This window comes from Cutibacterium acnes, assembly GCF_003030305.1.
Taxonomy (GTDB): domain Bacteria; phylum Actinomycetota; class Actinomycetes; order Propionibacteriales; family Propionibacteriaceae; genus Cutibacterium; species Cutibacterium acnes.
On the sequence record NZ_CP023676.1, the window covers coordinates 1,489,828 to 1,951,200 of the forward strand.

General features: G+C 60.2%; 415 protein-coding genes, 7 tRNA genes, 6 rRNA genes, 13 pseudogenes and 1 riboswitch (2 of these 442 cut by a window edge). Of the genes and pseudogenes, 166 read left to right on the forward strand and 275 right to left on the reverse strand.

Features of this window, described 5'->3' with window-relative positions; all coding sequences use genetic code 11:
• The 14 genes from CPA42_RS07530 to CPA42_RS07590 form a co-directional block, all read right to left on the reverse strand.
• A protein-coding gene (locus tag CPA42_RS07530) for an NAD kinase (protein ID WP_002519392.1) crosses the window boundary here: on the reverse strand, nucleotides 1-921 show its 5' portion. Its footprint begins 36 nt before the window's first position; 921 of the gene's 957 nt are visible here — the first part of the coding sequence; its start codon is at nucleotides 919-921; the stop codon falls past the left edge of the window.
• An 18-nt stretch (nucleotides 922-939) separates the two neighbouring features.
• Entirely contained in the window at nucleotides 940-1,731 is a 792-nt protein-coding gene (locus tag CPA42_RS07535; protein ID WP_073842153.1) for a TlyA family RNA methyltransferase, read from the reverse strand.
• A gap of 255 nt (nucleotides 1,732-1,986) precedes the next feature.
• Nucleotides 1,987-2,619, reverse strand: a complete 633-nt coding sequence (locus tag CPA42_RS07540; RefSeq protein ID WP_002516509.1) for an energy-coupling factor transporter transmembrane component T family protein — start codon at nucleotides 2,617-2,619, stop codon at nucleotides 1,987-1,989.
• Nucleotides 2,616-3,368, reverse strand: coding sequence for an energy-coupling factor ABC transporter ATP-binding protein (locus CPA42_RS07545; RefSeq protein WP_002516487.1), 753 nt, complete (start codon nucleotides 3,366-3,368; stop codon nucleotides 2,616-2,618). The genes CPA42_RS07540 and CPA42_RS07545 overlap by 4 nt, the downstream gene beginning before the upstream one ends.
• On the reverse strand, nucleotides 3,365-3,949 hold the full coding sequence (locus CPA42_RS07550) for a biotin transporter BioY (protein WP_002519389.1): 585 nt from the start codon (nucleotides 3,947-3,949) through the stop codon (nucleotides 3,365-3,367). The genes CPA42_RS07545 and CPA42_RS07550 overlap by 4 nt, the downstream gene beginning before the upstream one ends.
• Nucleotides 3,950-4,004: 55 nt before the next feature.
• A complete protein-coding gene (locus CPA42_RS07555) occupies nucleotides 4,005-5,003 on the reverse strand; it encodes an HAD-IIA family hydrolase (protein WP_002516514.1) in 999 nt (332 codons plus the stop codon).
• The gene (locus CPA42_RS13570; RefSeq protein WP_014598571.1) at nucleotides 5,000-6,178 is read right to left on the reverse strand and encodes a tetratricopeptide repeat protein; all 1,179 of its coding nucleotides are present in this window, start codon (nucleotides 6,176-6,178) and stop codon (nucleotides 5,000-5,002) included. Before CPA42_RS13570 ends, CPA42_RS07555 begins: the two co-directional genes overlap by 4 nt.
• A gap of 585 nt (nucleotides 6,179-6,763) precedes the next feature.
• A 5S ribosomal RNA gene (gene rrf, locus CPA42_RS07565) occupies nucleotides 6,764-6,880 on the reverse strand.
• A gap of 108 nt (nucleotides 6,881-6,988) precedes the next feature.
• Nucleotides 6,989-10,071 (reverse strand): 23S ribosomal RNA (locus tag CPA42_RS07570).
• Nucleotides 10,072-10,286: 215 nt separating this feature from the next.
• Nucleotides 10,287-11,811: ribosomal RNA gene (locus CPA42_RS07575) — 16S ribosomal RNA — on the reverse strand.
• Together the 16S, 23S and 5S rRNA genes form the textbook arrangement of a ribosomal RNA operon.
• A 283-nt stretch (nucleotides 11,812-12,094) precedes the next feature.
• On the reverse strand, nucleotides 12,095-12,226 hold the full coding sequence (locus CPA42_RS13405; RefSeq protein WP_002532337.1) for a hypothetical protein: 132 nt from the start codon (nucleotides 12,224-12,226) through the stop codon (nucleotides 12,095-12,097).
• A gap of 199 nt (nucleotides 12,227-12,425) precedes the next feature.
• Complete coding sequence (tyrS, locus tag CPA42_RS07580; protein WP_002514214.1) at nucleotides 12,426-13,682, reverse strand: tyrosine--tRNA ligase; 1,257 nt, start codon at nucleotides 13,680-13,682, stop codon at nucleotides 12,426-12,428.
• An 83-nt stretch (nucleotides 13,683-13,765) separates the two neighbouring features.
• The gene (locus CPA42_RS07585; protein WP_002516127.1) at nucleotides 13,766-14,314 is read right to left on the reverse strand and encodes an arginine repressor; all 549 of its coding nucleotides are present in this window, start codon (nucleotides 14,312-14,314) and stop codon (nucleotides 13,766-13,768) included.
• A 95-nt stretch (nucleotides 14,315-14,409) separates the two neighbouring features.
• Nucleotides 14,410-15,021 carry a TetR family transcriptional regulator gene (locus tag CPA42_RS07590; RefSeq protein WP_002516110.1) on the reverse strand — a complete coding sequence of 204 codons (612 nt, stop codon included), beginning with the start codon at nucleotides 15,019-15,021 and terminating at the stop codon, nucleotides 14,410-14,412.
• A gap of 12 nt (nucleotides 15,022-15,033) precedes the next feature.
• Here CPA42_RS07590 and bioB point away from each other — a divergent pair, with 12 nt between their 5' ends.
• On the forward strand, nucleotides 15,034-16,200 hold the full coding sequence (gene bioB / locus CPA42_RS07595; protein ID WP_002519341.1) for a biotin synthase BioB: 1,167 nt from the start codon (nucleotides 15,034-15,036) through the stop codon (nucleotides 16,198-16,200).
• Nucleotides 16,201-16,441: 241 nt separating this feature from the next.
• On the opposite strand, the gene pheT is transcribed toward bioB, so the two are convergent.
• The 7 genes from pheT to CPA42_RS07635 form a co-directional block, all read right to left on the reverse strand.
• Nucleotides 16,442-18,961, reverse strand: coding sequence for a phenylalanine--tRNA ligase subunit beta (gene pheT / locus CPA42_RS07600; RefSeq protein WP_002516108.1), 2,520 nt, complete (start codon nucleotides 18,959-18,961; stop codon nucleotides 16,442-16,444).
• Nucleotides 18,958-20,067 carry a phenylalanine--tRNA ligase subunit alpha gene (gene pheS / locus CPA42_RS07605; protein WP_002514219.1) on the reverse strand — a complete coding sequence of 370 codons (1,110 nt, stop codon included), beginning with the start codon at nucleotides 20,065-20,067 and terminating at the stop codon, nucleotides 18,958-18,960. The genes pheT and pheS overlap by 4 nt, the downstream gene beginning before the upstream one ends.
• Before the next feature lie 122 nt (nucleotides 20,068-20,189).
• The gene (locus CPA42_RS07610; RefSeq protein WP_002518404.1) at nucleotides 20,190-21,011 is read right to left on the reverse strand and encodes a TrmH family RNA methyltransferase; all 822 of its coding nucleotides are present in this window, start codon (nucleotides 21,009-21,011) and stop codon (nucleotides 20,190-20,192) included.
• A 1-nt stretch (nucleotide 21,012) separates the two neighbouring features.
• Nucleotides 21,013-21,384: a 50S ribosomal protein L20 gene (rplT, locus tag CPA42_RS07615; protein WP_002518468.1), complete on the reverse strand. Its 372-nt coding sequence runs from the start codon at nucleotides 21,382-21,384 to the stop codon at nucleotides 21,013-21,015.
• A gap of 104 nt (nucleotides 21,385-21,488) precedes the next feature.
• Nucleotides 21,489-21,695: a 50S ribosomal protein L35 gene (gene rpmI, locus CPA42_RS07620; RefSeq protein ID WP_002514222.1), complete on the reverse strand. Its 207-nt coding sequence runs from the start codon at nucleotides 21,693-21,695 to the stop codon at nucleotides 21,489-21,491.
• A gap of 100 nt (nucleotides 21,696-21,795) precedes the next feature.
• Nucleotides 21,796-22,437: a translation initiation factor IF-3 gene (gene infC / locus CPA42_RS07625; protein WP_002514223.1), complete on the reverse strand. Its 642-nt coding sequence runs from the start codon at nucleotides 22,435-22,437 to the stop codon at nucleotides 21,796-21,798.
• A gap of 353 nt (nucleotides 22,438-22,790) precedes the next feature.
• Nucleotides 22,791-23,231: an SseB family protein gene (locus tag CPA42_RS07635; RefSeq protein WP_002519336.1), complete on the reverse strand. Its 441-nt coding sequence runs from the start codon at nucleotides 23,229-23,231 to the stop codon at nucleotides 22,791-22,793.
• Between the two features lie 117 nt (nucleotides 23,232-23,348).
• Between CPA42_RS07635 and CPA42_RS07640 the strand changes: the two genes are divergently transcribed.
• The gene (locus CPA42_RS07640) at nucleotides 23,349-23,948 is read left to right on the forward strand and encodes a hypothetical protein (protein WP_002516121.1); all 600 of its coding nucleotides are present in this window, start codon (nucleotides 23,349-23,351) and stop codon (nucleotides 23,946-23,948) included.
• A gap of 61 nt (nucleotides 23,949-24,009) precedes the next feature.
• On the opposite strand, the gene hisG is transcribed toward CPA42_RS07640, so the two are convergent.
• The 5 genes from hisG to CPA42_RS07665 form a co-directional block, all read right to left on the reverse strand.
• The gene (hisG, locus tag CPA42_RS07645; RefSeq protein ID WP_002516111.1) at nucleotides 24,010-24,864 is read right to left on the reverse strand and encodes an ATP phosphoribosyltransferase; all 855 of its coding nucleotides are present in this window, start codon (nucleotides 24,862-24,864) and stop codon (nucleotides 24,010-24,012) included.
• 57 nt (nucleotides 24,865-24,921) lie between these two features.
• The gene (locus CPA42_RS07650; RefSeq protein ID WP_002516119.1) at nucleotides 24,922-25,188 is read right to left on the reverse strand and encodes a phosphoribosyl-ATP diphosphatase; all 267 of its coding nucleotides are present in this window, start codon (nucleotides 25,186-25,188) and stop codon (nucleotides 24,922-24,924) included.
• Between the two features lie 66 nt (nucleotides 25,189-25,254).
• Nucleotides 25,255-25,926, reverse strand: a complete 672-nt coding sequence (gene pnuC / locus CPA42_RS07655) for a nicotinamide riboside transporter PnuC (RefSeq protein ID WP_002514228.1) — start codon at nucleotides 25,924-25,926, stop codon at nucleotides 25,255-25,257.
• 68 nt (nucleotides 25,927-25,994) lie between these two features.
• Nucleotides 25,995-26,789 (reverse strand): SCO1664 family protein, encoded by a 795-nt coding sequence (locus CPA42_RS07660; protein ID WP_002516094.1) that lies wholly within the window; start codon nucleotides 26,787-26,789, stop codon nucleotides 25,995-25,997.
• 2 nt (nucleotides 26,790-26,791) lie between these two features.
• Nucleotides 26,792-27,373, reverse strand: a complete 582-nt coding sequence (locus CPA42_RS07665) for a DUF3090 domain-containing protein (protein ID WP_002516128.1) — start codon at nucleotides 27,371-27,373, stop codon at nucleotides 26,792-26,794.
• Between the two features lie 202 nt (nucleotides 27,374-27,575).
• On the opposite strand from CPA42_RS07665, the gene CPA42_RS07670 reads away from it, so the two are divergent.
• Entirely contained in the window at nucleotides 27,576-28,550 is a 975-nt protein-coding gene (locus CPA42_RS07670; RefSeq protein ID WP_024513572.1) for an aldo/keto reductase, read from the forward strand.
• An 11-nt stretch (nucleotides 28,551-28,561) separates the two neighbouring features.
• On the opposite strand, the gene CPA42_RS07675 is transcribed toward CPA42_RS07670, so the two are convergent.
• Together CPA42_RS07675 and CPA42_RS07680 are read right to left on the reverse strand one after the other, a co-directional pair.
• Nucleotides 28,562-29,872: a citrate synthase gene (locus CPA42_RS07675; RefSeq protein WP_002516118.1), complete on the reverse strand. Its 1,311-nt coding sequence runs from the start codon at nucleotides 29,870-29,872 to the stop codon at nucleotides 28,562-28,564.
• Entirely contained in the window at nucleotides 29,872-31,236 is a 1,365-nt protein-coding gene (locus tag CPA42_RS07680; RefSeq protein ID WP_002516120.1) for a M20/M25/M40 family metallo-hydrolase, read from the reverse strand. The genes CPA42_RS07675 and CPA42_RS07680 overlap by 1 nt, the downstream gene beginning before the upstream one ends.
• A 139-nt stretch (nucleotides 31,237-31,375) precedes the next feature.
• Between CPA42_RS07680 and CPA42_RS07685 the strand changes: the two genes are divergently transcribed.
• From CPA42_RS07685 to CPA42_RS13575, 5 genes and pseudogenes are all read left to right on the forward strand, one after another.
• Nucleotides 31,376-31,461 (forward strand) — tRNA-Leu (locus CPA42_RS07685).
• Nucleotides 31,462-32,289: 828 nt separating this feature from the next.
• Nucleotides 32,290-32,598: pseudogene (locus tag CPA42_RS13410) on the forward strand (alpha/beta fold hydrolase); the annotation flags it as partial.
• On the forward strand, nucleotides 32,562-33,176 hold the full coding sequence (locus CPA42_RS07695) for a serine aminopeptidase domain-containing protein (RefSeq protein WP_002519332.1): 615 nt from the start codon (nucleotides 32,562-32,564) through the stop codon (nucleotides 33,174-33,176). The pseudogene CPA42_RS13410 and the gene CPA42_RS07695, both read left to right, overlap by 37 nt.
• Before the next feature lie 218 nt (nucleotides 33,177-33,394).
• A complete protein-coding gene (locus CPA42_RS07700; protein WP_002516099.1) occupies nucleotides 33,395-33,610 on the forward strand; it encodes a CsbD family protein in 216 nt (71 codons plus the stop codon).
• A gap of 21 nt (nucleotides 33,611-33,631) precedes the next feature.
• Nucleotides 33,632-34,159: a methylated-DNA--[protein]-cysteine S-methyltransferase gene (locus tag CPA42_RS13575; protein WP_002541508.1), complete on the forward strand. Its 528-nt coding sequence runs from the start codon at nucleotides 33,632-33,634 to the stop codon at nucleotides 34,157-34,159.
• On the opposite strand, the gene dprA is transcribed toward CPA42_RS13575, so the two are convergent.
• The 7 genes from dprA to rplS all read right to left on the reverse strand — a co-directional run bounded on the left by dprA (nucleotide 34,134) and on the right by rplS (nucleotide 39,777).
• Nucleotides 34,134-35,267, reverse strand: coding sequence for a DNA-processing protein DprA (gene dprA, locus CPA42_RS07710; RefSeq protein WP_002516129.1), 1,134 nt, complete (start codon nucleotides 35,265-35,267; stop codon nucleotides 34,134-34,136). The genes CPA42_RS13575 and dprA overlap by 26 nt on opposite strands.
• Nucleotides 35,264-36,787 (reverse strand): YifB family Mg chelatase-like AAA ATPase, encoded by a 1,524-nt coding sequence (locus CPA42_RS07715; protein WP_002516122.1) that lies wholly within the window; start codon nucleotides 36,785-36,787, stop codon nucleotides 35,264-35,266. Before CPA42_RS07715 ends, dprA begins: the two co-directional genes overlap by 4 nt.
• On the reverse strand, nucleotides 36,784-37,206 hold the full coding sequence (locus CPA42_RS07720) for a YraN family protein (protein ID WP_002516116.1): 423 nt from the start codon (nucleotides 37,204-37,206) through the stop codon (nucleotides 36,784-36,786). The genes CPA42_RS07715 and CPA42_RS07720 overlap by 4 nt, the downstream gene beginning before the upstream one ends.
• Before the next feature lie 264 nt (nucleotides 37,207-37,470).
• Entirely contained in the window at nucleotides 37,471-37,782 is a 312-nt protein-coding gene (locus CPA42_RS07725; RefSeq protein ID WP_002516103.1) for a DUF2469 domain-containing protein, read from the reverse strand.
• On the reverse strand, nucleotides 37,779-38,420 hold the full coding sequence (locus CPA42_RS07730; RefSeq protein WP_002550847.1) for a ribonuclease HII: 642 nt from the start codon (nucleotides 38,418-38,420) through the stop codon (nucleotides 37,779-37,781). Before CPA42_RS07730 ends, CPA42_RS07725 begins: the two co-directional genes overlap by 4 nt.
• Before the next feature lie 8 nt (nucleotides 38,421-38,428).
• Nucleotides 38,429-39,253, reverse strand: a complete 825-nt coding sequence (lepB, locus tag CPA42_RS07735; RefSeq protein ID WP_002516125.1) for a signal peptidase I — start codon at nucleotides 39,251-39,253, stop codon at nucleotides 38,429-38,431.
• Nucleotides 39,254-39,423: 170 nt separating this feature from the next.
• The gene (gene rplS / locus CPA42_RS07740) at nucleotides 39,424-39,777 is read right to left on the reverse strand and encodes a 50S ribosomal protein L19 (protein ID WP_002514242.1); all 354 of its coding nucleotides are present in this window, start codon (nucleotides 39,775-39,777) and stop codon (nucleotides 39,424-39,426) included.
• A 32-nt stretch (nucleotides 39,778-39,809) separates the two neighbouring features.
• On the opposite strand from rplS, the gene CPA42_RS07745 reads away from it, so the two are divergent.
• Nucleotides 39,810-40,007, forward strand: coding sequence for a hypothetical protein (locus CPA42_RS07745; protein WP_002514243.1), 198 nt, complete (start codon nucleotides 39,810-39,812; stop codon nucleotides 40,005-40,007).
• Nucleotides 40,008-40,027: 20 nt separating this feature from the next.
• Here the strand turns inward: CPA42_RS07745 and CPA42_RS07750 are convergent, their stop codons facing one another.
• From CPA42_RS07750 to CPA42_RS07810, 12 genes are all read right to left on the reverse strand, one after another.
• The gene (locus CPA42_RS07750) at nucleotides 40,028-40,801 is read right to left on the reverse strand and encodes a succinate dehydrogenase/fumarate reductase iron-sulfur subunit (RefSeq protein ID WP_002516107.1); all 774 of its coding nucleotides are present in this window, start codon (nucleotides 40,799-40,801) and stop codon (nucleotides 40,028-40,030) included.
• Nucleotides 40,798-42,825 (reverse strand): fumarate reductase/succinate dehydrogenase flavoprotein subunit, encoded by a 2,028-nt coding sequence (locus tag CPA42_RS07755; RefSeq protein ID WP_002516126.1) that lies wholly within the window; start codon nucleotides 42,823-42,825, stop codon nucleotides 40,798-40,800. The genes CPA42_RS07750 and CPA42_RS07755 overlap by 4 nt, the downstream gene beginning before the upstream one ends.
• Complete coding sequence (locus CPA42_RS07760) at nucleotides 42,825-43,505, reverse strand: succinate dehydrogenase cytochrome b subunit (protein ID WP_002516098.1); 681 nt, start codon at nucleotides 43,503-43,505, stop codon at nucleotides 42,825-42,827. The genes CPA42_RS07755 and CPA42_RS07760 overlap by 1 nt, the downstream gene beginning before the upstream one ends.
• Before the next feature lie 180 nt (nucleotides 43,506-43,685).
• Entirely contained in the window at nucleotides 43,686-44,405 is a 720-nt protein-coding gene (gene trmD / locus CPA42_RS07765; RefSeq protein WP_002519327.1) for a tRNA (guanosine(37)-N1)-methyltransferase TrmD, read from the reverse strand.
• A 2-nt stretch (nucleotides 44,406-44,407) separates the two neighbouring features.
• On the reverse strand, nucleotides 44,408-44,947 hold the full coding sequence (gene rimM / locus CPA42_RS07770) for a ribosome maturation factor RimM (protein ID WP_002516104.1): 540 nt from the start codon (nucleotides 44,945-44,947) through the stop codon (nucleotides 44,408-44,410).
• A 107-nt stretch (nucleotides 44,948-45,054) separates the two neighbouring features.
• Nucleotides 45,055-45,333: an RNA-binding protein gene (locus CPA42_RS07775; RefSeq protein WP_002514249.1), complete on the reverse strand. Its 279-nt coding sequence runs from the start codon at nucleotides 45,331-45,333 to the stop codon at nucleotides 45,055-45,057.
• Nucleotides 45,334-45,335: 2 nt separating this feature from the next.
• The gene (gene rpsP / locus CPA42_RS07780) at nucleotides 45,336-45,779 is read right to left on the reverse strand and encodes a 30S ribosomal protein S16 (protein WP_002516115.1); all 444 of its coding nucleotides are present in this window, start codon (nucleotides 45,777-45,779) and stop codon (nucleotides 45,336-45,338) included.
• A gap of 190 nt (nucleotides 45,780-45,969) precedes the next feature.
• Nucleotides 45,970-47,133, reverse strand: coding sequence for an amidohydrolase family protein (locus tag CPA42_RS07790; RefSeq protein WP_002516093.1), 1,164 nt, complete (start codon nucleotides 47,131-47,133; stop codon nucleotides 45,970-45,972).
• A gap of 76 nt (nucleotides 47,134-47,209) precedes the next feature.
• Entirely contained in the window at nucleotides 47,210-48,796 is a 1,587-nt protein-coding gene (ffh, locus tag CPA42_RS07795; protein WP_002518430.1) for a signal recognition particle protein, read from the reverse strand.
• Nucleotides 48,797-48,871: 75 nt separating this feature from the next.
• Nucleotides 48,872-50,014, reverse strand: coding sequence for an alpha/beta hydrolase-fold protein (locus CPA42_RS07800; protein ID WP_002519325.1), 1,143 nt, complete (start codon nucleotides 50,012-50,014; stop codon nucleotides 48,872-48,874).
• Between the two features lie 49 nt (nucleotides 50,015-50,063).
• Nucleotides 50,064-51,254: a signal recognition particle-docking protein FtsY gene (ftsY, locus tag CPA42_RS07805; RefSeq protein ID WP_002516124.1), complete on the reverse strand. Its 1,191-nt coding sequence runs from the start codon at nucleotides 51,252-51,254 to the stop codon at nucleotides 50,064-50,066.
• A gap of 277 nt (nucleotides 51,255-51,531) precedes the next feature.
• Nucleotides 51,532-52,191, reverse strand: coding sequence for a GtrA family protein (locus tag CPA42_RS07810; protein WP_002519324.1), 660 nt, complete (start codon nucleotides 52,189-52,191; stop codon nucleotides 51,532-51,534).
• A 417-nt stretch (nucleotides 52,192-52,608) separates the two neighbouring features.
• On the opposite strand from CPA42_RS07810, the gene CPA42_RS07820 reads away from it, so the two are divergent.
• The 3 genes from CPA42_RS07820 (at nucleotide 52,609) to CPA42_RS07830 (ending at nucleotide 53,511) form a co-directional block, all read left to right on the forward strand.
• Complete coding sequence (locus CPA42_RS07820) at nucleotides 52,609-52,797, forward strand: toxin (protein WP_002519323.1); 189 nt, start codon at nucleotides 52,609-52,611, stop codon at nucleotides 52,795-52,797.
• Entirely contained in the window at nucleotides 52,797-53,138 is a 342-nt protein-coding gene (locus tag CPA42_RS07825; RefSeq protein ID WP_002516987.1) for a type II toxin-antitoxin system HicB family antitoxin, read from the forward strand. The genes CPA42_RS07820 and CPA42_RS07825 overlap by 1 nt, the downstream gene beginning before the upstream one ends.
• Before the next feature lie 121 nt (nucleotides 53,139-53,259).
• Nucleotides 53,260-53,511 carry a hypothetical protein gene (locus CPA42_RS07830; protein ID WP_002519322.1) on the forward strand — a complete coding sequence of 84 codons (252 nt, stop codon included), beginning with the start codon at nucleotides 53,260-53,262 and terminating at the stop codon, nucleotides 53,509-53,511.
• Here the strand turns inward: CPA42_RS07830 and mutM are convergent.
• The 4 genes and pseudogenes from mutM to CPA42_RS07855 all read right to left on the reverse strand — a co-directional run bounded on the left by mutM (nucleotide 53,462) and on the right by CPA42_RS07855 (nucleotide 55,864).
• Nucleotides 53,462-54,305, reverse strand: a pseudogene (gene mutM, locus CPA42_RS07840) (bifunctional DNA-formamidopyrimidine glycosylase/DNA-(apurinic or apyrimidinic site) lyase). The gene CPA42_RS07830 and the pseudogene mutM sit on opposite strands and share 50 nt — an antisense overlap.
• Nucleotides 54,298-55,095 (reverse strand): ribonuclease III, encoded by a 798-nt coding sequence (gene rnc, locus CPA42_RS07845; protein WP_002519321.1) that lies wholly within the window; start codon nucleotides 55,093-55,095, stop codon nucleotides 54,298-54,300. The pseudogene mutM and the gene rnc overlap by 8 nt, the downstream one beginning before the upstream one ends.
• Nucleotides 55,049-55,240, reverse strand: coding sequence for a 50S ribosomal protein L32 (rpmF, locus tag CPA42_RS07850; RefSeq protein ID WP_002514262.1), 192 nt, complete (start codon nucleotides 55,238-55,240; stop codon nucleotides 55,049-55,051). Before rpmF ends, rnc begins: the two co-directional genes overlap by 47 nt.
• Before the next feature lie 63 nt (nucleotides 55,241-55,303).
• Nucleotides 55,304-55,864, reverse strand: a complete 561-nt coding sequence (locus CPA42_RS07855; protein ID WP_002516884.1) for a YceD family protein — start codon at nucleotides 55,862-55,864, stop codon at nucleotides 55,304-55,306.
• A gap of 262 nt (nucleotides 55,865-56,126) precedes the next feature.
• Here CPA42_RS07855 and CPA42_RS07860 point away from each other — a divergent pair, with 262 nt between their 5' ends.
• The 3 genes from CPA42_RS07860 to CPA42_RS07870 all read left to right on the forward strand — a co-directional run bounded on the left by CPA42_RS07860 (nucleotide 56,127) and on the right by CPA42_RS07870 (nucleotide 59,366).
• Nucleotides 56,127-57,437: an ABC transporter substrate-binding protein gene (locus CPA42_RS07860; RefSeq protein ID WP_002516911.1), complete on the forward strand. Its 1,311-nt coding sequence runs from the start codon at nucleotides 56,127-56,129 to the stop codon at nucleotides 57,435-57,437.
• Between the two features lie 79 nt (nucleotides 57,438-57,516).
• Entirely contained in the window at nucleotides 57,517-58,473 is a 957-nt protein-coding gene (locus CPA42_RS07865; RefSeq protein ID WP_002514265.1) for a carbohydrate ABC transporter permease, read from the forward strand.
• The gene (locus tag CPA42_RS07870) at nucleotides 58,470-59,366 is read left to right on the forward strand and encodes a carbohydrate ABC transporter permease (protein ID WP_002516892.1); all 897 of its coding nucleotides are present in this window, start codon (nucleotides 58,470-58,472) and stop codon (nucleotides 59,364-59,366) included. Before CPA42_RS07865 ends, CPA42_RS07870 begins: the two co-directional genes overlap by 4 nt.
• A gap of 20 nt (nucleotides 59,367-59,386) precedes the next feature.
• Here the strand turns inward: CPA42_RS07870 and CPA42_RS07875 are convergent, their stop codons facing one another.
• Nucleotides 59,387-60,397: a LacI family DNA-binding transcriptional regulator gene (locus tag CPA42_RS07875; protein WP_002516940.1), complete on the reverse strand. Its 1,011-nt coding sequence runs from the start codon at nucleotides 60,395-60,397 to the stop codon at nucleotides 59,387-59,389.
• 649 nt (nucleotides 60,398-61,046) lie between these two features.
• Here CPA42_RS07875 and CPA42_RS07880 point away from each other — a divergent pair.
• On the forward strand, nucleotides 61,047-64,130 hold the full coding sequence (locus CPA42_RS07880; protein ID WP_002517035.1) for an alpha-mannosidase: 3,084 nt from the start codon (nucleotides 61,047-61,049) through the stop codon (nucleotides 64,128-64,130).
• Nucleotides 64,127-65,353 (forward strand): glycoside hydrolase 5 family protein, encoded by a 1,227-nt coding sequence (locus tag CPA42_RS07885; RefSeq protein ID WP_002516975.1) that lies wholly within the window; start codon nucleotides 64,127-64,129, stop codon nucleotides 65,351-65,353. The genes CPA42_RS07880 and CPA42_RS07885 overlap by 4 nt, the downstream gene beginning before the upstream one ends.
• On the opposite strand, the gene CPA42_RS07890 is transcribed toward CPA42_RS07885, so the two are convergent.
• Entirely contained in the window at nucleotides 65,313-66,923 is a 1,611-nt protein-coding gene (locus tag CPA42_RS07890; protein WP_002519319.1) for a beta-N-acetylhexosaminidase, read from the reverse strand. The genes CPA42_RS07885 and CPA42_RS07890 overlap by 41 nt on opposite strands.
• Before the next feature lie 114 nt (nucleotides 66,924-67,037).
• Between CPA42_RS07890 and CPA42_RS07895 the strand changes: the two genes are divergently transcribed.
• From CPA42_RS07895 to CPA42_RS07935, 9 genes are all read left to right on the forward strand, one after another.
• Nucleotides 67,038-67,694: an ABC transporter permease gene (locus tag CPA42_RS07895; protein WP_002516908.1), complete on the forward strand. Its 657-nt coding sequence runs from the start codon at nucleotides 67,038-67,040 to the stop codon at nucleotides 67,692-67,694.
• The gene (locus CPA42_RS07900; protein WP_002516990.1) at nucleotides 67,694-67,900 is read left to right on the forward strand and encodes a hypothetical protein; all 207 of its coding nucleotides are present in this window, start codon (nucleotides 67,694-67,696) and stop codon (nucleotides 67,898-67,900) included. The genes CPA42_RS07895 and CPA42_RS07900 overlap by 1 nt, the downstream gene beginning before the upstream one ends.
• On the forward strand, nucleotides 67,875-68,147 hold the full coding sequence (locus CPA42_RS07905; protein ID WP_096335125.1) for an ABC transporter permease subunit: 273 nt from the start codon (nucleotides 67,875-67,877) through the stop codon (nucleotides 68,145-68,147). Before CPA42_RS07900 ends, CPA42_RS07905 begins: the two co-directional genes overlap by 26 nt.
• A gap of 2 nt (nucleotides 68,148-68,149) precedes the next feature.
• Nucleotides 68,150-69,082, forward strand: coding sequence for an ABC transporter permease (locus tag CPA42_RS07910; protein WP_002516925.1), 933 nt, complete (start codon nucleotides 68,150-68,152; stop codon nucleotides 69,080-69,082).
• A complete protein-coding gene (locus CPA42_RS07915) occupies nucleotides 69,079-70,170 on the forward strand; it encodes an ABC transporter ATP-binding protein (RefSeq protein WP_002516956.1) in 1,092 nt (363 codons plus the stop codon). Before CPA42_RS07910 ends, CPA42_RS07915 begins: the two co-directional genes overlap by 4 nt.
• The gene (locus CPA42_RS07920) at nucleotides 70,167-71,198 is read left to right on the forward strand and encodes an ABC transporter ATP-binding protein (RefSeq protein WP_002516872.1); all 1,032 of its coding nucleotides are present in this window, start codon (nucleotides 70,167-70,169) and stop codon (nucleotides 71,196-71,198) included. The genes CPA42_RS07915 and CPA42_RS07920 overlap by 4 nt, the downstream gene beginning before the upstream one ends.
• 133 nt (nucleotides 71,199-71,331) lie before the next feature.
• The gene (locus CPA42_RS07925; protein WP_002519318.1) at nucleotides 71,332-73,005 is read left to right on the forward strand and encodes an ABC transporter substrate-binding protein; all 1,674 of its coding nucleotides are present in this window, start codon (nucleotides 71,332-71,334) and stop codon (nucleotides 73,003-73,005) included.
• Between the two features lie 75 nt (nucleotides 73,006-73,080).
• On the forward strand, nucleotides 73,081-73,917 hold the full coding sequence (locus CPA42_RS07930; RefSeq protein ID WP_002516986.1) for a glycosyl hydrolase family 18 protein: 837 nt from the start codon (nucleotides 73,081-73,083) through the stop codon (nucleotides 73,915-73,917).
• A 67-nt stretch (nucleotides 73,918-73,984) separates the two neighbouring features.
• Nucleotides 73,985-74,218 (forward strand): Rossmann-fold NAD(P)-binding domain-containing protein, encoded by a 234-nt coding sequence (locus CPA42_RS07935; protein WP_002519317.1) that lies wholly within the window; start codon nucleotides 73,985-73,987, stop codon nucleotides 74,216-74,218.
• A 42-nt stretch (nucleotides 74,219-74,260) separates the two neighbouring features.
• Here CPA42_RS07935 and coaD read toward each other — a convergent pair whose 3' ends face one another.
• On the reverse strand, nucleotides 74,261-74,734 hold the full coding sequence (gene coaD / locus CPA42_RS07940) for a pantetheine-phosphate adenylyltransferase (protein ID WP_002517027.1): 474 nt from the start codon (nucleotides 74,732-74,734) through the stop codon (nucleotides 74,261-74,263).
• Nucleotides 74,731-75,339 carry an RsmD family RNA methyltransferase gene (locus CPA42_RS07945; RefSeq protein ID WP_002516960.1) on the reverse strand — a complete coding sequence of 203 codons (609 nt, stop codon included), beginning with the start codon at nucleotides 75,337-75,339 and terminating at the stop codon, nucleotides 74,731-74,733. Before CPA42_RS07945 ends, coaD begins: the two co-directional genes overlap by 4 nt.
• A 136-nt stretch (nucleotides 75,340-75,475) precedes the next feature.
• On the opposite strand from CPA42_RS07945, the gene CPA42_RS07950 reads away from it, so the two are divergent.
• Nucleotides 75,476-75,898: a pyridoxamine 5'-phosphate oxidase family protein gene (locus tag CPA42_RS07950; protein WP_002514275.1), complete on the forward strand. Its 423-nt coding sequence runs from the start codon at nucleotides 75,476-75,478 to the stop codon at nucleotides 75,896-75,898.
• Between the two features lie 104 nt (nucleotides 75,899-76,002).
• On the opposite strand, the gene CPA42_RS07955 is transcribed toward CPA42_RS07950, so the two are convergent.
• From CPA42_RS07955 to CPA42_RS08030, 16 genes and pseudogenes are all read right to left on the reverse strand, one after another.
• Entirely contained in the window at nucleotides 76,003-78,252 is a 2,250-nt protein-coding gene (locus CPA42_RS07955; RefSeq protein ID WP_002516952.1) for an ATP-dependent DNA helicase RecG, read from the reverse strand.
• Between the two features lie 49 nt (nucleotides 78,253-78,301).
• Nucleotides 78,302-78,487, reverse strand: coding sequence for a 50S ribosomal protein L28 (gene rpmB / locus CPA42_RS07960; protein WP_002514277.1), 186 nt, complete (start codon nucleotides 78,485-78,487; stop codon nucleotides 78,302-78,304).
• 141 nt (nucleotides 78,488-78,628) lie between these two features.
• Complete coding sequence (locus CPA42_RS07965; RefSeq protein WP_002519313.1) at nucleotides 78,629-80,302, reverse strand: ribonuclease J; 1,674 nt, start codon at nucleotides 80,300-80,302, stop codon at nucleotides 78,629-78,631.
• A gap of 204 nt (nucleotides 80,303-80,506) precedes the next feature.
• Nucleotides 80,507-80,659, reverse strand: coding sequence for a hypothetical protein (locus CPA42_RS12745; RefSeq protein ID WP_002519312.1), 153 nt, complete (start codon nucleotides 80,657-80,659; stop codon nucleotides 80,507-80,509).
• Between the two features lie 99 nt (nucleotides 80,660-80,758).
• Complete coding sequence (locus CPA42_RS07970) at nucleotides 80,759-82,552, reverse strand: pyruvate dehydrogenase (protein ID WP_002519311.1); 1,794 nt, start codon at nucleotides 82,550-82,552, stop codon at nucleotides 80,759-80,761.
• 53 nt (nucleotides 82,553-82,605) lie between these two features.
• On the reverse strand, nucleotides 82,606-83,421 hold the full coding sequence (locus CPA42_RS07975) for an LmeA family phospholipid-binding protein (protein WP_002519310.1): 816 nt from the start codon (nucleotides 83,419-83,421) through the stop codon (nucleotides 82,606-82,608).
• 16 nt (nucleotides 83,422-83,437) lie between these two features.
• Nucleotides 83,438-84,178, reverse strand: a complete 741-nt coding sequence (dapB, locus tag CPA42_RS07980) for a 4-hydroxy-tetrahydrodipicolinate reductase (RefSeq protein ID WP_002516882.1) — start codon at nucleotides 84,176-84,178, stop codon at nucleotides 83,438-83,440.
• A 166-nt stretch (nucleotides 84,179-84,344) separates the two neighbouring features.
• Entirely contained in the window at nucleotides 84,345-86,546 is a 2,202-nt protein-coding gene (locus CPA42_RS07985; RefSeq protein ID WP_002516891.1) for a polyribonucleotide nucleotidyltransferase, read from the reverse strand.
• 320 nt (nucleotides 86,547-86,866) lie between these two features.
• Nucleotides 86,867-87,130, reverse strand: coding sequence for a 30S ribosomal protein S15 (rpsO, locus tag CPA42_RS07995; RefSeq protein ID WP_002514283.1), 264 nt, complete (start codon nucleotides 87,128-87,130; stop codon nucleotides 86,867-86,869).
• Between the two features lie 239 nt (nucleotides 87,131-87,369).
• Entirely contained in the window at nucleotides 87,370-88,380 is a 1,011-nt protein-coding gene (locus CPA42_RS08000) for a bifunctional riboflavin kinase/FAD synthetase (RefSeq protein WP_002519309.1), read from the reverse strand.
• Nucleotides 88,381-88,417: 37 nt separating this feature from the next.
• Nucleotides 88,418-89,425, reverse strand: a complete 1,008-nt coding sequence (locus CPA42_RS08005; protein ID WP_002516964.1) for a glycine betaine ABC transporter substrate-binding protein — start codon at nucleotides 89,423-89,425, stop codon at nucleotides 88,418-88,420.
• 42 nt (nucleotides 89,426-89,467) lie between these two features.
• On the reverse strand, nucleotides 89,468-90,334 hold the full coding sequence (locus CPA42_RS08010) for an ABC transporter permease (RefSeq protein ID WP_002516879.1): 867 nt from the start codon (nucleotides 90,332-90,334) through the stop codon (nucleotides 89,468-89,470).
• A gap of 5 nt (nucleotides 90,335-90,339) precedes the next feature.
• Nucleotides 90,340-91,659 carry a quaternary amine ABC transporter ATP-binding protein gene (locus tag CPA42_RS08015; protein WP_002519307.1) on the reverse strand — a complete coding sequence of 440 codons (1,320 nt, stop codon included), beginning with the start codon at nucleotides 91,657-91,659 and terminating at the stop codon, nucleotides 90,340-90,342.
• A 319-nt stretch (nucleotides 91,660-91,978) separates the two neighbouring features.
• Complete coding sequence (gene truB, locus CPA42_RS08020) at nucleotides 91,979-92,866, reverse strand: tRNA pseudouridine(55) synthase TruB (RefSeq protein ID WP_002516896.1); 888 nt, start codon at nucleotides 92,864-92,866, stop codon at nucleotides 91,979-91,981.
• 52 nt (nucleotides 92,867-92,918) lie between these two features.
• Nucleotides 92,919-93,266 (reverse strand): cupin domain-containing protein, encoded by a 348-nt coding sequence (locus tag CPA42_RS08025; protein ID WP_002519306.1) that lies wholly within the window; start codon nucleotides 93,264-93,266, stop codon nucleotides 92,919-92,921.
• Nucleotides 93,267-93,285: 19 nt separating this feature from the next.
• A pseudogene (locus tag CPA42_RS08030) lies at nucleotides 93,286-93,533 on the reverse strand (hypothetical protein).
• A gap of 815 nt (nucleotides 93,534-94,348) precedes the next feature.
• Between CPA42_RS08030 and CPA42_RS08035 the strand changes: the two are divergent.
• The 7 genes from CPA42_RS08035 (at nucleotide 94,349) to CPA42_RS08065 (ending at nucleotide 100,555) form a co-directional block, all read left to right on the forward strand.
• Entirely contained in the window at nucleotides 94,349-96,271 is a 1,923-nt protein-coding gene (locus CPA42_RS08035) for a BglG family transcription antiterminator (protein WP_002518383.1), read from the forward strand.
• The gene (locus tag CPA42_RS08040) at nucleotides 96,268-96,774 is read left to right on the forward strand and encodes a transcriptional regulator GutM (protein ID WP_002519303.1); all 507 of its coding nucleotides are present in this window, start codon (nucleotides 96,268-96,270) and stop codon (nucleotides 96,772-96,774) included. Before CPA42_RS08035 ends, CPA42_RS08040 begins: the two co-directional genes overlap by 4 nt.
• A gap of 83 nt (nucleotides 96,775-96,857) precedes the next feature.
• Nucleotides 96,858-97,436, forward strand: coding sequence for a PTS glucitol/sorbitol transporter subunit IIC (gene srlA, locus CPA42_RS08045; RefSeq protein ID WP_002516917.1), 579 nt, complete (start codon nucleotides 96,858-96,860; stop codon nucleotides 97,434-97,436).
• Between the two features lies 1 nt (nucleotide 97,437).
• Nucleotides 97,438-98,487 carry a PTS glucitol/sorbitol transporter subunit IIB gene (gene srlE / locus CPA42_RS08050; protein WP_002516877.1) on the forward strand — a complete coding sequence of 350 codons (1,050 nt, stop codon included), beginning with the start codon at nucleotides 97,438-97,440 and terminating at the stop codon, nucleotides 98,485-98,487.
• A gap of 27 nt (nucleotides 98,488-98,514) precedes the next feature.
• A complete protein-coding gene (locus CPA42_RS08055) occupies nucleotides 98,515-98,883 on the forward strand; it encodes a PTS glucitol/sorbitol transporter subunit IIA (RefSeq protein ID WP_002514296.1) in 369 nt (122 codons plus the stop codon).
• Nucleotides 98,880-99,179 (forward strand): HPr family phosphocarrier protein, encoded by a 300-nt coding sequence (locus CPA42_RS08060; protein ID WP_002516918.1) that lies wholly within the window; start codon nucleotides 98,880-98,882, stop codon nucleotides 99,177-99,179. The genes CPA42_RS08055 and CPA42_RS08060 overlap by 4 nt, the downstream gene beginning before the upstream one ends.
• 2 nt (nucleotides 99,180-99,181) lie before the next feature.
• Nucleotides 99,182-100,555, forward strand: a complete 1,374-nt coding sequence (locus CPA42_RS08065; RefSeq protein ID WP_002520231.1) for a sn-glycerol-1-phosphate dehydrogenase — start codon at nucleotides 99,182-99,184, stop codon at nucleotides 100,553-100,555.
• A gap of 63 nt (nucleotides 100,556-100,618) precedes the next feature.
• Here the strand turns inward: CPA42_RS08065 and rbfA are convergent, their stop codons facing one another.
• The 9 genes from rbfA to rimP form a co-directional block, all read right to left on the reverse strand.
• A complete protein-coding gene (rbfA, locus tag CPA42_RS08070) occupies nucleotides 100,619-101,050 on the reverse strand; it encodes a 30S ribosome-binding factor RbfA (protein WP_002516965.1) in 432 nt (143 codons plus the stop codon).
• An 80-nt stretch (nucleotides 101,051-101,130) separates the two neighbouring features.
• A complete protein-coding gene (locus tag CPA42_RS08075; RefSeq protein WP_002516886.1) occupies nucleotides 101,131-101,742 on the reverse strand; it encodes a hypothetical protein in 612 nt (203 codons plus the stop codon).
• The gene (locus CPA42_RS08080) at nucleotides 101,739-102,911 is read right to left on the reverse strand and encodes a hypothetical protein (protein WP_002516910.1); all 1,173 of its coding nucleotides are present in this window, start codon (nucleotides 102,909-102,911) and stop codon (nucleotides 101,739-101,741) included. Before CPA42_RS08080 ends, CPA42_RS08075 begins: the two co-directional genes overlap by 4 nt.
• Complete coding sequence (locus CPA42_RS08085; RefSeq protein ID WP_002516968.1) at nucleotides 102,908-103,711, reverse strand: ABC transporter ATP-binding protein; 804 nt, start codon at nucleotides 103,709-103,711, stop codon at nucleotides 102,908-102,910. The genes CPA42_RS08080 and CPA42_RS08085 overlap by 4 nt, the downstream gene beginning before the upstream one ends.
• Entirely contained in the window at nucleotides 103,687-104,208 is a 522-nt protein-coding gene (locus tag CPA42_RS12930; RefSeq protein WP_008600353.1) for a hypothetical protein, read from the reverse strand. The genes CPA42_RS08085 and CPA42_RS12930 overlap by 25 nt, the downstream gene beginning before the upstream one ends.
• Nucleotides 104,209-104,376: 168 nt before the next feature.
• Nucleotides 104,377-107,271, reverse strand: a complete 2,895-nt coding sequence (gene infB / locus CPA42_RS13580) for a translation initiation factor IF-2 (protein WP_002516995.1) — start codon at nucleotides 107,269-107,271, stop codon at nucleotides 104,377-104,379.
• 220 nt (nucleotides 107,272-107,491) lie between these two features.
• Entirely contained in the window at nucleotides 107,492-107,740 is a 249-nt protein-coding gene (locus CPA42_RS08105; protein ID WP_002517020.1) for a YlxR family protein, read from the reverse strand.
• A gap of 79 nt (nucleotides 107,741-107,819) precedes the next feature.
• Complete coding sequence (nusA, locus tag CPA42_RS08110) at nucleotides 107,820-108,791, reverse strand: transcription termination factor NusA (protein ID WP_002516957.1); 972 nt, start codon at nucleotides 108,789-108,791, stop codon at nucleotides 107,820-107,822.
• A 1-nt stretch (nucleotide 108,792) separates the two neighbouring features.
• Entirely contained in the window at nucleotides 108,793-109,329 is a 537-nt protein-coding gene (rimP, locus tag CPA42_RS08115; protein WP_002517033.1) for a ribosome maturation factor RimP, read from the reverse strand.
• Between the two features lie 128 nt (nucleotides 109,330-109,457).
• Between rimP and CPA42_RS08120 the strand changes: the two genes are divergently transcribed.
• Nucleotides 109,458-110,420 carry a hypothetical protein gene (locus CPA42_RS08120; RefSeq protein ID WP_002516936.1) on the forward strand — a complete coding sequence of 321 codons (963 nt, stop codon included), beginning with the start codon at nucleotides 109,458-109,460 and terminating at the stop codon, nucleotides 110,418-110,420.
• 30 nt (nucleotides 110,421-110,450) lie between these two features.
• Here the strand turns inward: CPA42_RS08120 and CPA42_RS08125 are convergent, their stop codons facing one another.
• The 3 genes from CPA42_RS08125 to CPA42_RS08135 all read right to left on the reverse strand — a co-directional run bounded on the left by CPA42_RS08125 (nucleotide 110,451) and on the right by CPA42_RS08135 (nucleotide 114,961).
• Nucleotides 110,451-111,218, reverse strand: a complete 768-nt coding sequence (locus tag CPA42_RS08125; RefSeq protein ID WP_002516943.1) for a sulfite exporter TauE/SafE family protein — start codon at nucleotides 111,216-111,218, stop codon at nucleotides 110,451-110,453.
• 85 nt (nucleotides 111,219-111,303) lie between these two features.
• Nucleotides 111,304-113,058, reverse strand: coding sequence for a TIGR03767 family metallophosphoesterase (locus CPA42_RS08130; RefSeq protein WP_002520235.1), 1,755 nt, complete (start codon nucleotides 113,056-113,058; stop codon nucleotides 111,304-111,306).
• A gap of 157 nt (nucleotides 113,059-113,215) precedes the next feature.
• The gene (locus CPA42_RS08135; protein ID WP_002519296.1) at nucleotides 113,216-114,961 is read right to left on the reverse strand and encodes a proline--tRNA ligase; all 1,746 of its coding nucleotides are present in this window, start codon (nucleotides 114,959-114,961) and stop codon (nucleotides 113,216-113,218) included.
• Nucleotides 114,962-115,142: 181 nt separating this feature from the next.
• Here CPA42_RS08135 and CPA42_RS08140 point away from each other — a divergent pair, with 181 nt between their 5' ends.
• The 5 genes from CPA42_RS08140 to CPA42_RS08160 are packed head-to-tail and all read left to right on the forward strand — an operon-like array spanning nucleotide 115,143 to nucleotide 122,042.
• Entirely contained in the window at nucleotides 115,143-117,785 is a 2,643-nt protein-coding gene (locus tag CPA42_RS08140; RefSeq protein ID WP_024513573.1) for a TIGR03773 family transporter-associated surface protein, read from the forward strand.
• Nucleotides 117,782-119,305 carry an anchored repeat ABC transporter, substrate-binding protein gene (locus CPA42_RS08145; RefSeq protein ID WP_002516883.1) on the forward strand — a complete coding sequence of 508 codons (1,524 nt, stop codon included), beginning with the start codon at nucleotides 117,782-117,784 and terminating at the stop codon, nucleotides 119,303-119,305. Before CPA42_RS08140 ends, CPA42_RS08145 begins: the two co-directional genes overlap by 4 nt.
• A complete protein-coding gene (locus tag CPA42_RS08150) occupies nucleotides 119,302-120,336 on the forward strand; it encodes a choice-of-anchor M domain-containing protein (protein WP_002519295.1) in 1,035 nt (344 codons plus the stop codon). The genes CPA42_RS08145 and CPA42_RS08150 overlap by 4 nt, the downstream gene beginning before the upstream one ends.
• Nucleotides 120,333-121,091 carry an anchored repeat-type ABC transporter ATP-binding subunit gene (locus tag CPA42_RS08155; RefSeq protein WP_002517012.1) on the forward strand — a complete coding sequence of 253 codons (759 nt, stop codon included), beginning with the start codon at nucleotides 120,333-120,335 and terminating at the stop codon, nucleotides 121,089-121,091. Before CPA42_RS08150 ends, CPA42_RS08155 begins: the two co-directional genes overlap by 4 nt.
• A 12-nt stretch (nucleotides 121,092-121,103) precedes the next feature.
• Nucleotides 121,104-122,042: an anchored repeat-type ABC transporter permease subunit gene (locus tag CPA42_RS08160; RefSeq protein WP_002516992.1), complete on the forward strand. Its 939-nt coding sequence runs from the start codon at nucleotides 121,104-121,106 to the stop codon at nucleotides 122,040-122,042.
• Here CPA42_RS08160 and CPA42_RS08165 read toward each other — a convergent pair.
• The 6 genes from CPA42_RS08165 to dxr form a co-directional block, all read right to left on the reverse strand.
• Complete coding sequence (locus CPA42_RS08165; RefSeq protein WP_002516919.1) at nucleotides 122,036-122,881, reverse strand: GNAT family N-acetyltransferase; 846 nt, start codon at nucleotides 122,879-122,881, stop codon at nucleotides 122,036-122,038. The genes CPA42_RS08160 and CPA42_RS08165 overlap by 7 nt on opposite strands.
• Before the next feature lies 1 nt (nucleotide 122,882).
• The gene (ispG, locus tag CPA42_RS08170) at nucleotides 122,883-124,064 is read right to left on the reverse strand and encodes a flavodoxin-dependent (E)-4-hydroxy-3-methylbut-2-enyl-diphosphate synthase (protein ID WP_002519294.1); all 1,182 of its coding nucleotides are present in this window, start codon (nucleotides 124,062-124,064) and stop codon (nucleotides 122,883-122,885) included.
• Nucleotides 124,065-124,211: 147 nt separating this feature from the next.
• Complete coding sequence (locus CPA42_RS08175) at nucleotides 124,212-124,931, reverse strand: TenA family protein (protein WP_002516981.1); 720 nt, start codon at nucleotides 124,929-124,931, stop codon at nucleotides 124,212-124,214.
• A 113-nt stretch (nucleotides 124,932-125,044) separates the two neighbouring features.
• Nucleotides 125,045-125,545, reverse strand: a complete 501-nt coding sequence (locus CPA42_RS08180; RefSeq protein WP_002516907.1) for a hypothetical protein — start codon at nucleotides 125,543-125,545, stop codon at nucleotides 125,045-125,047.
• A 302-nt stretch (nucleotides 125,546-125,847) separates the two neighbouring features.
• The gene (locus CPA42_RS08185; RefSeq protein WP_002516878.1) at nucleotides 125,848-127,128 is read right to left on the reverse strand and encodes a M50 family metallopeptidase; all 1,281 of its coding nucleotides are present in this window, start codon (nucleotides 127,126-127,128) and stop codon (nucleotides 125,848-125,850) included.
• Entirely contained in the window at nucleotides 127,125-128,348 is a 1,224-nt protein-coding gene (dxr, locus tag CPA42_RS08190; protein WP_002516931.1) for a 1-deoxy-D-xylulose-5-phosphate reductoisomerase, read from the reverse strand. The genes CPA42_RS08185 and dxr overlap by 4 nt, the downstream gene beginning before the upstream one ends.
• A gap of 87 nt (nucleotides 128,349-128,435) precedes the next feature.
• Between dxr and CPA42_RS08195 the strand changes: the two genes are divergently transcribed.
• A complete protein-coding gene (locus CPA42_RS08195) occupies nucleotides 128,436-129,809 on the forward strand; it encodes a serine hydrolase domain-containing protein (protein WP_002517003.1) in 1,374 nt (457 codons plus the stop codon).
• The gene (locus CPA42_RS08200) at nucleotides 129,806-130,897 is read left to right on the forward strand and encodes an LOG family protein (RefSeq protein ID WP_002516901.1); all 1,092 of its coding nucleotides are present in this window, start codon (nucleotides 129,806-129,808) and stop codon (nucleotides 130,895-130,897) included. The genes CPA42_RS08195 and CPA42_RS08200 overlap by 4 nt, the downstream gene beginning before the upstream one ends.
• Here CPA42_RS08200 and gdhA read toward each other — a convergent pair.
• The 9 genes from gdhA to rpsB form a co-directional block, all read right to left on the reverse strand.
• Complete coding sequence (gene gdhA, locus CPA42_RS08205) at nucleotides 130,875-132,212, reverse strand: NADP-specific glutamate dehydrogenase (protein ID WP_002516997.1); 1,338 nt, start codon at nucleotides 132,210-132,212, stop codon at nucleotides 130,875-130,877. The genes CPA42_RS08200 and gdhA overlap by 23 nt on opposite strands.
• 84 nt (nucleotides 132,213-132,296) lie before the next feature.
• Nucleotides 132,297-133,514 carry a dual-specificity RNA methyltransferase RlmN gene (gene rlmN, locus CPA42_RS08210; protein WP_002519293.1) on the reverse strand — a complete coding sequence of 406 codons (1,218 nt, stop codon included), beginning with the start codon at nucleotides 133,512-133,514 and terminating at the stop codon, nucleotides 132,297-132,299.
• A 72-nt stretch (nucleotides 133,515-133,586) separates the two neighbouring features.
• Nucleotides 133,587-134,237 (reverse strand): disulfide bond formation protein B, encoded by a 651-nt coding sequence (locus tag CPA42_RS08215; RefSeq protein WP_002517001.1) that lies wholly within the window; start codon nucleotides 134,235-134,237, stop codon nucleotides 133,587-133,589.
• The gene (locus CPA42_RS12750) at nucleotides 134,231-134,392 is read right to left on the reverse strand and encodes a hypothetical protein (RefSeq protein ID WP_011183871.1); all 162 of its coding nucleotides are present in this window, start codon (nucleotides 134,390-134,392) and stop codon (nucleotides 134,231-134,233) included. Before CPA42_RS12750 ends, CPA42_RS08215 begins: the two co-directional genes overlap by 7 nt.
• A gap of 95 nt (nucleotides 134,393-134,487) precedes the next feature.
• A complete protein-coding gene (locus CPA42_RS08220; protein WP_002516978.1) occupies nucleotides 134,488-135,351 on the reverse strand; it encodes a phosphatidate cytidylyltransferase in 864 nt (287 codons plus the stop codon).
• A gap of 11 nt (nucleotides 135,352-135,362) precedes the next feature.
• Nucleotides 135,363-135,917 (reverse strand): ribosome recycling factor, encoded by a 555-nt coding sequence (frr, locus tag CPA42_RS08225; protein ID WP_002516897.1) that lies wholly within the window; start codon nucleotides 135,915-135,917, stop codon nucleotides 135,363-135,365.
• Between the two features lie 32 nt (nucleotides 135,918-135,949).
• A complete protein-coding gene (gene pyrH / locus CPA42_RS08230; protein WP_002519292.1) occupies nucleotides 135,950-136,666 on the reverse strand; it encodes a UMP kinase in 717 nt (238 codons plus the stop codon).
• A 181-nt stretch (nucleotides 136,667-136,847) separates the two neighbouring features.
• A complete protein-coding gene (gene tsf, locus CPA42_RS08240; protein ID WP_002517028.1) occupies nucleotides 136,848-137,660 on the reverse strand; it encodes a translation elongation factor Ts in 813 nt (270 codons plus the stop codon).
• A 34-nt stretch (nucleotides 137,661-137,694) separates the two neighbouring features.
• Entirely contained in the window at nucleotides 137,695-138,546 is an 852-nt protein-coding gene (gene rpsB, locus CPA42_RS08245) for a 30S ribosomal protein S2 (RefSeq protein ID WP_002516927.1), read from the reverse strand.
• Nucleotides 138,547-138,833: 287 nt separating this feature from the next.
• Between rpsB and CPA42_RS08255 the strand changes: the two genes are divergently transcribed.
• Nucleotides 138,834-139,781, forward strand: coding sequence for a tyrosine recombinase XerC (locus tag CPA42_RS08255; protein WP_002518398.1), 948 nt, complete (start codon nucleotides 138,834-138,836; stop codon nucleotides 139,779-139,781).
• On the opposite strand, the gene CPA42_RS08260 is transcribed toward CPA42_RS08255, so the two are convergent.
• Nucleotides 139,701-140,459, reverse strand: coding sequence for a M23 family metallopeptidase (locus tag CPA42_RS08260; protein ID WP_002519289.1), 759 nt, complete (start codon nucleotides 140,457-140,459; stop codon nucleotides 139,701-139,703). The genes CPA42_RS08255 and CPA42_RS08260 overlap by 81 nt on opposite strands.
• 147 nt (nucleotides 140,460-140,606) lie before the next feature.
• Between CPA42_RS08260 and CPA42_RS08265 the strand changes: the two genes are divergently transcribed.
• Together CPA42_RS08265 and def are read left to right on the forward strand one after the other, a co-directional pair.
• Nucleotides 140,607-141,689: a lactonase family protein gene (locus tag CPA42_RS08265; protein ID WP_002516938.1), complete on the forward strand. Its 1,083-nt coding sequence runs from the start codon at nucleotides 140,607-140,609 to the stop codon at nucleotides 141,687-141,689.
• 66 nt (nucleotides 141,690-141,755) lie between these two features.
• Nucleotides 141,756-142,358 carry a peptide deformylase gene (gene def, locus CPA42_RS08270; protein ID WP_002516961.1) on the forward strand — a complete coding sequence of 201 codons (603 nt, stop codon included), beginning with the start codon at nucleotides 141,756-141,758 and terminating at the stop codon, nucleotides 142,356-142,358.
• 6 nt (nucleotides 142,359-142,364) lie between these two features.
• Here def and CPA42_RS08275 read toward each other — a convergent pair whose 3' ends face one another.
• Entirely contained in the window at nucleotides 142,365-143,174 is an 810-nt protein-coding gene (locus CPA42_RS08275; protein ID WP_002516905.1) for a TrmH family RNA methyltransferase, read from the reverse strand.
• 32 nt (nucleotides 143,175-143,206) lie between these two features.
• Here CPA42_RS08275 and CPA42_RS08280 point away from each other — a divergent pair.
• Nucleotides 143,207-144,230: pseudogene (locus CPA42_RS08280) on the forward strand (bile acid:sodium symporter family protein).
• A 197-nt stretch (nucleotides 144,231-144,427) separates the two neighbouring features.
• Here the strand turns inward: CPA42_RS08280 and CPA42_RS08285 are convergent.
• The 3 genes from CPA42_RS08285 to CPA42_RS08295 form a co-directional block, all read right to left on the reverse strand.
• Nucleotides 144,428-145,594, reverse strand: a complete 1,167-nt coding sequence (locus CPA42_RS08285; RefSeq protein WP_002516898.1) for an SPFH domain-containing protein — start codon at nucleotides 145,592-145,594, stop codon at nucleotides 144,428-144,430.
• 80 nt (nucleotides 145,595-145,674) lie between these two features.
• The gene (locus tag CPA42_RS08290) at nucleotides 145,675-146,142 is read right to left on the reverse strand and encodes an NfeD family protein (protein ID WP_002516971.1); all 468 of its coding nucleotides are present in this window, start codon (nucleotides 146,140-146,142) and stop codon (nucleotides 145,675-145,677) included.
• 26 nt (nucleotides 146,143-146,168) lie between these two features.
• Complete coding sequence (locus CPA42_RS08295) at nucleotides 146,169-146,954, reverse strand: ABC transporter ATP-binding protein (RefSeq protein WP_002516984.1); 786 nt, start codon at nucleotides 146,952-146,954, stop codon at nucleotides 146,169-146,171.
• A gap of 113 nt (nucleotides 146,955-147,067) precedes the next feature.
• On the opposite strand from CPA42_RS08295, the gene CPA42_RS08300 reads away from it, so the two are divergent.
• The gene (locus CPA42_RS08300) at nucleotides 147,068-147,802 is read left to right on the forward strand and encodes a hypothetical protein (protein WP_002516894.1); all 735 of its coding nucleotides are present in this window, start codon (nucleotides 147,068-147,070) and stop codon (nucleotides 147,800-147,802) included.
• Between the two features lie 5 nt (nucleotides 147,803-147,807).
• Here CPA42_RS08300 and fabI read toward each other — a convergent pair whose 3' ends face one another.
• Nucleotides 147,808-148,581: an enoyl-ACP reductase FabI gene (gene fabI, locus CPA42_RS08305; protein ID WP_002516999.1), complete on the reverse strand. Its 774-nt coding sequence runs from the start codon at nucleotides 148,579-148,581 to the stop codon at nucleotides 147,808-147,810.
• A gap of 40 nt (nucleotides 148,582-148,621) precedes the next feature.
• Nucleotides 148,622-149,341, reverse strand: a complete 720-nt coding sequence (gene fabG, locus CPA42_RS08310) for a 3-oxoacyl-ACP reductase FabG (protein WP_002517002.1) — start codon at nucleotides 149,339-149,341, stop codon at nucleotides 148,622-148,624.
• Nucleotides 149,342-149,476: 135 nt separating this feature from the next.
• Between fabG (CPA42_RS08310) and CPA42_RS08315 the strand changes: the two genes are divergently transcribed.
• From CPA42_RS08315 to CPA42_RS08325, 3 genes are all read left to right on the forward strand, one after another.
• Complete coding sequence (locus CPA42_RS08315) at nucleotides 149,477-149,764, forward strand: DUF3099 domain-containing protein (RefSeq protein ID WP_306387948.1); 288 nt, start codon at nucleotides 149,477-149,479, stop codon at nucleotides 149,762-149,764.
• 78 nt (nucleotides 149,765-149,842) lie between these two features.
• On the forward strand, nucleotides 149,843-150,673 hold the full coding sequence (locus CPA42_RS08320; protein WP_002517000.1) for an SURF1 family cytochrome oxidase biogenesis protein: 831 nt from the start codon (nucleotides 149,843-149,845) through the stop codon (nucleotides 150,671-150,673).
• Complete coding sequence (locus CPA42_RS08325) at nucleotides 150,670-151,491, forward strand: putative RNA methyltransferase (RefSeq protein ID WP_002516926.1); 822 nt, start codon at nucleotides 150,670-150,672, stop codon at nucleotides 151,489-151,491. The genes CPA42_RS08320 and CPA42_RS08325 overlap by 4 nt, the downstream gene beginning before the upstream one ends.
• 28 nt (nucleotides 151,492-151,519) lie before the next feature.
• On the opposite strand, the gene CPA42_RS08330 is transcribed toward CPA42_RS08325, so the two are convergent.
• The 3 genes from CPA42_RS08330 to CPA42_RS08340 all read right to left on the reverse strand — a co-directional run bounded on the left by CPA42_RS08330 (nucleotide 151,520) and on the right by CPA42_RS08340 (nucleotide 154,301).
• Nucleotides 151,520-152,074, reverse strand: coding sequence for a helix-turn-helix domain-containing protein (locus tag CPA42_RS08330; RefSeq protein ID WP_002519285.1), 555 nt, complete (start codon nucleotides 152,072-152,074; stop codon nucleotides 151,520-151,522).
• Between the two features lie 69 nt (nucleotides 152,075-152,143).
• A complete protein-coding gene (locus CPA42_RS08335; RefSeq protein WP_002516881.1) occupies nucleotides 152,144-153,742 on the reverse strand; it encodes an ABC-F family ATP-binding cassette domain-containing protein in 1,599 nt (532 codons plus the stop codon).
• 58 nt (nucleotides 153,743-153,800) lie between these two features.
• On the reverse strand, nucleotides 153,801-154,301 hold the full coding sequence (locus CPA42_RS08340) for a GNAT family N-acetyltransferase (protein ID WP_002516979.1): 501 nt from the start codon (nucleotides 154,299-154,301) through the stop codon (nucleotides 153,801-153,803).
• 18 nt (nucleotides 154,302-154,319) lie between these two features.
• Between CPA42_RS08340 and CPA42_RS08345 the strand changes: the two genes are divergently transcribed.
• Together CPA42_RS08345 and CPA42_RS08355 are read left to right on the forward strand one after the other, a co-directional pair.
• A complete protein-coding gene (locus CPA42_RS08345) occupies nucleotides 154,320-154,679 on the forward strand; it encodes a hypothetical protein (protein ID WP_002519283.1) in 360 nt (119 codons plus the stop codon).
• Nucleotides 154,680-155,118: 439 nt separating this feature from the next.
• On the forward strand, nucleotides 155,119-157,131 hold the full coding sequence (locus CPA42_RS08355; RefSeq protein WP_002516954.1) for an oxidoreductase: 2,013 nt from the start codon (nucleotides 155,119-155,121) through the stop codon (nucleotides 157,129-157,131).
• A gap of 73 nt (nucleotides 157,132-157,204) precedes the next feature.
• On the opposite strand, the gene CPA42_RS08360 is transcribed toward CPA42_RS08355, so the two are convergent.
• The 9 genes from CPA42_RS08360 to CPA42_RS08400 form a co-directional block, all read right to left on the reverse strand.
• Nucleotides 157,205-157,561 (reverse strand): metal-sulfur cluster assembly factor, encoded by a 357-nt coding sequence (locus CPA42_RS08360; protein WP_002516993.1) that lies wholly within the window; start codon nucleotides 157,559-157,561, stop codon nucleotides 157,205-157,207.
• On the reverse strand, nucleotides 157,558-158,058 hold the full coding sequence (gene sufU / locus CPA42_RS08365) for a Fe-S cluster assembly sulfur transfer protein SufU (protein WP_002516914.1): 501 nt from the start codon (nucleotides 158,056-158,058) through the stop codon (nucleotides 157,558-157,560). The genes CPA42_RS08360 and sufU overlap by 4 nt, the downstream gene beginning before the upstream one ends.
• A complete protein-coding gene (locus CPA42_RS08370; RefSeq protein ID WP_002516976.1) occupies nucleotides 158,055-159,296 on the reverse strand; it encodes an aminotransferase class V-fold PLP-dependent enzyme in 1,242 nt (413 codons plus the stop codon). The genes sufU and CPA42_RS08370 overlap by 4 nt, the downstream gene beginning before the upstream one ends.
• Entirely contained in the window at nucleotides 159,293-160,066 is a 774-nt protein-coding gene (sufC, locus tag CPA42_RS08375; RefSeq protein WP_002516906.1) for a Fe-S cluster assembly ATPase SufC, read from the reverse strand. The genes CPA42_RS08370 and sufC overlap by 4 nt, the downstream gene beginning before the upstream one ends.
• Nucleotides 160,067-160,072: 6 nt before the next feature.
• Nucleotides 160,073-160,396 carry a non-heme iron oxygenase ferredoxin subunit gene (locus tag CPA42_RS08380; RefSeq protein ID WP_002516953.1) on the reverse strand — a complete coding sequence of 108 codons (324 nt, stop codon included), beginning with the start codon at nucleotides 160,394-160,396 and terminating at the stop codon, nucleotides 160,073-160,075.
• Nucleotides 160,396-161,496 carry a Fe-S cluster assembly protein SufD gene (sufD, locus tag CPA42_RS08385; RefSeq protein ID WP_002519282.1) on the reverse strand — a complete coding sequence of 367 codons (1,101 nt, stop codon included), beginning with the start codon at nucleotides 161,494-161,496 and terminating at the stop codon, nucleotides 160,396-160,398. The genes CPA42_RS08380 and sufD overlap by 1 nt, the downstream gene beginning before the upstream one ends.
• Before the next feature lie 160 nt (nucleotides 161,497-161,656).
• Complete coding sequence (gene sufB, locus CPA42_RS08390; RefSeq protein WP_002517013.1) at nucleotides 161,657-163,105, reverse strand: Fe-S cluster assembly protein SufB; 1,449 nt, start codon at nucleotides 163,103-163,105, stop codon at nucleotides 161,657-161,659.
• Complete coding sequence (locus CPA42_RS08395; protein ID WP_002516977.1) at nucleotides 163,102-163,866, reverse strand: helix-turn-helix transcriptional regulator; 765 nt, start codon at nucleotides 163,864-163,866, stop codon at nucleotides 163,102-163,104. Before CPA42_RS08395 ends, sufB begins: the two co-directional genes overlap by 4 nt.
• A 178-nt stretch (nucleotides 163,867-164,044) precedes the next feature.
• On the reverse strand, nucleotides 164,045-164,356 hold the full coding sequence (locus CPA42_RS08400; RefSeq protein WP_002520253.1) for a hypothetical protein: 312 nt from the start codon (nucleotides 164,354-164,356) through the stop codon (nucleotides 164,045-164,047).
• Between CPA42_RS08400 and CPA42_RS08405 the strand changes: the two genes are divergently transcribed.
• The 9 genes from CPA42_RS08405 to CPA42_RS08440 all read left to right on the forward strand — a co-directional run bounded on the left by CPA42_RS08405 (nucleotide 164,340) and on the right by CPA42_RS08440 (nucleotide 174,207).
• Nucleotides 164,340-165,446 (forward strand): sugar ABC transporter substrate-binding protein, encoded by a 1,107-nt coding sequence (locus CPA42_RS08405; RefSeq protein WP_002519280.1) that lies wholly within the window; start codon nucleotides 164,340-164,342, stop codon nucleotides 165,444-165,446. The genes CPA42_RS08400 and CPA42_RS08405 overlap by 17 nt on opposite strands.
• A gap of 100 nt (nucleotides 165,447-165,546) precedes the next feature.
• A complete protein-coding gene (locus CPA42_RS08410; protein ID WP_002517030.1) occupies nucleotides 165,547-167,151 on the forward strand; it encodes an ABC transporter permease subunit in 1,605 nt (534 codons plus the stop codon).
• Nucleotides 167,151-167,600 (forward strand): hypothetical protein, encoded by a 450-nt coding sequence (locus CPA42_RS13585; RefSeq protein ID WP_002516988.1) that lies wholly within the window; start codon nucleotides 167,151-167,153, stop codon nucleotides 167,598-167,600. The genes CPA42_RS08410 and CPA42_RS13585 overlap by 1 nt, the downstream gene beginning before the upstream one ends.
• On the forward strand, nucleotides 167,542-168,051 hold the full coding sequence (locus CPA42_RS13590) for an ABC transporter permease subunit (RefSeq protein ID WP_008600319.1): 510 nt from the start codon (nucleotides 167,542-167,544) through the stop codon (nucleotides 168,049-168,051). Before CPA42_RS13585 ends, CPA42_RS13590 begins: the two co-directional genes overlap by 59 nt.
• A 25-nt stretch (nucleotides 168,052-168,076) precedes the next feature.
• On the forward strand, nucleotides 168,077-169,138 hold the full coding sequence (locus CPA42_RS08420; RefSeq protein ID WP_002519278.1) for a LacI family DNA-binding transcriptional regulator: 1,062 nt from the start codon (nucleotides 168,077-168,079) through the stop codon (nucleotides 169,136-169,138).
• A gap of 163 nt (nucleotides 169,139-169,301) precedes the next feature.
• The gene (locus CPA42_RS08425) at nucleotides 169,302-171,785 is read left to right on the forward strand and encodes a sodium-translocating pyrophosphatase (RefSeq protein ID WP_002516966.1); all 2,484 of its coding nucleotides are present in this window, start codon (nucleotides 169,302-169,304) and stop codon (nucleotides 171,783-171,785) included.
• A 43-nt stretch (nucleotides 171,786-171,828) separates the two neighbouring features.
• Complete coding sequence (locus CPA42_RS08430; protein WP_002518400.1) at nucleotides 171,829-172,563, forward strand: ABC transporter ATP-binding protein; 735 nt, start codon at nucleotides 171,829-171,831, stop codon at nucleotides 172,561-172,563.
• On the forward strand, nucleotides 172,538-173,329 hold the full coding sequence (locus CPA42_RS08435; protein WP_002519277.1) for an ABC transporter permease: 792 nt from the start codon (nucleotides 172,538-172,540) through the stop codon (nucleotides 173,327-173,329). The genes CPA42_RS08430 and CPA42_RS08435 overlap by 26 nt, the downstream gene beginning before the upstream one ends.
• Nucleotides 173,326-174,207: a COX15/CtaA family protein gene (locus tag CPA42_RS08440; protein WP_002519276.1), complete on the forward strand. Its 882-nt coding sequence runs from the start codon at nucleotides 173,326-173,328 to the stop codon at nucleotides 174,205-174,207. Before CPA42_RS08435 ends, CPA42_RS08440 begins: the two co-directional genes overlap by 4 nt.
• A gap of 101 nt (nucleotides 174,208-174,308) precedes the next feature.
• Here CPA42_RS08440 and CPA42_RS08445 read toward each other — a convergent pair whose 3' ends face one another.
• The 3 genes from CPA42_RS08445 to CPA42_RS12935 all read right to left on the reverse strand — a co-directional run bounded on the left by CPA42_RS08445 (nucleotide 174,309) and on the right by CPA42_RS12935 (nucleotide 177,143).
• Nucleotides 174,309-175,817, reverse strand: a complete 1,509-nt coding sequence (locus CPA42_RS08445; protein ID WP_002516963.1) for a sialidase family protein — start codon at nucleotides 175,815-175,817, stop codon at nucleotides 174,309-174,311.
• Nucleotides 175,818-175,930: 113 nt separating this feature from the next.
• A complete protein-coding gene (locus CPA42_RS08450) occupies nucleotides 175,931-176,944 on the reverse strand; it encodes a heme o synthase (protein WP_002516895.1) in 1,014 nt (337 codons plus the stop codon).
• A gap of 67 nt (nucleotides 176,945-177,011) precedes the next feature.
• Entirely contained in the window at nucleotides 177,012-177,143 is a 132-nt protein-coding gene (locus CPA42_RS12935) for a hypothetical protein (protein ID WP_002517005.1), read from the reverse strand.
• 25 nt (nucleotides 177,144-177,168) lie between these two features.
• On the opposite strand from CPA42_RS12935, the gene zwf reads away from it, so the two are divergent.
• The 7 genes from zwf to CPA42_RS08490 all read left to right on the forward strand — a co-directional run bounded on the left by zwf (nucleotide 177,169) and on the right by CPA42_RS08490 (nucleotide 188,903).
• Nucleotides 177,169-178,743, forward strand: a complete 1,575-nt coding sequence (zwf, locus tag CPA42_RS08455; protein ID WP_002517029.1) for a glucose-6-phosphate dehydrogenase — start codon at nucleotides 177,169-177,171, stop codon at nucleotides 178,741-178,743.
• 9 nt (nucleotides 178,744-178,752) lie between these two features.
• Nucleotides 178,753-179,685 (forward strand): glucose-6-phosphate dehydrogenase assembly protein OpcA, encoded by a 933-nt coding sequence (locus tag CPA42_RS08460; protein WP_002516967.1) that lies wholly within the window; start codon nucleotides 178,753-178,755, stop codon nucleotides 179,683-179,685.
• Nucleotides 179,682-180,416 carry a 6-phosphogluconolactonase gene (pgl, locus tag CPA42_RS08465; RefSeq protein WP_002518421.1) on the forward strand — a complete coding sequence of 245 codons (735 nt, stop codon included), beginning with the start codon at nucleotides 179,682-179,684 and terminating at the stop codon, nucleotides 180,414-180,416. The genes CPA42_RS08460 and pgl overlap by 4 nt, the downstream gene beginning before the upstream one ends.
• Before the next feature lie 156 nt (nucleotides 180,417-180,572).
• Complete coding sequence (locus tag CPA42_RS08475; RefSeq protein ID WP_002516902.1) at nucleotides 180,573-181,076, forward strand: DoxX family protein; 504 nt, start codon at nucleotides 180,573-180,575, stop codon at nucleotides 181,074-181,076.
• 84 nt (nucleotides 181,077-181,160) lie between these two features.
• Nucleotides 181,161-181,958 carry a DsbA family protein gene (locus CPA42_RS08480; protein ID WP_002519273.1) on the forward strand — a complete coding sequence of 266 codons (798 nt, stop codon included), beginning with the start codon at nucleotides 181,161-181,163 and terminating at the stop codon, nucleotides 181,956-181,958.
• 140 nt (nucleotides 181,959-182,098) lie between these two features.
• Nucleotides 182,099-184,711 carry a valine--tRNA ligase gene (valS, locus tag CPA42_RS08485; RefSeq protein WP_002517021.1) on the forward strand — a complete coding sequence of 871 codons (2,613 nt, stop codon included), beginning with the start codon at nucleotides 182,099-182,101 and terminating at the stop codon, nucleotides 184,709-184,711.
• 283 nt (nucleotides 184,712-184,994) lie between these two features.
• Nucleotides 184,995-188,903, forward strand: a complete 3,909-nt coding sequence (locus CPA42_RS08490) for an endo-alpha-N-acetylgalactosaminidase family protein (protein WP_002519272.1) — start codon at nucleotides 184,995-184,997, stop codon at nucleotides 188,901-188,903.
• A 117-nt stretch (nucleotides 188,904-189,020) separates the two neighbouring features.
• On the opposite strand, the gene CPA42_RS08495 is transcribed toward CPA42_RS08490, so the two are convergent.
• From CPA42_RS08495 to CPA42_RS08525, 7 genes are all read right to left on the reverse strand, one after another.
• Entirely contained in the window at nucleotides 189,021-192,281 is a 3,261-nt protein-coding gene (locus CPA42_RS08495; RefSeq protein ID WP_024513574.1) for a S41 family peptidase, read from the reverse strand.
• A gap of 135 nt (nucleotides 192,282-192,416) precedes the next feature.
• Nucleotides 192,417-193,706 (reverse strand): ATP-dependent Clp protease ATP-binding subunit ClpX, encoded by a 1,290-nt coding sequence (gene clpX / locus CPA42_RS08500; protein ID WP_002516887.1) that lies wholly within the window; start codon nucleotides 193,704-193,706, stop codon nucleotides 192,417-192,419.
• 188 nt (nucleotides 193,707-193,894) lie between these two features.
• The gene (locus CPA42_RS08505) at nucleotides 193,895-194,629 is read right to left on the reverse strand and encodes an ATP-dependent Clp protease proteolytic subunit (protein WP_002519269.1); all 735 of its coding nucleotides are present in this window, start codon (nucleotides 194,627-194,629) and stop codon (nucleotides 193,895-193,897) included.
• Nucleotides 194,592-195,197: a ClpP family protease gene (locus CPA42_RS08510; RefSeq protein ID WP_002516946.1), complete on the reverse strand. Its 606-nt coding sequence runs from the start codon at nucleotides 195,195-195,197 to the stop codon at nucleotides 194,592-194,594. The genes CPA42_RS08505 and CPA42_RS08510 overlap by 38 nt, the downstream gene beginning before the upstream one ends.
• Nucleotides 195,198-195,305: 108 nt before the next feature.
• Nucleotides 195,306-196,520 (reverse strand): AI-2E family transporter, encoded by a 1,215-nt coding sequence (locus CPA42_RS08515; protein ID WP_002519268.1) that lies wholly within the window; start codon nucleotides 196,518-196,520, stop codon nucleotides 195,306-195,308.
• 191 nt (nucleotides 196,521-196,711) lie between these two features.
• Nucleotides 196,712-198,304, reverse strand: coding sequence for a trigger factor (tig, locus tag CPA42_RS08520; protein ID WP_002517024.1), 1,593 nt, complete (start codon nucleotides 198,302-198,304; stop codon nucleotides 196,712-196,714).
• A 255-nt stretch (nucleotides 198,305-198,559) separates the two neighbouring features.
• Nucleotides 198,560-198,633: transfer RNA gene (locus tag CPA42_RS08525), tRNA-Gly, on the reverse strand.
• Between the two features lie 159 nt (nucleotides 198,634-198,792).
• Between CPA42_RS08525 and CPA42_RS13415 the strand changes: the two are divergent.
• The 7 genes and pseudogenes from CPA42_RS13415 to CPA42_RS08555 form a co-directional block, all read left to right on the forward strand.
• Nucleotides 198,793-198,954 (forward strand): annotated as a pseudogene (locus tag CPA42_RS13415) (DUF2871 family protein); the annotation flags it as partial.
• A 49-nt stretch (nucleotides 198,955-199,003) separates the two neighbouring features.
• Complete coding sequence (locus CPA42_RS13420; RefSeq protein WP_002548006.1) at nucleotides 199,004-199,339, forward strand: DUF2871 family protein; 336 nt, start codon at nucleotides 199,004-199,006, stop codon at nucleotides 199,337-199,339.
• Nucleotides 199,340-199,402: 63 nt separating this feature from the next.
• Entirely contained in the window at nucleotides 199,403-200,314 is a 912-nt protein-coding gene (locus CPA42_RS08535; RefSeq protein ID WP_002516916.1) for a DEAD/DEAH box helicase, read from the forward strand.
• Nucleotides 200,311-202,278, forward strand: a complete 1,968-nt coding sequence (locus tag CPA42_RS08540; RefSeq protein WP_002516900.1) for a helicase-related protein — start codon at nucleotides 200,311-200,313, stop codon at nucleotides 202,276-202,278. The genes CPA42_RS08535 and CPA42_RS08540 overlap by 4 nt, the downstream gene beginning before the upstream one ends.
• A complete protein-coding gene (locus tag CPA42_RS08545) occupies nucleotides 202,265-206,890 on the forward strand; it encodes a restriction endonuclease subunit M (protein WP_002525369.1) in 4,626 nt (1,541 codons plus the stop codon). Before CPA42_RS08540 ends, CPA42_RS08545 begins: the two co-directional genes overlap by 14 nt.
• Complete coding sequence (locus CPA42_RS08550; RefSeq protein ID WP_002517008.1) at nucleotides 206,887-213,240, forward strand: DEAD/DEAH box helicase; 6,354 nt, start codon at nucleotides 206,887-206,889, stop codon at nucleotides 213,238-213,240. Before CPA42_RS08545 ends, CPA42_RS08550 begins: the two co-directional genes overlap by 4 nt.
• A complete protein-coding gene (locus tag CPA42_RS08555) occupies nucleotides 213,233-215,488 on the forward strand; it encodes a 3'-5' exonuclease (RefSeq protein WP_002517026.1) in 2,256 nt (751 codons plus the stop codon). Before CPA42_RS08550 ends, CPA42_RS08555 begins: the two co-directional genes overlap by 8 nt.
• Nucleotides 215,489-215,641: 153 nt before the next feature.
• Here CPA42_RS08555 and CPA42_RS08560 read toward each other — a convergent pair whose 3' ends face one another.
• The 7 genes from CPA42_RS08560 to CPA42_RS08590 all read right to left on the reverse strand — a co-directional run bounded on the left by CPA42_RS08560 (nucleotide 215,642) and on the right by CPA42_RS08590 (nucleotide 224,557).
• Nucleotides 215,642-217,105, reverse strand: coding sequence for an HIRAN domain-containing protein (locus CPA42_RS08560; RefSeq protein WP_002519263.1), 1,464 nt, complete (start codon nucleotides 217,103-217,105; stop codon nucleotides 215,642-215,644).
• Complete coding sequence (locus tag CPA42_RS08565) at nucleotides 217,102-217,497, reverse strand: hypothetical protein (protein WP_002519262.1); 396 nt, start codon at nucleotides 217,495-217,497, stop codon at nucleotides 217,102-217,104. The genes CPA42_RS08560 and CPA42_RS08565 overlap by 4 nt, the downstream gene beginning before the upstream one ends.
• A gap of 206 nt (nucleotides 217,498-217,703) precedes the next feature.
• A tRNA-Pro gene (locus CPA42_RS08570) sits at nucleotides 217,704-217,779 on the reverse strand.
• A gap of 91 nt (nucleotides 217,780-217,870) precedes the next feature.
• Complete coding sequence (locus tag CPA42_RS08575) at nucleotides 217,871-218,812, reverse strand: alpha/beta fold hydrolase (RefSeq protein WP_002516974.1); 942 nt, start codon at nucleotides 218,810-218,812, stop codon at nucleotides 217,871-217,873.
• 42 nt (nucleotides 218,813-218,854) lie between these two features.
• Nucleotides 218,855-222,100, reverse strand: coding sequence for a bifunctional lysylphosphatidylglycerol synthetase/lysine--tRNA ligase LysX (lysX, locus tag CPA42_RS08580; RefSeq protein ID WP_002516929.1), 3,246 nt, complete (start codon nucleotides 222,098-222,100; stop codon nucleotides 218,855-218,857).
• A 267-nt stretch (nucleotides 222,101-222,367) separates the two neighbouring features.
• Nucleotides 222,368-223,642, reverse strand: a complete 1,275-nt coding sequence (locus CPA42_RS08585; protein ID WP_002519261.1) for a hypothetical protein — start codon at nucleotides 223,640-223,642, stop codon at nucleotides 222,368-222,370.
• Nucleotides 223,643-223,738: 96 nt separating this feature from the next.
• Nucleotides 223,739-224,557 (reverse strand): Fpg/Nei family DNA glycosylase, encoded by an 819-nt coding sequence (locus CPA42_RS08590; RefSeq protein WP_002516998.1) that lies wholly within the window; start codon nucleotides 224,555-224,557, stop codon nucleotides 223,739-223,741.
• Nucleotides 224,558-224,636: 79 nt separating this feature from the next.
• Between CPA42_RS08590 and CPA42_RS08595 the strand changes: the two genes are divergently transcribed.
• The gene (locus CPA42_RS08595; protein WP_002516955.1) at nucleotides 224,637-224,876 is read left to right on the forward strand and encodes a hypothetical protein; all 240 of its coding nucleotides are present in this window, start codon (nucleotides 224,637-224,639) and stop codon (nucleotides 224,874-224,876) included.
• On the opposite strand, the gene CPA42_RS08600 is transcribed toward CPA42_RS08595, so the two are convergent.
• The gene (locus CPA42_RS08600; protein ID WP_002516937.1) at nucleotides 224,865-225,338 is read right to left on the reverse strand and encodes a ribose-5-phosphate isomerase; all 474 of its coding nucleotides are present in this window, start codon (nucleotides 225,336-225,338) and stop codon (nucleotides 224,865-224,867) included. The two genes, CPA42_RS08595 and CPA42_RS08600, sit on opposite strands and share 12 nt — an antisense overlap.
• Before the next feature lie 66 nt (nucleotides 225,339-225,404).
• Here CPA42_RS08600 and CPA42_RS08605 point away from each other — a divergent pair, with 66 nt between their 5' ends.
• Nucleotides 225,405-226,694, forward strand: a complete 1,290-nt coding sequence (locus CPA42_RS08605) for a GNAT family N-acetyltransferase (protein WP_002519259.1) — start codon at nucleotides 225,405-225,407, stop codon at nucleotides 226,692-226,694.
• An 83-nt stretch (nucleotides 226,695-226,777) separates the two neighbouring features.
• Here the strand turns inward: CPA42_RS08605 and ligA are convergent, their stop codons facing one another.
• Nucleotides 226,778-229,000 carry an NAD-dependent DNA ligase LigA gene (ligA, locus tag CPA42_RS08610; protein WP_002519258.1) on the reverse strand — a complete coding sequence of 741 codons (2,223 nt, stop codon included), beginning with the start codon at nucleotides 228,998-229,000 and terminating at the stop codon, nucleotides 226,778-226,780.
• Nucleotides 229,001-229,035: 35 nt separating this feature from the next.
• Nucleotides 229,036-229,182, reverse strand: a complete 147-nt coding sequence (locus CPA42_RS12755; RefSeq protein ID WP_002516947.1) for a hypothetical protein — start codon at nucleotides 229,180-229,182, stop codon at nucleotides 229,036-229,038.
• Between the two features lie 335 nt (nucleotides 229,183-229,517).
• On the opposite strand from CPA42_RS12755, the gene pepN reads away from it, so the two are divergent.
• Nucleotides 229,518-232,130: an aminopeptidase N gene (gene pepN, locus CPA42_RS08615; protein WP_002519257.1), complete on the forward strand. Its 2,613-nt coding sequence runs from the start codon at nucleotides 229,518-229,520 to the stop codon at nucleotides 232,128-232,130.
• A 75-nt stretch (nucleotides 232,131-232,205) separates the two neighbouring features.
• Here the strand turns inward: pepN and CPA42_RS08620 are convergent, their stop codons facing one another.
• The gene (locus tag CPA42_RS08620) at nucleotides 232,206-232,433 is read right to left on the reverse strand and encodes a hypothetical protein (RefSeq protein ID WP_002516893.1); all 228 of its coding nucleotides are present in this window, start codon (nucleotides 232,431-232,433) and stop codon (nucleotides 232,206-232,208) included.
• A 191-nt stretch (nucleotides 232,434-232,624) separates the two neighbouring features.
• On the opposite strand from CPA42_RS08620, the gene gndA reads away from it, so the two are divergent.
• Together gndA and CPA42_RS13725 are read left to right on the forward strand one after the other, a co-directional pair.
• The gene (gndA, locus tag CPA42_RS08625) at nucleotides 232,625-234,073 is read left to right on the forward strand and encodes an NADP-dependent phosphogluconate dehydrogenase (RefSeq protein ID WP_002517032.1); all 1,449 of its coding nucleotides are present in this window, start codon (nucleotides 232,625-232,627) and stop codon (nucleotides 234,071-234,073) included.
• Nucleotides 234,074-234,148: 75 nt separating this feature from the next.
• A pseudogene (locus CPA42_RS13725) lies at nucleotides 234,149-235,822 on the forward strand (glycoside hydrolase family 13 protein).
• Between the two features lie 7 nt (nucleotides 235,823-235,829).
• On the opposite strand, the gene CPA42_RS08640 reads toward CPA42_RS13725, so the two are convergent.
• Nucleotides 235,830-236,675 (reverse strand): acyl-CoA thioesterase, encoded by an 846-nt coding sequence (locus CPA42_RS08640; protein ID WP_002517011.1) that lies wholly within the window; start codon nucleotides 236,673-236,675, stop codon nucleotides 235,830-235,832.
• Nucleotides 236,672-238,579, reverse strand: coding sequence for an AMP-dependent synthetase/ligase (locus CPA42_RS08645; protein WP_002518433.1), 1,908 nt, complete (start codon nucleotides 238,577-238,579; stop codon nucleotides 236,672-236,674). The genes CPA42_RS08640 and CPA42_RS08645 overlap by 4 nt, the downstream gene beginning before the upstream one ends.
• A gap of 142 nt (nucleotides 238,580-238,721) precedes the next feature.
• Here CPA42_RS08645 and CPA42_RS08650 point away from each other — a divergent pair, with 142 nt between their 5' ends.
• The 4 genes from CPA42_RS08650 to CPA42_RS12760 all read left to right on the forward strand — a co-directional run bounded on the left by CPA42_RS08650 (nucleotide 238,722) and on the right by CPA42_RS12760 (nucleotide 242,950).
• Nucleotides 238,722-239,261 (forward strand): MarR family winged helix-turn-helix transcriptional regulator, encoded by a 540-nt coding sequence (locus CPA42_RS08650; RefSeq protein WP_002516996.1) that lies wholly within the window; start codon nucleotides 238,722-238,724, stop codon nucleotides 239,259-239,261.
• Between the two features lie 4 nt (nucleotides 239,262-239,265).
• On the forward strand, nucleotides 239,266-242,139 hold the full coding sequence (locus CPA42_RS08655; protein ID WP_002519255.1) for an FAD-binding and (Fe-S)-binding domain-containing protein: 2,874 nt from the start codon (nucleotides 239,266-239,268) through the stop codon (nucleotides 242,137-242,139).
• Nucleotides 242,140-242,220: 81 nt separating this feature from the next.
• Entirely contained in the window at nucleotides 242,221-242,562 is a 342-nt protein-coding gene (locus CPA42_RS08660) for a PadR family transcriptional regulator (RefSeq protein WP_002516921.1), read from the forward strand.
• 244 nt (nucleotides 242,563-242,806) lie between these two features.
• Nucleotides 242,807-242,950, forward strand: coding sequence for a hypothetical protein (locus tag CPA42_RS12760; RefSeq protein ID WP_002516912.1), 144 nt, complete (start codon nucleotides 242,807-242,809; stop codon nucleotides 242,948-242,950).
• Nucleotides 242,951-243,059: 109 nt separating this feature from the next.
• On the opposite strand, the gene ettA is transcribed toward CPA42_RS12760, so the two are convergent.
• The 6 genes from ettA to CPA42_RS08690 form a co-directional block, all read right to left on the reverse strand.
• Nucleotides 243,060-244,745: an energy-dependent translational throttle protein EttA gene (ettA, locus tag CPA42_RS08665; protein WP_002516980.1), complete on the reverse strand. Its 1,686-nt coding sequence runs from the start codon at nucleotides 244,743-244,745 to the stop codon at nucleotides 243,060-243,062.
• 121 nt (nucleotides 244,746-244,866) lie between these two features.
• Complete coding sequence (locus CPA42_RS08670) at nucleotides 244,867-245,328, reverse strand: single-stranded DNA-binding protein (protein WP_002517034.1); 462 nt, start codon at nucleotides 245,326-245,328, stop codon at nucleotides 244,867-244,869.
• A 118-nt stretch (nucleotides 245,329-245,446) separates the two neighbouring features.
• Entirely contained in the window at nucleotides 245,447-247,057 is a 1,611-nt protein-coding gene (locus tag CPA42_RS08675) for a YfjP family GTPase (protein ID WP_002516874.1), read from the reverse strand.
• Entirely contained in the window at nucleotides 247,054-248,919 is a 1,866-nt protein-coding gene (locus CPA42_RS08680) for a GTPase family protein (RefSeq protein ID WP_002517006.1), read from the reverse strand. The genes CPA42_RS08675 and CPA42_RS08680 overlap by 4 nt, the downstream gene beginning before the upstream one ends.
• A gap of 22 nt (nucleotides 248,920-248,941) precedes the next feature.
• Nucleotides 248,942-250,252, reverse strand: a complete 1,311-nt coding sequence (locus CPA42_RS08685; RefSeq protein WP_002516885.1) for a PrsW family intramembrane metalloprotease — start codon at nucleotides 250,250-250,252, stop codon at nucleotides 248,942-248,944.
• 77 nt (nucleotides 250,253-250,329) lie between these two features.
• Nucleotides 250,330-250,405: transfer RNA gene (locus CPA42_RS08690), tRNA-Arg, on the reverse strand.
• A 140-nt stretch (nucleotides 250,406-250,545) separates the two neighbouring features.
• Here CPA42_RS08690 and CPA42_RS08695 point away from each other — a divergent pair.
• The 9 genes and pseudogenes from CPA42_RS08695 to CPA42_RS13595 all read left to right on the forward strand — a co-directional run.
• The gene (locus CPA42_RS08695) at nucleotides 250,546-251,718 is read left to right on the forward strand and encodes an MFS transporter (protein WP_002517015.1); all 1,173 of its coding nucleotides are present in this window, start codon (nucleotides 250,546-250,548) and stop codon (nucleotides 251,716-251,718) included.
• A 63-nt stretch (nucleotides 251,719-251,781) separates the two neighbouring features.
• The gene (orn, locus tag CPA42_RS08700; protein ID WP_002523167.1) at nucleotides 251,782-252,390 is read left to right on the forward strand and encodes an oligoribonuclease; all 609 of its coding nucleotides are present in this window, start codon (nucleotides 251,782-251,784) and stop codon (nucleotides 252,388-252,390) included.
• A gap of 81 nt (nucleotides 252,391-252,471) precedes the next feature.
• Nucleotides 252,472-252,547, forward strand: a tRNA-His gene (locus tag CPA42_RS08705).
• A 260-nt stretch (nucleotides 252,548-252,807) separates the two neighbouring features.
• A complete protein-coding gene (locus CPA42_RS08710; protein ID WP_002518363.1) occupies nucleotides 252,808-254,235 on the forward strand; it encodes an amino acid permease in 1,428 nt (475 codons plus the stop codon).
• A gap of 60 nt (nucleotides 254,236-254,295) precedes the next feature.
• The gene (locus CPA42_RS08715; RefSeq protein WP_002515049.1) at nucleotides 254,296-255,729 is read left to right on the forward strand and encodes a serine/threonine-protein kinase; all 1,434 of its coding nucleotides are present in this window, start codon (nucleotides 254,296-254,298) and stop codon (nucleotides 255,727-255,729) included.
• Between the two features lie 256 nt (nucleotides 255,730-255,985).
• Nucleotides 255,986-257,020 carry a glycoside hydrolase family 3 N-terminal domain-containing protein gene (locus tag CPA42_RS08720; RefSeq protein ID WP_002519248.1) on the forward strand — a complete coding sequence of 345 codons (1,035 nt, stop codon included), beginning with the start codon at nucleotides 255,986-255,988 and terminating at the stop codon, nucleotides 257,018-257,020.
• A gap of 14 nt (nucleotides 257,021-257,034) precedes the next feature.
• The gene (locus tag CPA42_RS08725) at nucleotides 257,035-257,361 is read left to right on the forward strand and encodes a hypothetical protein (RefSeq protein ID WP_002519247.1); all 327 of its coding nucleotides are present in this window, start codon (nucleotides 257,035-257,037) and stop codon (nucleotides 257,359-257,361) included.
• Entirely contained in the window at nucleotides 257,303-258,862 is a 1,560-nt protein-coding gene (locus tag CPA42_RS08730) for a hypothetical protein (RefSeq protein ID WP_002519246.1), read from the forward strand. Before CPA42_RS08725 ends, CPA42_RS08730 begins: the two co-directional genes overlap by 59 nt.
• A 118-nt stretch (nucleotides 258,863-258,980) precedes the next feature.
• Nucleotides 258,981-259,097 (forward strand): annotated as a pseudogene (locus tag CPA42_RS13595) (GNAT family N-acetyltransferase); the annotation flags it as partial.
• A gap of 360 nt (nucleotides 259,098-259,457) precedes the next feature.
• Here the strand turns inward: CPA42_RS13595 and rrf (CPA42_RS08740) are convergent.
• The 5 genes from rrf (CPA42_RS08740) to CPA42_RS08755 form a co-directional block, all read right to left on the reverse strand.
• Nucleotides 259,458-259,574: ribosomal RNA gene (gene rrf, locus CPA42_RS08740) — 5S ribosomal RNA — on the reverse strand.
• A 108-nt stretch (nucleotides 259,575-259,682) separates the two neighbouring features.
• Nucleotides 259,683-262,765, reverse strand: a 23S ribosomal RNA gene (locus CPA42_RS08745).
• Between the two features lie 215 nt (nucleotides 262,766-262,980).
• Nucleotides 262,981-264,505, reverse strand: a 16S ribosomal RNA gene (locus CPA42_RS08750).
• A gap of 283 nt (nucleotides 264,506-264,788) precedes the next feature.
• Nucleotides 264,789-264,920 (reverse strand): hypothetical protein, encoded by a 132-nt coding sequence (locus CPA42_RS13425; RefSeq protein ID WP_002532337.1) that lies wholly within the window; start codon nucleotides 264,918-264,920, stop codon nucleotides 264,789-264,791.
• Between the two features lie 134 nt (nucleotides 264,921-265,054).
• Complete coding sequence (locus CPA42_RS08755) at nucleotides 265,055-268,297, reverse strand: error-prone DNA polymerase (protein ID WP_008600011.1); 3,243 nt, start codon at nucleotides 268,295-268,297, stop codon at nucleotides 265,055-265,057.
• On the opposite strand from CPA42_RS08755, the gene CPA42_RS12940 reads away from it, so the two are divergent.
• Nucleotides 268,271-268,423 (forward strand): hypothetical protein, encoded by a 153-nt coding sequence (locus CPA42_RS12940; RefSeq protein WP_002519240.1) that lies wholly within the window; start codon nucleotides 268,271-268,273, stop codon nucleotides 268,421-268,423. The two genes, CPA42_RS08755 and CPA42_RS12940, sit on opposite strands and share 27 nt — an antisense overlap.
• Nucleotides 268,424-268,464: 41 nt before the next feature.
• On the opposite strand, the gene CPA42_RS08765 is transcribed toward CPA42_RS12940, so the two are convergent.
• Both CPA42_RS08765 and CPA42_RS08770 read right to left on the reverse strand, forming a co-directional pair.
• The gene (locus tag CPA42_RS08765; protein ID WP_002516745.1) at nucleotides 268,465-270,057 is read right to left on the reverse strand and encodes a Y-family DNA polymerase; all 1,593 of its coding nucleotides are present in this window, start codon (nucleotides 270,055-270,057) and stop codon (nucleotides 268,465-268,467) included.
• Nucleotides 270,047-270,643 carry a hypothetical protein gene (locus CPA42_RS08770; RefSeq protein ID WP_002516751.1) on the reverse strand — a complete coding sequence of 199 codons (597 nt, stop codon included), beginning with the start codon at nucleotides 270,641-270,643 and terminating at the stop codon, nucleotides 270,047-270,049. The genes CPA42_RS08765 and CPA42_RS08770 overlap by 11 nt, the downstream gene beginning before the upstream one ends.
• A 332-nt stretch (nucleotides 270,644-270,975) precedes the next feature.
• Between CPA42_RS08770 and CPA42_RS08775 the strand changes: the two genes are divergently transcribed.
• From CPA42_RS08775 to CPA42_RS08800, 6 genes and pseudogenes are all read left to right on the forward strand, one after another.
• The gene (locus CPA42_RS08775) at nucleotides 270,976-272,130 is read left to right on the forward strand and encodes a MurT ligase domain-containing protein (protein WP_002519241.1); all 1,155 of its coding nucleotides are present in this window, start codon (nucleotides 270,976-270,978) and stop codon (nucleotides 272,128-272,130) included.
• Nucleotides 272,127-272,855 carry a type 1 glutamine amidotransferase gene (locus CPA42_RS08780; RefSeq protein WP_002516755.1) on the forward strand — a complete coding sequence of 243 codons (729 nt, stop codon included), beginning with the start codon at nucleotides 272,127-272,129 and terminating at the stop codon, nucleotides 272,853-272,855. Before CPA42_RS08775 ends, CPA42_RS08780 begins: the two co-directional genes overlap by 4 nt.
• A gap of 56 nt (nucleotides 272,856-272,911) precedes the next feature.
• A tRNA-Lys gene (locus CPA42_RS08785) sits at nucleotides 272,912-272,984 on the forward strand.
• 261 nt (nucleotides 272,985-273,245) lie between these two features.
• Nucleotides 273,246-274,556: pseudogene (locus tag CPA42_RS08790) on the forward strand (ABC transporter substrate-binding protein); the annotation flags it as partial.
• 112 nt (nucleotides 274,557-274,668) lie between these two features.
• A complete protein-coding gene (locus CPA42_RS08795; protein ID WP_002516749.1) occupies nucleotides 274,669-275,709 on the forward strand; it encodes a carbohydrate ABC transporter permease in 1,041 nt (346 codons plus the stop codon).
• The gene (locus tag CPA42_RS08800) at nucleotides 275,706-276,587 is read left to right on the forward strand and encodes a carbohydrate ABC transporter permease (protein ID WP_002516747.1); all 882 of its coding nucleotides are present in this window, start codon (nucleotides 275,706-275,708) and stop codon (nucleotides 276,585-276,587) included. Before CPA42_RS08795 ends, CPA42_RS08800 begins: the two co-directional genes overlap by 4 nt.
• A 73-nt stretch (nucleotides 276,588-276,660) precedes the next feature.
• Here CPA42_RS08800 and CPA42_RS08805 read toward each other — a convergent pair whose 3' ends face one another.
• Nucleotides 276,661-277,227: a DUF3618 domain-containing protein gene (locus CPA42_RS08805; protein ID WP_002516753.1), complete on the reverse strand. Its 567-nt coding sequence runs from the start codon at nucleotides 277,225-277,227 to the stop codon at nucleotides 276,661-276,663.
• 83 nt (nucleotides 277,228-277,310) lie between these two features.
• Here CPA42_RS08805 and bcp point away from each other — a divergent pair, with 83 nt between their 5' ends.
• Both bcp and CPA42_RS08815 read left to right on the forward strand, forming a co-directional pair.
• The gene (bcp, locus tag CPA42_RS08810; protein WP_002516758.1) at nucleotides 277,311-277,796 is read left to right on the forward strand and encodes a thioredoxin-dependent thiol peroxidase; all 486 of its coding nucleotides are present in this window, start codon (nucleotides 277,311-277,313) and stop codon (nucleotides 277,794-277,796) included.
• 50 nt (nucleotides 277,797-277,846) lie between these two features.
• Nucleotides 277,847-277,928: transfer RNA gene (locus CPA42_RS08815), tRNA-Leu, on the forward strand.
• An 80-nt stretch (nucleotides 277,929-278,008) separates the two neighbouring features.
• Here CPA42_RS08815 and CPA42_RS08820 read toward each other — a convergent pair.
• The gene (locus tag CPA42_RS08820) at nucleotides 278,009-278,143 is read right to left on the reverse strand and encodes a hypothetical protein (RefSeq protein WP_002520295.1); all 135 of its coding nucleotides are present in this window, start codon (nucleotides 278,141-278,143) and stop codon (nucleotides 278,009-278,011) included.
• A gap of 236 nt (nucleotides 278,144-278,379) precedes the next feature.
• Here CPA42_RS08820 and CPA42_RS08830 point away from each other — a divergent pair, with 236 nt between their 5' ends.
• A complete protein-coding gene (locus CPA42_RS08830; protein WP_002519243.1) occupies nucleotides 278,380-279,213 on the forward strand; it encodes a lysozyme in 834 nt (277 codons plus the stop codon).
• Nucleotides 279,214-279,621: 408 nt separating this feature from the next.
• Here CPA42_RS08830 and CPA42_RS08835 read toward each other — a convergent pair whose 3' ends face one another.
• From CPA42_RS08835 to CPA42_RS13600, 4 genes and pseudogenes are all read right to left on the reverse strand, one after another.
• Nucleotides 279,622-279,885: a hypothetical protein gene (locus CPA42_RS08835; protein ID WP_002516748.1), complete on the reverse strand. Its 264-nt coding sequence runs from the start codon at nucleotides 279,883-279,885 to the stop codon at nucleotides 279,622-279,624.
• A 196-nt stretch (nucleotides 279,886-280,081) separates the two neighbouring features.
• Nucleotides 280,082-280,420, reverse strand: coding sequence for a hypothetical protein (locus CPA42_RS08840; protein WP_002516746.1), 339 nt, complete (start codon nucleotides 280,418-280,420; stop codon nucleotides 280,082-280,084).
• A gap of 159 nt (nucleotides 280,421-280,579) precedes the next feature.
• Nucleotides 280,580-280,804, reverse strand: coding sequence for a hypothetical protein (locus CPA42_RS08845; RefSeq protein ID WP_002519244.1), 225 nt, complete (start codon nucleotides 280,802-280,804; stop codon nucleotides 280,580-280,582).
• Nucleotides 280,805-281,129: 325 nt separating this feature from the next.
• Nucleotides 281,130-283,316 (reverse strand): annotated as a pseudogene (locus CPA42_RS13600) (PKD domain-containing protein).
• A gap of 412 nt (nucleotides 283,317-283,728) precedes the next feature.
• Here CPA42_RS13600 and CPA42_RS08865 point away from each other — a divergent pair.
• Nucleotides 283,729-283,986, forward strand: coding sequence for a hypothetical protein (locus tag CPA42_RS08865; RefSeq protein ID WP_002516152.1), 258 nt, complete (start codon nucleotides 283,729-283,731; stop codon nucleotides 283,984-283,986).
• Nucleotides 283,987-284,134: 148 nt separating this feature from the next.
• Here CPA42_RS08865 and CPA42_RS08870 read toward each other — a convergent pair whose 3' ends face one another.
• From CPA42_RS08870 to CPA42_RS13705, 3 genes are read right to left on the reverse strand one after another with little or no spacing between them, the layout of a single operon-like run.
• Nucleotides 284,135-285,025 carry a MurR/RpiR family transcriptional regulator gene (locus tag CPA42_RS08870; protein ID WP_002516156.1) on the reverse strand — a complete coding sequence of 297 codons (891 nt, stop codon included), beginning with the start codon at nucleotides 285,023-285,025 and terminating at the stop codon, nucleotides 284,135-284,137.
• 50 nt (nucleotides 285,026-285,075) lie between these two features.
• Nucleotides 285,076-285,198, reverse strand: coding sequence for a hypothetical protein (locus CPA42_RS08875; RefSeq protein WP_002516133.1), 123 nt, complete (start codon nucleotides 285,196-285,198; stop codon nucleotides 285,076-285,078).
• A gap of 59 nt (nucleotides 285,199-285,257) precedes the next feature.
• Nucleotides 285,258-285,380: a hypothetical protein gene (locus CPA42_RS13705; RefSeq protein ID WP_002524400.1), complete on the reverse strand. Its 123-nt coding sequence runs from the start codon at nucleotides 285,378-285,380 to the stop codon at nucleotides 285,258-285,260.
• 2 nt (nucleotides 285,381-285,382) lie between these two features.
• On the opposite strand from CPA42_RS13705, the gene CPA42_RS08885 reads away from it, so the two are divergent.
• Nucleotides 285,383-287,296 (forward strand): alpha/beta hydrolase, encoded by a 1,914-nt coding sequence (locus tag CPA42_RS08885; RefSeq protein WP_002516145.1) that lies wholly within the window; start codon nucleotides 285,383-285,385, stop codon nucleotides 287,294-287,296.
• Between the two features lie 52 nt (nucleotides 287,297-287,348).
• Here the strand turns inward: CPA42_RS08885 and CPA42_RS08890 are convergent, their stop codons facing one another.
• The 6 genes from CPA42_RS08890 to murI are packed head-to-tail and all read right to left on the reverse strand — an operon-like array spanning nucleotide 287,349 to nucleotide 292,333.
• The gene (locus CPA42_RS08890; protein WP_002516148.1) at nucleotides 287,349-288,746 is read right to left on the reverse strand and encodes a DNA polymerase IV; all 1,398 of its coding nucleotides are present in this window, start codon (nucleotides 288,744-288,746) and stop codon (nucleotides 287,349-287,351) included.
• A complete protein-coding gene (locus tag CPA42_RS08895) occupies nucleotides 288,743-289,213 on the reverse strand; it encodes a dihydrofolate reductase (protein WP_002516137.1) in 471 nt (156 codons plus the stop codon). The genes CPA42_RS08890 and CPA42_RS08895 overlap by 4 nt, the downstream gene beginning before the upstream one ends.
• Before the next feature lie 43 nt (nucleotides 289,214-289,256).
• Nucleotides 289,257-290,069, reverse strand: coding sequence for a thymidylate synthase (locus CPA42_RS08900; RefSeq protein WP_002516154.1), 813 nt, complete (start codon nucleotides 290,067-290,069; stop codon nucleotides 289,257-289,259).
• The gene (gene rdgB / locus CPA42_RS08905) at nucleotides 290,070-290,684 is read right to left on the reverse strand and encodes an RdgB/HAM1 family non-canonical purine NTP pyrophosphatase (RefSeq protein WP_002516155.1); all 615 of its coding nucleotides are present in this window, start codon (nucleotides 290,682-290,684) and stop codon (nucleotides 290,070-290,072) included. It abuts the gene before it with no gap.
• Nucleotides 290,681-291,445, reverse strand: coding sequence for a ribonuclease PH (rph, locus tag CPA42_RS08910; RefSeq protein WP_002516141.1), 765 nt, complete (start codon nucleotides 291,443-291,445; stop codon nucleotides 290,681-290,683). The genes rdgB and rph overlap by 4 nt, the downstream gene beginning before the upstream one ends.
• A 33-nt stretch (nucleotides 291,446-291,478) precedes the next feature.
• Nucleotides 291,479-292,333: a glutamate racemase gene (gene murI, locus CPA42_RS08915; protein WP_002516150.1), complete on the reverse strand. Its 855-nt coding sequence runs from the start codon at nucleotides 292,331-292,333 to the stop codon at nucleotides 291,479-291,481.
• A gap of 183 nt (nucleotides 292,334-292,516) precedes the next feature.
• Here murI and CPA42_RS08920 point away from each other — a divergent pair, with 183 nt between their 5' ends.
• The 3 genes from CPA42_RS08920 (at nucleotide 292,517) to CPA42_RS08930 (ending at nucleotide 295,395) form a co-directional block, all read left to right on the forward strand.
• Nucleotides 292,517-292,834 carry a FeoA family protein gene (locus CPA42_RS08920; protein WP_002519356.1) on the forward strand — a complete coding sequence of 106 codons (318 nt, stop codon included), beginning with the start codon at nucleotides 292,517-292,519 and terminating at the stop codon, nucleotides 292,832-292,834.
• 132 nt (nucleotides 292,835-292,966) lie between these two features.
• A complete protein-coding gene (feoB, locus tag CPA42_RS08925; protein WP_002516138.1) occupies nucleotides 292,967-294,853 on the forward strand; it encodes a ferrous iron transporter B in 1,887 nt (628 codons plus the stop codon).
• The gene (locus CPA42_RS08930) at nucleotides 294,853-295,395 is read left to right on the forward strand and encodes a NifU family protein (protein WP_002519357.1); all 543 of its coding nucleotides are present in this window, start codon (nucleotides 294,853-294,855) and stop codon (nucleotides 295,393-295,395) included. Before feoB ends, CPA42_RS08930 begins: the two co-directional genes overlap by 1 nt.
• A gap of 3 nt (nucleotides 295,396-295,398) precedes the next feature.
• Here CPA42_RS08930 and CPA42_RS08935 read toward each other — a convergent pair whose 3' ends face one another.
• Together CPA42_RS08935 and clpS are read right to left on the reverse strand one after the other, a co-directional pair.
• Nucleotides 295,399-295,959 carry a DUF2017 family protein gene (locus tag CPA42_RS08935; RefSeq protein WP_002516134.1) on the reverse strand — a complete coding sequence of 187 codons (561 nt, stop codon included), beginning with the start codon at nucleotides 295,957-295,959 and terminating at the stop codon, nucleotides 295,399-295,401.
• On the reverse strand, nucleotides 295,956-296,243 hold the full coding sequence (gene clpS, locus CPA42_RS08940) for an ATP-dependent Clp protease adapter ClpS (RefSeq protein ID WP_002516140.1): 288 nt from the start codon (nucleotides 296,241-296,243) through the stop codon (nucleotides 295,956-295,958). Before clpS ends, CPA42_RS08935 begins: the two co-directional genes overlap by 4 nt.
• An 85-nt stretch (nucleotides 296,244-296,328) precedes the next feature.
• Here clpS and CPA42_RS08945 point away from each other — a divergent pair, with 85 nt between their 5' ends.
• Together CPA42_RS08945 and CPA42_RS08950 are read left to right on the forward strand one after the other, a co-directional pair.
• Entirely contained in the window at nucleotides 296,329-297,669 is a 1,341-nt protein-coding gene (locus CPA42_RS08945) for a nicotinate phosphoribosyltransferase (protein ID WP_002516151.1), read from the forward strand.
• 192 nt (nucleotides 297,670-297,861) lie between these two features.
• A complete protein-coding gene (locus CPA42_RS08950; RefSeq protein ID WP_002514681.1) occupies nucleotides 297,862-298,137 on the forward strand; it encodes an HU family DNA-binding protein in 276 nt (91 codons plus the stop codon).
• A 104-nt stretch (nucleotides 298,138-298,241) separates the two neighbouring features.
• Here CPA42_RS08950 and malQ read toward each other — a convergent pair whose 3' ends face one another.
• Both malQ and CPA42_RS08960 read right to left on the reverse strand, forming a co-directional pair.
• A complete protein-coding gene (gene malQ / locus CPA42_RS08955; RefSeq protein WP_002516153.1) occupies nucleotides 298,242-300,350 on the reverse strand; it encodes a 4-alpha-glucanotransferase in 2,109 nt (702 codons plus the stop codon).
• Between the two features lie 90 nt (nucleotides 300,351-300,440).
• Nucleotides 300,441-301,262, reverse strand: a complete 822-nt coding sequence (locus CPA42_RS08960; protein WP_002516158.1) for an RDD family protein — start codon at nucleotides 301,260-301,262, stop codon at nucleotides 300,441-300,443.
• A gap of 207 nt (nucleotides 301,263-301,469) precedes the next feature.
• Between CPA42_RS08960 and CPA42_RS08965 the strand changes: the two genes are divergently transcribed.
• On the forward strand, nucleotides 301,470-301,712 hold the full coding sequence (locus tag CPA42_RS08965; protein WP_002519360.1) for a DUF3039 domain-containing protein: 243 nt from the start codon (nucleotides 301,470-301,472) through the stop codon (nucleotides 301,710-301,712).
• A 24-nt stretch (nucleotides 301,713-301,736) separates the two neighbouring features.
• On the opposite strand, the gene aroQ is transcribed toward CPA42_RS08965, so the two are convergent.
• From aroQ to CPA42_RS08990, 5 genes are read right to left on the reverse strand one after another with little or no spacing between them, the layout of a single operon-like run.
• On the reverse strand, nucleotides 301,737-302,168 hold the full coding sequence (gene aroQ, locus CPA42_RS08970; RefSeq protein WP_002516132.1) for a type II 3-dehydroquinate dehydratase: 432 nt from the start codon (nucleotides 302,166-302,168) through the stop codon (nucleotides 301,737-301,739).
• Complete coding sequence (locus CPA42_RS08975; protein ID WP_002516136.1) at nucleotides 302,165-303,196, reverse strand: cation diffusion facilitator family transporter; 1,032 nt, start codon at nucleotides 303,194-303,196, stop codon at nucleotides 302,165-302,167. The genes aroQ and CPA42_RS08975 overlap by 4 nt, the downstream gene beginning before the upstream one ends.
• Nucleotides 303,193-304,212: an SIS domain-containing protein gene (locus CPA42_RS08980; RefSeq protein ID WP_002516149.1), complete on the reverse strand. Its 1,020-nt coding sequence runs from the start codon at nucleotides 304,210-304,212 to the stop codon at nucleotides 303,193-303,195. Before CPA42_RS08980 ends, CPA42_RS08975 begins: the two co-directional genes overlap by 4 nt.
• Complete coding sequence (locus tag CPA42_RS08985; RefSeq protein WP_002516144.1) at nucleotides 304,209-304,487, reverse strand: Trm112 family protein; 279 nt, start codon at nucleotides 304,485-304,487, stop codon at nucleotides 304,209-304,211. Before CPA42_RS08985 ends, CPA42_RS08980 begins: the two co-directional genes overlap by 4 nt.
• 9 nt (nucleotides 304,488-304,496) lie before the next feature.
• A complete protein-coding gene (locus CPA42_RS08990; protein ID WP_226807286.1) occupies nucleotides 304,497-304,880 on the reverse strand; it encodes a DUF3499 domain-containing protein in 384 nt (127 codons plus the stop codon).
• Between the two features lie 123 nt (nucleotides 304,881-305,003).
• Between CPA42_RS08990 and CPA42_RS08995 the strand changes: the two genes are divergently transcribed.
• A complete protein-coding gene (locus CPA42_RS08995) occupies nucleotides 305,004-305,423 on the forward strand; it encodes a metallopeptidase family protein (protein ID WP_002516146.1) in 420 nt (139 codons plus the stop codon).
• A gap of 5 nt (nucleotides 305,424-305,428) precedes the next feature.
• Here CPA42_RS08995 and CPA42_RS09000 read toward each other — a convergent pair whose 3' ends face one another.
• From CPA42_RS09000 to CPA42_RS09020, 5 genes are all read right to left on the reverse strand, one after another.
• Nucleotides 305,429-306,931 (reverse strand): DUF5719 family protein, encoded by a 1,503-nt coding sequence (locus CPA42_RS09000; RefSeq protein ID WP_002519363.1) that lies wholly within the window; start codon nucleotides 306,929-306,931, stop codon nucleotides 305,429-305,431.
• Entirely contained in the window at nucleotides 306,928-310,257 is a 3,330-nt protein-coding gene (locus CPA42_RS09005; RefSeq protein WP_002516531.1) for a glycosyltransferase family 2 protein, read from the reverse strand. Before CPA42_RS09005 ends, CPA42_RS09000 begins: the two co-directional genes overlap by 4 nt.
• Nucleotides 310,258-310,405: 148 nt before the next feature.
• Nucleotides 310,406-310,663, reverse strand: a complete 258-nt coding sequence (locus tag CPA42_RS09010) for a WhiB family transcriptional regulator (RefSeq protein WP_002516548.1) — start codon at nucleotides 310,661-310,663, stop codon at nucleotides 310,406-310,408.
• 176 nt (nucleotides 310,664-310,839) lie between these two features.
• On the reverse strand, nucleotides 310,840-311,535 hold the full coding sequence (locus CPA42_RS09015; protein ID WP_002519364.1) for a hypothetical protein: 696 nt from the start codon (nucleotides 311,533-311,535) through the stop codon (nucleotides 310,840-310,842).
• Complete coding sequence (locus CPA42_RS09020) at nucleotides 311,532-312,608, reverse strand: mannose-1-phosphate guanylyltransferase (RefSeq protein ID WP_002516532.1); 1,077 nt, start codon at nucleotides 312,606-312,608, stop codon at nucleotides 311,532-311,534. Before CPA42_RS09020 ends, CPA42_RS09015 begins: the two co-directional genes overlap by 4 nt.
• Before the next feature lie 67 nt (nucleotides 312,609-312,675).
• On the opposite strand from CPA42_RS09020, the gene CPA42_RS09025 reads away from it, so the two are divergent.
• Entirely contained in the window at nucleotides 312,676-313,407 is a 732-nt protein-coding gene (locus CPA42_RS09025; protein WP_002516538.1) for a TIGR03089 family protein, read from the forward strand.
• 2 nt (nucleotides 313,408-313,409) lie between these two features.
• On the opposite strand, the gene CPA42_RS09030 is transcribed toward CPA42_RS09025, so the two are convergent.
• On the reverse strand, nucleotides 313,410-314,432 hold the full coding sequence (locus CPA42_RS09030; protein WP_002516547.1) for a glycosyltransferase family 2 protein: 1,023 nt from the start codon (nucleotides 314,430-314,432) through the stop codon (nucleotides 313,410-313,412).
• 103 nt (nucleotides 314,433-314,535) lie between these two features.
• A complete protein-coding gene (locus CPA42_RS09035; protein WP_002522351.1) occupies nucleotides 314,536-314,853 on the reverse strand; it encodes a hypothetical protein in 318 nt (105 codons plus the stop codon).
• Nucleotides 314,854-315,107: 254 nt separating this feature from the next.
• On the opposite strand from CPA42_RS09035, the gene CPA42_RS09040 reads away from it, so the two are divergent.
• Together CPA42_RS09040 and CPA42_RS09045 are read left to right on the forward strand one after the other, a co-directional pair.
• On the forward strand, nucleotides 315,108-315,812 hold the full coding sequence (locus CPA42_RS09040; RefSeq protein ID WP_434532725.1) for an LCP family protein: 705 nt from the start codon (nucleotides 315,108-315,110) through the stop codon (nucleotides 315,810-315,812).
• A gap of 219 nt (nucleotides 315,813-316,031) precedes the next feature.
• Nucleotides 316,032-318,989 carry a glycoside hydrolase family 2 TIM barrel-domain containing protein gene (locus CPA42_RS09045; RefSeq protein ID WP_002516535.1) on the forward strand — a complete coding sequence of 986 codons (2,958 nt, stop codon included), beginning with the start codon at nucleotides 316,032-316,034 and terminating at the stop codon, nucleotides 318,987-318,989.
• Nucleotides 318,990-319,049: 60 nt separating this feature from the next.
• Here CPA42_RS09045 and purE read toward each other — a convergent pair whose 3' ends face one another.
• Nucleotides 319,050-319,640, reverse strand: coding sequence for a 5-(carboxyamino)imidazole ribonucleotide mutase (purE, locus tag CPA42_RS09050; protein WP_002516520.1), 591 nt, complete (start codon nucleotides 319,638-319,640; stop codon nucleotides 319,050-319,052).
• Complete coding sequence (locus tag CPA42_RS09055) at nucleotides 319,633-320,805, reverse strand: 5-(carboxyamino)imidazole ribonucleotide synthase (RefSeq protein WP_002516545.1); 1,173 nt, start codon at nucleotides 320,803-320,805, stop codon at nucleotides 319,633-319,635. Before CPA42_RS09055 ends, purE begins: the two co-directional genes overlap by 8 nt.
• A gap of 106 nt (nucleotides 320,806-320,911) precedes the next feature.
• Between CPA42_RS09055 and CPA42_RS09060 the strand changes: the two genes are divergently transcribed.
• Complete coding sequence (locus tag CPA42_RS09060; RefSeq protein ID WP_002519369.1) at nucleotides 320,912-321,442, forward strand: PH domain-containing protein; 531 nt, start codon at nucleotides 320,912-320,914, stop codon at nucleotides 321,440-321,442.
• Here the strand turns inward: CPA42_RS09060 and CPA42_RS09065 are convergent.
• On the reverse strand, nucleotides 321,429-322,145 hold the full coding sequence (locus CPA42_RS09065; protein ID WP_002516536.1) for a Type 1 glutamine amidotransferase-like domain-containing protein: 717 nt from the start codon (nucleotides 322,143-322,145) through the stop codon (nucleotides 321,429-321,431). The genes CPA42_RS09060 and CPA42_RS09065 overlap by 14 nt on opposite strands.
• Nucleotides 322,146-322,192: 47 nt before the next feature.
• A complete protein-coding gene (locus CPA42_RS09070; protein ID WP_254926905.1) occupies nucleotides 322,193-322,939 on the reverse strand; it encodes a biotin--[acetyl-CoA-carboxylase] ligase in 747 nt (248 codons plus the stop codon).
• 170 nt (nucleotides 322,940-323,109) lie between these two features.
• Here CPA42_RS09070 and CPA42_RS09075 point away from each other — a divergent pair, with 170 nt between their 5' ends.
• The 5 genes from CPA42_RS09075 to CPA42_RS09095 all read left to right on the forward strand — a co-directional run bounded on the left by CPA42_RS09075 (nucleotide 323,110) and on the right by CPA42_RS09095 (nucleotide 326,376).
• The gene (locus tag CPA42_RS09075) at nucleotides 323,110-323,535 is read left to right on the forward strand and encodes a hypothetical protein (protein ID WP_002516518.1); all 426 of its coding nucleotides are present in this window, start codon (nucleotides 323,110-323,112) and stop codon (nucleotides 323,533-323,535) included.
• A gap of 92 nt (nucleotides 323,536-323,627) precedes the next feature.
• Complete coding sequence (locus CPA42_RS09080; RefSeq protein ID WP_002516540.1) at nucleotides 323,628-325,202, forward strand: acyl-CoA carboxylase subunit beta; 1,575 nt, start codon at nucleotides 323,628-323,630, stop codon at nucleotides 325,200-325,202.
• An 11-nt stretch (nucleotides 325,203-325,213) separates the two neighbouring features.
• On the forward strand, nucleotides 325,214-325,429 hold the full coding sequence (locus CPA42_RS09085; RefSeq protein WP_002516542.1) for an acyl-CoA carboxylase subunit epsilon: 216 nt from the start codon (nucleotides 325,214-325,216) through the stop codon (nucleotides 325,427-325,429).
• A 1-nt stretch (nucleotide 325,430) separates the two neighbouring features.
• Complete coding sequence (locus CPA42_RS09090) at nucleotides 325,431-326,072, forward strand: Maf family protein (protein WP_002551197.1); 642 nt, start codon at nucleotides 325,431-325,433, stop codon at nucleotides 326,070-326,072.
• The gene (locus CPA42_RS09095) at nucleotides 326,056-326,376 is read left to right on the forward strand and encodes a hypothetical protein (RefSeq protein ID WP_002516529.1); all 321 of its coding nucleotides are present in this window, start codon (nucleotides 326,056-326,058) and stop codon (nucleotides 326,374-326,376) included. The genes CPA42_RS09090 and CPA42_RS09095 overlap by 17 nt, the downstream gene beginning before the upstream one ends.
• Before the next feature lie 305 nt (nucleotides 326,377-326,681).
• Here the strand turns inward: CPA42_RS09095 and CPA42_RS09100 are convergent, their stop codons facing one another.
• Entirely contained in the window at nucleotides 326,682-327,101 is a 420-nt protein-coding gene (locus tag CPA42_RS09100; RefSeq protein WP_002516552.1) for a hypothetical protein, read from the reverse strand.
• Between the two features lie 196 nt (nucleotides 327,102-327,297).
• Between CPA42_RS09100 and CPA42_RS09105 the strand changes: the two genes are divergently transcribed.
• Nucleotides 327,298-328,032, forward strand: a complete 735-nt coding sequence (locus CPA42_RS09105) for an SDR family oxidoreductase (RefSeq protein ID WP_002516523.1) — start codon at nucleotides 327,298-327,300, stop codon at nucleotides 328,030-328,032.
• A 104-nt stretch (nucleotides 328,033-328,136) separates the two neighbouring features.
• Here the strand turns inward: CPA42_RS09105 and CPA42_RS09110 are convergent, their stop codons facing one another.
• The 3 genes from CPA42_RS09110 to CPA42_RS13265 form a co-directional block, all read right to left on the reverse strand.
• Nucleotides 328,137-328,940: a hydroxymethylpyrimidine/phosphomethylpyrimidine kinase gene (locus tag CPA42_RS09110; RefSeq protein ID WP_024513583.1), complete on the reverse strand. Its 804-nt coding sequence runs from the start codon at nucleotides 328,938-328,940 to the stop codon at nucleotides 328,137-328,139.
• 119 nt (nucleotides 328,941-329,059) lie between these two features.
• The gene (locus CPA42_RS09115; RefSeq protein WP_230647751.1) at nucleotides 329,060-329,935 is read right to left on the reverse strand and encodes an SLC13 family permease; all 876 of its coding nucleotides are present in this window, start codon (nucleotides 329,933-329,935) and stop codon (nucleotides 329,060-329,062) included.
• Nucleotides 329,899-330,369, reverse strand: coding sequence for a Na+/H+ antiporter NhaC family protein (locus CPA42_RS13265; RefSeq protein ID WP_002516546.1), 471 nt, complete (start codon nucleotides 330,367-330,369; stop codon nucleotides 329,899-329,901). The genes CPA42_RS09115 and CPA42_RS13265 overlap by 37 nt, the downstream gene beginning before the upstream one ends.
• Nucleotides 330,370-330,596: 227 nt before the next feature.
• Here CPA42_RS13265 and CPA42_RS09120 point away from each other — a divergent pair.
• Together CPA42_RS09120 and CPA42_RS09130 are read left to right on the forward strand one after the other, a co-directional pair.
• Nucleotides 330,597-330,707: pseudogene (locus CPA42_RS09120) on the forward strand (short chain dehydrogenase); the annotation flags it as partial.
• Nucleotides 330,708-331,097: 390 nt separating this feature from the next.
• On the forward strand, nucleotides 331,098-332,666 hold the full coding sequence (locus CPA42_RS09130) for a thioester domain-containing protein (protein WP_107127875.1): 1,569 nt from the start codon (nucleotides 331,098-331,100) through the stop codon (nucleotides 332,664-332,666).
• A gap of 197 nt (nucleotides 332,667-332,863) precedes the next feature.
• On the opposite strand, the pseudogene CPA42_RS09135 reads toward CPA42_RS09130, so the two are convergent.
• A pseudogene (locus CPA42_RS09135) lies at nucleotides 332,864-333,863 on the reverse strand (magnesium transporter CorA family protein).
• Nucleotides 333,860-334,372, reverse strand: coding sequence for an NUDIX hydrolase (locus CPA42_RS09140; RefSeq protein WP_002516550.1), 513 nt, complete (start codon nucleotides 334,370-334,372; stop codon nucleotides 333,860-333,862). Before CPA42_RS09140 ends, CPA42_RS09135 begins: the two are co-directional and overlap by 4 nt.
• On the opposite strand from CPA42_RS09140, the gene CPA42_RS09145 reads away from it, so the two are divergent.
• From CPA42_RS09145 to CPA42_RS09155, 3 genes are read left to right on the forward strand one after another with little or no spacing between them, the layout of a single operon-like run.
• Entirely contained in the window at nucleotides 334,334-334,591 is a 258-nt protein-coding gene (locus CPA42_RS09145; RefSeq protein WP_002517673.1) for a hypothetical protein, read from the forward strand. The genes CPA42_RS09140 and CPA42_RS09145 overlap by 39 nt on opposite strands.
• Nucleotides 334,592-334,626: 35 nt before the next feature.
• Nucleotides 334,627-336,396, forward strand: coding sequence for an acetyl/propionyl/methylcrotonyl-CoA carboxylase subunit alpha (locus CPA42_RS09150; RefSeq protein ID WP_002516539.1), 1,770 nt, complete (start codon nucleotides 334,627-334,629; stop codon nucleotides 336,394-336,396).
• 56 nt (nucleotides 336,397-336,452) lie between these two features.
• The gene (locus CPA42_RS09155; RefSeq protein ID WP_002519601.1) at nucleotides 336,453-337,175 is read left to right on the forward strand and encodes a hypothetical protein; all 723 of its coding nucleotides are present in this window, start codon (nucleotides 336,453-336,455) and stop codon (nucleotides 337,173-337,175) included.
• A 38-nt stretch (nucleotides 337,176-337,213) separates the two neighbouring features.
• Here CPA42_RS09155 and CPA42_RS09160 read toward each other — a convergent pair whose 3' ends face one another.
• Nucleotides 337,214-338,593, reverse strand: coding sequence for an NAD(P)H-quinone dehydrogenase (locus CPA42_RS09160; RefSeq protein WP_002516527.1), 1,380 nt, complete (start codon nucleotides 338,591-338,593; stop codon nucleotides 337,214-337,216).
• Between the two features lie 188 nt (nucleotides 338,594-338,781).
• Between CPA42_RS09160 and CPA42_RS09165 the strand changes: the two genes are divergently transcribed.
• Both CPA42_RS09165 and CPA42_RS09170 read left to right on the forward strand, forming a co-directional pair.
• Nucleotides 338,782-339,594, forward strand: coding sequence for a purine-nucleoside phosphorylase (locus CPA42_RS09165; RefSeq protein WP_002519602.1), 813 nt, complete (start codon nucleotides 338,782-338,784; stop codon nucleotides 339,592-339,594).
• 26 nt (nucleotides 339,595-339,620) lie between these two features.
• Entirely contained in the window at nucleotides 339,621-341,297 is a 1,677-nt protein-coding gene (locus CPA42_RS09170; protein WP_002516528.1) for a phospho-sugar mutase, read from the forward strand.
• Nucleotides 341,298-341,328: 31 nt separating this feature from the next.
• Here the strand turns inward: CPA42_RS09170 and CPA42_RS09175 are convergent, their stop codons facing one another.
• Nucleotides 341,329-343,152, reverse strand: a complete 1,824-nt coding sequence (locus tag CPA42_RS09175) for a class I adenylate-forming enzyme family protein (protein ID WP_002519603.1) — start codon at nucleotides 343,150-343,152, stop codon at nucleotides 341,329-341,331.
• 35 nt (nucleotides 343,153-343,187) lie between these two features.
• Between CPA42_RS09175 and CPA42_RS09180 the strand changes: the two genes are divergently transcribed.
• The 3 genes from CPA42_RS09180 to CPA42_RS09190 all read left to right on the forward strand — a co-directional run bounded on the left by CPA42_RS09180 (nucleotide 343,188) and on the right by CPA42_RS09190 (nucleotide 346,493).
• On the forward strand, nucleotides 343,188-343,838 hold the full coding sequence (locus CPA42_RS09180) for a uridine kinase family protein (protein WP_002519604.1): 651 nt from the start codon (nucleotides 343,188-343,190) through the stop codon (nucleotides 343,836-343,838).
• Nucleotides 343,839-343,918: 80 nt separating this feature from the next.
• Nucleotides 343,919-345,571, forward strand: coding sequence for an MFS transporter (locus tag CPA42_RS09185; protein WP_002516084.1), 1,653 nt, complete (start codon nucleotides 343,919-343,921; stop codon nucleotides 345,569-345,571).
• A 289-nt stretch (nucleotides 345,572-345,860) separates the two neighbouring features.
• A complete protein-coding gene (locus CPA42_RS09190; RefSeq protein WP_002516003.1) occupies nucleotides 345,861-346,493 on the forward strand; it encodes a 3'-5' exonuclease in 633 nt (210 codons plus the stop codon).
• Nucleotide 346,494: 1 nt separating this feature from the next.
• On the opposite strand, the gene metG is transcribed toward CPA42_RS09190, so the two are convergent.
• From metG to CPA42_RS09225, 7 genes are all read right to left on the reverse strand, one after another.
• Nucleotides 346,495-348,300, reverse strand: coding sequence for a methionine--tRNA ligase (metG, locus tag CPA42_RS09195; RefSeq protein WP_002516002.1), 1,806 nt, complete (start codon nucleotides 348,298-348,300; stop codon nucleotides 346,495-346,497).
• Between the two features lie 82 nt (nucleotides 348,301-348,382).
• Complete coding sequence (locus CPA42_RS09200; RefSeq protein ID WP_002515996.1) at nucleotides 348,383-349,285, reverse strand: RNase H family protein; 903 nt, start codon at nucleotides 349,283-349,285, stop codon at nucleotides 348,383-348,385.
• On the reverse strand, nucleotides 349,282-349,695 hold the full coding sequence (locus tag CPA42_RS09205) for a cytidine deaminase (RefSeq protein ID WP_002514731.1): 414 nt from the start codon (nucleotides 349,693-349,695) through the stop codon (nucleotides 349,282-349,284). The genes CPA42_RS09200 and CPA42_RS09205 overlap by 4 nt, the downstream gene beginning before the upstream one ends.
• Before the next feature lies 1 nt (nucleotide 349,696).
• Nucleotides 349,697-351,055, reverse strand: coding sequence for an ABC transporter permease (locus CPA42_RS09210; protein ID WP_002516009.1), 1,359 nt, complete (start codon nucleotides 351,053-351,055; stop codon nucleotides 349,697-349,699).
• Nucleotides 351,052-352,323 (reverse strand): ABC transporter permease, encoded by a 1,272-nt coding sequence (locus CPA42_RS09215; RefSeq protein WP_002516083.1) that lies wholly within the window; start codon nucleotides 352,321-352,323, stop codon nucleotides 351,052-351,054. The genes CPA42_RS09210 and CPA42_RS09215 overlap by 4 nt, the downstream gene beginning before the upstream one ends.
• Nucleotides 352,320-353,909 (reverse strand): ABC transporter ATP-binding protein, encoded by a 1,590-nt coding sequence (locus CPA42_RS09220; protein WP_002516055.1) that lies wholly within the window; start codon nucleotides 353,907-353,909, stop codon nucleotides 352,320-352,322. Before CPA42_RS09220 ends, CPA42_RS09215 begins: the two co-directional genes overlap by 4 nt.
• A 135-nt stretch (nucleotides 353,910-354,044) precedes the next feature.
• Complete coding sequence (locus CPA42_RS09225) at nucleotides 354,045-355,115, reverse strand: BMP family lipoprotein (RefSeq protein WP_156197726.1); 1,071 nt, start codon at nucleotides 355,113-355,115, stop codon at nucleotides 354,045-354,047.
• Between CPA42_RS09225 and CPA42_RS13270 the strand changes: the two genes are divergently transcribed.
• Nucleotides 355,024-355,245, forward strand: coding sequence for a hypothetical protein (locus CPA42_RS13270; protein WP_002519606.1), 222 nt, complete (start codon nucleotides 355,024-355,026; stop codon nucleotides 355,243-355,245). The two genes, CPA42_RS09225 and CPA42_RS13270, sit on opposite strands and share 92 nt — an antisense overlap.
• Nucleotides 355,246-355,370: 125 nt before the next feature.
• Here the strand turns inward: CPA42_RS13270 and CPA42_RS09235 are convergent, their stop codons facing one another.
• From CPA42_RS09235 to CPA42_RS09250, 4 genes are all read right to left on the reverse strand, one after another.
• Complete coding sequence (locus CPA42_RS09235; RefSeq protein WP_002516046.1) at nucleotides 355,371-356,612, reverse strand: aminoglycoside phosphotransferase family protein; 1,242 nt, start codon at nucleotides 356,610-356,612, stop codon at nucleotides 355,371-355,373.
• A complete protein-coding gene (locus tag CPA42_RS09240; protein ID WP_002515997.1) occupies nucleotides 356,609-358,015 on the reverse strand; it encodes a hemolysin family protein in 1,407 nt (468 codons plus the stop codon). The genes CPA42_RS09235 and CPA42_RS09240 overlap by 4 nt, the downstream gene beginning before the upstream one ends.
• A 127-nt stretch (nucleotides 358,016-358,142) precedes the next feature.
• A complete protein-coding gene (locus CPA42_RS09245; protein WP_002519607.1) occupies nucleotides 358,143-359,291 on the reverse strand; it encodes a hypothetical protein in 1,149 nt (382 codons plus the stop codon).
• The gene (locus CPA42_RS09250; RefSeq protein WP_002515976.1) at nucleotides 359,288-361,492 is read right to left on the reverse strand and encodes an NADP-dependent isocitrate dehydrogenase; all 2,205 of its coding nucleotides are present in this window, start codon (nucleotides 361,490-361,492) and stop codon (nucleotides 359,288-359,290) included. Before CPA42_RS09250 ends, CPA42_RS09245 begins: the two co-directional genes overlap by 4 nt.
• A gap of 195 nt (nucleotides 361,493-361,687) precedes the next feature.
• On the opposite strand from CPA42_RS09250, the gene CPA42_RS09255 reads away from it, so the two are divergent.
• Nucleotides 361,688-362,539 carry a formyltetrahydrofolate deformylase gene (locus CPA42_RS09255; protein ID WP_002516034.1) on the forward strand — a complete coding sequence of 284 codons (852 nt, stop codon included), beginning with the start codon at nucleotides 361,688-361,690 and terminating at the stop codon, nucleotides 362,537-362,539.
• Here CPA42_RS09255 and CPA42_RS12620 read toward each other — a convergent pair.
• A complete protein-coding gene (locus CPA42_RS12620; protein ID WP_154708484.1) occupies nucleotides 362,526-362,687 on the reverse strand; it encodes a hypothetical protein in 162 nt (53 codons plus the stop codon). The two genes, CPA42_RS09255 and CPA42_RS12620, sit on opposite strands and share 14 nt — an antisense overlap.
• Nucleotides 362,688-362,717: 30 nt before the next feature.
• Between CPA42_RS12620 and CPA42_RS09260 the strand changes: the two genes are divergently transcribed.
• Both CPA42_RS09260 and CPA42_RS09265 read left to right on the forward strand, forming a co-directional pair.
• Nucleotides 362,718-363,701 (forward strand): malate dehydrogenase, encoded by a 984-nt coding sequence (locus CPA42_RS09260; protein WP_002516051.1) that lies wholly within the window; start codon nucleotides 362,718-362,720, stop codon nucleotides 363,699-363,701.
• 427 nt (nucleotides 363,702-364,128) lie between these two features.
• A complete protein-coding gene (locus tag CPA42_RS09265; RefSeq protein WP_002516030.1) occupies nucleotides 364,129-365,472 on the forward strand; it encodes an aldehyde dehydrogenase EutE in 1,344 nt (447 codons plus the stop codon).
• A gap of 99 nt (nucleotides 365,473-365,571) precedes the next feature.
• Here CPA42_RS09265 and CPA42_RS13430 read toward each other — a convergent pair whose 3' ends face one another.
• Genes CPA42_RS13430 through CPA42_RS09285 form a run of 4 tightly spaced genes read right to left on the reverse strand, consistent with a single transcriptional unit; the run spans nucleotide 365,572 to nucleotide 367,981 of the window.
• The gene (locus CPA42_RS13430; RefSeq protein WP_002550377.1) at nucleotides 365,572-365,910 is read right to left on the reverse strand and encodes a DUF3017 domain-containing protein; all 339 of its coding nucleotides are present in this window, start codon (nucleotides 365,908-365,910) and stop codon (nucleotides 365,572-365,574) included.
• Complete coding sequence (locus tag CPA42_RS09275) at nucleotides 365,907-366,770, reverse strand: bifunctional methylenetetrahydrofolate dehydrogenase/methenyltetrahydrofolate cyclohydrolase (protein WP_002517677.1); 864 nt, start codon at nucleotides 366,768-366,770, stop codon at nucleotides 365,907-365,909. Before CPA42_RS09275 ends, CPA42_RS13430 begins: the two co-directional genes overlap by 4 nt.
• 14 nt (nucleotides 366,771-366,784) lie before the next feature.
• The gene (locus CPA42_RS09280) at nucleotides 366,785-367,750 is read right to left on the reverse strand and encodes a glycoside hydrolase family protein (protein WP_002519611.1); all 966 of its coding nucleotides are present in this window, start codon (nucleotides 367,748-367,750) and stop codon (nucleotides 366,785-366,787) included.
• Nucleotides 367,751-367,801: 51 nt separating this feature from the next.
• On the reverse strand, nucleotides 367,802-367,981 hold the full coding sequence (locus CPA42_RS09285; protein WP_002517670.1) for a hypothetical protein: 180 nt from the start codon (nucleotides 367,979-367,981) through the stop codon (nucleotides 367,802-367,804).
• Here CPA42_RS09285 and CPA42_RS09290 point away from each other — a divergent pair.
• Both CPA42_RS09290 and CPA42_RS09295 read left to right on the forward strand, forming a co-directional pair.
• Entirely contained in the window at nucleotides 367,980-370,406 is a 2,427-nt protein-coding gene (locus CPA42_RS09290; protein WP_024513577.1) for an alkaline phosphatase family protein, read from the forward strand. The genes CPA42_RS09285 and CPA42_RS09290 overlap by 2 nt on opposite strands.
• A gap of 317 nt (nucleotides 370,407-370,723) precedes the next feature.
• On the forward strand, nucleotides 370,724-371,044 hold the full coding sequence (locus CPA42_RS09295; protein WP_002520628.1) for a hypothetical protein: 321 nt from the start codon (nucleotides 370,724-370,726) through the stop codon (nucleotides 371,042-371,044).
• Nucleotides 371,045-371,121: 77 nt separating this feature from the next.
• Here the strand turns inward: CPA42_RS09295 and purH are convergent, their stop codons facing one another.
• From purH to sucC, 9 genes are all read right to left on the reverse strand, one after another.
• Nucleotides 371,122-372,672, reverse strand: a complete 1,551-nt coding sequence (gene purH, locus CPA42_RS09300) for a bifunctional phosphoribosylaminoimidazolecarboxamide formyltransferase/IMP cyclohydrolase (RefSeq protein ID WP_002516039.1) — start codon at nucleotides 372,670-372,672, stop codon at nucleotides 371,122-371,124.
• Nucleotides 372,669-373,292, reverse strand: a complete 624-nt coding sequence (purN, locus tag CPA42_RS09305) for a phosphoribosylglycinamide formyltransferase (protein ID WP_002515979.1) — start codon at nucleotides 373,290-373,292, stop codon at nucleotides 372,669-372,671. The genes purH and purN overlap by 4 nt, the downstream gene beginning before the upstream one ends.
• Before the next feature lie 24 nt (nucleotides 373,293-373,316).
• Nucleotides 373,317-373,817: a 6,7-dimethyl-8-ribityllumazine synthase gene (gene ribH, locus CPA42_RS09310; protein WP_002516069.1), complete on the reverse strand. Its 501-nt coding sequence runs from the start codon at nucleotides 373,815-373,817 to the stop codon at nucleotides 373,317-373,319.
• On the reverse strand, nucleotides 373,814-375,130 hold the full coding sequence (gene ribB / locus CPA42_RS09315; protein ID WP_002515974.1) for a 3,4-dihydroxy-2-butanone-4-phosphate synthase: 1,317 nt from the start codon (nucleotides 375,128-375,130) through the stop codon (nucleotides 373,814-373,816). Before ribB ends, ribH begins: the two co-directional genes overlap by 4 nt.
• Nucleotides 375,124-375,738, reverse strand: a complete 615-nt coding sequence (locus CPA42_RS09320) for a riboflavin synthase (protein ID WP_002519613.1) — start codon at nucleotides 375,736-375,738, stop codon at nucleotides 375,124-375,126. The genes ribB and CPA42_RS09320 overlap by 7 nt, the downstream gene beginning before the upstream one ends.
• Nucleotides 375,731-376,726, reverse strand: coding sequence for a bifunctional diaminohydroxyphosphoribosylaminopyrimidine deaminase/5-amino-6-(5-phosphoribosylamino)uracil reductase RibD (gene ribD / locus CPA42_RS09325; RefSeq protein WP_002516085.1), 996 nt, complete (start codon nucleotides 376,724-376,726; stop codon nucleotides 375,731-375,733). The genes CPA42_RS09320 and ribD overlap by 8 nt, the downstream gene beginning before the upstream one ends.
• Before the next feature lie 73 nt (nucleotides 376,727-376,799).
• A riboswitch (FMN riboswitch) is annotated at nucleotides 376,800-376,934 on the reverse strand.
• Between the two features lie 77 nt (nucleotides 376,935-377,011).
• Nucleotides 377,012-378,505, reverse strand: a complete 1,494-nt coding sequence (locus tag CPA42_RS09330) for a cell division protein PerM (protein ID WP_002516018.1) — start codon at nucleotides 378,503-378,505, stop codon at nucleotides 377,012-377,014.
• Nucleotides 378,506-378,654: 149 nt separating this feature from the next.
• Complete coding sequence (gene sucD, locus CPA42_RS09335) at nucleotides 378,655-379,548, reverse strand: succinate--CoA ligase subunit alpha (RefSeq protein ID WP_002515950.1); 894 nt, start codon at nucleotides 379,546-379,548, stop codon at nucleotides 378,655-378,657.
• Between the two features lie 3 nt (nucleotides 379,549-379,551).
• Nucleotides 379,552-380,727: an ADP-forming succinate--CoA ligase subunit beta gene (gene sucC / locus CPA42_RS09340; protein ID WP_002516025.1), complete on the reverse strand. Its 1,176-nt coding sequence runs from the start codon at nucleotides 380,725-380,727 to the stop codon at nucleotides 379,552-379,554.
• Here sucC and CPA42_RS09345 point away from each other — a divergent pair.
• Complete coding sequence (locus CPA42_RS09345) at nucleotides 380,707-380,997, forward strand: hypothetical protein (protein ID WP_002515987.1); 291 nt, start codon at nucleotides 380,707-380,709, stop codon at nucleotides 380,995-380,997. The two genes, sucC and CPA42_RS09345, sit on opposite strands and share 21 nt — an antisense overlap.
• Here the strand turns inward: CPA42_RS09345 and pcrA are convergent.
• Nucleotides 380,954-383,386 carry a DNA helicase PcrA gene (gene pcrA, locus CPA42_RS09350; protein ID WP_002516056.1) on the reverse strand — a complete coding sequence of 811 codons (2,433 nt, stop codon included), beginning with the start codon at nucleotides 383,384-383,386 and terminating at the stop codon, nucleotides 380,954-380,956. The two genes, CPA42_RS09345 and pcrA, sit on opposite strands and share 44 nt — an antisense overlap.
• 446 nt (nucleotides 383,387-383,832) lie before the next feature.
• Here pcrA and CPA42_RS09360 point away from each other — a divergent pair, with 446 nt between their 5' ends.
• From CPA42_RS09360 to CPA42_RS09385, 6 genes and pseudogenes are all read left to right on the forward strand, one after another.
• Nucleotides 383,833-384,795 (forward strand): MetQ/NlpA family ABC transporter substrate-binding protein, encoded by a 963-nt coding sequence (locus tag CPA42_RS09360; protein WP_002515988.1) that lies wholly within the window; start codon nucleotides 383,833-383,835, stop codon nucleotides 384,793-384,795.
• Between the two features lie 31 nt (nucleotides 384,796-384,826).
• Nucleotides 384,827-385,924: a methionine ABC transporter ATP-binding protein gene (locus CPA42_RS09365; RefSeq protein WP_002516027.1), complete on the forward strand. Its 1,098-nt coding sequence runs from the start codon at nucleotides 384,827-384,829 to the stop codon at nucleotides 385,922-385,924.
• Nucleotides 385,924-386,577, forward strand: a complete 654-nt coding sequence (locus CPA42_RS09370) for a methionine ABC transporter permease (RefSeq protein WP_002516054.1) — start codon at nucleotides 385,924-385,926, stop codon at nucleotides 386,575-386,577. Before CPA42_RS09365 ends, CPA42_RS09370 begins: the two co-directional genes overlap by 1 nt.
• Before the next feature lie 96 nt (nucleotides 386,578-386,673).
• Nucleotides 386,674-387,936 (forward strand): annotated as a pseudogene (locus CPA42_RS09375) (phospholipase D-like domain-containing protein).
• A 131-nt stretch (nucleotides 387,937-388,067) separates the two neighbouring features.
• Entirely contained in the window at nucleotides 388,068-388,346 is a 279-nt protein-coding gene (locus CPA42_RS09380; RefSeq protein WP_002519616.1) for a GlsB/YeaQ/YmgE family stress response membrane protein, read from the forward strand.
• 232 nt (nucleotides 388,347-388,578) lie between these two features.
• Nucleotides 388,579-388,863, forward strand: a complete 285-nt coding sequence (locus tag CPA42_RS09385) for a PspC domain-containing protein (RefSeq protein WP_002516064.1) — start codon at nucleotides 388,579-388,581, stop codon at nucleotides 388,861-388,863.
• Between the two features lie 265 nt (nucleotides 388,864-389,128).
• Here CPA42_RS09385 and guaA read toward each other — a convergent pair whose 3' ends face one another.
• On the reverse strand, nucleotides 389,129-390,682 hold the full coding sequence (gene guaA / locus CPA42_RS09390; protein WP_002519617.1) for a glutamine-hydrolyzing GMP synthase: 1,554 nt from the start codon (nucleotides 390,680-390,682) through the stop codon (nucleotides 389,129-389,131).
• 12 nt (nucleotides 390,683-390,694) lie between these two features.
• Here guaA and CPA42_RS09395 point away from each other — a divergent pair, with 12 nt between their 5' ends.
• Nucleotides 390,695-390,889, forward strand: a complete 195-nt coding sequence (locus CPA42_RS09395) for a hypothetical protein (RefSeq protein ID WP_002515983.1) — start codon at nucleotides 390,695-390,697, stop codon at nucleotides 390,887-390,889.
• A complete protein-coding gene (gene cysE / locus CPA42_RS09400) occupies nucleotides 390,879-391,451 on the forward strand; it encodes a serine O-acetyltransferase (RefSeq protein ID WP_002515970.1) in 573 nt (190 codons plus the stop codon). The genes CPA42_RS09395 and cysE overlap by 11 nt, the downstream gene beginning before the upstream one ends.
• An 8-nt stretch (nucleotides 391,452-391,459) precedes the next feature.
• Here cysE and CPA42_RS09405 read toward each other — a convergent pair whose 3' ends face one another.
• The 5 genes from CPA42_RS09405 to CPA42_RS09425 form a co-directional block, all read right to left on the reverse strand.
• Nucleotides 391,460-391,807 carry a chorismate mutase gene (locus CPA42_RS09405; protein ID WP_002516071.1) on the reverse strand — a complete coding sequence of 116 codons (348 nt, stop codon included), beginning with the start codon at nucleotides 391,805-391,807 and terminating at the stop codon, nucleotides 391,460-391,462.
• Between the two features lie 57 nt (nucleotides 391,808-391,864).
• Complete coding sequence (locus CPA42_RS09410) at nucleotides 391,865-392,968, reverse strand: GuaB3 family IMP dehydrogenase-related protein (protein ID WP_002514772.1); 1,104 nt, start codon at nucleotides 392,966-392,968, stop codon at nucleotides 391,865-391,867.
• A 33-nt stretch (nucleotides 392,969-393,001) separates the two neighbouring features.
• Nucleotides 393,002-394,516 carry an IMP dehydrogenase gene (gene guaB / locus CPA42_RS09415; RefSeq protein WP_002516050.1) on the reverse strand — a complete coding sequence of 505 codons (1,515 nt, stop codon included), beginning with the start codon at nucleotides 394,514-394,516 and terminating at the stop codon, nucleotides 393,002-393,004.
• A 97-nt stretch (nucleotides 394,517-394,613) separates the two neighbouring features.
• On the reverse strand, nucleotides 394,614-396,143 hold the full coding sequence (gene mptB, locus CPA42_RS09420; protein WP_002515961.1) for a polyprenol phosphomannose-dependent alpha 1,6 mannosyltransferase MptB: 1,530 nt from the start codon (nucleotides 396,141-396,143) through the stop codon (nucleotides 394,614-394,616).
• 48 nt (nucleotides 396,144-396,191) lie between these two features.
• Entirely contained in the window at nucleotides 396,192-396,500 is a 309-nt protein-coding gene (locus tag CPA42_RS09425) for a hypothetical protein (protein ID WP_002519618.1), read from the reverse strand.
• Between CPA42_RS09425 and CPA42_RS09430 the strand changes: the two genes are divergently transcribed.
• A complete protein-coding gene (locus CPA42_RS09430) occupies nucleotides 396,438-398,177 on the forward strand; it encodes an alanine/glycine:cation symporter family protein (protein WP_002526465.1) in 1,740 nt (579 codons plus the stop codon). The genes CPA42_RS09425 and CPA42_RS09430 overlap by 63 nt on opposite strands.
• Before the next feature lie 249 nt (nucleotides 398,178-398,426).
• Here CPA42_RS09430 and CPA42_RS09435 read toward each other — a convergent pair whose 3' ends face one another.
• The 6 genes from CPA42_RS09435 to CPA42_RS09465 all read right to left on the reverse strand — a co-directional run bounded on the left by CPA42_RS09435 (nucleotide 398,427) and on the right by CPA42_RS09465 (nucleotide 404,545).
• Complete coding sequence (locus CPA42_RS09435) at nucleotides 398,427-398,996, reverse strand: hypothetical protein (protein WP_002519620.1); 570 nt, start codon at nucleotides 398,994-398,996, stop codon at nucleotides 398,427-398,429.
• Nucleotides 398,997-399,328: 332 nt separating this feature from the next.
• On the reverse strand, nucleotides 399,329-400,924 hold the full coding sequence (gene groL, locus CPA42_RS09445) for a chaperonin GroEL (protein ID WP_002514777.1): 1,596 nt from the start codon (nucleotides 400,922-400,924) through the stop codon (nucleotides 399,329-399,331).
• Between the two features lie 11 nt (nucleotides 400,925-400,935).
• Nucleotides 400,936-401,232 carry a co-chaperone GroES gene (groES, locus tag CPA42_RS09450; RefSeq protein ID WP_002514778.1) on the reverse strand — a complete coding sequence of 99 codons (297 nt, stop codon included), beginning with the start codon at nucleotides 401,230-401,232 and terminating at the stop codon, nucleotides 400,936-400,938.
• Nucleotides 401,233-401,437: 205 nt separating this feature from the next.
• Nucleotides 401,438-402,427, reverse strand: a complete 990-nt coding sequence (locus CPA42_RS09455; protein ID WP_002519621.1) for an LppM family (lipo)protein — start codon at nucleotides 402,425-402,427, stop codon at nucleotides 401,438-401,440.
• A 119-nt stretch (nucleotides 402,428-402,546) separates the two neighbouring features.
• Entirely contained in the window at nucleotides 402,547-403,341 is a 795-nt protein-coding gene (locus tag CPA42_RS09460; protein WP_002516001.1) for an LppM family (lipo)protein, read from the reverse strand.
• A 4-nt stretch (nucleotides 403,342-403,345) separates the two neighbouring features.
• Nucleotides 403,346-404,545, reverse strand: coding sequence for a THUMP-like domain-containing protein (locus CPA42_RS09465; RefSeq protein ID WP_002516058.1), 1,200 nt, complete (start codon nucleotides 404,543-404,545; stop codon nucleotides 403,346-403,348).
• 103 nt (nucleotides 404,546-404,648) lie between these two features.
• Here CPA42_RS09465 and CPA42_RS09470 point away from each other — a divergent pair, with 103 nt between their 5' ends.
• Nucleotides 404,649-405,227 (forward strand): hypothetical protein, encoded by a 579-nt coding sequence (locus CPA42_RS09470; RefSeq protein ID WP_002516044.1) that lies wholly within the window; start codon nucleotides 404,649-404,651, stop codon nucleotides 405,225-405,227.
• A gap of 26 nt (nucleotides 405,228-405,253) precedes the next feature.
• Here the strand turns inward: CPA42_RS09470 and CPA42_RS09475 are convergent, their stop codons facing one another.
• The 8 genes from CPA42_RS09475 to tsaE all read right to left on the reverse strand — a co-directional run bounded on the left by CPA42_RS09475 (nucleotide 405,254) and on the right by tsaE (nucleotide 412,059).
• Nucleotides 405,254-406,006, reverse strand: coding sequence for an ABC transporter ATP-binding protein (locus CPA42_RS09475; RefSeq protein WP_002515960.1), 753 nt, complete (start codon nucleotides 406,004-406,006; stop codon nucleotides 405,254-405,256).
• Entirely contained in the window at nucleotides 406,003-407,082 is a 1,080-nt protein-coding gene (locus CPA42_RS09480; RefSeq protein WP_002514784.1) for a FecCD family ABC transporter permease, read from the reverse strand. The genes CPA42_RS09475 and CPA42_RS09480 overlap by 4 nt, the downstream gene beginning before the upstream one ends.
• A gap of 22 nt (nucleotides 407,083-407,104) precedes the next feature.
• Entirely contained in the window at nucleotides 407,105-408,274 is a 1,170-nt protein-coding gene (locus CPA42_RS09485; protein ID WP_002515968.1) for an ABC transporter substrate-binding protein, read from the reverse strand.
• A 124-nt stretch (nucleotides 408,275-408,398) separates the two neighbouring features.
• On the reverse strand, nucleotides 408,399-408,890 hold the full coding sequence (locus CPA42_RS09490) for an NUDIX hydrolase (RefSeq protein WP_002514786.1): 492 nt from the start codon (nucleotides 408,888-408,890) through the stop codon (nucleotides 408,399-408,401).
• A gap of 113 nt (nucleotides 408,891-409,003) precedes the next feature.
• Entirely contained in the window at nucleotides 409,004-410,047 is a 1,044-nt protein-coding gene (gene tsaD, locus CPA42_RS09495) for a tRNA (adenosine(37)-N6)-threonylcarbamoyltransferase complex transferase subunit TsaD (protein ID WP_002516076.1), read from the reverse strand.
• Nucleotides 410,040-410,507, reverse strand: a complete 468-nt coding sequence (rimI, locus tag CPA42_RS09500) for a ribosomal protein S18-alanine N-acetyltransferase (protein WP_002519623.1) — start codon at nucleotides 410,505-410,507, stop codon at nucleotides 410,040-410,042. Before rimI ends, tsaD begins: the two co-directional genes overlap by 8 nt.
• Complete coding sequence (tsaB, locus tag CPA42_RS09505; RefSeq protein ID WP_002516067.1) at nucleotides 410,507-411,166, reverse strand: tRNA (adenosine(37)-N6)-threonylcarbamoyltransferase complex dimerization subunit type 1 TsaB; 660 nt, start codon at nucleotides 411,164-411,166, stop codon at nucleotides 410,507-410,509. The genes rimI and tsaB overlap by 1 nt, the downstream gene beginning before the upstream one ends.
• Nucleotides 411,166-412,059 carry a tRNA (adenosine(37)-N6)-threonylcarbamoyltransferase complex ATPase subunit type 1 TsaE gene (gene tsaE / locus CPA42_RS09510; RefSeq protein WP_024513578.1) on the reverse strand — a complete coding sequence of 298 codons (894 nt, stop codon included), beginning with the start codon at nucleotides 412,057-412,059 and terminating at the stop codon, nucleotides 411,166-411,168. The genes tsaB and tsaE overlap by 1 nt, the downstream gene beginning before the upstream one ends.
• 211 nt (nucleotides 412,060-412,270) lie before the next feature.
• Here tsaE and CPA42_RS09515 point away from each other — a divergent pair, with 211 nt between their 5' ends.
• Complete coding sequence (locus CPA42_RS09515) at nucleotides 412,271-412,951, forward strand: HNH endonuclease family protein (RefSeq protein WP_002519624.1); 681 nt, start codon at nucleotides 412,271-412,273, stop codon at nucleotides 412,949-412,951.
• Between the two features lie 9 nt (nucleotides 412,952-412,960).
• On the opposite strand, the gene CPA42_RS09520 is transcribed toward CPA42_RS09515, so the two are convergent.
• The 4 genes from CPA42_RS09520 to CPA42_RS09540 all read right to left on the reverse strand — a co-directional run bounded on the left by CPA42_RS09520 (nucleotide 412,961) and on the right by CPA42_RS09540 (nucleotide 418,449).
• Nucleotides 412,961-414,436, reverse strand: coding sequence for a DEAD/DEAH box helicase (locus tag CPA42_RS09520; protein WP_002519625.1), 1,476 nt, complete (start codon nucleotides 414,434-414,436; stop codon nucleotides 412,961-412,963).
• Complete coding sequence (locus tag CPA42_RS09525) at nucleotides 414,412-414,876, reverse strand: hypothetical protein (protein WP_002519626.1); 465 nt, start codon at nucleotides 414,874-414,876, stop codon at nucleotides 414,412-414,414. The genes CPA42_RS09520 and CPA42_RS09525 overlap by 25 nt, the downstream gene beginning before the upstream one ends.
• Before the next feature lie 538 nt (nucleotides 414,877-415,414).
• A complete protein-coding gene (locus tag CPA42_RS09535; RefSeq protein WP_002515993.1) occupies nucleotides 415,415-417,754 on the reverse strand; it encodes an ABC transporter permease family protein in 2,340 nt (779 codons plus the stop codon).
• Entirely contained in the window at nucleotides 417,754-418,449 is a 696-nt protein-coding gene (locus CPA42_RS09540; protein ID WP_002519628.1) for an ABC transporter ATP-binding protein, read from the reverse strand. Before CPA42_RS09540 ends, CPA42_RS09535 begins: the two co-directional genes overlap by 1 nt.
• Before the next feature lie 593 nt (nucleotides 418,450-419,042).
• Here CPA42_RS09540 and CPA42_RS09550 point away from each other — a divergent pair.
• Nucleotides 419,043-420,182 (forward strand): glycosyltransferase family 4 protein, encoded by a 1,140-nt coding sequence (locus tag CPA42_RS09550; RefSeq protein ID WP_002516016.1) that lies wholly within the window; start codon nucleotides 419,043-419,045, stop codon nucleotides 420,180-420,182.
• Between the two features lie 43 nt (nucleotides 420,183-420,225).
• Here the strand turns inward: CPA42_RS09550 and CPA42_RS09555 are convergent, their stop codons facing one another.
• The 3 genes from CPA42_RS09555 to glmS form a co-directional block, all read right to left on the reverse strand.
• Nucleotides 420,226-421,671: an NAD(P)H-hydrate epimerase gene (locus tag CPA42_RS09555; RefSeq protein WP_002516059.1), complete on the reverse strand. Its 1,446-nt coding sequence runs from the start codon at nucleotides 421,669-421,671 to the stop codon at nucleotides 420,226-420,228.
• Between the two features lie 90 nt (nucleotides 421,672-421,761).
• The gene (locus CPA42_RS09560; RefSeq protein WP_002516024.1) at nucleotides 421,762-422,109 is read right to left on the reverse strand and encodes a holo-ACP synthase; all 348 of its coding nucleotides are present in this window, start codon (nucleotides 422,107-422,109) and stop codon (nucleotides 421,762-421,764) included.
• Nucleotides 422,110-422,218: 109 nt separating this feature from the next.
• On the reverse strand, nucleotides 422,219-424,066 hold the full coding sequence (gene glmS, locus CPA42_RS09565; protein ID WP_002515975.1) for a glutamine--fructose-6-phosphate transaminase (isomerizing): 1,848 nt from the start codon (nucleotides 424,064-424,066) through the stop codon (nucleotides 422,219-422,221).
• A 175-nt stretch (nucleotides 424,067-424,241) separates the two neighbouring features.
• Between glmS and CPA42_RS09570 the strand changes: the two genes are divergently transcribed.
• From CPA42_RS09570 to coaA, 3 genes are all read left to right on the forward strand, one after another.
• Entirely contained in the window at nucleotides 424,242-425,261 is a 1,020-nt protein-coding gene (locus tag CPA42_RS09570; protein WP_002519630.1) for an esterase/lipase family protein, read from the forward strand.
• Nucleotides 425,262-425,395: 134 nt separating this feature from the next.
• Nucleotides 425,396-426,409 carry an alpha/beta fold hydrolase gene (locus CPA42_RS09575; protein ID WP_002517648.1) on the forward strand — a complete coding sequence of 338 codons (1,014 nt, stop codon included), beginning with the start codon at nucleotides 425,396-425,398 and terminating at the stop codon, nucleotides 426,407-426,409.
• A 130-nt stretch (nucleotides 426,410-426,539) separates the two neighbouring features.
• The gene (gene coaA, locus CPA42_RS09580; protein WP_002516012.1) at nucleotides 426,540-427,523 is read left to right on the forward strand and encodes a type I pantothenate kinase; all 984 of its coding nucleotides are present in this window, start codon (nucleotides 426,540-426,542) and stop codon (nucleotides 427,521-427,523) included.
• Between the two features lie 44 nt (nucleotides 427,524-427,567).
• On the opposite strand, the gene CPA42_RS09585 is transcribed toward coaA, so the two are convergent.
• The 8 genes from CPA42_RS09585 to CPA42_RS09610 form a co-directional block, all read right to left on the reverse strand.
• Nucleotides 427,568-428,215 (reverse strand): hypothetical protein, encoded by a 648-nt coding sequence (locus CPA42_RS09585; RefSeq protein ID WP_002515962.1) that lies wholly within the window; start codon nucleotides 428,213-428,215, stop codon nucleotides 427,568-427,570.
• Entirely contained in the window at nucleotides 428,184-428,330 is a 147-nt protein-coding gene (locus tag CPA42_RS09590; RefSeq protein ID WP_002519631.1) for a hypothetical protein, read from the reverse strand. Before CPA42_RS09590 ends, CPA42_RS09585 begins: the two co-directional genes overlap by 32 nt.
• Nucleotides 428,327-429,679 carry a phosphoglucosamine mutase gene (glmM, locus tag CPA42_RS09595; RefSeq protein ID WP_002514806.1) on the reverse strand — a complete coding sequence of 451 codons (1,353 nt, stop codon included), beginning with the start codon at nucleotides 429,677-429,679 and terminating at the stop codon, nucleotides 428,327-428,329. The genes CPA42_RS09590 and glmM overlap by 4 nt, the downstream gene beginning before the upstream one ends.
• A 241-nt stretch (nucleotides 429,680-429,920) precedes the next feature.
• Nucleotides 429,921-430,442, reverse strand: a complete 522-nt coding sequence (gene rpsI, locus CPA42_RS09600; protein ID WP_002516077.1) for a 30S ribosomal protein S9 — start codon at nucleotides 430,440-430,442, stop codon at nucleotides 429,921-429,923.
• Nucleotides 430,443-430,464: 22 nt separating this feature from the next.
• Entirely contained in the window at nucleotides 430,465-430,908 is a 444-nt protein-coding gene (rplM, locus tag CPA42_RS09605) for a 50S ribosomal protein L13 (protein ID WP_002516042.1), read from the reverse strand.
• Between the two features lie 263 nt (nucleotides 430,909-431,171).
• A complete protein-coding gene (locus tag CPA42_RS13280) occupies nucleotides 431,172-432,266 on the reverse strand; it encodes a hypothetical protein (protein ID WP_002516070.1) in 1,095 nt (364 codons plus the stop codon).
• Nucleotides 432,263-432,685 (reverse strand): hypothetical protein, encoded by a 423-nt coding sequence (locus CPA42_RS13605; RefSeq protein ID WP_002519633.1) that lies wholly within the window; start codon nucleotides 432,683-432,685, stop codon nucleotides 432,263-432,265. The genes CPA42_RS13280 and CPA42_RS13605 overlap by 4 nt, the downstream gene beginning before the upstream one ends.
• Nucleotides 432,669-434,420 (reverse strand): endo-beta-N-acetylglucosaminidase, encoded by a 1,752-nt coding sequence (locus tag CPA42_RS09610; protein ID WP_411431487.1) that lies wholly within the window; start codon nucleotides 434,418-434,420, stop codon nucleotides 432,669-432,671. The genes CPA42_RS13605 and CPA42_RS09610 overlap by 17 nt, the downstream gene beginning before the upstream one ends.
• 150 nt (nucleotides 434,421-434,570) lie before the next feature.
• Between CPA42_RS09610 and CPA42_RS09615 the strand changes: the two genes are divergently transcribed.
• Complete coding sequence (locus CPA42_RS09615; protein ID WP_002515959.1) at nucleotides 434,571-435,476, forward strand: hypothetical protein; 906 nt, start codon at nucleotides 434,571-434,573, stop codon at nucleotides 435,474-435,476.
• Nucleotides 435,477-435,594: 118 nt separating this feature from the next.
• Here the strand turns inward: CPA42_RS09615 and CPA42_RS09620 are convergent, their stop codons facing one another.
• The gene (locus CPA42_RS09620; protein ID WP_002514812.1) at nucleotides 435,595-435,888 is read right to left on the reverse strand and encodes a DUF1540 domain-containing protein; all 294 of its coding nucleotides are present in this window, start codon (nucleotides 435,886-435,888) and stop codon (nucleotides 435,595-435,597) included.
• A gap of 142 nt (nucleotides 435,889-436,030) precedes the next feature.
• On the opposite strand from CPA42_RS09620, the gene trmB reads away from it, so the two are divergent.
• The 6 genes from trmB to CPA42_RS09650 all read left to right on the forward strand — a co-directional run bounded on the left by trmB (nucleotide 436,031) and on the right by CPA42_RS09650 (nucleotide 442,220).
• On the forward strand, nucleotides 436,031-436,975 hold the full coding sequence (gene trmB / locus CPA42_RS09625; RefSeq protein WP_014598637.1) for a tRNA (guanosine(46)-N7)-methyltransferase TrmB: 945 nt from the start codon (nucleotides 436,031-436,033) through the stop codon (nucleotides 436,973-436,975).
• Entirely contained in the window at nucleotides 436,972-437,811 is an 840-nt protein-coding gene (truA, locus tag CPA42_RS09630; protein ID WP_002515972.1) for a tRNA pseudouridine(38-40) synthase TruA, read from the forward strand. Before trmB ends, truA begins: the two co-directional genes overlap by 4 nt.
• On the forward strand, nucleotides 437,808-438,428 hold the full coding sequence (locus tag CPA42_RS09635; protein ID WP_002515989.1) for a class I SAM-dependent methyltransferase: 621 nt from the start codon (nucleotides 437,808-437,810) through the stop codon (nucleotides 438,426-438,428). Before truA ends, CPA42_RS09635 begins: the two co-directional genes overlap by 4 nt.
• Nucleotides 438,429-438,496: 68 nt before the next feature.
• On the forward strand, nucleotides 438,497-439,759 hold the full coding sequence (locus CPA42_RS09640) for an energy-coupling factor transporter transmembrane component T (protein ID WP_002515995.1): 1,263 nt from the start codon (nucleotides 438,497-438,499) through the stop codon (nucleotides 439,757-439,759).
• Entirely contained in the window at nucleotides 439,756-441,411 is a 1,656-nt protein-coding gene (locus tag CPA42_RS09645; RefSeq protein WP_002516068.1) for an ABC transporter ATP-binding protein, read from the forward strand. Before CPA42_RS09640 ends, CPA42_RS09645 begins: the two co-directional genes overlap by 4 nt.
• Nucleotides 441,408-442,220 (forward strand): ECF transporter S component, encoded by an 813-nt coding sequence (locus CPA42_RS09650; protein ID WP_002514819.1) that lies wholly within the window; start codon nucleotides 441,408-441,410, stop codon nucleotides 442,218-442,220. Before CPA42_RS09645 ends, CPA42_RS09650 begins: the two co-directional genes overlap by 4 nt.
• Nucleotide 442,221: 1 nt before the next feature.
• Here CPA42_RS09650 and fabG (CPA42_RS09655) read toward each other — a convergent pair whose 3' ends face one another.
• From fabG (CPA42_RS09655) to CPA42_RS09665, 3 genes are all read right to left on the reverse strand, one after another.
• Nucleotides 442,222-442,983, reverse strand: coding sequence for a 3-oxoacyl-ACP reductase FabG (fabG, locus tag CPA42_RS09655; RefSeq protein WP_002516062.1), 762 nt, complete (start codon nucleotides 442,981-442,983; stop codon nucleotides 442,222-442,224).
• 92 nt (nucleotides 442,984-443,075) lie between these two features.
• Nucleotides 443,076-444,689, reverse strand: coding sequence for a hypothetical protein (locus tag CPA42_RS09660; RefSeq protein WP_002515973.1), 1,614 nt, complete (start codon nucleotides 444,687-444,689; stop codon nucleotides 443,076-443,078).
• Complete coding sequence (locus tag CPA42_RS09665; protein ID WP_002520607.1) at nucleotides 444,671-445,414, reverse strand: ABC transporter ATP-binding protein; 744 nt, start codon at nucleotides 445,412-445,414, stop codon at nucleotides 444,671-444,673. Before CPA42_RS09665 ends, CPA42_RS09660 begins: the two co-directional genes overlap by 19 nt.
• A gap of 978 nt (nucleotides 445,415-446,392) precedes the next feature.
• Here CPA42_RS09665 and CPA42_RS09675 point away from each other — a divergent pair.
• Complete coding sequence (locus CPA42_RS09675; RefSeq protein ID WP_002516078.1) at nucleotides 446,393-447,010, forward strand: superoxide dismutase; 618 nt, start codon at nucleotides 446,393-446,395, stop codon at nucleotides 447,008-447,010.
• Between the two features lie 149 nt (nucleotides 447,011-447,159).
• Here CPA42_RS09675 and CPA42_RS12945 read toward each other — a convergent pair whose 3' ends face one another.
• The gene (locus CPA42_RS12945; RefSeq protein WP_002519637.1) at nucleotides 447,160-447,345 is read right to left on the reverse strand and encodes a hypothetical protein; all 186 of its coding nucleotides are present in this window, start codon (nucleotides 447,343-447,345) and stop codon (nucleotides 447,160-447,162) included.
• 46 nt (nucleotides 447,346-447,391) lie between these two features.
• On the opposite strand from CPA42_RS12945, the gene CPA42_RS09680 reads away from it, so the two are divergent.
• The 3 genes and pseudogenes from CPA42_RS09680 to CPA42_RS09695 all read left to right on the forward strand — a co-directional run bounded on the left by CPA42_RS09680 (nucleotide 447,392) and on the right by CPA42_RS09695 (nucleotide 450,305).
• Nucleotides 447,392-448,102 (forward strand): beta-galactosidase, encoded by a 711-nt coding sequence (locus CPA42_RS09680; RefSeq protein WP_002519638.1) that lies wholly within the window; start codon nucleotides 447,392-447,394, stop codon nucleotides 448,100-448,102.
• Nucleotides 448,072-448,596: pseudogene (locus tag CPA42_RS09685) on the forward strand (discoidin domain-containing protein); the annotation flags it as partial. The gene CPA42_RS09680 and the pseudogene CPA42_RS09685, both read left to right, overlap by 31 nt.
• A 335-nt stretch (nucleotides 448,597-448,931) precedes the next feature.
• A complete protein-coding gene (locus tag CPA42_RS09695) occupies nucleotides 448,932-450,305 on the forward strand; it encodes an MFS transporter (RefSeq protein ID WP_002516045.1) in 1,374 nt (457 codons plus the stop codon).
• Between the two features lie 15 nt (nucleotides 450,306-450,320).
• Here CPA42_RS09695 and CPA42_RS09700 read toward each other — a convergent pair whose 3' ends face one another.
• The 12 genes from CPA42_RS09700 to secY form a co-directional block, all read right to left on the reverse strand.
• Nucleotides 450,321-450,953 (reverse strand): hypothetical protein, encoded by a 633-nt coding sequence (locus CPA42_RS09700; protein ID WP_002519640.1) that lies wholly within the window; start codon nucleotides 450,951-450,953, stop codon nucleotides 450,321-450,323.
• Nucleotides 450,953-452,170, reverse strand: coding sequence for a glycosyltransferase (locus CPA42_RS09705; protein WP_002516031.1), 1,218 nt, complete (start codon nucleotides 452,168-452,170; stop codon nucleotides 450,953-450,955). The genes CPA42_RS09700 and CPA42_RS09705 overlap by 1 nt, the downstream gene beginning before the upstream one ends.
• 109 nt (nucleotides 452,171-452,279) lie before the next feature.
• Complete coding sequence (gene rplQ, locus CPA42_RS09710) at nucleotides 452,280-452,843, reverse strand: 50S ribosomal protein L17 (RefSeq protein WP_002516013.1); 564 nt, start codon at nucleotides 452,841-452,843, stop codon at nucleotides 452,280-452,282.
• Between the two features lie 304 nt (nucleotides 452,844-453,147).
• Nucleotides 453,148-454,164, reverse strand: a complete 1,017-nt coding sequence (locus tag CPA42_RS09715) for a DNA-directed RNA polymerase subunit alpha (protein ID WP_002514831.1) — start codon at nucleotides 454,162-454,164, stop codon at nucleotides 453,148-453,150.
• A 242-nt stretch (nucleotides 454,165-454,406) separates the two neighbouring features.
• A complete protein-coding gene (gene rpsD / locus CPA42_RS09720) occupies nucleotides 454,407-455,012 on the reverse strand; it encodes a 30S ribosomal protein S4 (protein ID WP_002514832.1) in 606 nt (201 codons plus the stop codon).
• A 30-nt stretch (nucleotides 455,013-455,042) separates the two neighbouring features.
• Complete coding sequence (rpsK, locus tag CPA42_RS09725; RefSeq protein WP_002514833.1) at nucleotides 455,043-455,450, reverse strand: 30S ribosomal protein S11; 408 nt, start codon at nucleotides 455,448-455,450, stop codon at nucleotides 455,043-455,045.
• 71 nt (nucleotides 455,451-455,521) lie between these two features.
• Nucleotides 455,522-455,893 carry a 30S ribosomal protein S13 gene (gene rpsM, locus CPA42_RS09730; protein ID WP_002514834.1) on the reverse strand — a complete coding sequence of 124 codons (372 nt, stop codon included), beginning with the start codon at nucleotides 455,891-455,893 and terminating at the stop codon, nucleotides 455,522-455,524.
• Nucleotides 455,894-456,271: 378 nt separating this feature from the next.
• A complete protein-coding gene (gene rpmJ, locus CPA42_RS09735; protein WP_002514836.1) occupies nucleotides 456,272-456,385 on the reverse strand; it encodes a 50S ribosomal protein L36 in 114 nt (37 codons plus the stop codon).
• Between the two features lie 78 nt (nucleotides 456,386-456,463).
• Nucleotides 456,464-456,685 (reverse strand): translation initiation factor IF-1, encoded by a 222-nt coding sequence (gene infA, locus CPA42_RS09740; RefSeq protein ID WP_002514837.1) that lies wholly within the window; start codon nucleotides 456,683-456,685, stop codon nucleotides 456,464-456,466.
• A 214-nt stretch (nucleotides 456,686-456,899) separates the two neighbouring features.
• Nucleotides 456,900-457,739 carry a type I methionyl aminopeptidase gene (gene map / locus CPA42_RS09745; protein ID WP_002516086.1) on the reverse strand — a complete coding sequence of 280 codons (840 nt, stop codon included), beginning with the start codon at nucleotides 457,737-457,739 and terminating at the stop codon, nucleotides 456,900-456,902.
• A 1-nt stretch (nucleotide 457,740) separates the two neighbouring features.
• The gene (locus CPA42_RS09750) at nucleotides 457,741-458,310 is read right to left on the reverse strand and encodes an adenylate kinase (protein WP_002515951.1); all 570 of its coding nucleotides are present in this window, start codon (nucleotides 458,308-458,310) and stop codon (nucleotides 457,741-457,743) included.
• Nucleotides 458,307-459,626, reverse strand: a complete 1,320-nt coding sequence (gene secY / locus CPA42_RS09755) for a preprotein translocase subunit SecY (RefSeq protein WP_002514840.1) — start codon at nucleotides 459,624-459,626, stop codon at nucleotides 458,307-458,309. Before secY ends, CPA42_RS09750 begins: the two co-directional genes overlap by 4 nt.
• Before the next feature lie 170 nt (nucleotides 459,627-459,796).
• Between secY and CPA42_RS09760 the strand changes: the two genes are divergently transcribed.
• Nucleotides 459,797-460,435 (forward strand): hypothetical protein, encoded by a 639-nt coding sequence (locus CPA42_RS09760; RefSeq protein WP_002514841.1) that lies wholly within the window; start codon nucleotides 459,797-459,799, stop codon nucleotides 460,433-460,435.
• On the opposite strand, the gene CPA42_RS09765 is transcribed toward CPA42_RS09760, so the two are convergent.
• Nucleotides 460,425-461,373, reverse strand: partial view of an MFS transporter gene (locus CPA42_RS09765; protein ID WP_002516079.1) — the 3' portion only. The gene runs 410 nt beyond the window's last position; the window shows 949 of its 1,359 coding nt (coding positions 411-1,359); its start codon lies off the right edge, out of view; its stop codon occupies nucleotides 460,425-460,427. The genes CPA42_RS09760 and CPA42_RS09765 overlap by 11 nt on opposite strands.

The following is a 461,373-nucleotide window of genomic DNA, read 5'->3' on the forward strand; positions in this document are numbered from 1 at the left end:
CTGACGCCACCCGCTGACCGGGAGCTCAAACTTCTTGACCAGACGCGATGTGAAGGGCTGCGCGGCCAGACGAGCAATGCGCAGACGGTCGGGATGGCGGACGACGGTGATTCTTTCCCCCGGTCGTACGGTGCACGATCGGCGCCCGTCGCACCACAGAACCGCCGATTCTGAACCGTCTGGCTGGATGTCAAGGTCCACTCGAGCAGCTGGACTCATGACCAGCGGCCGAGCAAAGAGAGCGTGAGCGCTCAACGGCACCATGAGCATGGCATCGAGATCGGGCCACATGACCGGGCCGCCAGCTGAGAACGCGTAAGCCGTCGATCCGGTCGGGGTCGAGACCAGGATGCCGTCGCAACTCCAGCGTTGCACCGGCAACTCGTCGACAGACGCCAGAACGTCGAGCATGCGCCGCCGGGCTGCCTTTTCCAGAGACAACTCGTTGACGGCGAAAGAACTCCAACGGTGTTGTCCGGAATACTCGGTGACGGTGGTTTTAAGCACGAGGCGATCCTCAACGGTGTAGTCGCGCGAACACACCTTGTTCACTAGATCCGCCATATCGGAGCGCTCCAGCTCAGCCAGAAAACCGACATGGCCAAGGTTGACGCCAATCATGGGAACGTGGCGAGGTAATGACCATTCAGCAGCTCGCAAGATCGTGCCGTCGCCGCCAAAGACGACGACCACCTCCGCCTCGTGGGCGAACTCTCCCAAGCTTTCAAGATCGATCCCTGGCAGCTTGCTTGACATCGGCTTCGCCTGATCATCCGGAACCGCGCAACCAATGCCTCGCCCCGCCATTTCAGAGATGAATTCGGCAGCCGCGTCAAAAGCGTCGTCCCGCGTGGCATGGGTGACGACGACAACGTATCTCGAAGGGCTCGTGTCGTTCACAAGACCACAGTAGCGGCCCATGATCTGCCCGGACGTCTGTCACCGACCCGTACGTTCCAGCAAGAAGAAGTGCTCAACGTTTCCATCCTGCCCGGGCAACGGGCTATCGCACTCGTCACGCATACGCCAACCCAGATCTACCGCTGCTGCCATGACACCCGCGATGGCCTGCAAGCGCAGGGCCGGGTCCGTGACAACGCCATGGGCTCCCAAAGCCTTGCGACCAACCTCAAATTGAGGCTTCACCAGCAGCAGCATGAGGCCGTCTGGGCTGACAACAGCTGACATGGGTTCAAGGATCATCGTCAAGGAGATAAAAGAGACATCTCCGACCACGAGGTCCACCGGCTCAACAACGCCGTCAACCGCCAGGTCTGCAGGCTGAAGATCACGCAAGTTCAAGCCTTCATGAACAATGACACGGGGATCATTCCGCAGCACCGGAGACATCTGGTCATGACCAACATCGACGGCATGCACAAGTTTGGCTCCCCGTGACAGCACAACTTGGGTGAACCCGCCGGTGGACGCACCAGCATCAAGCACTCTTGACGGCACTTGGACGCCAAGGATATCCAAGGCACCTAGAAGTTTGTGTGCTCCGCGAGACACCCACACCTCTTCGTCGGCGACCAGCACGTCGGCGGTACTCACTTTCATCGCCGGTTTAGTAACGACGACTCTATTGACCGTCACTCTGCCTTCCCGCACTAGGCGTGTGGCAAGAGTGCGGGAACGTGCCAGTCCGGCTTCAACAAGGGCCTGGTCAAGTCTCACAGGGACAGACTGCCACCTCCGAGACCTTGGTGCATCCATCGGCGGCAGCCTCATCCGTCGGCGTAGCAGGTCTTCTGCCACGCAGTGTCCACAGCGTTAATCGTCGCATTGCACTCACGTCCTGCCTGCATCTGGTGTTCAGACATCATCTCGTGAGCGTCGTCGTATATCTCCCAGGTAGGATCCCGCACAAGGGGGACCGCCAACTGCTGACTAAAGCTGTAGCACCGTTGACAGTAAGGCCTACGCAGTACTGCGGACCCCGAAGAACTTCTTCACTCTGTGAATATCGATATCACGATATAGACATCAGAAAGGTTCTTCATCCCCCAACCCCCGAGCTTTGAGGGCCTCCCCAATCTCCAAAGCATGGCCGACCGCCCCTACGAACATCGGAATGAGGAACCTCCAGCTATACCGTTCCAACCCGCGTGCTTTAGCGGCGTCCCTGACCTGGCCTATGGATCCAACGAGGTACGGAATTGTGGTCCACATCAACGCAATGGTAAGTGCGAATTTCTCAGGTTTAGCACCCAACGGCCGCAGCGGCCGAGCCAAGGCCACAATGGCGTCCATGAGCGCACCGGGATCCGTGGTGCACGTCACCAGCCGGGCGATGTAGAGACAGGCCAGCAGCCCAGCAACATATATCACTCCTCGTTGCCACATCGTGAAAAAACAGTGATACGCGAGGATGAGAGCATTCGCGATCCACAACGGCACACCAATAGATAACGCCGTGCGCACCGGGATCCTGGCAACAACCAGGTTGATGACGACGGCCACCACCAGGCAGCCCAGGGAAAACCACCACTGTTTGACGAAAAAGGGGGTTACGCCGACGAGCAAAACGAGTAGGTACTTCGACCAGACTGGCATACGGTGAGCAGGACTGTTCCCAGCTCGGTATCCGCCAAAGAAGGCCGAAGCGTCAGTCTTCATCGGCTCTTATCCTGTCCACCGCGTCGAGGCACGACCCCGCCTTGACCGGACACCATCCGGGCCCGATAGTCGGCAATAACCTCCCCCGGGTCGCCGTCGTCGACAATTCGACCGTCTTCGACAGCCAGCACTCGGTCAAACGACGCCGCCAATTCCAGGTCATGGGTGCAGCACAGGATTTGCTGATCCAAGCGTTCAAAGGCGTGCCGCACCATCTCCCGGTTTCGCAGATCCAGCAGGGTTGTTGGCTCGTCGGCGAGGATGACTGATGGTTCGACGGCCAGTACGCTCGCCAGGGACACCAATTGACGTTCCCCTCCTGAGAGAGCGTGCACACTGCGTCCAGCAACGGCTTCCAGTCCCTGATCGGCAAGGATCTGCATGGCCGCTTCATGTCGTTCAAGTCGGTTACGAATCCGTTGACGAAGAGACAATTCAACATCAGCTACTGGCGTCGACATGACGAGCTGGCTCATCGGGTTGGTAAAGATGTAGCCGACGTGGCGACGGGCCGCACGACCATCCTCAGAGGGGTTAATCCCATCGACAGTGACGGTGCCATCCGTCGCCTCGACTAGCCCATTAACGAGTCTGAGAAGGGTCGACTTGCCGGCCCCATTGGGGCCGATAACGGCGACCCTACGCTCCGACACAATGAGGTTCATCGTGCTAAGAATCTTCACCCGACGGTGGCGGCCCTCAACGTCATACTCGTCAACATCAACGCTGACATTTGTGAACTCGATCACGGCATGAGCCGGGGAAAGGCAGTCAGCACCGCAGTAGCGATGAGACAAGCCAAAATCCCCTTCACCACATCGAGGCCGAACAAGACAAGATTGGCTGCCAGGGCTGCATTCAAGCTCAACTTCGCGAAGCCCATCAGCCCGAAGATGCCACCAAGATAGACGCACACTAGGTCCACTAGTGCGACGACAAAAAGCCATACCGGAAGCATCGACTTACGTGGACGTCGACGCAGCACGGAAGTAGCTACTGCACCCGCCACGAAAGCGCCGATCAGCCATCCCCATAGATACCCACCAGTGGGACCCACCAGGACGCCAATCCCGCTAGACCCACCGCTAAAGACGGGCAGTCCCAGCGCGCCGACAAGGATATATAAGCTTACCGCACATCCGCCACGGATACTTCCCAGCACCATCGGCGCCAGCATGACGGCAACCATCTGAAGGGCAAAAGGGACCGCCCCCACCATGAACATCGGCGGGATGACGGCTAGCACAGCGACGAGGGCTGCAAATACCGCGATAAGAGCCAGGTCGGTGGCCTGGAAACCATTGCGTGACGACATCGGGTTCCTTCCCATGACGAGATAGAGCGGCTGACCACATGGGCAGCCGTTGGGACCAATTGAACACCGTTCAGTGAAGCTTGTCGAAGAGCCTCCCGGCATCGTCGGGAATAGTCACATTCGACCCATAGACAAGGGCCATCATGGCGGCCACGGCATCGAGCTGCCCGCAAATATCATCGGGAGTACTCTCCGCACGGACCTCTCGGTCAGCGTGCACCGACACTATGCTCCCACCGCAACGCGCGCGGTCGCCGGACACATCGACCTCGCGCTTGGGCTCAAGCAACCCGGACAGATCGGCAGCAATATTCTGCGGCCGATCCTCAGGAGCAGCAGCTAGCACGTCAGCGACACCGTGAGAACCGGTAAAGACGAATAGCGAGTCAACATCCATCGTGTTTGCGCCACGAATGTCGGTGTCTAAACGGTCCCCAACAAAGATTGGTGAGGTAGACCTTAATCGGGAAATGGTGGCCTCCAACAACGGGCGGTAGGGCTTTCCGGCGATAACTGGCTCGGCATTGCACGTAGTAGCGACGACTTGGAGCTGAGCACCTATCCCCGGGACAATGCCGCGATCCGTTGGACGAGTGATGTCTGGATTAGCGGCATACCACATCGCGCCCGCCTGCAAGGCGAATCCTGCCTCCTCGAGCAATGGCCAGGCAATCTGTGAGTCGTACCCCTGGATGACGGCGACAGGATCATCCCTAGCGGACTCGACCGGCTGCAACCCGCGTGCCCGCGCCTCATCGCGTAACGATTCCGTCCCGACGATGAGCACCCTGGCGCCAGCAGGCAATGTATCGGCAGCGAGATCAGAAATCGCCTGTCCTGAGGTGACGACGTCGCTAGGCTCGGTCGGGATACCGATGTCGGTCAGGTGTTGAGCTACAACCTCAGCCGAACGAGCGGCATTATTGGTGACGAAGCCGACCTTGACCCCGCGACGCCGTAATTCGGCAATGGTGTCAGGTGCTGCAGGAACCGGGTCCGGCCCCAGGTAGACCACTCCATCTAAGTCAAAGAGGGCAGCGTCATGTTCATCAATGAGGGCATCGCTCACTGGTCTGTCTCCTCGCCCTCATTGTCGTCTTCGATGAAGAGCATGTCGTCAGCAGGGTCCCCGCTTGGCTCTCGACCATCAATGATGTCAATGCGGTCCTGGCTGTCGAGGAAGTTGGCAGGATCGTGTCTCTGGGCTGAGACGAACCATTTTCGAGCGCCAGCTGTGTCACCCTCCTCCAACAGCGTCTCGGCGTAGGCGTAGTGCAGGCGCGCAGTCGCCTCAGTAGGAGCTTTAAGGTTTTTGACGGCTTCACGAAGCAGGCGAACAGCCTCATCTCTCTGGCCAAGATCACGACGTGCACCGGCTTGCACAAGCACGAGCTCGATCTGCTGGGCTGGGTTAAGACCCGCCTCCTGCCCTTCACAGATGAGCCGAAGAGCTGCCTGCGGGCGTCCTAGCGCACGCTCACAGTCCGCTATCACTGGAAGGAAGTTGTCGTTACCAGTCATACGTCGAAGCGCACGGTAGTCATTGAGGGCAGAGGCATACTCGCCCGCCTGATATGCGGCCTCGGCAGCCACTTCGCGCAGGATGGGCAGACGCGGGGCGCGTCGACGAGCGGCCTGAGCGTGGGCATTTGCCTGAGCCGGGTCCTCGTCGAGAAGTTCAGCAGCAGCAACCAGATGACCCTCAATGATGTGAGCGGTGTCGGCTGGGACACCACGCAACTCAGCACGCACCGGTGCCGGAAGAGCTTTCTCATCGAAGTCCAGTGGAGCCATCGGTTCACCGGATGCGGGCGTTTCGGTGGGTTGGACGGCAGTGTTATCGACCGAGCGATCATCGCGATGGCCGTCGCCGCGCCCATCCTTCCGAACGTCACGGCGACTGTCGTGCTGATCCTTGTCGTCCCACCGATTCCCACGAAAATCTCGACGACGCTGATCGTCTCGACGAGAGTCACGGTCATCACGCCAACGACGGTCTGCGTCACCTTTGCGCTGTGGTTTACGATCATCGTCCCAGCGACGCCCGCCATCGCGCCGTGGCTTGCGGTCATCAGCCCAGCGACGCCCGCTGTCTCCCCCGCGACGCTCATGGTCACCACGACGGTCACGGGACTTAGAGGTCCAACCGCCGCGTCCGCCAGACTTACTGGACCATCCGTTGCGGCCCGGGCCTCGACGGCCTCCGCCAGATCGACCATTATTAGGGGAGGAAGAATCTGCCATGCTGACATTCTCCCGCACAGATGGGCCTCATGGCGAACCGACCGGGACACCCCCGACGCGTAGACGTCGGGGAATAGCAGAGCCATCATGAACGATAGGACGCATCTATCGCCGGATTCAGACCACTTCTCTAACACACAGCAGATGCCGAGTAGACACGAGCGTCGGAAAAGGGGTCCATCAACAAACCGCACGTCTCTTGCGGGAAATCTTGGGTAAGCGTTCTTACGATTTCCCTACCAAGCTATAAGCAGTACGACGACCTCGTCTCCGGCTGGTCGTAGTGCTAGCGCGCCGAGCAGTTAGTGTTGGTGTGGTGGTTTCAGTGAGTGTTAGGACACGCTAGCCATGCCTCCCACGTGGCATGGTTACATAATCTGGTGGTGTGGTGTCAGGCCACACTCGTATTCCCCTACACCCGGGCCTGGTTATGTCTAGCAATAATGCGACCTATAGTCTGGCTGGGGCCTGGGCGTGTGGGTATGCGTGTGTGGGTGTATCACCCCTCCAGCCAGTCTGGCTGGAGGGGTGATACACCCACACACGCATACTCCTTCCCCCCTGGGGGAAGGAACAGTATAAGTATTCCGGCAGCGTCTTACTCTCCCACACGATCCCTCGTGCAGTACCATCAGCGTTGGAAGGCTTAACGACCGGGTTCGGAATGGGACCGGGTGTTTCCCTTCCACTATGGCCACCGGAAAACCTGAAAACCATACAGTAGAACACATACATTAAACGGCGCAACCCGTGAAGGGGCTGGGAGCCGTATAGTGGATACGAGTCACGCGCACACACGCGTATGGTGTTAATGAAAGTCCTCGGTCTATTAGTACCAGTCAGCTCCACACCTTACGATGCGTCCACGTCTGGCCTATCAACCCGATCATCTCTCGGGGACCTTACCAGGAACACTCCTGTGGGAACCCTTATCTTGAAGCGTGCTTCCCGCTTAGATGCTTTCAGCGGTTATCACAACCCGACGTAGCCAACCAGCCATGCTCTTGGCAGAACAACTGGCACACCAGAGGTCAGTCCGTCTCGGTCCTCTCGTACTAAAGACAGCCCTTCTCAAGATTCCTCCGCGCGCAGCGGATAGGGACCGAACTGTCTCACGACGTTCTGAACCCAGCTCGCGTGCCGCTTTAATGGGCGAACAGCCCAACCCTTGGGACCGACTCCAGCCCCAGGATGCGACGAGCCGACATCGAGGTGCCAAACCATGCCGTCGCTATGAGCGCTCGGGCAAGATCAGCCTGTTATCCCCGGGGTACCTTTTATCCGTTGAGTGACGGCGCATCCACAAGCCACCGTCAGATCACTAGTCCCGACTTTCGTCCCTGCTCGACCTGTCAGTCTCACAGTCAAGCCCCCTTGTGCACTTACACTCACCACCTGATTACCAACCAGGCTGAGGGAACCTTTGGGCGCCTCCGTTACCCTTTAGGAGGCGACCGCCCCAGTCAAACTACCCATCAGGCACTGTCCTTGAACCGGATCACGGTCCACAGTGAGATAACCAGAACAATCAGAGTGGTATTTCACCAACGACTCCACCACCACTAGCGTGGCCGCATCAACGTCTCCCACCTATCCTACACAAACCGTCCCAATCACCAATACCAAACTATAGTAAAGGTCCCGGGGTCTTTCCGTCCTGCTGCGCGTAACGAGCATCTTTACTCGTAATGCAATTTCACCGAGTTCATGGTGGAGACAGTAGGGAAATCGTTACTCCATTCGTGCAGGTCGGAACTTACCCGACAAGGAATTTCGCTACCTTAGGATGGTTATAGTTACCACCGCCGTTTACTGGGGCTTAAGTTCACCGCTACGCATACACTCACAGTTCCCCTTAACCTTCCAGCACCGGGCAGGAGTCAGTCCGTATACATCGTCTTACGACTTCGCACGGACCTGTGTTTTTGGTAAACAGTCGTTTCCCCCTGGACTCTGCGCCCCTCACCGCCACCACACCGCACGGGTGCACGACAGCTCAGGTCCCCCTTATCCCAAAGTTACGGGGGCATTTTGCCGAGTTCCTTCACCACGATTCACTCGATCGCCTCGGTATACTCTACCTATCCACCAGTGTCGGTTTAGGGTACGGGCGGACCCGCCACCTCGCTCACGAAGCTTTTCTCGACAGTACAGGATCACTCACTCACCCACAACCATGGGCTCCCCATCATGCCTCAACCTTCACGCCCAGCGGATTTACCTACCAGACAGTCCACACACTTAGCCCCGGACAACCATCACCGGGGATGAGCTACCTCACTGCGTCCCTCCGCAGCTTGCCTACTACATGATCGGTTCACACACTCACCCACCCCAGAAGCATCAAAAACACTCCCAAGACAAGCTCACATGCTTAGCATCACACACCTCGACACGGACGGTGACAAGCCGGTACCAGAATATCAACTGGTTACCCATCGACTACGCCTGTCGGCCTCGCCTTAGGACCCGACTCACCCAGGGCAGACAAACTTGACCCTGGAACCCTTGGATAATCGGCGGACGGGATTCCCACCCGTCACACGCTACTCATGCCTGCATTCTCACTCGCATCAACTCCACCACACAGTCACCCGGCAGCTTCACCACTGACACGACGCTCCCCTACCCAACCACACAGGTTGCCACAGCTTCGGCGGATAACTTAAGCCCCGCTACATTATCGGCGCGGAATCACTTGACCAGTGAGCTATTACGCACTCTTTCAAGGATGGCTGCTTCCAAGCCAACCTCCTGGTTGTCTACGCAACTCCACATCCTTTCCCACTGAGTCACCACTTAGGGGCCTTAGCTGATGATCTGGGCTGTTTCCCTCTCGACGACGAAGCTTATCCCCCGCCGTCTCACTGCCACGCTACACTTGCCAGCATTCGGAGTTTGGCTGATTTCGGTAAGCCGATAAGCCCCCTAGACCATCCAGTGCTCTACCTCCAACAAGAACCACGCAACGCTGCACCTAAATGCATTTCGGGGAGAACCAGCTATCACGGTGTTTGATTGGCCTTTCACCCCTATCCACAACTCATCCCCTCCATTTTCAACTGAAGTGGGTTCGGACCTCCACGACGTCTTACCGACGCTTCATCCTGGCCATGGATAGATCACACCGCTTCGGGTCTAGAACACGCGACTCACGCCCTTATCGGACTCGCTTTCGCTACGACTCCCCCACCACGGGTTAACCTCGCCACGCATCACTAACTCGCAGGCTCATTCTTCAAAAGGCACGCCATCACCACACAGGCTCTGACGGCTTGCATGCGACCGGTTTCAGGAACTCTTTCACTCCCCTCCCGGGGTACTTTTCACCCTTCCCTCACGGTACTCATCCACTATCGGTCACCAAGGAGTATTTAGGCTTGACGGGTGGTCCCGCCAGATTCACGCGAAATTCCACGAGTCCCACGCTACTCGGGGCAACCCCACACCAGTGCCACGCTTACAGTTACAGGACTCTCACCCACTCCGGTACGCCTTCCCAGACGCTTCACCTTCACGCAACATTTCTCACTGGCCAATCCTGCGGCAGCAGAACCACAAGGCCCCCACAACCCCGCACATGCAACACCTGCCGGCTTGAACACACACACGGTTTAGCCTCCTCCGCTTTCGCTCGCCACTACTCACGGAATCACACTTGTTTTCTCTTCCTACGGGTACTAAGATGTTTCACTTCCCCGCGTTACCACCCACACCCCTATACATTCAGGGCAGGGCCACCGGACACTACTCCGGACATTCCAGGTTTCCCCATTCGGACACCCCCGGATCACAGCTCGCTCACCAACTCCCCAGGGCTTATCGCAGGTCACAACGTCCTTCATCGGCTCTTGGTGCCAAGGCATCCACCGATCGCACTACACAACTTTGCACAACACCACGTCGCACAAACACATACAACAATAAAGATACTCGCATCCACTATACAGTTCTCAACCACCACACGAACACCACACCACGCACACACGCACGCAACACAGCACCGCACAGGCCACCACACATGTGATACCCCACAACCCAACAGCATGCCCTCAACCCCACCCATCACAGGCAGGACGCCAACATTCCACTCACAAAAACTCCTTAGAAAGGAGGTGATCCAGCCGCACCTTCCGGTACGGCTACCTTGTTACGACTTAGTCCTAATCACCAGTCCCACCTTCGACGGCTCCCCCACAACGGTTAGGCCACCGGCTTCGGGTGTTACCAACTTTCATGACTTGACGGGCGGTGTGTACAAGCCCCGGGAACGTATTCACCGCAGCGTTGCTGATCTGCGATTACTAGCGACTCCGACTTCATGAGGTCGAGTTGCAGACCCCAATCCGAACTGAGACCGGCTTTCCGAGATTCGCTCACCCTCACAGGCTCGCCACTCTCTGTACCAGCCATTGTAGCATGCGTGAAGCCCTGGACATAAGGGGCATGATGACTTGACGTCATCCCCACCTTCCTCCGAGTTGACCCCGGCGGTCTCCACTGAGTCCCCACCATAACGTGCTGGCAACAGTGAACAAGGGTTGCGCTCGTTGCGGGACTTAACCCAACATCTCACGACACGAGCTGACGACAGCCATGCACCACCTGTGAACCGACCCCAAAAGAGGCACACCCATCTCTGAGCACTCCCGATCCATGTCAAACCCAGGTAAGGTTCTACGCGTTGCATCGAATTAATCCGCATGCTCCGCCGCTTGTGCGGGGCCCCGTCAATTCCTTTGAGTTTTAGCCTTGCGGCCGTACTCCCCAGGCGGGGTACTTAAAGCGTTAGCTACGGCACGGAACCCGTGGAATGGACCCCACACCTAGTACCCACCGTTTACAGCGTGGACTACCAGGGTATCTAAGCCTGTTCGCTCCCCACGCTTTCGCTCCTCAGCGTCAGGAAAGGCCCAGAGAACCGCCTTCGCCACTGGTGTTCCTCCTGATATCTGCGCATTCCACCGCTCCACCAGGAATTCCATTCTCCCCTACCTTCCTCAAGTCAACCCGTATCGAAAGCACGCTCAGGGTTAAGCCCCAAGATTACACTTCCGACGCGATCAACCACCTACGAGCCCTTTACGCCCAATAAATCCGGACAACGCTCGCACCCTACGTATCACCGCGGCTGCTGGCACGTAGTTAGCCGGTGCTTCTTTACCCATTACCGTCACTCACGCTTCGTCACAGGCGAAAGCGGTTTACAACCCGAAGGCCGTCATCCCGCACGCGGCGTTGCTGCATCAGGCTTCCGCCCATTGTGCAATATTCCCCACTGCTGCCTCCCGTAGGAGTCTGGGCCGTATCTCAGTCCCAATGTGGCCGGTCACCCTCTCAGGCCGGCTACCCGTCAAAGCCTTGGTAAGCCACTACCCCACCAACAAGCTGATAAGCCGCGAGTCCATCCCCAACCGCCGAAACTTTCCAACCCCCACCATGCAGCAGGAGCTCCTATCCGGTATTAGCCCCAGTTTCCTGAAGTTATCCCAAAGTCAAGGGCAGGTTACTCACGTGTTACTCACCCGTTCGCCACTCGAGCACCCCACAAAAGCAGGGCCTTTCCGTTCGACTTGCATGTGTTAAGCACGCCGCCAGCGTTCGTCCTGAGCCAGGATCAAACTCTCCAATGAAAAAATATCACCCACCCACACACGCACACACAGCACGCACACAGGCAACAGTGACACCACGAAGAATCCAATACACTAACCCCAAACACTAACCAAAAAATATTCAGTCACATGTCCAGAATCACAAAGGAATCATAAACAAATCCGACACATCCACAACAAACAGATGCATCAAAAACTATTGACTATCAAAGACACACTGTTGAGTTCTCAAACATCACACCCACCACAACAATCCCCACACAAACCATGCAGAAACCATCACAAGGCGACCCGACCAACCCTACCACACCAACCCCGAAACCACAAAACCACGATCCCAGAACCAGCCAGCAGAACCAGCCAACCACACCACCACCAAAGCAGCAGCCCGGAAAACCATACCGGAACCCTCCCCCGCCGTCAAACCCGACAAGAAAACATCCCAAACACAGCCACCACCAAGAACCACACACGCAGCCCCCAACGGCCCAACACACACTACACACACCCCCACCACCAACACAAACCCACAAAACAGCCGAGGCGCTTGTCTGGCACGCATCTGCGGGTACACAAAATCGTCCGGGGACCGCCCAACTAGCGGCCCCCGGACGGATCATGATCAGGACAGGTCAGCGAGTCAGAGCACCCACAGTCTTCTTTCCACGGCGGACCAGGGCGACACGGCCACATAGGAAGTCGTCGTCAGTCAGACGCTGATCAGGATCGGCGACTTTAACATTGTTGAGGTAAGCCCCACCCTCGGCGACAGCACGCCTGCCCGCAGACTTGGTGTCAACCACACCAGCGGCAACCATCGCGCCAACCACTGTCGGGTACTCGCCACCTTCATGATGGGCGGCACCGAGCTCGTCAGACAGAGAGAGCACCGTCCGCTCATCGAGGTCGCGCAACTCGCCACGTCCGAAGATGGCCTGGGCTGCAGCCTCGGCAGCCTTGCGCTGCTCCACACCATGCACCAGATCGGTCAGGTCGTCCGCAAGGCAATGCTGAGCCGCTCTACGCCACGGTTCCTCCTCAGTCTTACGGGCAAGATCCTCAATCTCCTCCCGAGAACGAGGGCTAAAGATTTTGAGGTACTCAATGACCTTTGAGTCCTCCGCGTTGAGGAAGAATTGATGAAAGGCATAGGCGCTCGTCAACTCAGGATCCACCCATACCGTCCCAGACTCCGTCTTGCCGTACTTGGTACCGTCGGCCTTAGTAATCAACGGAGTCACCAACCCATGGACAACGTCACCGGTCGTCTTGCGAATGAACTCAGCACCGGCAGTGATGTTTCCCCACTGATCCTGAGCACCCGTTTGTAACGTACAGCCATAGCGTTTATGAAGTTCGTAGAAGTCCAGCGACTGCAACAGGACGTAGCTGAACTCCGTGTATGAGATACCGCTTTCTAGTCGTCGGGCAACGACGTCGCGGGCGAGCATACGGTTGACTGAGAAATGCTTGCCGACGTCGCGCAGCAAGTCTAGGGCTGTGTACTTAACCGTCCAGTCGTAATTATTGACGATCTGAGCAGCATTCCGGCCGTCAGTATCGACATACTTGCTCACCTGGTCCTTGATCGACTCCACCCACTCAGCAACGACTTCCCGATCGTTCATATGTCGCTCGCCGGTCATCTTAGGATCACCAATAAGACCGGTCGCCCCACCGACGAGGAGCAACGGCTTATGGCCGCGTTCCTGGAGGGCTCGCACCAGCATCAACTGGACAAGATGGCCAATATGGAGGCTTTTGGCGGTCGGATCAAAGCCCACATAGAAGGTGACGGGTCCTTGGGCGAGGTGAGCCTCCAACGCCTCACGGTCGGTGGAGTCAGCGACGAGGCCCCTCCACTCCAGGTCGTCCAACAGATCCGACACGTCATTTTCCTCTCGTCAACGACCTCGTGCGAAGCCGACTGACTATAAGTCTAGCGATGGGCCCGACCAGACAGTCTGTGTGTTCACGCAAATTCCTCACGCACCGAGCGCGACAGGATCTCAGCCGGCACCCCCGTCACGGCCATTTGCGAAAAGGCATCCGCAAGTTCTCCTGCATCCACCCCAATAGCACATATCAACGCGATAGTGTCATCTCCAGCAATCGTCCCCAACACGATGTCCAGACCTGCCTTATCAATGGCCGATCCGTAATACTGGGCCGCACCTGGTGGCGTTTTCAGGACGACCAAGTACTCGTTGTTCCGTACCCCGGTACACAGTTCCTTGGTCATCCTTGCTAACTTGACCCACGCCGGCGATCCTGTCGTCACATCGGAGGGATGCTCGCCCTCGGGAATCGAATAACACGGGTTCCCAGCATGATCACGTCCACGCACAGCACCAATCTCAACCAAATCACGTGACAACGTGCCTTGAGAGGCCACAAAACCCTCAGAAGCAAGGATCTCCCCTAGCTCAGCTTGGGAGGAGATTCGTCCCTCCTCAATTAAGGCGCGAATCCGGGCATGCCGCGCCGTACGTGAGGTCGGTGCACACTGCCCCTCACTCATCGAACCCCCTCGGTTACGCCCATCAGGAGCGCCTACTAAACATTCACCTAGCTACATATATGTACCATGGTGAGCCATGGAATCCAGTTGCTAGTTCAAAGCAAAGAGACAAGACCGGCGACAAAAATGGCCAGGGCCAGGTCAAAATCGTCATCTTGTCTAGCCGGATCAATCTTGCCCACCACCCCGAGGTCATGCAACTGGGTACGGGTCTGCTCCTCCATCGTGTGGCCAAGCACCAAGTGCACCAAGGCCCGACAGACCGAATCCGCACGCTCGCGGCAGACCCCCTGACACTCCATAAATTGGCGCAACTTAACGGTTGGGTCGGTTTTCCCTAGTCCCACCGAGATCGTTGACGCAACGAGTTCAGCACCGTCACGGTGAGCAAGGAGAGTAGCCCTAAAACATCGCGCCCATTCGTCAACTCCGTCGGAAAGTTCGGCGTCCTGAGATGGCACCGTCGTTGGGCCTCCGTCAACCGCAAGAATTTCGTCGCTTACCGCAGCAAGCAAGCTCTGCTTATTAGCAACGTGCCAGTACAGCGCTCCCGCCTTCACTCCAAGACGCTCAGCCAGACGTCGCATGGACAGGTCTCCGAGCCCGTACGCGTCGAGAATCTCTACTCCTGCCCGAACAACGTCCGGCTTCGTCAGGCTCACGATGACTCCCTTGACGACGACACCATTTCCGGGGGTAGTCCACATTGGTGCTGCCTCATGGACTACATTGAATCCCGTTCAATCCTGAACGGCGTTCAGGACGTCTCCAGTCTCGGAAGGACCAGGGTATTGCTGAATCTAGCCGACATGACCGAACGCGGCCTGAGGGGGGAGTCCATTACCCGCGAGGAGGCCCTCGAGATTCTTCGCAGCAGTGATGATGAGCTCATGTCAATCATCGCCGCCGCCGGAAAAGTGCGTCGCCACTTTTTCGATAACCGGGTTCGCCTCAACTACCTGGTCAACCTCAAGTCCGGCCTGTGTCCCGAAGACTGCTCCTATTGCTCGCAGCGTCTGGGATCGCGTGCCGAGATCACGAAATACTCCTGGGCCGATCCGCAGAAGGTACACGACGCCGTCGAGGCTGGGATTGCCGGTGGTGCACGTCGCGTCTGCATGGTGGCCTCCGGTCATGGTCCATCTCGGCGAGACGTCGAGCGCGTCAATGGCATGGTACGTTCCCTCAAAGCCGACCACCCCGACGTTGAGGTTTGTGTCTGTTTGGGGTTTGTCGACGACGAGAAGGCCGCTTCCATCAAGGAGGCGGGCGCCGACGCCTACAACCACAATGCCAATACCGCTCGCTCTCATTACGGCAAGATCTGCAGTACCCACTCCTACGAGGACAGGATGGATACCGTCGAAGTCCTCAAGCGCAATGGTCTGTCGCCCTGCTCCGGAGTTATTGCCGGCATGGGCGAGACCGACGAGGAATTCGTCGATGTTATCTTCGACCTGCGCAAGCATGGGGTCGATTCGGTGCCGGTGAATTTCTTGCTCCCCTTCGAGGGCACTCCGCTGGCCGGTGGAGCCCAGCACATCACCCCACAGTGGTGCCTCAAGCGTCTAGCCATGGTGCGCTTTGCTCACCCCGACTCCGAGGTGCGCGCCGCTGCCGGGCGTGAGCAACACATCCGTACCATGCAGCCGCTAGCCCTTGAGGTCGTCAACTCGATCTTCCTGGGGGACTACCTCACCAGTGAAGGGGCTGCCGGCGCCGCCGACCTGCAGATGATCGAGGATGGTGGATTCATTCCGGAGGGGGCCGACGGTCAACCGATGGTTCACACCGACGTCAATTCGCATCATTCAGCAAACCTGCCCGTCAACGCGGTCCCGATCCGTCATCGCGGCATCGGAACCGAAGTTCCGGCGAACGCCTAACTACTCGAGTCACATCGTGGGGTGGAAGCGATGGCGTCGTCTCCACCCCACATACATCAGTTGTGCTGGGAGTCCGCCGTCGTCACAGACTCCGGCGGCGGGCGGAAACCAGGACGCCTGAGCGTCCAAAACCCGTCCCTGCCTCATAATCGATCAAGCTGCGCGACTCACCGGAGGTCTGTGTCCCGAACTCACCTCGGCTCGCGAAGGCCTCGCACGATCCTCGACGACATTGGCAGCGTCAGGACCTCAACTGGGCACCGCAGGTTTCCTCAGCCCGCGCCACCGCAGCGTCACGAGTCTCGAGGGCCTCAGAGTCGGTCAAGGTTCGGTCAGCTCCCCTCAGCCGCAGGTTGAAAGCCAACGACTTGCGGTTATCACCCACCTGCTCGCCCTCGTAGACGTCGAAAAGCTCGACGGACTCAAGCAACGGTCCCGCTCCCTCGATGAGAGCCTGCCGAACATCCTCTGCAGCAACAGACTTATCAACGACCAGGGCAACGTCCTCCTTGGCGACCGGGAAGCTTGAAATAGCCATGACCTCACCACCGCGCGGAGCCGCAGCTACCAAAGCATCTAGATTGAACTCGACCGCACAGGTGCGCTGAGGCAGACCAGCCTTCGACACTACTGTGGGGTGCAACTCACCAGCATGGCCAATGACCTTCCCATCGACGATGAGAGCCGCACAACGACCGGGATGCCATGGAGCCTGACGGTCAGCCTTGCGCACCAGCCTCACGCCAAGAGCATCAGCAGCCTTCTGGGCGACCAGCACAGCGTGTCGCCAGTCAGCCTTGACCGACTCTCCATCCCAGCGATCGGGCAGCCAGCTGCCACAGATCACGGCCGCGAGCATGCGCGGCTGGGCTGGCAAGGCGGCGTCGATCTCGGCAAGGACTTCATCGGAGGGGCGCTCGTCGACACCGGGACGCGGTGCCGCAGCCGGAGTGACGGCGCGGAATACAGTTCCGCTTTCGAACACTGCAAGATCATCCTGAGATCGCGACATATTCGTCGTTACTGCATGGAATAGACCAGGCAACAACGTAGTGCGTAGGTAGGGGCGAGTATCGTCAAGCGGATTGGCAAGTTTGACAGTTGCGTGACGCGTGTCATCACCGCTAATGCCGAGAACGTCGAGATCCTTATCCCCGATGAATGGCAAGGTGATGAGCTCGACGAACCCAGCCTCGACAACTGAACGCAGCACCCGACGACGACCCCGCTGAGCCTTCGTCAGACCGCTAGCACCCAAGCTCGGGGGCAGAACAGCCTTGATGCGATCAAACCCAATCTTGCGGCCGATCTCCTCAACATAGTCGTAGGCATCGACAAGGTCAGGACGCCAAGTCGGGGCAACAAGGTGAAGGGAGTCCCCCAATGCGGTCACCTTAACCCCAGAACGCGTCAAGATCTCGATGACCTCTTCAGTTGGCACCTTCGTGCCGAGAATCCGGTTAGGTAAATCAACGTTGATCGTTTGACGTGGCATCTCGGGGACCTCACCAACGACGGTGGGCTCACCGACGGTGGCACCGCCGTACTGGGCGAGCAATTCCGCTGCGCGAACGGCTGCGGTATGGGCGCAAATCGGATCAACGCCCCGCTCAAAGCGGCGGGAGGCCTCCGAACCGAGCTTGTGGCGTCGGTAAGCACGAGCGACCGTCATCGGGTCGAAGTGAGCGCCCTCGAGGATGATTGACGTCGTCTCAGCAGTCACTTCGGTGGCCGCACCACCCATGACGCCAGCCAGGCCAATGGCTCCCGAGTCGTCGGCGATGACTAGATCGTCAGGATCGAGGGTGCGATCGGTGTCGTCGAGGGTCAATAGATGCTCACCCTCGTGGGCCTTACGGACCACAATCGTCCCGCTGACGTTGTCGGCATCATAGGCATGAAGCGGCTGACCAGACTCCAACATGACGTAGTTGGTAACGTCGACAACCAGATTAATCGGACGCATCCCGGCACGGGTGATACGGTCGGTGATGAACCGGGGCGTTGGAGCGCCGAGGTTCATACCACTGACCGGCAGAGCGATGAACTGGCTGCAGGCGTCAGATTGGACGTCCACAGCAACGGGACCCAGCACCGGACCGATGGGCTCCTCGTCGTAAGGATCGCGAAAGTGTACCGACATGGCGTGCGCCACCTCGCGGGCGATGCCGCGCATCGACATGCAGTAGCCGATATCTGGAGTGACGTCAACATCCAGGACCTCTTCAGGGACCCCGAGAATCGGCAAGGCGTCCTCGCCGGGAACGAGCTGGTGACCCTCCACCGATGGTGGCAGGGTGATGATGCCGGCGTCGTCGACACCGATACCCAACTCGTCGGAGGCACACAGCATGCCGTCAGACATGTGGCCGTACGTCTTTCGGGCACTAATGGCGAATCCGCCGGGGAGCACGGCGCCAGGCAGAGAGACGACAACCCAGGCTCCCTCGACGGCATTGGGAGCGCCACAGATGATGCCGCGGCCCTCGACCCCCTCCTCAATGTTCTTAGGATGTCCCTCTGCGTTATAGCGGGGGCCAACGTCAACCCGGCACCAGTTAATGACCTTGCCGTTCTTCTGCGGTTCGGGAACCGAAGAAAGAATGTGTCCGATCACGATCGGGCCGGTCAGCTCCCCACCAACGACCTCGACCTTCTCAACGGTCGCTGTGTGGTTGGTCAGCGCCTTGGCCACCTTGTCAGTAGTGGTGCCGTCTGGCAGATTAACCATGGCCTGCAGCCATGACATAGGAACCTTCATCGTGCTCCTCCCCTCAGTGAGCGGCTGAATCGAACGTCACCCTCGACGAAGTCGCGCAGGTCGGGGGCATTGTTGCGGAACATCACCGTGCGATCGATGCCCATGCCAAAGGCGAAGCCGGAGTAGACGTCCGTGTCGATACCGCAGGCAATAAGTACCCGTGGGTTGACGACCCCGCAGCCGCCCCACTCGATCCACCCCTCGGAACGGCAGGTGCGGCACGGACGATCAGGGTTGCCAACCGAGGCCCCATGACAGACGAAACATTCCAGGTCGACCTCAGCGCTGGGCTCGGTGAAGGGGAAGTAGTGTGGACGGAAACGGGTGCGCACGGCACCGAACATGGCGCGGGCAAAAGCGTCGACGGTGCCCTTGAGGTGACCCATGGTGATGCCCTTGTCGACGCACAATCCCTCGACTTGATGGAAGACTGGAAGGTGAGTGGCATCGTACTCATCGGCACGGAAAACCTTGCCCGGGCTGATAATGCGCACCGGAGGTTGCTGCTTAAGCAAGGTGTGGATCTGCACCGGACTGGTAGCTGTGCGCATGCACTTACCGTCATCAACCGGGTCGAGCCACAGCGTGTCCTGCAAGGCACGAGCCGGGTGATCAGTGCCAAGGTTCAGAGCGTCGAAGTTGAACCACTCGGATTCAGCTTCGGGACCCTCAGCAACTTCCCAACCCATAGCAGTGAACACGTCGCAGACGTTGTCAATAAGAGCCGTGATCGGGTGCGGAGCACCTTGAGGCGAAGTAACAACCGGTAACGTAACGTCGGTGGTTTCCGCTGCGAGTCGAGCCTCAAGCTCAGCCTCGGCAAGTTCCTGTTGGCGAGCCTTTAAGGCCTGATTCACCCGCCCTCGAGCCTGCCCAATGCGCTTACCGGCATCCTTGCGGGCAGCAGGCGGCAGCGCACCAATCTCGCGGTTGGCCAGAGCCAGCGCAGACCGGTCACCGGTATGAGTGATACGCACCTGCTTAAGCTCAGCAGTAGTAGAAGCCCGGGCAATCGCCTCCAAGGCCTCGGCCACCCGGGCCTCGACCTGATCGGCGTCCAGGGCGCTTACCTGGACCGGGTCATAATTCGTGTTGGGGCCACTCATGGGCCTTCCCCCTGATGGGTTGACGTTGGACAACGCGCGTGTTCCGGACACACGTGTACGACTAATGGACATAAGTCTAGTGGCGTCGACGCCGTCAACAATGGCCGGGCGCCCTACACTCTTCAGGCTCGCTGTTCACTTGCTGTGGCGTACAGCACTACTGCGGCTGCGGTTGAGAGGTTGAGAGACTCGGCGGCCCCCCACATCGGGACCCCCACGATCTCATCAGCTAAAGCTCGATCGGCCTCAGGAAGGCCCCACGCCTCATTACCCATCAACCATGCAATAGGCCGCTTGAGGCATCCTGACCGAGCAACGACGTCAAGGCTATGGCCTCCCCCGTCAGCCGCCAATACCGACATCTGGTGTTGATGGGCCCACTCAACCGCATCGGCCAGCTCGACACCGACAACGACGGGCAAGTGAAAGATCGACCCGACCGAAGAGCGAACCGTCTTGGGGTTATGTGGATCAACCGATCCCCGCGTCAAGATGACGCAATCGGCGCCAAACGCGTCGGCGCAGCGGATGACCGTTCCGGCATTTCCGGGATCGCGCACTTGAGCGCAGATGACGGCGAGACGAACAGCTTCGTCAGGCAGCTCACGACGCGTAACCTGCCGACATACCGCGAAGATCCCCTGACTGGTGACGGTATCAGAAAGCGCATTGACATCCTCGTCAGTGAGCACCACGACCCGAACGCCACGACATGTAGCCACCTCGACATGCTCAGCATCGCGAGCTGGGTCCGAGGTTGCCAACAAATTGACTTTACCCGGCCATGCTAGGGCTTCACGAACTGCCTGCGCACCTTCTACCAAGAACAGCCCGGACTCATCGCGTCCGCGCCGAGATGAAAGACGACGGGCCGAACGCAATGACCCCTTCGAGATGCGATCCCATCCCAAATAGTCGTCGTTCGGCCCGCCAGTCATGGCCATCTCAGGCAGCAGCGTTCTGCGGCTGGCTAGCCTTAGCGACCTCGACCAGGCTGTTAAAGGCGTTAATGTCGGAGACGGCAAGCTCAGCGAGCATCTTGCGGTCGACCTCGACGCCAGCGTTCTTCAGACCGTTGATGAAACGGTTGTAGGTCATGCCCTGGGCACGGGAAGCAGCATTGATGCGCTGGATCCACAGCGAGCGGAAGTCGCCCTTCTTAGCACGACGGTCACGGAACGAATAAGTGGCCGAATGGAGGGTCTGCTCCTTGGCCTTGCGGTACAGGCGCGAGCGCTGACCACGGTAACCGGAGGCCTGATCGAGGACCTCACGACGCTTCTTCTTGGCATTCACAGAACGCTTCACGCGTGCCATAGTGATTCTCCTTGGATCTCCCGGGGTCAATCCCGGGTTGGTTCGAGGCGGGTATCGCCCAACGGATTTGGGGGGGACGTCGTCAGCCGCGACGTCGGCTGTCATCAACGGCCAGGATGACCAGCGAGCAGCTTCTTAACCTTGGCAGCCTCGCCCTTGGACAGCACGGTCTCCCCGGTCAGACGGCGAGTAACGCGCGAGGACTTGTGCTCGTTGAGGTGGCGTTTGCCGGCCTTGCGAGCGGTGACCTTGCCCGAGCCGGTCACCTTGAAACGCTTCTTCGTCCCGGAGTGGCTCTTCATCTTGGGCATGGATAGCTCCATTCGTTCATGTATGTCGTCCCGCGAACCGGAGGGAAGGTCCCGGGCTGGCTCACCGGCGAAAACCGGATCGCCAGGTTCTGAGCAACGCTCAGAGGTCAATGTCAGGATCCATATTGTCGGCCGGACCCTTCTTCTTCTTTTTCTTCGCAGTGCCTGCAGCAGCCCGCTGCGCAGCCTCGTAGGCCTTATCAGCCTCAGCAGCCTCGGCACGCTCAGCGGCGCGACGGTCACGCTCAGCCTTCTGATCCGCCTTGGCCTGGTTCTTCTTACGAGTCGGAGCCAGGATCATGAGCATGTTGCGGCCTTCCTGTTTGGGAGGAGACTCGACGGTCGCGTACTCAGTCAGATCATCGGCAAGACGACGCAGCAGGTTGACCCCGAGCTCCGGTCGAGACTGCTCACGACCACGGAACATAATCGTGATCTTGACCTTGTCCCCGGCCTTGAGGAAGCGCAGAACGTGGCCCTTCTTGGTCTCATAGTCGTGGTCATCAATCTTCGGACGAAGCTTCATCTCCTTAATGATGGAGTTCGCCTGGTTGCGTCGTGACTCCCGGGCCTTTTGGGCCGCCTCGTACTTGAACTTGCCGTAGTCCATGAGCTTGACGACAGGGGGCCGGGCCTGCGGAGCCACCTCGACGAGGTCGAGGTCCTGCTCGCGGGCAAGTTGCAATGCCTGCTCGACCCTGACGATGCCGACCTGTTCGCCATTAGGGCCGACCAGGCGCACCTCGGGAACGCGAATCCGCTCGTTGATGCGGGGTTCAGTACTGATGGGGTCCTCCCGGATGTCTGTTCTCTTAGATCGTGGCGCATAACTGCGCCTCCACGATCCGGATACAAAATAAGGCCCTCGCGAATGCGCGAAGACCTGACACGTGGGATGTACACACATCCCGCCAAGCCGATGAAACTCATCAGCATAACCCGGCGAACGGAATCCGCCTAGGTGGGAGGTCAGGCCCCCGCTTACGCAAGACCAGTTTTGCCCTGATCGCTTCGCTCATGGTACGGCAAGAGATGACATCGCCACAAATCGGGGCTAAACGTAGCGAGAGGACGACACCGGCGAAACTGACAGGGTCATCCCAACCCCCTGCTGCGCGCCCATCCCCAACCATCATCGAGTTTCACGAGTCGCCCGCCATCCTCGATTGGCTTGAGGACATCAGTCCCGATGACGAGGGGCGCTGGACCAGCCACGTCAATAAGAAGGGCATCAGCCGCCACCTCGGTCACTGTGGCCGCAAGATCTGGGAGACGGCCCGGTACCGGACGAGCCCGCGAGTCCCACGCTGTGAGGGAGTCAATCCCGGTGAATGCCAACAGAGCGGTGTTTCCTAACTTGTTAGTGAGCTTCACAGCACCGATTTCCCCCTCCTCATCTGCCATCACCGGCATGAATAGGCGTACTCCTGCGCACAACGTGGACACTGCTTCAAGGTAGGACTGTCGGTAAACCTCCGGATCGTCAGTAAGACAAGTGGCCAGGACGGCGCGAGCTCGGGGATCGGCGTCTCCCATGTCGCCGCCGGTCGGAGATAGTGGAACAGACACCTGCAGAACACTAGTTGACAGTCAACGCCAGAATCAGCGAGTCCCAGAACGCAAGTACGCCCCTGGATGTGGAACAGTGGAGGTATGAGCGAACCGACCGTCGTTGCCGTCGTCACCATTGTGCTGATCGTCCTACCGCTGCTGTGGGCCCTGTCGGGGTGGTTTTCCCGCCGCTCCTCACGCGCCATGCTTCGCGGAGTGGGTCTAGCTCTCATTACTGTTGGTCTGGTACTAACTGGCCTGATGCGCCTTCTCGTCCGGGCGATCCGCCTCGTCGTGGATTGGTTCGCCGGTACGGTCATGACGACGACCATTTGGATCGGCATCATCGTCATCGCTGTGGGCCTCGTTACCTGGTTTGTGTCTGGGATCATGCCACCGGTCGATCGCGAGACTGGACGTCAGCGTCGTCAAGACCATGCTGCCCGTAAGCAGGCGCGCGGCGACTCGCAAACCAAGGGTCCTCGCTCTACAAAGACCCCGGACCACAATCCCACAGGTAATAATGCCCCGACAACCGGTACGGCCCCGTCACAAGGTGCCTCAAAAGCTCAGCAGACCCCAACCGACGCGCCGGTGGCCACGTCAGGGCCTGCTTCCAGCCCGAAGCCCACGATCTCGACTGCCGATAAGGACGAAGACGCCGAACTCGAGGAGATCTTGCGCAAGCGCGGGATTGAGTAATCCCTCGTTCACAGACACTCCTGTCCCGGAGTTCAGAACCCGATCACTTCCTGATATCCGACTACAGGCGACATGCAGATAACTCGGTTGACAAAATCACTCGAGCGCCAGCGTCCCACAATTGGTCCATAAGGCCTTGCACTACTGTACGCGGCACCATAGCTCGCACGGCATACCAGCCGTCCTTGGACAACGGCGACACTGTGGGAGCCTCGAGCCCCGGCGTCAGGGCGGTAGCGGCATCAAGAGCTTCAGCGGAAACATCGTAGTCGACCATGACGTAGGTACGAGCGACCTGCACGCCGTCAATACGACGCATAAAGTGATCAAACGTCGTACTACCAGCGAAGTCTCGACGTTGAACCAGCACAGCCTCAGACTCCAAAATGACGTCACCAAAAATCTCGAGGCCAGCCCTGCGCAGGGTTGTCCCAGTCTCGACGACGTCAGCAATTGCATCGGCAACTCCGAGGCGGATCGACGACTCAACTGCACCGTCTAAGTGAATGAGGTGAGCATCAATCCCCCGCTCCGTCAGAAAAGCGCTCAACAGGCCGGGGTAAGAGGTAGCGATCCGCTTTCCCGCCAGCCCTTCGATAGTGTTTTGGGGACTCTTAGGAGCGGCAAAACGAAAGCGGGAATGACCAAACCCCAGCCCTTTGATCTCGGTGGCATCAGCATTGGAATCAAGTAAGAGATCCCGTCCGGTAATACCAATATCGAGGGTCCCCTCCCCCACATACACCGCGATATCGCGAGGCCTCAGATAGAAGAACTCCACCCCGTTCTCCTCATCGACCAGGGTGAGATCCTTGTGATCTGTGCGTTGGCGGTAGCCAGCCTCGGCGAGCAGGGAGGACGCTGCCTCTGAAAGAGCACCCTTATTCGGCACAGCAATGCGAAGCACGTCGGACATGAAGTCTCCTCAGGGATTATCAGGGATGACGATGACAGGTCGGGAATGTCCGGGAATTCACAGATGCTTATAGACGTCGTCGAGCGACAAGCCCTGCTTAATCATCATGACCTGCAGGTGATAAATCTCCTGGCTGATCTCCTCAGCCAACCGTTCATTGCCCTCGTGCTCAGCTGCCATCCACACTTCGGAGGCTTCCTCCACGATTTTCTTACCGATGGCATGTACTCCGCGGTCAAGCTCCTCGACGGTTCCCGAACCTGCAGGACGGGTCTGTGACTTTATTGCCAGCTCGGCGAAAAGTTCCTCGAATGTCTTGCTCACAGTTGCCAGGCTACCGATTGTCCTAGCACCGCCACAGATGCGCCCACGTGACGGACCGTTGCTATGTCAGTGACAGGGGTCGTCGGTGACCGCACGTTGGGCACGCCACCACGTCACAAATCCGTATAGGCAGAAAGCTCCATAGAAGACGTACATGAGAGCGCTCGGGTAGTACTGGGCCGTGGCCAGTAGCGGGACGCCAACGACATCGACCGCAATCCACACAAACCAGAACTCATTCCAGCCGCGCGCCATCCCCCAGGTCGCAAGGATCGATCCAGTAAGAATCCACGAATCCGACAGCGGACCCCAGGACCCCAATGCCTTGAGAGCGAAGGTGAAAACAACAAGCATGATGACAGTAGCTGTCAGCGCCAAAATGCGTTCTCTACGAGTGGCCCAGCGCGGGTGGACGGCCACTTGGGACGCGCCATTATTGTGCCGGGTCGCTGCCCAGACCACCCAGCCATAGGCGCTTGTCGCGAGGAAAAAGATCTGACGCCCAGCCTGTCCCCACAGATTAAGGTCCTGCGGAGTGTGAAATACCCCACCGAGAAACACCGTGAAAAGGATGACGTTGCCGATAATGCCGACTGGCCAAGCCCATAGTCGACGTCGGGCACCGCCGAGAGCCGAGGCAAGCCCGAATAGATTCCCAATGACCTCACGCCACAGGATCGGCTTTCCTAGACCCACATCAAGCTGGGCATTAAGCAGGGACGCGAGAACGTCGGACACAGCACACACCTTTCCAACCACCCACAGGTGGCCGCCCTATTCTCGCAGATCGGCAGCAGTCCGTCGCATCACATCGGAGGCCACGGCAAGGCAGGCCTCAGCCCGCTCGGTCCCGGGAAGGCACCAAACTCCAGAAGACCCTGGGCACGTTGTCTCACCGCATCGATCTCCTCTGGGGTAATGAGATCCTCAAAATCAGTGTCAGCAATGGTGAGGACCTCGTCGAGCATCATCTCCTCGACAGGCTCCAACGGCTGACCGGCCCATCCCCACAGCACCGTTCGAAGCTTAGGATCTGTGTGAAAGGTCAAGCCATTATCGACCGCCCAGACGTGGGCAGTACCGCCGAGATCAGGATCAGGACCGACTAAGACATGTCCACCCTTACGATCAGCGCTATTCACGACGGCGTCGAATAGGGCCAGGGCACGCAACGCCGGGTGAGGAGAATGGGCAAGCCCAATCTCCCGATCATCTTCGTCGACCCCCAGCGGAAACCCGTGCCAATGCGGTGGAAGACGCTCGGTCACGTCGACACGAACCAGAGGGCTCTCAACGTCGTCGTCGATCCAACGCTGCATCGAGCCAGGTCCTTGTGGTCCATCGCCGACGAGAACCGTCACCGGCACAAGACCGATACCCATCACCTGGGACAAGAGGCATGCCGCTACCTCCCGCCTAGCGAGGGTGCCCGATGGGAAATCGTGGAGACGACGTTTGCGTGCTGTCGGCTTATACACCCACAGCCGAAGGTCGGCATCACGCACCAGCAGCGCACCGTTACTGGAACCAGGCGAGGCCTCCTCAACGTGCCATGGAGCTCTCGGCCCGGGAGGACATGGCAGATTCCAGGGATTCGTCATGCTCACCACACCAGGGGCTTACGGTAGCCATTCGACCGCGGGCACAGATGGCCCTCGGCCGAGAGGATCTGCTGCGAACAATATGGGCAGTATTGACGCCCGGATGCGACGACGACACGGCACCTCGCGACGAACTGGCGAGCTTGAGACGTCGTCATGAGGATTTCCAGGGAATCTGGGGCCACCTCAGGGAGGGTTGTCAGCAGCATTGCTGGGTCTTTGATCATGAGTTCGTCATCGCTGGCAGCGTACATCTCGATCTCGATGCGCTTAGTCTCATCGTCAAAGGCCATCGCCATCGTCCCAACGGCGAACTCTTCCTCGAGTGGCGCATCGAGAGGGGCCAGATCGTCTGGGTTGTCGACTGACGGTGGGACGAATACATCCGCAACATGCGCAGCCAGACCGTCCAAGATCCTGTCCATTTGAAGGGCAAGCTGATCGATCTGGACCTTTTCGCAACGGACTGTCACGACTCGGGAACCCTCACGGACTTGCAGATGGAAGACACGCGCTCCTGGCTGGCCCACGGTGCCGACCACCACGCGGTCGGGTCGTTCGAGTCGGAAGGTGCGACGAGTCATATTCCTACCCTAGCTACGCGATCGAGATACGCGGGTTGGCGACCGTTTCGCTGGGTGTCTCCACCAAAGTGCCGCCGGCACTCGATGCCACCCCTGCAGGCTCGTCGGGGTGCCAATGACGAGCTTGGAGACGTCAGGCTTCGCTGTTCTGTCTCAAGGTCGGCTTGAGGGTGCTCCGTTAGGGTGATCGAGGACGAGGAGGATGCACATGCGCATGAGAACCGTCGGGGCCAGCGGCCTCAAGGTATCTGCCATTGGGCTGGGGTCCCTGACATGGGGCGGGCAAACCGACGCTCGTAAGGTTCGCTCGTTGGTTCGTCGCTTCGTTGACGCCGGTGGCAATCTCGTCGATACCGCACCAGCGTATGGAGGCGGGTTCGCCGAACAACTCATCGGAAAGCTCACCCATACCGATATCAGTCGAGATGACCTTGTCATAGCGACCAAGGCGGGATTCATTGTTGAAGGTCATAAGAGAATCGTCGATACGTCACGCAGTGCGCTGTTGCGCGACCTCGAAGGGTCCCTGCGCCGTCTCCACACCGATCACGTCGATCTTTGGCAAGTTCATGCCTGGGGAGATGCCCCCATCGAAGAAACCTGTGCGGCACTCGACCATGCCGTGACATTGGGAATGGCCCGGTACGTCGGGGTCTCCAACTTCGTGGGTTGGCAAGCCGCCACGGCAGCGACCTGGCAGCGGGCAACAGGAACACGGACCCCTCTAGTCAGTAACCAGGTGGAATACTCCTTGCTGGCTCGACGTGCTGAAATCGAGGTCGTTCCTTCGGCCCAGCACCACGGGATGGGACTTCTGGCATGGTCAGCGCTAGGTCGCGGCGTGTTGGGAGGCCGGTACCGACACGGAACTCCTAAGGATTCCCGGGGCGGTTCTGATCGCCTGTCTTGGTTCGTGCAGCCCTATCTGACGCGCAAGTCCAACGCTGTCGTCGAGGCTATTGTGAAGGCGGCCGACGGGCTGGGAGCGACGGTCCCGCAAATCGCGCTGGCATGGGTGCGTGATGCCCCTGTAGTCGCCTCGGCCCTTGTCGGACCGAGGACCACCTCACAGCTCGAAGAATTGCTCGGAGCTGACGAGGTCAGTCTTCCTAAGGAGATCACCTCAGCCCTCGACGACATCACCGGCGGGCCAAACCTCGCCCGCGAAGAAGCCTAGGGTCGAAGAGCTCAGCGCTCGCCGCGTGGCACCCACGGAGTCGATACCGGACCATCGTAAAGCTCGCGAGGACGGGAAATCCTCGTTGTCGGATCCTCAAAAACCTCCTTCCAGTGGGCGATCCAACCAGCCATCCGCCCGATAGCGAACATGACAGTGAACATGTTCAGCGGAATGCCTAGCGCGCGTAAAACGATCCCGGAATAGAAGTCCACGTTGGGGTACAGCCTGCGCTCGATGAAGTAGTCGTCGGCCAGCACAGCTTCCTCCAGCTCCATGGCAACGTCGAGCAGCGGATCCGGTTTGTGCATGGTGTCGAGCAGCGGACCGACGACACTGCGGAAGATTCTCGCTCGGGGGTCCCAATTGCGGTAGACGCGGTGCCCGAAGCCAGAAATCCTCTCCCCTGAATCTTTGGCCTTCGCCAGGTATTGACGTGGGATGAGTCCAGAATCGCGGATGCGTTGTAAGGCGAGCACAGCGTTGACGTTGGCGCCACCGTGGCGGTCTCCCCACAGAGCGCACACTCCGGCTGAACACGACGTGAAAAGGTTGGCACCCGAGGACCCAACCATCCGCACTGTCGAGGTCGAACAGTTCTGGCCGTGATCAGCGTGTAGCACGAAGAACAGGTTGAGGGCCCTTGCCGCCACCGGATCCGGCTCGTAAGCGCGGTACGGCAGAGAAAACATCATGTGCATGAAATTTTCGACATATTTGAGGTCATAGCGCGGGTAAATCGCTGGCTCCCCAATAGACGCCTTATAAGAAGCAGCCGCGATCGTCCTCACCTTGGACATGAGCTTGGCAGCCGCGTCGGTGAAGGACTCCTCATCAGTGATTCGCGGACGGTCGTGGGTGCTCATCGCGTTGATCATCGAGGACATGATCGCCATCGGGTGGCCGTTAGGTGGGAAGGCATTGAAGTGAAGGTTCATCGACCGGTGTAATGCCGAATACTCGGTCAAGCGATTCCGGAAGTCGTCGCGTTGAGCCTCAGTGGGCAGGTGACCGAAGATCAGCAGCCAGGCGGTCTCCACAAAGGAGACGCGCTCCTTAGCTAAGGTCTCGATGGGTAGGCCACGATAGGTGAGCACGCCTTCTTCGCCGTCAATCCACGAGATCGCCGAGCGGCAGGACGCAGTATTGGCGAATGCCGGGTCGAAGGTTGTCACCCCGCCGGTTAGTTGACGAAGGTTAGAAATGTCGATGACTCGATCGCCGGTGGTTCCTGCGATAACGGGCAAAGTGTATTCCTGGCCGTCCAGGATAAGGGTTGCCGTTGGTCCGCCCTCCGGCTTCTTATGTGGGACACTCATCATCAGGCCTCCTGCAGTATGTGATCGACGACCTTGGCACCGAAAACGAGGGATCCGACGGGGACTCGCTCGTCGACTCCGTGGAAGAGATTGATGAAGTCGAAGTCGGCCGGCAATCTCAGCGGAGTGCAGCCGTAGTAATTGATTCGTCGACCGTCAGGCAAAACTGCGAACCCTTTAGCGTCGGTTCCTGCCGAATTGAGGTAGGGCAGCACAACAGCCCCAGGGTCCTCAGCGTCAACGGCCCGGCGAATCGCATCGACGGCTGCTCCCTCAAAGGGCGCCGCTGTTGCCGGCTTGCGGGAGATCGTCTCGAAGTCGATTCCAGGACCAGCCAAAGACTTAATCGTCAAAATCATATCCTCCTCGGCCCCGGGGATGAATCGGGCGTCGACCTCGGCGCTGGCACGCGTCGGCACGACGTTGACCTTGTAACCCGCCGATAGCACGGTCGGGGTGACATTGTGCGCGCAGCACGCAGCCACCATGCGCGACAGGGACCCGATGGGAGACAGGCTGGATTCGAGATCATCGCGGTCGATCGTCAGACCCCACATGGCGGCGACCTGGTTAAGGAACTCTTCCTGGACCGGGTGATGTAGGTCGGGCCATTGGTAGGAGTCGATACGGGACAGGGCATCAAGCACACGGGTGACGGCGTTGTCCGGGTTGCGCATAGACCCGTGCCCTGTGCTGCCGGTGGCGCTCATCCGGAACCACCACAGCCCCTTCTCGGCGGACTGGATGACGTAAACTCGCTTGCCCTGCGGCGTCGTCAAGGAAAAACCACCGACTTCGCTGATGGCTTCGGTGACGCCGTCAAAGGCCTCCGGATGAGTGGCCCCGAGCCACGTTGAACCGAGGGTTCCGGAGCATTCTTCATCGGCGAACATGATGAAGCGAATGGGGCGGGACGGCACTTCACCTCGACGCTGACGAGCTCGAATAGCCGAGAGGACCATCGCCAGAAACCCCTTCATGTCGATGGCGCCCCTCCCCCACACGCAGTTGTCGTGGATCTCGCCAGACAGCGGGTGATGAGTCCAGTCGGCAGCCTCGAAGGGGACGGTGTCGCTATGGCCGTGCAGCAGCAGGGCGGGACGACTCGTATCGGTACCTTCCGGCGCCCACTCGGCGACCAAGGTGACACGGCCGGGCTCGGATTCGTGGAGGGTCACGCCGACTCCGATTTCATCGAGGAGCCCGGTCACGTAGTGACACATCTCGACCTCGCCCCGAGCGTCCTGTGGACCAAAATTCTGCGAGTCGATCTGAATCATTCGCGAGCAGATGTCGACAACTTCGGCCTGCGGGCAATCTGGCCCGTCGACAAGGTTCTCGACGGTCATACTGAACAGATCTGACATGTCGCGATTGTGTCACCAGGAAGGGGCTACGCCCCCAATCGGGGCGCTCAATGGACACTGATTTGCATTGCTGACCGAAGGTCCATTACAGTTCTGTGACTGTCCGGCACCGCGCAAAAGCGTGGAATCGGCGCCCCGAGTCCGGGTGGCGGAATTGGTAGACGCGCTAGCTTGAGGTGCTAGTGGCCGATTAAGGCTGTGGAGGTTCAAGTCCTCTCTCGGACACCCCGGGATTGCTCCCCGGCCAAGTTTTCTTGGCCGGGGACCTTTGTTTTTAGTCGTGTTGTGTCAAGTTGTGTGTAGGAGAGGTCGGGTTAGTGAATTCCAGCCCTTAGACCTGGCCAATGCGAGACAGCAACCAAGGCGGCCGCGATCTCACTCCGCCATCGATCACGGCCAGCCCAGGCACTAAGAGTTGGGGGGCAGACTGTTAAAACTGCTTTCGCTTCCCGGTCACACCATTGCCAGTGACGACACGTATGCTGGCGACCGCGACCAGCAGCCACGCTCCTGACGCGGGCGACTCATGGTGCACGCTACGCTCACCGCACCTACAAGTGGGCCTATCCGCCGTCACTGTGCAACCATGGCCTACTGCTCAATAACGACCATTGCAAAGGCAAGATGGGATAATCGCGCTAACGATACCGAGGATGGTCATCCTCCCAGGCTGAAATTCGCCTCATGCACGGTTGTCCAGACCAGCTCGCCGGCAGCCCATGACGAACCTCAGGGCTCCTATCGTACGTAGCAATCGCCTTCGAGGATGAGGCGGCTCAATCGACGCAAAGGAGCATCTTGATGTCATTCCCACGCAAACTCAGCGCATTGGCGGTTGCCAGTACCATGGCGGTGACCGGCGTAACCATGGCAACTCCGGCCCTGGCCAACACCGGCACCAGTTCCCAGCCGGCTGCAGCGGCACCCGCTATCAACCAGGTCCACAAGGAGACCGGCTACTTCAAGACGACCGATAAGCTGGGAACCCAGCTCTTCTACCGCAAGGACATCGTCCCCAACGCCAAGGGAGCTGTCGTCCTGGTGCACGGGCTTATGGAGAACTCCTCCAACTACGAGTACCTAACTAAGAGCCTTACCAACGCTGGCTACAGCGTCTACCGCTTCGACAATCGTGGCCATGGGCGTAGCGCAGCCCCGTACATCAACAACGCTATCCCGCGCGGCCAGTTCGACGACTGGTGGAACATCGAGTCCGACATCCATCAGGTAGTCGGTACCGCGCACAAGGAAAATACCGGTAAGAAGGTGTTCCTGCTGGGCCACTCAATGGGTGGAATCGCCGTACATACAGTACCTACGGAATCATGTATCCAGGAACTGTTGACGGCATTGTGTCCTCCGGCGGCGGCACCATCGTCAACGTGGATGGTCCCGACACCGAGGGAGCCACCACCATCACCCCCGACAATCTCAATTTCTTTGCCCGTCACGCCCTGCCCCAGATCAGCCAGCTTCTCCCGATGGCCCAGCTGACCAGCTTCAACGGGCGCTTAGTGAAGGACTTCGTCAAAAATCCCAAGGCGATTCGGATGCCTTCGGGTCCGTTGTCTGCTGACATCATTCTGCCCGGCTACCCGCCATACGGCCTGTGTTCCGATCCGGCAGTCCGCTTCGACCACTGGCACCGCGACCCGCTGTACAACCATTACATGCGTCTCGGACTCGTCGAGCAGATGGGTGTCGCCGAGGCTTACAACGTCATGAATGCCCACGATTTCAAGGCTCCAACCTTGATCATGCATGGCGAGAACGACGGCCTGGTGCCCAGCTACTTCGATGTCAACTGGTACAACGCCATCACCTCGAAGGACAAGAAGATCATCCAGTGGCATGGCCTCATGCATGAGATCTTCAATGAGCCCACTAAGGATCAGGTCATCAAGACCGCCATCGACTGGATCGACGCCCACAACAAGTGAGCTAACCCGTCCTGATTCCGCCTGAGGTTGCGTCCCGCGATGAGTCGAGGGGACGCACAACCTCTGCTGTCCCTCATCGCTTGACCTCGCTCTTTGAATCCCCGACAATCCCACAATCCTTTGGATACAAACCCCTAGTCGAACTTGGGTAGCCGAGTAAAATATGGGTATGTCCCTGGGCTGACCTGCGGCCCTGGGACCAACGAAAGGAGTGACTTGTGGGCCTGAGTGATAAGATCAACAGCAAGAGCGACGAAGCCGTCGGCGCTGCTAAGGAGAAGATCGGTGGCCTCACCGATGACAGCGATCTCAAGAGCGCGGGCGCCGATCAGAAGGCCAGTGGCAAGGTAGCTCAGAAGGTCGAGGACGTCAAAGACAAGGCGAATGACCTCAAGCACAATGTCCAGGCTGCGGCTGACAAGCTAAAGGGTTGATAATGTCGGGCCGGGCATCAGGTGCCCGGCCCGCTTCCTGCTATGACAGCACAGTCCCAGCACCGCTTTGACACCGCCATTGGCGAGTTAGAAGTAACAGTTACCGCTCATGGGCTCAGTCGGCTCGTCTTCGTCAAGACAGATCCATCACCGCCGCCACTTTCGACATCACATGCTCGCCGCAGCGGTGACATCATCTCTTGTGCCATTGCACAGATCACCGAGTACTTGTCAGGATCGCGGACCTCATTCGACGTAGCGCTGGATCTTTCTGCGACGACGGACTTCCAACGCACTGTACTAACCGGGTTGCAAACAGTGCCTTATGGGCAAACTGTCAGCTACCGCCAACTTGCGAGCATCATTGGACGGCCGAATGCGTCACGCGCCGTCGGCCACGCCTGTGCAACAAACCCTCTGCCCATCCTCATTCCGTGCCACCGCGTGCTACGCAGTAACGGCCAGCTAGGAGGCTATCTCGGTGGTCCTCGCCTCAAGCGCTTCCTGCTCAATCTAGAGAGTGTCACCTCCGCTCCCTTGCCAGCGTGACCGACCAGGTGCCGTCGAGGCAACAAGCCGCCATGCCGAGTTGTTCGAGGACGCTTAGCGCAGCCGAACACTGAGCAACGGGAACTCCAGCCAAAACCGCTAACTCATCTAGCCCGCACGATCCATGAGCGGGGAGTGCCTCATGAACAGCCAGCTCAATGGCATCCAGGATGTCAGTCGGCAAGCTGCGCCCTGCTGGTCTCTCCGGTTCTGGGGCGAGCTCCCCAACAATCCCTCTGACGTCGTCAGCATCGCGCACCAAGATCGCCTCACCATCACGGATCAGTTTGTTCGTCCCCGTCGACCGACTCGAGGTCACTGGCCCGGGGACTGCCATGACGGCATTTCCTAATGCGTTGGCCCACGACGCGGTATTGATCGCTCCCGACCGCCAACCAGCTTCCACAACGACCGTGCCAGTCGTCAGTGCCGCGATGAGCCGGTTTCGGGCGAGGAATCCAGGTCGCGTCGGGTGACGACCCAGCGGTAGCTCTGAAACGAGGGCACCTGTTCCCGCGATCTGTTCCAGCACTGCGCTGTTGCCACGGGGATAAAGGGTGTCAAGTCCACATGCGAGGACGCTAACCGTGTTTCCGCGAGCGGACAATGCCCCACGGTGAGCCGCCACATCGATACCGAACGCGCCGCCAGATATAACAGTATGGCTTCCCGTTCCGTCACAGTGTCCCCGTACTAAGCGGTAGGCCATTTCTACGGCAACGTCTTGACCATAGCTGCTAGCAGACCGGCATCCCACAATGGCCACCGCCCGCTGAGAGATATCAGCGAGGTGAGCAGGCCCCGTAACCCACAGCCCCACAGGTGCCCCACCCATTCCAGATTTCCCCACCCGCGCGAGGCTGTCGAGACCCGTGGGCCATTCCTCATCCCCTGGAATGAGGAACCTCATCGCAGCCTTTTCCGACCGCTCCACGAGTTGATCGACGTCGAGCGATTTAGCTCGTTTGTGCCAACGTTCGCCAGAATCGGTAAGCATGTGCTGCCACAGCTCTTCAGCGGTCATCTCAACTAGTCGTTTCGCCATCACCCCCGGCTCGGCAGCAGCTGTCAGAGCGGCCCGCGCCAATCTCTCGCTCGTCCACGTCATCGCAATCTCCCTCGTCGCATTCCCATGGCCTCCGCCACACACGCTTTGTCAACCTCGTCCTTGCCCTCGAGGTCGGCCACCGTCCACGCGATTCGCAGCACTTTGTCGACGCCTCGCGCCGTGAGCCGTCCGGTTGTCAGAGCATCTTCGATGATTCGAGTGGCGTCATTGGCCGGCAACATCTGCCGTAAGACTTTTCCTGGAACCTCGGCGTTGCATCGCCAGGGAACTCCCCGCCACCGGGCGGCAGCACGCTCACGGGCTTGCGCGACCCGCTCGTGCACCGCTGCACTAGATTCCCCCGCGGGCAGAGCTGACGCATCAAGCAGATGCGCCGACGTCAGCGGTCGCATCCTGACTGTGACGTCCACTCTGTCTAGGATCGGGCCCGAAAGCCGACCTGAATACCGGCGAACCTGTTGCGGAGTGCACGTGCACCGTCCCGATGGGTCATCGGCCAGCCCACACGGGCACGGATTGAGCGCCATAACAAGCTGAAACCGAGCCGGGAACGTCGTGTGTGCCTGAGAACGTCCAATAACGATTTCCCCCGTCTCCAGCGGTCCACGCAGCGAGTCCAACACCTTTGGCGCAAACTCCGGAGCCTCGTCGAGAAACAACACCCCTCGATGCGCTAGCGAGATCGCGCCGGGTTGGGCAATACGTACTCCCCCACCGACCATGGCCGCCATCGACACCGAATGATGGGGTTGAGCCAGTGGGGGCCTCGTCATGAGACGCCCGCTCCCTCGTCCGGCCAAGGAATGCAGTGCGGTGACTTCGAGGGCGTCACGGTGATCAAGTCGGGGAAGAATCCCAGGTAACCGTCGTGCCAACATAGATTTCCCACAACCAGGAGCGCCACGTAGCAGAATGTGGTGACGCCCCGCTGCCGCTACTTCAAGGGCTCGGCGCGCCTCGTGCTGGCCGATAACCTCCGTTAGGTCTCCTATCCCCGGATCGGTGTCGGGAGACCCCACAATGGGGCCCTCAGGAGGCACCACTGGACGACCATGTAACACGTCGACAACGTCACCCAGATGGCCGACTGGCCAGATCATCAATCCCTCGACGAGACTGGCCTCATCACTCTGACTAGCCGGTACTACCGCCCGCTCAAACCCAGCCTCCCGCGCCGCTAGCAGCGCGGGCAGCACGCCGCGCACAGGCCGTACTCGGCCGTCCAGCCCAAGTTCTCCAATCAGAACCGTCGATCCCAAGAGAGCCTGTGGGACCTTTCCATCAGCAGCCAGCGTCGCTGCAGCAATGGCCAGATCAAAATGCGTCCCAGCCTTTGGTAGGCCAGCTGGCGTGAGATTGATCGTCAACACATTGCTAGGCCACGACAACCCCGTCGCGCAGACAGCGGCCCGACATCGGTCCCGGGCCTCGTGGAGGGCCGCGTCTGGCAGACCGACAAGCACGGTACGCGGCAGTCCGGACGAAATTGCGGCTTCCACCTCAACCATGGAGCCTTCCATCCCTACCAACGCGACCGACCACGCACTTGCGCCGGTCACCGGATACCTCGCACATGTGTGACAGTTGGCTCGGCGCCCGGGCGCACCATGACACCGATGGCGTCAATCCGCACCGAGTGGACCCCGTCGTCCTGGTTAACCAACCACGCCAGTGCTAGTTCGTGAAGCTTACGGACCTTCGCCGTCGTAATAGATTCCAGCGGGTCGCCGAAGCCAGTGCCTAACCTGGCCTTCACCTCGATAAAGACAACGGTCTGGTCGTCACGCGCGATGAGGTCAATCTCTCCCACATCACACGTCCAGTTACGCGCGATGATTGTCCATCCCAGGGACTCCACATACTGAGCGGCAAGATCCTCGCCCCACGCACCGAACGCGGGTCTGCAACCACGACGCCCACGCAACGCAGCTCCACGCGGGGTCGTCAGCTCTGCCGACAATGGCTTAGGTGTCATCATTCACCACCTCCGACAACAGTTATCGTCGGAGAACACCTGATTATTCAGTTATCCACAGATCAATGTTTCGGGATCAGAAGCACCATAAGTTATCCACAAAGCCCCACGCCGGTAACGAAACCTCTGCCACCGATAAGTAGATGACCTACGAGGTCTACAGACGATTCCGACTCGGAGTGGAAACCGGTCAAGACCACACGATGCCCACACTCACGTCACAGGATTGGACATGGACACGTAACGTCAAGGAATGCGAGCCTGGCGTTACTTAGACGGCACCTCGTCAAAGTCAGCATGCACGATCTCCTCAATGGATACATCGCGGAAGGTAAGGATCTTGGCGCTCTTGACGAACCTAGATGGCCGGTACATGTCCCACACCCAGGCATCCGCCATAGACACCTCGTAGTAGACGTCGCCCCCCTCGGTGCGAACCTTGAGATCGACGACGTTACACAAATAGAACCGTCTCTCGGTTTCTACGGCATATTTGAAGATCCCGACGACGTCCTTGTACTCGCGGTAGAGCTCCAACTCCATCCGATTCTCGTACTGTTCCAGATCTTCGGCACTCATGATGAATGAAGCCTAGCCGCTCGTCGCACATTGGCGTAGCTCATCCGGTGTTGACGAGACGGTCCTAACTCCTTCAGACGGCGCTGGTGTAAGGCTGTCGCGTACCCCTTGTGCACCGCAAAATCGTAACCAGGAATCTCGGCGTCCATAGCGATCATGATGCGATCCCTGGCCACTTTGGCCACGATGGAGGCAGCTGCCACACACGCACACACTGAATCGCCCTTCCACATTCCCAGATCGGGAACCGTGAGTCCGTCGACCGGGAAACCGTCCGACAGCACGTATCCCGGTTCAACTCCCAGCCTCACCACGGCACGCCTTAAGCCGCTGATATCTGCCTCCTGCATCCCCAACCGATCGCATTCGTCGGCTTCTACACGTACCCACGACACTGCCAAAGCTTTATCCATGATGACGTTAAACAGGGCCTCTCTCTTGGCCGCAGATAGTGTCTTGGAATCTGCTAGCCCCGCAATCCTGCCGGATCTGCGATCATCAAGAATGACAGCTGCGGCTACCAATGGCCCTGCACACGCGCCCCGCCCCGCCTCGTCGCATCCGGCCACGGGGCCGAGTCCGGCCCTCGCTAGGGCCCGTTCATGGCCCATCGGCCCCGACCCGACTCGCACCGACATGGAATCCGTCACTTAGGGCAGCACGCGTTACCGACGCAGATGCGCGCCTTGCCTGGAGCTGACGACGACCTATCCGGGATTCCTCGGAAAATGTCAGGAGTCCCCAGTCCCTCAATGCGATTGAGAGGCATGAGAATGGCCTTTGCCGGCCCAACGACGTCATCGAGCGGCACAAACGCAGGAGCGCCCGTATACTCACCCGGATCAAGGTCTTGGAGGTGATAGCGCGAGTCACCCGAGGCATTGCGATGGTCCCCCAAGACGAACATCCGCCCCCGAGGAACAGTGACCCGGAATTCCATCGCCGAGGGTTTAACCATTTCACCATTTTCGGAGTACAGGTATGACCGCTCGTCAAGCGCCTTACCGTTGACGGTCACCTGGCCGTTGACGTTGCAGCAGGCAACGGTGTCCCCAGGCATGCCGATCACTCGCTTAATGAGGTAGTTCGAGCTCTTGTTAGGCAACAACCCGACGAATTCGAGGATCTGTCCTGGAACAGAGCGGCGATCCTGGGCAGCAGGTAGCCAATGTTCGGTGTCTTTGAACACGACGACGTCGCCCCGATGAAAATCGGCGGCTTTCACCGCGATCACGCGGTCGCCCACCTGCAAGGTGTTTTGCATAGACTTCGACGGGATGACAAACATCTGAGCGACGAAACCACGCAGCACAGCTGAGATGATGAGGGCACCAACGACGATGAGAACAACTTCGATCGCCCCCGACCGAAAGCGCTGCCACCCAGACGCCTGTTCCCCACGTGCTGTTGCATCGTCAGAGTCCCTGGTGTCGCCGTTTGCAGCCCGCCTCGCCCGGTAGTCATCCGCCACGGCAAAACCTCTCCCTCATCCCCTGTGGGAACTTCCCGTCGGGTGCCACCTTGCAGTGTAACCAACGCACAGAAAAAAGCTGCATCATGACGCGCCTACCCCAGATGTGAGTGGAACCATACAAAAACGGGGCTTCGCCGTAACGAAACCCCGTTGCTGTTAAGACGACGTCAGCGAGCTGAGCCCCTCTCCTTAATCTTGGCCGCCTTGCCACGCCGGCCGCGCAGGTAGTACAGCTTGGCGCGACGGACCGCACCGTGGCGATCAACCTCGATCTTGTCAATGATCGGGGAATGCAGCGGGAAGGTACGCTCAACACCGGTCCCGAAGCTCAGCTTGCGGACGGTAAAGGACTCCTGGACGCCACCACCGGTACGCGAGATGACGATCCCGGAGAAGACCTGCACACGGGTACGGCTACCCTCAACAACCTTGACGTGGACCTTCACCGAGTCGCCAGGACGGAACTCGGGGATGTCGTCGCGCATCGAGGCCTTGTCGATCTCGTCGATGATGTTGCTCATAGTGTTTCCTCGCCGGTGCCACAGGTCACCTGGTGCTCGTGTTCACAAAGATTTCGTTCCCCGAGCGCCGGACTGTCCCCCTGTGGCAGGAGCCGGACACGGACAACACCGCGGTATTTTTCCATACCCATGGCTCTGGCATCAAATCCACCATCACTCGTGCCCGCCAACAGGCAGTGCTCCACAACATAACCGGGCTCCGACACCGCGAGGTGTCGGAGCCCGAGTAATCGACCACACGAGTCAGGACTCAGTCGTCCTTGCCGTCGTGCTTGAACAGCGACGCAATGAGGTCGCGGTTGAGCTGGCTGATGGACTCCAGCGGAATACCTTTCGGGCACACCGAGGCGCACTCACCAATGTTGGTGCAGCCACCGAATCCTTCAGCGTCGTTCTGCGCAGCCATAGCCTCAACACGACGCATCCGCTCCGGCTGACCCTGCGGAAGCATGGCCAGGTGAGTGATCTTCGCAGAAGTAAACAGCATCGAGGAGCCGTTCGGGCAGGCCGCCACGCAGGCGCCACAACCGATGCAGGTAGCGGCGTCGAAGGAGCGGTCAGAGCGCTTCTTGTTGACCTGAACAGCGTGAGCGTCCGGGGCAGCACCGGTGTTCACCGAGACATAGCCGCCAGCCTGGATGACGCGGTCAAGGGCCGAGCGATCCACGATAAGGTCACGCAGAATCGGGAAGGCACCCGACTTCCATGGCTCGATCGTGATGGTCGAGCCATCGGCGAAGGAGCGCATGTGCAGCTGACACGTAGTGGTACGCACCGGCTGGGCAACACCCATACCACCGTGCGGCACACCATTGATGACGATGCCGCACTGACCGCAAATACCCTCGCGGCAGTCCGAGTCAAATGCGACGGGCTCTTCACCCTGAGCGGTGAGGTTCTCGTTGAGCATGTCCAACATCTCAAGGAAGGACATATCACCGGAAACACCGTCCAGGGTGTACTCGACGAGGCGGCCCTGATCCTTGGAATTGCGCTGACGCCAGATTCGCAGGTTGATCTTCACTTGTAGCTCCTCTGCTTGACCTGGATGGACTTGTAGACCAGCGGCTCCTTGTGCAGGGTCGGCTTGTGGCCTTCGCCAGTCCACTCCCAGGCAGCGACGTACTGATACTCGTCGTCGTGACGCATGGCCTCGCCCTCTTCGGTCTGAGACTCAGCGCGGAAGTGACCACCACAAGACTCGCGACGGTGTAGAGCGTCGATGCACATCAGTTCACCGAGCTCCAAGAAGTCGGCGAGCCGACCAGCGCGCTCGAGGGTCTGATTGAGCTCCTCGTTGACGCCGGTGACCTTAACGTTGGTCCAGAACTCGTTGCGCAGATTGCGGATGAGACCAATAGCCTTAATGAGGCCGGCCTCGCTGCGCTCCATACCGCAGTACTCCCACATGATGTGGCCAAGTTCCTTGTGGATCGAGTCGACGGTACGGGTTCCATTAATCGTTAGCAGCTTGTTGATACGGCTCTCGACAGCCTGACGGGCTTCAACCGCGGCCGGATGCTTCTCATCGACCATGCCGAACTTCGGAGAGTCCGCCAGGTAATCGGTGATGGTGTTGGGCAGCACCCAGTAGCCATCAGCCAGACCCTGCATCAGGGCCGAAGCACCGAGCCGGTTAGCGCCGTGATCGGAGAAGTTGGCCTCACCACAGACAAACAGACCCGGAATGGTCGACTGCAGGTCATAGTCGACCCACAGGCCACCCATCGTGTAGTGCACCGCAGGGTAGATACGCATGGGAACCTCATACGGGTTCTCGTCGGTAATCCGCTGGTACATGTCGAAGAGGTTGCCGTACTTCTTTTCCACGGCATCCTTACCCATACGCTGGATGGCCTCGGAGAAGTCGAGGTACACACCACGGGCACGCATGTGCTCGGTGCCGTCAGAATCGACCTCACGAACCTTCGGACCGACACCACGACCCTCGTCACAGCGGTACTTGGCTTGACGGGATGCAATGTCACGAGGAACCAGGTTGCCGAAGGACGGGTAGATGCGCTCCAAGTAGTAGTCGCGATCTTCCTCGGGGATGTCGCGAGGATCCTTTTCACAATCTTCCGCGCGCTTGGGCACCCAGATACGGCCGTCGTTACGCAGCGACTCCGACATCAGAGTCAGCTTCGACTGGTTTTCACCATGCACCGGGATGCAGGTCGGGTGGATCTGGGTGTAGCAGGGGTTGCCGAAGTAAGCGCCCTTACGGTGGGCACGCCACGAGGCGGTGGCATTGCAGCCCATGGCGTTCGTCGACAGGAAGAAGACGTTGCCGTAACCACCGGTAGCCAGGACGACGGCGTCACCAAACCACTCTTCGATCTTGCCGGTAACCATGTCACGAGTCACGATGCCGCGAGCTCGCCCGTCGGCGACGATGAGCTCGACCATCTCGTGACGGGTGTGCATGTGCACGGTGCCGGCGTGAACCTGCCGCTCGAGGGCTTGGTAGGCGCCGATGAGCAGCTGCTGGCCCGTCTGGCCGCGAGCGTAGAAGGTGCGCTGCACCTGGACGCCACCGAAGGAACGGTTGTCGAGCAGGCCACCGTACTCACGGGCGAACGGAACGCCCTGGGCGACACACTGGTCGATGATGTTCGCGCTGACCGCGGCGAGCCGGTAAACGTTCGTCTCGCGGGAGCGGTAATCGCCACCTTTGACGGTGTCGTAGAACAGGCGGTAGATCGAATCACCGTCATTCTTGTAGTTCTTCGCGGCGTTAATTCCGCCCTGGGCCGCGATCGAGTGAGCGCGACGCGGAGAGTCCTGGTAGCAGAAGTTCTCGACGCGGTAACCGGCCTCACCGAGAGTTGCGGCGGCAGCGCCACCAGCTAGACCGGTACCAACAATGATGACCGTCATCTTGCGACGGTTAGCCGGGTTGACCAGACGCGAGGTGAACTGGCGATCAGTCCAGATCTTCTCGATCGGAAGGTCATGGTTGGCCTTCGTGTCGTGGATTTCGTCGCCGGTCGTCCAGTACTGGTCGGCGAGAGCGGCGTTGTTATTGGATGCAGCAGTTGCAGTCATCAGGAGATCACCCCGAACAGGACCAGGAATGGAGGAGTCATGAAGCCCACGAAGATCACGATGGCGACGATCCAGGAACACACGCGCAGCACAGCGCGAGCGGTACCAGAGACGTTGACGCCGAGGGTCGCAAAGGCACTCCAGAAACCGTGGGAGACGTGCATGCACACCGCGATCATGGCGATGAGGTAAATGAGCACGAACCACCAGTGGCTGAAGGCCGTAAGTACCATCCCTGCGCGTCCAGCTGCATCGGTGGGCGGGTTATTGAGCAAGTCAGGGCTAATGGTGAACTGCAGCAGGTGGAGGATGAGGAATAGGAAGATGATCCAGCCACCCCAGAACATCGTGCGGGCAGCATAGGTATTCTCCGGCGAGAGGTTCTTCTTAACCGAGTAACGGCCAGCGCCACCGGTTCCAATGTTGCGCTGCTTGTTAACGCGAATCGCCGACCAAATGTGCAGCACGATCGCCAGCAACATGAAGATCCGGAAAATCCACAAGAAGGATTCACCCGGCAGGATCGGGTTGAGAATCGTGCGAAGAAAACCGGCGTAACGATTGAATTCCTCGTTACTAGCGAGCAGCTTCAAGTTGCCAAACATGTGCATGAGCAGGAAGAGGATTAAGATCAGCCCGGTGACGGCCATGAGGGCCTTCGCCGCGACAGTTGATCGCACCGCTCTCTGATGAGTAGTAAGTGTTGTAGTCGCCACGGACCAAAGACTAGCCAATTACCAGCCCTTTTGCGCCCCCACCCCCTGTGTTTTCGAAAACTTCCCTCGACCCTTGGTTCACTAAGGGTTTTACTCTTGATTATCGCAACATTTTCGGTTCGAATTTTGTCGATTAGAGACGCTTCAATGGGGAACACCGAAGTCGGAATCCGTCAGATCAGGACGCCGCTCACACGTCAGGCGGACTGACTCATCACGGCGCCACTTCGCAATTCGACCATGATGACCACTCATGAGAACCTCGGGGACATCGAGGCCACGCCATGAGACCGGCCGGGTGAACAGCGGATACTCCAGCAAGCCGTCTTGCCCGGCCGAGAACGACTCCTCCGCTAGAGACTCCGGGTTACCCATGAACCCGGGCACCAGCCGAACCACGGCCTCAGTGATAGCCAGAGCCGCTACTTCTCCCCCATTAAGCACGTAGTCTCCCAGGCTCACCTCATGAACAGTCCACATCGACCGCGCATAGTCGATCACGCGGTGGTCGATCCCCTCGTACCGTCCGCAACAGAACACGATCCGCACCGCCGACGACAACTCTTGAGCAGCAGACTGGGTAAATGGCGCACCTGACGGGCTAGGGAAAATCACATGAACCGACGAGTCCGGCTCAGTGCCAATGATCTCGTCGAAAGCTTCCCCCCAAGGGTCAGGCTTCATGACCATGCCCGCGCCTCCGCCACACGGGGTGTCGTCCACGGTGCGATGGCGATCGTGGGTCCAGTCGCGCAAGTCGTGGGCGTGGACCTCCACCAGACCGTTGACTGCCGCCTTACCCAGCAAAGATATGTCGAGGACATCAAAGTACGCCGGAAAAATTGACAGGTAGTCCAGCCTCATCGTCACCTCGCCTCTTCAGCGTTCGAATCGAGCAAGCCAGGAATGCCACTGACGACGATCCGCCCGGACGCCACATCGACAGTAGGGACGAGTTGGTGGACGAAAGGAACCAGATGTTCCTCCCCACTTACGTCGATCACGAGCACATCTTGGGCTGGCATATGAAGCACATCTTTGACAGCCCCGCGGCTTTTACCTGATTCATCAACCACTGTCAGCCCACGCAACCGGCGATCCCAGAATTCATCGGGGTCATCGGGGTCATCGTTGGGCTCAACGTCAACGACGAGAACCGATCCGCGTAGCTCCTCTGCCCCCTGACGATCTTTCACTTCGTCAAAAGCGACGATAAGGCAGCCCTTGGCCCAGCGGGACCGTACAACCGTCAGATCACGTCTGGACCCCTCAATCTGCACCGTGGCACCTACTCCAAACCTCGCATCTGGTTCGTCCGTACGCACCTCAACGACGACGTCACCTCGCAGACCATGGGCACGACCTACTCGTCCGACGACGACCTCCACCGTTGCCGACTCTTCCACTGTGACTCCTGGGGAATGATGAGATTAGACAAGATGCCAGACACAGCACATGGGCCGCAGCCCCGCCAGAGCGGAACCACGGCCCATATTGTCAAAGGACTGGCGATTCAGTGACGATGGCCACGGTGGTCGGAATGCCGTCCCGACCCGCGTCGATCAACATCAACGAAGTCGATCCTGATCTGCTCGTCACCGGCCAACGCACCAATAACCGTGCGCAACGAAGAGGCCGTACGACCCTGACGACCGATGACCTTACCAATGTCGGAAGGATTGACGCGCACCTCAAGCATCCGGCCGCGTCGCAGGTCCTTCTCCCGGACCCGGACGTCGTCAGGATTGGCGACGATGCCAGAGACGAGGTGTTCCAGGGCGTCGGCTAGCACGATCAGGCCTCAGCCTTCTCGCCACTGTTGTCTCCAGCCGCCGACTCGGAAGCCTCGTCAGCAGCTGCCCCTTCGGACTTCTTGGTGATGGCCTCACGCGGGGCCTCGTCGGCCTCAGCCAGGGCAGCGTTGAACAGATCATCCTTGTTGGGACGCTCGGGCTGCGGTTTGACACCAGACGGCGAAGTATCGCCGGTGAACTTCTGCCAATCACCGGTGCGCTTCAGCAAAGCAACAACAGCTTCAGTCGGCTGGGCACCGACGCCGAGCCAGTACTGCACGCGCTCAGAGTCGATCACAATGACCGACGGATCGGCCTTGGGATGGTACTGGCCGATTTCCTCAATAGCACGACCGTCACGCTTAGCGCGCGAGTCCATGACGACGACACGGTAGTGCGGGGTACGGATCTTGCCGAGACGCTTCAGACGAATTTTGGTAGCCACGTGTGTGGTAACTCCTGTAGTGAGACGCCCGGGACGAAACCCGGGAAGTTACGGGTGAGCACGGACACGACGTGGGGACATCGCCCCCGAACTCGGGTGGAACTATCCGCCGATAAGAGAGGGCACCGAACGGACAGAAGCTCTCGACATTGTGCCACAGATAGGCAGATGACGCGAGCCGGGACGGACTTCACCTGATGACTACTCGTCCCCTCAGCACGATGTAGGTGGGAGACTCCAGCACCCCAACGTCAACCCTCGGGTCACGGTCAAGGACGAGGAGGTCAGCGGAATCGCCAATACCCAGCTGCTCACCGCCCAACCACGCGCGAGCCCGCCAGGACGCTGCTCCCAATGCCATCTCCGCTCCCCCTACGGCAGCCAACAACCGAACCTCGGAGGCAATGAGGCCGTGCTTGATAGTGCCGCCAGCGTCGGTACCGGCATAAATCGGCACTCCGGCATCCCAAGCCTTGGCGATCGTTTCATGACGGTGAGTATGGAGGTGACGCATATGTGCGGCATATTTTGGGAACTTGCCGTCGGCCTGAGCGGCGATGGACGGGAAGGTCTCGATATTGATCAAAGTCGGGACAAGCCCGACCTCGCGCTCAGCCATAGTGGCGATTGTCTCGTCGGTAAGCCCAGTGCCGTGCTCAATACAGTCAATACCGGCATCAACGAGCTGTGCGGGAGCTTCCTCGGAAAAACAGTGCGCAGTAACACGGGCACCAAGCTCATGAGCACGATCGATGGCGGCCTGGGCGATATCTGCGGGCCACAACGGAGCGAGATCCCCCTCGTCGCGATCAATCCAGTCACCGACAAGCTTGACCCAACCATCACCGGATCGAGCCTGACGATCGACCTCGGCAACGAGATTTTCCGGATCTACCTCAGCTGCGTAGTTACGGATGTAACGCTTAGGGCGGGCGATGTGGCGTCCGGCACGAATGACCCGCGGAAGGTCGTCGCGGTCGTCGATCCAATGGGTATCACTCGGCGATCCAGCATCGCGGATGAGAAGGGTGCCCGTCTTCGCCTCGGTCCGGGCCTGCTCGTCGGCAGTCTCCGTGCCAACGGCACCATGAGCATCGAGGCCAATGTGGTTATGGGCGTCAACTAGACCGGGAATGATCCAACAGCCGTCAGCCAAAGTTCGAGCCCCCGAGAGCGGCCCTTCCACGAGGACTCCGTCGTGAACCCATAGTTCACGTTCTTCCCCGTCAGGTAGCACGACGCCCCGGATACGCAAGTCTTCATCAGGAGCGGTTTGGGCCTCACGGGCCATATGGGTATGAGTCCATCCGTCGTGGGTGTGAGTGTGGAACAACGGCTGGGTGTCCTCGGTCATGGCCCCATCGTGTCACGAAGTCGCGGGGAGAAGTAATGTCAAACTCGCGATCTCTTCACACATCACCGACGCTGGTTCAACGCGGTCTCTTGTTCGTTTGGTTGAACATCTGCTGCATTGACGGCGGCATCTTGAATTCACTCATTGCCTTCTGCAGATCTTCCTGACTGGGTTGCTGCTGGCCCTGCAACCCGAACGCCTCACCGCTGCTCCGCTGCGGTTTCTTTGCAGCTTGACGAGCCTGAGCAGCACGCTTGGCGGGATTACCAGAGCCCTTACGGTTCTTCTGCTTCTTCTTCGACTGTTTGGAACCGCGCTTAGCCATGGACCCCATCATGCGGCCAGCACCAGGACCCATCATCTGGCCCATCTGGCTCATCATCTTCCGAGCGTCAACAAATCGATTGACCAGGTTGTTGACGTCACGAACTTCCACGCCAGACCCGTTAGCAATACGGGCACGACGTGACCCGTTGAGGATCGACACGTCAGCACGCTCGGCCGGAGTCATCGCGCAGATGATGGCCTCAATGCGGTCAATCTCCCGCTCATCGATGTTCTCAATCTGGCCTTTCATCTGGCCGACGCCGGGGAGCATGCCCATGATCTTGGACATCGGGCCCATGCGACGCATTTGACGCATGAGACCGAGGAAGTCATCGAGACCGAACTCCCCCTTGCCTGCCATGAGCTTGGCCGCAGCCGCCTGAGATTGCTCCTGATCGAAAGCTTTCTCGGCTTGCTCGATAAGGGTGAGCATGTCACCCATATCGAGGATGCGCGAGGCCATCCGGTCGGGATGGAAAACGTCGAAGTCCTTGAGACCCTCACCCGAGGAAGCAAACATGATCGGCTTGCCGACCACACGAGCAATGGACAGAGCTGCGCCGCCGCGAGCGTCGCCGTCAAGTTTGGTCAGGACAACGCCGTCGAATCCGACTCCCTCCTGGAAGGCCACCGCAGTGTTGACCGCGTCCTGACCAATCATGGCGTCAACGACGAAGAGGGTCTCGTCAGGGTCGGTAGCAGTCTTGATGTCAGCCGCTTGAGCCATCATCTCGGCGTCGACGCCCAGACGACCAGCGGTGTCGATGATGACGACGTCGTACAGCTTGTGCTCGGCCTCTGCGACGGCATCACGGGCTACCTGGACGGGATCCCCAACTCCGTTGCCAGGTTCAGGAGCGAAGACGTGCACCCCGGCACGTTCTCCGACCACCTGCAACTGAGTGACGGCATTGGGCCGCTGGAGGTCGCAGGCGGCCAACAACGGGGAGTGGCCCTCTTCCTTGAACCACCGAGCCAACTTCCCAGCCAGGGTCGTCTTGCCAGCACCTTGCAAGCCGGCAAGCATGACGATCGTCGGGGGAGTCTTCGCAAACCGAACCGTACGGGTCTGCCCTCCGAGGATCTCGACGAGTTCCTCGTTGACAATCTTGACGATCTGTTGGGTCGGATTGAGCGCTTTAGAAAGCTCCTCGCCGTGGCAACGCTCTTTAATGGCCGCCACGAATTCCTTGACGACCGACAAGTTGACGTCAGCCTCAAGCAGGGCGATGCGAATCTGGCGAGTCGTGGCATCGATATCGGCATCAGTGAGACGCCCCTTACCACGCAATCCCTTGAAGGTTGATGCGAGGCGGTCTTGGAGAGTGTCGAACACGGTTGTCCTTCAGCGCGCTAGTTCCTTACCAGGACAGACTACCGTCCCAGACTCGATCATGACTCCCGGCGGCAATTACAGCCCGAACTGGCCAAGCCACTGTAATGACTGCTCGATATACGGTGTGTACACACTGACGCGGTGTCCGCCACCCGTGAGCAAGATAAAGGTGAACTGCTTCATGCCTTTGGCGACATGGTAAAACTGGCCTCCGTCCGGGCCGACTTGCCCGTTCGAAACCACCGGTACACGACCGGGCCCCCAGCTCTGCAAATCGTTGGGGTTGAGCACGGACAGAAACCGCACGCTGCGCTCAATCTTGCGTTCCTGGACCCTACGCACCACCGAGCTGTTGGCCATAAGGGGTCGGGCCATGTTGGCGATGCGCGGATTCTCGAACATGGGATGGTAGTACCCACCCAAAGAGAACCCGGCATTGAAAGCCCTGGGATATTTAGTCGACAAATTGGCAGCGCAGTAGCCACCGGTGCTCCATCCACCGATGAAACGTGACCCGCGCTCGTGACCGACCCGGTAGTGCGACTCAAGCCGCGGGATAACAATCTTCATGATCCATGTCTCATGCCGGTAGGGACCAACGTCAACGCACTCGCTGTCGACACCGTCACGAATCTTGCCCGGCAAGAACACGATGACGAAGGGATTGACCTTCCTGCCCTTGATGAGTTCGGTTGCTGGACCGATGAAGTCGATCGACTTGTTGTCACGCTGACCAGTGTCATTGACGCCCCCGATGTAGAACAACACCGGAAATCGAGTGCGACGCTCCGACTTTTCAAAGTACTGGGGTGGCAGCCAGACTGGAACGCGCGCATATTGGGCATCCGCGCCAGGCACCGTTATTGCGCTCACCTGACCGTTGGGATGGGGGTTGGACTTACTGATCGGAATATCTTTGACCTTGGTGCGTCGGATCGGGACTAGATCATGGGTCGGAGCCTCTGGTTGGACCTCTCCCAACAGGTCAGACCATGACGTGAAAAACCCATACTCACGGTTGATATAGAGAAAGACGCCGGTAATCAGTAAGGCCTGCGCGAGCAAAATCACCACGAGATGGCCGAGACCGCGCAGGATCTTGCGCCACCAGCTTCCCGTACCCGCTATAGCCCGCCACACGACGAAAGCTAGAGGCAAAGCGAAGGCCGCAATAAGCACCGCTACGCACAGCTTATGGCTGAGGATACTGACCATCATGACCCCACCAGTCGGGGCAAACCACGCGATATCTGTCACTTATCGGACCTCAGCACTCGGCAGAATCGTCACCCATGAGACCGGTGACAAAGTTATCAGCATCAAAGGGGGCCAGATCGTCGGCTCCCTCGCCGAGACCGATGAGCTTGACGGGCACACCTAGCTCACGCTGCACTTGGACAACGATGCCGCCCTTCGCGGAACCGTCAAGCTTTGACAACACGATGCCAGTCACGTCGACGACCTCCGAGAAGACGCGGGCTTGAGCTAGGCCATTCTGCCCGGTGGTGGCGTCCAAAACAAGCAACACCTCGCTCACCGGTGCAAGCTTCTCGATGACACGCTTGACCTTACCCAGTTCATCCATGAGACCGGCCTTGGTGTGAAGTCGCCCAGCAGTGTCAACGAGCACGACATCAACACCTTCATCAATGCCAGTCTGAACGGCCTCGTAAGCGACGGAGGCAGGATCGGCGCCCGCGTCCTTGCGGACGGTACGCACACCGACGCGTTCTCCCCACGTCTCCAGCTGCTCGCCAGCGGCGGCGCGGAAGGTGTCTGCTGCACCGAGGAGGACCGTCTTTCCCTCGGCGACGAGAACGCGCGCCAGCTTGCCGCAGGTCGTCGTCTTACCCGTGCCATTGACGCCCACCATGAGGACGACAGCCGGCTTGCCTTCCAGGCGGTCTAGGTTGATGGAACGATCCATATCCGATCCGACGAGTTCGACAAGCTCATGGTGCAGAACCTCGCGAGCATGGGCCGGGTCAGAGATCCCATCAATAGCCAGTTCCGAGCGCAGCTTCTCGACGAGCTCCGTCGTCGGACCAACACCCAGATCGGAGGTGATAAGGGTGGTCTCGAAGTCATCCCAGGCGTCATCGTCGAGCTTGTCAGCGCTCAGCAACTCGGCCAAACCACGAGCAAGCGCATTGTTGCTGTTAGCCAGACGACGCCGCAATCGGGCCATCCGCGAGCCTGGCGCCTCGGGCGCCTCGACCGCTGGTTCAGCGACCTGTGACGCTTCTGACTCGGGGCGCCCGACAGCAGACTCGCCGCCCGCTGGAGTCTCCGCTTCGGGAACTGTTTTCCCACTTTCCGTGGGAGCCGGGGACACCTGGGCAGGCTTAGACCCCTCACGCAGAGCCTTACGCCGCGAAACTCCAGCAGTGACGGCAGCAACCACCGTCACCAGGACGAGTATGCCGAGGATAATCCAGATCAGGGTTATGGGGTTCACGTCGGCCGATATTAGTCGGTCAATTCACAAAACCACGAGGGCAGACCGCCTCAGCGATGTCGAACACCGCTGAGATCTTCACCCACACGGGTGGCGGTGTGACGCCAAAAACTAGCATCGGGATCGGCACCAGGATGACGTAGACCCAGCATCACCACGGCGCAAACGCCCAAGGCGACCGCGAGAATCAGGACCATCGCGATGATGAAAACGACCATCCGAGACCGACCTTTCCGTCAGGGTACGCACATGCAGATTACCCGAGACGCCAGGCTCCCTAACGCGATTCGGCTGCATCGCCGTCATCATAACTTTCGGGAACAACTGCAGAGGCAACCATAGGAAGCTCTCCTGAGTGCTTCACTGCTCGGAAGGTCCACAACTTATTGACGACGAAGTTGATAGGCATCGTCACGATGATGGCGAAGATCTGGGACCAGTACTCGCGTGACTGAATCCCCCTTCCCTCGTTAAACCACGGCTCGGGTAAGTAAATCGGGGACGTTGGGTTGGTAAAGAAGATCTTAATAAACATACCGATGATGGCGGCTATCGACCCTACGGCAAAAAAAGGCCAGAATTCACGCCACCATCCCCGACGGTATTCGCGCTTGAACGTCCACGAACGATTGAGCTGGAAGTTTGTAATGTTGGCTACCACGAAACCGACGAGCCACACCAGGCTCGTGAAGCGGAAATTCCACCGGGTACCCGCAAGATTGAACAAGATGTCCTGGGCATGCTCAGTACCGCCATTCGCCTTATTCATGATGATGGCGACGATGATGTTGACCAGAAACCCTGATCCACCGACGACCCCGAACTTGATGAATTCAATCAAGTGACGCTTCTTGATGCGTCTCCTCGTAGGTGCAGTCGGTTCAGTGATCACTCGCGATATAATAGGCCTAATGCCAAGAGATCTGAAACCGCCCATCAAGATTAATATGGCGCGCCGGGACGAGTCGTCACGCTGCGAAAGCAGCCAATGGTGAGATATGGCCTCGGACCGGGATAGCGGGCCACCTCAGGCACCGCGTCGAGCTCCGGTTCATGAACTGGATACGGCTCATGACGGTGCCACAACGCTTGCAAGGCTTATCCTCTCACCTATAGGCATCAAGCGACCGATCGAGGTAACCCAACTACATCAGCAATGCACGTTGATACAGCCACACGAGTCTTACCTTCTCCTCTTCGGCGACGTGAACATCAGATCGGGCCAGCAACCATCCCCAGCAGCCCCGCCTCTAGGACGCCAGTCACTTCTCCCCGGTACCACATGTAGTACCATTAAGCCATACTGAGCGTTGCCAAGATCCTCGCTTCCATGCGAGCCAATCCACGCACGACTATGCAGACTTGTTCCGCGTGTGCGAGGAGTTCTTCGGAGCAGCCAGGAACCACTGGCGGCTCGCACGCCGTCTTCAAGACCCCATGGCTCGGCGACCTGCGGGTCAACATCCAGAACGACCACGGCAAGGCCAAGACATACCAAGTCCGACAGGTGCTCCAAGCAATCGAGAAGTTGAAGGAACAGTGATGAGCCAGACGATCACCGACACCGCACGCTACAGCTTCCACGTGACCTGGTCCCCCGAGGACGCCGAGTTCATCGCCACGTGCGTCGAGTTTCCTTCGCTGTCGTGGCTGGCCGGTACTCCCGAGAAAGCGCTCACTGGGCTCCGGATCGTCGTCGATGAGGTCGTTGATGACATGCGCGCCAATGACGAACCTGTACCCGAGCCCCTGTCCACCCGGCACTACTCCGGGAAGTTCCAACTCCGACTTGGCGAGGACCTGCATCGACGACTCGTGATCGAGGCTGCGGAGCAGCACCTCAGCTTGAACCAGTACGTCACGCGCAAACTGGCCGTCTCCTGAACGTCAGAAGTGTCACTCGCCCCGAGCGCAATTCCCGGGCAAGTCGCAGTCACTTCAGCCGCTGGCTCCGCAGGCAGGACGGAGACCCCACCTACTATCCACGATTCAACTTCACAGATCGGTGACCACGACAGGGGGCGACAACTTTCCCGCCTTCATGGGCATGGAACTACAACTCGGCAGCCTTGAAAGTGCCAGCGAACGCCTGATCGAGAGCTCGCTCTTCGCGTTTTCACCCACCGATGTTGACCGACGCAGCATTAACCCACCGACCCAAGGCAACGGGGCCACAGCTGCGCTAGCCATGCCAGATGACGGCAGGATCACCGTGGTCTCTGACACTTCGGGCATCGGAACGAGCTCCGGTTCATGAAAGACTCGCGTATGATCGGCGTCTCACATCGGTGGCAGGGGCTCATCCTCACGGCCGTAGGCATCCAAAACACGGGAAAACCACCCCGATTCCCCGTTGACGTTGACATAAAGAGAGTCGAAAGAGGTACCGCCCTGAGACATGGCCTCTGCCATAACATCGCAGGCCGTCTGCAACAATTCCACCGCTTCGGATTGACTCAGGCGAGAGCATGGTGTCTCGGGGTGACAACGGACCCGCCAAAGAGTTTCGTCGGCATAGATATTGCCAATCCCGGAAACAAGGGTTTGATCGAGCAAACTCCTCTTAATGGCGGACCTGCGTGCGCACAACCGTCGCACTACCTCGTCAACGTCGAAACACTCCTCGAACGGATCAGGGGCGATGTGGGTCACCGGACCGGGAATACCATCAACGAGCGGGGCTAGGGTCAATCCGCCGAAGGTGCGCTGGTCGAGGAAGCGCAGGTCACGACCATCGTCGAGGGTGATGACTATACGGGTATGGCGATGCTGCGGGGCATGTTGGGTGCTAACACGGAATTGTCCGCTCATACCTAGATGAGCCAACATCGCGGTGCCATCGTCAAGGATGAACCACAGGTACTTACCCCGGCGATTTACGGCAGTAAATTGACGACCCGACAAGGTCGTCTCGAAAAGCGCAGCATCCTCGAGTCCACCGCTGGGGCGAAGCCCGCGAGTATCGACAACGTCGACGCTGTCGACGACAACCGGAACAACGAACTGTTCGAGTCCGGCTCGAACGGTCTCGACCTCGGGGAGCTCAAGCACCTGTGTGAGAGCTTGGCATCAGCGCGGAGACAGCACGGCGGGCCGCACCTTGCTCCGCTTCTTTCTTGTTATGGCCGGTGTAGGCGGCATGCAGCCTGCCGTCCACATTCGCTCTGGCACAGTATCGACGATTGTGGTCTGGGCCAGACCCGACGATTTCGTATCGGGGGGCATCGAAGCCATGCTCAGCGCAGTACTCTTGCAGGACAGTCTTCCAGTCTGTGCCCGCCCCAGAGCGGTCTGCCTCATCAACGAGAGGATCGAAAAGGTGGTGGACTAGACGCAGTACGTCCGGAAGCCCAGCTGACAGCTCGACCGCGCCCAGCAGTGCCTCGGTAGTGTCGGCCAGGATCGACGTCTTGTCGTGGCCGCCAGTACGTTCCTCTCCCTTGCCCAATTTGATCCGAGGACCAATGCCGAGTTGACGTGCCAGCTGTCCTAGCGAGACGGTACTCACAACAGCCGACCGTAACTTGGCTAGCTGGCCTTCAGGCTTATCCGGAAACGCCCGGTACAAATAGTCGGTGACACCAACTTCAAGGATGGCGTCACCTAAAAACTCCAGCCTCTCGTTGGTGGGAATACCACCGTTTTCGAACGCATACGAGCGGTGCGTCAGCGCAAGATCGAGGAGCTGAGGATCACACCGGATTCCCAACTCCTCGAGAAGGGCGAGAAAAGGCCAATCCTCGACGTCGGGGCGACCGATATTCTGATCCCTGCTTGCGTGCACAGTGTCGATCTCAGGCCTCGACAACCTGACGACGGTCGCCGCGCGGCCCGTATCCACCGCAAGACGGGCAGGCGGTGTGGGGCAGGTGCTTCTCACCACAGGCCGGGTTGGCGCAGGTGACGAGCTTGGTAGCAACCGTCTTCCACTGCGAACGACGGTGCCGGGTATTGCTGCGGGACATCTTCCGCTTCGGGACGGCCACGATTTTCTCCTTGGTGTGCTTGAAGGGTCGGCATCCGCACGCGACGGTTGCCCATGGCGACGTTCAGGACCGATCCGAGTCATCCCCGCCGACGAGGCCCTCGAGGGCCGACCAGCGTGGGTCGATCCGATCCGGATGGTCATGATCCGGGTCGTCATTGAGGTTGGCACCACAGTCTGGGCACAGCCCACCGCAGTCATCGCGACACAGCGGGCTGAACGGAAGGTTCAGCACGACCGCGGCACGCACCACGGGGTCAAGGTCGATAGTCTCCTCGGCACTAACCCGACTGGCATCCTCGTCGGCCTCCTTGTCGGGGTAGAAGTACAGCTCTTGGACGTCAAGGAGAAGTTCCTCCTTGATGGGGTCCAGGCAGCGAGAGCACTCCCCCTCCAGGGTGGCCTCGACGGTCCCGGCCGCGAGGACCCCCTCTCCAACCGACTCCAAGCGGAGATCAAGTTCGAGTGGAGAGTCCTCGGGAACGCCAATCATGTCGACATCGAGATCCGCTGGAGCGGGTACCGTCCGTTGAACCCGGATCATCTGACCCACTTGCCGACGCAGCGAATGGGTCTCGAGAACGAGACCCGAAAGCGCGTCGGAGTGGCGATGGGTGGTGTTCATCGCAAAGATCCCTTCGACCAGTGGAACACGACGAGGTCATGACCAGCCAGTAACTCTACACGACCACTGCCACCGGAACCAAAACCTGGGATTCTCCCACGCTTTGGCTTCCAAGCCATGGGGCAACGAGACCAATCGACATCTTGACTATCGACTCCTGTTCGGGCGATACTGTACTAAATCGTATTAGTTCAGCAGGAACCGGCGCCAATGGTGGCCCAGAACCTGCTCAGGCCTCACCTCTCAAGGAAGAAGCAAGATCATGGGAAACTTCACCATCGGTCGACGTCAACTGCTTGGCGGCACTGCCGCACTCGCGACAGTGCTCGCTGCGAGCGCATGTGGCATGAGTGGTTCAGGCGACAAACCGTCGAGTCAGGCATCTGTTAACCCGTCCGCCAAGCTCGAAGGCAGCATCCAGTTCCAAACCTGGTCGCTCAAGAACGAAAAGTTCACGCCCTACTTCAAGAGGCTCGTCAAGTCCTTTGAGAAGGAACATCCCGGAACAACGATCAAGTGGGTTGACCAGCCAGGCGAGGGCTATGAGGAGAAAGTCCAGCAGCAAGCCACCGCTGGACAGCTGCCCGATGTCATTAACATACCGCCGAACTTCACGTGGCAGCTCCTCAAAGCCAACAAGGTCATGGACCTCAAGAAGGCTGACGCGGCAGCCATCAACACATATATCAAGGGCGGCATTGACGCCTACACCTACGACGGTTACGACGGCGTCTACGGGTACCCGTGGTACCTCGGCACCGACCTGAACTGGTGGAACACCGAAGCCTTCGAGAAGTACGGTCTCGATCCCAAGAAGTTGCCGACCACACTTGATGAGCTTTATGCCCAAGCAATTACGATGGCTGAGAAATCCCACGGCACAATGCCCCTCATCTCCATCGCACCAGCTCTCGGTGATCTTGCCGCCCAGGGCGTCAAGGTCTACAAGGACGGAAAATTCACTTTCAACACCGACCAGGCCGTCGAGATCATTCAGAAGTATGTCGAGCTTTACGCCAAGAAGGCTATGCCGCCGGAGGTGTTGCAGAACAATTACCTCGGTAACTCGAAGCTGTTCCTCCAGGACAAGGTTGCGTGGACCACTGGCTCGGCCTCCTTCCCTGTCGACCTCAAGAAGAGCGCACCGAAGCTCCTCCCCCACGTCGCCATGACCACACGCATCGGCGTTCCTCCCCTGTTTGTGCAGGGCATCTGCGTCTCCGCAGACTCGAAGAACCCTAATCTGGCCCTAGCATTCGCCCAATATGTCACCAATAACGCCAACCAGGTTGACTTCGTCAAGCTTGCCCAGGGCTTCCTGCCGGGAACTAAGGAAGCCAACGAGAACACAAACTCCTTTACCTCCGTCATCTCCGATCCGCAGATGAAGAAGGCAGCCGAGGCCCTTGCCGGCGAGATGAAGTCCGCCAAGATCGGTGAGCCTATGGCCTATACCGACGCCATGAAGGCGTACGTCGGTCAGCAGATCTCCTCGGCAATGCGAGGTGATATCTCCGCTAAGGACGCACTCGACAGGGCCGTCAAGTACTGCAACGACCACGTCACCAAGTGATCTTCCTGCTGGCTCCGCCCTGCTGCGGGACCAGCAGAATCGTCGTCCGCTCACCTACCTCGCCCAAGGATTGCGCTCCATGAACTCCCACCGCTGGTACACACCGTGGTTGTTGGTGGCCCCGGCAGTCGTGTGGACCGTCGTGTTCGCCCTCTACCCCTTCATCAACACGATCATCCTGTCCTTCACGAACACCCGACCCCTCGTCGGCGGGGAGTTCATCGGTTTCGCGAACTACGCCGAACTGTGGCACGACGACATGTTCTGGAATGCCATGGTGACGACATTCATCTATGTCATCATCTGCATCCCGCTGTTGACGATCCTGCCATTGCTGCTGGCCCTCCTGGTCGAGAAGAAGATTCCGGGCATCTCGTTCTTCCGCACGGTGGCGTATTTCCCCGTCATCGCATCGGTCGTCGTAGTCGCCCTCATCTGGAGCTGGATGTTCGATTCTCGCGGCCTTATTAACCAGTCCCTGCAATGGATGGGCGCTACCAGCAGCCCCATCCCTTTCCTCGTCGATCGCTGGAAGCTGCTCGGCTGCGCGATCCTCCTGACGGTTTGGAAAGGCCTCGGTTACTACATGATCGTCTACCTCGCGGCGCTGGGAAACGTTGACCATGATCTCCACGAAGCAGCTGCCCTCGACGGTGCGGGCACCTTCCAGAGATTCCGCAACGTCACCATTCCCGGTATCCGCCCCGCAATGGTCCTCATCATTGCCCTCATCGCGGTGTCCGGCATGAGGATTTTCTCCGAGCTGTACGTCCTCACCAACGGCACGGGTGGCCCAGGCGGTGAGGACTCCAGTCTGGTCATGGTCATTAAGCAAGTCGGAACCGGACTGTCCGGACAGCTCGGATACGCCTCAGCCCTATCAGTCGTGTTGTTCTTCCTCACCCTCATTCCATTGACGGTCATTGGTTGGGCCAACAACAAGGACCTCCGATCAGGACGTCGGACCAGACGAGGAGAAGGTCGCGCTCGCCGCGCCGCCGCTATCCAAAGCGCCACCAAGGAGACGATGGCATGAGCACTGCACAGGCAACCCGTCCAGCCAAGCAGAAGCCGTGGCGTAGCCGACACGCCTTCGACCCAACCCGTCCCACCCTCGCCGGGCTCATCGGGCGTTACCTTCTCCTGATCTTCGTCGTCATCATCTCGATCGGACCATTCCTGTGGCAGCTCTCGACCTCCCTCAAGAGTGTCAATGAGAACATCTACTCCTTTCCGCCCCACCTCATCCCCCAGGAATTCACTATTGACGCATACCGACGCGTTGCCCATGTGGTGCCAATTCTCCGGTACGCCTGGCATTCCGTGATCGTCGCCGCAGTCTGCGTCGTCGGTAATGTCGTGCTAGCGTCGCTGGCCGGTTATGCACTGACCTGCATGAAGTTCCGCGGTAAGAAGGTCGTGATGGGTATCCTGCTGTCGGTTCTCCTGCTGCCGGGTGAAGTGACACTGACCAGCCAGTACCTCGTCATCAAGGGTATGGGCCTTGCGAATACGCTAACCGGCGTGGCCATTCCGGGCGTCGTCGGTGCCATCAACGTTCTGCTCATGGCGACCGCCTGTCGAGCCGTCCCTCCATCGGTTTTAGATGCGGCAACCGTTGACGGCGCGAACACGTGGTCGAAGATTCGCCACATCGTATGGCCCAACATCAAGGGCATGGCCTCCGTGGTCGCGGTGTTCTCGTTCATCGGGGCCTGGGACGACTTTCTGTGGCCACTGGTTGTCCTCAACGATCCAGACAAGTACACGCTGACAGTTGGCATGCAGTACCTCAGCTCGACGATGTCCACCGATCCACGTGAGGTCGCAGCCGGTACGGTGATCGCCCTTATCCCGATCATTATCATCTTCGCGTCGATGCAGAAGGTGTTCTTCCGCGGTGTTGAGAGTGGCGGGGTCAAGGGTTGACACCACCGCCGCGTCGCCCCTTACTGGGCCTGACCAGTGGATCCTCTCACGATGAGTTCAGGAGGTTGCTCGGTGACATCCTCGACGTCGTCACCGCCAAGGATTCCCATCAGCATGGTGATAGCATCCCGGCCCAGAACCGACGGATCTCGTCGCAAAGCGGTAATTCCTGGCGACATCACCCGACATGCTGGTGAGTCCTCAAACGACACCACCGAAATGTCAGTGGGAACCTGTAACCGGTGCTCGGCAACGGCAGCCAAACCGCCCAGCGTCAGCACCTCATTGTCATAGACGATCGCGGTAGGACGATCCCCGATCTTCAGCAACGCGCTGGTCTCTCGCAGCCCGGACTGTTCCGAATAATCCGTTGCTGCTGCCTCGATAACAACAGCTCCTAACCTCTCGGCTTCCTGAGCAAAGGCTCGTCGCCGCACCATGCTGTGTTCGAGAGTGGGGTCGCCACCGATGTGGGCAATACGACGATGACCTTGATTAATCAAGTGAGTAACGATGTTTCCGGCAGCAGCTGCGTCATCGATATGGACACCAGGCAACGGTGTGTCACTCATAGCGCCAACAACCGTGCACGGCATCTTGATGTCTGCCATGAGCGGCCACCGTGGATCATTGCGGGCCGGATCGACTAGGACCACACCGTCAACCCGTCGCTGCGCCCACCATTGACGATGGACCTCGCATTCCTCCTCACGTGATGCGACCAACTGCAACACCAAGGCAGTACGTGCGGGAGTGAGGATCTCCTCCATGCCGGCAATAAGGTGGAGGAAGAAGCCTTCACCAGCAAAACTGCGATCGTCGCGCGCGATGACGAGCCCGACGGCTCCAGCCCGATTGGCCGATAGCGCTCTCGCAGCCACATTGGGACGCCACCCCAGGTCCTTGGCCACTGCCTTAACCCGGGCTCTCGTGGAATCGGAGACGCCCGGCTTGTCATTAAGGGCGAAGGAGACTGCGCCGGGGGACACACCGGCAAGCCTGGCGATGTCCTTGATCGTCGTCCTGTCCATGAAGTCACGGTCCTTCTCGAAGCATGAATGCCCTGTCGGGGGCCTAGGGGCGTCATCGCCCGAGGCTCATTGCCTCGACCCCGCGCGGCATCATTTTAAGGCTATCTGCAGCGATAGGTAAAACGCTTCAGCACCCTGTCGAATTGGTCTTGCCAATTCCATATCCGTCACTAGTTCCCTATGCTGGGAGATGTCATGCCCCAGACGAGCCTTCGAGGTTCGCCCAAGCCAAGTCGTTGCCGACCGGATGGCACACCAGGTCATGAGCACTATCAAGCGGACTAGCCGACGTGTCATTATCCGCAACCCATACATATGAGCTTCATGACGATGGTGGTTCATTATCACCCGAAAGTCGGTATGCCTCGATCACGAGCGTCTGTAACTACTACGCAGTATGGCGGGGCGACGACCCATCACGGATGGTGGCTATTACCCTGATCGCCACTGGCTTGCTAGCCCGGTCCACGACGATCGCCCCTAGACCACACCACGATCCTCCTCGACGAGGGGCCCCGAGTCGCTCCGAAATGCGCTCTTGGAGATCGTGTGGTCAATTCCTAACTCAACAGGTTGACTAAACCGTATTAGTCACTACACTTCACACTGAAACTATCCGTTGTCAATGTCGCAACCGCCAGGGACTCCAATGCATGATCACGCCCCCATTCTTGACGACAGGGTGCATCGCCATCTCGCTGAGAAGATTCGCCCCGCCGAGACCACCACGGTGTGCCACCTAAACGTCGAGTGGGCCCCCGTCACCGACACCGTCGAGGGGTTGAACAGCCGGCCCGGGGTCGTCGGCCAGGGTGAACCCATCTCGATCAGTGCGGGCCTAGCCCTGGCATATGAGCCCTTCCGGATAGGCGACACATGGGGACCGCCATGGGGAACAACGTGGTTTCACCTCACCGCGACTGTACCGCCAGAGCACCGCGACGACCACCTTGAGATGATCGTCGACCTCGGTGGAGTCTGGGACTCCCCCGGATTCCAGTCCGAGGGGCTAGTCGTGCGTCCGGACGGATCCATCATCAAGGCCCTCAACCCGCGCAATACCTGGATTCCTGTCGAGACTGACACTGAAGGTCACATTGACGTCTACGTCGAAGCCGCCTCGAACCCCATCTTGCTAGCCCAGCCGCCCTTCCAACCTACCGAGGACGGTGACAAGCTCACCGCCTCTACCGACACCTATTACTCGCTCAAGCGAGCCGACCTCGTCGTCGTCAATGACGAGGTACGCGAACTCATTGCCGACATTGTCACCTTGTCTGGTTTGGCCGCCCAGTTGCCGGAGGACTCCGAGCGTCGCTGGGACGTTCGTCGCGCCCTGGACCGCGCTATGGATCGCCTTGACCTATTCGACGTCGTCTCTTCTGCATCAGCAGCTCGCAGCGAGTTAGCCCCTGCCTTGACCCGCCCCGCGCATGACTCGGCCCAGACGATGACTGCCATCGGCCACGCCCACATTGACTCCGCCTGGCTGTGGCCACTGCGCGAAACCCGACGCAAGGTCGCTCGAACAATCTCCAATCAGCTCAACCTCATCGACACCGACCCGGCCCACATCTTTGCCTTCCCAGCCGCTCAGCATTCGGCCTGGCTCGAAGAGGATCATCCTGATCTCTTCGCCAGGTTGCAGAAGGCTGTCAAGGATGGTCGCATCATCCCGGTCGGCGGTATGTGGGTGGAGTCCGATGCCAACCTTCCCGGGGGTGAGTCGATGTGCCGGCAGCTGTTGTACGGACAGCGCTATTTCATGGCGAAACTCGGCCACCATTGTCCCGAAGTGTGGTTGCCCGACTCTTTTGGCTACTCCGGCGCATTACCCCAGCTCGCCAAATTGGCCGGTGCCCACTGGTTTTTAACCCAAAAGATTTCTTGGAACCAGGTCGATAAGTTCCCTCACCATTCGTTCTGGTGGGAAGGAATCGACGGGACCCGCATCTTCACTCACTTCCCGCCAGCCGATACCTATGGCTCCGACTTGTCGGCTCACGATCTCGAGCATGCCCGAGCCAATTTCCAGGACAAAGGTCGCTCCAATTCCTCCTTGGTGCCCTTTGGCTACGGTGACGGCGGTGGCGGCCCCACTCGCGAAATGCTCGCCCAAGCCCGCCGAGTTGCTGATCTTGACGGATCCCCCAAGCTAGCTATCGAGCCTCCGGCCACCTTCTTCTCTCGGGCGGAGTCCGAGCATGAAGACCCCGGAACATGGGTCGGAGAGCTCTACCTCGAGCTGCACCGTGGCACCTTCACCAGCCAATACGAGGTCAAAAAGGGGAACCGTCGCAACGAACACCTGTTGCGTGACGCCGAGCTGTGGTGCGCCACTGCAGCCGTACGCGAGCTCATGGATTATCCCGGGGAGCGCCTGGCCGAGATCTGGCGGACGATCTGCCTGTATCAGTTCCACGACATCTTGCCCGGGTCAGCCATCGCGTGGGTGTACCGCGAGGTCGTCGCCGATCACCGTCGTATCTCCGACGAATTAACCGAACTCATTCACCACGCCCAAGAGCTACTGGCTGGGGAGGGGGACGAAGAGATCGTCTTTGACTCCGCACCCATGGCCCGCCCATGGGCCTCCACGGTCGCCATGGGCGGCAGCAAAGCTCCGTCCATCACGGAGGGCGTCCACGCCGAAGAAAACGAGGAAGACTTCATCGTTGATAACGGTCTGCTACGCATGACTGTTGACGCGCACGGACTCATCACGCACCTCGTCGACACCGCCAGTGGCCGAGACGCCATTCCTGCGGGTCAGCGCGGCAACCTACTCCAAATACACCCAGACTTCCCGAACATGTGGGATGCCTGGGACATCGACCCCTTCTACGCCAACACCGTCACCGACCTCGACGACGGCCAAGCCACCATGAGCCGCAAGGACGGGTCAGTGACCATCAGCGTCACGAGGACTTTTGGCCACTCCAGCGCAACCCAGTCTCTGACTGTCAATCCGGGAGATCCGCGTGTCAAGGTGCACACCCATGTCGACTGGCATGAGCAGGACAGCCTCTTGAAACTGGCCTGGCCGGTGGACGTCCACACGGATCATGCCGATTATGAGATCGAGATGGGCCACATCACTCGCCCCACCCACACCAATACGTCGTGGGATGCTTTCCGGTTCGAAGTCAATGCTCATCGGTGGGTTTACGTGTCCGAACCCGGTTTCGGTGTTGCCATCGCCAACTCTGACACCTACGGATGGAATGTGTCTCGTCACCCCAAAGACAACGGCGGCACCTGGTCGGTTGCTCGCGCATCTCTCCTTAAAGGGGCCCGCTTCCCCGATCCTCGTGCTGACGAGGGTGAGCACGATTTCTTCCACACTCTGCATGTCGGCGCAGATCTGGCCGACGCTATTCGCGACGGGTACGCCGCCAACCTGTGTGTACGTCGTCGTCAGGGTTCTCCGGTCGAGCCGTTGGTGAGTGTTGAGGGGGTTGCAGTCGAAGCCGTCAAACTGGCCGAAGACGGCTCTGGTGACGTCATCGTCCGGCTGTACGAGCCCTACGGACGTCACGTTCACACCACGATGACTCTGGGGTTTGAGGCCACCTCGGCCGTCGAAGTCGACCTGCTCGAGGACCCCCTCGACGGCAACCCGCACGCCCAGGTAGCGCCGTCGGTCGTCACCGCTGACCTTGCTGACGGCACCATCGGTTTGTCCATGCGCCCCTTCCAGGTCGCGACCCTCAGGTTGGGACGCAACCGATGAAGATTGGCGCCAATTACACCCCGTCCCAAGGGTGGTTTCACAGCTGGCTTGACCTCGATATCGACGCCACCCGCCGTGACTTTGAAGGCATCGCCCAGCTCGGCCTCGATCATGTGCGCCTATTTCCGCTCTGGCCGTTGTTACAGCCTAACCGCGGTCTGGTCCGCCCACGGGCCCTCGATGACGTCGTCTCCGTCGTACGCGCGGCCGGCGAATTCGACCTTGAGGTTACCGTCGATGCCCTCAATGGACATCTGTCGAGTTACGACTTTCTGCCCCCCTGGGTGATCACATGGCACACGTCAAATCTCTTCACCGATCCGCTCGTCAAGGCTGGCCAGACCGACCTCATCAGCCAACTGGCAACTCGCCTGCGGGAGGAGCCGAACGCCACCGGCATGACGGTGGGCAACGAGTTCCCGCAGTACGCAGCTCTGGCCCCGGGCCATCATCATCCGACGCGCAGCGAGTGCACCGTCGATGACGCCCAGACGTGGTTGGAAACGATGCTCGGGACCATGCGGGACCAGTGGCCAGACGGACGGTTCTGGTTCGGATTCGACGACGACCTCTGGTTCGTCGACGACCATCCGTTCACCCCGCGTCACGCCGTGACTCAGGGATCTGCTACGACCGTCCATTCTTGGGTGTTCGCGCAGGTCGGGCCGCGGTTCGGAGAGGGACATCCCGCCCTGACGTGGTTCCCGCGCTATCTGCTCGAACTAGCGCGGGCCTGGAGCCATGATCCCGAGCGTCCACTCTGGCTGCAGGAGGTAGGAGCACCTCGAACCCATGTGCCCGACTCCAGCTCGGCCGCCTTTATGACGACAACGATGGCGTCACTAACCTCAACGCCAGGCTTGGAAGCCATCACCTGGTGGTGCTCCCACGACGTCTCCCGTGACTTACTGGATTTTCCAGAACTGGAGTATTCGTTAGGCCTCTTTACCAACGACGGCAAGCCAAAGCCGGAAGCTCTGGCCCTGTCGGACATGCTGCCCGATCTGCACAACGCCCAACCCCAGCACCAACTCGACGAACCACTCGAGTTCAGCGCCAACTGGGATACCGGAGCGGGGCGCTCAGTGTGCTCCCCGATGGGTGATCTCTTCGCTCAATGGGTTGACCAGGCGGAACAAACCGGCCGAGCGCCCAGGCTCGCGCTTCGTCCCACCCCTGGGCTCACAGACCGAGAAGCCCTCGCCAGTGCTCGAGCCCACTGACCGGCTTGGCTGCAACCTCCTCATAATCAGCCCCTCCCGGGAGCCTGGCCATGGATCGTGCCAGGCCTCTGGGTCGGCTGGTTCGTAACCACGCAGTGGCAAAACGATCCAGGAGAGCCGGGGACACCGTCAGTTCTCCCCCGGTCAGGACGTCGAGGCTGTGGCAGACAAGGTCCAGACCGATACGCACGTCTTCCACCCACCCGATCGGGCCGCCACCGAGGGCAGCCTCAGTCTCGTTCGCGCGGTCGTGGAGTCGAGCAATTTCTGCACGGGTGGCAGCGATCCCGTCAGCTCCCAGGTCATCGCCTGGGTCCCCTTCCAGCAGGCACCGAGCCGGCAGTGAATGGTTACGTCGTATGACACCGAGCTTGTCCTCCAGCAGACCTGCTCCGACGAGCAGGTGCGCACCAGGGTGATCATCGACGTCGAACAGCGCCTGCGACACCGCGTTGACAAGGGATTTAGCCGAGTTCAGCCCTTCGGCATGCTCCGGATCCGCCATCGCGACGCCAGTGACGACAAGAGGAACGAGAGAGAAGACGAGTCCCGCATGATGTCCGCTGTCTCCCCAACCCGTGAGCAAGACCCCCTTGCCACCCAGGGAGTGATCGGTGATGACGGCGTCGACGATATTGCCGACGGCGTTGCTCAGACGTCCGGTGAAAGTGTTCCACGCTCCAGTTCCGGGAGCATTCACGAACGGCCGACCAGCATTGGCAACGAGACGGGCGGTGGACGCGAATCCGGCATCAGAACGAATCTCGTAACCTTCCGTGTCAGCGAACTTGGCTTCCATCGCGGGGGACTCATAAGTCCACGGGATGAGCAGGACCTCATCGGGAATGATGTCGAGTGCTTCAGGATGGGAATTGACGATGTCAGCCCACATGGCAACCCGCCAGCCCCTGTCGAGCCATGGGGTGACGACGTCGCGCGCCCATTTCGCGTACACAACCCCCTTGCCCTCATCTCGGCACCGATCAGCACTGACACCGGTGCCCAGCTCCCACGGCTCGTCCAGACCTACGTTGAGAAACTTCGACGAGACAGTCTCCGTCAGTTCGCCCAACAACCTCTGAACGAAGTCAAGATTCTCCGGCACTGGAGCCAAGGTGCTTGCCCTGGCATGAACGCCCCAGGGGAGGTCGACGCCGTCGGGATTCTCACACCGATGGTGATGGGACTCGGTTTCCAACCACGGTTCCATGTGACCCAGACAGTTCTGGTTGGCCCCGAGCTCGATGCCTCGTCCGCGACACAGACCATCGAGCCACCTCATGTCCTCCGCCGTCACGGGGCTGCGGTCGGCCCACACCTCCTCCTCACCGCGGTAGGCAAATCCCGCTTCACCATAGAGCTCAAGGTGATTGAGACCACACCGCGCCATGACGCGCGTCAGGAAATCAAGAGTGGAACGCGTCGGCACACGATCACGGCTGACATCGAGCATGAAGCCACGGAAACTGTCGTCGTATCGTGCAGCATTCACAGGAAACCAACTAGTTCCCGCAGACATCGTCGTCATGCGGACAACCTCCACGTCATTGTCGAGAAATTGATACGTCAATCGTGTTGTACCCGTTCGTAATCCGGTGTATCTTCCTAACGGCAGGTAAACCGTTTCAGTTGACGACGAAGTCGACCGTCCATGACCTGATTCACGAAGGGGTGATTACACTATATGACCAGTCCAGGTCACCCTGAGCCTACCGCTCAGGAGCTCCCGACCACGGCTGACCCCGCTGTGGACCCGTCGCATGCGCAACCCCAGACCTCGGGGCGCTCGCGGCGTCCACATCGTCGTGGCGGCGGAGCGTTCCTTCTCAAGCGGCTGGGCACGTACCTGATAGTCGCCGTCGTGTCAGTGTTGCTGAATTTTATCCTGCCGCGCTTCATGCCGGGCGATCCCGCCACCCAGCTCATCAAGGACATCGTGGCCAAGACCGGCGCCCCGCCATCGGGCTACCAGATGCGCCTCATCAAGGCGCGCTACGGTGATCCCGATCGCTCGGTTCTCCTCCAGTTCTGGGACTACCTCGTTCAGTTGGCCCACGGAGACCTCGGAAAGTCCATCGAGTACTACCCCGTCAACGTCACGACCCTCATCAACCAGGCTCTACCATGGACCTTGTACCTGGCCATCGCCTCGACGATCCTCGGTTGGATCGTTGGAACCTGGTTGGGTGTCCGACTGGGGTGGAAGCCCGGACGCAAGCTCGACTCGATCGTCACCCCCTTATCGATGTTCTTCAGCTCGATCCCAGCCTTCTGGCTCGGCCTGCTCATCGTATGGTACTTCGCCTACAAGAACGGCTGGTTCCCCAACCAGGGCGCCTAATGAGCCTGACCAACGGCCACTTCATCGCATCGGTGCTCATGCACTCGGTACTTCCGTTCTTCACCCTTGTCATCGTCGGGTTCGCAGGCTGGCTGTTCAGCATGCGCAACATGATGATCACCACCGTCAACGACGGATTATGTCCAGCTCGCCCGCGCCAAGGGTCTGTCGTCCTCGCGCATTCGCAATCGCTACGCCGCGCGTAACGCCATCCTTCCCAACTTCACCGGACTCGCTCAGAGCATCGGTGGCTCCTTGACGGCCGTCATTCTGGCCGAGGCGGTGTTCATCTATCCCGGTATCGGCTCCCTCCTCTCGGGCGCTCAGGGCCATCGTGACTACCCGGTCATGCAGGGAATCATGCTGATGATCATCTTCATGAGCCTGCTGTTCAACTTCATCGCGGACTCGGTCTACGTCATCCTCGATCCACGGACTCGAGAGGAGGCCTGATAATGGTCAAAAGGTTCCTCGGAGTCGGGAAGGTGCAGGTCGGTCTCGCGATCATGCTCTTCTTCATCCTGGTCGCCATCCTCGGGCAGCCCTTCTGCACCCATGTGCTGCATACCAGCCCTTACCAGGTCGACTACATGACTCTGGGCGGTACAGCCCCCGGAGGCAAACACTGGCTGGGCACCACCAGCGCCGGACAGGACGTCCTGGCATGGATGCTGTACGGCACCCGAAACTCGGTGGTCGTCGGTCTAGCCTCCGCCGTCATCGGAACGGTCCTGACCGTCGTCATCGGGACCTGGGCCGGATTCTCCGGCGGCTGGATTGACCGCTTCCTCGATGGATTCATCCTGGTCTTCGCCAACATCCCGACCTTCGCCATCCTGTTCATGATCGCCGGTGTCATGCAGAACGCGGGCTGGCTGCTGGTGTCCCTCGTCATTGGCTGCTTCGAATGGTCCGGCGGTGCCCGTCAGATCCGCGCCCAGGCAATGTCCCTGCGAGGACGCGATTTCACCACGGCCCTGCGGACCATCGGTGAATCGCAGTCCCACATCGTGCTCTCAGAGGTCATGCCGCACCTGCTCGGCCTCATCTCCCCGATGTTCCTGCGACTCATCGCCGCCGGCGTCAACATGCAGGCGTCCCTAGCCTTCCTCGGTATCGGTGACCCGTCCATGCCGTCCTGGGGCCTCATGATCAACTGGGCCATGACGCAGAACGCGCTGTTCCGCGGTCTGTGGTGGTGGTTCATTCCTCCGGGTCTCGCACTCGCCCTTATCGGTTTCGCAACCACCATGATCAACTTCGGTCTCGACGAGGTTACCAACCCGACGCTGTCGACCAAGCGTATGAACCTCATGCGCAAGTTCGAGAAGGCCAAGAAGCTGGCCGCAGCCAAACACCCTACCCATGCCGAGGAGACCGCTGCATGACCGCCCAGAGTTCTTCCACTCAAGCCAGGCACGGCATGACCACCGACAACGAAGTCCTGCTGGAGGTCAAGGGTCTGTGCGTCGATTACGTCACCGAGTCCGGAAACATCCGCGCCTGTGACAACGTCAACTTCCTCCTTCGACGCGGCGAAATCCTTGGCGTCGCCGGTGAGTCGGCGTGTGGAAAGTCGACCCTGCTCAACGCACTCGGACGCCTGCAGCGGATGCCTGCCGCCACGAGCGCTGGCCAGATCCTCTTCCATGATCGCAACGGCAGCGTCACCGACCTGGCGACCCTGTCCGAAGCGGACCTCAAGCCGTATCGATGGACCAAGATCGCCGTCGTCATGCAGTCGGCAATGGCCTGCCTCAACCCCATCCTCAAACTGTCCGAGCAGTTCATCGACGTCCAGCGCGCCCATGATCCCTCGTTGGCAGAGAAGGATGCGTTGACCAAGTCCGCCGAGCTCTTGGAGGCGGTCGGGATCTCCGCAGACCGACTCTCGTCTTTCCCCTTCCAGCTCTCAGGTGGCATGCAGCAGCGTGCCCTCATCGCGCTGTCCTTGGTGTGCGAGCCGGATCTGGTTCTCATGGACGAGCCCACCACGGCCGTCGACGTCGTCATGCAGCGACAGATCCTTCAGGAGGTGCTAGCGGCCCAGAAGAGACTCGGATTCTCGATCGTCTTCGTCACCCACGACCTGTCCCTCCTCATGGAGATCTCGGACAAGATAGCGATCATGTACGCCGGACAGATCGTCGAGGTTGGCACCCCGGCACGATTCCACTCCAGTGCCCGTCACCCGTACACCCGCGGTCTGCGTCTGGCCTTCCCGCCGCTGAGCGAGCCACTGCGTCGACTCGAAGGCATCAAGGGTTCTCCCCCTGACCTTCTCGACCTGCCAACCGGTTGTGCCTTCGCTCCGCGGTGCGAATTTGCCATGCCGATCTGTCATCAACGAATCCCCGAGCTTCGCACCATCGACGAGGGAGCGTCTGCCTGCTACCTGTCAAACGGAGAGCTTTCCGATCAAGAACTGGCGGACCAGCAGAAGCAGGCCACGAATCATGAGGAGGCGATCGCATGACCGGCGCCCACGTCGACGACCGCACCGCGGTCCTTGAGGCACGCAACGTCAGTCTGGATTTCGACGGCACGGATTCGTCAGGATCCAAGGTGACCATCCACGCCCTCGACCGCGTCAACCTGACCATTCACCGCGGCGAGATCACTGCCCTCGTCGGTGAGTCGGGTTCCGGCAAAACGTCGATCGCCCGTCTTTTCGCCCTGATCTACAAGCCCACGAGCGGCGAGCTCTACCGTAACGGCGAGTTGGTGCACGTGCACGGCAAGCGTGCCGAACGTGCCTACTATCGAGATGTCCAGCTCATCTACCAGGACCCTTTCGCATCCCTCAACGGACTGAAGAAGATCTCGACAATCCTGGGCCGGGTCTTCAAGATCCACTACCCGAAGATGCGTCGCAAGGAAATTGCTCAGCGGATTGACGACGTCTTAACAAAGGTCAACATGACACCGCCGTCGCGCTACCTCAACCGCTACCCCACTGACCTTTCGGGTGGTCAGCGTCAGCGCATCGCCATCGCCCGAGCTCTGGCGGTCAGCCCGCAGGTTTTGCTGGCCGACGAACCAACATCGATGCTCGACGCCTCCATCCGTCTGGACGTTCTCAACCTGCTGTCGGATCTGCGTGAGACCGAAGGAGTGTCGGTCCTCTACATCACCCATGACATCGCATCCGCGCGCTACATCTGTGACCGCATCAACGTCATGTACGGCGGTCGCATCGTCGAAGCTGGCCCGACTAAGCAGATCATCAGCGACACCATTCACCCCTATACCCGCCTCCTCTTGTCCGCCGCGCCCGATCCGGCTCGGTACAAGGGATCGGCCAACAGCACCGCGATCGATATTCTCGAAGGCGCCCCCATGAATAACTCCGTGAGGGTTAAAGGATGTCGTTTCGCACCATTATGTCCGTTGGCACAACCCCGTTGCACCGAGGAGGAGTTGCCTAAGTTCCACAGCGAGGACGGCACTCGGGAAGTCACATGCTGGGAGGCGGAAGAACGGAGGGAATTCCATCGAGTATGACAATACGTTCTGGTATGTTCTCTCCATAGAAGGCAGTCATTGATTTTGTCTCCAAAAAGACACATTAATACCCAAATGAGGGTATTTTAACATGGACCCGAAACCACTTAGTTTTCCAATTTCGCGGCGATCCTTGCTCTTCACCGCAGGGTCGGTTGCCCTCACCATTCCGCTGCTGAGCGCATGCGGCAGTGGTGACACTGACGCCAAGGGCAGCAGAAGCAAGAAGGGCACCATCGCCAAAGACGGCGTATTGACCATCGGCGCCGCAGTCTCGACCTCGAACGTCTTCCCCCACAACTTCAACGTGTTCGGCGGTGGTGATTCCGCTCCTGGCAACGCCATGTTCTGGGAGACCTTGTTCCGCATCTCCTCCAAGGACGGCATGAAGCTGGTGCCGAATCTCGCTAAGGAGGTCAAGTACACCAGCGGCGGCAAGGTCGCAACGTACAAGCTGCGCGACGACGTCACCTGGAATGACGGAAAGCCGTTCACCTCGAAGGACGTTGCCTTCACCTATGGCTTCATCTTCGGCCCACCCGGACAATCCACCGAGAAGGATTTCAAGTGGCTCGCTAAGCCGATTGAAACCCCCGATAAGCACACCGTTGTGGTTACCTATAATGAGCCTCAGTATACTGAGGATATTCCGCTCTCGCTGTACTTCCCGATTTACCCGGAGCACATTTACAGCAAGGTTGACCACCAGAATTATGTGGACAAGAATCCGGTTGGAACCGGTCCTGGAAAGCTGAAGTCTTTCGCCGGCCAGCTCATTGAAATCGACATTCGTGACGATTACTGGGGCAAGAAGCCCAAGGGCGTCAAGACCATCAAGCTGGTGCCGGCAGGAACCGCTGGCAACATTCAGTCCCAGATCACCCAGGGCAAGGTCGACTGGGCCGAGGGCGGCGACCCTGGCGTCATCACCAGCTTCCTCCCGATGGACAAGGACCACAACGGCTACAACTACTACGCCGACGGTTCGACCCGAGGAATCATCCTATCGACCCACTCCCTGCCGACCTCCGACGTGGCCGTTCGCAAGGCCCTGCGAGCTAGCGTAGACATGGGCGTCGTCGCCAAGGCTGGCGGTGTCGGATACACCGTGCCCAGCGTGACCGGCCTGGATCCTGTCATCTACGCCAACATGCTGAAGCCGGAGTTCAAGAAGCCGATGGCTCCGGATGTCGAGGCTGCCAAGAAGTTCCTCAAGGATGCCGGCTGGACCGTTCAGAATGGCAACCTCTGCAAGGACGGCAAGGAATACCCGCTCCAGCTGACCATTCGTAATGACAACCCGGTCGAGATGGCCACTATGCCGATCGTCGTCTCCCAGTGGAAGGACAACCTGGGCATCAACGTCAAGTTCACCCCGCTGCCCAAGGAAGTCTTCGACCCCGCCCAGGCCATGGGCGAGTATGACATGTCGCTGTGGACGACCAACGCCGCCGGTGGCGCGTTCAACGCCTACACGATGTACATGCAGACGAAGAACTACAAACTTGGCGACAAGAAGGCCGACGGCAACTACGGTCGCTGGAAGTGCTCCAAGGAAGCCGACGAAGCCATCGCGAACCTCCCGAAAGTGCCGCAGGACGACATCAAGGAGATCACTCGTCGTCGCCAGATCCTGCAACAGGCCGTCTACGACGATGCCCCGTACATTCCGGTGCAGAACTCGGGTACTGGCGGCATGTACACCACCAAGAAGTGGAGCGGCCTCAAGAAGGCGGAGGACGTCGACTACTTTCCGCGCGCCAGTGGCTACAACAATATGATTCACACGGTCAACGACTTCGACTGATGTAATCATGAATGATGCCTGGGGCCTTACGGAGCCCCGGGCATCGTCCCGCTCTCCCCACAACCAGAGGTTCTGATGCCAACCGATCACCGGATCGTGGCCTACCACCAGACCCATGGGCACGGCGACACCTTCGTCGATCTGTCCCCCCTGGGAGCGAGCGCCCCACTCACCCACCTCATCGTCGCGGCCTTGCACATTGCCGACGACGGCACCGTCATTCTCAATGATCATCCGGTTGACGACGACTACCACACCCAGTTGTGGGACCAGCTCGATGCGGTGAGATCGCGCGGTGTCCGCGTCCTCGCCATGGTCGGCGGCTGGGCCCCGGGCACGATGTGCAAACTCGACGGCGAATCATTGTCGATCTACTACCCCGGGCTACGAGATTTCCTAACGCAACGCCATTTCGACGGTATCGACATCGACGTCGAGCAAGAGATGTCCTTGCCCGGTGTGTGCACCCTCATCGAAAGGTTCCGCTCAGACTTCGACGAGGACTTCGAGATCGTTCTTGCTCCTGTTGCCTCGGCCCTTCATGGTGACGCCAACCTGTCTGGCTTCGACTATCAAGAACTCCACCAGCTGCGTGGGGACGACATCGACTTCTACAACGCGCAGTTCTACTCAGGTTTCGGCTCCCTTGCGAGCCCTGACGACTACATCTCCATTGTCGAGCACAGCATCATCCCGGTGAATAAGATCGTCACTGGGATGGCTGGCAGTCCAGACGCCGCACAGGGTTTCGTCGACATGGCCACTGTGTCAGACACCATTTCCACGCTGTGCCAGCGCTACCCAAATTTCGGCGGTGTCGACGTCTGGGAATACCCCTTGGCGTTACCAGGAGCGCCGGACCATCCTGACCAATGGGTTCATGTCATGCATCACGCGATGTCTCACCGCTGACACCTACCACCACCCCCTATTTCACACGACGTGTCCATGACCATTCATCCCGACGCCTTTCGCACCCTTGGAGGAGTTGACCTTAGCCGATTTCAACGATGCCCGGCCGAACAAGACACTGTCCCAAATAAACCTCGTGCGCACAAGCATTAATCATATTTCCGAGCGGGTATCCTTCACCTTGACGAGCGGAATCCTCTCCCGCGATCCTATTCCCAAGGGATCGGCAGCCGATGTCGCCAACGCTTTCCGAAAATCCGTCGAGGGTGGAGCAATTGGGACGGTGATAATTCTGCCATAACCCCCAAAGCGGAATAGCGTGAGCAGGATTCTCCAGCATCTACTAATGCGGGAATCTTTCATGCAAAGCGGCATTAACCATTTCCGGCACAAATTCGGATACATTGCCGCCATTACAAGCAGCAGAGCGAATCATCGAGGAGCTGATCGTGCCGAATTCACGGCCGGCCGGGAGCAAAATCGTTTCAATACCACTCATAGCCTTATTGAGGTGAGCCATCTGGAGTTCGTAGTCGAAGTCGCCACCAAATCGCAACCCGCGGATGATCGCGTCAGCTCCCATTTCGGTGCAGAAGTCGACCAGCAGTCCGTCAACGAGCGCCACCTCGACACCGGGAATATCAGCGACAGCATCGTTAACGAAGGCCACCCGCTCATCCATGGAGAAGATGCCGTTCTTCGCGGAGTTCATGGCCACTCCGACGACGACCTCGTCGACGAGTTCGGCCGCTCGGGTCACGATGTCAACGTGACCGAGGGTGATGGGGTCGAATGACCCTGAGAAGACTGCTTTCACTGCTGCTCCCTGCCCGCATCTACCTCCGGCTCACCGGTACGTTGGGCGTAATAGACAACTGTCTCACCGTAGCGAGAATTCCACGACTCGTATCCATCCGGAAAACGGGGATCCCGACTTCTCCGTGATCTCTCGACTACGAGCAGACCGTTGTGGGCGAGGGCCCCGTCGCACGCTGTCAAGATGAGGCTATCCATGTCGTCGGCGGCGAGGTCGTAGGGCGGATCGAACCAAACGACGTCAAAGACGCGGTGGTTCTGGGCGAGGAAAGCCGTCACCGTCTGGGACGACACCTCGATCCTCAACCGGGTTGTCCGAGAATTATCTTTCATGACATTGCAGGCGCAGCGATCGCGGTCGACGGCAACCACCGTTGTGGCCCCCCTACTGGCAGCCTCTAAGGCCACGGCACCTGAACCAGCGAACAGATCGCAGAATGCCTGACCGGCCAATTGGACCTCGGGAACCTCATTAGCGGTCCCGTTCCATGCCGCCAAAGCGGAGAACACACCCTCACGTACCCGGTCGGTCGTCGGACGGGTCAGTCGTCCCGGCGGGGTAGTCAGACGTTGCCCGCCGGCACGTCCCGCAATAATCCTGCTCACTGCTCCAGGCTAGCGGTACCAGATTCCCATTTCTCCAGCCACGTGCAGGGGTCATGTGGTATTCCGAGGTGAAGAACCTCGGTAACTTTGTGCCAGTCGACTCCCGAAGTGCGCCGCATTCCGGAAGAATAGGCCCATGATCAATGAGGAGAACCCGATCACCGAGGTCCCGGAGGATAGCTGCTGGGGCTACCTGGATACCGCTGAGGTCGGTCGCCTGGCCACCAGTGTCAATGACCAGCCCGAGGTATTCCCCGTCAACTACGTCGTTGACGGACAGAGCATCGTCTTCCGCACTGCTGCTGGTAGCAAACTGGAGGACATAGTCACGAACAACCGCGTCGCCTTCGAGGCGGACGGCTGGACCGAGGAGGCCGGCTGGTCGGTCGTTTTGCGTGGCAAGGCCGAAATCATCACTGACGACGCCGAGCTTGCCCTGTGCGACAAGATGCCGCTACTCCCCTGGGTTCCCACTGTTAAGCGCAATTACGTTCGTGTCGAGGCTGATCAGATCACCGGACGCACCTTTGCCTTCGGGCCGGAGCCGAAAGGTAACTGAGACTAGTTCAGTAGGCCCGGATCGCTCTCGCGGTTCGGGCCTTCATGAAGCTTCATAGCCGACGGCGCGGAGAGTCGGCTCAGTCTTCTTTAACGGGGGCCGGCTCAACCCTGTTCCATGAGGTTACCCTCAGCGAGCATCTCGGTGGCGGTCACGACGTCAAGGAGTCTCGGATCATCGGGAGCTTCGGCCACCCACCGTTCGGCCAGGTCTTTCGATGCTGTCACAATCTCAGCGTGGTCGAGCACCCGCAACAGGCGTAGCGGAGACGAATAACCGGCTTGAGAGGATCCCAGCACATTGCCTTCATGACGCTGAGCTAGGTCAAGTTCGGCTAGTTCAAATCCATCACGGGACGCGGCCACGGCGTCCAAACGCTCGCGCGCCACCGATCCGGGCGGCGCCGTCGTCACCAGCAGGCAGAGCCCCGGCAAGTTACCTCGTCCGATCCGACCGCGCAACTGGTGCAGCTGCGAGACGCCAAACCGGTCGGCGTCCATGATGACCATCATGGTGGCATTGGGGACGTCGACGCCGACCTCAATCACCGTTGTGGAGATAAGCACCTGCGACTCACCCTTGATAAACCTGTCCATAACGAGGTCTTTCTCGGACGAATCTAGCCGGGAGTGCAGGGCCTCAACTCTTAATCCGGCGAGAGGTCCCGTCGCCAGTTGAGGAGCGAGCTCTTCGACGGCAGCTGCGGGACGGCGCCCACCTTCGACGTCGTCAGCGTCGTCGGAATTGATGCGAGGGCAGACCACAAACACCTGATGTCCGGCATCACATTCCTCCCGGATCCGCTGCCAGGCGCGGGTGAGCCAGGATCCATGGGCGGGCAGGTCGACGACCGTGGTCTGAACGTCGGCACGTCCAGTCGGTAATTCTCTCAAGCTCGAGACCTCGAGGTCACCGAAGACCGTCATCGCCACCGTTCGCGGAATCGGGGTCGCGGTGAGAACAAGTTCGTGGGGGCGTGCGCCCTCCCCAGTAGTGAGAACACTGCGTTGCTCAACGCCGAAGCGATGCTGCTCATCGACGACGACTAATCCAATGTCGTTGTAAATCACTCGGCCCGACAGCAGGGAATGGGTGCCGACGATAATTCCAGCGGCTCCTGAGGCAATATCAGCCAGTGCCGCCCGGGTGCCCGCAGCCTTCATCGAGCCGGTCAGTAGCGCCACACCCGTGGAGATCTCCGGGGCATCCAATCCCCCGCCGGACGCCAAGTCGCCCAACATATTGATAATGGTTCGGTAATGCTGCTGAGCAAGGACTTCGGTCGGCGCCAGCAGGACAGCTTGGTGCCCAGCGTCAACAACCTGCAACATCGCTCGCAGCGCAACGAAGGTTTTTCCCGAGCCAACTTCTCCTTGCAATAATCGGTGCATGGGACGATCTGCCGAGAGGTCGGCGTCAATCACCCGACTCACCTCGTCCTGGCCGACAGTCGGGGTAAAGGGCAGGCGGTCCTCAAAGGCTGCCAGCAATCCGCCGTCGCGACGCGAACACACCGGGGCATCATGACGCTCTGCACTGCGGCGTCGCACCGCCATCGTCACCTGGGTGGCTATCGCCTCTTCCCAGATAAGTCGTTCGGCGCCGCGATCAGCCTCAGCCACCGAATGCGGGTAATGGATGGCGTGGTAAGCCTCCCATAAACTCGGTAGGTCAGCTTCTTGACGTAACCATTCAGGCAGGGTGTCCTCGAGTTCGGGCGTGGATTCGAGCAGCATCGACTCCACTGAGGCGATTTCCCAGGTACGCAATTTCGACGTCTGCTGGTAAAGGCCCAGCAAACCATGACGTTGTACCTGGGCAGCCATCACCTTGCCCTCCTCGCGACCTGCCACGACCTTCCCGTTGCGGTCAATCATGACGAAGTCGGGGTGGACGAGCTGCGGGTTCCCACGGAACTCCCCCACCTTGCCGACAAAGATGCCGTGAGTATGGGCCGAAAAAATGCGTTGCCAGTAGGAAACGATGTGGGGTTTGCCGAAGAACGTAACGGGCAGGCGCGCTTTACCGTCAGAAAGCATGACTTCCAGACGTTGACGCGGGCGTCTCTCCCTGCCAGTGACAGTCTTGTTGGTGTGAACCTCGACGCCGACAACATCGGCCACCAAGGCGACTTCAGTGTCAATGACTAAGTGGGACAAGTCGGTGGTTTCGGTGCCGGTAAGGTAGCGACGCGGAAGATGACCGAGGGCCTCTCCCACCGTGCCAACATGCAGCGCAGAGAAGGCCTTGGCCGTCTTGGCTCCCACCGCCTCCGCTAAGGGACGATGAAGCTCCTTCTGGGTGCGGGTACGCCACCTGGTCACTGCATTCACATCGTCACCGTATCGACCCATAACGACAAAGAACCCGCCTTACGGCGGGTTCCATCGTCAAACGCGGCGCTCAGCGGCTGACTCGACCAGCCTTGAGGCACGAAGTGCACACGTTCATGCGCTTATGCGTGCCGTTCTCGACGACACGGACGCGCTGAATGTTCGGGCTCCACCGGCGATTGGTCTTCTTCTTCGACCAGGGGACGTTGTGTCCGAAACCGGGGCGCTTAGCGCAGATGTCACACACAGCAGCCACTGGGAGATCTCCTGTTCAGGGCCGGGTGCAAGATGCACCCGACGCAATCGTTGGGTTCGGGGGTTCCTTCAGGAACTGGACAAGACTATACGTTGAAGCAGCCAGAACCCAAATCGGATTCGGGGAGCCGGCGACCACGCCTCAGATTTTGACGACGACAGGCACGATCATAGGTCGACGCCGCAGAGACCGCGATACCCACCGACCAATGGTCCGACGAACCACCTGTTGCAACCGGTGGGTATCGTCCATACCACCGGCCATCGCCTTCTCTAGCTCGGTGACGATCTGGTCGGTGATCTCCGCGAAGACCGAGTCGCCCTCGGCAAAACCACGCGCCTGGATCGCCGGGCGAGACACCACTGACGCCGAGCGGGTGTCGACCACGGTGACGACTGACAAGAATCCCTCCTCACCGAGGATACGGCGATCAGTGAGCGTGTCCTCGGTAAGCTCCCCCACCCCAGATCCGTCAACAAGGATGTACGAGGCATCGACCTTGCCAACAACTCGCGGTACTCCGTCAACAAGGTCAATAACCCCGCCGTCCTCGACAAGCACCACGTTGTTCTCATCGACACCGGTTGCTTTGGCCAGATCGGCATTAGCGACAAGATGACGCACCTCACCATGAATCGGCATCACAGCGCGTGGCCGCACGATGTTATACGCGTACAGCAGCTCTCCGGCTGCGGCATGGCCGGAAACGTGGACCAAAGCGTTGCCCTTATGTACCACGGCGGCGCCAAGCTTCGTCAGGCCATTAATCACTCGATAGACGGCATTCTCATTACCCGGGATGAGAGAGGATGCCAGCAAAACGGTATCTCCCTCCCCCACCTCGATGTCTCGGTGCTCTCGGTTGGCGATCCTTGCTAGGGCCGAAAGTGGCTCACCTTGGGACCCAGTGGAGATGATGACGACCTCGTTATCTCGGTAGTGGTCGAGGTCGCGCAGCTCGATGACGGTGTTCTCCGGCACGTCGAGGTAGCCCAGGTCCTGAGCAACAGCCATATTGCGGACCATTGAACGACCGACGTAGCAAACCTTGCGGTGATGACGCACGGCCATATTGAGCACTTGCTGGACGCGATGCACATGGGAGGCGAAGCAAGCCACAATAAGCTTCTTTTTCGCCTTCTCGAAGACCCTCTCGATAGCAGGCTCGATCTCAGTCTCGGACTTCACGAACCCCGGAACCTCGGCATTCGTGGAGTCAACCATGAACAGATCGACCCCCTCCTCACCGAGTCGCGCGAAGGCACGCAGATCGGTGATGCGTCCGTCTAGCGGAAGCTGGTCCATCTTGAAGTCGCCGGTGTTAATGAGAGTTCCGGCATCGGTGCGCACACACACTGCCAGAGCGTCAGGAATGGAGTGGTTAACGGCGATAAATTCCAGGTCAAACTGCTCGCCAACCTCAGCGACATCGCCCTCGTGAACAACATTGAGTTTGTAGCCCTTAATGCGGTGTTCACGCAGTTTCGCCTCGACCAGCGCCAGGGTCAGCTTAGAGCCGTAGATCGGGATATCGGGGCGACGTTTAAGCAGGTACGGCACCGCACCAATATGATCCTCGTGGCCATGTGTGAGCACCAGAGCCTTCACCTTGGCCAGCTTCTCCTCGTCGAGGTAGTCCAGCCCGGGAAGCAGTAAATCAACCCCGGGATGGTCGTCCTCTGGGAAGAGCACCCCGCAGTCAATGACGAGCATCTCCCCGTTGATTTCATAGCACGACATGTTGCGCCCAACATCCCCCAAGCCTCCGAGGGGGATGATGCGCAAAACGTCCGGTTGCAGGTCCGGAGGTGTCATCAGTCCAGTCTCAGCCACATCGTCCAGGTTATCGGTAGACGACGACAGTACTAGTACCCGCCATGCTCGAGCTCGCCACAGATCGGCCTGGTGACAGTAAGGTCTTTATTGGGGTGGATTGGGCATGCCAACAACAAAAGTATCGCCGCTAGGCAGTATTGGCATTGCTAAAGTCGCGCCAACGGCGACATCTTCTGGCGGGGCTTATGGATGTCGTCCCAGACCAACCGGGCAGGACGCCTTGTCCTGACTACCCAGCAATCCGTCATCCCGGGAACTATCGCCGACAATATCGAGTCCCTCCTCGACGACGAAGGTAATGAATCCTCCCACGACGGCAAAGGCGCTCGGAGCCACACATGTGATTCAGCTGGGCCGATACGTCTCCCGGATCACGTCCCATGAATCGACGAGGAGCCGCCACCTTGCGGTGACGGCCCCACCGAGTCGCGACGGTCAGAAGCGGGGAATGTTCCTCATATTGGACGTGGCCATCGACACCGCCTCACCAGCACCACGATTGAGCACAATCTTGCTCATGGCGGTGGCAAACCCGATCATCTGCTCGCCCTTGATCTCAGGCGGCAGGGACAAGGCGTTGGGGTCAGTGATCACCTCGACTAGGGCTGGACCGTCAAAATCCATAGCATCCGTTAGGGCACGGCGAATGTTGCGTGGGTCATCAACCCGCTCGGCGTGAAACCCAATCGCTTTGGCGAGACCTGCATAGTCGACGTCGTGGACGTCGGTACCGAAGTCAGGTAACCCATTCACGAGCATCTCCAGTTTGACCATGCCGAGAGTGGAGTTATTGAAGGCAACCACCTTGATCGGCAAGTTGAGCATACGCGCTGTCACGAGTTCTCCAAGGAGCATCGAGAGGCCGCCGTCACCGGACACCGAAATAACCTGACGCCCGGGGTGGGAAGCCTGGGCGCCAATGGCGTGCGGCAGGGCATTGGCCATCGATCCATGCAGGAAGGATCCGATAAGACGGCGGGTGCCAAGGGGATCGATATAACGAGCCGTCCACACATTGCACATACCAGTATCGGCAGTGAAGATGGCATCACGGTCAGCTACTTCATTGAGGACGTGCGCGACGTACTCGGGGTGGATCGGCTTCATGTGCTCGACATTGCGAGTGTACGAGCCGACCGGGGCCTTCATAATCTTGGCGTGGCGCTTAACTGCGGCCTTAAGGAATTTGTCATCATGCTGTTTCAGCAGCGGGGTGACGGCGTCGCAAAGGGCTTTAACATCGGCATGGATCGGGAAGGACACGTCAGTACGACGTCCTAGCTTCTCTGGACGGTTCTCAACCTGGACAGTGAGGGTATCAGGGAGGAACTGGTTGTAGGGGAAATCGGTTCCTAGCAGGATGAGAACATCGGCGTCATTCATGCCCTCGGCAGCAGCACCGTAGCCCAGCAAGCCGGTCATACCGACGTCAAAGGGGTTGTCGTATTGGATGAAGTCCTTACCACGCAGGGAGTGGCCGATAGGGGCCTTGAGCTTGTCGGCCAGAGCAAGGACCTCATCGTGAGCGCCCTCGACACCCGCGCCGGCAAAGATGGCGACTTTCCTGACGTCGTTAAGCAGCTTGACCAGTTGACGGACGTCCTCCGGGTTCGGCTCGATAGTCGGCCGACGACTCGGGATGAAAACCGGGGAGGGCGCTGCAGCCTTCTTGTCGGAAATGTCGCCGGGAAGGGTGATAACGGAGACGGTGCTACCAGCAACGGCATGGCGGATGGCCGAATTCATGACGCGCGGAGCCTGCTCCGGGGTAGAAACCAGCTCACAGTAGTCGGAGCACTCCACAAACAGACGGTCCGGGTGAGTCTCCTGGAAGTAGCTCATGCCGATCTGGACGCTAGGAACGTGAGATGCGATAGCCAACACCGGGACTTGGGAACGGTAGGCATCGAACAGACCATTGATGAGGTGCAGGTTGCCCGGCCCGCAGGAGCCCGCACATACCGCGAGCTCACCGGTCAAGGTCGCCTCTGCAGCGGCTGCGAAGGCCGCGGCCTCCTCGTGACGGACGTGCACCCAATCAATGCCGCCCTTGACGGAGCCGCCCGTCTTACGAACCGCATCGACGACCGGGTTGAGGGAGTCACCGACGATGCCGTAGATCCGCCGCACCCCCGCATCGAGGAGCTGTTGGACGAGCTGTTCGGCAACATTCATGAAAGGGACCTCCGCAGTACTGACGACATGGGACAAGCGGCCGACCGGCCGCATACCAGCATACGACTTATCGTCCTAGTCTCACCTCACTCTTCGCGCGAAGCGGATCACCGTCCCGTGAGGTCAGACAGTTTCACTTCGGTGCCAACCAGAGAGAAGTCGAGACCTTGTGGCGTCGCTTTAAGGGATTCATAATGCAGATTTCCCAGATTAGGAAGAGTAAACCGTGAGGTAATCCCTTCTAGGATCGGTTTGAGCAACACGTCAGGGATTGGGATGTCATCGAGGCTCGCCGACGGACTACTCAAGGTCACCCGCCGAGACGTGGCCTCGACCCCGGGTACGGCGGTAATACTGACGTCTACCCGAGCTCCCAATACCGACATCTCCCGCACGATCGTCACCCTGCCGGTTTCCCCGGCGTCGTCGTTATAGGTGATTTTTGCACCCGCCAACCGCGACAGCTCAGACCAGTCAACACGGCCAGAGGCTGACATCGTCTCGGCCACTGTCTGGGATTTCTCCCGGACGTGCCGAATTCCATTGGCATGAACGTCAACGTCATGGAAGGTCACCGTGGTGTCGTCTCTGGCCACAGTCGCCTTCGGAATGGTCGCATCAAGCCCTTGCAACTCGTCAGTGACTAGCGCTTTGAGGAAAGGACGGTTGTGAATCATCACCCCAATCGTCGAGGCATCGGCTCCCACGGACGTCGCAATAGTCGTTGCAATGTCCTTTTCAGCTCTCGCCCGAAATGTCTGATCGACAATCATTGCTGCGATCGCAAGCAACGCAACGACGACAATGGCAATCAGCCACTTAATAAAGCGATGGCGGCGGCGGTCACGGTCGACCGTCACCACCGTGTCAGAACCGGTCCGTGGCCTCGGCGGAAGTACCTGAGTCGGCTCGCTTGGCGTCATCGAGAACGTAGGACGCTCATTCAAGTCCCAGCAACCCTTCAATACCAACAGTCAGACCAGGACGATCCAGGACTCCGCGAACCCCCGTCAGGACACCCGACATGAAGGAGACTCGGTCCATGGAATCGTGTCGGATCGTGAGAGTCTCTCCCTCAGCTCCGAATAGCACCTCCTGGTGGGCGACGAGACCGCGTAGACGCACGCTATGGACGTGAACCCCCTCAACGACAGCTCCACGGGCTCCGTTGAGCTGACTCTTCGTTGCGTCCGGGACCTCTCCCAAACCGGCCTCTTGACGCGCTGCGGCAATCTTGGTCGCGGTTGTGCGGGCAGTACCGGAAGGCGCGTCAACCTTATTGGGGTGATGCAGCTCGACGATCTCCGCAGACTCGTAGAACCTTGCGGCCTGCTCGGCGAAGTGCATCATGAGGACAGCGCCGATAGAAAAGTTCGGGGCCACCAAGCAGCCGATATTCGGATGGTCGGCGAGCTGGTCGCGCAGAACCTGATACCGCTCATCGTCAAACCCAGTCGTGCCGACGACAGTGTTAATGTCATGGGAAATCGCCCATGACAGGTTATCCATAACGGCGTCCGGAGTGGTGAAGTCGACGATGACGTCGGCTCCCGAAGCGTCGGAACGGTCGCCACCGCTATCAACAGCCGCAACAAGCTCGGTGTCCTCAGCTTCCTCGACGGCCTGGCACACCGCAGTTCCCATACGTCCCTTGGCTCCGAACACAGCGACCTTAATCATCTGGACCTTCCTTCCTGACGACGGCACCTCTCCTGGCGCCCGAACCAGACTACCTAGCAAAGCTGACGTTCCTGGGCCATGTTCAATCCATGCGCAACGAACGGGCTGCCCCAGCACAATGCCGGGGCAGCCCGCAAACGTCAACTCCCTCAGTGAGAGTTACGACTCACTCATCAGCGTCGTCTTCGTCGGAAGCCAGCACCAAGGAGAGCTTGCCACGGTCATCGACCTCGGCGATCTCCACCTGGATCTTCTGACCGACCGACAGCACGTCCTCGACGGCCTCGACGCGTTTACCGTCGTTAAGGTCACGCATCTTGGAGATGTGCAACAGACCATCCTTGCCGGGCAGCAAAGAGACGAAAGCGCCAAAGCTCGTCGTCTTGACGACGGTGCCGAGGTAACGCTCACCGACCTCGGGCATCTGTGGGTTAGCGATCGCGTTAATCATCGAACGGGCAGACTCGGCCGAATCTCCGTTATCAGCCCCGATGAAAATCGTGCCATCGTCCTCAATAGAGATATTGGCGCCAGTGTCGTCCTGAATCTGGTTAATCATCTTGCCCTTGGGGCCGATGACCTCACCGATCTTGTCCACTGGGATGTGAACGGTAATGATGCGCGGAGCAGTCGGGGCCATTTCATCGGGAGAATCGATGGCCTCGTTCATCACCTCAAGGATCGCGGTGCGAGCCTCCTTAGCCTGCTTGAGAGCACCGGCGAGCACGTCGGCAGGGATCCCGTCGAGCTTGGTGTCCAGCTGCAGTGCAGTGACGAACTCGCTAGTACCGGCCACCTTAAAGTCCATGTCGCCGAGGGCGTCCTCAGCACCGAGGATGTCGGTGAGAGCCAGGTACTTGGTCTTGCCGTCCTCGTCAGTCTCGCTCATGAGGCCCATGGCGATTCCAGCGACCGAGGCGCGCAGCGGCACACCGGCATTGAGCAAGGCGAGGGTGGAGGCGCAAACCGACCCCATCGAGGTCGAACCATTAGAGCCAATAGCCTCGGAAACCTCGCGGATGGCGTAGGGGAACTCCTCGCGGGTCGGCAACACCGGAATGAGGGCCCGCTCGGCGAGGTTACCGTGACCAATCTCGCGACGCTTCGGGGAACCAACACGGCCGGTTTCACCGGTGGAGTACGGCGGCATGTTGTAGTTGTGCATGTACCGCCGGGTGTTTTCCGGGGAGAGGGTGTCAAGCTTTTGCTCCATATCGAGCATGTTGAGAGTCGACACGCCCAGAATCTGGGTCTCGCCGCGCTGGAACAGGGCTGAACCGTGGACCCGCGGAATAATGCCGACCTCAGCCGACAGGGAGCGGATATCACGCGGTCCACGACCGTCGATTCGCACGCCCTCGTCAAGGACGCGCTTGCGGACGATCTTTTTCATGACGGCCTTGAACGCTCCGGAAATCTCAGCCTCGCGTTCCGGGAACGTCTCAGCGAGCTCGGCCTTGATGCGGGCCTTGAGCTCGGACTCAGCCTCCTGACGCTCCAACTTCGCAGCAATCTGCTCGATGCGGGAGAGCTCGTCAGCAGCCTTCTCCTCGACGGCAGCGTAGACGTCATCCTCGTAGTCCTTGAAAACCGGGAAGTCGTAGGTCTCCTTAGGCAGCTTGGCAGCCAGAGCGACCTGAGCGTCACACAGCACCTTGATGAAAGGCTTGGCGGCCTCCAGACCGGTAGCGACGACTTCCTCCGTCGGAGCGGTGCGCCCGCCGCGCACGAGGCCCCAAGTAGCCGGGGTCGACTCTGCCTCAACCATCATGATGGCAACGTCGCCGTCGGCTAGCACACGACCAGCGACGACCATATCGAAGGTCGACTCCTTACGCTGATCGACGGAAGGGAAGCACACCCACTGGTCGTCGATGAGAGCCATCCGGACGCCACCAATCGGCCCGGAGAAGGGCAGACCAGCAAGCTGGGTGGACATCGAGGCGGCATTGATGGCGACGACGTCGTAGTAAACGGCCGGGTTGAGAGCCATGACAGTGACGACGACCTGGACCTCGTTACGCAGTCCCTTAACGAAGGACGGACGCAGCGGGCGGTCAATGAGGCGGCAGGCGAGGATGGCACCCTCGGACGGACGTCCCTCACGGCGGAAAAAGGAGCCGGGGATACGCCCGGCGGCATACATGCGCTCCTCGACGTCGACCGTCAGCGGGAAAAAGTCGATGGAATCGCGAGGAGTTTTAGCGGCCGTAGTGGCCGACAGCAGCATAGTGTCACCATCAAGGTAGACGGCGGCGGATCCATCCGCCTGCTGAGCCAGCAGTCCCGCCTCAAAACGGACGACATGCTTACCAAGCTTGCCGTTATCGATAATGGCCTCGGTGAACTCGAGTCCAGGTCCCTCCACAGGGATATCCTTTCGCAGGGCCGACCACCGCCCGCAGGCGCTCCACAAGGCGCCCCTTTAGAGACCACACCGGTCTTCGATCGAAGCCGCCGGGATCGCGCCCCGGTGGCCACTACCGAGGACCCATGTGTCATGGGGAGGCAGTCGACGGTTACAGTGATTCTTAGTGTGGTTATGAGTCTACGGCATCAGCGACCAATCCCACGAATTGCCGCGATGCACGCGGTGACCATCGCGGGTTCAGACGAGACCCGCGCATCGTGCGAACATAGCGAACGGGGCGCCCGTAAGGACACCCCGTCACATATGATCTAGAGCGCTCAGCGGCGCAGACCCAGACGAGCGATCAACTCACGGTAGTGCTCAATATCATTCTTCGCGATGTAATTGAGCAACCGGCGACGCTGACCAACCATAAGCATCAGGCCACGACGAGAATGGTGATCGCCCTTATGAACCTTAAGATGCTCAGTGAGCTCGGCAATGCGCTTGGTGAGGATGGCAACCTGAACATCGGGGGAACCCGTGTCTCCAGGATGGGTCGCGTACTCTTCAATGATCTTCTTTTTCTCGGCAGCATCCATCTCAGTAGGTCCCTTTCTGTCCGTTGCGCGGCGTCCCCGACGCTCTTACTGCAGGAGACTCTTCCAAGGCCGCGGCCGTTCTGACGGCAACTGGGAGAGAATATCAACTCTGCCCATTAGGCGCGAATCCTGATGCGAGATGAGATATTGCCGACCGAGGAGAAGCCCCCAAAGAAATTCCACGCTCAGCGGGCTCAACTGACGCCCCAAGAGAACCGGACCCGCCCAGGCCGCACCCCTCAGGACAAAACTCGCTTGGCTGTCTCGACATCGTCGGCCATCTGAGAGATCAATGGCTCAATCCCATCGAACTTGATCTGGCCGCGCAGCCTCTCAGCGAAGGTCACCGTGATGTCCACCCCGTACAGCTCCAGGTCATCACGATCAATGACGTAGGTCTCGACGCGACGCTCGACCCCATCGAAAGTCGGATTGGTGCCCACCGAAATTGCCGATGGAAGTCGACGGCCAGCGTCCGGACCGCTGGTGGGCTCCAACCATCCGGCGTACACACCGTCGGCGGGAACAGCGCGGTCCTGGGGCACCACGAGGTTGGCCGTCGGGAATCCGAGTTCACGTCCACGCTGGTCACCCATGACGACAACCCCACCAACCTCGAAGGGCCTGCCCAGCAGTTCTGCTGCCTCGGTGACCTTACCTGCAGCGACGACCTCGCGTACCCGGGTTGACGATACCGTCACCCCCGAGATAGCCACGAGGTCCATGGCGTGCACCTGGAAGCAGCCGTGTTCGGCCAAAGCATCTGGCGTACCTACCGCGTGACGTCCAAAGCGGAAATTCTGACCCACCAGCACATGCCTGGGCTGTAAGGGTCCGAGCACCCGCTCAACAAACGCCGCAGGAGCCCAACTGGCAATCTCGGTAGTGAAATTGACTACGCGCACTTCGCTGGCGCCGGCATCCTTGAGCCACTCGATCCGTCGCTCCAGCGAGCACAGCAAGGCCGGGGCCTGATCAGGAGCCACAACGGTCAGCGGATGGGGCCAGAAAGTGACGACGACGACGTAGCCGTCCGGATCCAGCCTCTTAGCCTCTTGAACCAGGGCCTGGTGGCCTCGATGCACACCATCGAAGTTTCCGATGACTACAGTCGACGATTCCTCGGGAACAGACACGTTGAGCAGTCTATGGTGCGAATCCGGTTGAACCCGAATCCGACCGAGCGTGCTTCCCTCACCCAATCCGTAAAGGGCAGCGACAGCCAGGAGACTGAATACCGTGGTCGGCAACGGGCTGCCGCACGGGCGGCCCGTATCGATGTCTGACTTACTTCTCGGCGAGTTGGCCAGTCTTGAACTTGTCAACCCAGTCGTTGTTACGTGAGATCCATTCTTCGACGGCCTTTTCCTGGTTCTTGCCACCGTACTTGTCCGCAGAGAACATAGTGTCCTCGAGATCGGAAAGCTTGTTGTCGTCAAAGGCCATATTGCGCACCAACTGGGCCACCTTCGGAAAGTCCTGCTCAAAGCCCGGACGGCCGAAACTGTAGATCACCTCAGCATTGCCCATAGCCTTCTTGGGATCCTTCAAGTCGCGGACCGGGAAGGCACCGTAGGCCCAGTGCGGGCGCCACAGGGTCACTGCGATGTCCTGACCAGCGCTGGTGGATTTCTTAAGTTGGGCCAGCATGGCCGGGGTTGATGAAATCTTGAAGTTGAGATTCTTCAACCCATATTTCGGGATGGCCGAGTCCTTGGTCGCCTTGGTCAAACCAGCACCAGCCTCAATCCCATACAAAGTATTGTCGTACTCATCGCCCATGGTTTTGAGGTCCCCGATAGTACGGGCCTTGGAATCCTTATTGACCGCAATAGTCAATTTGGCGTTGTCGTACCAACAGCCAAGGTTCTCCATCTTGTCGCCATACCGCTTTACGTAATCGGCATGAGTCACCGGCAGCCAGCCGTCAGTAAGGAGGTCGATATCCCCGGCGACAAGTCCGGCATAGCCTGGGCCAGCGTCGAAGCCCTTGATCGTCACCTTGTATCCGTCCTTCTCCAGGACGTTCTTCATAATCCCGGCAGTCGCGAAGGACTCATCCCAACCGTTGAAGGCACCAATGGTGATGTCCTTCTTGCCGTCGGCCTTCATGGAAGTGGTGTCCTTCGACCCATGACCAGGGGTGCAATCGGCCCACTTCGTGTTGACGTTGTCAGAACCGACGTCGGAGCCACCGGATTCCCCGTTTCCACTGTTAGTGGCACCACACCCAGATAGAGCCAGGGCCCCGACCGTCAGGGCGGATGCCACGGCGATGACCTTGCGTCGAACCATGCTTCTGCTCATCGGTACTTCCTCGTGTTCATGTGCATTGACTCAGCTCGCCCGCTGCGCCCGGGCGAGCGGAGTGCGATTGGCTAGTCCGTTGGTGATGCGGTCTAGGTATACAGCGACGATAACCACCGCCAAGCCAGCCTCCATGCCTAGACCAATATCAACTTGAGACAGGGCTGCGACGACGTCACCGCCGAGGCCACCAGCACCGACCATGCCCGAGAGCACAACCATGGACAGGGCCAGCATGATGACCTGGTTAACACCGGCCATCACCGTCGGCATAGCTAGCGGCATCTGAATACGCCACAGGATGTGACGGGGGCTAGCACCGAATGCGGCGCCGGCCTCAACGGTCTCAGTGTCGACTCCACGGATGCCCAGCTCGGTGAACCGCACTCCCGGCGGCAGCGCGAAGATGATGGTCGCGATGGCACCGGGCACCTGTCCAATACCGAAGAGCACGATGACCGGAACCAGGTATGCCAAAGAAGGCATCGTTTGCATAAAGTCGAGGATCGGTTTGATGATGGCCGAGAATCGCTTCGACTTGGCCGCCCAGATACCCAATGGGATTGCCAGGATAAGGGCCAGGATGACCGCAACCACCACTAAAGCGAGGGTTTGCATGGTGTTGTTCCACTGGTCCATGGATCTCACCAGATAGAAACCGATGAGGGCAAACAGGCCCACTCTCCAGTTGGCGCAGGCCCAACCGATAGCGGCAAAGACCACCATCATGACTAGGTATAACGGTTTGGACAGCACCAGATTGAGACCGTGGTACATGCCACCGATGACAACGTTTGTGAACGTGATGAGCCAGTCAAAGGCGTTCTGGAACCAGTCAAAGAAGGTCTCGATCCAGCTACCGAGCGGAATTCGAGGGTTAGCGAAATTGAAGCCCATGGCGATCAGGCCTCCTTCTCGATCGTCGCAATTTGGTCAGCCGGCGGAAGACCGACCGGGTTACCGGTATCCCTGATAATGGGAAGCTTTCCGGTGTTCTCCAAGGACATGACAGATCCCTCTCCTGCCTCGTCGCGAGCTCGTGACATCGCGTCGAGCAGGGTCACCCGAGAGATGACACCCATGAGGTGGAAGTCCTCGTCGACAACGGCCAACGGCACCCTGGCGTTGCTGGTCGGAGCGAAGAGCTCGGACAACGGAGTGTCGGTCCGCGCCGTGAGGATGCCGCTAGTTTCCACCGCGTCAGCAATACTGCGATCTCCGCGGCGAGCAGCCTCGATGACCTCTTGATCGCCGACCGTGCCAAGCAAACGACGATGCTCATCGACAACGAAGACGCCAGCCCACTCGCGCTGGTCCAGGATCCGCTGAACTCGTCGAGGTTCTGCCGACCGAGAGACAACAGCCTCAGTGGGACGCATGACGGCTGACGCGGTGAGCACTCGGCTGCGGTCGACGTCCTGAACAAAGTCCGCAACGTAGTCGTCAGCGGGTTGAGTAAGGATCTCATCGGAAGTACCGATCTGGGCGACACGACCATTGCGCATCACGGCGATGTGATCGCCCAGGTACATGGCCTCATTGAGGTCGTGGGTAATGAAGATGATGGTCTTATTGAGAGCGCCCTGCAGCTCGAGAAGCTGATCCTGCATTTCGCGACGAATAAGCGGATCAAGGGCCGAAGAAGCCTCATCCATGAGCAGGATGTCGGTCTCGGCTGCGAGTGCACGAGCCAGACCAACTCGCTGCTGCATGCCACCGGAAAGCTGATGAGGATACTTGTCTCCCCACCCATTAAGACCGACAGTGTTCAGCCACTCGTTGGCCTTCTCAAGGCGTTCCTTCTGCTTGAGCTTGCCTTGCAACTTCAGCCCGTAGGCCGCATTTTCACGCACAGTAAGATGAGGAAGTAGTGCGAAGTGCTGAAAAACCATCGAGACGTGGTCGCGACGCAGCGCCCGTAACTGAGCGTCATTCATGTCAGAAACGACCTTGCCGGCAACCTCAACGGTACCCTCAGATGGGGACCACAGCCCATTAATCATCCTAATGAGGGTGGACTTTCCGGATCCCGACAGTCCCATGACGACGAAGGTCTCCCCCTTAGCGACCTCAAAGCTCACGTCGATGACAGCCGCGGTGCCGAGAGAGGCGAGTTCTTCTCGAGACTCCCCTGCCTTGAGTCTTTCGATTACTTGTCGCTCATTTTTACCGAAAACCTTGTACAGGTGGGATGCTCGAACTAAATCCACGTCGTACGGCACCTTTCGTATGGACGATTTGGAAATAACCCAGGCGACACAAAACGCCACGGCCTCACGTCACGGCGACATCGATCACCGAAATGGCGGGCCGACATCGGCGCAAATCAACCATTTGATGGTATCACGCTATATCTATGTATGCAAATTCGAATATTCTTATTCATAACAATACGAATTGTTATGAAATGTTTACAACAATGCTAGAAATACGCGTCTATGTGTGAGTAATATCGCCCGGCGCGCCAAAGATTACTTCGACCATGACTATGCAGTTGAGCGTATCATGGCGCGCTCTATCCAAAGTGGTGTGACGGCGTCGTCACACCAGCACACATATTGCGCGACTCTGGCCATCTTTCTCGTCATCCGGACGATATAGGGCCAACAATTCACCAGTTTCCGCAATTATTGCGGTCACTTCCGCCGGCACCGTGAAACTTAGACGTCGACCCACCCGGATAGCAGCTGCTTGGTCCGCAGTGACGTGAACAACGGGGAAACTGAGTGCAGCGGCCTCAGCCATTGTCATCGGGGTGGGTGTGACGGCGTCCTGCGCGAAAATATCTACACAGGCAGCGGTGAGATCGAACGGGCCGACGCGAGTACGACGCAGGGCGGTGAGATGTCCCCCGACTCCAAGATCCGCACCGACGTCACGAGCCAGCGCCCGCACGTAGGTTCCCGAGGAGCACGTAGCCTCGACGTCGACGTCAATTACCTGACCGTGACGTCGAATAGCAATAGCCTCAAACCGAGAAACGGTGACAGCGCGCGGCCGTAGGACGACGTCCTCACCAGCACGCACCTTGGCGTAGGCCCGACGGCCGTTAACCTTGATCGCGCTGACGGCAGCGGGAACCTGTTGGATCTCTCCTGTCTGACGCACCATAGCGGCGTGAATGGCCCTGTCGTCGATTGCGGAAGCGTCGGTGGTCACAGTGACGTCCCCCTCGGCGTCATCGGTGACAGTGCCCACCCCTAGCCTCACGGTGGCGGTGTAGTCCTTATCATGCAGAGACAAGTGACCCAACAGGCGAGTCGCGCGATTGACCCCAACGACGAGGACGCCGCTGGCCATCGGGTCAAGAGTTCCAGCGTGGCCGACCTTGCGAGTACCCATGAGGCGCCGCACCCGCCCAACCACCTGGTGAGACGTGACGCCGGCAGGTTTGTCAACGACGAGGACGCCAGACTGGAGAGTATCCATCGGAGCCAGTATCCCGACTCAGGAGGGCTTCAACAAGCTGGTCTGCCCAAAGTCACGCGGTGATCATGTACAGGGCCATTTTCGAGGCCTCAACTGCCCTGACCGCGTGGGGCAGGCGTGTTGTGAAGTGCACTATGCCCCCAGGGTTCAGAGTCACGGTGCGCCCCTCGGCAGTGATTTCGAGCTGACCTTCAAGAGCCTCGACGATGACGGGCATCGCGGCAGTGTGCTCCGACAGCTCCTCTCCGGCAGCAAAGGAGAACAGGACGATGTTCACCCCCTCGGCTCGCATGACAGTTTTGGAAACAGTTGACCCGTCAGAGTAATCAATCTGGGCGGCGAGGTTTTCGATGAACCCGAGGTTGTTCGTTTCCGTCATGGGGTATCCCTTCATGGTCATTGCTGTGGCGGAGTGATCATTATGATCCACCCGCAGCGAGCACGGTCCCGGCACGATGGTTGCGGGCGAAGAAGCCCCGCATCGTCAAGACACTCACGCACCATATCAGGATCGCCTTACCTTCGTGATCGGCACCGTCGTCGAAACCAGCGAAGCCGAGGCACGTTATCCACCACCATGTAGAACGATAATCGACGAGGGGCTTCTCACTGACGTCAACAATGCGTTTCGATTCGACTCACCAACTGCGCAACGGGCGTCGAACACGGAAGGACTACTCCGGTAACAGCATCAATCCACCTAGCGCAGCGAGCAGTCGGTGGAGCGAGGCCAATCCGGTAGAGGCGTCATAGCGGCGTAGATGTCGCAACGGTACCCCAAGTGGTTGTTGGTCGATTCGATGCTAATTTGATCGTTACCTCAGAGGGGTGCAACCGAACAAACACCCAGCGGAAATACTTACAAGATCTGCTCTCGCATCAATCACCTATCCGTCTCGCAATCTGAGTCCTGACCTTCTGGGCACGATCGCACCTCAATGCACAGCGTCCATGCACGAGATTACACAGGGATCATGTACGAGCCTTGCCATCCGGTTGTATGGGACCAGCACCGTATGTAAGCCCTCACCCTGTGCAACCGATTGCACATAGCTATTGAACCAAACCCAACGAAGAAAAGTCTGCTAATAAAAGCAATAATCAGAGATGTAGCGTAATCAGAATACCCAAGAAGAATAGTCTGAATCGGGCGTCGTAATGCACAATCCTGGGCCTGATAACTATCGACAGCCGCACGGCTTCTATGGTGCGTCGACTCGACCAACCGACCTCAAAGAAATCGATGACCACAGGCATGCTGCAACGTCGTACTGGAAGGATCAAGACCGGTATTAGGGTGGTAGGTCCTCCTCTACCTGACGAACGGTACGCGAGTGTGTACCGCAACCGTATAGAGCGGCTCATCGCACCACCGCCTTTCCAAAAATCGGAAAGAAGCACGCACAATGCCGCAAGACCAGGGCGCAGGTGCGGTGTTAACTTCATGCCAACCAACGAGGTCGAGCACAAGGAGGTGATCTCATGGACCGAGAAATGTGGATCCTCAGGCAACTGGAGACATCGCTGACAGCCTCCGCCGAAGCGCTGGCAGAACGTCTGCAGGTCAGCCCCCGTACCATCACCAACGCCATCAACACGCTCAACCGGATGCTGGCCCCTGCGGCGTCCGTACGTCCCACCGGCGGCCGTTACCGCCTCTACATTCTCGACCCACAGGAATACAGCCAAATCCGCAGTCGTCTGGTCCGCGCCACGGACTCCCTCAACGACCCACGTCATCGCCGCGCACAGGAGTTCGGAGTCCTGCTGTCTGCCAAACACCCGGTGACCTCGGACGACCTGGCCGACATCGTCTGCACCTCCCGAACAACCGTCCTGGCCGACATCGCCCGATTGCGTGAAGCCCTGAAACCCCTCGGAGTACGCATCGAGGGGCGTTCCAACCAGGGTTTCAGCCTCGCCGCCGAGGAACTCGATCTGCGTCTGGCCGAACTAACCCTCTACCCCGCCGAACTCGTCGACGAGTACCCTATCGACGACGATATCGTCGCCGTCGTTTCCCGGATCACCGGGCAGGCTCACCTGTCCAAGCCATCACGTCATTATGTGCGTCGCTGGCTCACCGTTCTACTCGATCGGACCCTCACCGGCCACCCACTAGACGCGATGTCCGAGGAGTACCAACGTCTTCGCAACACCCCCGCTCACCGCATTGCTTCCAAACTTCTCACCGAAGCTGAAGATCTCGTTTCGACCACCTTCCCAATCGAGGAGGAGCTCTTCCTCGCCATGTCAGTCGCCGGAATGCGCACCCCCGACAGTGCGCAGGGTCGTCAGCTCTTCCCCGCTGACGAGGAGGTTCCCGGCCTCGTCGACGCCATCTTTGAACGTATCGCCGAGATCATGCAGATCCATCTGGACGCCGACGAGCTTGCTGACGAGTTCGCCCACCACCTCACGTTCATGCTCAACCGGATACGTTTTCGCGTCACGATCGACGAGGAGTCGGTGCGCAGCATTCGCTATCAGTACCCGGTGGCCCATCGGATGGCCGAGATCAGCCGCGACGTCATCGAGGAACGCACCGGTATGCGGATCAGTGACTCCGAAACCGGACTACTGACGGGCTATCACCAAGTATTCCTCGACTCCCACCGTGCCTGCCCCTACCTCAGGCTGGCGATCGTCACAGCGACCGGACGGGTCTCAGCCCACCTCATGCGGATCCAGCTCGACAAAGTGCTCCCCCACGGCACCAAGTACCTCATGCTGACCGGCGACGAGGCAGACGAGTCGACGCTGGCCAGAACGGATCTCGTCGTCGCCACCCCCGATGTCGACATCACGACCCTTGCCGTCGGCGACGTTCCAGTCATTCAACTCGGCCAGGTCTTCGATCCCGCCGAACTCATCAGCCGGATGTCAAGGCTAAACCTGCGTGGTCACGTCGACCTTCAGCTCACCGGGGCCAATTCGTCATTACTGATGTCGATGCTCTCCCCCGACCGTTTCATGGCCATGCCAGCGGGAACCGATTACTGGTCGGCGACCGAGGCCCTCGTAGCCTACTTAATCGACCAGGGTCTGGTCGACGAGTCCTTCCTGGCCACACTGCGGGCTCGAGAGAACGAAGCGACCATGCTACTCGACGGTCTCGTCGGATTTCCCCACGCCACCATCCCAGGGGCCGAACGCATCGTGCTGGCGATGGCGACCATTCCGCGCCGCCCAGAGCAGCCCGGTGCCCGAGTCGTTTTCCTTATGGGTGTTCCCGACAAAGCCGACTACGACGACACCATCCTCGTCACCGTCTACGACGAGATCATCCGCCTGACCAACGACCCAGACCTGCTCAACCGGCTAAGCCAGCTCACCAGTTATGAAGACGTCTTCTGGCTCATGGCCTCCCGCCCCTGCAATCCCGTCTGCCCCGAGGAGAGATGATGTTCTGGCCCGTTCTTGCCACCGTCGCAATCATCTATGTGTGCAATGCCACCCTAGCCATGCGCCAGATGAGGAATTTCTCCACGACCTACACACTGCTGCGCAAACGCGGGAAAGTCGCCATCGGCAAACAGAAGAACGCGCTGAGTCGGGGCGCCATCGTTATGTTCCTGCTCGACGATAGGGACCGTGTCGTCGCGGGCCGTCGTATGAACGGCATCACCGTTCTGGCCAGGTTCAGGGACTTCCCGGTCTTCGACGGGTTGCCTCTCGAAGAGATCGACCCTGCATATGTGCGAACTGATCGAGGAACGCGACGCGCCATCGCCAACGCCCGTGACAACTTCCTCACAGCCCGGGCCGGCGAGATCCCGGTCGAGCCCCCGACCCCGCTTATGAAGGTCATCAACCGAGTCGACGCCAAGGTAGGACACACCCGTGAACGACCTGCGGCTGACACCCGGCACGTCGTCCGCAGACGTGGGCTCACCGCCGTCGACTGAACGGCTCCGCTCAACACAATTCTCCCCCGGTGCTTCCGCAGCCGGGGCCATCCCGAACGCCACCACACACGAAGGAGTTGACCATGCACTACCTGGTGAAGGCCGCTGAATGGTTCGTCGGCCTGTTCCAAGAAGGTGCGAAGACATTCGTGAGCTGGATGGGAAGCATCGTGCCCCTGGTGCTTATGCTCCTCATCGCCATGAACTCGCTCATCCGCCTCATTGGTGAGGACCGAATCAACCGCCTCGCCCAAAAAGCCGGAAACAATCCCGTCAGCCGCTATCTTCTGCTCCCCTTCATCGGCTCATTCATGCTGTGCAACCCGATGGTGCACTCCCTGGGCCGATTCCTCCCGGAGCGCTACAAGCCGAGCTACTTCGCTTCGGCGGCCCAGTTCTGCCACACCAGCAACGGGATCTTCCCACACATCAATCCTGTCGAACTATTTATCTGGCTCGGCATCGCCCAGGGCATCACGAAGGCTGGACTACCGACCGGACCGCTGGCGATCCGCTACCTGCTCGTTGGCCTCGTCCTCAACTTCGTCGGTGGCTGGGTGACCGACTTAACTACCAGATACGTGAGCAGGCAGCAGAAGGTCATCCTCCCCGACACCATGGACGGGAAGATCGTCCACGTCGACACCCTTGTGGAGGCCTGAGATGACCGAGTACCGCTCCGTCACCGTTTCCCATGGCTCCGGCGGCTACGGCGGCCCCCTCACCATCACCCCTACCGAGGCTAAACACAAGCTCGTCTACATCGTCGGCGGAGGCGTCCGGCCCCCGGTCGTTGATCGCATCGCCGAGCTGTCTGGTGCCGAACCGGTCAATGGGTTTAGCACCTCCATCCCCGACGAGGAGATGATGGCCGTCATCATCGACTGCGGGGGGACCCTAAGGTGCGGAATCTACCCTCGCAAGGGAATCCCGACTATCAACGTCATGCCAACCGGTAAGAGCGGTCCGCTGGCCCAATACATCAACGAGTCGATCTACGTCTCCGCCGTCGACGTCGACCAGGTCCGGTTGGCCGACTCACCTACATCCTCCGCCACTGTCACCTCCCCCGCTATAGCCGCCGCTGCCGCGCCACGGTCAAAAGCCGGAACAGCAGGCACCGTCCAGGGGGAATGGAGCACTGACAAGAAGATTTCCGAAGTCGTCGCCGAGAAGAAGAACAAGACCGTCATGGACAAGATCGGCCTGGGCGCCGGCAAGGTCATCTCGGTGTTCTACCAAGCCGCTCGAGACGCGGTGCAGGCCATGCTGACCACCATCATCCCCTTCATGGGGTTCGTAGCCATGCTTATCGGCATCATCAACGCCTCCGGATTCGGTACCTGGCTCACCAAACTTCTCATCCCGCTAGCCGGCAACGGCATCGGGCTCATCGTCCTTGGCCTCATCTGCTCGCTGCCCTTCCTGTCGCCCCTGCTCGGCCCAGGAGCCGTCATCGGTCAGATCATCGGAACTCTCATCGGCGTGGAGATCGGCAAGCACAACATCCATCCCAGCTTGGCCCTTCCAGCGCTGTTCGCCATTAACACCCAGAACGCCTGCGACTTCATCCCGGTCGGCCTAGGACTAGCTGAGGCTGCCCCGGAAACAGTCGAGGTTGGCGTCCCCAGCGTCTTGTACTCGCGATTCCTTAACGGCGTCCCACGAGTCGCCATCGCCTGGCTGTGCAGCATCGGCCTGTACGCATCCTGACACTCAAACCTGATCCGGAGAACATCAATGTCTGTCATCTATCGCAATCAGATCTGCGCCGTCGGCTCGCAGGCCGAGTCCTTTCTCAGCGAGAAAATGCTTGTCACATTCGGGGGTAAGGCACCTGACGAACTTCGCGACTTCTGTTACGCCCTACCTGAGGCGACCTCGAGCGGCACCATCGGTGTCGGCGACGTCCTCGCCATCGGCGAGCACCGCTTCCCCATCACAGCAATTGGTGCCCTCGCACAGCGCAACCTCGACTCCTTAGGACACGTCACCCTCGTCTTCGACGGCGCCGACGAGCCACGGCTCGAGGGGGCCCTCCACGTACGCTGTGGCGGTGAGCTGCCCAGACCGCAGGCCGGCAGCACAATCCTCATCGAGTCAGCATGATCCGCACCGAGGTGACAATAGGCCACCCTGCCGGGATCCATGCCAGGGTGGCCGCACACGCCGTACTACTGGCCTCCGGCCACTCGGCCAGTGTTTTCCTGCGATCCTCACGCGGGACGGCCAGTCTTACCCGGCTAGCGGACCTGCTGAGATTGGACGTCCGCGAGGACGCCGTCGTCGAGATCCTGGCCGATGGCCCTGACGAGGTCGAAGCACTGCACGAAGTCGCGACATTCCTCACGTCCTCCACAAACGACCCCGCACCACATACTGCATCAGACGAAGGGAACGATTGACCATGAGTGACGAGATCATCGCGGCAGCCGTCGCGGGCGCCGGGGACACCGACGTCGTGGAAATGGGACGGGGAGTCCTCGATCGTGCCGGAAACGTCCTGGCTGAGCACATGTGCCGCGCCAGGGGCCACAACCTGCCCGCCCTTGTCGTTGCCGACGAACGCACCTGGGCAGTGGCAGGGAAGGCCGTCGACGCCGGCTTACGCTCGGCCGGAGTGGTCGCCTGCGACCCGCTGGTCTTCCCTGCCGAGCCTTGCCTGTACGCCTCCTTAGACAACGCCCACACCATCGCCGACCGGCTACGCACCCTGGACGCCGAGACCGGTTCGGCAGTCGTCCCGATCGCGGTCGGGTCAGGAACTATCAACGACCTGACGAAACTGGCCGCCAAGGACGTGGGACGGCGTTACGCCGTCGTCGGAACTGCAGCCTCCATGGACGGCTATACGGGGGCCGGGGCGCCCATCAGCGACAACGGGGTCAAAGTGACGATGCAGTGCGTAGCACCGCAAGTTGTCATTTTCGACTTGGACATCACCGCCGCCGCACCGCAGGTCATGACAGCATCCGGATATGGCGATTTGGCTGCCAAGATTCCCGGTGGTGCAGACTGGATCATCGCTGACGCCGCCGGGATAGAGCCACTCGACCAGCATGTGTGGGCCCTCGTCCAGAGCGGCGTCCGGGATGCCCTATCACGTCCCGACGACCTGCGTCGCGGCGATCCGGAAGCATTCTCCGGACTCGTGGAAGGTCTCATCCTGTCAGGCCTGGCAATGCAGGTTTATGACGGCACTCGTCCAGCATCCGGGGCCGAACACTACTTCAGCCACATCTGGGAGCTGGCCCACGTGGGTGCCGACCGCAACCCACCACTGTCCCACGGGCACAAGGTCGCCATCGGGACCCTCGCCATGCTCGCCTTCTACGAGAAGTTCCTCGACCGAGACCTCTCCAGGCTCGACATCGACGCGGCAGTCGCAGCATGGCCCGACTGGCGGACGGTGGAGTCCGACATCCGCTCAACCTTTGAGGGTGCACTGGCCGACCACGCCGTCAAGGAGACAAAGGTCAAATACGTTGACGCCGACGGGCTGCGAGCCCGTCTCAATCGGGTCGTTGACCGATGGCACGAGACCCGAGCAGCCCTTGAGAAACAGCTAGTGAGGGCCCGCGTGTTCGCCGACCAGCTCCGTCGGGCCGGGGCCCCGTCCCGTCCCGAGGACATTGGACTGACCGCCGCCGACGTGCGGGCAACCTTCCCCAAGGCTATGTACTACCGCTCCCGCTACACCGTCCTGGACCTGGCACGTGAGGCGGGGTGGTACGAGGAACTCGTCGAGGAGGTGTTCGCCCCGGACGGACTGTGGACCTAATTGCTCCGGCACAACGCTGACCTCGGACTCATGTCCGGGGCCACGCCATGTCGTCAGGAGTTATCACTCCTCCTCGTCGCTATGACGGTAGGGATCAGCCTCACCGGCAGGCATAGCACCTTGGGAGCGTCGAGCGATCTCGGCATCAGAAGCGGCAGCTCGTGCCAAGGCGTCCTCGATCGACTTGGCGGTCTCAGGAGTGGCATCACGCACGAAGGTCAGGGTCGGGGCGTAGCGCAGCTTGAGTCTCTTGCCGACGGTGGAACGCAGCATCCCCTTCGCCGACTCAAGTGCCGCTTCCGTTCCGGCGATCTCCTTGTCGGTACCCATCGCGGTCCAGAACAAAGTGGCGTCACGGGAGTCCCCGGTCAGACGCACATCGGTGATCGTCACGAAGCCCAGGCGGGGATCCTTAACACGACGCTCAAGGGTCTCGGCCACCACGACTCGGATCTGATCGGCTAACTTGGCGACACGCGGATTCGGTGTGTTCATGATCTCTCCTCGCCATCGGTGTCCTGAGCGGATCAACCATTTTTGCACACCGTCCCCACCGACGCACGCGGCAGCCAGTGTCAACGCGGGGGTCCGGGGGTACTCCACTGCAGCACCATCCCGACGACGACCAACGCGGCCGAAACGGCCAGGCTCAGGGGGGCGAGAGGGCTCTGGTTCAACAGCGCCCACCAGTAGGGAGTCGCCGCGGAATCCTTGGTACCCAGGATCCAGCACGACAGGACGAAGATGGTTCCCGGCAGCCACGCCCAGGCCACCGACAGTACGACGCTGGCGACCATCGCCAGTCCCACCAGCAGGACATGGTTGCGCGCAAACCACAGCACCCACCACTGAGAAATGGGTTGGTCACCGTTGAACAGGACGGCCCATGCCACTGGCCACACCAGAACGATGACGGCCCACACCACCCTCATGGTGCGAATGGGACGGTCGGGGAAGGCCTGCTCCCGTTGTGGGTCCGGGGAGGAGAACAGTACGGAGGCGAGGATGCCACTCAGGCTCGAAGGCCCCAGCCCCACATCAACCGACCTGCTGCCGGCAAACGGGACGGTGACGAGGTCGCCGCCAAGGTGATGGGCACAGACCATTCCCACCGTCAGATAGGCCACTACGGCCACCAGACCGCGACTGCGCAGGAACCATCCGAAGCAGGAGAGCCGACCCGTCATGGACAAGCCCTCACCTGTGCCACCATGGATCGCAGCGAGTCCGGGGCGAGGGGTTGACCGTCCATGACCGACACCAGTGCGTCGTCAAGGATTTCGACCGTCCCGTCACACTGTGAGGACGTGGAATCCTCGACTCCCAACAGGTTGTCACCCAGCAGGGGTGCGTTGAGATCCCCGGCCCATTCTCTCGCTGTGGAGGAGGTCGACACGTGCGTCCGCACCGGCAGGTAACCGGCCTTCCCTGGCCCTCCCTCGGGGGCGTAGACAATGCGTCTCTGGACCCCGCTGGCCATCAACAGGTCATCGACGCGGCCCATCGCCGTCGCGTACTCCTCCAGCCGCCAGGACAGGTCACCGGAGACGCATGCCATGGATCCGTGCTTGCCGACCTCACGACACCGCCAATCATCCGTGGATTCCCACACCTCCTCCAACCGAATCGTCGCTGCGGCGTCAACGATGACCGCTGCCACCAGAATCGTCGCCGTGAGCCACCGCCACCAAGGCCCACCACCGGGTGTCGTGATCACGGCCACGAGCACCAAGGAGACGACGATGGCGGCACAATCGAGTCCAGCCCACAACGCGATGGCGTGCCAGGTGAGATGCGAAGGGGCGCCGTCGAAGGCCGCAGGACCAGACCATCCGATGAGCAGGTCATAGGCCTCAGGAACGGCCCCCGCCACCAAGTAGACCGCGATGGCAGCGACAGCGGCGAGCAGATAGGAACCAGCCGCCACTCCAAGGACGGCCCCCAGGGCCAGGAATGCCGTGGCGGCCATGGCGGTGAGGACCGAACCCATCACGAGTCGCGGATCGGCGTCACCGGAAGCCACCAATGCGAGGATTGCGGTCGTTACCCCCACAGCCAGAAGCAGAACGGCTCCGACACCCATCAGCCAGGTGGTGACGATGGCGGCGGTGGCGCTGCGCGGCCAGGCTCGGGATGTACGCGTGACCCCGGCGCGGCGAAGACGGGCGCCGTACGCCACCCCGACTCCGCAGCACACTGGAGACAGGATGACCGTGTCCACCGAGACACTCCCCGTCGTCAAGGCGAAGGACTTCCACACGCGGGGATACATGTGCATCAGGCCAACGCTCGTGGCGACCCACAACACGGCAAGCCCCAGCCCAGACCAGACGGCCTGCCGAAGACAGGCTTTCATCGGTCCCCCTCAAGGAGCTCGGATTCTGCGCGACCTTGCATCAGGTGCAGGTAACCTTGCTCAGCCACTGACACGTGGTCCTGTGAATCAGATTCTCCTGCTGCAGCCATCAATTCGGGCAGCGTGCCGCTCCAGGTAATGTGTCCCCCATCGACCAGATGCACCTGGTCTGCGGACAAGGCGACGTCATCCATGAGATGGGTGGACAGCACGACGACCCGTGAGGCCGCCTGCTCGACGACGTGGCGGCGAAACGAGATCCGCTCCCCCGGATCCAGGCCCACGGTCGGCTCATCAAGAATGAGCACCTCGGGGTCGTGAACCAGTGCCGCCGCGAGGAAGACCCGACGCTTTTGACCGCCCGACAGAGTACCGATGGGCTGGTGGGCGAATTGACCGACGTTCAGATCGGACATGACGCCTTGGCACCTGTGCCTGACCTGCGTGGACGGTACTCGATACATGCGCGCACAGAAGGCGAGAAAGTCTTCGACCGGCCACGACGGTGACCAGGTGCATTCCTGCGGAACGTACCCGATGTGGGCCCGGTACCCAGAGCCCTCCCGTCGTCTCCTCACGGGTTGCCCGTCACGACGTAGCGTCCCGGCCCTCGGTCGTTTGATTCCGGTGAGCACAGCAAGCATCGTCGTCTTGCCCGCACCATTGGGGCCGACAAGGGCACTCACCCCCACCGGAAAGGTGGCCGATACCGGCCCCAGTTGCCAACCCGACCGGTATCGAACGACCACCTCGTCAAGTTCAATCGTGTCAGAACTCACCAATTCAACCCATCGCTGCACTTATCACGTCGAGCCACTAGGTCGATACAAATCTTAGAAGAACGTTGCCAACCGCCTCTTTGATTACGACCAACGCGGATCTTGGCGTCAGCATCCCATCTGTACGCCTTTCCACCAACCAAACGCCCAGTGCTGCCTGATGCCCCGGTTCTTAAGACTTTCGGTATACAGTTTCCACCCGGCATGGGCTGACAGGTATAATAAAAAACGGAAGCGTCGATCTTGCCGTAACCGCCCCTGTCAGTTTTCTTGTGACCCGCGACAGTGAAAATGTAATTAGCCTGAGAATGCCAGACACCATCTGATGACATGTAGGCTTTCTTATGTCCTTGGGTTTTTCCTGATGCTTTCGCCGATCCTCCTGTGACAGAAAGACTCTTCCACGATGTCACAGGAGTCGCTCTGATAGTATCAGCAAGTCCCGGCGCAGCAGAACACAAGCCAAAGACAGACTCGGCAAATGCAAACATAACTACAATGCGACTCTTCTTATACATTCGTCAGCCATCTTTCCAGTACATCGCGCAACGGGGCAACACCGCCCTATTGCTACCGAATTGTGAATGATAATATCCTTCGGGTCGCAATGGGCCAAATCGGCGGCAAAACACGAACGGGGCGACCACGCTTCCACGTGGACGCCCCGTTCAGGACAGTGACCAAGCTCAGTCGCGAGGCTTCTCAACCATCTCGTAGCACTGAACCTCGTCACCAACGTGAATATCGGAGTAGTTGGTCAAGGTCAGGCCACACTCGTAACCCTCGCGCACCTCGGTAACGGCGTCCTTCTCGCGCTGCAGCGTGTTGATCTCGGTTTCCTGGACCACCACGCCGTCGCGCACCAGGCGGGCCTTGGCATGACGACGGATGGTGCCGTCGGTGATCATGCAGCCCGCGATCGTTCCAACCTTCGAGGAGCGGAAGATCTGGCGGATCTCCGCGGTGCCCATTGCCTTCTCCTCGTAGATCGGCTTGAGCATGCCTCGCAGGGCGGCCTCGATCTCATCGATGGCGTCGTAGATGACCGAGTAGTACCGAATGTCAACGTTCTCCTCGTCAGCCATACGCTGGGCATGGGCGGTCGGGCGAACGTTGAAGCCCACGATGACGGCGTTGGAAGCGGCAGCCAGCGAGACATTGGTCTCGGTAATGGCACCGACGCCGCGGTCAATAACGCGCAGGTCAACCTCGTCGCCCACATCGATCTTGGCCAGGGCATCCTCGAGCGCCTCAACCGAACCAGCACCGTCACCCTTGAGAATGAGCAGCAACTCCTCGGTCTCGCCCTTCTCCAACTGCTCAAACAGCTGGTCAAGGGTCTTGCGACGCGACGACCTGGCCTGCTGGGCAGCACGCATGCGGGCCTCACGCTTTTCAGCAATCTGGCGCGCCTTGCGGTCGTCGTCGACAACCAGGAAGTTGTCGCCAGCGCCGGGTACGGAGGTCAACCCAAGAACCTGCACCGGGGTAGCCGGAGCAGCCTCGTCGACACTCTCACCTTGATCATTGATCATGGCGCGCACACGTCCATAGGAGGACCCGGCAACGATGGAATCGCCAATATGCAGGGTGCCACGCTGGATCAGGGCGGTGGCCACCGGACCACGCCCCTTATCGAGGTGAGCCTCAATGGCAACGCCCTGAGCGGCCATATCGGGATTGGCACGCAGATCAAGGGCTGCGTCGGCAGTCAGCACGATCGCCTCGAGAAGATCATCGAGACCCTCATGGGTACGAGCAGAGACATTGACGAACATCGTGTCGCCGCCGTACTCCTCCGGCACTAAGCCGTACTCGGTGAGCTGTCCACGGACTTTATCCGGATCAGCCTCAGGCTTATCGATCTTATTGACGGCTACCACAATCGGTACATCAGCAGCCTTCGCGTGGTTCAAAGCCTCAACGGTCTGAGGCATCACGCCGTCATCAGCAGCCACGACGAGCACCGCGATATCGGTGGACTGGGCACCGCGAGCACGCATAGCTGTGAACGCCTCGTGGCCAGGAGTATCGATGAAGGTGATAGCCCTCTCGGCGTCGTCGACCTCGGTCTGAACCTGATAAGCGCCAATGGCCTGAGTGATACCACCGGCCTCGCCTTTCACCACGTCGGTATGGCGCAGGGCGTCCAACAGCTTCGTCTTGCCGTGGTCAACGTGACCCATGACGGTAACAACGGGGGGACGTGCAACGAGGTCAGAGTCGTCGCCCTCGTCCTCACCAAACTCGAGATCGAAGGACTCCAGCAGCTCGCGGTCCTCGTCCTCTGGGGACACGACCTGGATCTGGTAGTTGAGCTCGCCGCCCAGGATCTCCAGGGTGTCGTCAGATACCGACTGGGTAGCCGTGACCATCTCGCCCAGATTGAACAACACCTGCACCAGCTGTGCCGGCTCGGCATTAATCTTCTCGGCCAAATCGGTTAGCGAAGCACCACGGCGCAGTCGGACGGTCTCGCCATTGCCCTTACGGACGCGCACACCGCCGACCAGCGGTGCTTGCATCTCATCAAACTCTTGCCTGCGCTGCTTACGGGACTTACGACCCCGACGGCCGCCGCCACCGCGTCCGAAGGCACCCTGGGTACCACGACCACCGCGGCCACCACGACCACCTCCGATAGGACCACGAGGCCCACCGCCGAAGCCGCCGCCAAAACCGCTACCGCGGGATCCACCGCGACCACGGCCACCACCACGTCCACCACGTCCGGTAGTAGCCTGACCGATCTGCGAGGACTGGTGTTTCGGCATCATGGCCGGGTTCGGGCGCGGCATACCGGAACCGCCGCGCGATCCCTGGCTGCCACCCGGACGGGGCATACGCTCACCCTGACCGGACCGGGATCCACCGGAACGTTGTCCGCCCTCAGAACGATGACGACTTTGCCCCATGCCCTGACTGGAGGCGAACGGGTTATTTCCGGGACGCGGAGCTCCGGTACGACGACCGGCGCCCGGACGCGGACCGGGACGAGCAGCCGAAGGCAATCCAGCGGATCCACCCGGTCGCGGCCCCGGACGGGCACCCGGCTTCGGAGACTTCGATGGCGCGCCAGGCTTCGGCTTCGGGGCCGGAGCGTGGGGCTTGGGAACATTCTGACCCGGCTTCGGAGTCGGCTTGGACTCCGGCTTCGCTGCGGGGGGCTCCTGCTGGGATGAAGCGCCGGAGGATTTGATGAGACCCGGACGTGGAGTCGCACTGGTACGTGCTGCAGAGCTGCGACCAGGCTTGGGGCCACTGCTAGAACCGGGGCGAGGACCAGGCGTGGGCTTCGGCCCGGGCCCCGGTTTGGGACCGGGAGCCGGCTTGGCCGTCGTGGTCTCCTTGGAAGTCTTCTTAGAAGACGTCTGCGACTTACGCGCCGCCGGCTTCGCGGCTTTGGCGTCATCGGCCGGTTCAGCAGAACCGATCTGATCACGTAGTCGTCGCACAACTGGTGCCTCAATAGTTGAGGAAGCCGAGCGGACAAACTCGCCCATATCGTTGAGCTTCCCCAAAAGCTGCTTGCTTGACAGTCCGAGCTCCTTCGCGAGCTCATAGACGCGGACCTTGGCCACTACTCTCCTTCGGGCCCGGCCGCGATGGACCTGGGCCTAGTTGTTGTGAATCCTCATTGGTGCGAACTCATCGAGTGTTCATGAGCATCTGCCCACTTCCTATTCAGTCCCCTTGAGTCGGACGAACCGACCCACCGGGGGGACACGATTCGGTGAGACCGCCGGACCTCCCGGCGACATGCGTAACCAACTTTACCGAAAATGGCCTTATGAACCCAACTCACCGCGCTGACAACCGCTCTTGGCAAGCCGAACGCACCACCACGCGGGCACGGAATGACCTCGCGAATCCACCGGATACCGCGCGTTTCCAGCATTCGTCATCCACATGGACGTGGGCGCCCCTGCCCTGAGCGTGTCCCGTTGGATCGGCGACCACAACTCCGTCGACTAGTACATACCGAGCCATGTTCGCCGGATCATCGACGTGTCGGCAGCCGACGCAGGTGCGCTGAGGTCGTGTGGTCACTGCCCCACCTTAAACCAACCCACAGACGCATGACGCCCGACCCTACGGCCGGGCGTCGTCGTGTCTCTAGCAGGCAGTCTCAGACCTTGTTATCTGGACGAATATCGATCCGCCACCCCGTCAGGCGAGCAGCCAGTCGGGCGTTCTGCCCCTCGCGGCCAATTGCTAGCGACAGCTGATAATCCGGAACAATCGCCCGAGCGGTCTTAGCTTTCGGGTCAATGACCGTCACCGAGGACACCTTGGACGGAGACAGGGCAGCGCCCACAAATTCGGCCGGATCCTCTGACCAATCAATAATGTCGATCTTTTCCTCATCCAACTCGTGCATCACAGCACGTACCCGCTGACCCATCGGACCAATGCAAGCTCCCTTGGCAGAAACGTCAGGATTATGCGAGACGACAGCAATCTTCGAGCGGTGACCGGCCTCACGAGCCAGCGCCTTGATCTCGACGACCCCCTGCTCGATCTCGGGTACCTCCATAGCAAAAAGCTTGCGCACCAAGTTCGGGTGAGTGCGCGAGACAATGACCTGCGGGCCACGGGCTTCCTTGCGCACGGCCACGACGTACACACGGATACGACGCCCATGGGAATATTTCTCCCCGGGAACCTGTTCCGCCGGAGGCATAATGCCCTCCAATGAGCCCAGGTCGACGCGAACGGTCCGGGTATCGCGGTAAGACTGCTGGACGACTCCGGTGATGACGTCACCCTCAACGGCGGAAAAATGACCGTATTTCTGCTCGTCCTCGGCCTCGCGCAGCCGTTGGAAAATGACCTGCCGGGCAGTTGATGCAGCTACGCGTCCGAAGTCCTCGGGAGTGCCGTCATACCAGCCGACGACCTGCCCCTCCTCGTCCTTCTCCGGGAGCATGACAGCGACATTCCCAGTCTTGCGGTCCAGCTGAACCTTGGCACCGTTAACCGGAGCCTCAGTCTTGTCATATGCGTTGAGGAGGGCGTCCTCTAGGGTCGTCAGCAGATAGTCAAGCGGGATGTCCTTGTCCCGCTCGATCATGCGCAGAGTTGACAGGTCGATGTCCATCTCAGTTCTCCTCCTTTGACGCCTGCGCGTCGCGACGATTGAGCTCCACCTGGACGACGGCCTTCGCCACGTCAGCAAGCTGGACCTCACGAGTGGTGTACACGGGCTTATGCGGTTTGGAATTCTCGGCCTCGACCTCGAGGGTCACGACCTCCTCGCCAGCCTCAGCGATACGACCGTCAAAGGTCTCTCCAGACTTCTGCTCCTCGGCCGGATTGAGGGTGAACCGCACCAGGTGCCCGATGTTGCGTCGATAATGGCGCGGCTGGGTGAGGGGGGTAGAGACACCGCGCGAGGAGACCTCGAGGGTATACGGGGACTCCCCCATAGCGCCGGAATCGTCAAGGCAATGCGAGATCTCGGCGGTGGCCTCAGAGATCTCGTCAAGGCTAGGTCCGTGACCGTCGGGGCCGTCACCGTCGATCGTCACGCGCACGAGGCGACGACGTCCGGCAGGCACAACGTCGACGCGATCAAGTTCGAGCCCGACCTGGGACACGACCGGTTCCAGTAGGCGTGTGAGCCTCTCTGCATTCATCTGTGTCTCATCCTGTTGTCGTTGTAAATTGTCCGCACTGAGTTTAGCCACTCCCACAACCAGCCGGACTCGGCCGCCTCACCGACGGCTATAGCGATAATGCAGCTCAGGATCGATAAGCTGAAGCCATGATCGCCAGGAGAACCATTCTTGCCAGCGGAGCTGCCTTCGTCACTATCGGATTGACGGGCTGTGGCCACAATTCTCCTGAGAAGAAGGCGACTGAGAAGAAGACGACGCCGGTTCGTGCAACAACTACGGCATCTGCACCACACCGAAGCGACGCGGTATCGACGGAAGCACTGCTAGCGGACCTCGCTACCAAAGCCGCTCGCAGCGTCACTGACGGCCAACTGACGGTGCTCAACCAGGTTGCCGCAGCTCACCGCCGCCACCTCGAAGTGCTGAGCCAGTCCAACCCATTCTCCGGCAGTACCGCCACACCATCGGCGGCTATTTCCCCCACCCCACGCACCGCTGGCCAGGGATCGCCGCTTGCTCTGTTACAACACCACGAAAAGGCTGCAGCTACCCAGTATCTGGAGATCTGTCAGACGGCTCAGGATTCCTCTGAAACTCTGTTGTGGGCCAGCCTGTCGGTGTTCTGTTCGGCCTTCAATCCTTCTGCTCCAGCTCCCCAGCCGACCCCGAAGGTCGTTCCGGTGACAATCGGGCAGGAACCTCTCACCAATGCTCAGCAGGCGCTACTGACCCACCTCAACGCCCTCGTCGCAGGCTTGGAGTGGGGTATTGGACGCCTTGGGGAGAACGACCCGCTGCGCACCTGGGGATGGGACCGACGAGAACAAGTTCTTGCCCAGCGCGCAGAGGTGCGTCAAAGCATTCGGGATGCATCAACAACCCCAACCCCCGACGTGCCCGGGTACCCGATGTCGCCTGCCCCCGTCAACGATGCAGCAACCCGGTCGTTGTGGTCTGGATTGGAGGCGAACGTGCTTTCTGGTTGGGGCCGCGTTACAGCTGCCAGCGGGTCGGCTGCACGTCCCCATGCAGTCGCTTCAATGGTGAGTCAAACCCAAGTTCTCGCCCATTTGGGTACTGGCGTGACGACCTGGCCAGGTTGGGTCTAAGCCACACCTAGGACCACGAATCCTCTCTGGTTAGACTCTCCAGATCAGCTGAACGAGCATTCGCACCGCCAGAACACTGGTAACGATAAGAAACATCGTCCGTACGAAGCCGTTGCCATGTTTCATAGCTGTTCGGGCACCGATTAATCCCCCGAGAACATTTGAGATAACCAGCGGCCAAGCGATATGCCACCAGACGTGGCCGTGGATCGCCAACGTGGTGATAGTGACGAGATTTGTTACCGCGTTGCAAATCTTCGCCATTCCGGAAGCTTTAAGGAAAGAATACCCGCCAACAGCGACGTACGTAAGTACCCAGAAGGTTCCGACCCCCGGCCCGATAGCGCCGTCGTAGCACCCGAGGAACAACCCGATGATCGGAACCAGGATGGGGTGTTTGCCACCCTCGCCATTGTGGCCCGCCCCCAGTGACGGCCTCCTCCAGGTATAGATGCCGATGATGACCAGCACCACCAGAAGGATGGGCGTGTAGACAGCCCGCGACATGTAAGTGACGATGCGCGCACCCAGCACGGCACCTAGACCAGCCAGAACGGCCGTCCACAGGAACATTCGCCAATCTGGACGCTGTTTACGCAGATACCCCACTCCAGCCGTGAGGTTCCCTACGACCTGAGCTACCTTGTTCGTGCCGACGATCGTCGCCACCGGTGTCTCGGTCGGTAGACCGACCAGCAAGGATGGCAACATGATGAGTCCACCTCCGCCCACCACGGCGTTGACCCAACCCGCCATAAAGGCGGCAAGGACAAGTCCAGCAAAGACCCAAGACGTCACGTGTCAACCTTCCCTGTGACACCAGCAGTAAGGGTCCCACCCCGACGGGGCGGGACCCAATATGTGTTCTCGGTCCGGAAATGCCTCAGGCCCAAGGATGCGCCAGTAGCAACTCCGTGTTGTGATCGACCGATGTACCGAGCCTACCCATTCTCGTATGGATGTCGTTCGCACCAAACTCTCGGTACAAACTGGCCAGACCATCTGGGTCGGTGGTGTCGTAATCGGCCTGGTACGGAGCATTCGACTCGATGAGCGTGGTAAAGATGCTCACGGTGCCGTCGTGATTGTCGGCGAGCTCGATGATGCGGGCCATCTGGGGAAAGTCGACGTGGGAAGCCGTGTTGATCTCCCACCAGCTGCGACGGGCATCGAGAGCATGGTGGTGTGCGGTGATGTTGTTCGCATGCACGTGTCCATTGACCCAGGCAAGCACGTTCGGGTAATGCGATAGCAGGGAGACCAATTCCGGGCCGAGATGACGGATGCCCGTACCGTCGCCGGGGAGGACGGGGTTGTTCATCGTCATCGAGTCGTGGTGACTGAAGAGGACGAACATTGTGTCGCTCACATCGTGATGATGACGCACGCCGAGATCGTCGTAGTACACGCTACTGCCAGCGCGCAGCACGGATTTAAGCCACTTCCACTGACGGTCGTCGATAGAACCATCGGTGTACCCGGCCCGGTTCGTCGAGTCCAGGCTGATTCCGGTCACGCCGTTGGCAATCGAGAAGGTGTAGTAACCGCGCACGGCATTGAGGTCATCCTCGCTGAAACCATGACCGTGCGGGCCCGAACCATTGACGCCGTCACGCAAATGAGCCTTGATGAATTCGAAGGGGGTGAAGGGCACGCGACGTTCGTCCGCGGTAATCTGTCGAGTCAGCGACACAGTATCGTTGGACAGGGCGACTGGTCCGTTTCCCTGAGCCGCCTGGAGGTAGGCCTTGGTGTCGTTGTCACTGGCGAAACCGGTGATTTTGCGATCACTGGTGTACATCGTCTTCAGCAGTCCCCAGTCAGAAGGCAGGGTGCCCTGGATCGAATCGTCGTGGTTCCCGAATACCGCATACCACGGAATCTTCACGCCAGAGGAGGTCACGGGGGCCATAACGCGACGGAAATAGCCGTCTACCTGGGGAAAACCGGCACGCTTGTATATGTCACTGCTATGCGATTCGGGATTGTAGAACAGCGGATTCCCGAAAGTTTGCACACTTTCCCAGCGATCGCGGGCACCGGTATTGGGAACGATCGTGCCACCGGCCAACAACGTGAGATACCAGTCGAGTTCCACGTGTTCGTGATTATCGGTGTTGTCACCAGTGCTGACGAGAGCGTCAAAGGCCCGGCCAGTAGCCGGACCGCCCTGAAGCGAATTGACTCGGCGCACCAAAGAGGCCGTAGCGAGTGGCCCCAACGCCTCCTGCGGGCGGAAGGCCGGGCCAGCCAGCGGATGCAGGAACTCGACCCTCATCGGTGACTGCACGTCAGTCACGTGCAGGTCGGTCACCTGGACGAAGGACGCCAAGCCATCGCGGCGGTCGTCGCGTCCGCTCTTGCCCCTAGCGAGTTCCTCACGGACGACGAGCGGGTAACCGCGCTGTGCCTTGATCCTGCGGTAGCCGCTGCCCGGATCTAGCAGACCCACCTGTTCAAGGGTGGTGCCGGACGTGGAATGGAGACGCTTCGACGCATGGGCCAACGCTGGGGTGGTGCCGGTCACCGCCGCAGCGGCGACCAGGGTCACACCACCAAGAAACGTCCGCCGTCCCAGCGTATTTCTGGCCGCTTTGTCGACACTTCTGGTCAACTCGTCTTCGTTCTCGGGCATCATTCACCTTTCGCAAGGTCGAGGGGCCGTTCAGCCTGACTTACGAGCACCATTGTCAGGGTTTATTGGGTCACTTCCGCGCCAGTTTTCGAGAACAGTTGGCGATCATACAGCAACGTGCAGATGTCGGTCAGTTAAACGATCAACGCCACTTCAGCTTTCACCCGCGCACCTCCTTGAGGACGGCGCACACAGCCTCGGCTACGCTAACCTGACGGTTCTCACCCGTACTACGGTCGCGAACTTCGACTAGGCCATCCTTGAGCCCCCGGCCGACGACCACAGAGGTTGGCATGCCGAGAATCTCGCTATCAGCAAACTTCACTCCAGGGGACGCCTTGCGGTCGTCTAGGAGGACTTCGAGACCAGCCTCGGCCAGTTCACTGGCAATGCGCGTGGCCTCGTCAAGGATCTCCGTTCCCTTGCCGGTGGCGAGCACCTGGACATCGTAGGGGGCAACCTCACGTGGCCAACACAACCCCTTCTCGTCACAGGTACCCTCAGCGATAGCGGCCACGGCGCGGGAGACGCCCAGACCATAAGAACCCATGGTGACCGTCACCAGCTTGCCGTTGTGATCGAGCACCTTGAGCCCAAGGGCATCAGCGTATTTCTTACCAAGCTGGAAGATGTGGCCGATTTCGATGCCGCGGGCTAGGTGGAGTTCACCACTGCCGTCAGGAGCCGGATCACCTTCGCGAATCTCGGCGACGTCAATAACGCCATCGGGGGTGAAATCGCGACCGGCTACAAGATTGAAGACATGTCGATCCTTCTGGTCAGCTCCGGTAATCCATGACGTCCCGGTCACGACGCGGGGATCAACGAGGTACCGCACCTTTGAGGAGTTATCCTCGCCGAGGGCTCCCGGCCCGATGTAGCCCTTTACCAACTGCGGATTGGCAGCAAAGTCCTCTTCTGTGAAGGGTTCAACCACCGCGGGCTCCAGAACCGCTTCCAGTCGCTTCTCATCAACGTCACGATCTCCAGGAAGCCCGATGGCTAATGGCTCGCGGGTGCCGTCAGGATGGGCCACCATGAATACAACGTTTTTCAGGGTATCGGCCCCAGTCCACGGACGGTCCGCTCGCGGACGCACCTCATTGGCGATCCGGACAAGCGACTCGATGGTCCGGGCGTCAGGGGTATCAACAACCTCAGCCTCCGGCAACCCGTCGATGGGCAGCGGATCAGGAACGGCCATCCGGACGGCCTCCACATTGGCAGCGTAACCGCCGGAAGAACGAACGAAAGTGTCCTCACCGTTGGCTGCAACGGCTAGGAACTCCTCGGATCGAGATCCACCCATTGGGCCGGACATGGCCTTGACAATGGCGTAGTCGAATCCAAGTCGGTTGAAAATGCGAATGTAGGCGTCGCGTTGAGCCTGGTAGGCCTCGTCGAGCCCTTCCTGAGCGACATCAAAGGAATAGGCATCCATCATGACGAACTCACGACCGCGCAGGATGCCGGCACGCGGACGAGCCTCGTCGCGATACTTGTTCTGAATCTGATAGAGGCACAGTGGCAGGTCCTTGTACGAGGAGTACAAGTCCTTGACCATGAGGGTGAACATCTCCTCATGGGTCGGTCCTAGCAGCATGTCCACCCCCTTACGGTCTTTGAGACGGAAGAGGTTATCGCCGTACTCGACCCAGCGTCCGGTCTCCTTGTAAGGGTCAGAAGCGAGTAGCGCGGGGAAACTCACCTCCTGAGCCCCGATGCTAGCCATCTCTTCGCGGCAGATGGCCTCGATCCTGCGCATCACTCGGAGCCCGAGCGGGAGCCACGAGTAGACGCCGGGAGCGACCCGGCGGATATATCCAGCCCGGACGAGCCAGCGGTGGCTAGGGACCTCGGCATCGGCCGGGTCTTCTCGCAGGGTTCGGACGAACAGCTGTGACATGCGCGTCAACACGACGTGTACCTTTCCGACCGCGCTCGACCCTCCGCCGCCCTTCGGCGTGACCGGCCACGGCCATGTCGAATCCTAGCGGCAGGCACCACCGTCTCGTACGGGATCGCCGACCCCAAGTAGAATCGATAACCGTTCTCATTATAAGTTAGCCGAACATCACAGGAAGACAATGGAGGCCACCGTGAAACGGTTCGCATCGCTCCTTGCCGCCCTACTGACGTTCCTGATGATCAACCCGTCATCGGCGAACGCGGCAGCGCCGGACCAGGAGCTCCTGCACAACGGCCATGTCGACGCCGCCCTCACCGAGGGGGATCAGGCAACCGACAGGCCCACCACTCAAGTACTCGGGGATAGCAATGACCTCAACGATCGCTATTCCACCGACATTTCTCCTTCACCGGATGCCGACGACAGCACCGTGCTCGACCACGGACACGCCGATATCTTCCGGGTGGGATCGGCCCCCGACGGCGGTATCGACCTCAAGCTCAAAGAGGATGTCACCGGTGACGGGGCACTCCACGCCCCTGAGAACGTCCTTCTCAAAATCAAAGATTCCGCTCTCACCGATATCCCGGCCACCCTTCCTGGCGCCCCTCAGGGATATGTCCTGCCGCTGACGCAGAACCAAGATCTGCTGTGGCCAGGGTGGGAGACCTTCGACGTCAAGCGTAACGGTTTCGATTCGGTCAAGATCACGGTCAGCAACGTCAAGGGCCCCGGCAAAGTACACCTGTTCTCCCAAGGTTCCTTCGGTGCCGTCCAGCCCCTGCTTGACGGCAACGCGACCGAGCTACCTGGCACTATCACTGTCGCTCAGCCGTCCCACGTGCACGCTAACTGGGTGTTTGGCAAGACAGGCGTGTACACCATGACCGTTCAGGCCACAGCGCACAGGTCCGGCAAGAAGTTCCAGACCACGCCGCACACCTACACCTGGGTGGTCGGCGACACGACTCCCCTCCCTGAACCGTGGGGAAAACTAACTCCGCCGCCGACGCCCACTCCGTCCCCAACTCCAAGCATCACCCCGCCCAAGACCTCGGTCGCACCGAAACCAACCCCCGCCCGACCCCAGAAGCGATCCCAGCCCCGGGAACAAACCCGTAAGCCAGTTCTGAAGCCAAAAGCCAATAAGACGCCCTGCACCCAGAGGTTGGTCCTTGACCATGGTCACTCCGACGTTTTCCGCGTTGGATCGGCCGCCAAGAACGGCCTTGATCTCAAGGTCAAGGAGGACGTGACCGGCGAAGGAGTACTCCATGCTCCGGAGAGCGTGCTGCTGGCCGTGAAGGACTCTGCCTTGACGACCATCCCAAGGGGATACCCCGGTGCTCCCAAGGGTTATCTGCTGCCCATGACGCAGAACCAGAATCTGCTATGGCCGGGATGGGAGACCTTTGACGTCAAACGCAATGGTTTTAGCGACGTCAAGATCAACGTCCGTAACGTCAAAGGACCCGGCAAGGTACACCTGTTCTCGCAGAGCTCCTTCGGCAACGTTCAGACTCTGCTCGACGGTGGTTCACACACCATGCCTGGCACAATCACCGTCGAGCAGCCGTCCCACGTACATGCCAACTGGGTGTTCACCCAGCCCGGTCTCTACCAGATGACGGTTGACGCCACCGCCGTTCGCAACGGCACGACCGTCAGCACTGGAGCCCACACCTACACCTGGGCTGTTGGTTCCATGGCCATCGCCGCCAATAGCTGCTCAACCGACCGCGTCGCCGGCTCCCCGGCTCGCAGTAACACTGGCACCCCGGCCCCCGAGAAAGACAGCAACAGGGGTAGCTCCGACAAGCCATTCGATGACCTTGGCGTGATCCATAACACCTTAGAAAATGACAGTGCCAGCTCGAATGGGTCGACGAGAGTGACACGCAGCGGCTCCTCTATCAAGAAGGAGATCTGCCACCCGGTAAAGATCCCGAACAAAGCGGCCGCCGTGAAGAAGACCGTCGCTCGGTCTGCTGGCCAGTCGGCAGCCATCGCTACCGAGGGCCACTTCGACTGGGGCGTCCAACTACAGCCTGGCAAGCTCATCTCGGCCCTCAAAGATGATCGCTCTGCCCCGGCGACGTGGGTCGATCCCTCGAGCATCGTGATGGCAGTTGGGGACAAAGCCAATACCACCGCGCCTGCCGGCATGGAGTTCATCGCCAAGGGCGGCACCAAGGTGTGGCTCATCGGCGCCACCCAGGTACCTGGCGTGCCGTGGCTAGGCGTCAATACGATGCACGAGTCCATCATTAACGGGACCACCGGCCCGGTCCACATGCACCTGGACAAGGTCAGCGGCCCTGGCAAGATGGCGGTGTTTATGTCCGGCACCTTCGGTGGCGGCGTGGGCCAGCGAGCTTTCGACAACGTCGGTGGACCAACCGGTTACACCGTCCCGGCGAACACCCATGCCCATCCGAATTGGGTGTTCACCGCCCCGGGCCACTACACCGTAACTGTCACTCAATCGGCCACGACCAAGAGTGGAAAGAAGCTCAGCGCCACTGGCACCCTCCACTTCGCGGTAGGTATTAATGCGTCGCCGGTTGCGGCTTCCTTGGGCAAGTTGTCTGCCTCGCCCAAGACCGACCAGAACGCCGACCCGGGTTACACCATCGTGGGACGTACCCCCGATGGCAAGCCGTGTGATCTCAAGGCGGCCGGCCGGCCTGGTTCCGGTGAAAACGGCGAGTTCGGTGACACCGGCATCGTTTCTCATACGAACCAGGGTCTGGTGTCCGGGACCTTCGTGGTTCTCGGCGTAGCTGGCGCTCTCCTTCTGGCGAGGAGACGACGCGGGTGAAGAAACGCCTGTTATGCCTCGTGGCCGCGCTGAGCCTGCTGGCTGGGTTCGGCCACGCTCCCACGTCCCGTGACAAGCTTTCCATAGTAACGACCACGCCTATCCTCGCCGACTTGACGCGTCAGGTTGCCGGTGATCGTGCCACCGTCACCTCCATGGTGCCTTCAGGAGCAGACCCCCACACCTATGAGCCGTCGCTGCGTGACGTTCGGACCGTCGTGTATTCGAGAGTCGCGCTATCGAACTACCTCATGCTCGAACCTCATTCGGTCATCAAGACCATCGACTCTTCCCTACCTACGGGATCTATCAATGTCTCCCTGGCTGAGGAAGCCCAAAAGTACGGCGCACAAGTGATCCCGCTGGTTGAAAATGCCAACCTAGACACCGTGTGGCTGGGGTTGCGCGTCATTGGCAAGGGCGCCAGGCGGGGATCCGACCGCTCTTCCTCGGTCCACCTCCAGCTGACGTCGGTGGAGGGGCCTGGGGACCTCACCGCCTATATCACTGGGACCTTTGGTCGACCTCAGATCTACTACTCGACGGCTGACGGCGTCGACGAGCGTGACGACGTCGAGCTTCCCACCGACGCCCACACCCACATGTCGTGGGCCTTTAGCAAACCTGGGGTGTATAAAGCGGTGTTCGCGGCCACCCTATCGACTCCCCAGGGCAACGCTTCGTTCGGCGCCCAAACCTTGACGATCGCTGTCGGGGCCGATCCGCGAACGATCCCTGAACTTGCCGATCGAACTGTTGTCGATCAGGGACACGCAGACCTGTCTGCCGACATCGACGAGGGCACAATGACAATCCTGTCCGACCCGACAGGTGGCGGCGTACGTACCCAGAAGCGTCTGGACCCCGACAAAACAGTCGTGTGGGTGCCCCCAAAAGCCCTCACCGAGATACCCCCATCGCCGGCTTTCCGCTTTCTGGGACATCCCGGATCCCCGATCCACCAGCTGCCTCAGGCTGTTCTCGGCGCCCATGTTCACGGTGAGATTGACCCTCACCTGTGGATGAGCATTAAGAACACCAAAGCCTATGTGCAGGTCATCCGTGACTCTCTCATCAAGGCTGATCCTCACGAGGCGCAGACCTATCGCGAGAACGCGAAAAGGTACCTAACCAGACTGGAAGAGACATCGCACTATGTCGATCGCAAGATTGCGAGCATCCCGAGGGGACGGCGTCAGCTTATTACAAGCCACGACGCTTACGGTTACCTTGCCCAGGCTCACGGTATGCACATCGCTGGATTCGTCACTGCCAACCCCGGTGTGGAACCGTCCATGGCTCAGCGACGCAAGCTCAATCAGACTATCGCTGACCTCAAAGTGCCGGCGGTGTTTCTGGAACCCAACGTGCTGCGCGGTTCCTCGGTGCTAGCTGCGATCGCTGCTGAAAACAGCGTCACGGTGTGCCCCATCTATGGCGACACCTTCGATGACCACGTCACCAACTACATCGACCTCATGAGATTCGATGCCGACTCCCTAGCCAAGTGCTTGGGATGAGGCCCACTGTGGAGGCATCCATGATCAACCGTCCGCTGGCAGCCTTGTCTGCCATGTTCATCGCGCTCGCCACCGGCGCCACCCTGTCCCAGCCGGCCCAAGCCTCGCCCACCATTCCGCCCGATCCCGCTCTCAAACAGACCATTTCAGATAACGAGAAGGTGGCGAAAGGTCCGGCTGAGATCAAGCGCGGCCACGTCGACATCGGTCCTCGCATTGTTGACGGAAAGTTCTCCCTCATGGCCCGTGACGACTCCGCGAACCCGCCAGTCTGGCGCAACACTGACGACACTGTGCTGCGCGTCGCGGACGCTTCGCGTATCGACGTGCCCAACGATGACACCTATTCCTTCCTGGGGGACATGCGCGGGGAAAAGGCCTACGTCATTCCTCAGACCCAAGACCAAAAAGTCGTCTGGCTGGGCTGGAACACCCAAGCCCCCGAGATCGTCAAAAATTTCCCGCGTGGAGCCGATCTCGTCTTCACAGGACATGAAGGCCCGGGACAAGCTCACATGTTCATTGAAACCGGTTTCGACTCACCCATGCCGCTGTATAACTCCACCAAGCCTGGCGAGCAGCTGGTTCATATGGAGGCCAATACGCACGTTCATGCCAACTGGGTGTTCTCTGATCCTCGAGCGCAGACCATTTCCGTCGACGCTCGCGGTACCGACGACACAGGGGTTAAACATTCTTACTCGACGAAGTTGAGGTTCGCTGTCGGTGACAAAGGGCCCGCTAACGAAGCCCGCGCCGTAGGACCTTCGCCATCGGTCGCTGCATCTTCTTCGTCAACAGCCGCTGCTACTAACGTCTCGGCTCCGGCCACAACTGAGAACTCCTTTGACGATTCCGGAGCTGGCACCCTATGGGGGCCTGGGATCATGGCCGGAGCCCTCATCATTGGCATCATCATCGCCGCTTTGGTGGGACGCTCCAGATCGAAGACATTACGCGACGAAGTGTGGAACAAGGAACACACTGGCGCAAGCGAAGCTCATAAAGATGTCGGAAACGAGTCCAGATGAATGACCTCGGATCCATCAAGATCACAGACGTAGCCGTCAATGTGGGCGGGCTCCAGGTGCTCCATGACGTGAACATATCGGCCAGCAAGGGGGACCTACTGGCTCTGCTCGGCCCAAACGGTGCTGGCAAGACAACTATCCTGCGCACCATGCTCGGCCTGGTGAAGCCGGCTAAGGGCACTGTGAAAGTCGCCGGCGCGTCTCCTGGAAAGGGATGGCGCCATATTGGTTATGTTCCGCAGCGCCACGAGTTTGCGTGGGATTTTCCGATCAGCGTCGCCGGCGTCGTCATGAGTGGACGTACCCGCCACATCGGGTGGCTTCGTCGGCCTTGCAAGGACGACCACATCGCAGTACGTGACGCTTTGCGAACTGCCGGAATGGCTGAACTGGCCAACCGTACCGTCGGGGAATTATCGGGAGGCCAGCGTCAGCGCGTGCTCATTGCTCGCGCCCTGGCCACGCGCCCGTCAGTGCTACTGCTTGACGAGCCTTTCACCGGTGTCGATATGCCCACCCAGGAGCAGCTCACCGAGCTGTTCATCGAGCTGTCAGGGGCCGGGACGACCCTCGTCATGACGACCCACGACCTGGCCCAGGCGATGGCCACGGCCGACCGAGTGTGCCTGGTCAATCGGACTGTCATCGCCGACTCGACCCCCCAGCAGCTGCGCGACCCGGCCATGTGGATGCAGACCTTCGGGATCTCTGGCTCGTCGCCTCTGCTGAGAATCGTCGGCGCAGATGCCGCCTGAACGAAGGTGATCATGCTCTCCCCTCTCGACTTCTTGTCCGACCTCACCAATCCCCTGCTGAGTTTTCTGCCTAAGGCGCTGCTCGTCGCCCTGGTGTGCTCGGTAGTCGCCGGGGTCATCGGTTCGCACGTCGTTCTGCGCGGGATGGCGTTCATCGGTGACGCCGTTGCCCACTCGGTGTTTCCCGGGCTGGCCGTGGCCTTCCTCATGCAGGGGTCGCTGCTGCTGGGCGGCTCCATCGCCGGGCTGACTACCGCGATCCTCGTGGCGGTCGTCTCGCAGAACCGGCGTCTCAAGGAGGACTCGGTGATCGGCATCCTCTTCGTCGGGGCCTTCGCGCTGGGCATCGTCATCATCTCGCGGGCGCCGGGGTATTCCGGGTCGCTGCAACAGTTCCTCTTCGGGTCAATTACCGGTATTACCGACGACGACATCGTCATGGTGTGCGTCGCCGGGGCGCTTGTGCTAGCCCTGGAATGGGCCGTCCATAAGGAGCTTGTCACCGTCGGACTCGACCGTGAGACGGCGCGGGCCTCGGACTTGCCCGTGTTCGCCCTGGATCTGTTGCTCTACGTGCTGGTGACGATGACCGTCGTCATCTCGGTGCAGGTCATCGGCAACGTCCTCGTGCTGGCCCTGCTGGTGACGCCGGCCGCCACCGCCCGGCTGCTCACCGACCGGCTGGGGCAGATGATGGTCCTGGCACCGGTCATCGGCGGATTCAGCGCCCTGGTGGGCTTGTACCTGTCGTGGTCGATCGACCTTCCGGCCGGTGGGACGATCGTCCTCGTCGCCACCGCAGTGTTCTTGGCATGCTGGCTAGTCGCCCCGCGCGGGCTACTCGCGCTCCGTCTGGATTGCACAGCCCCACATCATCGGCATGCCAGGGTTGCAGACGATACTCATCGCGCCCATCTCGAGGTCGGCTTGCACGTCACAGACCCTCAGTAGAGAAGTGTCGCCATTGTCCCGATCCGCTCGAACCCGACCCTCCGGTAGGTGCGTAAGGCACGGGTGTTGAAGTCGTTGACGTACAGCGAGACGGTGTCGTGGTCGCGCCGGGCCAGCTCGACGACGGCAGCCATCGCCGGGGCGGCCAGGCCACGACCACGCCATGCCGGGTCCATCCACACCCCCTGGATCTGGCAAACATTCCCCCACGTGACGGCGACGTCGGACTTCCAGCGCACGTCACCGTCGTCAACGATGCCAAGACCACGCCCCTGCCGCACGAGCTCGAGCATGTGACGTCGGTACCCATCCCCGGGGTCTAACGGGCTGACGCCGACCTCCTCGGTGTACATGGCAACGGCGGCCCGGAAGTACGGTTCGAAGTGTCGCTCATTGATCCGAACCACCCGAGCATCCGGGACCACTCGGGGCCGATCCGACATGGCCAGCAGAGGTTGGCAGGAGCGCACCTCACGCGGCCTTCCCCAGGTGTCCGGACCGATCTGGGCCAGCCGTTCGTACAACGGAAGGACCGCCACGTCCGCGCCCATGATCGACGAGGACCGCCGCCAACGTCCGATCTTCGACGCCAAGGCGTCAACGACGGCGCTGTCCCGGCCATCGTCGATCACCGGCACGAGATTGGCCCCGATGTGGACGAGCCCGACGAGTTCACCGCCTCGGAAGACGCCGTGGACCGGGCATCCTAGCCGGGCACTGTCCAGCCCGCCCTGACGGATCCTCGACAGCAGGAAGACGTTGGCGACCGGGGCACGCGAGAGGAACTCGATGGTCTGGCTCAGGTCGGCGTCGTCGAGCTGCCTGACGCGGGTCCTCACCTCAGGAGACCGTGACCTCAACGGCCCCGGTGGTGTCCATCTCGTCGGCCATCCGGTTGGCCTCCTGAACGAGGAACTGAACGATCTCGCCTTCCGGAACGGTACGGATGACCTCGCCATGCTTGAAGATCTTGCCCTTGCCATTGCCGGCGGCAACACCCAGGTCAGCTTCGCGGCCTTCTCCGAGCCCATTGACGACGCAACCCATGACAGCGACGCGCAGCGGAGCATCAATCCCTTCAAGGGCATCAGTAACGTCATTGGCCAGCGTTAGAACATCGACCTGGCAACGTCCGCAAGAGGGGCAGGAGACGATCTCTAGACCTCGAGGACGTAGGTTGAGCGACTCCAGGATCTTGATACCCACCTTGACTTCCTCGACCGGATCAGCCGACAAGGAGACGCGTATGGTGTCACCGATACCCTCGGCAAGGAGGTGCCCGAAGGCCACCGCCGACTTGATGGTGCCTTGGAAGGCCGGACCAGCCTCAGTAACGCCCAGATGAAGGGGATAATCGCATTTGGCGGCGAGCTGTTCATAGGCACGGATCATGACAACCGGGTCGTGGTGTTTCACCGATATTTTGAAATCCCGGAATCCGTATTGCTCAAAGAGGCTAGCCTCCCACAGCGCCGACTCCACCATGGCCTCGGCGGTCGGGGCTCCGTATTTGTCAAGCAGACGTTTGTCGAGAGACCCAGCATTCACGCCGATTCGGATGCTCGTACCGTGCTCGGTGGCAGCCTGACAAATCGATTCGATCTGGTCGTCGAACTTGCGGATATTTCCGGGGTTGACGCGCACCGCGCCACAGCCAGCCTCGATCGCTTGGAAGACGTACTTCGGCTGGAAGTGGATATCGGCAATCACCGGGATCTGGGACCGTTTGGCGATGATCGGTAGCACCTCGGCGTCCTTATCGGTTGGGCATGCGACGCGTACGATGTCACAACCTGCAGCGGTCAAGGCGGCGATCTGCTGCAGGGTGGCACCAACGTCGTGAGTCTTGGTGGTTGTCATGGACTGCACTGAAATGGGTGCGTCACCACCGACGAGCACATCTCCCACCTTGATCTGGTGCGTCTTACGACGTGGCGCCAGGGTCGGAACGGGAGGGGTAGGCATACCCAGGTTCACGGTCATTGACGTGTCACTCCTGAAATCGCGGGTTGTCGTCTCCATTGTGTCACCACCGTCGCCGCTGTAGTGACGCTGACAGCGAGCACTCAGTCCTCGTCGTCGGACCCATCAGTACGGCGCTGGGCTGGGTACCGAAGGCTCTCCATACCACGCCGGGCACCCTTGAACATTTTCCTTTGACGAGTTTCTTCAGCCCTCGAGCGGGAACGGCACATCGTTGAAGAAGGCCAATTCCAAGTCCACTGCCACGTTCCAAAACCGAGTAAGTTCCTCAAGATCTACCTGTCCCGAAGCGCGTTCGAGTTCATCAACCAGGAATTGCACCCAGGTACGGAACTCATCGCCTCGGTGCAGATCCACCCATCCCAAGAATTTATTAGGAAGATTAGCTCCGGGCTCCGGGGCATCGGTGCGAGAGGCCCAGTCAAGGTAGAGACCTTCAGCCACCACCAACAGCACCAACACCGTGGGATAGTGGTGGGTATTAACAGCCTTATGCATGAGGTTCTCAAAGGAGCGGGTGGGTTCCGACAGGTGCGGATGGGCACGATCAGCCTGGGAGACTCCAAGTTCATCGAAGGTAGCCTCAAACCAGCCTGATTCCTCACTGCATATCATGCCCAACTGACGTCCGAAAACCAGCTTCGCCTCCACAGTGTCCGCACGGACGAGGGCCTCGCCCAACAATTCCAAGAAAGGAACGAAAAACTGGTTATCCTGAATGATGTAGTATGATAGCTGCGCATCATCAAGTTCACCCGAGAACAGTTCATTGACGAATCGGTGGTTGATCGCTGCGGTCCAGGCCTCAGAGCGTCCGGCAGATAGCGCGGCAACACGTCCGCTCGGGGCCACAGCAATGCCTGCAGTGGTAAGCGGGGCAGGCAAAGATGGCGTGAAAGCGTTCATATCTCCATCATGGCACTGACGCGGTACATGCCAACCATCTACGGGGGCGGGTGAAACTCAACCCTGTCGGTCGATCTCGCCGCCCCCATAGCCCGATGCGCCAGGCAAACCTCTCAGCCGGGTAGCGAAGCGAGCAGAAGGCGTATCAGACTCCGGTACGTGGCAGGCGTGGCTGAAATGCGGACCCTTGTCCGGAAGTCGGGGCCACGACAGCCGTGCTCGGGCCGACCGAACCGACTACCAAGGTCACCGCCGGAGTCGAGGACGCCGTCGATACTGGGCTGGGGGCCGGAGTCTGCATAGAGAAGCCCACCAGGGCTGGCGAGTGTCCCGATGCACCGAACTGGCTGGTGGTGTAAATCGGCCACGATGTCGTCGCGACGCGAGTACTGCATGGCCACCGACTCAGACCCGTTGGTATCCCAGATACCGGCGCCAGAAACCAGCTCATGCGCCTTAGCATTGGCGAAAATGTGGTCCAGAGACCCGACGCGACCGGAGAACTCGGAGCTCGCGGCATCTGGATCATATTCCTCGACGACCTCGCTAAACCCGGCGGCCTTCCTAGCGCGGATCGGATCCTCCATGGCATAAGCATTGAAATCACCAAGCATAAAAACCGGGTCATCAGCGAAGGTCTTGTTGACCCAACCCGTCAGTGCCTTAGCCTGGGCGACGCGGCATGTGCAGGCTGCCCCGCGACGATCATGGCCGTACTACATGACACCGCAGCCAGACCTATCAGGACGCGTCTAGACATTGTGGTCATGGCAATCCCCTCGTGAGGCAGGAAACATACGCGCGTTACCTTGCCACGGTCGGCACGAGGACAGGAATGCTCATCATTGACAATTCACCAAACATTCCCGCACTGCGAGCGATAATTTACAGCTCATTCACCGATACGAAGCCATAATTAGAAAATTTTTACCGGCGATACGACATCTGCGACAACGAGGACGAGTCCCATCATGAGCATAAGCGCCCCGATTGTCCATGCCACCGGCAGCATCATCGCGGTGTCCGCCGGGCCAGGATCAGGCTTTCTGGCAAGTTTAAATAGCCCCCGCTTACCTGCCTCATAGATGGCTCCAGCGATATGTCCACCGTCCATGGGCGGCAATGGCACGACGTTGAACCAAAACAAAAAGAGATTGAGGCCACCCAGCAAGCTTGCACCGGTGGCGATCTTGTCGCCCAAGGTCAGCTGGGAATCGCCGGCAACATCCCCGGCCACCCGAGAGGCTCCAACGATGCTCATTGGGCTGTTGGCGTCGCGAGCCTGACCGGTCACCAGATCGGAGGCGACGTTCCACGTCAGAACTGGAAGTCTGGCCAATGCGCTCAACGACTGTTTCGACATCGTCCACATCTGGGAGACGGTATCGCCCGGCCCAGAATGAACAATGACCATCGTCGGGCTCACGCCCAAGTAACCCGCCTCGACTGTACGACCGGGAGTGCTGAGGTCAGGCACCTTGGTGAGGAGGGTGTGCGTGGGCGTAAGGCTGACGAAAGCGCCATCGCGTTCCACTCCGAGACGCACTTCGCCGCCACCATTACCACGGATGAACTCCTGAAGTTGCGACCAGGAATCCACCTGTCGACCGTTAAAAGAGACGATGCGATCCCCCGCTCGCACACCGGCCTCGGCAGCCGGTGCACGACGGTCTTCCTTGGAGCATGGGCCGCTGGTCTGGGCGGAATGGGCGCAGGGGGTGACTGCAGCGACTGTCGTCGTCTGGTCGGCTCGTCCGTGAATGCCGAAAACCGCCCAGAACAGCAGGAAGGCCAGCAGCAGATTGGTAAGAATACCACCGCTCAAGATGATGAGGCGCTGCCACACCGGCTTGTCACTGAAAAGCCGACCTTGATCGGCGTCTGTGATGCCCTCGACCTCAGCAACACGCGCCTCATCAGCAAATCTGGTAAGCCGATTGCTGTGACGATGGTGGACCTTGGCGGGGTACATCCCGATGAGGCGCACATAGCCACCCAGCGGGATCCATTTGAACCCGTACTCCGTCTCACCGCGCGTGAACGACCAGATCTTCGGTCCGAACCCGGCAAAGAACTCGGTGACCTTGACCCCGAAGATCTTCGCCGGGATGAAGTGACCGCACTCATGAAGTAGCACCGAGAGGATGATGAGGCCGAAGAAGACGATTCCAGCCAGCACTTCGACTACAACTATCACCGGCGAATCCCCCGGGCACACACCTCGGCGGCGCGACGACGACCCCAGGCGTCGGCGGCCAACACGGCATCGAGGGTGAGGGCCTCGTCACCGACATGTCGAGCACCAAGGGTGTCGTTCTCGTCACCGGATAGGTGCTCGTCAAGGACCGCGGCAATGGTGTCGGTAATGTCGAGGAAACCGATACTTCCGGCACAGAAGGCGTCGACACAGGACTCGTTAGCGGCATTGAACACGGCCGGCGCAGTACCCGCAGCATGACCAGCGCGTCGGGCTAGTTCGACGGCCCCGAAAGTGTCGTTGTCAAGGGGTTCGAAGGTCCACTGAGTAGCCGTCGACCAGTCGCAGCCGGCAGCTGCGTCAGGAAGGCGATCCGGCCAAGACAGTCCCAAGGCAATCGGCAATCTCATGTCGGGAGGCGAAGCCTGAGCAATAGTGGCGCCATCCCAGAACTCCACCATCGAGTGGACGATGGATTGAGGATGGACGACGACGGTGATGTCGTCGAGATCAACATCATAAAGTAGGGCCGCCTCGAGCAGCTCCAGACCCTTATTCACCAGAGTCGACGAGTTAATGGTGATGACCCGGCCCATATTCCAGGTGGGATGCTTCATGGCCTCGGCAGCGCTGACATCGGCCAGGGAGGCACGGTCGCGACCGCGGAAAGGTCCGCCGGATGCGGTCAGAACAAGGCGACGCACCTCGTTGCGCCCGCCCCCTCGTAGGCACTGGGCGAAGGCGGAGTGCTCAGAATCCACGGGGACAATCTGTCCTGAGGCGGCCGCCTGAGTAACGAGCCTGTCACCAATGACCAACGACTCCTTGTTCGCTAAGGCCAAAGTGGTCCCTGCGGCCAAGGTGGCGAGGGTCGGTCGCAAACCAGCCGCGCCGGTAATGGCATTACAGACAACATCAGCGGGCATAGCTGCCAGCTCTGTCGACGCATCCGGGCCAGTAAGGATCCGAGGATTGGGCACGATACGGCCCCGTGATCCAGCCTGCACGGCCAAAGCCCGCTGAAGCTCCTCAGCGGCATCCTCACGAGCGACAGCTACGACGGGGATAGAGAAGTCGATTATCTGCTGAGCTAGTGAGCCAACATCCGAGCCACCTGCCGATATGCCAGCGACCTCAAACTGGTCACGACGTGACGAAATGACCTCTAGAGTTTGGGTTCCGATCGATCCGGTGGAGCCGAGAATGATGACCTTCTTCACCCTGCCAGTGTGTCACGGCGTTCCCACAATCCACAGTCCTGTTCTTCGGTGCCCACAGCACTCATCAACGGCCCTAGAGTGGAAACCATGACTGACAGCGTTCTCGACGTCACTGCAGACGCGCTCGAGCAGGCCGGGGCTCACCCCCACCGGCTCGTCGTCCGCCAGCACGGTCAGGTCGTTGGTCGACGACGGTGGGCTCCATGGAGCCCCGACGTCCCGAGTTTGGTCTACTCCTGCTCGAAAACATTCACCTCAGCTGCCGTCGGCATCGCCGTGAATCGGGGAGCTTTCGGATACGACGACACTTTGGCCGATCTGTGGCCGCAGGCCTGCACCGCCAACACCGGGCCAGTAGCGAAATCCATGACGGTTCGCAATGCCCTGTCCATGTCGACCGGTCACTCCCCGGAGCAGCTCCTCGAACCAACATTGATGTCCCGCCGTCTGCCCGATCTCAACACCGCCCGGATCCTGCTGGCGACCGAGCCGGAAGGCCGTCCCGGTATCGACTTCGCCTACAACAATCTGGCCACCTGGATGCTTTCTCGGCTCGTTGCTCAACACACCGGCGAGGACGTCGACACCATCATCACCAAGGAGGTTCTCGACCCGATCGGGGCGGGACCACACACCTGGGTCCGTGACGCCGACGGCATCCCGATGGGGTTCTCAGGACTGCATATTGACGCTGAAGACCTCTCTCTGTTCGGCCAGCTTCTCCTCGACGATGGGGTGCATGAGGGCGCCCGTCTACTACCCGAGGAGTGGATCAGGCAGCACCGTGTCCGTCAAGTCAATTGCGACAGCGAGACCGATCCGGAATGGGGAATGGGGTATGGCTGGCAGACATGGATGTCAAGCCATGGGTACCGTCTGGACGGAGCCTTCGGCCAGTATGTCCTCATCGTCCCCGAGGTTGACGCCGTCATCACTATGACCAACGAGGCCAGTGAAGGCCCTGGTGACAAGCAAGCCATTCTCCAAGCTGTCTGGGACCACCTCCTGCCTGCCTTAGCGGATGGATTCCAGCCACAGCCTGAGGAAATCGTGCGCACTGTGCCCACCGTGACTGGAGAATTCGACTCGGCAAGGTCGGTGCAGGGAATCGCCCCTGATGGCTCATACATCGTCGTCTCCCCGCACAAGGAGAGCAGAACCTGGGCGATGTCGTGGCGCTGTCCGGGCACCTTCAGCCATCCCACCGACGAAACCCTCGACATCGCCGTGGGCTACGAGGAATGGCAGACCTCCCACTGCCGGGTCGGTGACGATGCCATCGATATCGCGACCAGCGGCGGGTGGCAGGGCGAAACCTTCGTGGCAAGACTGTGCGTCATCTCAACCCCTCACACCCTCACCTTGCGAATGACCCCGGAGGCAACGACGACCGAGTGGGACAATGAACCACTCAACCCTGGTGGTTTGCTGGGCCTGGTGCACCCGGAGCTACGACGATGAGCACCACCCATATCGAGATCGAGACGGTCGACCAATTGCGCGCAGCTGCTCCCAATCTCGCCGGTCAGGTGGTCCAGGGGAGTCGACCTCACCGGGTGCAGCAACCTCCTTCGTCACTGCGACGTCTCCATGACGATCTTCCTTGGCTGCTCGACCTCCGCCCGGCTCGCAGCCTGGTTGCGCGCCCGGGGCGCCCTCATCTTCCGGCTATCCCGGGGGTCCCATTCGATCCCTACCACCCGGGCGCCTACACAGCGGAGGAACTGTACAACGACATCGGCGAGGGGTACCACGTCACCCTGGACGCTGCCATCGACAGATGGCGCCGCGGCCTGGCCACTCCGCCACGACTGCGCGACACCCTCGCCACTGCTCTGCATGACGACGCGATGACCGACGCTCTGGATGACCTGCTGGCAGGAACCGATCCGTCCATGACAGTGGGTGTCATGGGTGGCCACTCTGTCACCCGCGATTCCGACGACTATCGGCTGGCAGCCGACCTCGGTGCCGCCCTGGCTGGTACCGGCCATCTCGTCACAACCTGGGGCGGCCCGGGAGCGATGGAGGCGACCAACCTGGGAGCTGCCTGCCCACCCGACCTGCTCGACGAGTCCCTGGACCGGTTGAGGAAGGTCGCCGGGACTGCCGACGTCACCACATGGGTGCAGGCGGGCCTTGACGTCGTTTCTTCCTGGCCGCAAGGCGCCGCCCACCGCACTATCGGCATCCCGACGTGGTTCTACGGTCACGAACCACCCAATGTCTTTGCGACCAGCATCATCAAGTACTTCTCGAATGCGCTGCGCGAAGATATCCTCCTCAACCGTTGCCGAGGCGGGATCATTTACCTACCTGGCCAAGCGGGCACCGTCCAGGAAATCTTCCAAGCTCTCACTGGTAACTACTACGCCACCAGCGAAGACGAGATGACCCCGCTCATCATGCTTGGCAACCGCTACTGGAGCCAGACCCTACCGGCCTGGCCGCTGCTGCACAGCATGTCACGGGACCACCCTCACCGCATTCGCCTCGTCGACACCGTCGACGAGGCAGTAGCGGCACTCAGACGACACCCATCGCGATAACGGCGTCAGCCACCTTGGTGAACCCGGCGATGTTGGCACCCATAACGTAATCCCCCGGGTGGCCATACTCGTCGGCGGTCTCGATGCAACGATCGTGGATGTCGGCCATAATCTGCTGCAGTCTAGCTTCGGTCGCGTCGAAATCCCAGGAGTCGCGCGCGGCATTCTGTTGCATCTCGAGGGCCGAAGTAGCGACGCCACCCGCATTAGATGCCTTACCCGGGGCGAAAATGACGCCGGCGTCCTGGAAGGAATGCACCGCCTCAGGAGTGCAGGGCATGTTGGCACCTTCAGCGACAGCGACCACACCGTTGCGGATGAGGGTGGCGGCAGCCTGACCATTGAGCTCGTTCTGAGTGGCACAGGGCAAGGCGACGTCGACCGGCACATCCCAGATCGATCCGTCGGAGTGGAAAGTAGCCGAGTCGCGTCGAGCGGCATACTCGCAGATGCGGGCCCGTTCCACCTCCTTGATCTGCTTAAGCAGGGCGACGTCGATACCTTTCTCGTCAACGACGTAACCGCTGGAATCTGAGCACGCAACCACGGTGGCTCCGAGATCCTGAGCCTTCTCGATGGCGTAGATCGCGACGTTGCCCGACCCGGAGACGGTAACTCGCAGGCCGTCTAAAGACTTGCCGTTGGTCGCCAGCATTCGTTGGACGAAGAAGACTGTGCCATATCCGGTAGCTTCAGTGCGCACCAAGGATCCACCCCAGGTGAGTCCTTTACCGGTGAGCACACCGGACTCATGACGGTTAGTAATGCGCTTGTATTGGCCGAAGAGGAATCCGATCTCACGACTGCCAACGCCGATATCACCAGCTGGCACGTCGGTGTGTTCACCAAGGTGACGGTAGAGCTCGGTCATGAAGGACTGGCAGAATCGCATGACCTCAGCCTCAGACGCGTCATGGGGATCAAAGTCCGACCCATCCTTCGCGCCACCGATCGGCATGCCAGTCAGAGCATTTTTGAAGATCTGCTCAAAACCAAGGAACTTAATCGTTCCTAAGTACACCGAGGGGTGGAATCGCAATCCACCCTTATACGGCCCCAGCACCGACGAATATTCAACGCGGAAGCCACGGTTGATACGGATCTTGCCCTCGTCGTCAACCCACGGCACCCGGAAAATGATCTGGCGTTCCGGTTCGCAGATGCGCGACAACACGGCTGCCTCCACGTACTGCGGATTCGTGTCGAGCACCGGGCCGAGAGATTCAAAGATCTCCCGCACAGCCTGGTGGAACTCGGCCTCCCCTGGGTTGCGACGCAACACCGATTCGTACGCGTTTTCGAGTTGCCTATCCATACGGTGAATCCCTTCTGTATTTCTGTGTGGACGATTGTGACGCTCGGGGCACACCGGGACTGTCACCGGGGCCGCCGCAAACCGTTAGCTGCCTAGTCCTTCCGACCGTCCCACAGCTGCCAACTGGCCACAAGCACCGTCGATCTCAGAGCCTCGGGTATCGCGCACTGTCACCGGGATCTTCCAGCGCTCAAGTGTCTCGACGAAGGCATCCTGGTCCTCGGGGCGCGAAGCCGTCCAGCGGGAACCGGGCGTCGGATTGAGAGGGATGAGGTTGACGTGAGCCCAGGTCCAATCGCCCCGACGACGGATCTGACGGGCCAGCACCGCGGCACGGTCGGCCTGGTCGTTGATGTCCTTCATGAGGGCGTACTCGATGGAGACGCGACGCTTCGTCTTTTCGGCGTAGTGCCAGGCGGCGTCGAGCAACTCGTCGACTTTCCAACGACGGTTAACCGGGATGAGCTCATCACGCAGCTCGTCGTCAGGGGCGTGTAATGAGACGGCGAGGGTTACCGGGATCCCCTCCTGCGTCAAGGCCTTGATACGTGGTACCAGGCCGACTGTCGAGAGGGTGAGGGCCCGGGCGCTCATCCCGACCCCGTCGGGACCGTCGGCGGTCAGGGTCCGGATGGCAGTAAGCACCGAACGGTAATTGGCCATCGGCTCACCCATACCCATAAAGACAATGTTGTGGACGCGTCCGGACGCCCCAGGAACCTCGCCTGCCGCTATGAGACGATTCGCCGCCAAAACCTGGCTGACGATTTCGGCGGTGGACATATTGCGCTGAATACCACCCTGACCGGTGGCACAAAACGGACAGGCCATACCGCAACCGGCCTGCGAAGACAGGCACAAGGTGGCGCGAGCCGCAGAGTGACGGGTGGCTGGATAGTACATGAGTACCGACTCAACCAGAGCTCCACCATGCAGCCGCCACAGGGTCTTGACGGTTGTGCCGCGATCGCACGACTGCTGAGAGACCTTGGTCAACAGGACCGGAAACCAGGCGTCGGCGATCTCCTGACGGGCCGCCTTAGGCAAGTCAGTCCACTGAGTCGGGTCGACCTCCCACCGCTCAAAGACGTGAGCGGAAATCTGCCGAGCACGGAAAGCTGGCACACCGAAATCCTTGACGGCCTGCACCCTTTCTTCGATGCTCAGATCGATCCAGTGACGAGGAGGCTTGGCACGATTCGGGGTATTCACCACGAGTGGCACTTCCTTGCCCGGCTCGGCGAGCGGCGTGGAGGGCAGAACAAGACCTGACGTGCTGACGGAACTTCCAGTCGATGACATCACGCCCCCATTATCCCCAACTCCCACCACCCGACCACACGAGTCGGTGCCTGCTAAGTACGGGTCGCGACGTCACCTCGGCGAACAGTTCTGCACTAGCTCGTAACAGGCTGGATCACCGGGCAGGAGGAAATGCAATCCCTCAAGAAACACGATCATGACGAGATTCGCCACGACGATGAGGGCAAATAGCCACATGATGACAGTGGATATGGCGTGGGCCTTAACACCACGGGGGGTAAGCCACGGAGCAAAGGTCATCATGACGCCACAGAATGCTATGACGATGGTAAAGGTGATGAAGGCCCAGGTGTAGGTGCTCAACCCGAAAGCCTTAGAACCATATCCGGGGTCCCCAGGTTGAATATGCAACAGGATGTGACGTGCCGATTCCGCTGCGCCAAGGACCGCCGAGAGGATCGATACGCCATAGCCCAGGCAAAAATCCGCCATCGTCACGGACCCGCGCCGGGTACGAACAATGATGTAAAGAGGCCCCAAAGAGGCAAGCATCATCGAGTACCTCTGAAGCATGCACAGTGGACATGGGAATTCATGCAACCCGAATTGCACGATGAATCCACCCGCTAGAACCCCAATGTAGGCCAGCACGAAGAGGTTCGCTCCCCAGAAGCCCACGATAGGAAACACCCGTCCTGCTCTAGACGGGGTTCGTTCCGCATCTGACAGACTTTCGACTTCGATGTCGTAGTTCCTCACCATGACAGCCCCAGATCACTCGTCGCATGTAGCGACAACAGAATCACGCAAAGCGCTGCGATAACCATGACGGATACAATGAATATCGACTTCCTGACGCCGCGCAGTATCATCGTCAACACCAACGCGGCGATGAGGACCATGATAATAATGTCCATCTTCGCCCCCATCTATACCTAATAGCTATTACTTAGGAGATAGTATATCATCGGAGCTTGGCCAAGCTCATAGTGGAGTGGCCCCGCGACTACAGTCACAGCACAAGGGACATGACGAGCCAGGCGAAGGGCGCCGAAAACAGCACTGAGTCGAGCCGGTCCATGACCCCGCCATGACCGGGCAAGAAGTTCGACATGTCCTTGATACCAGCGTCACGCTTAATCATCGACTCGACAAGGTCTCCCGCAGTGCCGGTCAAGGCTAGAACAACGCCAAGAACAATCCCAGCCCACCATGGCGCCGACAGCAATCCTCCCAAACAGGCCCATCCAACGAAAGCTGCGGTTATGACGGACCCGGCAAAACCCTCCCAGCTCTTTTTCGGGCTAATACGCGGGGCCAACTTGTGTTTGCCACATAGCACCCCTACGGCATAACCGCCGGTGTCAGAAGCCACGACGCTGAGGATCCAGGTAGCGATGCGGCGGCTACCACCGTCATCGCCCATCATGAGGGGAACGAAGCAGCCAAGCAATGGCAAGTAGGCGATAGTGAAAAGGCTGGCAGCAGCGTCCTTGACGAAGCCATGCGACCCGCGTGGCAGTCGCCACGCCATTGCGGCAACTGTCGTCGCACCTAACGTCACCACCAGGAAGGTATTGGGCAGGATGTGAAGCTTCAGGGTCGAGGCCGCATATGCCCCAATGACCATAACTGCGGTGCCGACGCATATCGGAACTACCGCGGAGTCCATTCCCAAACGAACCATCGCTCGATGAAGCTCAATGGCCCCGGCCATAAGGGCCAAGGTCATCAACAACACGAAACCCCAATGCCACCATCCAACGGTGCCGATGACGGCACCGCACAGCACTACGCCCGTAGTGATGGCAGCAGGAAGATCACGGCCGGCACGTGGAGTCCGTGCGGCCGTGGTCTTCTTCTCAGGCTCGCCCACCTCGAATCTGATCAGATCTCGAGGAGTTCGCTCTCCTTGGATTTCAGCAATTCGTCAATCTGCTCAACGTACTTGCGGGTGACCTGGTCAAGCTCCTTCTCCAGACGAGTCATCTCGTCCTCAGAGATCTCCTTGTCCTTCTCCTGCTTTTTGACAACATCGTTGCTGGCGCGACGGACGTTGCGGACCGCGATACGCCCCTCCTCAGCCTTAGTCTTGGCCATCTTGATGTACTCCTTGCGGCGCTCCTCAGTCAGAGCTGGAAGGACGCAACGCACCACGTTGCCATCGTTGGAGGGGTTGACTCCTAGGTCGGAATCCCGAATAGCCTTCTCGACGTCATTGACACAACTCTTATCGAATGGCGCGATAAGGACAGTGCGAGCCTCCGGCACCTGGAAACTGGCGAGCTGCTGCAGCGGGGTAGGGGTACCGTAGTACTCGACCATGAGTTTGTTAAACATGGCGGGGTTAGCACGCCCGGTGCGAATAGCCGCGAACTCCTCGCGGGCATGGTCGACCGCTGACCCCATCTTTTTCTCGGCGTCCTTAATGATGTCGCTCACTGTGTTGTCCTTCCTTGGTATGTCTCGATGGTTCAGCGATGGACGGTGGTGCCGATGTCCTCACCATTGATGACGCGGCTAATATTGCCTGGCATCTCGAGGTTGAAGAAGACCATCGTCAGGTCATTATCCCTGGCCATGGCGACGGCAGTTGCGTCGGCGACCTTAAGATCACGCGACAGAAACTCATCGTAGGTCAGTTCGTCAAACTTGTGGGCGTTCGGGTTCGTCTTGGGATCACTGTCGTAGACGCCGTCAACCCCCTGCTTACCCATGAGGAGCGCATCGGCTCCGATCTCTAAGGCTCGCTGAGCAGCGACGGTGTCGGTCGAGAAATACGGCATTCCGGACCCGGCACCAAAAATGACGACTCGTCCCTTCTCCATATGGCGCTCGGCCTTGCGCGGGATGTAAGGCTCAGCAACCTGGCCCATCGTGATGGCTGTCTGAACGCGGGTATCGACACCAGCCTTCTCACAGAAATCCTGCAAGGCAAGGCAATTCATGACGGTGCCGAGCATTCCCATATAGTCGGCGCGATCACGTTGCATGCCGTGCTGCTGAAGTTCAGCCCCGCGGAAGAAGTTCCCCCCACCGACGACGACGGCCACCTGAACGCCGCTATTAGCGATCTCAGCGATCTCGCGGGCCTTGGCGGACACGACATCGGCGTCGACGCCGATTCCTCCTCCTCCGAAAACCTCTCCGGACAGCTTGAGAAGGACTCGGTTGTAGCGCTCTGGCATCATCTCTCCTGGTCAGCGGACATTGACGCGGGATGCGTCACCCCAGCTTAGCCCGATGACGGCTACCATCGCAGTTCGCCCTAGCCGCGACCGTCATTCGCTGGGAAACGACGAACGGCCCCACCTCGTACGGTGGGACCGTTCGTCGTCACAATCTCGTTATCATCCCCACGTGGGGACGAGATCACTCTCCGGCAGAAAAGCGAACGAAACGCTTGAGGGTGACACCAGCGGCCTCAAGGGTCTGGGCGACGGTTTTCTTGTCATCGGAAATGGCAGGCTGATCGAGCAGGCAGTTCTCCTTGAAGAAGCCGCCTAGGCGACCCTCGACGATGCGGTCGATGATCTTTTCAGGCTTACCCTCCTCGCGGGCAATATCAGCGGCAACGGTGCGCTCGTGCTCGACGACGTCGGCAGGGACCTCGTCACGGGACAGCCAGCGCGGGCTCATAGCCGCGATCTGCAGGCAAACGCCGTGGACAGCCTCGATGTTGTCGCCCTCGTACTCAACCATGACGCCGACCTGCGGGGGCAAGTCCTGGGAACGACGGTGGAGGTACACGTGCGCGTTGCCATCGAAGTGAGCGGCGTTAGCGAGCTCAATCTTCTCACCGATTTTGGCGGCGAGCTCACCAAGCTTGTCACCAACAGTGGTGCCATCAGCCAAAGCTGCGGCATTAGCAGCATCCTTAGAGTCAGCCCCGGCCTTATCAGCAGCCTCGGCGATCTCGTGAGCGGCGGCGATGAACTCCTCATTCTTGGCGACGAAGTCGGTCTCAGAGCCGATATGCACCAGGGAAGAGCCAGCGGCAGCAACCAGGCCGTTGCTGGCCTCACGGTCGGAACGCTTCGCAGCCTTAGCAGCGCCGGAAACACGCAAGATGTCAACGGCCTTATCGAAGTCGCCATCGGCCTCAGTGAGGGCCTTCTTGGCGTCCATCATGCCGGCGCCAGTAGCGTCGCGCAGTTTCTTGACCTCAGCAGCAGTGATAGCCATAGATATCTCAGTCCTGTCTAGACGTGGGCGAACTTCAGTTGGACTTCTCGGCCTCGGGGGCCTCGTCAGCCTTCTTGGCCTCGGCCTTCGGCTCTTCAGCCTTGGCCTCGGTCTTAGCGCCGTCCCCTTCGAGGAGCTCGCGCTCCCAGTCGGGCATGGGCTCGGCCTCAGCAGGCTGCTCACCAGACTTACCAGCTGAGCGAGCCATGAGGCCCTCAGCGGCGGCGTCGGCGATGATGCGGGTCAGTAAGGACACCGAACGAATGGCGTCATCGTTACCCGGGATGGCGTAATCCACCTCGTCGGGGTCACAGTTGGTGTCGAGGATGGCGACGACCGGAATCTTGAGCTTGCGAGCCTCGTCGATGGCGAGGTGCTCCTTCTTCGTATCAACGACCCAGACCGCTTGCGGAACCTTCGGCATATCGCGGATACCGCCGAGGTCCTTCTCCAGCTTGTCCTTCTCACGAGAGAGCATAAGCAGCTCCTTCTTGGTGAGACCGGAGCCGGAAACCTTGTCAAAGTCCATGGCCTCGAGCTCCTTGAGCCGGGCAATGCGCTTCGAGATGGTCTGGAAATTAGTGAGCATTCCCCCAAGCCAACGCTGGTTGACATAGGGCATGCCAACGCGAGTGGCCTGCTCAACGATGGACTCCTGGGCCTGCTTCTTCGTGCCGACGAAAAGAATCTGGCCGCCCTTGGCGACAGTCTCCTTGACGAAGGCGTACGCCTTATCAATGTAGGTCAGCGACTGGTGCAGGTCAATGATGTAGATGCCGTTGCGCTCGGTGAAGATGAAGCGCTTCATCTTCGGGTTCCAGCGACGCGTCTGATGTCCGAAGTGGACGCCGCTCTCGAGGAGCTGGCGAGTGGTGACGACGGCCATGCCGTGTCCTTCCCTCTCTGGGCACATCACACAGATATGCCAACGGTTGAACGGTGACGCGGGATTGCGTCACCTCCTGATGCATCACCGTTCGTCCGCCTGCCGTGGCAGGACCGTGGACGTCCGGTCGTCGGTGACGTCGATGCATGCGAAGTCAGTCCGAAATGATCCGGACTGCGCGATTAGTTTACGACACCAAGAGGCAATCAAGCTAACCTTCCCCTTGACCCCGGCCACTTCCGCGTGTCTGCCTACCATGGCGGCAATCACAGGCCACAGTGGATGTGATGAAGAAGCCATCCCCGACGCGCGTTGGCGCCGGACAGCTGCCTATGTCCCTGACGGTGCCCGTCGAGGACTTCTGTGGCCACCTCTCGGCTCTCCGACGCTCGCCCAACACAATCCGCGGTTACCGAGCTGACCTCATCGATCTCATGGGCCACGCTCACTCCCACGGCGACGACACCTTGGGCAGGATCGGCACATCGCAAGTGCGAGCATGGCTAGCTGATACCCGTGTGGCTGGCGCCTCGGCCGCTACCATGCAGCGCCGCTGGTCGGCTGCGCGAGTATTTTTCCGCTGGGCGGCTAACGAAGGGCTCATTTCCGCCGATCCGACGACCGCTCTGAATTCGGCCAAAGTACCGAAACGCCTGCCGGCCACTCTGGGCGTCGATCAGGCTCGTCACATCCTCGACGAAGCCGTAGCACAGGCTCGTCACGATGAATCTCCCCACGGCGCACGCGACGCCGCCATCCTTGAGGTCCTTTACGGTGGAGGGCTGCGTGTCGGCGAGCTGTGCGGTCTTGATCTGGGTGACGTCGATCGATCTCGCCGCACTGTGAAAGTTACGGGCAAGGGCGACAAAGAACGCACCGTGCCTATGGGGGCGCCTGCGCTGCGTGCCATCGATACGTGGTTACCTCGTCGTGAGGAATGGGTTGGGCCGCACTCCGGGCAGGCCCTCTTTTTGGGAGCGCGTGGTCGTCGCATCGATCAGCGCGTCGTTCGGCGAGTCGTTCACACCCACTTGCGTGCCGAACCAGACTCCCCCGACCTTGGGCCTCACGGGTTACGTCACGCGATGGCGACCCATCTTTTGGAAGGCGGAGCAGATCTGCGCACCGTCCAGGACATATTGGGCCACGAATCCCTAGCCACCACGCAGATCTACACCCACGTTTCCACCGAAAGATTGCGCACTGCGTTTCGCCAGGCTCATCCCCGCGCCTGAGCCACCTCGGGTGGCTTCGGTCACCGTCGTATCAATGCCTAACGCGGCGTCCCGCCCAGCTCCACGCCACGGAGGCATGAGGGCACCGCTTGAGGCAGCTTTCCTCCTGCTGCCCCCTGGCAGGCTCAGGGGCCGCACAGGCCATCCGTGCCCCGACGCTGAATGAGGCCGACTGTCCAAGGGCAGCAACCGCACCTGAAGTTGCAACAATGTCATGGGGTTTTGATAAACATCTCCCTTCTTCAACCCCCAGTGCAAACAAGTGCGGGTGCATGGTGGCCCCATCCCGACAACTCCGATCTGCTGGCCAGGAACCACTACCTGGCCGACAGCAACGCTAGGCACAACCGGCATGTGGGTTGTCCGACGACCGTCAGCAAGCAGGATGCTCACCACCCCAGCCCCCGCGACCTGGCCAGCAAAAACGACCACCCCAGCCGTCACGGTCGTCACTGGTTCTCCCACGGAGGCCGCAAATTCCACTCCCCTACTACCCGGCAGCCATTTTTCGGCAGGTGGCGCAAACCCTTTGATGACGGGGCCTAGCACCGGCGGAGTCGGACGATTCGCCACACTTCGCGCGGGAACGGCAGCAACGCTGTGGCTGGGAGCTGGTAAGGCCAGCAAGCAAATCCCCACCGTGATGATTAGTAGGCTGATGCAGACAGATCTCCTCATGTCTTCAGTTATCGTGACAGATCGCGATCTTCGCCAACTTATTTTCCAACTGTGGATAACCCGACAACATCGGACCTCGCCCCCTGTGGACAATCGCCTGACCTTCTTTAGCCTGGTGAGCCCTCGCTCCCGAGTAGGCTCCCATCCATGGCTGTCACCCCAGTTCTTGCCTGTTACCGCACTTGCGATGCCGCAATCGGAGGCATTACCGCGTGGCAGGTGACGACAGGACCTGACGGGCCTCGCACCAACGTTGTGGGCAGTTGCCCCTTAGGCGATGCGTCCTGGGTCACCCCGCTATACCACCTTGTCGTCGTGCTGTGCGAGCGTGATGGCACCCTTGTCGTTGTCCACCCCGGACGCGAGTTCCAGGTCGTCGGGACCGTTCAGCTCAAAGGCCAATGGCCTTGCCACGGTGCCGTCGATCCCACTGGGCGTCTCATGGCCGTCGCGGATTACGCCTCGGGCCAGGTCGAATTCGTCGACCTATCAGATCCCACCCGACCAACTGTCCGAAACGTCCTCGATCTCGGTCAGGGCTGTGTTTTCCCTAGACCGGTGGCAGATCGTCAAGAGGGTCCCCATGCTCACCAGGTGACGTGGTTGGATCGCGCGCATCTTGCGGTCACGGATCTCGGAGCTGACCGCATCAACGTCGTGCGCTGGAGCGAGGCCGGCCCCGAGATCATCGGATCCCTCAAGACCCCTGCGGGATGTGGCCCGCGTCACCTCACCCTCACCGAAGATGGGCGCAAGCAGATCTTGACTGTCGGCGGAGCGTTGTCAGGCACCGTGAGCACGTGGTCTCGTCCTACCGGTCATGACATGTGGGCTCGCGAGTGGCGTTTCGTCCAAGAAACGGCGTCGTCGCGCTGGTCACATACCGGCTCGCAAGAGCGTCGCTCCGCTTGTGCGCCAGCTTCCCCGTCAGCAATCGTCACTACCCCTGACGGCCGGCATTTCGTCGCCAATAGGTCGGTCGGCAGCATTGGGATACTGGGAGGGCGGTTTGGACGGATCAATCTGATTGACGAATTTGATACCACCGGAGCGAACCCGCGCGACATCACCGTTACCACTCAGAATGGCACCCGCGTGTGGGTCGCATTACCGGAGGAAGGTCAGATCGCAATCCATCTACGCGACGAGGACACCGGCGGCTGGCAGGTCGAGACAACTATCGACCAGCCCGGCGCCATGCGGGTCATCGTGGGCCCGACTACCGGATGATCACGGGCCGTCGTCTACTCGTGACACAATCAGCTACAAACATTTATCAACCCCAGGAGATCAGCCATGCGCAAGCACACCCCCAATGACAACCCCCTTTGGGAGGATCTGTTCAAAGGTGGGTCTCTGCGTCGGGTGACACGATGGGGAGAATCCGTCCTGCACGCGCAGACCCGTCCAGTCACAGAGTTCGATGAGGACCTGACGACCCTCATCCGCGACATGTTCGCCACGATGAACGCCGCCGACGGTGTCGGGCTGGCCGCAACTCAAGTCGGGGTTGATTTGTCCTTGTTCGTCTACGCCTGCCCTGACGCTAACAACATCGTCCACCACGGAGCATTCTGCAACCCAGTTGTCACCCTGCCGGAAGGACACGATCGCCACTTGGAAGCCGCCGATGAGGGCTGCTTGTCATGGCCCGGCGGTTTCCAGTCCATGGCTCGCCCCGATCTGGCCACCTGCACTGGTCAGGATCCGTGGGGCAACGACATCACCGTCACCGGAACCGGGTTCTTCGCCCGGTGTCTGCAACACGAAACCGACCACTGCAACGGCATCGTCTTCGGGGACCGACTCTCCAAGCGTGCCCGCCGCAAACTCGACGAGCAACACGACAGCGTGGCGCACCTGTACCCCGACGACTGGCCCCTCACTCCAAAGGGCTGACCCGGGTTACCCCCGCAACTCGTAGCAGGCGACCGCAGCTGCCGCCGCAACGTTGAGAGAGTCCACGCCGCCTGCCATCGGGATACGCACCACGACGTCGGCCTGACTGATCCAGTGGGCCGACAGGCCCGCCCCCTCGGTACCCATAAGCAGAGCAACCTTGCGCGGGTTCTGTCTCAAATCGGCGGAGAACTCATCGAGGGTGACTGAGTCACCGCTCAGTTCCATCGCTGCCACAGTGAAACCGTGGTCGCGCAACTCACCAAGACCTCCCGCCCAGTCCTCGAGACGAGCCCAGGGCAACTGAAAAACCGTCCCCATCGAGGTCTTGATAGCCCGACGATAGAGCGGGTCAGCCGCGCGAGGGGCCAGTAAGACGCCATCCCACCCGATTCCGGCCGCACACCGGATGATGGCTCCGACGTTGGTGTGATCGACAATGTCCTCGCACACCACCAGACGTCGCGCCGCCATAAGATCAGCGGCGCTCCAACGAGTCTGACGGCACATAGAAGCCAGGGCGCCGCGGTGGACGTGGAACCCGGTCACCTGCTCGGCCAGGGTCTCGGAGACGACGAATACCTCGACGTCGAGGCCGTCGAAGAGATCCCGTAAACCGTCAATCCAGCGAGGAGCCAGTAAGAAGGACCGCGGTGGGTAGCCAGCTTCACAAGCGCGCCGGATGACCTTGGCGCCCTCTGCGATAAACAGCCCATGCTCAGCCTCCAAAGACTTGCGCAGGTTGACGTCACGCAGGTTCACGTAGTCAGCCAGTCGTGGGTCGGCGGGATCGTCGATATCGATGAACGTTGCCACCGCTCCAACCTACCGGTGACTATCGTGGACAGATGAGTTCCGCCAACCCACGCCGCACGCTACCTATTGACGGGTTCGTCCTCGCCATTGTGGTGACGGCGATCATTGGATCGATGCTTCCTGCCACTGGGTCTGCAGTACCCGTCGTCAAGCATGGTGTCACCGTCCTCATCTTCATCCTGTTCTTCCTCTACGGTGCCCGACTGGAGCCCCGCGAAACCCTCGACGGCCTCAAGAACTGGAAATTGCAGGGAGCGATTCTGGCCTCTACCTTCGTCGTCTTTCCGCTCATCGGGTTGGCGATGCGCGCTCTGGTGCCTTGGGCGCTGCCCAGCACCCTTTACGTTGGGATGTTGTGGATTTGCCTCGTACCGTCGACGGTACAGTCGTCGATCAATTTCACCTCAATTGCCCACGGCAACGTCGCCGGAGCTATCGTCGCAGCCACTACGTCGAATCTCTTAGGGACCTTCCTCACGCCCCTCCTAGCCCTCCTCTTGATGTCGACTAGCGGCGGGCTCACGATTCAACCGTCCAGCTTCCTTGATGTGATCGTCCAGTTGCTGTTGCCTTTCGTGCTAGGCCAGCTGTCACGTCGGTGGACCGCAGATTTCGTCACTGAACATCGCAAATCACTCAAATATGTCGACCAGGGATCGATCATCCTCGTCGTCTATTCGGCATTTTCAGAGGGTATGCGAGAGCACATGTGGTCCCTCGTGTCACCGGCCTCGATGGTCGTCCTGACCCTCATCTGTCTGGCTCTGTTGTTCTTCATGCTGTGGTTGACCTGGACAGGGTCCGGATGGCTCGACTTTAACCGCAACGACCGTATCGCCATCCAGTTCTGCGGCACCAAAAAATCGCTGGCGACCGGTCTGCCTATGGCAACAGTGCTCTTCGCTGGCGACCGGTCTGCCTATGGCAACAGTGCTCTTCGCTGGCCAGCCGGTCGGCCTCATCGTGCTACCCCTCATGATCTTCCATCTAGCCCAACTCATCGCCTGCGGAATGCTGGCTGGCCGCTATGCGCGGCAATGGGAGGTCGAGCAGTGACTGACCGTTCGTGATCTCGACGCTGCAACCGAAGGTCTATGCCATGAGGCCTCATCGGCCACCAGCTGAACAACGGCTCTCGAGACCCCGAACGTGCATGATTTCTTGCACGATCATCATGCAAGAAATCATGCACGGTGCCAACGATACGAGATGTCCCGTTCCGAGTCCCGCATGGGTGCCTCGGCAGCCGCCGGTCACTCGACTTGGCCGCTCCCCTGTTCCGAGATGGTCTGCTGCTCCGCCGGAGCCGGGGTGATCTGGCCACCGCCCATACTGCGTTTGCCTGACAGACCGGGATTCTCCAACTTGGCAGCCTCTTGGATCGCCTGCTGGACGGTCGCCTCAGAGGCCTCCTTTTCCTCCGCCTTCTGAGCCTCGATCTCGGCAAAAACATCAATCTTCTCCGGTGCGGCAAACTGCGACGGATCAGCCGCCGCAAAACCGCCCTTACCCGGCTCGTGTTCGTCCTTGCCCGCTAAGGAGCCAATACCCTTCAAGGCGTCGTTCAGCTCAGAGGGGACCACCCACACCTTGTTGGAGTCGCCACGAGCAAGGGTCGGCAGCATCTGCATGTACTGGTAGGCCAGCAGACCCTGGTCGGGCTGACCGGCATGGATGGCATTGAACACCGTCGTGATTGCCTGGGCCTCACCCTCGGCGCGCAGCATCTGGGCCTGACGATCGGCCTGGGCACGCAAGACGGCAGCCTCACGGTCGCCTTGGGCACGCAGGATAGCCGACTCGCGGTCGCCGCCGGCCGACAGGACCTGGGACTGACGCTGACCTTCTGCCAACAGAATCGCGGCTCGCTTGTCGCGCTCGGCCCGGGCACCCTTCTCCATCGCATCACGAATCGTGGGCGGCGGCTCAATGGCCCGCAACTCAACCCGGTTGACTTTGATACCCCATTTGCCAGTGGCCTCGTCAAGGACTGACCGTAGCTTCTGGTTGATCTCTTCTCGGCTGGTGAGGGCCGCCTCCATGTCCATACCACCGATGATGTTACGCAAGGTCGTCATCGTCAGTTGCTCGATAGCGGTCTTGTAAGACTGCGCCTCGTAGGCGGCGCGCTCCGGATCGACGATCTGGAAATAGATCACCGAGTCAATGTTGACCATGAGGTTGTCCTCGGTGATGACCCCCTGCGGTGGGAAAGGGACAACCTGCTCACGCATGTCGAGGTTATGCTGCACTCGATCGATGATCGGAATAAGCAGATGGGGGCCAGGGTTAAGACGCCGATTGAACTTTCCGAGCCGCTCAACGAGACCGATCTTCTGCTGGTGAATGATTTTGATGCTCGACGACAACACGACGACGAGCAGGACAATAATCACCAGACTGGGGATGAACTGGGGCATGAATACTCCTGCGATACTTGAGGTGCCGGTCAGGCTCCGGCATCCCCCTCATCATGCCAGATCAAGGCCACACGCCTAGATCAGGAACTCAGACTCCTGAAAACTGGATATACCACGAGCGTCGCACCATCGATCTCGTACACCTCAATTTTCTCCCCGGCAGCGATAGTCGACCCGGGTTCCAGGGCACGTGCCGACCACTCTTCACCGTCCACCTTGACCTGACCGTGGCCATCTGTGATGTCGCTCGTAGCAACGCCGTCAGAACCGACTAGTTTATCCAAAGCTGACCGATATCCCGGAGCCTCACGCACCCGGCGCAACAACGTTGGGCGCAGCACGGTAAGCAATAAAGCTGCCACCACAGCAGCGACGATGACCTGCAGTAACCACATTCCTGGAACGATCGCTGCGGTGATTGCTCCTGCTCCCGCACCGGCAGCGAGCATGAGCAGGGTAAATTCTCCGCTTAGCATCTCCGTGCACGCCAGCACAGCGGACGCCACCGCCCACAGCAACCAGCGATGTTCCCCGAAAGATTCCAACACGGCACACTCCCGTCGTCGGTGCGGTGTCAGCGGGCAGCACGAGCGTTCCAGCGCCCGTCAATGTGACTGACCATCAAAGGCATACCGAAAGCACCAGAGAGGACTTCCGAGGTCAACGTCGTCTCCACTGGACCGGCAGCCACGATGCGACCCTCCGCCATCACTAACGCATGGGTGATTCCAGCCGGAATCTCCTCTAGATGGTGAGTGACAAGAACCGATGCCGGAGCATCGGGATCAGTAAAAATAGCCGACAGCACTTCAATAAGCTGCTCGCGACCAGCTAGGTCAAGACCAGCAGCCGGTTCGTCCAACAGCAACAGTTCCGGATCGGTCATGAGAGCACGGGCGATTTCGACCCGTTTGCGCTCCCCCTCGCTCAGGGTGCCCCACATACGATCGCCCATTCCGCCGAGTCCCATCCGCTCCAGCAGAGCGTCGGCACGGGCCAGATCCTGCTCATCGTAGGCTTCGCGCCAACGGCCCACGACAGCCCAGGCCGCCGAAACCACCATATTGCCGACCTTTTCCGATTCCGGAATGCGGTGAGCTAAGACCGAACAGGCCATTCCGATCCGCGGTCGCAGTTCGAATACATCAACCGCACCGAGTATCTCGTCGAGAATCTCCACCAGCCCCACAGTGGGATGAAGTTGAGCTCCCAGGACCTGCAGAAGGGTCGTCTTACCCGCTCCGTTAGGCCCGACCAGCACCCAACGCTGATCGTCCAAGACGTCGAGGTTGACATTGTCGAGGATCCAACGGTCCCCGCGTCGAACTCCCACGCCTGCCAACTGCGCCGCTGCACTCATGGGTAAGAACTTACCTTGTGGCGACGACATACCCGGGCTGTCGTGCAGAAGACGACTAGGCAGTGCCAAGAACGCTTACCCTGGCACGAGAAAAAGGCGTCTAGTCTGGGCGAATGCTCGAGATCTGCTGCCGTCTCACCTGCCTGCTCAACGACCTGTGTGCCGGTCGCACCACCGCTCCCCACGCTGAGGCGGAGCTACTGAGAATGGCAGCGGCCCACCACGTTCACGATCCCGACGAAACGCTCGGCCTATCCGAACATGATCCGTTGTCGTCAGTCCCCATCCGGATGGCCCTAGCCCGGATCTCCCACGTCCCCCACGACACTCCCGTGCTGTGGGGTCTGCTGCTGCCTGCCCCCGGTCAGCTTGCTGGTCTGCGCGGTCCGGCTCAGGTCAAACGAGCCGCTCTCGACGCCGGTGCAGTCGTCGTTTGTCATCAAGGCTCTACGACCATGCCCGCCGGGACCGCGTGGATCCCTCATCCGGTGGGTTCGGCGATGCAGTGGACGGTCGTCCGGGCTGTCGCTCCTCTACCACCCCCTACCCCCGCCGACGCCGCTCCGTTGCTGAGATCGGCCATCTGCGCGACGGCTGCTCAGCTCAACGAGCTGAGCATGATGGGAGGACGTCGTCCCGACGTCGTGCCCCCGTACCTCACCGGTCATCGTCCAGCCGATCAGCGTCTCCTGGACTCGGCATGGACCGTGATGATGGCCTGCGATGCCGGGCGTGAATCAACCATGATTACCGCCTACGGAGCACAGACACGAGAAACGGCGCTGCGCCAACTGCGCAACGCCGCCTCCCAAGCTGTTACCGCAGCCACGTCGTGGCCACTGACCTAAGTGGATCAAGCTCCGGTCGAACCCATACCGCCATCGACGTGGATTATCTCGCCGGTAGTGGCTGGGAACCAGTCAGACAAGAGGGCAACAATTCCCTTGGCCGCGGGCGTGGTGTCCTTGGTGTCCCAGCCAAGCGGGGCACGCTCCCCCCACACATCATTAAAGGCATCAGCGCCCGGAATAGCTGTTTTAGCCATGGTGTCCAGCGGACCAGCGGACACTAGGTTGCAGCGCACACCTTTGGGGCCCAGGTATCGAGCCAGGTAGCGATTGGCCGATTCCAGTCCCGCCTTGGCCACTCCCATCCAGTCGTAGAAGGGCCAGGAGACGGTGGCGTCAAAGGTCAGACCGACGACCGAAGCATGCTCGGCGAGGATGTCGACAAGGGCGGTCATCAAGGAGACATAAGAATACGTGGAGGTGTGGACAGCGACCGAGACGTCATCCCATTCCGTTTCGAGAAACTTGCCCCCCAGGGCCGTCTTGGGGTTAGCGAAGGCGATGGCGTGAACGACACCATCAAGCTTTTCCACTCCGAGGTCGCGCAGTTGCTGAGGCAGGGCAGCCAGCTGGTCGGCGTCGGTGACATCGAGTTCGAGTACCTCCGGCACCGGATCGAGTTTGCGAACAGCTCGACGGGTGACGCCGACGGCACGCGGCAGGTTCGAAACAATAACCCGGGCGCCCTCATCCTGGGCAATCTGGGCCGCCTTAAAAGCGATAGAGGTGTGCATCGTCACGCCTGTGACGAGGACGGTACGTCCTTCAAGAAGTCCCATAGTGATGTCCTTCCGGTCGATGTGGATGGATGTGATGGTGTCAGTGGCCCATGCCGAGTCCTCCGTCGACAGGGATCACAGCCCCAGAGACGTAGCTGGCGGCATCGGAGACGAGAAATCGGACGACCGCAACGACATCGTCGACCGATCCCAGCCGCTTGGCCGGGATGCGCTCGAGGTACCCGGAAACAAGCTTCTCCGGCAGTCCCTCGGTCATGTCCGTGGAGATGAAACCGGGAGCGACAAGGTTGCAGGTAACGCCGCGAGACCCTAGTTCACGGGTCACAGAGCGGGCCATGCCCAGCATCCCAGCCTTCGACGCCGCATAGTTGACTTGCCCGGGGGAACCGAGCAGACCTACCACTGACGAAGTCAAAACGATGCGGCCAAAACGGGCCCGGGTCATCGCCCTGGCAGCGCGGCGGATAACGCGGTAAGCGCCGGTGAGATTAGTGTCGATGACCTCGGTGAAGTCCTCCTCCTTCATGCGGGCGAGCAGTCCGTCCCGGGTAATTCCGGCATTAGCAACCAGCACCTCGACTGGGCCAAGCTCCTGCTCGACCTGGCTGAACGCCACGTCAACCGAGTCGGCGTCAGTGACGTCGCAGGCGATCGGCAGCACCCCTTCGGGCGCGGTAGCCGAGCGACTCGTTGCGGCCACTCGGTATCCCTGTGCGTGCAGATCTGCGGCGATCGCAGCACCGATACCGCGCGATCCGCCGGTGACGAGGGCGACGCGCCCCGGGGTGTCTAGACTCATAGAATGAACCTATCGCACGCTACGACCAAGAGTTGGGAAGGCTCGACCTGATCAACGCGACGCACCTAGGCTGGACAGGTGAGTGACGCAGCACGGGTTCGGTGGCGTCGAGGGCACCGCAACGCCCGGCATTCGATCACGTCTGCCAAGAGATCAGCCAGTGAAGACCTCGAGATGCGTCAGCGACGCTACTTATGGTCGATGCTCGTGCGAACAGTATGCTTTATCGGACTCGTCATCACCCCGAGTCCATGGCGGTGGAGCTTCCTGGTGGGGGCAGCCGTCATCCCTGCCATCGCCGTGGTGCTCGGCAATGCCGCCGACCGACGCACCACTGACACTCTGCCGTCTCAGCAAAGCACAGAATCTCAAGGCGAGCTCGGCTCGGCCATGACCATTCACGGCGAAGTCGACGAAAACTGATCCGGTCGCGCAGACGCAGCAAATAGCAAAGCCCAGTCGTGGGGCATTACTGGGAATCGACCAACTAGGCTCGGCAGCGTGAAGAAGCTGTGGGTGAGATGGGTGGCGCTGACACTGCTCGTCATTGTCCTGAGCCTGGTCATGATCCGGCTGGGACAGTGGCAGCTGCACCGGTTGTCAGGGCGTCGCGAGGCCAACAACATCATCCGCACCAACCACAGCAAACCGCCGGTCGAATGGTCAACTCTCATGGGCGACCACGAGGTGACGCCACAGCAACAGTGGCGGCCCGTCACCATCACTGGCACTTTCGATACCGCACACGAACTCCAAGTGCGCTACCGGAGCAACGACGATGATAATGGGTCAGAAATCGTTACCCCCATCGTCACGAAGGACAGCCGCCACGTCCTCATTGATCGTGGTTTCCTCAAGCGCTCCTCACATGAGGGCGACGCGCAGACCCTACCTCCAGCCCCCAACGGAGTCGTGACAGTAACTGGCCTCGTCAAAGGTAATGAGCACGGAAAACCAACCGCCACCGACCCCGTGGAGGGCAAGGTTCGTCTCATTAACTCCGACGCCATCGGTAAGGCGCAGGGGATCACATACGTCAGCGGATACATCTCAACAACGTCGATGGCACCAGCACAACGTGATCTGGTTCCCCACGAGCTTCCGAAACTCGACGATGGCCCCCATCTGTCCTATGCCATCCAGTGGTTCTGTTTCACGGCTATCGCGGTCATTGGACTGTTCGTCCTGATCCGAGGGGATATTAAGGACCGACGCAAACGCCGGGCCAAAGCGGCTCGTTCAGCCGCTCAGCGAGCTGTCAGCGGCCCGGAACCGAATCGCCATGACGCGTCACACAACCGCGGCGCGAAGACACCAGGGGCCCACACGTGACGCCGACACTTTCCGTAGTCCTGCCGTGGCTGATCTGTCCCACCTGTCAGCGGCGCGGCTGTGAAAACCCGTTGGCCCGTGATGGGAGGTCTCTGCGATGCCCCGAGCACCACTGTCTCGATATCGCCAAGCAGGGCTACGTCACCATGACAAGCACCCCGGCCGGTGCTAATGCGGACACCGTCGAGATGATCGCTGCCCGCCAAAGGGTGTTGGACGCCGGGCTGTTCGGTGACCTTGATGCTCGGCTGGCCGAGATTCTCATCGGCCGAGATCGCATTGTGGAAGTAGGAGCTGGAACCGGTCACCATCTGGCCCAGGTTCTCGAGGCCCACCCCGATTCCCACGGTCTGGCATCTGACGTCTCGAAAGCAGCTATCCGGCGGGCGGCGAAAGCTCATCCTAGGATGGCGGCAGTGGTTGCCGATACCTGGGCTGGGCTGCCTATCCGCACTGGCTGTATAGATGCTGGGCTGTGCGTCTTTGCGCCTCGCAACCGTGACGAGTTCGCGCGCATCATGAAACCTGACGGGATCTTCGTCGTCGTCACCCCGCTACCGGACCATTTGCAACAGCTGCGTGAACGCACCGGGATGATCGGCATCCAGCCCCACAAGCACGACGAGCTCATGGCAGCTTTGGCATCACGGTTTACCGTTATCGGCCATGAAGAGGTGCGAGCGGACATTCCTCTGGACAAACAGACGGCCTCTGACGCTGTGGCAATGGGGCCTAGCGCCCACCACATCCACAACGTTCATGTCGATGCCATGTCCATCACGTCAGCTGTGGAAGTGACGGTTCTGTCTCCCCGGTGAGCGGGGTTCCTGCCGGAAAGAACCACCCTCAAAACTGGCGGTTATCGATGCTGTGCTCGGCCTTGTCTAGCCGACGACGCGCCTTGCGTACCTTGCGATCAGCCTTTTCGGCCTTAGCCCGACGCTTGTTGAGGGTCGCCTTGGCCTTCTTGCGACGAGACTTTCCTGCCCCGGCGCGACGCAATTTGCGCAGGGCTTTCTCAGCCTTGTGTGCTTTGCGATCGGCTTTTTCGGCCCGGGCGACGGCGGCCTCAACAGCCAATTTCAAAGCGTCAATGTCTTCAGGGCTCGGCGAGGTCCCACCACCATTGGTGTTCGAATCAACCGAGTCTTGTTGGTCGATCTCCTGCGATTTCTCAACGGTCTCGCGTTCAGCCTTCGTCTCCGGAGATGCCGGATCAGCGCCTCCGCGGCGCCGAAATTCAACGCCGGCCTCTCGCAGCAATTTTTGCACTAGCCCGTAGGACCGACCGGATTCGCGTGCCAGGGATCGGATGGACGCGCCATCGTGGTAGCGACCCGCCAATTCCTCGGCCACCGCTTGTCTGGCCTCACCGACCAGCCTAGGCGCACGTGCGACCATCAACCCTCCTCGACACCAACCCCCCGCATTCTCATGCTACGGCATGGCGAGGCTGCGCACGACGCGGTATCAGGCCAGACTGATGAGTTCGGCGTAGTCAGCACTCCACATATCTTCGGTGCCATCGGGCAGGACGAGCACACGGTCGGGGTCCAGCGCATGGACCGCTCCCTCGTCGTGGGTGACGAGGACAATAGCGCCACCGAAGTTTCCGATAGCGTCGAGAACCTGTGCTCGGCTAGCCGGATCGAGGTTATTTGTTGGTTCATCAAGGAGCAGCACGTTGGCCGAAGAAACGACCAGAGTCGCCAGAGCCAGACGTGTCTTCTCGCCACCCGAAAGCACCCCGGCCGGCTTATGCACATCGTCACCGGTGAACAGGAAGGAACCGAGTATTTTGCGCATCTCGGTCTCATTGAGGTCGGTCGCAGAGCTGGCCATGTTCTCCAGCACGGTGCGGTCCATGTCGAGTAGATCGTGCTCCTGGGCAAAGTACCCGAGTTTGAGCCCGTGCCCGGCGATCACCTCTCCGGTGTCTGGGGTCTCCTTACCCGCCAGGATCCGCAGCAGAGTCGTTTTGCCAGCACCATTAAGCCCGAGGACGACCACCTGGGATCCACGGTCGATATTGAGGTCTACCCCGGCAAACACCTCCAACGAGCCGTAAGTTTTGGTGAGGTTGCGTGCTGTGAGCGGGGTTTTACCGCATGGGGCCGGATCGGGGAAGCGGATGGCGGCTACCTTATCGACGGCCCTTTCTCCCTCAACTCCCGCGAGTAGTTTCTCGGCGCGCCGAGCCATCTGCTGTGCCGCGACGGCCTTGGTCGCCTTTGCGTGCAGTTTGTCGGCCTGAGCCTGGAGGGCGGCAGCCTTACGTTCAGCGTTGATTCTCTCCTTGTGACGGCGCTTCTCATCAGCGGCTCGCTGCTCAAGGTAGAGCTTCCAACCCATGGAATAGATGTCGAGAGTGGCCCGATTGGCGTCGAGGTGGAAGACCTTGTTGACGGTGGCCTCCACTAGCTCAGTGTCGTGGGAGATCATCAGGACCCCACCCGAGTAGGACTGCAGGAAGCTACGCAACCAGATGATGGAGTCAGCGTCTAGGTGGTTAGTGGGCTCATCAAGGAGCAGGGTGTCCGCTCCGGAAAAGAGGATGCGCGCCAGTTCGACGCGACGGCGCTGACCCCCCGAGAGGTTCTTCAACGGCTGAGAAAGAACGCGGTCGTCAAGCCCCAAGTTCGACGCAATTCTGGCAGCTTCCGCGGAGGCGCCATACCCACCAGCCGCGATGAGGCGGTCCTCGGTTTTGGCGTATTTGTCCATCGCGACGGCTCGGTCCTCCTCAGAACCGTTGGCCATCTGGTGTTCCAGGGTGCGCATCCGCTCCAACATGTGGTCGAGGCCGCGCGCTGACAGAATCCTTGCCCTCGCGATCGTTTCCATGTCTGGATCGCGGGGATCTTGCGGCAAGTAGCCGAGTTCGCCGGTACGACGTACTGATCCTGCTGCGGGAAGGGCTTCACCGGCCAAGACACGCGTTAGAGTCGTCTTGCCGGCGCCGTTGCGACCCACTAGACCGACCTTGTCCCCAGTAGCTACCTGGAAACTCACCGGGTTGAGCAGGAGCCTAGCTCCGACTCGCACCTCCACATCCTTGACCTGCAGCACCGGGCCATCTTCCCCCGTTGCAGCGGCCAGGGACAAATGGCCACCGGTTCAAGCAGCCTTAGCGACGCAGAGCCATCGGGACGTGATCGATCCCAGCCTCCTCACAATGCGGACCGGTAACGACGAATCCACAATCGCGGTACCAGTCCTCGAGGTATGACTGGGCGTGCAGGGCAACCTCCCTGCCGTCGGCAGCTGCAATCTCGAGGGCGAGATCCATCATCCGGCGGCCAATGTGCAAACCCCGATAGGCAGCATCAACAGCCACTCGTCCGATGACGAGGTGGTCTTTGTCATCAAGAACGCGCAGCGTACCGACCGGGCGACCGTCGACCGACGCCCACACTATGATCGTCGTGGGTTCAAGTTCGCGGCCGTCTAGGTCCGGCTCAGTGCACTGTTGCTCCCCATTGAACACGACGCTGCGCAACCATAAACACGCGTAGAGAGTGGTCACATCCATGTCGATGGTGTGAGCGTAATGAAGGTCTACATCGCCCTGGTGAAGGCCTGCACCACTAGCGTCGGCACCATTTCCCCGCGTCGGACAAGACATCATGCCCCATATCTTGACAGAATGTCTGACATGAGTATGCCACGCCGAGCAGCACCAGAGGACGACACCGATCTGGCGGACGCCGCCCGTTCATGGCGCAGATACCTCATCCTCGTCATTTGTGGCGTTATCGTCGCTGTCCTCGGACTAGGCATTTTCGGGTATCTTGCGTGGTGGTCATTGTGCGATCAAGCTGCCGGGGTCTGTCAGCGTGGTGAACCCGTTATGTACTGGTGTTCGGTGGTCTCTCTGGCCATTCTCGGACTCATTATCGGGGTCTTGACGCAGATCTGGCTGGAGAAGCGCTGGTGGCACATGCTTGCCATCGTCATCCCGGCTGTTTTCATCGTCGCCGGTATCTTTTTCTGGCTCGCCGTCTAAGAAGGGGCGTCACAGATTCCACAAACGACACAGGTATTGATCTCCGTTTTATCGGCTCCTAGCAGCCGTGGTCAACGTATCGCTATCAAGCGATACAGGACTCGTCGTTCGCATCGTTGTTGTGCTGCTGGGAAACAATCCCAGCGATCTACTCGGCTACCGCCAGACAGTTCACTCACAACCCCTCACACCGGCGCAGACATCAAATCCCATTCTCGATAGACGGCCCACACCACTAGTATCGACCACTACTGGCGATCCTCCCACGTGCGAAACCTTCGCCACGAACAATCTCAGCTGATGGGGACCTGACCTACGACCTTCTCGCGCGATATCTCCACGATTTCAGGAGCCGCGTTCACGTCGAGCGAATAGACTAAGAACGCACACGGCATCTGTTTCAGTGCGCCATCGACGACGCCGGCCGGGGGAGGTTGTTGTGAGCGAGATCCATCGAATTCTGTTCGAACCGACGACTATCGGTTCCATCCACGTCAAGAACCGCTATGCCATGGGTCCCATGGGGCCGCTAGGCATGTCCACCGCCGAGGGCGGCTGGAACCAACGAGGAATTGACTACTACGTCCGGCGCGCTGCCGGCGGTATTGGTCTCATCATCACCGGTGTCTGCCAGGTGACGAACCCCATCGAGCATCTGCCAAGCGGCACCTTACCGAATCCGACTCTGTCTCCGGCGTCTTTCCTGCGGACATCGCGGGAAATGACCGAGCGCGTCCATGCCCATGATTCCCGCATTGTCCTGCAAGTCGGCGCCGGGTTTGGCAGCGTCATTATGCCGGTCGTACTGCGTCAGGGAGAACGTCCAGCAGCACCGTCAGAAATCCCCTATAAGTGGAATCCACACATCACTTGTCGCGAGATCACCACCGACGAGATCCACCAGATCGTCGCCCAGTTCCGCATCGCTGCAAAAGTGGCCTATGAGGCCGGGTTTGACGGGATCCAAGTGCATGCATGCCACGAGGGCTACCTTCTGGACCAATTCGCCACCGAGAAGTTCAACCATCGCACCGACGAGTACGGCGGTTCCCTCGAAAACCGGCTGAGATTCCCGCGCGAGATCGTCGAAGCCATCCACGAAACAGTCGGAGACGACTTCCCAGTACAAATCAGGTTCTCGCCAAAGTCCATGATGAAGGATTGGAATGTCGGCGCCCTCCCCGACGAGGACTTTGAGGAGGTCGGCCGCGACATGCCCGAGGGCATTGAAGCGGCCCGCCTGCTGCACTCTTACGGCTACGAGGCGCTTGATATTGATGTTGGATGCTATGACGCCTGGTTCTGGAATCATCCGCCGATGTACCAGGCCAAGGGGTTGTACCTGCCTTATGCCTCCGAACTCAAGGAAGCCTTACCCGATATTCCGCTCATCGTCGCAGGCAGGATGGACGATCCCGATCTTGCCGCTAATGCTGTTTCTGACGGGATCGTCGACATGGTGTCCCTCGCCCGTCCGACACTGGCGGACCCGGACATCGTCGTCAAACTGCAGACCGACCACGCCGAGCGGGTGCGTCCCTGCATCTCTTGTCAGGAGGGCTGCCTTGGTCGTATCGGCACGTACACCGTCCTCAACTGCTCGGTGAACCCCGAAGCCGGACGCGAGGCCGACACCCACCTGCACCCGGTGCTACCGCACCATGCCAAGCGGGTGCTCGTCATCGGAGCTGAGCTGGCCGGCATGGAGGCCGCACGAGTTCTCAGTGAGCGCGGACACGAGGTCGTCATCGTCGAGGCCAGCAACCACATTGGCGGAGTCGTCCTCGCAGGTGGTCAACCCTCCTTCAAGGAGGACGACCTAGCTCTACTCGAGTGGTACCGCACCACCTTGGAAGAGCTGGGTGTGGAGATTCGGCTCAACACTCCCGCGACGGCTGACCTTATCGCCTCTTTCGGGGCCGATCACATCATTTTGGCGACCGGATCGACGCCGCGTCGACTCAACCTGGGTGATGATACCAAGGTCATTGACGCCACCGACGCCCTACTCAACCGCAACGCCTTGGGTAGCAAAATTGTCATCATCGGTGGCGGATTGACGGGCTGTGAGCTGGCCCTCGCGATGAGAGAAGTCGACGCCGAGGTGACAATCATCGAAGCCGAGGCCAATATCCTCACCCATAATGCCCCGCTGTGTGTTGCCAACGAGGATATGCTCCGTCGCTTAGTGCCATTCCGCGGCATCACGGTGATGGCAGACGCCAAGGCTCTGCACACCACGCCAAAGGGATTGATGACCGAAGTCAACGGCCACGAGCAAGAAATACCAGCCGACACCGTGGTCACCGCTATCGGATACCTACCCGAGCAGGATCTTCGTGGTGCCGTCGAGGCGACTGGGCTACCGTTCAACGTCATCGGTGACGCTCGCAAGCCGGCCAACATCATGTACGCAATCTGGGACGCCTACGAGGTCGCAGCCGTAATCTGACCAATCCAGACTGTGTCTGTTGGTGGCAGTCAGAGCCCGGGGGTCTTCCTGACCACCCGGGCTATTCGTCGGTTCACACGTTGAAGCCAATTGCCTGAAGCTGCGCCCGACCATCGTCGGTGATGCGCTCCAGGCCCCACGGCGGCAACCATACCCAGTTGATCGTCACGGACTTCACAATCCCCTCCAACACGGTCTGGGTGTCGTATTCCAGACGATCAGTCAACGGACACGTAGGGCTCGTCAGCGTCATATCAATAGTGACATTGCCCTCGCCATCGATATTGACCCCGTAGACGAGACCGAGGTCAACAACATTAACCATGAGTTCAGGGTCAATGACATCCTTCATTGCCTCGATGACGTCATCAACAGTCGGCATCGCCGTCAGCGTCACCTCTTGGCCGGGAAGTGCGTTCTCCTCGCTCATCGGCTCTCCTCCTTCGTCTCGTTGCTGTCAGTTCCTGAAACAGAACCGACCTTGTCCGGGGAGCCCTCGGTCACCTTTAGCAGACTGTCTTCCAGAGCTGACCAACCGAGCATCGCGCACTTCACCCGGGCCATGAGCTTGGCAACTCCCTCGAAAGCCACGGCATCCTCGTAGATATCCTCGTCAAGCTCGACGGTGCCACGCGAGCGCATCATTTCCTGAAAGCCCCGATAAAGGTCCTGAGCCTCACCAATAGTCTTACCAATAACAAGATCCGTCATAACAGACGTCGATGCCTGCGAAATCGAACAACCCACAGCATCATAAGACACGTCAGTAATGACGTCGCCATCTACATGCACCCGCAGCAACAACTCGTCCCCACAAGACGGGTTGACCTGGGTTACCTCGGCGTCATAGCCCTCACGCAGACCGCTGTGATGCTTCTCCCGGTAGTGGTCCAGGATGATCTGCTGGTACATCTCTTCGACGTTCATGCCGCACCTCCGGCGAAAAAGTTCCGAGCGTACTCGACAGATTCGACGAGGCGATCCACCTCGTCGGTGGTGGAGTACAAGTATGACGACGCACGGAGGGAGGACTGTATTCCCAATCTCTCATGCAACGGCCTGGCGCAGTGGTGACCGCCTCGCACCGCAACGCCATGACCATCCATGATGCTCATCGCATCATGCGGATGCACCCCCTCGATGGTGAAGGACACCGTTCCGGTACGAGCGGTGGCGTCGCTTGGTCCGAGGATGTGCACTCCCTTGACGGTCTGGAGCTCTTCGAGCATCCGAGCAGCCAGCTCATGTTCGTGCTCGGCGATGGCCTGCATCCCGATGCCATCTAGGTAGTCGGCGGCCACCCCGAGGGCAGCCAGCTGTGCGATCGGCGGGGTGCCTGCCTCAAAACGATGCGGAGGCTCGGCGTAGGTCGATCCCTCCATGCGCACGACCTCGATCATCTCGCCGCCTCCGAGGAAGGGCGGTAGCTCAGCGAGGAGATCATAGCGTCCCCAGAGAATGCCGATACCCGTCGGACCGCACATCTTGTGACCGGTGAAGGCCACCAAATCAGCACCCAAGGTCGTCATATCGACAGGCATCTGAGGCACAGCCTGAGATGCATCGACGACCATGACGGCACCGACGGAGTGGGCCTGCTCGGCGATCATCCCGATGGGGTTGATCGTCCCCAGCACGTTCGAGGCCAACGTCAACGAGACGACCTTGGTGCGCCCATTAATGAGCCCCTCCGCCTCAGCCTTCTCGAGGTCGAGCCGGCCGTCATCAGTGATGTCGAACCACCTCAGGGTGGCACCGGTGCGCTGACAGATGATCTGCCATGGAACCAAGTTGGAGTGGTGCTCCATCACCGAAATGACGATCTCGTCACCAGGTCCGAGACGCTCACCCAGGGTGTACGCGCACAAATTAAGGGCTTCAGACGCGTTCGACAGAGCCACCACTTCCTCGGGGCGCGCCGCCCCGATAAACCGCGCAAGGCGTTCCCGCCCACCCTCATAAGCCTGGGTAGACTCCAACCCGAGCTGGTGCATGGCCCGTGCAACATTGGCGTTGTGACGCGCGTAGTGGTCGCTCAGAGTGTCAATAACAACCTGGGGTTTTTGGGAAGTGTTAGCCGAGTCGAGGTACGTCAACGGGTAATCCCCCACCCTGGTGGACAGGATGGGGAAGTCTTTCCTGATCTTCTCGACGTCGTAGCTCATAATGAGGCGTTGGCCTTGGCAGCGGACAGGTGCTTCTCGTAGCCTTCAGCCTCGAGCTCTTCGCCCAGCTCCGGACCGCCAGTAGCGGCAACCCGACCGTCGACGTAGACGTGAACCTGTGTGGGTTTTACGTAACGCAGGATGCGGGTGTAGTGGGTGATGAGCATCAGACCATGCTCCGGATCAGTCATGTAGCGGTTGACCGTGTTGGCGACGACTTTGAGAGCGTCGATGTCCAGACCGGAGTCGGTCTCGTCAAGGATGGCGAACCTCGGGTGCAGCAATTCCAACTGAGCCATCTCGGAGCGTTTCTTCTCGCCACCAGAGAATCCCTCATTGACGGAACGCTCAGCGAAGTCCGGATCAAGCTCCTGACGGGTCAGGGCCTCGTTGACCTCCTTGACCCAGGTGCGCAGCTTCGGGGCCCGGCCTTCAATAGCGGTGCGGGCAGTGCGTAGGAAGTTGGCGACGGAGACACCAGGAACCTCGACCGGGTACTGCATCGACAGAAACAGGCCGGCACGAGCACGCTCGTCAACGGTCATGGCCAGCAGGTCCTCACCGTCGAGAGTCACGGAACCACCGGTGACCGTGTACTTGGGATGCCCGGCCAGGGTATATGCCAGGGTCGACTTGCCCGAACCGTTCGGCCCCATGATGGCGTGGACTTCTCCGGAATTGATAGTCAGGTCGACTCCCTTGAGGATCTGCTTGGGACCGGCCTCGGTCTCAACGTCGACGTGAAGGTCATTGATCTGCAGGGTTGCCATGGTGGTTCAGGACTCCTTGGTGATGGGATTGGCGACGTCGACGAGAACGTTGTCGCCGTCGATAGTCACGGGGTAAACGGAAAGTGGTTCGGTGGCGGGGAGGCTACGTGGCTCCCCTGTACGCAGGTCGAAGAAGGAGCCGTGCATGTAACACTCCAAGCCGCAATCGACGACCTCTCCATCGACCATTGGCACCTCGGCGTGAGTACAAGTAGCTCCAACGGCAAAGACCTCGCCATCGGTGCGCACCAGAACGACGTCGATGCCGTCGACCTCGAACTCCTGCGGGGAGTTCTCTTTCAGGGCCGAAAGGGTAGTGACGACGGACATCAGCCCTCCTCCACCGAGGGGGAGGATCCGAGGCTCTCGACAAGTTCGGCCTCAATGCGGGCCACAAGCTCCTCAGAGATCTCGGGCACGCCGATCTTACGGACGATGTCGGTGAAGAAACCATGCACGACAAGGCGGCGGGCCTCAGCCTCCTCGACACCCCGCGATTGCAGGTAGAACAGCTGCTCGGCGTCGAAACGGCCAGTGGAGGCCGAGTGTCCGGCGCCGCGAATATTGCCGGTCTGGATCTCCAAGTTTGGTACCGCGTCGGCACGACAGCCCTCGGTGAGGACGAGATTCTTGTTTGACTCGTAGGTGTCAATGTCCTCTGCCACCGGGCGGATAAGCACGTCACCGATCCACACTGAGTGCGCATCCTTGCCCTGTAAACAGCCGCGGAAGTCCACGTGAGACTCGGTGCTGGGGGCGTTGTGATCGACAAACAAACGGTGCTCGATGTGCTGACCGGCATCGGCGAAGTAAGCGCCGAGCTGGGTCAGATTGCCGCCGGGGCCGTTGTAGGAGGCCGTCTGACAGATGCGTACGGCTTTGCCGCCGAAACTGGCCTGGGCGGTGCGGACGGTGGCGTCGCGACCAATTTCAAAGGAAACCTGAGCCCCGTGGATAGCAGCATCATCCCACTCCTGGACGAAAAGCACCGTAGCCTGTGCACCGTCGCCAATGCGGAATGTCCAGTTCTCACCGAGGTGAGCCACGCCACGGTGACGCACGATGACGGTAACTTCGGCATGGTTACCGATCTCGACGACTACGTTGTGGTGGCAGGCGATTTCATCGTTGTGACCGGCGACGGTGACTTCGACCGGGGCCTTGAGGGAGGTCTCGGCTGGGATGACGACGCGGCGATTGACGGCGTGCGGGTCAGCTGCGGCCAAGGCCGACAGACGATCCTGCGGAGTCTCGGCCAATTTCTTCAGCTCACTCGTGGCCAGGTCGGTGACGGTGATGCCGTCAGCCCTCTTGACGTCGACGTCGATGATGCCGGCCTCCTGACGTGGCTCGAGGGCGACCTCGGACAGAACCGGTATGAAGGTCTTAATCGGGGTGAACCGCCAAATCTCCTCACGCCCGGTGGGCATGGGGTGGTCAGCGATCTCCCATGATGGGGTGGGGTGCAGATGGGATTCGACGTCGTTTTCGATAGTGACGTTGTGGCCCTTGCCGGGCGCGGCAACTGGTGCGCTCAACGCGGTGTCTCTCTTTCTCGAAAAAGTGGGGTTCGTTGGGGCCGGGGTCGGATCAGCCGACCGCACCCTCCATCTGCAGTTCCATGAGTCGGTTGAGCTCCAGGGCGTACTCCATCGGCAACTCTTTGGCGATGGGCTCGATAAATCCGCGCACGATCATGGCCATCGCCTCTTCCTCAGTAAGACCACGCTGCATGAGGTAGAACAGCTGGTCCTCGCTCACCTTGGAGACAGTAGCCTCGTGAGCCATCGACACCTCGTCAGTACGGATGTCGTTGTAGGGATAGGTGTCCGAGCGCGAGATGTCGTCAACGAGCAGAGCGTCACAACGCACAGCTGAAGACGAGTGATGGGCATCCTTACCGACGGAGACCAGGCCGCGGTACGCGGAGCGCCCCCCACCCTGGGAGATCGACTTGGAGACGATTGTCGACGAGGTGTAGGGGGCCTTATGGACCATTTTGGCGCCGGTGTCTTGGTGCTGGCTTTCAGCAGCAAAAGCAACCGACAGTGCCTCACCCTTTGCATGGGGGCCCATGAGGTAGCAAGCCGGGTATTTCATATTGGCTTTGGAACCGATATTGCCGTCGATCCACTCCATCGTGCCGCCTTCTTCGACGTAAGCGCGCTGGGTGACGAGGTTGTACACGTTGTTCGACCAGTTCTGGATGGTCGTATAACGGCAGCGAGCGTTCTTTTTGACGATGATCTCGACGACCGCGGCGTGCAGGGAATCCGACTTGTAGATCGGGGCAGTGCAGCCCTCGACGTAGTGAACGTACGCGCCCTCGTCGACGATAATCAGGGTCCGCTCGAACTGTCCGAGATTCTCGGTATTCATACGGAAGTAGGCCTGCAGCGGGATGGTGCAGTGGACACCCTTCGGCACGTAGATGAAGGAGCCACCCGACCACACCGCAGAGTTGAGGGCGGAGAACTTGTTGTCACCGAGCGGGACAGCGCTGGCAAAATGCTCGCGGAAGAGCTCAGGCTCCTCCTTGAGCGCAGTGTCAGTGTCGAGGAAGACGACACCCTGCTTGCCGAGCTCCTCGTTAATCTTGTGGTAAACCACTTCAGACTCGTACTGGGCGGCAACGCCGGCAACCAGCCGATCCTTCTCAGCCTCCGGGATACCCAGACGGTCGTAGGTGTTCTTAATATCGGCGGGAAGGTCCTCCCAGGACGCTGCCTGACGCTCCTGGGCACGCACGAAGTACTTGATCTGGTCAAAGTCAATCGTGCTGATATCGACACCCCAGGTCGGCATCGGCTTGCGCTGGAAAAGCTTGAGAGCCTTGAGCCGCATATCGAGCATCCACTGTGGCTCATGTTTCATAGCCGATATGCCACGCACGACATCCTCGGACAGTCCGCGCCGGGAAGCCGCGGCGTAAGCGTCAGAGTCGTGCCAACCATATTTGTAGCCACTCAGGGCAGCCAGGTGTTCGTCTTGACTGGCACCGGCGCCCGGGAGGCTTGCGGGAGTGTCAACCTGGGTCATGAATGGTCCTTTCGGATGGATGGACTCTTGGACGGCTCGGCTAGTGCCCGACGAGTAATCTCAACATCGACGGGAACGTGGGTAGTGCATACCCCGTCACCGTGCGCGATCGTCGCCAACCGCTGAACGTGAGACCCAAGGAGTTCCGAAAACAGCTGAGTCTCGACATTGCACAGCTGCGGGAAGACCTTGGCCACCTCCGCTACGGGGCAATTATGTTGACAGATCTGTTGCCCCGCACCAGCTGGTTGAATGGTGGCCACATAGCCGTCGGCCGACAGTACCTCAGCCAGCAGCTGAGCCGGGACTTCGTCGGGGCGCGCCTGACGCAGCGCTCGGTAACGCGACTCGATGTCATCGACTCGAGCCTTAGCCACCGCGTCAAGAGCAGAGGGGCCCGCTGCATCGGCAAGTTGCCGAAGGGCCGATATCGCCAGGTCGTCGTAGGCGGTGTAATAGTCGGCACGCCCGTGATCGGTCAGGAAGAACACGCGGGAAGGTCGGCCCCTTCCGCGAGCTCCAAAGACCTTCTTCTCACGGGAATCGACGAGACCCCGACTCACAAGAGCACTGAGATGGCGACGTACCGCCGCCGCTGTCAGACCAAGACGATCGGCCAGTTCACTGGCCGTCGACGGACCATTGTGCAGGATGGACGACATCACACGATCTCTCGTGGGGCTGTCCGCAGTCTCCTGCTCGTGCTCGCCGACGATGTCGCGACCTGCGACGGCCACCTCGGTGTCGGTCGAATTTTTCACAACTCCATTGTTGCCTAAAAGAGGACTGGTGCAAGTAAGTCAGCCCTAAGACGAAGCTGCGAGCAGCCTACTCTTCGAAAACCCAATAATTACTGCCGTCATCGCACCGACATACAGAACAGGAACGACAGCCCCAACCGCATCTCACATGCATACACACGCTGAGAGAAAACTCACATCAAACACCCTGGACACCCATGAAAGATTTTGCAAGAATTGCGTCAGCTTGCAAGGCAGTGACAACGAAATGTCCTCCTAATGTAAGAACCCTCGCTCGACGATGAGCGTCGAGCTGCCTCGAAAGGTGTGACCCCATGTCCGACATCACCCGTCGCTCAATGCTCCTTGGAAGCCTCGGTGTTGCTGCCATCGGCGTCCTGTCCGCATGTGGTGGCAACGACTCCCCCTCCACATCCGCGTCCTCGTCATCAGGTAAGAACTCCTCCGCAGCTGGAGCCGCCGGCTCAATCTTGGTGTGGACCGACTCCAACCGTGAACCCGTCTTGCGCAAAGTTGCCGAGCAGTTCAAATCCGACACCGGCGTCACCGTCAAACTAGCCGTCAAAGACTTCGCCAAGATTCCCGACGACTTCATCACCCAGGCGCCCACCGGCAAGGGCCCCGACGCCGCCATCGCCGCCCACGACGCCACCGGGCGCATGGTCCAAAATGGCGTTATCGCCCCCTTGGAGCTCGGTGAAATCTCCGCCTATCAGGACGTCGCCATCCAGGCGTTTACCGTCAACGGCAAGATCTACGGCGTCCCCTACGCCACCGAGAACATCGCCCTAGTTCGCAACACCACATTCGTCAAGGACGCCCCGAAGACCTTCGACGACATGATCGAGATGGGCAAGAAGTCCGGGGCCAAGTACCCCTTCCTCGTCGGTTTGGATCCCAAGCAGTCAGATCCGTACCACCTGTACCCATTCCAGGCCTCCTTCGGGGCTCCGGTCTTTGAGCTCAAGGACAAAGGATTCGATTCCAGCAAGGTCGCCATGGGAGGTACCAACGGCGAGAAATTTGCCTCCTGGCTAGCCGATCAAGGCAAGACCAAGAACTTCAACCTAAACGTGTCTCAAGACATATCGAAGGATCTGTTTGCTAAGGGCCAGGCAGCATTTATCCTCACCGGCCCCTGGAGCCTCGACAGTTTCACAAAGGCCGGCATCAAGTATGAGATCAGTGAGGTCCCCTCAGCAGGTGATCGGCCCGCCACACCGTTCGTCGGCGTCCAGGGGTTCTGGATGAGCGCCAAGACTAAAGACGCCGTCGCCACTCAAAAATTCCTCGTCGAGTACATAGGAAACCCCAACGTCCAAACCGAACTGTTCAAAGTTGGACACCGTCCGCCGGCCAGCAAGCAGGCTTTTGAGAAAGCCAAAACTGATAAAGACGTCGCCGCATTCGGTGCCGTCGGTCAAAAGGCCGTCCCGATGCCAAACATCCCGGCCATGGGCTCAGTGTGGGCCGACTGGGGCGTTGCTCAGGCCGAAATTATCAGCGGCAAGGCCTCTAACCCGAAGGCCACCTGGGACGCAATGGTCAAGGCCATCGACGACAAGATCAAGAAAGTCTGATCGCCGCTATCTGGTGGGGCATACCGCATAGTATGCCCCACCCTCGCAACGCCAATGACGGCGTTTCCTATGACCCGTGGAATCGGAGAATCCCCACATCATGTCGTCATCGTTAACCATCAATCGCAAGGCCCGAGAAAAACGTGTCGCCGCAGCGAGCGGCAAGTACTCCGGGTCGCTGTGGGCCTGGATCACCAAGATCGCCTTGCTCGGCATCCTCGACGCCATCGCCGTCTACGGCGTTATGACCGCTATTGCTCACAGTTCACCCCTGATGGCCATCGTCATCGCTGCTGTCGCCATCATCGTTACCGTCATATACTTGCCGCCCAACCGGATGTTGCCTGCCAAGTATCTGGCACCGGGCATCATCTTCATGGTTATCTTCTCGGTAGGCGTAATGGCCTATACGATCTATGTGGGTTTCACGAATTATGGTGACGGCCACAACGGCAGCCGTGACGACGCCGTCGCCGCCATCCAACGCAACCACCAGGAACGCGTCCCCAACGCTCCGGCGTACAACTCTAGCGTCGCCGAAAAGGACGGCAAGCTGGCCCTGATCGTCATTGACCCCGGCACCAAAAAGGTACAAGCTGGCACTCCCAACCAACCTCTAGAACCGGTCGAGGGAGCTGAGCTTAACTCTTTAGGCAAGATCAAGAATCTTCCGGGTTACCGCGTCCTCCCTTTCTCCGAGGTGTCCCAGCGCAGTAACGAGATCTCCCAGTTGCGGGTTCCCGTCTCCAAGGACTCTTCGGCTGGATTCATCCGCACCACCACCGGCTCGCAAGCCTTCGAGTTCATCTCGACGATGACCTACGATAAGAAAGCCGGGACGATGACCGATAAAAAGGGCACCGTCTATAGGGACAATGGGCGTGGCAATTTCGTTTCAGCTTCTGGTAAATCGCTAGAGCCAGGCTGGAAAGTTACCGTCGGGTTCTTCAACTTCAAGAAGGCTCTCACCGACCATGGCGTACGTGGGCCATTCCTACGAGTAACAGCGTGGACGTTCGCCTTCGCGGTGCTGTCGGTACTCACCACCTTCGCCCTCGGTCTCGCCCTGGCCCTGTTATTCAATGACGCATCTATGAAGGGGCAGAAGACCTACCGGATACTCATGCTGCTGCCCTACGCCTTCCCGTGCTTCTTGTCGGCCCTGGTGTGGTCAGGCATGTTCAACCAAGAGTTCGGCTTTATCAACCAAGTATTGTTGGGCGGAGTATCGATCCCATGGCTGACTAATCCTTGGATTGCTAAGGCAGCCGTTCTCATCGTCAACTTGTGGCTGGGCTTCCCCTACATGTTCATCGTCTCGACGGGTGCCCTGCAGTCCATCCCATCCGACATTCTGGAGGCTTCTCGGCTCGACGGCGCAAGCACTTGGCGAATCTTTACCAAGATCAAGCTTCCGCTGCTCATGGTGCCACTAGCCCCGCTGCTCATCAGTTCTTTCGCCTTCAACTTTAATAACTTTGTCCTCATCTACATGCTGACTCTCGGTGGCCCCCGGTTCACCGACACCAGCCTCGACGTCGGCGCTACCGACATCCTTATCTCGATGGTGTACAAGGTTGCCTTCTCTGGAGCTCAACGCGACTATGGCCTGGCGAGCGCTTTCTCTGTCATCATCTTCATCATTGTTGGCGTGATCTCCTGGCTCGGGTTCCGCCAGACCAAATCCCTTGAGGAGGTCAACTGATGAGCACCGCAACGGTGTCTTCTGCAATCAAAGATGCCAACCGCAACACCCCGTTTTCTAAGCGGTTCAAGTCGCAGTGGTGGCGTCACCTCCTTGGCATCATCGCCGTAGTCTTCGCGGCCTTCCCCCTGGTCTATGTCCTCTCGGCCTCCCTCGCACCGGGTGGCACCCTGACTGGTTCGAACAAACTGTTCTCCCAGACCGACTTCTCGAATTACTCCAAACTCGTGAGTGACCCGGTGCGTCCTTATGCGCAGTGGTACCTCAACACCCTCATCATCGCCGCTGTCACCGCAGTGCTAACCGTCTTCCTGGGAGCGCTGGCCGCCTACAGCTTCTCTCGGATGCGCTTCAAAGGACGGCGGGCTGTTGGCCCTCATGCTGGTGCAGATGTTCCCGCAGCTGCTGACGGTTGTCGCCATCTTCCTACTGCTTACCTGGCTCGGTGACGTCTACCCGGTGTTGGGCATTGGGTCAAGATTGGCTCTCATCATGGTCTATTTGGGCGGCGCTCTGGGAGCGAATACCTACCTCATGTACGGATTCTTCAACACCGTGCCACAATCCCTTGACGAGGCAGCACGAGTGGACGGTGCCGGCCACGCCCGTATATTCTTTACCCTCATCCTGCCGTTAGCAGCCCCCATTCTGGCGGTCGTGGGTCTACTGAGCTTTATTGGCTCCTTTACCGAGTATGTCGTGGCCTCAGTGATCCTCGGCGCTGACCCGCACACCTCCACCCTGGCCATCGGCTTGTACCAGTACGTGTCCACCGAAAACAGCTCTAACTGGGGTGTCTTCGCGGCCGGCGCTGTCCTCGCCGCCCTGCCCCCGATGGTGTTGTTCCTGTGGCTCCAAAAGTACATCGTCTCCGGTCTGACCGGCGGAGCCGTCAAATGATGCTGACACGTTGCCGGGAGGAAATATGAGCGGACCAACTTTGGCTGATATTGCCTATCAAGCGGGCGTAAGCCAGGCGACCGTCTCGCGAGTCCTCAACGACAAGCCTGGAGTATCTAGCCCCACCCGGCAGTGTGTCCTCACCGCCCTCGACGTACTGGGGTATCAACGCCCCACCCATCTCAAACCCGTCACTACCGGCCTGATGGGGCTCATCGTTCCTGAACTCACCAATCCGGTCTTCGCGAGCCACGCCCAAGCCATTGAGACCTTGCTCTCTAGGGAGGGGTACGCCACTGCGGTGTGTACCCAAGCCCCCGGTGGCATGCGTGAGGATGACTACATCCGGGTTCTGCAGTCGCGTCAGGTCGCCGGGATCATCGTCATGTCGGGGTCTCACGCCGACACCACGGCAGACATGTCTACCTACCACGAACTGGTTGACGTCGGACTTCCGTTGGTTCTTGTCAACGGTTACTCCCCCAGCATTGCGGTTCCCCAGATCAGTGACGACGACATATCTGCCATGGATCAGGCCGTTGCGCACTTGGTTGGGTTAGGTCACAAGCACCTAGGTCTAGCCGTCGGTCCGCGACGATACGTTCCGGTGCAACGTAAGGAACAGGGTTTGCGGGCTGCCATGGATCGTCATCTCGAGGGACGGGGCAGGGTCACCGTCAGCAATACGGTCTTTTCTGTTGACGGCGGGGCTCGTGCTGCTGTTGATTTGCTCGGCCAAGGGGTCAACGCCATCATCTGCGGCTCCGACCTGATGGCCTTGGGAGCGATTCGCGCCGCAAGGGCGCAAGGATTATCGGTTCCCGATGATGTATCAGTGATTGGGTGCGATGACTCGGACCTCATGAGGTACACCGATCCTCCACTAACGAGTCTTCGTCAAGACGTCGAGCTTATTTCCACGATGGCGGTCCAATCCCTCATGGGGTCAATTCGCGGCGACACCGCCTTCTTCGGTGAGCGCCTGGTGCGACCCGAGCTCGTCATCCGGGGTACGACGGCATCGGCCCGAGTGTCGACCATGAATCCCTCGGTGAGCCGCCAACACTCAGCCGCGCTGTGCCTATGAGCGATACCCGCTTCGCCCGGTGACATTCTGCACATCACGACTCTGACTGCTGACAAGGGGACCATCACGTCATACGGTTAGAAGTAGGCCTGCACGGATGCAGGTGCACGAGAGCTCTCAGGAGAGACAGCATCGTGAACAAGGTTGACAAGGGGGTTTCCCCATGAAGCGCCTACGTAGCTGCGCACTGCCCATACTTCTTACCACCCTCGCTCTAGCTGGATGTGGTTCCGGCGGGCAGACCAAGGGAGGAGGTGGCGGTGAGGCCAATCTAAAGCTGCCTCCTCTCAATGAGCACGTCGGAAACGTCTCCGGGACTGCCCTGCTGTGGATCGGACTGGTGATCTGCCTGTTCGGTTTGGGGTTCGGTCTGGTGACGTATGCCAAGCTGCAAAAGTTACCCGTCCATGAGGCGATGCATGAGGTTTCCGAACTCATCTACGAAACCTGTAAGACCTACCTTAAGCAGCAGGCCAAGTTCCTCATGCTGCTGTGGGCTTTCATCGCTGCGGTTATCGTCGTGTACTTCCTGCTCCTCGAACACATGGGCGCCAAGGTACTCATCATCTTGCTGTTTAGCCTTGTCGGGATGGCGGGATCTTTCGGAGTCGCCTGGTATGGCATTCGCGTCAACACTTTCGCGAACTCCCGTACCGCCCATGCGTCACTGCGCGGTTCCCCATGGGAGACCTTCGACATTCCCATGCGTTCTGGCATGAGCATCGGCATGGTCCTCATCAGCGTCGAGTTGACCCTCATGCTCTTCATCATGCTGGTGCTACCCGGCGATCTCGCTGGCCCGTGCTTCATCGGATTCGCCATCGGCGAGTCCCTCGGCGCGGCCTGCTTACGTATCGCTGGCGGTATCTTCACCAAGATCGCTGACGTTGGCGCTGACCTCATGAAGATCGCCTTCCACATCAAGGAAGATGACGCCCGTAACCCGGGTGTCATCGCTGACTGCACCGGTGACAATGCCGGCGACTCAGTCGGACCGTCCGCTGATGGATTTGAGACCTACGGCGTCACCGGTGTGGCCCTCATCACCTTCGTACTGGGAGCCGTTCCGGATCAGACGGAACAGGTCCAATTACTGGTGTGGATCTTCGTCGTCCGCGTTGTCATGCTCATCGCATCTTTCGTGTCCTACCTCATCAACAACGCCGTCGCGAAAGCCCGCTACGGCACGGTCTCGGAGATGGACTTCGAGAAGCCGCTGAGTTCCCTGGTGTGGATTACCTCGGTGATGTCAATCCTGCTGACCGTCCTGACTACCCGGTGGATGCTCGGTTCAATGGGAGACGGAACGATGTGGTGGAAGCTGTCCATCATCATCTCCTGTGGCACCCTGGCCGGTGCCCTCATTCCGGAGCTCGTCAAGGCTTTCACCTCAACGAATTCTCGTCACGTGCGTGAGGTCGTTACGAGCGCCCGAGAGGGAGGCGCTTCCTTGGACATTTTATCTGGCCTGGTCGCCGGTAACTTCTCCGGATTCTGGTTGGGCATCATCATCGTCGCCCTAATGGGCGCATCCTTCCTCGTCTCGGGCGCCGGCTCGGGCCTGGGCGACATGGGAGCTATGAGCGAAGTCAAGTGGGCAGTCTTCGCTTTCGGTCTCGTCGCCTTTGGCTTCCTCGGCATGGGTGCGGTGACGATCGCTGTCGACTCTTATGGTCCGGTGACCGATAACGCCCAGAGCGTCTACGAGCTGTCGACTATCGAAGATATCCCGAACGTCTCCAACGAGCTCAAGAAGCACTACGGATTCGCCCCCAGGTGGGACATCGCCAAGCACATCTTGGAAGCTCAGGATGGCGCTGGTAACACCTTCAAGGCCACGGCCAAGCCGGTGCTCATCGGTACTGCTGTCGTTGGCGCGACCACGATGATCTTCTCGATCATCATGATGCTCACCGAGGGCCTATCGAATGCTGCTGAGGTCAACAAACTAGGCCTGGCCCACGCCCCATTCCTGCTCGGCCTCATCACCGGCGGCGCCGTCATCTACTGGTTCTCCGGAGCCTCGATGCAGGCTGTCACGACCGGCGCTTACCGGGCCGTCGAGTTCATCAAGAACAATATGCAGCTCGATCAGAACGCCACCAAGGCCTCCAGTAAAGACTCCAAGAAGGTCGTCCAGATCTGCACCGAGTATGCCCAGAAGGGCATGCTCAACATCTTCCTGGGTGTGTTCTTCGCAGCCCTCGGGTTCGCTTTCGTCGATCCGTACTTCTTCATCGGGTACCTGATCTCGATTGCCATCTTCGGCCTTTACCAAGCCATCTTCATGGCCAACGCCGGTGGCGCTTGGGACAACGCAAAGAAGATTGTTGAGGTGGACCTGGATGCCAAAGGCACTGAGCTGCATGACGCTTCGGTGGTTGGTGATACCGTTGGCGACCCGTTCAAGGACACCTCATCGGTGGCCCTTAACCCGGTCATTAAGTTCACAACTCTTTTCGGCCTGCTAGCCGTGGAGTTGGCAGTGTCAATTGGTGCCGGTCTGCTGACCTACATTCTTGCCGCGGTGTTCATCCTCGTCGCTTGCGTCTTCGTCTACCGTTCCTTCTACGGCATGAGAATTGACTCGACGAAGGATCCTGACGAGTTCGGCGTCGTCGCTAAGGAGGCTGGCAGCGGGTCGTGATTGGCAGAAGGGTTCTACACTGGCCGTCGTGCCGGAAACCCCTTTGACTCTGGACCCTCACGCTCCAACAGAAGTCCTGCTTCTCGAGGACGTGAGGGTCACGTTCGGTCATGTTATTGCCCTTGATGGTCTGAGTTTGACCGCTGCCACCGGCGCTATCACCGCTGTGCTAGGCCCCAATGGTGCGGGTAAGACGACGATGATGCGCTGCTGCACATCTCTCATCTCTCCCGACTCTGGACGCATCGACGTACTTGGCCATGCCCCAGGCAGCCCCGAGGCCGCCGCTGCCACCGGACTTATGCCTCAGAGCGCCGGTGCCTGGAGCGGCATCCGAGCTGGCGAGCTATTGCACTACATGGCGGGTCTGCACGCCAATCCCATCGACCCGGACCTCCTCATCGAAGCGCTAGCGATTACCCCTTTTGCGCGCACCACCTATCGACGCCTCTCCGGCGGCCAACAGCAGGCCGTCAACCTTGCCGCCGCCCTGGTTGGCCGCCCCAAGCTGGTATTCCTCGATGAACCGACCTCAGGGATGGATCCTCACGCCCGCCATCATACGTGGGATATCGTTGAGCAAATGCGTCATGACGGGGTCTCCGTCGTGCTCACTACCCACAACATGGATGAGGCTCAACGGCTGGCTGATCACGTCTGGATCGTCGATCGCGGCAGGGTCGCAACTCATGGAACTGTGCTAGAGCTCACCGCTGAGTCGAGTTTGGAAGATGTGTTCCTCACTCACACTAGTGACCGCGCAGCAGGGAGGAATTGACATGACGACACTCGATCTCCGCCCCGCACCTCAGGCCGCACCGGCTGCTGCACGCGTGCGTAACCACGCTCTCACCGAGGTGCGTCTGGTGATGCGCAACGGTGAGCAGCTGCTACTGGCTCTCGTCATTCCCATCGGGATCATCGTCGCCGGGCGCTTCCTGGGCGGCCGGGTCGGACTGACGATGGACGTCTTAGCACCCTCAGTGCTGGCGCTCGCCATCTGGTCGACATGTTTCACTTCCCAAGCGATCATGACCGGTTTTGAACGTCGTTACGGGGTGCTCGAACGATTGTCCGCAACCCCGTTAGGTCGGTCGGGTCTGCTAGCTGGCAAGGCGATGGCTTATTCCGTTATCAGTCTCGCTCAGGTGATACTGCTTGTCATCGTCTCTTTAGCGCTGGGCTGGCACCCCCACGGTTCCGGCCTGGCCTGGCTCCCAACCCTGGTGAGCGTTGCGCTCGCCATGATGACATTCGGGCTCGCCGCACTGGCAATGGCCGGCTCTCTCAAAGCCGAAGTCACTCTCGGACTGGCCAACTTGGTATACATCGTCGGTCTGGTTGCAGGAGCCGTAGTGTGGCCGCTGGTGGATTACCCAAAGGCCATTCGCCCCGTCATCGCTGCCCTGCCTACTACTGCCCTCGGAGAGTCACTGCGTGCCTGGGGAGTTGGATACACTCTGTGGTGGCCACTAGCAAGCCTGGCAGGCTGGGCGATTCTGCTCGGACTGTTGGCCCGAAAGGTGTTCACGTGGATCTCATGACTGCCCGGGATCGTCGTCTGTACGGCTGGTGTATCGCAGCTCTCGTTACCAATATGGGCATCGTCGTCACGGGTGCAGTGGTACGTCTGACCGGATCGGGCCTGGGCTGCAACACCTGGCCCCACTGCACCGCCGGATCGTTCACCCCACATGAGGCGATGGGAATTCATTCCTTCGTCGAGTTCGGCAACCGGCTCCTCACCTTTGTACTTGTGGCGGTCGCTATCGGGGCTCTCGTGCGCTGTTACCGGATCAAGATCACAGCTCAACTCATGGCCCTTTGCTGGATCAACCTGGTGTCAATCGCTCTACAAGCTGTCATCGGTGGAGTTTCAGTGCGGGTGGGCCTTAATCCCTTTGTGGTGGCCCTGCACCTGCTGATGTCGGTGGCGATCATCCTTGTCAACGTCAAGATGATCTGGCTGGTCGGCCCCCATTCCAGTGAGGCCGTTGACGGACTCACGATGGGCCTAGTGCGAGCCACGGTGGCAATGATGTGCGTTGTCATGTGGCTAGGAACGGTAGTGACGGGGTCAGGGCCCAATGCCGGTGATTCGGGCTCAGCGCGCACCGGGTTCAACATCGAAACCGTCGCGCGGCTGCACGGCATCTCGGTGTGGATCACGGTGGCACTGACGATCGCCTGCCTGGTCATCGCCACAACCCGTCATCTAGCCATGATGCGTCGCTGGAGCATTATTTTGGTGTCGGTGGAGATCTATCAGGCGATCGTCGGATATTCGCAGTACTTCGCCCACCTCAACCCGTGGCTAGTTATCTGGCACATGGTTGGCGTGTCCTTAGCAGCAGCGGCAGTCGGGGCCCTGTGGTGCAGTGTGCGTCCTATGCCCTCGCCGGTACTCAACCGGCAGTCCTAAGCGTGAACTGGAAGATTGACAACCCCCTAACCGGCTACGTAGGTCGTAGCCGGTGCAGATGACCCGTCAGGGACCCGCCGCCCTCCGGCCCTGGTCAGCGCTCAGTCTCCTGTGTGCGGCAAACTAGTGGGACGCGACGAGGCACCTCCGTGAAGAGAACCGGAGGGAGTTGCAGTGGGCGGGAGAGATGTGCCGGAAGTTGGTTTTCCAGAAGTCGGCCTCCCGGAAGGAGCCAACGGGCACACGGAATTCAACCACCCCATCGGAATGGTGGAGTACCGAATACCGTCGCGCTCCCACAGAACGCCCAACGCCCCGTCGGACTGCACCGCTGCCGTGGTGTATCCGACTTCCCCGGGCATGTAGGTCTGGTGACTGACCCATGTCCGTCCGTCATCGCAGGAGACCGAGAGAGTACCGTTTACCCGTTCCGTGGCATTGCGGGCATTCGTGAATAACAGGATCCTGGCTTTCGCCGACCCGGCCCGGGCATTGGGGTAGGCCCGAATGATCTGGGCGTTGTTGGTGGGGTCGATGAGGTCATCGACCAGCTTCACCGGCCCCCAGGTCAAGCCACCGTCTTGGGAATAGGCCACTTTGCGCCGACCGGAACGGGCTGCGTCCCTGGAATTGAGCATGAGGGTACCGTCGGACAGTTCCACCACCTTGTTCTCGTCCATCATTCGGCCCACCGGGTTGCCAGCATGCCAGGTGATGCCGTGATCATCGGAATAGATCGACTGGGCCTGTTGGCCGACGCTGTTGCGCACCGTCATCTGGGCAATGAGACGTCCAGCGTGGGGGCCGTGGAGCAACGCTATGCCCTGCCCTGATGCCACGAATCGTGTTCGAGTGGTGGGATCCGAGGTGATCTCGCGCGTGATGTCCCGATGGGTCCAGGTGTGTCCATTGTCGGTCGAGGTAGAGACCTCGGCGTGCAGAACATGACGATCATCCGGGTCCGTGCCCACCTCCGATGTGGCGAATCCTCTGTCGTAGGACTTCACGTGAAAATTGAGGATGCGGCCCGTGGCTGGATCGACGAGATAGGAAGGATCGGAGTATCCCACCTTCCTGCGACCCGGGGTCCCGGCATGGATGACGGTTTGCGGACCCCACGTCCTACCATTGTCGCGAGAGCGGCGCTGCACGATGGAATTGGGGTTAGGCGCATCGCCGGCGCTCCCCGGACGCAGATCGTAGGAAGCCAGCAAATCGCCGTTCGAAGCGGTCGCAAGGGCTGGGATTCGGTAAAAAACGCCTTCCGGATGCTCATTGACAGCCAAATCCACGACGGGGCCAAGGAGCATCCGTGTGCTCGAATCAGCACGAACATCCGGCAGAGGTGCCGGCACTGCTGCGGGCCATGTCCGGTCGACTTTCATAATGGCTCCCCTGGCGTTGCGGACGATCTTCTTACCGAAGAAGAGATTAGTGCCCGACTGATCGGTGCTGGTGATATCACCCGTGACGAGTTTCGGCTGGGTGGTGGCCGCAACTGGGGCCGGAGCCCTGCCTGATGCCATAGCCGACTGCGTCACCATGGGAACCCCGATGACGACCATGATTCCGGCAGTGGTCAACGCGCTCAGTTTCGTGGTCAGAGTCATGCCATGCTCCTTTGCATGTGGTGTTGACGTGCCTTACTAGCCGTTACGGTAAGGCCAAAAGGTACGTTACGGGGCTGCGGGGAAACCCGCCAATAACACCCGCATTACGGTCATCACAGATGAATGAGCGGATCAACCGCGATAGCCAAAAAGAGCAATGACAGATAAGTATTCGACCAATGGAATAGACCCATCGGTTTGAGTAAGGCATCACGCAGGCCAGCATTGGCACGGCGCAGCAACTGGGCCGCCTCGACGATGAATACCGCGCCTGACGCCACTGCGACGACGACGTAGATCCACCCCATATGGGCCACCGGCCACAACACCAAGGAGGTCGCCACCGTCATCACGGTGTAGATGAGGATCTGGATGGTCACTTCGGGGGCATCCCTGACCACCGGGAGCATGGGCACGCCAGCGGCTTCATAGTCTTCGCGATACCGGAAGGACAGCGCCCAAGTATGCGGTGGGGTCCACCAGAAAACGATGAAGAAGAGCACCAACGGCTCCCATCTCACGCTTCCGGTGACAGCGGTCCAACCGATAAGGGGCGGGAAGCATCCGGCAATACCGCCCCAAATAGTGTTTTGCCAGGTACGACGCTTGAGCAGCATCGAATACACGAAAACGTAAAACAGGTTGGCAATCAACGCCAGCCCAGCTGATAACCAGTTCGCGCCGAATCCCAGGATGATAGTGGCAATTATCTCCAGTATGATTCCATAAATAAGGGCACTGCGACGCGGCACTTGATGACGCGGGAGAGGACGGCGCCGAGTCCGACGCATTTTCTGGTCAATATCGACGTCAATGACACAGTTGAACACGTTGGCACTGGCAGCAGCGAAAAGTCCACCAACCATCGTCGCGATCGCCAAACCGAGCTTCGGCAAACCATGGGAGGCCAGAAACATCACCGGTAGGGTTGTTATCAAGAGCAACTCGATGATGCGTGGCTTTGTCAGAGCGACATAGGCATGCACTACGTCACGACTCGACAGCCGGGGACGACCTTGCTCCTGCTCCAGCTTAGTCTCGACAGGATCGGGACGCTGAGAGGCTGGCGCCGTCGCCACGTGCGTCGTCTGGTTGCTCACGGTGTCCTTCGAAATCGAGAAAGGCATTGCGGCCGCTGCTGGGCACGGCACATCCGTGAAGTGAGAAGTGCCACGAATAGCCGTCTTGACGATTTTAGGCTTTCTGACCGCCGATGTCCTCATCACCAACCTTCCGAATGGGGTTCTCGGTGTCAGCCCGTCGCTGAACACAATCACCAGTGGTTCGACCAGCTACCGTTGAGCAGGTGGAATAACGGTTCCGCACAACATCACCAGGAAGGACGGGTGAGGTGGCAGGTCGAGACGCACCAGGAAGCACCACCAGAGCGATTAGCGGACTGCGTGGCGACCGCGTCAACCCATTGCGGGACCCCTCAGACCGCAGACTGCCACGCGTCGCCGGGCCGTGCGTTCTAGTCATGTTTGGGGTTACCGGTGACCTTTCACGCAAGAAACTCATGCCAGCTGTCTACGATCTGGCGAACCGTGGCCTACTCCCACCAGGTTTTGGCCTGGTGGGTTTCGCCCGTCGAGATTGGGAGGACGAGGACTTCGCCAAGGTCGTACACGACGCCGTGGCCGAGCGTGCCCGTACCCCTTTCCGCGAGGAGGTGTGGGAGCAACTACTCGAAGGCATTCGGTTTGTCCGCGGCGAATTCGACGATAACGACGCCTTCGAGAGATTAGCTAACACCATCCGCGAACTTGATGAGGAACGAGGCACTGGGGGTAATCACGCCTTCTACCTGTCGATCCCGCCGAGGTCTTTTGAAACGGTCATAAGCCAGCTCAAACGTCATGGCATGACCGGCCACGACTCCTCTCACTGGAGCAGAGTCGTCATTGAGAAACCCTTCGGACACGATCTGGAAAGTGCCCGCGATCTCGACGAGATCATCAGCAGCGCCTTCAGCCCAGAATCGGTATTCCGCATTGACCACTACTTGGGCAAAGAGACCGTCCAGAACATCATGGCGTTCCGGTTCGCCAACCAGATCTTCGAGCCGATTTGGAATAACCATTACGTTTCGCACGTCCAGATCACCATGGCAGAGGATATTGGCATCGCTGGTCGGGCTGGTTATTACGACGGCATCGGAGCCGCCCGTGATGTCATCCAGAACCACTTACTGCAACTTATGGCACTGACCGCCATGGAGGAGCCGACGAGTTTCGACGCCAAGCAATTGTGCGCGGAAAAAACCAAGGTTTTAGCTGCGATTCAACCGCCTGACGACATGTTCGCCCAAACCTGCCGCGGCCAATACGTGGCTGGTCGTCAAGGAGGCGAAAGGGTGCGCGGCTACCTTGAGGAAGACGGAGTCGGTCCTCGCTCCCGCACCGAAACCTATGCCGCTGTGCGGCTGACCATCGACAATCGACGCTGGGCTGGAGTTCCGTTCTATCTACGCACTGCCAAGCGAATGCCTCGACGAGTCACTGAGGTCGCCTTGAATCTGCAGCGCGCCCCGCATCTACCCTTCTCAGATACCGCAGCTCTCGGCACCAACGCCGTCGTACTGCGTATTCAGCCTGATGAGGGAGTTACTCTGAGATTCGGCGCCAAAGTGCCCGGCACCCAGATGGAACTTCGCGATGTCACCATGGACTTCGCGTATGGATCTTCCTTCACCGAGGCCAGCCCGGAAGCTTACGAGAGACTCATTCTTGATGTTCTCTTGGGCGACCCGCCACTGTTCCCCCAACATGAGGAGGTCGAATTGGCTTGGAAGATCCTTGACCCGGTACTGGATTTCTGGGCCGAGTCCAACACTCCCCCGTGCGAATATCCGGCCGGTAGTTGGGGACCGTCGGAGGCTGACGAGATGATCGCCCGCGACGGGTTCATCTGGCGCAGGCCTTGAGGAGGAGACATGATCGTCACGCTCAACGACACCACCGCCTCGAAGATTGGTGGGGCCATCGTGGAGGCCCGTCGTACCGTTGGTTCTGGATCTGGGTTGGTTCACACCCTCATTTGCATCTGTGACTCTTCCCACTTCGATGCCGCCTTCGAGGCGGCCAGGGATGCCGCCCGTCAGCACCCGTCACGCCTCCTCATGGTCGTGACGACGCGTTCTCGTAAGGACAAGCTTGACGCCGAGGTGCATGCCGGTGAAGGCACCCCCGGGGATGTCATCGTGCTGCGGTTTTCCGGAGCCATGGCGAAGCGTCCTGCCTCAGTTATCCTTCCGCTGCTACTCTCGGACTCCCCCGTCATTGCGTGGTGGCCCTTCTCCGGCCCTGATGACCTCGCCTCGGACCCCATCGGAGCCCTTGCAGACCGCCGCATCACCGATTCGGCAGCTGACAAAGATCCGTGCAAAGCCCTCATACGCCGTGCGGCTCACCTGACCGAGGGTGACTCCGACCTGTGTTGGGCTCGCACCACCAGCTGGAGAGCCCTAGCCGCAGCAGCTTTAGATCAACATCCAGCGACCGTCGAGTCCGCTCGAGTAGAGTCAGCCGCCGGTAATGCGCCGGCGATGCTGCTGGCAGCCTGGCTAGGATTGCGTCTCGGCGTCCCGGTCGAGCGGGTGACAACCGACGCGCCCGGCATCTCCGCGATCGTCATGTCGACCTCAGGTGGTGACATCGAGATACGCCGTCGCAGCGGCAGATACGCCGTCTACCGGATCCCGGGAGAACCAGCGCGCGGAGTAGCCCTGGACCGTCGTGAGGTACAGATGCTCATCGGTGAGGAGCTTCGTCGGCTCGGCCCCGACAAGGTGTTCACCGCTGTCATGGCTGAAATTCACGATGGGGCGGGCCGAATCTCATTGACAAATGATAGGGATGAGTCATGACAAGCCGACGCCTCATGCGGTACCAATCCACCCAGGGGCTGGCCGAGGGGGTTGCCCACCGGCTAGTACAGACGATCGTCAGGATTCAGGCCGCGCAGGAACGTATCGACCTGTGTCTCACCGGCGGGAGGATCGCCAATATCGTCTATGCCGCTATGGAAGACGTTCCCGAATGCGCCAAGATTCGTCCGGACCAGTTACACGTCTGGTGGGGTGACGACCGATTCGTCCCCACCGGTCATCCCGACCGCAATTCCCTACAAGCTCTGTCCCTATTGTCGTCAGCTATCCGTCTGGACCCTTCAAAGACCCACGTTATGCCCGCCGCCGACGGCAAAGCCGATCCCGACGAGGCCGCCTATTCCTACGCCCAGGAGCTCGGCGGCGTCGTCTTCGATATTTGTTTGCTGGGGATGGGTACCGACGGCCATGTTGCTTCCCTGTTTCCAGGCCATCCCTCCTTCAATCCCACAACGGCCGCGCTGGCTGTTGGTGTCACGGATGCTCCCAAACCTCCGCCGGATCGTCTCTCAGTTACGATGCCCGTCATCAACAGGTCGAAACGAGTCTGGTTCCTTGTCAGTGGGCCCGAAAAAGCTGAGGCTGTCGAGAAGGTTTTTGCTGGAGACGAGTCCTTGCCGGCTACCTGGGCCAACGGCACTATCGAGACGAGTTGGATGGTCGACCATGACGCCTCGATCGGTCTACCAAGGTACAACTGCTCGCTGTGATGCCGCGGTAACTACGGCGTCACCATGGCCGTAGCCCCGTTGCGTGGTCCAGCGGCTCACAGACCGGACGACCGGGCAACTGATCGGCACAGCCATCGGCGACGGGTCATCCACATTGTAGATGACATATCAATTACTGTGGTGAACCCGACTAAGATGTTAGATATGGACTCTCAACCATCGTTGCGCTCTTCCACAGTGCGCGACTGGGCGGGCCTGGCGGCCCGGATCATCCTCGGTGCCACTCTTCTCGTTGCGGGCATTATCAAGGCCACCGATATAGACTCCACGATCTGGTCGGTGCGTACCTACCAGATCGTGCCGTGGGACCTCGCCCCCCTCATCGGCTGGACGATGCCGATCCTCGAGATCGTCGTCGGACTCATGCTCATCTTTGGTATCGCAACACGCTGGTCTGGTCTTCTCGGCACCCTGGCTATGGTCGTCTTCATCGTCGGGATCTCCTCGGTGTGGGCGCGCCACATCTCGTTGGACTGCGGGTGCTTCGGCAATGGCGGGCCTGTCGACCGAAATTGGGACCTCACCCAGCGCACTTATGTCCTGGACATCCTGCGTGATCTCGGCCTCACCTTGTGCGGAGTATGGCTAGTTATCCGACCCCGCTCGGCACTGTCCGTGGATCACTGGATTACTAGCTGAGTATGAGTGATCAACCGGTTCGGTTACCCGACCGGCTACCATCATGTGCGACACATCATCGATGGCACGAGGGGATTTCAACCAATGGCTGATAAAAAGGCAACTGCGACCACCTCTAAACGGGCCGCCCTGCGCGCCCAACAGGAAGCTCAGGAATCGGCCAAGAAGCGCCGCCGGATCATCGGCGTCACCGCAGGCGTTGTCATCATCGCGATGGTAGTCGTCGCAGTCGTCTTCGGGCTGAACCACAAGTCCGACGATGTGCCGACCACTGGCCAGATCACTCCGCCTTCGGCTACCAAGGACGGCGTCTACACCCTCAATCCTGACAAGGTGAAGGCCGGAGCCCCTACAGTCACGGTGTTCCAGGACTACCAGTGCCCCGCATGTAAGGGTGCGGAAGATGCGCTCGGCAAGCCTCTCAATGAGCTATCGGCCGAGGGAAAGATCAAGCTGGAATACCACACCCTCACCTTCTTGGATAGCAATCTGCATAACGACTCCTCCACTCGCGCCGCTATGGCCGCTGCTGCCGCCGACGTCGTAGGTAAGTTCGAGGCCTACCACGACGTCGTCTACCGCCACCAGTCTAAGGACGAGGGCGCGGGCTACACCGATGAGCAACTGCGCAAAGAATTCGCCGCCGAAGCCGGCATTACCGGAAGTAATCTCACCAAGTTCCAGCGCATCTACGACAACAAGCAGACTGAACAGTTCGTCAAGAACGGCAACGACAAGGGGCTGCAGGAATTGCAAAAGTCCGGTAATACCGGTACTCCCGCCTTCCTCATCAACGGAAAGTCGTGGGACGGTTGGGCGGATTTCATGCAATCCGTTCCTTCCGCCGACGAACTGCTCCAAGCCATTAAGAAGGCCCACTGACATAGGGGCATTGATTTTCCACAATCCATCGTGACAAGGGGCCGAGGCAGGCCCGAGGCTCCTCGTCACTATTACCCTGGGCGACTGGCGAATACCACTCGTCTAGCGACCTGTCCGAGTCGAACACTAGAGTTTGGAATATGACCTCACAAACCTTTACCACCTCATCTGCCACGCCTCCGACGCGCGGTGTCGTACCCGATAAACCGGCCCTCGAAGGTCTGGAGGTAAAGTGGGGCAAAATTTGGGAAGACGAGCAGCTCTACGCCTTCGACGCCACTGCAGTTGACTCGCGCGAGCAGGTGTTTTCCATCGATACCCCGCCTCCCACTGTCTCAGGCCACCTGCATCCCGGTCACGTCTTCTCCTACACCCACACCGACACCGTTGCCCGCTATCAGCGGATGCGTGGCAAGAAGGTTTTTTACCCGATGGGTTGGGACGACAACGGTCTTCCGACTGAGCGTCGCGTGCAGAACTACTACGGCGTGCGCTGTGATCCCTCGCTGCCGTACGACCCCGACTTCACCCCGCCGAGCAAACCCGACCCCAAGCGTCAGGTGCCAATTAGCCGTCGCAACTTCGTCGAGCTGTGCGTCGAGTTGACCGCCGTCGATGAAAAAACTTTCCAGGACCTGTGGCGGGCTGTCGGCTTGTCTGTGGACTGGAACCAGCTCTACACGACGATCTCGCCAGAGTCGCAGCGGATCGCCCAGCTGGCCTTCCTCCGTAACCACGCCCGTGGCGAGGCGTACTTGTCTGACGCCCCCACTCTGTGGGACGTCACCTTCTCCACCGCCGTCGCCCAGGCTGAGCTCGAGGCTCGCGACTACCCCGGTGCTTACCACCGCCTTGGCTTCCACCGTCCCAACGGTGAGGACGTCTTCATCGAAACCACCCGGCCCGAGTTGCTGGCCGCCTGCTGCGCCCTCATCGCTCACCCCGACGACGAGCGCTATCAGCACCTCTTCGGCACCACCGTCACCACTCCGCTGTACGGGGTCGAGGTGCCGGTGTTGGCTCACTCGGCTGCTGAGATGGACAAGGGCGCCGGCATCGCCATGTGCTGTACCTTCGGTGACCTCACCGACGTTGCTTGGTGGCGGGAATTGCAACTGCCCACCCGCACCATCATCGGTCGTGACGGACGGATCCTCTCCGAGACCCCGCAGTGGATCATCGGCGCCGGATCCGCCGAAAAATACGAGACAATCGCGGGCAAGACCACCTTCACCGCCCGTAAGCTCGTCGTTGAAGCCCTCGTGGAGTCCGGCGAGATGGACGGTGAGCCCAAGCCTACCCAGCGCAAAGCCAACTTCTACGAGAAGGGCGACAAGCCGCTGGAGATCATCGGCACCCGGCAGTGGTACATCCGCAACGGTGGGCGTGATGACGATCTGCGCAACGCCTTGCTGGAGCGCGGCCGGGAACTTGAGTGGGTCCCTGAGCACATGCGTCACCGTTATGAGAACTGGGTCGAGGGGCTCAATGGCGACTGGCTCATTAGCCGTCAGCGGTTCTTCGGCGTCCCCTTCCCAGTGTGGTATCCGCTGGGCACCGACGGCGAGCCCGACTATGAGCACCCGCTATTGCCTGACGAATCTGCCCTCCCAGTGGATCCAGCTTCCCAGCCACCATCCGGATACCAAGAATCTCAGCGCGGTGTCGCCGGCGGATTCATTGGTGACCCCGACGTCATGGACACCTGGGCCACGTCCTCACTGACTCCCCAGATCGTCACCGGTTGGGAGCGCGACGCCGATCTGTTCGCTAAGACCTTCCCCATGGACTTCGCCCCCGAAGCCCACGACATCATCCGCACCTGGGTGTTCTCCCGTGTGGTGCGGGCGCATCTAGAGAACGGCGTGCTGCCGTGGAAGCGCGCCGCGATCTCCGGGTTCGTCACCGACCCTGACCGCAAAAAGATGTCAAAGTCGAAGGGCAATACCGTCGTCCCGACCGAAATCATTGATCAGTTCGGTGCCGACGCGGTGCGCTGGCGTGCCGCTATGGCCCGTCCGGGCATGGATTCCCCTTTTGACAAGGCTCAGATGAAGGTCGGACGCCGTCTGGCCATGAAGATCCTCAACGCCTCAAAGTTCGTTCTCGGATTTGGCGAGGGCGGTCAAGTCTGCGACATCACCAACCCGGCTGATCTGTCGATGCTAGCCGGGCTGCGCCAGCTCATCGCTGAAGCGACCGAGGCATTCGACAAATTCAACTACACCGCTGCCCTGGAGGTCTGTGAGCAATTCTTCTGGACCTTCTGCGACGATTACCTCGAGCTCATCAAAGAACGCGCCTACGACTCCGAGGGGGCCGACAACGCAGGCGCGCTGAGCGCCCGGACTGCACTGCGTCTAGCCCTTGACGTCATGCTCCGGCTATTTGCCCCGTTCCTGCCCTTCGTCACCGAGGAGGTCTGGAGTTGGTGGAAGGACGGCTCAGTGCACACCTCCTCCTGGCCGACCACCGACGAGATTCCCGTCACCGGCGACGTCGACCTCATGAGCGACGTCTCGGCTGCCTTGGTCGAGTTGCGTGGGGTGAAGTCGACTCACAAGGTTCCGATGCGCACCCCGATCCTTTCGGCCCGTATCAGCGCCCCAGCTTCAGTCATCGCGAACCTCAAGGCCGTGGAATCCGACTTGGCCAAGGTCTCCAAAACCGAGTCCTTGACGTTCCTCGCCGAGGGAGACGAGTTGATCTTGGAGGCCGAGTTGGGCGAGCCTCCAGCCAAACGCAAGAAGTAAGGGGATCACAACCTCCTGATCCGTTCCACATCCCGGAACCAGGGAAAAGGGGTCGACCGCAGCGACGGTCGGCCCTTTTCTCGTGGTGAGTCATCCTGTACACGATTACATCAAGCGTTCACAAGGTCTGCGCATCCCCTTGCAGCGCCCCGGCAACACTCAATAGCCTCTCTTCAACCTGTACACAACGGACTCCAGTCAAGAGGAGTCCCGAGGAAGGACAACGATGTCGCGAACACCAAGGGGCAGGTCCATCGGTGCGCTCGCCGTGTCAGCTGGCACGATGCTGGCACTGATCGCGCCGATGACCCCTGCACATGCCGAGACCCGGTACCGCCAGATCAACCAGGCGGCAATCACCGCAGTTGCCGCTGATTCGGCTACCGCCACCGATCCGATCTCCAACACCCTGGACGGCAATCCCGACACGATCTGGCACACCAAGTGGCAGAACGGAAAGGACCCACTACCTCACTGGATCGTATTCAAACTGGGTGACGAGGCCGTGAACCTGGGCAAGGTGGAAATCACGCCCAGATCCAGCTCGAACGGCTCGGGTCGCATGCACGACTACGAGCTGTACACGGCTGACACCAAGACCTGTAACAACGCCGCATTCTCCTCGGCGAAGCCGGTTGCAGCGGGTTCTTACGGTGTCTCCAACACGTCGATACGCAAGATCACCTTCGCTGCTACCAAGGCCACCTGCGTCAAGGTGAAGGTGAATTCCTCTTGGGGAGGCGACGGATCGGACGAGGAAGTTTCCTCGATGGCGGAGTTCAATGCCTTCACCGTCGACGGATCAGACCCCTCCCCGGACCCCACACCATCGGAACCCCCGACCCCAGAGGTTCCGAAAGACGCCATCAGCCTGTCCGACGGCACTGTGACGGTGAGAGCCCGTCGTGACTTCCCGCAAGTGATCGACTACACCGTCGGCCACGCACACATGGCAGGACGTATCGGCTCCCCATTGACGAAGGTCAGGATCAACGGCACCGACCACGTCGCCACTGTATCTGCGCCCACGACGACGGGCTCCTCCGCGTCCTGGAAGCTCACCTTCCGCGACCTGCCCGGCGTCGAGCTCACTGCAAACATCAAGGTCTCCGATGGTGTCATGACATGGTCGATCTCACACATCGTCGACACCCCTGACCGCCGTGTCAACATCGTGTCAGTGCCCGGCCTCACTCTCGCCTCGGTCACCTCGACTGATCCGAAAGCCCAGCTGAGCAGCGCAAACATTGTCGTCGATCGCAACAAGACCGGCGACCTCTTCCAGCCCCTCGCCACCGCTGACGTCTCGCAGGACACCTCCTGGGTCGCCATGGCGAACGATTCCACGCTGGCAGCCGGGTTCGAGGACAACGCAACCCAGGACGGCCTGGTCGGCTCCGCCGCCACGGTTGCCCGTTTCGTCCACTCCATCTCCCAGGTTGGGGGGACTAAGGTCGGAGCCATCGAACCGGCAACCTGGGTCCATCGTGGCAAGGGGTCCGCCACCCCCTGCCCCACCGACTCGCTCGGCAACAAGGCCGTATGCCAGCTGCCCGGTGGTGCCACTGTCAAGGACGGCATCGGCCCAGACCCCGACACCCCGTACGTCCGGGTGAAGATCGTCGCTGACGCCAATGCCGACGGCAAGGTCGACTGGCAGGACGCAGCCGTCGCCACCCGGGACGTCACCATGAAGCCGACCGGCTCGGGGGACGTGGCGAACAAGGTCATCACCCATATTCCGTTTAACATCGTCTCCCAGGCGACTCATCCGTTCCTTCGTACCTTGGACGATGTCAAGCGCATCTCTTTGGCGACCGACGGGCTCGGCCAGCAGGCCCTGCTCAAGGGCTACCAGGCCGAGGGCCACGACTCCGCACACCCCGACTACGGCGGCAACGTCTCCCACCGTGCCGGCGGGATGAAGGATCTCGAGAAGCTCACCGAGTCGGGCAGGCAGTGGAACACCGATTTCGGCATTCACGTCAACCTGGTGGAGTCTTACCCTGAGGCGAATCACTTCGGCGACAACATCCTCGTTAAGCCGTACCAGAAGGCGTGGGACTGGATGGAGCAGTCCTACCGGATGGACTACGCCAAGGACCTTGGGTCTGGTCAGCTCTTCGCTCGACTCAACCAGCTGAGGAAGGAGTTGGGAGCCAAGTCCAACCTCGACTGGTTGTACTTCGACACCAACTACCCTGCTGGTTGGCAGAACGACCGGATCGCCAACGCTCTGAACGCCGAAGGCTGGAGGATCGGTTCCGAATGGTCGTCAACCTATCCGCGCTATAACCAGTGGTCGCACTGGGCCAATGACGAGAACTACGGAACCGGAAACAAGGGATACAGTTCCCGGATCATTCGGTTCATCGACAACTCCCGCCGCGACACTTGGAATCCTGATCCGATCCTCGGCAACTCCAATGTCGTTGAGTATGAGGGTTGGACGAGCCACAACGACTACAACGCGTTCATCGCGAATGTGTGGCAGCGCAACCTGCCTACCAAGTTCTTACAGCGTTCGGACATCATGTCTTGGCAAGACGGCCGTATCGCTTTCGCTAACGGAGCCGTGGCAACTTCGTCGAAGAAGTCCATCTCGGGTCATGAGATTCCCACCGCAAGAACCATCACCTTTGACGGTGCCACGGTCTTCAAGGAAGGCGGGTCCTACCTGCTCCCATGGTCTAACGGTGGCAGCGATCGCCTGTACTACTGGAATCCGGGCAATGGCTCAGCAACTTGGAAACTCACGAATTCCTGGGCGGCACAGAAATCGGTATCTCTGTTCATGCTCACCGACACCGGCCGTGTCAAGGTTGCCGAAATCCCCGTCACCAACGGGTCCATCAGGATTCCCGCAACCAAGGCCAAGACTGCCTACGTCCTCTACCCGACGTCTAAGGTGCCTGCTGCAAAAACCCCGAACTGGGGAGAGGGAAGTCACTTCGCCAATCCGGGCTTCTACTCCGGTGACACCGCTGGTTGGAATGCCCGGGGAAACGTCTCGGTCAAGCACAACGACCGTGGCAACTTCCACCTCGAGTTCGGCAAGGCACAGTCGCAGATCTCCCAAGTCCTCAATCTGCCTGCTGGTGACCACTCCCTGTGGGCGTGGGTCCAGATAGATCCGACTAAGACCCGTCCAGTGGGACTTGCCGTCGACGGCACCGGGGTCACTCCCATCGACCATCAGAAGGGATGCGGGGGCCACGCGGAATCCGTCATCACGTCCACGACAGCCATCAACGCCACCGCTTCCGACGAGTATTTCGGCACCTACCACCAGCGGCTGCGAGTTGCTTTCCACTCTGACGGCAGACCAGTCACCGTTACCTTGAAGGCGCTCGCCGGGAATGTTATCGTCAGCGCCGATGACTTCCGAGTCGTTGACGCTGCTGTGCCCAGCGACCCTCACGTCACGCCTGCGACCGTTCTTTTCCAGAACTTCGAGGACGTCGACACCGGTTACTGGCCCTTCGTCACGGGAAGCGCAGGCATGGAGGGAGATGCCCGGACCCAGTTATCCCGTCGCCATGAGCCTTACACCCAGAAAGGTTGGAACGGTCGGGCCATGGACTCGGTTCTCAGCGGTGACTGGTCCTTGAAGATGCACGAAGAACGCAACGGGATCGTGCTGCGCACGACCACCGCGTCCGCCCCTCTGACCGGGGGCGGAACCCGGTACCGCATCTCCTTCGACTACCCGGCTGACAAACCCGGGTACTCGCTCGTCACAGGTCACGACAAGGTCAGCGGAAAGTCCGTCAAGGAAGTCATCACCGAGTCCCATGCCATGGGAGTCGCCACCTCGACGACTCATTTCTCCACCGACATCGTTGTGAAGGACCAACCTGCCTGGATCGGATTCACCCACCAGGGTGAAGGGGATATGTCCATCGACAACCTGCGCATCGAAAAGCTCGATCCACGACCGGTCTCCGTCACCTCCACGCAGGCAGCGGTGTTCCCGGATGCCTGCAAGCCGACCCCCGAACCGATCCAACCGGCGCAACCCTCGGCTTCCGCTCCGGCGACATCCGGCTCCCCCCAAGCCCCTGGAACCGGTAACCGCCCCAACCGTTATGCCTTGCCTCGTACCGGAGCAGACGGCGCCGGGCTCGGCTTCAGCAGTTCCGAGGCGGCATCGGCAACAGCTGCTGTGGGTGTCTCCCGTCAAGGCCGATGATGACCGGTTGAGGGTTCACGCCATGCCGTGATCCCCGCCTCTAGAAAGGATCAGCCCCTGCGTGATGCAGGGGCTGATCCTTATCGGCCGTGGCCGGGTGGTCGTGACGAACCAAGCTCAGCACCGATCAAATGCCGGACCGGGCAGTTCCGGTGCGGTGGCTGCTGGCTTGTCGTCGAGCTGGCGCAGGCACTCGGCGATCGCCGCGTCGAGCTGAACGTCGCAATCGGCTTCCCAATCCTCCGGAGACACCGTCACAACGATGTCAGGATCAACGCCGTGGTTCTCCACACCCCAGCCGTAGCTGCCGTACCAACCGGCGTAGCGCGGTTGAGTCACTGAGGTGCCATCAACGAGATCGAACCTGCCGTCGATCACAACGACCCCACCCCACGACCTCTCGCCAATGACCTTGGCGTACCCCATCGCCTGGGTGGCAGCCGCGACGATGTCGCCATCGGACCCGGCCCACTGGTTAGTAACCATGACGATCGGCCCACGCACGGCGTTCTGCGGATAGGTATCTGCTGTGGCATACCACCGGCTGTAGTCCCACCCGACGACCCTGCGGGCCAACCTCTCGACAACCAGCTGCGAGGTATGACCACCATGATTGAACCTCACATCAGCGATAACACCCTCGTGGCGAGTGGCCTCACCGATTTGGCGGTGCAGCTCGGCCCAACCGTCGGAGACCATATCCGGTACATGTAAGTAGCCGAGTCGTCCGCCCGAATGCTCCTCAACATAGCGACGACGCGAGGCCACCCAGTCGTGGTAGCGCAGCGGAGCCTCATCAGCCATGGGCACGACGGCCACCTGGCGCTCGTTCTCGCCTCGACGTACCGTCAACTCGACGACCCGTCCCGCCGATCCTTCCAGGAGCTCACCGAGGTTGCCATCGGCGCCGACCTTCCGACCATCCACCGCAACAATGACGTCCCCCTCGGTCACCGCGACTCCAGCTGCCCGTAGTGGTGACCACGCGCGAGGATCCGACGACTCGCCGGGAATAACCCGGACGACCTTAGCCCCGTCATTCCCGCTGCTGACGTCGGCTCCCAGGAGGCCAGCGCGCATGTCCGAATCCCCGGCAGCTCCGGAGGCCGACACGTAGGAGTGCGAGGTGTTGAGCTCGGCAACCGTCTCCCAGAGGATGTCGTGGAGGTCGTCAACGACGTGACACAGATCAACGAGGGGACGGTAGCGGTTGAGGACGCTGTCCCAGTCGACCCCGTTCATATCCTCACGCCAATAGTGGCTCGCCATCAGGCGCCCGTTTTCATCAAACATTTGACGCCATTCAGCACGCGGATTGACAGTACGACGCAGCCGCGTCAGGTCGACGCGGATGTAAGCCGGATCGTCGTCATCAACCTTGTGAGATGAAGGAACGACGATGGTGTCGTCGCGATGGCGCACCACGAGACGCTCGCCATCGCCCGATACAGAGAAAGTGTCGACGCGTTCACACAGCTTATCGAGGTGACGGGCGGACAGGTTGTAGTGCCACAAGACGTCACTGGGTGCTTCCCCGGTCACACCGGCACGGGTAGCGCCCAGCTCGCCGCCGCGATCAGCCACCTCGATCCACACCACACCATCCTTGACGACTGCCAGATCGCGATAAGAACCTGACGGAACTGGGAACGGCACCATCCTCTCCTCGAATCCGTCAGCAGCAACGTGGCAGATAACCGTCTCGTCGGCTTCGCCGTTACTAGTCTCTGCGTTGGCCTTGGCTTTAGCGTCCTGCACCTCACTGATCCGCCATCCCTGGGAAGACGGGCCGAATGGGGATGCCTCGGTTGCACTGAGCGGAACCAGCCAAGGACGCTGCGTGTGGCCGAAGGATAGGTCGAAGGTCTGACCGTCATAATTCGGGTCAAAAGTGCGCGCTGAAAGCATGGCGAGGTATTTGCCATCGGCAGTAAAGACCGGGCAGGAGTCATCAAAGGCGCCACGGGTGAGCTCAAAGGGCTCACCCATCCCCTGCTCGTCCCAGCATCGTATCTGACCGATCATCGCCTCGCCGGTAGCCATCGGGGATCGCCACACTACATAGCGGGAATCGGGGGACCATGCCAGCCCATTCGCCTCACCTTCTAAAGACTTTCCAATCTCACGGATCGCTCCGTCGGCAATGGTGACGATCAGGATGCGGCCGTCATGGCTAATGAGGGCAACCTTCGTGCCGTCAGGAGCCGGTGCGATATGCAACACACGACCAATCTGGCCCTGGGCGATACGTCGAATCTCACCAGTGCCATCAAGATTGGCGACCTCGAGGCAATCCTCTCCGTCGACGTCACTGGCCCACACCCCTTGGCCAGTCTGGCCAAGAACGCGCGGCTCACGGATGCGAACGCCGTCGGCTGCCGAGAGCGCTCGCGCGGGGCCGGAGCGGTGGGTAAGGAAGTAGGCGGCTCCTCGCCACTCAAGCAAAGATCCGTCGCCACCGTGATCCGAAACGATCGCTTCCAGACGATCCGTAGGATCCAGCGGCATGCGTGGAGGGGCTCCGATACCGAGATCAATCTCCAGACGCTCCGGTTCTGCGTCAAGGCCAGTCATCCTCCACAGCGCACCGTGGGTGTGGTAGACGATCGTCGTACCGTCGGTGCGTGGGTCACGCACATAGCCCTCCGCTTCGCCGTGATGGGTGTGCTGACGCAGATCGTGTCCCTGGCCGTCAACTGACCAGATCTGGGCCTGGGCCTGCGGGCAGTCATCGTCACTCATATCGGAACTGAAGATGAGACGACCGTCGATCCAACCCACGCTGTAACGCCCAGCAGCTGCGTAGCCGTCGTGGTTGTCGTTACCCTCACGCAGCAAACGCAAGAATTTCTCAGCCCTAGCGGGCCGCAGCCAGATCTGAGCGGCTGTTCCCCCGCGGTACCTCTTCCACCGCGAGCAGTCGCCGGAATTAGGAGTGACGACCGCGACGGCACCGTCGGAACTGACGGCCAGATCCATTCCCGGTCCGTATCCAAGTCGCTCGACATGGCCATCGAGGGAGACGGTGTATAACCATGCCAGGCCGACGTCGTTGGTCTGGTGCGGGGATGAGAACACCACATGCTCGTCGTCCTGCCAGCCGACGACGAAGCTGCGCGCCGCCCCTAGCCATGTCAGCCGGCGCTGATCTCCGGTAGCCAGGTCGATGACGAATACTTCGGGCCGCTGACCCAGGTAGGACGTCCATGCAATCTTGGTGCCATTGGGGCTGAAGCGAGGATTACGGACCATAACGTGATCGTTGGTGAGACGACTCGCCCGTCCTCCGGTGACGGGAACCAACCACACATCGTCGTCAGCGGTGAACACCACGAGGTCGCCGTGGACATCGGGGTATCGCAAGTATCCAGTTGCCATGGGTGTCAGGGTACCGTCTGTTACGGAAACAAAGGGGAGGCGCGAAGGCAGATATGCGAAGGCCCGCAAGTCCATGGCGATCTTGCAGAAGCGAGCTGACAAACTGCTCGCCGAAGTCCTTGACGAGCACTGACCTCAGGCAGATAGCCTGCCTCGACCATGAAAGACCGGCGTGGAGAGGTACTGACACTTCCCTTCACCGGTGATGGCTTCCTGGGTTACCACGACTCGGGAGACATCATCGCGGGAGGGGACGTCGAACATGACGTCCATGAGGGTCTCCTCAATAATGGCCCGCAGTCCGCGTGCACCGGTCCCTCGTGCAACAGCCTTGTCGGCGATCGCCTCCAGGGCTCCCTCGGTAAAGGTCAATTCCACCCCGTCCAACTCGAAAAGTTTCTCAAATTGGCGGGTCAGAGCATTGCGAGGCTCGGTCAGAATACGAACCAGGGCTTTGCGGTCGAGCGGGTGCACGGCCGTAACCATTGGCAGACGTCCGATGAACTCTGGAATAAGCCCAAACTGGTGAAGATCCTCTGGGCGCACCAGGCTGAGGGCTTCGGGCCCCTCAATGACCTCGCTCGCACCCGGATCATTGTTGAATCCCAACGGACGAGTACCGATCCGCTTGGCGATGATGTCTTCCAGACCGGCGAAGGCGCCCCCCACGATGAACAGGACGTTGGTGGTATCGATCTGGATGAAGTCCTGTTGAGGATGTTTGCGTCCACCTTGGGGAGGCACTGAGGCCACTGTCCCCTCAAGAATCTTGAGCAGAGCCTGCTGGACGCCCTCACCGGAGACGTCACGAGTGATTGACGGGTTCTCCGCTTTACGAGCCACTTTGTCGATCTCGTCAATGTAGACGATTCCCCGCTCAGCCCGCTTGACGTCGAAGTCAGCAGCCTGCAGCAGCTTGAGCAGGATATTCTCGACGTCTTCACCGACGTAACCAGCTTCGGTAAGAGCGGTGGCGTCAGCCATTGCGAAGGGGACGTTAAGCTGACGAGCCATCGTCTGAGCTAGGTAAGTTTTGCCGCAGCCCGTCGGCCCAAGCATGAGGATATTCGACTTACCGAGCTCCACCCCGTCGTCCTCGGCGCGACGGGCACGCGGCACGTTGGCCTCGGACTGGATGCGCTTGTAATGGTTGTAGACAGCCACCGAGAGGGTCCGCTTGGCCTCTTCCTGGCCGATCACCCAAGCGTCAAGGAATTCGCACAACTCGCGCGGACGGGGAAGGTCCTCGACCCCACCGGCCTCGTCGGAGGACGAAAACTCCTCCTCGATGATCTCGTTGCACAGCTCAATACATTCGTCACAGATGTAGACCCCGGGGCCAGCGATGAGCTTCTTGACCTGCTTTTGGCTCTTACCGCAAAAGGAACATTTGAACAGGTCTCCGCTCTCACCAATTCGCGCCATCCGGCTTCCCTCCTAGTCGGCAGGTTCGTGTCAATCCGTCTTCTCCGGGACGATCATCCTCCCGAGATGTGCGCCGTACACCTTAGTTATGGACAGTATCCATTTCGGATGTCGTCGTCACCCGTGTCGAGTGACGACGACCAACCCTGCAGTAACCCTCGAGGGTCACCAGACGACCGCGTCGAACCTCACAGCGAGGTCAAAATGTCGTCGATAAGGCCATACTCCTTCGCCCCCTGGGCAGTTAGATACTTGTCGCGATCGATGTCCTTGGAAATCTGCTCGACGCTCTGACCAGTCGCAGTAGCGAGCATGTTCTCCATGAGCTTGCGGATGCGCTGAATCTCGTCGTCCAAGATCTCAATATCGGTGGCCTGACCATACGTGGCCTGGCCCATAGCCGGCTGATGGATGAGGACGGTCGAGTTCGGCAAGGACAAACGCTGCCCCTTCGCGCCGGCGGCCAGCAACACGGCCGCAGCCGATGCCGCCATACCCAGACAAATCGTCTGGATGTCGGGGCGCACATAATTCATGGTGTCGTAGATCGCCGTCATAGCTGTGAACGAGCCACCAGGCGAGTTGATGTACATGCTGATCTGACGATCGGCATCCATCGACTGCAGACACAGCAGCTGGGCCATCACGGCGTTGGCGATGTCGTCAGTCACCGGAGTGCCAAGGAAGATGATGCGATCCTCGAACAACTTGGTGTACGGATCGACGCGACGCACACCGTAAGAGGTGCGCTCCTCCCACTGCGGGATGTAGTAGTCGTTGCGCGGACCTGCCGGGGCTAGCCCGCCGGGAGCAGCCTGTTCGGCCTGCTCAGCGTTCAAGGCGGCCAACCGATTCTTGTCAAAGGCGTTGAATCCCATGGTCACCTCACTGATTGGGGGCGTCGCCGCGAAGCTGCGACGCATTGCTGTAGACGTGGTCAATGAGCCCATATTCGAGAGCCTCCTGAGCGGTAAACCAGTGGTCCCGGTCGGAGTCCTCAAGGATCTGCTCAAGGGTGTGGCCAGAGTGGTCGGCGTTGAGCTGAGACAACTCACGTTTGGTGTCCTTGAGCATCTTGGCGTTAATGGCGATCTCAGTAGCAGTACCACCAACTCCGCCGAGCGGCTGGTGCATGAGGATCTTGGCGTGCGGCAGGGCGTACCTCTTACCGGGTGTGCCAGCGGTCAGCAAGAACTGGCCCATGGACGCTGCCATGCCCATCGTCACGGTCGCAACATCATTAGAGATCCACTGCATAGTGTCATAGATCGCCATTCCCCCGGTGACCGAGCCACCTGGAGAGTTGATGTAGAGGTAAATATCGGCCTCGGGATCCTCGGCGTTGAGTAGCAACATCTGGGCGCATAACGCATTCGCATTCTCGTCTTTAACCTCGGAACCAAGGAAGACAATGCGGTTGCGCAGCAGCGACTGGTAGACGTTGTCGGTCATCCCGGCACCGCCGGTCTCGGGGCCGGCCATGGCGGGCATGCCCTGGGAAGCGATCGAAGTATTGTGACTCACGGTCCTGAATCTACCCTGTGGGCACGACAGTTCCAGAGCCTTTCGCGGTCAGCGCGTCCGAACACCACCGGCATGCTACTCATCGGGGTTGTCCTCAAGCCCTTCTGTGGGTCGAGACGAGATCAGCGCATTAACCCATCGAGCACCTGGGTCGTGGTCAATAAGAGTGGCCTTGACGAGCAAGGAGCACGGCAAAGCGATCAGAGTTCCCAACGCCCCAAAAACCCAACCCCACAAAAGCAAAGAAACAAAGGACATCGTCGGCGTCAGACCCACGGCATCGCCAGCAAACTTTGGCTGGATAATCGACTGGATGACGAAGTTCAGCACCGAGTAGGAGACGACAACAGCCACCGCCGCCACCCAGCCGTCTTTGAAGAGAGCCAAGAGGGCTGGCGGGATAACACCGATGATGAAGCCAATATTTGGAATGTAGTTCGTCAGGAAGCTGAACAACGCCCAGACCCCGGCAAGCGGAACGCCGATGATGAGCAACGCTGCCCAGTCAAAGAGGGCGACAATAAGGCCGAATACCGTCGTCACCAACCAGTACTTACGAATACCGGAAGCGAAGGACTCCAAAGCCAAGACAACATCCGGCTTACGACTTCCGGCCATCCTTAGCCGATCATGCATCTGCGGGGTATCCATGACCATAAAGATCATGCCAGTGAGGATGACGATAATCATCGTCACGACGCTGGTGGTATCCGAGGCAACCGATGTCACGACCGACATCACTTGCTGCGGATCGATCTTTTTGAGCTTATCGGCAATGACGTCCTGGGAATACCCAAGTTGGGTCGACCAGTGCAGCAGTTGCGTATAGATCTTCTCCATCTGCGGGATGTAGCTCTGCAACTGGTTAATCATGGCTGCCACCGACCACACCATGCCTACGACGCCAGCCGCCAGCACAACGATGACGGCGGTGCCGGCTGTCGTGGCAGAGATCCACCGCGGACATTTGTGTTTCACGAGCCAGGTGTGAATCGGATAGGCCGTGATGAGGAGGTTCAAACCGAAAAACAACGGGGCGACGACGCTCGACAGCTCATGCAGGAAGCTCAGTCCTAACCACGCAGCAGCCACCGTCAGCAGAACAATGGTGAGTTTAGGCAAGCCGTGTTTGCTGGTGGCTACCTCAGCTTTTTCGTGGTCACTCGGCTGAGGTTGCAGCCCAGATTCGGCCGCCTTCTCCGCGTTCGTTGCGCCGTGGGTGGGATGTTCCTCAGTCTCCAATTCGCCACGCTCGACCGCACGGGCCACCGCGATGTCATCAGCCATCATCTGACGCGCATTGCGCAACTGACGAGTGGCAGGGGCAACAGAGATCCGACGTCGAGATCGTGTGGGGCGCGCGGGGCGTTTGTTCATCGAGCTTCCTCAGGGTTGACGTGGGACCGGCGTCGTGCGGAAACCCGCACGACGCCGGTCATCACGGATCATGTCGATCCTACGGGACACGTGGCCCCTGATCATCACTTGGACTTATCGTCCTTGGCAGCCGTCTTCTTCTTAGGAGCAGGCTTCTTAGCAGCGGGCTTGTCGTCAGACTTGGCGTCTACGACCTTCTTGGTGGTCGCCTTGGCACCAGCAGACTTCTTAGCGGAAATCTTCTTGGTGGTCGTCTTCTTAGCGGGAGCCTTCTCCTCAGCCTTGGGCTCCTCTGTGGCCTTGCCGTCAGCCTTCTCAGCAGAATCTTCAGCAGGAGCGTCCTCTTCGGCCTGCTTGTCGGCAATGGTGCCGTCAGGCTGGATGCGGTCAAGCTCGAGAGCATTACCCTTCGAGTCGGTGACGGTAGCAGCACCCACCATGGAGGCCAGAGCCTTGCCACGACGGATCTCCTGCATCCAATCAGGCAGGTGGTTGTGCTGCATCATGTGCTGAGCCTCCTCCTCGGGGGAGGTGCCGTTCTGCTGAGCCTTGCGGAACAGCAACTCAGTCAACTCGTTCTGCTCAACACCGATCTCGTCGTCATCGGCCATCTTGTCGAGGACAATTTGGGCTTTGAGGGCGTCCAGGGAACGCTTCTCGATCTCAGCCCAGAAGTCGTCGGCGTTATCCACCTCCTCTTCGGAGTCTTCGAGATACTCCTCGACGGTCATACCAGCCTGGGCCAACTGCTGGTTGACCTGCTGACGGCGGGCTTCGAGCTCAGAGTCGATGAGGCTGGTCGGCAGCTCAATGTCGATCTTGGAGATAACCTCCTCCAGCACCTTGTCGCGGGCGTCTGCAGCCTGGTCGAGGCGAGCCATATTCTCCAAAGCGGTGCGCAAGTCGGCACGCATCTCGTCGACAGTGTCGAACTGACTGACCAACTGGGCGAAGTCGTCGTCAACGGCCGGGAGCTCCTGCTCGCAGACTTTAGTAACGGTGACTTTAATGTCGGCATCCTGGCCGCGCAGCGGGCCGCCAACGAGGGTGGAGTGGAACTCTGCGGACTCACCCGCCTTGAGACCGGTAACAGCCTCATCAAGGCCTTCCAGCATGCCCTCGGAACCGACCTTGTAGGTGACACCGGATGCGGTGGCGTCTTCGAGAGCCTCGCCGTCACGGGTTCCAGCAAGGTCAATAGTGACGAGGTCGTCCTTGGCAGCAGCGCGCTCGACCTCCGTATTAGTGGCAAAACGCTGGCGCAGGGTCTCGACGCGCTCGTCGACGTCCTCGTCCGGCACCTCAACGGCAGGCACCTCAACGGAGATGGCGGAGACGTCGGGAAGATCGAAGTCAGGACGAACGTCCACCTCGGCGGTGAACTCGACGACCTCGCCATCCTCCAGCTTGGTCACCTCGATCTCGGGCTGGCCCAAGGGAACGACCGTGTTCTCCTCGATGGCCTTGCCATAAGCAGCCGGGAGGGCGTCGTTGATGGCCTCTTGAAGGACGACCCCGCGACCGAAACGCTGGTCGATAACCGGAGCGGGCACCTTTCCCTTGCGGAAGCCGGGAACGTTCACCTGGTTGGCGATGTCCTTGTAGGCCTTGTCAAGGCTGGGCTTCAGTTCATCGAAGGGCATCTCGATCGTGAGCTTCACACGGTTAGTGCTGAGCTTCTCAAGGCTGCTGGGCACGAAGTTTCTCCTGTGGTTCCGATTCTGTCATCCCCGTTGAGGGGAGTACACATTCCATCTAATTCTAGCGACGCAGTAGTTCCTGAGCCACCGGAAGGTTCCCACCCGGCAACAGCACCCGCCCAACTCCACGGTCTCGGCCAATGATTTTGGTGTCAGGAGACCCCTTCCAGCGGGCCGCACCATGGTCCTGCTGACTTACCGCTGGAAAGACGGAATGACGAAAATGTCAACAATGACGCGACTGCTGACAAATGGAGCGGATGACGGGAATCGAACCCGCGTAGCCAGTTTGGAAGACTGGGGCTCTACCATTGAGCTACATCCGCGCATCCCCGAAGGGACCTCGATAGCATACATGGATTGACCGTCGGCGTCACATTCACAGTGACAGGGTGTGCCACGACCGTCCCAGCCCATCCTCCAGCCCGTGAAATATCAACCTTTCGGACCATGTTCACATCTGGACCCCGTGGTGTCATGACACCATGAGATCGTTGAAGAAGCTTGCAATCTGCGCAACCACCTGGCTAGTCATCGGCCTGCTCGGCGGAGTGTTCTCCCGCGAGTTCACGAAGGCCCACGACGTCACCGCCTGGACCCAGCTCAAGGTGGTGCACACCCATAGCCTGGCGCTGGGCTTCATGCTCACCCTCATCGTGCTCCTAGTGGAGCGAGCTTTCGCTCTTTCTCACCACCGTGGCGCCTTCGCTTTTCTGGGGATTCAACCTTGGCCTCCTGCTGACGATCGCAATGCTCGTCGTGCACGGCATGATGCAGGTCAACGGACATCCCGACGCCTCCCCTGTGATCTCCGGTATTGCGGGTCTAGGCCACATCGGCCTGTCCGTCGGTCTCGTCGGCCTCATGGTGGCCCTGTTCACATCACTTCCAACGGGCAAATTAGGAACAGCTCACGACCAATCTTTGACCCTTAAACAAGCGGCAACCACTCGTCATATAGCGTACATAAGCGGACACCATCACGACGGCAGCCACGGGTATAACGGGTGGCGGATTACGCCCGCTACCTGACCGACGACAGTTATGTTGTGGTAAGTGCCGAGACACGCGGTAGCAACCACAAGGGAGTTGACTATGCCAATCACCGTCGCGCCAGGTTCCGTGGTGCAGGTACGTGATGAGGAGTGGCTCGTCAGCACTGTCGAGCAGACCGACGATGGACAACTCCTGACGGTGCAGGGCTTGTCAGACCTCGTCCGTGGCACCACGGCGAAGTTCTACGAACACCTAGACAACATCATCCCGCTGGATCCGCATGACGCGACCCCGGTAGCCGACGCGTCCCCGCACTATCGGGACGCGCGACTCTGGTTGGAAGCAACGCTTCGCAAGACTCCGATCCCACTCGGCGAACCCACCCTGGCCGCCAGCAAGTACGCCTTGGCCAAGCGCCTGCAGTACCAGTACTCGGCTGTACAGCAGGCCCTCGATCCGGAAAACCTGCGACCGCGCATCCTCCTAGCGGACGCGGTGGGTCTAGGAAAGACGATCGAGATCGGGATGATCCTCTCCGAACTCATCCGCCGGGGCCGTGGCGAACGCATCCTCATCGTCTGTCCTCGTCATGTGTTGGAACAGATGCAGAACGAGATGTGGAGCCGTTTCGCTATCCCATTCGTCCGTCTCGACTCCGTAGGTCTGCAGCGCGTCAAACAGAAAATCCCCGCCAACCGCAACCCCTTCAGCTGGTACAAGCGCGTCATCATTTCGATGGACACCCTCAAGCAGGACCGCTTCACCCACGACCTTCACCGTCACGAATGGAACGCCGTCGTCATTGACGAGTCCCACAACGTCACTGGTGACACCACTCAGAACAACCGTCTGGCCCGGACCCTGGCGCCCAATACCGATGCCCTCATCCTGGCCTCCGCGACCCCGCACAATGGCAACCGGAAATCCTTCGCCGAGCTCATCAGGCTGCTGGAGCCCACCGGTGTCAACCCCCATGGTGAGCTCGACAAGGGCGACCTTAGCGTCTGGTGAAGCGACGCCACCGCAACGACCCCGAGGTGTCCAGCGTCGCCGGGGCCGACTGGGCTAAGCGCAAACCACCGCAGAACCTCCTGGTCAAGGCCACTGCGGCCGAGGACGCCGTCGCCGACGAATTGGAGCAGGTCTGGCTGCATCCCACCGGATCGTCCCCGTACAGCGGCGCAGCCTCCGCCCTCTTCCCATGGACCATCGCTAAGGCCTTTTTGTCCTCCCCGGCTGCCCTGCGTCAAACTATTAGCGAGCGCCGTCGACGCATCACCGCACACCCGACGACACCGGATCAGCAGGTCGAAATTGAAGCGCTGGATCGATTGAACGAATTAAACGACGCCGTTTTCGACTCGTCAGCCAAATACGATGAATTAGTGCGTTACCTACGCAGTATCGGCATTGATCGACGCAGCTCGGAGCGAGTGGTTGTCTTCGCCGAACGGGTCGCCACTCTCTGCTGGCTGCGTGACCGCCTCAGGGGCGATCTCTGCCTCGCCGAGGACCAGATCGCGGTGCTACACGGTGGCCTGAGCGACACCGAACAACAGCAGATCGTCGAATCCTTCAAGCAGTCGAACTCTCCCATCCGCGTACTGGTCACCGGTGACGTCGCCAGCGAGGGAGTCAACCTGCACCAGCAATGCCACGAACTCATTCACTTCGACATCCCTTGGAGTCTCATCCGGATCGAGCAGCGCAATGGCCGCATCGACCGATACGGGCAACGTCATTCCCCGCAAATCACCACCCTGCTGTTGGAACCGTCGAACCCGGTCTTTCGCGGCGACCTTCGGGTGCTGTCACGTCTGCTCAAGCGCGAGCAGGAGGCTCACGAGGCACTCGGCGACGCCGGCAGTCTCATGGGCCGTTACAGCGCCAGTGCCGAGGAGGAGGACATCAAGCTGGTTCTGGCAGGCCGTCGAGATTTCAACGACGTTGTCAGGAGTGTCGACGAGTTGTCACCCGAGGACTCCCTGGCCTGTCTGCTGGCCTCCCTCAACGCGCCGACCGACGACAAGCCTCCGTCGGCCAAGTTCACCGAGCCGAGCCCGCTGTACCCCCGGCCCGTCGACTTCCTGCGTGAAGCATTGGAGGCCTACTACACCACGTCGTCGGCAGCCCCGACGGATACCGGTCGCGGTGGCGGCGTCTCGTGGCGGGACCACGGTGACGGCGTCGTCGAGTTCATTCCGCCTGCGGACTTGCGGCAACGCTTGGAGGTACTACCGCAGAGCTATCTGCAGGACCGCCACGTGCTTGAGCGGTTCTCGTTGGCCACTGACGAGACAGTCGCTCAGGCGCAGCTTGTCCGGGCCCTCACCGACGATTCCGACAGTTCCTGGCCCGAGGCCCATTACCTGAGCCCCCTGCATCCAGTGCTGGACTGGGCCGCTGATCGCGCGCTGTCGAAGTTGTCTCGCAATGCTGTCTATGTGGTGCGAGGCAAGGTCGACTTGCCCGCCGTCTTAGCCGTTGGCACGCTCACAGATCGTCGCGGACTAGTGGTGGCAGCGAGCTGGATGTGTATTAGGTTCCTCGATCCGGAAAACCTAACCTCCCCTTGGATCACCATGCATACGTCGTCGGCCGATATGCTCGCGGACGTCGGCGTCGGCGCTGATATGTCCAATCCAGGGCCCGTCGCACGGCCTGATGATCTTAAGCCCTTGGTGGAGCTCGCCATGAACGCCGCGGACGAGGAACTCAAGTCCACGTTCGACGCTGCCAAGGAGGGTACACAAGATCGGATCGCCGCATGGAACCACAAGACCGTCGCATGGCAGGAGGACTCGCAGACCCTCATCCCTAACCATGCCCTGCGCATCCGGCGAACCTCCGTTGAGGAGGAGAAGCAGCTCATCGCCGATATGGAGCCGCAGCAGAAGTTGGCGCGGCCCCTGCTCGTCGTCGTGCCGGAAAACTACCCGACCGCTCATGAGGAGTGTGCCCATGCCAAGCAGTGACGCCCTGATCGTCGTCGAAGATTGGATCAGCGAGCACTTCTTCACCACCGACGCGCGTAAAGAATCCTTCCAGAAGCTCGTGCTGGACCGCCGCAAGCAGTGGGACGGCGAGGACGTCCCGACGACGCGGACGAGATTTACCGAGCGGGCCAGCAAACTCGCGACGATGCTGGCCGCGTTGTACTCCGAGGATCTCGACGAAGCAGCTAGAGCCGAGGCCGCCGAGCAGGCCCACGAGGAGTTGCTGCGCGTGCTCGGGTACTCGACCGGTGAGTTCCGCATCCGCCGCGATGGGCCAGTGCGATGGTTCTCGACGGCGGGCATCGAGCAGTCGGCGCTGGCCGTTGTCACAGCCCGGCCGGTGGAGACGCCCGACCAGCTCATGGTTAAGGACGCTCGAACTCTCCCCACACCGTGGCGGCCGTCGGAAGATGCCCCGGACAGCGAGGAGGTGCACTCGACAAGTCGGCTGGTGAGCACCCTGTTTGCTCCCAAGGAGGGGCCAAGCTTTGCGCTCATCATGGCCGGCCGCTGGCTCGTGGTTGCCGAAAAGGGACGGTGGCCCGAAGGGCGGTACCTGGCCGTCGACGTGCAGACCGTCGCCGAGCGGGCTGATCTGAAGAAGGGCGGCGAGGTTGACCGGGCTCTCACCTGCTTGGAGGCGGCCTCCCTGGCTCCCGACGCCGACGGCCACGTGTGGTGGTCCGAAGCCCTCGACGAGTCGATCAAGCACACCGTTGGGGTGAGCCAGGACCTGCGCGAGGGGGTCCGCGAGTCCATCGAGATCATCGCCAACGAGGTCGTCTCACGGCGCCGCGACCGCGGCCTGGAGCCGTTAAGCCAGGACCAGGCGCAGCCGCTGGCCATGCAGTCGCTGCGGTTCCTCTACCGGATCCTCTTCCTGTTGTATGCCGAGGCCTCCCCCGAGCTCGGGGTGCTGCCGGTGGGAGCCCCACAGTACGATTCCGGCTACTCGCTCGACAGGTTGCGCGAACTCGTGCAGGTTCCCCTCGTGACCCAGCGGTCGATGGCCGGCACCCACCTGTACGAAAGCCTGGGCACGCTCTTCCGGCTCGTCGACCGGGGCAACCTGGAGGATGTCGACGACGCGACGACCGGCCTGAGCTTCCACAGCCTGCGCGCCGATCTGTTCCGTCCCCAAGCGACTGCCCTCATCGACGAGGTGGGTTTGGGCAACCAGGCGCTGCAGCAGGTGCTGGAGCGGCTGCTACTGAGTAAAGAGCAGCACGGCAGGAAGGGCCGGGAGCGCGGGTATATCAGCTACGCCGAGCTCGGCATCAACCAGCTCGGCGCCGTCTATGAGGGTCTCATGAGCTATTCGGGGTTCTTCGCCACCGAGGATCTTTACGAGGTGGCCCACGACGGTAACCCGCAGAAAGGGTCGTGGGTGGTGCCACTGAGCCGGGCCCACGACATTGCTCAGGAGGACTTCGTCACCGTCGTCGACGACCATGGCGCACGACACCCGCGCATCCACCGGCGCGGCGAGTTCGTCTTCCGCCTCTCGGGCCGGGCCCGCCAGCAGTCGGCCTCCTATTACACCCCCGAGGTGCTGACGAGGTTCACCGTCGGTCAGGCGTTGGAGGAGCTACTTGACGACACCACCACCGCCGAGGAAATCCTCCACCTGTCGGTGTGTGAGCCGGCCCTGGGCTCAGGGGCGTTCGCCATCGAGGCTACCCGCCAGCTCGCCGAGCAGTACCTCACCCGTCGACAGGCCGAATTGGGCCGACGCATCGACCCGGAGGACTACCCTGCCCAGCTTCAGCGCACCAAGGCGTACATCGCCCTACACAACGTTTATGAGGTCGACCTTAACGCGACCGCGGTGGAGTTCGCCGAAATCACCCTGTGGCTCGACACCATGGCCAGCGGCCTCGACGCCCCCTGGTTCGGCCTGCACCTGCGCCGCGGAAACTCCCTCATTGGGGCACGCCACGCCGTGTATACCCGTGACCAGCTCACCTCGAAGGCCTGGCTGACCACCCCGCCGACTGATGTTCCTCTCACCGACCTGGCCGCCCGACTGGACGACGACGCAGTGGACCCGACGCAGGCCGACGGCAGCATCCCGCACTTCCTCGTGCCCGCCGCCGGCTGGGGGTCGAGCGCCGACTCCAAGGAGGCCAAGACGCTGGTGCCGCAGCGCGTCAAAGACGTCAAGGACTGGCGCAAGCAGTTCCGACGTCGCCCCAGCCGCCACGACGTCACCACCCTCGTGGAACTCGGCCACCAGGTCGAGGACCTGTGGACGATGGCACTGCGTCGGCTCACCGTGGCCGAGCAGCAGACGAGCCGCGACATCGCCCTGTGGGGTCGCAACGAAGCTCCCTCGCATCGACAGGTCGTCACCCGGGAACAGGTGGAACAGTCCCTGGCCGACCCCGACGGCGCCTACCAGCGGCTGCGGCTCGTCATGGACGCCTGGTGCGCCCTATGGTTCTGGCCACTGACCACCCAGGTGGCCCCGCCGAGCTGGGCCGAGTGGATCGACGCCTGCACAATGCTGCTGGGCGGGCGTCTTAGCCGGGCCGATCGACGCCGCGACGCCCCCATGCTCGGCTCCGCCCAGATCTGGGAGGCGCTGGCCGCCCAGGAGGACCTAGCCCTCGCCAGTGCCGGCGCCGCGACCGTCGCGCAGACCCTCGACAAGCACCCGTGGCTGCAAGTGTGCCGCCAGGTCGCCCGGGAGCAGGGGTTTTTCCACTGGCAACTCGACTTTGCACCGGTCTTCGCCCGGGGCGGCTTCGACCTGCAGGTCGGGAATCCGCCGTGGGTGCGGTCCATCCTCGACATGGATGCCCTACTCGCCGAGGGCGATCCGTGGTGGCAGTTAGCAGGGAAGACTCCCGAGGACGTTCGCGAACAGCGCCGCACGGTCACCCTCGCCCTGCCCGGTCTCGCCGACTCGGTGTGCCGAGGTATCACCGATGTATCCGGGACAGGCTCATTCGTCGGGCACGCCACGAACTATCCCATGCTCCAGGGCCTGCAACCCGACCTCTACCGGTGCTTCATGTGCCAGACATGGGCGCACACATCTTCACGGGGCACCATCGGGCTCGTACACCCCGAGACCCACTTCACCGACGAGAAGGCCGGGCACCTGCGCGAAGAGACCTACCCGCGGCTGCGTCGGCACTGGCAGTTCGTCAATGAACTCAAGCTCTTCGACGAGGTGCATGATCTGGTCACCTACGGGGTCCACGTCTACGGCTCGCCCGCGCAACCGCACTTCCTTCAGGCAAGCGCCCTCTACCATCCCGACACGGTCGTGGGCTCGCTGCGCCACGACGGGTCGGGTGGGGCACCCGGATTCAAGGTCGACGGGCACTGGGATCAGCGTCCGCACGCACAGCGCATCGAGACGGTCACCGACGAGACCCTCGCGACGTGGCGAGACATCCTCGATCCCAACCTTGAGGCGCCGCGGCGGACGCGGATGCTCTACACGGTCAACCGGGACGTGGCGGAGACCCTCCAACAATTGTCCAAAGCACCCCGGCTTGGGTCCCTCAGCCTCCGGTTCTCTCCCGGATGGCACGAAAAGAACGACCGCACCAAGGGCTACTTCATCCAGCAGTGGGGAACCCCCGATTCCTGGAACGACGTCATCCTCCAAGGCCCGCACCTTCACGTGGCGACGCCCTTCTACAAGTCGCCAAACCCGACCATGAAGCACAACCAGGACTGGTCTGTGGTCGACCTGGAGACGCTTCCTCCCGACGCCATTCCTGTCACCTCGTACAAACCGGCGGGAGACCGTGCCTGGTATGACGCCGACTACACCCATTGGGACGGCGACCCGGCCCGTGACCACTACCGTCTGGCGTGGCGCGCGATGGCAGCCAACACTGGTGAGCGCACCCTCATCCCAGCCATCATTCCGCCTGGCACAGCACACCCTAATGGAGTGTTCTGCGTGGGAGGTGCTGACAATCGGATTCTCACCGCTTGCGCAGGGTTCGCATCAAGTCTTCTCCTCGACTTCTCTGCTCGTGCCGCCCCCAAGAGCGGCATCTACCAAGCTGTGTTCGACCGGCTTCCTGCACCTTGCCAACGCCATCCACTGCTGCCAGCACTTCTCCTGCGCACCCTCCGCCTCAACTGCCTTACCGACGCCTACGCCGATTTGTGGGCCGAGTGCTTCGACCCCAGCTTCACGTCGGACTCATGGACCATCCCCGACCGTGCCACGACTCCCTTGGGGGATGTCGGCCCCACATGGACGTCGCAGACCCCGCTGCGTAGGGCTGTCGACCGGCGTCAGGCCCTCGTCGAGATCGACGCCCTCGTGGCTCTCATGCTTGGCATCACCGCCGACCAGTTGTGCACCGTGTACCGCACCCAGTTCGCAGTCCTGTACGGCTACGACCATGACCAGTACTTCTACGACGCCCACGGGCGCCTCGTCCCGAACCAGGTGCTCAAGGTGCGGCGGAAAAAAGGCGAGGCCATCACCGAGGCCGAGCGCACTGCCACCACCTACCGCTACGACCTACCCTTCCACACCTATGACCGCGAACTCGATATGCACATCGCCTACGTTGAGTTCGAGCGTCGACTGGAGACCCGAGGAACCGATTCATGAGTGAACTCGTCCCCCCGAAGCAGGCGGCCAAGCTCCAGAACGCCCTACTGGACTACCTCACGACAACCTTTGCCCTGTCCGACGCCGATGCCCAACGCGCCCTCGATGAGTTCTTGCGCGACCCTGATGAGGGCATCTTTAAAGGGCCTTACCTGCGTACCCGGATGCCCTTCGCACCGGCCCCAAGGTACTCCGCCGACGAACTCGAGTGGATGCCCGAAAACTTCACCCCGTACGGACACCAGGCCAGAGCCTTCACCCGCCTCAACTCCGCGCTAGGACGCCCGCGACCGACTCTCGTCACCACCGGCACCGGTTCAGGCAAAACCGAAGCCTTCCTGCTGCCGGTCCTCGACCACGTTATCCGAGCCCGCCGCAACGGAGTCACCGGCGTTAAAGGGCTCATCCTCTACCCTATGAATGCCTTGGCCAACGACCAGGCTCAGCGTCTCGCCCACCTCATCTCGACTGACAAGCAGCTGGCCGAGGTCACCGCCGCGATCTACACCGGTGAGAACGGAGCAACCCGCACCATCGTCAGCAAGGACGGTCTCATCACCGATCGCACCGTCATCCGCGACGACGCCCCCGACATCCTGCTCACCAACTATAAAATGCTCGACCAGCTCCTGCTGCGTCACGAGGACCAGCACATCTGGCAGCAGTCGGCCGAGTCACTGCAATACCTCGTCCTGGACGAGTTCCACACCTACGACGGCGCCCAGGGTACCGACGTCGCCATGTTGCTGCGTCGGCTCGGCCTAGCCCTAAAGTCGTACTGGCCAGAGCGCGGTAGCAAGGCTGACACGCACACCACCGAGGAGTGGGACCGTCCACTTGGCAAGATCACCCCCGTCGGCACCTCAGCGACCCTGGGCACCACTCCTGACATCTCTAAAACCGCGAACCAGAGCTCCTCCGGGGAGCGTTCCGGCGATATGGCCGCCTTCGCCACTACGGTCTTCGGTGAACCCTTTGATACCAGCTGCGTCGTCACCGAGTTCCGCAAAACCATCGACGAGTGGGCCGGTGACGCACAGAAGCGCCTATGGGATCGAGAAATCGAACCACGCACCATCAACGCCCTCATCGTTAACGACCTCGTCAACGCCGTCACCCACCGCCCCTCCGATGAGGTGTGCGCGACCCTGCTCACCAGTCTGTACGAGGGAGCCGAGGGCTTGACCGACCGCGATGACCTCGTCCTACTCGCCAAAGGCCACCCCTTCATCCGGCAATTCTTGGAAGCCACCACCGAGGCCATCCATGTCCGCGACCTCGCTGACCGGCTGCTCCCGGGAACCTCACACGAAAACGACCCACGCGTCACCTTCCTGCTGGAGCTACTGGGAGCCCTCGGACACCTGCGTGCATTGCCCGACCGTGACATGCCGAGCACCGAAACCCACCTGTGGATTCGCGAGCTGAGCCGCATCGACCGCGACGTGTCGACTGCCACCCACTTTCGTTGGAGCGACGACGGCACCGTGCTAGGTCAGACGACCGACGATGGCACCGAGCCTGAGGTTGTTGCCCTGCCAGCGGTCTACTGCCGTCGTTGCGGCCGCAGCGGATGGGGAGTCCAGCTCGCCAGCACCGGCAATAACCTCAGCGAGAACAACGACAGCATCCGACGGACCCACGCGGCACACGACGGTCGCTTCCGAGCCTTGCTTTCGGCCCCTCGAGAGGGAGCCAGCGCGGTCGACACCGGCGAGGCGACAGCTTCCTTACGCTGGTTCGACACCGTCAACAGGTGTCTAGATCACCACATCCCCGACGCCGACAGCCCCAAGTACCGCAACGGCGTCCTACTACCCGTCCTCACCCAGGTGGGCAACGACGCCGACGAAGACGCCAAAGACGACGTCTGCCCGAGCTGCGGCGCCAAGGACGCCATCCGCTTCCAAGGAGCGGCCATCGCAACCCTGTTGTCGGTATGCCTGTCTACCCTGTTCGGCAGCGATGACTTTGATGAGAAGAAGGCACTCGTCTTTACCGACTCGGTCCAGGACGCCGCCCACCGCGCTGGATTCATCTCGTCGCGCTCCCACGCCCTGACCCTGCGCACCATTCTCCGCGGTGCCATCGGTGAAGAGTACGCCACAATTCCCCAGCTGATCCAGGGCGTGCTGGACCAAGCTGGCGACGATCAGTTCAAGCGCTACCGGCTGTTGCCCACCGAACTCGCCGAACAGAAGAATTTCAGGGACTTCTGGCGCTCAGCCCGCTACCGGAAGGTTCCGAAGAAGACTCTCAGCCAAGTCCGTAACCGCGTCGCCTTCGACGCTATCCTCGAGCTTGGCCTGCAGAGCCGGTACGGGCGTACCCTGGAACAGACCGGTTCGATCTGCGTCGAGGTGAACGCCGGAACCCCCGCCCAAATGGCTGCCATCGGTCGCAGCGCCCTGGGACACAGCGAGGACGACTTAGTCGCTACCCTGGCAAGCCTCACCGACGACCAGGTGGTGTCCTGGGTCCGTGGGATTCTCGAGCGCATCCGCATCCAGGGTGGTATCAACCATCCGTGGCTGCACACCTACCTGGAAGACGACGGTGCGCGGTGGCACCTGTGGGGAGGCCGCAAAGAACCCGGGATGCCCGCCTTCCCGTACACCCGTTCCGCCCCAGCTTTCCCACGCGTCGGTGGCCAGCACGTCCAGCACCAGCAGCTCGACAATGTCACCGACGGCCAGAGTTGGTACGCCCGGTGGACTGGACGGGTTCTTGGCGTGTCTGCTGGTCATGGGGCCCGGTTGGTGAGGTCGCTGCTGGAGTGCCTGCACCGCGGCAGCGTCCTGGAAGGGACAGCGACCAAGGCGCAGGCGACCGTCTACGCGATACCCAACGAGAGGATCATGGTGCGGGCGACCCGCGACGAAGAATTGCGCGACTCCACCATCTTACTGCGCTGCGACCTGTGTCAGGCGGTACATCCGGGCAGCCCCGCCACCGTGCGTCAGCTCACAGACGCGCCGTGTCTCAACGGGAATTGCAGCGGGCACTTGACCCCCGCGCCGATGGCGCCGGACAACTTTTATCGCACCTTCTACAGTGCTGGGGACCCGCGCCGCATCGTCGCCCGCGAGCATACCTCGATGCTCACGGACAAGCGACGGCTGAAGTACGAGAATGGATTCAAGGACGGCTCAGAGGACCCCTCGGCTCCAAACGTCCTCGTCGCCACGCCCACCCTTGAGATGGGTATCGACATCGGTGACCTATCAACGGTGTTTTTGTCGTCGCTGCCGCATAGCGTCGCCAACTACGTTCAGCGGGTTGGCCGAGCTGGCCGAGCGACGGGGAGCGCCCTCGACGTCACCATGGTCAGGGGTCGTGGCGAGCACCTCCCCCGGCTGGGCGACCCCGCGTCGATGATCAACGGCCAGGTTCGTCCTCCGGCCACTTACCTCAGCGCCGTGGAGATACTGCGGCGACAATACTTGGCGCACTTGGGCGACGAGCTGGCTCGCGATCCCGACGCTGCCCATCCGCTTACCTCAAGTGCCGCCATGAACGGGGGGAACGGTGGCTTCCTGGCCTGCCTCGTCGACTATGCCGAGGCCCACGCCGACGAGCACCTGGACCGCTTCTTGTCCACTTTTGCGTCCCTGCGCACCGACTCCATCGAGAACATTCGTACCTGGGCCTGCCCGGCCAATGGCCCTCGCACCAGCGGGCTCGCCCAGCAGGTGTTCGCCGCTGCCGGCCGATGGTCGCGCACCCTAGAGGAACTGAGGCATCGACGCGAGACCATTAAGGCGAGCCTGCCCGAACTCCTTCAGAAAGCGAACATCCCCAACGCTGGAAACGACGACATCCAAGCGGCCAAGGAGGCCGAGACGACGATCGAGTGGATCGGAAAGCTCCTTGGCAAGGCAAACCAGGCGTACTGGATCGCGACCCTCGAAGAGTACGGACTCTTCCCCAACTACACCCTCGTCGACGACTCCGTGAAACTCCACGTGAATCTGAGTTGGTACGACCCAGACAAAGAGAAATACCGGAGCAAGGCGTCCTCCTTCTCGCGTGGAAGTGCCGCAGCCCTGCGAGATTTCGCTCCCGGAGCCACCTTCTATGCCATGGGCCACGCCATTACTATTGACGCAATCGATTTCGGTCGTGATAGTGACTCCATCCGCACCTGGGCGGTCTGCCCCACCTGCGGATACATCGTCGATCTAGAGCTCGCAGGGAACGCCCCGGCGCAGTGCCCGCGATGCCATCGCCAAGGTATTAGCGACATCGGGCAGCACCTCAAAGTCGTCGAACTGACACGCGCCTCGGCAGCCATCAAGCGCGACGAGTCACGCATCGACGACACCCATGAAGAACGCACCCAGGCGAGCTTCGCTGTCGCACCGGCAGCCGACATCGACCCCTCACATATCCGCAACGAGTGGTACGTGCAGCACACCGAGTTTGGCGCTCAATATCTCGACCGAATGGACCTGCGCTGGATTAATTTGGGTAAAGAGACTCCCAGCGCCCCAAGCCAACATGTGGCCGGCGTCCGATACCACGCTCCCCTCTTCCGCATCTGCGAAGGCTGCGGACACCTCGACCGCACCACCGGGACCAACGACCCTTCCGAGCACCGGCCATGGTGCCGCTACCGTAACAAACTCGACGAGCACGTGCGCACAGTCGCGCTCACCAGATCGCTCACCACTCAGGCCGTCGTCCTGCCGTTGCCGCGCTGGATGGTCGCGGGTGACGTGTTCGCATTGCCGAGCCTACGCGCAGCCCTCCTTCTCGGACTGCGCGAACAGTTTGGCGGAACCCCCAACCATCTGGGCGTCATGCCTATTAAAGAGCCTGTTGGCGGTGGAACCCGCGATGCGCTGCTGCTGCACGACCTCGTCCCGGGCGGGACCGGCTACCTAGCAGGGTTCAACGACCCCCAGAAGGTGTGGGACGCTCTACGGCACGCCTTCCAGATTGTGCGCGACTGCCCCTGCAAGGACGAAGAACGACTCGCCTGCCACCGCTGCCTGCTGCCGCTGGCCCCCGCCCACGAAGTGCAACACGTGTCACGCGCCAAAGCCGAAGACTGCCTCAAGGTTCTCATGGGTCTGGTCGACGATGACGAGCCTGAAGCCCAGATGACCTGGAAAGTCACCACCAAGGCCCCCAGCACCAATCCCAGTGATGAGTCCTATTTGGAGTCGCGTTTCCGGGAGTCCTTCATAACCCTCGCGCACAACCTTCACGCTCGGATATCCCAGAGCTATGGCCCCGGCGGCAACGTCATCAACGTGAGCATCGGAAAGGCGAAGTACACCCTCCAACCTCAGCTCCCCATGCACGGTTGCAAGCCCGATTTCGTCCTGCGCGGTGGCGACCGCCCAGATTTGGCGATCTTCACCGACGGGGAGACCTTCCACGCGACCCCGGCGCACAACCGAGTGCGCGACGACGCCAAGAAACGCGCTGCGCTCCGAAGCGCCGGAATTGAGGTACTGGCAGTCACTCTGACCGACGTCAAGGCCTTCGACTCCAGACAAATCCCGGTCCCGCCCAGATGGTTCAACTCCTCAGCATCGTCGATGCTAATCGGCACGTACAACTACACGTCCGATGCCGTGCGGGCTGTCACCGGTGGCCCGTTTGCGCTCTTGGAATACTGGATGAGCGGGAAATCGCTGGACGCTTTGGAAGGATTCGCCTCGGCTATTCCGTTCTTCTTCTCAACTGGCGAGCCAGACGACCACGTCGATCCATCCATTCCTGCAGATAACCTGCAACAGAGGGGTTTACCCAAGGACAGGACAGCACCCGTCTGGTGGAGTCAGAACGGCCCCTTGAGCATTCGGACCCGACTACGAGCGAGCAGCCCCCGTCCAGCTACCGACGTCTGCGTTGTCCTTGACGACGACGCCGTCAGCAGTCCCGACTTCTCGCATGCATGGCACCAGTGGCTAGCGCTGAGCAATGCTCTCATACTTCGACGCCCGCCGGACCAGACGGTGATCCGCGGCACGCAGCCCCTCGAGGAGAGCCCAGCTGAGCCAACACACAGCGTGGGTACGATCGACATCACCCAGACCCCATGGCCCACCGTCATCGAAAACCTTGGCTCCTCGCTGGCCACACCCGAGCTTCCCGGGCTGCTGGAGGACCTCGCTGCACAGGGGGTATCTGAGCCAACGGCCGGCGAGGAGATCGGTTCGGAGGGCATCATGGTTGACTTGGCATGGCCTGAGTCGCGCATAGCAGTAATCTTTGCACCAGAGCCCGACCACGAAGACTTGCTGGCCGAGGACGGATGGACACTGGTGCCGCCGACAGCACACGACATCACGATGGCGTTAGCCAACACGACCGAAGGGGAAGGACACCATGGCTGAGTCGACGATCATCATGTCGAAGCAGGCGCTCAAGCTCGACGGATCCCTCAAGCCCAAGGCGTTTACCTTCCTCGAGAAACTCACCACTGATGACACGGCGCCCGGCTTGCACATCGAACCGGTAAAGAAGTGCCGCGACAGCAGGGTGCGGACCGGTCGTGTCGACCAGCAATATCGCGCCGTATTGTTCAAGCTCACCGGCGAGGACGGCAACCGCCGCTACGTCCTCGAAGGCTTTTACAACCACGACGAGGCTTACGACGTCGCCCCACGCGTTGAACTCGCCATCAACCCTTTCAACGGAATTCCCGAGATCAAGCGAGCCGAACCGTCCATCGACACCCCCAACCCGACCGCCAGCGCCCCTACCGCGCGCAAACCGGCCGCCCCCGTGCAGGAGACCGCCACTCCAGTCATCACCGCCGACCGAGCAGACATGCTGTCTCTCGGCCTTGACGCCAACCTCGTCGATACCGCGCTCGCCCTGACCAGTGAAGACGCCGTACTCAACATGGCAGCGTCGCTCAGCGGGTGGCAGGAGGCAGCACTTGTCGGCCTGGCCTCCGGGATGACGCCAGAGCAGGTGCGCCAAGAACTGCTCGAATCCCCCGAGGAGTTGCCCGAACCATCCAAGAAGCAGCATGGCCACGCTGCGAGCCCTCGCGAACCCGACGTCGAGCTACTCGAGAGCCTACGCAGCCCCGCAGCAGCCATGGAGTTCGCCACAATCGAAGGGGTCGACGAGCTGCGAAGAGTCATCGAGGATGGAGACTTCGGCGCCTGGCGGGTGTTCCTGCACCCGACGCAGCGCCGCTTCGTCAACGGTAGGTGGAACGGGCCGTTCTGTCTGGGCGGAGGAGCCGGAACCGGAAAGACCGTCGTCATCCTTCACCGGGCGGTGTCTCTGGCACGGGAGAATCCGGGAGCCCGGATCATTATCACGACGTTCACAAAGAACCTCGCCCATGAGCTGTCCGCGAGTCTGGAGTCGCTCGACCCCGCCCTACCACGGGCGTCCGCGCTGGGACAGCCAGGTGTGTACGTCATCGGTATTGATGCCTTGGCCAACGCTGTTGTCCGGGAGGCCGGAGCCGATGTCGCCGAAGCCGCCGAAGGCGTCCTGGGAGCCCCACGCACCGATTTGTCCCGGCGCACCTCCCAGTGGCTTTGGCGCGATGTCCTCGACCACGCCGGACCAGAGGTACCCGAGCGGCTAGCTCACCACCGCCTACTCGAAACCGAGTACGAGCAAGTCATCCTGCCGCAAAACATCACGACGCGAGAGGAGTATCTGCGAGCACGCCGCCCAGGGCGAGGGTTCCGGCTCAATCGCCGCGATCGTGATGCCGTGTGGACGCTTGTCAAAAAGTACCGAGACGACTCTCGCATCAGCGGCACGATCTCGTTCCCCGAGGCAGCCGCCATCGCCGCGCAATACCTCACCCGCCACAGTCCCCTCGCCGACCATGTTCTCGTGGACGAGGGCCAAGACCTCACGCCGGCCCACTGGAGGCTCATTCGGTCGCTGGTCCCCGAGGGACCAAACGACATTTTCATCGCCGAGGACTCACACCAGCGCATCTACGGTCACCGGTTGGTCCTATCTCGGTACGGCATCATGACGAGGGGCCGTTCGCGGCGGCTCACCCTCAACTACCGCACCACTGCGCAGATCCTCAGGTGGTCGACCCACGTGCTAGAGGGCGGATTTTACGTCGACCTCGACGGCGATGACGATGACAAGCTGTCGGGGTACCGGTCGGCCCGTCGCGGCCCCGACGTCATCGCCCACCCGTGCACGACGATCACCGAAGAGTTCGACTACTTGGCCAAGGTTGTCGGGCAATGGGCGAAGGACCGTCAGTCCGAGACCACGGCGGTGCTCGTGAGGGACAGGTCGCAGCGCGAGCGAGTAGTGGATGCGCTCCACGAGCGAGGAGTACAAACCCGAGCCGTCGGTCATGGCTCGATACCGCCCGGGGCGCCAGTGGTTATGACCATGCACCGCGCCAAGGGCATCGAGTTCAGCAAAGTGTTCCTCTTCGGGGTCTCCTCGCGGTCTATCCCCATGGGCATCAAAGATTACGACTTCGATAAAGACGAAGGGGATCAGGCCCTGCTCCGGGAGCGATCGCTGCTGTACGTGGCGGCATCGCGGGCCCGCGATGAGCTTGTCGTAAGTTGGACCGACCAGCCCAGCCCATTGTTGAGCGCTTCTGTATCGTCCGTGGCAGCCAGCACATCTTGAGGGCGACACCCGAGGCCTTGAATGTCGGCTAACGGCTGTTCGGAATCACCACCTCGGTGACGTGAGAAAGTAACGTCCTCCCATTGTCATGGGCTGACGTAGCCGATCACACTGGCGCGCGTCTCGGCGAGGCGCACCAGCCCTTGATCGGCGTCACTCTGCGACCCGATCATCGTAGCTAGATTCACCCTGGTGAAGCGAAGATTCTGGGGCTCCTGCTTGACCGGCAAGCCTCTTGGCGTACCTATACACGTTGTCATTGATCCATTCCGGCGGTAATTCGCTGCCCTTAACCGCCTCAAGCACCATGTCGACCTTGAGCTGATTACCGGTGATTCTGCCGGAGCACACCAACGTAATTCCCGTTTCCTCGCACGCTTCGACGACGGGAAGAAAGTGCTGACTCATTTGGGTCGACAACAGGCCCACCATCACGCCGCCTACCTTGACGCCTACGACCGTCCTCTCTGTCGTCTTGAGCTTCTTGATAAACGACTCCAGCTCAGCTACCACTGGTACAGAGTGCTCGCCGGCAAGCAGACCCAACAAAGCCTCAGTGTGGTTCTCCTCACCCGTGACTTGCACCTTACGGCCCTGGGGCAGGATGGCTACCGGTCCACTGGGCATTCCGACAGGAACCTTCACCTCATCGGGCAGCGGAAACTTAACACTCACACCGGCTTTAAACCCGTTCTGGCGGGTCATCCAAATCGAGGCCGGAACCAACAAACATTGATGCGACGAGTGAAGCTCCTCGACCACATGACGGTATGATTCTCTCGCCTCATCCGGAACCATTCCGACCTGCACATCATCAATGAAGACGGCTAGTTTGTGGTTGGGGGTAAGCCTCACCTGCGCATCGAGGTCATCAAGCCGCACCTTTTCGCGTTTACCATCCTCGCCGCAAGAGACACAGACCCGAGTGATACCAGCCTTGAACTTCTTAGTCGCGACAAGTTTGTAGTTACGCACGCAAGGCCCCCACGGTTTAACTGGCATCTGCATACGCTTGGTAGAGGGCGCTGACGACAAGAGCCGCGGGTGAGCTAACGGGCGTATCGAAGGCATGGTCTTACTCGTACGTGGTCGAGTAAGTGCCCCGCGGAGGGCGTCATTAGTCGGGATCTCAACGTATGCATCAAGAGCACTGATAACACATCCGTGAACATCCATCGATGTCACGCCTAGAGAGTCCCACTCTGGGGCAATATCGGCAGCAGCCCATACAGACACATAACCGATATGGCTTCCATCCACGCTAACTTTGAGTGCGTTCTTATCGTAGCTATTCTGTGGCTCGCGTTCAACGCATAGCACCGTAGACCCAACAACGGATTTCGGAACCTCGTAATAGCACATTCCAAAAACGTCGTAACGGGTGACCCTATCCCCAACGTTAAGCTCCATTGAGGACCCCGAAGACACTACTCTTGCACTAACCTTCGCGGCAGGTAGCGACCTGTGCTTAGCGCAGACAGCGATAATCGCCAGCCAAGATCCTACGGTCATCCATATTCCCGCACGTGGGATCCAGAACATAGCCGCGACGATGAGCACACACCACCACGGGTGGGAAACAATGAAATCCCTCATTGCGTTCACGCGTTTGCTCATGCTTCAACCCATCCACCGGTGTCCTGGCTGTCTGTACCTGCATCGCCTCGCTGCCCACAATGAACACTCTTGTGACATGTGATCATCCGTACAGCCCGCGTACCTTCAGCCCCAACGGAAGCAGAACGGATCGAAGCCACACCCACCCGCCGTGAATTCTTCTGAGCTCCAGTTTGCGGGGTGTCACTGCTCCTTCCCAAAACCAGTGACACGACGGTTCTTGCTAAAGCGTCCTGCCGAAGGCACACCATCTCTGGCGGTGAAGGCCACTCACCTCTACCGACCCTGACTCTGACCGCTGCCCGGACTGTCATGGGTAGAGGACTGGCCTCACTCCAGAAATATGACAGATCGCTCATGACTCCGATTCTCGCCCTCGGCCACAATGGCAACAGGTCCCTTGTAAACACTACTGACTACAAACTACACGAAAGCCCCTCATATAAGGCGCTCTACAGACGCTTCGCAGTCCTTAGACCCGGAATCACACAGCGATTACAACAAGCTCTGCATCGTGCTTTCCTCGGCAGCGATGCTTGGAAGCTATTCAAAAGCCCGCCTGACTAGCAAAAACGCCACCACGTTAGACCTGACAAGCTGGTCGGGGCGACAGGACTCGAACCTGCGATCTCCTGCTCCCAAAGCAGGCGCGCTAGCCACTACGCTACGCCCCGTTCCGCTACGCTCACCGCAACGAGAACACCGATAGCTTAGTGGAAACCCCGCCGCTCGGCCAATGAGCCATCACAAGGACGGGGATTCGCGTCACCTCACCAGTGAGCAGATGGCATCAGCGATAGCCTCCGGCCTATCCAGCATCATGAGGTGGTGGGAGTTTTCCACCACGACCAATCTTGCGTTGAGCATCGGAGCCAGGCGTTCATGAAGTTTCAGCTCTTGCTCCTGGCCTGAGTACACCGCCGACAGCAACACCGTCGGCACGTCAGGCCAGGCATGCTGTGAACGTACAGCCATGAGGTCCCACGCTTGCTGGTCGTACCCAATCCATTCGGCTACTGCCATCGCCATAGCGTCGGGGCTGCCATAAACCCGGTGGAGCCGGTGCTCCTGGAATTGATGCCACACCACCGAACCTGACCTCGCCGTTTGCGCCATGACGCCGACGGCGAAAGCGTGACGACCTAACGAGCCAGCCACCGAGTCCATAACCTTATAAACCGCACGCGGCAACGCCACGCTGCGACGACGCGGTGGATGAGTTGGCCACTCTACAGAGGGATCAACGAAGACGACCCCTGCCACAACCTCGGGATGCATCCGAGCAAACGCCTCGGCATGGAAGGCCGCCATGGAATGGGCAACAAGAATAACCTTCCGTGGCTGCCCAATGTCCCAATGCCCCTGAACCAGACCAACGAGGTCGGTCAGGCTCGCGACTTCTTCATCCAGCTCGGGATAGCGCCCCGGCCAGATAGTCCCACCGAGACCTGGACGGTCGTAGGTGATGACGTCGACGTGCTGGAGGCGATCCACGACGGGTTTCCAGAAGTCGCTCGACGCCGCAGCTCCTGCCATGAGCAGTACGACGGGATCCTTGACGTGGTAGTCCGGCCCTTCCCCATCGTCGTATGCGACACGGAACGGCCGTCTGCCTAACTCGCGAACCGACGTCACGGCGTCGTGAGACGAATCAAGCATTTTGTGGCCGTGCATGTCAGAACAGCCGATCTCGTCATCGCCACCCATGACACTCCCCTATCTCACTCCAGGATTCAAACCCTCGCGCCCTCACAAGGTGCGCGGACGCACCAGCGGGAAGCTAATCGTCTCGCGAATTGACGCATTCGTCAGCATCATGACCAGACGATCCAGCCCCATGCCCATACCGCCAGAAGGCGGCATCGCGTACTCGAGAGCCTCCAGGAAGTCCTCATCAAGCTCCATCGCCTCCGGATCGCCACCCGCAGCGAGCAAGGACTGGGCTGTAAACCGCTCCCGTTGGATCACCGGATCGACGAGTTCCGTATAGGCAGTACCCACCTCGGAGCCGAAGATGATGAGATCCCATTTCTCGGCCAGTCGCGGGTCATCGCGGTGCTGTCGTGTCAGCGGGGAGACGTCGGTCGGGAAGTCGCAGAAGAAGGTCGGTTCGACGGTGACATGCTCACTCAAGTGCTCGTGCAACTCCAGGACGACATCGCCTCGACTCCACTTCGGCAAAGTCGCAATCCCGAGCTTATTGGCGTACCCGATGAGCGTCTCTTTGGGGGTATCGGCAGTAACTTCCTCCCCCAAACCGCGCGAGATTCCCTCGTTGACAGTGATGACATGCCATTCGTTAGCCAAATCGATCTCATGCTCAACACCCTTGCGGTCACGTCCGCGCACGACCGTCCCACCGGTGGCGTTGCGGGCTGCGGACAGGATCATCTCCCTCGTGAGGTGACGCATCTGGACGTAATCGCCATAGGCCTGGTAGGCCTCGAGCATCGTGAATTCGGGATTATGGGTAGCGTCGGCACCCTCGTTGCGGAAGTTCCTACCAATCTCGAAAACTCGTCCCGCCCCGCCGACCATAAGCCTCTTGAGGTACAGCTCTGGGGCAATGCGCAGATAAAGGTCCAGGTCGTAGGCGTTGATGTGGGTGTGGAATGGACGCGCATTCGCCCCGCCGTGGATCGTCTGCAGAATCGGCGTCTCAACCTCGATGTAGTCGTGACTTAGCAGGGTTTCTCGCACCGCGCGGATGGCATTCGAGCGAGCACGCAGCTGATCGCGCGCACTGGGGTTGACGATGAGGTCGAGATAACGCTGACGAACCTTGGCCTCTGGGTCATTGAATCCCGATCTTCTCGATGGCAGCGGTCGCAACGACTTCGCTGCTAGCCGCCACGACGTCATCTCCAGACTTAGCGTCCCGTTACGGGATGCCCCAACTGTTCCAGTCGCAACGAGGTGATCTCCCAAAGACACCGCATGACGGAAGTCGCGCAGACTGTCGACGCCCATGGTGTCACGTTCCATGACTAGCTGGCAGGCACCTGTCCAGTCGAAGAGGTCAACGAAGATGACCCCGCCGTGGTCACGGCAGGCATCCACCCGTCCGGAAACGGTCATCTCCTGGCCAGTCAGCTCGACGGCGACGTCACCCAGCCGGTGGTCAGGCTTACAGTCAGGCGGATAGGCCTCCACCCCCGACTCAATAAGACGCTCACGGGTCGCCATTCGAGTACGAACCTGTTCGGGAAGACGACGCTGCGGAAGAATTGGCGCGCGTTCTTCAGCCAGGAATTCGGCAATCTCTGGATGCCCGCTAATTGAATATATCGGCTGGGGCGGCGGTTCCACCGGGTAAAGCCAATTAGGAATATCGAGCTGACCCTCAGCAATACCCATTGCTAGACCAACCTGAGCCAGATCAGAGGTGTCAGTGAAATTAAGGTAGCGGGTCTGCCAGCTCGGCTTGTACTTGACGTTGGAACGGTACAACTGCTCAATCTGAAACCACTTCGATGCCACCAGTACCAACCAGCGGTTAAGCCGACGCACCGGGGAAGCACCCACTCGAGCGCCTTCCTCAATAGCCTCGCGGAACACCGCGAAATTCATGGACACCCGCCGAATGCCAATTTCTGGCCCGGCCGCCATGAGTCCGGCGACCATAAGTTCAGTCACACCGTTATCTGCTCCGTCGAGATCTCGCCTCATGACGTCGAGGGACAAGCCGTCATTACCCCATGGTGTAAAGGACAGAATACCGGCCGTCTGACCAGCGCGAGGGCCGTCGTCGGGGTAGATCGCCTCCACCATGACACATCGACCATCTAGAGGGTCCCCCAACCGAGACAACGCCATTGAGAAGCCGCGCTCGTCGCCGTTTTGACGCCATTTATCAGTCAGGTCAATCAGGCTGTGCAACTCCTGCGGATTGATGTCCTCATGGCGTCGAACCCGAGTCGTGTATCCCATCGCGCGCAGTTTCGTGACCGTATGGCGCACCGGCTTGAGATCAGGATCATCGAGATTAAACGTAGCCGGGGAGATGATGGCTTCGTCGCCGATGCGCATCGCCCTCAAACCGGCCTGGTTCCATGTCGTCGCACCTTCCTCTGAGGTGCCAACGACGGCAGGAACCCATCCATAGGTGTGGGCGACCTCAAGAAATGCGTCAATGGCTCCGGGCCACTGGTCAACCGGGCCAACTGGGTCACCCGACGCCAACGCCACCCCAGCCTCCGTGCGATAACAGACGGCGGCATGACCGTTGCGAGAAAAGACGACAGCCTTGTCACGGCGCAGGGCAAAATATCCCAGCGAATCAGCCGGATTTTCGTCAAGAAGGCGGCGTAATCTCAGCTCGTCAGACAGGCTCATCATCGCGATATTGCGTTGGGAACGCAAAATGACGACGAGCGCAGCCACCAGCACGACGGCCAGCAGGAATGAGACCACACCTTGCACCCAGTGCGGCGACGTCGGCTCCTGGGCGATACCTGCTCCACTACCTTGAAGGATGCGAGTAATGATGTGCACCAGGCGGTTCCGTGGCCGTCCAACACCACCGGTCAGGGACACCAATAGCCACCCAATAAATCCGGTAGCCAACAGACCGCCAGCGAGTACGACGACCGCTCGTCCGAGATTGGCGCGAACCGTGTGCGCAGCAAAGTCGCGACGATGAGTCAACAATGCCACCAAGATCCAGCCAACCGAAAACACGTTGAACAGATACCCCGCCAGATCAACGTCGTTAAGGGTGTCTGTCGGCCAACCTATGAAAACCTCGGTGACCACGATGATAAAGAACGCGGCCGCCACCAGCCACATCAACCCAAACACGACGAGGCTCACCCACCAGGCGAACCTTTTACGTCGCGACAGCGCGTCCGACAGCACCAACAGGACCACGACACCGGCCCAACCGAAACCGTCAACCGGGAAAATGAACAACGAGAACACGTTGTTGGCGATAGCCACCCACGTGGTGCGGCTAAACACCAGGCGTAACACGATGAGTAGGGCGGCGATGTTCATAAGCCGCGGGATGACGACAACCGGAGTGGACCTTGGATTCGAGGTCGATCGAGAACCGGTGCGTGGCCGAGCAGCGGATGCCGCTCGTGTCTCAGGTACGGGGTCGGACGATGTCACGCCCTAACTGTGCCACGTGCACACGACACAACCAGAACCCCACTGCCGGAACAGTCCCACCCGCCTACTGCACATGGTGAATTGGAGGCGAAAATGAGACATTTCCAACACGATGCAGTAATCCTGCCGCCCCAACGACGCACCAGTTTGTCACCAGGTGAGCAGCGCCAGATCCTCATCGTCGAGATGCTCGCTGATGAGCAAGCGCCGTGCCGTGCGCTGTCGCAACTCCCCCACCCGCATCGGACCAAATGCGCTCGTCAAGTCCTCTGGCCAGACCGTCGTCATCGCGTAGGCAAGGGCGGCACGGCGTCGGGGCACCCGGTGCCCGTCGACATAGAGCGGCCCTCCGGACACCGCAGGAAGAAAGGCTCCCAATTCCCAAACCGCCTCGTCAGCATCCCGGCCACCAAAACGCCCCGTCCATATGGCTCGTTCCGCGCGTACTAGCGGATCCTCCCCATCATGTACAGCAACGTTGACCCAGACGCCCCCCGGGACTAGCTCAGCCAACTCAGCTGAGGCTATACACCGGGACATAAAAGTACCCGGCTCATCTATTGGAAGCTCCCACAACCGACGCAGCCCCTCGTCACGAAGCTCGGGATTACCCACGCGGTGACCCAGCCGGAACGCAGCGCAACAGGTGAGGAGCTTGGCGACGTGATCGTCGCCTTTCCCAAAGGGCCGTGACAAAACATTTTCCAGGCCCTCAGCAGCCATCTCGAGAGCATCAAATGGTGCGACCCTCATGCCGACCGCACTCATAAGCAACCACGTCTGAGGACCTGAAACGGTGCGTGGATCAAAACTCGATACGATCTCATCGACACGAGCACCAACCGCCGACGCAACGTGGGGAGACCACCCAATCATCACCCGGGTAGCTCCCCGGGACTCATAGATGACAAGGTCATGAGCCCCCATCGGTAGCGGGCCAATCGTTTCACTGGTCTGGTCGATTCCATCGACAAGAATGCCAGCATCTGGGGTACGACACATCATTTCTTCCGGCGGGTCAACGATCGTTTCACACGGCAACCACGAGGGAAGACATTCCAGCGCTTCCACGACGGCGCCCGCCGGATGACCACGCCACAAAGCCATTCGGGCGCTGCCTGGAGACAGTGCGACCTCAGCACCCAGCAGACTGACCCCCTCATCAACAGGGTGGCAATCTCCCATATCTTGACGCCAGACCGTCAATGCTGCATCGTCACAGGCGCCTCTGGTGACGACAATTCCGCTAGCCCCAGCAGCCCAAACGATGGCTGGGACCGGTTGATCGAGAGTCCACGTCGGACCGGGAACCGTCACATCAGTGTCATCAACACCGGGAGGCATGGTGATCCCGGCGACGAGTTCCGCCACGTCTCCTTCACGCGACTGGACCGAAAGGACCGCTCCGCATGGGTGTGTCCACATCCACGAGGACTCGTGATCGGACTCCTGGCATGACACCAGTGTCCACGGTGGACTAACGGTGACGCGGTTCATTCTGACCTCCAAAACCAACAACCGTCAGTGACGCCGACGCTGACACCGTGGGCACCAAAACAGGTGACGCCCTCCCTGTGCGACCATCCGCACCGGCGTATTACACACCAAACAGGGCTGGTCCTCGCGCCGGTAGACGTACACCTCACCGCCATGATGATCTACCCGAGGGGGCCGACCCATCGCCTCCGGAGTGTGCTCTGGCTGCACGGTGTCGATGCGCCCTGACTCAACTCCGGCGCGCATGAGCATGACCAGATCATCCCACATCGCCAACCACGTTGAGTGGGAAATCTGCTTGCCAGGGGTGGCTGGATCAACGCGGTGGCGAAATAACACCTCAGCTCGGTAAATATTGCCAACTCCGGCCGCAACCCTTTGGTCTAACAACACATCGCTGATTCGCCGTGACGACCGTCGTACCTTGTCCCATGCAACGTCCGGATCTGCATCGTCGCGGATGGGGTCGGGGCCAATAGTGGCTGCGACCGTCCCCCACTCGTCGTCGTTGATGAGCTCGCACGTTTGCGGACCGCGTAGATCAGCTGCAGTAACGCCGTCGGTGATGCGTAACCGCACCTGACCGACCACAGGAACTGTCGGCTCGACTGCCAGCTTGCCAATCAATCCCAAGTGGATGTGTAACAGGTGGTCAGGACGATGATTATCGAAGTCCACGACGAGATGTTTGCCCCATGCCTGAGCTGAGGCCAGCACTGTCCCATCCAGCATGGCTGCGGATTCGGCGAATCGTCCCTGCGGAGAAGTGACCTCAACCCGTGAACCGGCGAAGGCCAAGCCGATGGCATTGGCAAGACGATGGATGACGTGGCCTTCAGGCACGGTTGGTTGTCCTCTCGGATAAGTAGTCATAGCGTCATGGAAGTCGAACAGGCGCAACGAGTTGAGGCAGGATAGCTTCATGAATGCCTCTGACCACGGCAAACAGCACCGAAACCATGACCACCGGCGTGGTCATGGGTCAATCCTTAAAGGAGATCGCGCTATGAGGACGCGCGAACTTGTGGAGCAGCCCGAACCCTCCGGTGAGTCCCAGATGCCCGAGCCGGGTCAGGAGTGGAAGACGATACTGGCGGATCTTCAACGTCGAGCCACCGCCAGTCACGTCAATAATTCAGGGCAGGAGAACTCACCCCAGTGAGCCCTTGTCCTCCCAGCGAATGAGCTTGTCAATACGACGCTGGTGGCGGTCCTCGTGGGAGAAATCGGTCGTCAGGAAAGTTTCGACGATCTGCCAGGCTTCCTCCTGAGTCTGCATCCGGCCACCCAAAGAGACAACGTTCGCATTGTTGTGGAGACGTGCCAGTTCCGCGATCTCGACGGTGTACGCCAGTGCGGCGCGAATCCCCTTGACCTTGTTCGCAGCGATCTGCTCTCCGTTGCCGGAACCACCCAGCACGATGCCAAGCGACCCCGGGTCGGCCATCACGGCCTGAGCACACGGGATGCAGTAGTCGGGATAGTCATCCTGAGAGTCATAGCTAGCCGCACCATGATCGACGACCTGGTATCCAGCTTCGGTCAACTTGCCAACGAGGTACTCCTTAAGCTCAAAGGCCGCATGGTCGGTGCCGATATGAACATGTGAAGGCTTAAAGGTCATGCCTCCATCATGGCACCTAGACCCGGCCAGTCAGTGTCGTAGATCATCTTCGATAGCGTGAAGGCTATGGCTGAAAGCACCTCATCTGTTCAGGTCCCCGACCCCTACCGTCTGGAACTGGTCACCAGCGACGGTTCCCGCAGCGAGGCGGTCGACAATGTGCTACGCGCGGTAGCACTGGGGTTTCACCTGTCCCAACCCTCCGACGCCGAGCTCGAGCACTACGCCGCTTGTGTCGAGGGCGAACAGTTGTGGACAATCCGCCAACCTGACCCAGACCCGGAGTTTCCCAACCTTCCGGTCGCGACAATGGACACATACCCGAGCACCATTAACACCGGCCATGGTCATCTCGAGCCGGCCACGTTCATTACCGACGTCACTGTGCGCGCCAGCCACCGCAGACGCGGTCTGCTACGTACCCTCATGACGAATACCCTGACCCGTTCCAAGGAGGAGGGTCTAGCATTCGCCGCCCTGACTGCCACCGAGGGCAGCATCTACGGACGGTTCGGATACGGCATCTCAACCCGCGATCAAAGCGTCGAGATCGTCGTTGACGGCCGGTTTAAGCTCAACCACGCCCCAAGCGGAACAGTCTCGATGGCTGATCCACTGGCCATTGATGATCTTCGTCTCAAAGTGTTCTCCGAGTTCCACCGGGCCCGTCGCGGGTCCCACAATCGCCAGCCGTGGCACGTCGATTACGCTTCCGGACGCTGGGACCCTCAGAAGGGCGGCCCAAACCGTCGCGTCCGTTCAATCGTCCATCACAACGACGATGGCGAACCCGACGGCGTCGTTTCCTACCAGATCGACAAGGATTTCGGCTCACAGATCACCATCCTCGACATGGTCGCCACCACCCCGGACGCTGAAGTCGCGTTGTGGGAGTTCCTCGCCTCGGTTGACCTCATCGAGATGATCAAGGCACCAAAGGTCGATCCCGCCACCCCACTGCCATGGGCGGTAGAAGACCCCCGAGTTGTGAAGTTCACCCGCCATATCGATCTCGGCTGGCTGCGCATCCTTGACGTCAAGAAGGCGATGGCCGTACGCGGTTGGGACCATCAAGGCTCAGTCACCTTCCACGTCGTTGACCCGATGGGTTATGCCGAGGGCACCTGGCAGGTCGACGTCGAGGCTCCGGGAGCGCCTGCGACCGTCACGAAGGTCGACGACTCCACCGACGCCGCGACCCTTGACGTGGCTGCACTTGGATCGCTGTATTTCGGAATGGGCCGGGGATTCTCGCTGGCCGCTGCCCACCGCATTACTGGCACTGACGAGCAGATCGCAGCGGTGGACCGGATGTTTTCCACCGTCGACGTCGCCCATAACATTTCGGAGTTCTGAGGCACCCTTACGCAACGTGGACCAGGCATCTTTACCCGGTCCACGTTGCCTTATCGGAGTGACAGACCCCAGAGAATCGACACTCACCCGATGGTTGTGATCCCCTGCGGACCGTTTTCAAGCAAATACCGGAACCCGGCCTCGTCAAGGATGGGACGGCCCAGGTCTCGCGCCTTGGTTTCCTTGGATCCGGCATTCTCCCCCACGACGACGTAGTCAGTCTTTCGGGAGACGGATCCAGCCGCTTTTCCTCCGCGCGAGACGATGGCCTCCTTCGCCTCGTCACGGCTGAATCCCTCCAGACTTCCCGTGACGACCACAGTCAACCCCTCGAGGGTCTGCTCAGGGGCCTCGTCACGATCGTCGGCCATCCGCACTCCCGCTGCGGCCCATCGACTAATAATCTCCTGATGCCAGTCGACTTCGAACCATCGCTTGACCGATTCGGCGATAATCTCACCCACCCCATCGACTCCAGCAAGTTCCTCGACGGACGCTTCCCGGATGGCCTCAACTGACCCGAAGTGGGTGGCCAGAGCCCGGGCCGCCGTTGGTCCGACATGACGGATAGACAGGGCGACCAGCACTCTCCACAACGGCTGAGACTTGGCCTTCGCTAACTCGTCGAACATTTTCTTGGTCGTGGCAGTCGGAGTCGACGGCTTTTTCGCTGTCGCCTTCGTGAAGAAATAGGGTTCAAGCTGCCAGGGGCCTGGGCCGCCGTTAACTTTCCTACGACGCCATACTTTGACCTCGGCGAGATCGTCGAGCTGCAGGTCGAACAGACCAGCCTCGGAGCTCAGCACTGCCGTTTGTCGTTTCGGAAGTTCCTCAGCGACCTCGTCATCACCCGGGCGCTGGTTTTCCGGATCAGTCAGAGCGATGGCGGCCTCCCAACCAAGAGCTTCGATGTCGAGGGCGCCACGTGACGCTAATCCGAAGACCCGCTCGTGTAGCTGGGAGGGACAACCTTGAGCATTAGGGCAGCGAAGATCCTTGTCACCGTTCTTTTCGTAGGCCAGCTCTGCCCCACAGCTCGGGCAGTGGTCGGGCATAAGAAACTCCCGCTCAGTGCCGTTACGCAGCTCCACCACCGGGCCAAGGATTTCCGGAATAACGTCACCAGCCTTGCGCAGCACCACGGTGTCGCCAATGAGCACTCCTTTGCGCTTGACCTCGAAAGCGTTGTGGAGGGTAGCCATCTCGACGGTGGACCCGGCAACTGTTACCGGTCTCATGACCCCGTACGGGGTGACACGACCGGTCCTTCCAACATTGACGCGGATATCAAGGAGCTCGGTGTTGACTTCTTCAGGCGGGTATTTATATGCGATGGCCCACCGGGGAGCTCGCGAGGTGGCACCCAGCTTGCGCTGCAAAGAGACATCATCAACCTTGACCACCACGCCGTCAATCTGGTGGGAGGCCTCGTCGCGGGACTCGCCCCAGCGGGTCACGAACTCATGTACCTCATCGACATGCTCCACGATCTTGAAGTACGGCGAGACGGGTAACCCCCACTGCGCAAGCTTGTCGTAGGCATGCCCCTGGCTAGGGAAATCGTGACCTTCCAGCACCCCAATACCGTGGACGATCATCGACAGAGGCCGGGACGCCGTCACCCGAGAGTCCTTCTGCCGCAGCGAACCGGCAGCCGCATTGCGCGGGTTAGCAAAGGGGTTCTTACCTGCCTCGATGAGGGCAGCGTTGAGGTCGGTGAAATCAGCGACCGGGAAAAATACCTCGCCCCGAACTTCAAGCAGACGAGGGACGTCGTCGCCAGTCAGTTTCCGGGGTATAGCCGCGATCGTACGCACGTTCGCGGTGACGTCCTCACCGATACGGCCATCACCGCGTGTCGCCCCGGATACAAGCTGCCCGTCTCGGTAGACGAGGTCGACCGCCAACCCGTCAATCTTCAGCTCGCAGAGGAAATTCGGGATCTTTCCGACGGCAGTAGCGACCCTGTTCATCCATTCTGACAGTTCGTCGCGGGTAAAGACGTTGTCCAGGCTCAGTAGCCGTTCGAGGTGTTTGACCGGGGCGAAATCTGTTATCCGTTGTGGAGCTCCAACCCGCTGAGTGGGCGAGTCGGGAGTGCGCAACTCCGGATGGTCGTCCTCCACCTTCTTGAGTTCAACCATAAGCCGGTCGTATTCGGCATCAGAGATCGTGGGAGCGTCGCGGGCATAGTAAGCGTCCTGGGCGTCAAGGATGCGCTGGGCCAACTCAGTCCAGTGGTGGCGCGCTTCGGCCCCAGCCTCGCTCGCCTCCAGCTCGCCACCTTGGGTGGAATCGTCAACCATAGTCCCATCTTTGCGCAGTTCACATAGTTGTGCATTCACCGACGAGCTTTCGTCCAGGTCCGTTGCAAAGAGAATTGCCTGGCCACCGGGATGCACTTGGCGAGGTCAACCTTGGCTTCCTCGTCCATGGGCACCAAAGACATAGTGACCGGCGTACCGACGTCCTGCCCGACCGGGGCCATGTCTTTTCCGTCTCAGCACAGTAGTCGCCGGAGAGATCGCGTCCTTCATTGAAAACGGCCAAACTCATGTCGCGAAAGACGATACGTCGTCAACCTTTTTACCACAAATATCCAACGTGACGTCGCCCGGGTCAGGTTGCACCCAAATCAACTGTTGTCCTCATGGCCCCAACCGGGCCGCACGCGCTTAACCCTGGCAAAGACGAACCCCTGCATTGTTCGCGTATGGCGCATAAGCATGGAACACAGTTCACAATTGACAAGACAGCCAAAGAGGGAACCGATAGAGTCTTATAAGAATTGTTGGGTGCATTATGTGCGCTCATAACTAACGCATGTTCCACGGAGGCATGATGAGCTCGGTCAACATCACTCGCGAGGAGGCGCAGCAGCGCTCCCAGGTCATCACGGCACATAGCTCCAAGGTGCTCGTTGATCTTTCTGGACGCGACCCCAACGGCGACCCGCTCGGCGAGCCGACCGAAACCTTCGTTTCCTCCTCAACAATTCAGTTCTCATCGACTGGTGGGCAGAGCCATCTCGACCTTATTGCTGACGGCGTCTACGCCGCAGACCTCGACGGCACTCCATTGGATCCCGCCGCATTCTCACATAATCGTTTCCCATTCACGACTGAGCCGGGAACTCACGAGATCACCGTCACCGCGCTGTGCCGCTACTCCCATTCCGGGGAGGGTCTGCACCGTTTTGTCGACCCTGCCGACGGCAAGGTCTACCTATACACCCAGTTCGAAATTGCTGACGCCAGGCGCATGTACGCGGACTTTGAGCAGCCCGACCAAAAGATGACCTTCGAGCTGCAAGTCATCGCACCTACCGGTTGGACCATCGTCTCTAACTCCCCCGCTCCGGAACCGACCGAAGGCCCGTGGGAGGGGATGTCGCGGTGGTCTTTTGAACCCACCCTCCCGATTTCGACCTACCTCACGGCTCTCGTCGCCGGTGAATACCATGTCGATCACGGGACAATCCATACGGCTTCAGGAGAAATTGATGCCGACATTCTGTGCCGTCAGTCAATAACGGAATACCTCGACGCCGACCGTATTCGGACCACCACCCAGCGCGGGTTCGAGGTCTACGAGGCCGAGTTCGGATATCCTTATCCGTTCGGTAAGTACACCCAGTCTTTCGTCCCGGAGTTCAATGCGGGCGCCATGGAAAACGCCGCTTGCATAACCCATCGCGACGACCTGCTCTTTCGCTCCCGGGTCACGTCGGCTGCATACGAAAACCGTGATAACACCATCCTTCACGAGCTTGCCCACATGTGGTTTGGCGATCTCGTAACAATGAAATGGTGGGATGATCTGTGGCTCAACGAGTCCTTCGCCGAGTGGGCCTCACACTACTGCCAGGAAAAGATCGTCGAGAAGCATGGCGGCATCGACCCGTGGGTTTCTTTCGCCAACCAGCGCAAGACCTGGGGTTACACCCAGGACCAGCTGCCGACCACCCACCCCATTGCAGCCGACATGATCGATCTTGACACCGTCGAACAGAACTTCGACGGGATCACCTACGCCAAGGGCGCATCAACCCTCAAGCAACTGGTCGCCTTTGTGGGTGAAGATAAGTTCCTCGCTGGCGTGCGGACGTATTTCGCCCAAAACGCCTTCTCAAACACCGAACTCAAAGACCTTCTCCACCAACTCCAGGTGGCGTCGGGGCGGGACCTGTCCTCCTTCACCGAGCAGTGGCTGCGTACCCCCGGTGTCAACACCGTCCGCCCGGACTACGACGTCGACGAGAAGGGCAACTTCACACGCTTCGACATCGTCCAGACCGCTACCGAGAAGTATCCGACTCTGCGTACCCATCGTCTGGGAGTCGGCATCTACACCCTTACCGACGACCACCTGACCCGTACCGAGCTTCTCGACGTGGACATCCACGACGAGCGTACCCCGATCGCGGCCCTCGTCGGGCACTCCCGCGGCGATCTGGTGCTACTCAACGATAGCGACCTGACCTACGCCAAGGTACGTCTCGACGATCATTCGATGGCCACCCTCATTGACCGCATTGACGCCCTATCTGACCCGCTGGCCCGTGCACTGTGTTGGAGCTCGGCATGGGACATGTGCCGCGATGCCGAGATGCGCGCCCAGGACTATGTCACCTTGGTTGGCAAAGGCTTGCCCAGCGAAACCGACCTCACAGCCGTGACCGCACTCATCCGCCAGGCGACAACCGCCGCGATCTCGTACAGCAACGCCGAAGATCGCCAGGAAGTGCGTGACCGTCTCGTCGCCATCCTCGCGACTGGCCTTCGAGATGCCATGCCCGGCTCTGACCACCAGGTTGCCTATGCCAACGGTCTGGCTACCGCAGCCACCACCGACGCCGCAGACCTGCTCAAGGGGTGGCTGTCCGGTGAGGAAGTCCCCGAGGGACTCAGTATCGATCAGGGCATGAGGTGGCGCCTCGTCACCGCGCTTGCCAGAGTGGGAAGAGTTGGGGAAGACGAGATCGCCGCCGAGCTGCAACGAGACAACACCATCTCTGGTTCCGAGCAAGCTGCCGGGGCCCGCGCCGCAATGCCGACCGCCCAGGCTAAACAGGCCGCCTGGCAGCGCGCCACCACCGACGATTCGGTACCCAACGAGACTTACCGTCAGTTGGTCATGCAGTTCATTCAGCCTGATCAGACCGAGGTTCTCTCCCCGTACGTCGATCCATACCTCGAGCTATGCAAAGCCATCGACTCCCACGAGGGTCAGTGGGCCAAGGCCGGTCACGCCCAGGTGCAGAACGCCTTAATGTGGCTATTCCCGAGTACCGAGGTCATAGACGCCGCCTGGCTCAACAAACTAGAGGGCTGGGTTTCCGACAATGACCCCGGCAGCACGGTCCGTCGCGTCCTTGCCGAACGTGCTGATAACGCCCGCCGTATCCTGCGCTGCCAGGAGGCAAGCCGCGGGTGACGTGAACGACGATAGTGGCCTCGAACCGTTTGTTCGAGGCCACTATCGTCTTCGTATCAGGCAGCTGGTTGAGAATCAGTCAGGATCGTTGCTATTGCGTCCCTTCGCACGATGGATTCCCCACCCAACGAAGATGAAGAGAACGGCAGTGGCGATCGGCCACACGACGCACAGCATGAGCAGGTGAACAGAGCTGTAGTGAGCTTCGGGCCAGCCAGGCAAGGTTTTCATGGGCACGAAGGCCAGCGCATCGATCATGGCCTCAGCGTAGCGTCTATGCGCACGCGAGTAACCGGACTTCATAGAACTTAATCTTCATCGAGCTTAAATGTGGGAGGAGCCATTGTGAAAGGGCTAAGCTCCAATGTGTTTGCCGATTGCACTCATCGGTGTTCACACGCGCGCGGCATCTCATAACCTCACCAGATCCGCCCTCAACTGCATCAAGAGTGAATCACTGGAAAGATGGGGACGAGACACCGAGGAGGAAACGCATGAGTGACACTGCGCCACAGACCGCCGAGGTCGGCGTCATCGGAATGGCCGTCATGGGCTCTAATCTGGCCCGAAATATGGCCCGTAAGGGCTTCCGTGTCGCCATCTATAACCGCACCGCATCACGTACCGACGAGGTGATAGCCGGGCATGGCAACGAAGGGACGTTCCTGCCCTTCCATGACCTGGCCAATTTCGTAGCCAGCCTCGAGCGCCCGCGTCGCGTCGTCATGATGGTTAAGGCGGGGTGCGGCACCGATGCCGTCATTAAAGAGATCACCCCTCTCCTCCAACCTGGTGATGTCCTCGTCGACGGTGGTAATGCTTATTTTGGTGATACCCGCCGCCGTGAGGAGGAAATACGTCCCACCGGCATTCACTATGTTGGTACTGGCATCTCCGGTGGGGAAGTCGGGGCCCTTGAGGGTCCATCAATTATGCCTGGCGGGTCTAAGGAATCTTACGAAATCATCGGACCGGTCTTAGAAAAAATCTCCGCCCACGTCGACGGTGAACCCTGCTGCGCATGGATGGGTACTGACGGCGCCGGACACTTCGTCAAGATGGTCCATAATGGCATCGAGTACGCCGATATGCAGTTCATTGGCGAGGCGCACTCCCTTTTGCGTGCCGCCGGTTTGACCAATGCTGAGGCCGCCGATGCCTTCGAGTCGTGGAACCATGGCGACCTCAATTCCTACCTCGTCGAAATCACTTCTCGGGTACTGCGTGCCAAGGATCCTCGTAACCCCGACACAGACCTCCTCGACGTCATCCGCGACGAGGCGGGAATGAAGGGAACGGGCACCTGGACCGTCCAGACTGCTCTCGAGCTTGGAGTGGATGTCTCCACTATCAGCGAGGCGGTCTTCGCCCGATCCGTTTCCAGCGCCGTGCCGCTGCGCACGGTCGGTCAGCATGTCCTTGCGGGGCCGGAGCACACCATCACTGTTGAGGACCGGCAAACCTTCCTTACCGATGTTCGTGATGCCCTATGGTCGGCGAAGGTGGTGGCCTACGCACAAGGTCTCGACGAGATTCGTACGGCGGCCGCCGAGTACAACTGGGAGGTCGATATGGGCCAAATCGCGTCAATCTGGCGCGATGGCTGCATCATTCGCGCGCGTCTGCTCCAACGCATCAGGGATGAATACGCCGCCGGTGACCTCGTATCCCTCCTTGAGGCCCCGTCCGTGAAGGCCGAGCTCGCACGCTGCCAGCAAGCGTGGCGCCGGGTCGTCGCCTGTGCTGTCGAGGCCGGTGTTCCAGTTCCGGGATTCTCTTCAGCCCTGGGCTACTACGACCAAGTCCGAGCCCCTCGTCTTAACGCCGCTCTCACCCAGGGTCTGCGCGACCTTTTCGGTGCCCACACGTACCGGCGCGTTGACGACGAAGGTTCTTGGCACCTCAACTGGTCAGGCGACGGTCGCGAAGTCCGCGCCAACTGAGTCTTCCCTCCACGAGAGTGGCCAGCCCTGGCCGTCGTGTCTGTTCCTACCCCACGCAACCCCATAAGGAGCCCCATGACCACCTCCCCTACGATCAACGACTGGTGGAAGTCCGCTGTCGTCTATCAGGTCTACCCACGCAGCTTCGCCGACTCGAACGGAGACGGCATTGGCGACGTGCGTGGCATCATCGACCACCTCGACCACCTCGTCACCTTGGGTGTCGACGCCCTGTGGATCTCACCGTGGTACCCCTCCCCCATGGCTGACGGCGGATACGACGTCAGCGACTACTGCGACATCAACCCGGACTTTGGCACCCTCGCCGATGCGGACGCCCTCGTGGCACAGGCGCACGAGCTGGGTCTGCGGGTCATCATCGATCTCGTCCCGAACCACTCCTCTCAAGAGCATCCATGGTTCAAAAAGGCGTTAGCCGCAGCTCCCGGCTCCCCAGAACGCGACCGCTACATCTTTCGTGATGGCCGGGGCGAGAACGGTGAACTTCCCCCGAACAACTGGCCGTCAGTTTTCGGCAGCGGCGCATGGGAGCGCATCACCGAGCCGGACGGCACTCCCGGTCAGTGTTACCTACACTTTTTTGACGTTTCGCAGCCCGACTGGAACTGGGAGAACTCCGACGTCCTCGAAGAGTTTGACCGGGTGCTGAGGTTCTGGTTCGACCGCGGGATCGACGGTTTCCGCATCGACGTCGCCAACTCGCTGGTTAAGGAATCCGGTCTTCCAGATCTCCCCGAGAACGAAAAGTTCGGCGAGCTCGTCGGGGATAGTCCGATGTGGGATCAGCCTGAACTTGCATCAATTCAGCGACGCTGGCGTGCTATCGCCGACGAATACGCCGATACTCCCGAGGGACCCAGGATGTTTGTCGCCGAGGCTTACCTCCCCCACGACCGCCTGGTCCGCTACCTCGAGTCAGATCGGCTGCATACGTCCTTTAACTTCGAGTTCCTCATCTCGGCGTAGAAGGCCAACTCGCTTCGCACCACGATCACCGAATCGCTAGCAGCTCACGAGTCGGTGGGCGCTAGTGCCACCTGGGTACTTGGTAACCACGACAATGTCCGCCCGGTCTCCCGCTACGGCAAGGAGATCTCCGGGCTGGACTTCTCGGATCCGTCGGCTCCGCACGCCCAGTTTCATGGCACCCCTACCGATGTGGCTCTGGGACGGTGTCGGGCTCGCGCCGCCGCCATGCTGGAGCTGGCTCTACCGGGCGGTGCCTACATTTACCAAGGCGAAGAACTTGGCCTCCCAGAGGTCGAAGATCTTCCCGAAGAAACCCTCCAAGACCCCACCTGGAAACGTTCTGGACACACAGATCGCGGTCGTGACGGATGTCGCGTTCCCATGCCGTGGAGCGGTTCCAACGCACCCTATGGGTGGTCGACAAACGCGAACACCTGGCTCCCCATGCCGAGTAATTGGGCCGAGTGGACCGTCGAATCTGAGCAGAACGATTCGTCATCCTTCTTTGCCCTCTACCGCACCCTACTGGCCGAGCGCCATGCCAACCCAGCACTGGGCGCCGGAACGATGACTTGGAACGAGTCCAGCGACGAGGTCCTCGACTTTTCCCGCGAGCCCGGTTTCCGGTGCATCGTCAACTTCGGCGCCGAAAAGGTGACCGTGAACGCTGACGCGGTTATCGCATCGTCGATTCCGTTGGACACCCAAGGTAAGACGGTGTCAGTCGGACGCGATCAGGCTGTCTGGTTGCGAGTCTGAACGTCGATCACACCGTGACGAGGTAGGCCGATAAGGCCTGCCTCGTCTGGTCGTCGATGGGCACCGAAGCGCCCGTCTTCGGATCGACACAAACCAGCACAGTGGCGGCGTCGAGGGCCGACCCTTCCTCAGTCGCGATGGATCCGGCCAGCGTCATTGACGACGTCCCCAACCGCGTCAGGGCGGTATGAACTCGGCATGACCGCTGGGTCGGCAGAACCTGACGGCGATACCGAATATCTTGACGCACGACGACCCACAGATAGTTCCCAGCTCGTCTCATTCCCGGCGACCACGACGTCGTCGCCAGGATTCTCGCCTCTTGCAGGTATCCAGCCAGACTCACGTTATTGACGTGGCCTTGACGGTCGACATCGGACCAGCGGATCGGCACCTCGATGAAATCACCAGCCTCGGACACATCCACCACCTTGATGGGCTTCCACTGCTGTGACTCGACTTTCATCGACTCAAACGCGCCACGCTCACCATCGGTGAGGCGACGGGGTCGACCGGTCGCGAAGTCGAAGGGGCAGATAGTTCCCCGGGCACGAGCGACCTCAACGTCGTGGTGCCAGGCCCGATAATCAAGGACGGTCCGGGCCGCGCCGAGCTGGGAGCACCCCACGGCCACGCGCAACGGGCTACCATCAACTACGAAGGGGGCCAAAAACTCCACATCCTGACTGACGACGACGATCCCCGTGTCAAGCATCTCCTGGGCGCCATTGGTGTAGAACGCCTGGTTTCGTGACTCCTGTACAAGCTCGCTAATACGAACATTATTGACGTGTCCCTGCGCATCCATATCGGACCAACGCAGTGGAATATCGACGACGACAGCTCCAGTCATGAAGCGTCGCTTCCCTTTGCGGCGCCCGGTTGATCGTTTTCGTCAGCGAACATCTCGTCAAGGAGGTAAGCGTATTTTTCAGCCACCACTCCACGACGCACCTTGAGACTGGTCGTCACTGAGTGTGAATCCTCGGTCAGGTCATGGTCAAGAATGGCAAATTTCTTGACGGTCTCCCAGCGTTCAAGCCGCGAATTAGCCCGATCGACGTACCACTGAATACTGCGACGCACGCGTGGATCTGCGGTGAGCTCGGCATAGCTGGCATCAGCTTTGCCATGTCTTTTGCCCCAGGTCATGAGCGCGTCCCGATCGAGGGTGAGTAGAGCGACGGCGTATTTATGTCCTTCGCCAAGCACGACAGCGTTAGACAGGTACGGGCAGTTGGCCATCAGAGTGGCCTCGACCTTCTGTGGGGCGACGTATTTACCACCAGAAGTTTTGAAAAGGTCCCGCTTGCGATCAGTAATGCGCAGGTAGTTCTTTTCATCGAATTCACCAATATCACCGGTGTGGAACCAGCCATCGGTGAACGCTTTGGCGGTCTTCTCGGGCAGGTTGTGGTAACCGCGAGCGACGATTGGCCCAGAAACCAAGACCTCGCCGTCTTCTGCGATCCGCGCCAGACATCCCGGCGCGACCGGTCCAACAGTTCCCGAGCGAATAGCGGTAGGGCCACTAAAGAAAGCAACCGCTCCAATCTCGGTGGCCCCGTACCCCTCGACAATAGGAATTCCAGCCGAGAAAAACCATTGCTGCACCTGCTCAGAAAGCTTGGCACCACCGCAAATCATGAACTCGATCCCACCGAGCTTGCGGCGCAAGGTAGAGAACACCAGTGCATCAGCGATCTTGAGTTTAGCGGCTACGGTGACTGGCAGCCGATCACCGGCACGACGGTACTGCTGGACGTCCCGGCCAGTAGCAAACGCCCACCGCGAGACTCGGCTCGCCAAGCGTCCGTGCGGGTAGGCTGTCATGACTCCAGCGCGGATTTTCTCAAAAATACGGGGCACACCACACATGACTCGGGGTTTAACCTCGCCAAGGCTACGGGCCAACCTCGGAATGCGCGGCTCAATAGCCTGGGTGATGCCAATCTCCACGCAAATCGCGATAAGGCACTTGCCGAAAGCATGAGAAAGCGGCAACCACAACAGATGAATATCCCCGCCTCGGAACATGTCGAGGCTCTTCCACGCCTGTCCCATATAGGTCCAGGCCTGGTGAGTGAGTTCAACTCCCTTGGGAGTGCCAGTAGTGCCCGAGGTGTAAATGAGGGTGCACAGGTCGTCAGGCTCAATCGAGTCGATCATGCGGCGGACAAGTTCTGGCTCAGCAGCCAGACGACGCCGTCCGTGAGCAATGACGTCAGCCATAGTGGTGAGGCGGTCATCGCTGACCCCGGTCTGCTCGGAGTCGTCGACAAAGCTAATGATGTGACGTACCACCGCGTCGACTTCGGGGCGTCCTTGGATCTTGGCGACTTGGGCCGTCGAGTCGACGAAAAGGATGGACGAGTGTGAGTCGACCAGGATAAAGCTGGCCTCTTCTGGCCCTGAATTCGGGTAGATCGTCGTAGTCGCACCACCTGCGCAGGAAATGGCCATATCGGCGATGATCCACTCAGTACGAGTTCCGGAGAGCAGAGCGACGCGCCCCTCACGAGGAAGACCGAATTCCATCAGCCCTGCAGCAACCTCGTGGGCCTGGCGACGGAACTCAGCAAAGGTCATCGGAAGCCAGGTATTGGGCTCATCGTCGGGACCCGAGGGTGTCAAGAATGCAATGCGGTTGGGATGAGCATCTGCCTGACGATCAAGCATCGCCGCAAAGTTTTTTGCCGAGGCTGCGAGGAGCTTCCTCTGCACAGCATGAGACTCGTCGTCACTGGTACCGCTCATCAGCTCACCCTCACCTCGATCAAAAGTAACTTCTGCCACGCTATTGCATGTTTCATTGGCCAGTCCCCACAACTCCCGATATCAACAATGGGCGGTTGTTGACAGAAGTAGGCCGGAAAGCATTCTCCACGCCACGGGTACGATGATGATCATGTCACAGGGCGGCTCTGGGCGCAGCACTAACGAAGGCGCCACTAAGACATGTGATGATGTCGGGTCCCAGATGGAGAAGTCAGCTGCGACTGCCTGGTTGAGCATCGAACAGCAGCGGGTTTGGCGAGCGTGGCTTCTCGGGTCCGCGCGTATCACCTCTCGTCTTTCGCAGGAGTTGCGTCGCCACGACCTGGAACTGTGCGAATACGAGATCCTGGCCAGTCTCTCGGAGGCTGACGACTACGCGATGCGGATGTCTGTACTTGCCACTGAGGTGCATCAGTCGAGGTCCCGGCTCACCCACGCCGTTGAGCGACTGGAAGCTCGCGGACTCGTCACGCGAGAACCCGACGTCCGGGATCGTCGCGGGGTGGTAGCTCGGTTAAGCCCCACCGGAATGGATCTGCTGCGTCAAGCCGCCCCGAACTATGTTCGTACGGTTCGCCACATTGTCGTTGACCCGGTCGATCCCGAGGATTTCGCTGCCATGGGACGAGCCATGAGAGCGGTTCTCTCCGTGCCAGACTGAGGCCATGACAGCCACCACGGACATTCTCCAGGACTTCCGATCAACTCTAAGAGGTCTTGATGCCTCCGCCCTGGAGATCCTCGACGATTCCCGGCTGGCGCGCGCCCTTTACTCTTCTGACGCCTCGATCTACCGCGTTGTTCCTACCGCGATCGCCCATCCCCGCAGCACTGACGAACTGTCTGCCCTCGTCACAGCCGCAAGCCAGGTAGGCCTGCCCATCACCGCCCGCGGGGCCGGTACGACGTGCGCTGGCAATGCAGTTGGGGCAGGGCTGGTTATCGATACTTCGGCCCACCTCAACCGCATTCTCTCCCTCGATCCTCAGGCCCGTACCGCCGTCGTCGAGCCTGGTGTCGTTCAGGACTGGTTGCAGCACGCCGGAGTCCGGCACCGGTTGCGGTTCGGCCCGGACCCGTCCACCTCAACACGTTGCACTATCGGCGGGATGATCGGCAATAACGCCTGCGGGCCGCGCGCGCTGGGATATGGCCGCACCGGGGACAACCTTGTTGATGTTGACCTCCTCACCGCCGACGGTCATGTGACGACCCTGCGTCGTGGAGACTTCGCTGTGCCGTTCACCCAACGCCTGGTGGATCTGACAGACGCAAGCCTTGCGACGATCCGGACCGAGTTCGCGACTTTCTCCCGACAAGTTTCCGGATACTCCATGGAATGGCTATTACCGGAACGTGGCCGCAACTTCCCCGCCTTCATCGCGGGCACCGAGGCCACATTGGGCATCGTGACGCGGGCTACCGTGCAACTAGTGCGCGAGGCTGCCTATGGAATGACGGTCGCGCTGGGATATCCGTCTATGCCCGAGGCCGCCGATGCCGTGACTGCCCTATTGCCTTTCTCCCCGGTCGCCTGCGAGGGGTTCGGACGCCGAATCGTCGACGTGGTTTCGCGTGCCGGACGCCCGGTGCCGGACTTGCCGCGCGGCGACGGCTGGATGTTCGTCGAGCTGCGAGGGGACGACGAGACCGAGGTAGCTTCGCGAGCCCGAAAGCTGGTTGCCGCCAGCGGATGCCTGGACGGATGGGTCGTCTCCGATCCTGGCCAGGCTGCGGCTCTGTGGAAAATCCGCGCGGATGGTGCGGGGCTCGCCGGAGTCAGCCTTAACAAGCCAGCTTGGGCAGGATGGGAGGATTCGGCCGTTCCAGCCAACGACCTCGGGGCATACCTGCGCGATTTCGAAGCCTTGTTGGACGACCACGGCCTGCATGGCCTGCCCTACGGTCATTTCGGCGAAGGGTGTCTGCACTGCCGTATCGATTTCCCCTTAGATCAGCCAGACGGCCCCCGGCGCTACCGCTCCTTCGTCACCGAAGCCGCCCGGTTGGTCGCTCGGCATGGAGGTTCGGTCTCCGGGGAGCATGGTGACGGCCGGGCCCGCTCGGCCTTGTTGGACTTGATGTATTCCCCCGACGCCCTGACGTTGTTCTCCAAGGTCAAGGCCATTCTCGACCCGGATAACCTGTTTAACCCAGGTATTTTGGTGAATCCTGCGCCGGTGGAGGCCAATATAAGGACCCACGAATCGGCTCTTTCCCCCATGACCATTTCCCACCCTGAATTCGCCGCCGACGTTCATCGCTGTACCGGGGTGGGCAAGTGCATCGCCCCTACCGCCCCTGGCGGGGTGATGTGTCCCTCGTACCAGGCGTCCGGGCTCGAGGTTGATTCCACGCGTGGCCGAGCCAGCGTGCTCAAGGAAATGGTCAACGGCACTCTTATTAACGGCTGGGACTCTCCCGAGGTGGAACGGGCACTGGACCTGTGCATGGCGTGCAAAGGGTGCGCCCGAGATTGCCCCACCGGAATCGACATGGCCAGCTACCGCAGCACGGTTCTTGACGAAAAATACCGTCACCGTCTCCGCCCTCGCTCCCACCTGACGATGGGGCTGCTGCCCATGTGGGAACGTTTGCTCAATCGGATCCCAGGAGCGCCGTCGCTAGCTAACGCAGTGCTTTCGATACCGGTCTTCGCACGTCTTGCTAGATGGACAGCCGGGGTGGATCAGCGTCGTCCCCTCCCCCGATTCCAGCCCTCGGCCAGATTGGCCAGTCCGCAGGCCGCCCCGGCTAAGGAGATTGTGGCGGATCCGGAAACATCGCCTTCATCTGCCTCGACTTCACGTTTCCAGACCCGCTGCGACCATGACAAGGGCGACGTCGTGATCTGGGTAGATTCCTTCTCCGACATGCTCGAGGGGTCGGATCTCTCAGCGGTAGTCACAGTGCTTGCTGACGCCGGCTATCACCCTAGGGTGCTCACCAACGACATCTGCTGCGGGTTAACGTGGATCACCACCGGTCAACTCGACGGCGCTCGGCGTCGGCTGCGCGCTGGTCTCGACGTACTGACTCCCCTATCCGATGCCAATGTCCCCGTCGTTGGGTTAGAACCGTCCTGCACTACCGTCTGGCGTGATGACGCACTCCGCCTCCTCTCAGACGACCCACGTGTTCGGCGGGTCGCCCGGAACATGCACACCGTCGCCGAGATGTTGGAGGCAGCGAACTGGACCCCGCCATCTCTGGCCGGCCACACTATCGTCGCCCAACCGCACTGCCACCACGCCTCAATTCTCGGGTTCGGCCCGGACAAGCGACTTCTCGAGGCCGCCGGTGCCACCGTCACGGTGGTTAGCGGATGCTGCGGTTACGCCGGGAACTTCGGCGTCGAGAAGGGCCACTATGACTTCTCGGTGAAGGTTGCTCACAACGACCTGTTACCAGCTATTGAAGAGGCCGGACCCCAAGCCATCATCCTGGCCGACGGATTCTCGTGCCGACGCCAGGTCTCAGACCTGATCGGACGACGTGCACTGACCCTCTCTGAGGTCTTCGCCTCGCACGTGAAGTAACAACTCATTCTCCGCCCTCGCGTTCTATCTGCCATACCCAACTAGATAGACAGACATACTAGCAACAGCCATGATGTAGTCATGGATGATAACCACTGGCCGTCCGAATGGCAGCGAGGCGTTCTCGACCTCTGCGTGCTACACATCCTGGCCGACGGCCCCACCTACGGTTACAGCATCGCGGCCCGGCTCACCGATGCCGGCTTCGCCGACGTCAAGGGCGGCACCCTGTACCCCCTGCTTAAACGTCTGGAAGGTGCCGGTCTAGTTGACGTCGAGTGGCGACCCGGCGAGGCCGGGCCGGGCCGAAAGTTTTACCTCATCAACACTGCCGGAAGACAACGCCTAATAGCGCTCACCGCAAGCTGGCAGCGCTACTCCACCACCGTCACCCGACTGCTCGACGAAGGATCACTATCATGAACTACGCATTCGAACGCGCCCATGCACCCCACGTCGACGGTGGGCGTCGTCACAGCTCCTGCGGCACAGACCATCGGAGCGATCCTGATTCCGATAGGAATCATGGCACTGCGCCACCACCATCGGGTTGATATCACGACGGGGATAATTATCGCAGCAGCGCTCGTCCTGATCCCATGGATGATCCTGCCCGTGCGCACCCCTGCTGCGCGCCGTAACTCACACCAAGTCCATGCAGCGGGTTATGTTCGTCACTGCCCTCTGGTTCGGCGCACTTGTCGTCCCACCACTCGTGCTAACGCGGGTCGTCAGCCAGCCTCCGGCATGGGCCGTCGTAGCCGTCTGGATCCTGCCAGCCTTCACCGTGGTGCTCACGACACTGGCCTGACCGGACCCGCGCCCCATGAACCACGTCTGAATGGCTCGGGATGCAACGGGACACAATTAGTCTCGGTCCCGGGCTGAATGACAGTCCGGGACCGGTTCATGCACTTCGCTCAGTCGCGGGTGAGCCGACGATGCTTCGAGGCGTGTGGACGCGCAGCCTCCGGACCAAGTCGCTCAATCTTGTTGGCCTCGTAGTCAGCGAAGTTACCCTCGAACCAGAACCAGCGCGGGATACCATCCTCGTCCTCCCCCTCCCAGGCCAGGATGTGGGTAGCAATGCGGTCCAGGAACCAACGATCGTGGGAGACCACCACGGCGCAGCCGGGGAATTCCAGTAGGGCGTCCTCGAGGCTTGAGAGGGTTTCAACGTCGAGGTCGTTGGTTGGCTCGTCGAGGAGCAACACGTTGCCGCCCTGCTTGAGGGTGAGGGCGAGATTCAGACGGTTGCGCTCACCACCGGAGAGTACCCCTGCCGGCTTCTGTTGATCCGGTCCCTTGAACCCGAAACTAGCGACGTACGCGCGCGATGGCTCCTCAAAGTTCGCGACCTTGATGTAGTCCAGCCCGTCGGAGACGACCTCCCAGACGTTTTTCTCTGGGTCGATACCGGTGCGGTTCTGGTCGACGTAGGAGAAGCTGACCGTCTCGCCAACTTTGAGGGATCCAGAATCAGCTTTCTCGAGCCCGACGATGGTTTTAAACAGGGTCGTCTTACCGACGCCGTTTGGGCCGATAACACCGACGATGCCGGCTCGCGGCAGGGTAAACGAGAGGTCCTTGATGAGGATGCGATCGCCGAATCCCTTGGAGAGATGCTCGGCCTCCAACACGACGTTGCCGAGACGCGGGCCCGGCGGGATATTGATTTCGGCGGTGTCGATCTTGCGATTGCGCTCGGCCTCGGCAGCCATCTCCTCATAGCGGGCCAGGCGGGCCTTGTTCTTGGCCTGACGGGCCTTGGGCGAGGAGCGCACCCATTCCAGCTCTTTCTCGAGGATCTTGGCGCGTTTAGCGTCTTTCTTGCCTTCGATCTGGAGACGCTTGCGCTTGGTGTCCAGGTACGTCGAGTAGTTGCCCTCGTAGGGGTGCAACTGGCCGCGATCGACCTCACAGATCCACTCGGCGACGTGATCAAGGAAATAGCGGTCGTGGGTGACGGCTAGCACAGCTCCCGGATAGGACTTGAGGTGTCCCTCCAACCAGTTGACAGACTCAGCATCCAGGTGGTTGGTGGGCTCATCGAGAAGCAGCAGGTCAGGCTGCTCGATCAACAGCTTGCATAGCGCGACACGACGCCGCTCACCGCCTGACAAGACGTCAACAGGGGTGTCGCCTGGGGGGCACTGCAAGGCGTCCATGGCCTGCTCAAGACGGGTATCGATATCCCACGCGTTGGCGTTATCGAGCTCGGTCTGCAGCTCACCCATCTCGGCCATCAGGGCGTCAAAGTCGGCGTCGGGGTTGGCCATCTCGGCGGAGACTTCCTCGAACCGTGCCAGCTTGGCTTTAATGTCGCCGACGGCCTCTTCGACGTTCTCGCGAACAGTTTTGTCCTCGGTGAGCGGGGGCTCCTGAAGCAAGATTCCGACGGTGGCACCTTTAGCCAAGTTGGCATCGCCGTTATTGGGCTTATCGAGACCAGCCATGAGCTTGAGCATCGTCGATTTACCAGCGCCATTCGGTCCGACAACACCAATCTTGGCGCCCGGGAAGAACGACAGCGTGACATTATCAAGGATAACTTTGTCACCTACCGCCTTTCGGACGTTGTGCATGGTGTAGATGAACTCGGCCATCGGCACTCCTCCAGAATCTGCGGGAACGGGGCGGCCGGCACTTCACCGACCGCTGCACAGTATGCCAGTCGTTGTAACGACTCCCGTCACCAACTCATTCCCACATCGGCCCTGATCGACCTCAGGAGCCAACCATCTCGACATCGTCGTCAACCACCTCGGCATCCTCATCGACCCCATCCGGAGAATCGTGGTAACGCACTACCCGATCATCGCCCAGGGGAGCTTCGGCGCGTTTCTCGGGTCGACGACACGTGGCAGGCAACCGGGATAGGTCCGGTCCAACATTATGTGCAACGACAATGAGTTGCTCGTGGGAGCCCTCATCGTCGATCCAGCTGCGGGTACGAAGTCGCCCGGTTACCATCACCGGGTCCCCCTTACGCAGGGAAACGTGACAATTGTCAGCGAGTCGGCCATAGACGTGCACCGACATCCAGGTCGTCGTCCCATCGACCCACTCCCCCTGCCTCATGACGCGAGGGGTGTGGGCAACCCGGAATCTGGCTCCCCGCCAACCCTCTCCGATTTTCATCTCGACGTCGGTTCCGAGGTTCCCGGTAAATGACACGTTTGCGTCCATCTGTGAGCTCCTTTCACTCACATACGGTTATCGGCGCAACTCCCGAAATCCGCCAAACAATATCCCAACTGTGGATAACCTCCAGGCGACACCGTTCAGCAACTGTGGATAACGACGGTCAAGACGCTTTCGCCACGATCTTCACGACCTCATCGTGGTGATCCAACTCGGCATTCACTGGACCAACAACCGACTGCCATGCGACGTCGGTGAGATTAGCTCGCAATTCAGACCTGGCATAACGTGCGGCAGCTCGAGCACCAGCCTGCACACCGGCCTGACACAACAGGGAAACCACGACCCCCGCAATAACCCCGCCCACAACCATAAGGGTCGGCACTGGGAAGTGATGCCATCTCACTGGCGGAAGTCGGAACTGGAAGTAGGCGCTCAGGGCATCGACGGCGAGCCATGCCAGCCCGGCTACCACGATGATCATGAGGATCCACTGCACCACAGTTACGAGTTTCCACCAGCCAGTACCGTGGTGTACTCCCAGATCGGTGGAAGCGACGGCCCGGTCGATGTCGTCGGGAAGGTCTGTGCGATGAGACAGCGATGCCGCACGCACCACATCGGCCCAGGAGCGCGGAAGTCCCTCGGATGCTTCCGATGCCAACGACCGCACTGCTGTATCAATCTTGGCTCCAGCTACCCCGACTCGCGCCGTCAAAGCGCTGCGCTGTACATCAGTGGGTTCAGTGCTACGTGCCCGCCCCTTCTTCCGTGTGGAGCCCAAGTCCAGATGCAACCGATGCAGCGGGTCCGGGCGAAGCCTCGATACCCACGCTGTCACCGGCCAGCCGGTAGCCCGATGTCCCCTCCTGCGATAGGCCTCCCGAGTCGCTTCGACGACGGGTTCAACACCGCCGGCGGTGCACAAAGCCGCAATCAACTGATCGACCGAATCCTGACTCACCTGGCCTGCCGCGTCTCCAGTTGCCTCCGCCAGGCGTTGCGAGACATTATCGAGGTCGGCGTGCAGTCGGGCCACTTGGGCCTTCTTAGCGCGCACAGCGCGAGCCAGTGCCACGCGCATGTCATCTACGCCCTCACCGGTAGTTGCGGAAATCGCCATCATCTTGGCTTTTCCTAACCCTTCAGAATCCAGTAGGCGACGAAGATCACGCAGACAGTTTTTACGCTGCTCTTTGTCGAGGTGGTCAACCTGGTTGAGAACCACCGTCATGATCTCAGAGTGGCTAGCCAACGGCGTCAGGTAGCGGGTGTGCAAGGCGGCATCGGCGTATTTTTGCGGGTCGACTACCCACACGATCATGTCGACCATCTCGACGAGCCGGTCGACCTCAAGGCGGTGTTCAATGCACACCGAGTCGTGGTCTGGCAGGTCAAGTAGCACCAAGCCATCGAGAGTATCCCCGCTACCCATGTGGTGACGACGAGGAACGTTGAGCCAATCCAACAGGGCCTCCGCCGATTCCGTTCCCCATACCGCAGCGGTGGCTTTAGACGTCGTCGGACGCCGTACCCCAGGATCGGTTAGTTCTGCACTTGCCAAGGCATTGAACGTCGAGGACTTCCCTGACCCCGTCGCGCCAGCAAGAGCAATGACGGTGTGATCTCCGCCAATTCGGCAGCGCTGGTCGGCCCGTTCCACAACGACGCGAGCCTGAACCACGACGTCGTCAGGGATGCGTCCTTCAGACAGGTCCACCGCTCGGGACAGCAGATCAATGCGTTCGGCAAGGTCGACGCGACGTCGCCTCATCGTTCCTCCTGGCAAGGCTCAGGATCCAGAACGGCCGCCGGTTTAACGATCTCAGCGTCAAGGACCGGCATGTCCGCTTGTACCTGCCCTATTTCGCGAGCCTGGGATGCCTCAACCTCGGGATCCTCACGACGTGTTCGAATCGTCACCTGGTCGCTGAGAGGCTCTGGCGCATCTTGAGCCTGTCGGATCTCCTCGATCGAGGCGCGAATTCGGCTCGGAACCTCGGTATCGACTCCCGAGGAGTCAAGAACAGCCCGGTACCGCGTCACCTCATTGGCCAGCAAGCCCTCGACCCGTGCGTCAAGCTGGTTCTTAGCAGCTTTCGCCAGGCGCCGTACCGCGTCGTCACCAAAGAGCGCCTCTAACAGACGCTGGGCGACGATAGCTGATCCCCCGGCGATCCCAGCTTCGGCCCCCGATAATCCGCCGGTGTGAGCGAAGACGACGAGCATCAGTGCAACTGAAACACCATTGACGCCGAAAGCCATGAATCGCGCCTTAGAGCGTTTGTTCATGCCCTCCCCAGCCACGAGTTCCATGACGTCGGTCTGCCAGTCTCTCACCATCCGAGAGACGGCCTCGTCAAACCCTTGCGACGGGCGGGACAGATCCTCATCAGCCCCCTCCAGGACGCTACGCCCTGCCGGATCGGTGTGCCACACGGACTCAATCCGCTCACACCCGCCCTGGGCCTGCGCAAGAATGAGACTCTCCAAGCCAGATTCCACTGCGACGCTGACCTTCTCGACCTCCGGCGGCGCTCCTTTGAACGCCTGCACCACCCGGTCTCGGAACCAGGAAACCTTCGCCTCCATAGCGCGCATGAACTCGCCAGTTCCAACGAATTCGTGCCACCGTGCCAATACTTCGCCACGCAACAGAGTGCCGTCAGCGGATTGGGCAGCAATCGACCTGTAGGACTCAGCCATGATCGACTGGGCATCCTCGTATAGTCGCGATGCCGCAACCGCCTGCGCTTCCAAGCCTGCAGCGACGTAAGAGGCCCTCTCACACACTGAACCGATCGCTCCAGACAACGTGGAAGCGATAACCTCGCGTCGCTTCTGCTGATTCTGGGCCAAGCTCGACAAGAAGAACCGCAGAGGGGCGACGGCCTGGTCAGGGAGCGCACCTTCAGCGTTCGTCTTGGTCTCCGGGACAGCAAAAAGCGGGGAATCAGCCAGGCCACGCTCCGTCATGAGTCGGCCGAGGTCCGCCGGTACCTCTCTCATGGCTTCCACAGGAACGCGGTCACACACCACCGCGATCGACGCGTGCCTCTCTTGAGCCTCGTTGAGGAAATCCCACGGCACAGCGTCAGCGTAGCGGGCTGCTGAGGTGACAAAGACCCACAAATCCGCGGCCTGGAGCAACTGAGCCGCCAGATCACGATTGCGGGTCACCACAGAGTCGATGTCCGGGGCATCGAGGATGGCCAAACCTCGCGGAATGTCTGGCTCCGCTACGAGTTGCAAACTCGACGCGTCGTTACTGGCCACCTGCGAGCGCACCAGGGTAGGCAGCACTCGGTCTCCGTCGAACCAGAAAGCGTCATCGGGGTGGTGAACGAGAACGGGCGATGTTGTGGTGGGACGGATAACCCCCGGTTGCGTCACCATATGGCCCACTAAAGAGTTCACCAGGGTTGATTTACCAGCCCCGGTCGACCCTCCTACCACCGCCAGAAGCGGCGCATCAATAGTCTCTAAGCGCGGCAAAATATAGTCGTTAAGCTGGTTAGCGATGCGTCGTGCCAGCCCGGCCTGAGTAATAGCCTCCGGCAAATCCAAGGGGAACTGGGCCTGACGCAGGTTGTGCCGCAGATCGGTCAACGACAGCAGTATCTGCTCAGTGTTCATGGTGATCCTTCCTGGTCACTCGTCAGGCCTGTGGCGGCGCCCACTGCAACTCGTTGTTGACCGGCTGGTTGCGACGTCGCTTGAGGAATGCGAACAGTCTCGGTTTCGACAATTTGGCGCCTCGGGCGACGGTGATAGCCGCAGGGCGCAGCACATTCATGCGGTTGATGAGCTCGATCTGACGCGGACCAGGATCATCGTCCAACCCACGCACAATGGCGTCACGAAGATAAGCGAGATCTGTCCCAACGCGCAGGAACTCTAACGTGTGCCACCACCGGCGCGGCCCCTGGCTGAGAGCCACCAACGCCGCCCATTGGCGACGCCTCAGGGCCGAAAGAGTATCCGCGTCAGAGTTTGGCAGCCATCCGCCCTTGACATAATCCTCGAGTCGATATCGGATCATCCTGCCCTCGCGCACCGTGCGGACGACCAAGAAAACCACAACGGAAGCGACGATACCGAGGGCGACAAACCACAATTTCTTAAGGATCGCCATCGGCAAAACCGAGGAGAACCCATTAAAAAGCATGTGGCCCACTACAGCCATAACGAACCCCGTCGTCGGAGCGAAAATCCTCACAAGTCGACTTCGTGACCTCAGCCCAAGGGCCAGACCGATACCCGTCATGCTGGTGAACAGCGGATGCCCAAACGAGGCATACACTCCCCGCAACAGCACCAGCTCCATCACGGCCTGCTTCGGGTCCCCAGCCGAAGCCGTCACACGGGCGTAGTTATCTGCACGGGCGTAGTACATAATGTTCTCGACAAAGGCGAAACCAATTGCCGAGAGCCCGGCCATGCTCACCGTCTGAACTACCGAGGTCATCCGTCGCCCCATGCCGATGGCCAGCGCGAAAAGCACAAGCGCCTTGCATGATTCCTCAACAAAGGGAGCCGAATACACTGCCGGACCGGCGCCCGATGCTGGATCAACCCCACCTGTCACCGAGAGCATCCCGGCCATCCACGTGTTCACGTGCATGCTAATCCAGGTCGCGACGCACGCTCCCCAACAAAAGCAGAGAAACCACACGTGCAGGTGCCGGGTTCTGAATCGATCAAGAAAAATAAAGATCGCTGACCACACAGCAGCCGTCGGCCACGCGTAGTGGAAGGCCAGCTTCAAGGACTGGTTGGTGATCCCCGGGATGACACCCTTCTGACCTTGCTGCTCGACCTCAGTATCGGCATGCACGATGACGTAGGTGTGGACCATGCAGGCCGCTGAGATCAGCACTAACGCAAGCAACACCCAGAACCACGGATTACGCAACGCACGCTGCCACCAGGGACGACGCGCAATGGGCGTGGGGGCAACGTACGACATAGTTGAAAGACTACCGGCCGCCCGGGACACTTTCCGATGCGCCAAGTCCTCGCCCGGCGAAACACGGGAAGACACGGTGGCGGCCCGGGTGGGAATCGAACCCACGCGCGACAGATTAGAAGGCTGCTGCTCTATCCGCTGAGCTACCGGGCCATATTCGACATACTATCGGGGTTCGGCCTTGATGGCCCAGCCGGCCCCAACCAGTAGCGAACATGCCTGCATGCATTTGTTCGGCATCCTAGCCTGTCCCCGTGACTGATTCGACGCACGCAGATCCCGCCACCCCACCGGTGAAGTGGTCGTCGATCATCGTTTCGGCCTACCTACCGACGCTGATGTCCTCCCTGGGCTACGGCGCAGTGATTCCGCTCATCCCACTCACCGCAGTACATATCGGAGCATCGGCAGCCCTCGCTGCCGCAATTGCCGCGCTTGTCGGTATCGGCCAAATCATCGGAGATGTGCCTGCCGGATGGCTCGTAACAAAGATCGGTGAGAAATGGTCTCTAGTGATAGCCATGCTCATTGACGCGGTTGCGCTTGTGTCCATGGGGCTGGTGCACCACCTTGGTTTGCTAGCTGTCGCGGTCTTTGTCAACGGCATGGCCGGCGCCGTGTACGGCATTGCCCGACAGAATTACCTGACGGTAGCGATCCCATACCGATACCGAGCTCGCGCGCTGTCCACCCTCGGCGGAGTGTTCCGGGTGGGTTGGTTTGTCGGCCCCATGGCGGGATCGTGGATTCTCCGCGAAGCCTCCATGTCATGGGCATACGGATTTGCATCCGTTGCCAGTGTTCTCGCCGCTGCCGTGACCACCGTCATGCCCGACCTTCCCCCAGTCGATGTCCCACAAACTGCCGTTGACGATGCCCCCACCAAGATCTCGACGTGGACGATAGCCAAACAGAACTCCAAGGTCCTGTGGACGACGGGGTTGGGAGTGACAGCTCTCATGGTCGTTCGGTCCGCGCGACGCTCCCTACTCCCGTTGTGGTGCCACGCCAACGGTCTTTCCCCAGCCACCACGGACCTTATCTATGCCTGGTCGATGGCTGCTGACGTCCTACTCTTCCTGCCCGGCGGAGCCCTCATGGACAGATTCGGACGCTGGTGGGTGGCAGTGCCGTCAATCTTCATCCAGGCCCTTGCACTCCTCACCTTGCCGCTAGCCCATACAGCGACGACTATCGGCATCGTCGCCCTCGCCATCGGTATTGGCAACGGCGCGAGTTCCGGCATCGTCATGACGCTGGGATCCGATGCCTCTCCCAATATCGGACGCCCACAGTTCTTGGCAACGTGGCGACTCCTCTCCGATACTGGCTCAGCAATGGGACCAATCGTGGTCACCCTTGTCACCCTAGCCTGGCCATTGTCGGCCGCCAGCATCGTGATGTCGATCATCGGCCTGGTCGGCAGCTACTGGATGGGGCGCTGGGTGCCGCACGGCAAACGCTAATTGACGCCGTCCTCGCCCACCCGCTGTCCTAACTACCGACTAGGCTGTGATGCCGTGAAAGACATGCTGGTGTGGATCGATTGCGAGATGACCGGGCTCGACCTGGCCCACGACGGGCTCATCGAGGTGGCCGCACTGGTCACCGATGGACAGCTCAACGTTCAAGGTGAGGGGGTGGACGTCATCATCAAGCCCGAGCCCCAGTGGCTCGATCACATGAATGATTTCGTGCGCAACATGCACACCACATCCGGCCTTCTTGCGGAGCTCGACAAGGGACTGACGATGGCGCAGGCCCAGGATCAGGTGCTCGACTACATCCGTACCTACGTCCCACAGGCTGGTAAGGCGCCGTTAGCTGGCAACACCATAGGCACCGACCGCTCCTTCCTGGCCAAGGACATGCCTAAACTCGAGTCCTACGTGCACTACCGCAACGTCGACGTCTCCTCCATCAAGGAACTGGCACGACGCTGGTACCCGCGCGCATTCGGACACTCCCCGGAGAAGCAGGGCAACCACCGAGCGCTCGCTGACATCCAGGAGTCCATTGAGGAGCTCATGTACTGGCGCGAGGTCCTTATGGTTCCTTCCCCTGGGCCGGAAACCACGCGTTGTGATGAGATCGCGGCCAAGTATCAGGGCTTCCTCACCGGGGCTGGGAGAGACTGACGCCGGCGGGCGAGAAAGTCAAAGTTGCATTTCTGTTTCAGAAACAGATACCCTTCACGGGTTGCCTGAGAGAGGCACGTGGTGGCTATAGCTCAGTCGGTAGAGCACCTGGTTGTGGTCCAGGGGGTCGCGGGTTCAAGTCCCGTTAGCCACCCCATTCTTTGAGAAGGGGGAGGCGACTCCCCCTTAACCCCCTCGAGCGGGTCAAGTACCCAGGTCCCGGCTCGTTTATTTCTGGCTTACTCCTCAGCTCGCCCGACCCCACCCACGACCTTGACGTCAGTGAGGGCACGTGCCGCAATCATCGTCTCCTCGTAGCACGACGCTTTACCCAACATCGTCCAAAAATGGCCAGAGGGCGTCCACGATGTGGAACATGAGATTGTTGACCATTCTCAACCCCTTCGGCGGGACACAATGCTCCCCATGACCGTGAAGAATCAGCATTCCGCCGCTGAAGAGCAACACCTCCGGCGAAGCCTCAGCAATAGGCACATCCAACTTATTGCCATTAGCGGCGCCATAGGTACCGGCCTGTTTATGGGCTCCGGCAAATCCATCAGCACTGCCGGTCCGAGCATCGTGGTGGCCTACCTCGTTATCGGCGCAATGCTCTTCTTCGTCATGCGTGCCATGGGCGAGTTGTTGCTGCACAACCTGCAATGGAAGTCTTTTCAGGATTTTGCCGCTGACCTCCTCGGCCCGTGGGCAGGATTCTTTCTGGGATGGACGTATTGGTTGTGCTGGGTCGTCACAGGCATGGCCGACGTCATCGCCATCACCTCGTATTGGAGTTTCTGGACTCACGACCGCGCTTGGGCCTTCATCCTCACCGCGACGACGCTTCTCCTGCTCCTCGCCCTCAACCTCTTAACGGTAAAACTTTTCGGCGAGCTGGAGTTCTGGTTTGCCCTTATCAAGATCGTCGCGATCCTCACCCTCATTGCGGTGGCAATTGTGCTCATCGTCATGGGATTTACCTCAGCCAGCGGATATAAGGCGTCGGTGTCGAATCTGTGGTCCTACGGTGGCTTCGCTCCACGTGGCTGGAGCGGATTCTTCGGCGGCTTCCAGATCGCAGTCTTTGCCTACGTCGGTATTGAGCTGGTCGGCACCACCTCTGCTGAGACCGCCAATCCCCCAAAGACGATGCCTAAGGCCATCAACGCTGTGCCGGTCCGTGTTCTCGTGTTCTATGTGGCAGCTCTACTCGCCATGATGTGCGTTACCCCATGGAATCTCATCCAGACCGATTCCTCCCCCTTCGTGCAAATGTTCGGGCTCATTGGATTTACCGCAGCCGCTGGCATCATGAACTTCGTCGTCCTCACCTCAGCGGCCTCGAGCGCCAACTCAGGCGTCTACTCAACGTCTCGCATGCTCTACGGCCTAGCCCACAAGGGCATGGCGCCCCGCGCGTTCGGCAAGCTATCCCGCCACGGTGTCCCCGGCTGGGGACTGTTCTGCACCATCATCCTCATCGGATCGGCCCTCATCCTCGCCGCGAAAGACTCGGTCATGGGAGCATTCACACTCGTTACGACGGTGTCGGCGGTGCTGTTCGTCTTCGTATGGAGCATGATCCTCATCAGCCATATCGTCCACGTACGACGCAACCCTCAAGCTCATGCCAAGTCGATCTATCCGATGCCCGGCGCCAGTTTCATGCCGTGGGTCGTACTCGCTTTCTTCGTCTTTGTCATTGTCCTTCTCACTGGAGCTGACGACACACTTCAAGCCTTGCTTGCTGCTCCTATCTGGTTCGTCGTGTTGGGGATCGTGTGGGCAATCGTTCGGCGCCGCTCCCACCATGACGACCTCGAGACCGACCTGCCAGCCGACTAGACCCCCAACTCCAGCCGCTACAGTAAGTACGGTCGAATCCGGTCATTGCGGGGGTAAATCATGTCCGACGAGGGCGTCATGGGCAAATCGACGACGAAGCGCGTCGGTAGCCACTACGTTCTCGACGATGTGCTTGGACGCGGTTCCATGGGCACGGTGTGGCGCGGCCATGACCTCAATGACGGATCCCCCTGTGCCATCAAGATTCTCAACCCAACCCTGACGACGGATAAGGGCGCAACCCGACGCTTCATCGATGAGCGTGACATCTTCATGTCCGTCGACGATGACGCCGTCGTCCGGGTCACTGACATGGTCGTCGAGTCCTCAACGTTTGCCATCGTCATGGAATTGGTTGACGGCCCGGATCTCGCGCAAGTCCTGAAATCCCTTCCGGATCATCGCCTGGACCAGGGCACGGCGGTCTCCCTGGGAATCGAGGTTTGCCAGGCTCTCGCCGCAATTCACCGCGTCGGTATTCGGCATCTCGACATCAAACCAGCGAATATCCTCATTGAGGATCCTGAGAATGTCAGCGGGGCGCGGATTACCGATTTCGGCGTCTCCGAAGCGGTCGCCTTTCATGGCCCGCGCGAAGTCGTTGGTACCCCTTATTACCAGGCTCCTGAAGTTGCAGCTGGTTGGACGCCGACGGCCGCCAGCGATCTGTACTCATTTGGTGTGACCTTATACGAGATACTCGCTGGCCACATGCCGTTTCAGGCTAATTCAGCCGGAAATCTTCTCCGCAATCAGCCTCCACCAGCCATCCCCGGCGTCGATCCACGGCTGTGGAACACCATACTGACGTGCCTGGCTCCCGATCCTTCTCAGCGTCCCGACAGTGCTGAAGTGTTGGCCTCTGAGCTGCGTTCGTGGCGCAACGGTGAGCAACCGGTACGACTCGTCAGTCGACGGTCCCAGCCTGTCCGACCCACTCCACAACCTATGCCCAGGCCACGACTGGTACGGTCGGCACCGTCAGCGATAAGCGGAGCTACTCCCCCGGCACCGTCGGCGACATCTGTCGCTACACAACAGCGCGGCAGTGGGTGGGTTATTGCTCTGTTAGCTGTGCTGGTACTGGTTGGAGCCGGGGTGTTCTTCTACGTCAAGGGGATGCCCGGATCTCATTCGGATGCCGCTCCTCAACCAACCCAGGCACCAATCTCTACCTCTACGCCAGAGGTCAGGCCAACGCGAACTGTGACGGCTCATGCCACGGTGACAACGATGAGTTCTCCCATACAGATCCAGCTTCCTGGCGGGGCGGTGGAGTGTGGACAAGGGGCCTGGATCGCAAATCCTCGCACCACCTGTCCTCTGGCATTGGAAGTGGTGCGGTCTGTGCCAGCAAACCATCCGGCAAGCTTCGCCATTGACGCGCAGGATCCAAGAACAGGAAAATCACGACACTTTTCCTGCAATACCGTCGGGCAATACGTCGACTGTGGCAGCCAGGATCTCGAGGTCTATCTCGTCATACCCGGATGATAGGTCACTGGCATAGTGATGATAGCTGGCCTACTGTGAAATACTTCTGCCTATGAGACGGCGAACAATCATCGCAGCCGGTTTGAGCATGCCGCTTACTGGATGCGTCTCTCAAGATTCCCAGCCCAAGGAGCCACCGTCCACCACGGTTACGGCATCACCGACTCCTTCTGGCACCTCGACGTCATCCTCGGCAAGCCCGACGTCGGCTCCATCTCACGCCTCAACGGCTACCTCCAGGCCGACCCCAATCCGCATGAATCCGCGAGTTGTCGAAATCGCCAAGAAATTGTCTCCCGAGCAACGCGCCGGCCAATGCATTCTTGTCGGCGTAGTGCCATCAGACTCCCCCGAATACATCACCAACCTCATTGACACCCAGTGCTTAGCCGGAATCTTCCTGCTAGGACACTGGACGAGCAGGTCCAAGCTTGAGGCCATGCTCAGCGCTGTTAATCACGTCAGCCCGCAGGGCATCAAACCTATTGTCGCAACTGACCACGAAGGTGGCGAAATCCAGAACATCCGGGTGCCAGGAGTCGATCACCTGCCGAGTCAGGAAGCTCTGGCCCGGATGTCCCCGGCCAAGGTGCAAGCAGTCGTAACGACCGGTGCTCGTCAACTCGCCAAACTCGGCGTCCATATGGTCTTCTCCCCCGTGGCTGGCGTCATCGACCCTCGCCTTGGGGTACGTAATAAGCCAATTGCCAAGCATCATCGTGGTTTCGGAACCGATCCGCACCTCTGCGGGCAATACTCGGCAGCCGTCGTTGCGGGACACCGCAAAGCGGGGATCATTTCGACCACTAAGCATTTTCCTGGCATCGGACGGATCACGGAGGATACTGACTTCAAATCCGCCGGGATTACTGACGACAAGACCACCCGCCACGACCGATATCTTGAGTCTTTCCGGATGGCCTTTGACGCTGGATCTGAAGCCGTCATGATCGCATCCGCGTACTACTCAAAGATCGATCCCGGCACCCTCGGGTTATTTTCATCAAAGATTATGACAGATATGCTGCGCGGAGACTTCGGTTATCAGGGACTCATCGTGTCCGACGACCTGGGGAGTTCAGTCTCAGTATTCTCAGTCGATGGTGGTCATCGGGCAAGCAAATTCGTCTCTGCCGGCGGCGATCTAGCTATCACAGCTGACCCCCTTCTGGCAGGCCCCATGATTCGCGCGTTGACGTCGACCGCGACGTCCGCGTCCGGTAAGAAGCGTCTTGTTGACGCTGCTAGCCATGTCATCAATGTCAAATTGGCGCATTCATTGACGAAGTGAGGGGAGAACGAATCATGACTGACGATGGATCCAGCAAAGAGAAGTACCCAGACGATTCACACTCTGGCTACAATGACGCCGAATTGACCCCCGAGCAGCCCGATTCGAATAGTGGTCAGGCGCGAGATGACGAGCCAGCCCAGGAACTCTCGCAGGATCGCGAGGCTACGCAGCAATTCTCGACGAATCCTGACGATTACGACAATCAGCAGTATCCGCAGCAAAGCGATTATCAGAACGCCCAGTACCCACAAGACTGGAACCAATACCCCCAGAGCGGCGATGGTTGGGGAAGCGAGAGTACTGCCCCCCGGATGGAGCCAGCCAGCAGGCCAGTATGAAGGCTGGAATGGCCAGTATCCCCAGCAAGGCTGGGACGGACAAAACCCCCAGCAGGGGTGGGACCCCACCCAGTATCCACAGCAAGGGTGGCAAACCGGCCAGAACCCGCAAGGATGGGATAGCCACCAGGGCTGGGACCCCAACCTTCAGGGCTGGGACGGCCAGCCCGGAGCACAGATCGATGACGTCCAAAGCACTCCCGCGGCTGCTATCGGCCAGGGTGACGTCGATAATCTCCAAAACGACCCAAACTATTACTTCGACAGCAATGGTGAACGTGGGCCTGGCTGGTACGGCCCATCTGGAGCGTTCTTCCCTGCCACGCAGGCATATGAGCCTAACGCACAGCCAGATCTCAGCTACATGGCTGAGGGAACACCCGCAGGTACAACCGGCACCGACCATGAGCACATCAGCGAACCGGTCGGCGGGATCCCATTCAGCGATGCTCCCCAACCTACACGCAAAAGTCAATACTGGATTATTGCCGTTGCAGCAATTCTCGTCGTTGCCATCGGTGCCGGAGTATTCTTTTATCTGAGGTCCAAGTCGGGTGCGACGAAAGCTGTTCCTGCAACAGCATCGAAGCCGGCCGCCTCGGCCTCAAAGTCCCCTACCCCTGAGGTCACGGTCACCTCGACATCGACGGCCACTGCCGGCGCTACAAGTGTCGCTCCTGCTTCCGCCACACCGATGCCGAGCGTTCCCAACGATGCCTCGACTACCCCGTCTCCTGACCTCGTCCGTCAGCTATTTAATGCCCCGGACGCGCAAGTGCAGTGGGTCAGCCTGGCTGCCGATGGACAAAACGCTGCTGTTGCCTATGCGTCTACATTTAATATTAACGGTAAATCCGCCGGTCCCAATGGCGGACACCTGGTAATGAGGAAAAATGGAAGTCATTGGGAGCCTCTCTCCCAGGGCGGTGTCATTGTCGATGATAATGACTGCGATGCAATGCTCAAGACCCTGGGAGATAAGGCAGCTGTTGCAGCCAGCCAGGTCATGAACAATAAACAGTGCGATGCCGCCATCGTGTACGACTTGGCTAAGGCGAGCCCCATCCGTCTTGGCGAAATGGCAGGTGTTGGACCTCTTAACTTAGACAAGAGCACCTCCGAACTTGCCAGTACAATCCACGTTATTCCGGACGGCGTCGGTGACGGTTGCACGCGAAACCCAACGGCATATAGCCGATACGGCGATCTCCTCGGTGGTGTCTGGACCCAGGGCGGTAAGGCACAAGCATACCTCTTTACCGGGGGCAACAACGCCACCTCAAATGGAGCACGCATTGGAATTACAGAGGCACAACTGCGGTCTGACTATTCTAAACTCAAACTGACCGACGTCAGCACGGAGTTCTCAGGAATCAAGCTGGGCTTTCAGAAGGCCCTCGCATATTCGTATCACGGCAAAGAAATCGATTACCTCTTTAACGGTGGCAAGGTTGTCGCCTACATGATTAGGAATTCTGACTTCAGCCCAACAACGTGTTGATAACCAGATTCAAGCAATGACGTGGCTTCCTGTTGAGAGGAAGCCACGTCATTGCTTATGAGATCCTATGAACTCTGCAGGCATCACAACATACATGCGTCACGGACAAGGTCACGAACTCAGTGTTGGGTGGTTGGTGCGGGTGTGTCGTCGGGTGGGGTTTGTGGTGGTGTCGTATCGTGGTAGGCGTGTGGTTATGTTGCGTGTCGACCAGACTCTAGGTTGTTGTGGCTAGCCGGCCCTGGTGTGCATGGTTGGTCCACATACTTTGATTGTGATGGTTTCTGGTCGTAGTGCTAGCGCGCCGAGCAGTTAGTGTTGGTGTGGTGGTTTCAGTGAGTGTTAGGACACGCTAGCCATGCCTCCCACGTGGCATGGTTACATAATCTGGTGGTGTGGTGTCAGGCCACACTCGTATTCCCCTACACCCGGGCCTGGTTATGTCTAGCAATAATGCGACCTATAGTCTGGCTGGGGCCTGGGCGTGTGGGTATGCGTGTGTGGGTGTATCACCCCTCCAGCCAGTCTGGCTGGAGGGGTGATACACCCACACACGCATACTCCTTCCCCCCTGGGGGAAGGAACAGTATAAGTATTCCGGCAGCGTCTTACTCTCCCACACGATCCCTCGTGCAGTACCATCAGCGTTGGAAGGCTTAACGACCGGGTTCGGAATGGGACCGGGTGTTTCCCTTCCACTATGGCCACCGGAAAACCTGAAAACCATACAGTAGAACACATACATTAAACGGCGCAACCCGTGAAGGGGCTGGGAGCCGTATAGTGGATACGAGTCACGCGCACACACGCGTATGGTGTTAATGAAAGTCCTCGGTCTATTAGTACCAGTCAGCTCCACACCTTACGATGCGTCCACGTCTGGCCTATCAACCCGATCATCTCTCGGGGACCTTACCAGGAACACTCCTGTGGGAACCCTTATCTTGAAGCGTGCTTCCCGCTTAGATGCTTTCAGCGGTTATCACAACCCGACGTAGCCAACCAGCCATGCTCTTGGCAGAACAACTGGCACACCAGAGGTCAGTCCGTCTCGGTCCTCTCGTACTAAAGACAGCCCTTCTCAAGATTCCTCCGCGCGCAGCGGATAGGGACCGAACTGTCTCACGACGTTCTGAACCCAGCTCGCGTGCCGCTTTAATGGGCGAACAGCCCAACCCTTGGGACCGACTCCAGCCCCAGGATGCGACGAGCCGACATCGAGGTGCCAAACCATGCCGTCGCTATGAGCGCTCGGGCAAGATCAGCCTGTTATCCCCGGGGTACCTTTTATCCGTTGAGTGACGGCGCATCCACAAGCCACCGTCAGATCACTAGTCCCGACTTTCGTCCCTGCTCGACCTGTCAGTCTCACAGTCAAGCCCCCTTGTGCACTTACACTCACCACCTGATTACCAACCAGGCTGAGGGAACCTTTGGGCGCCTCCGTTACCCTTTAGGAGGCGACCGCCCCAGTCAAACTACCCATCAGGCACTGTCCTTGAACCGGATCACGGTCCACAGTGAGATAACCAGAACAATCAGAGTGGTATTTCACCAACGACTCCACCACCACTAGCGTGGCCGCATCAACGTCTCCCACCTATCCTACACAAACCGTCCCAATCACCAATACCAAACTATAGTAAAGGTCCCGGGGTCTTTCCGTCCTGCTGCGCGTAACGAGCATCTTTACTCGTAATGCAATTTCACCGAGTTCATGGTGGAGACAGTAGGGAAATCGTTACTCCATTCGTGCAGGTCGGAACTTACCCGACAAGGAATTTCGCTACCTTAGGATGGTTATAGTTACCACCGCCGTTTACTGGGGCTTAAGTTCACCGCTACGCATACACTCACAGTTCCCCTTAACCTTCCAGCACCGGGCAGGAGTCAGTCCGTATACATCGTCTTACGACTTCGCACGGACCTGTGTTTTTGGTAAACAGTCGTTTCCCCCTGGACTCTGCGCCCCTCACCGCCACCACACCGCACGGGTGCACGACAGCTCAGGTCCCCCTTATCCCAAAGTTACGGGGGCATTTTGCCGAGTTCCTTCACCACGATTCACTCGATCGCCTCGGTATACTCTACCTATCCACCAGTGTCGGTTTAGGGTACGGGCGGACCCGCCACCTCGCTCACGAAGCTTTTCTCGACAGTACAGGATCACTCACTCACCCACAACCATGGGCTCCCCATCATGCCTCAACCTTCACGCCCAGCGGATTTACCTACCAGACAGTCCACACACTTAGCCCCGGACAACCATCACCGGGGATGAGCTACCTCACTGCGTCCCTCCGCAGCTTGCCTACTACATGATCGGTTCACACACTCACCCACCCCAGAAGCATCAAAAACACTCCCAAGACAAGCTCACATGCTTAGCATCACACACCTCGACACGGACGGTGACAAGCCGGTACCAGAATATCAACTGGTTACCCATCGACTACGCCTGTCGGCCTCGCCTTAGGACCCGACTCACCCAGGGCAGACAAACTTGACCCTGGAACCCTTGGATAATCGGCGGACGGGATTCCCACCCGTCACACGCTACTCATGCCTGCATTCTCACTCGCATCAACTCCACCACACAGTCACCCGGCAGCTTCACCACTGACACGACGCTCCCCTACCCAACCACACAGGTTGCCACAGCTTCGGCGGATAACTTAAGCCCCGCTACATTATCGGCGCGGAATCACTTGACCAGTGAGCTATTACGCACTCTTTCAAGGATGGCTGCTTCCAAGCCAACCTCCTGGTTGTCTACGCAACTCCACATCCTTTCCCACTGAGTCACCACTTAGGGGCCTTAGCTGATGATCTGGGCTGTTTCCCTCTCGACGACGAAGCTTATCCCCCGCCGTCTCACTGCCACGCTACACTTGCCAGCATTCGGAGTTTGGCTGATTTCGGTAAGCCGATAAGCCCCCTAGACCATCCAGTGCTCTACCTCCAACAAGAACCACGCAACGCTGCACCTAAATGCATTTCGGGGAGAACCAGCTATCACGGTGTTTGATTGGCCTTTCACCCCTATCCACAACTCATCCCCTCCATTTTCAACTGAAGTGGGTTCGGACCTCCACGACGTCTTACCGACGCTTCATCCTGGCCATGGATAGATCACACCGCTTCGGGTCTAGAACACGCGACTCACGCCCTTATCGGACTCGCTTTCGCTACGACTCCCCCACCACGGGTTAACCTCGCCACGCATCACTAACTCGCAGGCTCATTCTTCAAAAGGCACGCCATCACCACACAGGCTCTGACGGCTTGCATGCGACCGGTTTCAGGAACTCTTTCACTCCCCTCCCGGGGTACTTTTCACCCTTCCCTCACGGTACTCATCCACTATCGGTCACCAAGGAGTATTTAGGCTTGACGGGTGGTCCCGCCAGATTCACGCGAAATTCCACGAGTCCCACGCTACTCGGGGCAACCCCACACCAGTGCCACGCTTACAGTTACAGGACTCTCACCCACTCCGGTACGCCTTCCCAGACGCTTCACCTTCACGCAACATTTCTCACTGGCCAATCCTGCGGCAGCAGAACCACAAGGCCCCCACAACCCCGCACATGCAACACCTGCCGGCTTGAACACACACACGGTTTAGCCTCCTCCGCTTTCGCTCGCCACTACTCACGGAATCACACTTGTTTTCTCTTCCTACGGGTACTAAGATGTTTCACTTCCCCGCGTTACCACCCACACCCCTATACATTCAGGGCAGGGCCACCGGACACTACTCCGGACATTCCAGGTTTCCCCATTCGGACACCCCCGGATCACAGCTCGCTCACCAACTCCCCAGGGCTTATCGCAGGTCACAACGTCCTTCATCGGCTCTTGGTGCCAAGGCATCCACCGATCGCACTACACAACTTTGCACAACACCACGTCGCACAAACACATACAACAATAAAGATACTCGCATCCACTATACAGTTCTCAACCACCACACGAACACCACACCACGCACACACGCACGCAACACAGCACCGCACAGGCCACCACACATGTGATACCCCACAACCCAACAGCATGCCCTCAACCCCACCCATCACAGGCAGGACGCCAACATTCCACTCACAAAAACTCCTTAGAAAGGAGGTGATCCAGCCGCACCTTCCGGTACGGCTACCTTGTTACGACTTAGTCCTAATCACCAGTCCCACCTTCGACGGCTCCCCCACAACGGTTAGGCCACCGGCTTCGGGTGTTACCAACTTTCATGACTTGACGGGCGGTGTGTACAAGCCCCGGGAACGTATTCACCGCAGCGTTGCTGATCTGCGATTACTAGCGACTCCGACTTCATGAGGTCGAGTTGCAGACCCCAATCCGAACTGAGACCGGCTTTCCGAGATTCGCTCACCCTCACAGGCTCGCCACTCTCTGTACCAGCCATTGTAGCATGCGTGAAGCCCTGGACATAAGGGGCATGATGACTTGACGTCATCCCCACCTTCCTCCGAGTTGACCCCGGCGGTCTCCACTGAGTCCCCACCATAACGTGCTGGCAACAGTGAACAAGGGTTGCGCTCGTTGCGGGACTTAACCCAACATCTCACGACACGAGCTGACGACAGCCATGCACCACCTGTGAACCGACCCCAAAAGAGGCACACCCATCTCTGAGCACTCCCGATCCATGTCAAACCCAGGTAAGGTTCTACGCGTTGCATCGAATTAATCCGCATGCTCCGCCGCTTGTGCGGGGCCCCGTCAATTCCTTTGAGTTTTAGCCTTGCGGCCGTACTCCCCAGGCGGGGTACTTAAAGCGTTAGCTACGGCACGGAACCCGTGGAATGGACCCCACACCTAGTACCCACCGTTTACAGCGTGGACTACCAGGGTATCTAAGCCTGTTCGCTCCCCACGCTTTCGCTCCTCAGCGTCAGGAAAGGCCCAGAGAACCGCCTTCGCCACTGGTGTTCCTCCTGATATCTGCGCATTCCACCGCTCCACCAGGAATTCCATTCTCCCCTACCTTCCTCAAGTCAACCCGTATCGAAAGCACGCTCAGGGTTAAGCCCCAAGATTACACTTCCGACGCGATCAACCACCTACGAGCCCTTTACGCCCAATAAATCCGGACAACGCTCGCACCCTACGTATCACCGCGGCTGCTGGCACGTAGTTAGCCGGTGCTTCTTTACCCATTACCGTCACTCACGCTTCGTCACAGGCGAAAGCGGTTTACAACCCGAAGGCCGTCATCCCGCACGCGGCGTTGCTGCATCAGGCTTCCGCCCATTGTGCAATATTCCCCACTGCTGCCTCCCGTAGGAGTCTGGGCCGTATCTCAGTCCCAATGTGGCCGGTCACCCTCTCAGGCCGGCTACCCGTCAAAGCCTTGGTAAGCCACTACCCCACCAACAAGCTGATAAGCCGCGAGTCCATCCCCAACCGCCGAAACTTTCCAACCCCCACCATGCAGCAGGAGCTCCTATCCGGTATTAGCCCCAGTTTCCTGAAGTTATCCCAAAGTCAAGGGCAGGTTACTCACGTGTTACTCACCCGTTCGCCACTCGAGCACCCCACAAAAGCAGGGCCTTTCCGTTCGACTTGCATGTGTTAAGCACGCCGCCAGCGTTCGTCCTGAGCCAGGATCAAACTCTCCAATGAAAAAATATCACCCACCCACACACGCACACACAGCACGCACACAGGCAACAGTGACACCACGAAGAATCCAATACACTAACCCCAAACACTAACCAAAAAATATTCAGTCACATGTCCAGAATCACAAAGGAATCATAAACAAATCCGACACATCCACAACAAACAGATGCATCAAAAACTATTGACTATCAAAGACACACTGTTGAGTTCTCAAACATCACACCCACCACAACAATCCCCACACAAACCATGCAGAAACCATCACAAGGCGACCCGACCAACCCTACCACACCAACCCCGAAACCACAAAACCACGATCCCAGAACCAGCCAGCAGAACCAGCCAACCACACCACCACCAAAGCAGCAGCCCGGAAAACCATACCGGAACCCTCCCCCGCCGTCAAACCCGACAAGAAAACATCCCAAACACAGCCACCACCAAGAACCACACACGCAGCCCCCAACGGCCCAACACACACTACACACACCCCCACCACCAACACAAACCCACACCCACCAACCGGCAACACCCCTAGTCAGAAAGCCTTCACCGGAAGTCACGCGACTTCGTTGGTACTGACAGATCCAGGGCCTCTAGCCGATCTGCCTGCAAACTCATCACTCCTTCATCCCCTCTCTCGAGGATTCCTCGCACCACCAAAGCCCGCGACGTTCGGGCAACACGTCGATAATGTCTCCACGCCCCCGGGGTGACGATGACGTTGAGCAGACCGGTTTCGTCCTCCAGGTTGAGGAAGGTCACTCCTCCAGCCGTCCCGGGTCGTTGACGGTGGGTTACCACCCCGGCGACCTCAATACGTCGTCTGGTCTCAACACCATCTAACCGGTCGACTTGCACCACACCCCGTCGATTAAGGGCATCTCGTACCTGGCGGACCGGGTGATCAGCCGTACTAATACCGGTAGCGCGGAGGTCGTCACCCAGTAATTCCATCTGAGTAGGTTCGGGAAGTAGAGGAGGTTGGGTGACCACCTGAACGTCCAGCTGTCCTGGGGCGACACCATTTATCTGGCCGATCTGCCACAAAGCACCGCGTCTGGAGCCAACGAGATCGTCGAAAGCACCGGCCAGAGCAAGTGCCTCGACCTCCTCACCGCTCAGATCAACCCGACGGGCAAGATCGTCGAGGCTGGCGAAAGATTCGCGCTCTCTCTCCTCAACAATCCGAGTCGCCGTCTCGATATTGATACCGGAAACATCGGAAAGTCCCAGCCTCACAGCGAAGTGGGTATCGCGACGATGATCACCATCATCACGATTAGGATCAAAGGCCCCGATCTCGGATTCGTCGTGGTCGTGGAGACACTCGTCTATCCCTGTTTCCAATTCTTCACTACCGAGCTCTTCACAGCACGCATCCAACAACTCCAGATCTGCGCCTACTGAAGACCTCGCCACATCAGGACGTCTCGTCACCACCCCATGCCGTCGGGCATCAGCTACCAAGGTTGCCGAGGAGTAGAACCCCATCGGCTGGCTGCGCAGCAGGGCCGCCAGAAAGACCGCCGGATAGTGGAGCTTGATCCAGGCCGAGGTGTAGACCAACCCGGCGAAACTCAAAGCATGAGACTCGGCAAACCCGAAATTCGCGAAAGATTCGATGCGGGCGTAGATGCCTTGGGCTGTGTCGTCGTCAATCCCATTGGCAGCCATCCCCTCGAAAAGTTTGGTACGCAGCGAGTCGATACGCTCTACCCCCCGCTTGGACCCCATAGCTCGACGTAACAGATCAGCATCGGCAGCTGTACAGTTGCCCACCGTGGTAGCCATCTGCATAAGCTGTTCTTGAAAGAGCGGAATACCCAGGGTGCGCTCGAGCACTGGCTCCAGCAGCGGGTGGGGATAGGTGACTGGTTCGACGCCAGTACGTCGACGGATGTAGGGATGTACTGCACCTCCCTGCACCGGGCCAGGACGAATAAGTCCGATTTCCACAGCTAGATCGTAGAAACAGCGCGGTTTGAGACGCGGCAGGGCACCGATCTGGGCACGGCTTTCTACCTGGAATACCCCGATGCTGTCACCGCGACACAACATGTCGTAAACCCCCGGCTCATTGCGTGGAATAGAGGCCAAAGTCCAGAAGCGTCCGCAATGCTGGGAGATGAGGTCAAAGGAAATACTCAATGCCGAGAGCATCCCCAACCCAAGCAGATCAAACTTCACCAACCCCATCCAGGCACAGTCTTCTTTGTCCCACTGCAGCACCGTGCGACCAAACATTCGAGCCGGCTCAATGGGACAGATGCGTCCTACTGGTTCTCGCGTCAGCACCATTCCAGCTGAGTGGATGCCTAGGTGACGTGGCAGACCCATTACCTGTTGGGCGAGGGTGGTGACATCATCAGGAATCTCGGGGCCATCAGGATCGTGGGGCAAGGGCGGCACCGATCGCCTCTCCATTTGACGCGACCACGCGTCTTGCTGGCCCTGGGAATAACCGAGGGCCTTAGCCATGTCACGGACAGCACTGCGTGGACGATAGGTGATGACATCGGCTACCTGGGCAGCATTGCGCCTACCGTATTTGGCGTAGACGTACTGGATGACCTCCTCGCGACGACGAGCGTCGAAGTCGACGTCGATGTCGGGTTCCTCCTCGCGTAACACCGACAGGAACCTCTCGAAAGGCAAGCCATAGAAGACCGGGTCGACGACGGTAATTCCCAGGGCATAACAGACTGCCGAAGCCGCAGCCGATCCACGTCCCTGACACAAAATTCCCTGCGACTGCGCAAACTCCACAATGTCGGAGACAATGAGGAAATATCCGGCGAAACCCCGATCCTCAATGAGGTCAAGCTCGGTAGCCAGGCGGTCCTTGGCTACCGGATCATCCCCGTAGCACGCCCGACGTCCCTCCTCTACCAAGTGACGCAGCCAGCTGATGGGAGTATGGCCGTCGGGCACTTTCTGGTCGGGCAGACGAGGACGCACCGACTTCAAGTGGAAAGCCGTCCTCTCAGCCACTGCCACCGTGTTGTCCACCGCATCTCGATGACGACTGAAAAGATCTGCCATCTCAGCGCCACTACGCAGCCGCGCCACCGGACCGGGAGGCAACCACCCGTCCATCTCGTCGAGACTGCGTCGGGCTCGCACCGCTGACAAGGCACAGGCCAACTCAAACTGCTCGGCCCCGGCGTAATGAGCAGCCGTCGTCGCCACCGTCAACAAGCTGTGACGAGAAGCTAGTTCTGCGAGGAGGTCGTTGTCGCGGGAATCAGTGGGAGCCCGGTGGTCGGTCAGTTCAACTAGGACATTGTCGATGCCAAAAAGGTCAACCAGACGACGCAGCTCCGCCTCGGCCTGCAGCATCCCCTTAACTAAGCCTTGCCTTACCGCTCCTTTGCGGCACCCGGTAAGGACAGTCCAGTGCCCGTCGGCTACCTCGGCTAGATGGTCAAGATCGTGCACCGGACGGCCCTTGCGACCTCCCTCGACCAGATAAGCATCGGTGAGAGCCTCAGCCAGACGTCGATACCCTTCCGGCCCATTGGCCAGCACGAGTAAATGACTACCCACCGGGTCGGCCACCCCGTTCTGCGGCTCAGGAACACCAATCGACAGTTCCGACCCGATGATGGTAGAAAGACCACAGGCTTCAGCAGCCTCGGCCATCCTGACTACTCCGTAGAGACCATCATGATCGGTCAAAGCCAGTCCTGATAGCCCTAGCTCTACCGCCCGAATGACGAGATCTTCGGGATTGGAAGCGCCGTCAAGGAAACTGTAAGAGGAATGGCAGTGCAATTCGGCATAGGGCACTACCGGCCCCTCCGGCCGGACTGGGTGACGGTCAAAAGGTTTGCGGACGTGACGGTAACCGACCTGGTCAGCGTGGCTCTCCTGGTGACCATGGGGAGCAGGTCTCCCAGAAATACGTCCTTCTAGTTCACGCCAAGGAATTGGCGGATTGTGATAGCTCACCGCAATCACGCCTCGTCGTATCGAGCCTCGATCCACCAGCGGTCAGCCGACCCTGCCAACACCCAGGCCTGTTGATCCTCGGTGATCAGTTGCACCCTTTCCACTGAAACGGTCGGGGTACTCCACCACCTCTGGTGTACCGGCCATGGCCCTGCCCACGCGATAACACGCCGCCGCGACGTGCCGTCGTGGAACCACCCAGGAGTAATAGTGGGCAAATCCGAGGAGGTCGTTAGAGGCATACCATCCGTCGTCTCTAACCGGGCCGGCAGGGGGCGGGAGTACACGATCCCGGGGGCCGGGCCATCTAAGTGACCGGGCCAGGGACGATCCACCGGGCGAGCATTTTCAACAACCGTCCCAAAGGGGACGAGTCGGCGTCGATCCTTGAGCATCCGGCCACCGGCGACCTCCCCCACCAAGACCCCCTCAGGGCCCAGCCTCTCCTGCAACTGAGAGATGACGTGGACGAGGTGCTCAGTGGGCCTGGCACCAAACAGCCCTTCAGCAGCTTCCCCCGCGCGATGGATGGTGGGAACGATGCGCACCGCCTGTACGCCTGATTGACAGAACTCGTCAGCACCAAACTCGTCGGTACCACGCGGAAGGTCACTAAGTTGACGCGACAATCGCGCTAGCAGATCGTCACCGCTGAACTGCCAAGGCTGACGCCAGGTGTGCTCGGAGAAACCGGTAGTAGCTCGCAACAAAATGCGGACCTGGGAGCACACCCGCCCGGTCTCTGCCAGACGTGTCATAAATTCCTCCACCACCGGACGTACCTTGGCAACAACCTGAGCACCAGAAGGCTCCGGGTCATCAAAGACGACCTCCATAGCGTCGTCATCCTGGGGACGTCGAGACGACAACATTGTGACGTCCATCCCCCGGGCCCAGTCATGAGCACGCTGACCGGCATCAGCAAACCGCTGCACGACGTGTTGACGATCTAGATCAGCGAAGGCGCCCATTGTCGTCAGACCGAGTTGGCGCAAAGTTCGCACCAATTCCCCATCGGCCCGTCCTGTGCGAGCCAACACCGAGACGTCGTAGGGAGCCAAGAAAGCTCGAGATGTTCCTGAGGCGAGAAAGACGGGGGCCCGTTTCCCCTCACCGCTATTGTCGGTAGCCGCCACCTCGGCAGCGAATAGACCGTCAGCTACCGATACCCCCACGTGGGAATATCCAATATGGGTCAAGACATTGACCATACGCTCAGCAGCAGCAACCTCATCGCCATAGAAACGAGCTACACCGCGAGCTGCTACCGCAGCCACACCTGGTCGCACTACGTGGACTGAAGGGGCCACGGACTTTTCGATCTCACGGACCACCTCGTCAAAGAGGACCTCCTCAGAGGCAGAATCGTAAGGCACCACAACGCCCTCGGGACAGCGTAACTGGGCCGCTCGCACCCGCAGGCCGGGAATCACACCTTCCTCGGCCGCACGTGCGCAACAGTCGATGACTACACCACGGTCAGCAATCATAAGCGGGGCGTCACCAGGGTGAAGCCGAGATGCGGCCACAATCCGCCACTGTGGGATCACCATCAAGAGGACCCGGACCGGAAAGGGGCTCAGTCGTTCAGCAAACATCCGCCCTCTCCTTGGCAGAGTGCACCCCAGCACTAGTGCGAACTAACCTCACTGAACGGTTGTGGTGGTGCCTGACCACCGTTACCTCAAGTTCTTGGGCTGATAGACAGCCATACCCCTGCCCGAGGCCCCGCCAACCGATCGTGCGTACATCGATTCGAGCAGCCGGATTGGGCCAGGGCCCCAGCACTACCAGAGTTGAACCTCGGGAACGCAACCGAGCTGTTAATCGTCTTCCCGCTGTTATCGGCAGCGGTGGCGGAGCTACAGCGAGGACAACATCGAGCCCCTCGATGAGGGTAGCTACCGTCTCGAGCCAGTTCCCTGGATCAGGCACGAGCACCAACCGGGACAGCTCGACTCCCCACTGCCGCGCCGCCTCGACGCTCAACTCGGGCAGACCTACCACTCCACACCAGCCGTGGGTGAGCAATCCCAGCCCAACCGAAGACGCCCCGTCTAATCGGTACACCGCGGGCATGAGCCCACCAGGAAAGAGCGGCTGAAGCAACGGGTGAATAGCATGACCGTTAGGCACCTCTAACCCATCGACACCACGGCTCACCAATGCGTCGACGTCGACCATCGCACCCCCTGTCCGGCATCCAGCAACCTTCCGAAAACTGACGAGAATCACCGTGACACGCGTGCCCGACAGCTTTACCAATGAGTCTCCAGAACAACAGCGAACACCCTTGTCAATTCATATTGGTGTGGCTCTAAAAGCGCCATCTTCCAAGGTTGAACACTTCGATGCCGTCATCCCTTCCTGCCATGATTGGGACTATGACCTCGTCACCTCAAAGACACCGCAGCTCCCCGCAGCTGCAACTGGCCCTACTGGCCGGACGGACAGCTGCAACGGTCTCCCGCATAGCAGGGAAGGGCTCGGGAGCGTCCATCCGAGGTCGGGTGACAATGAAACTGGCGCCCAGGGCCTTGCCCGAACTATTGGCGGGACGTCGCATCGCGAGCGTCACCGGGACCAACGGCAAGACCACGACGACCCACTTCCTCACTGCCGCAGTGCGGGCCGAGACCCCCGACGGTCAGCGGTCCGTCGTCACCAACGCTGACGGTGCAAACCTGCACCACGGCATCGTCTCAGCTCTGGGACAAGCTCCTGACGCCACTATCGCGGTGCTGGAGACCGACGAACGAGTCGTCGCTGATGTCGTAGCAATGGGCTCCCCGGAGGTGCTGGTGCTGCTCAACTTCAGCCGCGACCAGCTTGACCGCAATCACGAGCTGACTTTCCTGGGTCGCGATTGGCGGGCGGCCCTCGAGAAAGCAGCCGAACACGGACCGACAGTGGTTGCTAATGCCTGCGACCCACTCATCGTGTGGGTGTGTCAAAAAGCTCGTCACGTCATTTGGGTAGATACCAAGCCCCGATGGACAGCCGATGCGACGCTGTGTCCCAACTGTGGTGCCGTCCTTATCCATAGCGATCAAGGCTGGGATTGTCCTGGATGCGAATTACGGCAGCCAGCCGCTGATTGGTGGGTAGAAGACCACGACGCCGTTGAGGCTTCGGGACGGCGCTTCCACCTTGACGTCCAAGTGCCGGGATCTTTCAACCTCACCAACGCTACTTGTGCCCTCGCAGCGGCTATCCATATGGGCATCCAGCCTGAGGACGCCTTACGCGGGATCGCCACAGTGAAATCCCCCGCTGGCCGCTACGCTACCTGCACCATCAGTGGCACTCGCTGCCGTCTACTGCTGTCAAAGAATCCCGCCGGCTGGACAGAATCTCTGCCGCTAACGACCTCAAATCCACTGGTGCTGGCCATTGACGCAGTGGCTGCCGACGGCAAAGACGTCTCGTGGTTATGGGATGTTGACTACGAACAGCTAGCCGGAAGAACCGTCATCTGTGCTGGGCCACGTGCTCTTGATCTGGCCGTCAGATTGCAATACGCCGAGGTGGAGCACATCGTCATTGAGGACCTCTCTCAGGCTCTCTCCTCCCCGCTCCTGGCCGGAAAGTGGGACGCCGAGCACCCTATTGACGTGCTGTCAACCTACACACCTTTCCAGAAACTGCGCCGACTCGGAGGACTGGCATGAACATCGACCGTCCCAAGATCGTCCTGCTGTACCAGTCCCTGCTGGGTATCTACGGCGACCACGGCAATGCCGTCGTCCTCACTAAACGACTGCAATGGCGTGGCATCGACGCCGAGCTCCTCATCGTCGAGCCTGGTCAGCCTGTGCCCACCGACGGGGCCGTTTACCTGCTGGGGGGCGGAGAGGACACCGCCCAGATCACCGCCGTACAAGAGCTCGAAGCTGATGGCGGGCTGTTCACCGCCCTCGACGACGGCGCAATGCTTTTTGCAGTGTGCGCCGGCTACCAGATCTGCGGAAAGTCCTTCACCATTGGGGCCCGTAATGAGGTCATCAAAGGGCTAGGGCTCCTCGACGCTGAAACTCGACGTGGCCCAGAGCGTGCCGTCGGGGAGGTGCTGCACATCTGGACTCAACCCGACGGCAATACCTATCCCATTACCGGTTTCGAAAATCATGGCGGCTGGACCGAACTCGGTTCCGACGCCAAACCGCTTGCTGCCGTAGAGATTGGCTGGGGCAATGGCAACCGTCGTGACGAAGGGGCTGTGCAAGGTCGCGTCATCGGCACGTATCCTCACGGACCAGTACTGGTACGCAACCCGCAGCTAGCCGACCACGTGCTTGAAATGGCTCTAGGACGCCGTTTAGAGCCCCTCGATATACCGGAGATGACGGCGCTGCGACAGCGTCGGATCGAGGCTGTGCGAACCGATCGGTCATGAGCTTGTCACTTCGATTTTGCATCGTGACCGAAGTCCGCTAGTGTTGTCTCTTGTCGGCGCTGCTAGCTCAATTGGCAGAGCAGCTGACTCTTAATCAGCGGGTTCAGGGTTCGAGTCCCTGGCGGCGCACCGAAGTGAAAGTCGTTTTGCCCTAGAAGTGGGGCAAAACGACTTTTTCATATCCTCTACAGCCAATCCCGACCAGCAGCATACGGTTCTGAACTGATCACCTGCACGATTATTCACCCCATTGATGAAATACTGTGCAGACATGCTAGGAAGGCAGTGTAGGGTGCTGCCTAAAGTTGTGACCTGTCGCACCTGCAGAAAGTCGCTGATGCGCACGTGATGTCGCTGCCGACATCGCTGTATCAAGGAGGAAGAAGTCACATGATGCACTACACACACTCCCGCCGAGCCTTTATCCAGGGCTCTGTCGGAGCACTGGCGCTCAGTGCCTTAGCAGCCTGCTCTAGCGGGGACTCGAAGGGCTCGGGATCCAGCAAACCCGCTGCCAAAGAGGGAGACTTCACCGGTGAGGGCCCGATCAGCTGGGTCCAGGGTAAAGACTTCTCCGGTGGCATGGTCCAGAAGCGACTCGACGAGTGGAACACAAAGTACCCCAAGGAAAAAGTCTCCCTCATTGAGTTGTCCTCGGAGGCTGATCAGCAACGCCAGTCACTCATCAACGCCGCCCAGACGAACTCTGCGGCTTACGACGTCATCGGCCTTGATCTGGTGTGGGTAGCCGAGTTCGCCGCTAACCGTTGGATCGTCGAAATCCCGTCAGACACAAAACCCGTCGGCGTCATCGACTCGGTGTGGGAGACCGGCTCCTACCGCGGCAAACAATACGCCGTCCCGTACACCACTGACGCACCGATTATGTACTACCGCAAAGACTTCCTTGAACAAGCCAAGGTTGAGATCCCCAAAACCTGGGAAGACGTTAAAAAGGCCACCGAAGCCGTCCGCAAGCTTCCCAGTATGCAGAATATCGGCGGCTTTGGTGGTCAATGGGCCAAATACGAGGGGCTGACCTGCAACATCGCCGAGTTCATCAACACCTGCGGTGGTGCGATCGTCGACGACTCGGGCAAGGTGACCGTCGACTCTCCGGAGTCCATCAAAGGTATCCAGACAGCCGTCGACGCCTTCAAATCCAAACTCATCCCGACCGCTGCTCTGGAGTGGAAGGAAGAGGACAGCCGCAATGGCTTCGAGTCTGGCAAAGTCCTCTTCCTACGTAACTGGCCTTACCAGTACGGCAACGACCTTAAGGAACTCGGCCCCGACAAGTTCGGTCTTGCCCCGTTGCCGTCCATTGATGGCAAGGCCTACACGCAGACCCTGGGCGGCCACAACTGCGCTATCACCACTAACTGCAAGAACAAGGCCACAGCCCTTAAGTTTGTCAAGTGGTGGACTAGCAAGGAGTCTGAGCAGTACAACCTCGAGAAGCAGTCCAACGCCCCCATCTACGGCGAGCTGTACACCAAGGACGAGAACGTCAAGAAGCTCCCGTATCTGCCAACTCTGAAAGCCTCCCTCGACGCTGCTAAAGGGCGTCCGCACGCTGTCGCCTATGGTGACGTCACTGCGGCCATCCAGGATGCCATCTACCCAGCTCTGCAAGGCAAGACTGACGCCGAGAGCGCGGCCAAGCAACTGGCCGAGAAGCTGAAGACGATCATCAAGAACTGCCCGTCATTCGACCACATGGACACGGCGGGGCGGGTTACCTACCTCGCCGTACCTATGGATCTTGCTCGCACCACCCGGCCAACAGCGCCAGGGGACAAGGAGCTTTACCATGACCACTGCAACAGTGGAACAGACCAACAAAAGGTCTTCGCGGGCCAAATCCCAAGAACGTCTAGCCCTAGCACTCATCGCACCTACCCTTATCGTCTTGACGATTGTTATCGTCATCCCCGTCATTCAGTCGGTGAAGCAAGCCCTCTACGGCCAGCCCGGGCTGGATCCAGAAACCGGATTCGTCAACGAGACCGAGCCGTTCGTCGGGATGAAGAACTTCGCCGACATTTTCACCGGCTCCGGGGAGAGATTCTGGACCGCCTTCTGGAACACCACCCTGTTCGGTGTCGTTACGGTCGTGCTCGAGACCATCCTCGGCGTCATCATGGCGCTCATCATGCACCGGGCGATGGCCGGACGTGGCATCGTCCGAGCCGCCATTCTGGTTCCTTGGGCTATCCCCACCGCCGTCTCAGCCATTTTGTGGGGCTGGATCTTTAACCAGAATGGCGTGGCGAATGCCATCATCGGCACGCATATCATGTGGGCCTCGGGCAACTGGACGGCCAAGTGGTCGATCATCATTGCCGACGTTTGGAAGACGGCTCCGTACATCGGTCTATTGACACTTGCCGGTCTACAAGTGATTCCGACTGAGGTTTACGAAGCGGCCAAGGTGGATGGTGCCAATGCGTGGAAGAGATTCGTCTCCATCACTTTGCCCTTGGTTAAACCGGCACTGGTCGTCGCCGTGCTGTTCCGGGCCCTTGATGCTCTGCGTATGTTCGATCTGCCGTTTATTCTCGTGGGGCCGCGTATGAAGTCAGTTGAGACACTGTCCATGCTGGTCCAAGATGAGGCTTCTAACCTGCGGTACGGCGCTGCTGCTGCGTACGCGATCATCCTGTTCCTCTACGTGTTCATCATCGCATTCGCGTTCATCAAGATCCTCGGAGCTGACCTCGTCGGCGACAAACACAAACGCAAGAAGATGAAAGCCACCACCTTCGTCTCTGGTGGACGTCCGGGTGGGCGTCGTGCCCGGCAGAAAGCCAATGCTGTACAAGCTGCAGCTAGCAAGGAGGTGGCGTCATGAGCACCGTAACTGCAACTGCGCCGGGGACCTTCGACCAGGAGACCCATCATAAGAAAAACACCTGGGCCAAGGTGCTGCCGATCATCGGCATCGTCCTCATCGTCATCTACTGCCTGGCGCCGTTCTACTGGATGCTGGTGTCCTCGCTGCGTCCCGACTCGGAGATCTTCGACAACACCTGGTGGCCAGCCCATCCGTCGATGGAGAATTACCAGGCAGTCTTCCAGCCGAGCAACAACTTTCTGCGCGGCCTGCTGAACTCCCTCATTGTCTCCGTCGCAGTTACGGTCATTGCCCTGCTCATCGCCACCTTCGCGTCTTACGCGCTCGCGCGCCTAGATTTCCGCGGCAAGGGCGGATTCCTCATTCTCATCATCGCGACGTCGATGTTCCCGCTGGTGGCCATCATCGTGCCACTGCTGAAGAATTTCTCGGCATGGCATTGGATTAATACCTACCAGGCCATGATCATCCCGGACCTGTCGTTCTCCCTGCCTCTAGCAGTGTGGAACCTTACGACCTTCTTCAAGCAGATGCCCGACGAGTTGGAGCAGGCGGCCATGATCGACGGCTGCTCCCCGGCTCAGGCTTTCCGCAAGATCATCCTCCCGCTGGCAGCCCCCGGCATCTTCACCACCGCGATCATCGTCTTCATTGGTGCGTGGAACGAGTTCCTCGTCGCCGTCACCATGATCAACGATCCGAAGATGGAACCCGCCACAGTCTTGCTGTCGAAGTTCACCGGAGCCTCACAGTTCAACACCCCGTTCGGCTCCCAAATGGCTGCTGGCGTCATCATGACGGTGCCACTAGTCATCATGGTGCTGGTATTCCAGCGTCGCATTGTCGCAGGCCTGGCTGCTGGCGGTATCAAATGATGCGGTAACACAGTTTGGCTCCGGTCCACCATGGGTCGGAGCCAAACCTGTTTTGCGCTGTGACCGCTGTTTGCTAGGCGGCACTGTTCTCACGCTCGGCAGCCGCCTGTGCACGCAGCACGGCGGCCTGTTTGAGCATTTTCTCGGCAAGGTTGCTTACCGACGAGTCATCGGTATCGAGCTTGCCGTACTTCTTAGCGTTCTTCTTGCCGAGCTTGGCATTTTTCTTGGCAGCCTTAGCATCTTCCTTACGACGCTGCTTGGCATCTTTACGAACCCGCTTCGCCTGAGAAAGCTGCAGCTTCTCAAGCTTGCGACGAGCGGTAGCGCCGGTAGCGCGACCGACTATCGCGCGCAGCACAATAATGCTGACGACGCCGGCAGCGAGCACTCCTGCGGCCATCGCGATCCGCTGCACGCGCCAGCCATTCTCATCTTTGACCTGGCTCTTGACCTGATCAAACTCACCCTGCACAAAATCACGGGCACGATCAGATGCTTCACGCTTGAGGGTTGCCGGATGCACCTCCTCCACGAGGTTCTCCACCCCGGCTGCCAGGCAAGCACGGGTCGCTGCAATATCCCGCCTGATCTCATCGGCAGTGCGCTCGTCCTTCGCCTTCGACTTGCTATCAGCCATGTGACCCCTCCTGGTGCCGTGTCTGCGCTTTGCGCCGGCGTGGGCGCGGCGCTGGTCTAGCAATAGCCTATATCGTTGAGGTCATGAGCACCCGTCTTCAGCCCGGTAATGCGGCCCCTGATTTTACTCTGCCCGCCGCCAGCGGCGACCACATCACGCTTTCAGACTTCACCGGCAAGCGTGTCATCGTGTACTTCTATCCCGCCGCCATGACGCCCGGATGCACAACCCAGGCTGTCGATTTCACCGCTCATTTGGACGAGTTTGAGGAGGCTGGGTACAAAGTACTGGGGATCTCCCCCGACCCCGTCGCCAAGCTGCAAAAGTTCGTCGCCAAGGAATCGTTGACCCTGACTCTGCTCTCCGATGAGGGCAAAGAGGTTATGAAAGCCTACGGGGCCTACGGATCCAAGAACGTCTATGGTAAAGAGATCGTCGGGGTCATTCGCTCCACCTTCGTCGTCGACGTTGCTGAGGACGGTTCGTGCAAAATCACCGAAGCCCAGTACAATGTTCGAGCCAAGGGTCATGTCGACAAGCTCTGCAAGGAGCTTAAAATCGACTGTTGATTCGGGAATGCTCGAGGGTCTTGGCGGCCCAGGGGCGGTAGCGTCCCTATGCCGGAGTGGTGGAATTGGTAGACACGCAGGATTTAGGTTCCTGTGCCTTGTGGTGTGAGGGTTCGAGTCCCTTCTCCGGCACCGCAGCAAGGTCTGTGACCGTCGCCCGGGCAGATCGCTCGGTCCAGTCGAGGAGACAAGTGCCTCCAAAAGATCATCGCTTAGTGAAGCAGCTGGGCAGCCCTCTGGTACGCGATGGCTTCCCGAATATGCTCGGCAGCATCAGCCCAGGCGTCGCACTTGGGAGAGGCTGTCAGCCTCGAAGCATTCCGCCATCTACCAGTTTCCGGTACCACGACGAGCAGTCACCGCGAATGTCCTGCGGCTCACCACTCCCCGCCCCTTCCCGAGCACGGACTCAAACTGGCCGAAGCAAGTGTACGAGCGAGGTGGTGTCGCCAACCTCGGTGTGAAACTTGAGGGTACGACTCACGCATCGGCCCCCCCTGCCGTATGCTGAGGCCAGTTTCTAGTCGTGGGGGTTTGCATGAACTGCTCGTTCAACCGTCGTCAACGATCATGGCTTGCCGCAATGGTTTCCGGTATGACCGTGATCACTTTCGTGCCAGCCGCCGTTGCCCACGCATCAGAAACCCAACTACCCGAGGAGTCGTCGTCCTCGAGCGTTCCTTCCCCCAGCGATCACGCAATGGGGTCTCAGATCAAAAAGCATGAGCACGAAACTACGGTGACCAATCGGGTGCAGAGCTTGACGGTAGATACCGAACCTGAAGGAATGGACGTCTCGAGCCATGATGGGAACGTTGACTGGCCAACGAAGGCTTCTTCGGGGATGTCATTTGCGTGGATAAAGGCCACCGAGGGAACGTCATATCAAAACCCGTTCTACGCATCCCAGTACAACGGCTCCCAGAGCGCCGGTCTGATCCGGGGTGCCTATCACTTTGCCTTGCCATCGAACTCGTCTGGGCAGGCCCAGGCGACGTATTTCTCCGATCATGGCGGCGGATGGTCGGGGGACGGCTACACCCTGCCCGGGGTCGTGGACCTGGAGTACAACCCGTACGGCGAGAATGCCTGCTATGGGTTAAGTCAGACCGCGATGGCCTCATGGATCCGTGATTTCGTGTCCACCTATCAAGAACGGTGGGGGAGGGCTCCCATGATTTACACGTCCACGAGTTGGTGGAACATGTGCGTGGGGTCAGCAGCCTCGGATATCACAGCCGTCGCACCGTTATGGATCGCCCGATACTCCTCCACCGTAGGGGAATTACCGTCGGGATGGGACGCATGGACAATGTGGCAGTACTCGGATACCGGTTACGACCATGACCGGATGGCCGGAACCCGCGAAGACCTCGAGAAATTCGCAACCAACGAAACTGCGACGCCACGTCATTAGCCCCTGCTGATGAAAAGAGACTCATCTCAAAAGTGACATGACGACGACTTCGATAGAGACTTATTCTGGCAACACCAAGCGCTCACCCAGCAACAGGAAGGGCGATCAGCGGAGCTGAGATAAACGACGAACGCCTTGCCGCCGAAGGCAACACACTTTGGTATGCCACTATTTAGCATCTGCAATCTTGGATCAGAATCGCCATAGCAGCGCCAATTGGTCCTGACCCTGCACTTCTTCTTTACTGGGGTCTCACATCGACGCTAAGAATCGTGTCCGTAGAGCCGCATCCACCGGCACACCTCGCTGAAACAGTGCGAACCATCAAGAGTGAGAATACAAGGACAATCCTGTAATGAAGAAAGCACACCACCACGGCCATGAACAGCATGATCACTGAAGCAATGCTTATGCTGAGAATAAATGAGCATTACTGTTCTTGAGCCTGATTCCAATAACAATGAGAGCCAGCCCAGCAAAAGGAAACACTACTAACGACAGCGGATTCATTGCCACCTTCACGCCGCTAAACGATATATGATCCACAAACAAGAAAAACTCAATCAAAAACATGAACACGCCCGTAAAAGTCGCCATGACGGCGCCAATAATAGCTCCGATGGCCAGGCCGTTGAGGGGTGCGGCGGTATTGCTCTTCGAGTGTGTTCTCATGGGTGGTCATTGTGGCTCCTTTTTGGTGGTGGTGTGGGAGTCGCAGGCGTCTCCGAATACCGTCGCAGCCAGAGTCAGTTTATTCCGGGTTGGCCACCGTGAGGCAGCCGTTCCAGCCATCAACCACGCTATTGCTAACATCGACAGGCATAATCACGACCTAATTTCATGTCCCCAAGATGAAGATTTCAATGCATCAAGAATCGAGGAAAAAAATCAAGCTAAGGCTTACTGTAATATAAAACCAGGCGATCACCGATACGAACACAGCCACCACTGTTACGCAACTCATCCGAATGATGTCAGTCCCGTTATTATGCAGGATATCAGCTCTGACTGTGCCGAGCATCCACCCAACCACAGGGAAAACAACCGACATCAAATAGTTGCCCTGTGCAGACATGAAAAAGTTTCCCCGTACACCCCAGAGCAAGAATACGAGCGCCCAGACGGCTCCAACGATGGTAGCGATGATGAGGCCGTTGAGGGGTGCGTGGCGGTATTGCTCTTCGAGTGTATTAGTGTGAATGTTCATTGTTTCCTCTCATAATAGAGGGATGTCAGCCAGTCTTGTTCTGTGGTAGCTGTGAAGTTGATGCCCGGCAGTAATTAGGACCATTATAGCCACCGCAGCTGGGATAACTCCCAAGACTACTGCCACTGGTAAGGACTTGTGTCAGCATAAATATATCCATCAAAATTCAAAGAAAAACACTGACAAAAGTATGTACAAGTGGAACCAAAACACCGCAGCCATAAATATTGAAATTACTGTAACAATGCTCATGCTGGGGATAAATGAAGCACTGCTGTTTTTGAGTCTAATTCCGATAATACTAAGAATCAGGCCAGCAAGAGGAAGCACCATGAGAAGGACCACGTGAGCCGCTATCTCCTTGCCGCTCAAAGTGGCAATCATATCCAAAGGACCCGAGAGAAAAACATGAATACACCGGTGAGGGTCGCCATGGCAGAGCCAATAATCTTGGCTCTGCATCTGCGTTTCTTTGGGTCATCACATGCGTACACTCTTCTTTCCCATAAGCCCGTGAGCCATCCTACTAGGGGAAAAATGAGCGACATGATAAGGATAGACGGATATTCCTTGAGGTCTATCGCCTTCCATGAATTGACGTATAGTATTAAAAATACCGTAGCCCAGACGGCTCCAACGATGGTACCGATGGCCAGGCCGTTGAGGGGTGCGTGGCGGTATTGCTGTTCGTGTGTGTTTTTGTGGGTGGTCATCGTGGTGTCTTTGTGGTGGTGTGGGGGTCGCAGGCGTCTCCGATGCCGTCGTGGTCGGTGTCGGTTTGGTCTTGGTTGGCTATGGTGGGGCAGTTGTCTTGTGTATCGGGTACGCCGTCGCCGTCTCGGGTGACCTGGATCGGGAAGGTGAGGGTGTCAGTGGTGCCGGTGGTATCGGTGATGCGCAGGTGTGCCTGGTATGTTCCGATTCGGGTGAGGGTGCGAGTGATCTCAGGCGTGGTGGTATCGATTTCGTAGTGTCGGTCACCGTCTAAGTCCCATTGCCAGCGGCGGATATGGCCGAAGGCTGTATACGACGAGGACGCGTCTAGGCTCAACGGGTTACCCCGGCGCACCTGGCTTTGCCCGATCACAGCGGCACGCATCCGCACCCCCGGCGCCGAGGCCACCTGCGCAACACTCTCAGACAAGCTCGCACTCCTGGCCGTTCTCGACAGGAGCGCATCATGGACCAGCCCAGCAATCTGTTCATGACCGACCACATTCGGATGGTACCAATTCTTTTCATCTTGACTTGGCTCTGACAATATGACGCCATTTCCATTATATGAGTAGCCAGCGGTCTCAAAGACGGCGTTGATCCAACGTTGCGGATTCTGGTCACCGTTATGAACCAGCGGTTCGGGTTCGTGGGTGTTGAAGAGGCTGGTGGTGGGGGTGTAGGTCACTTTGAGGGCATGGGATGTGTTCCAGGCCTTGATGGTGGCGGCTTGCCTGGTGCGGAATTCGTCCTCGGCGGCCCGCACCCGGGTAGACGGCACGTCGGTTAAAGGAGCATCATCGTCTGCGGGGATGAGGTAGGGGTATCCGATCAGGATGACCCGTGTGTGAGCCGGGTCGGCCAGTCGGTTCTGTATGTGCGACAACAACGTCGTCGTTTTCGTCATCGTGGCATCAATCTTCTTGCGTGACGCATCAACAGAGCCGCCACACTTGGCCGCTGACCACACTCTTTCAATGAAGCAGTTTTCGACGACGGTGGTGAAGTCTAGGTCGTTGCCTCCGGCGGTCATGAGGACTACATGTGTGTGGGGATCCATTCCGTCGGCCTGACTGACAATAGTGTGGTCCCCGGTAGTGATTTGGGCGCCACTCCAGGCCCGCACATCAGTCTGGAACGTGGTATCGTCCCCGAACTCCCGATTCAACCGGCGCGTGAGCACCGAACCATAATTCTTAGGGCTGCGATACGACCCATCAGCCGGATACCCATCAACCAAGGTTCCGTTGCCTGCCGAGTAGGAGTCTCCCAGCACAGTCATCTTCACTAACCGGCGAGGCGGCACTCACCCATCAACCGTGACCGCCCGAGCCGGATTAGCACCAATAGTGTCCAACGACTGCAAACCCCGCAACACCGGAACCGCCTGCACCGTCGCCATCATCGTCCACGCGGGACTAACGACATTACTTGGGAACGAGCCGTCAGCCTTCTGCTGACCGGCCAGCCACGCTTGACCCTTGACAGCCTGGTCTTTGTGGTTCGCGTCACCGGCCCGATACAAACCCGGTGCCACTCGCGTCGTCGCACGCACATCCGCACCGTGGTCTGGCCAACCCCACCCATCTGTCTGACGATCGGCATCCAGACGTTTGACAAGCGCCGCCTTGACAGCCGTAATCCCCTCCTGACCGTATGCTGTAGACACCACATGCGACAGGGCGGCGAGCATAAGACCATCAGTACTCGGATAATTCCGCCCGGGACGCGCCGAGACATAGTCGGTGATCGACTTGAATAGCTTCTGCGGGATCGGTTTGCCCAGCCGCTCCAACGCGATCATGTCCAACGCCTGATGAAACGGGCGCTCCTTGAGTGCCGAATCCGGCAACGACGTCACCGGCTTAGCGTAATCAGTTCCCCCATAGGTGGTCGGCTCGCCAGCTGCCAGCAAGGTGATCGTCACCTTCGCACACCCACCCACATTCTTAAAAGTGCAATACGACGGCCCCTTAGCCTTAATATCTTTCTTGATCATGCCGAAAAGCTTCGCATCGGTCTTGCCGGCAGAAATCAACGCCAGCGCCCCGTCCAACTCCGGACCCAAATCACCCTTCGTCAGATCAGCACTATGCCCGTTAATGTAGTCGGCTGCCTTACCGGCCTGGGCAGCGTAATCGGCGGGTTTCGGCCCACCCGCTGCTAGAGCCGGGACAGGCACCCCCCACCGTGCCAGTCACCACCGCAGCCGCCACCAGCGAGCCCAACACTCGCCTACGTTTCGTTGTTGCTGCTTCTATCATCTTGTCCCTCCACGGAAACGTCCCGAGGGGATTCCACAGACAACACAGACGTTCACGCGTCGATGCCGACCCCGTAACCCGCGACGGAACCCCACACCACCCCCACGTGATCTGGTACCCCGACTCCCACACAAATGGTGGTCACGGTTACGCGACAGTGCCGGACTCCCACCAGCTTCCCCAGGCCACTCGGGCATCAACCCACTTTTTGGGCTAACGGCGAACACTATACACCCTCTTCACAGGAAAGGTTAAGCCTCTCCGGTAAGCACCCCACCCGGGGATGTAAAATTACTGACACAAATAGTCAGCTATAAAAGGTGACAGACAATGGCGTTCGGATCCTTCGACAACCAGATCACCCATCGCGGCTACGTCACAAAGCAGATGGACCAGATCTGGTCGGAACGATCGACGGTTCAAAGCTGGTTCGATGTTGAGGCTGCCCTGGCGCGAGCCCAGAGTGCCATCGGGATGATCCCGGCCGGAACCGGTGCCCAGATCACCGGCCAGGCCAAAGCCACCGACACCGTGTCGATGACGACATCCGCCAGTGGGTCCACTACGGAGCCGCCACCCTCGGCATGAGGTTCACCCGCTTAGCAGCCGACCTCGAGCGCTCCCGCGACGGCCTCACCGAGAAGGAATGCCATCCCCCGCATCCTGGCAGCCGTCGACAGAGCAGGACCGAACCTGCGATCTGCGATAGGAATATCCGGCCACATACCGGAACACATCACGGAATAATAAAAACCCCGAGTTCGTCAAACAGCCCCTGCATCGTCTCAACCCGGAAACGCTCGACCTCGTGATCCGCCGGGGCTAAAGCAGCCACCAATGATTCCAACAAGATGAGATAGCAGGCCCTCGACCGAAACGCCGTCGAAGACTCCGAAGGCACCAACAAGACGTGGTCAGCGTACCTACGCATCGGAGTGGAAGAACGGTTCGTCAGAAGCACCGTCGTCATGTTGCGCTGATGAAAGAGCCGCAAGACCGACTCAACCATCCGGGAATGCCGGTCGAACACAGATGCCAACAAGATAGCGTTGTCGGGAAGGTCAATGAGCTGATGGGCCATCCGATCAGTCGAATCCAACAAGATGACGTCACGCCGGTAATAGCGCACCAATAACCGGAAATAGTCAAGCAGAGCATGCCCAGTAGCAGCAGCGACAAGGCAGAGCGGACGGGAATCGTCGCGCAGCAACTCAACAACTCGGTCGAATGTTTCGCCATCCAAAGAGTTCAGACCAATATCAATGCTGCGTCGGGCAGCTTCCATCTTGGAACGCCACATGGCTCCCGGTTCATCAGTCGTGGGGTCATTGGTGGTGCGATCACTAGGAAGGTCAAAGTTAGCGGCGACCTCCTCACGAAGGCTCCGCGAAAAGTCACGGAAGCTGGCATAGCCCAGCTTGCGCACAAAGCGCGTCACCGACGCCGTCGAGGTCCCCGTCGCAGCACTGATCTCGTCCAAGTTCTCCAAGGCCACATGAGGAAAAGAATCTTCACAGTACTGAGCAATGACTGCATCGGTCGGCGTCATCGCTTGTAGCTCTCCCAACCGGGTATATAAGCTGCCATGTGCCGAGCCCTTGGACTCAGCCATCTTCGCCTCCTCCATGGTAAAAACTCACAGCAACCACTGTGGCAGCCGTAGATATTACCCGGGCATCAAATAAGGATCAGGCTCGAGGTCATCATGACGATGAATCCGACAAGCATCGGAAGCGCGGTTCGCCTGACGACGGCAACCGGCAAGACACCCGCGGCTCCAGCCGCCGGGCTAACCCCCACCGCAATAATGATGACCCCTTCGTTAACCCATTAGCATCGTGAAACGTAACTTGTGAAAATTAATATACGCCCTCGACATTGGCAGAAAAAATACTAACATTGCTCCAGTTGACGACGGTGCCCCTTGCGGCACTGGCGTCCCCATGAAATCCATCCCCATGGGAGCCAATGACAAGGAGCACTGATGCACTCAGCAACCGGGCTGCGACGATCCCGATCGGCAATACACGTCCTCATCTGCCTCTTGCTCATCCTGGCAGGAGCGGTTGGAGCAAGCCTCATCCAAACCGGAGGCGGCCACATCGCCGTCCAAGGGCTCAAAATCCCTGGCAAGGACGGAGCTGTAGCTAGCGCCGACCTCTTCCGACCCGACACCGCAACAGCAACGCGCAAAGCCCCTCTCATTATCGTGACACCAGGATTCCAGCGCACCAAGGAGACCCAGATCTCCTACTCCCTGGAACTCGCTCGCCGTGGATACGTCACCCTCGTCGTCGATCCGTACAATCAAGGCGAATCGACCTCTCAGCCTCCCCACAGCGACGACCCCAGCATCCAGCCAGCCATCGATTACGTGTCGCGTACCAACACTCTCAACTATGTCGATAAGACCAAGATCGGCATCACCGGCCACTCCGCAGGTGGATCCCAAGTGCGCCACATGGCCGCAGAATACGGCGCTAAGGAGGCCAAAGCCCTTAAGAAAGCTAAGGCTCCCGACTCCCCCGGAGGCACGACGATTACGAAGGAGGAACGCGAAAAAGCCGAACAACTCAACCCCATCCGCTCTGTCTTCATCTCGGGCTGGTTACAGCAGCTGAACGCCATGAAGCTCAAAAACATCCGATCCAATATCGGCATCGGCTACGCCCTCTACGACGAAGGCAGCTACCGCAATAAAAACCACAATGGCGATCTGCGTCACGCCCCGGAGGCCATTGCCGTCATCAACTCTGGCCTGCCGAAGTCACAGCACGTCGATCATGTGGTCATCGGGAAAGGCTACGGGTCGGCTGCCAATCGAACCTACCGCGTGGCTTATAACGACCGGACGATTCACCCGTTCCAGCCGCTCACACCCAGCGCTATCGGGTCGATGATTCAGTTCTTCGACGACACCATCGGTGCCCCACACCAGATGAGTACCTCCAACCAAACGTGGTGGCTTAAAGAACTCTTCAATGGCCTGTCCCTCGTCGCAGCGCTGATCATGCTCGTGCCCCTAACGAAACTGCTTGTGACAATTCCATGGTTCGCAGCGGCTCGTACCGACATCTCCCCTGCCCCACCGAAACCCAAAGGCAAAAGCGCGGTAATATTTTGGACAATCTTCGTTATCTCAGCAGCCGTTGCTTGCGTAACCTTCATCCCCCTATCGGTAGCTAGCCAGCACATCTTTTCGGCCGCAGCCAACAAACAAAACGGCTGGTTCTTTCCCGGACGAATGGTTAACGGGGTCGTGCTGTGGTCGCTCGTTAACGGCCTACTCGGTCTCATCCTGCTGTGGATCAGCCACGCCACATCGAAGAAACACGGCGACAACGAGGCCAAAGATTGGGGAGTTCGGATGAACTGGGTTCAGACCGGACGGACCCTCGCCCTAGCCCTGCTCGTCATCGTCATCTTCTACACAATCCTGGCAGCCATCTACGGTTTCTTCCACGTCGACTACCGACTTTTCGTGGTAGCTGCCCGCCCACTGACAAAGCGCTGGTTCCTCATTGCACTGGCCTATGTGCCGGCCCTGTTCCTGTTCTTCTTCTCAAACTCGTTGCGGGTCAATACCTCAATGCGATTCAACAACCAACGTCGCTGGGTCAATTGGCTCATCATTGCCCTGGCCAATTCCATCGGCCTGGCGGCCATTTTCGTCATTCAGTACGTCACACTCTTCTCGACCGGGACGGTGTTCTGGACGACGACCTGGCTGTACGTCAACATGCTGCAATCCTTGCTACCCATGATGGTGGTCCTGCCGCTATTCAACCGCGCCTTCTACCATGCCACCGGGCGGGTGTGGCTCGGCCCGATCGTCACCACTACGATCTTCGCCCTGATGGCATTAGGTGGATCGGTGGCGTATATCCCTATGTTCTGATCGGGGGCCACAATGCGCCCTGACGGGTCAGCCTCATGGTCCGAGGCGCACGTCACTCGGAGGGGATGTCCTCCTGTGGCGGTTGCCATGCCAACGGAAGCGGATGAGCTGGGTGAAGCGCCTCATCGTCCTGAGGAACGGACTTCACCCTTCCGATCTCACTTCCCCGGTACTCAAATCGACACGTGACGATGCCGCGACCCGACCCCCACACCCAGCCACGCCCATATTCGTCGTGAATGAGGTCAACCCCAGGAGGCCAATTTCGCCCGTCAAAAGATCGACGTCGGCCAAAGGGTCCCGGCTGGATGGGGGTGATCTCCTCGGTCACCTCGGGTTCGTCGAGCAGCCTCCCCTCATCGTCAACGACGAAAAGTTCCTCCTGAGCCGACGTAGCGAAATTCGATACCCCGACGCCCAGCAGTCGCACCCCCTCGCGCAAATCAAGGGAATCCAGCATCCGCACCGCCAGCTGGGAGATCCTCTCAGGCAAGTCGGTGGCTCCCGTCAGAGTCACCGACCGCGACCAGACGGTGAAGTCGGCCATCTTCGCCTTAAGGGTGACAGTGCGAGCGAACTGCCCAGATTTCTTCAACCGACCACACACCAAACCCGCATGACGCTCCACAATCTGACGGCACTCCTCGCGATGGGTGAGGTCATGCTCGAAGGTATCCTCCACTGAGATCGACTTAGCGATTCGGCTGGCCACTACCGGCCGGTCATCCCGTGCCCGTGACAAGGCGACGAGGCTCGCCCCGGCAGCATGGCCCAACTCGTGAACCAACTCGGACTCCCGCGCAGCCCGAACGTCAGCGATAGTGCGAAGCCCCAATTTCTCCAACCGTTCCGCCGTAACCGGCCCGACTCCAGGGATAGCCCGAGCAGGCAAAGGCGCGATGGTGTCAGCCTCGGTACCGGGAGCGATGAGGGCGATCTGATCGGTATGGCCACGTTGCGGCTTGGCCATCTCAGAGGCAACCTTGGCCATGAACTTGCTCGACCCGATACCCACCGAGCAACTCAATCCCTCGGTGCGCTCTGCTACCCGGGCACGCAATTCAACGGCAACTTGCTGCAAAGCGTCGAGGTTCTCGACGTCGATGTCACCGGCTTCTAGATCAACGAAGGCCTCGTCAAGACTCAGTGGCTCAACAAGCGGCGAGAGCTCCCGCAGCGTCGCCATGACAACCTTCGAGGACTCCCGGTAAGCCTCAAACCGTCCGGACAAAAAAGCGGCATTCGGGGCCAATCGACGCGCCTGAGACCCGGCCATCGCCGAGTGCACCCCAAATTTGCGGGCCTCATAAGAGGCCGTCGCGACCACTCCCCTGCCACCGACCCCACCAACAATGACAGCCTTACCAACGAGGGAGGGCTTATCCCGCTGCTCCACCGAGGCGAAGAAGGCGTCCATGTCCAGGTGGAGGATCGACGCCGTCGACCTCATGCCCGGCGTCGGTACCCGACGAAATCGAAGCCGTCACGAGGCTCACGACGAACTTCCACCCACACCTCAGGGTCAATGGCGGGGAAACGCGCCGCACCATTCGGATTCTGGTGAACTTCGGTGATGTCGAGCTCGTCGCACAACTCGAAAGCGTCGGCGTAGATCTGTCCACCTCCGGCAACAAAACAGATCTCCTCACCTGCCTCACGCGCCATCTCGACGGCCTGACGCGGGCTGGTTGCGACGTCCACCCCCCTATGGGACCAGTGCGGGTCGCGGGTGCAGATGATGTGACGACGCCCAGGAAGCTTGCCGATCTGCTCAAAGGTACGACGCCCAAAGACCAATGTGTGGCCCATCGTCACAGTCTTAAAACGACGGAAATCCTCACTAATGTGCCAGAGCATCTCCTGCCCCGACCCGATGACGCCGTTATCAGCGACAGCGGCGATAGCGACGACCTTCATCGATCCTCCTGCGGCTTGGTGGAAACTTGATCCCGGCACCCGATCAGACCGCAATCGGAGCGGGCAGCGCCGGATACGGGTCATAACCAGTCAGGGTGATATCGGACAGCTCGAACCCGTCAATGTCACGGACATTCGGGTTAACGGTGAGCGTTGGCCGGTGCCGCGGCTTACGTTTCAACTGCTCATGAACCTGGTCGAGGTGATTGAGGTACACGTGGGCATCGCCCAAGGTGTGGACGAACCGCAACGGCTTGAGCCCGGTCACCGAGGCCACCAGATGGGTAAGCAGGGCATATGACGCGATATTGAACGGCACTCCGAGGAAGGTGTCACCGGAGCGCTGGTACAGCTGGCAGCTCAACCACGTCGGGGTTCCCCGATCATCCGGCGTGACGTAAAACTGGAACAAGGTGTGGCACGGCGGCAGGGCCATCTGGTCGATCTCGGCCACATTCCACGCCGAGACGATGTGACGACGTGACCACGGATTGGTGCGAATCTGCTCAACCACCTTGGCGATCTGATCAATTGTGCCGCCGCCGTCGTCGGGCCAAGAACGCCACTGATGCCCGTAGACCGGCCCTAAATCACCGTTCTCGTCGGCCCACTCATCCCAAATGTGGATGTTGTTATCATGCAGCCAGCCGACATTCGTATCCCCGCGCAGAAACCACAGCAACTCCCCGAACACGCTGCGGGTGTAAATCTTCTTCGTCGTCACCAGCGGAAATCCCTCGCGCAGATCAAAGACCATCTGGTGACCGAAGACGCTGACCGTCCCCGTTCCGGTACGGTCCTCGCGGCGCACGCCCTCGTCAAGGATCCGCCGCAACAAGTCGAGATAGATCTGCATTCAGCGCCCCTCCACATGGGCGACGACCGCCGGAACAATCGCGCGAACAGCTTGTCCTCGGTGGCTGATGGCGTCCTTGACCTCAGGAGTCATCTCAGCACTGGTGAGGTCACCGGGCTGGGCATCGGGAACAAACATCGGATCATAACCAAACCCGTTTTTCCCGCGGGCCTCCGAGATGATCCGCCCCTCCATCGTCGCCACCTTGGTGATCTCGGTGCCGTCCGGGTCGACGAAAGCCATCGCACATACGAACCTACCGTGACGTCGCTCATCCGGAAGGTCAAAAGTCTGATCAAGCAGCAGCTGAAGGTTGCGCTCATCATTAGCGTGAGGCCCTGACCAGCGTGCCGAACGGATACCGGGCATCCGGTTGAGAGCGTCAACCTCGAGTCCGGAGTCGTCAGCCAAAGCAGGTAAACCGGTTTCGTGGGCCGCAGCACGAGCCTTGATGAGGGCATTCTCCACAAAGGTTCTACCGGTCTCCTCCGGTGCCGGGGCATCGCTGACCTCCGACAAACCGACGATTTCGGCCTCGGTGCCTGCTCCCTCGAAAGTACGACGCAGCTCGACCAGCTTCTTAGCATTATTGGATGCCAGCACAATCCGGCTCATAACGTCACCCCCAAAGCCTCGGACTGGGCCTGCTTGAGGGTTGCGCAGCCGCCGGCGGCTAGATCGAGCAACTCATTGAGCAAGTTGCGATTAAAAGGCGTGCCCTCAGCCGTTCCCTGGATCTCGACGAAATCCCCACTGCCGCTCATGACGACGTTCATGTCGGTATCGGCGCGCGAATCCTCCTCATAGGCGAGGTCGAGCATCGGGATACCGTCGACCACACCAACCGAGATAGCCTGCACCGATCCGGTGATGGGCTCGCTAACCAGTCCGCCACGCCCTCGCAGCCAGTTGACGGCATCAACAAGGGCAACATAAGCGCCGGTAATGGACGCGGTGCGGGTACCACCGTCAGCCTGCAGCACGTCACAGTCGAGGATAATGGTGTTTTCTCCCAGCGCCTTGTCGTCAACGACGGCACGCAGGGAACGGCCTACCAGGCGGGAGATCTCATGGGTGCGGCCTCCCACCTTGCCCTTGCGCGACTCGCGTCCAGACCGCTCATTGGTGGCACGCGGAAGCATCTCATACTCGGCGGTGACCCATCCCAGCCCGGATCCCTTACGCCAACGCGGTACCCCCTCAGTGACCGAGGCATTACACAGCACAGTGGTGCGACCAAAGCTCACCAGCACCGAACCCTCAGCCTGAGACAACCAGCCGCGTTCGATCCTGACGTCTCGCAACTGGTCCAGGCGGCGTCCATCAATTCGAGAAGTCTCACTCACCTTGCCAAGGGTAGTGGGCCACACCGACACACAGCAGTTATGAAAACACCGTCGCGCAGGAGTTCAGTCTCGGACAACCGCGCGATCACCGAGGGAGTGCGCATCAGCATGCACCGACTGCACATCGTGGACGAATCCCTCCATCAGCCGTCGTCCCAGTTTCTCGAAACGCTCAGCATTCCCCGTAGTAAGGAAATAGCGGCTCGAATCGCGAGGATGGGAATGCAACAGCCCAGATTCAGCCATCAAAGAATAAGACGCGCGGGCACACTGCTGGGAGGAAGAAATGAGGGTGACGCCGTCACCCAAGACATACGAGATGAGCCCAGCCAGCAGCGGATAGTGAGTGCACCCCAAGATGAGAGTGTCACAACCAGCCTCCTGGATAGGCGCCAGATACTCCCGGGCAATAGTCTCAAGCTCCGGTCCGCTGGTGATCCCGTCCTCAACGAACGGGACGAATTTCGGGCAGGCCTGAGTCGTCAGAGTGATGCCGGGCACCGCAGCCAATGCATCCTCATAGGACAGAGAGCGAGCTGTCGCCTCAGTACAAATAACGCCAATTCGCCCGTTACGGGTAGCAGCACTGGCCCGACGAGCAGCCGGCATGATGACATCAATAACCGGCACACCGTAACGCTCCCGGGCATCTCTTAACACCGCCGAGGATGCGGTATTACAGGCGATAAGCAGGGCTTTGACGCCGTGGGCGACAAGTCGGTCGAGGCATTGCAACGCATATTGTCGTACGTCAGCGATGGTTTTCTCACCGTAGGGAGCGCGGTCCGTGTCGCCCAGATAAACGATGTCTTCGTTCGGCATAAGGTCGACGACCGATCGAGCCACCGTCAGCCCTCCGAATCCGGAGTCGAAGATGCCGATCGGTGAGTCGACAACGTCGAAATCAGGTTCGGTCACGGCTCGACAGACTACCGCGCGATTTTCCCGAGCGACCACTCACGGGAAGTCACAGCACCCCCACTTGGACGGTACACTCCCATAGGGTCATTAAGGTAAGGCTTTGCTATCATCTAGCGATGTGCCGAGTCCCAACGGCAGCATGAAATCACTTCATTGGGGGGAGACAACATGACAAGGCATATGAATTGCAGCACCGCAGACACCCAAGGCATCGTGCCACTCAGTTCACTGGCGGCAGGGCAGAACGCGACCATTGAAGACATCACCATCAACTGTGCCGATTACATCCGTCGCCGCCTCCACATGCTCGGTTTCGGCCACGGCCGCTCCGTCACCAAGATTCGCCAAGCGCCCTTCGGCGGCCCCATGGTGTTCCACGTCTGCGACGTCCAGATGTGCCTTCGCCGCGCCCAGGCAGACATGATCATGGTCCGCCCGGCACCCCAGACCGCGCCACAGCCGGCCGTCGAGCCGTGCGCCACCACTGCTCTCGCCTGATCAACCGCCCCCTGCCCAATTCACGTACAACCCACACCCATCCGAGGTTTATTGATGCCCATACCCACCGCAGCACCCTGTCACACCGTTCCTACGACGGAACCGAGGACGGGTTCACCCAAACTGGCCCTGGTGGGCTCCCCCAACGGCGGCAAGACGTCGATCTTCAATCAACTCACCGGCCTGCATGCCAAGACCGGAAACTATCCCGGCGTTACCGTCTCCCGTAGTACCGGCGTCTGCCGGATCGGCAAAAATGAATACGGCATCGAGGACCTTCCCGGTACCTACTCCCTGACCCCCATCTCCCCCGATGAGGAAGTCGTCGTCCACGCCCTCGAAGGCACGATGAAGGGCATCCCTGCCCCCGACGGCGTTCTCGTCGTCGCCGACTCGACGGCACTGCGTCGATCTCTCCTGCTACTCGCCGAAACGCTGGCACTCGGCCTGCCCACAGCCGTCATCGTCACCATGACCGACGAGCTACGCCGCCGCGGCGGCAGCCTCGACACCACCGCACTGTCCCAGGCCCTGGGCGTACCCGTGGTCTCGGTAGTCGCAAACCGCGGCATCGGCATCGGCGAATTGCGTCACCTCATCGCGGACTGGCAAACCTGGGACCGCCCCCCGGTACCGCCGCCCACTGCCACCGAAGAACTTGCCGGGTGGGTAGATTCCGTGCTGACCAGCGCTGGTTACCAAGACCCCCACCTCGACTCGCGCACAGAACGAATCGACAAGGTACTACTCCACCCAGTGTGGGGAACGATCGTCTTCTTCGTCGTGATGTTCCTGTTCTTCCAGGCGCTGTTCACCTGGGCGGCACCAGCCCAAGACGCTATCGACAACTTCTTCAGCTGGTTGGGAGGCTGGGTCGACGACAACGTCTCCAACCAGATCCTGGCCGGTCTGCTGGGAGACGGAATCATCGGCGGTGTCGGCTCCGTGCTGACCTTCGTCCCACAGATCCTGCTGATGTACCTGCTGTTGGCCCTGCTAGACGCAGTGGGTTACATGTCACGGGCGGCATTCCTCATGGATAAAGTCATGAGCCGTGCCGGGCTGGAAGGGCGAGCCTTCGTGGCCATGCTCTCGTCCTTCGCCTGCGCCATCCCCGGCGTGATGGCCACCCGCACCATTCCCTCGGCTAAAGACCGCATCGCGACGATGCTCGGCGTTCCGCTGGCCACTTGTTCGGCAAGACTGCCCGTCTACGTATTGCTGGTGGGAATGCTCATCCCCAACACCACACAGATTGGTCCGTTCTCGGGCCGAGGCGTGGCAATGTTCCTGCTCTACCTGCTTGGAGCCGTCTCGGCAATGGCTGCGGCATGGGTCGTCAAAAAGATCACCGACCGTTCCGGCATCCTGCTGCCCTTCTACATGGAAATGCCGCCGTATCGCATCCCCACCCTGCGTTCAGTGGGCATCGCGATGTGGGAGCCCACCAAGGCCTTCCTTCATAAGGCTGGCACCATCATCATGTTGACGACCATCGTCATCTGGGCGCTGACGACCTTCCCGATGCGTTCCAACGCCGAACTCACGAAGGCCGGCATCGACCCCAGCAACGACGTAGCCGTGGCGGCCTACACCATGGATCACTCGATCGCCGGAAGCATCGGCAAGGCCGTCGAGCCCGTCTTCGAGCCTCTCGGATTCGACTGGCGGATCGACGTCTCCCTCATCGGCTCCCTGGCCGCCCGTGAAGTCTCGGTGTCGACCTTGGGACAGATGGCCTCGGCTACCGATCCAGAGGATGACGTAGACGTCTCCCATCAACTCGACCATTGGACCTGGACCCATGGACCCAACAAGGGCAACAAGGTCTTCACCCCGGCCACCATCGTGGCACTCATCCTCTTCTTCGCCTACGCCCTGCAATGCATGTCGACCGTGGCGATCATGAAACGGGAGACCGGCGGATGGAAGTGGCCCGCCGTGGCCTTCGGATATATGTTCGTGTTGGCTTGGGTCATGGCCTTCATCGGACGTCTCGTGACAGGTCTGCTGATGTGATGAAGCTCGCCTGTCATCCCTCCACCGCCGTTCATCCGGAGACGACCACCGACCCTGCCACCCTGCGCTGGGTGGTCTCCGGGATCACGCTGCCCTTCGCCGGGCTCTTGGTAAGCGCCCCCGGCCTCGACGAGTTCCTCAACCAGGTACGCGTCGAGGCGACGGTCGGCGCTGTCATGGCGACTGTTCTCGAGGGCACATGGGAACGCATCGGTGCCGGATTCCGGACTGCCTTAACCACAGCCCTGGAACGCACCGATGAATGGGTGGGCGGCCCTGACAGCAAGCCCCTCAACGACGTCGAGACACTGCGCCGATGCGCCGATGAACTCATCGGCGGGCCCGTCGGCGCGGTTGCCGCGATGCACGGAGGATCAATCGAATTAGTCGACGTGTCAGTCGGTGACGAAGAGCGCAGAGTCGACGTCACCATGAAGGGAGCATGCCGAGGTTGCCCGGCAGCCATCATGACCCTACATCAGCGCCTGGAACATCAACTGAGTCTGCGATTGCGCGAGCCGGTCACCGTGCGGGAAATCTGACACCTACTCCGACAGCTCCACCTCGACGAGCACCTCCACGACGAGGCCAAGCCACTCGTAGACGCATTCCTCCTCGGCATCCAATTCCTCCCGGGCCGCCCGAGCGACTTCGTCGGCAGTAACCTGGTCGATGATCCCTAGCCTGGCGGCCATCATGCCACGCAGCGCATTGACAGTACGAAGCCAACGTTGCGTCATCACAGGGTTCATGGAGATACAGCCGGTTCGGTGCAACGTCTCCACATCAGCACTTAAGGACTGAGCGTCTTCCCAGCGCGCCGCGACATCCTCGGCGTCATGGTCGACATGGAATTGCGCGTCAGCTGAGTCGTCGTCACGATAGGCGCTGGGCAGGATCAATCGACGCACCTCGTCGTCCTCCTGGAGTCCAGAAAACTGGCTCTCCCAAAAAGCGAACGGGTCCCCCTCCGTCGTGGAATGGGCAGGATCGGCACGTAAACGCGACAAGGCCTCCACGTAATGTCCCAGGGCAGTCTCGATGCCGGTAATTTCGACGTGTTCTAGATACCAGATCCAGCGATTTCGAGTGCCCTCGATCCTCATCCTTGGCCGCCCTTTTCGACCGAGGCCTGCAAACCATAGCCGTGCATCGCATGCACGGCGACCTCCATCTCTTCTTTATTACCCTCGGCGACCGTCGCGCGACCCCGGTAATGTACCTGGATCATGAGTTGGGTGGCGCGTTCGCGCGGGTAACCGAAATATCTCATAAACACCATCGTCACGTAGTCCATGAGGTTCACCGGATCGTCCCAAACGACCGTCGTCCACGTCGATTCCTGGCCGACAAGGCGGTGTGCAATGGGTTCCGCGGTGGCTACAGACATGTGCTTATTCTGTCACCTAGGTGAGACACTCAAACTTCTCCGACGCAAACATCCTCTAGAGCGCACCCCCTCTAGACTGTGGCCCATGTCGACCGCACTGTTCACCGACCACTACGAGCTAACCATGGTCGAAGCCGCCATGGCATCGGGGACTGCCAACCGCCGCTGCGTCTTTGAGTTATTCCCCCGCCGTCTGCCCGAAGGCCGCCGCTACGGCGTCGTAGCCGGTACCGGACGCGTCCTTGACGCTGTCGAGAATTTCCGATTCACCGACGAGGACGTCTCCTTCCTGGAACGCACCGGGGTAGTCGGCCCGCACATGGCCGAGTGGCTGCCACACTACCGATTTACCGGATCCATCCACGGTTACGCTGAAGGCGATCTCTACTTTCCTGGTTCCCCCCTGCTCACCGTCGAGGGCACTTTCGCCGAAGCCTGCGTGCTCGAGACCGTGCTGCTCAGCATCTACAACCACGACTCAGCTATCGCCTCCGCCGCATCCCGCATGGTCATGATGGCTGAAGGCCGCTCGATCATCGAAATGGGCTCGCGACGCACCCACGAAGAATCCGCCGTCGCTGCCGCCCGTGCCGCGTGGATCGCCGGCTTTGGCCCGACCTCTAACTTAGCCGCCGGGATCCGCTATGGCGTCCCCACCTCTGGTACCGCTGCCCACGCCTTCACCCTCCTTCATGACACCGAGGAAGAGGCCTTCCGCGCCCAGCTAGCCGCCTACGGTGAAAAGACAACCCTGCTCGTCGACACCTACGACATCGACAATGCGGTACGCACGGCCATCCGCCTCACCGAGGGACGCCTCGGTGCGGTCCGTATCGACTCCGGCGACCTATCCATCGTCGCTCGTCAAGTCCGCGACTTGCTCGACGACCTCGGCGCCCCGAACACTCGCGTCATCGTCACTAGCGACCTTGACGAATGGCAAATCGCCGCCCTGCGCGGTGCCCCCGTCGATGGATTCGGCGTCGGAACCTCCCTGGTAACCGGTTCGGGAGCTCCAACCTGCTCCTTCGTCTATAAGCTGGTCGCCCGCGCCACCTCAGACAGCCCCGACGCCGAGTTGCTGCCGGTGGCCAAGAAGTCGTCCCATAAAAACACTGTGGGCGGGCGCAAGTATGCGGTGCGCCGCATCGGCTCAGGTGGGATCGCCACCGCAGAAGTCGTCGGGGTGGGCCAACCACCAGCCGCCGACGCTGACGACCGCAACCTCATCGTCCCGCTCATCGTCAACGGCGAAGTTGTGGGCCGTGAACCGCTAGAGGCGGCGCGTAAACGTCACCAGGCTGCCATCGCTGAGCTGCCAATTTCCGGACGACGTATCTCGCGTGGCGACCAGGCCATCCCGACAGTCATGGTGAAGCAAGGCAACGACGGCGCTGACACCGTTCTTGGAGCATCCCTCTCCTGAGCACAACCCCAGGGGCACAGCCCAGAGCACACCAGAAATACGACACGCGAGGTACCTCAGGACCCGAAATCTGTCCAAAAGCCCCTTATGACGCGGTTTTGGGCTTGACTGAGGACCGACAACCGCTAATGTCAACTATGAGAGAACCGGCAACAAGCCCGAAATCGAACACAGTCCATTTGAGGAGACCCCATGACCAAGTCCGAGCTCATCAAGACCGTCGCCAAGCAGGCCTCGCTCACTGAGGCCCAGACCAACGAGGCCGTTAAGGCTCTTACCGACGTCATCACCGCCGCTCTGGCCAAGGGTGAGAAGGTGCAGCTTCCCGGTCTATTCACCGCCGAAACCGTTGAGCGTCCCGCTCGCAATGGCCGCAACCCTCGCACCGGCGAGTCCATGACCATCCCGGCTCACAAGGCCGTCAAGATCTCGGCCTCCAGCACTCTCAAGAAGGCCGTCGCTGACTGAGCGACCGCTCAGAGTTGTTGGATCTCAACATGTGGGGTCCGGTGCTTCACGGCACCGGACCCCAGTTTTTCGTCATTACGCTCGCACCAGCTCACGCATGACGGTCACTTCTCGTTCATGACGTGAGACAGTCGCGCAGCCCGCTCGTCAGTAAATACCTCATCCAGCCACATCGGGGAACCATCCGGATGGCTGAGAGGGACCCGCCAGTTTGGGTATTCATTCGTGGTACCCGGCAAGTTTTGAGTGCGACGATCTCCCACCGCGTCAGTCAGGGTGGCATTGAGCACCTTTGACGGGGTGCGGGTAAGCATGCGATGCATCGCTAACACGATGTCCTCTTCGGAGGGGTCATCCCCCACCAACACGCCACGCTCACGCAGGATGGCGATCCAGGTGGCAGTCTGACGAGCCACCTCAGCGCGCTCGTGCTCGAGAGATTCAGTGAGTAGTCCCAGCTCATGACGCACCTCGACGTGATCACCAGCCAGATACCCAGTAGTGGGAGGTAAATCATGGGTAGTGACCGAACTCATGGCGTACTCGCGCCACTGCTCAGGAGGCAGCGGATTGCCATTCTCACCATTCTCGAACCACAGGACCGAGGTGCCCATGATGCCGCGCTCACGCAAGTAGGCGCGCACCCACGGCTCTACCGTTCCCAGGTCCTCGCCCACGACAAGGGCGCCAGCCCGGTGCGCCTCCAGCGCCAAAATACCAACCATGGCTTCGTGGTCGTACCGTATGTAAGTACCCATACGCGGGCCGAGACCGACGGGTACCCACCACAGCCGGAACAGGCCGAGAATATGGTCGATGCGGATGCCACCGGCGTGACGCAAAGCGGCGCGCACCATGTCGCGGAAAGGCCGATATGCCAGATTGGCGAGGATGTCGGGACGCATCGGAGGCTGTCCCCACTCCTGTCCAGCCTGATTAAAAGCATCAGGCGGCGACCCGACGCAGACACCGTCAGCAAAGAGCTTCCCGAGCATCCACGCATCGGCTCCGGCACCGGAAACACCCACGGCCATATCGCACATAAGTCCCAGCGACATCCCGGCGTCACGTCCGGCAGATTGGGCCGCCGAAAGCTGTTGGTCAGCAATCCACTGCAGCCACATGAAAAAATCGACGCGTTCCTCGTGAGCTCGCACGAACTCTGAGACGGCACGGTTGCTGGGGCGCTGATACTCCTCGGGCCAGGTGCGCCAATCTTTGCCGTATACCTCCGTCAGTGCACACCACGTCGCGAGATCTTCTAAACGAGTACCACACAGCCGGCGGAATGCCTGGTAGGACAATTCCCTCGATCCCTCCAGACCGAGGGCATGGACGGCTTCTAGCACTGGCAGTTTGGCGTTCCAGGAACGATCTCGATCGATTGCCTCAGCATCGGCCGCTGCTTGAGCCCGGGCCGAGCGTGCCTGGGAACGCACATAGACGTCGAGGTCGGCATACTCCGGGATGATCTCGGGGCGCACATACAGCGGGTTCAGGAAGAGACGGCTGCAAGGCAAATACGGCGACGGCTCGATGGGGGAGACAACCTGGCTGGCATGCAGCGGATTCACGAGCACGTAGTCAGCACCCTGGGTGGCCGCCCAGGTAGACAGGTCCGCCAGGTCGGAAAAATCACCCATTCCCCAGGAGGCGCGGGAGCGAGTCGAATACAACTGCACGGCATGGCCCCAGACCCGAGACGAACCCATCGAACGAGGAAGGCCGAGCCAGTTCGGGGAGACTACAAGCGTAGAGGTCGCGCGATGGTCCGCAGTCGTCGCGACGATCGTGTGGTAGCCCAACGGCAGATCGCCAGGGATACCGAAGGTCGCCTCACCAATCCAACGATCGTCCACGTGGCGATCGGGGTTCCAATTGTCGACCTGCCAACACTCGCGGCGTTGCCCGTCCTCGCAGACGACGTGAACCTCCACCCACTCCCCTGCATTAACGTGAACGTCAACCCGCCCCTCTTGACCCTCACGTAGGACCACGATTCCGGGCAACACTCGACGCCACTTCCGGTTAGTCACCTCGTGGCACGCGCGTTCGGCACGTTCCGGAGTCGACGCGTCAATTCCCAAACCGTCAAGGACAGCAATAACAGTCGCCTTCCCGACCTCGGTGTGCTGGCCCTTCCAGTCGTAATAATCACGAGCGATGCCGAAATGATCGGCCAGGGTCGTCAGGTGGGGATCTGTCAAGGACATGACGGCCTTTCGGCGCCCCAATCGTCGGGGCGAAAGTCGGGATCGGGCAAATTGTGCCAGGACGACGAATCGCCCCTACAACGACGAAATTTACTCGACGTCAGACTGGCGGGGCGGGCGAACCACCTGAGTGCCTGCCACTGTGTCATGAATGGTTTGACGGGAACGCTGCCACAACGGCATGAGGTAACTAAAGGGTGTCAACAGGACGATGGCTTGATTACCGATCTCGACGCAGGCCCACACAGTGGCCCGTATCAGAGCACGCCACCACACCAGGCGACGATGCTCCTTGCCCTTATTCAGGGTGACGACTCGCAGCCCGCATATCAGCTGACCGACCGAACCCGCACAAGCTGCCAACATGATGAATTGGTAAATCGCCTGCGAAATGATCACCGCCCCGACGAGGTTCGACAGGTCACTGACGAATCCGGCCTTCATCAGGGATTGCATCGTGACGACGTCAGAGGGGCTAGCTCCAGCGTTGACTGCACGCATCGAGGTGGCGAGGAACGTCTGGTAACCGTCGACGATACTCGCCACTGTCTCATGCATCGTCAGTCCGACGACGATCCACACCAGAACGGCGTCGATGATGGTCGACAACGCCCGCCACCACCAGCCGGCTAGAGGGACTCCATCAGCAGTCGATCCCCACCGACTCTGCGCTGGACTCTGCGACCTATCGACATCTCCGCGACGCGAAACGGCTGCGTTAGGTCGTGGCGATGACGGGACCCGTGACACCGGAGCGAGCGTCTCGGGCACATGGCCAACGCCAGGGCGCGGTTGAGGATCCGGCGGATTACGCAGATTCCGTGTCCAACGCTCACCGTCCCAATACCGCTCCTGGTCGCTTCCGGCAGGGTCGGGGTACCAGCCCATCGGGGGTGGAGTCGCATTCGTCATTAGTTCATTCTCCCACGAAGAAGCGGTCATGCCAGTTTCCGCCATCGGCAAGGTCGTCGAGTGCCGCTATCAACCCAATCAGAGCTCAGCTCCGTTCCACCATCCTTGCCCACTGATCCTCCAGTTTGGCCTAATTGCGAGTCGCTATCCAGTCGGCAAGATCCGTCTGTCGCATGACGGCGGTGCGGCCACGTACACTGGTTGACCATGAGCACACAGGTGGCACCAGGTTCCAGCACCGCGGTCGAGGAGAAGACTCGTCCATCCTTCGATGACGGTGACGCCGAGCGCTTCTCACACTATGTCCCCAAGGCGAAACTCACCGACGCGATGGTCAACGGGACCCCCGTCGTCGCCCTGTGCGGCAAGGTATGGGTACCCTCCCGCAACCCCGAGAAATTCCCTGTCTGCCCGGAGTGCAAAGAGATCTTCGACTCGATGAACCGGTAAACACACCGATGAGGAACACAGACCTCAATCAGTAGCCAACCAAGACAACGCCAGCTCATACCCCTTCAATCCCAGCCCGACGATCGTCCCGGTGACATGCGCCGACACCACGCTGTGGTGACGGAACTCCTCCCGGGCGGCGATGTTAGAGATGTGTACCTCAATACAAGGCGCCCCCAACTGGGCGAGGGCATCGGCAATAGCGATGTTGTAGTGGCTCCAGGCCGCCGGATTAATGACGATCGGGGTGCGGTCGTCAGCGGCCTGGTGAATCCACCCCATCATCCGTTCCTCGGAGTCGGTCTGACGCACCTCAACGTCCAGCCCCAGTTCGCGACCGTATTCGATCAACCGAGCCACCAGATCGTCATGGGTGGTTGTTCCGTAAATCTGTGGCTCTCGTCGACCAAGCCGACCCAGATTCGGGCCGTTGAGAACCAAAACCTGCTTGCTCATGACTGATCCTCCGGTCTTTCCTCCCCGTCTTTAATGCGCTTATCCCCATAACGGATATCGGGCTCAAGGAATAGCGGACCAACCAACGGCTCAGCAGCGCGGACCGACGCCTCGGCGTTATCGATAATGCGCGCGACCTCGAAGGCGGAATCCGTCGGATCAACCGCGATCTTGGCGGCCACCAAGATCGTCTCAGGGCCCAGGTGAACCGTCTTCATATAGATCACCGAGTCAACGCCGTCAGAATGTATCAAGGCGTCATGGACAGCCTTACGTGACTCCGGGGTAGCTGATTCTCCCTCCAACAGAGATTTCATCTCGCGCGAAAGCACCCTTGCAACAACGACCAGCAAAATACCGATACAAGCCGAGCCAATGCCGTCGAAAATCGGGTTATGGGTGAGCAGGGTGAGGCCAACACCCAAGAAAGCAAAGATCAAACCAAGAACGGCAGCAGAGTCCTCCAACATAACGACCGGCAACTCCGGGGCCTTAGCTTTCCGGATGTACTGCAAAATCGTCATGCCTTCGCGATCCTGGCTACTCTCCTTGAGAGCGGTACGCAGGCTAGCTCCCTCTGCGCAAAGAGAAATCATGACGACTGCCAGCGGCACCCACCACCACTGGGAATCGAGGAGCTCATCGCGATGACCACCAAGAGTCGCCTCGATCTTGTGATAGGCCTCATACAGGGCGAACAGACCACCAAGGGTAAAGATGACGATAGCGACAACGAAACCAGACAAGTACCGCGCCGTCTCATAGCCGAAGGGGTGGTCCTCGTCAGCTTCCTTGTGGGACTCCTTGCCACCCACCATGAGAACGACCTGGTTGGCGGTATCAGCCACCGAATGGATAGCCTCGGCGAGCATCGACGAGGCCCCAGTAAGTGCCCATGCGATGGCCTTCGTTACCGCGATCGCAAGGTTGGCGGAGGCAGCTGCGATGATCGCTTTGCGGCCTCCCTGCGTCGGGTTGGCTGGCTCCTTGGCCCCGTTCGGCCACTGAGCAGCGTGCGCTTGGCTCATGTCATCTCTTTCAGACGATCCAGCCCGAGAGCCACGTAGACAGCGGCGAAACTTCCCTGGAGTAGCAAGGCGACATAGCGGCTCATCGGCGAGGACTGCTCATCAATGCCGAGCGGCAAGGTGACGCTGCGCACCGTCACATCATGGGCGGCGCACAGCTGCTCAAGGTCGCGGCGGGCAGCGGCGTGCTCCATCTCGGCGTCATCCATGACGACAAGGACAGGGCGACGCGTCTCACCGTCAAGGTCAGGATCAGCGAAAGGATCCCTTTTAGGGGCAGAATCAATGACAGGGCGCAGCGCTGCGGAGTCGGCGGACAAGGCGATGCGACCCGTGGCTCGTCTCATCCATTGTGCGAGGCGTCGCGACGCCCGCGCCGCAAGGACCGATCCACCCCACAAGAGGGGTTCTGCATCGGCTAACGCACACGCGAGATCCTTAGCCTCATTGACGGCGAGGTCATGGTGAGGCGAAGCCGACTCGGCAACCATATCCGCAACCCGAGCAACCTGTCCGGGGTCGACAACTGGTCCAAGACCCAGGTCGCTCAGCACCGACAGAGCCGCGACAGCGGCCGACAGGGCATCCTCGGAGGCCATCTGAATACGGGCAGTGCCGTGGCTACCGGCAGCTTGCCAAGACTCAGTCTCGCCAGTGGACGTCATGATGATGGCACTACCTCGACGTCGAGCCTCAGCTACCTGGGCCGCACAGTGTCCGTCGCTATCGAGAGCGACGACAAGATCAAGGGGGCCAACCCACGCTGGCAGCCGCAGGAAAGGCCACGCGACTAGCGGGACGGGACATATCGGCTCAAGGACAGACCGCACTAAACGAGCCTCGGGGCCGACAACGAGTACTCCCCGGGGCTGTCCCCACTCACCGACCGTTCGACGTACCTCGTCGAGATCCGCAGAGTCACGACGAATGCGTGCTCCCGTGCTAGCCAACTGACGCAGCACCCGCTCGGCGAGTGCGTCGAGAGGCGCGTCGAGACGCGAGTCGTCGAAAGTCACTGCGACCTCATCTCATGACGATGAGTGGGCTCAAAAGCTTCGGTGTCCTCGGCATTGACCCCTTGACCAGTTTCTCGCTTACGCGCCGCGTCAAGGCGAAGGTCGGGAACGCCGTCGCGCACGAGAAAGGCTAGCCCACACGACGGAGAGGAACACACCAATTCCCCACTGTCGAAATCCAGGGCAAACCGGGAATGGCACGCCGGGCAAGCTGCCACTTCAAGGAATGCCGGAGAGAGGTCGAGTGCCTCAGGGGCCAGCGGTAAATCAGGCATACCGTCATCCTAGTGGCCTGTGACGTCACGGCTGGCGTCCCTGATGACGGATAGATGGCCACGCCGACCTAAAACGTGCACCGAAGCAGGGTCCGGCTCAGGCAGCACCTCGTCCTCGAGCATTCCCACCTCCCGCACCGCTGCCGCCAGCGCCATCAGGTCGTCGGCTGGTGGGTCTGGGGCTGGATTGTCGATACCGGGCAGGCGGATGACTTCCCACCCCACCGGCGCCGAGAGCGCTTCGGCGTGTTCGGCACACATGTCGTAGGCACCGGGTTCATGGCTAGGCCCCAAAGGCCCGACAACTGCAGTGCGCTCGGCATAGACGTAGGTCAGCGTCGCGACCGCTGGTCGGGAACATCCGGGGCGAATGCACTCTCTCACCCAGGGCACGGTACGCCACACACTGATAGTCACACAGTTGCCACGCGGACACCGCAGAGACCATCGGTGCCCCGGTACACCACACACCCGTTTTTCATCGCACTACGTGTCCAACCGCAATACAGTGGCGACATGTCCAAGCGTCGTAACCGTCATAGTCGTGGCCACCGCGGGCCGGTCGTCTTGCCTCGCTCCTACGGCGGACGCATCGACCGCGTTGATCCCACCCACGCCGAGTTTTTCACGGTCTGTCTGACGCAGGCTGTTCAGCAAGTACACATGTCGTGCCCGGGGATCCTTGACAACGTTGTCGTCGGGGCTGAAGATGTCCCGACCATGCCAGACTGGACAGAGGGGCGGGTACCGCTGTCCTCTGCCGTCGACGATAGCGAGCACTCCCCCGCCAAAATTGTCATCTATCGACGACCCCTCGAGTTAAGGACGGCCAGTAGGCGCGGATTAGCCATCCTCGTTCATCGCACCCTCGTCGAACAGCTCTCAGCGCTGACTGGCACCCCAGTAGAGACAATCGATCCCAGCATCGATGACTGAGGCCGTCAGCGCAGCTGAGGATCAACGTCAACACTGCGACCGTTCGTCATGGCCGCCACAGCCTCCAAGGGAAGAACGGCCAAACCGCTGGCAGATATGACCCCGCCAATGAGCGGAGCCGACCCCACGATGTGCAAGTGGCCAGCTGCTGGAACCTTCCCCGACCAGGTGGACCCAGCCGGAACCGTGCCCTCGATCGCCGTCTTCTCCCCGTGAGTGCCTGTCAGTTCGCCTGAAAAGGTAACTGCCTCCCGACCCGGGTTCGATAGTTCAAGGGTCCCCGCCGCCCCGACAGTTTGCTCCAGGACCTTGCTCGACCCTCCCGGACTGACCAAGGCGTTATCAGTAGTGCCAGGCTTACCCTGAACGAATAACCGAGCAATAACCGGATCATCGGCGGATAAACGTAGCCCGACACCTTCCCCTGCTAAAGCCTTAGACAGGTCTACCTGGATAGTGGATCGGGGGTCGATATCGATCTCGTCGGCACCGTCAGGGGTGAAGGGCCCACGCCCAGCCAGCGCTGTCACCGACACACTCAACCGTCTCGTGCCGGGATTCGAAATGATAAGGGTTGCAGTCGACACCTTGGCAGGAACAGCTGGCAAAAACAGCGTCTTGGCTGCCTGAGTCATCGCGCTCGTATCGCGGCCCTGACCTGCCCACATACGAGCACCAACGACGACTCGTCCCTCTCGAGCGTTAACAAGAGCGGTCACCGGGGTGGTGCCGTTATCCCACACCGACATCGGCAACACCTTGGTCTGCCCCGGAGAAACACGAATCCCTCGCATCCCGGCGGTAACAATTTCTCCCTTCGACCCCAACATAGTGACGTCGACGGTGGCTGCCCGGATGTCCGAGTTGACCACCACAAGGTCCGAGGTGGAAGGGTTCGTGACACTGACTGCCCCTCCCGTGGCTGCGCCAATACACGGCACCCACGTCGTCATGCCGCCTTCTGAGGATAGAGCCGAGCCAGAGGGCCGACGCTGCCCGGCCGTAGACCGGATATAACCCGCTGAAGTATTCACGTTGGTCATTACAGGCACCGACGCTTCAGACAGCTTCTCGACCGAAGTGCCGACTTGTAGGCTTCCACCCGAGGACCCGGCAGCGAGGCTGGCCTTCCCCTGGGAAGGAGGGCACACCAGGGTACGTCCTGAGGAGATGGGTTGAACCTTAACGGCAGAACGCTGCATAGGCGGAATCGCTGAAGTGGCCAACGACATTGCGAGCGCCACGACGGCCAAGGTCACTGCCCACACCGGCCCCTTCCAGTAGCGTCCAGCCTTCTTATCGGGTTCCGTCAGCTCATCGCAGCTATCTTCGCCGGATGCAGGCACCTGAGCCATAGCGCGGGCAGCATGAGGCGTCGGCTGGTCGCTGACATCTTCAGAACCGGCCGCGCGACGCGCTGGGATCGCGCTCTCCTCCACGAATCGAACCTCAGGAATCTCCTCGGGCTCCTCGTCATCCGCGAGGGCGCGACGGGGACGATCGCTCATGACTCCTCCTGACGACGGCGTGGCTTACGCGACAGGGATCGGCGGGGGGCGGCGATGCGGTTACGCTGAGCGGCCTGAGGCCCAGCAACCACCAACAAGATGAGAAGGGCAACCAGCTCGATGGCACCGGCCCACCTCTGGGTCGGCATCGACCAGGTCAGATCACCACGGGCCGAGCCAACCTGGTAAGACTCTCCGATTCCGTGCCGCACCGCCGGACTCAGCCGCGTGCCCCCTACCTCGACCCTCCACCGATGATCACGGGGCTCGAGTATTGTCACGGTTCCTGATTCGGTTACCTTCCCGGTGACAGGAACTTGGCTGCTGCCACGGCTACTAAGCAAGGCTCGTGAAGGATGCCCATCGACGGTCCAGACCGTCGTCGTGGGATCGGTATTCGCGACAGTTAAACCTGAGGCATTACCCACCTGGGACACAACATCGGCCCCTGCGCCACGAAGCCAGAGATGACCGATTCCCAGGTCAGACAGACGATCAGCCAGGTCGTCTGGGACAGCTCCGGTCGCCACCGCACGGGCAAGATCAGCAGCCAAGTCAGCAATGCGGCTGTCCGAAGAAATAGTCGGACGCTCACCGCTGCCCCAGCTCGGATTATTGGAGTCGACGAGGTTCCAGTGGGCGCTGCCGCGATGCACATTCACCATAAGAGTGCGGGTGTGACGAGCCGAGTCCTCGACTGCTGTGACATAGGCCGGGCGCGTGGCAGCAGTGGTGGACATCGGGCCGCGAGCGCCCCCCACAAGCCACCAGACGCCACTGGCGGTCACAGATATCGTCAACACCCACGGCAACCATCGGTTACCGATGCCAACAAGCAGCTGGCCAAGGGTCGGGGATTCGTCGGCGGGAAAATGATCCGCCTCAGCACGCTGCAACATGGCCGACTGGCGGGCAGCTGCCACAAGTATGAGGAGCACTCCGGCGCCTACCAACTGCCACGGTTCGATAGCCGGATGCACCTGCACATTCCAGACGGTGACCAAGGTGCGCGACGCCACACCCGTGAGGACAAGGCACACCAGATAGACGATGATGAGGGCCAGCACTCGACCGCGGGGATGACCGGTCAGGGACCCGATAGATGCCGAGCGGTCGATGACAAGACGCCAGACCGCCCACAGCGCAGCAATCCACAACGGAGCCATCGCTATCACGGTAAACGCGGTAGGAGCAGTACCGGGGACAATCGCGCGGCCTACCAGCAGCCATAGCCCGGCACGCGTCTCTACAGCCGGGCTAAGCACAGGCTCAGCCCCGGTCGCCATGCGCCCAGGCTCGGTTATCAGCCGAGGAATCCACGGCGAAATGACCAGTAGCGGCCCTAATACAACTAGGCTGCCGAGCAGCAGACGTCGAGGTCGGGTCATGAGGATGCCGACGGCCACCGCGACCGGGTATACCCACAATGCAGGAACAAGGCTGATAGCTAGGGCTGACCACAGAGCCAAGCCGCCTGCCGAGGAAACGCCCCCCACCTGGTGACTGCCAGTACCAGCACCGCGCAGCTCAACGACGTCAACAGTCTCGGGATTGACCAACCGCCACGTATGCAGGGCCATGTGGGGGAGGATCACCCCCAACGCCAATGCTGTCACCGAGCCTCGGGCTAGGCCGCCGGTAAGGACAGGCAGCATGCCCCAGAAGCTCGCGAGCAGCACCGTCGTCGTGCCAAGGCCAACCACCCGGCGGAACAATCGATGTGCCGACATCGCCGTGAGCAGCGGGGTTACGACGAACAGGATACGGACCAGAACTTCTGGTTCCCCAATTGTCAACACCGAGCCGAAAGCTGGCCACGCCAACCAGGGAGCGTTCCCTCCAGACAATCCAGGAACAGCGGTCAACCAGCGATGCCACGCTCCAGCCAGGCCACATGGCGCCGGCGCGAGCCAGGTCGACGTCGCTCTACCTGAGCCGTAGAGACCACGGCAGGCAACGATCCCGATCACCACCATAAGGCTGACCATGACGGTGTACGGATTGACGACAGAACGGTGATCGCGGACGGTGAAGTCGTCGCCAGTGAGATCGTCGATCGTCGTTCCATCCTCATTGCGCCACGGGTGGATCCGATCAGACAGATCCCCGGCGTAACGGTCAACTGCCCGAGCCCAGACACTGCGTCGGCTGGGTAGGAGACGGTTGGTGTTCTCAAGGTCGTCAGGATCGCACTGCGCATGGAAGTCCTGCAGGCGATGCGTCATCTCGCGGGTAACCGAGCGCGACCGCCACAGCTGCAGGCCGGACCGCCACTCGTCGACCGCACGCGAGGGGGCCTTACCCACCATCAGGACGAGAAAACGCCACACGCTAGCCACCAGGAGAGCCAGACTCGTGCGGGTGGGATGACCGGTCCGGGCTGCAACCATTCGCATCCCCGCGAGACGGTCGGTGACATCCGGACGGGGAGCCAAATGCGACTCTCGCTGCCACCCTCGGCCCGCCTGACGGTGATGAATGGTACAACTCGGCGCAGTGCGAACCACCATGCCCGCTTCATTGGCACGCCAGCCAAAATCCACGCCGTCACGGAAAAGGGGAAGCGCCGGGTCGAAACCACCCAGGCGCCGCCACACGTCCACCCGAACGAACATGCCAGCCGTCGAGCCACCTAAGATCGGACCCGGATCAGCCTGCTTCTGGTCAATATCTCCGCGATCGACGACCGGCAGAACACGAGCACCGCCGGTACTGACGCTCTGTCCTTGCTCATCAATAAACTCCGGGTAGTTATGCCGGGCCGGTTTAAGCAATGTGGGATACAAGACGTCAGGGTGAGGCTTGCGCGAAGCCTCCCGCAGCATGCACGTCAATGAGTCACGACGCACCTCGACGTCGTCGTGCAGGATCCAGATATGGGTGACACCGTCAGTAAGTCGATCGATCGCTAGGTTAATGCCCTCACCGGGGGTGGTGTCCGCGCTAGCCGTCACGCACTCGTCCAACAATCCTTCGTCCACAGCAGCCATGAGCAAGTCGGAAGAACCATCCGTAGAGCCGAGGTCGACGGCAATCTGCACTGCCGCGCGCTCTCCACTACGCCGCAATGCGTTGAGGGCTCGCGGCAACCAGCCGGCCGCCTGGTGAACGAGGAGAATCGCTGCGACCTGGTCGACTGTGATGTCGGGGTCTACCGGTTTGCGTTGCTCGTGTGCCCACGCCCAATCCTCCGGATCAATGCGCGTCGACGGGATGACAGGGATAGTCCAGTCGGTCAACCCCTCCGCAGTGCGGGGAGCATCGCTGCGGTCAAACTGGTGACTCTCGCCGGGTCCGGTCTCCGCAGAGTACTTCTCGTCACTCACCTAGCAGGCCACCTGTTCGTCGACGTCATGGAGCACGGGATGCACACCACGTCTGCGATCATCGCATATGCCGCATCGTGCAGACAGCCATCCCGGGCAGACAGGGCATTCTACCGGGCCGTGTCAATAACCGCGCTCCGACGTCAGGTCACGCCCGCTTGCGCAGCCGACGCCTCTCCATCTCGGACAATCCGCCCCAGATTCCGAACCTCTCGTCATTCGCAAGGGCGTACTCCAAGCACTCCTGGCGGACCTCACAGGACTCACAGATGCGTTTGGCCTCACGGGTGGATCCACCCTTTTCAGGGAAGAATGCGTCCGGATCAGTCTGGGCACATAATGCCTTGTCATGCCACTCCGGCTCGTCGTCACCGCCTCCGGCAAGCAAGGTTAAAATCTCGTCCATGGGGGAAGCTCCTCGAGATCAGACGCGGCGAGTTCCGCGCCGATGCACAAACTACACGCGTGAGATTCACTGCGCGACTTTGACTTGCGAAAAACCCGCAATAACCGGCGTGTCGCGCCAGCAAACGTGGTCGATTCGTGGCCTCAGCACAGACCGTACTCAGACAAGCTCCCTGACTACGCCTGACCGTCCGGCTCATCGCGTGAAGGGCCCGACGCCTCCGTCGTCCAGCCGCCGCCCGCATCATTCTGATCCCACGATGATGCCCCTGCACCACTCGCAGCATCCCCGGCCCTCGTCCACACTGCGCCGACCCCGGCAGGCCAACTAACTTCATCGCCGTCAGCTGGGCCTTCGGCTTCATCGGCGACGACGGAGCGGTCAGCAGACCCATCCTGGACGGCCTCAGAGTCTGCGGGGTCCTCATCGTCCGGGACTGAAGCTGCCTCGGGCCGCGTCAACACCAATAAGACCCAAGCAGCGAGAACTTTAATGGCGATCGCCAAAAGATCCCCAAATAGTCCCAGGACAGCCCCAAAGGCCCCGCCGGGGCCGTGAATTGGTGACAACAGGGCGAGAACGAGGTCACATCCCGCTGCGACGGCAACAACACCGGCAGATACTTTGCCAAGCAATTCAGCATGCGGCGTCACCGGATGGATAAACCGGCACACCAAAACTGCCGCCAGCAGCAACAAAATCATGCCAATTCCCAGCGAGCTTCCAGACAGGCTGCGAGCCATACCGAAGAGCCCACTGTGATCGTGAGTCAGCATCTTGACCACACGCACAACAAAAGCGACAAGGAAACCAACGCTGACAACGATGACTGTCCACGCAAGCGGCTCACGAATTTCTCGGGCGTTGCTCACGCGTATCGCCCTCCCGCCCGAGCAGCAACCTCGGCCACCACAGCCTTAACCCGCTGCGATTGAGACATCGGCACCACAAGGGTGGCGCGATCAGTGCTCACAACGGCCATGTCATGCAAGCCTGCGACGGCTAAGACAGCGTCAGGACGGTCATTGATCAGCAAGTTTCCAGCTGAGTCAACCGATACCGTCAAACCGCTCACATTGTTGCCCATCCCATCACTAGGTAAGTGAGGGGCTAGCGCCTCGTAAGAGCCGACGTCGTACCACTGGATCTCCAACGGAATAGCTGCAACATGAACACCACATCCACCGTGAGATGCCGGTTCCATGACCGCGATGTCGACCGAGACTTTCTCCATGCACGGGTAAACCTCAGCTAGTCGGGACGGATCAGCGACCAACTCGTCGACGTGATGACGGGTCTGGGGCTTGAGTTGAGATAAGCAGTCCAATAGGGTCGCAGCCCGCCACACAAACATGCCGGAATTCCACCAGTACTCACCGGAATCCAGATACTGACGAGCCACCTCAGCGCTGGGTTTCTCAACGAATTCCAGTACCTGGTGAGCACGCGAACCAGGCCTTAGCCGGCCACCTCGATGCAGGTATCCGAATCCGGTATTGGGCTCGGTGGGGACAACACCGAAAGTCACTAAAGCGGTGGGGTCAGTATTGACGAGGTCAAAACCGTGCTGCAGGGCGGCCCGAAAATCGTCGACAGGACGAATAATGTGGTCAGCTGTGACGACAGCCATGACGCCATCGGGGTCGCGGTCGGCGATAATTCCCGCCGGCCATGCCACGGCGTTGAGGGAGTCACGCCCCACCGGCTCGCCCAGAATGTTCTCGGCGGGAACTTCTGGCAACAACTTGGCGACGGTATCGGCATACGAGGAACCCGTGCACACCAAAATGTTGGCGTCGGGCACCAGCCCAGCGACTCGTTCGTAGGCCATTCGAAGCAGACTGACCCCGTCGATAAGTTCCAATAATTGCTTGGGCTCTCCCTGGTGAGACAACGGCCACAGGCGAGTACCGGATCCTCCGGCCAGGATGAGGATGTGCTGCATGTCTACAGAGTATCCGGCCGCGACAACGCAACCGCGTTAGACGCACCACAGCGTCTCATCCTTCACAATGGGTGCCATGGTTTCCCTTACTCGGCCAACTCCAACCCGCAGCTCTGACCCCCTGACTGCCCTATGCCAGCGCAGTCAGAACGCAGGAGCATTGCCCCTACTGACGTGGTACCACGGCGCCGACCGCGGTGAGCTGTCAGCACGCACCTTGTTGACGTGGGTTACGAAATCGGTGTACCTGCTCGATAGCGAGGGAGTCGAGCCCGGTGGTGTCTCCCGTCTTTCAGTATGCGGTGCGCGTCCCGGCCATTGGACAAGTTGCGTGTGGTTGCTGGCCTCGTGGTGGGCTGGACTACGAGTCGATCTGACTGGACAAGAGGAAGCAGCACTAGAAGTCATTGGCCCAGACGTCGCCCCCGTCAACTCCCCCGATGTCCTCATCCAGTGCAGTCTTGCGCCCCTTGCTACTGCGTGCGAGACCCTGGTATCAGGGGCCATTGATAATGCCGACGTTCTTGCCGCCCCTGACGACCTTGTTGCAGCACGACCTGCCGCCGCCAATGCTGTGTGGCTCACAGGGCGCCAGGAATGGACCGGAGAACAACTTTTCGGCCTAGTGCCGCTAAGCCAACCAGTTTTGCTCTCTCCCGATCGGATTCGTCTCGGTGGCAGCGAACTCGTAGCCACCACCCTTACCAGTTGTCTCCTGGGTGGCGGGTCGTTAGTCCTCGTCGAGTCCACCGACGACCTGGCCACCATCGCAGCCCAGGAGGGTGCTGTCGACGTATGAGATCAGTCGTTTGCGCGATCGCCTAAACCGACGAGAAATCCAGCTCCCCAGCTCATGTGCATAATCGCCAAGACGAGAGGCAGACGGGCTCGAACCCCGGGATCCAAGTCACGTTTCATGGCGGCCGACCCAACCCCGATGATGCTGGCATAGCCCGCCGGCGCCGCCCAGCCGATAAGCGGCCAGCGCTTCAGCGATGTGCCCTTAGCAGCATGAACGACCCCGATGAGACCGAGGACAGTTCCCGCCGTAATCCCCGTGACCGCGATAGGGGCAGCCACATATCGCAGACTCACCGAATCGCGATGGCGGCGCATGACCTCGCGACGCCACTGGCCAGTACGGAAAAACTGCTTCGCCAAGGCCTTGACGGTAGAGCGAGGCCGGTACGTCACTCGAAGATTGGGGCTGAACCATACCTCTCGTCCAGACTGACGCAATCGGTAGTTAAGCTCCCAGTCCTGAGCCCGGTCGAACTCCGGGCAGAAACCACCGACGGCTTCGAGATCAGCCTTGCGGAAAACGCCAAGAAAGACCGTTTCAGCCGGGCCCTCTGACGCATCGCCCTGATGGAAAGCGCTGTTACCCAAACCCAACTTGGAGGTATAAGCCACCGCCACAGCCTGCTCAAAGGGAGTACGTCCCTTCGCGTCCATAATCCCACCGACATTGGCCGCGCCAGTACGCTCCAACAATTCGACGGCGGTTGCGATGTATTCCGGGCCCAGCTCACCGTGAGCGTCGACGCGCACGATGATGTCGTACTGGGATACGGCCACACCAAGGTTCAGGGCCTTGGGAGTGGTCCCGTCGGGGTTGTCAATCACCCGAATGCGATCGTCTCGAACAGCCAGATCCTGAGCTATCTCAGCCGTGCGATCAGTGCTCGAGGCGATAGCGAGGATGATTTCCATCGGACCCGGGTAGCCCTGATTAAGGACTCCGGCAACCGACTCCTCGAGATATCTCTCCTCGTTCCTGACCGGTATGACAACACTGACCGGAGGCGCGAGGTATGACGACATGCAGGCTATTGTGCCAGGTCTGAATAGCCTTTTAATCCTTCGGCACACAGGACTCGCCCGATCAAGCCCGCGGATCTGAATGGACTTGCGACTACGGTGGAGTTCATGTCTTATCGAGGCACCGGGCGCAGGCCCCGCGACGAGCAATCTCGTCAGTCTGACCTGGACTGGCTATACGGGGTTGACGAAAACGACGCCACCCGTATCGATCCAGTGAACCCGCCGCGCGGCACGTCCGATAGGACGGGTCGTCCACGGACAGACCGGCGCCCCCAGCCCCGTCGTCGCTCCTTCTCCCAGCAATCCCCACAACCGCAACCCTCTCGGCGTCCTCCTGCTGAGCTGTATCGATCCGATGGCCAACGACGCCCACCGCGTCAAACCCGACAGCGGCGGCAGGCCGCGAGCCACCCAGCGCCACGCGTACGTCGTCGTCGGCATCCCTTCAAGGTCGTCATAGTGCTGTTGTTGGCATGGGTGGTGTGGCTCGTCGCGGTGCCGTCATATGCCCTAGGCCATACTGGAACGGTGGACGCCACTCCAGACGGACCACGAGGCGCAGATCACCCGGGCACCCTCGTACTGCTGGTCGGCACCGATGAGCGGCAGAATCTCACGCCCAGGCAACAGAAGCAATTGGGCACCGGCACCGAAGCCGGTCTGCGCACCGACACCATGCTGCTGCTCTACATGCCACCAGAAGGCAAGGATGTCCTCATCTCCCTGCCGCGAGATACGTTCCTGCGCATTCCCGGGCATCATCACAACAAGCTCAATGCTGCCTACTCGATGGGCGGAGCGAAGTTGCTCGTTCAGACAATTGAAAAGGCGACCAACCTGCGCATCAACGGTTACGTCGAGATTGGATTCGGTGGGTTCGTCCAGATGGTCGACGCGGTCGGCGGGGTTCATGTAACCCTCAACAAGCCAATGGTCGACAAGGACTCTCACACGAACCTTCCTGCCGGCCCCCAGAACCTCGATGGGGTCCAGGCCCTCGGGTACGTGCGTATGCGTAAGGCCGACGCGGAAGGAGACCTAGGCCGCGTCAAAAGGCAGCAGCAGGTGGCCGCCCAGGTGGCCAAGAAGACCCTTAGCCCGTGGACCTTCATCAACCCGGTGCGCTATTGGAAAGTGAATATGGCCGCGTCGAAAGCGGTAAAGCTCGGCACCGACACCTCAACCTTGACGGCCTTCAAGACGGCCCGAGGGCTTATGAAGGTCTCCGGAAACGACGGAATCAAGATGACCGTCCCCGTCTCGACCGCCTCGGCCTACACCTCAGCCGGATCGTCGGTGTTGTGGAACGACAAGAAGGCCGCCCAATTGTGGGACGACCTGCGCAGCGGCGACACCTCAAAGGTAACCGAACTATCCTGATTCCCACCTCTGCGTAACCCTCCGGTTGGACAGCTCACAGCAGCCTCGCCGCGCCCCAAAGTGATCGGATCGTCGTCATACGCCACGTGAGGCCACCCTGATGGCTAGCCCGAGAGTCACCGTCACATCGAGGACCTCCCCTAGGCGGGCACTACCGATAGTCACCCTTTTGAGAGCGTGATGCACACGTTTTCATCATGACTCTCTAAGGTTGGTGCCATGGTTGCCAATGCCGACACCGCACACAGGCTCGACGATGCTCTGACGAACCTTATTCCCTGGCACGGTCCGGTAGCTCCCCGAGCTCACCTGCATACCGACGCCCCCACCCTCGACTTGTCTGGAACCTGGCGGTTTCAGCTAGTCGACTCACCCCACGACACACCGGCTGGCTTCCCCGATCCTCAGTTCGACGACACCGATTTCGTCGACCTCGCCGTGCCGTCCTCCTGGCACATGGTCGACCCAGCCGGAAACGCGCCCTTTGGCCGTCCGGCTTACCTCAACACCAACTACCCCATCCCGGTTCCCGCCTCAGACGAGGACATCGTCGTTCCCAATGAGAACCCCACCGGGTGCTACCGCCACACCTTCGAGGTCGGAAAAGACTTCACCGACGCCGAGCGAGTGCTGCTGCGCTTCGAGGGCGTCGATTCCTTTGCCCGTGTTTGGTTCAACGGGGTCGAACTGGGATGGACCAAGGGTTCGCGTCTCACCAGCGAATTCGACGTCACGTCGCAGCTGCGTCCTGGCCGCAATGTGCTCGCTGTGGCCGTCAGCCAGTGGTCTGACGGTACATTCCTCGAAGACCAAGACATGTGGAGAATGTCAGGAATCTTCCGCGAGGTCACCTTGCTGGCTCGGCCTCATGGCGGCATTGACGACCTTTTCGTCCATGCCTCTTGGGACGGTGACGCCAAGCTCCTCATCGATGGGCCGGAGGGCGCAACCGTGGCCATCCCCGAGCTCGAGCTCGCCACCACCTGCAACACCGAAGTGGCGATCCCCGACGCGCAACCGTGGACCGCCGAAACCCCCAAGCTCTACGACGCCACGGTCTCCACTGATACCGAAACCGTCACTATAAGGATCGGATTCCGGAGTGTCGCCATTGCCGGAGATATCATCACCGTCAACGGAGAAAAAATCGTATTCCGTGGGGTTAACCGCCACGAATGGCATCCACGCACCGGGCGAACCCTCGATGAGCAGACGATGCGCGCTGACCTCGAGCTCATGAAGCGCCACGGCGTCAATGCCATTCGCACCTCGCACTACCCGCCGAATGCTCGTTTCCTCGATCTGTGCGATGAATATGGCGTCTGGGTCCTCCTCGAGTGTGACCTCGAGACCCATGGCTTCGAGAGGGGTGGTTGGGACGGCAACCCGACCAACGACGACCGCTGGTATGACTGCCTACTTAACCGCATTCAACGCACCGTCGAACGCGACAAGAATCATCCCGCCATCATCGGGTGGTCGATGGGCAACGAATCCCACTGTGGCGAAGGCATTCGCCTTATGAACGACTGGGTTAAGAATCGTGACCCATCCCGTTTCACCCACTACGAGGGGGACGACGCCCACACCATCTGCGATGTATGGACGGTCATGTATCCGTCCATGGAGTGGGTCGAGGCCGTGCGGGACCGCACCGTCATGCCCGGGGCCGAGCCCGCTCCGCAGACGGGACGCGAGCTCGGGCTGCCCTTCTTCATGTGCGAGTTCGCCCATGCGATGGGTAATGGCCCCGGAGAACTCGACGCCTACGAGGAGCGCTGCTTCGACCCGCACTTCCACCGTGACCGCATGCATGGTGGATTCATCTGGGAGTGGATCGATCACGGCATCGACACTGGACGTGGCTATGCCTACGGGGGCGACTTCGGTGAGGTCCTGCACGATTCAAACTTCGTTTGTGATGGGCTCGTCCTGCCCGATCGCACTCCTTCTCCAGGCCTGCTGGAGTTTACGGCGACGATGGGGGCGGTGCGCATCGAGGTCGACGGCGAGCAGCTGCGCGATGGCAACGGCATCACCGTGATCAACCGACGTGATTTCTCAGACCTATCCGACCTCACATTCGTGTGGCAGCTCGTTAACGACGACGAGTACGTCCAGACAGGAGTTCTCGAGGTCGGCGCCCTGGCCGCCCACCAAATCTGGACTGGGACCGTGCCACTTCCTGACGAGATCTCCGATCGGATGGTTGTCGTCGTGGAAGCGAAGCTGGTGAAGGACACCATCTGGGCACCGGCCGGTCACGTTGTAGCCCGGACATCAGCTCTGCTGGTTCCCAAGCCGGGCCCCCGCCTCTATCTTCCGGCATCGTCACAGTCGCATCGTGACGGTACTGGCTGGAGTCTCGGACCAGCACACTTTGACCGTCGTGGTCGCCTCGTGACATGGGGTAACGCGAACCTCGTCGCTCCTGTTCTTGACCTCTTCCGTGCCCCCATTGACAACGATCGGGCAAGTTCACTGGCCCGCAACACTATCGGTGACGCAGCACTCGCAGCTGGTCTCGACCGGCTCGTCCACACCACAACGTCGGTGCGCGACGAGGGCGATGAGTTAGTCGTCGTTACTCGCAGCGCTGCTGCCGCCGCACGCAATTCCATGACGACAACGTGGAGTTGGCGCGCCATCCAGACCAATGATGGTTCCGAAGGGGTGCACCTTGACCTCCACGTCGATCCACACGGATACTGGCCGACCATGCTCGGTCGCATTGGCGTGACAATCGGCCTGCCCGCAGAATGGACCACCGTTTCATGGTTTGGCCTCGGGCCGACCGAGAACTATCCCGATTCTCAGCACGCCGCCATCTGGGGACGCTGGAATGGAGAGGTGGATGACCTGCAAACCCCCTATGTCATGCCCCAGGAGAACGGCCTTCGCCAGGGAGTCCACGAACTGACGATCAGCGGTTCGAACGGCGGTCTGCGGATCACTGCAGACGGTAGCTGGCCGGCATTCGCGGCCCGGCCGTGGACTTCACAGGCCTTGCGGACTGCTGCCCATACCTGGGACCTGAAGCCCGACGGGCACACCTGGCTTACCTTGGACGCCGTGTCAGCCCCGCTTGGATCGACGTCCTGCGGCCCGATGCCGATCATGTCTCACCGACTGTATGCTCAACCGGTTGACCTGTCACTAACCCTGTCGCTGATCTAATGAACGGGTCGTAGCTGGCCCAATCCCGGGCCAGCTCAGCAATGAACTCTCGGTAGTCGCTCAGGGACGGGAGTGACGACGCACTTTCTCGCCCTTGCCCGCAGCCACATCGTGCAAATCGGACTGGTACTTGACCATGGCCTCGCACAACTCAGGGGTCGACGCGGCAAGAATCCGTACCGCTAGCAGGCCGGCGTTCTTGGCATTACCGACGCCGACCGTCGCCACCGGCACACCACCTGGCATCTGAACGATCGATAGCAAGGAATCCATACCGTCGAGGTGGGCTAGCGGCACGGGAACCCCGATAACCGGCAGCGGGGTCAGCGCGGCGACCATGCCCGGCAGATGGGCGGCACCGCCAGCACCGGCGATGATCACCTTGATACCGCGCTTGTGCGCGCCTCGACCGAACTCGATCATGTCCTCAGGCATGCGGTGGGCCGACACGACGTCAGCCTCAAAACCCACATTGAAGTCGGTAAGCACCTGAGCCGCAGGCTCCATCGTCGGCCAGTCAGAGTCCGAGCCCATGATGATCGACACTTGAGGGCCATTGGCGTCGCACGCCAGCCGGCGTGCTCCCCCGGTGGTTGTTTTGACCTTCTCACCTCGGCGCGGCTTACGGCTGGCAGTGGTGGTCTCAGGCATCGTGTTCTCCCATAAGGTAGGCGGCGGCATGGCGGGCCCGACGATGAGTCGTCTCAATGTCGTTACCAAGGCAGGTGACGTGACCGACCTTGCGACCGGGCCGCACGGACTTGCCGTACAGCTCGACGCGAAGTTCTGGGTCACGAGCGAAGCAATGTTGCAAAGCCCCGGTCAAATCCTCTTCGGACCCACCGAGGACGTTGGCCATAACAACTACGGGAGCGGTCAGGGCCGGTGAACCGAGGGGTAGGTTAAGCACGGCTCGCATGTGGTTTTCAAACTGACTCGTCTCAGCTCCGTCAATCGTCCAATGGGCAGTGTTGTGAGGACGGGTCGCCAGCTCATTGACGACGACGGATCCGTCCTCACGCTCCATCAGCTCGACTGCCAGCACCCCGATGACGTCGAGGCGTCCAGCGATGTCGAGCGCCATGGTTTGCAGCTCAACTTGACGGTCCGACGAGAGGTCAGGGGCCGGGCTGATAGTCTCGGCACATACCCCGTAACGCTGAACAGTTTCGGTAACCGGGTACGCGGCTCCCTGACCCGACGGGGAGCGCACGACGACCGCGGAGAGTTCGCGTCGGAAATCGACGAACTCTTCCGCGAGAATACGAATTGGCTGCTTGCCGTCAGCCAGATCCCCGGCCGCGTCAAAGGGCTCACCAACACCATCGGGGCCGTCGATCTTGAACACTCCTTTGCCGTCATAACCGCCACGGGAGGTTTTCGCAATGACAGGCCAGCCACGGTCATGACCAAAAGAGACGAGGTCTTCGGGAGTGTCGCAAACCTGCCACGCAGGATTCGGGAAACCCTCGCGCTCCATAAACTCACGCATAACGACCTTGTCTTGCGCGTGAACCATGGCGGCCGACCCTGGGCGGACCGCGTACCCGGCCTCTTCCATCTCCTCAACGAGGACCGTCGGTACGTGTTCGTGGTCGAAGGTGACGACATCGCACCCGGCGGCGAAATTCATAACAGCGTCGTGGTCGAGGTGGGAGCCAACGACGACGTCAGACATCACCTGGGCCGCAGACTCGTCAGGATCAGAGGCCAGCAGGCGGGTGCGCACCCCCAATCCGATCGCAGCCTGATGCATCATGCGGGCTAACTGCCCGCCGCCAATGATTCCGATGGTGTAAGACGTCACGACGTTCATCGTAACGACCACCGGACATAAAACGCCCACCGTGACGGGCGTAGGACTCAGACTCACCTCCGGCAGCCGCAACCACTTCGCAGCGCGAATCGTCCATACTGAAAACATGGTGCGAGTTGGACAGCCACTGAGGCATAACCGTAACGAGACGGTACTCGTGCACACCCGTCGTCACGCCAAAGCCCTCTTCTGGCCCGTCGTCATGGGGTTTGTTGGGGTTGTCGGAGCGGCCGCTCTGCTTGGAATCATGCCTTCCGACATGCGAGCACAGTATTGGCCGATCGTTGTCACTATCGTAGTCGCACTCATTATCGTCGGCACCCTCTCCCCCTGGCTGACATGGTTCACGACAACAATGACGATCACCGATCGCCGCGTCATGTTACGCCATGGCGTTGTCGTTCGACGCGGCCACGATGTCATGATTGACAGCCTCATTGATGTGTCATGGCAGGCCACGTTGTTTGACCGGATGATGGGCTGCGGAACACTCATCCTCACTACCCCGTCCGACCAGATGGTGCTTAACGATGTCCCCGGGGCACGTCGGGTCGTCGACCTCTTCACGGACCTGACGGACAACGGATACGGCGAGTACCTGAACGACTACTGCGAGGAATCGGTCACAGCACGGTGACGTCGAGCTCCTCGCGCAGAACTCCCGACGATGTCGGCTCGTCAGAGGCAGAGAACCTTGATACCTCGGCCCTTTCATGCTCAGCGACCGCCCCAGCGAACATTCCGTCGACAAAATGCACCGCCGCCCCATCGTCGACCGCGTATCCGTCAGGAAGCACCCCGTTGGCGACCGCTTGGGCGTAGATAGGCGCTCGCTCGGACTCACCGTCGAAGTGAGGACAGAAAGAACCGTCCAACAGACCCATACCGCCACGCCAAGCTCGCAGATCCCCGAAAGCGTCAGTTAGACACCCGGAGAACCAGCACGCTGCACCAGCAGAGACACCGGCGAGGACGACGTCGCTGTCAGCTGCGATCATGCGCCGAATCACGTGGTCGACCCCGTGCGTCTTCCACAGCGCCATAAGGTTGGCGGCTGATCCACCACCAGAGACAACGATGTCCGCTTGAGAGAGACGCTCCACCGACTCCGCTGCTCCCTGCCACAGTGTCAACACCATGTTGCGCACCCCGAGGGCCGAATAGGCGGCCAGAAAACGGTTGACGTAGACCGGATCGTCAGCAGCTGCGGTGGGGGCGAAGCACACCAGGGGGGAAGACTTTCCAGACAGGTCAAGGATGTGACGGTCGAGAGCGGTAGGCTCACCGCGGTTCGACATCGAGAAACCGCCACCACCAAGGGCCAAGATGTGGGTCGTCATAGTCAGCAGTCTAGATGGTGGGAACGCTCAGGACGCCGTAGCGGAACTCACCTGGTTCGCAAATGATGAACGTCAGCAGCGTTGAAACTGCGACGCCCGTCAGAAGTTTCCACCACGATAGCGCCATCAACGTCAACGTCGACACCGATGCCCTCAATGACCCCCTCACCACCACCCACGATTTCTGGGTCGAAGGTCAGACGGACCGGAGTACCAATGGTGTCACAGCGGGCCACATACTGATCTCGCACCGTTCCGGTCTCAAACCACACTGTTAATAGCTCGTCAAGGTGGATGAGAAGGCTGGCCAGCAACTCATTCTTGTCGTGGTTCAACCCACACAGAGCCAGAGAGGTCGCCGTCGGCAGGGGCAATTCGTCACGCCCCATCGAAACGTTGATGCCGATTCCGATGACGGCGTGCGGACCGGCTGGACCATCGACGCGTTCTGAGAGGATTCCGCACACTTTGCCGCCCTGGTCAGTGTCCAGATCCACGAGCACATCATTGGGCCACTTCAGCGTCACTCGGGAACGGTCAGCCCCACCGACCTCCTCGATGACCTTGGCAACGGCAAGCCCCGCAACCATCGACAGCCAGCCCCAGTCCTGCGATGGACGATCATTGGGCACCAACGCTGAGATCGCCAAACTCGTACCGGGGACATCCTGCCAACTGCGCGTGAACCGTCCACGCCCGCCCTCTTGGTGGTCAGCAACGAGTAGGCAGAAAGACGTTCCCCCTGCTCGCACGAAAGCAGCCATGTCGGCGTTAGTGGAACCGGTGGAGTCAATGCAGGTAACTCCTCCCCCACGAGGCCCCGTAAAAAGGGTGTCCCCAGCAAGCTCAAGAACGCGATCAGCAATAGGCGAAGGTGTGGACGGCACCTGCTCAGACTACCCAAAAGTACCCACGCGCGACGGCCGGACCAACGCCGGGTTCCCTATTGTTATCCTAAATAGATATGTCATCGCTGAAAGAGACGACAGATCGCCGCGGCAATAAATACGGAGACACCATGCAAACGCTCTACGAGCACTCCCGTCGTATCCTCGCCGTGTTCCTCATCGCAGCACTGTTGTGCCTGGCGATTATCGGCCCTCTACCCGATACGCAGTCGAGCGCCACTCTCACCTGTACCACGACCGGCATCGCCGCAATCTTCCTCGTTGTCGTCGCATCTCATGCCGATCCACACTTCGGCCTCGACAGCCTGGCCTTCATCGTCACCTTCCTGGCCTCAGCAGTGTGCCGAAGAGCGGCAACGAATCCGGTCTCCCACAGCCTCTACCTGCCAGTCATCATCACCGCGGTTGCCCTGGCTGCTGTGGCGGTGGTGCTGCGCGCTAGTGCATCTGTGAGTCGGCAGGAGACGACTGCCTCCCAGTGATCCCGCGGCACTATTAAATCGTCCCGGGGATAAGTCGTCCCGGGGAGCGGCCCGGCACCACATTTGTCGCCTCTGACGGATAGTCTCAGCATATGGAGATCGACATCCACACCACGGCCGGGAAGATCGCCGACCTCGGTCGGAGGATCGACGAGGCCGTCAATGCCGCATCCCCCTCGGCCATCGAAAAGCAACATGCCACCGGAAAGATGACCGCCCGGGAGCGCATCTTACGGCTACTCGATGAAGATTCCTTTACTGAGCTTGACGAGTTCGCCCGTCACCGCTCAACGAACTTCGGCATGGATCGCAAACGTCCGTACACCGACGGGGTCATCACCGGTGTCGGCGCGATCCATGGTCGCCCGGTTTGTGTATTCAGCCAGGACGTCACTATCTTCGGCGGATCCCTCGGCGAAGTCTACGGCGAGAAAATCTGCAAAATTATTGACTTCGCCGTCAAGACTGGTTGTCCCCTTATCGGCATCAATGAGGGCGGCGGCGCACGCATCCAAGAGGGAGTGGCCTCACTGGCCCGCTTCGGTGATATTTTCCGCCGCAACACCAGGGCCTCCGGTGTTATCCCCCAGATCTCCATCATCATGGGTGCGGCGGCCGGAGGCCACGTCTACTCTCCTGCCCTCACTGACTTCATTGTTATGGTCGACCAGACCTCCCAGATGTTCATCACCGGCCCGGCTGTCGTCAAGCAAGTCACCGGTGAGGACGTCTCTCTCGAAGAGCTGGGCGGCGCACGCACCCACTCCGTCAAGTCGGGCAATTCCCACTACCTGGCCAATGACGAGGACGATGCTCTCGAGTTCGTCCGCGACCTCATTAGCTATCTTCCGCAGAACAACCTTGAGGATCCGCCGTTCTACGACGATGGCGAGGCCGACCTGACGATCACCGATCACGACCGCAAGCTCGACGTTCTCATCCCGGACTCTTCACATCAGCCCTATGACATGCACGAGGTCATCACGACCGTGCTGGACGAAGACACCTTCCTGGAGATCCACGAACTCTTCGCCCCCAACGTCATCTGCGGATTCGGACGCATTGAAGGTCGCGTGATCGGCATCGTCGCCAACCAACCGATGGTCAATGCCGGCACCCTCGACATCGACGCATCTGAGAAGGCCGCCCGGTTCGTACGCACCTGCGACTCTTTTAACATTCCGGTGCTCACCTTCGTCGACACCCCTGGTTTCCTGCCCGGCGTCGAGCAAGAGCACGACGGTATTATCCGCCGCGGCGCCAAACTCATTTATGCCTACGCTGAGGCCACCGTGCCGCTACTGACCGTCGTCACCCGCAAGGCCTACGGCGGCGCCTACATCGTGATGGGGTCCAAGACCCTCGGCGCCGACGTCAATCTGGCCTGGCCTACCGCGCAGATTGCCGTCATGGGGGCCGAGGGGGCCGTCAGCATCCTGCATCGACGCACCCTTGCCACGGATCCTGATCCACAGGCCAAGCGCAAAGAGCTCATTGACGAATACGAGACGACCCTATCGAACCCGTACCAGGCCGCCGAGCGAGGCTGGATCGACCAGGTCATCCATCCGCACGAGACCCGCGCCTCGGTCATTCGCACCCTTCGTCTGTTGCGCACCAAGCGTGAGGCCCTGCCTCCCAAAAAGCACGGAAACATCCCGCTGTGAGTGAGGGCACCATGGATGACGCAATCACGGTGACGAAGGGGAATCTCACCGACGAAGAGCTCGGCGCGCTGGTGGCGGTGGTGGCCGAGCTCACTCGCCCCGGCCCAAACGCCTACGTGCCTGATGACCGACCGATCGCCTTCGGCTGGAAATCGTATTGGCGTACCATCCGTGAACCTTTTATGCCCGGCCAGGCAGCCTGGCGTGGATCTTTGCGACGCTACTGACATGACGACCTGTTTCGTTCTTGCCTCGAAGTCCCCAGCCCGGCTACGTATGTTGCGTTCCGCCGGTATCGAGCCCGTCGTCATCGCATCAGGGGCCGATGAGAGTCATCTGCGCGGGGAGGACGCGGTTGCCATGACGGCGAGGTTGTCCCGCCTCAAGGCCCACTCAGTCATCGAGTCCGGAGCTCTTGAGGAGTACCCCGCTGACCGGATGATCGTGGTGGCCTGCGATTCCGTTCTCAACCTTGACGGACGCATTCTCGGCAAACCTCACACTGCCGAGCGCGCCCGGCAGTGGTGGCGTCGGATGCGCGGTCACCAGGGCGTGTTGGTGAGCGGCCATCACGTCGCGGTCATTGTGAACGGGCAGTTGCGCGAGCAGACCCGCATCGGCCAAACCGTCGTCACATTTGCCGACCTCACCGACGCCGAAATCGACGCCTACGTGGACAGTGGCGAACCCGCCGCGGTGGCGGGGGCGTTCACTATCGACGGTTTGGGCGGCGCCTTTATTACTCGTATCAACGGTGATCCCCACAATGTCACCGGCATCTCTCTACCCCTGCTGCGCCAGATGCTCATGGACCTCGACGTCGAATGGTCCTCACTGTGGAACGGTCCGAAGGGTGGCCATCTGGGCTGACGGTGGGAAGATCGTCCCGGGGCGGCTTAAGGTTCCGTCGCAGATTACGGGCATCGATGTGTCAACTGCCGCTCACCATACAACGCCCTTACAGCCGACGCTATCGTCAGCACCGCTTGAGCGCTCGGTTGCATGCCACCTGACGTTTAACCGACGATGGCCAGAAGAGCCCGAGCGCATCTCCTTGGGTGATACCCCCAATATTGTTCACATCGTCCCCATGGTCGGGTTTGACCAGAACAGGAAGAACGGTTCATACTTGCGACTCTTCAACACGCAACAGATGTTGCGTCAGGGTAATTAGCACTACCATCAGAGAGCCAACCGGACTTCTCATGCTAGCCGCAGCAATATCTCTTAAAGCATCCTTCCAAACAGGATTATCCTACGGCTATATACTCATCTCGATCTCCTTCTACACAATCCGAACGATTGTTTCCCTTCATTGGGTGGATGCTTGACATCATCACAACACACCCCAAAAAGGAAATATTCGATCATCCCCAGAATAGGAGGCGACAGCAATTATTACACCGATGGTTCCGGGCCACGCAAGACGAACTGCATGGATTATCAATATGTCTCACGCCCCCTGTACCTTCCACAGCTTCAGCCGTGACGCAAAGTCAGCCCCGCCGCCTCGTCGGAACTAGTGAAGCCTCCACTCCACCCCTTGGTGTCGCCGCGATTTGAGATGAAAGTCAAGGATCCGTCGGCATTTCCCGTCACTGTAAAACCTGATGCCGACAGATTATCGGCAAGAAAATCGTGCACTTTACCCGACGTATCTGGCCCAGTAAGCAGGGTGATGTTGTTGACGTGATCGACCCGTAACGTGACGGCCAGTCCCTTGGGAAGCCGGAAGTTCCGGGGGCCATATTTGAACCCCAGATTCGCCAGCGTCTCCGCACCGACAGGAGCCGGGGTAGCGGATGCAGCAGAAGGGCTCGGCACGGCTCCCCCGTGTGAAGGAGCACACCCCGCCACGACGAGCAGAACCGTCACCGCAACCGCTGCCCTGGCATTCATGCCGACGATGCTATCGCTGATCGCGCCTTACACCTGGCCATGCAGTATCAGGCACGACACACAGCATGGATCGCACTGTCAGGGGCGCGGGCGGGACGCTTGAGGTTGTTGGCAACCCGCAGATACATCGCGCCGGCGTCTACGTCGGCCATGGTGTACGCGGTATCGCTCCTGGTAGGACGAGTACGGTGGCGTTATGAAAGCCCCCACGACGTCAGAAATTTCACACAACAGCCATGGCACTAAGAGTGTCCTCGTGACCGGGGCCACCCGCGGCATCGGGCGGGCCATCGCCGACGAGCTAGGACGTGACCACCACATCATCGTGGGAGGACGCCACCAAGAAGCCGTCGACAACGTGGTATCAGAACTACCCAACGCCTCCCCCTTCGTCGTCGATCTGACCGACGAGGAGGCCACCGCTACAGCCGTCTCCCAACTAGACCACCTTGACGCCCTTATTAACAGTGCAGGAGTGAGCGCGACGTCACCTGGCGATATTGGCTCCCAGCCCCGAGACGAATGGCGCCGAGTGTTAGAGATCAACGTCATCGCCGTCGCCGACCTCACTCGCCTAGTACTTCCACTACTACGCGCCAGCCACGGCGATGTCATCATGATCAACTCCGGATCAGGATTCCTGCGAACCCCCGCCAGCGGTGGCGTATACGCAGCATCAAAATATGCACTGCGAGCACTCACCCACGCCCTACGCGAAGAAGAACGCGGCATAGTCCGGGTAACCTCCATCCACCCCGGCCGCGTCGACACCGACATGCAGGTGGAGCTCCAAGCCCAGGCCGGGCGCCCCTACAACGCCGCCGAACATCTGCGCCCACAGTCGGTTGCCGTCACCGTGCGCGCAGCCTTGGAAGCCAGCGCGGACGCCATGATCGAAGAACTCTCAGTGCGCCCAGTCTTCCGCGGCTGATCCACCCCGCAGCACGACCCGGGCCATCAGCAGGGCGCGGGGGGCAAGTTGGCCCCAGCGTCATCACATGCCGGGGCCAACATCATGTGAACCTTGTGATGGTTTCAGGCTCGGTAATTTCCCTGGTAAACGCAGTCGAACGGGGCGTTGCCGTGCATCCGGTTTTCGATCGCCGAAACGACAACCTGCTTAGCAGTGCGGACAGCATCGAGGGCGCTGGCCCCCTTGGCAATCTCCGCGGTGATCGCGGCAGCCAAGGTGCATCCAGCACCAGAGACGCGCTCCTGGCTGACGGCAGGAACTTCAAGGACCTCGCAATCATGGCCGTCGTAGTAGACGTCCAGAGCGGTGCCAGTGTCCAGCAGGGTGCCGGCCTTGGCGATGACGACCGGAACTCCCTGGTCACCAATCCGCTTGGCAGCATCTTTAAGGGCTTCCACGGAGGTGATCTCGTCCACCCCGGCCAAGGTCTGAGTCTCGAAGAGGTTCGGAGTCACGACGTCAGCGCGTGGCAGGAGCTTCTCGCGTAAAGCATTGTCGGTGTCAAAGGCGGCACCGGGCTCCTGACCCTTACAGATGAGCACCGGATCAAGGATGACCTTAGGGAACTGATAGCTCTCAAGAGCCTCAGCGACGACGCCAATCGTCGTCGGGGTGCCGAGCATACCGATCTTCACGGCGTCGACCCGACCATGGACGGCAACGGCCGCCTCAATCTGATCATGGATGACTTGCGGGTCCACCGGCACAAACCGGTGTCCCCAGTCATTGTGAGGGTCAAACGAGACGATGCACGTCAAGGACGTGCATCCGAACACCCCGAGCTGGTGAAAAGTCTTGAGGTCGGTCTGGGCTCCAGCGCCACCGGACGCCTCGGACCCGGCAATAGCAAGTGCAATCTTCGTCACGCTATCAAGTCTAGAAGACCTTCCCAGTGACGTCGGGAATTGCCGAGGAGTAACCACAACGTGGCCCAGAATTGGTGGGATAGCCGATGGCAACGTCACCACGGCTCATCCTTTCCCCCTCAGCCGAGCACGAGCGAGCACAAGAAACTCACGACAAGCGCTGCGCCGACGCAGACAGGCAGGCCGACGGCGAACTCACGGTGGAACATGTCGTCCCTCTCGTCCTTGTCGGTGAATCCCAGAACCATGGCTCCGCCGGCCGAGAATGGCGAGATACCGGTGGCCAGACCACCGATCGTCGTGCTCGTGTACAGGAGCACCGGGCTCATGCCGGTCGCCCTCGCGAGGGTCGCCACGACTGGGAACAGAGCCGGGGCGACAACCCCGACGAAACTGCCGCCGAACATGTTCAAAACTGCCGCCAGGAAGCACAGAACAACGGGGATGAGCAGTCTCGGTGTGTGTCCAACCCACCCAGCAAGCAACGAGATCGTGCCCGCCTTGACAGCTATCGAGACGAGCATGCCCATCCCACCGATCATGATGAGGGTCGACCACGGTACGTGTAAGAGCGACTCTTTCTCTTCACCGACCCTCATAAGCGCACAGACAATGGCGAAGAGGATAGCGAAGAGCGAGACATCGACCCGCGAGTTCACCCAGGTCACGGCCGAGTTGTGCGGCATACAAAGATGGAGGATCGGCGGCACGAGAAGAATGACGACGAAAACCCCGATGAGCCACACATTCGTGCGCTGACGTCGGTCCAGTGGTATGGGTTCGGCAAAGGTCACTTTTTGAGCCATCATTCCGTCGCGTTTGCGTTGATGCGAGGAGATGAAGAGCATCGTCAGGATAATGAAGAAAGTCATGACGAGGTAGACGACGAAGATCGTCGTCGAGACCACGAAAGCCTCGTTTGAGCTAAACCTCTCGCCAGTAATGAGGTTACGGAAAATCACCCCGTTGAGGCCGACCATAAAGTTCGACCCCACCTGCCCCCGCAGTCGGCGCACAACGCACCAACGAGCGGGTTGATCCCGATCTTGCGACACGTGAGGAGAGCGATGGGCGCCATAAGCACCATGACGGCGTAGTACCCGGCACCCAAGGCCGAAATGAGCACGGACACGAGGAGGATCATGACCGGGAGCATGACTGGAGCCGCACGGAATCTATAGAGCAACCCGTTGGCGATCTCCGCGAGCGTGCCGTTGGCCATCGCAAATCCGAAGAACAACGAGATCGCGAGGATGACAAAGAAGATGTGGGTCGGCCACAGGTCGATGACGTCGGACGGCTTCATATGCATGAAAAACGCGCCGATGATGTAGGCGAACGGAATCGCGACGAGACCGATGTTGATCTTCCGAACGCGGCCGATGGCTATCGATACGGCAAGTGCTAGTCCAATGGTGAGACTAATCATCTGCGCTCCTCTCCCCTGAAGGCGGGTGTCACAAGCCCCGTCCGGACCCGAGTCAGAAGTCCCCGATGACGTCACAAGTTCGCGAACCGGGTGGACACGAACTCCTCGTCATCGTGAATTCGTGCAACACTCACCCTGAGACTTGCACCTTTGCCCCACATAATTCCACAGAATCCGTCTCATAGCGCAGATATTCAGACTTTCCGTCCTCGTGACCGGAGCCACCCGCGGCCTCACAGTACGCACTGCGAGCGCTCACCCGCGCCCTACGCGAAGAAGAACGCGACGTAGTCCAGGTGACCTCCGTTCGCCCCGGCCGCGTCGACGCGGCGCCTCAATCAACGCATAGCAACCCAACAGCCCTCTTCGGCCTCAAATCTCACTTGATGGCATATGCAAGGCCCATTCGGCACATCCATTATCATGCCGCCAACGCCCCAGAGGTACGGTCATACAGCCCCAAGCACCTTTAACCGAATCATCGCGGGGATAATACGCGACCAATGCGATCAACTCGCCGCACGTGCGACCGGAAGTCTTGCCACGAGAACGCATAACACAAATTACCCAGTTGACACTGTATATAATTTCTGATATGATTGCGCGTTGATTTGACGATTTCGAAGGAAAAGGAGAAAAAAAGAAAGCCCTCAACCAATCGTTTCACATAATTTTTCGTTTCACATAATTTTTCCAAGACAGCCAAAACAAAAGGATCATCTAACCACATGAAACAAATGTTTAAATCCCCCACGACCGCAGTATTGACCGGAGTGCTCATTGCTGGGTCTGCGCTTTTACTGCCCCCGCTCCCCGCGAAGGCTGACGCAGTAAATGAAATTCATGCGAAGGCTGGAGATCAAGCCTCGGTGTCATTGACCGCATACGCAGATTCCCCCTTCTACAAGAAACTCCCAAGTTACGTCAGCGACTCACTGAGGGACGGCCTCTTCTATTACACGGGATATTATCTCGAAGATGGAGCAGCTGCGGGGCTTGCTGATCTAACGGCGCTCCACCCGACGGACACAGAAGACAACTCTCATACACTAGATGGCGATCCAGTACTGGCGTACTGCATTGAGAAGAATTCACTTCAAGAGCGGTACCATCAGGACACTGGTACTCTCACCAAGTGGAGTGAACTGAAACCACATTACAACGATAATCTCACCAACGCACTCCCCAAGATTGGGTGGATTGCAAAAAACGGCTACCCTAGCAAAGCTCTTGACGAGTTAGAGAAGCAAGCTAACGCCGCTAATGGGAACGATGATGCAACAGGATCCGATCACAGGGATGCCGTAACCGCCACCCAGGCGGCAATATGGCACTTCAGTGACGATTTCACCCTGAAAAGCGATGACATCACCGAATATGAAAATGGTAGGCTGGTATCCGTTCCCGACAGTGCAAAGAAGCACATATCGAGTCTTTATAATTATTTGATCAAAAAGGCTGTTCCTGTCTCAGATCCGTTGGACTCCACGTCCGACGCACGGGGGACCTCAGATTTCGCCGGTGCAGCCCTGAGCCTTGAAGCAGGGCAACAGGGGCACCAAGATCGCATCATTGTTCCCATCCAGCCACTAAGTCCGGCCCCGACGCCGACGCCGACACCAACGCCAACCCCGACGCCGACACCAACCCCGACGCCGACACCAACCCCGACGCCGACACCAACCCCGACGCCGACACCAACCCCGACGCCGACACCAACCCCGACGCCGACACCAACCCCGACGCCGACACCAACCCCGACGCCGACACCAACCCCGACGCCGACACCAACCCCGACGCCGACACCAACCCCGACGCCGACACCAACCCCGACGCCGACACCAACCCCGACGCCGACACCAACCCCGACGGATCATGTGAAAGTGACCACCACCGCCGACCAGACCGCCGAGGTGGGCAAGCCCTTCGGCGACACCGCCCACATCACCGGCACGGTCCCCGAAGGCGCCCACATCACGTTCAAGCTGTCCCACAAGGGGCTACTACCGAACATGTGCGGCGACTCGGTTATCACGACCAAGCCCGTCGCGGTTCCGGCCGGCGACCACGTCCAGCCCATCGACATCGCCTCTCCGAAGGTGACCGTCGGGGAAGCTGGCACCTACTACTGGGTGGAGACCCTCACCGATAACAACGGCAAGGTGCTCGCCCAGGGCAAGTGCGGTGAACACGCCGAAACCACCACGGTCACCGCACCAGTGGTTCCGACACCAACCCCGACCATGATTCCGGTCGGCCCCAGCCACCCAGGGCTAATGCCTCACACGGGTGTGTGATCCCACGGTGATGGCCCCATAACGGCCATCACCCCGCAACACGGCGGGGGCGCCCACCATCACAGGTGGGCGCCCCCGCCGTTTCGCACCTCGATCAACGTCGATCCTCGGTGCGACCAGGCACCGGCCGCGTCGGTTCCACCCATCCATGGCGCATGTCCCACCCCAGCAAGCACGCACAATCACCCGCCCGCTGCTCATATCCAGTCCTCCCTACGGAACACCAAATACAGGAGGACACTCGATGCAACGACCAATACCGTAGAGATCCACAGCCCCAAGGGTCGTCCATCCCCCCCAAAAGGGCACATTCTGACCAAACCACCCGGTGACAAGGGTGGGTACCGCAATGATGGCCGCCCAACCCGCCAGTTTCTTCATGACGATATTGAGCTTGGCATCCTGAATGGAAAGATTCGTCTCGAAAATCGTCGCGACCAGGTCCCGCAGGGAATCGGACCACTCTGACACCCGCATGGAGTGATCGTAAAGATCATTGAAATAAGGCTCAAGGACACGCGGAACAGCAACAGCTTCCCTACTCGGACGACTAATCGTCGAGACGATCTCGCGCATCGGGAGCACGATCCGACGAAACTGCACCAGCTCCTTGCGCAGCCGGTAAACCCGAAGTTGCACCTGCTGGGTATCGATGGAGTCGTCGAAGAGCTGGTCCTCTACGTCTTCAACCACGTCGTCGAGATGCTGAACGGTATCGAAATGGCCGTCAACAAGGACATCGAGAATAGCGTGGACGATACCCATCGGCCCATTCGAGATGAGGTCCGGGTTCGCGTCGAGGCGGTTGAGTACCTCCGCGATCTCTGGCAGATCGTTGCGATGAACACTAACGACGCCGTGCGCGAACACCCACACCGAAACCCGCGAGACGATCAAACGACTGTTGGGATCATCGGTCTCACCAATGGTCGCGGCGTAAGTCGTGAGGAAGAGATGGTCAGGATAGCGGGTAACCTTCGGGCGCTCGCCGGGAGCCTCGGCATCCTCAACAGTGTGAAAGTCCAGATTAAGCTCATCGGCCAAGATGTCGATGTCCTCACGATCAGGAGCGGTGAGGTCGTACCAGCTAAGCGTCCTGGTATCGGAGAGTTCCTCGTTTAGGGTCTCCAAAGGCACCGACTCTGCGATGACCTTGCCGTACTGCCACACTCGGGAGGAGAGTTGGGAAAGGCTCATCGGACCTCCTGGATGTCTGGGCTCACCATGTCCGAACTCATGATGACGGTATCGGCAGGATTGAGCGCGGTCTCGATGCGCCGACGGTGACGCGGCACCATCGGGGGCAGCTGGTCGATGCTGAAGAACCCGGTATGGCTGGACTCGTCGTCATCGACCATGGGCTCACCGCTCACCCACCGACACAAGAAGTCGTGGTCGAGGAACTGGCACTGATCGCCATTGGGATAGGTGACGGGGGCAGCCACGTTAACCCGAACTAGTCGGACGACCTCTGCTACTACCCCTGTCTCTTCGTGGATCTCGCGAAGGATGGCCTCATCGGGCCTCTCCCCCGGCTCTATAATTCCGCAGACCGGCGTCCATTGCCCGTCATCGGCCCGCTGCACCAACAGCACCTGAGGCCCCCGAGGGCCATCACGCACCACGACAGCACTACTGCCGGCCAACCATAATGGCGCATGACCAATATGACGTCTCAGGTCCAGGATGAACTGTGGTGTCGCCATGACGGTCAGGCTAGCGGCCTCGCGCGTCGTCTCCGATTACCCACAACGACTACCCCACCTATTTATGGCAAAGCTAGTCAGCAAGATTCCCACTGCCATCCATGCAACCAGAACGAGATTTTCCAGGGCTCCCACATCAACGTCGCTACACGGTGGCGAGGGGAAGAAGAGATGGACAATGACCATGCGACGTACGTCAACCCCTTAGACTCGCCGTGAGGGCGTCCCGTCCCCAAAAGCCGATCGGAGGAACTGTGGATAGGACCATCAAGCGGGTACTCGTCGCGAACCGCGGTGAGATCGCGGTACGCATCATCCGTGCCGCCAAGGACGTCGGCATCACCAGCGTGGCCGTCTACGCAGACTCCGACTCTGAGGGGCTGTTCGTCAAACTCGCCGATGAGGCCTTCGCTCTCAACGGCGTCACTCCTGCCCAGACTTACCTCGACGTCGACAAGATCCTCGACGTCGCCCGCCGCGCTGAGGTCGACGCTATTCACCCTGGTTACGGATTCCTCTCCGAAAACGCCGACTTCGCCCAGGCCGTCATCGACGCTGGATTCCTATGGATCGGCCCACCGCCACATGCCATCCGCGTCCTGGGCGACAAGGTACAGGCCCGCCACATCGCCCAAAAAGTTGGTGCGCCACTCGTCCCGGGCACCGCTGATCCAGTCGATGATCCCGAGGAGGTCGTCCAATTCGCGAAAGAACACGGCCTGCCGCTTGCTATTAAAGCGGCCTTCGGCGGCGGTGGACGCGGCCTCAAAGTCGCCCACTCGATGGACGACATCACCCCACTCTACGAATCAGCTGTTCGTGAAGCCGTCACCGCGTTCGGACGTGGGGAATGTTTCGTCGAGCGCTACCTGGACAAGCCGCGTCACGTCGAGACCCAGTGCATCGCCGACCACTACGGTACCGTGCAGATCATCTCTACCCGCGACTGCTCCCTGCAACGTCGTCACCAGAAGCTCGTCGAGGAGGCCCCGGCACCTTTCCTCAGTGACGAGCAACTGACCCGTCTCTACGAGTCCTCCCGCGCCATCCTCAAGGAGGCCGAATATGTCGGCGCCGCAACCTGCGAATTCCTCGTCGGTCAAGACGGAACAATCAGCTTCCTCGAGGTCAATACCCGGCTGCAGGTAGAGCACCCTGTTTCTGAAGAAGTGGCCGGAGTCGACCTGGTGCAAATGATGTTCCATGTCGCCCAAGGCGGTCACCTGACGCCCGAGGACCCACAGCTGCGCGGTCACTCCTTCGAGTTCCGCATCAACGCTGAGGACCCCGGAATGGGGTTCATGCCAGCTCCCGGAACCCTCACCTCTTGGCAGCCACCGTACGGCCCTGGCGTCCGCATGGACGAGGGATACCATTCCGGCATGACGGTGCCGGGTGCCTTCGACTCCCTCATCGGCAAGCTCATCATCACTGGTGATAGCCGTGAGCAAGCCCTGGCTCGAGCTGCCCGCGCCCTCGACGAAATCGTCATCGACGGCATGCCGACGGTCATTCCCTTTCACCAGGCGGTGGTTCACGACCCGGCTTTCACTGCCGCCGACGGCTGCTTCGGCGTCTTTACCGACTGGATCGAAACCGAGTTCGACAACAAGATCGAGCCATACACCGGGTCTCTGGGCGAGTCTGCCAATTCCGAGCCTCCTCGTGAGGTCGTCGTCGAGGTCAACGGTAAACGCGTTGAGGTGCGTATCCCCGCCTCCTTGCACGGCGCTCGTCAGGTCCCCAGCACCAAATCTCACCGACCTACCCGTCGCAACCGCGCCGGTCGCCGCGCCGCAACGACCGGCAACTCTGTGGCCTGCCCGATGCAGGGAACAATCATCAAGGTTAATGTCGTAGAGGGAGAAGAGGTCAACGAAGGCGACCAGATCGTCGTCATGGAGGCCATGAAGATGGAGCAGCCTATCGCTGCCCATCGCAGCGGCATTGTTCGCAACCTCAACGCCATGGTCGGCTCAACGGTCTCCTCAGGTGAGGTCGTGTGTGAAATTGTTGATGAGTGAGGGTCAGAACATGGTTTCGCTTGTGAGTGTCGCTTCGAGGCGGCATTCTGGTCATCATGTCCGGTAACCTCCTGCTGTTCCTCCTCTTCTTTGTGGGGCTCGTGGCGACGACAACATCACTTATGCGTGCCCAGCGTCAGTCCCGCGAGTTGGAGGCTCAGCGGGCGAAAGCCATTCAGGCCAAGGTCTCCCAGATGCGGCAGGAAACAGAAGAGGACGTCACCACCTTCGGCGAGGCCTTACGAGACCTCGACATGGAAATGGTTGGCAAGGATATATCGGCTGACGGTCGCAAGGACTGGAATATGGCCCTTGATTGCTATGACCGCGCCAAGACACTGATGGCCCAGGACAAGAGCACCCGCTCGATCCCGCTCGTAACTGAAACCCTCGAGGAGGGGCGGCACGCCATCGCCTGCGTGCAAGCTCGCGCTAACGGTGAGCCGATCCCCGAGGTGCGTCCACCGTGTTTCTTTGATCCGGCACATGGCCCGTCGACGACTGACGTCATGTATTCGCCCGACGGCGGGGTGGCGCGCAAGGTTCCCGCATGCGCCGCCGATGCCCAGCGCGTTCAACAGGGTCGTTCCCCATGGATTCGTACCGTCGACGTCAATGGCGCCCAGCTGCCTTACTGGCAGGCGGGCCCCGACTATGCCCCGTGGGTACAGGGATACTACCGCCGCTACGAATCTGACCCCGTCATCAGCGGCCTCGCTGTTGGCGGTCTTGGCCTAGTCGGGCTGGGTCTATTCTCTGCTCTCTTTGACGATTTCTGATCCGCCCGGATACTCGCGCCCCGGGGCTACGGGCTAATTCACGCGACGAAGGTCTGCAACCGGCGTGCCGCCTCCGAAACCGATCCCGATAGGGATGGATAGACGGTGAAGTCATGCTGAAAAGCGTCGACGGGTATGCGTTCGGCTACTGCTACCGAAATGGGATGGATGAGCTCGCTAGCCCGCGGTGAGACGACCACTCCGCCAATGATGTTGCCAGTCGCTGGACGGCAGAAAAGCTTGACGAAACCGTCGTGAAGCCCCTGCATTTTGGCACGCGGGTTCGTCGACAAGTCCAGCCGAGTCGACCTTGCCTGCACCTTCCCGGAATCGACGTCAGTTTGCGTCACACCAACTGTGGCAATCTCGGGAGAGGTAAAAACGTTGGAACACACCAAGGACAAGTCCAGCGGTTGGAGTGCCTGGCCCAGGGCGTGCCACACCGCAATGCGTCCCTGCATCGCTGCCACAGACGCCAGGGCGAAGACGCCGGTGCAGTCTCCGGCAGCATAGATACCGGGAACGTTGGTGCGCGAAACTTTGTCGACGGTGATGTGGCCGCGCGGACCGACAGCTACACCGACCTCTTCCAAACCGAGATCAGCGCTGTTGGGGGTCGACCCGACTGCCATAAGGACGTGAGATCCACGAACGGTCCGACCGTCCTCCAGCCCGACCACGACTGCGTCCCCGTCGCGGATCGCGGACACTGCGCGGGAATGCGACAAAATCTCCATGCCGCGAGACTCGAAGACCTGCTGCAACACCTGGGCCGCGTCGGGGTCTTCGCCGGGGAGAACCTGATCGCGTGACGACACCAGCGTTACTGGGCATCCCAACGAATCGTAGGCCGACGCGAACTCCGCACCAGTGACGCCAGATCCCACCACGATGAGGTGTTCAGGTACCTCCCGCATCGAGTACACCTGTTTCCATGTAAGGATGCGCTCCCCGTCACAGCGGGCCGCGGGCAGCTCGCGCGGAGTGGTCCCGGTGGCTAGCAGCACAATGTCGGCGTCGATTGTCTCATCGTCGTTGATAACAACCCGATGCAGGTGACCAGGAGCACCTGTCGCCAACCGCGCCCGTCCGCTGATCAGCCGCACTCCTTTGCGCTCCAGTCCGCGGCTAATGTCGTCAGACTGGGCTTGGGCAAGCTGACGCACCCGAAAGTTGACGGCGTCGAGGTCAACCTCGAACGTCTCGGTGTGACGTAATCCGAGCTCAGCTGCGCGGCGCAAGGTCGATGTGACCTCCGCAGTGGCGATGAGGGTTTTCGACGGGACGCAGTCGGTGAGGACAGCAGCTCCTCCGATACCAGTTTCCTCAACGACAGTGACTTCAACGCCACCAGCTGCTGCAACGCTGGCGGCCTCGTATCCTCCAGGCCCTGCCCCAATGATCACCATAGACGTCATGGCGGCATTCTTTCAGTCGCGACGGCTCATCTGTCGACATCGAGAGAAATCTCCGGTGTGAGGAAACCCTCGATTCATCACGCATTTCGACACTGAACACCCCAAACGGCTATCCCAGCTGACGAAAATCGCAGCACATGGCCAGGGCTGGCACTCCCGAAACAGCGAAAACCTCTAGGGTTAACCCCATGACGTCACCGGAGTTCACCGATCCCCAGGCCATCGCCCGCAATGCTGCCGATGCCATCCGTTCCCGCCTATCTCTGACCAGCGTCGACATGGGCCTCGTCCTTGGTTCAGGATGGTCTGCTGGAGTTGATCGCCTGGGCACGACTCTTGGGAGGATCCCGCTGAGTGAACTGCCCGGATTCTTTGCACCTGTTGTTGCCGGACACGGCGGCGACCTCGTAGCCGTGGCCCTGCCCAGCGGAAAGACCGCCGTTGTGCTCACTGGCCGCACTCATTTTTATGAAGGCCGTGGGGTCGAGCCGGTGGTCCACGGAGTGCGCACTGTCGCCGCGCTGGGTGCCACCACGATGATCCTCACGAATGGTTGCGGCGGATTAGACCCGTCGTGGGGCCCGGGAACCATCGTCGCTATTCGTGACCACATCAACCTCACCGGTGCCACCCCGCTGCGCGGCGCCACTTTCATTGATATGTCGACGGCGTGGACCCCACGCCTGCTGGAGGTCACCGAGAGGGTTGCCCCTGGCACTCCAACCGGTGTTTACGCTCAGTTCCGCGGCCCCCAGTACGAGACCCCAGCTGAGGTTCGCATGGCTCGCACCATCGGCGCCGACCTTGTGGGAATGTCAACCGCCCTTGAGGCCATTGCCGCCCGCGAAGCCGGTCTCGACCTACTTGGGCTGTCCCTGGTCACCAACCATGCAGCCGGGGTCACTGATGCCCCACTTGACCATGCCGAAGTTATCGCTGCTGGCAAGCAGGCCGCCCCTCGACTAGCTAGCCTTCTCGCCGATATCACGGCTGCCATCTGATCCATCCCACAGCCCATCGAGGAACCATGACCACCACCCGCCCTGAAAGGCTTAGCCCCGAACTCGTCGCAGAAGTTCAGTCCTGGCTCGACCAAGACCCCGACGAGGCCACGCGCACCGAACTGTCCGATTTGCTCGTCCGCGCCCAGTCTGGTGAAGCTGAAGCCATCGCAGCGGTGAAGTCGGCCTTCGCCGGACCATTGACCTTCGGCACCGCTGGTCTACGCGCGGCACTCGGTCCCGGCCCGTCCCGCATGAACCGAGTCGTTGTCCAGCGTGCCGCTGCCGGTTTCGCTTCCTGGTTGCGCTCCCACAGCAGCCGAGGAGGGACCGTCGTCATCGGTTTCGACGCTCGTCACAATTCTGACGTCTTCGCCCGCGATACCGCCGAGATCATGGCCGGGGCAGGTTTCCACGCCCTGCTGGCCGACTCCCCCATTCCGACCCCGGTGACGGCTTTCGCTATCAAGCATTATGGGGCAGTCGCCGGTATCATGGTGACGGCCTCCCACAATCCTCCCGCTGATAACGGGTACAAGGTCTATCTGGGGGACGGTTCCCAGATCGTTCCACCCACCGACGCCGAGATTGCCCACGAAATCGAGGTCGTGTCTGAAGAGCCCGTGGGTGCGATTGCTCGCGGTGACGACATTGAGTTCATCGGCGACGAGCTCATTGATGCCTATGTCTGTCGCGCCGCCAAGCTGACTACGGCCAATCCCGACGTCACCTGGGTTTATACCGCCATGCACGGGGTCGGAACACGGGTCGTGCGTCGTCTCGTTGAGAAGGCTGGCTTACCCGAATTTATCGGGGTGACCGAGCAGCTCAATCCAGACCCGGATTTCCCGACTGTAGCCTTCCCGAACCCCGAGGAGCCCGGCGCCATCGATCTGGCCATTGCTCAAGCCCGCAAGCACGACGCCGACGTCGTTATCGCCTCTGACCCCGACGCCGACCGCTGCGCCGTAGCAGCCGTTATTGACGGGGACTGGCGGATGCTTACCGGCGACGAACTGGGCACTCTTCTTGGTGACGATGCCCTGCGTCGTGGTCTCGACGGTGTTTACGCCAACTCGGTGGTTTCATCGACCTGTCTGGGACGGATGGCTAAGGCTGCCGGACGCAAGCACCACATGACTTTGACCGGGTTCAAGTGGATCGGCCGTGTACCTGGACTCGTCTTCGGCTATGAGGAAGCCATTGGTTACTGCTGCGATCCTTCCCACGTACCCGACAAGGACGGCATCACCGCCTTGGCAACGATCCTGCGTCTGGTCGGTGAACTCAAGGCCTCCGGCACCACCATCGCCGAACGTCTCGACGAAATCTGGGCCGCCCATGGTCTACACCGCACTTCCCAGCTCGCGGTGCGCGTCACCACCATGTCGATCATCTCCCAGGCCATGGACCGCTTGCGCAACCAGCCCCCCGCAACCCTGCTAGGTGATCGCGTCGATGTCTGCGACCTCGACGATCCCAGCAATGGGTCCGGGCTACCACAGCAGAACGCGATCGAGCTGACCGGACCTCGCGTTCACGTTGTCACTCGTCCCTCAGGCACCGAGCCGAAGCTCAAGTGCTACCTCGAGGTACGCGCAACCCCAGCGGAATCGGCCGCCGATCTGTCAGCCACCAAGGCCCGTCTTGACGCAGACATGACGACCCTACGAGACGAGATGTCCCAGGCTCTCGGAATCTGAGCGTCCCTGCGACCCGGACGATGCGTCCTCGTCAGTAATGACGGGGACGCACGAATGTGTCGGCCTCCCGGCATGCCATAGCGGTGGCCTCAACATGCTTCTTCTTGCCTGTCGGCGTCATCGGCAACTTGTCAACGAAGCGGTAGGCGCGAGGTCGTTTGAACCGGGCCAGGTCCTCACTAGCCAGGCAGTGAGCCTCCAGCTCATCAGCTGTCACTGCAGCAGCGTCAGGATCGGCCACCACGTAGGCAACGACCAGCTGCCCCCATTCCGGATCAGGCAGACCCACCACGATCGACTCCAGGACGCTCGGGTGGGATTCCAGCACGGACTCCACCTGGGTTGGGAACACGTTCTCACCACCGCTGATAATCATCTCGTCTTTACGTCCGACGATGGTGACGAACTCATGCTCGTCCCAAGTCGCGAGGTCACCCGGGTAGAACCATCCGGCATGGAACTTCGGATCCTTCGAGCCAGTCTCGCCGGAGTAGGACATACCGCACTTGGGACTGCGCATCGCGACCTCACCGACCTCAACGCCGTCCTTGGCGGCCAGCTCGTCGGGCTCAGCGATACGGTCGTCAAAAACCTTGACCACCTCGACGTCGTCATCAGTGCTGGCCCGACCAGCTGTACCAGCCATTCCCGGCAGATCGAAGGGACGCAGGAAGGTGTTCCAGAAGGTCTCAGTGGTGCCGTACCCGTTCGAGATATTGGGGGTGAGAACCTCCATATACCGCCGGGCCGAACCGGCGTCGAGTGGAGATCCCATAGTGACGATGCCCTTCAATCCCGACAGGTCACGCGCATTTTTCTCCTGGGCGCGGGCCAGACGCTCCAGGGCCGTCGGTGCGCCGATGAGGAAGGTGATTTGGTAACGGCCCACCCAGTCGAGCACGGTGTCGGCGTCGAACTCGCGCATCGGCACCACTGATCCCCCGACGTAGAAGGTGGGGTTAGGACCGCCAGAGTGCAGGCCACCACGGTGGAACCACGGGGTCATGTTAAGGGTGCGGTCTTGTGGAGTGAGCGGGAAATGCATGATGACATCGTGCGCACTCATGACCTCCACGAAGGACGGCAGCGGGACACCTTTCGGCAGGCCGGTCGTCCCTGAGGTGTAGAGACGGATGACCTCGTCGTAGGTGCTGAGATTCGACGGACGATCCGGGGCCCTTCCATCGGCCTGGGACAAAGCGGTGTCGAAGTCGACGGCGCCGTCGGGCAGGTCCGGTGAGGTGCCAGCCGGAGCCACCTGGATGAGCGAGGGTGTCGGGGTCTCGCGCTCCGGAGCGACCTCCTCAAGTGCCGGCAGCACTCGAGAAGTGACCTCGGCGTCGTAGACCAGCACCTTGGGGCGGGCATCACGCAGGGCACAGGCCAACTCGCCGGGAGCGAGCCGACAGTTGAGGACAGTTCCCACCGCCCCCAGACGGTGAGCGGCAAGATAGCAGATCGCGAACTGCGAGGTGTTGAACAGTTCGAAGGCGAACGTGTCCCCGGGACCGACACCATGCTGGGAGAGCACGACGGCGAAGCGTTCGACGTCGGCGGCCAGTTCGCGATAGGTCCAGCTGCGATCGGCCACCGGGTCGATCATGGCGGGTGAGTCGCCGAATCGGTGCAGGTTACGCTCCAGCCCTGCCACGTAGGTGAAGTTGTGTTCAACGTATGCGCGCAGCGGCTGCGAATCAAAGCCCATGAAAGAAACCTCTCTGCCAACGTTTAGACGTAATCGCCACGTTACGCCGGTCACGGTCAGCTTCTCAGCGTGGTGGGTGATAAGTGACGCTGGCCTTTGTTTATCGCCCAACCGCGCCGACTCACGCCCGAGGGCTGAGGAGGCTCCCATGGAGCCATGAGAGCATCAGACATTGTGATGCTTGGATGCCCCGCTTTTTCGCAAGGGCCGAGTCGGCGTACGTTCCGGATACGTTCCCGATAGACTCGGCAGCCGTGGCGCGCACGATCATCCTATTGGCAGGACCCTCTGGATCCGGGAAATCCCGTCTCACTCATATGGCGGATTTACCCGAGCTACGCCTCGACGACTTCTACCGAGATCACGACGAACCCGGACTACCCATGGTGCGCGACATGGTCGACTGGGACGACGTCTCCTCCTGGAATCTTCCGGTCGCTGTCGAAGCCCTCGGAGAACTCGCCACCACAGGGCATACCGTCGTCCCTTGCTATGACATCTCACGGTCGCGAGCCGACGGCAACCACGTCGTCGAGGTTGGGGACGCACGGGCAGTCGTTGCGGAGGGAATTTTTGCCCCCGACTTGCTGGAGCCATGTCTGCAGGCGGGCCTCAACGTGCTACCGATCTGGTTGGACCGACCTCGCTGGCTGAACTTTGCCCGGCGTCTCGTCCGAGATTTGCGACAGCACCGTAAGTCTCCACCCGTGCTGATCCGTCGCGGTCTCACTTTATGTCAGGCTGAACCGGCTCTGCGGTCACGAGCGATCGTCATGGGATTTCAGCCTATGAGTATGAGGCGAGCAAGTACCACTGTCGCCGCTCTGATGGGCTGAACGTAGGAGAGGTTTTCAACCTTTTGGTCGATGCCGATGGACCATCGCCTTCGTAATGTCGACAAGTCGAAAGGAATGCCGTGTCAGACGCCAGCTCCGCCGCCACTGCGGCCCAGCCCTTCCCCGGGCGCTGGAAAGCCCTCGCCATCCTCGCCGCAGGGCTCTCCCTCATCATCTTGGATGGCACAATCGTCGGTGTTGCCCTACCGACGATGATTTCGGCCCTCAACCTGAACCTCACCGACGCTCAGTGGGTCAACGCCATATACAACGTCATCTTCGCTGCTCTCCTACTCGGAGCCGGTCGCCTCGGCGACCGAATCGGGCGCCGCACCACCTTCGCGACTGGCGTGGTCCTCTTCGTCGGAGGGTCTCTGCTGGCCGCGACGGCGTCGGGCCCTGGCTCCCTCATCGCCTCGCGTACCGTCCAGGGTGTGGGAGGCGCGCTTGTGTTGCCGTCCACCCTGTCATCAGTGAACTCGCTCTTCCAGGGCAAGGATCGCGCCGCCGCTTTCGGCATCTGGGGCGCCGTCATGAGTGGCATGGCAGCCCTCGGCCCACTGCTGGGCGGAGTCTTGACTGAATACGCGTCATGGCGTTGGATCTTCTGGGTCAACCTTCCGTTGGGACTGCTGGTACTGGCTGGAATTGCCGCATGGGTGCCACAGACTCGCGGCAAACCTGCTGACAAAGGCGTCGACGTCGACGGTGTGCTCACCTCAGCCATCGGCTTTGGCCTGCTCATCTTTGGGCTCATTGAGGCCACCACCCTGGGATGGTGGGATAAGAAAGAAACCTTCAAAATATTCGGGTGGGAATGGCCGGCCAGTTGGTCGATGTCCCCCGTGCCGTGGGCGATCGCTATCGGCCTGGTTTTCATCATGCTATTCATCGCCTGGGAGCATCACCGCGCCAAGGTCGGCCGCGACGCCCTACTCGACCTGACTCTGTTCCGGGTAGGGACGTTCTCCTGGGGTAATCTCACTGCCGCCACGGTGGCCATCGGCGAGTTTTCCCTCACATTCGTGCTACCGCTGTTCCTAGTGAACTCGCTTGGTCTCTCGACGGTGCGTACTGGCATCGTGCTCGCCGCAATGGCCTTGGGAGCATTCTTCTCCGGGGCGTCGGCACGTCACCTAGCCGCGAGGATGGGTGCCACCGGGGTGGTGGTCCTCGGGCTGGCCCTCGAGGTCATCGGCGTCGGGTTGCTGGCCTGGGTCGTCGGTATGCAGGGATCCACCTGGCTGAGTGTTCTTACTCTCATTGTCTACGGTGTTGGGCTCGGCCTGGCCTCGGCCCAACTGACCTCGACGGTGTTGCACGACATTCCTGCCGACCAGTCCGGGGCAGGATCGGCCACCCAATCGACGGTGCGTCAGCTGGGTTCGGCCCTCGGCGCCGCCATCGCCGGGACAGCGCTGGGATCGGCCATGAACCACACCATTCCCGACGCGGTGGCCTCGATTAGCGCAGTACCGACCAGAGTCCTCGACAAGCTCGTTCACACCACTGAGGACTCAGCCGGTTCGGCCATTCCAGGACTTCGCAATGCGTCCCCCAATAGCCCCTTCCTTCGCCCGCTCGGTGAATCCCGCGGTGCCGTCATCAGCAGTCTCGAGACCGGTTTCGCTCACGCAGCAGCGTGGTCGATCGGGTTGTCGTCGCTGTTTCTGGTTATCGGTCTGCTCGGGGCGATCATGGTGAGGCACGAGGCACGCAGGCAGGTCGGCTAGCAGCTCCATAACGGTACCGCCACAGGAGAACAGCTCCTATTCCCAAGTATCTTGCATTCATTTACACCGAAACGTTCCAGTAAATGCAGCAGGCACACTGATCGATTTCCCTCGAGCTGCTGGCGGTCCCAACACATTGCCTCAATTGACAGCACCACTGCCCGACGTCACTTCAACCAAACCCTACCGACGCCGCTGTAGAGGATCGCCAGTGTCGCAGGTGGGAACTATTCTGACGCCAGTCGCTTTCCGCGGATAGGGAAGCAAGAGGGTTAAAGCGGAGGTACAAATGGCGTTGCAGAAATGGCCCAACCGAGGCGCGAGCAACGCCACACCGGCAGACTTCATGTCGACCCGGAGGACTCAGCGTCGGTCCTTCTTCGTCCCCTCCCCCTCGCAGATCGCCGAGCCGAGTTTCGTCGCGGTGGACTTCGAGACAGCCAACCGAATGGGCGGAGTATCGGCCTGCCAGGTGGCCATGGTGAAGGTGCTTGACGGACAGATCGTCGACAGGTTAAACACCCTGATCCGTCCGCCCAAAGGGTGGGACTCGTTTGAGTTCACCTATCTGCATGGCATCTCAGCAGCCGACGTCGCGGACGCCCCCGGCTGGATCAACATTGCCGACACCGTCTCCCACTTTGTGGATGGGGCGACCGTATACGCCCACAACGCCGCTTTCGACTCCCGGGTGTGGCGACAGCTCGACGAGCACTTCGGCACCACCACCCTGCCCGCACCGTTCTTCTGCTCTTACCGGACAGCGCAGCGCCTCATCCCGGGGTTACCCAACTACAAGCTCCCCACGGTGCTTCACGCTTGTGCCCCGAACTACCAGCTCAACCATCATCGAGCCGACTCCGACGCCGAAGCCTGCGCCCTCATCGTCTGCGAGTTACAGAGACGGGCGCAGACAAGCTGACTTACTGCGGGTTGACCGGGGCCCATTGCGGACCGGTCTGGGCGAGCTTAGCGTCAAGCTTCCGGAAGATGGGCGAAGGTTTGGACAGCGGAGTACCTACCGCGATTTCATGACGGCCCCATGACGCCTGCTCGGTGGCGTAATCCCCCATGAGGATCGGTGCCCCATCGGTCTCAATGAGCTCAGGCTGGGCCGCCCACACACCCTCGCCACCAAGGGCCTCATAAATCTTCTGCGCCGAATGAGGCATGAACGGGGTCATCATGGTGTTAACGTCACTCACGACCTGCAAAGCCACATGCAGCACGGTGTCACGGCGCTCAGGGTTGTCCTTGAGTTTCCAGGGTTCCTCAGCAGAGATATAGGCATTAGCTAGCCCAACGATCCTCATCGCCTCAGTAATGGCAGCCTTGAATCTGGCGTGGGCAAGCAACCCGCCCACGGTGTCAAACCCAGTAGCAGCGGCATCCAGCAACTCACGGTCAGCGTCTGTCAGCTCACCAGCAGCCGGAATCTCGTGGCAATTCTTGAACGCCATCGAAATCGACCTGTTAACGAGGTTGCCCCACTCGTTGGCGAGCTCAAAATTCACCCGGCGGACAAACTCTTCCCAGGTGAAATCAGTGTCCTGATTCTCCGGACCGGCAACCGCGATGAAGTAGCGCAGGGCGTCGGGGCCGAACTCATGGAGGAAGTCTCCGACAAAAATGGTGGCGCCACGAGAGTTCGACACCTTTGAACCACTCATCGTCAGAAACTCGCTGGAAACAATCTCGGTGGGAAGGTTAAGGGTTCCAAGTTCCTCGGATGGCTCGCCACCCTTATCACCACGTCCATTTGTACCCAGCAGGATGCCGGGCCAAATAACCGAGTGGAACACAATGTTGTCCTTACCCATGAAGTAGTACGAACGGGCATCCTCGTCATTCCAGAACTCACGCCACGCATCAGGCCTACCAATACGGCGCGCCCACTCAATCGAGGCAGACAGGTATCCGATGACAGCGTCGAACCACACGTAGATCGACTTCATCGGGTTGTCCTGCCAGCCTTCTACTGGCACGCGAATGCCCCAGTCGAGATCGCGGGTAATAGCGCGCGGACGCAACTCCTCAAGCAGGTTGTGGGAAAACTTCAAGACATTGGGACGCCAATCGGTGCGAGTGTCAATCCACGACGCCAACGACTCGGCCAGGGCAGGAAGGTCGAGAAAGAAGTGCTCGGTCTCGCGAAACTCGGGAGCGGCCCCTGTGGTCTTTGATCTGGGGTCGATAAGGTCGGCCGGGTCGAGCTGACGGCCACAGTTATCGCACTGGTCACCGCGGGCATCGTCGTATCCACACACCGGACAGGTGCCCTCAATGTAACGGTCCGGAAGGGTACGTCCGGTCGATGGCTCGAACGCCCCCATCTCGGACCTCTTGACGACGTAGCCGTTTTCGTGGAGGCGAGTAAAGATCTCCTGGGTGACGTCAGCGTGGTTGTCGGTCAGCGTCGACGTGTACAGATCGTAGGACAACCCGAGCCCCTGCAAGCCTGCCGCGATGATGCGGTGATACTTCTCAGCGCACTCTTGAGCCGTCACGCCCTCCTGATCAGCCTTGACTGAAATAGCGGTGCCATGACAATCCGAGCCGGAAACCATGAGGACTCGGTGACCCGACATTCGCATGTACCGGGCAAAGACGTCAGAGGGGACACCGAATCCGGAAACATGGCCGATATGTCGAGGCCCATTAGCGTAAGGCCACGCGACGGCGGCAAGAACGTTGGCACACATGAGGTTAACTCTATCGGTAGCCGGCATCGAGGACGTCAGTGATTGAAGCAGCCTAGGCCGATGCTAAGTACCGATCGAGGTCATCGTGATTCATGACCCGAGCAACTTTTCAGCGCACCGGGGTGATTTGGTGGAATCTCAACTGCCAGCCCCTATCTGGGTCGCGATGCCATAGCGAAACCCGCACGCTTACCCGTGATCCTGCCCGTGCCCGCCACCGCAGCAGGACATCCTGTGGGCCGATCCTTACCATTCCGAGAATCTCAATACTGGCCCTCACCTCGGGGACCGGCATGTCGGCCAAGGCCCGGCCTCGCGTCCACAGTCGGCCATTCCCGTCATGTTCGATGAAGTCAGGGGCGGCAAGCTCCTCCAGAGCGCTGCGATGGGCGATCGCATCGGTCTCCAGGAAGCGGCGCTCCTTGTCGGTGAGGATGCCGATAAGCTCCTGGTCAGGGGTGGCAGGGCGCTCGGGTAGATCAAACAACCGCTCTTGCTCATCACCGTTCCCAGGTCTCGGCACATCCTCTTGCGGCTGCGGATCGCGGTCGACCCTGCCGAACCCAGGCCCGTGATCGACTGGGGTGCCGTCGCGGAAGGCCGTGGCGGCAGCGCGAGCACGCTGATCGGCAGCCTCGTTCATAGCATGGCCAGCGTGCCCTTTCACCCACTCAAAGGTGACGTCACGGCCGTCGAGCTCTTCATCAATGGGCTCGAGGAGGTCCCGGTTGAGTACAGGCTTGCCGTCACGTTTGCGCCATCCTTTACGTTTCCATCCCGGAATCCACTTCGTGCAGCAGTTAATGGCGTACTGAGAGTCACACAAAATCGTCAGTGGCTCGTCGGCGTCACGAGTGGCGCGCAACACGTCGAGAACAGCCTTGAGCTCGCCCATGTTATTCGTACCGCGTGGCCAGCCGCCGGCAGCCCAGGTGTCGTCGTCGATATACCAGGCCCAGCCGGCTGGCCCCGGATTGTTGAGGGAGGACCCGTCAGCTGCGGCCACTATCATGACTTCTCCTGCTGGTTGGCGACACGATCAAGGTTGTCGACGCCGAAGGCCTGCGGTAGCACCTCGGTCATCGTTTGCACCCCGGCTGGGGTGTCGATGAGCATCGTCGGGCCACCATGTTCCCACAGCAGTTGGCGACAACGCCCACACGGCATGATCGTCTCACCCATAGCGTCCACGCAGCAGAAGGCGAGAAGGTGCCCACCACCCCCGGCCACGAGGTCACTGATAAGCCCGCACTCTGCACACAAGGTGACGCCATAACCAGCGTTTTCCACATTGCATCCGACGACGACGCGACCATCCTCGGCAAGCCCGGCTGCTCCCACTGGGAAGTGGGAGTACGGCACGTAAGCTCGTTTCGTCAGTTCGTGAGCTCGACAGCGTAACGCGTCCCAGTCGACGTCCACGTCACTCCTTGATGTAAGGGGTGCCATCGGAGGCAGGTGCCCTCACCTTGCCAACCAGACCAGCCACAGCGACGATCGTCGCAATGTATGGCAATATGAGCAGGAACTGCGAGGGCATCGGGGCGCTGATCGTCGACAGCTCGGTGGACAGCTGGGTTACGAAGCTGAAAAACAGCGCCATGACGGCGGCTAAACCTGGACGCCAACGACCCATGATGAGAGCGGCAAGAGCGATGAAGCCGTTACCCACCGTGATGTCCTTCGAAAACGACCCGACGGTACCAATCGTGAAGTAAGCGCCACCCAGGCCAGCAAAAACGCCACCGACGAGCACTGCAGACCAGCGCACTCCAGCAACCGAGATACCCACAGTGTCAGCGGCCTCGGGATGCTCGCCAACAGACCGGACCCGCAGCCCCCACTTAGTGCGCCACAGCAGGAACCACACCAGCGGAATGCAGAGGAACCCGATATATACCAGCACAGTCTGGTCGAAGAAAATTGGGCCAAAGAACGGAATCTTCGACAGCCCCGGGATCGCGACTGCTTCCATGATCGGTGCCGTGTTGTATTCCTCGGCGTTCGGAGAAAGCAACTGGGTGTAGAAGAAGCCCGTTAGACCAGATGCAAAAAGGTTGACGACCACGCCCATAACGACTTGGTCGACAAAATATTTGATGGTAAAGACAGCCAGCAACGCGGCAGTCAGCACAGACGTAACGATCCCTACAACAATGGCGGCAAAAATAGACTTCGTTATGGATCCGACGAGGGCTGCCGCAAAGGCTGCCGTGAGCATCTCGCCCTCGATAGCGACGTTGACGACGCCAGCACGCTCACACATGACGCCGCACAGCGCGCCGAGGACCAGCGGAGTGGCCACAGACAAGGTGCCCTGAAGTTGGCCTGCGACCTGGAACGGCAAGCCACGTCCAGCAGCGGCCCAGCTCAGGAACCCGACGATGATGGCGATTCCGGCAACGACACCGGCAGTAACCGTGAGAGTGTGACGGCTGCGCCCCATAAAGAAAGCCCCAGCCGCCAGTAAACACGCGATAGCGCTGACGAGCACAACTGGGAACCCAGACACACTCATAGTGCCCAATTCCTTCCCGGCGAGGGCGTCAGTAAAGGCGAAGTGTGCTTCGCCTGACGTTTTGGTCACCAGGATGAACAGCACCAACGCCATGATGCCGATGAGTACACCCGTGGATAGTCGATGCGTACGGGCCTCACGCGATTCCACCTGTTCAAACTCCAGTTCCCTATCGAGGGCCTCACTGGCTTCAGCGGGGAGCTCGATACCGATCTTGGTGATATCAGAGGTGGTGGGCCGGGGAAAACGCGATGTTGGGCTCATGCCAGGGCTCCCTTCGTGGTGGTGTCGGCTGGGACCGGCCCACGGTCACGTTTCTTAGTGCGCTTTTCTCTGCGCGTTTTGAGGAAGGGCAGGATCGTCTTGACCAGCATCGGAGCGGCCACAAACATGACGATCACCGCCTGGATGACCCGAACGAGGTCCAAGGAGGTCTGGGTCATGGCCTGCATACGCAAACCGCCCTGGTTCATAGCGCCCCAGAACAGACCAGCGAGAACGATGCCGAGCGGCTTAGAACGACCCAACAGAGCCACCGTGATGGCGTCGAAGCCGATGGTTCCGACCAGGCCGATAGACAGCTGAGTTGGAGTGGCACCAGAGATCGGACCCAAAGCCACCTCGACACCGGCCATACCGGCCAAGCCGCCGGAGATAATCATCGTCCACGCGATAATGGAGTTGGTATTCATACCAGCGGTAGCCGAGGCATTCGGATTGGATCCGACCGCACGGATCTGGAAGCCCAAAGGAGTTCGATCAAGCAACCACCAAGTGCCCACGGCAAGTAGCAGGGCCAGGAAGAATCCGAGGTGCAACTGAGATCCGGCCATCCGCGGGAACGTGGCGTTCCAGTCGACAATAGGGGCGATCGGGTCGGTACGGCCAGGCATCTGAAAGGCCTTGGTCGTCAGCAACCAAGCCAGCAGACCACCAGCAATGTAGTTAAGCATGATCGTCACGATGACCTCGTTGGCACCAGCGCGGGCCTTGAGGATGCCAGCGATGCCACCCCAGATCGCTCCGCCAATGAATCCGGCAATCACTGCAAAGAGCAGGTGAACCGGCAGCGGCAGCGAGTGGAAATTAAACCCAACCCAAGCGGCCAATGTTGCTCCGGCAATCGCCTGGCCCTGACCACCAATATTAAACAGGCCAGCCTTGAAACCCAGACCAATGGCAAGGCCGCCACAAATGAGGGGAGCCGACTGGGCCGTCGTCGCAGTAAGAGCCTGCCAGGATCCAAAAGCTCCCTGGAACAGGGCCGCGTAGGCCGAAGAAATCTGAGCCCACGAGTCACTCAAAGCGTCAGGACGAGAGAAGAGGTAGCTCCACTCCTTGTTGATCGCGGGATCGGCGGCCACCATAACGATGGCCGAGACGATGAAAGCCAGCACAAACGCTGCGACCGTCACCCACAGATCATTCCAGGGGAAGGAACGGTGCGAGGTAGCCTCAGTCTGGGAAGCGGTAGCTGCCGTCGGAGAGGTGGCCTCTTTCGACGCAGCGGGCTTCAAGGATTCAGTGCTCATTCCGAGACCTCCTTGTGTCCCTTGGCGACGCTGTCACACGCCTCGTCATAACTGAATCCGGCCATCATGAGGCCGAGAACATCGCGGGGAGTTCCCGCCGGCGCGATGCCGACGATGCGACCGCGGTACATCACCGCAATGCGGTCCGATAGCGCCTCGATTTCGTCAAGCTCAGTGGAGACGATGAGCACCGCTGTGCCGTTGTCACGCTCCTCGACTACCCGCTTGTGCAAGAACTCGATAGCACCGACGTCGACACCGCGGGTGGGCTGAGAAGCCACCAGAACACTCAACGAACGCGAAAGTTCGCGCGCCAACACGACCTTCTGCTGGTTACCACCCGACAATGAAGACACCGGCAACGAAGCCGACGGGGTACGAATGTCGAACTCCTCGACACGGTCACGTGCATTGTCAGCGATCCGCCTGAGCTGAAGGTTACCGTGCTTGGAGTACGCGCCAACCTGATTCAGCACGAGGTTCTCAGCGATGGAGAACTCGCCAACAAAACCGTCCCGCTGACGATCCTCAGGCACGAATCCGAGTCCGGCCTCAATAACCTTGGCGGGGGCCGCGCCCGTGGTGTCCTTGCCATCAATGCGGATCGTTCCCGACGTCGGCTTAATGAGTCCAAGCAGGGAGGAAGCGAGTTCCGTCTGACCATTACCCTGCACTCCGGCGACGCCGAGAATCTCACCCCCCGCAACGGACAATGACACGCCGTCGACAACGACTGAGCCGCGGTCGTCAGCCACGGTGAGGTCCTTGATGTCCAGGCGAGAACCGGTCGGCTTAGCCTCGTCCTTATCGACGACGAGCTTGACGGCCCGTCCCACCATCATCTCAGCAAGTTCAGCCTCGGACTGGTCCGCGCTGGCCTTGCCTACGATGCGGCCACGTCGGACCACAGTGATGTCGTCAGCGATGGCGCGAACCTCACGCAGCTTGTGGGTAATGAAAACGATGGCCCGGCCCTCGTCACGCAAGGTCTTCATAACAGCCATGAGCTCGTCGATTTCCTGCGGGGTAAGCACAGCAGTGGGTTCGTCAAAGATGAGGTACTGAGCGTCGTTGGCTAGGGACTTCAGGATCTCGACACGCTGCTGGACGCCAACCGGCAGGTTCTCGATGACCGAGTCTGGATTGACGTCAAAGTGGTAGCGATCAGACAATTCGCGCACCTTTGCGCGAGCCCGTCGCATCGACAGGATGCCAGCGGTCGATTCTTCCCGCCCCAACGCAATGTTCTCAGCCACCGTGAATACGTTGACGAGCATGAAGTGTTGGTGAACCATTCCAATACCGGCCGCCATGGCCTGCTTGGAATTATCGAAGTGTTGCTCCACCCCGTCGATGTAGACCTGCCCTTCATCGGAAGGCAGCAAGCCGTACAGAATGTTCATCAGGGTTGACTTGCCGGCACCGTTTTCACCGAGCAAGCAGTGGATTCGCCCGGGAACGATGTCGAGGTCAATGTGGTCGTTGGCCGTGAGGGTCCCGAATCTCTTCGTGACGCCGCGCAGGCTCAGCCCATCTTTGAGGGGTGCATTGTCACCGGGTGGGGCGACGGTGGTGTTGGTGGTCACGGGGCAGATCCTTCCACGTCTGGTCCCTGATGTCGCGTGCGCCGACGACGCGCCGACCTCCACAGGAAGTCGGCGCGTCGTCGTCTCACGTGGTTGGCCGCACAGCGGCTGAGCGAACCGAGTTCGCGCTCAGACTCACTTAGGCTGGGCCTTTGAGGTGATTGTGATCTTGCCGGAGTTGATGTCGTCCTTGATCGCCTTCAGCTCGTTCTTAACGTCAGCGGGGATCTTGGAGTCGAACTCGTGGAACGGGGACAGGCCGGTGCCACCGTCTTCCAGGGAGCCGACGTACGGCTTGTTATCGAATTTGCCGTCCTTGGCAGCCTTAACCGCATCGAAGACGGCAACATCCATGCCCTTGAACACCGAGGTGATGATATTCGAGCAGTAGGCCGGCTGGGTCTTGCAGCCATCACCGTCAACCCAGATGGCATTGGCCTTTCCGCCAGAGGACTTCACAGCTTGCAGCGCACCGTTTCCAGCATTGCCCGCCACCGGCAGAATGATATCGGCACCCTGGTTGAGCAGTGCTTGAGCAGTAGCCTTACCACCAGAGACGTTCTGGAACGGGTTGGGCTGCGGGACGAACTGACCGTCCTGCTTCTTGACATCCCAACCGATAGCCTGAACCGACTTGTGCTTCTGCTTGTTGTAGTAGTCAACGCCCTGGGAAAAACCATCCATGAAGATGGTGACGGTCGGGATCTTCATGCCGCCGAAGGTGGCAACCTTGCCGGTCTTGGTCAGTGCGGAAGCCAGGTAGCCGGCCTCAAAGGAAGACTGGGCAGTGTTGAAGATCAGCGGTTTAAGGTTCTCAGGAGGATTCGCCGGGTTGTCGTCAACGATGGCGAACTTGACGTTCGGGTTTGCTTTGGCAGCAGCGAGGGTGGGCTTCTCGAGCAGGAACCCAACGGAGACGATGATCGAGCACTTGGCGTCCACCATGGACTGCAGGTTGGTGGCGTAGTCCTTATCGTCCTTCGACTCGACCTTGGCGGTCTTCACGCCGAGATCGCTCGCAGCCTTGTTGAGACCCTGAAGAGAGGTCTCGTTGAAGGATTTGTCGTTAAAACCAGCAGAGTCGGAGACCATACAGGCCTTAAACTCACCGGAGTTGGAGTTATCCTTCCCAGCAGCAGACGTGGAGGAACCCGCCGAGGAGCCCGTGGACGCGTCCGGAGCCTGCGCGCAGGCCGACAGTGACAAGGCTGCGGCAGCGAAAACGGCGGGAATAGCGAGGTGTAACTTCTTCACGGACTGCCTCCTGGAGCAGACGATGATCCAACGGTGGAAAACCCGTGGGGCATGTGTCGCCGATCGGGCCATAAAACTGTAACCCCTTCGTGGAGAAATCGACACCTTAACGGTCAAACTGGCCCCAAGAAGCGGGAGCATATCGCCTCGACCTTGGGTGGCGCCAGCAATTCATAGGGCGAGCGGGTCCATAGAGCGAACCGGGCTTCAGGCCACCTGATTGACCAGCGCTTCAGCCGCGTCAACGATTGATAAGGTTTCGGCCTGCCAATTGTCCTCTTGACTGCGATAAGGCCCGGTAGCCAGCGAAATCGCGACCGCCGCAGAGCGCAGTCTCAACTCAATCGGATCGACCCGCGAATCAAAGACCGGAACCCACGCTGTCAAAATCTGCCGCATGCGATCGGCCTGGGGCACATTCATACGCTGCACCGTAGACAGGTGGGCAACAAGACACGCGAGATCATCGGCCCGGCGTCCTGGCCCGACGGTGTCGACATCGAGGATTCCGCACACGTGGCCATTCCACACGTGGATCTGGCCTTCGTGAAAATCTCCATGGGTGGGTTCGTTCCCTGCCGGCACATCTGACAGCCCCTCGGTAATGATCTGGGCCATCCTTTCTAACCGTTCACTCTGGTCCGGCAGGGCAGCTGCGACCATACGGCAGTAGTGAGCAACCGATTCACTCCACGGTGACCGGCGCGGAAGGTCGCACACCTGCGGAGGTAACTGGTCGAGTAAACTAACAAGGCTCTCGGCGGTGCACGGACTTCCTGGTTCAAATAGCGCCTTGCTAAGTGGGCATCCCGGCAATTCGGTAAGAAAAAGCAGGTTGTCCTCGGTGACGCCGGCCACCCTCGGGCTCGGCACTGACGCGCGGGTCAGCAAGTCGTGGCGCGCCAGCGTCGCCTGGAAGATGCCGTCACGCAACACCTTGACATAGAAGCGTCGATTGTTGACCTCAGCGCACAGCACCGCCCGACGTCGCGGCCGATATCCGATCATGTGCAGATTGATCTGCTGGGCGCTCACCCGGGCGCCAACCAAGTTAAGGTCAGAGATGATGGCTGCCATTTGTTCGGGGTACGCCGCGCGAGAAAGTCCCGGGAGATCAGGGTCGTCAGGATAACGCCAGACGGCGACCTCCCGGGATCCGTCAACATAAATGTCAGCGCGTGAATCAGTCACTGCCGGGCCACTCGCTCGAGCACTCATGCCGAAGAGTTCTTCTCGCTCCCCCGCAGGCCACTGCACCCGAGCCTGATAGGTCGCCGTCGTGGACTGACCAGGATTCGCGTCAACGTGGTCGAGGTGCCAATCGACGAGCCCTCCACCAGCGTGCCCGACAGCTGCTTTCAACAACTCGCCGGCCTCCGGGCCAGTCAGCAAGACCGCTCCGTCGGCATCTTTTCCGGGACCGCCGAGCCATGCGGGTCGCCTCCTCACGCGCTTGCCGCCTCCCGCTCAGGGCGCGGGATTGTCGACGTCCCCGCTGGCACCGTTGACGCGCCAGGCGCATCTAAGCGACGAATCCTCAGCCACGCTGCACGTAGACCATCAACCTCGGTAACCGTCAGCTCAATATTGGGATCGGGTTCAACATCCTCGTCGTTTTCATCGGGCACGTATCCAACCGGATCGAGGTGAACGTCGACCTGGGCACCCTTAGTGGGCACCTCACCGGTCTGAGCCATGAAATACCCCGCGAGAGTGTCGTAAGGCCCCTCGGGCAGTACCAGGCCAACCTTGTCGGAAAACTCTTCGAGCGTGGTTAGGCCGTCAATATCGCGCTGCCTGACGTGAGCCAGATCAGACGGTTCAACGGTGTCATACTCATCGGTAATATCGCCAACTATCTCCTCGACGAGATCCTCCAAAGTGACGATGCCAGCCGTGCCACCGTATTCGTCGAGCACAATCGCCAAATGAGCATTAGTGCGACGCATCTCGGTCAGCGCCTTAAGCGCTTTGACGGTATCGGGTAGGGAGACGACGGCACGTACCAGTTGGGATACCCGACTGGTACGAATCTGAGGGTTGAGTTCGAGCAGATCTCGAACGTGAACAAATCCAAGCACCCGATCCGCCGATCCGTCGATAACCGGATACCGAGAATGGGACCCGTCGCGAACCACCTGAGCCGCCTGGACAGCCTTCATTGATCCCTGCAGAAAGTCGACCTCGGTGCGCGGAACCATTACCTCGCGCAGGGACTTCTCTCCCACGGCGAAGACCTCGTCAAGGATGGTGCGCTCCTCGTCCCCCAACGTCGCCGAGGAGACGACCATGGAACGAATCTCCTCGTCGGTCACCTCTTCGCGAGCCGCAGTTGGATCACCGCCAAGGATCTTAACGACAAGGTCTGTCGAAACCCCCAGAAACCAAATGATGGGCCGGAACAGGGTAGCAATGCCATTTACCATCGGACCAAGCGCCACGGAGAATCCCTCTGCACGCTGCATCGCCAAACGCTTAGCTACAAGCTCACCTAACACGATCGAAAAGTAGGAAATAATGACCGTGATAGTGACGAGGGCGACCGTTGCAGCCACTGACGCCGACATTCCCCAGGACTCGAATACTGGCGCGAGCTCGCTGGCCAGCGTCGCACCACCAAAGGCCGAGGCGAGGAAGCCTGACAAGGTGACGCCGATTTGCACCGCAGAAAGGAAACGATTGGGATTTGATTGCAGCTTTTGAATGGAACGACCGCGAGATCCGCGGGTCGCCGCCAACTGCTTGATCTGGGAATCGCGGAGGCTCACCAGCGCCATCTCGGCAGCCGAAAACACCCCGCCCACGAGGATGAACAAGAGAATAAGGGCGGCGTTCTCAAAGACCTCAGCCACGGGCCTTCACCATTCCTCTCTTCACAGAGGCAATAACGAAGGTGGCGTGACTATCGCCCTCCCGGTCATCGTTGTGCATAAGACAAGAATAGGAGCTCAGCCCGGCAGAACTCCACGGCAGGACGCCTCAGGGTGAGAGGTTGTGTCCTAAGATGTCCAGGCTCCACCACGTCGATACTGCCGAGATGACGAGGACGAACACCGCTTGAAACCATCTCGGACTCCGGTCAAGCAATCTCGCCACTGGCAGAAATGCCGGAAAAGCGGGCAGCAGAAATCGGGCCTTGGAGTTGAAGTACCCCTGCATGTGACCAACGAAGATCACGGTCACAAGCACGTATCCCGTCAACCACACCTGTTCGCGTCGAACTGCCATGACGATGCCAAGGGCGAGATACATGCACCAGGTCAGGGCGACCAAGCCGGTATACCGCCAGTCGAACGGAACGTGATCCATCCGCGAATGAAGGTCTTCCCACGTGTCAAGCAGGGTCCCCATCTCGCTCCCCCACGCCTTCTGAACAAGCAGGTAACCATTCCATCTACCAGTGCGATGAGCGACGATAACAAACCAGGTCAGCAATCCCAGCGGGCTCAACGCCATCCCGACGAAACGACGCCACCGCTGCCCCGCTTCAGCCTTCGTACACAGGCTCGTCAACCACGCGATACCGAGGACGATGCACACCGGGGCGACGGATGCCCGGAACAGACCGGCGACGCCAACGAATACGCCCGCGAGGATCCACCGTCCCGACAGGATGGCAAGCAGCCCGAGCCCAACAAGGGCGATGAACCAGCCCTCGGTGTATCCCATCGATTCAACGACAGCACGAGGCGCAGCGCCCCAGCACGCCACCAACAGCACCGCTGCGGTCGGTCCTGCCACTCGGTGTCCGACCGCTGTGATGACCGCAGCGGCTGTGAGGAAACCCATCTGCGCGGCAATGAGGATCGCTAAATACGGCGACATACCGGTGACAAGGATGATCACCCTGCCAAGAGCTGGGAGCCCTGGCAAAAACGCCAGATCGGATATCCAGGGATCGGTATGGCCAAACATGGGGTTGGGCCAGTGATAACCCCCAGCCGCAATGACGGAATACCACCTTCCGTCCCATCGAGTCAGCCTCGGAACGACCGGTCCGTCCGAAGCCATCGCCGCTATGAGGGCCAGGCGTTGAGCCACCCACACGGCAAGACCGATGCCGATGGTGATGAACCACCGACGTCGGTCCACATCCTCATGACCGGCCGAAATCGGGGCTGCACTCACAGGGATTCAATGATCGCGTTAAAAGTGGTGCTGGGACGCATGGCCTCCGCGACGAGCTCCTCGTCAGGGTGGTAGTACCCGCCCATATCGACCGGGCTGCCCTGGACCCCGTTGAGCTCCTTCAGGATCTGGTCCTCACGAGCAGCCAGCTCGGTCGCGACATCGGAGAATCGGTCGGCAAGTTCAGCATCATCATGCTGAGCAGCCAGCTCGGAAGCCCAATAGCGGGCAAGCCAGTAATGAGACCCCCGGTTGTCGCTCTGTCCGAGTTTGCGGGCCGGGGAGCGGTCGTTCTCGAGGAAAGCACCGATAGCCTTGTCAAGGGTCGCCGCAAGTATTCCCGCTTTGGTGCCCTCGCTGGTCTGGTCGATGTGCTCAAGGCAAGCACCTAGAGCGCAGAACTCGCCCAGGGAATCCCACCGCAGGTAGTCCTCAGCGACGAACTGGGCGACATGCTTGGGCGCCGAGCCTCCGGCACCAGTTTCGAACAAGCCGCCACCGGCCAGCAGTGGGACGACCGAGAGCATCTTGGCACTAGTGCCAATTTCCAGAATCGGGAAGACATCAGTGAGGTAGTCGCGCAGCACGTTGCCGGTTACCGAAATAGTGTCCTCCCCGCGGCGGATCCGCGCCAGGGTGAACTTCATAGCGTCGGCAGGGGCCAGGATGCGAATATCCAACCCCTCGTGCTCCGGCAGATAGGCCTTGACCTTCTCAATGACGCGGGCGTCATGAGCACGGTTCTTATCGAGCCAAAATACCGCCGGGGTATTGGTGATGCGTGCCCGCTCAATGGCCAAGCGCACCCAATCGCGCACCGGGATGTCACGCACCCGGCTCATGCGCCACACGTCACCGGCTTCGACCTGCTGGTTCGTCAACACCTCGTCACCACAGCGCACCTCAACGCGGCCGTCATGGGGGACGATGAACGTGGTGGGGTGGGAGCCGTATTCCTCCGCCTTCTGAGCCATCAGACCGACGTTCGGGACATCACCCATGGTGGCCGGGTCGAGGGCGCCATGCTCGCGGCAGTCGTCCATAATCGCGGCGTACATGGTGGCGTAGCTGCGATCGGGGATGCAGGCTAGCGTCTCCTGACGCTTACCTTCGGCGTTCCACATACATCCGGAATCGCGGACGACAGTTGGCATGGAAGCGTCGATAATGACGAGATTTCCGGCATGCAGATTGGTAATGCCATTGTCGGAGTCGACCATGGCCAGGGCCGGGCGAGCAGCGAAGGCAGAATCGATGGCCGCCTTAATTGCAGTCGCGCGTTCTGCGGGAAGTTTTTCGAGACGGGTATAAAGATCGCCCAGTCCAAGATCGGGATTGACGCCTACCGAGTTGAGGTCGTCACCGTATTTATCGAAGACGTCGACTAGGAAAGTGCGCACTGCATGGCCAAAGAGGACCGGATCGGAGACTTTCATCATCGTCGCTTTGAGGTGAACCGACCACAGTAGATCCTCTTCGTTGGCCTGAGCTAGGGAAGAAGCGTAGAACTCGTCAAGGGCATCAACGGACATAAAGGTGGCATCAACGATCTCACCGTCGAGAGTCTTGATGCCGCTGGCCAAGGTCGTCTCGGAACCATCGGTCCCGATGAGCACAACGTCGAGATCCTGCCCCCGGGAGACGAAGGACTCCTCGTGGTCGAAGAAGTCTCCGTGATCCATATGCGCGACTCGGGCCTTGACCTGGTCAGTCCACTGACCCATCCGGTGCGGGTGAGCCTTGGCGTATGCCTTGACTGCGGTGGGAGCGCGACGATCGGAGTTCCCCTGACGCAATACGGGGTTTACCGCCGAACCGAGCACGGTGGCATAGCGAGCAGCGATTTCCCTCTCCTCATCGGTGGAAGGCTTGTCTGGGAAGTCCGGAAGCTCGTAGCCCTGGGACTGCAGCTCGGCAATAGCAGCCTTAAGCTGCGGGACCGATGCCGAGATATTGGGCAGCTTGATGATGTTGGCATCCGGGGAACCGGTGAGCTCACCCAGCTCAGCTAGGTGGTCGGCAACTTTCTGATCTTCGTTCAGACGATCCGGAAACTGGGCCAGGATGCGCCCCGCCAACGAAATATCCGAAGTCGTGATGTCAATACCCGACCCGTCGAGGAATCCCTCCACGATGGGAAGTAAGGAATATGATGCGAGGGCGGGGGCCTCGTCGATCTTGGTCCAGACGATGGTAGGCATGCACGAACTCCTGTGATCGAGGGGAACGCCGCTGTGCAACCCGTCAGGGCGTCTAGCGGCACTTCGTCTTAAGAATAGTGGAGGTGGTGGACATTTCTGACACACCGAAAAGGAACACCGTAGAACACCGAATTGCCGTCATCCAGTTCGCGAGATATCGCATCCGGTGTGACGAGGCCGACTACTGTACCGGTCATGTCGGAATCCCATGAGCTCGTTGTCACCTGGACTAGCCCGGATCGCCCCGGACTTGTCCATGCCGTTACCGGGGCGTGCGCCCAGGTGGGCGGAAACCTCACAGAGTGTCAGCAATTCACTAGCACCGACACCGGAAACTTCTTCATCCGGTTGCAGGTCGAGTCAGCGAGCAGCCGCGCCGACCTCGAGTCGGCCGTCAGCGAGCTCGCCGGAAAGTGCAACGCTACTGTCCACGTCGACGAGTTGGGGCGTCCCGTCCGTACCCTCATCTTGGCCTCCAAAGCGTCCCATTGTCTGTCTCACTTGCTGTTTAACCGGGACGCTGGTCGGCTGCCAATCGACGTTGTCCAGGTCATGGCGAATCATCCTGACCTCGCCGACTTGACTGCTTTCCATAAGGTTCCGTTCCGGTGGCAAAAAGTCGACCGCGAGTCCAAGACGTCTTTCGAGCAGGAGGTATTGCGCACCGTCGGGGACCTTGACGTCGAGCTCGTCGTATTGGCTCGCTATATGCAGATCCTTTCTCCTGAACTGTGTGAGCAACTATCAGGACGGTGCATCAACATTCATCATTCTTTCCTGCCCGGTTTCAAAGGTGCCAACCCGTACCGCCAAGCCCATTCCCGCGGGGTCAAGCTCATTGGCGCGACGGCCCACTTCGTCACTGTCGACCTCGACGAGGGCCCCATCATCGAACAGCGAGTGCAACGGGTCAACCATTCTCAGACGGTGGCTCAACTCACCGCCGTCGGCCAGGACACCGAATCTGCCACCCTTAACGAGGCCGTCCGTCTGTTCGCTGAGCACCGCACTTTCCTAGACGGAATGCGCACCGTCATCTTGCAGTAGCGGTACCTCCTGACGCCTCCACCAGGGCCGTCACCCGATCCCACATGGGGGCCACCACCTGGCCCCCATGGGCGAGGTCATTCTTGATACGAATAAGTCCCCCGGCCAACTTCGCGTCGTCACCGCGAGTAGGCTTCAAAATAGCCAAGTGTCATCGAGGACTTTCAAGGAGAGATCCATGACCCAGACCCCAGTCAAGATTGCCGTCACCGGAGCTGCTGGCCAGATTTGCTACAGCTTGTTGTTCCGCATTGCTTCCGGTTCGCTGCTCGGAGACACTCCTATCGAGCTTCGCCTTCTCGAGATCACCCCGGCCCTCAAAGCCCTTGAGGGCGTCGTCATGGAGCTTGACGACTGCGCCTTCGGCAATCTCGTGAATATCGAGATCGGTGACGATCCGAAGAAGGTCTTTGACGGAGTTAACGCCGCCTTCCTCGTCGGCGCCATGCCCCGCAAGGCGGGTATGGAGCGTTCCGATCTGCTCACCAAGAACGGGGCTATCTTCACCGCCCAAGGCAAGGCCCTCAACGACGTCGCCGCCGACGACGTCCGCGTTCTCGTCACCGGTAACCCCGCTAACACCAACGCCCTCATCGCTGCTACCAACGCGGTCGACATCCCGAACAACCACTTCGCCGCCTTGACTCGTCTAGATCACAACCGCGCCAAGACGCAGCTTGCCCGCAAGACCGGAAAGACTGTCAATGACGTCCGTCACATGACCATCTGGGGCAACCACTCCTCCACCCAGTACCCCGACGTCTTCCACGCCGAGGTCGCCGGCCAGAAGGCAACCAACCTGGTGAACGAAGCTTGGATCGAGAACGAGTTCATCCCAACCGTCGCCAAACGTGGCGCTGCCATCATCGACGCGCGCGGCGCCTCCTCGGCTGCCTCGGCCGCTAACGCCACCGTCGAGTGCATGCGCGACTGGATGGGCTCCACTCCTGAGGGAGACTGGGTGTCCATGGCGATTCCGTCTGACGGCTCTTACGGCGTGCCCGAGGGCCTCATCTCTTCCTTCCCGGTGACCATCACCAACGGCAAGGTCGAGATTGTTCAGGGTCTTGACATCGACGACTTCTCGCGCGCCAAGATCGACGCCTCTGCCAAGGAGCTGGCCGACGAACGTGACGCCGTCAAGGAACTCGGCCTCATCTGATCGACCCGACGAACGGGCCCGGAAAACGTCAAGTTTCCGGGCCCGTTCTGCGCGTCACGGCGTGAAACTTCGATGGTTTCGGCCGGTAACCGAGCGTCGAGAGAGATGCACCACACTTGTGCACGAATGTGCAGTACATCGTGGTTCCTGAGTTGTCGATAATGATGCTTACTACACTGCCATAAAGCGGTTTTAAGCCTTATCTAAAGGGTTAGCGCGCAGTGGCAAAGGCCACAATTAAGGCATCCGCAGAAATGCACATTAGTGCACACACAGGCATGCCTTAACTGCACCTCGGACCCGTTCTAGTTGTTGCTCTAGACGAGCGACTACCACCATTTCTATGGTCGATGCATCAGATGTCCTGATGTCCACCGCAAGGAGGCGGATCTCCCCCAGGACTCCACACCCGAAGGAGCCAGCAGCCATGACCACTACAGCAGTCCCTCCCACCAGCACTCAACTCTGCGGAGTGTTCGCCGACGTCAACGCCGCAGTGGCTGCCGCCCGTGAGGCCTTCCTCGCCTTCTCTGACTGTTCCTTGGCGCAGCGCCGTACCTTCATCAATGCCGTGCGCGAAGCAGCCAGTCAGCAGGAACGTCTGGAATACATGGCCACGGCTGCTGTCGAGGAGACCGGGATGGGCAATGCCCACCACAAGGTTCTCAAGAATCTCTATGCGGCAACCCGCACCCCTGGTGTCGAAGATCTCGTCATGGAGGCACGTCAAGGCGACGACGGCTTGACCACCCTCGAATACTCCCCCTACGGAGTCATTGGCGCCATTACGCCGACGACGAATCCCACTGAGACGATCATCTGCAACACCGTCGGAATGTTGGCTGCCGGTAATACCGTCGTCTTCAGCCCCCATCCGCGAGCCCGTCATCTCAGCGCATGGCTCGTTGACGTTCTCAATCGCGCGATGGTCGAGGCAGGGGCTCCCGACAACCTCATCACTGTCATCACTGAGCCGACTCCAGACACCACCAAAGCTCTCATCAACCACCCCGACATCACGATGCTTGTAGCGACCGGCGGGCCGCAAATCGTCAACATGGTGCTGTCGAGCGGCAAGAAAGCGATTGGCGCCGGATCGGGCAACCCGCCTGCCGTCGTCGACGAAACCGCTGATGTGGCCAAGGCCGCCAGCGACATCGTCCAGGGAGCCAGCTTCGATAACAACCTGCCGTGCACCGCCGAGAAGGAAGTCATCGTCGTCGCCGAAGTGCTGCCCCAGCTCATGACAGCCATGACGGCCAATGGCGCGCAGGTTGTCAGTGATCCTGAAGAGCTCGCCAAGCTGCGTTCTTTACTGCTCGACACTTCTGGTACTCGACCGAATACCGCATGGGTTGGTCAGGACGCCCAGAAGATCCTGCGAACTGCGGGGATTGAGCCTCATCAGGACACCCGCTTGGTGACAATGGTTACTGATCCGTCGGACCCGTTCGTGCAAGTCGAGATGCTCATGCCAGTGGTGCCGGTGGTCCCCGTCACCGATTACCTGACCGCCATCGACTTGGCTGTCGAGCTGGAACACGGCAACCGTCACACTGCAATCATGCACTCCAAGGATGTTTCGCGGTTGGACCTCATGGCCCGACGCATCCAGACGACGATCTTCGTCAAGAATGGGCCATCTTTCGCCGGCATTGGGATCAACGGGGAAGGGTTCGCCACTTTCACTATCGCGGGGCCAACCGGTGAGGGGCTGACCTCGGCCCGCAGCTTCGCTCGTCGGCGGCGTTGCGTCCTGGACGCACATTAAGTTCTGCGTCCTGGACGCACATTAAGTTCTGCGTCCTGGGCAAGACCCTGCGCGATGTCCCACCCACGCCACTAGTGAGGCATCGCACAGGTGAGTACGTCACCTCGTGAGGATGACGACGACCATCACCGCCCCTAGCCCTAACAGGAGAACCGAATCAATCCACCGTGTCCGGACAGCTAATAACCCGGCACTTTGTTCGGGCAGCACTACCCGCAAAATCCCCGCCATAAGCACCGATGCCGCAAAGACCATCGCGCCGCGACGCCAATGTCCCGTGCCCATGACAATTGCTGAGGCAGCAACCCCGAGCAAACAGACCGTGAGCGCCCACCAAGATTGAAGATGCTCCTTAGATTCAGCGCAACGCTCGCTCCGTCGAGCATGTCGAGTCGCGGTACTGACGGGCGCCTCAGCAGCGTGGCGCGGCTGCCTCATGAAGGATCCGCGGTGAGCCGTTCAGCCCGGTCTACCACGTTAGATAGCAACATGGCGCGGGTCATCGGTCCAACGCCACCGGGGTTCGGAGAGACCCACGCGGCCTTCTCCCACACGTCGGCAGTAAAATCGCCCTGGATCTTCCCCTCGGGGGTCCGTGACACACCGACATCCACGAGGACTGCCCCTTCACGGATCATGTCGGCATTAATGAGTCCCGGCGACCCAGCAGCGCCGATAATGATGTCGGCCTGCCGGGTGTGTTCGGCAAGGTTACGGGTCCCGGTGTGACACAGGGTGACGGTGCAGTTCTCGGAACGACGGGTCAGCAGCAGCCCGAGCGGACGTCCCACCGTCGTACCGCGTCCGACCACGCAGACGTTGGCACCCGGCAGCTCGATGCCATGACGGGTCAGCAACTCGACGATGCCGCGCGGGGTGCACGGTAGCGGGGCCGGCTCGTTGAGGACAAGACGCCCCAGTGATGCCGGGGTCAAGCCGTCGGCGTCCTTGTTAGGGTCGATGAGGTTAAGCGCCCAGTTCGTGTCGATATGACGTGGCAGCGGTAGCTGAACAATGTAACCGGTGCAATGCGGGTTGGCATTGAGCCCGCGGATCTTTTGAGCAAGTTCCTCCTCGGTGACGTCGGCAGGCAAATCAACACGAATCGATTCAATGCCTACTTGCGCGCAGTCGCGATGTTTGCCAGCGACGTACTGGTGCGAAGCCGGGTCCTCCCCGACGAGCACGGTGCCCAGTCCCGGTACGACACCTTGATCGCGCAGAGCTGCTACGCGTTCGGCCAGTTCGGACTTGATCGCGGCGGCAGTGGCCTTGCCGTCGAGTTTCTGGGCGGTCATGGATCCTCCTTGTGTCACGGCCTCAACAGGTCCCTATCTTTCCACGAGAACCGCGCTCCCTCGACCACCATCGTGGCCACGTCAATAACCCGATCAATCGTGGTCTCGTTCATCACCGGAGGCAGACTGACGAGGTCGTCGGGCCAGTCGACGTCTAAATGCTGCGGCCGATCCCAGTGCAATGGCCCAACCACGCCGACGTTACGCAGCCGATCTGCCAACTCATCGGCGGCCGGGTGTGAAAGCACCATCGCGCAGCGGGCACTCGGATTGACGATCTGGGCCACCTCCAAGCCGCTCAGGAGGGCAGCGCGGGTCTGGTCCACCCGGCGAGAGAACTCAGCAAGGTTAAACCCTTCAAATTCAGCTCGGGCGTCATCGTCAGGAGGAACTGGAACCCAGCAGTCGTCAGCCAGGTTTTCAGCCTCTTCGAAGGTGTCGAGGCCTCGATCCTTCAAAAACCGACGCCGGGCGCTCGTCAGAAACACGTCTTTGTTGTCTCGCGTTCCAACGAGTTCCGAAAGGTCTTCGTCTGCTTGCACCCATGCGACCTCGGTCAGGGGAAGAAGCTTGCGAGTACTGACCACCTCAATGTCAGCAGGGGTCCGGGACGGCGCGAGAAAAGAATGAGTACGATCGACGATAACTGGCACACCGTCACGACGGGCCTGCTTGAGCACCTCGATGAGCTTCGAACTCGGCTGAATTCCGAAGGTCTCGCAGGTCAACACCGCTGGGTGTTCACCTTGGCGTCGGCAGGCGGCAAGGGCATTAGCAAGAGCGTCCGCGTCGAGCTGGAAGTTGTGGCCGACCGGCAGCCTGTGCACCCGGTATCCTTCTAATTGCCATGGAGTGATCATCGTCTGGCAGGAAAACCAGGGCACTACCAGGCTGTTTGAGCGGCCCCTCTTGCCGCTACAGAGTCCGTCGCGAAGCCATCTGGCGGTCACCGCAAGCGCTTGCCGACCGAGCGCCGTCATCGTCGTCACTGTCACACCATCACCACACATTCACCAGCAATTTTCGCGCTGTTAACCAGCTACTCTCCCAGCCTCCGACTGCCATCGGTAGACCGGTGTCATGCATGCAACACGTCGCCACCTCACCAGTACGGTGGACACCTCGACCGGCGCCTCGACATCAGTCCCGGTTAACACCATTTCACCAAAACCCCACAAATCTCTCTTTGCCGGGTATAGACCTGTCGTCATGCACATCCACAGACGATTCACGAAGGCTGTCGGAGCCGCCGTCGCCGCCGGCCTCCTTGCATTTGGGTTGTCAACCCCCGCCCCAGGGCTTGCCCTGCCCGCCGAGGGAGTTCCTGTGAAGGCCGGGAACGCCCCCGCTCACACCACCATCACGACGACGAATCCTGCCACCGGCAAGATCAAGCACGTGTGGCTTATCATCCTGGAGAACAAGTCCTACGACGAGAACTTCACCGGGCTCAACCAGAACTCCTATCTGTGGAAGGAACTCCCCCGCCAGGGGGCTCTCCTTAACCACTACTACGGCACCGGTCACTATTCCCAGGACAACTACATCACCCTCGTTTCGGGCCAGGCGCCGCAGATGGACCTGCAAGAGGATTGCGGGGACGTCAATTCGAACTTCGGGTCTAATTCCTCAATTATCCGTACCCACACCGGCAAGGAATTCGGACGCAATGACAATTACGGTCAGGCAATGTCTCTCGCCGGGCCGAATGCTCCAGCCGGAAAGAATGGCTGCACCTACCCCAAGGATATTCCCACCCTGTTCAACCAGTTCGATGCCGCAGGGGTGACGTGGAAGGGATACGCCCAGGACCTGCGCAACCACCCGGGCCGTGAGGATGGCCTGGCCGGGTCGCCAGGCACCCTCGCCAACACCCCCGACAAGAACCCCAAGGTCATGAAGACGAACGCGCAGGACGAGGCCAGAGGGATCACCTCGTACACCGGCGCCCAGGCTGACGACCAATACGTCGCCAAGCACTTCCCTTTCGTGTGGTTCCACTCCATCATCGGCAATGACGGCACCGGCAAGGACGCACTGACCCATCCGATTGACGGCGGTACCCCCTCCGACACCAAGAACATCGTCAATCTTGACGATCACTCCCGCGGTCTGGTGAGCGATCTGTCTCGACCCGCCGACCAGGTGCCAGCCTTCAACTGGATCACCCCGAACAACTGCTCAGACGCCCACGACGCTACATGCAAGGGCAACAACCTGTCCGGTCTCTTCGACGCCCACGGTAGCCCGGACTACTCCAAGCCCCTGACAACCCCACCGAAGAACCACACCGGTGGCCTCTACGCCGCCGACCTGTGGCTGCGCTACTACATCCCCCTCATCGAGAAATCGGCCGCCTTCAAGGACGGCGGTCTCATCGACGTCACCTTCGACGAGGCCAACCCGCCCTTCGCGAACCTGTCGTTCAACAACGCGACCGACAACACTGACGTCGCCAAGGCTGCTCGCCGACACGAGCTGTACAACTATTCCCCCCAGACGGTGAAGGACCTCGCCCCCGGCTACCAGAAGTACGCGCCCGGCACCTTCCCCGGCGCCACAACGACGGCCAGGAACTACCTCAAGGCCGACCTCGCCGGGCAGAACATCAACGGCAGGAACGTCGACTGGGAGCCCACCGGCCCGAACTCCACCCTGGCCACCGATAAGCACGGCAACCAGCTCTTCCCCGGACCGGGAGGAAACGGCTTTATCACCCGGCCCCCGTCGTGTGAGCAGGACACCAAGCTCGTCAACGCCGACAAGTCCAACTGTGTCCATGGTGCGAAGAACACCGGGGCGAGCTGGGGGTATTCGCAGGCGTCAACCCTCAAAGCCTCCGCCACCGCCGGCAGCTCGACGGTCCAAGCTGACGTCACGTTCGCCGACATCGGACGCCGGGTCACCGGCAACGGTATTCCCGAGGGGGCCCACGTCGGGAACGTGACCAACCTTGGACCGAACATGGTCGCGTCGGCCTCGGACCCCGTCACAAAGGGCATGTTCACCTTGGTCGATAAGAATGACAACCCCTTGACCACAACCGGTGTTGTGTCGTCCGTCAAACTTTCGGCCACTGGCGTCCCAGGCCACCTGGCTGAGGGGGAAACTCCGGCGTCGACCTTCGACGCACACGACGCCACCCCGGGAGGCGGCATCACCGGATCGATCCTCATCTCCCCCTACATCAAGCCCGGAACCGTCAGCTCCACCCACTACAACCACTTCTCCTGGCTGCGGACGATGGAGGACATTTTCTCCGTCTCCAAGGGTAAGGACACTCGTCAGCTTGAGGCTGGCACCGTTTCCGGTGGCCTCGACGGAGCCGGACACCTCGGCTTCGCTGCCCAGGCCGGATTGGGAACCTTCGGGAAGGACGTCTTCACCAACGTGTCCACCGGCGACGAACCCCACCCGAGTGCCAGCACCACCGCGGGTGCCCCGAGTAGCCACCCATCCCTCGCACCTTCCCGCGGCCCGGCCACTCACCCCTCACGGTCAGGCAAGCCCAGTCTGCCCCGCACCGGGGCCGAGGGCACAGTTGACCCGGTATCCGACAGCCATGCCTCGATGGAAACCGGCCTGGCAGTCATCGGTGCAGCCCTGGACACACGGACCTGGCACCGCCACCACTGAACGGGAAGAACATGAGTCGTCGCACCACGCCCCGACGAGGGCGCCGCACCAGCATCCGTAGGGTCAGTTGCCAGGTTGCCGTGCTCGGATTGTGTACTGCAACAGGCCTGCTCGCAGGCTGTTCCTTCTCCGACCACACGACCCCGGCACCGTCCGACTCCCGTCCCCCGGCCCAGCAGCTGGCGTCCCAACCACTGCCATCGTGGATCCCCAGCCCGACCACTGGGCGCAAAGCCACCGGAAGTGTCCAGCGTCCCGCCCTGTCGTACCAAGGTGTTGAAGTGCGGGTCGATCTCGACCGGGGCAATAGCGTGACGATGAATGTCCACGGCCCGACCGCCCCTGCGGGGACGAAGGTGGGTGCCGAGGCTGCCGATCTCACCTGGACCGTCACCGTCAGTGACGCCACCGGCACGATTCCGCTGTCGATCACACAGTTCAACGTGCAAGACGAGGCCGGAAAATACCACTGGGCTCAGCCAGTCAAAGGATCCCCGGTCCCGGCCAAGATCAGCAAAGGTCAGAAGGTGACCTTCACGATCCACACCGTCGCCTCCGCGGGCGAAGGCATGGTTCGATGGGCGCCTGACGGCAAGCATGTCGTCGCCCTATGGGACTACATCGCCGAGCTTGACTGACCCCTCAGAACCGTCAGGGGGTCCGAACCATCGGACCCCCTGACGTGTTCCAAGAAACCTCTATGAGGAGCGCGGAATCAGTGGAAGAAGTGGCGAGTCCCGGTAAAGTAGAGTGGGACGCCGGCCGTACGGCAGACCTCGATCGTCTGGTCGTCACGAATGGAACCACCCGGCTCGACGATCGCAGCGATATGGGCGTCAATGAGCACCTGGGGACCGTCGGCAAATGGGAAAAAAGCGTCGGAAGCGGCGACCGATCCGGCGGCACGATCTCCGGCCCGCTCCACGGCGAGCCTGCAGGAGTCGACCCGGTTCACTTGCCCCATACCGACACCCACTGAGGCGCCGTCGTGGGCCAGCAAAATGGCGTTGGACCTCACCGAACGGCATGCCCGCCAGGCGAAGGACAGGTCGGCCAAGGTGACATCATCAACCGGGTCACCTGCCGCCAGAGTCCAGTTGGCCGGATCGTCGCCGTCGGCCTGGAAGAGGTCGGTCTCCATGGCCAGCAGGCCACCGTCGATCTGACGCAGCTCCCAACCGGCCAGGTGCGGGGCAGGGCACTCCAACAGCCGGATGTTCTTCTTGCGAGACAGGATCTCGACCGCACCATCCTCATAGCCGGGAGCGACGACGACCTCGGTGAAGATCTCGGCAACCTGCTCGGCCATCTCCACGCTGACCGGGCGATTGGTGGCGATAACGCCACCGAAAGCGCTCAGAGAGTCACAGGCGTGAGCCTTGCGATGGGCTTCGGCAATGTCGGAGCCGGTAGCGATGCCGCACGGATTCGAGTGCTTGATGACGGCCACGCAGGGGGCCTCGAAGTCGAAGGCCGCCCGCCGCGCCGAGTTGGTGTCGACATAGTTGTTGTAGCTCATGGCCTTGCCATGGAGTTGGCGGGCTCCGGCCAGGCCGGGCTCGCCGGAGCTACGGTATACGGCTGCGGCCTGGTGGGAGTTCTCGCCATAGCGCAACGGGTGGGACAGCTCCCCGGTCGTACCGACGAAGGTGGGAACGCCGTCAACGGCCACCCCATCACGACTGCCGAACCAGGTGGCCACCGCGACGTCATAGGCAGCGGTGTGGGCGAAGGCACGGGCCGCCAGCACGCGACGCTCCTCCATGGTGTACCCGCCTTCGGACAGGGCCCGGGCAAGGTCTTCGTACTGGTCCGGGTTGGTCAGGACCGCCACATTGGCGTGATTCTTAGCAGCGGCACGCACCATCGACGGGCCACCGATGTCGATCTTCTCAATGCACTCATCGAAATCTCCCCCTTGCGCTACGGTCTCGGCGAAGGGGTACAGATTGCACACGACGAGGTCAAAGGGCTTCACTTCTAAAGCAGTCAGCTGCTCACGATGGGACGTCAAGCGGCGGTCGGCGAGGATCCCGGCGTGCACCTTCGGGTGCAGGGTCTTGACACGTCCGTCGAGGCACTCCGGGAACCCCGTAATCTCACTAACCTCAGTCACCGTCACCCCATGAGAGGCCAGCTCTTTAGCGGTTGACCCCGTCGAGACCACCTCGACCTGCGCGTCAATAAGGGCCTTGGCCAACTGGTCAAGACCAGACTTGTCGTAGACGGAGACGAGGGCCCGACGGATGGGTTGACGTTCGCTCACTGGGGATCCTTTCGAGACGATTCGGTGCCGAGTTCTTCCATGCCGGGACGCACCCCGGCAAGTTCTGTGACCACCGTGACAAGCATTTCGCGTTCCTTCACCTTGATGCGTTCGTGAAGGGACTCGACGGTGTCGTCGGTGAGGACGGGCACAGCCCGTTGGGCGAGGATTCGGCCGGTGTCAACTCCGGCGTCAACCATAAAGACAGTAGCCCCGGTAATTTTGACCCCGTATTCCAAAGCATCGCGGGGGCCGTGGATTCCTGGGAAAGACGGCAACAGGGCTGGGTGGGAGTTAATGGTGCGTCCACCGAACCGGTCCAGGAAAGTCTGTCCGAGCAACTTCATGAATCCGGCGCAGACGACCAAGTCAGGATCGAAACGAGCGACAGCGTCAGTCAGACGAGTATCCCAAGCCGCGCGCATAGTCGTCTGCGCATCGCTGCGCGGTAGCGGCTCGGCGAAGGTCGGGATGCCGACTGCCTGGGCTCGTTGCAGGGCGACAGCATCGGGCTGGTCAGAACCGACGGCGACGATGCTCACCTGCTCGGGCAGGTTGTCGATGAGGGACTGCAAGAGGGTTCCGGTACCTGAGACGAGGACGACGACGCGAAAGGCCACAACCCCACCTTAAGCCCTCTGGGTCTACGATGGGCCAGACGCAAGGGCAGTGGACAACGCGGTGAGGGTAGCGATAGCTGCTTGGGCAGCCTCATAACCCTTGTCTTCGTGGGATCCCTCGAGCCCGGCACGGTCGAGGGCTTGGGCTTCATCGTCACAGGTAAGAATGCCGAAACCGATAGGGGTCTTGGTACGCACCGCGACGTCTGTAATACCGCGGGTAGCAGCGTCACAGACATAGTCGAAGTGCGGGGTTCCTCCCCGGATAATCACTCCGAGGGCGACGAGAGCGTCAAAGTGATCGGCCAAGGAGGCACAGGCCACCGGCAGCTCGAAGGATCCTGGTACTCGGATGACGGCGGGGTCGTGTACTCCGGAATCGACCAGTCCGCGCAAGGCACCGTCAAGTAGCCCAGTCATCACTGTGCCGTGCCACTGGGCTGCGACGACCGCAACCTTAAGACCGCTGCCATCGAGGCCGCTGAGGTCGGGTGCGGAGAGGCCGAGGGTGGTGCGTGAACTCATGGTCGGTCTCCTTTGATGGTCAGGGCGGGCGTGGTGGATGTCGTGTGGCTACTAGCCAGGGGCTGCGTGGACATCTCGGACGGGCTGACGCCGAGTGTCAGCGCGTGTCCCATCCGATCGCGTTTCGTGCGCAGGTAACGTTCGTCCTCAGGACGAGTCGAGGTCTCGAGGGGGGACATCGTCACCTCAAGTCCCCCATCGCGCAGCGCCTCAGCTTTAGCCGGGTTGTTTGTAAGTAGCCGGACGCTCGTAATCCCAATATTCGCCAGGATTGCGACGGCTGCCCCGTACTCGCGGGCATCGACGGGCAAACCGAGGTGGGTCTGAGCGTCGACGGTGTCCAGACCGCCATCCTGGGCTTTGTAGGCCGCAATTTTGTTGAGTAAGCCGGTAGCACGTCCCTCATGGTCACGCAGCAGGATGATTGCCCCACCATGGCGGCAGACGTGCTGCTGGGCGGCCGCCAACTGGTCGCCACAGTCACAGCGCAACGACCCCAAGGCGTCCCCGGTTAGACATTCCGAGTGCACCCTCACCCAGGCGGGACCACCGTCGTCAGCGTCGATTCCCTTCTCGCCTACCAGCAGCACATGCTCGACCCCGGTACAATTATCCCGGTAGCCAGTTATCGCGAACTGACCGTGACGGGTCGGCAAGTGAGCGCTGGCCAGTGCTGTCACTCGCTGGGTCGGGACGGCCGGGCCCGGATCATGGGCCTGACGCCATTGGGCGAGCTGGTCGATGGTAGTCAAAGCCAAGCCCTCAGTGCGGGCCAGATCAGCAATCGCGTCAGCACGCAGGCACATGCCGTCATCTCCGACAAGTTCACCGATGAGACCGACAGGTTCTAGACCCGCCAGCCGCGCCAGATCGACGGCAGCCTCAGTGTGGCCGCGCCTCTCCAACACTCCCCCAGCCCGAGCCCGCAGAGGCAGCACGTGACCGGGACGCACCAAGTCCGACGGGGTGGAGGAAGGATCGGCCAGGACCCGGGCGGTACGGGCACGCTGGACGGCGTCGATCCCTGTGGTGATCCCGTGGGCCGCGTCGACAGCAACGGTGTAGCGAGTGCGCAATGGGTCCTGGCTCGCCGGCCACATGAGGGGCAGATCGAGCTGATCGGCCCTTTCCTCGGTCATGGGTGCACACAAGTAGCCGGAAGTGTGGCGCACCATCCAGCCGACCCAGCGCGGATCAGCGAGTTCTGCGGCCAGGATGGCGTCCCCCTCGTTCTCCCGGTCGGCATCGTCGGTAACGAGCACCGGTCGTCCGGCACGTAGCTCAGCCAGGACCTCCTCAATAGTGTTCAGCATGACCTCTCCTTGTTCGTCAGGGCTTCCAAGTACTTTGCAATGATGTCGACTTCGACGTTGACCTCATCACCGGGCGACAGCGCCCCCAAGACGGTTCCGGTAAGGGTAGCCGGAATGAGACTCACCTCAAACCACTCCGGGGCCACCGCGCAGACGGTCAAAGATGTGCCGTTGATCGCAATCGATCCTTTTTCGACGACATAGCGCGACACAGCGGCGGGGAGGGCGAATCGGAATACCTCCCAATGGTCTCCGGGGGTACGGAACACAAGCTTGGCGAGCCCGTCGACATGTCCCTGGACGATGTGCCCGCCGAGTCGATCCCCTACTGGCACCGGGCGCTCCAGATTGACCCTGCTACCTGGAGCTAGGCCTCCTAGTGCGGTCCGGTTAAGGGTCTCGGCCATGACGTCACAGCCGAAGGAGGCCTCGTCAAGGTCGGTGACCGTCAGGCAGGTGCCGTTAACGGCGATAGACGACCCAAGCCGAGCATCCGAGCAGACCAGCGGCCCGCGGATGGCGAGTCGGGCGGAGTCCCGTCCCTTCTCGATGGCGAGCACCTCGCCGATTTCCTCGATGATTCCGGTGAACATGGTCTCCTCACTCATGATGTGCGTGAATCTGGATGTCGGGGCCCAACTGGGTCACGTCGTCGATGACGAAGTGGTGTGCCTGGGACAAAGTGGCGACGGTGGGGTCGACGACTGCTGCTCGACCGCCTCCCAACACCGTCGGTGCCATGTGGGCGATGACCTCGTCGACCAGGTTGGCCGCGAGGAAGGCTCCGGCCAGTTGTGGTCCGCCCTCCAGCCAGACACGGTGAACACCGCGGCACCACAGGAGGTCCAGCACCTCAGCAGGGTCGTGGCTGGGAATGTGCAAGGTCGAGGCCGAGTCGTCACGCAAATGACACCCAGCAGGCGGTTCTCGCATGCCCACCACGACTCGTAGGGGTTGGTGGGTGACGCCGGGCAGCCGAACCGTCAGCCTCGGGTTATCGGCCAAGGCAGTTCCGGTGCCGACGATGATCGCCCCGCACCGAGCCCGGCCGAGCTGCACCTGGTGGCGGGCCTGTTCCCCGGTGATCCACTGGCTGGTTCCGTCGGGGGCAGCGCTGCGTCCGTCGAGGCTCGCGGCGTACTTCCAGCACACCCGGGGGCGTCGGTGGATCTGGCTGAAGGTCCAATCGGCGTTGAGGGCTGTGGCTTCCTCGGAAAGAACCCCGGTGACCACCTCGACGCCGTGGGTACGCAGCCACTGTTCTCCCCCGGATGCCACCGGGTTGGGATCCGACTGGGCGATGACAACCCGGGCAATCCCGGCGTCGACCAGGGCATGGCTGCACGGTCCGGTACGCCCGGTGTGATGACAGGGCTCCAAGGTGACGACGGCGGTGGCTCCCCTGACATCATCGCCAGCCTGGCGCAGTGCCTCCACCTCAGCGTGTGGAGTTCCCGCTCCGCGGTGCCAACCCTGACCTATCACCCGGTCCTCAGCGACAATGACACAGCCGACACGCGGGTTCGGATCCGGGCATGGTGATTTCGCGGCCATATCCAAGGCGAGCGCCATAGCGTCGTCCCATCGCTGATCCATGGTCCTCCTGAGCTGTTGCGGCTCCGGGGGTGCGCAAGGACGACACACAGGGCTGACGGCGACGCCAGCCACTTTCCGTGCTACCTCCCATCCGGACTTTTACCGTCGGTACCGGAATTTCACCGATTCAACCTCACCGCCACGAGGACGGCTCGGGTCGCGGACTATCACCGCCGGTTCGGACTTTCACCGACCCCGGAGCACGTGTGCTTGCTGATAAGTATGCACCTGTTCGCCATGGGGTGCGACATCATCTCACTGGTTTGTTACCGCAGACGGTCCAGCTCAAGGTCGGTCCGTGGTGTCGCCATCGTCAGGGGCGTCCTGGTTGTGTTGAATGGAGTCGTATATGTCGTGACCGATTGCCTCATCGTCGACCGGCTCTGCGGTGGCATTCTCGGGGGCAACCTTGTCCTGTTTAGCTTCAGCTTCTCGCTTGTCAGCTGCCGCCTTCTGCTCAGCTTTTGCCTTCTTCTTAGCGGCGCGGTTGCGAGCTTTTTTCTCGGCTTTGACGGCGTGGTTCTTCTTGCGCTCCTGACGGCGCTCCGCGCGCCCCTGACGCGACTCTTCGGACCTCAAACGTCGAGACAAGCCGATGACGAAACCGCACAGCATCGTCACCAGGGTCAAGACACCAACGGCACACCCGCCAGTAGCCGGCATGATCGTGCCGACCTCACTCAGTCGCCCATCTCCGAGATTTCCGCTGCTGAGCGACCCCAAGGCACCGAGCACAAGCCCTGATAGCAGGCCCGATAGGGCGCCGAGCCCACACCCGATCTCGAATTCGGCCTCCGGAAGAGACCTCATAACAAGGATTCCACCGACGATCGCAGCGACGACCGGTACAGCGAGCCATACACAAGCTGCCGGGTTTAACGGACCATTAGGCGGTAGTGCACCAAGCACCGGCAGGGCCGGAACGATACCAAGGTGGCTTCCCAGCGGGGATACGAAGGTTCCGGTACCGAAGGCGAAGCCTGGACTCATCGTCCATGCGGTGCCCCACAGCGCCATCGTCGGTAGCCATGCCAACTGCAGGAGGATGAGGCAGAACCCACCCCACCCGGTGGCCCCGATCTGCTGATGCAGATGAATGACCCGGTCTGCATGAACTAACAGCGCCACGGCAAGCGCCGCTGCCCCGCCAGCCAGACAGACGGCAACGGTTGCCCTGACGGCTTTCGGTAATCCTCGGGCCCAGTGTGGTAATCGACTCAGGGGATTGATGTGGGCGCCACGACATGCCCCGACGATCCCTGAACACAGCCCGATGAGCAATGCCCCGACCATGGCTGCCAGCCAATGGGGCGTCGTTGCGCCAGCCGCCATCACGACGGCCGCTAGCAGCTCAATTGTAGTGTGGAGGGCTACCGCCTCACCGACGTGTCGACGTGCTGGTCTTTTATCGTGTCGGTGCCATAGAACGCGAGCACCGTATCGGCAGGCTTCTTCGCCGAGTAGCAGGCTAACGCAGGTTAGACCGAGCGGAATGAGGCCAATGTGCACCCCGATGATGTCAACGGGCACCCCATGCCCGCTCAGCCACAAACTCGACGCTGCTGCCAGGATGCTAGGAAATGAGCGTCCGTTACTGGCCAGCCATTCCGGAACGATAATTCCGGCGAAAGCGAGCCATTGCACCAGGATCGCTGCCGCCGCGGCCACCACGACGACGACTGGCCACGGCCATGGCACGCGCGGTTCTCGGGATTCGTCGGCCTTGGAGGACTCGATGACGAACCTCGCCGAGGTCGATGTCGAGCCTGATCTGACCATGCGGGAATCCTGTTCGGTTTGGGGAAGGAAGTTATAGGGAACCCTACCGTCCACCAACAACTTTTTCGGTTACCACACCAGGGCCGTCTGAATGCATGGAGCCCGGTCCCACGTGGGACCGGGCTCCATGCATTCAGACGGTCAAGGCGTCACTTCTTGAGGGACTCCATCGCCTCGTGGGCCAGCCGGGCGGTCTCAGTCGGGGTCTTGCCAACGCGGACGCCGACGGCGTCAAGGGCCTCCTTCTTGGCAGCCGCGGTACCCGAGGACCCAGACACGATGGCGCCGGCGTGGCCCATCGTCTTGCCCTCAGGAGCGGTGAACCCAGCTACATAAGCAACTACCGGTTTGGTGATGTGCTCAGAGATGTATTTAGCGGCACGCTCCTCAGCGTCACCACCGATCTCACCGATCATGACGATGATGTCGGTCTCCGGGTCATCCTGGAAGGCCTGTAGGGCATCGATGTGGGTGGTGCCGATGATCGGGTCACCACCGATGCCAATTGCCGTCGAGATACCCAGGTCACGCACCTCGTACATGAGCTGGTAGGTCAGGGTGCCCGACTTCGACACCAGGCCCACACGACCGGGGCCAGTGATGTCGGCCGGGACGATGCCGGCATTGGACTTCCCGGGGCTAATGATGCCCGGGCAGTTCGGGCCGATGATACGAGTCTTGCCGGAGCGCTGGGCAGCGGTGAAGAACTCCGCGGTGTCCTTGACCGGTACACCCTCGGTGATACAGACCACCAATGGCATCTCGGCCTCGATGGCCTCCATAACGGCCGACTTGGTGAACTTGGCCGGGACGAAGATGACGGACACGTTGGCGCCGGTAGCCTCAACGGCCTGCTTGACGCTGCCGTAGACGGGGACGGTAGTGCCACCGTTGAAGTCAACGGTGGTACCGGCCTTGCGCGGGTTGACGCCGCCGACGACGGCAGTACCGGAGTTGAGCATGCGCTGGGTGTGCTTCATGCCCTCCGAGCCGGTCATGCCCTGAACGATGATTTTGGAGTTCTGGTCGAGAATGATCGCCATGTCTCAGGCCTCCTTGGATGCGAGCTCGGCGGCCTTGCTGGCGGCCTCGTCCATGGTCGAGACCATGGTCACGAGCGGGTGGTTGAATTCCTCGAGAATCTTGCGGCCCTCGGCCACAGCGTTGCCGTCCAGACGGACGACGAGCGGCTTCACGGCCTTGTCGCCCAACTTCTCGAGAGCGCCCTTGATACCAAGCGCCACCTGGTCACAGGCGGTGATACCGCCAAAGACGTTGACGAACACGGAACGCACCTGCTCGTCACTCATGATGAGGTCAAGGCCGTTGGCCATGATCTCGGCCGAGGCGCCGCCACCGATGTCGAGGAAGTTAGCGGGAGCCGGAGATCCCGGGAAGTTCTCACCGGCGTAAGCAACGCAGTCAAGGGTGCTCATAACCAGTCCAGCACCGTTTCCGATGACGCCGACGTTGCCGTCGAGCTTGACGTAGTTGAGACCGAGCTCGCCGGCACGCAACTCGAGCGGGTCGGTGGTGGCGCGATCCACCAGGCCGGCATGGTCAGGCTGACGGAAGGACGCGTTGTTGTCAACAGTCATCTTGCCGTCGATAGCCAGGATGCGTCCATCGCCGGTCTTGATCATCGGGTTGACTTCGACGAGGGTGGCATCCTCGTCACGGTAGGTCTCCCACAGCTTGAGAACAGCCGGGACGATAGCGTCCTGCTCAGAGTCGGGGAACCCTGCCTCGCTAAGGATCTCGCGGGCTTTAGCATCGTCAACGCCGTCAATCGGGTCGACCGGCACCTTGGCGAGAGCCTCGGGGCGCTCCTTAGCAAGGGTCTCGATGTCCATGCCACCCTCACGCGAGCACATCGCAAGGTAGCGACGCTCTCCACGGTCGAGCAAGATCGAGAAGTAGTATTCCTCGGCAATGTCAGCACCTTCAGCGACCATCACCTTGTGAACGGTGTGACCCTTGATGTCCATACCGAGGATGGCCTCGGCGCGTTCAGCCGCCTCGGCCGGGGACTTAGCGATCTTTACACCGCCAGCCTTGCCACGGCCACCCACTTTGACCTGCGCCTTGACGGCGACGACGGGGGTACCGAGCTTCGCTGCAGCCTCGGACGCCTGCTCTGGAGTCTCCGCGACGATGCCTCGAAGTACGGGCACGCCGTGCTTCTCAAACAGGTCGCGGGCTTGGTATTCATACAGGTCCACAATCTCTCCACTCTGCGAGTCGACCGGCCGTTGACGGGCCGGGGAACTGGGCGACGGCAGCTGTCTCGACTTCACAGCACAAGAACGTTCACAGCGAAGCGGACGCAGCTGGTCGTTTGCCCACCAATGAACAGACTAACAACCCCGGAGGCCCGATGCCCACCTGATCTCACGACGTCGAGCAATCTGATCTTTCGTAGCGACCGAAGACTACGTCAGCATCCACTTACAGCTTCTCCAGTGGAGCGAACCTCAACGCCAACCTCTTGAGCCCCGCTGACCCGAAGTCGACATCAGCCTTGGCATTGTCGCCCTGGCCTGACGTGGCTTTGACGGTCCCCAGCCCGAAGGTCGAGTGAAGCACTTTATCCCCCACCGACAGCGCGAGGGTGCGTCCCTTGAGCGCACTTGCTGACCCTCGTCCAGAACCGAAGGCCGGAGTGTCGTCGCGAAGGGCCCCGCGTGCTGATTGCGAGCGGCCACTCGCCGAAGTTGACCATCCCACCGAGGCCTGGCCGATTCTCTCCCACTCAATGAGGTGTTCAGGGATCTCGTCGATGAATCGGCTCGGTGGGTTGTACTGAGCCTGGCCCCACATCGTGCGCACAGAGGCCCGCGACACAAACAGCTGTTTGCGAGCGCGAGTGATACCGACGTAAGCCAGCCGTCTCTCCTCAGACAATTCAGTGGCGTCGGCAAGAGACCTCATGTGAGGGAAGACACCGTCCTCAAATCCAGTGATGAAAACTGTGTCGAACTCCAAACCTTTGGCGGTGTGCAGGGTCATGAGGGTGACGACTCCATCGGAGTCGGCTGGTACCTGGTCGGAATCGGCGACCAAGGCGATCTGCTCCAGGAAGGCCGGCAAAGAGTCGTCGCCGGACAATTCGAGGTCTTCGACATTGCCCTGCTCAGCCTCGTCAATATCGACAGCATGAACTCTGGCAACGAATTCCTGAGCCACCGAAACAAGCTCGACGAGGTTTTCCAGCCTCGTCTCATCCTGCGGGTCTTTGGAGTTCTCCAGCTCGGTGATGTAACCGGATTCTTTCAGGATCGAGTTGGCGATCTCGTCGGCCCGTTTCCCCTGCCCCACCATGGCGATATGGTCATCCATGAGGCTAACGAAAGCTCGAATTTGATTGACCGATCTGGTTGCTAGACCGTCGATTTCATCGATCCGTTTCAGAGCTTCCCAGAAGCTAATTCTGCGAGCAGTAGCAAACATCTCGACGGCTGCTTCAGCTCGCGCCCCGATGCCACGGCGCGGAGTATTGAGGATGCGACGCAGGGAAACGTCATCGGAGGGGTTAGCGATCGCGCGCAGGTAACTGACGGCGTCCCGGACTTCTTTGCGCTCGTAGAACCTCACACCGCCGACGACACGGTAGGGCAAGCCAGTGCGAATAAAGACATCCTCGAAGGCCCTCGATTGGGCGTTGGTACGGTAAAAAACGGCTACTTGTCCATAGCTGGTACGTCCCTCATCGACGAGTTCGTCAATACGTCGGGCCACCCAGGCGGCCTCGTCATGTTCAGTATCAGCAACATACCCGACGATTTTGTCGCCATCGCCCTGATCAGTCCACAAGTTTTTGGCGGGACGATTTAGATTGACCTTAATGAGATTGTTTGCAGCGGTAAGAATCGTCTGAGTCGAGCGATAATTCTGCTCCAGGAGAATCGTCCTAGCCCCCGGAAAATCCTTTTCAAAGTCAATGATGTTACGGATCGTCGCGCCACGAAATGCGTAAATCGACTGATCTGAATCGCCAACCACCATGAGCTCCGGCGGATCGACACTGCGAGCACCGTCATCTAGCTCGACTGGGTCATCCCCACACAGCTCACGAATGAACTGATATTGGGCGGTGTTAGTGTCCTGATACTCATCAACGAGTACATGCCGAAACCGACGTCGATACTGTTCGCGAACCTCAGGGAACTGCCTCAACACGGTGACGGTACACATAATAAGATCATCGAAATCCAGCGCATTGGCAGCTCGTAGTCTGCGTTGGTACTCGACATAGACGTCACCATTAATTCGATCATTTCCGCTTTTGGCAGCCGCGACTGCTTGATCCGGGGCAATGAGCTCGTTTTTTTGATGTGAGATCCAGTTCATGATAGCGCGAGGCTGGAACTTCTTAGGATCCAGATTCTGGTCACGGGTAACGAGAGTGATAAGCCTTTTAGCGTCCGTATCGTCATAGATTGAGAAATTACGGGAAATGCCCAGACGGTCAATGTCGGTGCGTAGTATTCTCACCGCAGCAGAATGGAAGGTTGACACCCACATCGGTTTAGCGCGATTTCCCACCAGGTCAACGACGCGCGCCTTCATCTCGGCCGCCGCTTTATTGGTGAAGGTGATCGCCAAAATCGACCCAGGATGAACGCCTCGGTCCCCCACCAGGTGAGCGATGCGTCGCGTGAGAACTCTCGTCTTTCCCGAGCCTGCCCCCGCGACAACGAGGACCGGCGAACCGGCGTGCAACACCGCCTCACGTTGGGGCTCGTTGAGATCAACCAGTAAGTCAGCAGGAGAGGCTGCTCCGGCCGTCACGGGGGCATAGGTCGGCAAAACCCCTGGCTCAACAGAGCTGCGTCTCTCATGAGCCGATTCGAAAAACGAAAACAGATCCGGTGTCGTCATGGCGACTCACAGCCTACCGGCCCATAGCCGTCCTCAGCCGACCGCAGATGACATAACCCATCGCATGTTCACACGGCAAACCAGCGGCCCCGTATTGACAGTGATCCTCAAAGGTCCTAGATTCAAGGGTAATTCGGCCCGATGAGGGCCGTCATCGAATCCAGGAGCACTACCATGACCGCGGCCATCAGCCACACCGTCGACGCCGACCTTCGCGCGGCCTCGATGATGATGTGCCGCCTGTGCTGCTTGCGAATGCTCGGCACCTGCTGACGGCGGATTCATCTCCGCTGGCAGGACTTCCGCCTCCTTTCCCACTGGTTTGAGCCAGTAGTCGATCTATGCCCATGTCTGCGTCGCTACGCATACCGACATGTCACCCTGCACGATCCCACGATCGATGACCGTTCGCCACACCTCTCTGCGACATTTCCAGGAGACCTACTATGAGCACGCCTATATCCTCAGCTTCCACCCCTGAGGCACTTCCCGAAAAACCCGGAGGACGCCACACCGGCCTCATCATCGCAGCAATCATCATCGTGCTTGCGATCATTGCCAGCATTATCTTCGCGGTAACCAAGAACACGGGACAGGACTCCGCAGCTGATGGCAAGACGACCGTCAAGATCGGCACGACTGAGGCAGCCAACGATTACTGGAACGTCATCAAGAAAAAGGCCGCTGCTGAGAGCATCAACATCGAAGTCGTCAGCTTTAACGACTACACCCAGCCTAACGTGGCGCTGTCCCAGGGACAGATCGACCTCAACGCCTTCCAGCACCTGCTCTTTCTGGCTGATTACGACGTCAAAAATAACGACAACATCACCGCGCTAGCTGCGACCTACATCGTCCCGCTAAATATCTACTCGAAAAAGTACCAGCGGCTCTCCCAGCTGCCCGCCGGGGCAACTATCGCCATCCCGAATGACGCCACCAATCAGGGACGCGCCCTGTTAGTGTTGCAGGAAGCTGGCTTGTTGAAGCTACGGGGTAACGGTTCAGCGTTATCCACCCCCGCTGATGTCATCACCAACCAGTCCAAGGTGAAGGTTAAGGCGATCGATGCAGCCCAAACTGCTGCCTCCCTCGAAGGCGTCGATGGTGCCGTCGTCAATAACAACTTTGCCACAGATGCCGGACTGGACCGCAACAAGGTTCTCTACCAAGATGATGCCGCCGGCAAGTCGGCCGATCCATACCTCAACATCATCGCAGTCAAGGACGCTGACAAGGACAACCCGACCTATAAAAAGGTCGCCAAGCTGTGGTCCGATCCCGACGTCAAAAATGCTATCGTCAAACAATCTGGCGGCACCGCCAAGATCGTCTCCAACCACTCCAAGGCCGATTTAGACAAGATACTTAGTGGCCTAACTACCGACATCAAGAAGTCGAATTCCTGATCCACATCCGATTTCTAGCGAGGCCTTCCACATGGCAACAGATATCACGCCTTCCTCGGCGCCGCAGTGTCCCGACCACATCGTCTTTGAACACGTCACTAAAGAATTTCGTACCCGCTCCGGCACAGTACGAGCCCTTGACGATGTGAGCCTGGCTATTAAGAGGGGTTCCATTTCAGCCGTTATCGGGCACTCCGGAGCTGGCAAATCCACCCTGGTTCGCCTCATCAACGGATTAGAGACTCCCACGCGTGGCCGCGTCTTGGTAGACGGCACCGACGTCTCGCAGCTCTCGGACAAAGCGATGCGCCCGCTACGCGCAGACATCGGGATGATCTTCCAACAGTTCAACCTATTCGGCTCAAGGACCATCTACGACAACGTTGCCTATCCACTCAAGCTGGCTCATTGGAAGAAAGCAGACGAGAAGAAGCGCGTCACCGAATTGCTGAGCTTCGTCGGGTTGACGAGCAAAGCCTGGGACCATCCAGACCAGCTCTCGGGCGGACAGAAACAGCGGGTTGGTATTGCCCGAGCGCTAGCAACTAAACCATCGATTTTGTTGGCTGACGAGTCCACCTCGGCGCTGGATCCAGAAACGACAGCTGATGTCCTATCCCTGCTCAAGCGGGTCAATGCGGAACTAGGGGTGACGGTCGTCGTCATCACCCACGAGATGGAGGTCGTCCGCTCGATTGCCCAGCAGGTCTCGGTACTAGCAGCTGGCCATCTCGTCGAGTCTGGAAGCGCCCGGCAGGTCTTCACTCATCCACAGTCAGAGACCACCCAGCGTTTCCTGGCGACGATTATCGGCCAGCACCCGAGTGGGGAGGAACAGGCACGGTTGCAGTCGGAAAACCCAGATGCACGACTCGTCGACGTCAGTTCGGTGGCCAGTCACTCGTTCGGTGACGCGTTAGCCCGTATAAGCCGTACCGGGGCGTCCTTCCAGATCGTCCACGGCGGCGTCATTGAAGTACACGACGGCTCGCTGGGCAATTACACGGTGGCCTTGTCTGGTCCAGCTCAGGCCGTCGAGCAGGCGGCTCGGATCCTCGACGAGGTATCCAATTCGGCGGCACCAACCGCATCCGCAACCGTCCCGACGCCCACTGAGGAGGCCCACTGATGAACGACTATTTGCGCCCCATCTATCTTCAGTCGATTTGGGAAACCCTCTTCATGGCCCTTATCACCCTCGTCATTGGGGGAATCTGCGGCCTGGTACTGGGAATCTTGCTGTATGCCACCCGGCGTGGTGGCCTGCTGGCCAACAAGATCGTTCACACCATCCTCAACGTCATCGTCAACATCATCAGGCCGATCCCGTTCATTATCTTTATGACGGCGATCGCTCCCCTCACCCTCAAGGTCATCGGCACCACCATCGGGGTGCGGGCGGCCACCTTCCCTCTGTGCATCGCAGCGACCTTCGCCATCTCCCGGATTGTTGAGCAGAATCTTGTCACCGTCGATCCTGGGGTTATTGAGGCGGCCCGCGCGATGGGGGCCGGGCCGTGGCGGATCCTCTTTGACGTCGTTGCCCGGGAGGCGCTAGGGCCGCTGATTCTCGGTTACACCTACATCCTCATTGCGATCGTCGATATGACGGCCATCGCCGGCGCTTTGGGTGGCGGTGGTCTAGGTCAATTCGCTATTACTTACGGTTACCAGCGTTACAACTGGGCAGTCACAGCCGTCGCAGTGGTGACGATCATCATCGTCGTACAGTTGGCGCAGTTCCTGGGCAACTGGTTAGCTCGCCGCGCGCTACGGCGGTAAGCACTGTGGCGACCACCTATATCACCACATACCAATTCCGGACCCTGCCGCCGGCCGCCTCGTCGCCAGTGCACGAGGGCCCGATACTCTGTGCACATGACCTGGGCCCCTCGCCAGAGATTCACTGTTCGCCGCGCACTGCACTGGGTGGCAGGCGGGATAGTTGCCGCCCAGATGGCCACGATGGTCGGACTAGTCACCTTCAACGGCATTAAGCGACGAGGCCGTCGCCCATACCGTTTCCCCACTGCGCCGACGGAGCCCCTCAAGGTGTCTGGTCATCAGGTCGAGATCTTCGCTTTCGGACGTGATCTTTACGCGGCGATGATCGCCGACATCGAGTCAGCTCAACACACCGTCTACCTTGAGACCTTCATCTGGAAAAACGACGAAGTCGGGCGTCATTTTCGGCAGGCACTCGTAGAAGCCGCCGCACGCGGAGTCAAGGTCTATGCGATGTGGGACACCTTCGCCAACCTCGTTGTGGACCCACGATTCTTTCGGCAGCTCGAGGGGGTGCAGGTGCGAGCCCAACCTCTCGTAACTCCCTCATGGATACCGACGCTACGCAATCTGGGGCGAGACCACCGCAAGCTCCTCATCGTCGATTCCAAAGTCGCCTACATCGGTGGGTACAACATCGGCTCCCTCTACGCCGACCGCTGGCGTGACACCCATGCTCGTATTACCGGGCCTGCCGTCGGGGAGCTCGAAAGCGTCTTTGTTGACATGTGGAATCAACGCCCCAAGGGAGCCCTCATCCCCCGGCGCAACCAGCCCGTACTACCCACTCCCGGCGTCCGCTATTGGGATACCGCTTTCGCTGTACACCGCAATTCCCCCCGGATGGCGGTCTATCCCATCCGGAACATGTACCTGGAGGCCATCGATCGCGCGAGTGAGCGGATCTGGATGACCCAGGGCTACCTCATCCCCGATGACGACGTTGTCGCAGCCCTCCACCAAGCTGCATCTCGCGGGGTTGACGTTAGGATCGTCATTCCGGCTGAATCGAACCATGTCATCGCCGACTGGCTGAGCCGGGGCTATTACGACCGTCTCCTCCACTAGGGTGTGCGGCTGTTCCTTTACCAGGGAGCTATGGTCCACGCGAAGACCTGCACTATTGACGGCATTTGGTCGACGATTGGTACAGCGAACCTTGACCGGCTATCCCTCCAAGGTAACTATGAGGTAAACGTCGCTATCACTGACTCCACCGTCGCCCAACGAATGGCTGAGATTTTCGAGATCGACATGGCCAACTGTGTGGAACTGACCTTAGACGAATGGCAGTCGCGCTCTCACATAGCGAAACTCACTGAAGCTCTACTGTCACCTTGGCGACCATTTTTCTAGAATTCCGTCTGCAGCGTAATAAAAATACGTAATCCCTTGTCAAGGTATAGTTGACATTAGTCACATATGACTATATTTACAGTATTTTTCATCCGTTTCGACGGTAGTTACTGGACGGCTGACCCTCTGCAATGGAGGATAGGCCCATGGGATTCATCGGATGGATTGTTCTCGGCCTCATCGCAGGCGCCATCGCTAAGGCCATCATGCCGGGCAAGCAGGGCGGCGGGTTCCTCGTTACTCTGCTTCTCGGTGTCATCGGCGCGGTCCTCGGCGGCTGGCTCGGTTCCGCTATCTTCCACAAACCGCTCGGTAAATTCTGGAGCCCCTGGACCTGGCTCATTTCAATCGTTGGTGCTCTTATCGTCCTGTGGATTTGGGGCATCATCACCAAGAAGAAGGCACAGTAATCACCTGGCCTACCTCTACTCCGGCGAGGCCTCGTCATTGACGGGGCCTCGTTGCGTATCGCGCATTACCCGCCGTCGTCAAGACGGCACGGGAGGCCACGCGGAGTGTAAGCCTCGCATTGCGCTGTTCGCCAGAGTTGGGGAACAGCTTTGACGTGGCATCATGGGTGAAAATCGACCATCTGGAAGATCGACATGATCACGATCACGCACACCCCTCAGGAGGAATGACATGACCAAGCTCATACGCCCCAGCGAGGGGCGCATCATCGGCGGCGTCTGCCAAGGTATCGCTAACTCCCTCAATCTCGACCCCACCGTCGTCCGCGTCGTCGCGGCCCTCCTCATTCTCATGGCAGGTTCCGGACCGCTCATCTACCTCGTCCTATGGGCCATCATCCCCGACGAGGGCAGCGGATCGAGTATGGTGACAGACCTGGCCGACCGGACCCGTTCTCCGCACAAACCTGAAGGCACGCAAGGTTCCAGCGCCCCCTTCGACCCGTACAAGGATTGACGGTCGGGCCTGCGACGTCGCCCGGAACCATTACCATAACCCCGCTGAGTACCTCACCCCGTACGCACTTGAGCGTTTCCTCGCACGGCTTGCAGCCTCGGATTGCACGACACAGACCACGTACTTAAGGGTGGCATTCTCATGGCGGCGTTTACCGAACGCGGACTAACCCGAAACATCGATTTCACCGACATGACCGCACTAACACAGCATGGCCCGCACCAAAAAAGGTACGGGCCATGTCATGTTCACGGTGAGACGGGACTCACTCCCACTCGATGGTAGCCGGCGGCTTAGATGTGATGTCGAGTACCACCCGGTTGATTTGCGGACACGCATTCGTAATGCGAGTCGAGATCTTTTCCAGCACGTCGTACGGGATACGTGCCCAGTCCGCAGTCATGGCGTCCTCGCTCGTCACCGGGCGAAGCACAATGGGAGAACCATAAGTACGCCCGTCACCCTGTACCCCTACCGAATGGACATCACTGAGGAGGACGACCGGGCACTGCCATACCTTGCGATCCAGGCCCGCGGCCCCCATTTCCTCACGTGTGATGGCATCGGCAGTGCGTAACACCTCCAGACGCTCCGCGGTGACTTCGCCAATAATGCGGATAGCCAGCCCCGGGCCCGGGAAGGGCTGACGCCACACGATGTCCTCGGGCAGACCAAGTTCGAGTCCGACGGCTCGCACCTCGTCCTTAAAGAGGGTGCGCAATGGCTCAACGAGACTGAACTGGAGGTCGTCGGGGAGCCCACCAACATTATGGTGGCTCTTGATATTGGCAGCGCCCTCGCCGCCACCAGACTCGACGACGTCGGGATACAAAGTTCCCTGCACCAAGAAGTCGATCGGCTGGTCAGCGTTGAGACGCTTGGCAACATCCTCAAAGGTCCGAATGAACTCGCGTCCAATGATCTTGCGCTTGGTCTCAGGATCGGTGACCCCGGCGAGGGCATCCAGGAAGCGCTGCGACTCATCAGCCACCACCAAATCAGCGCCCGTGGCGGCGACGAAGTCATTCTTGACTTGCTCAGCCTCCCCTTGACGCAGCAGTCCGTGATCGACGAAAACGCAGGTGAGCTGGTCGCCCACAGCGCGCTGCACCAAAGCCGCAGCAACAGCAGAATCGACGCCGCCCGACAGTCCGCAGATGACGCGCCGGTCACCAACCTGACCACGAATCTGCGCGATCTGGTCGCCGACGATCGAGCTAGCATTCCAGTCAGGACGGCATCCGGCAATGTCGAAAAGGAAGTGCTCGAGCACCGTCTGTCCGGACTCCGTGTGGTGCACTTCGGGGTGCCACTGCACGCCAACGAGCCTGCGCTCAACGTCTTCAAACGCCGCCACCGGCGCACCCGCAGTGCGGGCCAACGTCGAAAATCCCTCCGGGGCACGGGAGACGGAATCGCCGTGACTCATCCACACGCTGATGGTGTGGGGAATACGGGACAGAAGCTGCCCCGCGGACGTAATGCACAGGCTGGTGCGTCCATACTCCGATGCTCCGGTATGAGCCACCTGACCGCCGAGAGCCTGGGCCATGGCCTGGAATCCATAGCAGATGCCCAGCACCGGCACACCAGCGTTAAACAACGCCGGGTCGACGCTCGGGGCGCCCTCTGCGTAGACCGAGGCCGGACCACCCGAAAGAATAATGGCGGCGGGTTCCTTAGCGAGCATGTCGCGCACTGGCATGTTATGCGGGACGATCTCGGAGTAAACATTCGCCTCACGCACCCGGCGGGCAATGAGCTGGGCGTACTGCGCGCCGAAGTCGACCACCAGAACGACGTCGTGAAGTTGTTCCATGAAGGCGAGTCTATGGCCCACGACCCCACCTGGCGCCACTCGCGGTCCCCATATCGGCGTGGATCCCTCATCGACCGTGTGACACGATGCCGCACAATGGCGTCAAACCACCTGTCCCCGTTGGCCGGAGGGCCACGGCTCGATATGGTTTGGTTCATCCACCGGCAGTATTCACCGGCAGAACCGAGGTTGACATATGAGCACTGAGACGACGGCCCTGCTCCGGACCCTCAAGCGATGCAAGGAACGTGCGATCGAGGACCTCGACGCCGCCATGCGCGAGGATCCCGCCGCTACCTCGAAGCTCATGGTCGCCATCGCCTACCAAGGTGTTCACGCCATCTGGGCGCATCGCCTAGCCCACGCCATGTGGGTCAAGAAGCCCGCGCTGCGACCACTAGCGCGGTTGTTGTCACAATTGTCTCGCCACATCACCGGCATTGAGATCCATCCGGGAGCGACGATTGGACGCCGGTTCTTCATCGACCACGGCATGGGCGTCGTTATTGGTGAGACGGCGGTCGTCGGTGACGACGTCCTCATGTATCACCAGGTGACCCTCGGCGGCCGCGCCCGCGGACAGTTCAAGCGTCACCCCACGATTGGCAACCGTGTCCTCATCGGTGCCGGAGCCAAGATCATTGGCAACATCACGGTTGGCGACGACTGCAAGATCGGCGCCAACGCGTTGGTCGTCAAGGATGTCGCCCCCGGCACAGTCGTCGTCGGAATCCCGTCGAAGGTGCACCAGGGCGACGTCATCGCCTGATCTGTAGCTCAGCTGCCCGACCCAGGGACATCCGCCTCCCCCGCATCCGCCACTCTAGAGTCGTCGCCAGACTCGTCAGCAATAGCTTCGTGGTGACGCACCACCTCGGCCACGATGAACGTGATGACCTTCTGCGCGAATTCGGGGTCGAGGTTCGACTCGACCGCTAACTGCCGCAACCGCGCGATTTGCTCAGCCTCACGGGCGGGGTCGGCCGGAGGTAGACCGCACTCAGCCTTGAGACGGCCTACCTCGCGGGTAATCCGGAACCTTTCGGCAAGCAGATGGATGAGGGCGGCGTCCATGTTGTCAATCGCGCCACGCAACACGACCAATTCATCGGGCACTTCACTCATGGCCGAAGGCTAGCTATCCACCCGCTCACCGGAACAACATTCTGCGTGGTGGGACGGTTAGCGAATCGTCAGCTCGATGCGCTGGAACTCCTTGACCTCCGAGTAACCAGTGGTGGCCATAGCCTGACGCAGCCCACCAACAAGGTTCATGGTGCCGTCCGGGACACGAGAAGGGCCATTAAGGACCTCAGCGAGGGTCCCCACCGGCTCAAAGTGAACCCGAGCACCACGCGGCAGGTCGGGGTGCCATGCCTCCGCTCCCCAGTGCCAACCCCTACCGGGAGCCTCAGTAGCCCGAGCTAACGGAGAACCGACCATGACAGCGTCAGCACCGCAGGCGATGGCCTTGGCAATGTCACCAGAACGACCCACCGAACCATCAGCGATGACGTGGACGTAGCGTCCCCCCGACTCATCCATGTAGTCACGACGCGCCTCAGCGACGTCGGCGATCGCAGATGCCATCGACACCTGAATGCCCAGCACCTGGCGGGTGGTATGGGTCGCTCCCCCACCGAAACCCACGAGGACGCCAGCAGCACCGGTGCGCATGAGATGCAGGGCTGCCTGGTAGGTGGCGCAGCCGCCAACGATCACGGGGACGTCGAGATCGTAAATGAACTTACGCAGGTCGAGAACGTCGTCACCGTTGGCCACGTGCTCCGCCGACACCGTCGTGCCACGGATGACGAAAAAGTCCGCCCCGGCATTGACCACCGTCTCGGAGAAACGCGAGGCATTCTTCGGTGACAGCGACCCCGCCACCGGCACCCCGGCGGCCCGGATCTCAGCCATCCGTTCGGTGATGAGCTCAGCCTTGATCGGCTCGGCGTAAATCTCTTGCATCCGACGGGTGGTGGCGACATCGTCGCTCAACCCGGCTAGCTCCTCGAGGTACGGGGTGGGATCCTCGTAACGGGTCCACAAACCCTCAAGGTTGAGCACACCAAGGCCGCCCAAACGCCCAAACTCAATAGCCGTTGCAGGGCTCATAACCGAGTCCATGGGGGCGGCCATGATGGGGAAGTCGAAGGTGAGTGCGTCGATGCGCCACTCCAGGTTCACCATCTCGGTGCCACGGGTGCGCCGGGAGGGAATGAGGGCGATGTCGTCCAGGCTGTAGGCCCGGGTGGCACGCTTGCTGCGTCCGATGTCGTACATGATTCCTTTCCTGCCGGATATCCGGCTCGCCCGTCAATGGGCAGAGTAATTAGGGGCTTCGACCGTCATCTGAATGTCGTGCGGATGAGATTCGCGCAGGCCCGCCGAGGTGATGCGCACGAAGCGGCCCCGCTCGTGCAACTCGTCGATAGTGCGAGCCCCGGTGTAGAACATCGACTGACGCAGCCCACCAACCAACTGGTAGGCCACTGCGCCAAGGGGCCCGCGGTAAGCGACCTGGCCCTCGATGCCCTCCGGGACGATCTTGTCGTTGGTCGTGACATCGCCCTGGAAATAGCGGTCCTTGGAGTAGGACAGCTTCTCGCCGCGCGCCGACATGGCTCCCATCGATCCCATACCACGGTAAGTCTTGAACTGTTTACCGTTGATGAAGGCGAGCTCGCCCGGAGACTCTTCGCAACCAGCCAGTAAAGAGCCAAGCATGACGGAATCAGCTCCGGCGACCAGGGCCTTGGCGATGTCACCAGAGTATTGCAACCCACCGTCACCGATAACCGGCACATCATACTGACGAGCAGCCTTGGAAGCTTCAAAAATCGCGGTCACTTGCGGGACGCCCACCCCGGCAACGACGCGGGTAGTGCAGATTGACCCCGGCCCAATACCGACCTTGATGCCGTCAACCCCGGCCGCGCACAGCACCTTAGCAGCCTCATAGGTAGCGATATTGCCCGCAACGACGTCAACCCCCTGGGCAGCTGGCTCGGCCTTCAGCCGGGCGATCATGTCAAAAACACCCTGGGTGTGACCATGAGCGGTATCGACGACGATGAGGTCAACCCCCTCCTCAACCAAGGCCATAGCGCGATCCCACGAGTTGCCGAAGAACCCGATCGCAGCACCCACACGTAGCCGTCCTTGCGGGTCCTTGGTGGCGTTGGGGTACTTGTCAGTCTTGACGAAGTCTTTGAGAGTGAACAACCCACGCAACTTACCGTCGGCGTCGACAAGCGGCAACTTCTCAATCTTGTGGGCAGCCAGCAAAGAAAGAGCGTCAGACGGGCTGGTTCCCACTGGAGCGGTGACGAGTGGGGCTGCGGTCATGACCTCGCGGATAGGACGCTGTGGATTGTCCTCAAAGCGCATGTCACGGTTCGTGATGATACCGACCAGGTTTTCCTTGTCGTCGACGACGGGCACCCCGGATATCCGGTAGGTGTGGCAAAGCTCCTCGGCGTCAGCCAGGGTGGCATTCGGGGAGATCGTGATGGGCTCGTCAATCATGCCGGCCTCAGAACGCTTCACCTGATCGACCATGGCAGCCTGATCCTCAATGGACAGGTTGCGGTGCAGGATGCCAAGGCCACCTTCACGCGCCATAGCGACCGCCATCCGGGTCTCGGTGACGGTGTCCATCGCCGCGCTGACGAGCGGAATCGCAATGGAAATGTTGCGGGAAACCCTCGTCGTCGTCTTGACCTGGGAGGGAATGACGTTACTCTCAACTGGCTGGAGCAGGACGTCATCGAAGGTGAGGGCCAGCGGTGCCAACTCCTCAATCGTGGTCGGGCGGGAATCCGAGGTCATAAGCCACCTTTCGCCGGGATGCTCGCTATCCTATCGCCGCTCGCGTCGACGGTCTTCACCCGTAGCCTGGTCTCCGGCCTTAAGCGAGGTGACCCCGTCAGTTCGCCGCTGTCACGAAAGCCCATGCTTTCGGAATCCGCCAGACGATGAGATACCCCACGATGACCAGCGGCAGGCACACGTATGGCGACCAGTACCACTGCATCATGGTGAGTATGGCGGTAGCAACGACGCCACCAATGACAGCATCGCGATGGGTTCGCCGCAGCTGAACCGAGGCGAGCAACGCCAGTGGACCGATGAGATACCAGGGCTGCAAAGATGCCCCGAAAGCGGCAAAGACAATCATGACGCCCGCCTGCAGCCGAAGCGGGCTACCAATACGGCCGGTCACGACATTGACCGCGTTACGGCTACGCGATGCAATTCGGCCTAGTCGGATATGACAAGGCGGAATGGGGCCCCACCGCACCCAGCACCACATCATGGCAGCGACGGTAAGGGTCAGGCTGACACCAGTCGCCGGCCCAATGAGCCTATTCAACGGAATACCTCCGCTGCCTCGCAAAAACTGTACGACAAGCGCTATCGGAGAGTCGCTGGTCACCGATACCGGGCTACCAGCCGTGCTATTGAGCCAGCCCATGCCTAACCCATGGATCGCGGAAATCCCGCCGAATACAGTCAAGGCAGGAATTGCACCTGCTGCGATACGCGCGAGTAGCGCCGTCCAGCAATTGCGCGTCAACCACCGACGGCCGCCATGACGCACCGCATTGACGTGAACCAGGGCGACGATGCCAACCCCGGCCAACACGCCAGGCTGCTTGACGCTGCCAGCCAGCCCGACGAACGCCCCACCAAGAACGAGCCCGAGCCATCCCCGGCCAATCAACGCCAGACGTATGGCCACAACGAGTGCGACGAGGGACAAACCCACCTGGAGTCCGTCGTTGTGCATGCCCCCCACCACGCTCAAAGTCGTCAATGGACAGCACACCGCCAGCCAGAGGGCATGATCCGGGTCGGTTCCGGCGTAGCGTGCTAAGCGAGGGACGGCCCAAACCATGAGTGCAACACCGATGAGGGCGGGTACTCGCATGAGCATCACTGACCACGTGGGATCTGCGTGAGCGATCTTCACCACGGCTGCCTGAATCCACAGTGACCCGGGGGGATACACCGCCGTCGTTGCTTGCCACGGCGTGTCAACAGCCTTGCCGAGAACTTCAGCCAAACCTTGTGGGACGCGGTATGGATCCATCCCCTGGGTGAGAATCCAACCTTGAGCCGCGTAAGCCCAGCCATCTTGGCTCAACAGCGGCGGGCTAAAGAGCAGTGGCAAGGACCAGACGACCAAAGTCAGCACGCGGCGTCCCACGAGTTTACGAGAACGCAACCACGCAATGATGATGGCGATCAGTCCTGCGATACCGCTGACAGCCACTGCCACACCGACCGGACGCACGTGCGTGGGCACACCACCTTGCGGAGATCCCCACCCCCACAACGTCACCATGACAGAGCCGACAAACCCCATCGTCAACACCTCAACCAGACGTCGCCAATCCGGCTGATTATGCGCCAGGACAGGCTGAGGCTCATCGGGGGGAACGGTCGCGATCATCACCACTCAGCGTAAGGGAACCACACCGTAAGACATCGCGAAGACGCGTCAGTGTCGAAGGTTTTGGACAATGTGACACACCCACCCGCTAAGGTAGCCAAGGCGGTTTTGCTCCGCCGCAGGCGCGGCCTTGCCCGCGGTCATGGTGATGACTGGGCGGCCGCGCTCGCCGAGTCGCTGGTGCCGGTGCGCGCTGAGATCGGTCATCACAGATGGCTGGTACCACACCGTGGTGTTGCCGGGCTTGGTGTCCAATGTCGTCAACGGATAGGACCATTCGTGCCACTTGACATCATGACATCTCCCGTTTCCGCGAATCTCGAGGCCCTTGTCCCAACTCCACTGAGCTTGGATCAAGCCATCGACAACATTGTCTCCCCCATCGCTACTGCTATTTCTGACGCGGTGTTCTGGGCTATTCCACTGCCCGGGGGAAATGAGTTCCCGCTCATTCTGGCTTGGTTACTTGGAGCCGGACTCTTCTTCACCATTTACCTGGGCTTCCAACAGCTGCGTCCAGCATCGATCCGTCACTCCAGCCACGTGATGCGGGGCCACTTCTCCCGACACACAGACCCCGGTGACGTCACCAGCTTCCAGGCCCTCGCAACCGAGTTGTCAGGAACCGTCGGCCTGGGAAACATCGCCGGTGTTGCCATCGCGATCGCAACCGGCGGCCCGGGAGCCTCATTCTGGATTGCGGTAGCCGGATTGGTGGGCATGAGCGTCAAAATGGCTGAGGCCACCCTTGGAGTGAAATTCCGCGTCATCAACGAGGACGGAACCACTTCTGGTGGCCCGATGTACTACCTACGTGACGGTCTTGCGTCGATCGGTAAACCCACATTGGGCCGCGTCCTTGCTTCTCTCTTCGCCATCTGCACTGCCTTCGGTGTCATTGGCGCCGGCAATATGTTCCAGTCCAATCAAGCTGCCTATCAGCTCGCAATGTTCGCCGGCGGTCAGGACTCCTGGATCGGCACCCACATGTGGGTCGTCGGCGTGGTCTTCGCGATACTCGTCGGGATTGTCATCGTCGGGGGTGCCTCCAAGATTGGCGCCGCGACCTCCAAGATTGTGCCATTCATGGGCATCCTCTACGTCATCATGTGCCTGGCCGTCATTGGCGCCAACATCTCCCAGGTCGGCAGTGCCTTTGAGGCCATCTGGTCCGGCGCCTTCACCGGTCACGGTGTCGCCGGGGGAATCCTCGGAGTCCTGATCGTCGGCGTCCAGCGTGCGGCATTCTCGAATGCGGCCGGTATCGGTACCGCTGGCATCGCCCACTCTGCGGTAAAGACGCGTCGTCCAGCCCAAGAAGGCTTCGTTGCCATGTGGGAGCCCTTCATCGACTCAGTCGTCATTTGCACCATGACGGCCATCACCATCATCATCACCGGGGTCTATCGGAACAGTGGTGCCGATGGCGTGCAAATGACCGCCCAGGCATTAAAGACCGTTGCCCCGTGGTTCAGCTCCTTGCTGACGCTAGCCGTAGTGTTATTCGCATTCTCGACGATGCTGTCCTACTCGTTCTATGGCAAGAAGGCCGTAGGCTACCTGTTCGGCAATTCGACCACCGCCGAGCGCATCTACAACGCACTCTTCCTCATCTTGCTGGTAGTCGGAGCTGCGACAAATATGGCATCGATTCTTGATCTGGCCGACGCCATGCTTTTCCTCATGGCGCTGCCGAACGTGCTAGGAATGTACTTCTTAGCACGCGTCGTGGCGCGCGAGATTAAGGGGCACCGGGAGCGTATCGACGCCGGAGTCATCCCGCAGGTTCCCGAGGATGCCCAAGTGGGCATGATGGTGGTCAATGAGGCAACCCCCGAACAGCTCGAGAATGCCGATACCGAGTATGCCCTGCGTGCCGCAGCCCAGGATGCTCGCAGTAAGGAGCTTCAGCTAGGACACACTGCCCCCGATACCGAGCGCGACTACCTGCAACACCTGCCGGAAGACCATGAGATTTTTAACACCATGGACCGGGAAGGCAAACCGCTCAAAGACCAGCGTCACGAGTCGTAGAGCCTGGAAATGGGGCGCCTCGCAATCCGCAAAGCTTCACGGCGCTGCGAGGACTACTTTCTGAGCACCAAGCCTCCTTAGAATGAAATTCCGCGTCATCAACGAGGACGGAATCGCCTCTGGTGGCCTATTCTGCGTGACGGACTGGCCCCCATCGGCAAGCGCGACCGCCACTCCGCACACAGATAGGCCGACCGAACCCCGAAGGGCTCGGCCGGCCAATCGTCGTGGGCATCTGCCCGATAATTCTCAGCCTTGGGTGTTCGGGTTCGGCATCTGGGTAGGCGGCTGCTGACCCTTGTCATTGCTGAGCTGGTTCTGCAACTGGCCCTGCGCCAGGAGAGCGGACATTTGGGCCTGCTGGATGGTCGCGAAATTCTGGGCCTGGTTCATCGACTCACGGTGCATGAGAAGGGCCTGATCGGCGTACAGACGCTGTTCGACCTCCTGCTTGAAGCTCTGCAGCTTGGCCTTCTCCAGAGCAGAAACGGTCAGGCTCGTGACAGAACCAGCATTGTTAACGACCCTCAGCTCGGCGTCCATCGTCGTAAGAACCGCGACGATTAACAGGAGCAAGGCGAGGACGCCCAGCACCGGTTGATGCGCATTGAACATGGAAATCATGAGGACGAGCCAGACTATTGCCATGATTGCGCGACCTGGGTGGAACTTGCTGTTCACGCCAACCTCGCTGATGGAGCCGAGGGGCATGGCGGCATCGTCATGCCCCAGCGGAATCACACCCAGGAGCGTATTGGACTTTCGCGCCAGAAGGCGCCGGCTCGTCACGGTCAGCTCGGTCTTGAGCCAAGCCGTCATCAATGATGGGGAATAGTGGGTGACAAAGACATTCGTCTCCCCAGGAGCGAAACTGAATTCACTTTTGCTGCGGTCTCCCTGCTGCGTGCTCTGGAAACCGGGTTGGTACGGACTGCTCACGATCTAACTCCAAATATGCACTGCGGGATGACTCGTACGCCATCACCAATGCCAATCTCGACGGGGAAAAGGTATCCCCCCCCCCCCCCGATGGACTTGTCCAGTCTTTCGAGTTAATCCGCTCAATACTTCCGTTTCTTTGTGACAAACATCAACCCAGATATGGTGAGGGCCCCGAACCACGACGGTCCGGGGCCCTCGACGCGACGAGGTCACTTGTCCTCGTTGTCCTCCTCGGGCTTATCGACGACGAGGGTCTCTGTCGTCAGGAGCAGCGAGGCGATAGAAGCGGCATTGGCCAGGGCCGAACGGGTCACCTTGAGAGGGTCAATGACGCCGTCAGCGATGAGGTCCACGTACTGTCCGGTCTTGCCGTTGTAACCGTGTCCGGGCTCCATCTCAGCAACCTTGGAGACGATCACGTAGCCGGGCTCGCCACCATTCTCGGCAATCCAGCGCAGCGGCTCACGAACGGCCTTAGCGACAATCTGCACGCCGGCCTTCTCGTCACCCTCGAGGTGGAGATCCCCGTCGAGCACATGGGCAGCGTGGATAAGGGCAGAGCCGCCGCCGGCGACGATACCCTCCTCGATGGCTGCACGGGTCGCGGAGACAGCGTCCTCGATGCGGTGCTTCTTCTCGTTGAGCTCGACCTCTGTGGCCGCACCCACACGAATGACGCACACACCACCAGCGAGCTTGGCGATACGCTCCTGGAGTTTCTCGCGGTCCCACTCGGAGTCCGAGTTGTCGTACTCAGCACGCAGCTGGATGACGCGACCCTCGACGTCGGCCTTATCACCGGCGCCGTCAACGATGGTGGTGTTGTCCTTGGTAACGACAACCTTCTTGGCACGGCCCAGAACCTCGAGGCCCACCTGGTCGAGCTTGAGCCCAACCTCGGGAGCGACGACCTGACCACCGGTGAGAGTGGCGATGTCCTGCAGCATTGCCTTGCGGCGGTCACCGAACGCCGGAGCCTTGACTGCCACCGAGCTGAAGGTACCGCGGATCTTATTGACGACGAGGGTGCTCAGAGCCTCCCCGTCAACGTCCTCGGCCACGATAAACAGGCTGCCGTGGGCGGCAATAACCTTCTCCAGCAAGGGGAGCAGGTCGTTCATCGACGAGATCTTGCCGGAGTGAATGAGGATGTAAGGATCCTCAATCACAGCCTCCATGCGGTCCTGGTCGGTGACCATGTAAGGCGACAGGTAACCCTTGTCGAACTGCATGCCCTCGGTGAAGTCAAGCTCAGTGCCGAAGGTCTGCGACTCGTCGACGGTGATAACCCCGTCCTTACCAACCTTGTCGAAGGCCTCAGCGATGAGGGCGCCGATGGTCTCGTCACGGCTGGAGATGGTGGCAACGCTGGCCATGTCCGAGGTGGTGTCGATGGCGCGCGAGATAGAGCGGAGCTCCTCCACAACGGCGTCGACAGCCTTCTCGATACCGCGCTTGAGGCCGACCGGGTTTGCCCCAGAGGCCACAGCGCGCAGCCCCTCGTGGACGAGAGCCTGGGCTAGCACGGTAGCGGTGGTGGTTCCATCACCGGCCACGTCGTTGGTCTTAGTGGCGACCTCCTTGGCGAGCTGGGCGCCAAGATTCTCATACGGATCAGTGAGGTCGACCTCCTTGGCGACGGTCACACCGTCGTTGGTGATGGTCGGGGCTCCCCACTTCTTGTCGAGGACAACATAACGGCCCTTAGGACCGAGGGTCACCTTGACGGTGTCGGCGAGAGTGTCGACACCGCGCTCGAGGGAGCGACGGGCCTCCTCGTCAAACTGAAGTTGCTTAGCTGCCATGTATCAGCGCCTCACTTCTCGACGACGGCGAGGATGTCACGGGCGTTGAGGAGCAAGTACTCCTGACCGTCGTACTTGACCTCGGTGCCGCCGTACTTGGAGAAGATGACGACGTCACCCTCCTTAACATCCATGGGAACACGGGTGCCCTTGTCGTCGACGCGACCGGGGCCAGCGGAGATGACCTTGCCCTCCTGCGGCTTCTCCTTAGCGGTGTCCGGAATGACGAGCCCGGAAGCGGTGGTCTGCTCGGCCTCGAGAGGCTGGACGAGGACGCGGTCCTCGAGCGGCTTGATCGTGGTTGCCACGTCAAGACCCCTTTCTACTGAAGACGGATTATGTCGTTGTCTCTCGCCAGGGGTTGCGAGCCCCGAGCGCGACGGGCCGTCGGCGTCGCGGGTGCCTCAGGTCCGTTGGCACACTCACCACGAGAGTGCCAACCACGAAAGTACACCCGGAGTTGGCACTCAGGCAACGGGAGTGCCAGAAATGCCCCGGCAAAAGTCAGCAACCTCAGTAAGAGCCGTGGTTCTTCCAGAAGTCATCAGGGTCTGACGGGGGCTGCTGACCCGGCTGCGAGCCCTGATTAGGGATCGGGTTCTGGCCGGTCTGAGACGCACTCGTCGCGCCGCCCGAGACATGACCTAGAGGCTGATTGCCCCAGAGCTGACCCGGCTCCTGTTGCCTCGGATCCTGGTAAGGAGGCTGCGCGTAGGGGTCGCCCTGGTAAAGCTGACCGTTCCACTGCTGCAGCTGCCCCTGTGGCTGTCCGTCACCTGGGTACTGCATGGTCCACGGAGCACCACCATTCTCCGGTTGTCCTGCCTTCTGTCCCTTTTTCTTGTTAAGGATGACCACAACAACGCCGACAATGGCCAGGACGGCGACGGCGACAATGATCCAGACCCAGATCGGTATGCCGTTGGAGCGCTTGCTCGTCACGGTCAGCCCCGAACTGGAGAACAAATCGCTCGGATCGGTCCAGGTAACGGTGTTCCCATCGACCTTGCTCGATCCAGAATGGCTGAGGACCTTGCCCGGGAAGGTCACAGACACCTTAAAGTCGCTGAACATACTCGCGTCAGGAGTACGGTCGGAGCGCCCGCTATCGCGGAACAAGTCCGAGGTCATCTTGAAAGACACCTTGTTTTTGTCGAAGGTGATCTGCATGCCATCCTCTTTGTTGAGATCAGCAGCGGTGGTCTCCCCGGCAATGATGCACCCGATGTAACTATTGTCCTCGAACTTCTCGACCGTGCCGTCCGAGCCGGTACCGGCGGACCCCTTCGAGTTGTTGCAGTCGGAAAACTCAGAGGCGAGGGAGCCAGCCGACGTACTGGCTATTGACTTGGAGACACCAACCGTACTTTTGAGGTGGACGTGATTCTCATCCTTGATCTCCATGGCAGTATCAAATTTTGCGCACCCGGCAAGCAGTAAGAGGGGCGCGATAATCAAAACGAGACAGCGTCTCATATGACGCGAAACATTCAGCATGAGCATATAAAACCACGAACGGGAGCGGTAGGGGTAACTTCCGTACAAATGTGCTGACAGTTTCTCAACTACCCAAGGCGCACGGAATGCCTAGAACCAGTAGCTAGGCCCCGCGCAAACCTCCATTAGCATCCCGGCGCTGCGTCCCCATCACGCGGGCGGGCCCACCACCTCCTATTAATGATCATTGCAGCCACAGCACCACCAATAGCCAGCATCACCAACGCACCAATACCCCACACCCAGCCGGGCAGGCCGCCCTGGCTCTTGCCCGACGCCGTCAACCCATCTGGGGAAAGAAGATCGTTGACGTCAGTCCACGTCACAGTGCCCCCGTCAACTTTGCTCGATCCAGAATGGCTAAGCACCGTGCCGGGAAAAGTCACCGACACCTTAAAATCGCCGATGCCAGCCATGTCACCGACGCCAGAAGAATTAACACCTGGCACGAAATCAGACAAAGCCGATCTGTCAAGATGAAACCGAATTATCTCGTCGTCGAAAGTGATGCCGATTGGGCCATTTTCTTTGTGCCCTCTAAACACATCTGCGGGCGGATTCGCAACGCTACGAGGCCAACCTGACTGAACGGTGATATCGGTTGCCGTCATGGTGCCAGTGACCGTGCAGCCGACATACGTACCGTCGTCGAATGGCTTAACCTTCGCTTTACCAGTCAGGCTGGCATTCGGTGGAGTCAACTCGGAACAGCCGCGAAGCCGCTTGGCAAATCCTTCAGACTGACCACTTCCATCCCGACCAAAGCTAGATTTGAGGACTCCGAAGGCGACGGTGACGTCAATATGGTCTTCGTCCCTAATAACGAAGCCAGCATTGAACTCCCCACAGCCGGACAGCAGGACGAGCGGAGCCAGCAACAAGGCAAGGAAGTATGTCGCTGGGCGCCGTATGGTCAACATGGATTCATGACATCACATCTGAGCTTGCTCCGAACAGGCCGCATGGCAGTCTCACGCGATCACATACCAGCGCCTTGGTTCTTCCGGTCGTCGGGGTGCATATGACCGTCACGCGATTCGGCCCCGAAAGCTTAAGCTTGCGTCGCCATGTAACAGGGTCTACGTCGACACCGCGTTTCTTGATCTCCACCGTTCCGACGTGGTGATGATGAACCCAGGAACGCAACGCTCTGACGTCAAAGGGCAGGACCTCTTTGACCGCAAACCATGTCAGCCACGGCGAGGCAACGGGTTCTTCTGCAGTGAGATAGGCGATACCCTCCGACACCGCGTGCAACGATCCATCGATCGCCGAGAGGCTGCCAGCGCGGATTGCTGCTGGGTGAGGCTCAGCCACGAAAGGGCCAAGTTCACCAGGTGCAGGGGTAGGACACCTACCGGGGAGTTCTTCTATACCCGTAGGACCAACCAGCACTGCTCGATCCGCCGCCCGCTGGTCCTCAAATCCAGACCACACCGTCGCCTCAACCAGGTCTCCACGATGTCCGACATACGTGACGGGGAGGTCTGGCAGCTGCGAGCGGTCGACGCCAGGCCCTAGCTTGACGACCGCAGGCACCGATTCAAGCACTGTCATAACAAATGGCCATGGCGGCTGCACATCTTCTAACCGCCAAGTTCGCCCCCTGCCCGTGCGCCGAGCCGGATCGAGCATGACAACTGTGTCGCCATGAGCCCGGAAGTCAGCGAAGACCGCCATAGCGTCAGCACACATCACGTGCGCTTCGGGCAGATTGTGGCGCGCTAGCTCAGCTGTTACCGGATCGACCTCGACGGCTGTCACCTCGAGGCCAGCATCAAGACATGCCCGCGCATCCGCCCCGCAGGCGCATCCAAGATCGACGACGTGGGTAAATCCGGCTTCTTTGAGGCGATGTGCACGCCACCGCGATACATCTCCACGGGTGGCCTGCTCTAGACCGTCACGGGTCCACAACATTGACGCTGCAACCGGCCCAATTTTCGCAACAGCCCGACGCCTCAGACTGATTTGGTCTAGTACCGCTGCGGCAAGATCGCCATCTATCTGTTGACGCAACCTGGTGGCAGCCAACAACGAGTCGGGATCAGCTTCAGCACCCGCTAAGTCAAGAGCTTTGCGCCCCTCGCTACTAACCAGACGCCGTGCCACGGTGTAATCCACGTTGTCACCCTAGACGTACTTTCTGACAGTGTGGGTAGAATCTTCGGTCGAGACATTGCATTCGCATTCACCGCTTTCTATACGAGGAGCAACCAGTACCGTCGTGGCCGTCACCACCTACGAGAATCGATCAAGATTTACCCAGCGCCTGCAGTCCCGGGGGTCAAAGAACACGACTTCCGGGGGAGATCCGTCGCGCCGTTCAGCAGGGTGGTACATCCACCATTTCATCGGTTCGGCATTCCAGTTGGGCGCCATGGCGACGACCTATTACGCGTCGCGCACCGAGCCTCTCAACTGGGACGCCCACACGAACATCAGCTGGGCGCTGCTCTTTATTGCGATCATCGTGATTCCCGGCTTGTTGACCTTTGTGGAATCCTTCGTTGAACCGGACGGTTCTGGGCAGGACGTCGTCGCTGGGGTCACCATCATGCTGGCTCTCGGCGGGATTATCACGATGGGGGTCCTCGCGGATACCCCAATCGTGACAACACCGGTACCGTTCTCGATCCTGTTGCCGGTAAGCCTCGCGCTCACAGCCATTGCCCCATGCAGCCTGCCAGGGAGCAACCCTCGAGCAGACAGTATGTTTACGGAAACTCACTACGGAGCGTGGAGTTCTCGCTGGGTGGCTCCGGTGGTTTGCCTCATTCTGTGTATCGTCAGGCTAGCCAGCTGACCAAGATAACGCCCGCAATTGACGGATTACGCGGTTACCACTGGACGAACGACGGGGATGCCGTCGTCGCTGAGCACCCGGGCACGGAGCCCATAGACGCGCTCCAACACGTCCGGGGTGAGGACTTCCGAGGGTGATCCTTCGGCATGCACCCCGCCCTCGTGTAACAACACCAGGCGGTCACAATAACAGGCAGCCAGATTCAGGTCGTGGAGGGCGACGATTGCCATCCTGTGCCCGCTGTCAACGGCTCTGCGCACTAGGCGCAACACCTCGATCTGATTGTGCAGATCTAATGCAGAGGTGGGCTCGTCGAGCAGCAAGACCTGAGGATCTCGAACTACCATCTGCGCCAACGCCACCAATTGCCGTTGTCCGCCAGACAGCTGGGAAATGAAGCGGTGGGCGATATGGGCAATACCGACGCGCTCCAAGACATGAGCGGCACGTTCCACCGTCGCTTTGCTCCTGCTGCGAGCCGAGGTCAGGACCGACTCAAGGACGGTCAGGGATGCGGTGGCAAGCACGTCCTGGGGTAGGTAACCCACGACGTCGCGCAGTTGGGCTCCGCTGACATGGCCATCGTCATCGCTGATGATCACCTCTCCCGAGGTAGGGGTCTTCAGCCCGGCGATCGCCTTGATGAGCGTGGATTTTCCCGCTCCGTTGGGTCCGAGCAGCCCAGTGACCGTCCCCCGCTCCAGCGGACCGAGGCTCACCCCGTCGAGTACGTGACGCTGCCCGTAAGACAAGTGCAGGTTAGACAGGCGGATGTTCACGATGCCCCTCCGAAGACACGATGCCGAGTGAGGATGAGGGAAACGAATACTGGCACCCCCACTAGCGCGGTGATGATCCCAATAGGTATCGCCACCCCAGGGATGATGGTGATCGACAGGGCATGGGCGGTGGCTAGTAGGAAGGCCCCAGTAGCTGCGGAGGCAGGCGCGAAGTATCGCTGCTCCTCGCCAACCAGGATGCGGGCGACATGGGGACCGACCAGACCGACGAATCCGATGACCCCAGCAAAGGCGACGGTAACTGCTGCCAGCAGTGACGCCAGAATAAGGATTCGCGACCTCAGCCGGGGCACATTCACCCCCATGGCGGCAGCACGTTCATCTCCGAGTCTCAACGCGGTCAGCTGCCCCGAATGCCTGATCGTGATGGGAATAGCGATAGCCAGGACGGCGGCGATGATGGCATTCGAAGTCCACGTAGCCCGTTGAAAGGAGCCCATCGTCCAGAAGACGATCTGTTGGAGGGCCTCCGGGGTGGCTCGGTACTGCAAGAGCGCCAGGAGCGCATGGAATCCGAATACCAGGGCGATACCAAGCAGGATCATGGACTCCCGGCCATCTTCACGGCGGCGTGAGACAGCGGCAACAATGGCAACCGCAACAAGGGATGCCACTGCTGCGCAGACCGCCACGTTGAATTGGGAATTGGGAATGATCGTCCACCCCAAGACGATAGAGGCGGCCGCCCCAAAAGCCGCTGCTGCAGAGATCCCTAACGTGAAAGGTTCTGCCAGCGGGTTGTCCAGGATGGTCTGCATGTGCGCGCCTGCGAGCGAAAGGCACACCCCAATGAGTACCGCCATCACCGACGACGGAATGCGCAATTGCCACAGCACCATTCTGGTCTGAGCATCCACCGTGGAGGGATTGACCAGTGCTCTCAGCAGCTGGGGAAGAGTGATGTCCACGGGGCCAACCACGATGGTGACTAGGAAAGCAGCCACCGCAATGACCGAAAGCAGGACAATGGCCCAGCGCTTCCAACGGGCACGCCGGTAGTATCCCCTCACCACAGCCACCATTCCGGTGGCAGGATCCTCCCGGGCAAGGGACATGTCAGTGTTACTCACGTCGGATTCACTTCTTCAGCGTGACGAAAAACACGCCGCGGTAGCCAAAAGGCAAGTAGTCCTCATGGAATTTAGCGAAATCCTTCGTTAGGTCGACACCCTTGAATTGTTTCGGATGTTGCCATGCCGCGAACTGCTCAAGTGCGAAAACATTAAAGGGAGAGTCGTAGAACTGATGATAGACGGCATGCAACTTTCCGTCCTTCGGGGCCTTGAGTAAGGAAAATCCCGGGGTCTTGAGCAGGCCAGCCAAGGTCCTCTGTGCATCGTCATCAGTGACGTTATATCCAAGTTCGACGTGAGGAACCGACTCCGGTTTCTTCGGATCCTTAGCCCACGAACCACCGGTGGCGATGATGTGTTCGGGTTGGGTTGCCACAATCTTCTCTGGGGTGACGTCACCTGCAGATGTCCGGAGGAGGTCCGCCCCAAGGTTGTGGCCTCCGGCAGCGGTGATGACGTCGCCCAGATTGAGATTCGCATAGGTGGAGCAACAGTCCTTAAGCCCGGCAGCACGCCACAGAAATGTGCGAGGTTTGTCACTTTCCCGGGAGACTCTTCGTGACACGTCATCAACCTTTGATTGATAGAATTTATTGAATTCCTTAGCTCGGGAAATAGCCTTTCCATCAAAGATTTTACCGAGTGTCGCCATCGATTTCGTGGTGTTTTCTAGAGGCTTCCTGCGGAAGTCGATGAAAACATGGGGAAGCTTGGCTTGGTCCATTTTCTGAAGAAATCCAGCCTTCTCCGCAGCCTCTTTCTGGTCCAGAGTCATGACCACCGCATCGGGCTTGAACGACAGCATATTCTCCACAGTGACGTCCCCCTTCGCGATACTGCCAATCATTGGAAGTTTGCTCACCTGTGGGCGGGCCTGACGCAATGCAGATTCGAAGCTGGGCGCCGCCTTGTGTAAATCAGCGCCGATGGCTACCACATCCTTAGCCGGATTCTCCTTGTTCAGGACACTGGTGGCCATCAGCGCGCGCCCCTCAGCCAAAAGAATGCGCTTAGGTTGGGCGTCAAAGGAAACCGTGCGCCCTGCAACATCGGTGACACTCAGAGCGGGAGTATGGCCACTCGACGCCTTCTCCTGGGCACCACCGGCGCAGGCACCAAGACCTAACGTAAGAGCAATCGTGGCAATGGCGCCGAGAGTTCTTGTGACATTCATGATGGTGGCGGGCCTTCCTGTGGGGGCGTACAGCGTCAATACAAAGTGGGCTTAAGGTTAGCTTTACCTAAGCCTTGGTGCAAGCATGACGCCGCGCATCCACGAAGCCCCCAGCGTCAAAGGTTTACACCGAGTATGACCACCCGGTCGGTCGACCATCGTGATAGGGCAGACAGCCGTGGAACTGCGGAACATCAGGATCAAAAACCAGCGGCAGAAAGTAGCGGTCCCCCTCCCACATCGGTAACTCGTCGAGCGAATCGACGCGCTCCCAGGTCAGTGGCCCCTCTTCATTGGCGTCAGGGATGGCGTCGGCAATGGGATGCCACGAGTCGACGAGGAAGATAAATCCGAAATGGTCTTCACCGTGTCTGCCGAACCCAGGCCAAGAGACAGTGCCACGCAGCCTCATGGCATCGACCTCAATGCGAGCCTCTTCGCGCAATTCGCGCTTCATACCGGCGACAACATCCTCCCCCGGCTCGACTTTGCCACCCAGCCCGTTGTACTTACCGAGCTGCTCATCCCCAGGACGGGCGATGCGGTGCACCATGAGGACACGTTCGCCGTCGGGGTGCATGACGAAACCAAGGGTGGTGAGGATCGGGGTCATCATGGACTAATCCTCCCACCCGGCAGCAAGATCAGATCATGTCCACTTTCGAAGGCATGCGGCACGATCTCGTAGGCGAACTCCAGCGGGTCGCACGTTCACATTCCTACCCCGACTCAGACGAGCACCGTCTCGATGGGCAATCCTGAATCAGCCGAAATATCCATGGCCGACGCAGGCAGCCCCGCCTTGACAACCTGCACACCTAAGGCCGCGATCATGGCCCCATTGTCGGTGCATAGGCCCGGACGCGGCCGTCGCAACTCAACGCCGGCGTCCGCCATCCGCTCAGCAAGCAGAGTCCGCAGACGAGAGTTCGCCGCGACTCCGCCGCCGATGAGGAAGTGAGTGAGGCCATACTCCTGGCACATGTCGACGGCTTTCGCAGTGAGAACGTCGGCAACGGCCTCCTGGAAACTGGCGGCGACGTCAGCGATGCGGAACTCAACTCCGTCACGCTGCTGGGTCTCCACCCACCGACTCACCGCGGTCTTAAGGCCGGAAAAGGAGTAGTCGAAGCGATGTTTAACCATGTCGTGGCGAGCCGTCAGTCCGCGTGGGAAACGAATCGCTGTCGGGTCCCCCTCGGCGGCAGCCTTGTCGATGACCGGCCCACCCGGGTACGGCAGGCCAAGCACGCGGGCCACTTTGTCGTAGGCCTCGCCAGCAGCGTCGTCGATCGTCGAGCCGACCTCAATAATGTCTGTGGCGATGTCGTTTACCCGCAGCAAGCTGGTATGGCCGCCTGAGACGAGCAGAGCCCCACATGGCATCGGCAGCTCACCGTGCTCAAGCAGGTCGACGGCGACATGTCCAGCCAGATGGTTGACGCCGTACAGAGGCTTGTTGAGCCAGCTTGCTAAAGCTTTGGCCGCCGACAGGCCGACGACGAGTGCCCCAACCAGGCCTGGACCGGCTGTCACAGCAATACCGTCGAGCTCGGACAGGTCCACCCCGGCGGTCGAGGCGGCCTTGTCCAACACCGGGACGATGGCCTCCAAGTGGGCTCGGGATGCCACTTCCGGCACGACTCCACCGAAGCGCACGTGCTGTTCCATCGAAGAGGCGACCTCGTTGGCGAGCAAGTCATTGCCCCGAACGATGCCAACTCCGGTCTCGTCGCACGATGACTCGATGCCCAGAATGAGCGGTTCAGACATGGTTCTCCTCGGATGGGGTTGTGGTCTCGGCGCGGGGCAAATCAACGGACATGACGAGGGCGTCGATCCCGCCGCCGTAGTAGTTGGGTCGCTGCGAAATCGTCTCGAAGCCGAAGCGTCGGTAGAGAGAAATGGCCGGGTCGTTATCGCGGCGGACCTCAAGCATCATGGTGTGACACCCCCGGGACGTCGCCCAATCCAGGCCACGGGCGAGCAGTTCGACGGCCAGGCCGCGCCCACGCGCTGCGGGCGCCACCATGATCCGGTCGAGGTCCGCGACGTCGAAACCGTGGAAGGTCGCGACGGCAGCAACCTCGTCATCCCCAGCGACTAAGGTGAGGCGGTGATCAGCCGGGGCGATCCCTTCGGCCCAGGAGGCACGCGACCACGCTGGGTCAAAGCTGGCCTGCTCAACAGCCATAACGGCGTCAAGGTCGGCCATGCGAGCGGGTCTCGTCATCACCTGAGGCCGGGCAGGGTGAGGCGGGTCGGGGTCAAGGTGGCCTTACGCGCCGTCGGAACGGTGGCATCAGGATCGCGCAAGTAGAGCGGCTCCAGCCCGACGTCAGGCATAGCCTGCCACGACGCCGCAAGCACCCCGGCGTCCAGATGCTCAGGCGATCCCGGGGTCGGCGTCAGACCGCGAACCAGACATCCCGGACCACCGATGGGCAGATCCTTCGGCAGGTCCTCAGGGCGAGTGACATTGGGGCCGTCGAGACGATGCCCGGAAGCGTCGTAGCGAGCCCAATACAGCTCATGGCGACGAGCGTCAGTACATACCACGAACTCCCCATCGACCCCAGCCCACTGCCGGGCCAGGATGTCGAGGGAACATACCGGGTGCGGGGTAAGACCGGCCAGGTGTGCCAGTACCCTTCCTGTTGCCACCCCAACCCGCAGGCCGGTGTAGGGGCCAGGGCCGACCCCAATAGCGACCTCTGCGATGTCGGTTAAAGCAATCCCGGCCTCCTCACAGCCGCGATGGATGAGGGGCATGAGCTGCTCAGCATGGGCACGAGGATCGTCGTAGTGCAGGCTGACGAGCACCTCAGATCCACGTGCCAAACCGACGCTGACAGCCGTCGACGTGTCGATTCCCAAGACGATGGTGTTCATCAGTTGTTGTCTCCGGTCTGGTCGGGAGAAATGGTGTCGAGGGGAAGTTCGGACAGCAGCGACAGGTCGACGTCTTGCCAGCGCGGGCCGAAGCCTTCCAAATAAACTACACGGGTCTCGTCGGCAGGGTCCCCGCTGCGACGGATGTCGACGTCGAGGTGGGAGCCACCGAGATCCTCAGCTATGCCAGCTCCCCACTCAATGAGAATAACCGCCTGGTCCATAGTCTCGTCAAGGTCAAGGTCAATGAGCTCGGCGGCCGAGCCGAGACGGTAAGCGTCAACGTGGACTAACCCGGGCCGCCCCTCAGATCCGGCGTGGCGGCGCGCCAGCACGAAGGTCGGGGAGATAACGGGCCCATCGACGCCGAGCCCCCTACCTATCCCCTGCGCCAAGGTGGTCTTACCGGCACCGAGATCTCCGGAGGCCAGCACAATGTCTCCGGCACGCAACTGCGCCGCCAGCGCTGCTCCGAAGGCATGCATAGCCTCAGCGGTGGGAACGACGACCCGGGTGGGTAGTACACGAACCCAGCCACTGTTGTAGTGATAGGCCGGGCCGGGGGAAGCCTTGAGGCCCGAGACGACAAGGACGCGCGACTCCAGCTCCGTAGCGATCTGTTCAGCCCCACCGATGAGGGCTGCAACGACGTCGGCATCGTCAGGGGTAGTCAGGGCCAGATCGGTAACGTCGGCGTGGCCACCGTCATCCACCAGGTGAGCTAGACCGACAATCTGGGAACCGACGCGGGCAACAATGCCGAGACCCTGCGTCAGCCACGTCGAAACAGTCTGTGCCTCGAGATCAAGGGCGCGCGCAAGAGCCGCGGCGTCCTGCGGAACTGCGACGGCAAGTTCCGGGATCGCCTCTTGCGGGCTGGTCTGTTTATCCACGAGAACCCAGGATAGTCGTCGAACCTCACCTCAGCCTCGCCGTCCCAAGTCCTCCGGCAGGCAGCGGGACAGGTGATCCAGCCCAAGCCTTCTCACGAGCCAGACCCGTGGTGTAGCGTCCGCGACTATGCCACCAGCGACGCCACGCTGGCTAACAAAAGCTGTGGGAGGTAACGATATGGCGTCAACGCCGCGACGGAGATGGGCATGGGTGCTGCTGTTGGTCATCGCATCGTTGGTGATCGTCGGGGTGTACCGCAAGGCTGTTCCACAAGAAGGATCGACGGCCTATGGCCAGGCCGCAGAAGCTCTCGGTGACCTCCCTGTCAAGGGACGTGCGCCGATGACCGGCTATTCGCTGGACCAGTTCGGGCCAGCGTGGAGCGACAACTCTGACCCCGCCCTCACCCATCCCTGGGGCCATAACGGCTGCGGTACCCGCGACGACGCCTTGGCTCGCGACCTCGTCGGGGCGAAGCTGAAATCCGGCAGCCGATGTCGAATAGTCTCCGGCGAGTTACACGACCCCTACACGGGACGGACGATACAGTGGAGGCGCGGTCGCAACACTTCAGCTGTGGTACAGATCGACCATGTTGTCGCGCTCGGAAACGCCTGGGTCACAGGGGCTCAGCAGCTGCCCATGGACCGGCGTCAGGCATTAGCGAACGACCCCCTCAATCTGCTAGCCGTCGAAGGACAGGCCAACCAGAACAAGGGGGCCGGGGACGCGGCGACATGGCTGCCGCCACACAAGTCATATCGCTGTGACTACGTGTCTCGCCAAATCGCTGTCAAGCGGAAATACCATCTCTGGGTCACCTCAGCGGAACGCAACGCGATGATTCGGGTGCTCTCGACGTGCCCGAACCATGCGCTGCCCGCCCGGTAAGTGGTCGACTCACCAGGTGTCGTTTCCGGAACGGCCGTATTTAGCCTCAATGTCGCGACGATCGCGGCCACGGAAATTGTGTCCGCGCGAGTCATGCCCACGATCATGGTGATCACGGGAGTCGTGACCGCGATGACGGCCCCCGTCGAATCCACGTCCACCGCGGTTGCGTCCGCCCTTGCCACGACGAGGCTTTCCGTCACGAGCCTTCTTGCCGCGCTGCTGCTTGGGAGCGACGAGAGCCTCGTAATCCTTCTCGTCAATAGGAGCGCCCAGGGCCGGGCTGCAACCGGCCACCTCGGCAACGTGGTCGTCGCCACGCGTGACCTGGGCCTCTACCGGCTTCACCCCGGCTTGACGGTACAAACGAGCCATTGTGCGACGCTGATGCGGCAGGACAAGAGAGACGACGGCCCCGTCGTGTCCGGCGCGAGCGGTACGGCCGGAGCGGTGCAGGTAGTCCTTGAAGTTCATCGGCGGATCGACTTGCAACACCAGAGTGACGTCATCGACGTCAATTCCTCGGGCCGCGACGTCAGTGGCAACCAAGACCGGCAGGGAACCGTCCTTGAATGCCGCCAACACGCGGGCACGGGCACCCTGGGTCAGGCCGCCGTGCAGAGCACCAGCCATGACGCCGGCCTCACGCAGTTGCTCGGCCATCCGGGAGGCACCTCGCTGGGTTCGAGCAAAGACGATGGTGTGGCCGCTACGGTTAGCGATCTCGCACATCAGCCCGACCTTCTCGTGAGGCTTGATCTGGAAAGCGTGATGGGTCATCGTCGCGACCGATCCCTTGTCGGGGTCGACCTCGTGGATAACCGGCTCGTGCATGTACCGCCTAACCAACTTGTTAACGGCACCGTCGAGGGTGGCAGAGAACAGCAGGCGCTGCCCGTCAGCGGGAATGGCATCGAGGATCGAGCCAACGGCCTCCATGAATCCCAGTTCAGCCATGTGATCGGCTTCGTCGAGGACAGTCACGGCGACACCGGAAAGGTCGGCGTCACCAGTCTCCAAGAGGTCGACCAGACGCCCCGGGGTGGCGACAACAAGGTCGACTCCCCTCTTAAAAGCCTTGGTCTGCGGGCCGTAGCTCATACCACCCGCGATGAGGATGGTCGATAGCCCCATTGAGGACGCCAGCGAGGACAGCACGTCGGCAATCTGCATGGCCAGCTCACGAGTGGGAGAAAGGATGAGAGCTCGAGGCCGGTTATCCTCACGCGGGGTGGCCGACAGGCGCGACAGCAGCGGGACACCAAAGGCCAACGTCTTACCCGAACCCGTTGAGGCGCGGCCCAACACGTCACGCCCAGCGATGGCGTCGGGGATGGCGGCGATCTGGATGCGGAAGGGATCGGTAATGCCAGTCTTGGCCAAAGCAGCAACGATCTCGTCGGGCACGCCAAGGGCCGAGAAACCGCCCTCGTGATCAATACCGGTGACGTCGAGATCGGTCAGCTCAGTGGCCTCCCAATCCATATTGTCGTCGTCGTGGTCGTCACGGGACCAGTCGTCGCGGCGGTGATCCGAGCGGTCTGGCCAGCGGTCATCACGGCGATCATCGCGCCAGCTGTGACGGTCCTCACGCCAGTTTCGGGAGTCCCGGCGGTCGAAGTCACGGCCGCCATTACGGCGATCCCAGTGGTCATCGCGGTCGCGCCGCTGTCCACGACGGTCCTCGCGCCAATCGTCACGGTCCCATGACGATCCGCGGCGGTCGTCACGCTTCCAATCACGATTAGCGTGGTGGCCCGGTCGACGCGATTTGTGGGAGCGGAACTCGCCGTCATCGGGCCACCTGCGGTCGTCGCGACGATCCCAGTCACGGCGGTCGTAACGACGGTCCTGACGGCCATCAGACCACTCATGGTTGCGTCGATCCTGGGAAAAACGGCGGTCTCTGCTACCGCCAGCGTCATCGCGACGCACGTCTTCCCGGGGAGTCCATGCCTCGAAGTTACGACCCCGGGAATCGGTGTGCCCGTTGCGGACACCTCCCCTAGTACGTGGCTTGTGCCCGCGGGCAGCTCGCTCAGCTGCGGTCCAGCGGCGCTTCGGGCTGCCGTCAGCCTTGAAAGATTTGGGATTGCGTTTTTTGTTGCTCAATGGGGTGTTCCCTCATGGTCAGCGGACTCCTCGGCCAGGGGCGACCGGCATCACTGCACACAAACGGCGCAGTGCCACTAACGGGGGTCGCGGAATCTGACCGCAGCACGCCGAACCCAAAGCGGGTCTCGGTGATGGAATCCTGGATGGCTGTCTGTCTCGATGGCTGGGCGAAATAGCTGCCGTGCAGGTGAATGCAATAGAACCGGAGCCGGTAACCCCGCCACGCCCTCAAGGCGCATCGAGCAACTGAAACGCATCATAGGCTCGAACGAATCGGGCCGTCGCCAACGTCAGCACTCTACCCAAAAAGGTCGTATCGACGAAATCGACCGCATTCCTCAACGAACGTCAGTCGCTGATGGTCGTGTTCCACGAGTAGGGCCGGTGGATCGTGGCACCGAGGGTGGAACCAACCATGACCGATCCCACGAGCGCAGCCACAACCCACCATCCGCTGTGAACCAGATCCATCGTGCCGGACATGATTCGACTGGTAGCCAGCAAGGCGAGCAGCGATCCTATCGTGCCAGCGATGACCGCGACGACACACGTCATGGCGACCTCGAAGAAGATCACACCGTCCACCCAGCGCGGTGTCAGTCCGAGGCGTCGCAGGTGCGCAGTGAGTCGCCTCTGCGCCAAACGCTCGTCTCGGGCCAGGGAGCCAGCCATGATGACCGTCATCATGGTGAACAGCCCGGTAGCGACGAGGGTCGCCGCGGGTAAGGGAACCTTGGGCGCCATTCGTGGGGCCATGACATAAGACGGGTCAATGTGGTGCGTCGTAGCCCAGTGGTAGGCGGTGTCCTCCTGATTTGGGCTCAGGCCGACATATAAGAATCCCCTGCTCACCGACGAGTCACTGGACTTAGCTGGTGGGGTATACCCATGCCCGATGACCTTAATCTGGCCAAGCCAGCCAAGATCTCTGGGCACAGTGATTTCGGTGCTGGAGGCCTGCTCATCGGTAGTGACCCGCAAACTTCCGGCCGTTTGCAACTGACGACGCTGCCTATCAGTCAGGGGAAAAATACTGGCGACGTCGTCGACGTTGTGAAAGGCCCACCACGCCACAGAATTGCCAGCGCGGTCGTCGCTAGAACCGTATGTCATCGGCACTTTACGGGCACCGTGCAAGTCGTCGTCGAACTGCTTGACGAGATTGCCGGGCAGGGAAGGGGAGAACCCCGGCTCTGCCAGAAAGTAGGCCATACCGTGCGGGATACCCGTGGAACTAGTGGCATTCATCTGTGCGAACAGTGAGGCGACAATAAGCAGACCTGTCGCAGTAGCGGCAACAAGCCCTGCCGTGAGCCCTGCGAACAGTCCGTGCCATGAACCCCGAGAGCGAAGGGCACGAGACGCGGCGAGCCTGCGGCCCGGTGAAACGTCGCGTCCTGAGACCAAAGCTAGTAACCACGGTGTCACCAGTCCTGCCGCCAACGACGAGAGCGCGGAAACGATGGCCACCGAAATCAGCGAGACTTTCGCTGCCACTGAAGCCCATACCAAGAGGGCGCAGGCCACGATAGCGCCACTCCATGCCAACAGACGAGCCATTTTCACATTGATGCGTTTGCCATGAACCTTGCGTTCCCGCTGACTGCTCGGGGTAACCATGACGACGGCGGTCACGATGGCGGCACCCAGGCAGGTGACAGCGCTCATAGTGGGTGATGAGACAGGTGACAGCGGGTTATCGGAGAAACGGGCCAATAATGGCCGAATAGCTATGACGAGCAGCTCACCAGTAACAAGGCTTGCTGCCGCAGTAGCCATGCTCATGAACAATGTGACGACTCGCAGCGACAGAGCTAGTTTGCGACGCGGCACGCCCATGGCAGTAAGAGGTGCGATGATTCGGCGCGCCGACGTTGTGGCGGCCGCAGCAGCCAAACCCGCCCCCAAGCCGGCGACGAGAAACCAAGCCAGATACTGCTCGACGATTTTCTTTCCAGATAGCGGTGCAAATTCCTTGGAGAGGAGTTGCTCCCTCGTTGTACATGCATCAGAATCGAGAGGATCGGAGCCCAAATCGTCATTAACCTTGCTGCACGTTCCAGCTGAATCAGACGAGGTAAAGAAAATAAGATAGTTTCCACTCAACCCAGATATTTTAGCCTGTTTTTGAGTCAGAGGCCACGCCTGCCATGTTCCAGAGCGAGCCAGAATTTCACGAGAAGACTTATCGAACGTTGCCCCAACTGTTCCGACGATAGTGAGATCGTAGTTCCCAGGCTCCAGGACGAGCTTATTCTTGCCACCGATCCCTTGCCTCAGGGATGGAGTAACAACAATTTCAGAGGGTTTTGTAGGCCATTTTCCAGAGATTAAAGCGTATCTTCCCTTAGTATTGATTCCCGGCATGCTGGATTCCTGATAGAGAACCTCCTCAGGCAATCCCTTCACGGAAACTTGAGTTTCGAGATATGGATTGATTTGGCGGACTTTCCATCGATTAATAGGCACGGTAGGAGATGACGACCCAGCAAGAACTGAAAATCCTGGACTTACCAAGCCATCGGCTGCCCCGAGCGTCGATGTCACCGATTGTTCCGGACTCAGGTTGATGGAACGATTCACCCCGAGGCTGACGGTCATGATAAGTAAAGCAACAGCCATAGGAACCATGCGCAACCAGCTTTTCCGGGAGCGCAACATCAAGGCAGCCAGATTCCACACCCACATCAGCAGGAATCCTCCAAGTGACCATCGACCAATTCGCAGGATCGGTGCGCATATTCCTTGGCTGTAGGGTCATGAGAAGAGAGCACGACGGTGCGACCCTTCTCATCTTCAGCAAGTGCGCGCAGCAGTTCAAAGACCATCTGGGAATTGCGCCGATCGAGCTGGCCAGTAGGCTCATCGGCTAGCAGTATTGGACGGTCTCCAGCTATGGCGCGGGCTATCCCGACCCGTTGGGCTTCACCACCGGATAGCTGTCGAGGATAGCGATCCTGGAGGTGGGCGATCCCAACCCGTTCGAGAGCCTCGATCGCCATAACGCGGGAACGAGAGCCGAATCCACGAACTCGAAGAATGAGTTCGACATTCTCCCGAACCGTGAAATCGACGATGAGGGAGTGCTCTTGGAAGATCATTCCGATGCGATTAAGGCGAATATCGTCGCGCTCGGACGTCGACAGGGAATAAATGTCGCTACCTTCAACGAACACCGTTCCCGAGGTCGGCTTCAGTAAGCCTGACATGATGTTGAGCAATGTCGTCTTCCCTGATCCGCTCACCCCATGCAGCAGGGTCATTACCCCAGGCTGCATGGAGACGGTGACGTCATCCAGAACGAGATTGCGATTGTGCGTGGTCGAGAAATTGTGAGATACCCCCGATGCGACGATTGATCCACCGCCAGCACTAACCTCCATGACGATGGCGGTGGATCGATCCAAGGGAGACCGCCGACTCAACACCCGCGCCCAAGAGCGAAGGATGATGCCTGATTGTCGTCATACCACCAGAAATAGGGGTCATCAGTCTTGGGGCTATAATCCCAACAATGACCTCTTTGATGTGCATCGTACCAAAATGCAGCTGACCAGTTCGTGTGATTCTTCACCGAACTCAGTGTATCATTGTTACCCTTGCTAATATTCCAACTTCCAGTCGTTGTTCGATATCCGATACGCGCCTTGTAACCTGGCTCAGCGAATAGCTCAAGGCTACTTGAATGAGCCACAGAGGGCGCGACAGCAAAACTCCCCCTAACATGACAATGAGGACTCCTACGCTCACTAATTTGGGCAATCGAATCATGATGACTCCTCGTTGAGTAGGTTGTGGATATTCGCAACCTGACAGACAGCTGCCGTTAAGATAACCTACGCATATCTGACGTGGCAAAGGACGACCAGGCTCACACAACGTCCCCGCGAACCGCAGGTGATCTCGTCACCCCGAGTTCACCACCCCGACACCGCGACCCCGCCAAGATGTCGCGTGTCCCGGTTACCATGAAGTTGTGCGTGTTGCGATCATCACGGAGTCATTCCTGCCCCAGGTCAACGGGGTGACGAACTCAGTACTGCGGGTTCTGGAGCACCTTAGCGCCCATGACCACGATGCCATCGTGCTCGCCCCCGGTGATGCCCAGACCCCACACGAGTACGCCGGATTCCCCGTCATTCCGTTAGCCTCCCTGCACTGGCCGGGTTACCAAGACGTCCGTGTCTCCACTAGCCCGCAGTGGACGATGGAACGTTACCTATCGGAGTTCGAGCCTGACGTCGTGCATCTGGCCGGACCATTCATGATTGGGTATAAGGGCGCCATGGCGGCAGCCTCCCTCAGGATACCTATAGTGGCGATCTATCAGACCGATATCCCCTCCTACGCGGGCCGCTACGGGCTGGGCAAGCTCGAGTTCTACGGCTGGTACCGCGTGCGTCAGATTCACTCCCTCGCTGTGGCGACTTACGCACCCTCCACCTTCTCCCGCGACCAACTCGTCAGCCATGGCGTGCCCCGGGTAGACATCTGGGGACGTGGCGTCGACAAGGTGCGATTCCATCCGTCAAAGCGCTCCCAACAACTGCACGATGAATGGGCTCCCAACGGCGAGGTAGTCATCGGATACATGGGGCGTCTAGCTGCCGAGAAACGGGTCGCCGATATGACCAACCTCGCTGACATCCCCAACACCAAGCTCGTCATCGTCGGAGATGGCCCGGCTCGCGCCGAGGTGGAAAAGCAGCTTCCTCATGCTGTTTTCACCGGCGGTCTCGGCGGGGAGGACCTCCCCCGTGCCGTCGCCAGCATGGATGTGTTTTGCTCGACGGGCGAACTCGAGACCTTCTGCCAGGCTGTCCAGGAGGCCAAGGCCTGTGGCCTCCCAGTCATTAGCCCGCGCAAGGGCGGTCCCATCGACCTCATTGACCCGTCTCGCACGGGATGGCTTTACGAGCCTGGCGATATGACCGACTTCCGCTCTCGCGTCGTCGATCTCGTCGGTGACGACTACAAGCGACACGCCATGGGCATAGCAGCACGAGCGTCGATCGAGAACCGCACCTGGGAGAACCTGTGCGCCGAACTCGTCGAGCACTACAAAGAAGCAATTCGGCTAGCTGGACGCTCAACGAGGATTCGTGCAGTCCTCTGACACCCCTTTTGGACGTCCCGGTCTGGTGCGAAACCGGGGCTCATCAGCGTGACAGAACCGTTGTGACGGTTCCGGGCAGCAATTCGGCAATTTGGTCCGGAGCGTACGGCCCTGGCATTGAAATAGCCGTGGCGGCTTGCATTCCGGCGGCGCATAGAGCCGCGTCGTCAGCAGGTAGTCCGGCGGCCATGAGAGTGCCGCACATTCCGGCCAAAACGTCACCAGACCCACCTTGAGCGGTCCATGCGGGACCAGGAAGAGCGGCACGAACGCCCCCGTCAGGACGGGCAACCCATTGGATAGAGCCTTTCAGCAGGACGGTCGCGCCGAACCGCTGAGCGGCACGGACAGCCGAGCCTCGCGGATCGGCTACTACCTGACTGCGCTCTATCCGCAGCATTCGGGCCAGCTCCCCAGCATGGGGCGTAAGTAGACATCCCTCCGGCAACTCTGCCGGGAGGAGGGCCAGGGCATCAGCGTCGATCACCATGGGGACGCCTTCAGCCGCCCGTTGACTAAATCGGTCGGCGTTGCCATCGTGAGTGCCCCAACCAGACCCGATAACCCAGGACTGAACGCGACCCTCACCAATAACAACGGATGGAGCCCGGCTCAGAATGAAAGCCATGATGGCACTTGGCCCAGAAAACCGCACCATTCCCGGGCCAGTGCGCAACGCTCCGAGAACGCCGAGCACAGCAGCCCCCGGGAACTTCTCGGATCCGGTATCGATGCCGACAACCCCGCGAGAGTACTTGTCGTCAAGCGCGCCAGGTACCGGCCACAGCGACGCCATCTCGGCGAGGTCGCAATACTCATCGACATCATCGAGACACTCGCCATCATCGTCGACAAAGTCGAGGCCGATGTCATGAACCTCCAACTCTCCGCAATAGCGGGCGGCCGGGTGAGCAATATGGCACCACTTGAGGCTGGAAAAGGTTATGGTGTATGCGGCGTGAACACAGGACTCCACCTCACCAGAATTCGCATCTAGGCCCGATGGTAGATCGACCGCGAGCACTGGGATCTGGCGAGCACGCAACCAGGTGTCGATTCGCTCTAGAGACTGCGGAATACCTGGACGGCCTCCAATGCCGAGAACAGCGTCAATCGCGAGATCGTACGAGTGACTGGTGACCTCTCCGAGTGAGACACGGATGCAACCAGCGTCGAGCGCGGCAGCCATGCCAGCCTCGTGCGGTTGGCCCATGACCTGAGCGAGTTCGACCCGCCACCCGCGCTGGGCCAAAGCCGCAGCTGCGAACAGCCCGTCACCGCCGTTATTCCCACCACCAACGAGAACGAGAACACACTGGGACGCTGCCCAATCAGGCATGATCTCATCGACGGCTCCGCCCAGCAGAAGCTCCTGAGCTTTTCGTGCGACGGCCTGAGCGGCAATGTCCATGAGGTCTTGTCCCGGGTGGGCATCACACCACCTCTGCTCAGCTGCTCGGGTGGCCTCGGCGGTACAGACACTTGCCATGACGATCCCCCTTCAGCCCCGCCCGGGGCTCTCGCTGCAGATTGGTATTCATTCAACCACGATGACAAGGGCGGGATGGGGAGGCGCGACTTAACCTTCGCAGAACACCATCGCCACCGCGACACCGGCATCGTGGGTCAGTGAGAGATGAACCCTACGCACACCCAACTCCTCGGCGCGTCGAGCCAGCGATCCACGAAGTTCGAACCTCACAGCTTCACCGTCAGTGACCACCTCGCAGTCTTGCCAGGAGAGTCCTTCTCCTCCACCCAACGCCTTGTACAGGGCCTCCTTAGCGGCAAATCGGGCAGCCTGAGAGCGCGCCGGCATCACAGCCTCAGTATGAGTGAGCATCTTGCGGACCATCCCCGGGTGGCGTTGTACAGCAGCCTCCCACCTGGAGATGTCGCAGACGTCCACCCCGATTCCGATGATCATAGGGTCAAGATTAGGGGTCCGGTCAGTTCCGAGCACCTGGCGACTGCCGCCCGACGTACGAACGGCACATCACCAAAGGTGTCCCCGGGGGCACCTAGTCTGAGTGAGCTCACTCCACCGTGACGGACTTGGCCAGATTCCTTGGCTGGTCAACGTCATGACCCTTGGCGGTGGCCAGTTCACAGGCAAAAGCCTGCAATGGCACTGCGGCTACCAACGGTTGGAGCAGGGTCGAGCAAGCCGGAAGCCCGACGAAGGTGTCAGCGTACGGTTTGACGTCGTCGTCCCCTCGCTCGGCAAGCACGATCGTCCTAGCGCCACGGGCACGGATCTCCTGGATGTTCGAGACCACCTTGTCATGAAGCTGATCTCGCCCCTTCGGTGGCACAACGACGAAGACCGGGGTGCCCTCCTCGATGACGGCTATGGGGCCGTGCTTGAGCTCGCCAGCAGCAAAACCCTCGGCATGCATATAGGCGATCTCCTTGAGCTTGAGAGCACCCTCAAGGGCCACTGGGTAACCGACGTGGCGCCCAAGGAAGAACACCGCTTCCTCTTCTTTCGCCATCACACGAGCCAACTCATAAACCGGTTCGATCTCGTCGAGAACTTCCTGAATCTTGCCAGGCATCTGGTCGAGCTCAGACATTACGCCGCGGATTTCGTCTCCGTACTTCATGCCACGCACCTGAGCCAAGTAGAGGCCCAGCAGATAGCAGGCGACCACCTGGGTGAGGAACCCCTTGGTTGAGGCCACGCCAATCTCGGGGCCAGCGTGGGTGTAGATAACAGCATCGGACTCGCGGGGAATCGTCGCGCCGTTGGTGTTGCAGATCGCGATGACCTTGGCATGCTGCTCACGAGCATGTCGGATGGCCATGAGAGTATCGGCCGTCTCACCAGACTGGGAAACTGTCACGACGAGCGTCATCGGGTCGATGATCGGGTCGCGGTAGCGGAACTCACTGGCCAGATCGACCTCGCACGCGACCCTCGTCCAGTGCTCGATGGCGTACTTGGCAACCATGCCGGCGTAATACGCCGACCCGCATGCGACGACCACAATTTTGTTGATGCGGCGCAACTCCTCCGGCGAGATATGCACTTCGTCAAGGACTAGATCACCACGGTCGGACCAGCGGCCCAATAACGTGTCGGCCACCGCACGTGGCTGCTCGAAGATCTCCTTGCGCATGAACCAGTCGTGACCCTGCTTCTCAGCTGCTGACAGGTCCCAGTCGACGTGATAAGGGCGGGCCTGGCTGGGGTTGCCCTCGAAGTCAGTGACGGTGACCCCGTCGGGGGTGAGCACAACAATCTGGTCCTGGCCCAGTTCGAGGGCCTCGCGGGTGTGCTCGATAAACGCTGCGACATCAGAGGCTAGGAAATTCTCTCCCTGCCCCAGCCCGACGACGAGCGGAGAGTTGCGACGAGCGGCCACCACTGTGTCAGGGGCGTCCGGGCTGACGGCCACCAGTGTGAAAGCTCCTTCGAGTCGTGACGCCACCGCCCCCATGGCCTCTGTCAGCGAGGACCTTCGCTGCATCTCCAAAGCGAGCATGTGAGCGGCAGTCTCGGTGTCAGTCTCCGACGAAAAAGTGATGCCCTCGCTCTCAAGCTCAGCGCGCAGCGCGGCGAAGTTCTCGATAATGCCGTTGTGAACGACTGCGACGCGGCCGTCGAAGGACATGTGGGGGTGGGCGTTCTCGTCAGTGGGAGCGCCGTGGGTGGCCCACCGAGTGTGACCGATACCTTGAGTGGACTCTGGGAGCGGATGGACTGCCAGCTCCTCTTCGAGGTGAGTTAGCTTGCCCGACTTCTTGGCTCGGTACAAGTTTCCGTCCGCCACGACCGCCAACCCGGCCGAGTCATATCCTCGGTACTCAAGACGCCGGAGCCCGTCGATGATGACGCGTTCAGCCTGCCGATGGCCGCAATAACCAACAATTCCGCACATGGCAAGAAACGTACATGAATCATGAGCGTTCCGCGACTTGAAACGCCTGAACGTTTGAACAACACCTCGCACGACCATTTGCACGTATGCGCTACTTCGCTATCTGAAGCCTCACGTGACCCCGACGATTCATAGCGTCAAACTCACATCCTGCATCGACGCATATGGAGAAAACATGAAAAGATCGAAAAGGATTGCAGCAGCCCTGACCTCGCTGACGACCATCGTGGCAACCGCCTTCGCGACCATCTCGGCAGCCCCGGCGCACGCCGCTGACAGCGACACTTCAGTTCCGCCGGAAATAACTATGCCCGGCAGTCCGGACGGTATTCCATCTGCCGGCAACGGCCCGATCAAACTGTTCACCTATCCTGCTTCTGTTTATGCCTTAGCCCACCCTGGCACCAACCCGCAGGGGGCCAACAATTTCAGCTGCAAACCGCGCGAAGGTCAGAACCCCGTCGTCCTGCTTCCCGGCACCAATTCCGACGCCTATGCGTCATGGTCGATGTACGCGCCGAAGCTCACCAAACTCGGCTATTGCGTCTTCTCCCCCAACTTCAACGGGCTCAAGCTGCTGCCAAACTTCGCCTATACCGGTGATATCCGCGTCTCTGCGAAGGCCGTCTCCGGCTTCGTTGACCGTGTCCTCACGGCCACCGGATCCAAAAAGGTCGACCTCATCGGGTGGTCCCAGGGTGGCGGCCCGCTGCCGAATTACTACATCACCAAACTCGGCGGTGACAAAAAGGTCAGCAAGCTCATCGCCCTTGCCCCGTCGAATCACGGCGTCGGACCCCGAGCCGTCTCAAGGTTCGTGAACGAGTCCATCTCTGAGGCAAAACACAAGAAGATCGAGGCCACCTTCGCCAAAGCCCACATCGCCAGCTATGAGCAGCAACTCGGCTTCTCCAACTTCAACAAGGAGCTCTATGGCAACGGTCCGGTGACACGCCCCGGCGTCAAGTACACAGTCATCGAAGGCCGCTACGACGACGCGGTCGTGCCATTCACCAACGCTTTCTTGAACGAGCCTGGTGTCAAAAACATCCTCGTTCAGGACACCTGCCGGAACGATCACGCCAGCCACGTCAATTTCACCTATGACGTAAACGTCTACCAGATGGCCGTTAATGCCCTGGATCCTGATCACGCACAACCAGTGACATGCGTATTCCAGCCGTTCATCGGCTAATCACCTGATACCGCCCCAACCCGACTGTGGGGCCTTCATATCGAAGGCCCCACACTTTGTCGTGAGGCCAGCGTCGCACCCCCTGTCGGCACGATAACCAACAACCGTAGATACAGATACATCTGAGGAGATCCATGAAGAAAAACTGGTTACTCACAACCCTCCTTGCCACAGTGACGATCGCCATGGGAACGACGACCACCGCCTTCGCCAGCCCACCTACCGACATCACTCCCGAACATCCAGGCGGGGTTACCGCGCCTCACAGCCCCGACGGAATCCCCTCGAATATTGAGGGACCAAGTACGCCCAGCTGGACCTCTGCAATCAGGTTCGCAATGAAGAATCCCGGCGCGAAGGTCCCGGGCACCAACGACTTCGCCTGCAAACCGAGGAAAGGCACCCATCCCGTCGTGCTCATCCCGGGCACATCCGAGGACGCCTTCATCACGTGGTCGTACTACGGCCCCCACCTCAAGGCAGCAGGATTCTGCGCCTACACGTTCAACTACAACCCGGAAACACATCCGCTTGTGGAAGCTGCTGAGACCAGCGGCAACATCTACTCCACGGCAGCCTTCATGGCCCACTTCATTGACAGGGTGCTCAAGACAACCGGTGCTCAGAAGGTCGATCTCATCGGCCATTCGCAGGGTGGCGGTCCCCTGCCGCGCGCGTACATCAAATATTACGGAGGCGCCAAGAAGGTCCATCATCTCGTCGGTTTAGTTCCTTCCAACAAAGGAACAAGCATGCTCGGCCTGGAGAAGTTCCTCAATGCCAGTGGAAATCCGCTCAACACTATTTTCAATGCCGTAGCGCAGTTTCACAATCTGGGATCCCTGCCCCAACAGTTGCAAGACTCCACATTTCTCAGGGAACTCAACGCGGATGGAATGACCGTCCCCGGCATCACATACACCGTCATCGCCACCCGGTTCGACAACCGAGTATTTCCGTGGACGAATACCTTCATCAATGAGCCCGGAGTCAAGAACATCGTCATCCAAGATGTCTGCCCCTTAGACCACAGCGCCCACACGAATATCCCCTATGACCCGATGACCTTCCAGATTGTCATCAATGCCTTGGACCCCGAACGGGCCGCCCCGGTCATCTGCACCATTCGCCCATTCAGGCCCAGGTAGTTCGCCGGCAAGACATTCGATGGGCGTGGTTCGACGCTACTCGGAAATGTGCCCACCAATGACGCATTAACTACGTCCCCAACGTCGCGGTGAAGTACAGTCACTACGACCAACCATTCGGAGGCGCCCGATGAACTTGACCCCCACCACCCCCGTTGACGACGACAACACCGAACCGGGGCCGTTCATCGAATTATCGCGAGAATCGTGGGCCGCACTTTCGGACTCGACCGAGATCGATATCGACGAGGCCACCCTGGACCACATCCGTGGTCTCGGCGACCCCACTAGTCACCGCGACGTCGTCGAGGTGTACCGCCCGTTGACCCAACTCATCCACCTGTACTGCATGCACACGGGCGCCCTCTTCGACGCCTCCAATAACTTCCTCCAACTCACCCGCCACGGTATGAAGCGCACCCCCTTTGTCATCGGGATCGCTGGGTCGGTGGCCGTTGGCAAGTCGACCGTGGCTCGTCTGCTACGGGAGCTCCTGGGACGTTCCCCGCGCCGTCCGGTCGTGGACCTCGTGACGACCGACGGATTCCTCTACCCCAACCGGGTACTCGAGGAACGCGAGCTGCTTTCCCGCAAGGGATTCCCTGAATCCTACGACCGCAAGGCTTTGCTGAGGTTCGTCGTCGATGTCAAGTCCGGGATGCCTGAAGTCACCGCACCGGTTTACTCTCACGTCACCTACGACATCGTGCCCAACCAGCAACTCGTCGTCCGGCAACCCGACATCCTCATTATTGAGGGGCTTAACGTTCTACAGCCACCACGACCGCGCAGCAGTGGGACAATGGGACTAGCCCTGAGCGACTTCTTCGACTTCTCGGTATACGTCGATGCTGAGGAGGCCGACATCATCCGGTGGTACATCAACCGGTTCCTCACCCTGCGGCAAACCGCGTTCACCGACCCCCACTCGTTCTTCGGTGAGTACGCACGAATGCCCGACAACGAGGCCATCACCATCGCTAAGGAGATCTGGGACACCATCAACGGCCCGAACCTGGTGCAGAACGTGCTGCCCACCCGCGGCCGGGCTACCGCGATCCTGCATAAGGGTCCCGACCACGAGGTCCGCAATGTGTGGATCAGGAAGGTTTGAGTCGGTGTCGTCTCCTCGGGTCTGCCCCTCAGAGGCCCTACCGGTCACATGACATGCCAGGGAAACGGATCCGCGATTCGCGACGCCGCCAAGGCCTGGTCGATCTGCCCCTCGCAGCCCGGCGGCGCTACCACAACGTGATCCGGCGCCTCGATCCCCACAACCACGCTGTCACCGAACTCGTTGGCGATGGGGCGCCCCACTCCTTTCGCCAACGGCCATGACGACACCAGCCACGACGAACCAGCTACGACTAGGACGTCACCGTCGCGGGAGAAAGAAAGCTCACCAACGAGGGCCGACGCCAATCTTTCGGTGCCGAGACGATATGCCGCGTCAAGATCTTTGACCTCGGCCAGTGCGGCGTCATTGAGCAGCTCAACGTCGCCGTCGAACCAGGCCAAAGCGACAACCAGCCCGGGAACGGTCTGGCCAGTAACGTTCGAGACGAAAGGCCGCGCGTAGTCGAAACTGCGTCCGGCGCGCTCCTGATTCCCCACTACTTTGACCACGACGTGCGCAGCGAGGGTGGCGTCGGTCAGGCGAGTGGCACCGTCGAAAAGAGACCGCACCATCCGCGTGACAAGCTCGTCGGCAACCAGCTCCCAGTCGTCGCGGTGATGGCCACCCAACTCCTCAGCGATCAAAACTAGCGGGATATCACCGATAGCAGTCGTAGCAACCTGAGACATCAGCGTCGATGCCCATAGCCGTCAAAGACTCCTCGACCATCGATCGCAGACGGTTCGCCGCCCCGACGTCCAGACCGGGCAGGTCGGCATCTGGGCGGCGACGAAAGACACTCACAACGCCAGGCTCATCTTGACGGTCTCGGCCAACTCAGAGCAGATCTGATCAGCTTCCTCCTGGGTACCAGCCTCGACCATGACCCGCACGACCGGCTCAGTACCCGACGGACGCAACACCACTCGACCGGCGTCACCGAGCTTCTGGTTAGCGTCAGCAACCGCTTTATTAACGTCTGGATCGATACCAGCTCGCAACTTGTCGACGCCACGCACATTGATGAGCGCCTGCGGCAGACGGGTCATCACCGAGGCGAGCTCCTTGAGGGTCTTGCCGGTACGAGCGACGCGCGCAGCCAGGTGCAAACCGGTAAGAACACCGTCACCAGTGGTTGCGAACTCACTCATAATGACGTGCCCGGACTGCTCACCACCCAGCGAGAACCCATTGGCGTTCATCGACTCGAGGACGTAGCGGTCACCCACCTTGGTCTGATCGACGTGAATATCGTGCGCGCGCATTGCGATGATGAGGCCAAGGTTGCTCATGATCGTCGCGACAACGGTGTTGGAGGCCAGACGGTGGTCCTCCTGCAAAGCCAACGCGAGAATCGCGATGATGTGATCCCCATCGACGATATTGCCTTCGTGGTCGACAGCCAGGCACCGATCAGCGTCACCGTCAAAGGCCAATCCCATGTCAGCCCCAACCTCAACAACCTTGGCCTGCAGCTTCTCCGGGTGGGTGGAACCGCACCGCTCATTGATGTTGAGGCCATCGGGCTGGTCATGAATCGCGATGACCTCGGCACCCTGAGTAGTGAAGGCAGCCGTCGCCGTATGGAAGGAGGCACCGTTTGCGGTGTCGAGGACAATCTTCATCCCCTTGAGAGTGTCTTGCTGGCGCAGCGAGCGCACCAGGTGATCGACGTAGGTGTCGACAGCCTGCGGGGTGTAGCGGATACGTCCTACCTTGTCGCCAATAGGGCGGGCCCACGGCTCACCCATACGCTGCTCAATGGCGTCCTCAAGATCGTCGGGAAGTTTCACGCCCCCGCGGGAGAAGAACTTGATGCCGTTATCAGGCATGGGGTTGTGAGATGCCGAGAGCATCACGCCCAAATCAGTGCGGTACTCGTTGACGAGGTAGGCCGCCGCGGGAGTCGGGATCACGCCGACGCGCAACACGTCAACACCGGCGCTGGCTAACCCAGCGCAGACAGCGGCCTCGAGGAATTCGCCGGAGGCGCGAGGATCACGTGCTACCAGCGCGGTAGGTTGGCGGTGTCCGAAAGCACCCGCCTCGCCCAGAACGTGCGCGGCCGCGACCGAAAGGTCAAGGGCCAACTCGGCGGTGAGGTCTTGATTAGCCACACCGCGCACTCCGTCAGTTCCAAAAAGTCGTGCCATGAAGTTTCACTTTACCCACCGCTCACGCCAAGTGAGCGGAACACCCGCTGAGCGTGGGCATTTCGAGTGACTCGGTGGTAGAGGCCATGTCACCCTGTGCAACAGCCCCACCAGTCCATCCAGGAAATCACGACAGGTAGTCACCACGACAGATAGTCCCACGCCCGTGAGACCCCGAAAAACGCCTCGGGGTGGTTCTCCCCTGGGGGAGAACCACCCCGAGTTCCAGAGAAAGACCGGATCAACGCTTCGAGTACTGCGGAGCCTTACGGGCCTTCTTGAGTCCAGCCTTCTTGCGCTCTTTGACGCGGGCGTCGCGGGTCAGCATGCCGGCCTTCTTGAGGGCCGGACGCGAGGCCTCGGGGTCAACGTTATTGAGCGCACGGGCGATACCCAGACGCAGCGCACCAGCCTGTCCGGTGACGCCGCCACCACCGATGCGGGCAATGACGTCGTATGCACCCTCAACACCAGCGGTAGCGAAGGGCTCGGTCACAATCTGCTGATGGACCTTGTTCGGGAAGTAGTCCTCCAGAGTGCGGCCGTTGATCTTCCATTGGCCAGAGCCGGGAGTGATGCGGACGCGGGCGATGGCCTCCTTGCGGCGGCCGGTGGCAGCACCGGGGGCGATCATGGCGGGGCGCTTGGAATCACCGGCAGCCACGGTCGGGTTGGAGTCGGTGCGGTAGGCGATCTCACGGTCGCCTTCGGTGAACGGGGTGACCTCGGTGTTCTCGAGGTTCTCGGTTGGGGTGTCAGTCACTGTCACAATCCTTCGTGGGCGATCACTGGGCGATCTGGGTGATCTCGTAAGGCTGCGGGTTCTGCGCAGCGTGCGGATGCTCAGGGCCGCCATACACCTTCAGCTTCTTGAGCTGCTGACGCGACAGCTTGTTCTTGGGCATCATGCCCCACACCGCGCGCTCCACGGCACGGCGCGGGTTCTTCGCAAGCATCTCGCCGATGCTGGTGACGCGCAGGCCGCCCGGGCGTCCGGAGTGGTCGTAACGCAGTGAGTCGGTGGCCTTCTTGCCGGTCAGCGCAATCTTAGAGGCGTTGACGACGACGACAAAGTCACCGGTGTCGATGTGGGGGGCGTACTGCGGCTTGTGCTTGCCGCGCAGGAGGTTGGCAGCAGTGGTAGCCAGACGGCCCAAGACGATGTCCTCGGCGTCAATGACGTACCACTTACGCTGCACCTCGCCGGCCTTGGGGCTGTAGGTGGTCACAGGTACCTTCTCGAACTCGGTCCCATACGTAGGATCACGCACAGGGATCTTGCAACGTGGTGGTGCTCTCGGGCGACTCCTTCACTCGACGGCGTGACACGCCGGAGACCGGAACCGCATCACGACATCGCTGTGTCGGACAGGCGGAGCGACCGCGGCGGTCAACTCCCGTTTGCTCGAAGGCAACACGGGTATTTTACACATGTGCCGCGGGAAGAGCGAATCGCCGGGCGGAGGTCGATTCCCGCCCGGCGTCTTCCCGGTCAGCACCCGGTAAGGGGCATCCTCACCGGCCGAGTCGATCCAGAGGAGGCAGACGAGGACGAGTCCCACCCAGGCCGGATGGCAGAGTCGGCACTCGCTGACGCAGATGGGCCGGACGATCCTCCGGAGCTACTCGGGGCGCTGCCGCGAGCCGCCTCCACCACGACACTTCGCGTCACCGTGTTGCCGAAAAGGTCGCTCGCCTCTACCACGATCCGGTGGTTACCCGCCGACCTCGGTGATCCTGAGAGGGTGGCTGCCAACGAGGTCAGTCCGTTCACCGACATGTCGTTGGTCCAGCGCAGCCCGGCAGGCAACGCACCGCGAAGTCGCCAGGACACCGGCTGGTCACCGGACACTGAGATCCTCACCGGAATGATCGGGTGCGAGACCGTCACGCGTTGGCGTGCCGGTTCGACCACAGTGAATCGGGGAGCGATGGCAGGACGCACCAGGTCGTTGTTCTTGACCGCGAAATGCTGGGTAGTCGTGTTGCCGGCATAGTCGGTCACTTTCATGATGAGAGTCCCCTGGGACGAGGGGAAGGAATGGAAAGCGGTGGGGTCGTCGGTCGTCGGGGCAGTGCCCCATCCCCCACGCACCGATCCGCCGCGACGAATCGTCGTGAGTTTTCTGGATGTACCGTCCGTCCCCTTCCACATAATCTGGAGGCCGTACCAATCGGGTGAGGTGAGGTTCCTCATGTGGAATCCTGACCGTTTCCTCTCCACGACGATATCGTCGAGGGTCACCGGCGCGGCCCAAGAGTCATGGGTGTGACCGCGATAGCTCAATCCCAATCCGTGACCGGCCGTCACCGTGAGGTCATAGGGGTGCCCCTCGCGTATCGGAACCGGCACCCTGGCACCGCCAGCAGCGCAGGGCACGTCGAGTCCGTAGGGCTGGTTGTCGATGTCGTCTTTCGCGATGTCGACGAGGTGGACGTCGACGCGACAGGTCGACACTCTCACACCCTTGGCGTCCCAGGTGACGTCGAGTACCCCCGGCCTGACAGCATCAGTAAGCAGCTTCGACGCCGTTGCGGCCTCGGCCACCTTGATGTGGCGAGGCTGAGCGGAGTAGTCGTAGCTCACCGTCGAGGGGCTGACATTTGGCCGTCATGACCCACAGCACGCACCCTGAAAGTGACTTTCCCGGTCTTCTTCGGCACCGCCTTAAGATAGGCAAGATCGGTGTAGCCAGAAGCTAGATGGACGATCTTGCCGTCCGGGCCCATCGACTCGACGACGTACCCTGCTACGTCGTCGAAGGGCGCGGCGTGCCAGGATAAAATGGCTTGGCCGTCGTCGTACACCGTGTCGAGTTGCACCTCACTCGGTGCCGCAGGCACCCCCGAACCGTCACGCACTGAGATGGCACCGACATTCATCTGGTAGTCGGGGGCGGGTGCGAACTGCAATCCGAGGGTGGTCAGCGTTCGGCCTGCGAACCGGCCTAAGCGCAGGGTGGAGGTGTGCCAGCCGCCTTTGACACCGCTACCGGGGCACGTCAACCGTGACGACGCGCCCCGGGTCGTCAGCGAAGACGAGGGCGGCTTTCATGGTGCCATGGTCCTTCGAGCTCTTGCGGAAGGTGATGGGCATGCTCGTGTCTGCCGTCATGGCCAAGCGGGTCTTGAACAGCCGCAACGTCGTCGTCTTGCTCATCATCCCGTGGACGACGAGCGATGACCCGCCACACCACGCTCCGACTTGATGGTACAGCAGGCTGACCGGAGCGCCATGAACGTCCTTGCGTCGGTCCGACGGGCCATAGTCGAAGTCAACCGACGGACGTGTCCCCTCGGTGTCGATCCACCACTGCCAGCTCGGCAGGATCGACTGGGCGTCCATGTCGGTCCATGATGCAGCAGCCGAGACGTCGCCCGCCGAGTACCACTTCATGCCGTGCCCGGTATTGAAGTCGGTGTGGAACTGTCTCCCGCCGATGACCGAACGAGCCGGAATGAAGTCGGCGGCCCCTACCCAGGACGATGAGTCCGCTACGCCAACCTCCGGACGGGAATGGCCAGGATGGGCTCCGGTGTCCTTCGGATTCGACGTCACTCCTGAGAAGTACATCCGCTCACGCTCAGCCACCATCCACTGGTAGGGATCCTGTTGGAAAAGTGGTACGTCCTTGTCCGCACCCTTGGGTTTGACCGCATCAGCCAGACCTCGCTGGTACATGTCGCTGGGGGTGAAGAGTGCAACCGAGGCCTTGGGGCTGTGATTTCGCCTCGACTCGTAGAGACTCGGAAGTTCGGTAGCTGACCGATGCTTGCCGTTGAACCCCGCCTGATTCGCCTCGACACCGAAGAACAAGGACTGGTATGGATCGTATCCTTCAGCCTTGGCTGCCTCGACCGAGCGATCTTGAGTCCCGGGCCAGTTGTAGTTAAGGAACACTGAGTTCATGATCCTGCCGTGGTCAAGCAGACTGGCCTTGGACGAAGACCACGTACCTGGAGTGTTCGTGTACCACTGGGTGTAGAGGCCTTTCGACGTGAGATAGCTCATGAACGGCCGGAAGCGCGAGTCCTGAAGGTTCCCCTCCTCCTCGTTGAGGAAGTACCCGTCGTAACCGAAGTACTTAGCCATCTCGACTAGTTTCTCGGCGATGATGTACCCCCGGGATGTCGGATCCTTGTCGAAGGCTTCCTTAAAAGTCAGCCCGGGGCGGAAGGCCGGGTCGAAGTAGATCGTCGCGATGGACTTGACGCCGTTGCGATGGGCGGCGTTGGTGTACGCGGGATTCGGAATGTCGACGACGCCGAACTCGAAATTGCGCGTCCGCCAGTCACTGGTGGCAGGGTCATAGAGGGACTGTGGAGTCCGTGCGGTCGCTGAGCCGTGCCAGGGGCTCCAGTAGTCGGCATACTGCCAGAAGTTGAGGACGTTGTGGGCGAACCCGTCATTGGCACGGAAATTGCCGAAGAAGGAGTTTCCGTAGTCGCCCTGCATGAGCATGACCTGGGCCCTGGCATCCAGCTCCGGATGGGCCTGGGTAGACGGATCGTGAGGGATACGAGGTTGCAGGGGCACCTCGGCACGCAGGTACCGGGCGTAAGGGTCGGTCTGGGGACTCCGCGTCCGGATGTCCTGAAGTCGATGCCCAGCGTTGCGGGGTTGGGCCGATGCCAGGGCATGGGCTCCCACGGGTGCTACGGAGTCATCGGCGACGGCAGGGGGCGTCAAGGCCGCGAGCCCCACCAGGGCAGCGACCCCAGCGATAAGCGCTCGTTTCACGGTGTTCCTTTCTACGGTGAAAGCACCACTCATGATAAATCGATTTAGCTCTGCACGGAGGGCGCTCGGGTAATCAACCCGGCACGTACCCCTGTCACGACATGGAGTTATATGTTAGATTAGGCTCGCCTAAGGCGAAGGGATGTGACAATGACTGCTCCACGACACGGTGAGGCCTCCGATGACTCCGACGCCCAGGAGGACACGGATCACATCGCATCAGCCCTGTCGCAGCGCTGTTTTTCCCTAGCCCGTCGCATCCTCGGCGGTGCCGGCATGGCCACAATGGTGGCCCACACCATGATCTCTGCCGGTGAAAGCCCAGAGAAGTGGACCTGCGATCTCCAAGCCCACGGCGTTACGGCGTCGGGGCGTTTCGTCGTCGCCCAGCGCTCCCATCCCGCCCAGGCCCTCTGCCAAGTCCCGGCCGGACTGCCCACTGATGTCCGGCTGGAGATCTCCAAAGATGCCCCAGAACCGGCCATCCGCCTCCTGACAGCCACCCTCCATGTGCTCGGAACAATTACATGGCTAGCCCCCGCCCAAGTCGACCACCTGTTGGCCACGGACGTGCTACCGAGAGAGGTATCGATCATCGCTGGATTCGACGACGCCCTCATCGGGGTCGTCGCCCCGTATCGCGCGATCCTTCATGACGCCATGGGCAGTACCGAGATCGACGTCCCCGCTCTCATTGACAACATCCCCGACGACAAAGTCTTCCCGTCTGCCGAGGATGAGCTTTCCGCCTTAGACATCGTTGCCTCACTCGGCAATGCCCACCTCTCGCAGCTGTGCGACGGGGTACACAAGAAAACTGTATTCGGCTGCAGTTGCTGGTCTCGCGCAACTCATCACGCGTGCCCGCACACCGTGGGCCGGGTATTCTGCGCTGACATCGATCGCACCGGATTGACCCTCATGTACGTCAACCCTGACCAGACGGGTGCGATGTTCATACCTTTGGAACAGGACGCGACGTCCCTCACCGAGCTGGAGGCCGCCGTGGCCCAGCTCCCCCTGAACTCGGATCCGGTACGCCCTACGCGTGTCTGACAGCCGGATCCGGGAACAGCGTGGGCCTCCTCTCCCCCGAGGGGGCCCACGCCTGAATCACGGCGGTCAGTTGTACCGGAGGCGACGTAATGCGGGAGCATGAGAACCCGCATGTGGCTCAGCGAGCCTGGTAAGCAGTGCAGCTCGCGGCGTCGCTGATGGCAACCTGCTGGGCAGTGCACATGAGCTTGTCATTGTGGACACACTCAATACGCTGACATGCACCGACGCGGCCATCAGCTGAGGACAGACCGGCGCGAGCATCGAGATGGGTAACGGTTGCGCACGTGGGCTGCCCAGAAGCTCCACCGACGGTCACCGCGAAGGCGGTGCAGCCGGAATCATTGAAGGCGCAATCGGTAACGGAACAAGAAACAACGGGAGTTGCGGTAGACATGTCGAGACCTTTCATAAATGACCACCGCGTGTCTGACGTCGTCAACAATAAGCACTGAAAATATCCGCCTAGCGACAAGGAATGACGCTTGGAATCAGCGAAGCCTGACCTCTGTTTTCCCGGCCTCTTTCTGGTCTCATTTTTCACAACACTACCAATGTCAAAATATTCATGTTCACCAACTCTTGACGTGGATCGCCGCTCCATCACTTCAGCCGGCGTACACTTCAATCACCGCGTCGCTCAGAGTCATCGACTATCATTCGACCCCGTGCGACCCGACCCCGCTCCCCTCGATCCGACCGACGCTTCCCCTGCCCAGGCTCGCCGCCATCAGCCGGGGCTAGGGGTCGAGGTGTCAGCCGGGGCACACCGCTCGGGCGACCGGGTCCGGCGCGGTGTCGTCTCCTTCGTGCGGCGATCCCCCCGGATGAACGTCTCTCAGCAACGAGCCATGAATACCTTGGCCAGCACGTACCTCATCGACGTCCCCCGCGACGCCACCAGCACCTCGGTCGCACCTGGATCCCGTCTAGACCTCCCCGCGATCTTCGGTCGCACCGCCCCGCTTACCGTAGAGATCGGAGTTGGGTCTGGCGACGTGCTGGCAGCGCTAGCGGCCGCCCATCCCGAGCGAGACTTCATCGGTTTCGAGGTCTACCTGCCCTCCATCGCGACGACCCTCAACAAGCTCGAGAACGCTGGCGCAGGTAACGCCCGGGTCATCATGGCCGATGCCACAGCAGGGCTGGAACACCTCTTCGGACCCGCCGACCTCGACGAATTGTGGACCTTCTTCGCTGATCCATGGCACAAAAAGCGTCACCACAAACGTCGCATCGTCAACCCCGACACAGCCCGTCTGGTGACGTCCCGGCTGCGTCCGGGCGGTCTGTGGCGTCTGGCCACCGACTGGGACGACTACGCCCACTGGATGCTCGAAGTACTCTCAGCCGAGCCGCTGCTCAAGCCGGTCGACGCTGGGCCGGACGGTTTTAGCCCGCGCTGGCCCGAACGGCCGGTGACCCGTTACGAGAACAAGGGGCTGACGGCCGGACGCACCATTCACGACCTCACCTGGCGTCGCGTGGACGGGTCATGACCCGCTGGCGCCTGGACATCGCCTATGACGGGGCGAACTTCTCGGGGTGGGCCACCCAGCCCGATCGCCGCACCGTGCAGGGTGAGCTGGAAACGTGGATTCCCCGCGTACTCCGTCTCGACCAGCCCACTCCCCTAACAGTCGCGGGGCGTACTGACGCCGGCGTTCATGCCCGCGGCCAGGTGGCCCACGTCGACCTACCCGACAACGTCGACACCTCGGCGATGCTGCGTCGGCTGTCGCGGGTCCTCACCCCCGACATCGTCGTGACGTCGGTACGCCCCGTCCCCAGCACGTTCGACGCCCGGTTCTCGGCGCTGTGGCGTCGTTACGTTTACCGCCTGTGGGACGAGTCCTCCCGTCCTGACCCGGTGACCCGGTTCCACGTGGCACCCGTGCGAGGACACCTCGACCTCGACTGCCTCAACACCGCCGGCACTTCTCTTCTCGGGCTGCGCGACTTCGCGGCCTTCTGCAAACACCGCGAGGGCGCCACAACAATCCGTACCCTCCTCGACTGCCACGCCGAACGGCTCGACGACCCGTGCGGCACCGTCGAAGTGACCGTCCGCGCTGACGCCTTTTGTCACTCCATGGTGAGATCCCTCGTCGGAGCTCTCACCGCAGTCGCCTCGGGGCGGCGCAGCCAAGATTGGCTCGACAACGTCGCCGCCAGTACCTCGCGGGCATCATCAGTGCTCGTCATGCCGGCCTGCGGGCTCACCCTCGAAGAGGTCGGCTACCCGTCCGACGAGGATCTCGCTCGACGCGCTGCCCAAGCCCGTTCCCGTCGAAGCCACAACGACATCTGCGACACCTGTTGGGGGGACCGATGAGCCAATCCAGCCACGACGACCATTCCCCCACCCACTACTTCACCACCCCAGAGGGACCCACCCGCACCCGCACTATCACCGTCAACGTCTGGGATGATTCCATGACTATGACAACGGCCGGCGGAGTGTTCTCCGGGACTCGACTCGACCCGGGTACCGCTGTCCTTATGCGGTCAGTGACTCCTCCACCATCCAACGGCACGTTTCTCGATCTCGGCTGCGGGTACGGCCCGATCGCCTGTGCGCTGGCCCGGGCCTGCTCCGGCTCCCACATCGTCGCCGTCGATGTCAACGACCTGGCCATCGACTTGACGACCCGCAATGCCAAGGCCCTCCGGGTCGGCGATCGCGTCCACGCCTGCCGTCCTGAGGAGGTCGACCCTGACCTTCGTTTCGACGAGATCTGGTCAAACCCGCCGATCCGGGTAGGCAAGGCGGCCTTACACGAAATATTGACAACGTGGCTGGCGCGCCTGAGCGACGAAGGAGTCGCTCACCTCGTCGTCGGGAAAAACCTCGGCGCAGACTCTCTCACCAGCTGGCTGTGCGAGCAAGGATTCGACGCAGCCCGAGTCGCTTCCGCGAAAGGATTCCGGATCATCGACGTCCATGCCTAACCTGGTCGTAAACTGAAATGGTGCCACTAGGAAGCGAAGCCGACAACGACTGGAACCGGCGCTGAACCATGTCAAGATTGGTGACGAGGACAGCCAACCCGGTCGTTGGGATTCCGGTAGCAGCCACCCCAAGCAGTACGAGGACCGTCCATCCGTGGTCGTGGTGGGCCTGGGCGGCAGGCTGCGGTATCGCCATCAGCCTCACCAATAATCCGCTCCTCGTCGTCCTCATCACGGCAGCCGTCACCCTCGTCGTCGCTGTGCGCCGCACTGACGAACCGTGGGCCAGGTCCGCAAGGGTGTATGCCGGCATGGCCTTCACGGTCATCATTATTCGCGTATTCTTTCAAATTCTTACGGGTGGCGACGGGAAGGGAACCGTGCTCTTCCGTCTTCCCGAAGCGTCCCTGCCCAACTGGGCTGCCGGAATTTGCCTCGGCGGGCCGGTCACTGCTGAAGGGCTGGCCGCCACCGGTTACGACGCCCTCCGACTAGCCGGAATGCTGGCCTGCCTCGGTGCCGCCAACTCGTTGGCCAACCCCAGACGCGTCCTCAAATCCGTGCCAGCGGCACTGCACGACATTTCGGTGGCCGTCGTCATCGCGCTATCGGTCTTTCCTCAACTCATCGCCTCGGCGCAGCGGGTCCGACGAGCCCGACGGCTACGCGGGAACACACGAAAAGGGATCCGCGCCCTGGGGGCCGTGCTCGTCCCGGTATTGGAAGACTCGGTGGAGATGTCGATGTCCCTGGCCCGCGGGATGGAGTCCCGCGGATACGGGCGCACCCGTGACGGCCGTCGCGTCCGCCCGGGAACCCGCGTTCTGCTCGTCGTGTCCGTGATGGCACTGACCCTAGGGTGCTACGGCGTCCTGGCCAACCCGACCGGATCCTTCAGCACCGACCCGTCAACGTGCGCACCCGGCAGCCTGTGCTCATGGCTCCTCATGGACCGAATGGGTCAGCACATCGGCGCCGTGCTCATCGTCGCCGGGATCATCGGGTCGGTCGTCGGATTACGGATCTCGGGACGTCGCCTCGGGGTAAGTCGATACCGCCCCGATCCGTGGACCTGGCAGGCTACGGCGTCCTGCTTGTGCGGAGCAGTTGCGATAGTCGCCATGATCTGGCTATCCCGCGCCAACCCCAAGGCCATCACCGTCTCTACATCGCCGGTAGTTTGGCCGCCACTGGAACCAGCAATGCTCCTCCTCGTCGTGGCAGCCGCCTTACCTGGGGTTTTCACCCCCGCACCCCAAAGATCCACCCAGGCTGACCCCGAGCAGGCCGCGTCGTGGACATCCCGACAAGACGAGGTACCCCAGTCATGAGCGATGTCATCACCCTGTCGAACGTGTCGATAACCCACCCCGGGGCCTCGACTCCGACCCTGAGGAATATCAATCTCACCGTCGCCGAGGGGGACCTGACCCTGGTCGTCGGGCGCACCGGCACCGGTAAGTCAACCCTGCTGGGGACCCTCAACGGGATCGTCCCACACTTCAGCGGCGGGCGCCTCGATGGCACCGTAACGGTTGCCGGGCGCGACACCCGCACACACCGCCCCCGCGAACTGGCCGACGTCGTAGGTGTCGTCGGACAGAACCCGGTTGCCGGGTTTGTTACCGATACCGTGGAGGACGAGATCGCCTACGGCATGGAGCAGCTGGGCATTTCGCCGTCCGTGATGCGCAAGAGGGTCGAGGAAATCCTGGACCTCATGGGGATTGCCGATCTGCGCCGCAGGGCCTTGCTGAGCCTCTCTGGCGGTCAGCAACAGCGGGTGGCCATCGCCGCCGTTCTGGCTGCCCAGCCTCGCATCCTTGTCCTCGACGAACCGACCAGCGCCCTCGATCCCACGGCAGCCCAGGACGTTCTTGCCTCTATTACCACGCTGGTCCATGACGTCGGCCTAACCGTGATCCTCGCCGAGCATCGTCTAGAACGCGTCATGCACGCCGCCGACGCCCTCTGGTGGCTACCCGGTGATGGCTCGGTCGTCCAAGGAAGGCCCGAGGAGGTGTTGGCCCGCGCCGACGTCGTCCCGCCGCTGGCTGCCCTGAGCCGCGCCATGGGATGGCCGACTGTCCCACTGTCAGTACGCGAAGCTCGCCGTCGAGTCGGTCCACGTCCGGGCCTCCCACGTGCTCCGCAACCCTCCGAAGCGATGACCTGGCCCGGGGGCGGCAACGAGGTATTGCGTTTGGAGACGCTTGGGGTCAATTACGGCCAGGTGCGCGCCGTCGATGCCCTGACGACCACCGTAGAGCGCGGCACCATCACCTGCCTCATGGGTCGAAATGGATCAGGCAAGTCGTCTCTGATGTGGGCGATCCAAGGGGCAACAAAGTCCTCAGGGAGGGTACTGGTCAACCACGAGGGTTCTTGGGCTGACCCCCGCAAAGCCGACGCCGCGACCGCTCGACGAATGGTGAGCTTAGTCCCGCAGTCAGCCTCCGATCTGCTCTACTTACCGACCGTCGCTGAGGAGTGTGCCCAGGCCGACAAGGAGTCCGGGGTGCCTGCCGGCACCACGCGCGCCATCTTGTCCCGTCTCAGGGTGGAATTGCCGGAAGATCGCAATCCCCGGGACATGTCGGAAGGCCAGCGACTGGCCCTCGTCCTAGCGATCCAGCTGTCCAGTCGCCCCGATGTCGTCCTCCTTGACGAGCCCACCCGCGGCCTCGACTACGCCATGAAAACCGAGCTAACCAGAATCGTCAAGGGTATTGCCGCCGGCGCTACTGGCGATCCAGCGGCGGTATTGCTGGCCACCCACGACGTGGAATTCGCCGCAACAACAACGGATCGCACCATCGTCATGGCCACCGGCCACATTGTTGCCGACGGATCCACACGCTCAGTGTGCACCTCCTCGCCCGGATTCAGTCCACAAATCGCCAAGGTCTTTCACCCGGCCGATGTGATGACGATCGCCGACGTCGAGAGGCTCGTGAACACCCCGGCAGGAGACCGCCGATGAGTAGGAGGCAGCACGTCGCCGTCCGCACCTCAGCGACTTCTCGAATCCTGCTCATCATCACCGCCATTATGGGGTTGCTGGCCTTCTGCTGGCCGCTCTTCCTCAATCCGGGAGGCGCTGCCGACTATGAGACGCGCACCCCGTTTCTTTTCGCCGCGATCCTGCCCGTGGTGTTGGCGGTGGTGGTCTCGCAACTCAGTTCGGACGGGATCGACGTCAAGGCCCTCGCCATGATTGGTGTCCTCACCGCATGTGGGGCAGCGCTACGCACCATCAGCCCGTCAATGGCAGGGATCTCCTTCGTCTTCATCCTCATGATTGCCGGGGCAAGGGTGTTCGGTGCGGCGTTCGGTTTCGTCCTTGGCACCACGACAATGTTCGCATCCGCCCTGCTCACCGCAGGTTTCGGGCCGTGGCTGCCCTACCAAATGATCGCCTCGGGGTTCGTCGGGCTGGGAGCGGGGCTGCTCCCCCGGGCGCGGGGAAGAGCCGAAATCGCCTGGCTATGTGGTTGGGGATTCGTGTCAGCCTTCGTCTACGGGTGGCTGATGGACTTCGCCTTCTGGCCCTTTAACCTCGGCACCAGCACCCAGCTATCTTTCGACCCGCACGCATCTCCACTGACGAACCTGTGGCATTTCGTCTTATTCAACATGGCGACATCCATGGGATGGAATCTGGGACGCGCACTCACTAACGTGGTGTGCCTAGCATTGCTAGGAGGCCCGATTCTCCGGGTATTACGGCGGGCCTCCCGACGCGCCCAGTTCGTGCCAGATGCAGTCAGCCTCGGCACGGAGGAAAACTAACCTACATTTCCGCAAGCGCCTCCGGCCCCTCAGGCAGGATCTGTCCGCCATCCACCACGATCGACTGACCGGTCACATAGCGCGCCCCATCCGAGGCGAGATACGCCACTGCCTCACCGATGTCCTTCGCCTCGCCCAGCATCCCCAGCGGCACGGCCTTCGCCATCTCGGCGAGGTAATCATCGCCAAGCGCCTTCAGACCTGGGGTCATAATATTGCCCGGCATCACGGCGTTGATGGTGATCCTGTCGCCTGCCAGCTCCATCGCGGCCGAGCGAATGAATCCCATCTGTGCCGCCTTGGTGGCGCCGTAGTGGGACCACCCTGGGTAGCCGGTGATGTTGCCAGTGATCGACGACGTGACCACGATGCGCCCGCGACCAGATTCACGCAGGGCTGGCGTTGCCGCTTGGACGACGTGCATCATGCCTTTAACATTCACGTCGAAGATGAAGTCAATTCGGTCATCGTCAAGATGAGCGAGACGGACCTGGGGATACACACCAGCGTTAGCAATGAGCACGGACAGGCCACCACACTCGGTAGCAACATCATTCACCACGCGGATGCAGGCTTTCTTGTCCCGCACGTCGAGTTGGTAAACGTCGAGTCCGTCTTCGCGCGCCTGAGCACACCTTTCCTCGGTCACACCGGTCACGGCAACACGGGCACCGTGGAGTGCGAGTACCTCCGCGATTCCGCGACCTATTCCAGCGGTTCCACCGGTCACCAGCGCGGTGCGACCAGCAAGCAATCCAGTCATTGTCACTCCTCCAACACCGTTGATCGCAGGAGACACAATTCATGGTAACAAACTGGCGCGGAAACACCGCGAATCGGTGTCCCCGACCGGATTCAGGCCACCGGGGTGATCTTCGTCAGCACCTCGTCCCAGGTGCGGTCGAGACGCCGCCCGCCTACGACGATCCCGAAGTGCAGCACCAGGAAAGACCATCCCAGCCCGCCAACGAAGGTCAGCAGGATACTCCACCACGCATGTCCCGAAATTGCCACCAGCACCACGAGGGCAATCATTGGAATGGCAACGAGAATCCCTGCCCCCATACCGAGAAGGGCACCGAGACAACCGGCTCCAACCGACGATCCTGAGTTAAACCCGTTGCCCTTGCGGCTCTCGACAACTCGCATCGGATTGACGACACTCGTCCACGAGCCGATCCCGGTCGAGAGCAGGAGAACCCCCAAAGCCTCTGCACTCACAACCGGCAGCAACTTCCACTGACCACACCACCAGGAGGCGATGACGGCCAGCGCCAAGCTGACCGGCATGGTGACGAGGAGATACGCAATCGCGCGACCGCGTCGATCCTCCACCCCCGTAACCGACGACTCAATGTGGTGCCACAGAGCCGTTCCGTCATAGCTGATGAGCGACCCGGCATACATCGGCGTCGCAACGAACATCGCGGCGAAGGGGATCGCGGTAAAGATGAGAGCCGTCTGCGGACCGTGCACCTCGCCCCACCCATGGATGAGCATCGGGGCACTAGCCAGCAACGGGACGAGGAAAGTGTTGAGGAGCAGAGACGTCATTCGGGGGTCCCGCTTCAGGTACCTCAGGGTGCGTCCAGCAATCGCCCCGGTCGGGGTGTCCGGCATCATCCGGTCGATCCCATTCGCCGACTTTACCTTCTCAACGCTCCCGCCGTCCCCGGTCGGTGCGACGAGGCGACGTGCGACGATGGCCTGCCACGCCCACACCATGACAGCGACCGTGGCGATGCTGATGACGAGCTTAACGGCGAAGGCTAACCAGCGGCCATGGGCAACCTCCCACGGCATTGACCATGCCCAGCCCAACGGGGTCCACCCGATGATTCGCCCAACGTTGACCGGAACCGTGCGGGTGACTGTGGCGGTCCTCGTCACGACCTGCATCCCGAGGCCTAGACCGCAGCACAACAGCATGACGAGGATCATCATAGTTTCACAGAACCGTCGCTTAGCCATCACAGCCGACATCGCTACCAGCAGGAGATTCGACGCGATCATGGCAGCTGACCATCCCAGCAGGACACCGAGCACAGCCGCCACCATCGCGACAGCTCTGGCACTCGACCACGCGAGGACGTGCGAGACCGATGCCACAAGGGTGACGACCCCTCCCCAGCTCAATAGCCCGACGACAACGAAAGCGGGCATGAGTTCCCTCGCCCGCCTCGAAAAGACCGCATATCGCGATGGATCTGTGTAGGTGGGCTGAGCACCAAAAAGCACCGGCACAGTGATCCAGAAAACGATCAGCGACGCCCCCGCTACGGCGGTGCTGGCACCGCGAGGGTCGATAGCGAGTTGCCCGGCTGCCCACACATAGGCGAAATAGTTCCCACCGAGGAACAGGGACACGAGGACCAGGAAGATGAGTCCGAAGATCTCGGCCGGCTTGGCACCTTTGCGAAGGGGGACCAGGGTGGTGACCCACTGGTGCTTCAAGACCTGCGCAACCACGTAAGACCCTCCCCCATGTTGGCGTTGCCGCCGACGAGCTCGACGAACCTATTCTGCAAAGACTTGCCCTGGCAGACGTCGTCGAGGGCACCAATAGCGTGGAGACGTCCCCCGGCGATAACGGCCACCGAGTCGCACAAAGACTCGACAAGCTCCATGACGTGGCTGGATATGACGACCGTCCCGCCACCGTCAACGAAGCGGCGCAGGATTGACCGAATGGTCTGACCCGAGAGTGGATCGACGGATTCGAGGGGCTCGTCGAGAACGAGAACGGCAGGATCGGCGATAATGGCACAGGCCAAATCAATCTTCTTGGTCATACCCGCGGAGTAGTCACACACCAGGAGGTCGGCGGCGCTTGTCAGGCTGAGGGCGTCAAGGAGTCCCTCTGCGCGTTCGTTGATGGTGGCCTCGTCAAGTCGGTGTAGCATCCCGCAGAAGCGGAGTAACTCGCGGCCAGAGAGACGGTCGAAGGTCTTCATCCCGTCGGGCAGGACACCCATCTGGGCCTTCGCCGCAGCCGGATCAGCCCAGACGTCATGGCCGAGCACCTCGACCCGACCGGCATCGGGACGCAGCAGTCCGGTAACCATCGAGAGGGTCGTCGTCTTGCCAGCGCCGTTGGGACCGACGAAGCCGAACATTGATCCGCGCGGAACCCACATGGTGAGGTTGTCGACGGCGACCTTGGGCCCAAACCGTTTGGTCAGTCCCTCGATCATGACCGCGGGTTGGCCCGATGGCCGGGTGTCCGCAGGGGCGGGAACAGCTGCCTGTGGGATGGTCCGGGATCCGGTGGGGCCATCACTCATATTACTCATCACATCATCTCAAAGGGCCAGTCTTACAGGCCACCCTCAGAAAAAGTCAGAATCATTCATAACAGTCTCTCTGTATCCGATCCAACTTGTTTGATCCTTGGCGACCGGAACATATAACAACACATGGGGCCACACGCCCCACGACGCATAATCTTACAGTTAACCGCCATCGAGACTCAAACAGCTTAATCTTAGTTATACCCATACCAGTACGATGGATATTGTCGTTGTGAGCGATCGGGGAAGCCGACCCGGGCGAGGTGCCCAAAAAACCATCACCAACACCACGACACCGGGTGCGACAAGGCGAGACATTCATGCGGACACTAAATCCCCCTCAAAACTCATACAGATCAGCATGCAGAACGCTACTCATGAACACGAAGGGCGAATGACAATTTGCCGTGATGAATTATTACAGATGACGCCATCGTCGATCACCCGCCTATCACGAATCAAAGTTATTTCCGTGCGTGATCCAAAAGTTAGCGTCACGCTGCCCAGAAGATCTTTCCCGACTCGTGCTGCGGTCATCACATGGCGTTCTCCGTATCAACGGCATGTAAAACATCGGTCTCATCACACACGGCAACCCATCCGGGGCGGTGCCCTGAAATCCGGCAGAACCGGGCAAGCCCCGCGTGCCTCCGTGGCGTCAAACCGTCGCCTTCGCCTCCAATCGGCGACGTCCGAGCACACCCATCGAGGCCCCCGCGCCCATAGGCTACGGCCGAATAGGACCAGTTCCTCCACAGCACGTGAAAATCTCGCAAACACGGGAATCATGGAGACAGGTTCGGTGTTGCACCACGTAAGCGGCTCTGCCAAGGGCCACGTCATGACGGACGTCGTGACGTATCTCGTTCCACAGGAGGAAGAATGGCTGTTTACACCCTTCCCGATCTCGACTACGACTACGGCGCACTGGAGCCCCACATCTCGGGCAAGATCATGGAACTGCACCATGACAAGCACCACAACACCTACGTTCAGGGTGCCAACACCGCCCTGGAGAAGCTGGCCGAGGCCCGCGAGAAGGGCGACTTCGGAACCATCAACAAACTCGAGAAGGACCTGGCCTTTAACCTCGGCGGCCACATCAACCACTCCGTGTTCTGGAAGAACATGTCCCCTCATGGGGGCGGTCGTCCGGAGGGCAACGAACTCGCCGCTGCGATTGACGAGTTCTTCGGTTCCTTTGACAGCTTCAAAAAGCAGTTTGAGGAAACCGCTAAGGGCGTTCAAGGCTCCGGTTGGGGCATGCTCGTGTGGGACGTGATGGGTCAGCGCCTCAACACCATGCAGCTGTTTGACCACCAGGGCAATCTGCCGTCAACCCAGATCCCGATCGTCCAGCTCGACATGTGGGAACACGCCTATTACCTGCAGTACCAGAACGTCAAGGCCGACTACGTCACTGCCTGGTGGAACGTCGTCAACTGGACCGACGCCGAGCAGCGGTTCGTCAAGGCCCGTTCGATCACCGGTTTGTTCTGATCCGTAGGCCCTGAAGGTCCCGTACATTTTTCATCGTCGCTGGCCGCGTCCCCACACGGACGCGGCCAGCGATGTGCCCAGGTTGCACCAACGTGTCCGGCGAATCAGATCGGACTGCATGAACGTGCACCCGAGCTGAGCGCTTGAACTCACGCGTCCATATGCCGCTGATAGCTTCGATTGCGCGTGAGGCGCTGAGGCCCCGCGCCCACCACGAGGTGGTTCGCCCACATGACGGAGCCGTCCATGCGCAAAGCCGAGCATCGCCATTCCTTATCCCGGACGATGGCCGCACTGACCGCGGTCGCCTGTGCCTCAACCTCCCTTGCCGCCACACCTACCACAGCTGCGGCAACGTCACCGTCACAGACACCGAAGGCGATGTCATCGGCGCCTTATATCTTCCCGGGCAACGACGGAAAAGCCCACAAAGTCGCTTGGGACAAGCACTCGTTCACCATCGACGGCACCCGGTTGTCGATCTGGTTCGGGGAACTGCACTACTGGCGCCTCCCCTCCCAGCAGGCGTGGCGCGACGTCATGCGCAAAGCTCGCGCGAACGGTTTCAACGCCATCTCGTTGTACTTCTTCTGGGGCCTGCACCAAGAATCCGCTGACGGCAAGTTCGACTTCTCCGGCATTAAAGACATCGACAAACTGCTCACCATCGCCGAAGAGGAGGGTCTGTACGTCATCGCCCGACCCGGCCCCTACATCAACGCCGAAATCTCCATGGGCGGCCTCCCCGCCACCATGAGCAACCAGCCCGGGCCTCTGCGTGGCACTGCGAACCTGGCGCGCTCAAAACAATGGCTGCATGCATTCGACGTCATCGCCCGCAAGCACCAAGTGACGACCGGCGGCGGTTCCCTGCTCATGTACCAGGTGGAGAACGAGCTGCTCGACGAGAGTTCCGACCGATCCGCCTTCCTCAAGGCGCTGACGAGCTACGTCCGGGCCGACGGCATCACCGTCCCGCTGTTCACCAACGACTACTCAATGGCCGGGCATCGGCCGCCGTTGACGGTAATCCAAACACGTTCTGGCACTCCCGCTGGGAGGCACCCGTTGCGACCTATCCGCATACCTTGACGGTCGACCTCGGTCGCAAGTACGCATTGTCGGCGATGAGGTGGGTCTCCCGCCGGGGCAATCCCAACGGCCGAGTCAAGACTCTCGTCTTGGAGTTCTCGACCGACGGTTCCCATTGGACCGGCAGACAACCAGTCGCTCTGCCCTCCAGCTCTTACCCAACGATCGTCAGCCTTCCGAAACAGGCGGACGCACGGTATGTGCGAATCACGATGGCCTCACCTCAGGATGCCTCCCAGCCCTTCGCGGCGATCGGTGAGGTGACCTTCGCTGGCCTCGCAAACGGCCATGCCGATCAGCCCCGGCACGATCCGACGGCGCACACGTGGGCCCCGCCGGCTCACTGTCAGGTGACGCCCGAACCTTCTCCCACGGGGCGCCCCACCACGATACAACCCACCGCGACTCCCGCGAGCGGTTCCACAGCGACCCCGACCGGTACCGCTTCCCAGGCAAGTACGAGGCCCACGAGGCTTCCTGCGACGGGACGCTAAGGACAAGAGTTCCTTTCATGACGCACGCGCAACTAGATGTGTCCCCATGTGTCCGGAGTGCCCGCGCCCAGCCGCCCGCGACACTTCCGGGCTGAGACACGGTCTTGTCTTACGAGGGGCCCGTCACAGCGATGGGCCCCTCGTCGTGCATCCGGGACAGGATTCACATCACCCTCGAATCCCAGCGCCGCGACCCCCATGACCAGTACGGTGAACAGATGGGCCGGAAACCACAGTAACGGTCCTAGAACCACGGAAGGGCATATCGGTCGACCGACGGGTCCGCTCTACATTGCTTCGTGGTGCACTGTCCGCCACCGGAAGGGGCTGCCACAATGGCCGCCAACATCCCGCTTACGAACACCGCCAATTTGACGCCCGACACGCAATTGGCGTCAGCACCAATCTCCCCCGAATCCAGACGTTTCCTGCGCCATGTCACAGCCGCCACCGCTTTCGGTGGCGGGCTCGACGGCTTCGACCTGGGCGTCATTAGCGTGGTCATCTTGCACATCAATCACGACCTCGAGCTCACCCCCGCTATGGAGGGGCTCGTCGGTGCCGCGAGCCTACTGGGCATCTTCATTGGTGCCCCACTCTTCGGCTTCCTCACCGATAAGTTCGGACGCCGCAGGATGTTCCTCGTCGACATTATTGCTTTCATCGTTATCGGCGTCGGGCAGGCTTTCGCGACGGGTGGAGTCTCCCTAGGGATCCTCAGATTCCTTTTAGGGATGGCCATCGGAGCCGAATACTCGATCGGAGCACCGATGCTTTCAGAGTTTGTTCCGGCCCGGGAGCGTGGATCGAAGCTGGCCTTCCTCGAACTATGCTGGCGCATCGGCTTCCTTATCGCTGTCCTATTGGGGTATGCGCTGCTGTGGTCTGGAGTGTCGTGGAAAGTCATCTTGGCCACTTCAGTAATCCCAGCCCTCATTGTGCTCGGGCTGCGAATCGGTCTTCCAGAATCCCCGCGCTGGTTGCTGCGTCACGGCCGTGAGGCCGAAGCACGTGAGATCGTCGAAAAGCACATGGGTCCGAAATACTTCGCCGCCGAACAGCTCAGCGACGAGTCGGTGGACGGGAAAGGCTACCGCAAGCTGTTCCGCAAGGGTCAACGGCGGCGCACGATCTTCGTCTGTATTTTCTGGACGTGCATCGTCACCCCGTATTTCGCGATCTTCACCTACGCTCCGAAAGTGCTGGAATCCCTCAACGTGAAGTCTCAAGCCGGCGGCACGATCCTCTCCAATACCATTGGCGTCGTTGGCGCGGTCGTCGGTCTGCTGGCGATCGATCGCATCGGCCGCCGACGTATGCTCATCGGGCCGTTCTGGATGCAGACCGCAGTCTTGTTGATTGTCGGGCTGTGGACCGACGCGCCGCCGTGGGTGCTGGTGGTGGGCTTGGCTCTTTTCGCCTTGGTCAACTCCTACAGCGACATTCTTACTGCGGTGTACCCTTCTGAAATCTTCGACACCGACATTCGATCCAGTGGCGTAGGGTTCGGGTCGGCAGTCAGCCGCATTGGTGCCTTCCTTGGCACCTACCTGCTGCCCATTGGCATCGGGACAATCGGGGTCAAGTGGTGCATGGTCATCGCGGCAGGTCTATGCGTCGTTGGCGCTGTGACCGGCCAGACGCTGGCACCTGAGACCATGAACCGGCCCCTGACGAAAACGGCAACCGGAGAGTTGTCACATGCCTGACCCTGGGCCCGGCGCTCAGGCTGACAGCCCAAATGGGCGGTACATCCAACTCTGGATGCCCGATCCCGTCAGCCAGGATTTCCAGACACTAGCAACAACGATCGGGGCCAGAGCGAGGGCGGTATCAATGCTATTGAGCCTGGTGCGATCGAGTACCTCGGTGACGGGGACGAAGGCGACGTTACCAGCGGTGTTACCGGGTCGTGACGCGCAGACGTCGAGCTCTTTTCCCTGGTGTATCACCCGGAGCCAGCTGTGTCCGGTGTGATACCACGGGTGGTGATCCAGACGGACCCGTGCTGCGTGGACTGGACGCACCTGAAACCCCAACTGCTCGAGTATCTTTCCCAGCACAATGTTGTACTGACCTGAATGGCCGTGCCCAGCCGCTAGCGAGGTCTCGGGGCTGAGCCAGAGGTGCCAACACGAGTAGTGGGTGTACATCCGGTGCACGAGTTGGGTTGCTTCATCGACAAGCTCCCAACCCGCCTTCCCGGACGCCCGGCACGCAGCAACGGCGTCGTCGACGGTGCGCACAGGTCGGCCAGCGGGGCCGTCAGGCATGGCCGGCTCAGGGCCGGGAGCCGCCAGGACGACGGGGGTGACGGCAGCCGCCACGCCGGCCAGCACGAGTGGGATCTTCCTCATCACTGCTCCTGGGAGTCGTCGGTTGGGGCGAGGGGGTCTTGGGGGTCCCGCCGCGCGTTGCGACGGTTCACGAGGCGCTGTTTCCAGTAGGGCTTGGCGTCGGGGCGTGCAGCAATCTCGGAATGGATCATGAGCATTGTCTCCACGCTGGCGTCCCAAGTGAACTGTTCAGCTCGGTGTCGCGCGGCGTCCCGCAGTTCTGGACCGAGCCTGGCCGCAAGGCGCTGGGTGGCGTCGGCTAGGCCCACGGCGTCGGGGCTGCCGGCCTCCCCGCTTGTCACATCGACGATCTCGTGGGCGCCACCCCGGTTCGCGGTGACGACCGGGGTGCCACAGGCGAGCGCCTCCAGGGAGGCTAATCCGAAGGTTTCTGCGGGACAGACCGACATCGAAATATCGGCTGCTGCAAAACGCCGGGCAACCTCGTCACGGCCCACGACGAACCCGTTGAAGAAGACCGGAGCGTCGCCGGCCTGCTGTTTCATGGCATCCGTGTCTGGGCCGACCCCGTACATGTCAAGGCGCAGTGGGACCCCGCGTCGATGCAATTCGAGAGCAGCAGCGACGGCCAGCTGGGGGCTCTTTTCGTGGCTCATCCGACCGACGTAGCACAGTCGTAAGATATCGTCAGGGCGCGGAGTTGGCAGTCCTGGTTCACGCTTGTTGGGGTTGAAGGTTTCTAGGTCGACGCCGAGGGGAACCTTGACGAGGCGGGCGCCGGTGTCGGCGAATTCACCCGCAGAGTAATCAGAAGTGACGACGACGACATCGAAGGACTTGGAGAGACGACGATTGAGGGCACCGACGGCAGCTGCGACGCCGAACTGTCTGCGTACCCACATGGTGAGCATGTCGTCGAGGCGTTCGTGACTGAATAGCACCGATCCGATGCCTCGACGTGACGCCCAGCCGGCGGCCGGAGTGAGGGTCCACTTGTCAGAGGACTCAATGGAGGTGGGGCGGAAGCGGTCCAGGATGTCGAGGGCTCGCCAGGGCGTAGCGATCATGCGGTAGCCCGCAGAAACGCGCGGGGCTGCGATCTCGACGGTGATGCCGGATTCTGATTCGGTGATGCGGTCTTTAGGACCCGGTATTACCAGGATTCGCTCGTGACCGGCCGCAACGTACCCCTTTCCGAGAGCGTCGATGGCCACCTTCATGCCGCCGGACACCGGGCCGACAAAGTTGGCGAGCTGAGCGATACGAAAGGTGGTCACCTCTCTAGCCTATGCGGTGAATCTGAACCTCGATACTTAGGGTTGGATCGGGACGCAGGCATAATAAACGCCGGTCCTCACTAGTGGGGACCGGCGTTTTGAAGGAGGATCAGGCCTCAGACTTCTCCTCGGCCTTCTCGTCAGCCTCGGCGGCCTCCTGCTCGTCGGCCACGGGAGCCTGTGCAGCGGCGTCCTCGGCGGGGGCGTTGTGCTCAACGGCAGCGTCTCCGGCTTCGGGCTCGGCGTCCTTGGCCTCGGTAGCGGTGTTGATCTGCGCCTTGGCGTCAGCAGCGCTGGCCGGAGTCTTCGGAGCGACCTTGTCGCTGATGACCTCGATAACGGCCATGGGGGCGTTGTCACCCTTGCGGATGCCAATGCGAGTGACGCGAGTGTAACCGCCGTCACGACCCTCCATGCGGGGGCCGATCTCGGTGAAAAGGATGTGCACGATGCCGCGGTCGGTGATCGTGCGGTTCACGAAACGACGATTGGCAACAGTGTCGGTCTTAGCGCGGTTGATGAGCTTCTCGGCCAACGGGCGAACGCGCTTGGCTTTGGTGACGGTGGTCACGACGCGGCCATGCTCGAAGAGCTGGCTGGCCAGGTTGCGCAGAATGATGCGCTCGTGAGCCGGGGATCCGCCAAGACGGGGACCCTTTGTGGGTTTCGGCATTCTTTTCTCCTTGTGTGTCGGTATGGCGGGCAGGTGGACCCGCCTCAGTCCGGCTGAGGGAGGACGGGCGTCCTCCCCTCCCCTTTCCCGTCATATGACGGATGGGGGTGCGGCCAGGGTCCACCCCCCTGGCCTCCCCTCCGAAGAGAGGAAAATCTTGAGTTGTCACGGTGCAAGGGGGTCGCCCCCGCAATCTCCCCCACCAAGTCAACCCCAAACACAACTAACAACACACTTGCGACTGCGAAAAAGGCCAACCCACGCGGGGGATGCAAGGGAGGTCGCCCCCCTTGCACTTAATAAATCAGTACTGCTCAGTCTCCGCGTAATCGTCGTCATTGGCCTCGTCGTAGGCCTCAGCTGCGGCAAGTGGGTCAAACCCCGGAGCCGAGTCTTTGAGGGCTAGGCCAAGCTCGGTGAGCTTTTCCTTGACTTCATCGATCGACTTGGATCCAAAGTTACGGATGGCCAGCAGGTCCTGCTCAGACCGCGAGACGAGTTCTCCAACAGTATGGATGCCCTCACGCTTGAGGCAGTTGTAGGAACGGACGGTGAGGTTGAGCTCCTCGACCGGGGTGCCGAGGCTCTCGGCGTACTCCTCGTCGACTGGTCCGGAACCGATCTCAATGCCCTCAGCTTCAGCGTTGAGCTCGCGAGTCAGCCCGAACAGCTCAACGAGGGTCTTGCCAGCGGAGGCAATGGCGTCGCGAGGGAGGATGGACGGCTTGGTTTCGACGTCAACAACGAGCTTGTCGAAGTCCGTGCGCTGCTCGACTCGGGTGGCCTCAACCTTGTAGGTGACCTTGAGAACCGGGGAGTAGATCGAGTCGACGGCGATGCGTCCGATCTCGGCATTCGGATCGTCGTTGAGGGCGCTAGAGACGTAGCCGCGGCCACGCTCGACAATAAGTTCCATCTCGAAGCGGCCATCGTCGTTGAGGGTTGCGATGTGCAACTCCGGGTTGTGGATGGTCACACCGGCAGGCGGGTTAATGTCGGCAGCGGTGACCTCGCCGGCACCGGACTTCCGCAGATACATGGCGACCGGCTCGTCTTCCTCCGAGGAGAGCACAAGGCCCTTGAGGTTCAGAATGATCTCGGTGACGTCCTCGACACAGCCCTCAATAGTCGAGAACTCGTGCTGGACTCCCTCGATCTTGATGCTCGTCACAGAGGCGCCCGGGATGGACGACAGCAGGGTGCGACGCAGCGAGTTGCCAATGGTGTATCCGAAACCCGGCTCCAGAGGCTCGATGACGAACTTCGAGCGGAATTCGGAGATGGACTCTTCAGTGAGAGTGGGGCGCTGTGCAATGAGCATATTTTCTACCTTTCACGCCAACCGCTATATGAAGGCGCACAGGGGACACGTTGACGGGGATTCCCGCCGCGATATTCGGTTGTGAGGGGTGGCGGCCGCGACACCCGCGGGCCGCCGCATCGGGGGTCACCCCTCGCAATTCTCCCAGCAAACTCAGGCCAAAACGCGACCACCACCAAACAGGAAGTCACGAACTGGAATTGACCCGCCCGGGGTTGCAAGGGGTCGCCCCTCTGCATAGATCACTTCGAGTAGAGCTCGACGATAGCCTGCTCGTTGACGTCAATGACGATCTGGTCACGGGTAGGCAACTGGTGAACGAGAATACGGCCCTTATTGGGACGAACCTCGAGCCATGCCGGGACGTCGCGGGTCTCGAAGGTCTCGCGAGCGATAACGATCGGGGGAAGGTCCTTGGACTTCTCGCGAACGTCGATGATGTCGTGGGTGCTCACCCGGTAGGAAGGAATGTTGACCTTCTTGCCATTGACCAGGAAGTGGCCGTGGCTGACCATCTGGCGAGCCTGACGACGGGTAGCAGCAAGTCCAGCGCGGTACACGACGTTATCGAGACGCGACTCGAGGATCTGCAACAGGACGTCACCAGTCTTACCCTGGGCGCGGTCAGCCTCCTCGTAGTAACGACGGAATTGCTTCTCCAGGACGCCGTAGGCGTAACGAGCCTTCTGCTTCTCGCGCAGCTGCAGCGAGTACTCGGAGTCCTTGGTGCGACCGCGTCCGTGGACACCCGGGGGGTACGGACGACGCTCGAAGGACTTGTCGTTGCCGACAAGGTCAGTCCCGAGGCGACGGGACTTCTTGGTAAGGGGGCCGGTGTAACGGGCCATTGTGTATCAGTCCTTTGCTCTCGGAGTGGGTCAGACGCGGCGGCGCTTCGGCGGGCGGCATCCGTTATGCGGAACAGGGGTGACGTCGGAGATCGGGCCGATCTCCAAGCCGACAGCCCCCAGGGAACGGATGGCAGTCTCACGACCGGAGCCGGGACCCTTAACGAAGACGTCAACCCGCTTCATGCCATGCTCCATGGCGCGACGTCCAGCAGCCTCAGCGGCCATCTGAGCGGCGAACGGGGTGGACTTACGGGAGCCCTTGAAGCCGACAGTGCCGGCAGAGGCCCACGAGATCACTGCACCCGAGGGGTCAGTAATAGCGATGATGGTGTTGTTGAACGTGCTCTTGATGTGCGCCTGACCGGCGACGACGTTCTTCTTCTCCTTGCGGCGCACCTTGGTCTTGGGTGCACCCTTGTGGCCTGCAGTAGCCATGTGATGTCTCTCCTGAAATCAGTGTGATCTGCGCGTCGGTGACGGTTGGTGAGTGCCCTGTAGGCGATGATTCACTTGGCCTTCTTCTTGGCGACGGCCTTCCTCTTACCCTTGCGGGTACGGGCGTTGGTGCGGGTGCGCTGACCACGAACCGGAAGTCCGCTGCGGTGACGACGGCCCTGGTAGGTGCCAATCTCGATCTTGCGGCGGATGTCAGCAGCCACCTCACGGCGAAGGTCACCTTCGACGTGGTAGTTGGCCTCAATGTGGTCACGCAGTGCCACGAGCTGATCATCGGTCAGCTCGTGGACGCGCAGGTCACCGCTGATTCCGGTGGCCTTCAGGGTCTCGGTGGCGCGGGTGCGGCCGATTCCGTAGATGTAGGTCAGGGCGACCTCGAGGCGCTTGTCGCGCGGCAGGTCGACTCCGATGAGGCGTGCCATGTGGCATCCCTTTCTTGTTCTTTCGACCCGATTGCTCGGGCCGCGAAGGTGTCCGACGTGGAGCGCCCTCGTCATCCCTGAGAACGATGGACAGTGTCTGACTGTCCGACGAGGCCCCGGCCTTCGTCCGGGGGTAGTAGCCCGAATCCGTGCTCGATGGGTTCGAGCGGGGTTCCGGGACGTGCTTCCACGGTGTCCCGAGCATTGCCCGGGAGGTCTGCACCAGCGTGTGTTAGCGGTGCGTTTATTTACTTGTGGAATTAATGTGTTCACCGCTCCCACCTGGATGATGGGCCTGACGGTGGACCTCAGGGGCCGAACCCCTGTATTCCTGCTGACCGTCGCGATGACGATCTGCGATCCCGTCGCGGCGTGGGCTCAGCCCTGACGCTGCTTGTGGCGCGGGTTATCGCAGATGACCATCACGCGGCCGTGGCGACGAATGACCTTGCATTTATCGCAGATCTTCTTGACGCTCGGCTGAACCTTCATGAGATTCTCTTTCGCGTAACGGCCCCCTGGTGGGAACCTGGGTGGTGCGCCGCTAAGCGCTTGGCAATGAGCCGCAGCTCACTTGTGGCGGTAGACGATCCGGCCGCGGGTGAGATCGTAGGGCGACAGCTCAACAACGACACGGTCCGACGGCAGGATTCGGATGTAGTGTTGACGCATCTTGCCGCTAATCGTGGCAAGAACGCGGTGCCCATTCTTGAGTTCGACGCGGAACATGGCGTTGGGCAAAGCTTCAACGACAGTTCCCTCCAGTTCGAGTGCTCCCTCTTTCTTGGCCATTACGTCCCATCTGTCCGCTACCCACACCCCCTGCGGGCGTGGTTGTGGCTCCGCACACACGAAGCCAGCAGGTAACGATACCTTTTCAGCTTCGTCTCCCCAAATTGAAAGGAGCTAAAGGGCACCAGCAGTAACTCACACAGAGGGCACACGTCCCGCCCGTAGTCCACAGTGCTGCCGGAACCCACGGCCCCGGCAGCGCTACAGATCAACCTCAGTCAAGGGGCCCGAATGGCACTCCACGCTTCTCGAGTTCGGCCTGACCGCCATCGGGCTCCGACAACACCCACAAACCTTTACTGGTTACGGCAACGGTGTTCTCCCAGTGGCTAGCCCACGAGCCGTCCACCGTAACAACGGTCCACTCATCGTCCAGGGTCGCGGTGACCTCCGTGCCGAGGGTAGCCATCGGCTCGATGCACAGCACCATGCCCTCAACGATCTTCGGGCCACGTCCGGCCCGCCCCCAGTTGGGAACATCCGGATCCATGTGCATCTCGGTACCGATCCCGTGGCCGGTGTACTCACGAATGATGCCGTAGTCACGGTCATGGGATTCCAGGGATGCTTGCACCGCTGCGGAAATGTCGCCGATCCGGGCTCCAGGCACGACCTTGGCGATACCGGCCCACATCGACTCACGGGTCACCTCGGATAAGGTCCGAGCCTCCTCGCTGACATCTCCCACGAGGACGGTCCGGGCGGCATCTCCATGCCACCCATCAACAATGGCGCCATAATCGATGGAGACGATGTCGCCATCCTTGAGCTCCCGCTCGCCGGGGATGCCATGGACGATCGTCTCGTTAGGGCTCACACAGGCAACACCCGGATAGGGCGGCAGGCCCCAGTCACCCCCGTAATTGAGGAAGTTTGACCTGGAGCCATGCTGCTCAAGGACGTCCCGACCGGCTCTATCAATGTCGGCAGTGGTGGCCCCGGGCACAGCGACCGCTCTCATGGCTTCCAGCCCCTTAGCGACGACGAGGCCGGCCCGTCGCATCGTGCGAATCTGGTCGGGCGTCTTGATCTGGAATCGGTTGCGACCCAACACGTCAGTTCTTGGAATCAAGTGCGGCGAAAATGCGCTGACGCACCTCGTCGATCTCGCCGACTCCATCCACCGGGACAAGGATGCCGGCCGAACGGTAGTGCTCCAGCAGCGGCTCAGTCTGGGAGGAGTAGACCTTCATCCGGTTACGGATAGTTTCCTCGTTGTCGTCAGTGCGTCCCTCAATCTCAGCACGCTTCAGCAGACGCTGAGTGAGCAGCTCGGGATCGACGTCAAGGCTGATGACGGCGTCAAGCCGCTGACCATGCTCTTTGAGGTAGGCGTCAAGGGCCTCGACCTGGTGCATATTGCGGGGGTAGCCGTCGAGCAGGAAACCGTTGGCAGCATCGTCCTGATTGAGGCGATCAACAACGATCGCGTCGGTTAGCTCGTCGGGGACGAGGTCCCCGGCGTCCATGATGGCCTTAACCTTCTTGCCCAGCTCGGTGCCGTTCTTGATATTGGTACGGAACATATCGCCGGTAGAAATCGCGGGCACGCGGTAATGCTCGGCGATGGCGGTGGCCTGAGTCCCCTTGCCTGCGCCCGGGGCGCCCATGATCAGCAATCTCATGATGACAGGAATCCTTCGTAGTGTCGTTGCTGCAACTTGCTTTCAACCTGTTTAACGGTGTCCAGCGCCACACCCACGATGATGAGGATGCTCGTACCTCCGAAGGGGAAATTCTGGTTCGCATGGAGGGAAACGAATGCGAGCGTCGGGATCATCGAAATGAGGCCCAAGTACAAGGACCCAGGTGCCGTCAGCCTCGACAACACATAGGCCAAGTAGTCCTCGGTGGGCTTCCCGGCTCGGATGCCGGGAATAAACCCACCATACTTCTTCATGTTGTCACTCATTTCGACTGGGTCGAAAGTGATGGCCACGTAGAAGTAACAGAAGAAGATAATGAGCAGGAAGTAGGCGATGTTGTACACCGGATGGTCACCGCGCGTGAAGTAGTGACCGATCCACTTTGCCGCGGACGTCTGCGGCCGGAAAGTTGCGTAGAGCACCGGAAGGTACAGGATCGACGAGGCAAAGATGACCGGGATAACGCCAGATTGGTTTACCTTGAGCGGAATGTACGTCGTCGAGCCACCAAACATTCGGCGCCCCACCATCCGCTTGGCGTACTGCACCGGGATACGTCGCTGGCCTTGCTCGATGAATACGACCGCAGCCATAACGGCTAAACCAATCGCGATCACCATGCTGAAGATAAACCACGCGTGAGCCTGACCGGCGCCATTTCGAGCGACCTTGATAGACCACAGCGAGTCAGGGAAACGCGCCGCAATCTGAGTGAAAATCATGATCGACATACCGTTGCCGATACCGCGGTCGGTGATGAGCTCACCCATCCACATGACGATGGTCGTACCGGCCGTCATAGTCAGGATCATGACGACGACTTCGAAGACCGAGGTGGAGTAGACGACTGGCAAGCTGCAGGTGAATAGACGGCCGGAGGTGGCAAGCGTGACGAAGGCCGTTGCCTGCAACAGGCCAAGCACGAGAGTGAGGTAACGGGTGTACTGGGTGATCTTGTTCTGACCGGACGCGCCCTCCTTCTTAAGGGTTTCCAGCTTCGGGATCACGACTGTCAGCAGCTGCAGGATGATCGACGCAGTGATGTAGGGCATGATCCCCAGAGCGAAGATCGCCAACTTCAGCAAGGCGCCACCGGAAAACAAGCTGATCATCGAGTACAGACCGGCGGAGGAACCGGAGCTCGCCTGGGTAACACAGGTGTTGATGTTCGTCACATTGACGTTCGGGACGGGGATGACAGACCCGAGCCGGAACACCGCCAGGATGAACAACGTGAACAGGATCTTGCGGCGAAGATCCGGTGTTCGGAACGCATTGGCGAAGGCGGAAAGCATCCGGGCCCTCTCCCATCTCGTGGACTACTGACTATGCACATCCAACCCCCATGACGCGCTGCTGGCAAATGTCTGGGAGCATGGACGCAGCGGGGGTAGCCTATCAACTTACGAGGGCAATACCCACGTCGCCGTTTATCGTTACTTATCTGACCCCCTTCTGGAGCGCCATGAGACCGCCGATCATCATCTCCTCGCACCGGGGACGGATCGGCGTCGGGGTCATCGTGGCGGTGATCATCGTGCTGACGGTCCTGGACCTCATCAGGTCTGGCCTCGCTGGATTGACTAACCTACCCGCCCTACTGCTCTTCGCGTGGCTGGTGTGGATCATCTGGGGGGTAGCCGAGATTCGGATCGACGACGAGGGGGTAAATATCGTCAACCAGTTCCGCATCTGGGACGTGCCCTGGCGTCGGATCACCGAAGTAACGGGACGTTGGGGCCTGTCACTCACCGCTGAGCGTCGTCCGGATGCCGAGGGAATGCGCAAGCCGAGGACGATCTCAGCGTGGGCCGCCCCGGCTCGTGGCACAGCAACCGCGATGAAGGGCAATGCCGATCACATCCCGCAGATCATCATCGGCTCTGAGACACCCATGAGGTGGTCCCTCGACTCTCATTCGACAGCTCATCTTATCGAGATGGAACGGATCGAGCGTCACCCATCTGGTGCGGTAGCTTCGGCTGAGGGACACGAGGCGACAGGCTCAGGCACGAAGTCCTACGACGGCGAGATCCACGTGCACCCCAATTGGATGACGATTTGCGTCACTGTAGTGCTCGTCGCGACCGTCATCATCGTCTGAGGCTCACCGTACCCAGTTCCGCGGGCGAAGTTGCGGCATCACCAACAGCGTGAATACCAACCGCCTGACGATCACGCTTTTTGACGCGCATGTTCATCAGATCGAGTGCAACCGCACACATGGAACCAACCAGCGCCACCACAAGAGTAATCATGAAGATCTGGTGATATCCGACATAGGCATTTCCACGATGCTTTTCAATTATTCCTGCGGTAAGTGGGTTAGCCCAAAAGATCGAGGCATACGCCAAAAATGATCCCACCGCCATCGCAGACCCATTGACGTGCTCGGGAAGATTCAATTCAGCGACTGGCGCCAAGAGCACAGCCTTACCCATAAAGATACCGAACGCCATGACCATTAACAGGATCATCGCTGGCCACATCATCCCGTCACCAACTGGCAACAACCTCACCGCCAAAGTACCGATCGCAGTAATCAGCAACGCGATACCCATCATCCTGGTCGATGACTTGAACAGATAGTCAGCGAGTACCCCGGCTACCAGCCCGGAAATGATCCCCAACAATCCAGTATTGAAGATACCAAAGGCGCCGGCCACAGCATCAGAAGCCTTGAAGACCAACGAAAGGTAGGGCGCAGACGAGTAAATGAGGTTAACGTAGCACCAGTAAACGCACAACCCAGCCAAGCCCGCAAGCCACACCCGAGGCTTTATCAGCACTGCTACCAGACCCTTGAGCGCCTCCACATTCGCTGATTCCCCCTTGCCTGCGGCGTCACCAGCCACGGCATTCTTAGGGACCCGACGCAGTAACGCGAAGATGAGTGGTACGAGAACGAGAGTGTAGGCGATCGCGAATCCGCGCATCACCGTCGTCGTATGACCAGACCAAAGCGCCAATGCACCAATCACCACGACATTCATGAGAAACTCGACACCGCGGCGAATTGACTCCAGCAGACCCATTGCCAAA

Bases quoted from the DNA above. Each gene is read 5' to 3' on its own strand.
- CPA42_RS07535 (WP_073842153.1), bottom strand. From the start codon at position 1,731: ATGAGGCTGCCGCCGATGGATGCACCAAGGTCTCGGAGGTGGCAGTCT.
- CPA42_RS07540 (WP_002516509.1), bottom strand. From the start codon at position 2,619: ATGAAGACTGACGCTTCGGCCTTCTTTGGCGGATACCGAGCTGGGAAC.
- CPA42_RS07550 (WP_002519389.1), bottom strand. From the start codon at position 3,949: ATGGGAAGGAACCCGATGTCGTCACGCAATGGTTTCCAGGCCACCGAC.
- CPA42_RS13570 (WP_014598571.1), bottom strand. From the start codon at position 6,178: ATGGCAGATTCTTCCTCCCCTAATAATGGTCGATCTGGCGGAGGCCGT.
- CPA42_RS07585 (WP_002516127.1), bottom strand. From the start codon at position 14,314: ATGAGTGAGGGGCAGTGTGCACCGACCTCACGTACGGCGCGGCATGCC.
- CPA42_RS07590 (WP_002516110.1), bottom strand. From the start codon at position 15,021: ATGTGGACTACCCCCGGAAATGGTGTCGTCGTCAAGGGAGTCATCGTG.
- bioB (WP_002519341.1), top strand. From the start codon at position 15,034: ATGGACTACATTGAATCCCGTTCAATCCTGAACGGCGTTCAGGACGTC.
- pheT (WP_002516108.1), bottom strand. From the start codon at position 18,961: ATGAAGGTTCCTATGTCATGGCTGCAGGCCATGGTTAATCTGCCAGAC.
- pheS (WP_002514219.1), bottom strand. From the start codon at position 20,067: ATGAGTGGCCCCAACACGAATTATGACCCGGTCCAGGTAAGCGCCCTG.
- CPA42_RS07610 (WP_002518404.1), bottom strand. From the start codon at position 21,011: ATGGCCATGACTGGCGGGCCGAACGACGACTATTTGGGATGGGATCGC.
- rplT (WP_002518468.1), bottom strand. From the start codon at position 21,384: ATGGCACGCGTGAAGCGTTCTGTGAATGCCAAGAAGAAGCGTCGTGAG.
- rpmI (WP_002514222.1), bottom strand. From the start codon at position 21,695: ATGCCCAAGATGAAGAGCCACTCCGGGACGAAGAAGCGTTTCAAGGTG.
- CPA42_RS07635 (WP_002519336.1), bottom strand. From the start codon at position 23,231: ATGGGAGACGCCGATCCCCGAGCTCGCGCCGTCCTGGCCACTTGTCTT.
- CPA42_RS07640 (WP_002516121.1), top strand. From the start codon at position 23,349: ATGAGCGAACCGACCGTCGTTGCCGTCGTCACCATTGTGCTGATCGTC.
- hisG (WP_002516111.1), bottom strand. From the start codon at position 24,864: ATGTCCGACGTGCTTCGCATTGCTGTGCCGAATAAGGGTGCTCTTTCA.
- CPA42_RS07660 (WP_002516094.1), bottom strand. From the start codon at position 26,789: ATGACGAATCCCTGGAATCTGCCATGTCCTCCCGGGCCGAGAGCTCCA.
- CPA42_RS07665 (WP_002516128.1), bottom strand. From the start codon at position 27,373: ATGACTCGTCGCACCTTCCGACTCGAACGACCCGACCGCGTGGTGGTC.
- CPA42_RS07670 (WP_024513572.1), top strand. From the start codon at position 27,576: ATGCACATGCGCATGAGAACCGTCGGGGCCAGCGGCCTCAAGGTATCT.
- CPA42_RS07675 (WP_002516118.1), bottom strand. From the start codon at position 29,872: ATGATGAGTGTCCCACATAAGAAGCCGGAGGGCGGACCAACGGCAACC.
- CPA42_RS07680 (WP_002516120.1), bottom strand. From the start codon at position 31,236: ATGTCAGATCTGTTCAGTATGACCGTCGAGAACCTTGTCGACGGGCCA.
- CPA42_RS07695 (WP_002519332.1), top strand. From the start codon at position 32,562: ATGTATCCAGGAACTGTTGACGGCATTGTGTCCTCCGGCGGCGGCACC.
- dprA (WP_002516129.1), bottom strand. From the start codon at position 35,267: ATGACGTGGACGAGCGAGAGATTGGCGCGGGCCGCTCTGACAGCTGCT.
- CPA42_RS07720 (WP_002516116.1), bottom strand. From the start codon at position 37,206: ATGATGACACCTAAGCCATTGTCGGCAGAGCTGACGACCCCGCGTGGA.
- CPA42_RS07725 (WP_002516103.1), bottom strand. From the start codon at position 37,782: ATGAGTGCCGAAGATCTGGAACAGTACGAGAATCGGATGGAGTTGGAG.
- CPA42_RS07730 (WP_002550847.1), bottom strand. From the start codon at position 38,420: ATGTCGGTGCGAGTCGGGTCGGGGCCGATGGGCCATGAACGGGCCCTA.
- rplS (WP_002514242.1), bottom strand. From the start codon at position 39,777: ATGAGCAACATCATCGACGAGATCGACAAGGCCTCGATGCGCGACGAC.
- CPA42_RS07755 (WP_002516126.1), bottom strand. From the start codon at position 42,825: ATGACTGCAACTGCTGCATCCAATAACAACGCCGCTCTCGCCGACCAG.
- trmD (WP_002519327.1), bottom strand. From the start codon at position 44,405: ATGAGGCTGGACTACCTGTCAATTTTTCCGGCGTACTTTGATGTCCTC.
- CPA42_RS07790 (WP_002516093.1), bottom strand. From the start codon at position 47,133: ATGACCGAGGACACCCAGCCGTTGTTCCACACTCACACCCACGACGGA.
- CPA42_RS07800 (WP_002519325.1), bottom strand. From the start codon at position 50,014: ATGATGGTCAGTATCCTCAGCCATAAGCTGTGCGTAGCGGTGCTTATT.
- CPA42_RS07810 (WP_002519324.1), bottom strand. From the start codon at position 52,191: ATGGGCGGTTTCAGATCTCTTGGCATTAGGCCTATTATATCGCGAGTG.
- CPA42_RS07820 (WP_002519323.1), top strand. From the start codon at position 52,609: ATGCAGACTTGTTCCGCGTGTGCGAGGAGTTCTTCGGAGCAGCCAGGA.
- CPA42_RS07825 (WP_002516987.1), top strand. From the start codon at position 52,797: ATGAGCCAGACGATCACCGACACCGCACGCTACAGCTTCCACGTGACC.
- CPA42_RS07855 (WP_002516884.1), bottom strand. From the start codon at position 55,864: ATGAACACCACCCATCGCCACTCCGACGCGCTTTCGGGTCTCGTTCTC.
- CPA42_RS07860 (WP_002516911.1), top strand. From the start codon at position 56,127: ATGGGAAACTTCACCATCGGTCGACGTCAACTGCTTGGCGGCACTGCC.
- CPA42_RS07865 (WP_002514265.1), top strand. From the start codon at position 57,517: ATGAACTCCCACCGCTGGTACACACCGTGGTTGTTGGTGGCCCCGGCA.
- CPA42_RS07870 (WP_002516892.1), top strand. From the start codon at position 58,470: ATGAGCACTGCACAGGCAACCCGTCCAGCCAAGCAGAAGCCGTGGCGT.
- CPA42_RS07875 (WP_002516940.1), bottom strand. From the start codon at position 60,397: ATGGACAGGACGACGATCAAGGACATCGCCAGGCTTGCCGGTGTGTCC.
- CPA42_RS07880 (WP_002517035.1), top strand. From the start codon at position 61,047: ATGCATGATCACGCCCCCATTCTTGACGACAGGGTGCATCGCCATCTC.
- CPA42_RS07885 (WP_002516975.1), top strand. From the start codon at position 64,127: ATGAAGATTGGCGCCAATTACACCCCGTCCCAAGGGTGGTTTCACAGC.
- CPA42_RS07895 (WP_002516908.1), top strand. From the start codon at position 67,038: ATGACCAGTCCAGGTCACCCTGAGCCTACCGCTCAGGAGCTCCCGACC.
- CPA42_RS07900 (WP_002516990.1), top strand. From the start codon at position 67,694: ATGAGCCTGACCAACGGCCACTTCATCGCATCGGTGCTCATGCACTCG.
- CPA42_RS07910 (WP_002516925.1), top strand. From the start codon at position 68,150: ATGGTCAAAAGGTTCCTCGGAGTCGGGAAGGTGCAGGTCGGTCTCGCG.
- CPA42_RS07915 (WP_002516956.1), top strand. From the start codon at position 69,079: ATGACCGCCCAGAGTTCTTCCACTCAAGCCAGGCACGGCATGACCACC.
- CPA42_RS07920 (WP_002516872.1), top strand. From the start codon at position 70,167: ATGACCGGCGCCCACGTCGACGACCGCACCGCGGTCCTTGAGGCACGC.
- CPA42_RS07930 (WP_002516986.1), top strand. From the start codon at position 73,081: ATGCCAACCGATCACCGGATCGTGGCCTACCACCAGACCCATGGGCAC.
- CPA42_RS07950 (WP_002514275.1), top strand. From the start codon at position 75,476: ATGATCAATGAGGAGAACCCGATCACCGAGGTCCCGGAGGATAGCTGC.
- CPA42_RS07955 (WP_002516952.1), bottom strand. From the start codon at position 78,252: ATGGGTCGATACGGTGACGATGTGAATGCAGTGACCAGGTGGCGTACC.
- CPA42_RS07965 (WP_002519313.1), bottom strand. From the start codon at position 80,302: ATGACACCTCCGGACCTGCAACCGGACGTTTTGCGCATCATCCCCCTC.
- CPA42_RS07970 (WP_002519311.1), bottom strand. From the start codon at position 82,552: ATGCGGCCGGTCGGCCGCTTGTCCCATGTCGTCAGTACTGCGGAGGTC.
- CPA42_RS07975 (WP_002519310.1), bottom strand. From the start codon at position 83,421: ATGACGCCAAGCGAGCCGACTCAGGTACTTCCGCCGAGGCCACGGACC.
- dapB (WP_002516882.1), bottom strand. From the start codon at position 84,178: ATGATTAAGGTCGCTGTGTTCGGAGCCAAGGGACGTATGGGAACTGCG.
- rpsO (WP_002514283.1), bottom strand. From the start codon at position 87,130: ATGGATGCTGCCGAGAAAAAGAAGATCATTGAAGAGTACGCGACCCAT.
- CPA42_RS08005 (WP_002516964.1), bottom strand. From the start codon at position 89,425: ATGGTTCGACGCAAGGTCATCGCCGTGGCATCCGCCCTGACGGTCGGG.
- CPA42_RS08010 (WP_002516879.1), bottom strand. From the start codon at position 90,334: ATGGGCTTCAATTTCGCTAACCCTCGAATTCCGCTCGGTAGCTGGATC.
- truB (WP_002516896.1), bottom strand. From the start codon at position 92,866: ATGGATACTCTCCAGTCTGGCGTCCTCGTCGTTGACAAACCTGCCGGC.
- CPA42_RS08025 (WP_002519306.1), bottom strand. From the start codon at position 93,266: ATGACCATGAAGGGATACCCCATGACGGAAACGAACAACCTCGGGTTC.
- CPA42_RS08035 (WP_002518383.1), top strand. From the start codon at position 94,349: ATGGACCGAGAAATGTGGATCCTCAGGCAACTGGAGACATCGCTGACA.
- CPA42_RS08040 (WP_002519303.1), top strand. From the start codon at position 96,268: ATGATGTTCTGGCCCGTTCTTGCCACCGTCGCAATCATCTATGTGTGC.
- srlA (WP_002516917.1), top strand. From the start codon at position 96,858: ATGCACTACCTGGTGAAGGCCGCTGAATGGTTCGTCGGCCTGTTCCAA.
- srlE (WP_002516877.1), top strand. From the start codon at position 97,438: ATGACCGAGTACCGCTCCGTCACCGTTTCCCATGGCTCCGGCGGCTAC.
- CPA42_RS08055 (WP_002514296.1), top strand. From the start codon at position 98,515: ATGTCTGTCATCTATCGCAATCAGATCTGCGCCGTCGGCTCGCAGGCC.
- CPA42_RS08060 (WP_002516918.1), top strand. From the start codon at position 98,880: ATGATCCGCACCGAGGTGACAATAGGCCACCCTGCCGGGATCCATGCC.
- CPA42_RS08065 (WP_002520231.1), top strand. From the start codon at position 99,182: ATGAGTGACGAGATCATCGCGGCAGCCGTCGCGGGCGCCGGGGACACC.
- rbfA (WP_002516965.1), bottom strand. From the start codon at position 101,050: ATGAACACACCGAATCCGCGTGTCGCCAAGTTAGCCGATCAGATCCGA.
- CPA42_RS08075 (WP_002516886.1), bottom strand. From the start codon at position 101,742: ATGACGGGTCGGCTCTCCTGCTTCGGATGGTTCCTGCGCAGTCGCGGT.
- CPA42_RS08080 (WP_002516910.1), bottom strand. From the start codon at position 102,911: ATGAAAGCCTGTCTTCGGCAGGCCGTCTGGTCTGGGCTGGGGCTTGCC.
- CPA42_RS12930 (WP_008600353.1), bottom strand. From the start codon at position 104,208: ATGTATAAGAAGAGTCGCATTGTAGTTATGTTTGCATTTGCCGAGTCT.
- nusA (WP_002516957.1), bottom strand. From the start codon at position 108,791: ATGGACATCGACCTGTCAACTCTGCGCATGATCGAGCGGGACAAGGAC.
- rimP (WP_002517033.1), bottom strand. From the start codon at position 109,329: ATGAATGCAGAGAGGCTCACACGCCTACTGGAACCGGTCGTGTCCCAG.
- CPA42_RS08120 (WP_002516936.1), top strand. From the start codon at position 109,458: ATGATCGCCAGGAGAACCATTCTTGCCAGCGGAGCTGCCTTCGTCACT.
- CPA42_RS08130 (WP_002520235.1), bottom strand. From the start codon at position 113,058: ATGATGCCCGAGAACGAAGACGAGTTGACCAGAAGTGTCGACAAAGCG.
- CPA42_RS08135 (WP_002519296.1), bottom strand. From the start codon at position 114,961: ATGTCACAGCTGTTCGTCCGAACCCTGCGAGAAGACCCGGCCGATGCC.
- CPA42_RS08140 (WP_024513573.1), top strand. From the start codon at position 115,143: ATGGAGGCCACCGTGAAACGGTTCGCATCGCTCCTTGCCGCCCTACTG.
- CPA42_RS08150 (WP_002519295.1), top strand. From the start codon at position 119,302: ATGAGGCCCACTGTGGAGGCATCCATGATCAACCGTCCGCTGGCAGCC.
- CPA42_RS08155 (WP_002517012.1), top strand. From the start codon at position 120,333: ATGAATGACCTCGGATCCATCAAGATCACAGACGTAGCCGTCAATGTG.
- CPA42_RS08160 (WP_002516992.1), top strand. From the start codon at position 121,104: ATGCTCTCCCCTCTCGACTTCTTGTCCGACCTCACCAATCCCCTGCTG.
- ispG (WP_002519294.1), bottom strand. From the start codon at position 124,064: ATGGAGACGACAACCCGCGATTTCAGGAGTGACACGTCAATGACCGTG.
- CPA42_RS08175 (WP_002516981.1), bottom strand. From the start codon at position 124,931: ATGAACGCTTTCACGCCATCTTTGCCTGCCCCGCTTACCACTGCAGGC.
- CPA42_RS08180 (WP_002516907.1), bottom strand. From the start codon at position 125,545: ATGCTTGGTGATTTCAATGCTTATGCCATGGAGGATCCGATCCGCGCT.
- CPA42_RS08195 (WP_002517003.1), top strand. From the start codon at position 128,436: ATGACTGACAGCGTTCTCGACGTCACTGCAGACGCGCTCGAGCAGGCC.
- CPA42_RS08200 (WP_002516901.1), top strand. From the start codon at position 129,806: ATGAGCACCACCCATATCGAGATCGAGACGGTCGACCAATTGCGCGCA.
- gdhA (WP_002516997.1), bottom strand. From the start codon at position 132,212: ATGGATAGGCAACTCGAAAACGCGTACGAATCGGTGTTGCGTCGCAAC.
- rlmN (WP_002519293.1), bottom strand. From the start codon at position 133,514: ATGTCATCGACTGGAAGTTCCGTCAGCACGTCAGGTCTTGTTCTGCCC.
- CPA42_RS08215 (WP_002517001.1), bottom strand. From the start codon at position 134,237: ATGGTGAGGAACTACGACATCGAAGTCGAAAGTCTGTCAGATGCGGAA.
- CPA42_RS12750 (WP_011183871.1), bottom strand. From the start codon at position 134,392: ATGGACATTATTATCATGGTCCTCATCGCCGCGTTGGTGTTGACGATG.
- pyrH (WP_002519292.1), bottom strand. From the start codon at position 136,666: ATGATGCCAGAGCGCTACAACCGAGTCCTTCTCAAGCTGTCCGGAGAG.
- tsf (WP_002517028.1), bottom strand. From the start codon at position 137,660: ATGGCTATCACTGCTGCTGAGGTCAAGAAACTGCGCGACGCTACTGGC.
- rpsB (WP_002516927.1), bottom strand. From the start codon at position 138,546: ATGGCCGTCGTCACCACTCGCCAGCTCCTCGAGAGCGGCGTCCACTTC.
- CPA42_RS08255 (WP_002518398.1), top strand. From the start codon at position 138,834: ATGAAGAAGCCATCCCCGACGCGCGTTGGCGCCGGACAGCTGCCTATG.
- CPA42_RS08260 (WP_002519289.1), bottom strand. From the start codon at position 140,459: ATGAGGAGATCTGTCTGCATCAGCCTACTAATCATCACGGTGGGGATT.
- CPA42_RS08265 (WP_002516938.1), top strand. From the start codon at position 140,607: ATGGCTGTCACCCCAGTTCTTGCCTGTTACCGCACTTGCGATGCCGCA.
- def (WP_002516961.1), top strand. From the start codon at position 141,756: ATGCGCAAGCACACCCCCAATGACAACCCCCTTTGGGAGGATCTGTTC.
- CPA42_RS08285 (WP_002516898.1), bottom strand. From the start codon at position 145,594: ATGCCCCAGTTCATCCCCAGTCTGGTGATTATTGTCCTGCTCGTCGTC.
- CPA42_RS08295 (WP_002516984.1), bottom strand. From the start codon at position 146,954: ATGAGTGCAGCGGCGCAGTTGGCAGGCGTGGGAGTTCGACGCGGGGAC.
- CPA42_RS08300 (WP_002516894.1), top strand. From the start codon at position 147,068: ATGCTCGAGATCTGCTGCCGTCTCACCTGCCTGCTCAACGACCTGTGT.
- fabI (WP_002516999.1), bottom strand. From the start codon at position 148,581: ATGGGACTTCTTGAAGGACGTACCGTCCTCGTCACAGGCGTGACGATG.
- fabG (WP_002517002.1), bottom strand. From the start codon at position 149,341: ATGAGTCTAGACACCCCGGGGCGCGTCGCCCTCGTCACCGGCGGATCG.
- CPA42_RS08330 (WP_002519285.1), bottom strand. From the start codon at position 152,074: ATGGTCGCACGTGCGCCTAGGCTGGTCGGTGAGGCCAGACAAGCGGTG.
- CPA42_RS08340 (WP_002516979.1), bottom strand. From the start codon at position 154,301: ATGATGTCTTGTCCGACGCGGGGAAATGGTGCCGACGCTAGTGGTGCA.
- CPA42_RS08345 (WP_002519283.1), top strand. From the start codon at position 154,320: ATGTCTGACATGAGTATGCCACGCCGAGCAGCACCAGAGGACGACACC.
- CPA42_RS08360 (WP_002516993.1), bottom strand. From the start codon at position 157,561: ATGAGCGAGGAGAACGCACTTCCCGGCCAAGAGGTGACGCTGACGGCG.
- sufU (WP_002516914.1), bottom strand. From the start codon at position 158,058: ATGAACGTCGAAGAGATGTACCAGCAGATCATCCTGGACCACTACCGG.
- CPA42_RS08370 (WP_002516976.1), bottom strand. From the start codon at position 159,296: ATGAGCTACGACGTCGAGAAGATCAGGAAAGACTTCCCCATCCTGTCC.
- sufC (WP_002516906.1), bottom strand. From the start codon at position 160,066: ATGGCAACCCTGCAGATCAATGACCTTCACGTCGACGTTGAGACCGAG.
- CPA42_RS08380 (WP_002516953.1), bottom strand. From the start codon at position 160,396: ATGTCCGTCGTCACTACCCTTTCGGCCCTGAAAGAGAACTCCCCGCAG.
- sufD (WP_002519282.1), bottom strand. From the start codon at position 161,496: ATGCCCACCGGGCGTGAGGAGATTTGGCGGTTCACCCCGATTAAGACC.
- sufB (WP_002517013.1), bottom strand. From the start codon at position 163,105: ATGACCCAGGTTGACACTCCCGCAAGCCTCCCGGGCGCCGGTGCCAGT.
- CPA42_RS08410 (WP_002517030.1), top strand. From the start codon at position 165,547: ATGTCGTCATCGTTAACCATCAATCGCAAGGCCCGAGAAAAACGTGTC.
- CPA42_RS13585 (WP_002516988.1), top strand. From the start codon at position 167,151: ATGAGCACCGCAACGGTGTCTTCTGCAATCAAAGATGCCAACCGCAAC.
- CPA42_RS13590 (WP_008600319.1), top strand. From the start codon at position 167,542: ATGTTCCCGCAGCTGCTGACGGTTGTCGCCATCTTCCTACTGCTTACC.
- CPA42_RS08420 (WP_002519278.1), top strand. From the start codon at position 168,077: ATGAGCGGACCAACTTTGGCTGATATTGCCTATCAAGCGGGCGTAAGC.
- CPA42_RS08425 (WP_002516966.1), top strand. From the start codon at position 169,302: ATGAAGCGCCTACGTAGCTGCGCACTGCCCATACTTCTTACCACCCTC.
- CPA42_RS08440 (WP_002519276.1), top strand. From the start codon at position 173,326: ATGACTGCCCGGGATCGTCGTCTGTACGGCTGGTGTATCGCAGCTCTC.
- CPA42_RS08445 (WP_002516963.1), bottom strand. From the start codon at position 175,817: ATGACTCTGACCACGAAACTGAGCGCGTTGACCACTGCCGGAATCATG.
- CPA42_RS08450 (WP_002516895.1), bottom strand. From the start codon at position 176,944: ATGCCTTTCTCGATTTCGAAGGACACCGTGAGCAACCAGACGACGCAC.
- CPA42_RS08460 (WP_002516967.1), top strand. From the start codon at position 178,753: ATGATCGTCACGCTCAACGACACCACCGCCTCGAAGATTGGTGGGGCC.
- pgl (WP_002518421.1), top strand. From the start codon at position 179,682: ATGACAAGCCGACGCCTCATGCGGTACCAATCCACCCAGGGGCTGGCC.
- CPA42_RS08475 (WP_002516902.1), top strand. From the start codon at position 180,573: ATGTTAGATATGGACTCTCAACCATCGTTGCGCTCTTCCACAGTGCGC.
- CPA42_RS08480 (WP_002519273.1), top strand. From the start codon at position 181,161: ATGGCTGATAAAAAGGCAACTGCGACCACCTCTAAACGGGCCGCCCTG.
- valS (WP_002517021.1), top strand. From the start codon at position 182,099: ATGACCTCACAAACCTTTACCACCTCATCTGCCACGCCTCCGACGCGC.
- CPA42_RS08490 (WP_002519272.1), top strand. From the start codon at position 184,995: ATGCTGGCACTGATCGCGCCGATGACCCCTGCACATGCCGAGACCCGG.
- CPA42_RS08495 (WP_024513574.1), bottom strand. From the start codon at position 192,281: ATGGCAACTGGATACTTGCGATACCCCGATGTCCACGGCGACCTCGTG.
- clpX (WP_002516887.1), bottom strand. From the start codon at position 193,706: ATGGCGCGAATTGGTGAGAGCGGAGACCTGTTCAAATGTTCCTTTTGC.
- CPA42_RS08505 (WP_002519269.1), bottom strand. From the start codon at position 194,629: ATGCGTCGCAGCTTCGCGGCGACGCCCCCAATCAGTGAGGTGACCATG.
- CPA42_RS08510 (WP_002516946.1), bottom strand. From the start codon at position 195,197: ATGCCCGCCATGGCCGGCCCCGAGACCGGCGGTGCCGGGATGACCGAC.
- CPA42_RS08515 (WP_002519268.1), bottom strand. From the start codon at position 196,520: ATGATGGCTGATGACATCGCGGTGGCCCGTGCGGTCGAGCGTGGCGAA.
- CPA42_RS08535 (WP_002516916.1), top strand. From the start codon at position 199,403: ATGCCAATCACCGTCGCGCCAGGTTCCGTGGTGCAGGTACGTGATGAG.
- CPA42_RS08545 (WP_002525369.1), top strand. From the start codon at position 202,265: ATGCCAAGCAGTGACGCCCTGATCGTCGTCGAAGATTGGATCAGCGAG.
- CPA42_RS08550 (WP_002517008.1), top strand. From the start codon at position 206,887: ATGAGTGAACTCGTCCCCCCGAAGCAGGCGGCCAAGCTCCAGAACGCC.
- CPA42_RS08555 (WP_002517026.1), top strand. From the start codon at position 213,233: ATGGCTGAGTCGACGATCATCATGTCGAAGCAGGCGCTCAAGCTCGAC.
- CPA42_RS08560 (WP_002519263.1), bottom strand. From the start codon at position 217,105: ATGAGCAAACGCGTGAACGCAATGAGGGATTTCATTGTTTCCCACCCG.
- CPA42_RS08575 (WP_002516974.1), bottom strand. From the start codon at position 218,812: ATGGGTGGCGATGACGAGATCGGCTGTTCTGACATGCACGGCCACAAA.
- lysX (WP_002516929.1), bottom strand. From the start codon at position 222,100: ATGAACATCGCCGCCCTACTCATCGTGTTACGCCTGGTGTTTAGCCGC.
- CPA42_RS08585 (WP_002519261.1), bottom strand. From the start codon at position 223,642: ATGTGGACACACCCATGCGGAGCGGTCCTTTCGGTCCAGTCGCGTGAA.
- CPA42_RS08595 (WP_002516955.1), top strand. From the start codon at position 224,637: ATGAATGCCTCTGACCACGGCAAACAGCACCGAAACCATGACCACCGG.
- CPA42_RS08600 (WP_002516937.1), bottom strand. From the start codon at position 225,338: ATGACCTTTAAGCCTTCACATGTTCATATCGGCACCGACCATGCGGCC.
- CPA42_RS08605 (WP_002519259.1), top strand. From the start codon at position 225,405: ATGGCTGAAAGCACCTCATCTGTTCAGGTCCCCGACCCCTACCGTCTG.
- ligA (WP_002519258.1), bottom strand. From the start codon at position 229,000: ATGGTTGACGATTCCACCCAAGGTGGCGAGCTGGAGGCGAGCGAGGCT.
- CPA42_RS12755 (WP_002516947.1), bottom strand. From the start codon at position 229,182: ATGGCCCCGGTCGGGCAGGACGTCGGTACGCCGGTCACTATGTCTTTG.
- pepN (WP_002519257.1), top strand. From the start codon at position 229,518: ATGTTCCACGGAGGCATGATGAGCTCGGTCAACATCACTCGCGAGGAG.
- CPA42_RS08620 (WP_002516893.1), bottom strand. From the start codon at position 232,433: ATGAAGTCCGGTTACTCGCGTGCGCATAGACGCTACGCTGAGGCCATG.
- gndA (WP_002517032.1), top strand. From the start codon at position 232,625: ATGAGTGACACTGCGCCACAGACCGCCGAGGTCGGCGTCATCGGAATG.
- CPA42_RS08640 (WP_002517011.1), bottom strand. From the start codon at position 236,675: ATGACTGGAGCTGTCGTCGTCGATATTCCACTGCGTTGGTCCGATATG.
- CPA42_RS08645 (WP_002518433.1), bottom strand. From the start codon at position 238,579: ATGAGCGGTACCAGTGACGACGAGTCTCATGCTGTGCAGAGGAAGCTC.
- CPA42_RS08650 (WP_002516996.1), top strand. From the start codon at position 238,722: ATGATGATCATGTCACAGGGCGGCTCTGGGCGCAGCACTAACGAAGGC.
- CPA42_RS08655 (WP_002519255.1), top strand. From the start codon at position 239,266: ATGACAGCCACCACGGACATTCTCCAGGACTTCCGATCAACTCTAAGA.
- CPA42_RS08660 (WP_002516921.1), top strand. From the start codon at position 242,221: ATGGATGATAACCACTGGCCGTCCGAATGGCAGCGAGGCGTTCTCGAC.
- CPA42_RS12760 (WP_002516912.1), top strand. From the start codon at position 242,807: ATGTTCGTCACTGCCCTCTGGTTCGGCGCACTTGTCGTCCCACCACTC.
- ettA (WP_002516980.1), bottom strand. From the start codon at position 244,745: ATGGCCGAGTTCATCTACACCATGCACAACGTCCGAAAGGCGGTAGGT.
- CPA42_RS08670 (WP_002517034.1), bottom strand. From the start codon at position 245,328: ATGGACGCAAACGTGTCATTTACCGGGAACCTCGGAACCGACGTCGAG.
- CPA42_RS08675 (WP_002516874.1), bottom strand. From the start codon at position 247,057: ATGAGGCGACGTCGCGTCGACCTTGCCGAACGCATTGATCTGCTGTCC.
- CPA42_RS08680 (WP_002517006.1), bottom strand. From the start codon at position 248,919: ATGAACACTGAGCAGATACTGCTGTCGTTGACCGATCTGCGGCACAAC.
- CPA42_RS08685 (WP_002516885.1), bottom strand. From the start codon at position 250,252: ATGTCGTACGTTGCCCCCACGCCCATTGCGCGTCGTCCCTGGTGGCAG.
- orn (WP_002523167.1), top strand. From the start codon at position 251,782: ATGCTGGTGTGGATCGATTGCGAGATGACCGGGCTCGACCTGGCCCAC.
- CPA42_RS08710 (WP_002518363.1), top strand. From the start codon at position 252,808: ATGCTCCCCATGACCGTGAAGAATCAGCATTCCGCCGCTGAAGAGCAA.
- CPA42_RS08715 (WP_002515049.1), top strand. From the start codon at position 254,296: ATGTCCGACGAGGGCGTCATGGGCAAATCGACGACGAAGCGCGTCGGT.
- CPA42_RS08720 (WP_002519248.1), top strand. From the start codon at position 255,986: ATGAATCCGCGAGTTGTCGAAATCGCCAAGAAATTGTCTCCCGAGCAA.
- CPA42_RS08725 (WP_002519247.1), top strand. From the start codon at position 257,035: ATGACTGACGATGGATCCAGCAAAGAGAAGTACCCAGACGATTCACAC.
- CPA42_RS08730 (WP_002519246.1), top strand. From the start codon at position 257,303: ATGGTTGGGGAAGCGAGAGTACTGCCCCCCGGATGGAGCCAGCCAGCA.
- CPA42_RS12940 (WP_002519240.1), top strand. From the start codon at position 268,271: ATGGCAGTGCAATTCGGCATAGGGCACTACCGGCCCCTCCGGCCGGAC.
- CPA42_RS08765 (WP_002516745.1), bottom strand. From the start codon at position 270,057: ATGTTTGCTGAACGACTGAGCCCCTTTCCGGTCCGGGTCCTCTTGATG.
- CPA42_RS08770 (WP_002516751.1), bottom strand. From the start codon at position 270,643: ATGGTCGACGTCGACGCATTGGTGAGCCGTGGTGTCGATGGGTTAGAG.
- CPA42_RS08775 (WP_002519241.1), top strand. From the start codon at position 270,976: ATGAAACTGGCGCCCAGGGCCTTGCCCGAACTATTGGCGGGACGTCGC.
- CPA42_RS08780 (WP_002516755.1), top strand. From the start codon at position 272,127: ATGAACATCGACCGTCCCAAGATCGTCCTGCTGTACCAGTCCCTGCTG.
- CPA42_RS08795 (WP_002516749.1), top strand. From the start codon at position 274,669: ATGACCACTGCAACAGTGGAACAGACCAACAAAAGGTCTTCGCGGGCC.
- CPA42_RS08800 (WP_002516747.1), top strand. From the start codon at position 275,706: ATGAGCACCGTAACTGCAACTGCGCCGGGGACCTTCGACCAGGAGACC.
- CPA42_RS08805 (WP_002516753.1), bottom strand. From the start codon at position 277,227: ATGGCTGATAGCAAGTCGAAGGCGAAGGACGAGCGCACTGCCGATGAG.
- bcp (WP_002516758.1), top strand. From the start codon at position 277,311: ATGAGCACCCGTCTTCAGCCCGGTAATGCGGCCCCTGATTTTACTCTG.
- CPA42_RS08830 (WP_002519243.1), top strand. From the start codon at position 278,380: ATGGTTTCCGGTATGACCGTGATCACTTTCGTGCCAGCCGCCGTTGCC.
- CPA42_RS08835 (WP_002516748.1), bottom strand. From the start codon at position 279,885: ATGAGAACACACTCGAAGAGCAATACCGCCGCACCCCTCAACGGCCTG.
- CPA42_RS08840 (WP_002516746.1), bottom strand. From the start codon at position 280,420: ATGAACATTCACACTAATACACTCGAAGAGCAATACCGCCACGCACCC.
- CPA42_RS08845 (WP_002519244.1), bottom strand. From the start codon at position 280,804: ATGATTGCCACTTTGAGCGGCAAGGAGATAGCGGCTCACGTGGTCCTT.
- CPA42_RS08865 (WP_002516152.1), top strand. From the start codon at position 283,729: ATGGCGTTCGGATCCTTCGACAACCAGATCACCCATCGCGGCTACGTC.
- CPA42_RS08870 (WP_002516156.1), bottom strand. From the start codon at position 285,025: ATGGAGGAGGCGAAGATGGCTGAGTCCAAGGGCTCGGCACATGGCAGC.
- CPA42_RS08885 (WP_002516145.1), top strand. From the start codon at position 285,383: ATGCACTCAGCAACCGGGCTGCGACGATCCCGATCGGCAATACACGTC.
- CPA42_RS08890 (WP_002516148.1), bottom strand. From the start codon at position 288,746: ATGAGGTCGACGGCGTCGATCCTCCACCTGGACATGGACGCCTTCTTC.
- CPA42_RS08895 (WP_002516137.1), bottom strand. From the start codon at position 289,213: ATGAAGGTCGTCGCTATCGCCGCTGTCGCTGATAACGGCGTCATCGGG.
- CPA42_RS08900 (WP_002516154.1), bottom strand. From the start codon at position 290,069: ATGCAGATCTATCTCGACTTGTTGCGGCGGATCCTTGACGAGGGCGTG.
- rdgB (WP_002516155.1), bottom strand. From the start codon at position 290,684: ATGAGCCGGATTGTGCTGGCATCCAATAATGCTAAGAAGCTGGTCGAG.
- CPA42_RS08920 (WP_002519356.1), top strand. From the start codon at position 292,517: ATGAATTGCAGCACCGCAGACACCCAAGGCATCGTGCCACTCAGTTCA.
- CPA42_RS08930 (WP_002519357.1), top strand. From the start codon at position 294,853: ATGAAGCTCGCCTGTCATCCCTCCACCGCCGTTCATCCGGAGACGACC.
- CPA42_RS08935 (WP_002516134.1), bottom strand. From the start codon at position 295,959: ATGAGGATCGAGGGCACTCGAAATCGCTGGATCTGGTATCTAGAACAC.
- clpS (WP_002516140.1), bottom strand. From the start codon at position 296,243: ATGTCTGTAGCCACCGCGGAACCCATTGCACACCGCCTTGTCGGCCAG.
- CPA42_RS08945 (WP_002516151.1), top strand. From the start codon at position 296,329: ATGTCGACCGCACTGTTCACCGACCACTACGAGCTAACCATGGTCGAA.
- CPA42_RS08950 (WP_002514681.1), top strand. From the start codon at position 297,862: ATGACCAAGTCCGAGCTCATCAAGACCGTCGCCAAGCAGGCCTCGCTC.
- malQ (WP_002516153.1), bottom strand. From the start codon at position 300,350: ATGTCCTTGACAGATCCCCACCTGACGACCCTGGCCGATCATTTCGGC.
- CPA42_RS08960 (WP_002516158.1), bottom strand. From the start codon at position 301,262: ATGACGAATGCGACTCCACCCCCGATGGGCTGGTACCCCGACCCTGCC.
- CPA42_RS08965 (WP_002519360.1), top strand. From the start codon at position 301,470: ATGAGCACACAGGTGGCACCAGGTTCCAGCACCGCGGTCGAGGAGAAG.
- aroQ (WP_002516132.1), bottom strand. From the start codon at position 302,168: ATGAGCAAGCAGGTTTTGGTTCTCAACGGCCCGAATCTGGGTCGGCTT.
- CPA42_RS08975 (WP_002516136.1), bottom strand. From the start codon at position 303,196: ATGAGCCAAGCGCACGCTGCTCAGTGGCCGAACGGGGCCAAGGAGCCA.
- CPA42_RS08985 (WP_002516144.1), bottom strand. From the start codon at position 304,487: ATGCCTGATTTACCGCTGGCCCCTGAGGCACTCGACCTCTCTCCGGCA.
- CPA42_RS08995 (WP_002516146.1), top strand. From the start codon at position 305,004: ATGTCCAAGCGTCGTAACCGTCATAGTCGTGGCCACCGCGGGCCGGTC.
- CPA42_RS09000 (WP_002519363.1), bottom strand. From the start codon at position 306,931: ATGAGCGATCGTCCCCGTCGCGCCCTCGCGGATGACGAGGAGCCCGAG.
- CPA42_RS09010 (WP_002516548.1), bottom strand. From the start codon at position 310,663: ATGGACGAGATTTTAACCTTGCTTGCCGGAGGCGGTGACGACGAGCCG.
- CPA42_RS09020 (WP_002516532.1), bottom strand. From the start codon at position 312,608: ATGCAGCACATCCTCATCCTGGCCGGAGGATCCGGTACTCGCCTGTGG.
- CPA42_RS09025 (WP_002516538.1), top strand. From the start codon at position 312,676: ATGGGTGCCATGGTTTCCCTTACTCGGCCAACTCCAACCCGCAGCTCT.
- CPA42_RS09030 (WP_002516547.1), bottom strand. From the start codon at position 314,432: ATGTCGTCATACCTCGCGCCTCCGGTCAGTGTTGTCATACCGGTCAGG.
- CPA42_RS09040 (WP_434532725.1), top strand. From the start codon at position 315,108: ATGCTGCTGCTCTACATGCCACCAGAAGGCAAGGATGTCCTCATCTCC.
- CPA42_RS09045 (WP_002516535.1), top strand. From the start codon at position 316,032: ATGGTTGCCAATGCCGACACCGCACACAGGCTCGACGATGCTCTGACG.
- purE (WP_002516520.1), bottom strand. From the start codon at position 319,640: ATGCCTGAGACCACCACTGCCAGCCGTAAGCCGCGCCGAGGTGAGAAG.
- CPA42_RS09055 (WP_002516545.1), bottom strand. From the start codon at position 320,805: ATGAACGTCGTGACGTCTTACACCATCGGAATCATTGGCGGCGGGCAG.
- CPA42_RS09060 (WP_002519369.1), top strand. From the start codon at position 320,912: ATGGTGCGAGTTGGACAGCCACTGAGGCATAACCGTAACGAGACGGTA.
- CPA42_RS09065 (WP_002516536.1), bottom strand. From the start codon at position 322,145: ATGACGACCCACATCTTGGCCCTTGGTGGTGGCGGTTTCTCGATGTCG.
- CPA42_RS09075 (WP_002516518.1), top strand. From the start codon at position 323,110: ATGTCATCGCTGAAAGAGACGACAGATCGCCGCGGCAATAAATACGGA.
- CPA42_RS09080 (WP_002516540.1), top strand. From the start codon at position 323,628: ATGGAGATCGACATCCACACCACGGCCGGGAAGATCGCCGACCTCGGT.
- CPA42_RS09085 (WP_002516542.1), top strand. From the start codon at position 325,214: ATGGATGACGCAATCACGGTGACGAAGGGGAATCTCACCGACGAAGAG.
- CPA42_RS09090 (WP_002551197.1), top strand. From the start codon at position 325,431: ATGACGACCTGTTTCGTTCTTGCCTCGAAGTCCCCAGCCCGGCTACGT.
- CPA42_RS09100 (WP_002516552.1), bottom strand. From the start codon at position 327,101: ATGAATGCCAGGGCAGCGGTTGCGGTGACGGTTCTGCTCGTCGTGGCG.
- CPA42_RS09105 (WP_002516523.1), top strand. From the start codon at position 327,298: ATGAAAGCCCCCACGACGTCAGAAATTTCACACAACAGCCATGGCACT.
- CPA42_RS13265 (WP_002516546.1), bottom strand. From the start codon at position 330,369: ATGATTAGTCTCACCATTGGACTAGCACTTGCCGTATCGATAGCCATC.
- CPA42_RS09130 (WP_107127875.1), top strand. From the start codon at position 331,098: ATGAAACAAATGTTTAAATCCCCCACGACCGCAGTATTGACCGGAGTG.
- CPA42_RS09145 (WP_002517673.1), top strand. From the start codon at position 334,334: ATGACGTCTCAGGTCCAGGATGAACTGTGGTGTCGCCATGACGGTCAG.
- CPA42_RS09140 (WP_002516550.1), bottom strand. From the start codon at position 334,372: ATGGCGACACCACAGTTCATCCTGGACCTGAGACGTCATATTGGTCAT.
- CPA42_RS09155 (WP_002519601.1), top strand. From the start codon at position 336,453: ATGTCCGGTAACCTCCTGCTGTTCCTCCTCTTCTTTGTGGGGCTCGTG.
- CPA42_RS09160 (WP_002516527.1), bottom strand. From the start codon at position 338,593: ATGACGTCTATGGTGATCATTGGGGCAGGGCCTGGAGGATACGAGGCC.
- CPA42_RS09165 (WP_002519602.1), top strand. From the start codon at position 338,782: ATGACGTCACCGGAGTTCACCGATCCCCAGGCCATCGCCCGCAATGCT.
- CPA42_RS09170 (WP_002516528.1), top strand. From the start codon at position 339,621: ATGACCACCACCCGCCCTGAAAGGCTTAGCCCCGAACTCGTCGCAGAA.
- CPA42_RS09175 (WP_002519603.1), bottom strand. From the start codon at position 343,152: ATGGGAGCCTCCTCAGCCCTCGGGCGTGAGTCGGCGCGGTTGGGCGAT.
- CPA42_RS09180 (WP_002519604.1), top strand. From the start codon at position 343,188: ATGCCCCGCTTTTTCGCAAGGGCCGAGTCGGCGTACGTTCCGGATACG.
- CPA42_RS09190 (WP_002516003.1), top strand. From the start codon at position 345,861: ATGGCGTTGCAGAAATGGCCCAACCGAGGCGCGAGCAACGCCACACCG.
- metG (WP_002516002.1), bottom strand. From the start codon at position 348,300: ATGCCGGCTACCGATAGAGTTAACCTCATGTGTGCCAACGTTCTTGCC.
- CPA42_RS09200 (WP_002515996.1), bottom strand. From the start codon at position 349,285: ATGATAGTGGCCGCAGCTGACGGGTCCTCCCTCAACAATCCGGGGCCA.
- CPA42_RS09210 (WP_002516009.1), bottom strand. From the start codon at position 351,055: ATGAGCCCAACATCGCGTTTTCCCCGGCCCACCACCTCTGATATCACC.
- CPA42_RS09215 (WP_002516083.1), bottom strand. From the start codon at position 352,323: ATGAGCACTGAATCCTTGAAGCCCGCTGCGTCGAAAGAGGCCACCTCT.
- CPA42_RS09250 (WP_002515976.1), bottom strand. From the start codon at position 361,492: ATGCCTACCATCGTCTGGACCAAGATCGACGAGGCCCCCGCCCTCGCA.
- CPA42_RS09255 (WP_002516034.1), top strand. From the start codon at position 361,688: ATGTCGGAATCCCATGAGCTCGTTGTCACCTGGACTAGCCCGGATCGC.
- CPA42_RS09260 (WP_002516051.1), top strand. From the start codon at position 362,718: ATGACCCAGACCCCAGTCAAGATTGCCGTCACCGGAGCTGCTGGCCAG.
- CPA42_RS09265 (WP_002516030.1), top strand. From the start codon at position 364,129: ATGACCACTACAGCAGTCCCTCCCACCAGCACTCAACTCTGCGGAGTG.
- CPA42_RS13430 (WP_002550377.1), bottom strand. From the start codon at position 365,910: ATGAGGCAGCCGCGCCACGCTGCTGAGGCGCCCGTCAGTACCGCGACT.
- CPA42_RS09275 (WP_002517677.1), bottom strand. From the start codon at position 366,770: ATGACCGCCCAGAAACTCGACGGCAAGGCCACTGCCGCCGCGATCAAG.
- CPA42_RS09280 (WP_002519611.1), bottom strand. From the start codon at position 367,750: ATGACGGCGCTCGGTCGGCAAGCGCTTGCGGTGACCGCCAGATGGCTT.
- CPA42_RS09290 (WP_024513577.1), top strand. From the start codon at position 367,980: ATGCACATCCACAGACGATTCACGAAGGCTGTCGGAGCCGCCGTCGCC.
- CPA42_RS09285 (WP_002517670.1), bottom strand. From the start codon at position 367,981: ATGACGACAGGTCTATACCCGGCAAAGAGAGATTTGTGGGGTTTTGGT.
- CPA42_RS09295 (WP_002520628.1), top strand. From the start codon at position 370,724: ATGAATGTCCACGGCCCGACCGCCCCTGCGGGGACGAAGGTGGGTGCC.
- ribH (WP_002516069.1), bottom strand. From the start codon at position 373,817: ATGAGTTCACGCACCACCCTCGGCCTCTCCGCACCCGACCTCAGCGGC.
- ribB (WP_002515974.1), bottom strand. From the start codon at position 375,130: ATGCTGAACACTATTGAGGAGGTCCTGGCTGAGCTACGTGCCGGACGA.
- CPA42_RS09320 (WP_002519613.1), bottom strand. From the start codon at position 375,738: ATGAGTGAGGAGACCATGTTCACCGGAATCATCGAGGAAATCGGCGAG.
- ribD (WP_002516085.1), bottom strand. From the start codon at position 376,726: ATGGATCAGCGATGGGACGACGCTATGGCGCTCGCCTTGGATATGGCC.
- CPA42_RS09330 (WP_002516018.1), bottom strand. From the start codon at position 378,505: ATGGTCAGATCAGGCTCGACATCGACCTCGGCGAGGTTCGTCATCGAG.
- sucD (WP_002515950.1), bottom strand. From the start codon at position 379,548: ATGGCGATCATTCTCGACCAGAACTCCAAAATCATCGTTCAGGGCATG.
- pcrA (WP_002516056.1), bottom strand. From the start codon at position 383,386: ATGACGACACCGGATCTGTTTTCGTTTTTCGAATCGGCTCATGAGAGA.
- CPA42_RS09360 (WP_002515988.1), top strand. From the start codon at position 383,833: ATGAGCACGCCTATATCCTCAGCTTCCACCCCTGAGGCACTTCCCGAA.
- CPA42_RS09365 (WP_002516027.1), top strand. From the start codon at position 384,827: ATGGCAACAGATATCACGCCTTCCTCGGCGCCGCAGTGTCCCGACCAC.
- CPA42_RS09370 (WP_002516054.1), top strand. From the start codon at position 385,924: ATGAACGACTATTTGCGCCCCATCTATCTTCAGTCGATTTGGGAAACC.
- CPA42_RS09380 (WP_002519616.1), top strand. From the start codon at position 388,068: ATGGAGGATAGGCCCATGGGATTCATCGGATGGATTGTTCTCGGCCTC.
- CPA42_RS09385 (WP_002516064.1), top strand. From the start codon at position 388,579: ATGACCAAGCTCATACGCCCCAGCGAGGGGCGCATCATCGGCGGCGTC.
- guaA (WP_002519617.1), bottom strand. From the start codon at position 390,682: ATGGAACAACTTCACGACGTCGTTCTGGTGGTCGACTTCGGCGCGCAG.
- CPA42_RS09395 (WP_002515983.1), top strand. From the start codon at position 390,695: ATGGCCCACGACCCCACCTGGCGCCACTCGCGGTCCCCATATCGGCGT.
- cysE (WP_002515970.1), top strand. From the start codon at position 390,879: ATGAGCACTGAGACGACGGCCCTGCTCCGGACCCTCAAGCGATGCAAG.
- CPA42_RS09405 (WP_002516071.1), bottom strand. From the start codon at position 391,807: ATGAGTGAAGTGCCCGATGAATTGGTCGTGTTGCGTGGCGCGATTGAC.
- CPA42_RS09410 (WP_002514772.1), bottom strand. From the start codon at position 392,968: ATGTACGACATCGGACGCAGCAAGCGTGCCACCCGGGCCTACAGCCTG.
- guaB (WP_002516050.1), bottom strand. From the start codon at position 394,516: ATGACCTCGGATTCCCGCCCGACCACGATTGAGGAGTTGGCACCGCTG.
- mptB (WP_002515961.1), bottom strand. From the start codon at position 396,143: ATGATCGCGACCGTTCCCCCCGATGAGCCTCAGCCTGTCCTGGCGCAT.
- CPA42_RS09430 (WP_002526465.1), top strand. From the start codon at position 396,438: ATGACATCTCCCGTTTCCGCGAATCTCGAGGCCCTTGTCCCAACTCCA.
- CPA42_RS09435 (WP_002519620.1), bottom strand. From the start codon at position 398,996: ATGACGGCTTGGCTCAAGACCGAGCTGACCGTGACGAGCCGGCGCCTT.
- groL (WP_002514777.1), bottom strand. From the start codon at position 400,924: ATGGCAGCTAAGCAACTTCAGTTTGACGAGGAGGCCCGTCGCTCCCTC.
- CPA42_RS09455 (WP_002519621.1), bottom strand. From the start codon at position 402,427: ATGCTCATGCTGAATGTTTCGCGTCATATGAGACGCTGTCTCGTTTTG.
- CPA42_RS09460 (WP_002516001.1), bottom strand. From the start codon at position 403,341: ATGTTGACCATACGGCGCCCAGCGACATACTTCCTTGCCTTGTTGCTG.
- CPA42_RS09480 (WP_002514784.1), bottom strand. From the start codon at position 407,082: ATGTCCCTTGCCCGGGAGGATCCTGCCACCGGAATGGTGGCTGTGGTG.
- CPA42_RS09485 (WP_002515968.1), bottom strand. From the start codon at position 408,274: ATGAATGTCACAAGAACTCTCGGCGCCATTGCCACGATTGCTCTTACG.
- CPA42_RS09490 (WP_002514786.1), bottom strand. From the start codon at position 408,890: ATGATGACCCCGATCCTCACCACCCTTGGTTTCGTCATGCACCCCGAC.
- tsaD (WP_002516076.1), bottom strand. From the start codon at position 410,047: ATGTCTGAACCGCTCATTCTGGGCATCGAGTCATCGTGCGACGAGACC.
- rimI (WP_002519623.1), bottom strand. From the start codon at position 410,507: ATGACGAGACCCGCTCGCATGGCCGACCTTGACGCCGTTATGGCTGTT.
- tsaB (WP_002516067.1), bottom strand. From the start codon at position 411,166: ATGAACACCATCGTCTTGGGAATCGACACGTCGACGGCTGTCAGCGTC.
- CPA42_RS09520 (WP_002519625.1), bottom strand. From the start codon at position 414,436: ATGGATTGGGAGGCCACTGAGCTGACCGATCTCGACGTCACCGGTATT.
- CPA42_RS09525 (WP_002519626.1), bottom strand. From the start codon at position 414,876: ATGACGCTGGCGGTAGCAGAGACCGCCGTTTTTCCCAGGATCGACGCA.
- CPA42_RS09535 (WP_002515993.1), bottom strand. From the start codon at position 417,754: ATGTGGGTGTGGAATCTGGCTGCCTTGATGTTGCGCTCCCGGAAAAGC.
- CPA42_RS09540 (WP_002519628.1), bottom strand. From the start codon at position 418,449: ATGGAGGTTAGTGCTGGCGGTGGATCAATCGTCGCATCGGGGGTATCT.
- CPA42_RS09555 (WP_002516059.1), bottom strand. From the start codon at position 421,671: ATGGCAAGTGTCTGTACCGCCGAGGCCACCCGAGCAGCTGAGCAGAGG.
- CPA42_RS09560 (WP_002516024.1), bottom strand. From the start codon at position 422,109: ATGATCATCGGAATCGGGGTGGACGTCTGCGACATCTCCAGGTGGGAG.
- glmS (WP_002515975.1), bottom strand. From the start codon at position 424,066: ATGTGCGGAATTGTTGGTTATTGCGGCCATCGGCAGGCTGAACGCGTC.
- CPA42_RS09570 (WP_002519630.1), top strand. From the start codon at position 424,242: ATGAAAAGATCGAAAAGGATTGCAGCAGCCCTGACCTCGCTGACGACC.
- CPA42_RS09575 (WP_002517648.1), top strand. From the start codon at position 425,396: ATGAAGAAAAACTGGTTACTCACAACCCTCCTTGCCACAGTGACGATC.
- coaA (WP_002516012.1), top strand. From the start codon at position 426,540: ATGAACTTGACCCCCACCACCCCCGTTGACGACGACAACACCGAACCG.
- CPA42_RS09585 (WP_002515962.1), bottom strand. From the start codon at position 428,215: ATGTCTCAGGTTGCTACGACTGCTATCGGTGATATCCCGCTAGTTTTG.
- glmM (WP_002514806.1), bottom strand. From the start codon at position 429,679: ATGGCACGACTTTTTGGAACTGACGGAGTGCGCGGTGTGGCTAATCAA.
- CPA42_RS09615 (WP_002515959.1), top strand. From the start codon at position 434,571: ATGACTGCTCCACGACACGGTGAGGCCTCCGATGACTCCGACGCCCAG.
- CPA42_RS09620 (WP_002514812.1), bottom strand. From the start codon at position 435,888: ATGAAAGGTCTCGACATGTCTACCGCAACTCCCGTTGTTTCTTGTTCC.
- trmB (WP_014598637.1), top strand. From the start codon at position 436,031: ATGTCAAAATATTCATGTTCACCAACTCTTGACGTGGATCGCCGCTCC.
- truA (WP_002515972.1), top strand. From the start codon at position 436,972: ATGACCCGCTGGCGCCTGGACATCGCCTATGACGGGGCGAACTTCTCG.
- CPA42_RS09635 (WP_002515989.1), top strand. From the start codon at position 437,808: ATGAGCCAATCCAGCCACGACGACCATTCCCCCACCCACTACTTCACC.
- CPA42_RS09640 (WP_002515995.1), top strand. From the start codon at position 438,497: ATGTCAAGATTGGTGACGAGGACAGCCAACCCGGTCGTTGGGATTCCG.
- CPA42_RS09645 (WP_002516068.1), top strand. From the start codon at position 439,756: ATGAGCGATGTCATCACCCTGTCGAACGTGTCGATAACCCACCCCGGG.
- CPA42_RS09650 (WP_002514819.1), top strand. From the start codon at position 441,408: ATGAGTAGGAGGCAGCACGTCGCCGTCCGCACCTCAGCGACTTCTCGA.
- fabG (WP_002516062.1), bottom strand. From the start codon at position 442,983: ATGACTGGATTGCTTGCTGGTCGCACCGCGCTGGTGACCGGTGGAACC.
- CPA42_RS09665 (WP_002520607.1), bottom strand. From the start codon at position 445,414: ATGATCGAGGGACTGACCAAACGGTTTGGGCCCAAGGTCGCCGTCGAC.
- CPA42_RS09675 (WP_002516078.1), top strand. From the start codon at position 446,393: ATGGCTGTTTACACCCTTCCCGATCTCGACTACGACTACGGCGCACTG.
- CPA42_RS09680 (WP_002519638.1), top strand. From the start codon at position 447,392: ATGTCATCGGCGCCTTATATCTTCCCGGGCAACGACGGAAAAGCCCAC.
- CPA42_RS09695 (WP_002516045.1), top strand. From the start codon at position 448,932: ATGGCCGCCAACATCCCGCTTACGAACACCGCCAATTTGACGCCCGAC.
- CPA42_RS09700 (WP_002519640.1), bottom strand. From the start codon at position 450,953: ATGAGGAAGATCCCACTCGTGCTGGCCGGCGTGGCGGCTGCCGTCACC.
- rplQ (WP_002516013.1), bottom strand. From the start codon at position 452,843: ATGCCGAAACCCACAAAGGGTCCCCGTCTTGGCGGATCCCCGGCTCAC.
- CPA42_RS09715 (WP_002514831.1), bottom strand. From the start codon at position 454,164: ATGCTCATTGCACAGCGCCCCACTCTCACTGAAGAGTCCATCTCCGAA.
- rpsD (WP_002514832.1), bottom strand. From the start codon at position 455,012: ATGGCCCGTTACACCGGCCCCCTTACCAAGAAGTCCCGTCGCCTCGGG.
- rpsK (WP_002514833.1), bottom strand. From the start codon at position 455,450: ATGGCTACTGCAGGCCACAAGGGTGCACCCAAGACCAAGGTGCGCCGC.
- rpsM (WP_002514834.1), bottom strand. From the start codon at position 455,893: ATGGCACGCCTCATCGGAGTCGACCTGCCGCGCGACAAGCGCCTCGAG.
- rpmJ (WP_002514836.1), bottom strand. From the start codon at position 456,385: ATGAAGGTTCAGCCGAGCGTCAAGAAGATCTGCGATAAATGCAAGGTC.
- infA (WP_002514837.1), bottom strand. From the start codon at position 456,685: ATGGCCAAGAAAGAGGGAGCACTCGAACTGGAGGGAACTGTCGTTGAA.
- CPA42_RS09750 (WP_002515951.1), bottom strand. From the start codon at position 458,310: ATGAGATTGCTGATCATGGGCGCCCCGGGCGCAGGCAAGGGGACTCAG.
- secY (WP_002514840.1), bottom strand. From the start codon at position 459,626: ATGCTTTCCGCCTTCGCCAATGCGTTCCGAACACCGGATCTTCGCCGC.
- CPA42_RS09760 (WP_002514841.1), top strand. From the start codon at position 459,797: ATGAGACCGCCGATCATCATCTCCTCGCACCGGGGACGGATCGGCGTC.